This is a genomic window from Variovorax sp. OK212 (genome assembly GCF_900112425.1).
In the GTDB taxonomy this organism is placed as follows: Bacteria; Pseudomonadota; Gammaproteobacteria; order Burkholderiales; family Burkholderiaceae_C; genus Variovorax.
The window spans coordinates 226,156-672,551 of record NZ_FOLP01000001.1 but is presented as its reverse complement, the minus strand read 5'-3'; the positions used below and the strand labels follow the sequence as shown (position 1 = coordinate 672,551).

Sequence of the window (446,396 nt, the reverse complement as noted above, 5' to 3'; positions counted from 1 at the left end):
TCCGGCTTCACTGGTAGCCCCGGATTTCCTTGAACACCTGCCCCAGCTGCAGCTTGCGGCCGTCGAACTCGCGCCCGCCCGAGAGCTGCGCGATCTGCTGCATCTCGCTCACGTTGGCCTCGCCGAACAGGATCGGGAAGATGCGCGCGGGCAGGCCGCCGGCCGCATAGCGGTCGCGGAACTCCTGCGGCTTCAGGCCCGAGTTGTTCTCGCCGTCTGTCAGCAGCACGATGCTCACGAAGCGGTTGGGCTCGCGCTGCTGTTCCTGGCGCGCGAGGTCTTCGGCCGCCGCCAGCGCGGAGTAGATGGCGGTGCCGCCGTCGGCCTTCATCGCATCGGCCTGCTGGCGCAGCTCGCTGCGCGCGGCCTCGATGTGGTCGGCGTCGAAGCGCACCCACACCGGCGCCTGCACCTGCGTGGCGAAGGTGATGAGCACCACGCGCTCGCGGCTCTGGAAGGCGCTGTAGCGGGCGCTGGCGGTCGCCGTCGAGGTGCTTGCGGCATCGGCCCCCGACAGCAGCTTGAGCGCCTCGCGCATCGAAGCCAGCCGCTTGCCCGACATCGAGCCGCTCAGGTCGAGCACGAAGATCGAGGTGGCGGGCTTGCGCCATTGCGACTGGTAGGTGCCCAGCACCGCGTCGATCACCTCCAGCCGGTTGGGAAAGCCGAGCTCGGCCACGGCGGCGGTGGGCAAGGCGGCCGCGGCGGCCACCTCGGGGTTGGCGGGGCGCAGGAAGGCCGCCGACAGCGCATCGCGCTGGAACGGCGCGGCCTTCAGCGTGCTCACCAGCTGCGTGTAGGCCTCGCGCTTGTTGGCGTTGAGCAGCATCAGCGGGTAGTCGGCCGAGATCATGCCGTCGCGCGGGTAGATCAGCGTGAGCTGGTCGGCCTTGGGCAGCTTCTCGTTGGCGCGCAGGATCACGGCCTCGTAGTTGACCATCGCGTCGATGGCGGACGGGTCCTTCACATACGCGTCGGCCAGCCAGCCCGAGCTGCCGGCGGTGAGCTTCTGGCCGGAGAGAAAGGCCTTGAGGGTCTTCTCGTCCACGTCCTGTTCGCCCAGGTCTTCGGTCTTGCCGGCCAGCGCGGAGGCCACGGCGAACAGCGCGCTCATGCCGGTGTTGGAGCTGGTGGCATTGGTCATGCCGTAGCGCAGTTGCCCGGCGCCCGCGGCCTTGGCGATCTCGGCCCAGCCCGGCGGGCGTCGGGTCCACCCGAGCTGCGCGGCCTTGGCGCTCTTCACGCCGAGCGCGATGCGCGAGTAGAAGAGCTTGTCGCGCGCCAGCGGCTTGGCCTGCAACGCGAGCGCGGGGTAGGCGCCGTTGGGCGGCAGGATGGCGTCGAAGCGCTCGCCGGCGTTGATGCGCTCGACGATGTCGAGCGTGCCGGCGTACGAGAACTTCACGTCCACGCCCGCCGCCTTGGCGGCATCGACGATGGGGCCTTCGAGGTCCTTCAGTTCCGAGCCCGCGAGGATGGTGAAGGCGGCCGTGTCCGCGGCGGGCGCGGCACCGTTGCCCGCGGCGGCCTGCACGTCGTCCTTGCCGCAGGCCGCGAGGCCCAGCGACAGGGCCGCGAGAACCGCCAGCGCCAGCCGGCGCGACAGCACCCGCAGGCTCACAGCGCGACCTCGCCGCGCGGCGACTGCAGCGCCTCGGTCGTGTCCTGGCGGCGCACGCGGTCGAGGTAGGTGCGGCTCTTGGCCACTTCGTTGGTCAGCGTGTCCACCGTGGTCTGCATGGAGTCGAGCGCGCGGCTCTTGAAGTCTGCGATGGTGTCCATCGTCTGGTAGATGTTGGCAAAGGCCTGCTGCAGCTTGGCGATCTCGATGGTGCTGGAGGCCGCCTGCTGGTGGATGGCGCTGCTCTGGTCGCGCAGCATCTCGCTGGTGTTGGCGATCAGGTTGCCGGTGGTGGCGTTGAGCGCGCTGATCTGGTCGAGCACCAGCTTCTGGTTGGACAGCGCCTGCGCCACGATCACCGCGGTGCGCAGAGCGGCCACGGTGGTGGTGGTGGCGCGGTCCACGCCCTTCATGAGCTCCAGGTTGTTCTTGCGGATCATGTCCAGCGCCAGGTAGCCCTGGATGTTCACCGCCAGCTGCGTGAGCAGGTCGGTGACCTTCTGGCGCGAATAGAACAGCATCTCCTCGCGGATCACGCGGGCCTTCTCGGGGTCGGTGGCGTCCAGCATGCGCGCGCGTTGGTCGAGCTGGCCGTCCAGCGCCTTGCCGATGTGCACGTACTTCTCCAGCCGCTCCATCAGCGTCCAGAGGTTGACCTTTTCCTGCTCGATGGCGGTGTTGTCGCGCAGCAGTTCGTCCTTGCCGCGCTTGAGCGATTCGATGATCGCGTTCAGGTGCGTCTGCGACGACTGGTAGCGGTCGAAGTACGCCAGCAGCTTGTTGCCCAGCGGAATGATGCCCAGCAGCTTGCGCGCGGAGAACAGGTCGCCCTGCTTCGAGGGATCGAGGTCTTCCACCTGGCGGCGCAGGTCGACCAGCGACTGGCCGATCTGCGCGCCCTTGTCGAACAGGCCGTTGCGCAGCGAACCCACGGGGCGGTCGAGCATGCGGTTGGACACCGACGCGGAGGCCTCGATGTCCTTGCTGCCCATGGAGTGGATGCGCTCCACCGCTTCCTTGAACTGCGGGTGCTGGCTGTCGTGCGCGGTGATGTCGTCGATGAAGCGCGCCACCTGCGCGTCGAGTTCGGCCACGTCCTCGGGCTTCAGGCGCACCTTGCCGCTGGCCGACTCGACCGGCACCACCACGACGGGCGCGGGCGGCTCGAGCGTGAAGGCCTGCGGGGGCTGCAGGTCGAAGGGTGCCGCGGCGGTGGTGGTGGTCGTGCTGGCGGAGGGCGTGGCGGTGGTTGCGGTGACAGGCGCGTTCATTCGGGCGTTCCTTGGTTGTTCACTTGAAGCGGGCTTCGATGCCCGTGGTCATTCGTTCGAGCCACTCGAAGCTCGGCGGGTCGATCACGTCGACGAGCACCTCGGGCACCTTCACGCCGCGCGCGGCCCAGGTCTCGGGGCCCTTGGTGTCGCCGCCGGTGCGGTAGCCGTACTCGTGCGCGAGCTCGCGCAGGGCCGGGTCGTTCTCCAGCGCCGCGCCCAGGCGTGCGCCGCCGGGCGTGTAGGGCACCAGCACATGCTTCGAATAGACGGTGGGCTTGGGGTACATCAGCACCATGTCGCTCTTCAGGCGGTCGGGGTTCTTGAGCCAGAACTCGACCATCTGCGACTCGTAGGCCACCAGCAGCGGCGCCTTGCCCATGCCCAGGGCCAGGTAGTCCTCGAACGGACCGGCCGACGACTGCTCCTGGAAGCCCTGGCGCAGGAACAGCGGCGCCACCACGGGCAGCACGCGGTCCACGTCTTCCTGGCTCTGCACGATCTGCTGGCTGTTGGCGAGGTAGCTCGCCAGCGCCAGGTACATGGCGGCCGAGTTGGAGGTGCGCACGTCGGTCGAGTTGATCAGCAGCGACTTGCTGGTGGAAAACGCGCTGCTGGCCTTGAGCTCCTTCCAGCGCGTGCCCTTCTCGATCATGGCCATCAGGCCCGGCAGGTCGACCACGTAGTAGAAGTCGCCCTGCTTGGCGGCGATGCCGTTGGCCACGAGAATCTCCGCGATCGGCCGCCAGCTGGCCAGCACGATGGGCGTGTAGAACGGGTTGAAGACGTTGGGCGCCTTGGCCAGCGCCTTGAGCTGCGCCGCGGCGGGCGCGCCCGAGGGAAAGCCGAAGTCGAACTTGCTGGCGTCGTAGCGGCTGGCAATGGCGCGCGAGCCGGCCTTCTCGACCGTGACGGTGATGCCCTGCGCGGCCAGTGCCTTCTGCACGCGCGGGTCGGCGAAGAAGGTTTCTTTCTCGGAGCCGATCAGGCCGCGCAGCGTGACCTGCTTGTCCTGCTCGATGCGCGCCGCCGCGGCGGTGGCCGACTCATCGTGCAGCCGGGTGTTCGAGTACCAGACACCGGATGCGACCGCGGCCAGCAGGACCACGCCCAGGACGGGCGCGATCAGCTTTCGAATTTCCAAATCTCATGCTCCTCGCCCCCTGTGAGCGGGGGTCGAAAAACATGCTACCTACCGAATATGACAGTTTGTGACAACCCGATGTCAGCCTCGGTCCGTGGCGATCTCCTGCGTGATGCGCAGGAACTTCTCGATGTCGGCCACCGAGTTGCAGTGCAGCGGCGACACCCGCACCGTGCCCGCGAGCCCGAAGGACTCGAGCATGCGCTTCGAGTAGAGGCTGGTGGCCACGCGCTCGTACACCGTCACGCCGCGCTTGCCGTACGCGACCACCGCCTGCGTGCAGTCGATGTGCTCGAAGCCGATGCCCAGGATCAGGTCGCGCCGGGTCAGGTCCTCGTGGTCGAGGAACACCTCGACGCCGCGCATCTCGCGCATGCCGGTGACGTTCGGGTTGCCATCGAGCAGCAGCGCCAGCAGCGCGCGCTCGTGCAGCTCGATGTGCGTGATGCCGGCCACGAACAGCGCGCGGCGGTCGGTGGCATCGGAGAAGTTCGCGCCGAGCCAGCACACGTAGTCGACGATTTCCGTGAGCACCGCGAACTGCCAGGGCGCCGAGCTGCCCAGGTCCCAGTAGTCGGGCTTCTTGGCGGCCAGCTTGTGGTGCGGCAGCAGCGCCGCGCGGTCGGACACCCAGGTCAGACCCGAGCCCCGGCAGCCGAAGAACTTGTAGGGCGCGAGGTTGATGCCGTCCACCGGCGTCTTCTGCAGGTCGATGAGGCCGTGCGGCGCGTGCTGCACGGCGTCCACCACGATGTACAGGTCGGGCTTGATGGCGCGCGCGCGGCGCACGATCTCTTCCATGTCGAGCTTGGCGCCCGAAATGTTCGACGCGTAGATCACGTTGAGCAGGCAGGTGTCCTTGTCGACCAGCCGCACGATCTCTTCGACGTCCACGCCGCCGGTGACGGGGTTGCTCCGGGCCACGCGCAGTTCGCGGCCCAGGCGCTGGGCGTAGAGGCTCATCGCGTCGAAGGCCGAGGGGTGCTCGAGCACGGTGGTGACCATGTTCGTGCCCGGCACGTTCTCGGCGATGGCGCGCACCATGTCGAACATGGCGCCCGAGGCGGTGAGCGAGGCGTACACGCTGCCGCCGGTGGCGTTGAGGATGGTGCGCAGGTCGGCGCAGCCCCTGGCCTGGATGTCCTGCAGCTCCACGGCGGTGGCGTGGATGCGCTCGGCGTTGTCGGGAATGGCGTCGACCTGCGCGAAGCGCTCCAGTGCCGCCTTCAGCCGGAACGAGCCGCCGGCGTTGTCGAAGTACAGGCGCTCGCGGCCGTGGTGGTCATGGTCGACATGCAGGAAGCGCGCCTTCACCTCGCGCATCAGCGCGTCGGAAAAGGCCAGGCCGTGGGGGTGTTCGGAAAGCATGGCTCAGACGCCCTTGTTGTTGGGGTTCTTGTAGATCTCGCGCACCGCGTCCGACATCGGGAAGTTCAGGTTCGCGTTCTTCGGCGGAATGGGCGAGAGGAACCACTTGGTGTACAGCTGCTCGATGGCGCCCGACTTCATGAGGCCGGTGACGGTCTCGTCGACCAGCGCCTTGAACTGCGGGTCGTCCTTGCGCAGCATGATCCCGTAGGGCTCCTGGCGCAGCGACTCCTTCAGCAGCTTGTATTCGCCCGGGTTGGTGGCGCTGGCGACCATGCCGGCGAGCTGCACGTCGTCCAGCACGTAGGCGTCGGCGCGGCCGGTGGACAGCAGCAGGAAGCCGTCGGAGGTGTCCTTGCCGGCGATCTCGTTCACTTCGATGGCGCCGCTCTTGCGTGCGCCGCGCAGCAGCTGGATCGAGGTGCTGCCCGAGACGGTGGCCACGTTCTTGCCGTTGAGGTCGGCCAGCGAGTTGATGCCCGAGGCCTTCTTCACCGCGGCGGTGATGTTGGTCACGAAGTGGCTGGGCGCGAAGTCGACCTGCGCCTGGCGCTGCGTGGTGTTGGTGGTGGTGGCGCAGTCGAGGTCGACGGTGCCGTTCTGCAGCAGCGGAATGCGGTTGGTCGAGTTCAGCATGGTGTAGCGCACGTCGATCTTCGCGAGGCCGAGCCTGGCCTTCACCGCGTCGACGATCTTCAGGCAGATGTCGTTGGTGAAGCCGATGGGCGCGCTGTCGGCGCTGAGCTTGTACGAGAACGGGATCTGGCTGTCGCGCGCGCCGATCTGGATGGTGCCGCTCTCCTTGATCTTCTGCAGCGTGCCGCCGTCCTGGGCACTGGCGGCGCCGCAGGCGAACGCGAGGGTGAGGCCGAGTGCGAGGGGCAGTTTCCTGAAGTCCATGGTGGTTCCTTGAAGAGTCGATGAAGAAGGCCAGAAGGCGGTTGAAGGCCGGCTGGGCGAATCTTCGGCTTCTCGATGAATTTCCAAAAGCGATTTTTTGTGATCGAATCGCATGAACAAAAGCGATCTTTCAATCAAGTTTCGCTGCCCTCGCCGCAGCCACGCACCGTGATGACCTTCAAGCAACTCGAAGCCCTGTACTGGATCGGCCGGCTCGGCGGCTTCGCGCAGGCGGCCAGCCAGCTCAACACCTCGCAGTCGGCCATCTCCAAGCGGGTGCACGAGCTGGAGCTGCTGTTCGAGACCGAGCTGTTCGACCGCAGCCAGCGCACCGCGCGCCTCACCGAGAAGGGCGAGGAGATGTTCGTGCTCGCGCAGAAGCTGCTGGCGCAGCGCGACGCGGCCGTGGAGCAGTTCGGCAAGCCCGGCGTGGTGGAGCGGCGCATCCGCATCGGCGTGACCGAGCTCACCGCCATGACCTGGCTGCCGCGGCTGGTGGGGCTGATCCAGCAGCACTACCCGAAGGTGATCCTGGAGCCCGACGTGGACGACAGCCTGCAGCTGCGCGACAAGCTGCTGGCCGACGAGCTCGACCTGGTCATCGTGCCCGACACCTTCGCCGACTCGCGCATGTCGCACAAGGTCATCGGCCAGGTGCGCAGCGCCTGGATGTGCAAGCCCGGCGTGGTGCCCGCCGGCGGCACCGTGCGGCTGCACGAGCTGGCGCGCCAGCGCATGCTGGTGCAGGGCAACAACTCGGGCACCGGCCGCGCCTACGACGCGTGGATGAAGGAGCAAGGCGTGCAGCCCGCCAACGTGATCGTGGTGAGCAACCTGGTGGCGCTCACCGGGCTCACGGTGTCGGGCCTGGGCGTGAGCTACCTGCCGCGCCAGTGCCTGCAGCCGCTGGTGGCCGCGGGCATGCTCGCGGTGATCGAGGTGACGCCGGCCCTGCCCGTGGTGCGCTACGTGGCCATGCACAAGGGCGAGCACCGCAGCGCCCTGACCTCGTCGATCGTGATGCTGGCGCAGGCGTGCTGCGACTTCACGCGGATGTTCCAGGCGCAGGGGGAAGGCGAGGCCGAGGAGGAAGAAAGAGCCGCCGGCGGCTGAGCGGCTAGGCCGACGCTGCGGCCAGCGCCACCACCTGCTGCACCAGCCTGGCCACCGTTGCGGTCTGCGCGCCCACGTCTTTCGGTGCCGGTGCGGTGGCGGCCGTGGCCACCACCAGGCGCAGCGACGGCACGAGCAGCGCGAACTGCCCGCCGTAGCCCCAGCCCCAGGCCACGTCGCGGCCGTCGAGCGTGCCGGTGAACCACAGGTAGCCATAGCCCGTGTCGGCGATCGGCGGGTTGCGCCATTGCGCGGGCCCATGCCGGCGCGTGCTGTCCGCCACCCAGTCGGCCGGCACCACCTGCACGCCCTTCCACCGGCCGCCGTCGGCCATGGTCCACGCGAGCTTGGCCAGGTCGCGCGTGCGCAGGGCCAGGCCCATGTAGGCCGTTGCATGGCCGGACTTGTCGCTGCGCCACGAGAAATGGTCGATGCCCAGCGGCGTGAACAGGTCGCGCCTTGCCACGTCGGCGATCGGCATGCCGTGCGCGCGCTCGAGGATCGGTGTGAGCAGCGACACGGCGGCGTCGTTGTAAGACCACGAGCCCGGCGCCTCGCTGTCGCGCGGCAGGCCCAGCACGAAGGCGGCCGCGTCGGCTGCATCGATCAGCGCTGCCGTCTGGGTTCGCCAGTCGTAGGCCAGGCCGGTGGTGCCCGTGAGGATCTGGCGCAGCGTGACCTGCGCGGCCGGTGCATCCGGCGCCAAGCGCGCGGGCTCGGGCAGCAGGTCGGCGACGGTGTCGCCGAGGCTGCGGATCTTTCCCTGCGCCAGGGCCTGCCCGACCAGCATCGAGCAGACGCTCTTGGTCGCCGAGTTGACGGGCAGCAGGTCGTTCGCGGAGGCGCCCGCGTAGCAGCGCTCGCCGGCCAGTGCGCCGTTGCGCACGACGACGATGCCGCGAAGCGCGGGCACGCTGCGGCATGCGTCCAGCAGCACCTGCCCGAGGGCTTCGCCCGGCATGTTCTGGCCCGCCGGGTCGGCCGCGGGCCAGTCGGCGGATGCGGATGCGGAGGCGGAGGCGGACGCGGAGGCGGCCGTGGCCGTGGCCGCGCCCAGCAGCGCCCCGCTGCCGGCGAGAACAATGCTTCTTCGGGAATTCATGGGTTCTCCTTCATTGGCGGGTCGCGCGATGGATATGAATGGACGTCCGGCGCACGCGCCGTCAGAGCGAAACGAACGCGGCGCCCAGCAGCGCCACGGCACCCGCGACCGAGGCGATCGCACCGACCATGTTGCCGGCGTAGACCAGCCTGCCCAGCCCCGCCGCGCCATCGGACGACAGCCCGCGCTGCCCCGAGATGGCCGCCAGCGGCGTGGACACGCAGAACCCGTAGGCGGAAACGATCAGCGCGACGGCGATGAGCCACATGGCCCAGCCCGGCACCGCGAGCGAAGACAGCACGCCCGCCGTGGCCAGCATCAGCGTGGCCCCGATGGGCAGGCTCAGGTGGGCCACCCGCCACGAGTTGACGATGTGCGCCGCCGCATCGCGCTTGATCGCCTTGGCATAGGGCGCACCCAGCAACAGGCCGAACAGCAGGACGATGGCACCGTGGAAGACGAGGTGGCGCGCGGCAGGATGCATGGGAAGGGGTCTCGTGGAGGGACCCGCATCGTAAGGGCCATGCGCAGGCATGCAGACGCAGTCGGACGGCTGGCGGCCGGAGGCACGCTGAACACGGCCTCGGACGCGCCAGATGACCGGGCCGCCGTCGAGCCCGGTGCGGGCGCCGACGGCGCGCCGCGTGGCCCAGGCTCAGCCCAGGCGGCCCATGTGGACCGGCTCCCGGTCCATCCGCCGCAAGGCGTTCGCCAGCAGGACCACCCGCTCTCGCGCGCCCGGCTCGCCTCTGGCAAGGTCACCCAGCGCAGCTTCGTAGTCGTCGGTGAGCTTCTGCCACCACTCGAAATCGGCGCCAAGGCTCTCAGCGTCCTTGTCCATCATTGCTCCTTGGGATTGCAACCGCACTGACCCCTGAAAACGCGTCAGTTTGACCGATTTTTGCCCGGAACGTTAGAACTTTAGAAGTCGAAGGGTTATATCCAAGCCGATACGACGGAGGCACCGCCCGGCATTTCAGGCGCCGCGCGTGAGCATCCGCCCCGCCCTCGCCAGCACCCGCGCGGGTTCGTCGCCGCCCCCGCGGTAGGCCAGCACGCCGTTCACGAACACCCGCTCCACGCCCTCGCTCACGCCGTGCGGCTGGTCGTAGGTGGCGGTGTCGGCGATGGTCTCGGGGTCGAACACCACCACGTCGGCCATGGCGCCCGCGCGCAGCAGGCCGCGGTCGGCGATGCGCAGGTTGCGCGCGGTCATGCCGGTCATCTTGTGCACCGCCTGTTCGAGCGTGAACAGGCGGCGTTGGCGCCAGTAGCGCGCAAAGACACGCGGAAACGCGCCCCACAGCCGCGGGTGCGGATGGCGGTCGTGCGGCAGGCCGTCGCTGCCGATCATGGTGAGCGGGTGCGCAATGACGCGTTCCACGTCTTCTTCCTGCATCTGGAAATAGCAGGCGCCGCCCGGCTTCAGCCGCAGGCAGGCCTCCTGCTCGGTGGTACCCCACTCGCGCGCGATGTCGGAAATGAGCCGGCCCGTCATCTCCGGGTGCGGGTCGGACCAGGTCAGCAGCACGTCGATCACGCCGTCGACCAGGTCCTCGCGCAGCACGGTGGAGCCGGCCACGTAGGGGTACACGTCCATCGCGATCTTCTGGCGCCGGGCCAGCGACTCGATCAGCGGCAGGGTCTCCTTCGTGCGGCCCCAGTTGGCCGGGCCGGCGCACTTGTGGTGCGAGATGACCAGCGGCACGCCCGCGTTGAAGGCCGAGTCGCCCGCCTCGTGCAGCGCCTCGATGATCTGCTGCATCTCGCTGCGCAGGTGCGTGGCGTACACGCCGCCGTGGCGCGCCACCACGCGCGCCAGCGCCGTCACCTCTTCGGCGGGCGCGGCAAAGGCTTCTTCGTAGAACAGGCCCGACGACATGCCGTGCGCCCCGTCGGCCATGCAGCTGTCGAGCAGCGCCTCCATGCGCGCGAGCTCGTCGGCGCTGGCCGGGCGGTCGAGCGCCTGCATGGTCGCGAAGCGCAGCGTGGTGTGGCCGATGAGCGCCGCCACGTTCAGCGCGGGCTGCGTGGCGTCGACCGCGGCGCGGTACTCGGCCATGGTCGCGTGCTTGAAAGACTCCGCGCCCAGCAGCGTGAGCGGCGGCTTCGACTGCGGCGTGCGGTACGGCGCGAGCGAAATGCCGCAGTTGCCCGTCACCACCGTGGTGATGCCCTGCGACACCTTGGGCAGGCACAGCGGGTCGCGCAGCACGATGGCGTCGTCGTGCGTGTGCGCGTCGATGAAGCCCGGCGCGATGACCTTGGCGCGGCAGTCGACGACCTCGACGTCGGCCAGCGCCAGGCCGTCGGGCAGCCGGGCACGCAGGCCCTCGCCCAGCGCGACGATGCGGTCGCCCTGCAGCAGCACGTCGCCGGGCCACGAGGGGCCGCCCGAACCGTCGACCACGAGGCCCGCTTCGAGCAGGATGGCTTTGCTTGCGGTCGCACTCACGATGCGGCTCCCTTGCTGTGGTTGATGCCGCCGCCGTCCCAGCTCTGCAGCGGGTGCGTGGTGGCGTCGATGCCGTGTCGCTGGAACGCCTCGCGCGCGCGCTGCAGGCGCTGCACCGCGGGCTCGCCGCGGCGCTGGGCCACCAGCACGGTCAGGATCTCGATGGCGGTGAGGTGCGTCAGGTAGGCGTCGATGCCCACGTGCATCACCGCGTCGTCGGGCACCGACAGGCCGAGCAGAAAGTCGGCCTTGGCCGCCAGCGCCGTGCCGGGCCGCGTGAGCGCGATTACCTTGGCGCCCTGCCCGCGCGCGATGTCCACCGCGTCGAGCAGCGAAGGCATGCCGCCCACGTGCGAGATGGCGATCACCACGCCGCCGGGGCGCTGCGCCGCGCCGGCCACCTGCTGCAGGTGGTAGTCGGCCCAGGCGTTGGCCGACAGGCCGAGGCGAAAGAGCCGCGCCTGCAGGTCGTTGGCCATGAACCACGAGGTGGCGCCAGCGCCATACAGGTCCACGTGCGGCGCCGCCGCGATGGCCGCTACCGCGCCGTCGAGCACCTGCATGTCGAGCTGCCCGCGAACGCCCGACACCGAAGCCGCCGCGCTGCGCGCGATCTTGCCGACCACCTCGTCGGCCGCGTCCTCGATGTTCACGCGGCGGTGCAGCGGCGAGCCGCCCAGCGCCAGTTCCTGCGCCAGCGCGAGCTTGAACTCGCGCAGACCGGCAAAGCCGAGGTCGCGGCAGGTGCGCATGATGGTGGGCACCGAACTGCGCGAGCGCTCGGCCAGCTGCTCGAAGCTTTCCTCGAGCACGCGGTCGGGGTCCTCGAGGATCAGGTCGAGAATCGCGCGCCGCGTCGCCGGGGCGTCGCTGCGGATCTGCGCGATCTTCTGGAGCAATGAGGGGGTCATCGGTGCGTGTTCAGAAGTGCATGGCGACGGCGTCGCTCACGCGGTAGTCCTGCTCGACCACCGGCATCCAGTGCCATTTGTCGAAGGTGGTGCAGGGGTGCGAGATGCCCAGGCCCACGCGGTCGCCGACCTTCGGCGCCTCGGCCTCCTCGCTCGCGTCCCAGCGCAGGTAGGCGTGCTGGTCGTTCAGCGCGGTGATCTTCCAGCCGGCGGGCACGCCCTGCGGCTGCAGCGCGCCACGCGCGGCGCGCGCGATGGGCACCGGCAGCGACAGGTCGAAGGAGATGTCGCGCTTGCCCACCGCGAGGATCGCCAGGCCCGGCTCGGGACGCGATTGCACCGTGGCCCAGACTTCCATCGCCGGCACCAGGCTTTCGCCGCAGTCGCAGCCCAGCCGCTCGTCGACCACGCTCACCATGCGCTTGTAGAAGCCATGGTCGTGCGTGACGTAGCAGCCCGAGCGCAGCAGGCCGCGCACCGGCGTGCCCAGCGCGGGCTTCAGCCGACCGGCCACGAGGTCGAAGATGGCCGAGCCGCCGGCAGAGACCAGCACCTCGTCGGTCTCGAACAGCTTCTGCGTGTCGCAATGGCGGGCCACGGCTTCCACGCGGTCCATCAGCGTCTTCGCATAGGCCGCGTCGGGCTCGCTGGCGCCGGTGGCGCCCTGCCCTTCGTAGGTCTCGATGCCGACCAGCTTCACGGCGCTGCTGGCGCGCAGCCCCGTGGCCAGCGTGACGGCCTCTTCGTGCGTACGGCAGCCGGTGCGCGCGCCTTCGACGCCGATCTCCAGCATCACCTCGAAGGACACGCTGCCGGCATGGCGCGCTGCCCAGTCTTCGATCAGCGCGAGCTGCGACAGCGAATCCACCAGGAACACGATGCGCAGGCCCGCGTTCGCCTTCAGCAGCATCTGGATGCCGCCCAGGTCTTCGTCGCTCACCACCTGGTTGGCGATGAGCGTGCGGCGCGCGCCGGCCGCCACGCCCACGGCCAGTTGCGTCACGGTGGCAAAGGTGAGGCCCCAGGCGCCGGCGTCGAGCTGGCGCTGGAACAGCTGCGGCGACATGGTGGTCTTGCCGTGCGGCGCCAGGTCGATGCCCCACTCGCGCACGCGCGCCTGCATCCACGCCAGGTTGTGTTCGAGCGCCTCGCGCTTGAGCACGGCCAGCGGCAGCGGCAGGTCGCCGGCCAGCACGTTCCATCCGGCGGTGCCGACTTCGCTGCGGCGGCGCGGGGCCTGGGTGCGCGGGTAGCCCTTGAAGCGGTCGCTGAGGATCGGATCGTTGAAATCGTTCAAGGCACTGGAGGCAGCGGCTGTGTCGGTCATGGTCATGCGGCGATGTTGGAGAGCAGTTCTTTGCGGATGCAGGCGCTGTAGTGTCCTGCCGAAATTTCGTCGAGCGGCGGCACGGTCTGCGCGCAGGCCTCGATGGCGTGCGGGCAGCGCGTGCGGAACACGCAGCCCGAAGGCGGCGAGATGGGGCTTGGAATGTCGCCCTTCAGCGCGATGCGCTCGGTCGCCACCTCGGGGTCGGGCTTCGGGCTCGCGGCCAGCAGCGCCTGGGTGTAGGGGTGCGAGGGGCGCGCGAACAGCTCGTCGGTGGTGGCCACTTCCATCACCTTGCCCAGGTACAGCACCACCACGCGGTCGCACAGGTACTCGACCACGTCGAGGTCGTGCGAGATGAAGAGCATCGTCAGGCCCAGCCGTTCGCGCAGGTCGGCCAGCAGGTTGATGACCTGCGACTGGATGGACACGTCGAGCGCCGACAGCGGCTCGTCCGCCACGATGAACTCGGGCTCCACGGCCAGCGCACGCGCCACGCCGATGCGCTGGCGCTGCCCGCCCGAGAACTCGTGCGGGAAGCGGCTCGCGTGCTCGGCGCGCAGGCCCACCGTCTCGAGCAGCTCGGCAATGCGCTTGTCGCGCGCGGCCGCGCCCTTGTGCAGGCCGTGCGTGGACAGCGCCTCGCCAAGGATGGCGCTGATGCGCATCTTCGGGTTGAGGCTGGCGTAGGGGTCCTGGAAAATGATCTGCAGCTTGCTGCGCAGCTTGCGCATGCGCTCCCCCGACAGCGCGCCGATGTCGTCGCCGCGGTACAGCACCTGGCCGCTCGTGCGTTCGAGCAGGCGCAGCACGGTGCGCCCGATGGTGCTCTTGCCCGAGCCCGATTCGCCGACCAGCCCCAGCGTCTCGCCGGGCTGGATGGCGAACGACACGTCGTCGACCGCGCGCACCGGGCGGTCGCTGCTGCCGAAGTACTTCTTGAGTCCGCGGACTTCGATGAGAGGGGCGGCGGTGGTCATCGTGGGTTTCTTGTATTGGCGCCTTTTCCCGCGTGCGGGAGAAGGCGGGGAATGAGGGTGCTTGCGAGGGCAGCGGGGGGCACCCTCACCCCAACCCTCTCCCGCACGCGGGAGAGGGGGCAAGGCGGGGACGGGGGGCACCTCATGCGACCCTCGCCTGCGCCTGCGCCTGCACCGGTTGCACACGAACACAGCGGGCCTCGCGGCCGTGGTGCGTCTCGATCAGCGGCGGCATCGCCGCGCTGCATTCGGGCAGCGACTGGTCGCAGCGCGGCTCGAACGCGCAGCCCGGCGGCGGCGCCAGCGGGCTCGACACCTGGCCGCGAATCGCGAACAGGCGCTTGGGCTTGGGCTGGCCGGGCAGGCGTGCCTTGCCCGGCAGGCAGGCCAGCAGGCCCTGCGTGTACGGATGCTCGGGCTGCGCGAACAGCGGCCGCACCGGCGCGCTCTCGACCACGCGGCCCGCATACAGCACCACCACGTCGTCGGCATGGTGCGCGACCACGCCGAGGTTGTGCGTGATGAAGAGAATGCTCATGCCGGTCTCGGCCTGCAGCCGGCGCATGAGCTCGAGGATCTGCGCCTGGATGGTCACGTCGAGCGCGGTGGTGGGCTCGTCGGCGATCAGCAGCGTCGGGTCGCAGGCCATGGCCAGCGCGATCATCACGCGCTGGCGCATGCCGCCCGACAGCTGGTGCGGGTACTCGTGGATGCGTTGCGCCGCGGCCGGGATCTCCACCAGTTCGAGCATGCGCAGCGCATGCGCCATGGCCGCCTTGCGGTCGAGCCCCTTGTGCAGGCGCACGCTTTCCGCGATCTGCTCGCCGATGGTGAACACCGGGTTCAGGCTGGTCATCGGCTCCTGGAAGATCATCGACAGCTGGTTGCCGCGCAGCGAGCGCATCTCGCGCTCGCCAATCTGAAGCAGGTCGAGCGTCTTGCCTTCGCGTGTCACGAAGGCCGCGCTGCCGCTGACCTGTGCGTTCGCGGTCTTGGGCAAGAGGCGCATCAGCGTGAGGCTGGTGACCGACTTGCCGGAACCCGACTCGCCCACCAGCGCGGTGGTCTTGCCCGGCTGGATCGAGAAGCTCACGTCGGCCACCGAACGCACCAGGCCGTCTTCGGTGGGGAAGCTGGTGCTCAGGTTGCTGACCGTGAGACGCGGGGCTTGATTGGCGTTGTTCATCACGAGGTCTTCTTGAGCTTGGGGTCGAGCAGGTCGCGCACGCCGTCGCCCAGCAGTTGCAGCGACAGCGCCGTGAAGATGATCGCCAGGCCCGGGAACAGCACCACCCAGAAGGCCTGGTGCGCGTACTGCTGGCTGCCCGCGACCATGGTGCCCCAGGTCGGGATCTCGGGCGGCACGCCCACGCCCAGGAACGACAGCCCCGCTTCCGCCAGGATGGCGTACGCGAAGATGAACGACACCTGCACCAGGATCGGCGACATCAGGTTCGGCAGGATGTGGCGCCACAGGATGCGCGAGGTGCGCACGCCCAGCGCGCGCACCGCTTCCACGAACAGCAGCTCGCGCACCACCAGCGTGGAGGCCCGCACCACCCGCGCCACGCGCGGTGTGTAGACCAGCACCAACGCCAGCACCGTGTTCAACAACGACGGCCCGAGGATCGCCACCAGCGCAATCGCCAGCAGGATGTCGGGGAAGGACATCATCGCGTCGACCACGCGCATCAGCGGCGTGTCGAGCCGGCGAAAGAAGCCGGCCATCAGGCCCAGCGCCGTGCCGGCGATGACCGCGCCCAGCGCCGTGAGCGCGGCAATGGCCAGCGAGTAGCGCGCGCCGTGCACGATGCGCGAATACATGTCGCGGCCCAGCTCGTCGGTGCCCAGCAGGTGCTCGGCGCTCGGCGCCTTCAGGCGTTGCAGCACGGCCGTGTCGTTGGGGTCGGCGGAGGCGAACAGCGGTGCGCCGATCGCCATGATGGCGATCACCAGCAGCACCAGGGCGGAAACCATCACGATGCGGCGATGCATCAGCTGGCGGAGCATTCGAGGCATGCGCATCGCTCAGACCTTCACACGCGGATCGACCACTGCGTACAGCAGGTCGATCGAGAAATTGATGAGCACATAGATCGCGGCAATCACGAGCAACGCACCTTGAATGACCGGGTAGTCGCGCCGCAGCACGGCACTGACCACCAGGTTGCCCACGCCGGGCAGTCCGAACACGGTCTCGGTGATGACGGCGCCGCCGATCATCAGCGCGACCGTGAGGCCGATCACCGTGACGATGGGCACCAGCGCATTGCGCAGCGCGTGCTTGAGCACCACCGTGCTTTCGCTCAGGCCCTTGGAGCGCGCGGTGCGCACGTAGTCCTCGCCGAGCACGTCGAGCATCGAGGCGCGCGTGAAGCGGATGATGAGCGCGGAGTTCAAGAGGCCCAGCACGGCGGCCGGCAGCACCAGCGCATGCAGCCGCTCGGCCAGCGCCGCGTCGGGCGCGCCGTAGCCCGACACCGGGAACCAGCCGAAGGACACCGCGAAGATCTGGATCAGCACGATGCCCAGCCAGAAGCTCGGAATGCTGGCGCCCAGCATCGCGATGCCGGTGAAGAGTTGATCGACCACGCGCCCGCGGAACACGGCCGACACGATGCCGCACGGCACGCCGATGAGCGCGGCGATGGCCACGGCCATCAGCGCGAGCAGCGTGGTGGGCTCGGAGCGCTCCCACAGCGCCTGCGTCACCGGGCGCTGCAGGAAGATGGAGGTGCCCAGGTTGCCCTGCAGCACCTCGCGCAGCCAGTAGCCGAACTGCACGGGCAGCGGCTTGTCCAGGCCGTATTCCTTCTGCACGCGGGCGATGTCGGCGGCGGTGGCCTGGTCGCCCAGCAGCACCGAGACCGGGTCGCCCGAGGCCGCGCGCGTGAGCACGAAGACCAGCACGGCCACGATGGCCAGCACGACCAGCATGCCGGCCGCGCGGGAGGCGATATAGCGGAGCATCGACTTCTTCATCACGCGGAGAACTCGATGGCGGCCGCACTGCCCACGGGCACGTACTGGCCGGTGAATTGAATGTCGCCGCCTTTCACGCGGAACACCGTCACGTTGTCGCCCTGCTTGTTGTGGCACACATAGAGGAAGCGGCCGCTCGGGTCGAGCGTGCAGCTGCGCGGGTAGTTGCCGCGCGACCATTCCTCGCGCACCAGCGTGGGCGCGCCGGTGCGGGCGTCGATCCTGAACAGCGAAATGGAGTCGTGCAGGCGGTTGAGCGACACGAAGTGCCGGCCGTCGGGCAGCATGCGGATGCCCGATGCGTAGCTGGTGCCCTTGAAGTCCTTGGGCAGCGCCGAGGTCTCGCTCACCAATGTGAGCACACCGGTGGCGTCGTCGTAGCGCATGAAGGCGATGGTCGATGCCTCTTCGTTCACCAGGTACAGCCACTTGCCGTTCGGGTGGAACACGAAGTGCCGCGCACCCGAGCTTTCGGACACGGCCACCGTGCTGGGCTGGCTCAGCACGCCGGTGATGCGGTCGAAGCGGTAGGAGATGACGCGGTCGAGCCCCAGGTCGGCCACCAGCACGAAGTTGCCCTTCGGGTCGGCGTGCACCATGTGCGCGTGCGGGCCATCGTGGTCGCTGGTGGCAAAGCCTTCGTGCGAACGCGCGGCCGCGGGCACCACGTCGGCGCCGGGCTTGCAGGGCGTGCCGGCACCGCAGGCGTCCACGTCCTTGTAGACGACGGCGGCGGTGCCGGCGTCGGGCATGCCGTCGGCGCGCAGCGCGATCACGCTGACGTCGCCGCTCGCGTAGTTGGCGGTGAACAGGAAGCGGCCTTCGGGGTGCACGCTGATGCAGGCCGGGTCCTTGCCGCCGCAGGGCACTTCGGCCGCGAACGACAGCGCGCCGTCCGCGCCGATGCGAAAGGCCGAGACCGAGCCGGCCTCGAACTCGTTGGCCGCATAGAGCATGGGCAGCTTCGGGTGGCGCGCCAGCGACGCGGGGTTGCGCAGCTTCGCGCCCTCCCCCGCGCTGGCCACGGCCGCCGGTGCGCCGGCGATGGGCCTGAGCGCACCGGTGGCGCCGTCGAGCGCGAACTGGTGCACGCCCAGGCCACGGCCGCCGCGCCACGGCTTGCCGCCGTCGCTGTAGGTGCCGACGTAGGCATATACAGGGCCGCTCGCGGCGTGGCGGGCGGCCTGTGCTGATGCGGCCGTGAGGCCGAGGGCTCCGAGGCCGGAGGCCAGTGCGCTGGCTTGCAGAAGTTGGCGACGCGATGGCATGGCGGCTGTTCCGGGCTTACTTGATCTTCGCGTTCCAGAAGAACGGCCAGGTCGCGGGCGTGTAGTTGTCCAGCGCCGGGCTCCTGGCCGACAGGCCGTTGAACTTGCCGACGTTGATGTACGGCACTTCGTCGTAGACCACCTGCTGCACCTTGCCCCACAGCGCGCCGCGCTTGGCAGGGTCGCTCTCGACGTTGAAGGCCTGCAGCGCGGTCTTCTTGGCGGGCGTGTCCCACCAGCCGGGCGCGCCGTCGCCGAGCTGCGGCGGCGAGAGCATGGGCTCGGGGAACTGGCCCGAATGCGTGACGTAGACGTCCCACAGCTTGGCGTCGTTGCGGCGCTGCACCAGCGTGGCCCAGTCGACCACGTTGAGGTCGACCTTGAAGCCGGCGCGCTTGAGCTGCTCGGCCATCAGCAGCGCCATGTTGTAGTGGAAGTCGTACTGGCGGCTGGTGAGCACGCGAATGGGCTCGCCCTTGTAGCCGGCCTTGGCGGCGGCTTCCTTCGCCTTGGCGGCGTTGCGCTGGTTGTACTGGTCGGCGCCGGCCGCCGAATAGAACGGCGAGCCCTTGGGGAAGTGGTTGCCCTCGGCCACGAAGAAGCGCGTGTCGCCGAAGCCGGCCGCGAGCATCTCGCCTTCGCCGAGCGCCATCTGGATCGCCTGGCGCACCGGCTGGCTGGCGGCCACGCCTTCCTTGGTGTTGAGCACGAGGTAGGGGAAGCCGAACGACGGCGTCATGATCGGCACGGTCTTGCCGCCCGACTTCTCCAGGCGCGGCAGCGCTTCCACCGGCAGCAGGTCGGCAAAGTCGTACTGGCCGGCCAGCGCGCCTTCGACGCGCGTGCTGGCGTTGGGCACGGGCACGAAGCGCAGCTCCTCGATGGCCGCTTCGCGCTTGCCGCCGTAGCCGCTCGCGGGTTCCTTGCGCGCGGCGTACTTGTCGAAGCGCGTGAGCAGCACGAACTGGTCGGGGCGGCGCTCCTTGAACTTGTAGGGGCCGGTGCCCACGAAGTCCTTCAGCGGCGAGGCGATCGAGTCCTTGGCCATGATGGCGGCCATGCCGCTGGGCAGCGCGAGCTGCGAGAGCAGCGGCGCATAGGGTTCCTTGAGCACGACTTCGATTGCCAGCGGGCCCTTGGCCTTGAGGCTGTCGATTTCCTTGCCCACGGCCTTGCCGCGCGGCGACTGGTCCATCCAGCGCTGCAGGCTGGCGACCACGTCGTCGGCGGTGAGCTCGCGGCCGTTGTGCAGCATCACGCCCTTGCGCAGGGTGATGGCGTAGGTCTTGCCGTCGGCCGAGATCTTCGGCATGCCTTCGGCCAGCATCGGCACCACGTTCCACTTGGCGTCGAAGGTGTAGAGCGTCTCGTACACGTGCTGCATGATGGTTCCGACCAGGTCGGCGGTGGAGGCCATCGGGTCGAGCGTCTGCGGTTCGGCCACCATCGCCAGCGTGGCGAAGTTGCGCGGGCCCTGCGCGTGGGCCTGCTGTTGCGGCAGCGCGGCGCACAGCATCGCGAGCAAGGAGGCGCCGAGCAGGCTGCGCCTGGACAGCAGGGGCAGGCGGGGCAAGGCGAGGCGCGGGGCAGAACCGACGTGAGGCATGGGGAACTCCTTCTTGGGGCGGGCGCTTGAGGTGGGCGGGTGGTGAAAGAAATTTTCTTTCTGGCCCGGACTTTGAAGCACTATCCATGCCAAATCATCCGTGTTAACCCCTAATCAGGGGTTATTCTGAAATAGATTTTCAGATTGGAGGGATACTCGCGGCGAGTTTCCGCTCCACTTCCATTCGCTTTCTTTCACCCCCAAGGAGTTCTCCCATGCCCCTCGAATACCTCGGCGCCCCGCCCCTCGCTTCCGACCGCCAGGTGCGCCCCTTCTCCCCGGCCGTGCGCGCCGGCGACTTCATCTACGTGTCGGGCCAGGTGCCGGCGAACAAGGACGGCGAGATCGTGGTGGGCGGCATCGAGGCGCAGACGCGCCAGGTGATGGAAAACCTGAAGACCGTGCTCGCGCTGGCCGGCGCCACGCTCGACGACGTGTGCAAGAGCACCGTCTGGTTGCAGGACGCGCGCGACTTTGGTGCCTTCAACCGCATCTACATGAGCTACTTCGGCGAGAACAAGCCGGCACGCTCGACCACCGAGGCGCGCCTGATGGTCGACGCCAAGGTCGAGGTCGACGTGGTGGCCTACAAGCCCAAGGCCTGATCGAGCCCGGTCAGGGGTGCAGCTCGGTCTTGCGCTGGATGATGCGCGAGACCAGCCCGTACTCGACGGCCTCCTCGGCCGACAGCCAGCGGTCGCGCTCGATGTCGGCCAGCACCACGTCGATGGGCTTGCCGGTCTCGCGCGCAATCTCGTGTGCGATGCGCTGGCGGGCCTTGATGATTTCCTGCGCCTGAATGGCGATGTCGGTCGCCTGCCCGCCCGCGCCGCCGCTGGGCTGGTGAATCAGGAAGCGCGTGTTGGGCAGGCACACGCGGCGCTCGCGCGGCGCGGCCAGGAACAGGTGCGTGGCGGCGCTGCCCACCCAGCCGGTGCCGATCATGTTCACCGGCGCGCTGATGAAGCGCACGATGTCGTGGATGGCATCGCCCGACTCCAGGTGCCCGCCCGGCGAGCTCACGAGGATGTCGATGGGCTTGTCGGCGCTGTCGGCGTCCAGTGCGATGAGCCGGCGCGTCACGTCGGCGGCCACCGAATCGCTGATGCTGCCGAAGATCAGCAGCGTGCGCGACTTGAACGCCTTTTCTTCCAGGTAGGAGTTGCGCGGTTCGGCGGTGGCCGCGGGCTTGGTGTCGTCGTCGGACTCCATCGAGAACATGGGCAGGGGGGACATGAAGAAAGCTCCTGTGGTTGAACTGTCTTGACGAACAAGCCCACAGTTTCGTGACATTGCGCGCCGTGGCAAGCTGTGGCGATGCTCGACGAACACTATCTCTCGCAATTCCCCGCCCTGCGCGCCCGGCTGGTGCGCGCGGCAGCCCGCATGCTGGGCGGCCCCGCGGAGGCCGAGGACGTGGTGCAGGACACCTACCTGCGCGCGCTGGAGGCCGGCGACCGCGCCGCGCCGGACGCTGCGCAGGCCTGGCTCACCACGGTGATGCAGCACATCGCCATCGACCGGCTGCGGCGCGCCCACTGGATGCAGCGCTGGCTGCACGACGCCACGGCGCAGGCCGTGCCTGGCGAGTCGCCCTCCGCGCAGGACGACGCGGCGGCAGCGCAATCGGCCCGCAATGCGCTGCGCCTGCTGGCGGCGAGGCTGTCGCCCGCCGATGGCGCCGCGGTGTTGTTGCGCGAAGTGTTCGAAGCGAGCTTCAAGGAGATTGCAGCGGCCAGCGGGAAGACGGAAGCGGCGTGCCGGCAGCAGTTGCATCGGGCGCTGTTGCGGTTGCGGCAGGACACGGGCGAGAACGACGGCGCATCGGAGGCGGTCTTTCACGTGTACCGGCAGGCGTTGGCCGAGTGCGATGCGCGTGTGCTGTTCGCGATGCTGAGGCAACCGCCGACGCGGGCTGTTGCGATGCCGGCTGCGATCGCCAAGGATGCCGCGCCGCGTGCCGTTTGCCAGGTCATGCAGATCGGCGGCAGGCTCGGGCTGGTGCTGACGCTGGGCGGGAAAGTCCTGTGCGTGCTGCCGCTCGATGCAAGGCAGGCAGACGAAGAACCGGCAGCGGCTCTGCTGTATTAGCTCCTTCCGCCTCTGGGGGAAGGTTGGGATGGGGGCAGCGCGGCCTTCAAGGCTGCATGGCGTTGGAGGCCGCGAGCCCCCACCCCGGCCCTCCCCCGGAAGGGGAGGGAGCAAGTCAAGAAGCTCAGCCGGCCAGGCGGCCCGCCACCAGCTGCAACACCCGATCGCACCGCTTCGCCAGGTCCTGGTCATGCGTGACCATCACGAACGCCGTGCCGTGCCGCTTCGCCAGATCGAGCATCAGCGCGAACACGTTGTCCGCCGTGCCGCGGTCGAGGTTGCCTGTCGGCTCATCGGCCAGCACGCAGGCCGGCTGCGTCACCAGCGCGCGCGCGATCGCCACGCGCTGGCGCTCGCCGCCCGACAGTTCCGCCGGCCGGTGATGCAGGCGCTGGCCCAGGCCCACGCTCTCGAGGATTTTCGAGGCCGACTGCGCCGCCGTGGCCGGCTCCACGCGCCGGATCTTCAGCGGCATGGCCACGTTGTCGAGCGCGCTGAACTCGGGCAGCAGGTGATGGAACTGGTAGACGAAGCCCAGGTGCTGGTTGCGCAGCCGCCCCTGCTCCGCCGCGTCGGCGTGCGCGATGTCCTTGCCCAGCAGCTCGACCTTGCCGGCCGTGGGCGCGTCGAGGCCGCCCATGAGGTGCAGCAGCGTGCTCTTGCCGGAACCCGAGGCGCCGACGATGGCCAGCGTTTCGCCGGCGTGCACGTCGAGGTCGACACCGTGCAGCACGGTCAGGTCGAGCCGGCCTTCGTGGAACCGCTTGGTCAGTCCGCGGGCCTTCAGAACGACACCATTGGCGCCGGGCCGCCCCAAGCCGATGGCGGCCCCCTCGGGGGGCAGCGAGGACACGTCAGTGCCGAGCGTGGGGGCTTGTTCACTCATAGCGCAGGGCCTCGGCCGGGTTCACGCGGCTGGCGCGCCAGCTCGGGTACAGCGTGGCGACGAAAGCCAGCACCAGGGAAATGATCGCGATCGGCACGATGTCGCTTTGCTGCGGATCGCTCGGCATCTTGCTGATCAGGTAGATGTCCTTCGGCAGGAAGCTCGCATGGAACAGCTGCTCGAGGAAGGGCACGATCACGTCGATGTTGTAGGCGATGCCCAGGCCCAGCAGCAGGCCGGCCACGGTGCCGATCACGCCCACCATCGCGCCCTGCACCACGAAGATGCCCATGATGCTGCGCGGCGAACTGCCCAGCGTGCGCAGGATGGCGATGTCGGCGCGCTTGTCGGTCACGGTCATCACCAGCGTGGAGACCAGGTTGAACGCGGCCACGGCCACGATCAGCGTGAGGATGATGAACATCATGCGTTTCTCGACCTGCACGGCCGCGAACCAGGTCTTGTTCTGGCGCGTCCAGTCGCGGATGAGGAACGAGCCCGGCAGGCTCACGGCCAGCTGGTCGGCCACGTCGCGCGCCTCGTTGAGGTCCTTGAGCTTCAGGCGGATGCCGGTCGGGCCTTCGAGGCGGAACACCTTGGCGGCGTCCTGCTCGTGCACCATGGCCAGCGCGGAGTCGTATTCGTAGTGGCCCGAGTCGAAGGTGCCGACCACGGTGAACTGCTTCAGCCGCGGCACCACGCCGGCCGGCGTGACCTGTCCGCCCGGTGCCACCAGCGTGACCTGGTCGCCCGGCTGCACGAACAGCGAGCGCGCCAGTTCGGCGCCCAGCACGATGCCGAACTGCCCCGGCACCAGCTTGTCGAAGGTGCCCTTGGAAGCGATGCCGTTGATGTCGGTCACCTCGGGTTCGAGCTGGGGCTCGATGCCGCGCACCAGCGTGCCCTTCATGTCCTCGCCGCGCGCGATGAGCGCCTGCGTGTTGATGAAGGGCGCCGCGCCGACCACCTCGGGGTGCTTGCGCGCCGCGGCCATGATCTCGTCGAGCTGCGGCAGCGCCTGCCCGTCGCGCGAGAAGATCTCGATGTGCGACACCACGCCGAGCATGCGGTCGCGCACCTCTTTCTGGAAGCCGTTCATCACACTGAGCACAATGATCAGCGCCGCCACGCCCAGGGCGATGCCGAGCATCGAGACACCGGAGATGAAGGAGATGAAGCCGTTGCGCCGCGTCGCCCGGCCTGCGCGCGTATAGCGCCAGCCGAGTTGCAGTTCATAGGGGAGTCGCATAGGGTCGGAATTGTGGCATCCCGGATTCCCTTGAGGCTTCCCGGACAATAGGGAGATGGCCGAAACCCTCCCACGTCACCTGTTGATCCCTTTTGCCGGCCGCGGTTCCCCGGCATGCCGTGCGGCACTGCCGGCACTTCGGCTCCCCAATCTCGAAACCCTGCTGCTGCGCCTGACGCTCGCCGACACCGACACGCAGGACGAAAGCACCCGCTCGCCGCCGCACGAACGCGCGCTCGCGCAGGCACTGGGCATCGCTGCCGCCGACGGCTGCATTCCCTGGGCCGCGCTCGAGGCACGCACGCTGGGCATTGCCGCGCGGGACGACGCCGAAGGCTGGGGCGTGGTGACGCTGTGCAACTGGCAGGTGGGCATCGACGACGTGGCGCTGGGCGACCCGTCGGCCATCGAGATCGACGCGGCCGAGTCGGCCGCGCTGCTGGCCGTGGCCCGGCCCTTCTTCGAGGAAGACGGCATTGCGCTGCACCCCTCGCCCGTGCCCGGCCGCTGGCTGGCGCGCGCGCGCATCTTCGACGGGCTGGTCACGGCCTCGATCGACCGCGCCGTGGGCTATCCCATTTCGCAGTGGTCGCCGCTGGCCGATGCCGCGCGGCCGTTGCGCCGCCTGCAGAACGAGATGCAGATGCTGCTGTACACCGAGCGCGTGAACGACGACCGCGCCGCGCGCGGCGTGCCGCCCATCAATTCCTTCTGGCTCAGCGGCACCGGCGCGCTGAAGCAGGCACCGGCCGCGCCGAGCCCCGAACCCGAGGTGGCCGACGCGCTGCGCACGCCCGCGCTGCGCGACGACGGCGTGGGCTGGGCCGAAGCCTGGCGGGCGCTCGACGCCGGCCCGGTCGCCTCGCTGCTGGCCGACTACACGCGCGGCGCCAACGTGTCGCTCACCCTGTGCGGCGACCGCGCAGCGCAGCGCTACACCGTGCAGCCGCGCGGCCTGGCGCGCTGGGCCAAGAGCCTGTTCGACCGCAAGCGCGCGTCCGTCGTGCTGGAGTCGCTATGAAAATCATAGCCCGCGAGATCCCGCCGCGCACCGTGTGGGCGCTGGAACAGGCCGGCGTGCATCCGCTGCTGGCGCGCCTGTTCGCCGCCCGCGGCGTGCGCGCCAAGGAAGAACTCGACGACGGCCTCGCGCGCCTGCTGACGCCCGACACCCTGCGCGGCACGCACGACGCCGCCGTGCTGCTGGCCGACGCCATCGCGCAGGACAAGCGCCTGTGCATCGTGGCCGACTACGACTGCGACGGCGCCACCGCCTGCGCGGTCGGCGTGCGCGGCCTGCGGCTGCTGGGCGCGAAGAACGTGGCCTACCTCGTGCCCGACCGCGTGGTCGATGGCTACGGCCTCACGCCGCCCATTGCCGAGCGCGTGGCTGCGAGCGGCGCCGACATGCTGATCACCGTGGACAACGGCATCGCCAGCGTCGACGGCGTGGCCGCCGCCAAGGCGCGAGGCCTGCAGGTGCTGGTGACCGACCATCACCTGCCCGGCCCCGAGCTGCCCACGGCCGACGTGCTGGTCAACCCGAACCAGCCCGGCTGCGAATTCGAGAGCAAGAGCATCGCCGGCGTGGGCGTGATGTTCTATGTGCTGCTGGCGCTGCGCTCCGAGCTGCGCAAGCGCGGCGTGTTCGACACCGCCTCGCAGCCCAAGCTCGATGCGCTGCTGCCGCTGGTCGCGCTCGGCACGGTGGCCGACGTGGTGAAGCTCGACGCCAACAACCGCCGCCTGGTGGCGCAGGGCCTGCGCCGCATCCGCGCCGGCTTCATGCCCGCGGGCGTGGCCGCGCTCTTCAAGGCCGCGGGCCGCACCGCGTCGGCGGCCACCACCTTCGACTTCGGCTTTGCCCTGGGCCCGCGCATCAACGCGGCCGGCCGGCTGGCCGACATGACGCTGGGCATCGAGTGCCTGCTGACCGACGACGCGGGCCGCGCCGACGAACTCGCGCGCATGCTCGACGGCATCAACCGCGAGCGGCGCGACATCGAGGGCGGCATGCGCGACCAGGCGCTGCTGCTGGCCGAGTCGCTGTTCTCGGCCGACGACACGGTCGAAGGCATCGCCGCCCCGCCGCCGGCCATCAGCGTGTTCGACGCGGGCTTCCACGAAGGCGTGGTGGGCATCGTGGCCTCGCGCATCAAGGACCGCTTCCACCGCCCCACCTTCGTCTTCGCCGCCAGCGGCGCGCCGGGCAAGGAGCAGGAGCTCAAGGGCTCGGGCCGCTCCATTCCGGGCTTCCACCTGCGCGATGCGCTCGACCTGGTGGCCAAGCGCCATCCGGGCGTGCTGCTGCGCTTCGGCGGCCACGCGATGGCGGCCGGCTGCACCGTGGCGCGCGAGCACTTCGAGACCTTCGAGAAGGGCTTTGCGCAGGTCGCGCGCGAGTGGCTGGCCGAGGCCGCGCTCACGCGCCAGATCGAGACCGACGGGCCGATCTCGCGCGAGTACATGCGCATCGACCTCGTCGACACGCTGCACAAGGAGGTGTGGGGCCAGGGCTTCGCGCCGCCGACCTTCAGCGAAGAGGTCGAGGTGGTGTCGCAGCGGCTGGTGGGCGAGAAGCACCTGGCGCTCAAGCTGCGCCACCAGGGGCAGCCGATCGACGCGATCTGGTTCAGCCACACCGACCCGCTGCCGCCGAAGGTCAAGCTCGCGTTCCGTCTCGATGCCGACGAGTGGCAGGGCGTGCGCCGCCTGCGCTTCCTGGTCGAAGGGGCGGAGTTCTAGAGAAACCGCCTGCGGGCCGGCCGCCTTCAGTCACCCTTGTGCGCGGCTTCGGCCGCGACGATCTGGTGCAGCACCTTGCTCGGGTCGGTGCGCTGGGCCAGCGCCTTGACCTCGTCGTGCGAGTCCGGCGGCAGCTCCATCTTCTCGGCCATGCGCGTCACCAGGCGCAGCAAGGCGGTCATCTCGCGCTCGTTGAGCAGGTTGATCTGCAGGTCCAGGTGGTGCCGCCGCTCGTTCTCCTCGTCGGACATGTTCTGGCTGATGAGGATCATGATGGCCAGCACGATCGCCTCGATCGACACCAGGAACAGCAGGAAGGTGAAGGGGTACGGGTCGACCTTCCACACCCACTGGTTCACCCCGATCCACAGCGCGAAGAAGCCCAGGTTCCACCACAGGAAGGCCACCGTGCCGCAGAAGCGCGACATGCGCGCGACCACGCGGTAGAGCATCGGCTTGGAGCGGCGGTTGCCTTCCTCGAGGCAGAGGATGGCCTCGATGTTGCGGTGGGTCAGCTCGCCGATGGAGGGGTGCTTCCCGGGCGTGTGCTGGTGGGCGTCGTTCTTGTGCGTGGGCATGGCGCTGCGTTTGTCGCCCACGCGCGCGCCGCGGCGCGTAGGCAGGCGTCGTCAGCCGTTGAAAGAGAACGAGAGAGGAACGAGAGAGCGCGACAGCGCCCGACACGGCGGGCGCCCGGTCGCGACGCCTTCCTACGCCTGCCATGGGCAAGCGCTTTACGGTGAGCGCTCCGACGCAGCAGCAACACGCGACACAGGAGAACGCGCCCATGACCACCGCCCGCACCGCCGCCCGCCACCGCACCGTGCAACGCACGCAGGACGCGAAGGACACGAAGGCCGCCAGCAAACCCAAGCCCGGGCCCAAGCAGGCGCCCGCGAAGAAAACGCCGGTGCAGGCCGGCCCCAGGAACCAGCCGCAGGCGCCCCTGCCCGCCCAACACCTCGAGAAGCCCGGCAACGAAGCCGACATGGCATTGCGCCCGCGCTTCGAGGCGCCCGACTACAAGGGCAGCGGCAAGCTCAAGGGCATGGCCGCGCTGATCACCGGCGGCGACTCGGGCATCGGGCGCGCCGTGGCGGTGCTCTATGCGCGCGAAGGCGCCGACGTGGCCATCGTCTACCTCGACGAAGACGAGGACGCCGACGAAACCCGCCGCCACGTCGAGGCCGAAGGCGCGCGCTGCGTGCTGGTGAAGGGCGACGTTCGCAAGCCCGCGTTCTGCAAGAAGGCGGTCGACAAGGCGGTGAAGGCCTTCGGCCGGCTCGACGTGCTGGTCAACAACGCGGCGTTCCAGCTGCACGCCGAATCGATCGAGGACATCAGCGACGAGCGCTTCGACCTCACGTTGCGCACCAACGTGTATGGCTACTTCCAGATGGCGCGCGCGGCCGTGCCGCACCTGCGCAAGGGCAGCTCGATCATCAACACCGGCTCGGTCACCGGCCTGGAAGGCAGCGCGCAACTGCTCGACTACTCGACCACCAAGGGCGCGATCCATGCGTTCACCAAGGCGCTGGCCAGCAACCTGCTGGACAAGGGCATCCGCGTGAACGCGGTAGCGCCGGGCCCGGTGTGGACGCCGCTGAACCCGGCCGACAAGCCGGCCGCGAAGGTGAAGGACTTCGGCAAGCAGACCGACATGAAGCGGCCCGCGCAACCCGAGGAGCTGTCGCCTGCGTATGTGTTCCTCGCCGCGCCTTCGTGCGCGAGCTACATCACCGGCATCGTGCTGCCGGTGACGGGCAGCGTGGGCGCGGTGTAGCGGGCGGCGCACTTTCTCGCTTCCTGCTTTTTCGCACTTTCGCACTTTCGCACTTTCGCAACTGACCCTTTGGGGCGACCGACTTCTGAGACGCAGCGTATAGCGAGCGACCGCTTCGGCGATACGATCAGTTACCCCGAATTTCACTCGTGCCTTTGTCCCGACCCGCCCGGATGCCGCTTCGTTCCCGCCCCTGTTCCTGCCCCCGACACCCCTGCCAGCCCGCCGCGGGGCACCAGCCATGACCGGCGCATGGGGTTCACTGGTTCCGTTGGGTCATGGCGCGCTCCTGGGCCTGATGGTCTGCGGGCTCGTGTTCCTGCTGGTGTTCGGCACGCTGGTGCATGCCTGGTACGTGCTGGCCTGCGGCTTCGCGCTCGCCGCCTTCGCGGGGCTGGACAACTTCGCGGCCGACGAGCCGCTCGCGCACTGGGCCGCCGTGGCGCTGGTGCTGTGGGCCGCGTGCCGGCTGCAGTTCGCGCGGCAGTTGCTGCGCATGCGGCACTTCGCGCCGCGGCTGGACAAGGTCGCGCTGCTGCTGATCGCCGCGCTCGCCCTCACCGCGCTCTACGCCGCGTTCGACACACGGCTGTCATCGACGCTGCGCACCGTGCAGGCGCTGGTGGTGGCGTCGACCGTGGTGCTGGTGGCAGGCGCGTTGCTGGCCTCGAAGCGCATGCCGTTGCCGGTGGCGCTGTTCTGCGCCAGCGCGGTGCTGCTGCTGGCCGGCATCTCGGTCACGCACCTGCCGGCCTGGAGCGACCAGCCGCTCGCGCCGGGGCAACTGAATTTCGCGGAGCTGGGCGTGATCGCCGAACTCGCGCTGCTGGCCGCGGCCGTGGGCGCGCGCATCCGCGGCGTGTTGCATGCCGAGAAGGCGCTGGAGGCACGCAACCAGCAACTCATGGGCGCCATGGGCACCGACGTGCTCACCGGCGCCACCAGCCGCGCCGGCTTCGAGAGCCGTGGCGAGGAATGGCTGCGCGAAGGCCGGCCGTTCTCGCTGATGCGGGTCGACCTGAACGGCTTCAAGCGCGTGAACGAGCGCCACGGCCGCGCCGGCGGTGACGCGGTGCTGGCCGCCATTGCGCTGCGCCTGCGCCAGCAGGTGCGCGCGGACGACATGGTGGCGCGCCTGGACGACGACGAGTTCGCGATCCTGCTGGCCGGCAGCCCCACGCGGCAGAAGCTCGCGGAGATGGCCATCCGCATCGAGACCGCGGGCGCCACGCCCGTGGCCTACGAAGGCCGGCTGCTCGCGGGCGGCGAACTCAGCATGGGCATCGCCTGCCATCCGGCCGACGGCCACACGCTGGCCAGCCTGCTCGAATCGGCCGGCGGCGCGCTGCGCCATTGCAAGCGGCAGCGCATGGGCCCGTCGTATGCGTTCGCCGGCGAGAAGTCGGGCGCGTCGCACGGCTGAGCCTCGCGCGACGTCCTGCGTCCGCCCTGCGCCGCGCGCTTTCAAACCTTCTTCTTACCTCGCGCCACGCGAGCGACAGTGCATGATTGATGCATGAGATTTCATGCATCCGCACCGCCTGTTTTTTCAGCACCACCGGGGGCCAGGCCTTCGCGTGGCTGAGCGGTACGGCTTTCACATCGGGTCTTTATTCTCGGCGGCGACCTCGGCCTTCGGTGTGCCGCGGCCGCCCGCATTCATTCGCCCCTTTTCCAGCGCCCGGCCGTCATGCACGGGCGCGTCGCCGATTCACAGGAGGACGTTTTTTCCATGCGCCGTTTTGAACTGATCGAAGGAACCGCCAGCAAGTTCTGGGAAGTCGAGCAGGTGGACACCGAGCTCAACATCCGCTGGGGCCGCATCGGCACCGCGGGCCAGAGCCAGACCAAGTCGTTCGCCGATGCCGCCAAGGCCACCACGGCGCTGGGCAAGCTGGCGACCGAGAAGGCTGGCAAGGGCTACAGCGAAGTGGGCGTGGCGGCCGGCACGGCCATCGGCAAGACCGAGGCGAAGCCGAAGGCCGAGGCAAAGGAAAAGACGACGGCCGCGCCTGCCGCAACGACCACTGCGGACGCATCGGACACCGGAGCCTCCGCACCCGCCGCCGAAGGCCCCGCCGAAAGCATCGACAGCCAGGCCGACCGCGTGTTCGAAGCCGTGCGCGCGCAGATCGAGGCCGGCGCCCTCACCCTCAAGGACACGCTCTCCGCCGGCACGCTGAAGCGCCAGCACGGCGTGAGCGAGCAAGGCGCGGCGCTGGCCTTCAAGCAGCTGAAGTCCGCGGGCCTGCTGGACGGCTGGGGCGCCACCTGCACGCCGCCGAAGAACGCGCAGGCCATCGCCAGGGAGCTGGGCGCGACGGCACCGGCCACGCCATCCGGCGGCTCGGCCGCTGGCGCCGCCGACCTGACGGCGCAGGCCGATGCCGACACCCCGCCCTGGCTCGCCGCGGGCACGCCCGTGCGGCTGTCGCCCGACATGGCGCGCGAGGCCTACCCCTCGCGGCGCTTTCCGCCCAAGCCGCTCGAAGAGGCCGTGAGCGTGGCCGCGGCCTGGCTGCCGGTGCGCCGCAAGCTCGACCTCGACGTGAACATGACGGGCACCGATGCCGGACTGCGCGCGGCCACGCAGCGCATGATCGACCGCAGCGCCCAGCCCATTCCGCAGCCCGACGCCGAGGCCGACACCGTGCTGCTGGCGTTCGCGCTGGCCACCGGCGGCCAATACAACAGCAGCGAGATGGGGCAGGCGCTGGTGCAGTACCTCGTGAAGCAGTACGGACTGCCTGGCACCGTCGACCTGGCGCTGGACGCGCAGCAGATCGAGGTGCAGACCGCCTACGACCGCGCCACCAAGAAGCACCAGAGCACCTTCAGCAGCAACGTCACGCGGCAGATGGGCAGCAGCTACTACGGCCCGCTCGGCGAAGGCGAACAGGCGCTGCGCGCGCAGCTGGCGCTGGCCGCGCCCGAGGTCTGGCAGGACTGCCGCGACCGCATCGAGGCCGGCCTGCCCAAGGTGCACCCGAGCCGGCAAGCCGCGCTGGCGATGCTGCTGCCCGATGCGCCCGAGATCTCCAACGCGATCGTGCATGCGCTGGCCGCCGACAAGAACGCGCCCGAGACGCTGCACTGGCTGCAACTGACCGCCACCGACCCCGACGCCGTCGCGCTCGCCGCGAAGGTGCGGCTGAGCTATTCGAGCGGCTTCTGGGGCAACAGCGCCATGACCAGCACGCTGGTGCAGGAGCGCGGCGTCGATGCCGTGGCGGTGCTCGAACGCGGCGCCGCCGGCGACGCCACGGGCGACGCGCTGGCCTGCATCGGCACGCCCGAGGCGGTGCTGGCGCTGGCCCGCGTCGCGAGCACCTCGAAAAGTGCCCTGTCGCGATTCGCGCTGTCGGTCGACCGCTGGCCGATGGCGGCGCTTCCGGCGCTGTCGCGGCTGGTGGCGGGCGGCGGCAAGGACGCCAACCTCGTCACCCCCAGCCTCACGCGCCTGCTGCGTGCGCACGGCGCGTCGCTGCCGGTGCTGCGCCCCTGGCTCGACGCGGGTGCGCAAGCGGCCATCGATCGCCTGCTCGCGCTGCTCGCCGGCCCCACCGAAGTGGCGGAGGCCAGCGAGCTGCCCGGCGTGCTGGCCGCGCCGCCCTGGCTTGCCAAGGTGCAGAAGAAGGCGGCCGCCGTGCAGCTGCTGGAACCGCTGGCGCTGGCGCCCGTGGAGCAATGGGGCGAAGGCGAGCGCGAGAGCGCGCTGCGGCTGAACTCGTGGGAGGTCAACCGGCACGCCGCCGCGCGCAAGGACGTCGGCGAGCTGCTCGACGAACTGGGCTTCGACAAGGACAAGAAGCCGCTGCTGCCGTTCGCCAAGTCTGCCGCCGCCGCCGTGGCTGCCGGCAACGCCGACGCGCTGATTGCCGACTGGCGCGCGATGGTGGCCGAGCGCAAGAAGGAGCGCTACTACTGGTTCAGCTTCCGTGCGAGCTACAGCGCGCTGCTGCCGGCCGCCGTGGGCGTGCCGTTCTGGAACGCCGTGGCCGGTGAAGCCGAGAGCGACGACATCGGCCTGATCCTGGCCACGCACGGCATGGCCGTGCTGCCGGGCCTGGTGGCCATGGTGCGCTCCAAGCCCACCGAGAACCTCAAGTACGCGCTGAACTACGGCGCGGCCGAACTGGCCGTGCCCGCCGCGCGCGCCTTCGCCAAGCTCAAGACGCTGCGCGCCGAAGGCCGCGCCTGGCTGCTGAAGTACCCGGAGCACGCGGCCTGCGGCCTGATCGCGCCCGCGCTTGGCAAGGCCGGCGAGGCACGCGACTGCGCGGGCTCGGCCCTGCGCCTGCTGCAGGCCAACGGCCACGAGGCGCTGCTGCTCGACGTGGCCGGCCGCTACGGCAAGCCCGAGGTGGTGGAGGCACTGCGCGCGGTGCTCGACGAAAGCCCGCTCGACCGCTTCCCCACCAAGCGCGCCAAGCTGCCGGAGTTCTGGCAGCCGCGCGGCTGGCGCCGCCCGACGCTCGCCAACGGCAAGGCCCTGCCCGACGATGCGCTCGACCACCTCGGCCAGATGCTGACCTTCCCCACCAACGAGGAGATCTATGGCGGCATCGCCGTGGTCAAGGAGACCTGCGACGCCGACTCGCTGGCCGAGTTCGCGTGGGACGCCTTCACCGCCTGGCTCGAAGCCGGCGGCCCGAGCAAGGACGGCTGGTCGCTGCCCGCGCTGGGCTTCTTCGGCAACGACGACACCGCGCGCAAGCTCACGCCCTTCATCCGCGCCTGGCCCGGCGAGTCGGCCCATGCGCGCGCCGTGACCGGCCTGGACGTGCTGGCCGCCATCGGCAGCGACGTGGCGCTGATGCTGCTCAACGGCATTGCGCAGAAGGTCAAGTTCAAGGGCCTGCAGGACAAGGCGCGCGAGAAGATCGACGCCATTGCCGAGGCGCGCGGCCTGAGCACCGAGGAGCTCGAGGACCGGCTCGCGCCCGACCTCGGCCTGGACGAGCAGGGCACCATGCGGCTGGACTTCGGCCCGCGCGCGTTCAAGGTGGGCTTCGACGAAACGCTCAAGCCCTACGTGCGCGAGACCACCGACGGCGTGGACGGCGCGCGCCTGCCCGACCTGCCCAAGCCCAAGAAGACCGACGACGCCGAGCTGAGCAAGGAAGCGGTCGAACGCTTCAAGCTGCTCAAGAAGGACGCGCGCACCATCGCGAGCCAGCAGCTGCTGCGCCTGGAGGTGGCGATGTGCGCGCGCCGGCGCTGGACGCCCGAGGTGTTCCGCATCTTCCTGGTCGAGCACCCGCTGGTGCGCCACATCGTGCAGCGGCTGATCTGGGGCGTGTACGAAGTGGAAGGCGAGGCAAGTTACGGCGGCACGCTGAAGGCTTGCTTCCGCGTGGCCGAGGACGGCAGCCGCACCACGGCGCAGGACGATCCGTTCGAGCTGCCCGAGGGCGCGAACGTGCGCATCGGCGTGCCGCATGCGCTGGAGCTGCCGGCCGCCGACGCCGCGGCCTTCGGCCAGGTGTTCGCCGACTACGAACTGCTGCAGCCCTTTGCGCAGATCGGGCGCGACGTCTACACGCTGACCGAAGAAGAACTCAAGAGCCTGAAGCTGGAGCGCTGGAAAGACGCCAAGGTGCCCACCGGCCGCGTGCTCGGCCTGGCCAACAAGGGCTGGCGCCGCGGGCAGGCGCAGGACGCCGGCTGCATCTGGTACTTCAGCAAGCCGCTGGGCACCAACCGCGTGATCGAGCTGAGCCTGGACCCCGGCATCATCGTCGGCATGGTCGACGAGTACCCCGAGCAGACGCTGGGCCAGGTGCAGGTCGGCAAGCCTTCGGGCTGGGGCGACATGCGCGACGCCGAGACGCTGAACAAGCTCGATGCGATTTCCGCCAGCGAACTCATCCGTGACATGGAAGGCCTGCGGGCCTGATCGACCAAATGGCCACTGCCAACAAGACACCGAAAGACACTTCGTCTTCCAATGCCGCTGCTGCCACGGCTGCCACGGCTGCCCCTGCTGCTTCCTCCACGCTGCAGCGCCCGCCGGCCGAGATCCAGTACGCCGCGCAGATCGCCCGCCTGCAGGCGCAGGACAAGGACCCGCGGCCGCCGGGCTGGGCGCTGGGCCTGAAGGCCGCGCGCTCGTTCATCCTGGGCGACGCGGCGCTCGACATCGCGCCGAAGATCGTCGCGCCCGTGGCCAGCATCGAACGCATGCTCGTCACGCTGGCCACCGGCCGCGGCCTGATGCTGGTGGGCGAGCCGGGCACGGCCAAGTCGATGCTGTCGGAGCTGCTGGCCACGGCCATCTCGGGCATCTCGACGCTCACCATCCAGGGCGGCGCGTCGATCACGGAAGACCAGATCAAGTACGGCTGGAACTACGCGCTGCTCATCAACGAAGGCCCGAGCCCGCGCGCGATGGTGCCGGCACCGCTGTACCTGGGCATGCAGCGCGGCCAGGTGGTGCGCTTCGAGGAAATCACCCGCGCGCCGCTGGAGGTGCAGGACTGCCTGCTGGGCATGCTGTCGGACCGCGTGATGGCGGTGCCCGAGCTCTCGGGCGAGCACGGCATGCTCTACGCGCGCGAGGGCTTCAACATCATCGCCACCGCCAACACGCGCGACCGCGGCGTGAACGAGATGAGCGCGGCGCTGAAGCGACGCTTCGACTTCGAGACGGTGTTCCCCATCCTGGACTTCGACCGCGAACTCGCGCTGGTGCAGGAGTCGTCGGCGCGGCTGCTGGCGCAGAGCGGCATTCCGAAGACCGTGCCCGCGCCGGTGCTGGAGCTGCTGGTGTCCACCTTCCGCGACCTGCGCGGCGCGCCGGGCAAGGCCGAAAAAGGCAACGGCAATGGCACCGCGAACGACGCGGCCATGGACAAGCTCACGGCCGTGATGTCCACCGCCGAGGCCGTGAACGTGGCGCATGCGGTGGGCGTGCGCGCCTGGTTCCTCGAGCAGCGCGAAGGCTCGCCGGCCGACCTGGTCGACTGCATCGCCGGCACGGTGGTGAAGGACAACGCGGACGACCGCGCCAAGCTGCGGCGCTACTTCGAGCAGAAGGCGGCCAAGCGCAACGGCACGCACTGGCGTGCGTACTACGAAGCACGCCACCGCCTGCCCTGAACACGCGCCGATGCAACAGCCCCACATCGTCGGCGTGCGCCACCACAGCCCTGCCTGCGCGCGGCTGGTGGCCGAGCGCATCCGCACGCTGCGCCCCGCGTACGTGCTGATCGAAGGCCCGGCCGACTTCAACGAACGGCTCGACGAGCTGTACCTGCCGCACCGGCTGCCGGTGGCGATCTACAGCTACCTGTCGGGCGACGAGCGGCACCACGGCTCGTGGTCGCCCTTTGCCGAGCATTCGCCCGAGTGGCAGGCGCTGGTGGTGGCCCGCGAGGTGGGCGCCGCGGTGCGCTTCATCGACCTGCCGGCCTGGCACGACGCCTTCTCGCGCATGGAGAACCGCTATGCCGACGTGGCCGACCACGAGCACGAGGAGCGCGCCGAAGCCTACGAGCGCGCGCTGACCGAGAAGCTCAGCGTGCAGGGCCGCGACGCGCTGTGGGACCACCTGTTCGAGGACGGCTGCGATGCGGCCGAACTGGCGCAACGCCTCGCGACCTACTTCGACCACCTGCGCGGCGAAGACCCCGGCTCGCTGGGCAACCGGGCGCGCGAAGAGATGATGGCGCGCTGGATCGCGTGGGCCATGGCGCAGCCGGCGGATGCGAAGGACCCCGGCCGCGCGCAGGCGCTGGTGGTGTGCGGCGGCTATCACGCGCCGGCACTGGCACGGCTCTGGTCGGGCATGCCGGCGGCGTTGCCGGCCACGCCACAGCCGTCGCTCGAACCTGCCGAGGGCGAGGAAGACGCCACGCTGCGCTTCGGCTCCTACCTCGTGCCCTACACCTTCAAGCGACTGGACGCCTTCGCCGGCTATGCCTCGGGCATGCCCTCGCCGGCCTACTACCAGTGGGTGTGGGAGCTCGGCCCCGAAGGCGCGGCGCACCGCGCGCTGCAGCACGTGATGCAGCGCCTGCGCGAGAAGAAACTGCCCGCCTCCACCGCCGACCTGATGGCCGTGCACCTGCGCGCCCAAGGGCTCGCGCGGCTGCGCGGCCACGAGAAGCCGCTGCGCTCCGACTGGCTCGACGCGCTGGCCGGCGCGCTGGTGAAAGACGCGCTCGACGCGCCGCTGCCCTGGACCTACCGCGGCGCGATGCGCCCCGGCACCGACCCCGTGCTGGTGCAGGCGATGGACGTGCTGGCCGGCGACACCGTCGGACGGCTCGCGCCCGGCACGCCGCAGCCGCCGCTGGTGGCCGCCGTGCAGGCCGAACTGGCGGCGCACGGCATCGTGCTGCGCGGCCCGCTCAAGCTCGACCTGCTGGGCGAGACCGATCGCGCGAAGAGCCGCGTGCTGCACCGGCTGTCGATTCTTCGCCTGCCCGGCGTGCGGCGCACGCAGGGGCCCAAGCTCGCGATGTCGGGCGAGCGCACCGAGCTGTGGTCGCTGGGCGAACCGATGGAACAGCAGGCCGCGCTGATCGAGGCCGGTGCCTGGGGCGCGAGCCTGCACGACGCGGCGCGCGCCCGGCTGGAAGACGACCTGCGGCAGGCCGGCGGCCAGATCGCGCCGCTGGCGGACGGGCTCAACCAGGCCGCATGGGCGGGCCTGTCGGCGCTCAGCGATTCGCTGCTGCGCGAGCTGCAGGGCGCCATTGCCGCCGAGCCGCGCTTCGAGGCGCTGGGCCCGGCGCTGTCGGTGCTGCACACGCTGCTGCGCCACGGCCAGATGCTCGGCATGGCCGACGCGCCGGTGCTGCGCGTGGTGATCGGCGCGGGCTTCGACCGCGCGCTGTGGCTGCTGGAGCCGCCCGCCGAGGTTGCACCGGCCGACATGCAATCGCACATCGAGGGCCACCGCGCGTTGCGCCAGATCGTGGCCGACGTGCTGGCCCACGCGCAGGATCACGCGCACAGCGCACCCACGGCGCAAGTGCCCTCGCTGCTCGACGTGGAGCCCGCGCGCGCGCTCGCGGTGTGGCAGCGCAAGGCCGCCGACGGCAGCGCCGCGCCCGTCAGCCGCGGCGCCGCGCTCGGCGCCACCCTGAGCCTGGCCGGCCGCATGGCGAGCGCGCAGACGCACGAGGAAGGCGTGAACGAAGCGATGCAGCTGCTGCACTCGCTGCCCGCGCCGGTGCTCGGCGACGCGCTCACCGGCCTGCTGGCACTGGCGCGCGAGGTGCTCGCGTCCGAACCCGCCTTCATCGCGGGCATGGACCGCACGGTGCAGGCGCTGGACAACGCCGACTTCGTGCGCGCCATGCCCAGCCTGCGCGGCGCCTTCTCGTGGCTGCCGCCGCAGGAGCGCGGCCTGCTGGCCGACCAGGTGCTGGCGCTGCACGACGCCGCGCACCTGTCGCGCCGCGCGCTCACCGCCCACCACCACGGCGAGGCCGCGCCCGAACAGCTGGCCGAGGCCCGCCGCGTGGAAGACGCCGTGCTCGCGCGTCTCGCGGCCTGGGGCGTGACGCTGCAAGACACAGAGGAAGCCCCAAGCCCATGAGCCTCGACATTCCCGACCCGCTGCAGCGCTGGCGCCTGCTGCTGGGCGACCCGGCCGAGGCGGCCTGCGGCGGCCTGAGCGCGGATGCGCAGGCCGCCGATGCCGCGCTCGACTGGCTCTACGGCCGCGACAGCGACCGCGCGAGCCGCGGCGAACGCAGCGCGGGCCTGGGCCCGTCGGCGCTCAGCACGCCGGACTGGATCAACACCATCCACACGCTCTTTCCGAAGGAAGTGATCGAGCGGCTGGAGCAGGACGCAGTCGAGCGCTACGGCATCGACGAGGTGGTGACCAACCTCGAGGTGCTGGAGCGCATCGAGCCCTCGGAGTCGCTGCTGCGCGCGGTGCTGCACACCAAGCACCTGATGAACCCCGAGGTGCTGGCCGCCGCGCGCAAGCTGGTGGCCGAGGTGGTGCGCCGCATCATGGAAAAGCTCGCGACCGAGGTGCGCCAGGCCTTCAGCGGCAGCCGCGACCGGCGCCGGCGCTCGCGCATGAAGATCGCGCGCAACTTCGACTTCAAGCAGACGCTGGCGGCCAACCTGCACCGCTACGACCCGGAGCGCCGCAAGCTCTATGTGGAACGGCCGGTGTTCATCAGCCGCACCAGGCGGCATGCCGAGCCGTGGGACATCATCCTGCTGATCGACCAGAGCGGCTCGATGGTCGACTCGGTGATCCACAGCGCCGTGATGGCCGCCTGCCTGTGGCAGCTGCCCGGCATGCGCACGCGGCTGGTGGCCTTCGACACAGCGGTGGTCGACCTGACGGCCGACGTGTCGGACCCGGTCGAGCTGCTGATGAAGGTGCAGCTGGGCGGCGGCACCGACATCGCGAAGGCGGTGGGCTATGCGCAGTCGCTCATCGCCAATCCGTCGAGGAGCATCGTGGTGCTGGTGAGCGACTTCTACGAAGGCGCCAACCCGCACGAACTGGTGCGGCGCGTGAAAGCGCTGGTGGAGTCGGGCGCCAAGGTGCTGGGCCTGGCCGCGCTCGACTCGAAGGCCGAGCCCAACTACGACCGCGAGATGGCCGCGCGGCTGGTGCGCGAAGGCGCGCAGATCGGCGCGATGACGCCGGGCCAGCTCGCGGGCTGGCTGGCCGAGAAGGTGCAGGCATGAGCGCGGGCATCGCAACCCGCCCCGACCTGCTCGAGCTGACACCCGAAGCGTTGACCGCGCTGGCCAACGCGGGCTTCGTCAAGCGCGCGCAGAAGGACGTGGCGGCCGGCCTGCTGCCGGCGCTGGAAGGCAATGCGGACGGCACGGTGACGGCGAGCTTCGACGACGGCGTGCGCACCAGCCTGCCGCCGGGCCGCACGCTGCGCGACGCGCAGTGCAGCTGCCCCGCGAGCGGCATGTGCCGGCACCGGGTGATGCTGGTGCTGGCGTACCAGGCACAGGCGGCTTCGTCGTCTGCCTCGGCAGCGGCCGATGCGCCGGCTTCGGGCACGGAGGCTCCGGCCGAGCCGGACGGTGCCTGGAGCCCCGCGCAGTTCGACGACGCCGCGCTGGCGGCCAGCCTCGCGCCGTCCGTGCGCGAGCAGGCGAACAGGCTGGCCGCCGCGCGGCCCGTGGTCGGCGTGCAGGCCTGGCGCAGCGCCAGCGCACCGCCGGTGGCGCGGCTGCCGATGTGCAGCGTGCGCTTCTTCTCGCGCAGCTCGCTCGTGCACGCGCGCTGCGACTGCAAGCAGGGCAGCGGCTGCGCGCACGTGGCCATCGCGGTGTGGGCGTTCCGGCAGGCCGGCCCGCTCGCGCCGGGCTCGGCGGAGGTGATGGTCGAGGTGCTTCCGCCCGCGTCGGCCGGCGCGGACAACGCGCCTGTCGCGCAGCAACTGCTGATGCAGGGCGACGCGGCGCGCGCCTTGCGCACGCAGATCGACGCCCTGCTGCTCTCGCTCTGGCTCGACGGTTCGAGCCAGCCGCTGATGGCGTTGGCCGCGCGCTTCGAGGCCGTGCGCGAACAGTCGCGCGCGCTGGGCTGGAACTGGATCGACGACGCGCTCGACGAGCTGTGGCAACTGCTGCAGGCGCAGCAGGCGCGCAGCAGCCGCTTCGAGCCGCTGCGGCTGGTGCGCGTGCTGGCCGAGCTGTGGGCGCGGCTGCAGGCCGCCGCGCATGCGGAGCAGCCCCGGCCTTCGCAAAGGGAAAGGCCCGCGCTGCTGGCCAGCCAGATCCTCGGCGTGGGCGTGAAGGGCGAGGTCGCGCTCGACCACCTGCGGCTGGTGTCGCTTGGTGCGGAGCTCTGGTCCGACGACGCGGAAGAAGGCGCGAGCGTTCTCTTCGCCGACCCCGACACGCAGAACGTGACGGTGCTCGAGCGCCAGTGGTCGCGCGCGGCCGATGCCGCGGCCGGCGGCGCGGCACAGGCGCTGATGAACCGGCGCGTGGCGGGTTTTCCGCTGCGCCAGCTCGCGAGCGGGCAGGTCATCACCAAGACGGCCACGCGGCGCGCCAACGGGCTGGTCGACATCACGGCCGGCGCGCGGCAGACGGGCGTGCTGCCGCTGTCGCCCACTTCGTGGAACGACCTGGTCGCGCCGCTGCGCCAGCACAGCGTGGCCGCGCTGGTGGCCCACCTGCGCGAGGCGCCGCCGGATTTCGTGCGGCCGCGCCAGGCAGCGAACGGCGCGTCGGCCGGGGCTTCGGGCCAACTGCACGTGGTGGCGTTCGAGCGGATGGAAGTGGTGGGCAGCCACTGGGACGCGGCGGCGCAGGTGCTGCATGCGGAATTGGTACAGGCGCCCGAGGACGGCTCGTCGGAGCGCAGCGACGCAGGCCGGCTGCACCTCGCGCTGCCGCACCGCGCGGTGGCCCCCGGCGCGGTCGATGCGCTGGCGCGCAGCCTCGCCGGTGAATACGGCGCCCTGCGCGCCGTGGCCGGCACCGTGCACCTGCAAGGCGGCCAGGCCGTGATGCAGCCGCTGAGCCTGCTGACGGCGCAGCGCGCGGTGGTGCTGCAGGTCGAGGCGGTGGCGCCGCAGCCGCTGGGCCTGGACAGCGAGGTCGACGACGTGCCCGCGCTGCACGCGCTGGCCAGTGAAACGCTCGAGCTGCTGGCGCAGTGGTTGCGCCAGGGTTTGCGGCACCAGGGCGGGGGCGCGCTGACGCGGGCCGAGGCGCAGGTGCTGCGGCTGAAGCAGGCCGGGCTGGCGCGCGCCGCGGCGCTGCTGGGCGCCGTGCTGGAGAACCTGCGCTCAGCGCGCCGGCCTGCGCTGGTGGCGCAGCTGGCGATGCTGGGCCTGCTGATGCAGGGCGTGGCGCAGACGGCCTCTGCGCAGGGCTCGGCATAAAGAAAAAACCCCTGGGCCGGTGAAGACTCAGGGGTTTTCTGTGTGGTGCCGCTTGTCGGAATCGAACTGACGACCTTCCGCTTACAAGGCGGGTGCTCTACCAATTGAGCTAAAGCGGCTGAAATTCCAGTGCGTGATTCTAGTGGCCCTGGCAACACCGGCCGGGACGGCCGGACCGGGGCTACTTGACGCGCTTGAGCGACGGCCTGGCGCCACCGCCGACCGGCGGGCGCGGCGGCTCGTCGACCGGGTCGGCGGGCGAACCGGCATCGACCGTTTCGTCGCCCTCTTCGCCCGTGACCAGGTGCACGATCTTTCCTGCATCGCCTTCGGTGCCGCGCGAAGCGTCACGCAAGGGCATGCGGGCCGGGCCCTGGGGCGACGACGGCACGGTGGCCGAGGCGTCGCCGTGCTCCGCGGGAACCGACGGCGCCGGCGCGGGAAACGCCATGCCCTGCCCGTTCTCGCGCGCGTAGATGGCGATCACGCGCCCCACCGGCACGCTGATTTCACGCGCCGTGCCCGCGAAGCGGGCCTTGAACTCGATGAAGTCGTTGCCGAGCTTGAGCGAACTGGTCGCGTCGAAGCTGATGTTGAGCACGATCTCGCCGTTCTTCACGTACTCGCGCGGCACCTGGACGGTGTCGTCGACCTGCACCGCGACATAGGGCGTGAACCCGTTGTCGGTGCACCATTCGTACAGCGCCCGGATGAGGTACGGGCGGGTGGAGGACGACTCGAGCGCGTTGATCATGAAAGACTGCGAAAAGCGAAGAAAGCAGGCACGAAGCTTACTTACTTTCGCATGACCTTTTCGGAAGGCGTCAGTGCTTCGATGTAGGCCGGGCGCGAGAAGATGCGCTCGGCGTACTTCAAGAGCGGTGCCGCGTTCTTGCTGAGGTCGATGCCGTAGTAGTCCAGGCGCCACAGCAGCGGTGCGATGGCCACGTCGAGCATCGAGAAGTTGTCGCCCAGCATGTACTTGTTCTTGAGGAACACGGGTGCCAGCTGCGTGAGGCGGTCGCGGATGTGCGAGCGGGCCTTTTCCAGGGCCTTTTCGTTGCCCTTGGTCGTGCGGTTCTCGAGCGTCGAGACGTGCACGAACAGTTCCTTCTCGAAGTTCAGCAGGAACAGGCGCACGCGGGCGCGGTCGACCGGGTCGCCGGGCATCAGCTGGGGGTGCGGGAAGCGCTCGTCGATGTACTCGTTGATGATGTTCGACTCGTACAGGATCAGGTCGCGCTCGACCAGGATCGGCACCTGGCCGTACGGATTCATCACGCTGATGTCTTCGGGCTTGTTGTAGAGATCGACGTCGCGAATCTCGAAGTCCATGCCCTTTTCGAACAACACGAAGCGGCAACGGTGGGAAAACGGGCAGGTCGTTCCTGAATACAAGACCATCATGGCGAGAGACTCCTAAAAATCAAAAAGAGTGGGTCGCGTTGGCAACCCACTCTGTGGGACCGGATGCCAGGGGGCGTCCGGTCGGCGTGGACGGAACTACTTGACGTCTTTCCAGTACGAGGCGTTCAGTCGCCACACAAATACCACCGACATGGCCAGGAACAGCAGCACCCAGACGCCGATGCGAACGCGGGTGTTCTGTGCCGGTTCGGCCATCCATTGCAGGTAACTGACCAGGTCGCCGACCGCATTGTCGTACTGCACGGTGCTCAGGGTGCCGGGAGTGACTTGTTCCCAGCCCTTGAACACTTCGGCTTCATGGCCGTGCTGTTCGATCTTGGCGTAGACCGGACGGCGTTCGCCTTGCAGTTCCCACAGGGGATTCGGCATGGCGACGCTCGGGAACACGAGGTTGTTCCAGCCGGTGGCCTTGGTGTCGTCGCGGTAGTAGGTGCGCAGGTAAGTGTAGAGGTAGTCGGCGCCGGTGCCGCCGTGGCCGGCGCGCGAGCGGGCGACCAGCGTCAGGTCGGGCGGCGTGGTGCCGAACCATTCCTTGGCCTGGCGCACGTCGATGTTGGCCTTCATGGTCTCGCCGACCTTGTCGGTCGTGAACAGAAGGTTGTCCTTGATCTGCTGCTCGGTGATGCCGATGTCCTGCAGCCGGTTGTAGCGCATGAACGCGGCCGAGTGGCAGTTCAGGCAGTAGTTGACGAACAGCTTGGCGCCGTTCTGCAGGGCGGCCACGTCGTTGGTCTTGTTGGGCGCCTTGTCCCACGCAATGCCCTCGGACTCTGCCGATGCCGCCGCGGAAAAGGTCAGGCCCAGTGCGAGACCCAGGACCGCGAGCCAGCCGGAAATGCTTTTCTTCATCGTGTTTCTCTCAGCTCTCTTGGCGCTTCTGGTTCTCAATGGGCGGCGAAGACCACGCGCTCGGGCACGGCCTTGAACTCGCCCTTGCGGCTCCACCACGGCATCAGCAGGAAGAAGCCGAAGTAGAAGAGCGTGCCGATCTGCGAGATGGTCTGCGCGATGTCCAGGGCGAAGGAGCCGATGACCAGGTTGCCCCAGACGCCCGGCGGCTGGATGCCCAGGTAGCCGAGGACCAGGAAGAAGAACACGAAGACGCCGTACACGTACTTGTGCCAGCCGGGACGGTAGCGGATCGACTTGACTTCGCTGTGGTCGAGCCACGGCAGGAAGAACAGGATGATGACCGAGCCGCCCATCACGACCACGCCCCAGAACTTGGCGTCGAAGGTCTTCAGCAGGAAGACGGCCACGACCGCCACGACGACGCCCGCGATCTTCAGGCCCATGCCCGACTTGCCCTTGACGAAGTTCCAGATGGCCGCCGCCGCGATGATCAGCGAGAACACGTTGACCATGTCGTCGGTGGTTGCGCGCAGCATCGAATAGAAAGGCGTGAAGTACCACACCGGTGCGATGTGGTTCGGCGTCTTCAGCGAGTCGGCCGGAATGAAGTTGTTGTATTCGAGGAAGTACCCGCCGGCTTCAGGGGCGAAGAAGATCACCGCCGAGAAGATCGTGAGGAACACCACCACGCCGAAGATGTCGTGCACCGTGTAGTACGGATGCGACGGAATGCCGTCCACCGGATGGCCGTCGGGGCCGCGGTTGGCCTTGATCTCGATGCCGTCGGGGTTGTTCGAACCCACTTCGTGCAGCGCGATCAGGTGGGCCACCACCAGGCCGAGCAGCACCAGCGGCACGGCGATCACGTGGAAGCTGAAGAAGCGGTTCAGCGTGGCGTCGCTCACCACGTAGTCGCCGCGGATCAGCAGGGCCAAGTCGGGACCGATGAACGGGATGGCCGCGAACAGGTTCACGATCACCTGGGCGCCCCAGTAGGACATCTGGCCCCAGGGCAGCAGGTAGCCCATGAAGGCTTCGGCCATCAGGCACAGGAAGATCGCGCAGCCGAACACCCAGATCAGCTCGCGCGGCTTGCGGTAGCTGCCGTACATGAGGCCGCGGAACATGTGCAGGTACACCACGATGAAGAACGCCGAGGCGCCCGTCGAGTGGATGTAGCGGATGAGCCAGCCCCAGGGCACGTCGCGCATGATGTACTCGACCGATGCGAACGCCTGGTTCGCGTCGGGCTTGTAGTGCATGACGAGGAAGATGCCGGTGACGATCTGGATCACGAGGACCAGCATCGCCAGCGAGCCGAAGATGTACCAGAAGTTGAAGTTCTTCGGTGCGTAGTACTTGCCCCACTGGTCGTTCCAGAGCTTGGTCAGCGGGAATCGGTTGTCGACCCAGTTGAGCAGCTTCTCGCTGGCCGGTGCGTTGGGGGAAATCTCGTGGAATTCAGCCATGTTCTTGTCTCGCCTCAGGCCTTCTTGGAGTCTTCACCGATCAGGAGCTTGGTGTCCGACAGGTACATGTGCGGCGGCACCGGCAGATTGTCGGGCGCGGGCTTGTTCTTGAAGACTCGGCCGGCCAGGTCGAAAGTGGAACCGTGGCAAGGGCAGAGGAAGCCGCCTTCCCAGTCGGCGGGCAGCGAAGGCTGCGGGCCGGCCTGGAAGCGGTCGGTGGGCGAGCAACCCAGGTGGGTGCAGATGCCGACCACCACAAGCACGTCGGGCTTGATCGAGCGGTGCTCGTTCTGCGCGTACTTGGGGGTGAATTCGTCGGGGTGGCGCTTGGACAGGGGGTCGGCCAGCTGGCCGTCCAGCTTGGGGAGCTCCGCGATCTGCGCGGGGGTGCGCTTGAGGATCCAGACCGGCTTGCCCCGCCATTCGACGGTCATTTTCTCGCCGACCTTGAGGCCGCCGATGTCGACCTCGACCGCGGCACCCGCAGCCTTGGCCTTCTCGGAAGGCTGGAAAGTGCTCACAAAGGGGATGGCGGTGGCCACGCCGCCCGCCACGCCAGCGCAGCTGGATGCAATCAACCAAGTCCGCTTGCTGGTGTCGATCCGGGGCGAGCCGGAGGTCATGTCACTCATGGGGATCCTCTTGTCTTCTTCGCTGGAGCAGGAGTCAACCCGCGATTGTAGCGGGGCGTCTCAAGGATATTCAATGCCTGCCATGCGCGTGGCAGGCGAGCGACGGCGCGGCGCGCCGCATTCGCGGGGCGCCCGCCGGGGCGACAAGGGCTGTCGCCAGGGGGACTTCAGTTCAGAAGACCGTGCTGCATCGCTTCATGGACCGCCTGGGTCCGCGACTTGACGGAGAGCTTGCGATAGATGCTCTTGGCGTGAAACTCGATGGTGTTGACCGAAAGGTAGACCGCTTCCGCGATCTGGCGGTTGCTCCAGCCCTGTGCGATCAGCCGCAGCACCTTGAGTTCCCGCGGCGACAGCAGTCCGCGCGGAATCTTGTTGTCCGCCTCGGCCGCGCGGGCCGGGCTTGCTTGTTCCTGCACGCGGATCGGTTCGATGGCGCGCGCCTTCGCCGACGCCGCGATCGAGCCGACGATGCGCCGCGCGATGCGCGAGTCCATCGGCGAGCCGCCGCGCTCGATCGAGCGCAGGAGATAGGACAGCTCGAAGTCGTCGGCCTCGCTCAGCAGGTAGCCGATGGCGCCCGCCGAAATCGCGGCGCTCACCAGTTCGTGGTCGTCCCTCTTCGACATGCCGATGCTCTCGATGCGCGCATGGTGCTGGCGCACATGCTGCAGCAGCGCGAGGCCGTCCTTGCCCGGCAACTGCATGTCGACGAGCAGCAGGTCATAGGGCAGCGCGGCCAGCAGGTTGAGCGCTTCGGCGCGGCCCGATGCGACCACCACGCGGCGGTGCGGCGCGAGCTCGGCCAGGATGCGCCGCATGCGGTCCGCCACGAACGCATCGTCCGCGACGATCAGCGCGGCATGGAAGACGCCGCCATACAACTGCGCGACCGACGGCACCGGTCGCGTGGAGGCGTACTGGAAGCTCATTTCCATGACGGCGCTCCCTGGTTCACGCCACGGACGGTGTCCGTGTTGTCTGCATTGGCCTTGCTCAAGAACGAATTGATCACGCGACGCCCCTCCGGCTCTGCGGCTGCCCTTAGGTAGCCTCGAAATGTTGACTTTCGTTTCAGATACCGCAGGAACGATGCCCGCGCGGGCCAGCATCGCGGCGCCGGCGCCGCGAACGCATGTACTACTTTGATTTCATTGGGAAATTTGCCTTTCGAAGCCCCGAGGCAGGCCACGCGCAGGGCTGCGAAACGGCTGTTTTTGCGTCGTTGTTACGTGCCGGTTGCCGCGCGTGTTACGTAGCACCGGGACACACGAAACACGCGCCGGATCGCGCGGCGCGGCAACGCCTCGCGCCAGGTGCGATGCGCGCGAAGCCGCATGGGCATTGGCTTTGCGGGCCGCTCTTCAATTCGAAGACCCGTCGCACGGCGATGCGCATGGGCCCAGAACTACCGATCCCGGTGATGTTCAGCGAGGGACCCGATTCCTAGCATCGGTTGCATTGGGTAACGCAATGAAACCCAAGCTTGCTTTCATGCGACGAGGACGCCTGGAAGTCGAGAAATGGCAACTGCTTCTTCGAGGAAAAAAGGTCCAAATGACTACATCCAAGCGCGCTGGTGTTCGCACGTCTTCCATGGTTCGTCACGCAGGGGTGAGCCGCCTGCTCGCTTCGGTGCTCGTGGGTGCCGGTTATGTGATGACGCTGCCTGTGGCCCATGCCCAGGGGGTCACGATCGGTGGCGGGACCGTGGACGCCAACTTCGGCGGCGGCGAATCCAACAACGGCGGCCTCCTGAATGCAGTGGGCAACGTCACGACGCCCACGCTCTCCGCAACGAACGTGAGCACGGTCAACGTGACGGCATCGCGCGGCACGATCAATTCGCTCAGCAGCACCAGCATCACCTCGGGCCTCGTCAGTGCCACCAGCGTGAGTGCCGGCACCGTCACCGCCAGCACCGGCAGCATCAACACGGTCAACGCGATCAACGTCACGGCATCGCGCGGCACGATCAACTCGCTCAGCAGCACCAGCATCACCTCGGGCCTTGTCAGCGCCACCAGCGTGAGTGCCGGCACCGTCACCGCCAGCACCGGCAGCATCAACACGGTCAACGCGATCAACGTCACGGCATCGCGCGGCACGATCAACTCGCTCAGCAGCACCAGCATCACTTCGGGCCTTGTCAGCGCCACCAACGTGAGCGCCGGCAACCTCACCGCCAGCACCGGCGTAGTCAACACGCTCAATGCCACGGACATCACGACGTCGAACCTGTCGGCGACCACGGGCACCATCGGCACGCTGAACGCGACGGACATCACCACGTCGAACCTTTCGGCCACGACGGGGACGATCGGCACGCTCAATGCCACCGACATCACGACATCCAACCTGTCGGCAACAACAGGCACCATCGGCACGCTGAACGCGACGGACATCACCACGTCGAACCTCTTGGCCACGACGGGGACCATCGGCACGCTCAACGCCACCGACATCACGACATCCAACCTGTCGGCAACCACGGGCACCATCGGTACGCTGAACGCGACGGACATCACCACGTCCAACCTTTCGGCCACGACGGGGACGATCGGCACGCTCAACGCCACCGACATCACGACGTCGAACCTGTCGGCGACCACGGGCACCATCGGTACGCTGAACGCGACGGACATCACGACTTCCAACCTTTCGGCAACGACGGGCACCATCGGCACGCTGAACGCGACGGACATCACGACGTCCAACCTGTCGGCGACCACCGGCACCATCGGCACACTGAACGCAACCGACATCACCACGTCGAACCTCTCGGCCACGACCGGGACCATCGGCACGCTCAACGCCACCAACGTCACGACTTCGAACCTGTCGGCAACCACAGGCACCATCGGCACGCTGAACGCGACGGACATCACCACGTCCAACCTCTCGGCCACGACCGGGACGATCGGCACGCTCAACGCCACCAACGTCACGACTTCGAACCTGTCGGCGGCGAGCGGCACGATCAACAACCTGACGTCGACCAACCTCACGACGACCAACCTCTCGGCGGCGCAAGGCACGATCAACACGCTGAACGCCACCAGCGTCAGCACCACCAACCTGTCGGCCGCCAGCGCCACCATCAACGCACTGAGCGTCGGCACGATGAGCGCGTCGACGGTGAATGCGAGCACGGTGAACGCGACCACCGGCAACTTCCAGACGATCACGGCCGCCAACGGCAACATCACGGTGCTGAACACGCAGACCGGCAACATCACCACCATCAACGCGGTGACGGGCAACGTCACCACCTTGAACGCAGGAACGGTCAACGTCACGGGCAACGTGACCGCCGGCGGCACGGTCACCGCGGGCAACGGCGTGGTCGCCAACGGCCGCGTTCAGAACGTGGCACCGGGCGTGCTGCCGACGGACGCCGCGAACATGTCGCAGTTGAACCAGGTTCGCACCGAGGTCCAGGACGCACGCAAGATCAGCAGCACCGGCGCGGCCATCGCGATGGCGGCGGCCGCGGTGCCGGCGCTCGAGGCGGGCAAGAACTTCGGGCTCGGCGTGGGCGTGGGCACGTACGACGGCCGCTCGGCCATCGCGGCGGCCGCCAGCTTCCGCATCGGCGAGTCCGCACAGATCAGGGTCAACTTCGGCAGCGGCAACAACGGCAAGGTCGGCGGCGGCGTCGGCGCATCCTGGTCCTGGTAAGCCGTTCGGCGAGCGCTGCGGCCTGTGCGCCGCACCGCTCGCCGGGGGACTCCGCGCAAGGCCGGCCCCTATACTGGGTGGCCGGCCTTTTTCATGGATATCGAGGCCGCGCCTGCATCGGTCGGTCTCTTGAGCGTTCACTCCACGGCGTCATGAATTCACCTTCTCTTGCCCCCGCTCCCGCCGCCCCGGCCGAAGATGCCGGCCGCCTCCTGGAACAGGGACTGGGGCTGCACCGGGTGGGCCGGTTCGCCGAGGCGCTGCAGGTCTACGAGCACCTGCTGAGCCGCTTTCCGGAGCACGCCGACGCACTCCATCTCACGGGCGAGGCGCTGTACCGGCAAGGCCGGCCGAAGCTGGCGCTGAACTATGTGAACCGCGCGATCGCACGCACGCCGCACCACTTCTACTTCAACACCCGCGCCACGATCTTCATGCACATGGGCTTGCTGGCCGAAGCGCAGCAGGACCTGCGCCGCGCCGTCAAGGCGCAGCCGAACTACCCCGAGGCCTACGTGAACCTGTCGGCGGTGTACCGCCAGCAGAAGAAGTTCCGCCAGGCGCGCGAGGCCGCGGCCGAGGCCACGCGGCTCGCACCGCAAGCGCCCGCCGCATGGAACAACGCCGGCGCCATCGACATGGAACAGGACCGCTTCGACGAAGCCGTCGAGCAGTTCGCGCGCGCGCTCGGGCTGGACCCGGGCTACATCGTCGCGCACAAGAACATCGGCAAGATCCGCGCGCACCAGAACGACTGGACGGGTGCGCTCGCCTCCCTGGAGCAGGCCCAGACCGAGCCGCCGGACTTCGAGGCCAGCTACCTGCTGGCCCGCGCGCTGATCCACTGCGGCCGCAACGAAGACGCGGTGAGCCCCATGCAGCGCGCCATGCGCCATTCGACGATCGAGGTGCGCGCCCGGGCGCTGTCGGAACCAGACGCCATGGCCGCGCTCTACGGTGTCTGCGCCACGCTCGAGGGCGCGGCGATGCGCTTCGGCGAATCGGCGGAGCTGTACAGGCTGGCCCTGGAATCGATGCCGGAGCAGGAAGCGCTGCTCAACAACCTGGGCGCCAACAACTTCCGCCAGGGCCACTACGACGCCGCCATCGAGGTGCTGAAGAAGGCGCTCGAACTGCATCCGGGCCAGGTGCTGGCGCGCTGCAACCTGGGCGTGACCTACGTGATGGCGGGCCAGTCCGAAGCGGCCATCGCGGAGTTCGAGCAGTGCATGCGCGACGACCCGGACTTCATGCCGGCGATGGTGTGGCTGCTCGGCGAAAAGGCGCACATCGCGCGCTGGGACGGCACGCCCGAACTGCGCGAGCGCATCGCCACGCGCCTGGACAGGCCGGACAACGACCAGACCGCGTCCTCCTTCATCCTCATGTCGAACTACGACGACGCGAAGCGCCTGATGGCCTGGACGCAACGCTCGGCCACGCTCGCCGACACGAACGCGGGCATCAGGTCCTTTGCCGATGCCGGCGCGCGCCGCACGGCGCCGCGCATCCGCGTGGGCTACTACTCGTTCGACTTCCGCAACCACCCGGTGGCCCACCTCACGGCCGAGCTGTTCAGCCTGCACGACCGCAACGCATTCGAGGTGTTCGTCTACTCCTACGGCCCCGACGACGGCCACCCGGCGCGCGCGCGCATCGCCGCGTCGGCCGAGCACTTCGTCGACCTGCACGGCCAATCGATCCAGCAGATGGCCGAGCGCATCTGCGAGGACGAGATCGACATCCTGATCGACCTGTCGGGCGACACGCGCGGCGCCAAGCCGCAGGTGATGGCCTACCACGCGGCGCCCGCGCAGCTCATGTGGCTGGGCTACATGGGCACCAGCGGCACGCCGAGCTACGACTACCTGGTGTCCGACAACTTCCTCTCGCCGCCGGGCACCGAGGACTGCTACACGGAAAAGCTGCTGCGCCTGCCCGAGACCTTCCAGGTGATCGACACGCAGCGCCCGGTGAACCCGCGCAAGGCCACGCGCGCCGCGCACGGCCTGCCCGAGGACGCCTTCGTGCTGTGCAACTTCTCGCAGTCGTTCAAGATCCAGCCCGAGACCTTCGACGCGTGGGTGCGCATCGTGCAGGGCATTCCGAACGCGGTGCTGTGGCTGGCGCAGGGCCCCGACGGCTTCGAGCGCAACCTGCGCGCGCACTGGGAAGCCGCGGGCCTGGCGGCCGATCGCCTGGTCGTGTCGCCGCGCATGCCGGTCGACCAGCACCTGGCGCGCATCGGCCTGGCCGACCTGTTCATCGACACCTTCCCCTACAGCAGCGGCGCGACCGCGAACGACGTGCTGTGGTCGGGCGTGCCGCTGCTGGCGCTCACGGGCACGACGATGGTGTCGCGCATGGCGGGCAGCCTGCTCGGCGCCATCGGGCTGCCCGAGCTGGTGGCCACGGACCATGCCGCGTACGTGCACAAGGCCATTCACTACGCCACGCACCCCGGCGAACTGGCCGCGCTGCGCGCACGGCTCGCGGCGGCCAAGGAGGCGCGCCGCGGCTACTTCGACACGCCGCGTTTCGTGCGGCACCTGGAGGACGGCTTCCGGCAGATCGCCGCGCGCAGCCGCAGCGGGCTGGCCGCCGCGCACGTCGACGTTGCGCTGCGCCCGCTGGAGAAGTGAGCAATCGCGGGCATACTCGGCTCTCCTTCAACAGCAGAGCTCCAGCAGCCTTTTGAATCATGAGCATCCTCAGTGAATTCAAGGAATTTGCCGTCAAGGGCAATGTGATCGACCTCGCGGTCGGCGTGATCATCGGTGCCGCGTTCGGCAAGATCGTCGACTCGCTGGTGGCCGACATCATCATGCCGGTGGTCGGACTGGTGTTCGGCAGGCTCGACTTCTCGAACCTCTACGTGGTGCTGGGCACGGCGCCGGCCGGCGTGGCGAACACGCTGGCCGACCTGAAGAAGGCCGGCGTGCCGGTGCTGGCCTACGGCAACTTCATCACCATCGCGGTCAACTTCGTGATCCTGGCTTTCATCATCTTCATGATGGTCAAGCAGATCAACCGCCTCAAGCGCAATGACGAGCCGGCGGCCGCCGCGGCGCCCGTCACGCCCGAAGACGTGGTGCTGCTGCGCGAGATCCGCGACAGCCTCAAGCAACGCCCGTGAGCGGCTTCAGGTGCCGTGAGCGCCCTTAAGAGCCCTGAGCGCCCTGAGCGCCCTGAGCGCTGTTGGGCTGAGCGCCACTGAGCACCCGGGCTATGCGCAACGCCTCCACGAGGCTGGACGCGTCGGCCCGCCCCGTGCCCGCGATGTCGAAGGCGGTGCCATGGTCGGGGCTGGTACGCACCAGCGGCAGCCCGAGCGTGACGTTCACGCCCTTCTCCACGCCCAGGTACTTGACCGGGATCAGGCCCTGGTCGTGGTACATCGCCACCACCACGTCGAACTCGCCGCTGGACGGCACGCCCGCCTTGGCGCGCGCGCGCATGAAGACGGTGTCGGGCGCATGGGGCCCGCTGGCGTCGATGCCTTCGGCGCGCGCGGCCTCGATGGCCGGCGCGATGATGTGCAGCTCTTCCGAACCGAACAACCCGCCCTCGCCCGCATGCGGATTCAGCCCCGCCACGCCGACGCGCGGCACGCGGCCCAGCGCATGGGTCAGCGCCCGGTGGGTGATGCGCAGGGTTTCGAGCACGCCTTCGAAATCCACCGCCTCGATGGCATGGCGCAGCGACATGTGGATGCTGACGAGCACGGTGCGCAGCTCGTCGTTGGCCAGCATCATGCGCACCGGCACGTCGGCCACGGTGCGGCCCAGGTGGGCGGCGGCCTCGGCCTGCAGCAGCTCGGTGTGGCCGGGGTACGGAAAGCCCGCGGCCGACAGCGCCTCCTTGTGCAGCGGCGCGGTGACGATGGCGGAGATCTCGCCGCGCAACGCGGCCCGCGCGGCCCACACCACGCATTCGCCCGCCACGCGGCCGGCCTCGGCGCTGATGCGGCCGGTCTCGATGCGCGACGGCGCCGCGATCACCTGCAACACCGGGATGCAGCCCGGCGGCACGGTGGCGGCCTCGGCAACGGTGTCGATCTCGAGCACCGGCCAGGCCGGCTGCCCCGGCGCGGCCAGGGCCTGGGACGCCTTGCGCACCGTGCCCACGTCGCCGGCCACGAACGCGCCGCGCGTGGCATCGGGCGCGTCGCGAAACGCCTTGGCGATGATCTCAGGGCCGATGCCGGCGGGATCGCCGAGCGTGATGCCGATGGGTGCGTTGCTCATGCCGGGTTGTCGATGTCGATGAACTGGTGTTCGAGCTCGAGCTGCGCCGCCACGTGGGCGGCCACCGCGGGCGCGCCGTAGCGCTCGGTGGCGTGGTGCCCGCAGGCCAGGAAGGCCACGCCCATCTCGCGCGCGTAGTGGGCCTGCGGCTCCGAGATCTCGCCGGTGATGAAGGCGTCGGCGCCGGCCGCGATGGCGGCCTCGAAGTAGCCTTGCGCGCCGCCCGTGCACCACGCTATGTTCTTGATAGCGCGATGCGCAGTATCGACGAGCGTGACCGGCCTTTTGAGCACTTTTTCGACGTGCGTGGCGAGCGCCCTGGCGTCGGCGAAGCCTTCGCCGCTGTCCGGCGCACCCAGGAAGCCCAGCTCCTGCTCGCCGAAACGCCCGCCCGCGCCGGGGTACGCCACGAGCCCCAGCTGCAGGCCGAGCTGCGCGTTGTTGCCGAGCTCGGGGTGCGCGTCCAGCGGCAGGTGGTAGGCGAAGAGGTTGACGTCGCTGCCCAGCAGCAGGCCCAGGCGCTGCTTCATCCAGCCGGTGACGCGGCCGTCCTGGCCGCGCCAGAACAGGCCGTGGTGCACGAAGATGGCGTCGGCCTCGGCGTGGATCGCGGCCTCGATCAGCGCGCGGCTGGCCGTGACGCCGGAGACGATCTTGCGCACCGTGGTGCGCCCTTCGACCTGCAGGCCGTTGGGTCCGTAGTCCTTGAAGCGGCCGGGGGCCAGCAGCAGGTCGAATGCGTGAAGCAGTTCGTGGCGGGTGGTGCTCATCGCGACATTGTCGCGCTGCCCCCGCCGGTAGCTCCAATCGCTCCGGCAGCTCCGGCAGCTCCGGTACCGCCGGCCTCGGGCGCCACGCCATCGCGCATCGCATGGCCGCGCGCCGCCAGCGGCAGGAACGCGAGCAGGAAGCCCAGGCCGGCCAGCACCGCGACGTAATGCGCGGGCGCCATGCTGTCGCGCTGCAGCCAGAGCGTGAGGATCACCGGCGTCAGCCCGCCGAACACGGCGTACGACATGTTGTAGGCGAACGAAAGGCCGGTGAAGCGCACTGGCGCCGGGAAGGCGCGCACGCCCGCGATCGGCACGGTGGCGATGGTGCCCACGAACAGGCCCACCAGCGCGTAGTGTGCGTACAGCGTCGACGGCGTGCCGGGCAGCCCGGTGTAGAACAGGTAGGCCGTGGCAAACAGGCCGCCCCAGCCGACCAGCATCACCGCGCGCGTGCCGATGCGGTCGCTGGCCCAGCCGGCCAGCATGCAACCCAGCGTCAGGGTGAGCGTGGCGAGCGCGTTGGCTTCGAGTGCCAGCGCGGCCGGAATGTGGTGCACCTTCTGCAGGTAGGTGGGCGTGTACAGCACCACCACCACGATGGCGGCCGACAGCACCCAGGTCAGCAGTGCCACGTACACGCAGGCCAGGCGGTGCTCGCGCAGCACGGTGCGCAGCGGCAGCTCGCGCGCCACGGTGCGCCGGCCCGCCAGCTCCTTGAACACCGGCGTCTCGTGCAGGAAGCGGCGCAGGTACACCGACACCAGCCCGAACACGCCGCCCAGGATGAACGGCAGGCGCCAGGCGAAGCCGCTCACCTGCTCCGGCGAATAGTGGCGGTTGATGGCCACCGCCACCAGCGAGCCCAGCAGGATGCCGCCGGTGATGCCCGAGGTCAGCATGCCGATGCCGAACCCATAGCGCCGGGCCGGCACGTGCTCGCCCACGAACACCCAGGCCCCGGGCATCTCGCCGCCGATGGCCGCGCCCTGCAGCACGCGCATGGCCAGCAGCAGCAGGGGCGCCGCGACGCCGATGCTCGCGTAGGTCGGCAGCAGGCCGATGACCAGCGTGGGCGCCGCCATCAGGAAGATCGACAGCGTGAACATGCGCTTGCGCCCGAAGATGTCGCCGAAATGCGCGATGACGATGCCGCCCACCGGGCGCGCCAGGTAGCCGGCCGCGAAGATGCCGAAAGTCTGCAGCTGACGCAGCCAGTCGGGCATGTCCGCCGGGAAGAACAGCGCCCCGACCACGGTGGCGAAGAAGACGTAGATGACGAAGTCGTAGAACTCGAGCGTGCCGCCGAGGGCGGACAGGGCGAGGGTCTTGTAGTCGCTCGCACCGAGGGTGCGGGACGTGCTGGAGGGCGCGGACGGGGCGGACGGCGCGGTCTGGGCGCCGTCGTGGAGAGTTGCTTCTGGAGTCATGGCTGCTGGCAAGGAGGTCGAAACCGCGCGCCAGCCCGCGGGACCGGGTGAGAAACGGAAAAATGGCGCGCCGACGAACGCCTGGCCGCCTCCGCCGGGTGGGCAGTGCGGGAGGCCTGAGAACACGGGCCGGATGGGCTCGCTCCGCGATGCTAGGTGTTTACCCGGATTCACGCAGGCGGCATTGCTCAATCTCGACCTCGCGGCGCGGTTTCCGGCTCGTGCGGTTGAGGGACAATTGGCCACATTGCTGCGCCCCACGGCAGCGTTCCTCCGTCTTTTTCACCGATTTTTCATGAAACGCACCTGGCTGCTCTTTGCCCAAGCCGTGACTGTCCTGCTCGCGGCCTACTTCGTCGTTGCGACGCTCAAGCCCGAATGGCTCAACAGGCGCGCGACCTCGCTGGGCGGCGTGGTGTCGATCGTGGAAGCACCGGCCGGCGCCCCCGCCGCGGCGGCGCCCGGCAGCCTGAGCGTGCCGGCCAAGAAGGCCTCGCCGGCGGTGGTGAGCATCAACACCAGCAAGGCCGCGCAGCGCCACCCGCGCAGCAACGACCCGTGGTTCCGCTTCTTCTTCGGCGACCAGGACGACCAGCCCCAGGTGGGCCTGGGCAGCGGCGTGATCGTCAGCACCGATGGCTACATCCTCACCAACAACCACGTGGTCGAGGGCGCCGACGAGATCGAGGTGACGCTCAACGACAGCCGCCACGCGCGCGGCAAGGTGATCGGCACCGACCCCGACACCGACCTGGCCGTGCTGAAGATCGAGCTCGACAAGCTGCCCGTGATCGTGCTGGGCGACTCCGACGCGCTGCAGGTGGGCGACCAGGTGCTGGCCATCGGCAACCCCTTCGGCGTGGGCCAGACCGTGACCAGCGGCATCGTCTCGGCGCTGGGCCGCAACCAGCTCGGCATCAACAACTTCGAGAACTTCATCCAGACCGACGCGGCCATCAACCCCGGCAACTCGGGCGGCGCGCTGATCGACGTGAACGGCAACCTGCAGGGCATCAACACCGCCATCTACTCGCGATCGGGCGGCAGCATGGGCATCGGCTTCGCCATTCCGGTGTCGATGGCCAAGATCGTGCTCGAGGGGATCGTGAAGGAAGGCCAGGTGCGCCGCGGCTGGATCGGCGTGGAGCCGAACGAGCTGTCGCCTGAACTGGCCGAGACCTTCGGCGTGAAGGCGGACGCGGGCGTGATCATCACCGGCGTGCTGCAGAACGGCCCGGCCGCCAAGGCCGGCATCCGCCCGGGTGACGTGATCACCTCGGTGGGCGAGAAGAAGACCGACAGCGTGCAGGCGCTGCTGACCGCGGTGGCCGGCCTGAAGCCCGGCAGCACCGCGCGGTTCGCGCTGCAGCGCGGCAGCGACAAGATGGAACTGGATGTGATGCCGGGGCTGCGGCCGAAGAGCCCGGTGCGGCAGGTGCCGAACCAGCCGGAATAAAAGGCCTTCCCCGGGGTTGCGCACACATCGTGCGCTTCTTCCTGCTTCGCCACCCCTTTGCCCCGGGGAGCAGCACCCGAGGCCCGGCAAGGCCGGTGTCTCGGTGTTCAAGAACTCAGGGAATTCGGGGGAATTCGGGGGATTGGGCAGACCGAGGTTCGCCGATGGCGAGCCCCCGGGCCCCGCACCCCTTCGCAAGATCAGCTGGAAGCCGAGTCCGCGCTTTCTTCGTCTTCGGGCTTCTTGACCGAGCTGGCGAAGTACCTGGCACCGATGATGCCCACCTCGTACAGCAGGCACATGGGCACCGCCAGCGCCAGCTGCGAGACCACGTCGGGCGGCGTCAGCACGGCGGCCACGACGAACGCGACCACGATGAAGTAGCCGCGGAAGGACTTCAGCTTCTCGATGGTCACCATCTCGAAGCGCACCAGCAGCATCACCACGATCGGCACCTGGAAGGCCACGCCGAAGGCGATGTACAGCGACAGGATGGCCTCGACGTACGAGGAGATGTCGGGCGTCGCCTGCACCGCCGCCGGGGCGAAGCGCTGGATGAAGCTGAACATCTTGTCCAGCACGAACAGCTGCACGAAGGCGATGCCGGCATAGGCCAGCAGGCTGCCGAAGAAGATCAGCGGCAGCGCGAACTTCTTTTCATGGCTGTAGAGGCCGGGAGCCACGAACATCCACGCCTGGTACATGAGCCAGGGCAGCGCCAGCAGCACGGCCGCCATCATCAGCACCTTGAGCGGCACGAAGAACGGCGAGAACACGCCGATGGCGATGAGCTTGGCGTCGTGCGGCATGTGCGCCTTGATCGGCATCGCGATGATGTCGATCAGCCCGCCGGGGCCGGGCCAGATCGCCAGCAGGATGCCCGCGATCACCAGGCCATACACGCAATAGAGCAGGCGGTCGCGAAGCTCGACCAGGTGAGCCACGAACGGCTGTTCGGTGCCCGCCAGCTCGTCTTCTTTGTCGTTGTTCTTGTTGTCGGAATCGGCCATTGGAAAAGAAGAAAGCGTGACGTCGGCCGGCGTGCGGCGCTCGGGGAACGCGGTGGTGGGGGTGCGCTAGGTGATCTTGTTGATCGTGTGCGGGCGGAAACGCGCGACGCGCGCCGCACCCGACAGCGCCTTGGTGCGCACGCCGTTTCGCGACTTGTACCACTGCGGCGTGGCGCCCTGCTTCAGCCGCCAGTTCTTGCGCGGATGCTTGTATTCGGGCGGCGGTGGCGGCTCGGGCTCGGCCAGCGCCGACAGCGTTTCGCCCGAACCGCTGAACTGCTTCTCGAAGTCGCTCGCCCCGGTGTGGATGCTGTGCTCGACGTCGCGGGCCGCATCCTCCACCGTGGTCTTCATCTTGCGGAGCTCGTCGAGCTCCATCGATCGGTTGACTTCGGCCTTGACGTCGTTCACGTACCGCTGCGCCTTGCCGAGCAAGGTGCCCACGGTGCGCGCCACGCGCGGCAGCTTCTCCGGGCCGATGACGATCAGCGCCACGACGCCGATCAGCGCCAGCTTCTCAATGCCGAGGTCGAGCACGTGCGGTCTGCGCTCAGGACTTCTGACGCGCTTCGACGTCGATCGTCGACTTGTCGCTGTTGGCCGGCTGGCCGGTCACCTGCTGGGCGGGTGCCGAAGTGCCGGCCGGCGCGTCGGCGCTGCCGTCCTTCATGCCGTCCTTGAAGCCCTTGACGGCGCCGCCAAGGTCCGAACCCATGTTACGCAGCTTCTTGGTGCCGAAGATCATGACCACGACGAGCAGCACGATCAGCCAGTGCCAGATGGAAAAAGAACCCATGGAGAACTCCTAAGAATGTGTCCGATTTTAGTCGGGTGGAATGTGACAGTTTGGCTTAACGCCGCTCAGCCGCGAAGCCAGGGCCGGGGACCGCCCATGACATGGACATGGAGATGATGAACCTCCTGCCCACCCTCGTTGCCCGTGTTGACGACGACCCGGAAGCCGCCCTCCGGATAGGGCCTGCAGCCCTGCTCCAGCGCCAGCTTGGGAGCCAGCGTCATGATCTTGCCCATGAGCGCCGCATCGTCCGGCGTGAGTTGCGCCATCGAGGCGATGTGCTTCTTGGGCACCATCATGAAATGCACCGGCGCCCAGGGCGCGATGTCGTGAAAAGCAAACAGGTCCTCGTCCTCGTAGACCTTGCGGGAGGGGATCTTGCCCTCGATGATCTTGCAGAAGACGCAGTTCGGGTCAGATGACATCTTTGGGTTCCATGGGGCGGCCGTCGTTCATGCGGATCATGCCTTTCACGATCCGGTACAGGAACCACAGCGAGATCAGGCTCCAGGCAATCCAGCCCGGGACGTAGAACACGAGAAACAGCCAGATCGTCAGGATGTACAGCAGCCCCGCCCACAGCACCGAGCGGATGCGCCAGCTGAAATGCGAGGCCTGCCAGGTGCCGGCCGCGTCGTCGCGCTTGACGAAGTCGATCACCAGCGCGACCAGCAGGATGACGATGGAGGCCTGCGCCCCCGGCACGACGGCGCCGATGGCCACGATGAGGTGCAGGATGTAGCTGACCCAGCCCCAGGTCTTGAGGGAGTCGTCGGGTTTCGCGTTCACGATGTCGTTGGCCATGGTCGGTGTCCTTTCAATCGTTGGATGCGCCAGCCTCTCCAGCTTCCCGGGCCCGCACCTTGCGCAGGGCCTTTTCCTCGATGCCGCTGGTGCCTTCGCGGCGCTCGAGCTCCGCGGTGACGTCGGCGGGCGAGAAACCGTAGTGCGCCAGCGCCACCATGGTGTGGAACCACAGGTCGGCCACTTCGTTCACTATTTTCGAGCGGTCGCCGCCGTGATCGGCGTCCTTGGCGGCCATCACGACCTCGGTGGCTTCCTCGCCGATCTTCTTGAGGAAGGCATCGGGGCCCTTGTGCAGCAGGCGCGCGACGTAGCTCTTCTCGGGGTCGCCGCCCTGCGCGGGCAGGCGGCTTTCGATGACCGCGGCCAGGCGAGCGAGGGCGTCGGAGGTGTTGTCGGTGTTGTCAGCGTTCACGGTGGCCGTCATTTGTAGATGGATTCCGGGTCTTTCAAGACCGGTTCGACCACGGTCCACTGGCCCTTTTCGTACTTGCTGAAGAAGCAGCTGTGTCGACCGGTGTGGCAGGCGATGCCCGGCTCGTGGCCGAGCTGGGTGACCTTGAGCAGCACCACGTCGTTGTCGCAATCGAGGCGGATCTCGTGCACGGTCTGCACGTGGCCCGACTCCTCGCCCTTGAACCAGAGCTTGTTGCGCGAGCGGCTGAAATACACCGCGCGGCCGAGCTCGGCGGTCTTCTCGAGCGCCTCGCGGTTCATCCAGGCGAACATCAGCACGTCGTTGCTGCCCTGCTCCTGCGCGATGACCGGCACCAGGCCGTTCGCGTCCCACTTCACTTCATCGAGCCAATTCATGGCGCTATTGTCAGGGATGGCAAAAGACCCTTGAGAGGCGTTCGAGCCGCGCCCTGCGGGGCCGCTCACTGGTCGATGCGCACCGGGATGCCCCGGGCCGCCATACGGGCCTTGGCCTCGCCGACCGTGTGCTCGCCGTAGTGGAAGATGCTGGCCGCCAGCACCGCGTCGGCGCCGCCGGTCTGGATGCCGTCGGCCAGGTCGTCCAGGCTGCCGACGCCGCCCGAGGCGATCACCGGCACGTTGACGGCGTTGCTCACCGCGCGGGTCAGCTCCAGGTCGAAGCCGCTCTTGGTGCCGTCGCGGTCCATGCTGGTCAGCAGGATCTCGCCGGCGCCGCGGCGCGCCATCTCGGTGGCCCACTCGACCACGTCCAGGCCGGTGTTCTTGCGCCCGCCATGGCTGTACACGTCCCAGCCCGCGCCGCGCGTGGCGGCCTCTTCGGGGCTGCGGCGCTTGGCGTCGATGGCGACCACGATGCACTGCGAGCCGTACTTCTGCGCGGCGTCGCTGATCACCTGGGGGTCGGCGATGGCGGCCGAGTTGAAGCTGGTCTTGTCGGCGCCCGCGTTGAGCAGCCGGCGCACGTCGGCCACGGTGCGCACGCCGCCGCCCACGGTCAGCGGAATGAAGACCTGCGAGGCCACGGCCTCGATGATCGGCAGGATCAGGTCGCGGCCGTCGCTGGTGGCGGTGATGTCCAGGAAGGTCAGCTCGTCGGCGCCCTGCGCGTTGTAGCGCGCGGCGATCTCGACCGGATCGCCGGCGTCGCGCAGTTCGACGAAGTTGACGCCCTTGACGACACGGCCGCCGGTGACGTCGAGGCAGGGAATGATGCGTTTGGCAAGCATGGGATGAACGGGTAAGGAATCAGAGGACGCGGAGCTGTTGCCAGCCCTGCCATTGGGCGCCGGGGGCGAGCAGCACGGGTTCGTCGATGCGGGCGGCTTCGACGCACAGCATGTGCCGAAAGCCGTCCGCGGGCATGTCGGCGAGTTTCGCACCGAGCACCGCGCCGGGGTTCCAGACCACGGTTTCGCTGCAGCTCGCGCTTTGCGAGATCTCCAGCGCGCCGGCGGGCTGCACCAGGCGCAGCGGTTGCGCGGGGGCGGCGTAGACACTGTCGAACTCTGCATCGAAATGCAACGCGGCCGCGGTTTCCACATGGCGGTCGTCGCGCAGCGAATCCCAGCGGTTGGCACCCTGCAGGCCCTCCAGGCGGGTATCGGCGATGTCGTCCACGCGCAGGTAGGTGTGCAGCGCGGCGGCGAAGGTCCAGGGCGCGCGGTCGATGTTGGTGAGCGTGAGCGAGGTGCGCAGCTGGCCGGCCGACAGGGTGGCCTCCAGCCGTGCCTCGAAAGCGTGCGGCCACAGCGCACGGGTGGCGTCGGTGTCGCGCAAGCTCAGCCGAAGTGACTCGGGTGTGTCGGAAGCCTCGTGCTTCCAAGGCAAATTGCGCATGAATCCATGCTTGGGCAACATGCCGCGCTGGTTGAATTGGGGGCAGCAGATGGGCACGCCGCCGCGGATGGCGGCTTGCCCGTCGAACACCGCCGAAGGGCTCAGGTAAAGCCTCTCCACCCCGTCGGCCGCCGTCCAGGACAGCACTTGCGCACCGTGCAATGCCACCGTGAGGGTGCTTCCATCGGCGCCTGTGGCACGCAATGCGGGCTGGCCGCGAAACTCGATCGGGGTGATTTCCATGGCGCGAATTGTAGGCAGCGCCCGCGCGGTGGCACGGAATTGGCATCCGGGGCCATTGCGTGCCCGGGGCCTTCTTGGATACCCTGTGACCGCTTGCGGTGAAGACAGCATGCAAGTCGGTCCCGTGCACTCCAAAAATCACTCCACACAGACAAAAGGGGATACGCATGAAGAAAAAGCTGCCGATGGCCGCCTGGATCCTGATCGCGATGGTGCTGGGCATCATCGTGGGCTACATGATCTTCACGAGCTTTCCGGACAAGAAGGCCGCCAAGGAGATCGCGGACTACGTCTCCATCGTCTCGGACGTGTTCCTGCGCCTGATCAAGATGCTGATCGGCCCGCTGGTGTTCTCCACGCTGGTGGTGGGCATCGCGCACATGGGCGACGCCAAGTCGGTCGGGCGCGTGTTCGGCAAGGCCATCGGCTGGTTCCTGACGGCCTCGCTGGTCTCGCTGGTCATCGGCCTGATCATGGCCAACCTGCTCAAGCCCGGCGACAACCTGGGCCTGCCGCTGCCCGACATCGGCGCCTCGGCCAACCTGGCCACTTCCAAGTTCACGCTGAAGGACTTCGTGAGCCACACGGTGCCCAAGTCGTTCGTGGAGGCCATGGCCAACAACGAGATCCTGCAGATCGTGGTGTTCTCGATGTTCTTCGGCGTGGCGCTGGCCTCGCTGGGCGACAAGGCCAAGACGCTGGTGGCGGCCATCGAGGAACTGTCGCACGCCATGCTGAAGATCACGGGCTACGTCATGAAGCTCGCGCCGCTCGCGGTGCTGGCCGCCATGGCCGCCACGGTGGCCGTCAACGGGCTGAGCATCCTGCTGAAGTTCGCGGTGTTCATGGGCGACTTCTACCTGGGCCTGCTCGTGCTGTGGAGCGTGCTGGTGCTGGCGGGCTTCCTGTTCCTCGGGCCGCGCGTGTTCAAGCTGCTGGTGCTCATCAAGGAGGCCTTCCTGCTGTCCTTTGCCACCGCCAGTTCGGAAGCCGCGTATCCGAAGATCCTGCAGGCGCTCGACCGTTTCGGCGTGAAGCGCAAGATCTCCAGCTTCGTGATGCCGATGGGCTACTCGTTCAACCTGGACGGCTCGATGATGTACTGCACCTTCGCCGTGCTGTTCATCGCGCAGGCCTACAACATCCACATGCCCATCAGCACGCAGGTCACGATGCTGCTGATCCTCATGCTCACCTCCAAGGGCATGGCCGGCGTGCCGCGCGCCTCGCTGGTGGTGATTGCCGCCACGCTGAACCACTTCGACATTCCCGAGGCCGGCCTGCTGCTGATCCTGGGCGTGGACACTTTCCTCGACATGGGCCGCTCGGCCACCAACGCGGTGGGCAACTCCATTGCCACCGCGGTGGTCGCCAAGTGGGAAGGCGAGCTGCTCTCCGAGAGCGACGCCGAGACCAATGCCCGGGCGATCGACGAGGAAGCCAACGCCACCCTCGCCCACCCGGCGCACGCGTGAACGGCAACGCCATGAAGCGCATCGGCACGCTGCCATCCGCTTTTGCGGCACTGCTGGCGGCCTTCGCCTGCGTATTGGCGGTTCCCGCGCAGGCGCAGGAACTCACCGGCACGCTGGCCAAGGCGCGCCAAACGGGCGCCATCACCATCGGCTACCGCGAGTCGTCGGTGCCGTTCTCGTACCTCAATGCGCGCAAGGAACCGATCGGCTATTCGATCGAACTCTGCCGCTCGCTGGTGAGCTCCATCGAGGACGCGGTGAACAGGAGCCTCACCATCAAGTGGGTGCCCGTGACCTCCGACTCGCGCATCGACGCGGTCGCCAGCGGCAAGGTCGACCTGGAGTGCGGCTCCACCACCAACAACCTCGAGCGCCAGAAGCGCGTGGCCTTCTCGCCGACCATGTTCGTCTCGGGCACCAAGGTGCTGGTGAAGAAGGGCTCGCCGATCAAGTCGTTCCGCGACCTGGCCGGCAAGAAGGTGGCGGTGACGGCCGGCACCACCAACGAGAAGACGCTGCGCGAGCTGTCGGAGAAGTTCAAGCTCGGCATCAACCTGGTGGTGACGCCCGACCATGCGGAGTCTTTCGGGTTGGTGAAGAGCGGCCAGGCCGACGCCTTCGCCACCGACGACGTGCTGCTCTACGGCCTGATCGCGCAGGATGCCGCCAAGGCGAACTACGAGGTGGTCGGCGACTTCCTCTCCTACGACCCCTACGGGATCATGTACCGCAAGGGCGACGCGCAGCTCAACAAGGTGGTCGTCGACGCCTTCCAGGTGCTGGCGGAAGACGGCGAGATCGAGCGCCAGTACAAGCGCTGGTTCCTGCGCAAGCTGCCCACGGGGGAAAGCATCAACCTGCCGATGAGCGCGCAGCTGGATACGATCATCCAGACGATGTCGGTGAAGGCGGAATAAGGGCCCTCGCGCTCGCCTACCGCGCCGGCCACTCCCAGCGCGGAATCTCGCTCATGTCGAGGTTGGCGATGCGGGTTTCGCCGAACTGCTTCTCCAGCACCACCGGCTGCAGGCTGTCGCTGTCCTCCAGCGCGGCGATCAGCCTGGCGGCATGAGACACCACGATCACCTGCGACTCCCGTGCCGCCTGCGCGATCAGGCGGCCCAGCGCGGGCAGCAGGTCGGGGTGCAGGCTGGTCTCGGGTTCATTGAGCACCAGCAGCGCGGGCGGACGGGGCGTCAGCAGCGCCGCGATCCACAACAGGTACCGCAGGGTGCCGTCGGACAGTTCGGCGGCCGTCAGGGGCCGCAGCAGGCCGTGCTGGTGCATCAGCGTCTCGAAGCGGTCGCCGCTCACCTGCACTTCGACGCTGGCGCCCGGAAAGGCGTCGTCCACGGCGCGGTCGAGCGCCTCGCCGTCGCCGATCTCGCGGATGGTCTGCAGCGCGGCGGCCAGGTCGGCGCCGTCGTTGGCGAGCACCGGCGTGTAGGTGCCCAGCTGCGGCTGCCGCGCGGGCGCCTCGGCGTCGGAGCGGAAATGGTCGTAGAAGCGCCAGGAGCGCATCTGCTCGCGCAGCGTGAGCATCTCGGGCGCGTCGCGCGGATCGGCGTGCTCGGTCATCATGCTGGCGAAGGCCGGAACCGGCCGGCCGACGGCCTGCCAGCCCTTGCCGTCGCGCAGGCGCAGCGCGGCGCCCTTGCGGTCGACCAGCTGCGTCGAAGGGCGCAGCAGCGGACCGCTCCAGATGGCCTCGTGCTTGATCTGCGGGTCGTTCGAAAAGACCGACGAACTCGGCAGCGGCAGGCCGATGTCGATGGCATAGCCGAAGTCTTCGGCCTCGACCCCGGCGAACCCCAGCTTGAGCGCGACCGGCTCGCTGCGCGATGTGCCCTGCACCGGCACCTCGCCACGCAGCATGGCCGCCGAGAAGCGTTCGGGCCCGGCCCACAGAGTCGATGAAAGCCCGCCTTCGCGCACCAGCGAGCGGATCACCCCGCCGTTGGCAATGTCGGCCAACAGCCGCATCGCCCGGTACACGCTCGACTTGCCGCTGCCGTTGGCGCCGGTCACGACCGTGAGCCGGCCCAGCGGCACCGTCAGCTGGCGCAGCGAGCGGTAATTGGCAATGGCGAGCGCGGAAAGCACGCGCTACGCAATGAAGGCGTCAGGCGCCCAGTTCGTCCGCGCGGGCTTGCGCGGCGGCGAAATCGAGGTCGCCCGAGTAGATGGCGCGACCGCAGATCACGCCCTCGACGCCGTCGGACTCGACCGCGCAGAGCTTGTCGATGTCCATCATGTTCGACAGCCCGCCCGAGGCGATCACCGGAATGGTCAGCGCCTGCGCCAGCTTGACGGTGGCCTCGATGTTGATGCCCGAGAGCATGCCGTCGCGGCCGATGTCGGTGTAGATGATCGACTCGACGCCGTAGTCCTCGAACTTCTTGCCCAGGTCGGCCACTTCGTGGCCCGTGAGCTTGCTCCAGCCGTCGGTGGCGACCTTGCCGTCCTTGGCGTCCAGGCCCACGATGATGTGGCCGCCGAAGGCGCTGCAGGCGTCCTTCAGGAAGCCCGGGTTCTTGACCGCGGCGGTGCCGATGATCACGTAGCGCAGGCCGTCGTCGATGTAGCGCTCGATGGTGTCGAGGTCGCGGATGCCGCCGCCGAGCTGCACCGGGATGTCGTCGCCGACTTCCTTCAGGATCGCCTTGATCGCGGCGTGGTTCTGCGGCTTGCCCGCGAAGGCGCCGTTCAGGTCGACCAGGTGCAGCCGGCGCGCGCCGGCCGTGACCCACTTGCGGGCCATGGCAGCGGGGTCTTCGCTGAAGATGGTGGACTGGTCCATGTCGCCCTGCTTGAGGCGAACGCAGTGGCCGTCTTTGAGATCAATGGCGGGAATGAGGAGCATGGAAGTGACGCGAGTGTGCAAATGCCGGGCTGTGGAAGGTTCGGCCCGGTCGGAAAAATAGGTTCAGGGATTCCAGTGGAGGAAATTGCGATAAAGCTGCAACCCATGGTCCGCACTCTTCTCGGGGTGGAACTGGGTGGCAAAAATGTTATCGCGTGCGATGGCTGCGGTAAAGCTCGCGCCGTATTCCGCCTCGCCCACACTGTGCCTGGGGTCGACCGGGCGGGCGTAGAAGCTGTGCACGAAATAGAAATAGCTCTGGTCGGGCACGCCGGCCCACACCGGGTGCGGCTGGGCCTGGCGCACCTGGTTCCAGCCCATCTGAGGCACCTTGAAGCGGCTGCCGTCGGGCTGCAGCCGGCCGGCCAGGTCGAACTTGACGACTTCGCCGGGAATCAGGCCCAGGCCGTCGGTCGGGCCCTCGTCGCTGCGCGACAGCATCATCTGCATGCCCACGCACACGCCGAACAGCGGCTTGCTGGCCGCCGCCTCGAGCACCGACTCCTGCAGGCCGGAGTCGCGCAGCTCGCGCATGCAGTCGGGCATGGCGCCCTGCCCCGGCAGCACCACGCGGGTGGCCTTGCGGACCACGTCGGGGTCGGAGGTGACGAACACCTCCACGCCCACCTGGTCGGCCGCGTGGCGCACGGCCTGCGACACGGAGTGCAGGTTGCCCATGCCGTAGTCGACGACCGCGACGGTATTTGCTGCTACAGATTTCATAGCTGTTCGCCGGCGCGTTTCAGAGCGAACCCTTGGTCGATGGAATCACCCCGACGGAGCGGGGATCGAGCTCGAGCGCACCGCGCATGGCGCGCGCGAAGGCCTTGAACACCGTCTCGCACTGGTGGTGCGCGTTGATGCCCTTGAGGTTGTCGATGTGCAGCGTGACGAAGGCGTGGTTCACGAAGCCCTGGAAGAACTCGTAGGTGAGCTGGCTGTCGAAGGTGCCGATCATCCCGCTGGTGAAGGGCACGTGCATCACCAGGCCCGGGCGGCCCGAGAAGTCGATGACCACGCGGCTGAGTGCTTCGTCCAGCGGCACGTAGGCATGGCCGTAGCGGCGGATGCCCTTCTTGTCGCCGATGGCCTTGGCCACGGCCTGGCCGAGCGTGATGCCCACGTCTTCCACCGTGTGGTGGCCGTCGATGTGCAGGTCGCCCTGGCAGTCGATGTCGAGGTCGATCAGCCCGTGGCGGGCGATCTGGTCGAGCATGTGGTCGAAGAAACCGATACCGGTCGACAGCCTGGCCTTGCCGGTGCCGTCGAGGTTGACGCTGACGGTGATCCTGGTTTCCGCGGTGTTGCGGGTGACGGACGCGATGCGGTCGCCGCTGTCCTGGGGGGTGGGGGTGGTCATAGTGAGGCTTCGAGTGCCGCGAGCATCCGCGCATTCTCGTCGGCCGTTCCGACGGTGAGGCGCAGGCAGTTGGCGAGCAGTTCGTGCATTTTAGAAACGTTCTTCACCAGGACCCCGCGCGTCTTCATGCCCTCGAAGGTCTTGGTGGCATCGGGCACGCGCAGCAGGATCATGTTGGCGTCGCTGGGCCAGGTCTTCACGCCGGGCAGGCGGCCGAGCCCCGTCATCAGGCGCTCGCGCTCCTCGCGGATCTGCCGGGCCTGCGCCTCGAACACTTCGGTGTGCTCCAGCGCGAACAGCGCGCACTCGCAGTTGAGCACGCTGATGTTGTAGGGCGGGCGCACCTTGTCGATCTCGGCGACCAGCGCGGCCGGGCCCATCAGGTAGCCCAGGCGGATGCCGGCCAGGCCGAATTTGCTGAGCGTGCGCATCAGCAGCACGTGGTCGTGCTTCGCCAGGCGGTCGATGTAGCTGCGCGCGGCAAAGGGCTGGTAGGCCTCGTCCATCACCACCAGGCCGCCCTGCGCGCCCTGGGCCTGCACGATCTTCTCGATCACGGCGTCGTCCCAGAGGTTGGCGGTCGGGTTGTTCGGGTACGCAAGGTAGACGATGGCGGGCTTCTCGCGCGCGATGGCGGCCAGCATGGCGGCCTCGTCCAGCTCGAAGTCGGTCGTGAGCGGCACGCCCACGAAGCGCAGGCCCTGCAGCTGCGCGCTCATGGCGTACATCACGAAGCCGGGCAGCGGCGCCAGCACGGTGGCGCCGGGCTGGTCGCAGGCGATGTCGAGCAGCGAAATCAGCTCGTCCGAGCCGTTGCCCAGCATCAGCGCGAAGCCTTCGGGCATCTGCGCGTGCGCGGCCAGCGCGCGCTGCAGCTCGGCGCCGCGCTCGCCCGGGTAGCGGTTGAGCGCCAGCGCGCCCAGCCGCGCGCCCAGCTCGGCCTGCAGCGCGGGCGGCAGGCCGAAGGGGTTCTCCATGGCGTCGAGCTTGATGAAGCCGCTGGCGTCCTGCACCGCGTAGGCATGCATGGCCCGCACGTCGTTGCGGATGCGGTCGATCGGAAGGCGGACGGATTCAGGAGCGGTCATCGGGTGCAGCGGTAGCTGTTTTTCAGGGCGCCGGACATGACCAGTTGCACGGGCATGTCGGCTTCGTAGCTGTCGGCGTTGCGGGTCAGCTCGGTCTGGTAGAGCGAGCGCGCCATGGCGGGCTCGAGGCGGCGGCCCTCGACGCAGAACGCGGGCTTGCGCCCGTCGCGCTGCGACGACTCGACGCCTTCGCGAAGGCCTTCGAGCACCCCCACCAGGTAGTAGCTGGCGTAGGCCTTGCCGTCTTTTTCGGTGGCCTCGAGCGTGCGCAGTTCGCGGATGCTCATGGCCTGCGCGCCGGCGGCCGCCGCCAGGGCGAGCAGCAGGAAGGCGGCGCGCTTGCGGGTCGTCATTTTCGGTAGCGGGGCGCCGGCGCGTAGGCGCCGTCGGCCGGGAAGGCGCTGGGCTGCGCGCCCGCGGGATCGCGGCGGGCGCGGCGCGGGGCGTCGCGCTCTTCGAGCTCGAACAGCGCGGCGCCGATCACGCCGATGTTGCGCACGTCGCCGGCCTCGGTGTTCGCCGCGTAGGCACGGCCCGGCGCGGCGAAGCGGAAGGCCGCGACCTCGTTCTGGCTCTTGCGGAAGCCCTCGATGGTCAGCGACTGCAGCGGGCGCAGCACGTAGCCGCCGTTGCGCATGCTGCCGGGCTTGCCGTTGAGCACGTCGAGGCCGTCGACCGTGGCGATCACCTCGTAGCTGCGCTCGCTGAGGTTGCGAAAACGCAGCGTGTAGCGCGAGCCCTGAACGCCGGCCAGGCGGAACATGTCGTCATCACCGCCACTGCCGCCAGCACCACGGCGCGCGCGTTGCAGCGGCAGCGGGCGCCCTTCCTCATCGAGCACCGACCATTCGATGTCGCCGTCGGCCAGCATCAGGCCCAGGCGGCGCTCCGGATTGCCGCCGACCGCGCGGCGCACGGCGGAGGCCTCGTTGTAGCCGAGCGAGGCCATGTCGTCGGGCTGGGCGGACAGGCGCTTGGTGACGACGGTGTGGGTCTTCGACTCGAGGCCCTCGCCCCATTGCGTGCCGAGCTGCGGCGCGGGTGCGGCCGGGGCCGGCGCGGCGCTGGAGGTGACGCCGACGGCGGAAAAGTCGCGCGGCGCCTGCGGCATCTGGCTGCAGGCGGCCAGCAATGCGGCGCCCGCAACGAGTCCTGCGGCGAATCGGAAAAGACGCGAACGGTACAGACGGTCAATCATCTTGCTTGCTCCTCCCTGGAGACTTGTAATGGAAGCTCAGATCTTACGCAGCCGCATCCGGGCGGCCTCGGCGTGCGCCTGCAGGCCCTCGCCCTCGGCCAGCGTCACGGCGATCGGGCCCAGCACCTGGGCGCCGGCCTCGCTGACCTCGATGAGGCTCGAGCGTTTCTGGAAGTCGTACACGCCCAGCGGGCTCGAAAAGCGCGCCGTGCCGCTGGTGGGCAGCACGTGGTTCGGACCGGCGCAGTAGTCGCCCAGGCTCTCGCTGGTGAAGGCGCCCAGGAAGATCGCGCCGGCGTGGCGCAGCAGCGGCTCCCAGCGATCGGGTTCGCTGCTGCTGACTTCCAGGTGTTCGGGGGCGATGCGGTTGCTGATGTCGCAGGCCTCTTCCATGCTCTTCGTGTGGATCAGCGCGCCGCGGCCGTTGAGCGAGGCGGCGATGATTTCCGCGCGCGGCATGGTGGGCAGCAGGCGGTCGATCTCGGCCTGCACGCGGTCGATGTAGGCCGCGTCGGGGCACAGCAGGATGCTCTGGGCCAGCTCGTCGTGCTCGGCCTGGCTGAACAGGTCCATCGCCACCCATTCGGGCGGCGTGCTGCCGTCGGCCAGCACCAGGATTTCGCTCGGGCCCGCGATCATGTCGATGCCCACGGTGCCGAACACGCGGCGCTTGGCGGCGGCCACGTAGGCGTTGCCGGGGCCGGTGATCTTGTCCACTGCCGGCACGGTGGCGGTACCGTAGGCCAGCGCCGCCACGGCCTGGGCGCCGCCGATGGTGAAGCCGCGCGTCACGCCGGCCACGTAGGCGGCGGCCAGCACCAGCTGGTTCTTCTCGCCCTTCGGCGTGGGCACGACCATGATGATTTCGCCCACGCCCGCCACGTGCGCGGGAATGGCGTTCATCAGCACGCTCGACGGGTACGCGGCCTTGCCGCCCGGCACGTAGATGCCGACACGGTCCAGCGGCGTGACTTTCTGGCCCAGCAGCGTGCCGTCGGCGTCGCGGTAGCTCCAGCTCTCGCCGCTGGCCTTCTTCTGGGCCTCGTGGTAGCTGCGAACACGGCGCGCGGCGGATTCCAGCGCGTCGCGCTGGACGGCCGGCAGCGCCTCGAATGCGGCCTTGAGCTCGGCCTGCGTCAGCTCCAGTTCGGGCAGCGTCTTCGCGCCGAGCTTGTCGAAGCGGTTGGTGTATTCCAGCACCGCGTCGTCGCCGCGCTTCTGCACGTCCGCCAGGATGTCGGCCACCACCTTCTCGATGGCCGCGTCGTCGTCCGCGGACCAATGCAGCCGCGCCTTGAATTCAGCGTCGAAGCTGGCTGAAGTCGTGGACAGTCGGGCGGGGGCTGCTTTCAGAATCATGGGCGTGAGGAGGAGATGAGGAGGAGATTCAGACGGAAGGAATGGCCGACGCGAACGCATCGATGATGCGGCGGATGGGCTCGCGCTTGAGCTTCAACGCGGCCTGGTTGACCACCAGGCGGGCGCTGATGTCCATGATGCGTTCCACCTCGACGAGGTGGTTGGCCTTGAGCGTGTTGCCGGTGGAGACCAGGTCGACGATGGCGTCGGCCAGGCCCGTGAGCGGCGCCAGCTCCATGCTGCCGTAGAGCTTGATCAGGTCGACGTGCACGCCCTTGCTGGCGAAGAAGTCGCGCGACAGGCCCACGTACTTGGTGGCCACGCGCAGGCGCGAGCCCTGCTTGACGGCCGAGGCGTAGTCGTAGTCGTTGCGCACGGCCACGCTCAGGCGGCAGGCCGCGATGCGCAGGTCCAGCGGCTGGTACATGCCCTGGTTGCCGTTCTCGAGCAGAACGTCGAGCCCGGTCACGCCGAGGTCGGCGCCGCCGTACTGCACGTAGGTGGGCACGTCGGACGCGCGCACCAGCACCACGCGCACGTCGGGGCGGGTGGTGTCGAGAATCAGCTTGCGCGACTTCTCGGGGTCTTCGGTGACCTCGATGCCGGCGGCGGCCAGCAGGGGCATCGTCTCTTCGAAGATGCGGCCCTTTGAGAGTGCCAGGGTGATCATGCTGCGGCTCCGGTCACACGTTCGATGTCGGCACCCAGGCCGCGCAGTTTCGATTCCATGCGGTCGTAGCCCCGGTCCAGGTGGTAGATGCGGTCGACCAGCGTCTCGCCCTCGGCCACGAGGCCGGCGATGACGAGGCTGGCGGACGCGCGCAGGTCGGTGGCCATCACGGTGGCGCCGGAGAGCTGCTGCACGCCCTCGACCATCGCCACCTTGCCCTCGACGTGGATGCGCGCGCCCAGGCGCACCATCTCGTTCACGTGCATGAAGCGGTTCTCGAAGATGGTCTCGGTGACCATCGAGGCGCCGCGCGCAATGACGTTCAGGGCCATGAACTGGGCCTGCATGTCGGTCGGGAAGCCGGGGTACTCGGTGGTGCTGAAGCTCTGCGCCTTCAGGTTCTCGTACGCCGGGCCCTTGGAGCCGATGCGCACGCCGTCCTTTTCGCAGGCCACCGTGCAGCCCGCGTCGCGCAGCTTGTCGATCACGGCGTCCATGTGATCGCCGCGCGCGTGGCGCAGGAAGGCCTCGCCGCCCGTGGCCGCCACGGCGCACAGGAAGGTGCCGGCCTCGATGCGGTCGGCCACCACGGCGTGTTCGCAGCCGTGCAGCTTCTCGACGCCCTGGATGCGGATGTGGCTGGTGCCGTGGCCTTCGATCTTGGCGCCCATGCGGATCAGCATCTCGGCCAGGTCGACGATCTCGGGCTCCTGCGCGGCGTTCTCCAGCAGCGTCTCGCCCTCGGCCAGCGCGGCGGCCATCAGGAAGTTCTCGGTGCCGGTGACGGTGACCATGTCGGTCAGGATGCGCGCGCCCTTCAGCCGGGTGCGGCCTTCGGGCAGGCGGGCGAGCATGTAGCCGTGGTCGACCACGATCTCCGCGCCCATGGCCTGCAGGCCCTTGATGTGCTGGTCGACCGGGCGCGAGCCGATGGCGCAGCCGCCGGGCAGCGACACCTTGGCGTGGCCGAAGCGCGCCAGCAGCGGGCCCAGGGCCAGCACGGAGGCGCGCATGGTCTTCACGAGTTCGTAGGGGGCCTCGGGGTTGCCGAGGTCGCCGGCGTTCAGGCGGACGGTGCCGTTGTCGTCGCGCTCGGCGCTCACGCCCATGTTGCGCACCAGCTTGAGCATGGTCGACACGTCCTGCAGGCGCGGCACGTTGTGCAGCGTCACCGGCTGGTCGGTCAGCAGCGCCGCGCACAGCTCGGGCAGCGCGGCGTTCTTGGCGCCGGAAATGAGTACTTCGCCGCGGAGCTCTCGCCCGCCGCGAATCAGAAGTTTGTCCATCGAAATTCCAGCGAAATCAAGGCCCCCGCAAGGGCCGGAACGTTATTTTTCCACTGCCGCCCATTCGGCCGGCGTGTAGGTCTTCATCGAAAGCGCATGCACCTCGTCGGTGTGCATTTTCGCACCGAGGGTGGCGTAGACCCGCTGATGGCGCTGGATCGAGCGCTTGCCCTCGAATTCGGCCGAGACGATGGTGGCGTACCAATGTCGGCCGTCGCCTTCGAGCGTGATGTGCTCGCAGGGGAGATGGGACTGGATCAGGGCCTGGAGTTGTTCGGCGGTCATGGGGATTGGTATTTATCGGGAAACACCGCGGAACCGGCTTTGCCGGGCCGCAGGTGTTGCCCCCGCAAGGGGGTTGGCGAGGCGACACGAAGTGCGCGAAGACGGAGGGAGAGCCATGACTCAGCCTCGGATTTTGTAGCCGATTCGCAGCAGATGGACGGCCACGGCGCTCACCACCAGCCAGGCGGTGCCGACGATGCCCAGGCTGAGCCAGGGCGAGGCGTCGCTGACGCCGAAGAAGCCGTAGCGGAAGCCGTCGATCATGTAGAAGAACGGGTTCAGGTGGCTCACCTTCTGCCAGAACGGCGGCAGCGAGCCGATCGAATAGAACACGCCCGACAGGAAGGTCATGGGCATGATCAAAAAGTTCTGGAACACGGCCATCTGGTCGAACTTCTCGGCCCAGAGCCCCGCAATGAGGCCCAGCGTGCCGAGCATGGCGGCGCCCAGCAGCGCGAACACGACGATCCAGAGCGGCGCCACGAAATTCGGCGTCGCGAAGAACACGGTCACCAGGAACACGCCCAGCCCCACGGCCAGCCCGCGGATGAGCGACGAGCCCACGTAGGCGAAGAACCAGCCCCAGTGCGACAGCGGCGTGAGCAGCACGAACACCAGGTTGCCCATGATCTTGCTCTGGATGATCGACGACGAGCTGTTGGCGAACGCGTTCTGCAGCACGCTCATCATCACCAGGCCGGGCACCAGGAAGGCCGTGTAGCCGACCGTGCCGTACACCGTCACGCGGCCTTCGAGCACATGGCCGAACACCATGAGGTACAGCAGCGCGGTGAGCACCGGCGCGCCGACGGTCTGGAAGCCGACCTTCCAGAAGCGCAGCGTCTCTTTGTAGAGCAGCGCGCGCCAGCCCGTGACAGCCATCATGGAGCCCCCTTGCGCGGCACTGCGTGTCCGCGCTTCCCCCCGAGGGGGAGCTTCGCTTGCTTGGGGCGGCCCGGCGCGGCGCTCATCGCGCCACCTCCAGCGGCGTCTGCTCGCCCGCCATCAGGTCGATGAACACGTCTTCCAGGTCGGCCTTGCGCATTTCCACGTCTTCCACCGCGACGCCGGCTTCGCGGATCGCGGCCAGCAGTTGTTCGACTTCATGGGCGTTCTGTGCAGGCAGCTGCACGATGCGCCCGGTGATGCGCGCATGCTGGGCAATGGCCCACGGCAGCATGGCGTCGGTCTTGAAGCGCAGCACGTTGCTCGCGGCCGACTTCAGCAGCTCGCTGGTGCGGTCGAGCGCGATCACGCGGCCCAGCTTGAGCATCGCGATGCGGTTGCACAGCGCCTCGGCCTCTTCGAGGTAATGGGTGGTGAGCAGCACGGTGCTGCCCTGCTTGTTGAGCCGGGCAACGAACTGCCAGAGCGTCTGGCGCAGCTCGACGTCCACGCCGGCGGTGGGCTCGTCGAGCACGATCACCGGCGGCTTGTGCACCAGCGCCTGCGCCACCAGCACGCGGCGCTTCATGCCGCCCGAGAGCTGGCGCATGTTGGCCGTGGCCTTGTCGGCGAGGCCCAGGCTCTGCAGCAGCTCGTCGATCCAGGCCTCGTTGTTCTTGATGCCGAAGTAGCCCGACTGGATGCGCAGCGATTCGCGCACATTGAAGAAGGGATCGAACACCAGCTCCTGCGGCACGATGCCGAGCTGGCGGCGCGCTTCGGCGAAGTCGCGCTGCACGTCGAAACCGTGCACGCTGATGGCGCCGGACGTGGGCCTGGAAAGGCCCGCGAGCATGCTGATCAGCGAGGTCTTGCCCGCGCCGTTCGGGCCGAGCAGGCCGAAGAACTCGCCCGGCTCGATCTGGAATGTGACCTCGTCGACGGCCTTCAGCCCCGGCTTGCCTTGGGCTTTCTGCTGTTTGGAGGGGGGGTAGGTCTTGGAGACCGATTGGAAGGAGATCGCGGGCATGGGAGCCCGCGATTTTACGGGGCGAGTTCGAAAGCGCGCCGCGCAGCGGCCCGATACCCTCATGCGGCCGCCGCCGGGCCGCCCCAAGGCGGCCCGCGCCTCACCCTGGGGGTGGCGAATTACACGCAGCGAAGCGAAGTGAAAAGCCGGGGGGACAGGCCGTCAGGGCGCAGCGGGCAAAAGGCCCGCAATGCCGTACAGGGCAGCCAGTTCGCGAAGACGCGGCGACAGGCCCTTGACCGCGAAGCCGCGGCCCAGCGCACTGGATTCACGCCGGCATTCGAGCAGCACCGCCAGGGCGGAAGAGTCGAACTGGGCCAGGGCGGTGGCGTCCACCACGGTGGACGACGAATCGACCTGCCCCTTCAGCCCCTGCTGCAGCATGCGCATGCAGGCGGGGGCCTCGTCGTGGGTCAGGCGCGTGGGCAGGACCAGCATCGGTCAGCCCTTGCTGTTGCCCTTGTTGCGCGCCGCGAGCGCGGAAATCAGGCCGTCGATGCCGCTCTTGTTGATTTCCTGCGCGAACTGCGTGCGGTAGGTGTCGACCAGCCAGACGCCCAGCACATTCAGGTTGTAGACCTTCCAGCCGGCGCCTTGGCCGGGGGTCTTCTCGAGGCGGTAGTCCAGCTGGACCGGGTCGCCGCGGCCCTTGACCTCGGTGCGCACCAGCACGTCGGCGTCGTCGGGCGAACCGCGGAACGGACGCACGGTGACGGTCTGGTCGCTGACCTGGTCGAGCGCGCCGGCGTAGGTGCGCACCAGCAGGGTCTTGAACTCGTCCTGCAGCTTCTTCTGCTGCTCCGGCGTGGCCGTGCGCCAGGCCGGGCCGACGGCCGAAGCCGTCATGCGCTGGAAGTTCACGTTCGGCATGATCTTGCTGTCGACGAGCAGCATGATCTTGTTGACGTCGCCGGACTTGATGGACTTGTCCGACTTGATGGTGTCGAGCACGTCGGTCGAGATGCGCTTCACCAGCGCGTCGGGGGTTTCGTCGGCGGCGCGTGCGGGGCTCACGAAGGCGGCCGCGGCGCTGAACAGCATCGCGCCGGCCAGCACCATGTGGCCGAGGCTGCGGCGTTGCACGATCATCTTGTTGTTCATTGAGAGGTCCCTCTGGTTTCGGATGGGCGCGGCACGCACGAAAGATGGCGTGCCACGACAAGAACGGTTTGGACAGGACCCGGGACTACCGGGTTCCTGAAGCCCAGGTGAAGGCTTGCAACGGAATGCAAGCGCAACCTGCGCTCCTGCGGACGTCCTGGCGCGTTCGATTCACTGTGCCTGCAGCCTACTTGCCTGCGTCCTCGTCGAAAGACTTGCCGTCATGGATCAGGCTGCGGCGGCGTTGAAGGAAGGCATCGCGCGTGAAGGAGTACTTGTCGAGCGCGGCGTCGTCGATCAGGCGGCCGGCGCGCAGGTACTGCGAGCGCGTGTCGACCACGCGCAGCACGGTCAGCGAATTGCGCCATGCCACGTCGCTCACGGCGTTGATGCCGTCGCCGTAGAAGTCGACCGGCTTGGCCACGGTGTCGCGCAGCGTGGAGGGGCCGAGCAGCGGCAGCACGATGTACGGGCCCGCGCCCACACCCCAGCGGCCGAGCGTCTGGCCGAAGTCTTCGTCGTGGCGGTCGATGCCGGCTTCGGTCGCCACGTCCAGCAGGCCGCCGAGGCCGAAGAAGGTGTTGACGTTGACCCGCATGAAGGTCTCGGCGCTGTTCTGCAGCTTGAGCTGGGCCACGCTGTTGGCAAAGCTCCAGACGTCGCCGATGTTGCCGAAGAAGTTGTTCACGCCCGTGCGCACCATCGACGGCAGCACGTTGACATAAGCGGTGGACACCGGCACGAGCACAGCCTGGTCGAGCTTGTCGTTGAACGTGAAGACGCCGCGGTTGAACGGCTCGAAGGGGTCGGCCGGATTCGCGTTGGGACCGGTGGCGCAGCCGGCCACCAGGGCGAACACAGCAGCCGCGCTGGTCCAACGGGCAAATTTAGCTATGTTTTTCATAGCATTCGGGGCGACAGGCGAGAAAGATCGTGTTTTCATTTTTTATTGGGGGTTCCCTGCGCCGATCCGGAGTTCGAGCTCCCGTCGGCGGCCTTGCTGTAGAGGAACTGGCTGATCAGGTTTTCCAGCACCACCGCGGATTGGGTGGCTGTGATGGTGTCGCCGGACTGCAGGTTCTTCTCCTCGGCGCCCGCCTCGATCCCGATGTACTGCTCGCCGAGCAGGCCACTGGTCAGGATCTTGAGCGAACTGTCCTTGGGAAAACTGTACCGGTTTTGCAAAGCCAGCGTCACGTCGGCCTGAAAGGTCTTGTCGTTGAAGGTGATGGACTCCACCCGCCCGACCACCACGCCCGCGCTCTTCACCGCGGTCTGCGGCTTCAGTCCGCCGATGTTGTCGAAGCGCGCCGTCACGGCGTAGGTCTTCTGGAAGTTCAGGCTCAGCAGGTTGGCCGACTGCAGCGCGAGAAACAGCAGGGCCGCCGCGCCGATCAGCACGAACAGGCCGACCCAGATGTCGTTGTTGGAACGTTGCATGGTTTGCACTCTTTAGAACGATGGAGGCCGAGCCTCTTTAGATACTGAACATCATGGCGGTGAGCAGGAAGTCCAGCCCCAGGACCGCCAGCGATGCCGACACCACGGTGCGCGTGGTTGCGCGCGACACGCCCTCGGGCGTGGGCTGGGCCTCGTAGCCCTGCAGCAGCGCGATGAAGGTCACGGTGAAGCCGAAGACGATGCTCTTGATGACGCCGTTGCCGACGTCGCGCCACACATCGACGCCGCCTTGCATCTGGCCCCAGAACGCGCCCGGGTCCACGCCCAGCATCAGCACGCCCACCACGTAGCCGCCCATGATGCCGACCGCGCTGAACACGGCCGCCAGCAGCGGCATGGTGATGACGCCGGCCCAGAAACGCGGCGCGAGGATGCGCTGCACGGGGTCGACGGCCATCATTTCCATGGCGCTCAGCTGCTCGTCAGCCTTCATGAGGCCGATTTCCGCGGTGAGCGACGTGCCGGCGCGCCCGGTGAACAGCAACGCGGCCACCACCGGTCCGAGTTCGCGCACCAGGCTCAGCGTGACCAGCAGGCCGAGCGCTTCGGACGAGCCGTAGCGCTGCAGCGCGTAGTACATCTGCAGCCCCAGCACGAAGCCCACGAACAGGCCCGACACGCCGATGATCGCGAGCGAGTAGTTGCCCAGGAAATGGATCTGGTCGCGCACGAGGCTGAAGCGCCGCATGATCTGCGCGCCCGGACCGACCAGGCGCATGAAGAGCTTCGCGCCATAGCCCAGGTTGGCCAGATGGCTGCGCACGGCAAAGCCGGTGTCGGCAGGCTTCCACCAAGTCATACAGGCCCCCTCGTTCGGCACTTCGTGTCCTCACTGCCCCCCAGGGGGGACTTCGCTTGCTCGGGGCGGCCCAGCGCAGCGCTCATGAACGCCCCCCTTCGACATTGCCGAAGTCGTCTTCGATGCTGACGCCCGGGTAATGGAAACGCACGGGCCCGTCGGGCAGTGCGTTCACGAACTGATGGACCAGCGGATCGGCGCTGTGGCGCACGTCGTCGGGCGTGCCCTGCGCGGCGATGCCGCCGTTGGCCAGGATGATCACGTGGTCGGCGATGCGGAAGGTTTCTTCCAGGTCGTGCGACACGATGATGCTGGTGAGCCCGAGCGTGTCGTTGAGCTGGCGGATCAGCCGCGCCGCGGTGCCGAGCGAGATCGGGTCGAGGCCGGCGAAGGGCTCGTCGTACATCACGAGATCGGGGTCGAGCGCGATGGCACGCGCCAGCGCCACGCGCCGCGCCATGCCGCCCGACACCTCGCTGGGCATCAGGTCGCGCGCGCCGCGCAGGCCGACCGCGTCGAGCTTCATCAGCACGATGTCGCGCACCAGCGCTTCGGAGAGTTGCGTGTGCTCGCGCAGCGGAAACGCCACGTTGTCGAACACGGTCATGTCGGTGAACAGCGCGCCGAACTGGAACAGCATGCCCATGCGGCGCCGCGCCGCGTAGAGCGCGGTGGCGTCGAACTTGCCGACGTCATGGCCATCGAAGAGCACTTGGCCGCGCTGCGCCTTCTGCTGTCCGCCGATCAGCCGCAGCACGGTGGTCTTGCCGCCGCCCGATGCGCCCATGAGGGCCGTGACCTTGCCACGCGGTACGCTGAAGGAAACGCCGTCGAGGATGGCGCGCGCGCCGTAGCCGAACGTGACGTCTCGGAACTCTACGAAGGGATGTGGCAGGGGTGCGGCAGGGTCCATCTCAATAAAAAAGCCGGGGCGCTTCTTCAAGCATCCCGGCATGCGGTTTCACGCGGATGATACCGGGGCCGTGCCCGGCCCCGACAAATTGAAACAAAATTCAGCGCGGCAAGTCGCTGAATCCCATCAGAAATTCATCCACCGAACGCGCGGCTTGACGGCCTTCGCGAATGGCCCACACAACCAGCGACTGGCCGCGGCGGATGTCGCCGGCGGCGAAGACCTTCGGCACGTTGGTGGCGTAGCCGCCGATGAAATCGACCGTTGCCCTGGCGTTGCCGCGTGCATCCTTCTCGACACCGAAGGCGTCCAGCACGGTGGCCACGGGGCTGATGAAGCCCATCGCCAGCAGCACGAGGTCGGCCTTGAGCACCTGCTCGCTGCCGGCCACTTCCTGCATCTTGCCGTCCTTCCACTCGACGCGAACGGTCTTCAGGCCGGTGACCTTGCCCTTCTCGCCGATGAATTCCTTGGTCGAGATGGCGAACTCGCGCTCGCAGCCCTCTTCATGGCTGGAGCTGGTGCGCAGCTTGATCGGCCAGTACGGCCAGGTCATCGGGCGGTTCTCTTCCTCGGGCGGCTGGGCCATCAGTTCGAACTGCGTGACGCTGACCGCGCCGTGGCGGTTGCTGGTGCCCACGCAATCGGAGCCGGTATCGCCGCCGCCGATCACGATCACGCTCTTGCCGTCGGCGCGCAGCTGGCCCTTGACCTTGTCGCCCGCGTTCACGCGGTTCTGCTGCGGCAGGAACTCCATCGCGAAATGGATGCCGTCGAGGTCGCGCCCGGGCACCGGCAGGTCGCGCGACTGCTCGGCGCCGCCGGTCAGCAGCACGGCGTCGAACTCCTTCTGCAACTGCTCGGGGGTGACGGTTTCCTTGGCCAGGTTCGTGACCTTGGAGCCCTTGCCCAGCGGGTCCTTCGCGGCGCCGACCATCACGCCGGTGCGGAAGCTCACGCCCTCGGCCTTCATCTGCTCGACGCGGCGATCGATGTGCGTCTTCTCCATCTTGAAGTCGGGGATGCCGTAGCGCAGCAGGCCGCCGATGCGGTCGTTCTTCTCGAACAGCGTCACGTCGTGGCCGGCGCGCGCCAGTTGCTGCGCCGCCGCCATGCCGGCCGGGCCCGCGCCCACCACGGCGACCTTCTTGCCGGTCTTGTGCTTGGCCACGCGCGGCGCCACCCAGCCTTCGTCCCAGGCGCGGTCGATGATCGCGTGTTCCAGCGACTTGATGCCCACGGCTTCGTCGTTCACGTTGAGCACGCAGGCGGCCTCGCAGGGCGCGGGGCAGATGCGGCCGGTGAACTCGGGGAAGTTGTTGGTCGAGTCGAGCACCGCGAAGGCGTTCTGCCAGTCGTCGCGGTACACGAGGTCGTTGAAGTCCGGAATGATGTTGTTGACCGGGCAGCCGCTGTTGCAGAACGGCGTGCCGCAGTCCATGCAGCGCGCGCCCTGCACCTTGGCCTGCGCGGTGTCCAGGCCGACAACGAATTCCTTGTAATGCTTGACGCGTTCGTCGACGGGCTTGTAGCCCTCCTCGACGCGCTCATGCTCCATGAAGCCGGTGATCTTTCCCATCGTGCTTTCCTCTGTTCTTCGTGTTCGTTGCCGCTCAGACCGCGGCGGTTGCGGACGGAGCCACCAGCGCATGCGGCTCGAGGCCGACGTGTGCGTTGTTGCCGCTGCTCGTGAGCTCGACCTTGCGGTCGTGCAGCTCGGCCAGCGCGCGCTTGTATTCGTTCGGGAACACCTTCACGAACTTCGTGCGCGACACGGCCCAGGTGTCGAGCAGCTCGCGCGCGCGCTTGCTGCCGGTCCAGCGGTGGTGGTCTTCGAGCAGCTTCTTCAGCTGCGCTTCGTCGGTCACGCCGCCGTGCCAGATCTTGCGGTGCACGCTGGCCGTTTGTTCGGCCGAGGTCAGCACCTTGTCCAGCGACACCATCGAGAGGTTGCAGCGCGAGGCGAACTGGCCGTCTTCGTCGTAGACGAAGGCGACGCCGCCGCTCATGCCGGCCGCGAAGTTGCGGCCCGTCTGGCCGAGCACGGCCACCGTGCCGCCGGTCATGTATTCGCAGCCGTGGTCGCCGGTGCCTTCGATGACCGCCGTGGCGCCCGACAGGCGCACGGCGAAACGCTCGCCGGCCACGCCGCACAGGTAGGCCTCGCCGGTGGTCGCGCCGTACAGCGCGGTGTTGCCCACGATGGTGTTGCGCACCGCTTCGCCGCGGAAGTCCAGGCTGGGGCGAACCACCACGCGGCCGCCCGAGAGGCCCTTGCCGGTGTAGTCGTTGGCGTCGCCGATCAGGTACAGCGTGATGCCGCGTGCCAGGAAGGCGCCGAACGACTGGCCGCCCGTGCCTTCGAGCTGGATGCGGATCGAATCGTCGGGCAGGCCCTGCGGATGCACCTTGGTCAGCGCGCCCGAGAGCATGGCACCCACCGAGCGGTTGACGTTGCGCGCCACCTCGATGAACTGCACCTTCTCGCCCTTGTCGATGGCGGGACGCGACTTCTCGATGAGCTTCACGTCCAGCGCCTTGTCCAGGCCGTGGTCCTGGTTCTCGACGTGGAAGCGCGGCACGTCGGCCGGCACGTTCGGCAGCGCGAACAGGCGGCTGAAGTCCAGGCCCGAGGCCTTCCAGTGCTCGATGCCCTTGCGCATGTCGAGCAGGTCGGCGCGGCCGATCAGGTCGTCGAACTTGCGGATGCCGAGCTGGGCCATGATCTGGCGCACTTCTTCCGCAACGAAGAAGAAGTAGTTGACGACGTGCTCGGGCTTGCCCGAGAACTTCTTGCGCAGGATCGGGTCTTGCGTGGCCACGCCCACCGGGCAGGTGTTCAGGTGGCACTTGCGCATCATGATGCAGCCCTCGACCACCAGCGGGGCGGTGGCGAAGCCGAACTCGTCGGCGCCCAGCAACGCGCCGATGGCGACGTCGCGGCCGGTCTTCATCTGGCCGTCGGCCTGCACGCGGATGCGGCTGCGCAGGCGGTTGAGCACCAGCGTCTGCTGTGTTTCGGCCAAGCCGATTTCCCACGGGCTGCCCGCGTGCTTGATCGACGACCAGGGCGATGCGCCCGTGCCGCCGTCATGGCCGGCGATCACGACGTGGTCGCTCTTGCACTTGGCCACGCCCGCCGCGATGGTGCCCACGCCGATCTCGCTCACCAGCTTCACGCTGATGCTGGCGTGCGGCGCGGTGTTCTTCAGGTCGTGAATCAGCTGCGCCAGGTCTTCGATCGAGTAGATGTCGTGGTGCGGCGGCGGGGAGATGAGGCCCACGCCCGGCACCGCATAGCGCTGCTTGCCGATGTACTCGGTGACCTTGCCGCCCGGCAGCTGGCCGCCCTCGCCCGGCTTCGCGCCCTGGGCCATCTTGATCTGGATCTGGTCGGCCGAATGCAGGTACTCGGCCGTGACGCCGAAGCGGCCCGACGCGACCTGCTTGATGCGCGAACGCAGCGAGTCGCCGTCCTTCAGGGGCAGGTCGACCTCGACGTTCTCGGCGCCGATCACGCTCTTGAGCGTGTCGCCCTGCTTGATCGGGATGCCCTTGAGTTCGTTGCGGTAGCGCGCGGGGTCTTCACCGCCTTCGCCGGTGTTGCTCTTGCCGCCGATGCGGTTCATGGCAATGGCGAGCGTGGCGTGCGCCTCGGTGCTGATCGAGCCGAGCGACATCGCGCCGGTGGCGAAGCGCTTGACGATGTCGGCAGCCGACTCGACCTCGTCGACCGGCACGGCCTTGGCCGGATCGATCTTGAACTCGAACAGGCCGCGCAGCGTCAGGTGGCGGCGGTTCTGGTCGTTGATGAGCTGCGCGTATTCCTTGTACGTGTTCCAGTTGTTGGAGCGCGTGCTGTGCTGCAGCTTGGCGATGGCATCGGGCGTCCACATGTGCTCTTCGCCGCGCGTGCGCCAGGCGTATTCGCCGCCGGCGTCGAGCATGCCGGCGAGCACGGGGTCGTCGCCGAAGGCGGCCTTGTGCATGCGGATGGCTTCCTCGGCGATCTCGAAGACGCCGATGCCTTCCACGCGGCTGGCGGTGCCGGTGAAGTACTTGCTCACCGTCTCGCTGTTCAGGCCGATGGCTTCGAACAGCTGGGCGCCGCAGTAGCTCATGTAGGTGCTGACACCCATCTTCGACATGATCTTCGACAGGCCCTTGCCGATGGCCTTCACGTAGTTGTAGACCGCCTTCTCGGCGCTCAGGTCGCCCGGCAGGTCGGCGTGCATGGCCGTGAGCGTTTCCATGGCGAGGTACGGGTGCACGGCTTCCGCGCCGTAGCCCGCGAGCACGCCGAAGTGATGCACTTCGCGCGCCGAACCGGTCTCGACCACCAGGCCGGCCGTGGTGCGCAGGCCTTCACGCACCAGGTACTGGTGCACGGCCGACAGGGCCAGCACGGCGGGAATGGCCACCTGCGTCGGGCTCACGCCGCGGTCGCTGATGATCAGGATGTTGTGGCCGCCCTTGATGGCGTCCACCGCTTCGGCGCACAGCGAGGCCAGCTTGGCTTCGACACCTTCGTCGCCCCAGGCGAGCGGGTAGGTGATGTCCAGCACATAGCTCTTGAACTTGCCCTGCGTGTACTTGCCGATGTCGCGCAGCTTCGCCATGTCGGAGAAGTCGAGGATCGGCTGGCTCACTTCGAGCCGCATCGGCGGGTTGACCTGGTTGATGTCCAGCAGGTTGGGCTTGGGGCCGATGAAGGACACCAGCGACATCACGATGGCTTCGCGGATCGGGTCGATCGGCGGGTTCGTCACCTGCGCGAACAGCTGCTTGAAGTAGTTGTACAGCGGCTTGTTCTTGCTGGAGAGCACGGCCAGCGGGCTGTCGTTGCCCATGGAGCCGATGCCTTCCTCGCCGGCCTGCGCCATCGGGCTCATCAGGAACTTGATGTCTTCCTGGGTGTAGCCGAAGGCCTGCTGGCGGTCGAGCAATGCGACTTGCGACAGCGGCGCGGAGACCGGCTCGGCCTTCACGCTGTCGAGCTTGATGCGCAGGTTCTCGATCCACTGCTTGTAGGGCTTGCTGTTCGCGAGGTTGGACTTGACCTCCTCGTCGTCGATCATGCGGCCCTGTTCCAGGTCGATCAGGAACATCTTGCCGGGCTGCAGGCGCCACTTGCGCACGATCTTCTGCTCGGGCACGGGCAGCACGCCCGACTCCGACGCCATGATGACCAGGTCGTCGTCGGTCACGCAGTAGCGCGAGGGGCGCAGGCCGTTGCGGTCCAGCGTGGCGCCGATCTGGCGGCCGTCGGTGAACACGATGGAGGCCGGGCCGTCCCACGGCTCGAGCATGGCGGCGTGGTATTCATAGAACGCGCGGCGGCGCGGGTCCATGGTGGCGTGCTGTTCCCAGGGCTCGGGAATCATCATCATCACGGCCTGGCTGATGGGGTAGCCGGCCATCGTCAGCAGCTCGAGGCAGTTGTCGAAGGTGGCGGTGTCGGACTGGCTGGCGAAGCTGATCGGGTACAGCTTCTGCAGGTCGGCGCCGAGCACGGGCGAGGACATGACGCCTTCGCGCGCCTTCATCCAGTTGTAGTTGCCCTTGACCGTGTTGATTTCGCCGTTGTGGGCAACGTAGCGGTACGGGTGGGCCAGCGGCCATTCGGGGAAGGTGTTGGTCGAGAAGCGCTGGTGCACCAGGCCCAGGGCCGAGACGCAACGCTTGTCCTGCAGGTCGAGGTAATAGGTACCGACCTGGTCGGCCAGCAGCAGGCCCTTGTAGACCACGGTGCGGCTGGACATGCTCGGAACGTAGTATTCCTTGCTGTGCTTGAGCTTCAGGCGCTGGATGTTGGCGCTGGCGGTCTTGCGGATCACGTAGAGCTTGCGTTCCAGCGCGTCCTGCACGATCACGTCGTTGCCGCGGCCGATGAAAACCTGGCGCAGCAGCGGTTCCTTTTCGCGCACGGTGGGCGACATGGGCATGTCGCGGTTCACCGGCACGTCGCGCCAGCCGAGCAGCACCTGGCCTTCGGCCTTGATGGCGCGTTCCATCTCTTGTTCGCAGGCTTCGCGCGAGGCATGCTCCTTCGGCAGGAAGATCATGCCGACGCCGTACTCGCCGGGCGGGGGCAGCGTGACACCCTGCTTGGCCATCTCTTCGCGGTACAGGTGGTCGGGCAGCTGGATCAGGATGCCCGCGCCGTCGCCCATGAGCTTGTCAGCGCCCACTGCGCCGCGATGGTCGAGGTTCTCGAGGATCTTCAAGCCCTGCAGCACGATGGCATGGCTTTTTTCGCCCTTGATGTGTGCAACGAAGCCGACGCCGCAGGCGTCGTGCTCGTCGGCACCGGAATACAGACCGTGTTCTTGGAGATGTTGAATCTCGGCAGCCGTCGTCATGGGCGCGCTCCTTCAGTTTTCGCAGGGAAAGGGAGCATATTGCGATGCACAAAGAATGCCAAACACTTTAATGGGGGTCAGATTCGAATTAAATCTTGAGTTTTCTGATCGGAAATAAATTGGGGACACATTAAAAGCAGGAGCGATAACTCCAGCATCAGCGACGGACTGGCGCCGATTTCGCGCTCAAGATTCGGAGTTCGAAGGCGGCCGGCCGGCCTTGGCTTTGACCACGCGGCGTTCGGTGGACTTCTGCAACAGGCCCAGAAAGTCGTCGTCACCGGCCGCCCAGCCGCGCAAGGTGGCCTCGGTCAGCGCGGTCTGGTCGGCCGCGCGCACGCCGGCGCGCACCAACTCGACATAGGCAGCCTCCCGCGCGAACGGCGTGTTGCCGAGCTGCCAGTACAGCGGATGGGGCGTCAGCAGCCGGTCGTGCCGCAGGCCGGCGTAGTGGCCGTGGCTGGACCAGGGGAAGTCGCGCGCATCGTGCACCAGCCCCGCCCGCACGGGGTTCAGGTCGATGTAGGCCATGCAGGTCAGCAGGTAGCGGTCGGTCTGGATCAGCGTCGAGCGGTAGCGCCCTTCCCACAGCGTGCCGCTGCGGCCATGCCGGTCATTGAAGTAGCGCACATAGCTGCGCCCCACCGACTGCATGAACTGCGGCAGGCCCGTGGCGCTGTTGGGCGTGGCCAGCAGGTGGAAGTGGTTGTCCATCAGCACGTAGGCGTGCAGCGCGATGCCGAAGCGCGTGGCGTTCTCGGCCAGCAGCGCGAGCAGCTTCTCGTGGTCCGCACGGTCCACGAAGACCGGCTGGCGGTTGTTGCCGCGCTGGATCACGTGATGCGGCATGTCGGCCAGGGTGAGACGGGGAAGGCGGGCCATGGGCGAAAGGGTGGGCGGACGACGGGCCGCAGGCTGCGCGCCAGCGCTCAGGCCAGGCGAAAGCGCGTGTCGCCCAGCGAATCGAGCCCGAACTGCCCCAGCAATTCGCGCAGCCGGGTTGCCGCGCTGGCTTTGCGCTGGCCGGTGTAGCGCGCCAGGATCAGCTCGTTCTTCATGCTGTGCTCCCAGCCCACCAGCTCGGTGACGGTGACGCTGTAGCCGTTGGCTTCGAGGTACAGGCAGCGCAGCACGTTGGTCAGCTGGCTGCCGATTTCGCGCGTGTGCAGCGGATGGCGCCACAGCTCGGCCAGCGGCGTGCGCGACAGCGCGAGCGCCTTGGTCTCGCGCAGGCAGGCCGCCACTTCGGCCTGGCAGCAGGGCACCAGCACCATGCAGCGCGCCTTCTTGGCAAGGCCGAAGGCGATGGCGTCGTCGGTGGCGGTGTCGCAGGCGTGCAGCGCGGTGACCACGTCGATCTGCTCGGGAAGTTCACTCGCCTGCGCCGATTCGGCCACCGTGAGGTTCAGGAACGACATTCGCTCGAAACCGAGGCGCTGCGCCAGCGCGCGCGAACGCTCGACCAGTTCGCCACGCGTCTCGATGCCGTAGACATGCCCTCCGCCGCCCTGCCGCGCCCGGAAGAACAGGTCGTAGATGATGAAACCCAGGTACGACTTGCCCGCGCCGTGGTCGGCCAGCGTGGCGCCGGCGCCCTGCTCCGGCAGTTCGCGCAGCAGCTGCTCGATGAACTGGAACAGGTGGTAGACCTGCTTGAGCTTGCGCCGCGAGTCCTGGTTGAGCCGGCCCTCGCGGGTGAGGATGTGCAGTTCTTTGAGCAACTCCACGGACTGGCCCGGTTTCAGGACCTCGGCGAGTTCCGCGTCGGCCTTGACGGCCTTGTTCGTCTTCACGGGTTTGGTTTCGAGCTTCGTGTTCATGGCTTGGCACTCCCGGGCCCGACGTCGAGCGCGGCCCAACCTTGCGCGCCCAGCGCTTCGAGGGTGTCTATGTTGCGCTCGAAGATCGCTTCGGCGCCGGGAAAAGCGTCGACGGCGCGGTCGACGCTGTCTTCGCGCAGCAAATGCAGCGTGGGGTACGGCGCGCGGTTGGTGGCGTTGCCGATGTCGCCGGCTTCGGTGCCGGCGAACTGGAATTGCGGATGAAAGCTGGCCAGCTGGAACACGCCGTCGAAGCCGGCGCGCGCCAGCTGGCGCTCGGCACGCGCCGTGAAGTCGTTGAAATCCAGGAAGTCGGCCAAGGTATTAGGTGCTATCAAAAGAGTGGTGTCGCGCACGGCCGCGTCGAGGGCCGCGAGGTCCCTGGCCTGCGCCAGGAGCGCCTCCATCAGGTCCACCTCTTCGGCGGGCTCGTACACGGCGTAGTGGATCTGCCCCTTCACGTGCACCGCCTTCGCGAACGGGCACAGGTTGAGTCCGATGACCGCGCGCTCAAGCCAGCGCCGCATATCGGCTTCGGCCTGGAGGGGCCCGATTGTCGCCGCGCCGGTCATGCCATCTCCGCCGCAGGGCGAATCCGCCCCAGCCGCCGCGCGACCGCGATGCCGACCAGCGAGCAGGCCAGCGTGGCCGCCCAGGTCCAGTGCCAGCCGCCGGCGCGGTGGGCCACCCACGCCACCGCCGGCGGTGCGAGGAACTGGCCGAGCGAAGAGGCCTGCTGCATCAGGCCGATGGTCGTGGAGACGGTGGACGGACCGGGCGCGAGCCGCACGCCGAGCAGGAACAGCGTCGCCGGCACCATGCCGCCGCCCAGCGAAAACGCGCAGACCGCGATGTAGCGCAGCGCGGGCGGCAGGCCCAGGGCGTCGCTGCCCTGCCCCAGCTGCGCGAAGGCCGCGACGCCGCCCAGCGCCATCGTCAGGAAACCGAGCTGCAGCAGCCGCTCGGGCGCCACACCGCGCTGCAGCCAGCGTCCGCCCGCGATGTTGCCGACGATGTTCATGGCGGCAGCCAGCGCGGTGAGCACGGCGTTCCAGGCGGGCGGCACCCCGGCGCCCGCATAGATGGCCGGCAGGAAGCCGATCACGGCCATCCACTGCGCCGAGTACACGGCGAAGGTCAGGCCGACGAGCCAGGGCGCGCGCGCGCCGACCGTCGCCCGCAGGCGCGATGACCAACCCGAGGAAACCTGACCGGCCGGCGCGCAACGCATCCCGTCGGGGGGCACGGCCAGCCAGACCCAGAGCGCGGCCAGCGACGAGACGATGGACAACGCCCACCACCAGTCGGCCCATCCGCCCCACGCGATCAGCGCGGGCCCGAGGAGCAGCGCCAGCGCCACGCCGAGCGGCATGTAGGCGCCCCACAAACCCAGTACGGCCTTGTCGGCACCCGGCGGGGTCAGGGCGCGGATCAGGCCCGGACCCGGCATCACGGCCAGCAGGAAACCGATGCCCTCGACCGCGCGCAGCACCAGCAGCCATTGCACCGCGTGCGCTGCACCGAACGCGCCGCTGCCGACCCAGCCGCCGAGCAGGCTGGCGACCGTCAATATTCCCAGCCCCGTCAGCATGCTGCGGCGAAGGCCGATGCTGTCGGCAGCCAGGCCGGCGACGAGGCCCAGCGTCATGCTCGCCACCTGCACCAGTGACAGCAGGAACCCCGCTTCCACCAGGCCAATGCCCAGCGAGGCCTGAAGCGCCGGCACCGCGGGCGGCAGCTTGCCCAGGTGCAAGGCGCCGCTCACGCCGCCCAGCAAAACGGCGAATGCGGCCACCGGCACGCGCGGCCGGGCCGAGGAACCGGCCGAGTTCACGCGATGCCCCGGCGGCCCGTGAGCCGCTCGTGCTCGCGCATGGCGAAGCGATCGGTCATGCCCGCGATGTAGTCGGCCACCGCGCGGTGCCGGTCGTCGCGCTGGGCATAGGAATCGGGCATTTCGGCGCTGCGTTCGAGGTAGGCCTCGAACAGCTCGCGCACGACCGCCTGCGCCTGGTCGGTGGTCTGCGTGACCTGCGGGTGGCGGTAGAGGTTGCGAAACAGAAAACGCTTCAGGTCTTCGGACTGCGCCTGCATCGTCGGGCTGAAGGCGACGACCGGCGGCGCCTGGCGCACCGCATCGGCATCGGCCGGCGAGAGGGTTTCCAGCGCGGCGCGGGTCGCGTCGATCACGTCGTAGACCTGCGCGCTCAGCATGCGTCGGATGGTCTCGTAGAGCACGCGGCGGCCCTGCAGCTGCGGATGCTCCGCGAGCGCCTCGCGGCGGTAGCGCTCGAACAGCTCGACTTCGGCCAGTTGCTCGACCGCGATGAGCCCCGAGCGCACGCCGTCGTCGATGTCGTGGGCGTTGTAGGCGATGGCATCGGCCAGGTTGCACAACTGCGCCTCGAGCCCGGGCTGCGTACGGTCGAGGAAGCGCCGTGCGACGCCATGGGGCTCTGCCGCCTCGATGCGCTCCGCGTTCGCGCGGGAGCAATGCTTGAGGATGCCTTCGCGGGTCTCGAAGCTGAGGTTCAGGCCGTCGTACTGCGGATAGCGGTGCTCCAGCGCGTCAACCACGCGCAGGCTCTGCAGGTTGTGCTCGAAGCCGCCATGGCCGTCCATGCAGGCGTTGAGCGCGTCCTGGCCGGCGTGGCCGAAAGGCGTGTGGCCCAGGTCATGCGCCAGGGCGATCGCCTCGACCAGGTCTTCGTTGATGCGCAGGGCCCGCGCGATCGACCGGCCCAGCTGGGCGACTTCCAGCGAATGGGTCAGCCGGGTGCGGAACAGGTCGCCTTCGTGGTTCAGGAAGACCTGGGTCTTGTAGACCAGCCGACGGAAGGCCGTCGAATGCACGATCCGGTCGCGGTCGCGCTGGAAGGCGTCGCGCGTCGGCGCCGGCGGCTCGGCATGCCGGCGGCCGCGCGACTGCGCGGGCTGGCACGCATAGGCCGCGAGGCTCATGCCTCGCAGCATTGCGCGAGCACTTCGCGCACCAGTGCGTCGGGCGCACCGCGGACCACGGCCGAGCCGGGCGTGTCGATCACCACGAAACGGATTTCGCCGGCCTCCGACTTCTTGTCGACGCGCATCAGTTCCAGGTAGCGCTCGGCACCCAGCGCGGGGCCGACGGTCGGCAGGCCGGCACGCTCGATCAGCCGCGTGAGCCGGGCGACGAATGCCGCGTCGACGCCGCCCAGCCGCTGCGACAGGTGCGCCGCCATGACCATGCCGCAGCCGACCGCCTCGCCATGCAGCCATTCGCCGTAGCCCAGGCCCGATTCGATCGCATGGCCGAAGGTGTGGCCGAAATTGAGGATGGCGCGCAGGCCGGTCTCGCGCTCGTCCTGGCCGACGACCAGCGCCTTGATCTCGCAGCTGCGCTTCACGGCATGGGCCAGCGCGGCGGGGTCGCGCGCGACGAGCGCGTCGACGTTCGCCTCGATCCAGTCGAAGAAGGCCATGTCATGGATCGGGCCGTACTTGATGACTTCGGCCAGGCCGGCGCTCAGTTCGCGCGGGGGCAGCGTCTGCAGCGTCGACAGGTCGCACACGACCAGTTGCGGCTGGTAGAACGCACCGATCATGTTCTTGCCGAGGGGGTGGTTGATGGCCGTCTTGCCGCCGACCGAAGAATCGACCTGCGCCAGCAGCGTGGTCGGCACCTGCACGAAAGGCACGCCGCGCATGTAGCTGGCGGCGGCGAAACCGGTCATGTCGCCCACCACACCGCCGCCCAGGGCGAACAGCACGGTCTTGCGGTCGCTGCCGTGGCCCAGGAGGGCGTCGAAGATCGAATTGAGCGTCTGCAGGTTCTTGTGCACCTCGCCATCCGGCAGCTCGAGCAGGTGAACGGTGCGGTAACGGCCCGCCAAGGCGGCGCGCAGCGCCTGGGCATACAGCGGCGCCACCGTGGTGTTGCTCACGATCAGGGCGGAAGCGGCCGACGGCGCGGCGGCAAAGCTTTCGGGGTTTTCCAGCAGGCCGGCACCGATGAGGATCGGATAACTGCGGTCGCCGAGCTGGATGTCGACGCGTTCTGGCGGGGCGGAAAGTACGGACAAGGACATGGCAGCGAGTTTAGGCGCTGCAGCCGGGGCCGGCTCAGTCGGCGGGCTCTTCCGGGTGCGCGCCGGGCTCGACGATGCCGGCCAGTTCCAGCTGCATGACGATGATGTTCACCAGCATGGCGATGGACGGACGGCCGGTGTCGACCACGTCGTGGGCGGTTTCCCGGTAGAACGGGTCGCGCGCGTCGTGCAGTTCCCGCAGCCGCCCGAGCGGGTCCGCCACCTGGAGCAGCGGGCGCCTGACGTCGTGGCGCAGGCGCCGGAACAGGTCTTCGGGGGAGGAGCGCAGGTAGATCACGTGGAAGTGATCGCGCAGCTGGCTGCGGTTGGCATCCCTCAGGACAGCGCCACCGCCGGTGGCCAGCACGCCGTGGGCATTGAGCGCCAGGTCGGCGATCACGTTCTGTTCGAGGTCGCGGAAGGCCGCTTCGCCCTCACGATCGAAAAAATCACGGATCGAGCAGCCGATGCGCTGCTCGATCACGTGATCGGTATCGATGAACGGAAGGTCCAGCCGCATTCCCAGGCGCCGGCCCACTGCGGATTTTCCGGCGCCGGGCAAACCGACGAGTGCGACCGCCACGCGGTGGCTGCTACGCCCGCGCGTCAGCGCGCGGCGTTGCGGTCGGTAATCATCTTCGGAGTGATAAAGACGAGCATTTCGGTCTTGTTGGCAACGCGTTCGCGCTTGCGGAACAGTGCCCCCAGATAAGGCACTTCACCCAGCACCGGCACGCGCGATTCGTCATTGGTTTCGGTGAGCTCGAAGATACCACCGATGACCACCGTGCCGCCGTTCTCGACCAGCACCTCGGTCTGCACGTGCTTGGTGTTGATGGCCGGACCTGCCGACGTGTTCACGCCGCGGGCGTCCTTGCTGACGTCCAGCGTGAGGATGATGTTGCCTTCAGGCGTGATCTGCGGCGTCACTTCGAGCTTCAGCACCGCCTTGCGGAACGAGATCGAGGTGGCACCGCTGGACGTGGCCTGCTGGTACGGGATTTCTTCACCCTGCTCGATCAGCGCCTTGGTCTGGTCGGCCGTGATGACGCGGGGGCTGGAGACCAGCTTGCCCTTGCCATCGGCTTCGAGCGCCGAGATTTCCAGGTTCAGCATGCGCGAGAAGCTGGAGTTGAAGAGCGAGAGCGCGAAGGTGCCTGCGGCGTTGCCGGTGCCACCTGCATCGCCTGCGGGGAGGTTGATGAAGTTGGAGTTGGTGAAAGTAGTGATGGCTGTGTTGGCAGCGCCATTGGTGCCTGCGGTGACGACGGGCATCGCACCGACATTGCCGTAGGCCCGGCTGCCTGCAGACGATGCAAAGCGTTCGCCCGAAATACCCCCGCCCAACTTCACACCCAGCGACTTGCCGAACGTGTCAGAGGCCTCCACGATGCGCGCCTCGATCAGAACCTGACGAACTGGAATGTCGAGCTTCTGAATCAGCTCCGCGACTTGCGCGAGACGGGAAGGAATATCGGACACGAACAATTGGTTCGTCCTCGATTCTGCAATGACACTGCCACGCGGGCTGAGGATGCGCGATGTGGTGCCGCCGCCGCCGCCGCCCGCAGACGCGCCAGTACCGGTGAGTCCCTGTGCAATCGCGATAGCCTTGGTGTAGTTCAATTGGAACGACTGGGTCCGAAGCGGCTCCAAGTTTTCGATCGCAGCCTTGGCTTCAAATTCAAGCTTTTCCTTGGCGTTGATTTCATCCTTGGGCGCGATCCAAAGCACGCTGCCGTTCTTGCGCATCCCGAGGTTCTTGGCTTGCATGATGATGTCCAGGGCCTGGTCCCACGGCACGTCCTTCAAACGCAGCGTCAGGGCACCGGACACTGAATCCGAGGTCACGATATTGAAGTTCGTGAAATCGGCGATCACTTGCAGCAGCGAGCGGATTTCGATGTTCTGGAAATTCAGCGACAGCTTCTCACCGTTGTAGCCGACGCCTTGGGTGAGCTTGGTCGGATCAACCTTGCGAGCCCGCACTTCCACGACGAACTGGTTTTCGCTCTGGTAGGCACTGTGCTCCCAATCGCCCTTGGCCTCGATCGTCATCCGAACACGGTCACCCGATTGTTGCGACGTGATCAATTGGACGGGTGTACCGAAGTCGGAAACATCCAGGCGGCGGCGCAAGCCTTCTGGCAACGTCGACTTAGTGAATTCCACGACAAGGTTCTTGCCTTGTTGCTTGACGTCCACGCCTACCTGATTGTTCGGCAAATCAACGATTACCCGACCCGTGCTGTCGCTGCCAAGACGGAAGTCAAGGTCTCGCAGCGGCAGGGTGTCGCGGTTGCGGTTCTCGGCGAAGGTCGTAGCAGCGGACGCGACAAGGGCAGTCCCTGCCACTGGTTCAAGAACGACCAAAAGCGATTTGCCCTGAATCTCGGCTTTGTACGTCGTAGCCTGCTTGAGGTTCAGCACCACGCGGCTGCGTTCACCCGCCTGGACCACGTTCACCGAGCGCAGGTTGCCCTGATTCACTTCGATGGCAGAGCGGCCGATGGCATTCGTCACGCCAGGGAAGTCAAGCGCGATGCGCGCGGGCGTCTGGACGGCAAAGCCGGCAGGGACCGCCGTGAGCGGTTGCGCAAGATCGATGCGGATCACCTCCGCGCCCGACTGCGTCGAACTGGTCACCGCTTCAATGGCGTTTTGTGCATGGGCAACAGCCAGTGCACCGAAGGCCAATAGACCCAGGCCCGCAACGCGCAGCCACTGTGCCATCGTTGATTTCTTTTGGTTCATTTCTTCGCACTCTCTTGCAACTGCAGCGTCGCGACGCGTTCGATCCATTCACCGGCGGCGTCTTGCACGATCTCGCGCAAGCCGACTTCGGTTTCGTTGATACGGGTGATGCGCCCGTAGTTGAGTCCCAGGTATTCGCCGACGCGCACTTTGTAAAGCAACTTGTCGACACGAACCAGCGCCACAGGCTGGCTGTTGCGGTTCATGCTGCCGACCATTGCCATCGAATCTAGCGGGAAGGCTTCGAGCGGCTCCTTGCGGCGCGCCAGTTCGGGCGCGATCAGCTCGGACGTGCTTGGCTGGTTCGACTCCCGGCGCAAAGCCTGCGTCAGCTTCAGGACGTTGAAGGGCTCGAACGAGGAGGCTTCGGTATAGGCTTGCGGCGTGAACTTCTTGGGTGCTGTGATCGGTGGCACCGACGGCTTCACCTGAGCACGCTGCTCTACCATCCAGCGCTGCAAATCTTCTTGGCCGGACTCGCAAGCGCTCAACGCCGTCACGGCCAGCAGGAGCCCCAGTATCTTGGCGACGCCCTTCACTTCTTCTTCCCCTTGGGCGCAGCTGCGCGTTTCTGGGCGGCCCGCTCATCGTCGTCGAGGTACCGGAAGGTCCGTGCAGTGGTGTCCATCGTCAGCGTGTCCTTGTCCTTCTGCGGCGTGACGGTGATGTTGTTCAACGTCACGATCCGGGACAGAGCCGCTACGTCCGCTACGAAGGCACCCATGTCGTGATAGCGGCCGGTAACGCGCACTGCGATCGGCAACTCGGCGTAGTAGTCCTTGACGGACACCTGCCCCGGGCGAAACAGTTCGAATTGCAAGCTGCGACCGAGGCCCGCTTGGTTGATATCGGACAGCAGGGCATCCATTTCGGCCTTGCTGGGCAGTTGCTTCTCGAGCAAGGTCACGTACTGCTGCACCTGTTCACGTTGCTTCTTCAAGAGCTCGAGGTTGGCGGCCTGGGCGACTTTCTTGGAGTAGTCCGCCTTGAGCGCGACTTCCTTCGTGCGCTCGCCTTCCAACTCGTCATTTGAATTGGTGAGCCAGACGAACCACAGCCCCACCAGGACCAAGGCGGTCACAGCCAGGCAAAGCGCATACCGAGGCACAGACGGCCACATCGACGGGTCGTTCGGATTGAGTCCGCGGAACTGGTCGCCGAAGCGGCGCATGGCCGCGGCGACATCTACTTTCTGGGAGGGGCGATTGCTTGCCATGATCGGTTACCCCTTGGACTGCGCGGTTGCAGCCAATGCCTTGTCGGCAGCGGCCTTCTGGGCATCGGTGGGTCGCTTGAGCCCGATGCGCATCGTGAAGTTGGCGACACGGCGCTGATCGCGCTGGCTCAGGTTCACGTTGGCCGAGGTGATCTCGACCAGTTCCGGTTTCACCAGCCATGGGCTGTTGTTGCCCAGGTTGCGCAACAGCTCTGAAACGCGTTCGTTCGATTGCGCCATGCCTTGCAGCGTGACGATCTGGTTGTCCTGCTTCATGCTCGTCAGGTAGACGCCGTCCGGCAGTTGCCGGACCAGTTCGTTGAGCAGGTGCACCGGCAGATTGCGGTCGCCTTGGAGATCTTCGACCGCCTGTTGGCGCGCGCGCAGGGCAGCGATTTCTTCCTGCAGCGTCGAGATTTCCTTGATCTCGACCTCGAGCTTCTTGATCTCGGCCTGGAGGAAGCTGTTCTTCGAACGTTGTGCCGAGATCTGGGCTTCGTACCACAGATAGCCAAGGCCGGCGATCAGCAATCCCAGGATGGCCGCGCCACCCAGGGCGCCATAAAACGCCTCGCGCCGACGCTTGCGCGCCGCCTCACGGTGCGGGAGCAGATTGATGAGGATCACTGCACGAACCTCCGCATGGCCAGACCGCAGGAGGTCAGATAGGACGGCGCCTCGCGCTTGACCTTCTTTTCGCGGATGTTCGAACTGAATTCCATGCCATCGAAAGGATTCAGCAGTGAGCACGCAAACGAAGTCTGTCGCGTCACCGCATTGGTCAGGCCAGGCAACGACGCCGAGCCGCCAGCCAGCAACACATAGTCGACGCGGTTGTGCGGCGTGCTGGTGAAGAAGAACTGGAGCGCGCGCGCGATTTCCTGCGCAATACTTTCCACGAAAGGCTTGAGCACACCCGAGCCGTAGTCGTCGGGCAAGTCGCCGCTGCGCTTCTTGGCTTCCGCCTCTTCAGCGGAGAAACCGTACTGGCGCACGATCAGCTGAGTCAGCTGAGCGCCGCCAAACGCCTGGTCGCGGTCGTACAACACTTCCTGATTGCGCAGCACCTGCATGCTGGTGGTAAAGGCACCCACTTCGAACAGCGCCACGATCGCATCCGTTCCCTTGCCGGGCAACTGCTCGATCAGACGGGCCGTCGCAAGCCGCGATGCATAAGACTCGACGTCAAGAATCATCGCCTTGAGGCCAGCGGCCTCCGCCAGGCCTTCGCGGTCCTGGACCTTTTCCTTGCGGGACGCCGCGATCAGCACTTCCACGTCACCGGGCGACGAGGTGCTCGGCCCGGTCACGCAGAAGTCGAGACTGACTTCATCCAGCGAGAACGGGATGTACTGGTTGGCTTCGGACTCGACCTGGATCTCGAGCTCCTGCTCGCTCATGCCGCCGGGAAGAATGATCTTCTTGGTGATCACGGCCGAAGGCGGCAAGGCCAGCGCGACGTTGCGCGTGCGCGTGCCGCTCTTGCGGATCACACGCCGAACCGCTTCGGCGACTTCGTCGAACTTCTCGACATTGCCGTCGGTGATCCAACCGCGTTCCAGGGGCTCGATGGCGCAGCGCTCCAGGACCAGCTTGCCGCTGGCCTCACGGCCGAGCTCGACCAGCTTGACGCTGGACGAACTCACGTCCAACCCCAGCAGGGGAGCGTTCTGACGACGAAACAATGATCCAAGAGCAGCCAAGTTAGGTCCCTCTCCCCCTGTATTTGTAACCAATAGAAAAATTTGCGTTCGGTTGCATGCTAGCAGCAGGTGTAGCGCCAACCAAGCGACGCTATAGGACAAATCCAATAATCGTTGTCAAAACCTGACGTCAAATCCGCATTTTGTAACTTTTGAATTAGGCCGATGCAAGGGCAACAAAGATCGGATCGTGGGAAGGGGCTGGCTTTTTATAATGTCGGGTGACTCTCCGGCCCTCCATGCAAGAAACATCCAGCCCCAAAGGGCCAGCCAAGACCCCTCCCACCCCACGCCCGACCTGGCTGAAATGGCTTTTGCGCTTTTTCTTCTGGGGTTTCGGCATCGTCGCCGCGGGCGCGTTGTCGGTGCTGTGCGTGGTGGCGGTGGCGCTCGCGGTCGCCTATCCGAACCTGCCGGACATCTCGGAACTCTCCGACTACCGGCCCAAGCTGCCGCTGCGGGTGTTCTCGGCCGAAGGCATCCTGATCGGCGAGTTCGGCGAGGAGCGCCGCAACCTCACACCGATCTCGGCCATCCCAAAGGTCATGAAGGACGCCGTGCTGGCGGCCGAAGACGCGCGCTTCTACGACCACGGCGGCGTCGACTACAAGGGCATGGTGCGCGCCGGCCTGGCCAACATGAACCGCGTGAAGAGCCAGGGCGCCTCGACCATCACGATGCAGGTGGCGCGCAACGTGTACCTGAGTTCCGAGAAAACGCTCACCCGCAAGATCTACGAGGTGCTGCTGACCTTCAAGCTGGAGCACCTGCTCACCAAGGACCAGATCTTCGAGATCTACCTGAACCAGATCTACCTGGGCAACCGCGCCTACGGCTTTGCGGCGGCATCTGAGGCCTACTTCGGCAAGCCGCTGCAGGACCTCAGCATCGCGCAGGCCGCGATGCTGGCCGGCCTGCCCAAGGCACCGGGCGCGAACAACCCCGTGAACAACCCGCAGCGCGCGCGCGGCCGCCAGTTCTATGTGATCGACCGCATGCAGGAGGCCGGCTTCATCACCGCCGAGCAGGCCGCCGAAGCCAAGAAGGAAGAGCTTCACCTGCGCGACGCCGCCGATCCCAACCGCCTGCATGCCGAGTACGTTGCCGAAACCGTGCGCCAGCTCATGTACGCGCAATACGGCGACAGCACCTACACGCGGGGCCTGAAGGTCTACACCTCGCTGGTGGCGGCCGACCAGGCGGCGGCCTACAAGGCGCTGCGCAAGGGCATCATGGACTACGAGCGCCGCCAGATCTACCGCGGCCCCGAGAAGTTCGTCGACCTGCCCAACAACGCCAAGGAAGTCGACGAAGCCGTGGACGACGCGCTGAACGATCATCCCGACAACGGCGACGTGATGGCCGCCGTGGTGCTCAAGGCCACGGCCAAGCAGATCGACGCGGTGCGTGCCAACGGCGACCCGGTGCAGATCACCGGCGACGGCCTCAAGCCCGCGCAGTCCGGCCTTTCCGACAAGGCCCCACCCAACATCAAGATCCGCCGCGGCGCGGTGATCCGCGTGGTGAAGACACCTAAGAACACCTGGGAAATCACGCAGCTGCCCGAGGTGGAAGGCGCCTTCGTCGCGATGGACCCGCGCGACGGCGCCATCAAGGCGTTGGTCGGTGGCTTCGACTTCGGCAAGAACAAGTTCAACCACGTGACACAGGCCTGGCGCCAGCCGGGCTCGAGCTTCAAGCCGTTCATTTATTCCGCGGCGCTTGAAAAGGGCTTCACCCCCGCCACCGTCATCAACGACGGCCCGCTGTTCTTCGACGCCGGCACCACCGGCGGCCAGCCGTGGGAGCCGAAGAACTACGGCGGCGGCTACGACGGCCCGATGTCGATGCGCACCGCGCTGATGAAGTCGAAGAACCTGGTGTCGATCCGCATCCTGCAATCGATCGGCACGCGCTACGCACAGGACTGGATCACCAACTTCGGTTTCGACAAGGACAAGCACCCCGCCTACCTGCCGATGGCGCTCGGCGCCGGCTCGGTCACGCCGATGCAGATGGCGGTGGGCTACTCGGTGTTCGCCAACGGCGGCTACCGCGTGAATCCGTACCTCGTGACCCGCATCACCGACCACAAGGACAAGGTGCTGGTCGACAAGCAGCCGCCGCTGCTCAACGAATCGCTGCGCGCCATTCCCCAGCGCAACGCCTTCATCATGGACACGCTGCTGAATTCCGTGGCACGCGCCGGCACCGCCGCCAAGGCGCAGGCGATGCTCAAGCGCCCCGACCTCTACGGCAAGACCGGCACCACCAACGACTCGCTCGACGCGTGGTTCGCCGGCTTCCAGCCGACCATGACGGCCATCTCGTGGATCGGCTACGACACGCCGCGCAACCTGGGCGACCGCGAGACCGGCGGCGGCCTGAGCCTGCCGATCTGGATCACCTACATGGAAACCGCCATCAAGGGCGTGCCCGTGACCGAGCTGTCGGCCAACCCGCCGTCGGGCATCGTGAGCGTCGGCGGCGAGTGGTACTACGACGACTACGCGCCGGGCCGAGGCGTTGCAAGCCTGGGCGTGGAATCGGCACCGACGGCACCGGCGGAAGCCCTGACGGGTGCGCCGGTCAGCCCGCCGCCCCCGCCCGAGGAGCGCAACCGCATCCTCGACCTCTTCCGCAACTGAAGAAGATGAATCAGGCGGCCGCGAACTCCAGCGGCTGCCCGGCTTGCCGGGTCGCTTCGCGCGACAGGTTGCCGAAGAACTCCTCGCCTGTCTTGGTGTCGACCCAGGCGGTGCCGTCGTGGCGATAGTGGTAGCCGCCGGAGCGCGCGGCCAGCCAGATTTCCTGCAGGGGCTTCTGCAGGTTGACGATCAACTGGCTGCCATTCTGGAATGAAATCGTGATCATCCCGCCCACCCGCTGGTTGTCGAGGTCGGCGTCGCTCGCGTCGTTGATGCGGTCGCAGCCCTGCTCGATGGCGGCGAGCGCAGCTTCGGCGCGGTCCATGTACTCAATGTCGGTCATTACAATTTCGCTATGTTGAACGTTCGCCAAATTCTAGTGAGCACCCGCGCCCGCGCTGTGCTCATGGTCTGCCTCGTTGCAGGCACCACCGCCCTGGTGGCCTGCGGACAGCGCGGCGCGCTGTACCTGCCGACCGATCCTGCCGCTGCCGGGCGCGCCACCTTGCCGCAGCTCATGACGCCGGACAGCCTGCGCTCCTCATCATCCAGCTCCAGTTCCAGCGAGGCGGCGCCTGCACCGGCCGCTGCCGCCAGCGCCCCGGCCCGCAACAGCAGCAGCAACACCACGGAACCGCGCAAATGAGCGCCAACGCCAACACTGCCTCCACCGCCCTCCCCGGCCAGCCGCATATCGCCCAGCGCGACGGCGCGCTGCACATCGAAGGCGTCTCGCTCGACGCGCTGGCCCGCGAGCACGGCACGCCGCTTTTCGTCTATTCGAAGCAATGGATGCTGGACGCCCTCGCGGCCTACCAGCGCGGCTTCGAAGGCCGCGACGCGCTCATCTGCTATGCGATGAAGGCCAACTCGTCGCTCGGCGTGCTGCGTGTGTTCGCGCAAGCCGGCTGCGGCTTCGACATCGTCTCGGGCGGCGAGCTGTCGCGCGTGCTGGCGGTGGGCGCCGACCCGAGGAAGATCATCTTCTCGGGTGTCGGCAAGACGCGCGCCGAGATGCGCCAGGCGCTCGAGGCCGGCATCGCCTGCTTCAACGTCGAGAGCGAAGCCGAACTCGACGTGCTCAACGAAGTGGCACTGGCCGAAGGCCGCCGCGCACCGATCAGCATTCGCATCAACCCGAACGTCGATCCGAAGACGCACCCGTACATTTCCACCGGCCTCAAGGGCAACAAGTTCGGCATCGCGCACGACCGCGCGGTCGAGGCCTACCTGCACGCCGCGAAGCTGCCGGGCCTGGAAGTGGTGGGCATCGACTGCCACATCGGCTCGCAGATCACCGAAGCCTCGCCCTACCTCGACGCCTGCGACCGCGTGCTCGACCTGGTGGAAGCCATCGAAGCAGCCGGCGTGCCGGTCCATCACCTGGACTTCGGCGGCGGCCTGGGCATCGACTACAACGGCGAAGTGCCGCCCAAGGCCGATGCGCTCTGGCAACAGCTGCTCGCCAAGCTCGACGCGCGCGGCTTCGGCCAGCGCAAGCTGGTGATCGAACCCGGCCGCTCGCTGGTCGGCAATGCCGGCGTGTGCGTGACCGAGGTGCTCTACACCAAGCCGGGTGAAGACAAGAATTTCTGCATCGTCGACGCGGCCATGAACGACCTGCCGCGTCCCGCGATGTACCAGGCCTTCCAGCGCATCGTGCCGCTGCGCACCCGCGCCGGCGACGCGCCGACCTACGACGTGGTCGGCCCGGTCTGCGAAAGCGGCGACTGGATCGGCCGCGACCGCGCGCTCAACGTGGTGGCGGGCGACCTGCTGGCCGTGCTGTCGGCCGGCGCGTACTGCATGAGCATGTCCAGCAACTACAACACGCGCGGCCGTGCCGCCGAGGTGCTGGTGAGTGGCGCCACCGCCAAGCTGATCCGCCGTCGCGAGACGATGGAAGACCAGCTGCGCGCCGAGATCGACGGCTGATCTCCCGGCGTGGCCCTTCAGGGGTCACAGGAGTCAGCCGGCGCGCAGCGGCTTCTCGCTGCTGCGCGCGGCCAGCGCAGGCTTTGCCCTGCGCTTGCTCGCGAAATTCCATACGCGCCACGCCAGCAGCACGCCGATGATCGCGGCGTAGACGAACACTTCGGCGAAGTTGTTCTTTCCCGCGCGCATCCAGAAGAAGTGCAGCAGGCCCAGCCCCGCGATCACGTAGACCAGCTTGTGCAGCATCTGCCAGCGCTTCGCACCCATCGCCTTGATCGCGCGGTTGAACGAGGTGGCGGCCAGCGGCGTCAGCAGCACGAAGGCCGAGAACCCCACGAGGATGAACGGCCGCTTGGCGATGTCCTTGGCGATGTCGCCCCACTCGAAGCCCATGTCGAACCAGCTGTAGCACAGCAGGTGCAGCACCACGTAGAAGTACGCGAACAGGCCCAGCATGCGGCGGTAGCGCGCCAGCGCGTTCCACTTGCTCATCACGCGCAGCGGCGTCACCGCCAGCACGATGCAGATGAAGCGCAGCGTCCAGTCGCCGGTGGCGCGGATCAGGAACTCGGCGGGGTTGGCGCCGAGCCCGTCCGTGAAGGCGCCGTACGCCAGCCGCGCGAACGGCAGCAGGCACAGCAGGAAGATGACCGGCTTGGTCGCCGGATGCATGAGCAGCTTGTTCATGGGGCGAGCGCCGGTTGCCGAGCCGCGCTCAGAAGTTCTTCTTCAGGTCCATGCCCGCATACAGCTGGGCGACCTGCGCTTCGTAGCCGTTGAACATCTCGGTCTTGCGCCGCTTGGCGAACAGGCCGCCGCCGTCGCCGATGCGGCGCTCGGTCGCCTGGCTCCAGCGCGGATGGTCGACGTTCGGGTTCACGTTCGAATAGAAGCCGTACTCGTTGGCCGCGGCCTTGTTCCAGGCCGTGCCGGGCTCCTTCTCGACGAAGCGGATCTTCACGATCGACTTGGCCGACTTGAAGCCGTACTTCCACGGCACCACCAGGCGCACCGGCGCGCCGTTCTGGTTGGGCAGCACCTCGCCGTACATGCCGAAAGACAGCAGCGTGAGCGGGTGCATCGCCTCGTCCATGCGCAGGCCTTCGGTGTAGGGCCAGTCGAGCACGCGCGAGCCCACGAAGGGCATGGTCTTGGGGTCCGCCAGCGTCACGAATTCGACGAACCTGGCGTTGCCCTGCGGCTCGACCTTCTTGATGAGTTCGGCCAGCGAGTAGCCGACCCACGGGATCACCATCGACCAGCCCTCGACGCAGCGCAGGCGGTAGATGCGCTCTTCCTGCGCGCTGAGCTTGAGCAGGTCCTCGATGCCGTACTTGCCCGGCTTCTTCACGAGCCCCTCGACCTCCACGGTCCAGGGCCGCGTCTTCAGCGTGCCGGCGTTCTTGGCCGGGTCGGCCTTGTCGGTGCCGAACTCGTAGAAGTTGTTGTAGGTCGAGGCGTCCTTGTAGTCGGTGAGCTTCTCCATCGACATGGCGCCGGGCACCGCCGACTTCGCACCGGGCAGCGGCGCGAGCTTGTTGGGCCGCTCCGCCTGTGCCCACGCCTCGCGCGAGGCAAAGCCCGCCAGCGCCGCGCCCGCGGCACCGCCGGCCATGAGCTTCAACAGGTCGCGCCGGCCTTCGTAGGCGGCGCGCGGCGTGATCTCGCTCGACAGCGGGTGGGTGAAGCCGTTGTCGCCGGTGTGGCGACGCATCGGGCGGGAATGGAACGACATGACAGGCCTTTCGCGTGAATCGTTGTGCTCAGGGTAGTTCGTGACTGTCCCCGGTTTGGTTACGCGCCTGACCGGCGCGCGGTTTCAATTCTTCGTGAAAGACCGGCGGCCTGCGCTCAGAGCGTGCCGTAGCTGTGCAACCCGCTCAGGAACATGTTCACGCCGAGGAAGGCGAAGGTCGTGACCGCCAGCCCGCCCAGCGCCCACCAGGCCGCCACGGTGCCACGCAGGCCCTTCACGAGCCGCATGTGCAGCCAGGCCGCGTAGTTGAGCCAGACGATCAGCGCCCAGGTTTCCTTCGGGTCCCAGCTCCAGTAGCCGCCCCAGGCATCGGCGGCCCACAGGGCGCCCAGCACGGTGGCGATGGTGAAGAAGGCGAAACCGACGGTGATCGACTTGTACATGACGTCGTCGAGCACCTCGTTGGCCGGCAGGCGCGCCGCGATGCGCTTGCGCCCCAGCAGGATGCCCGCCGCAATCAGCGCCGAGATGCCCGCATAGACCACCCAGTAGCTGCCGCCGGCTTCCTGCACGCGCTGGCGGAACGCCACCGGCACGAAGCACAGCGCCACGCCCAGCAGCCAGATCGGCGTGAGCTTGTACCAGCGCTTCTCCTCGGCCTGCTCCTTGATGAGGTACGCGAAGGCGACCATGGCCGCGAGCGAGAAGGTGCCGTAGCCGATGAAGTTGGCGGGCACGTGCAGCTTCATCCACCAGCTCTGCAGCGCCGGCACCAGCGGCTGGATCTCGTGCGCCTCGCGCACGATCGTGTACCAGAGCAGGAAGCCCACCGCCGCGCTGACCACCAGCATCACGAAGGCGCCGAGCGCGCGCGTGTTGTAGCGCTCCTCGAAGTACAGGTAGAACGCCGCGGTGAGCCAGCAGAACAGCACGAACACTTCGTACAGGTTGCTGACCGGGATGTGGCCGATGTCCGGGCCGAGCTGGTGGCTCTCGTACCAGCGCACCATGGTGCCGATCAGCGCCATCGTCACGGCCGCCCAGGCCAGGCGCGAGCCGATGGCGTCGAAGGTGTCGGGCTGCTTGCCGCCGAAGAAGCCGAGCCAATAGAAGATCGTGCTCATGAAGAACAGCACGCTCATCCAGAGAATGGCCGACTGGCTCGACAGGAAGTACTTGAGCCAGAACACCGTGTCGGCGCGCGCCAGGTCGCCCTGGTACGACGTGATGGCCAGCAGCGACGCCGCGGCCACCACGATGGCCAGCACGCGCAGCGGCCGCCAGAACCAGCCGATGGAGATCATCGCGATCACCGCCGCAGCGAGGATCGGCTTCTCGTAGTAGTCCATCGACCCCGCATAGCGCGTGAACGCGAACAGGCCGCCGGCCAGCACCAGCGCCGCGAACACCCAGTCGAACAGGTTGCGGCGCGAGAGCCAGCTTTCATTGAGCGTGAGGGTCGTGGTGTTCATCGTGTCTCTGCTTATGTCTTGTCCAGGGCGAGCAGCTTGTGCTTCAGGTGCTCGAATTCGCGGTCGCTGTCGATGGTCTTGCGATTGACCGAGAACGCCATCGTGGCCGTCGTGCCTGCCGCGAAAGCTTCGGGTGCGGTGCCGTCGGGCTCGCCGCCATCCGGCGTCAGCCACACCCAGAGGCGGCGCTCGCGCACGTACAGCATGGCAAAAATCCCGACGATCAGCAACAGGCAGCCCAGATAGACGATGTTCTTCCCAGGGGCACGCGCCACCTGGAACACGCTGGCCTGCACCTGCGTGAAGTCGGTCATCATCATCGCGACCGGGGCCGGGTAGAAGTGCGCGTCGCTGATGGCCAGCACCGCCTGCGTGAGGTAGGCCTGCGACTTCTCGTCGTTCGCCAGCGCGGCCAGGCCGGCGCCTTCGCGGCTCAGGTTGAGCACCTCGAACAGCACGTCGTTCAGGATGCGCACCAGCACGCCGCCCGCGCGCTCGCGTTCGGCCTCGGGCACGTTGACTTCCATGAACTCGGCAATCGCCTGCCAGCCGCCCACGGTGGTGGCGTCGGGCCTGGCGCGTTCGCTGCCCGCGAACAGCGCCAGCGCGCGCGTGGCAGACACGCGCAGCTGCTCGGCCATTTCCGGGCGCTTGGGGTCGGACGCCTTGGCGATGTAGCGCTCGATGGCGCGCGCGCGCGTGTCGGCGTCGCCGAGCGCGGTGCGCATGCGCACGAAGCCGTCCATCGAGCCTTGCTCGTCGGCCGGCACGCGCAGGTAGCGGAACGGGTCCTCGGGCTTCTCGCGCATGCCCAGCAGGAACACCGGCTGGCCGTCGCCGGTGTCGACCGGCACCATGTAGTTCTGGTACTCGCGCGCCTGGCCGGCGGCGTCGCGCAGCTTGTAGCCGATGCTCGGGCCGATGTTGCGCAGCACCTTGGGTTTGTTGACCTTGTTGGCCGCGCCCAGGCGAGACTCGATGCCGTGGCGCAGGTCGACCTTGCGCACGTCGGCGCCGCTGCTCATGGCGCCCGCATCGGCGAAGTTCTCGACGTTGATCACGCGCAGCGCGGCGTACTCGAGCGTGAGCTTGTCCTTGCCGTTGGTGATCTCGGTGCTCGGCCCGCCGATGACGCCTTCCACCTCGAAGGGCTTGGCCGCGGCCGCCATCGGCACGGCCTTGAGCTTCACCTTGGAGCCGCCGTCGTCGAAGCTCGACTGGTAGATCTCCACGCCCTTGTAGCTGGCCGGGTGGTTGACCTCGATGCGCGCGGGCACCTCTTCGCCGGTCTCGCGGTCGTGCAGCACCACCTCGCTCGCGAAGAGCTTGGGCATGCCCGTGGAGTAGTAGTCGACGATGAACTTCTTCAGCTCGATGGAGAACGGCAGCTCCTGCAGCAGCACGCCGTCGGCCTGGTTCAGGATGGCCACGCTGCCCTGCCCGCCTTCGGGCACGAGGATGTTGCCGCGGAAGGTCGGGTTGCTGGCCGACAGGCGGTGCTGCGGCGGCACGTCGGCGATCATGCCGCCGCCCGTGAATACGCTCTTGCCGTTGAACCAGGTCTGCGCGCGCACCACGAGGTCGCCGTCGAACAGGCCGCCGATGCACACCAGCACGATCGCGCTGTGGGCCGCGATGTAGCCCAGCTTGTGGGCGCCGCCGGCGCGCGCCGCGACCATCCAGCCCGCGGCGCTCGGGCGGCTGCCGCCGGTGGCGTCGCGCTGCTGCAGCTTGACCTTCCAGCCGCCGCTCGCCAACAGCTGCCCGATGCGGTTGGCCGCGGCTTCGGGCGTCTCGCCGAGCCGGGTCTCCGCGCGCTGGCCGAAGGCCTTCAGGCTCTGCGCGCGGATGTCTTCCTTGAAGGTCTTCAGGTCGACCATGATGCGCGGCGTGTTGCGCACGATGCACAGCGTGGTGCTGATCACCAGGAACAGCAGGATCAGCAGGAACCACCAGGCGCTGTAGATCGAGTCCAGCCGCGCCGCGCGGAAGAACTCGGCCCAGAACGGCCCGAACTGGTTGATGTAGTTGTTGACGGGCTCGTGCTGCTTGAGCACGGTGCCGATGATCGATGCGATGCAGATGACGGTGAGCAGCGCGATCGCGAAGCGCATCGACGAGAACAGCTCCACCGCAGCGCGAAGCGTTTGCGGGCCGCGATGAACGCGAAGGCCATGGGTGGAGACGGACATCGGGCGAAAGGAGGAACGAGGAAGTGGGGGAAAACAAAAGGGCGGGCCATCCTTCTGGATGGGCCCGCCCTTTGTTTGGGGTTGTTATCGGCGGTTAGTTCACGCTCGTCGCGCGTGATGGCCAGGGGTGGTCAGCGCAGACCGGCAATGTAGTCGGCCACGGCCCTGATTTCACGGTCGTTGAGCTTGGCGGCCACGCCCGTCATGGGCGCGCTGTTCAGGCGTACGTTGTCGCGGAAGGCCGTGAGCTGGGCCACGGTGTACTCGGCGTTCTGGCCGCCCAGGCGCGGGTACTGGGCCGGAAGGCCGGCGCCGTTGGGGCTGTGGCAGCCGGCGCAGGCCGGGACCTGGCGATCGCCGATGCCGCCGCGGTAGATCTTCTCGCCCATCGCGATGGTGTCCTTGTCCTTCGAGAAGCCCGTCTTGACCTTCTTCGAACCGACGAACCAGGCGATGTCGCGCATGTCCTGATCGCTCAGGTGAGAGGCCATCGAGGTCATGACGCTGTTCTTGCGCTTGCCGGACTTGAAGTCCTGCAGCTGCTTGACGATGTACTCGGGGTGTTGTTGCGCCAGCTTCGGGTTGGCCGCGATGCTCGAGTTGCCGTCGGCGTTGTGGCACGAGGCGCAACTCTGGATGGTCGGAGTGCTTGCGCTGAACAGCGTGTCCCCCTTGGCGGGGTCCGGCTTGGCCGGCTTGGCAGGCGCCGCGGCCGCCTCATTCGGAGTTGCCGCGTGTTCATCGGCTGCAAGACTCGCGCTGGATGCAAGGCCCACAAGGGCTGCAAGCAGAATATTGGCAAACAACTTCATATCGGGGGGCTTCGCTTCGAATTTATTGGCGCAAAACCTCACGATTCTACAATGGGGGTCTAGTTTCGAAAGTCCGTAGATGCCCTCCCCGCGCGCCAAGCCCGCTGCCTATCCTCCCCGCGCGGCGCCCGCCGCGGACCCCCAGGTCGCCGAACGCGAACGCGTGGCACTGGGCTGGATGCACACCGCCCACTTCCTCACCAGTGCTCCGCAGCTCGAGCATCTGCCTCCTGTGGACCTGCCAGAGATCGCCTTCGTCGGCCGCTCCAACGCGGGCAAGTCGACCGCCATCAACACGCTGACGCAGCAGACGCGCCTGGCCTTCGCATCGAAGACACCGGGCCGCACGCAGCACATCAACCTGTTCGGCATCGGCAAGCAGAAGGTCGACGACGCGGTGCTCGCCGACCTGCCCGGCTACGGCTATGCGGCCGTGCCCAAGGAAGCCAAGCTGCGCTGGCAGCGCGTGATGGGCAACTACCTGATGACGCGCGAAAGCCTGCGCGGCGTGGTGCTCATGTGCGACCCGCGCCACGGCCTGACCGAGCTCGACGAGATCCTGCTCGACGTGATCCGCCCGCGCGTGGAGAAAGGCCTGAAGTTCCTCGTGCTGCTGACCAAGTCCGACAAGCTCACGCGCACCGAGGCCGCCAAGGTGCTGTCGATTACGCGACTGAACGCCGGCGGCGGCGAGGTGAAACTGTTCTCGGCGCTGAAGAAGCAAGGCGTCGGCGAGGCCGCCGAGCTGCTGTGGCGATGGGTGCACCCCGAAGGTGCCACCGCCCCGGCAACGGCACCGGCCGAACCGGCGCAGCCGTCGGAACCGCCGGAGCCACCCGAAGAGGCCTGATATCCGAACAGGCTGCAACGGCCGTCCAGCGTGCGTAGTTCACTATCAAAAGAATAGCGAAAGTCAACCCAAGGAGACAACGAGCATGATCGAGACCTTCCAACGCAGCCTGCCCAACGGCACCACCCTGAGTTGCCGCGCGGCCGGCAAGCCGGGCCAGCCGCTGATGGTGTTCCTGCACGGCTTTCCCGAGGCCGCGTTCATCTGGGACGAACTGCTGGCGTACTTCTCGGACCCCGCCCACGGCGGCTACCGCTGCGTGGCGCCCAACCTGCGCGGCTTCGAGAAATCGAGCGCGCCGAGCGACGTGGCGGCCTACAAGCCGCAGCTGCTGATCCAGGACATCCAGCAGCTCGTGGCCACCGAGAGCGCCGACGGCCGCATGGCCGCGCTGGTGGCCCACGACTGGGGCGGCGCCTTCGGCTGGGGCTATGCCAACGCGTTCCCGGCGCAGGTCGGCAAGCTGGTCATCATCAATTCGCCGCACCCGGGCACCTTCACCCGCGAGCTGCGCAACAACCCGGCGCAGCAGCAGGCCAGCGCGTACATGCATTTCCTCGCGCGCCCCGACGCCGAGGCGCTGCTCGCGGCCGACGACTTCAAGCGCATGTGGCCCTTCTTCCTGCTGATGAAGGCCGGCCCCGACGGCTTCGGCTGGCTCACCGAAGAGGTGAAGCAGCAGTACCGCGAGGTCTGGGGCGCGGGCCTCACGGGCGCGTGCAACCTGTACCGCGTGACGCCGATGAAGCCGCCGCTGCCGGGCGGGACCATCGACAGCATCCCGGTGCTGCCGCGCGAGCGCCTCACGGTGGACGTGCCGACCTTCGTGTTCTGGGCGCTCGACGACGCGGCTCTGCTGCCGGGCCTGCTCGAAGGGCTCGAGGACTACGTGCCCAGGCTCGAGGTCAAGAAGGTGCCGGATGCGACCCACTGGATCGTGCACGAGCAGCCGCAGCTGGTCGCCCGCGAGATCGAGGGCTTCCTGCAGCGCGACCTGTAGCGCGCCTGCAGCCGGCAACCTGCCGGCGATCAGTCGCAATCAGTAGATGGAAGGCTCGCCCTCCGGGCGGGTCTTGAAGCGGCGGTGCACCCAGTAGTACTGGGACGGCATCGTGTCGATGTAGCCCTTCAGGCGCTCGTTCATGAGCGCCGTGTCGGCCTCGACATCGTCCGTGGGAAAGTTCTGCCAGGTCGGCAGCACCTGGATCTCGTAGCCGCCCGGCGTGAGCTTCGACACCACCGGCACCACCTTGGCCTTGCCCAGCCGCGCGAAGCGCGAGAGCGACGGCACGGTGGCCGCCTGCACGCCGTAGAACGGCACGAAGATGGTCTGGTCGCGCCCGAAGTCCATGTCGGGCAGCAGGTACAGCAGGCCGCCCTTGCGCAGGCCCTGCAGCACCGGCTTGATGCCGTCGACCCGGTTGAGCGCGGCCACGTCGCCGAAGCGCGTGCGGCCTTCGCGGATCCAGGCGTCGACCATCGGGTCGCGCTGGGTCGTGTAGATGGTGGCCGAGGGGCGCGCCGTGTGCATGGTCAGCGCGGTGGCCGCGGCGTCGAGGCCGTAGAAGTGCGGCGCGAACAGGATCATCGGCGCGTCGCCGTCGGCGATCTCACGGATCTCGGAGGCCGCGCCCACCACCTTCAGCCGGCTCGCCACCACCTTCTCGGACGCATGCCAGAGCCAGCCGCGGTCGAGCCACGACTGGGCGACGAAGACGAAGGTCTCGCGCGCGATGGCGCGGCGCTCGGCCTCCGATTTCTCGGGGAAGCAGACGGCCAGGTTGGTGTCGACCACGCGCCGCCGCGGCACGGCGACGGTGTGCAGGATGCGGCCGAGAAATGCGCCGAAACCACGCACGAGGGGCAGCGGCAGCGGTGCGATCGCGCGCATGAAGCCGATGCCGAGTCGGGAACCGAAGCTCATGCGGCCTCCCCGGTGGCGGCGGCCACGCGCTCGGCGCGCGGCTCCTTGTAGCGGGCGTAGTCCCACACGTACTGGCCGGGCAGGCTGTGGATCAGCCGGCCGATGGCGTCGTTCATGGCGGCGGCGGCGTCCTCGACGGGCGCCGACGCGTCGGTCAGCGCGGTGCCGACGATCGGCTCGAAGCGGATCACGTAGCCCGCGCCGCGCGGCAGCCGTTCGCACACGCTCAGGAAGCAGGCCGCACCGGTTTGTTGGGCAAGGCGGGGAAGCAAGGTCATGGTGTAGGCGGGGCGGCCCAGGAACGGCGCCCAGACGCCTTGTCCGAGGGGCGGCACCTGGTCGGGCAGGATGCCGGTGTAGCCGCCGCCGCGCAGCGTGCGGATCAGGCCGCGCACGCCGGTGTTGTTGGTGGGGAGCGTCTGCAGGCCGGGCCGGTCGCGCGAGCCGGCGGCGATCAGGTCAGCCATCCATTTCTTGCGCGCCGGTCGAAACAGCGCAGTGATGGGCCCGTAGGCCGCCAGGAAGCGCTCGCCGATGGCCTGGCCGCACATTTCCCAGCTGCCGAGGTGCGGCGCCACCAGGATCACGCCCTTCTTCGCCTGCATGGCGGCCTCGAAGGCCTCGACGCCCTCCCAGCGGACCACGCGGTTCAGCACGGTCTCACCGTGGGGCCGAAGCCACAGCCAGGGCAGTTCGGAGGCCATCTTGCCGGCGGCGGAGATGGCGGGGCGGTATTGATCGGGCCCGAAACCCGCGCTCTCGGCATTGGCTTTGAAGCGGCGGCGATAGCCCGGCGCGCTCCACCAGACCAGCCAGCCCAGCATGGCGCCGAACCAATGCATCAATGGCATCGGCACGCGGGCGAGCAGGCGAAACAGGGTGATCATTGAAGCGGGAGGGGGTGGTCAAAAAACGGACGCGCGCGCATGGTATGCGCGGCTCGAATAGAATCCAAATTGTCGCCGAGTTACGGAACAACTTGCAGGGCGACAAACACAAGCGCATGGCGATTGTGCCCCCCGTCGATTCGTCGGCATCTGCTAAAGCGTTCGCCAGGGCTCCGCAGAGTTGGCAACGCGCCAAATCACTTCAAGGAGTTTGAACAAATGGCGAACGATTTTCTCTTCACTTCCGAATCCGTTTCCGAAGGCCACCCCGACAAGGTTGCCGACCAGATCTCGGATGCCATCCTGGACGCGATCTTCGAGCAGGACCCCCGCAGCCGCGTGGCCGCCGAAACCCTGACCAACACCGGCCTGGTGGTGCTCGCGGGTGAAATCACCACCAACGCGCACGTCGACTACATCCAGGTGGCGCGCGACACCATCAAGCGCATCGGCTACGACAACACCGACTACGGCATCGACTACAAGGGTTGCGCCGTGATGGTCTGCTACGACAAGCAGTCCAACGACATCGCCCAGGGCGTGGACCACGCGTCCGACGACCACCTGAACACCGGCGCCGGCGACCAGGGCCTGATGTTCGGCTACGCCTGCGACGAAACGCCCGAGCTGATGCCCGCGCCCATCTACTACGCGCACCGCCTCGTGGAGCGCCAGGCCCAGCTGCGCAAGGACGGCCGCCTGCCTTTCCTGCGCCCCGACGCCAAGAGCCAGGTCACGATGCGCTACGTGGACGGCAAGCCCCACAGCATCGACACCGTGGTGCTGTCCACGCAGCACCATCCTGACCAGAGCGAGACGCAAACCAAGATGAAGGCCTCGTTCAACGAAGCCATCATCGAAGAGATCATCAAGCCGGTGCTCCCGAAGGAATGGCTGAAGGACACGCGCTTCCTGATCAACCCGACCGGCCGTTTCGTCATCGGCGGCCCGCAAGGCGACTGCGGCCTCACCGGCCGCAAGATCATCGTGGACACCTACGGCGGCGCCTGCCCGCACGGCGGTGGCGCGTTCTCGGGCAAGGACCCGTCGAAGGTCGACCGCTCGGCCGCCTACGCCGCGCGCTACGTGGCCAAGAACATCGTGGCCGCCGGCATCGCACGCCAGTGCCAGATCCAGGTGGCCTACGCGATCGGCGTGGCCGAGCCGATGAACATCACGGTCTACACCGAAGGCACCGGCGTGATCTCCGACGAGAAGATCGCCGAACTCGTGCGCGAGCACTTCGACCTGCGTCCGAAGGGCATCATCCAGATGCTCGACCTGCTGCGCCCTATCTACCAGAAGACCGCCGCCTACGGCCACTTCGGCCGCGAAGAGCCCGAGTTCACCTGGGAAGCGACGACGCAGGCCCCTGCCCTGCGCGCAGCCGCCGGCCTGTAAGGCCTACGCCGCTTTTTCCGCCGGCCCGGCTGGCGGAAAAAGCACCGTGACCAGCAGCCCGCTCGCCTCGCGCGGGTTGGCTGCCAGGTTCACGTTCGCATCGAAGGCCCGCGCGATCTCGCGCACGATGGCCAGGCCCAGCCCCGTTCCCTCGGTGTCCTGGGCCACGCGGTAGAAGCGCTCGAACACACGTTCGCGCACCTCGGGCGCAATGCCCGGGCCGTTGTCTTCCACCGTCAGTTCCACCGCCCCGCCTTCCAGCTGCCGCACGCCGACGGTCACGCGACCGCCTTCCTGCGTGTAGCGCAGCGCGTTGTCGAGCAGGTTGCCGGTGAGCGCGTCGAGCAGCGCGGGCTGCGCCAGCACGACGGCGCACGGCGTTGCTTCCAACCCCAGGTCGATGCGGCGCCGGTCCGCCAGCGCGGCGAGCTGCTCGACGCAGCGCAGCGCCACGGCCGAAAGATCGACCCGTTCGAGCCGCGTGTGCGCGTCGCCGTGCTCGGCCTGCGCGAGCAGCAGCAGCTTGTTGGTCACGTCGACCAGCCGCCGGTTGCTGGTCTGCATGGCCACCCACATCGCGTCCATGTCGGCGCGGCGCGTATCCCACTCGCCGCGGTGCTGGCGCGTGTAGCGCGCGAACTCGATCTGCGAGGCCTGCATTGCAAGCGGCGTGCGCAACTGGTGCGCGGCGTCGGCTATGAAGCGCCGCTGCGCTTCGGAGTGCGCCTTCAGCTGTCCCACGAAGCGATTGATGGTGTCGGCCACGGGCCGCAACTCGCTGTGCAGCGCGGCCGGGTCCACCACGAGGTCGAGGTGCAGCGGATCGCGCTGCGCGAGCTGCTGGCTCAGCCGAACGATCGGGCGCAGCTCCAGCGTCAACGCCGCCACGGCGAGCGCAATGGCGAGCACCAGCGCGATCAGCAGGTATTCCATCGACGGCCACCACAGCGTGCGCAGCATGTGGTCGCGGCTGCCCTCGGTCTTGCCCACGGCGATGGTGATGTCGCGCGCACCGCCGGCCTCGTACATCGCGCGCGTGGTGACCACGGCACGCAGTGGCACACCGGCAAAGTGCGTGTCGTACCACTGCGCGCGGTCCACGCCCTCGGGCTTGCGCACGGCGGGCAACGGGAAGTCGGGCGAGCCCGCCAGCAACTCGCCGTTGGCGCCGGTCACGCCGAGGAACACGCGGTCGCGCTCGGGCGACACGAACAGGCTCAAGGCCGACGGTGGCACGCTGGCCTGCACGTCGTCGCCCTCCCAGATCAGGCGGTCCGACAGCACCTTGGCGGAAGAAAGCAGGTCGTGGTCCTGCACGTAGTCGGCCACCTCCGCGGCGTTGCGCCAGTTGAGGTAGCCGCAAATCGCCACGAACACCGACAGCGGCAGCAGCAGCCACAGCGCAAGGCGCAGGCGAAGGCTGGCACGCTTCATCCAGGCGCCTTCAGTCTTCCTGGCGCGTGCGCAGCAGATACCCCACGCCGCGCAGCGTGATGATCGTCGCCTGGCTCGTCTCGAGCTTCTTGCGCAGCCGGTGAATGTAGATGTCCACCGCATCCGCGCTCGGCTCGTCGTCGAGCCCGAAGATCGCATCGATCAGCGCCTGCTTGGACACCGTGCTGCCCGCCTTCAGCATCAGCGTCTCCAGCAGCGTGCGCTCGCGCGGGGGCAGCGCCAGCTCTTCGGCGGCCAGCGTGAACTGCCGCGTGCGCAGGTCGTAGCGCAGGTCGCCGCACGCGATGTCGTTGGCCTTGCCCGGCATCTGGCGGCGCACCAGCACCTTGATGCGCGCCACCAGCTCGCGGATTTCGAAGGGCTTCACGAGGTAGTCGTCGGCGCCGATCTCCAGGCACAGCACCTTCTGGTCGAGCGACGCCGTGGCCGTGAGGATGATCACCGGCACCTCGTCGCCGCGCTCGCGCAACCGGCGCAGCACGGCCTTGCCCGGCAGGCCCGGAATGTTGAGGTCGAGCAGCACCACGTCGTAGCTCGCTTGCGCCAGCAGCAGGTCGGCCGCCTCGCCGTCGGCCACATGGTCGACCACGAAGTCCTGCTCGCGCAGCAGGCTGGAAAGCCAGTGCGCGAGTTGCGGGTTGTCTTCGACGAGCAGCAGCTTCATGGCGGGGGCGGTGGTGGCCGTGGATTCTAGGAAGCATGACGCACCGCGTGCCGGCCTAGGGATAACCATGACGAATCGCGCGGGCCGCTGAAAGCTGGCCGAAGGATGCCGATTCCTAGACTGGACCTGTCGAACAACCCCTCTCGGAGACACAACCCGCCATGTCCGCCATTTTCGCCACCCGCCGCACCCTGGTCGCCGCAGCCCTGTGCACCGCCTTCGCCGCCACCGCCCCGCTCGCGCAGGCCGCCGACGCGCCCATCACCATCATGGTGGGCGGCATCAACAAGATCATCTACCTGCCGGCCAAGCTCACCGAGGCGCTGGGCTACTTCAAGGACGAGGGCCTGAACGTCGAGCTGCAGTCGCAGCCCGCGGGCGTCGATGCGGAGAACCAGCTGATCGCCGGCGCCGTGCAAGGCGTGGTGGGCTTCTACGACCACACCATCGACCTGCAGAGCAAGGGCAAGGAGATCCAGGCCATCGCCGTGTTCTGCAAGGTGCCGGGCGAGGTGGAAATGGTCTCGACCAAGGCCGCGGCTGCCGGCTTCAAGACCATGGCCGACGCCAAGGGCGGCAAGACGCTGGGCGTGACGGGCCTGGGCTCGTCCACCGACTTCCTCACGCGCTACCTGGCCGACCGCGCCGGCGTGGCTTCCAAGGACTACTCGCTGCTGCCCGTGGGCGCCGGCAACACCTTCATCGCCGCGATGAAGCAGGACCGCATCCAGGCCGGCATGACCACCGAGCCCACCGTGTCGCAGCTGCTCAAGACCGGCGACGCCAAGGTACTGGTCGACCTGCGCACCGAGCCCGACACGGTGAAGGCGCTCGGCGGCCTGTACCCCGCGGCCAGCCTGTACGTGCAGAACACCTGGGCCGAGTCGCACAAGGCCGAAGCCACCAAGCTGGCCCACGCCTTCGCGCGCACCATGGAATACATCCACACGCACAGCGCGGAAGACATCGCCGAGAAGGTGCCGCGCGACTACTACGGCAGCGACAAGGAGCTCTACGTGCAGGCGCTGAAGGCGTCGCTGCCGATGTTCACCACCGACGCCAAGATGCCCGCCGGCGGCCCCGAGACCGTGCTGAAGGTGCTCGCCACCTACAAGCCGCTGGTGAAGAGCAAGAACATCGACCTGTCCAAGACCTACAGCAACGCGTACCTGGCCAACGCGGCCGTGGCGGCGAAGTGACCATGCGCAACGGAACACCTCCCGGCAGCCAGAGCGCGGTCACCTCGGCGATCGACTTCCACGACGTCTCGCTGCGCTTCATCTCGCAGGACGGCAACGCCACCGTGGCGCTGCGCAACTTCAGCATGTCGGTGGCGCGCGGCGAGTTCGTCGCCATCGTCGGGCCCACGGGCTGCGGCAAGTCGACCACGCTGAACATGATCACCGGCCTGCTCAAGCCCACGGTGGGCGACGTGCGCGTGATGGGCCAGCCCGTGAACGGCGTGGATCCGCGCATCGGCTTCGTGTTCCAGGCCGACGCGGTGTTCCCGTGGCGCAGCGTGGAAGACAACGTGGCGGCTGGCCCGATCTTCCGCGGCAAGCCGAAGAAGGAAGCGATGGCGCTCGCGCAGGACTGGATCCACCGCGTGGGCCTGTCGAAGTTCGGCAAGCACTACCCGCACCAGCTCTCGGGCGGCATGCGCAAGCGCGTGGCGCTGGCGCAGACCTTCATCAACAACCCCGAGATCCTGCTGATGGACGAGCCCTTCTCCGCGCTCGACATGCAGACCCGCACGCTGATGCAGGACGAGCTGCTGCAGCTGTGGTCGGGCAACGGCGGCAGCGTGGTGTTCGTCACGCACGACCTCGAGGAAGCCATCGCCTTGGCCGACCGCGTGTTCGTGCTGTCGGCGCGCCCCGCCACGCTCAAGCGCGTGTACGAGATCGACCTGCCGCGCCCGCGCGTCATGTCGCAGGTGCGCTACGACAAGCAGTTCATCGAACTCTCGAAGCACATCTGGGACGACCTGCGCGAGGAAGTGGTCATCCAATGAACGCCGCACCCACGACAGGGACCACAACAGCGACAACAGCCACGAAGACCATGACGCCCTCCTCCACCACCCCCACGGCAGCCGTGCTGCCCTCTTCGCTGAGCGACGCCGCGCTGGCACGCGAATCCGAAGTCGCGCAGGCCGCCATCCGCGGCCGGCGCCGCATGATCATCGCGCTGCGGCTGGTGGTGCTGGTGGTCGCGCTCGGCGGCTGGGAAATCGCGGCGCGCCTGAAGTGGATCGACCCCTTCTTCTACTCGATGCCCTCGATGATCTACGACCAGCTCGTGGAGTGGATGCGCGACGGCACTTCGCAAGGCTCGCTGTGGATGCAGGTCGCGGTGACGCTCGAAGAGACGGTCATCGGCTTTCTGATCGGCTCGATCGCCGGCGTGCTGTGCGGCATCGTGCTGGGCCGCAACAAGCTGCTGTCGGACGTGTTCAGCCTCTACATCCAGATCGCCAACTCGATCCCGCGCGTGGTGCTCGGCTCGATCTTCGTGATCGCGCTGGGCCTGGGCATGGCCTCCAAGGTGGCGCTGGCGGTGGTGATGGTGTTCTTCGTGGTCTTCGGCAACGCCTTCCAGGGCGTGCGCGAAGCCGACAAGTACATGATCGCGAACGCGCAGATCCTCGGCGCTTCGCCGCGGCAGGTCACGATGGCGGTGGTCATTCCGTCGGCCATGTCGTGGATCCTGGCGAGCCTGCACGTGAGCTTCGGCTTCGCGCTGGTCGGTGCGGTGGTGGGCGAGTTCCTCGGCGCCAAGGAAGGCATCGGCCTGCTGATCTCGACGGCGCAAGGCGCGTTCAATGCCAGCGGCGTGTTCGCGGCGATGATCGTGTTGGCGGTGGTTGCGCTGGCAGCGGACTTCCTGCTGAGTTCGCTCGAGAAGCGGCTGCTGAAGTGGCGGCCTGCGGCGTTCTGAGCGCGGCACGACACGATGAGAAACGGCGGGCATTGCCCGCCGTTTTCTTTGATTCGGGCGTGCCCGGATCCTGCCTCAGAACCGATACGCGCCGCTCATTCCCACCGTCCAGTTGCGCCCCTGCGCAGGTTCGTAGTAACGGCCGTTGCCTTCGTTGACGATCACCGAGCCCACATAGCGCCGATCGAACAGGTTGTCGACACGCGCGAAGGCGTTGAACTCCCAGCGCTCCCACTTCTTCAGATAGCCGGCATACACCGCCGCGACCGCATAGCCCGAAGCCACGGCGGTGTTCACGTCGTTGGCCTGGATGCGCCCCAGCGCGCGCATCTCCACACCCGCACGCCAGCCCTCGGGCGGCACCCACCCCAGTGAGGCGAACAGCGACTGCCGCGCGATGCCCGGAATGCGGTTGCCCGCCGCCACCGTGTTCGTGCTGTTGCACGGCGACGGCGAACAGAAGGCATCGCGGTAGGTCGCGTCGAGCCACGTGTAGGCCAGCTGCGTGCGCCAGTGGTTGGCGCTCTCGTGCTGCCAGCCCAGCTCGAAGCCATTGCGCTTCGTGCGCCCGGCGTTCTGGAAGGTCGCGCGCCCGCCGACGTTGGTGTCCGTCACGATCTCGTCGCGCGTGCGGGTCTGGAACAGCGCCGCCGTCAGCAGGCCGCCCGCCAGCCGGGCCTTGGCGCCGACCTCGACGCTGTCGTTCACCGACGGGCGCAATGCGAAGTTGAGGCCGCTGGCGCCGTTCGCGCGGTACGAGAGCTCGTTGAGCGTCGGCGTCTCGAAGCCGCGGCCGATGGAGCCGTACAGCGCCAGGTCGGGCGTGGCCTGGTAGCGCAACGAGGCCACGGGCAGTGTCTTGCTGTAGCGCGCGCTGCCGCTGTCGTCGCGGTTCGTGCCCACGATGTAGCGGTCCTGCGAGTTGAAGTGCACGCTGCTGCGGCGCACGCCGGCTTCCAGCGTCCAGCGCTCGGTGAAGCGCCAGGTGGCCTGGGCATAGGGGTCGAGGTTCCAGACCTCGTTGAGTTCGTTGCGCCGCAGCCGGCCCTGCACGCCCAGCACCGGCGCCGAGACGGGGCCCAGGTAATTCTCGTAGCCGCGGCGTTTCTCGCGCAGGCTGTCGTAGCCCAGGCCCGCCACCACGTCGAAGGGCCGGCCGGCCAGGGTCAGCGCGGCGTTCCAGCGGATGTCGATGCCGCCGTACTGCCGCGACAGGTCGATCACCCCGCCCGCATGCAAAGGGTTCTGCTGCGCCGACGGCGGAATCGACTGGTACTGCGTGGTCTTGCGCTCGCCACCGTAGACCATCAGCCGCAAGCCCTGCCCGGCGTCGATGCGCCGCTCGTAGAGCAGGCCGGCCTGCGTCTGCTCTACCGTCTTGCGCGTGTTGTATTGCGTGGCCAGCGGCGCGTTGCGCGGCGCCAGTGTGTACTGGTCGGCCGTGAGGCCCAGCGGGTCCTGTGCGTCGATGCGCACGCTGTTCATCACCAGCGTGAGCTTGTCGCCGTTGTCCAGCGCAATGCCGAGCTTGCCGTTGGCGATGTCGCGCCGCGCGGCGCTGTGCTCGCGCCAGCCGTCGGTGTGGAAGCGGCTCGCGTCCAGCAGGTAGTCGACCGCGCCCTGCGCGCCGCTGAGCTGCAGCGACTGCCGCCAGGTGCCGAAGCTGCCGCCCGCGAGCGAATACGACAGCCGGGGCCGCCCTTCGCCCGACGCGGTGAAAGCCTGCAGCACGCCGCCCGAGGAGTTGCCGTACAGCGCGGAAAAAGGCCCGCGCAGGATCTCGACACGGTCCACCGAGCCGATGTCGATGTTCGAGGTCTGGCCCTGCCCGTCGGGCAAGGTGGCCGGAATGCCGTCGACATACAGCCGCACGCCGCGCACGCCGAAGGTCGAGCGCGCGCCGAAGCCGCGCACGGACAGTTGCAGGTCCTGCGCGTAGTTCAAGCGGTTCTGCACCTGCAGCCCCGGCACGGCGCCAAGGCTTTCGGAGAGATTGACCTGCAGGCGGCTGTCGCGCATCTCGCTGCCGTCGACGCGGTCGACCGAGCCGGGCACGTTGAAGGGCGTGACGTCGCCGCGCGGCGTGGAGACGGTGATTTCCCGCAGGCGCGGGCTGCCTTCGGCAGGCTCGGCCGGAGACGCTGGTTCAGCCTGTTGGACCTCCTGGGCTTGCACGACAGGCGGTGCGCCCAGCACCAGCAGGCAGGCGGAACCGACGAGGGCGACCGAAGCAGCGGGAGCGAGGTTCATCGCGCCGATTCTGCGTCGGCGCGATGCCGTTCGTGTCGCGATGGCGCGACGCTCAGGGAAAACTAGCGGGCGGGTGCCTTGCGCCAGCCGAACCAGGCGCAGACCGCGACCGGGATGCCCAGCGTGATCCACGCCAGGATGTCGCCCAGCCCGCCGTCGCTGAAGAGCGCGGAGATCAGCCCGAAGGTCGTCAGCAGGCCCAGCGCGATCGGCCAGCCCCACATGCGCCAGAAGCCTTGGTGCTCCTTCATGCCTGCACCTTCATGGCCGGTGCCGGCTCGGGTTGCGAGGGGCCCGGGAGCTGCGGCGCTTCATGCGCCGCGGGCTTGGCCTTGCTGGCCACGGGCACGGTGTTTCCCCGCTTGAGCCACAGGTACAGGCCGCTGCCCAGCACGATGATGGTGGCGACGTCGAGCAGCGCCCAGATGATCTGCATCGGCATGCCGCCGTAGTCGCCGAAGTGCAGCGGCTGCGACACCAGCAGCGCCGTGAGGTACCAGGGCAGCTTGGGCGAGGCCGACACCTGCGCCGTCTTGGCGTCGACCAGCACCGGCTGGAAGAGCTTCGAGGTGAAGGGCTCGCTGCCGCGCACGAAGAAGGTGGTGTGGTGCGGGCTGGAGAACGAGGTGCCGGGGAACGCGATGAACGACAGCTTCATGCCGGGCGCGTGCTGCAGCGCGGCGTCCATCGAGCGCTGCACCGAGGCGCGCTCGTTCACGGCCACCACCGGCTCGTTCTTGTAGGGCGTGAGCAGCGCGCTGAGCTGGTCGTACTGCCAGTACTTGATGAGCAGGTCGGCCCAGGTGTTGATCATGCCGGTCGACCCCACCACGAACAGCCACACCAGCGTGACGACGCCCAGCAGGTTGTGCAGGTCGAGCCACTTCAGGCGCGGGCGCTTCTCGCGGCGCACCGTGCCGAAGTCGAGCTTGCGCATGAACGGCGAATACAGCACCACGCCGGAGACGATGGCCACCAGCAGCAGCAGGCCCATGAAGCCGAGGAACAGCTTGCCCGGCAGGCCCGCGAACAGGTCGACGTGCAGCTTGAACATCACGTACATGAAGCCCTCGTCGAACTTGGGCTGCGCGAGGATGGTGCCCGTGCGCGCATCGACCGCGATCGACTTGAAGTCGTCCGTGGGCGCCGGCGTGGGCGTGAGCGTGACGAACCACAGGCCGTCGTCGTCCTCGGGCTGCGAGACGAACTGCACCACGCGCTCGGGGTGCTGCGCCTTCGCGATGTCGAGCACGCGGTCCAAGCTGATGCGCGGCGTGCCGGCCGGCATCTTCGGCGCCTCGACCTCGGTGCCCAGCAGGTGGCCGATCTCGTGGTGGAAGATGAGCGGCAGGCCCGTCAGGCACAGCAGCAGCATGAACACCGTGCACACGAGGCTGCTCCACTTGTGCACCCAGGCCCAGGTCTTGATTTTTCGGCTGTTCATGTCGTCGTGGTGGCTTCGGTCGTAGACCTTATTTTAGAAACGGTAGGTGGCGCTCGCCACCACGCTGCGGCGTGCGCCGTACCAGCAGTCGCCGCGCGAGAGGCAGGTGCTGAAGTAGGTCTTGTCGGTCGCGTTGTTGATGTTCAGGGCGTAGCGCCACTTGGCCGACTCGTACGCCAGCATCAGGTCCACCAGCGTCACGGAAGGCACGCGCGGACCCGCGCTGGTGCCGTCGACGTCCGTGAAGCCGCTCATGTAGCGCACGCCGGCACCGGCCGAGAAGCCCGGCACGCCGGCGATGGAGAAGCGGTACTTGCCCCACATCGACACCTGGTTGCGCGGCTGCTCGGTGAGCTTGCGATCGACGTCGATGTTGGTGTAGTTGGCGATCAGGTCGACATCGCGCGCCAGCGTGGTCTTGAGCTCGAGCTCGACGCCCTTGTTCTTGGTGGCATCGACCTGGCGGCCGTAGTTCGGGTTGGTGCTGTCGGAGACGATGCGGTTCTTTTCCTTGAGCGAGAACACCGAGGCGGTGAAGCTCGTCGCCGAGCCCGCGGGCTGGTACTTGACGCCGGCTTCGACCTGCTCGCCGCGCAACGGCTTGAACAGGTTGCCCTCGGCGTTGGTTCCTGCCTGCGGGGTGAAGGATTCGGTGTAGCTCAGGTACGGCGACCAGCCCGACGGCAGCGTGTACATCACGCCCAGGCGGCGCGAGGTGGCACTGGTGGTCTCCGAATCGCTGCCCGCCGTGCCGGAGGTGCTGCGGTCGTAGCGCAGGCCGGCCACGAAGATCCAGTTGTCCAGCTTCATCTGGTCCTGCACGTAGACGCCGGCGTTGCGCTGGGTGGTGCGGGGCCGGTTGGTGAACTCGGTCACCGGCACGTAGCCGATGCCGTAGACCGGCGCATAGGCGTCGATGGCGCTGTAGGCGGAGCCGTCGATCTTGTCCTGGCGCTGGCGCGAATACTCGGCGCCCATCAGCAGCGTGTGGCGCACCGCGCCGGTGTCGAAGTGGCCCTCGACGTGGTTATCCACGCCGGTCATGCGGGTCCAGGCCAGCGACTTGGAGTTGATGCGGCCGATCAGGCGCTGGCCGACCGGGTCCAGGCCCCAGCCGCCGGGCAGCGAGAAGAAGTCGGCGTAGTGGTAGTGCGAGTCGTTGTACGTGCGCGACGTGCGGAAGTTCTGGCGGAAGGTCCAGTCGTCGTTGAAGCGGTGCTCGAACTGCCAGCCGAAGGTCTTGCGCTCGGTGTCGTAGCCGTCGCCCGGTTCGCCGATGAAGCGGCTGGACGGCAGCCGGCCGTTGACGTTCGCCAGGATGGTGCCCTGCCAGGGCAGGAACTGCGCGGTGCTGCCGGTCTTGTCCTTCTGCCACAGGCCCTGCAGCGTCAGCGAGGTCGCGGCATTGGGGCGCCAGGAAAGCGACGGCATGATGAGCGAGCGGTCGTCGGGCACGTAGTCGACCTGCGTGTCGGACTTGCGCTGCAACGCCACCAGCCGGTACGACCACGCGCCGTCGGCCGTCAGCGGGCCGGTGAGGTCGGCCTGCACCTGCTTGCGGCCGAACGAGCCGATCTGCACGCCCACTTCGCGGTACGCCTGCTGCTGCGGGCGCTTGCTGACCATGTTGACCACGCCGCCCGCCGTGCCCGCGCCGAACAGCATGCCGGCCGGCCCCCGCAGCACTTCCAGGCGCTCCAGCGTGTAGGGGTCGGGGCGCGCGGTGGCGGTGTAGTAGCCCGAGGAATAGGTCTGCAGTCCGTCGAGGTACACGGACGCGTCACTGCCGCGCACCGAGAAGCCGTCGGAGCGGGAGTCGACACCGTAGGCGTCGGAGCGCACGCCGGCGGCGTAGCTGAGCGCGTCCTGCAGGCTGGTGGCGCCCTGGTCGACCATCTGGTCGCGCGTGACCACCGTCACCGATTGCGGCGTCTCGGCCAAGGGCGTGTCGGTCTTGGTGGCGGTGACCGCGTTCTTCGCGCGGTAGCCAATGACGGCGGAGGTGGCCGTCTCGGCCTCGGCATTGGCGTCCACCCGCACTTCAGGCAACGAGCCGGTGTTCGCCGACTGGGCCAGCACCTGGTGCTGCGCGTAGATTGCCAGGCATCCGACCAGCACCGAAGCGGCCTTGCGCCGCGCCACAAACTTCTTCATAGGAAAACCGACCTCAAACACAATTAAGAACTATTCTCATTGTATTGGGTGGAAGTTAACGATTCACGCAAATTCCAACCTGCGTGAAGGGCGTTGCGTTGTGAAATTACGTCTCTTTTCCAAGGCGAAGCAGCTACGATGCCGCCCGCACGCCCCGTGCGCTGGCCGCCTCCATGTTCAAGCTCATTGCCCTTTTGTTTCCCGCGCTGCGTGGCCCGGCGCTGCGCCTGATGACCCTGGCGGCCGCCTTCGCGCTGACCGCCTGCGCCGGACTTCCGCCGCGCGCGCCCGAAGCGCCGACGCTCGCCATCGCGGCCTCCCAGTCCACCGAACTCGGCCGCGCGGCCACGAGCCTGAACTCGCCGCCCGACGGGCTGTCGAGCATGCGGCCGCTGATCGAGGCGTCGTTCGCGCTCGACGCGCGGCTCGAGCTCATGCGGCGCGCCAGGTCGTCGCTCGACATCCAGACCTACCAGCTCGGCAACGACAAGACCGGGCGCCTGCTGCTGCGCGAAATGCGCAATGCCGCGCGCCGGGGCGTGCGCGTGCGGCTGCTGCTCGACGACTTCTACACGGCCGGCATGGACCGCCTGCTGCTCGGCCTGGCCTCGGAGCCGAATGCCGAGGTGCGGCTGTTCAACCCCTTCGTGAACATGCGCGACCACTCGTCGGGGCGCTGGCTGGAGTTCTTCACCGACTTCCGCCGGCTCAACCACCGCATGCACAACAAGCTGTTCGTGGCCGACGGCGCGATGATGATCGCGGGCGGCCGCAACCTGGCCGACGAGTACTTCCTGCGCGCCGAGAACGCGAACTTCATCGACTTCGAGCTGCTGCTGGCCGGCCCCGTGGTGCCCGAGGCCGCCAACGTCTTCGACACCTACTGGAACAGCGACGTGGTCTACCCGCTCAAGCGGGTGGCCGGCACGAGCCGCACGCCCGCCGAGCTGAAGGCCGACTTCGAAGAAGCGACCTCCCCCGCCCACGCGCCTGCGCCCGACCCGCTGCCCATCACCGACATGCTGGGCGACCTGCCGCTGGGCGCGCAGCTGGCCAACGTGGCCGAGCTGAAATGGATGCGCGCCGAGGCGAACGCCACGGCCGACAGCCCCAACAAGGCGCTCGGCGTCATGGCCACGCCCACCGAATCGCTGGCGCACCGCTTCCACGAGATGCTGGCCACCGCGCGCTCGAACGTGGTGGTGATCTCGCCCTACTTCATTCCGGGCGACGAGGGCATGGAGCGCATCCGCATGGGGCGCGAGCACGGCGTGAACATCACCGTGATCACCAACTCGCTGGCCGACAGCGACGAGCCGCTGGTCAACATCAACTACAACCGCTACCGCGTGGACATGCTCAAGCTGGGCGTGAACCTGTACGAGGTGAGCACCCAGCAGCTGCGGCGCAGCGGCCAGTTCCGCGACCTGCTGAAGAAGGCGCGCGGCCGGCTGCACGCCAAGCTGGCGCTGGTCGACCGGCAATGGGTGCTGCTCGGCTCCATGAACCTCGACCCGCGCTCGGCCCTGCTGAACACCGAGTTCGGCGTGCGCGTGCGCAGCTTCGACCTGACGCAGGCGCTGCTCTTCGCCTACCAGCTCGACGACATCGAAGGCGTGTACCGCGTGACCCTCAAGCCCGACGGCCAGAACGTGGAATGGGTCGGCACCGGCGACGTCACCAACGAGGTGCTCGACAGCGAGCCCGACTCGAGCATGCTGACGCGCCTGCAACTGCTGCTGTTCTCCTGGTTCGTGCCGACCGACCAGCTTTGACTCTGTTCACGGTGTCGCGCTACGGGCAGGCAGACGCCTCCCACAGCAGCTTGATGCCGAGCAGCAGCGTGAAGACCAGGAACGCGGTCTTCATGCGCTTCGGGTCCGCCACGCGCGCCACCCACGCGCCGAGCAGGCCGCCCGCCGCGCACCCGATGAACAGCGGAACGCCCAGGCGAAAGTCGACGGCGCCGCTGGAGACGAAGGTGAGCACCGACGCCCCGACCGCCAGCAGGTTGATGCGGGTCATGGCGCTCGCGCTTTCGCGGAACGTGAGGCCGTAGCAGCGCATCAGCGCAAGGATCAGGAAGGTGCCGAAGCCGGCACCGAAGAAGCCCGAGTACACGCACAGCCCGAAGATCACCGCCACGCCCACCGGCGTCGGCGGCAAGCGGGCATTCGCATTTCGCGGGCGCTGCGAGAAGTCGGTGCGGTGCGGTGCGTGATCCAGAGAATCACGATCATCGACAGCGCGACCGCGACCTTGAGCACCCGGTCGGCCACGCCGACCACCAGCAGCGAGCCCGAGACCGAACCCACCACCGCGAGCGGCCACGTCACCCAGGGCAGCCTGACGGGCTTGGCGGCACCGGTACGGGTACCGGTACCGACTGCGCGGTGCGCCAGCGCTCCGGTCACGAAGGAGCCGAGCAGCGCGAACTTGACGGTGGCGATGCTCTGCGCGCCCGAATGCCCCAAGAGCAGCAGCAGCGGCACGCCCGCCGTGGCCCCGCCCCCGATCGTCACCGCCACCGTGCCGATGAACAGGCCCAGCCCGGGCAGGACCAGCGTGCTCAGCATGGCCTGCTCGCGCCGATCAGCCGGTTGGCCGTGCGGTGACCCAGCGCGCGGAGCAGCGTCGCGCTTCGCACGGCCACGCCATGGCGCGCCTGCTGGAAGTACTTGTTCTGCGGCGTCTCGTCGACGTCGGCATCGAGCTCGTCGGTGCGCGGCAGGCAATGCATGACGATGAGCCCTGCCGAGGCGCGCGAAAGCAGCCCACGATGCAACCGGCACTTCTGCAATTGGCGCGCATAGGCGGCCGGATCGGTGAATTTCTCCTGCTGCACGCGCACCACGTACACCATGTCGACATGGCCGATCATTTCCTTCATCGACGGATATTCGAGCGGCGCCACGCCGTTCAATTCGCCCAGCGCCGGCGGAAATGCGCTGCCCTCGTCGGCGTCGTGCGGCGCATCGACCACATGCAGCCGGACATTGCTGAACTTGCGCAAGCCCGCAATCAGCGATTTGGCGGCGCGCGAATACCGGATGCCGCCCGCAATGCCGATGTGCAGGTTGTCGATGCCGCCGAAATGCTCGCGCAGCGTGTAAAGGTCGATCAAGGTCTGCGTGGGGTGCTGCGTGCGGCCCTCGCCCGCGTTGATCAGCGGCACGCGGATCGTGTCCTTGATCCGCTGCATGACACGGTCGTCCGCGTGGCGAGCCACCACGGCGTCGCAATAGAAGCCGGCCATGCGCGTGGTGTCGAGCAGGCTCTCGCCCAGTTCCAGCCGGGTGTTGCGCGCGTCCGGAACGCTCAGCACCTGCGCGCCCAGGCGGTGGGCCGCCGCCTCGAAGCTCCAGCGGGTGCGCGTGCTGGGCTCGAAGAAAAGCATGCACACCACCTTGCCGGCCAGCGCCCGGCGAAAGTCGTCGGGCGAGCGCCGTATGTGGTCGATGCTCGAAAAAATATGTTCGATGTCGCCCCGAGAAAGATCCTCGATGGAAATAAGGTCCGGCATGCGATGCTCCCTCTTTGATTTCATTTGAAAACACTCAAGGGGTTTCGCCGTTCAATTGCCAACTTGAATTGACATTTGTTTCGCAATTCAGTCGATTGCGTTTCGCTCTTTTCCCCTCCCCTGCACCATTCTTGTATTCCCACATGCATAAAAGAAGCCGGGCATCGTTATGCACTCCATAAAAAACAATTTGGCTTCGTCCATTAATTTCGAGCAATTGCGCACTTTTGCACTTGTTCTTGAAGCAGGCAGCTTTTCCGCCGCGGCCGAGCGCCTCGGATTGACCCAACCCGCGGTCAGCGTGCAGGTCAAGCAGCTCGAAAGACGCCTCGGCGTCCGGCTGATCGAGCGGGTCGGGCGCCGCATCGGCCCCACGCCGGCCGGCGCGGACCTGATGGCCGAGCTGCCGCACGTGACGGCGGCGCTGTCCAACGCGATCAACGCCGCCACCTTCCATTCGGCGGGCGTGGCGGGCCGCGTGCGGCTGGGCACGGGCGGCACCAGCTGCCTGTACCTGTTGCCGCCGGTGCTGCGCGACCTGCGCGCGCGCTATCCGCTGCTCAACATCATCGTGAGCACCGGCAACACCGAGAGCTACGTGCGGCGCGTGGAAGACAACTCGGTCGATGCCGCTCTGGTCACGCTGCCGGTGTCGTCGCGCGCGCTGGCGGTCACGCCGATCCTGCGGGACGACTTCGTCGCCATCTGCCAGCGCGGCAGCACCCGGTGGCCGGACACGGTCACCGCGCGCGAGCTGGACGCGCTGCCGCTCGTGAAGTTCGTTTCCGAAGCCAGCGCGCGGGGCATCGTCGACGACTGGCTGCGGCGCGGCGGCCGCACGTCGCCGCCGGTCATGGAGTTCGACAGCGTCGAAGCCATCAAGGCGATGGTGGCGGCCGGGCTGGGCGTGGCGATCCTGCCGAAGATGGCGGTCACGGGCCGGGGGCACCATGCCGAGCTCGACTTGCGCCCGCTGCACCCGCCGCTGCACCGCACGCTGGCGCTGATCACCCGCAACGACAAGCCGGTGACCAAGGGGCTGCGGCAGGTGATCGATGCGGTAGTGGCAGCCGGCCACGCAGCGGAGGCGGCGGGGGCTGCAGAGGCTGCGGAAGCCTCGAACGCCGCGTGCTGCGCGGCTACCGCGCGTCCAGCACCCTGAGCGTTTCCGCCAGCACCTGCGTGCCGGTGGCCACCTGTGCCTGGCTGGCCCATTCTTCCGGACAGTGGCTGCGCCCGTCGAGGCAGGGGATGAAGATCATCCCCATCGGCCCCGCGGCCGCCACATGCATGGCGTCATGGCCCGCGCCGCTGGGCAGCGCCCGGTGCCGCAGCGCGAGGCCGTCGGCGGCCCGGGCCACGGCCCGCATGACCTCGTCGGAACACTTCACGGGCGGCGTCTGCGTGAGCGGCGCCATGCCGCAGGCGACGCGCAGCCGCTGGAAGTCGTCGCGGCACAGCGCCAGCAGGCGCTCCGGAAAATCGTCGAGCACCGACTGCGCATTGCTGCGCACCTCGAGCACCATGTCGACCCGGCCGGGCACGGCGTTGGGCACGTTGGGGCTCATCGCAATGCGCCCGATGGTCGCCACCACGTAGTGCGGCCGGCCGTCCATGGCGCCGGCCTCGCGGTGCGCGGCGTCGATCAGGCGGGCCGCGCCCACCAGCGCGTCGCGGCGGATGTCCATCGGCGTGGTGCCGGCGTGGTCGGGCTGGCCGGTCACGGTGAGCGCCACGCGGCGGATGCCCACGATGTCGGTGACCACGCCGATCGGCAGCCCTTCGCGTTCCAGCACCGGGCCCTGCTCGATGTGCAGTTCGACGAATGCAGCCACGCCACCGCGACCGCCGGTCACGCGGGCGGCCTCGGCCAGCGCGTCGGGACGCGCGCCGATGCGCTGCATGCCCTGCGCGAGGCTCTCGCCGTGTTCATTGCACGACGCCAGCATGGCCTCGTCGAGCGTGCCGGCGAAGGCGCGGCTGCCCACGCAGGAAATGCCGTAGTCGCTGGGCTCCTCGCAGAGAAAGTCGATCACCTCGAGCGGGTGGCGCAGCGCAACGCCGCTTTCGTGCAGCGATTGCGCCACCTCGAGCCCGGCGAGCACGCCCAGGATGCCGTCGAAGCGCCCGCCGCCCACCACCGTGTCGCAATGCGAGCCCGTGACCAGCGGCGCCAGGCCGGGCTGCGTGCCTTCGCGGCGGCCAATCAGGTTGCCGGCGGCGTCGATGCGGACGGCGAGGCCGGCCTGCTCGAACTCGCCGCGCAGCCAGTGCCTGGCGCGGTCGAATTCATCGGAAAAGGCCCGGCGCGTCCAGGGAACGTCGGGGCGGGTGAAGGAAGACAGGGTTTCGAGGCGTTGCCAGAGGCGGTCCGCCCGGATGGAAAGGGGTGTGCGCATCCCCGTATCTTGGTGCGTGCCGCGCCGCCGGTGAAGCGGGGGCACGTGATGCGAGCCATAAAAGGTTCTTGGGGGATGCGCTGTCCTCGCCGGGCACGCGGTACTGCAGCAGCATGTGATCGGCTTCGAACAGCGCCGTCACCTGGTGGCCGGCCGACTCGAAGCCGGCCAGGCGCTCGCCCGCATGGACGACACCGGCGGGCAGCGCGTTGCGCATCGCGGCGTAGAGCATGTTCCACGAGGTCTGGGTCTGCGGCATGTACGTGCGGTGGAGCAACCTGGTCGTCGGCGCCCAGGTAGATGCGGCCCCCGAGCGCACGCCCAGCGCGTCACCGTGCGGGATGCCGGCGAAACGAAAGGCCGCGAGCACGTCGGGCTGCAGCACGATGCCGCCACCGCGGCTGTCGAGCGCACCGGGCGAGCGCTCGAACAGGGCGACATCCCAGCCGGCGGCCAGCAGCGTGGTCGCGGCAAACAGGCCGCTGAGCGAGCCGCCGGCGATCACGGCACGGGGGCGGGAAGGTGAACGGGCGCTGGTCATGGCGTGTCCTGGACGAGGGGGCGGGGCGGCATGCGGGCTCCTGGTGGGCCAGCCGGAAGCGGCCAGGCAAGAGGCCTACTTTTGCGGGCCGGGGTTTCGGGTGCATGTCGCGCGGCGAGGGCTTTCTTACAAATGCAAGAGTCGCGCCGCGTCCCGGCCGCAAGGCCTCGCCCTTGAAACGTCATCGATTGCCCTTATCATTAGCACTCGCTGCTGATGAGTGCTAACAGCCCTCGCTGCCAGTCGAATGGGTGTCCGACCCCGGTCCGGTGCCCGACCACAAACCCGTTTCTTATCCATATCCAGGAGATGCAATGAAACTTCGTCCTTTGGCCGATCGCGTGATCGTCAAGCGTGTTGACAGCGAAACCAAGACCGCCTCCGGCATCGTCATCCCCGACGCAGCCGCTGAAAAGCCCGATCAAGGCGAAGTCCTGGCCGTTGGCCCGGGCAAGCGCACCGACAAGGGCGAACTGACCGCACTGACCGTCAAGGTCGGCGACCGCGTCCTGTTCGGCAAGTACAGCGGCCAGACCGTCAAGGTCGATGGCGACGAACTGCTGGTGATGAAGGAAGACGACCTGTTCGCAGTCGTCGAGAAGTAAGCCTTCTCCTCCTTTCGACCTCATTCAATCAAATCCATTCGGAGTTAATTCATCATGGCAGCAAAAGACGTAGTCTTCGGCGGAGAAGCCCGCGCACGCATGGTCGAGGGTGTGAACATCCTGGCCAACGCAGTCAAGGTCACCCTGGGCCCCAAGGGTCGCAACGTGGTGCTGGAGCGCTCGTTCGGCGCCCCCACCGTGACCAAGGACGGTGTGTCCGTGGCCAAGGAAATCGAACTCAAGGACAAGCTGCAGAACATGGGCGCCCAGCTCGTGAAGGAAGTGGCCTCCAAGACCAGCGACAACGCTGGTGACGGCACCACGACCGCCACGGTCCTGGCACAAGCCATCGTTCGCGAAGGTTTCAAGCTGGTGGCTGCCGGCATGAACCCGATGGACCTGAAGCGCGGCATCGACAAGGCTGTCACGGCCCTGGTCGCCGAGCTGAAGAAGGCTTCCAAGCCCACCACCACCTCCAAGGAAATCGCGCAAGTCGGCTCCATCTCGGCCAACAGCGACGAAACCATCGGCAAGCTCATCGCTGACGCGATGGACAAGGTCGGCAAGGAAGGCGTGATCACCGTGGAAGACGGCAAGTCGCTGGACAGCGAACTCGACGTCGTCGAAGGCATGCAGTTCGACCGCGGCTACCTGTCGCCCTACTTCATCAACAACCCCGAGAAGCAATCGGCGCTGTTGGACAACCCCTTCGTGCTGCTGTTCGACAAGAAGATCAGCAACATCCGTGACCTGCTGCCGGTGCTGGAGCAAGTCGCCAAGGCTGGCCGTCCGCTGCTGATCATTGCCGAAGAAGTCGAAGGCGAAGCCCTGGCTACGCTGGTCGTGAACACGATCCGCGGCATCCTGAAGGTCGTGGCTGTCAAGGCTCCTGGCTTCGGCGACCGCCGCAAGGCCATGCTGGAAGACATCGCCATCCTGACGGGCGGCAAGGTCATCGCTGAAGAAGTGGGCCTGACGCTCGAAAAGGTGACGCTGGCCGACCTGGGTCAAGCCAAGCGCATCGAAGTGGGCAAGGAAAACACGATCATCATCGACGGCGCCGGCGCCGCTGGCGACATCGAAGCCCGCGTGAAGCAAGTGCGCGTGCAGATCGAAGAAGCCACGAGCGACTACGACCGTGAAAAGCTGCAAGAGCGCGTGGCCAAGCTGGCCGGCGGCGTGGCAGTGATCAAGGTCGGCGCTGCCACCGAAGTCGAAATGAAGGAAAAGAAGGCTCGCGTCGAAGACGCCCTGCACGCCACCCGCGCTGCAGTGGAAGAAGGCGTTGTGGCTGGCGGCGGCGTGGCTCTGCTGCGTGCCAAGCAAGCTGTGGGCGACTCGGTCAAGGGCGACAACGCCGACCAGGAAGCCGGCATCAAGCTGGTGCTGAAGGCCATCGAAGCGCCCCTGCGCGAAATCGTGAACAACGCCGGCGGCGAAGCCTCGGTGGTGGTGAACGCTGTGTTGGCCGGTTCGGGCAACTACGGCTTCAACGCTGCGAACGACACGTACGGCGACATGCTCGAACTGGGCATCCTGGACCCGACGAAGGTCACGCGCACCGCACTGCAGAACGCCGCTTCGGTGTCCTCGCTGCTGCTGACGACCGAAGCCATGGTTGCTGACGCACCCAAGGACGAGTCCGGCGCCGGCGGCGGCATGCCCGACATGGGTGGCATGGGCGGCATGGGCGGCATGGGCATGTAATGCCCGGCTGAGCTCTGCTCACCAACAAAAAGGGCCGCGAAAGCGGCCCTTTTTTATTGCGCGTCGTGTTTACTGAAACTGGTCGCGCAACGCCGCGTAAAGCGCCTGGAATCGCGCATGGCGCGCCGCATGCACCGCGGCACCATCACCCGACGGCACCAGTTGCTGCTTCACCGGCGGCAGCGTGCAGACCCGCGCAACATCGCCGCCATCGGCCAGCCAGGCCAGCCGCGCGGCGCCCAGTGCCCCGCCCGTCTCGCTGCCCGCATAGAGCGTCAGCGTCACGCCGAAGATGTCGGCCAGCAGCTGCCCCCACCACACGCTGCGCGCACCGCCGCCCACCAGCGCCATTTCGCGCAGCGGCATGTCGGCGGGCAGGCGCAAGGTGTCGGAGCCGTCGCGCAAGCCGAAGCTCACACCCTCGACCACCGCATAGGCGATCTCCGCCGGCCCGTGCGCGTGCGTCAGGCCGAACAGCACGCCCTGCGCATTGGGGTTGTTGTGCGGCGAACGTTCGCCCGACAGGTACGGCAGGAACAGCGGGCAGTGCGCCCGTTGCACCACCGAGGCCGAGGCCGCGGCTTCGAGCAAGGCCGCTTCATCGGCGAACTTGAAGGTCTTGGCCGCCCAGCTCACCGCGCTCGCGGCCGAGAGCATCACCGACATCTGGTGCCAGCGCCTGGGCAGCGCATGGCAGAACGCGTGCATCGCCTGCGCGGGGTTCGGCAGGAAGCGGTCGGTCGACACGAACACCACGCCCGACGTGCCCAGCGACACGAAGCCCTGCCCCGGCTCGACCAGCCCCATGCCGACCGCGCTGGCGGCGTTGTCGCCGGCACCGCCCGCAATCAGCACGTCGTTGCCCAGGCCCCAGCGCACGGCCAGCTCGGGCTTCAGCTGTGCGGAGACTTCGCTGCCCTCGACCAGGCGCGGCATGTGCGCGCGCGTGAGGCCCGTGGCCGCCAGCAACTCGTCGGACCAGTCGCGCGCGCCCACGTCGAGCCACAGCGTGCCCGCCGCGTCCGACATCTCGCTGACCGCCTCGCCGCTGAGCATGAAGCGCAGCCAGTCTTTGGGCAGCAGCACGCGCGCCACGCGGTGAAAAATCTCAGGCTCGTGCTCGCGCACCCACATAAGCTTGGGCGCGGTGAAGCCGGGCATCGCGAGGTTGCCCGCGATCTCGCCGAGCCGCGGCACGGCGCGCGTGAGCGCCTCGCACTGCGCGCCGCTGCGGCCGTCGTTCCAGAGGATCGCCGGGCGCAGCACCTCGCCCTCCGCGTCGAGCAGCGTGGCGCCGTGCATCTGGCCCGACAGGCCGATGGCACGCACGGCCGCCAGCTCTTCAGGGTGCGACTTGCCCAGCGCCCGCATCACTTCTTCGAGCGCGCTCCACCATTGCGCGGGCGCCTGTTCCGACCACAGCGGATGCGGTCGTTCGACGGTGAGGTGCGCGCGGGCTACGCCCACGATGCGATGGTCGTCCGCGAGCAGCAGCGCCTTGAGCTCGGACGTGCCGAGGTCGAGTCCAAGATACAAGATGAGCCCCTGAAAAGATCTAGGAAGGAATGCCGCTGCCGAAGCGCGTGTCGGCCTGTCTACGGAATTCACTCGGCGTCATGCCCTTGATTTCAAGAAAGCGCCGGTTGAAATTGGCCACGTTGTTGAAGCCCACCTGGTAGCAGATGTCGGTCACGTAGTGGTCGGTCTGCATCAGCAGGTGGCAGGCGCTGTTGATGCGCACGCGGTTCACGAAGTCGGTGAAGCTGTTGCCGGTGGAGCGCCGGAAGAAGCGGCTGAAGCGGCTCTCGCTCATGCCCAGTTCGGCCGCCACGTCCGACATCGAAATCGGCTCGGCCATGTTGTTGGTGATGCGGTTGACGATGCCGTTGATCTGGTCGACCTGCGCGTCGCCGTCCGCCCCCTGCGCGCCCTGCATCTGCACGCTCGACAGCAGCCGGTAGTCGGTGCATTCGGCCAGGTCGGCCAGGAACTCGCAGAACATGCCCAGGCGCCGCACGCCGCGCGCCGCCTTGATGTGGTCCCAATGCGCCTGCGCCTTCTGCGACATGCCGAAGAACTCGATGCCGTGGCGCGCGCGCTCCAGCAGCTGCATCACCTCGCGCAGTTCCGGAATCTCGGCGGCCGCGCGTTCGATGGGTTCATGGCGGAACTGGATCACGCGGTCGCGCCCCGCGGCGCCGCCTTCGGGCACGTCGAGCGAGATCCAGTTGTGCGGCAGCCGCGGTCCGCACAGCACCAGGTGGCCGGGCTGGAACGGCCCGATCCAGTCGCCGATGAAGGCCTTGCCCGAGGTCTCGGTGATCAGGTGCAGCTCGTAGTCTTCATGGAAGTGCCAGCGCACCAGCGGGCTCGGGAAGCCGTGCGCCAGGCAGCGCACCAGGCCGGTTTCCTCGGGCGCCTCGTAGCCCAGCGAGGGCGAGCGCGCAAAGTCGCGCTCCAGTTCGGGTTGGCGCTGGCGGGGAATCGAACGCTTGCGTGTGGACGTCGTCATGGCAGCAACGGTTCAGGCCGCACGGTTCAGGGCCGCGTGGCCTCAGCGCTATTCTGTTCCTCCGCGAGCGCGGCGTGAACCGCGGCCAGCGTCGGCGGATCGGCACCCTCGCGGGTGCAGTTGAGCGCGGCGGCGGTGGCGGCAAAGCCCATCACCTCGCGCCAGGCTTCGTCGCTCAGCTCGCCGAGCTGTGCCGGTTGCTCGACGCCATGCGCGAGCAGCGAAACCGACAGGCCGGCCGTGAAGGTGTCGCCCGCGCCGATGGTGTCGACCACCTGCACGCGCGGCGCGGCCACGGTCAGCGGCGCATGGCCCGCGCGCCACAGCGTGGCGCCGTCGCCGCCGCGCGTGACGATCACCGCGCGCGCACCGGCCTTCAGGCACTCGGCGGCCAGCGCATCGACCGGCTGGCCGGGCGCGAGCAGTTCCGCGTCCTCGTCGCTGAGCTTCACCAGGTCGGCCAGCGCGAACCAGCCCGAGACACGCGCGCGGTAGGCGGCCATGTCGCTGATCAGGCTGGGCCGCACGTTGGGGTCGAACACGATCACGCGCTGCCCCTTGTTCGCGGTGACCAGGTCGGCGATGCGCGTGGCGGCCGGGTCCTGCAGCAGCGAGATGGAGCCGAAGTGCAAGAAGCGGCACGCCGCCGGCAGCTGCGGCAGCGGCTCGGGCGCCCAGGTGGCATCGGCGCTGCCGCGCGTGTAGAAGGCGTAGCGGTTGGTCTGCGGCGTGCGCTCGACGAAGGCCAACGTCGACGGTGCGTTGCTGCGCAGGATGAAGCTGGTGTCCACGCCGTTGTGCTGCAGGAAGCCCATCAGCCGTTCGCCGAACAGGTCGCTCGACAGCTGCGTGAGAAAGCCCGTGGGCTGTCCGAGCCGGGCGCAGGCCACGGCCGTGTTGAGCGGCGAGCCGCCCTCGTGGCCGAGGAACGCCAGGGTGCCCGCCTCGCTGGCGGTGAAATCGATCAGGGCTTCGCCCGTGAGTGCTATGCGCATGGTGTCTGGATTCTGGTTCAGGGCAAGGCGCGCGCATCGGCCAGGAAGCCGCTTTCGGCGGCCAGCGTGGCGGGATGGTCGAGCAGTTCGGCAAACAGGCGCGGCGGGATGGTGATGGCGCCCACGCCGAGCCCCAGCAACGAAAGATACGCCTCGCGCGAGCGGATGCTGGCCACCAACAGGCGCGTGTTCGACGAAGGACGGCGGGCCACCAGCGACTGCATCTGCGCGATCAGCGCGAGGCCGTCGACGCCCGAATCTTCGAGCCGCCCGAGGTAAGGCGCCGCATAGGCCGCGCCCAGCTGCGCCGCGAAGTGCGCCTGCTCGGGCGCGTACACGGCCGTCCAGGTGACGGGCACGCCCTGCGCGATGAGCTGCGCGCCGGCATCGAGGCCCTGGCGCGTGGCGGGAATCTTGACGACCAGTTGGCCGCGGTCGAAGGGCGCCATCAGCGCCCGCGCGTCTTCGAGCATGCCGTCGACCTCGCTGGAATACACCTGCGCCTGCACCTGGCGCGCGCCCAGTTCGATGCAGCGCGCGAGCAGGCCCGGCACATCCGCGCGGCCCACGCCCGCGCGCCGCAGCAGCGTCGGGTTGGTCGTCACGCCATGCACCACGGGATGCGGCAGGCAGGCCTGCAGCTCGGCCAGGTCGGCGCTGTCGAGGTACAGGTGGAAATCGTCGTTCATCGCTCTGGAAACTCGCAACAGGAAAGGTCAGCTCATGACGTTGCCGCCGTCGACATTGAGGGTCTGCGCCGTGATGTAGCGCGCCTCGTCGCTGGCCAGGAACACGGCGGCCCCCGCGATGTCGCTCGGCAGGCCCATGCGCCCGAGCGGCACCGCCAGCCCGACCTGGCGCTTCTTCTCGCCCGGCGGCAGGCCTTCGGCCTTGGCGAACAGGCTGTCGACATGGTCCCACATCGGCGTATCGACCACGCCGGGAGAAATGCCGTTCACACGGATGCCGTGCGGCGCCATGGCCAGCGCGGCGCTCTGCGTGTAGCTGATGACGGCCGCCTTGGTCGCGCAGTAGTGCGACACCAGCGCCTCGCCGCGCCGCCCGGCCTGCGAGGCCATGTTGATGACCGACGCGCCCGGCGTGCCGGCCTCGACCATGTGGCGCAGCACGGCCTGCATCACGAAGAACATGCCCTTCACGTTGACCGCGAAGAGCCGGTCGAACGAAGCCTCGTCGCTGTCGAGCAGCGGCGCCAGGTCGAACACGGCGGCGTTGTTGAACAGCGTGTGGACCGGACCGAAGGCCACCTGCGCCTCGGCCAGCATGTGCGCGATGGCCTGCGTGTCGGTGACGTCGGCCGCGATGTAGGCCAGGTGGTCGGGGTGCGCCAGCTGCAGCACGCGCACGGCCTCGGGCGCGGCGGTGGCGCGGTCGATCACGGTGCAGCGCGCGCCTTCGGCGATGCAGGCTTGCGCGACGGCCAGGCCGATGCCGCCGCCCGCGCCGGTCAGCAGCACATGCCGGTGTTGCAGGCGCCCGCTCATGGCTGGCTTTCCGCGGCGATGAAGTGCGCGGCGCGCTCGCCGGCGCGGCGCACGGCATCGGTCAAGCGCGCATCGGCGGCGAGCTCGCCCCACAGGCCCGCGTCCGCGCACAGCGCAGCGACCGGGTCGGCCGCGTCGCAGATGGCGTGCGCCACCGCTTCGTCCATGCCCTGGTCCTGGTAGGCATAGGGCAGCGCACCCTGGTGCCAGCGCTGCAGGAACGCGAGGAACAGCGCGGGCAGCATCGCCACGCTGTCGATGCCCTGCCCGGTGGCCAGCCGCTGGCGCACGCTGGGCGCAATGAAGCCGGGAATCTTCGAGAAGCCGTCCGCCGCCACGCGCTGGTTGGTGTCGCGGATGGCCGGATTGCCGAAGCGGTCGAGCACCACGTCGCGGTACGCCGCGAGGTCGATCGGGCTCGGCGTGAGGCAGGGAATGACGTCGTCGGTGACGTAGTCGAACGCCATCTTGCGGATGGCCGCGTTGTGCGTGCCTTCGTGAATGAAGTTCAGCCCCACCAGCGTGCCGGCCCAGGCAATGCAGCTGTGCGTGGCGTTGAGGATGCGGATCTTGGCTTCTTCGTACGGCTGCACCGACGCGACCAGCTCCACGCCCACGCGGCCCCAGTCGGGGCGGCCGGCCGCGAAGTTGTCTTCGATGACCCACTGGATGAAGCTCTCGCCGGTGATGGCGGCCGCGTCGTCGCGCCCCGTGGCGGCCTGCACGCGCGCGCGCAGTTCGGGCGGCGGGCGCGGCGTGATGCGGTCGACCATGGCGTTGGGGCAGCGCGTGTTCGCGTTCACCCAGGCCAGCAGGCCGGCGTCGCCCGAGCGCTCGATGAACTCCATCAGGCCCGCATGGAAGCGGTCGCCGTTGTGGCGCAGGTTGTCGCAGTTCAGCAGCGTCACCGCACCTGCGTTCGCGCTCTTGCGCGCGCGCAGGATGGCGCACACCGCGCCGTAGATGGTGACGCCGTCGCCGCCGGTCTCGCCGCGGCGCGCGCGCTCGATGTCGGCCGCCATGTCGCCGAACGACAGGTCCAGCTTGCCCTTGTCGTCCAGGTAGTAGCCCGCCTCGGTCACGGTGAACGACACGATGCGCGTCGAGGGCGCCGCGCCGCGCGCGATCACGTTGGCCAGCGAGCGCTCCCAGGGCAGCACCTCGCGGATGGCCTCGATCTGCTCGTAGCGGTACTCGCCCGCCGGCGACACGGTTTCGAGCGTGTAGCGTCCGCCCTGCGCCTGCAGCGCCGCGACGACGTCGGCCATGTCCGGGCGGATGTTGGCGCCCGACAGCGACCAGCGGGTGTCGCCCGCGTCGATCAGCCGCTGCAGGTACACCGCCTGGTGCGCGCGATGGAACGAGCCCAGGCCGAGATGGAGCACCGTGAACTCCGTGGGAGCCGGTGGAATTTGCGCGATGGTCACGGGAATGTCCGTTGAAGAGACGTTGGAAGAATCAGGGTCGCGCGCTGACCGAACGGCCTTCGCGGTTGAACAGGTGCAGCACCGACGGATCGAGCTCCACGGCCACGTCGTCGCCGGCCTGCAGCGGCGTGCGGTCGTTCTGCCGCGCGATCAGCGGCACGCCGCCCACGTCGACGTGGATCAGCGTGTCGGCGCCCAGCGCCTCGATGAGCTCGACGCGGCCCTGCACGTCGGACACCGGCGCGCCCTGCTTCGGGTGCACGCGCAGGCCTTCGGGGCGCACGCCCAGGAAGCCGTCGGCCGGCAGCTTGCCGGCGGTGGCGGCCGAGAAGCTGGGAATGGCATTGGCCGCCACCATGTTCATCGACGGCATGCCGATGAACTGCGCGACGAACTGGTTGGCCGGGTGGTCGTACAGATCCAGCGGCGTGCCGACCTGCTCGATGAGCCCGTCCCTGAGCACCACCACGCGGTCGGCCAAGGTCATGGCCTCGACCTGGTCGTGCGTCACGTAGATGGTGGTCGCGCCCAGCGCGCGGTGCAGCTTGTGGATTTCCACGCGCGTGTTGCCGCGCAACGCCGCGTCGAGGTTCGACAGCGGCTCGTCGAACAGGAACACCTTGGGCGCGCGCACGATGGCGCGGCCGATGGCCACCCGCTGGCGCTGGCCGCCCGACAGGTCCTTGGGCGTGCGGTCCAGGTACTGCGTGAGGTTGAGCGTGTTGGCCGCGTGCTCGACCTTGGTCTTGATCTCGCTCTTGGACACGCCCGCCAGCTTGAGCGCGAACGACATGTTGTCGTACACGCTCATGTGCGGGTAGAGCGCGTAGCTCTGGAACACCATGGCCAGGTCGCGCTTGCCCGACGGCGCCCAGGTGATGTCCTTGTTGTCCAGCAGCAGGTTGCCGCTGGTGATGGGCTCCAGCCCGGCAATCAGCCGCAGCAGCGTCGACTTGCCGCAGCCCGAAGGCCCGACGAAGACGATGAACTCGCCCTTCTGGATCTGCAGGTCGACACCCTTGATGATGTTGACGTCGCCGAAGCTCTTCTTGATGTTCTTGAGTTCGAGGTAGGCCATGAGATGTCTCCCTTTCTTTACTTGACGGCGCCGAAGGTCAGGCCTTGGACGAGTTGCTTCTGGCTGAACCAGCCGAACACGACGATGGGCGCGATGGCCATCAGCGAGGCCGCCGACAACTTGGCCCAGAACAGGCCTTCGGGGCTGGAGTACGACGCGATGAGCGTGGCCAGCGTGCCGGCCTTGGCCGAGGTGAGGTTGAGCGCCCAGAAGGCCTCGTTCCAGCTCAACACGAGACACAGCAGGCCGGTCGATGCGAGCCCGCCGACGGACAGCGGCAGCACCACGTGGCGGAACTCGGTCCACAGGCTCGCGCCGTCCATGCGCGCGGCCTCCAGGATCTCGTTCGGAATGTCCTTGTAGGCGCTGTAGAGCATCCACACCATGATCGGCAGGTTCGACAGCGTGAACACGATGGTCAGCGCGGTGAGCGAGTCCAGCATGCCGGCGGTCTGCGCGATCACATAGATGGGCACCAGCGCGCCCACGGCCGGCATCATCTTGGTGGAGAGCATCCACATCAGGATGTCGCGCGTCTTCTTCGTGCGGAAGAAGGCCATCGAGTACGCCGCGGGCGCCGCGATCAGCAGGCCCAGGATGGTCGAGCCCAGGCTGGTGATGAGCGAGTTGCGCGCATACAGCAGGTAGTCGCTGCGGCGCTGCACCTCGCCGAAGTTGTCGAGCGTGGGCTCGAAGACGAACAGCGGCGGCACGTGGATCGCCTGCAGCTCCGTCTTGAAGGCCGTGAGGAACAGCCAGCCGAGCGGGAAGAACAGCACGAGCGTGACGGCCCACGCACCCACGGTGCGAATGGCCTGCGGCAGGAAGTTGCTGGGGGGTTGTTGTTGTTGCATGGCTTGCTGCTCCTCAGTCGAGGTTCTTGCCGATGATGCGGATGAGGAACACGGCCACGATGTTGGCCAGCACCACCGCGAACAGCGCGCCCGCGGAAGCCACGCCCACGTCGAAGTTCATGAGCGACTGCTTGAAGATCATGTAGGTCATGTTCGTGCTCTCGTTGCCCGGGCCGCCGTTGGTGGTGATGGCGATCTCGGCGAACACGCTGAGCAAAAAGATCATCTCGATCATGATCACCACCGCCATGGGGCGGCCCAGGTGCGGAACGGTGAGATAGAAGAAGCGCTGGAACGCGCTCGCGCCGTCCATGCGCGCGGCTTCCATCTGCTCGCGGTCGAGCGACTGCAGCGAGGTGATGAAGATCAGGCAGGCGAACGGCAGCCACTGCCAGGCCACCATGATGATCACCGACAGCAGCGGCACGTCGGTGAGCCAGTCGACCGGCTGCGCGCCGAAGAAGCGCCACAGGTCGGCCAGCACGCCGTAGATGGGGTTCATCATCATGTGCTTCCACAGCAGCGCGTTGACCGCGGGCATGACGAAGAACGGCGAGATCAGCAGCACGCGCACGATGCCGCGCCCCGGGAACGGCTCGTTCACCAGCAGCGCGAGCAGCACGCCGAACACCACCGTGATGACGATCACGCTGCCGATCAGCAGCAGCGTGTTCCACGTGGCCGGCCAGAAGTCGGGGTCGGTGATGAAGTAGTGAAAGTTCTCGATGCCCGCGAAGGTGCGTTCGCCGGGCTGCATGAGGTTGTAGTTCACCAGCGAGAAGTACAACGTCATCACGAGCGGCACGATCATCCAGAGGAAGAGCGTGAGCACCGCGGGCGCCATGAGGGCGCGGGGCAGGAGTCTTTTCATCGTGTGTTCCTCACTGGAGGCTGTTGCTCCCTCTCCCGCCCCGTGAAAGAGCCTGGAGAGAGTTGGGGCGAGGGCATGCGACGCCGGCTGCGGACGCGCGGCTGCCCCCTCACCCCGGCCCTATCCCTGTTCCCGAGGGGAGAGGGAAGGGAAACGGCTTACTTGTAGTAGCCGCCCTTTTTCATCTCGCGCTCGGCCGCCGTCTGCGAGGTCTTCAGCGCCTGGTCGACCGTGACCTTGCCCGACAGGGCCGCGCTCATCTGCTGGCCCACCGCCACGCCGATGGCCTGGAACTCGGGAATGGCCGCGTACTGCACGCCGACGTACGGCGACTTGGGCAGCGTGCTGTCGGTGAGGTTGGCGCTGTCGATGGCCTTCTTCTCGGCTTCGGCGAACTTGGCGACCTTCTGGAACTCGGGGTTCGCGTAGGTCGACTTGCGCGTGCCGGTCGGCACCGAGGCCCAGCCGGTCTCCTTGGCCACCAGGTTGATGTAGTCCTTGGACGTGGCCCACTTGATGAACTTCTGCGCCGCCTCGTCCTTCGTCGAGCTGGCCGGAATCGCGAGGTTCCACGACCACAGCCAGTTGGCGCCCTTGGGCGTGGAGGCGGTCGGTGCCTGCGCGAAGGCCACCTTGTCGGCCACCTTCGACTGCTTCGGATCGCTGATGAACGAGGCCGCGATGGTCGCGTCGACCCAGGCCGCGCACTTGCCTTCGTTGAACAGCGCCAGGTTCTCGTTGAAGCTGTTGGCCGAGGCGCCCGGGGGGCCGTCCTTCTTCATCATGTCGACGTAGAAGGTGATCGCGTCCTTCCAGGCCTTGGTGTCGATCTGCGGCTTCCACTGCATGTCGAACCACTGGCCGCCGTTGGTGTTCACCAGCGTGGTCAGGAAGGCCATGTTGTCGCCCCAGCCCGGCTTGCCGCGCAGGCACATGCCGTACACGCCGGCCTTCGGGTCGTTGACCTTGTCGGCGAACTCCTTCACCTGCGCCCAGGTCGGCTGGTCGGGGAACTTGATGCCCACCTTGTCGGCCAGGTCCTTGCGGTACATGAGCATCGAGCTCTCGCCGTAGAACGGCGCGGCGAACAGCTTGCCGTCGGTCGACAGGCCGCTGCGGATGGCGGGCAGCAGGTCGTCCACGTCATAGGCCGCGTCGGTGGCGATGGGCTTGAGCCAGCCCTTCTTCGACCAGATGGGGGTTTCGTACAGGCCGATGGTCATCACGTCGAACTGGCCGCCCTTGGTGGCGATGTCGGTGGTCACGCGCTGGCGCAGCGTGCCTTCTTCCAGCGTGACCCACTTGAGCTTGATGTCGGGGTTGGCTTTTTCGAAGAAGGGGGTGAGCTTCTGCATCTCGATCATGTGGCCGTTGTTCACGGTCGCGATCACGAGTTCGGTGGCGGCCTGGGACACGACGCCCGTGCCGATGAGTGCGAGGACGAGGCCCGCTTTCAGAAAACGCTTCATGTTGTCTCCTAGAGGTGAGCGACGCCCTCTTTGCTGTCGGGTCGCCGTGCCGGGAATTCTGAAGAAACGCGCTTGCGATTTTGGTACTTCGATTGTCCACACCAGTACTTTCATGCACCAGTTGACTGGGAGATTCCCTAGTTAACGCAATACAGCATGGATTTTGCGCAATCCAAAGGCCTCAGGTGCGGATTCGCGTGGATTCGCGCCGGTTCAGCCCCGCTCGCCCAGCAACTGGCGGCGAAACTGCGCGGCCGCCGGCGACAACGCCCGGTCCTCGCGGGTGATGAGGCAGATCGGCGGCACGCGCACCGGCAGCTCGATCGGCACGGTGCGCAGCACGCCCAGCCGGGCGTAGTGGCTGGCCTGCGAGGCGGGCATGACGGCCGCCATGTCGGAGTTTTCGAGCAAGGCCGTGATGGCGATCGGCGATGCCGTTTCGATGATGTCCAGCCGCGCCTGGATGCCGGCCTCGCGCATCGCCGCCTCGAAGCGCCCGCGCTGCGGCGAGCCCGGCGGCTGCAGCACCCACGACCAGTTCGCCATGTCGGCCAGCGTGACGCTCGCGCGCTCGAACACCGGGTGCGCGGTGCGCACCACCACCACCTGCGACTCGCCCAGCAGCGGCACGCTCGCGTACTTGGCATCGTCGTGGCCGTCGGTGAGGCGGCCCAGCACGAGGTCGACGTCGCCCTGCTCCAGCTGCGCCTGGATCACGTCGCTGGTCTCCACCACCACCGACACGGCCACCTGCGGATGGCGCCGGTGGTACTCGACCAGCGCGGGCGCCAGCAGCTCGGGCACGGCGCCCGGCACCGTGCCCACGCGCAGCGCGCCGCTCAGGCCCGAGCGCAGCGCCAGCATTTCCTCGCGCGCGCTGCCGAAGTCGCTGAGCACGCGGCGGGCGTAGCGGATCAGGATCTCGCCGTAGGGCGTGGGCTCCATGCCGCGCGCCAGTCGCTCGAAGAGCCGTTCGCCCAGCGAGTCTTCCAGCTGCTGCAGCAGCTTGGTGGCCGCGGGCTGGCTGATGTTCATGGCCTCGGCCGCGCGGCCCAGGTGGCGGTGGGTGTCGAGCCGGGCCAGCAGGAGCAGCTGGCGCGGGCGCACGTGAAGCATCAGCGAGGCATCGGTCAAGCCAGTGGTCATGCCGCCAATCATGCACAAAAGTATATGGAGCCTCCGGCTTTTTCGATTGGATCGGAATGGCGAAGCTCCGTACGCTCGGCCCCATAACAAGCTGGAGACAACCCGATGAAGCTTTCCTTCCTGGCCCGCGCGGCAGGGCTCGCCGTGGCGCTGCTGGCAGCGGCGGCGGCCGGCGCCCAGTCGAGCTACCCCGACAAGCCGATGCGCATCATGGTGGGCGCCTCGCCCGGCGGCGGCACAGATATCCTGGCGCGCGTGCTGGCCGACAAGTTCTCGCCCTCGCTGAAGCAGACGGTGGTGGTCGAGAACCGGCCCGGCGCGTCCAACACCATCGCGGGCGAACTCACGGCCCGCGCGCCGGCCGACGGCGCCACGCTGCTGCTGGCCACCAACACGGCGCAGGCGGTGGCGCCGCACATCCTCAAGCTCAAGTACGACCCGCTGAAAGACCTGCAGCCCGTGGGCCTGGTGGCCGTGATGCCCAACGTGCTGGTGGTGTCGGCCAACTCGCCCTACAAGTCGGTGAAGGACCTGGTGGCCGCCATGGCGGCCAAGCCGGGCGGCTTCAAGTACGCCTCGTCGGGCATCGGCAGCACACAGCACGTGGGCGGCGAGGCCTTCAACCTGGCCACGGGCATGAAGTCGATCCACGTGCCCTACAAGGGCAGTTCGCAGGCGCACGTCGACATCATGTCGGGCGAGGTCGACATGATGTTCGACAGCACCTCCTCGGCCATGGGCCAGATCAAGGCCGGCAAATTCCGCGCGCTGGCCGTGACCTCCCCGCAGCGCTCGCCCGAGCTGCCCGACGTGCCCACGCTGGCCGAGCAGGGCATCAAGGGCGCCGACGTGTCCACCTGGTACGGCCTGTACGTGACGGCCGGCACGCCGCGCCCCGCCGTGGAGCGGCTCAGCGCCGAACTCACCCGCACGCTGAAGCTGGCCGACGTGCAGACGCGCATCAAGGCCCTGGGCGGCGAGCCCGGCGGCCTGACCGGCGAACCCTTCGCGGCGATGAACAAGCAGGAGTTCGACCACTACGGCCAGCTCGTGCGCGACGCCAACATCAAGGCCGAATGACGCGGCCTTCTTCCTCCTCCTCTTTCAACTGAACCCCACCGACATGCCCACCCCATCGACACCCCCGAGCGTGACCTCCGCCAAGCCCCGCCTCGCCGTGCTGCTCGGCGACCCCAGCGGCGTCGGCCCCGAAATGGCCGTGAAGCTGCTCGCGCGCCGGCGCAACCTGGACGCCGCGCGCGTGCTGCTGATCGCCGACCCGGTGGTGCTGGCCGCGGGCGAGCGCGTGGCGGGCCTGAAGCTCGACGCGCTGCGCGTCGACAGCCTGGACGCCGTGCGCTTCGAGGACGGCCGCCCCACCCTGCTCGCGTGCGACTGGATGGGCGGGCAAGAGGCGCTGCTGGGCGAATCGAACGAACAGTCGGGCCGGGCCTCGTTCGAGGCGCTGGAGCTGGCCACGCTGGCGGTGCGCCGCGGGCAGGCCGAGGGCATTCTTTTCGCGCCGCTCAACAAGCACTCGCTGCGCCTGGGCGGCCTCGTGCACGAGGACGAGCTGCGCTACATGCAGGAGCGGTTCGCTGTGACGGGCTTCGTTTGCGAGTTCAACCTCACGGGCTCGCTGTGGACCTCGCGCGTGACCTCGCACATTCCGCTGAAGGACGTGGCGAGCCACATCACGGCCGATGGCGTGCGCGACGCGGTGAAGATCATTGCCGCCGCGCTGCGCCGCGCGGGCGTGGCGCAGCCGCGCATCGCGGTGACGGGGCTCAACCCGCATGCGGGCGACGGCGGCTCCATCGGCATGGAAGAAATCGAGATCATCGCGCCGGCCATCGCACAGCTGCGCGCCGAAGGCTACGACGCGCGCGGCCCGTTCTCGCCCGACACGGTGTTCATCGGCGCGCGGCGCGGCGATGTCGATGCGGTGGTGTCGATGTACCACGACCAGGGCCAGATCGCGATGAAGCTCATGGGCTTCGAGCAGGGCGTGACGCTGCACGGCGGCCTGCCGGTGCCGGTGGCCACGTCGGCCAGCGGCAGCGCCTTCGACATCGCGGGCCGAGGCATCGCGACCATCGAAGGCCTGCAGCAGGCCTTCGACCTGTGCGTGCGCATGGCAAGCGGCGCGCCGGTGCCGGCGCGCGCTGCCGAGGCCACTACTACTGCGACGACGGCTACGGCTGCTGGCTGAGGCGCTGCAGCAGGCCCGCGGTGGAGGCGTCGAGCCCCGTGATGTCGCCCGAGGCGAGACGCGGCTCGATGTCCCTTGCGAGCACCTTGCCGAGCTCCACGCCCCACTGGTCGAAGCTGTTGATGCCCCACAGCGCGCCGCTGGTGAACACGCGGTGCTCGTACAGCGCGAGGAACGCGCCCAGCGATTCGGGCGTGAGCTTCTCGAACACGAAGAAGCTGCTCGGCCGGTTGCCCGGAAAGTTCTTGTGGCCGCCCGCGTCGAGCTTGCCGACCATCAGCGCCTGCGCCTGCGCGAGCGCGTTGGCCAGCAGCTTGGGGTGGTGGCCTTCGAGGTCGTGCGCCGCGTCGCGCACCGCCACGAACTCCAGCGGCGTCACGTCGGTGCCCTGGTGCAGCATCTGGAAGTAGGCGTGCTGGCCGTTGGTGCCAGGTTCGCCCCACAGCACCGGCGACGTGCCGAACGCCACGGGCTTGCCGCTGGCGTCGACCTGCTTGCCGTTGCTTTCCATCTCGAGCTGCTGCAGGTAGGCCGGCACGCGCTTCAAGGCGGCGTGGTACGGCGCGATGCTGCGGCTCGTGAACTTGTGGAAGTTGCGGTACCAGACGTCGAGCAGGCCCAGGCGCACCGGCAGATTTTGCGCAAGCGGCGCGGTGCGAAAGTGCTCGTCCATCGCATGCGCGCCCGCCAGCAGCCGGCGGAAACCGTCGGCGCCGATGGCCAGCGCAATCGGCAGGCCGATGGCCGACCACAGCGAATAGCGCCCGCCCACCCAGTCCCAGAAACCGAAGGTGGTGTCGATGCCGAACTTCTTCGCCGCTTCCACGTTGGTGGTCAGTGCCGCGAAGTGGCCCGCGATGTCGGTGCCGCCCGATTGCTCGTACCAGCGCTTCGCCGACTGCGCGTTGGTCATCGTCTCGGCCGTGGTGAAGGTCTTCGAGGCGATGAGGAACAGCGTGTGCTCCGGCGCCAGGCCCTTCAGCACGCCCGCCAGCTCGTGGCCGTCGACGTTCGACACGAAGTGAAAGCGCTTGCCCGGCGCGGCGAATTCCGCCAGCGCCAGCACCGCCATCTGCGGGCCGAGGTCGGAGCCGCCGATGCCGATGTTGACCACGTCAGTGATCGTGTGGTCGCCGCGCACCTTCTCGGCATAGGCCAGCATGGCGTCGAGCGTGGCATGCACTTCGCGCAGTTCCGCAGCGGTCTTCGCTCCGGTGGGCGCATCGGCCGGCGCGCGCAGCAGCGTGTGCAGCACGGCGCGGTCCTCGGTGTTGTTGATGTGCTCGCCCGCGAACATGGCGTCGCGATGCGCCTCCAGGCCGCACTCGCGCGCCAGCGTGAGCAGCAGCTCTTCGGTGCGCGCGTCGATCAGGTTCTTCGACAGGTCGGCGAAGACGTGGGGCGCCTCCTGGCTGAAGCGGGCGAAGCGGCCCGCGTCGTCCACGAAGGCATGGCGCACGTCGAACTGGCGGCCCGCCGTTTCAAAGTAGGACTGCAGCTGCGCCCAGGCCGGTGCGCGGTCGCAGCGAAGCGTCATGGCCATGTTTACTTGCCGCTTTCCTGCATGAGCTTCTCGAGCTTCACGGCGTCGGCCGCGAAGGCGCGGATGCCCTCGGCGAGCTTCTCGGTGGCCATGGCGTCTTCGTTGAGCGCAAAGCGGAAACCAGCCTCGTCGTAGCTGACCTTGGCCACATCGCCCTTGGCCGCGGCCTTGGCGTCGAGCGCGTGTTCGAGCGGCTCGTTGCTCGCGGCCAGCTCGGCCAGCAGCTCGGGGCTGATGGTCAGCAGGTCGCAACCGGCCAGCGCCTGGATCTGTCCCGCATTGCGGAAGCTCGCGCCCATCACCTCGGTCTTGATGCCGTGCTGCTTGTAGTACTCGAAGATCTGGCGCACCGACTTCACGCCGGGGTCGTTGGCACCCGCGCTGGCGGCCTCGTCCCACTTGGCGCCGGCCGACTTCTTGTACCAGTCGTAGATGCGGCCCACGAAGGGCGAGATGAGCTGCACGCCGGCTGCGCCGCAGGCCACGGCCTGCGCGAACGAGAACAGCAGCGTGAGGTTGGTGCGGATGCCGCGCTTTTGCAGTTCGCGCGCGGCCTCGATGCCTTCCCAGGTGGAAGCGACCTTGATCAGCAGGCGCTTCTCGGTGTCGATGCCTTCGGCCTTGTAGAGCGCCACGATGCGCTCGCCGCGGGCAATGGTGGCGGCCGTGTCGAACGACAGGCGCGCATCGACCTCGGTGGACACGCGGCCCGGAATGATCTGCAGGATCTCGGTGCCGAAGTTCACCAGCAGGCGGTCGATGACCTCGTCGAGCGGCTTGCCGGCGTGCTTCTTCACGGTTTCGTCGAGCAGCGGCCGGTATTCGGGCTTCTGCACGGCCTTGAGGATGAGCGACGGGTTGGTGGTCGCGTCCTGCGGCTTGGAAACGCTGAGCTGCTTGAAGTCACCGGTGTCTGCGACGACGGTGGTCCACTGGCGGAGGGCATCGAGTTGGTTCATGAAATCATTATCCTGTGCGGGTTATGACAAGTCCTGCACGCAGTTGCGCGTCGGCCGATGTTTTCATGCGCACCGTAGCACGGGTTTTCAAGCGGCTCCATCAGCCTGATGCCCGTGGGGTTGTACGGCCAGCATCGCGCGATTTCCAACCTCCCCGCCCTACACCCGCTGTGGTCCGTGACTGACGGCCAGGTGCACCGGCCCGGGGCTAACGTGAGTGGGACGCCGAACGCTTCGCTTTTTCTGGAAGCGTTCCCCCATCCCCCCATTCAGGAGTGCCCCCATGACCCAACGCCATCGCCCCGCCGCGCCCGCCGTCCGGCCTTTCGACGACCGCCGCACCAGCCAGGCGATCGGCGCGATGGCCACGGCCTTCGTCGTCGGCGGGGTGGCCACCTGGCTGGCGCTGGGTGCCGCGCGCACGGCGCGCGCGCTGCCCGCGGGCCCGGCCGACGGCGCGCCGCTGATGCGCGCCCCGCTGCAGGTGGTGGCGCCGGTCGACCTGCAACGCTACGCCGGCATCTGGCACGAGCAGGCCCGCCTGCCGAACCGGTTCCAGAAGGAATGCGGCGGCCCGGTGACGGCCGAGTACACGCCCCAGCCCGACGGCACCGTCCAGGTGCTCAACCGCTGCGTGCGCGGTGACGGCAATTTCGACGAAGCCGTCGGTTCCGCCCGCGTGGTGCCCGTGGCGGGCCAGCCCGGCGCGGGCCGGCTCGAGGTGCGCTTCGCCCCGGCGTGGCTCAGCTGGCTGCCGCTGGTGTGGGGCGACTACTGGATCCTGAAGCTGGACCGCGAATACCAGGTCTCGCTGGTCGGCACGCCGAACCGAGAGTACCTCTGGGTGCTGTCGCGCGCGCCGCGCCTGGACGACGCGGCGCTGCAGGCCGAACTGGCCTACGCCCGCAGCCTGGGGTTCGACACCGACAAGGTGGTGCTGACCGGCAGGTAACGCTGCAGCTGCGACGGCAGCGCGGCCGGCGAGGTGCAATGGATGGCGTGCCAGCCAAAGGCGCGGGCCATCTCGACGTTGGCGGCGGAATCGTCGATGAACACGGTCTGCTCGGGGTCCAGGCCGTAGCGCATGGCCAGCACCTCGTAGATCTCGCGCTCGGGCTTGAGGAATTTCACGTCGCCCGAGAACACCCCGCCGTCGAAGCGCCGCATGAACGCGTGCCGGCGCTCGAGGGCGCGGGCGTACGGTGCGGGCATGTTCGACAGGTAGTACAGGCGCAGCGGCTGGCCGGCCTCGCGGTGGTCGATCAGCCGTTCGAGCATCTCGACCGTGACGCCGATGGGCTCGAGCCGCTCGCCCAGCCCTTGCAGCATGGCGTGCAGCGGCTCGGCCGGCAACCCCAGCCGGGCCGCCATGCGGGCGATGGCGTCGTCCAGCGTGCGGGTGCCGCAGTCGAAGCCGGTCCAGTCGTCGTGATGGAAAAGCGCCCGTCCCATGGCGGCCGCCGCGGCCTCATTGGGCGCGTGCGGCGCGAGATGGGTCTGTACCAGGCGGGTGGGCTCCCATGCGAACAGCACGGCACCCAGATCGAAAACCACGTTCATGCCGCCATTGTTTCATGGGCCGGGCACCACGCTCACGCCATGGGCTCCCAGCGAGAGCGTGGCCTGCGCGCCGGCCGCCAGCGGCCGGGACAGGTCGGTCGACACCACGAAGACCGGCCCCAGGGTGGTGTCGAAGCCGTATTCGTAGAAGCTGCCCAGGTAAGCGGCCTTGCGCAGCGTGGCCGGCAGCCCGTTGCCGGCACCCGCCTCCGCGTCTGCATCCGCCGCGCCGATTCGCCAGGCCTCGGGGCGCACCGCCACCTTCACCGAGCCGGGGGCCACCGCATGGCGCGGCTGCAGGCGCAGCGGGCCGAGCGCCACGCTGCCGTCGGCCTGCGCCACGGCCGGGAACACGGTCGCCTCGCCCATGAAGCCGGCCACGAACTCGCTCTCGGGCCGCCCGTAGAGCTGCTCGGGCGTGCCGCGCTGGGCGATCACGCCGTGGTCCATCACGATGATCTGGTCGCTCACGGCCAGCGCCTCGCTCTGGTCGTGCGTGACGTAGGCCACCGTGAGTTTCAGCCGCTGCTGCAGCGCGCGAATTTCCTCGCGCATCTCGCGCCGCAGACGGGCGTCGAGGTTGGACAGCGGCTCGTCGAACAGCAGCACCGCCGGCTCCAGCACCAGCGCGCGCGCCAGCGCCACGCGCTGCTGCTGGCCGCCGGAGAGCTCGCTGGGCAAGCGCTCGTCGAAGCCGACCAGGCCCACGCCGCGCAGCGCCTCGCGCGCACGGGCTGTGGCCTCGTCCTTCTTCACGCCGCTCATGCGCAGGCCGTAGCCCACGTTCTCGATCACGTTCATGTGCGGGAACAGCGCATAGCTCTGGAACATCATGCTGACGTTGCGCTCGGCCGGCCCCAGCGTGGTGACGTCGCGCCCGCCCATGAAGATGGAGCCCGAGGTCGGCGACTCGAGCCCCGCGATCATGCGCAGCGTGGTCGTCTTGCCGCAGCCCGAGGGGCCGAGGATGGTGGTGAGCGTGCCTGCGGGCACCTCGAAGCTGATGCCCTTGACGGCCAGCGGCGCGTTCTTGTCGGCGCCGTAGCGCTTGGTGACGTTGCGGAATTCGATGCCGTTCATGCGAGCCCCTCCATCTTGTGATGCCCTTGATGCTGCGGCGCGGCCCCTCGCCGCCCCAGCTTGCGCTCGCCCACCACCCACTGCACCAGCGCGATGGCCAGCGACATCAGGACCATGAGCACCGTGCAGTACGCCAGCGCAATGCCGTAGTCGCCGTTGCCGACGCGCCCGATGATGTAGGTGGTGGCCAGTTCGTTCTCGGCCGTGACCAGGAAGATCACCGCGCTCACGGTGGTCATGGCGCGCACGAAGCTGTAGACCAGCGCGGCCACCAGCGCCGGCTTCAACAGCGGCAGCACCACCTTGAAGAGCGTCTGCGAGGTCGAGGCGCGCAGCATCAGCGAGGCCTCGTCGAGCGAACGGTCGAGCTGCTTGAAGGCCGCCGTGCCGGCGCGCACGCCCACAGGCAGGTTGCGGAACATGAAGCACAGCACGATGATCAGCCCCGTGCCCGTGAGCTCGAACGGCGGCACGTTGAAGGCCAGGATGTAGCTCACGCCCAGCACCGTGCCCGGAATGGCGAAGGCCAGCAGCGCGCCGAACTCGAAGAGCCCCTGCCCCTTGAACTCGTTGCGCGCCAAGAGCCATGCAATGAGCAGCCCCAGCGCCGCGGTGATGGGCGCGGAGATGCCCGCCAGCTTGAGCGTGGTGATCAGCGAGTTCCACGCCGTGCCCGCCCACACCAGCCCGAACTGCCCCCACTCGAGCGCGAACGCGTTCTTGAAGTGGTTCAGCGTGAAGGTGTAGTCGCGCCCCCAGGTCTGCACGAAGCCGCCCGCGAAGGCGAACAGGTAGACCACCGCGGTGAAAGCGATCCACGGCAAGGCGATGCAGTAGATGGTGCGGCGCACGCCGTCGGGCAGCGCCATGGCGATGCCGGCGTCGCCCTTGCCGCTCACGGTGGTGTAGTTCTGCTTGCCCAGCAGGCCGCGCTGCAGCGCGAACACGCCCAGCGCGAAGAGCGTGAGCACCCAGGCCAGCGAGGCCGCGCGGCCCTGGTCGTACTGCGCGCCGACGATGGCAAAGAAGATGTCGGTCGACAGCACCGAGAACTGCCCGCCCACCACCACCGGATTGCCGAAGTCGGCAATGCTCTCGATGAAGCCCACGAGAAAGGCGTTGGCCAGCCCCGGCTTGAGCAGCGGCAGCGTCACGGTGAGGAAGGTGCGGCGCCGGTCGGCGCGCAGCATCTGCGCGGCCTCCTCGAGGCTGGGCGCAATGCCCTGCACCACGCCGCGCATGATCATGAAGGCAATGGGCGTGAAGGCGAACAGCTGCGCCACCAGCACGCCCGGCATGCCATAGAACCAGCGCGTGGGCTCGATGCCGAACACGCTCTCCAGCAGCTGGTTGACGACGCCGGCGCGGCCGAACAGCAGGATCAGGCCCAGGCCGACCACGAAGGGCGGCGTGATGATCGGCAGCAGCGCAAGCACCCGCAGCGCGCCCTGCCCGCGCTTGCTGCCGCGCTCGGCCATCAACGCCATCAGCGTGCCCAGGAAGGTGGTACCGGCGGCCGTGAGCAGCGCCAGCACCAGCGTGTTCCAGGCCACGCCGCAACGCACGCCGCCGCTCAGGCAACCCACGCCCCAGATGCGCTCGGTGAACACGCGGGCGACGAAGGCGGTGATCGACCACTGCCCGTCTTCGTCGAAGAACGCGCCGGCCAGCGCCTTGCTGACCGGATAGGCGATGAACAGCGCCATCAGCACGCCGCAGCCGACGACCGCGGCGGACACGAACAGGTCGCCCTTGAAGAGCCCGAGCCGTGCCATGCCGAAGGCCGCCAGCAGCACCAGCGCGGTGAGCGCCAAGAAGCCGCCCGCGCCAATGCCGAACTGGTTGACGGCCAGTTCGCCGAATTGCATGTTCAGCGCGGCGAAGCTCCAGCCCTTGGCGCCGATGGTGAAGCCGGCGACCGCCAGCCCGATGGCACCGGCGGCACCGCCCGCCAGCAGCCAGCGCCCCTGCGCCTTGCCCGCCGGCAGCCATGCGCCCACGGCGCACAGCAGCAGCCCCGCCAGCCCGATGAAGAGCCAGCCGCGCCCCTGCGTGGCGGCCTGCATCAGGCCGTTGGCGCCCTCCGCCCGGCCGAAGACCTGCGGAACGGCTTCGTACCAGGTCGCGTCCTGGATCGCGTACCAGGGCAGCAGCACATACGCCGCCAGGCCCAGCACGACCCACGCCCGGATCCAGCGCTGCGAGCGCCGGGCCGCGGCCAGCGACGCCGGGTTGACCGGCGCGCCTTCGTTGAAGCGCGCTTCCACTTAGCGCGGCAGCGAATTGACGTCTTTTTCCCAGCGCGCGATCAGGCGGCGGCGCTCGGCGCTGGCACCGTACTTGGCGTAGTCGTAGTCGATGAACTTGATCTTCTTGAAGTCGGGAATGCGCGGGTCGAGCTTGGCGTTCACGTTGCTCGGCAGCTGGAACTGCTTGTTGGCCGCGCCCAGCTCCTGCGCGCCGGGCGTGAGCGCCCATTCGTAGAACTTCCTGGCGGCCTCGAGGTTGCGCGCGCCCTTGATGATGCTCATGGAGCCGATCTCGGCACCGGTGCCGTCGCTCGGCGTGATGGTCTCGACCGGGAAGCCCTGCATCTTCTCGCCGGGGCCGTCATGCACGAAGCTGATGGACACGGCCGTTTCGCCGCGCGCCACCGCCTTGATCGGGCCGGTGCCCGAGCGGGTGTACTGGCCGACATTCTTGTGCAGCGCCTTGAGGTAGTCGAAGGCCTTGTCCTCGCCCATCATCTGAACCAGCGTGGCGATCATGGTGTAGGCCGTGCCGCTCGATGCGGGGTTGGCCACCTGGATGTCGCCCTTGTACTCGGGCTTGAGCAGGTCGCCCCAGGTCTTGGGCACGGGCAGCTTCTTCTTGGCGAGCAGCTCGGGGTTGTAGCCGAAGCCCAGCGGACCCGAATAGATGCCGACGGTCTTGTAGCCCGACTGTTTGGCCTGCTGCTGCGCCCAGGGATGCAGCTGGGACAGCGTGGGCGATTTGTATTCGAGCGTGAGGCCCTGCTCGGCCGCCTGCAGGTGCGGGTCGCCGGTGCCGCCGAACCACACGTCGGTCTTGGGGTTGTCCTTCTCGGCGATCAGCTGGGCCAGCGCCTCGCCGGAACCCTTGAGCGACATGTTGATGCGAACGCCGGTGGTGCGCGCGTAGACGGTGGAGATCACGTTGCACCACTCGGCCTGCACCGAACAGATCACGTTGACGGTCTGGGCCGAGGCCGCGGCCGACAGGCCGAGCAGCGCGGCTGCGGTAAAAATCTTGCTCTTCATTGTGTATCTCCGCCTCGGGAATAAAAAAAGGCCTTGCGGCCTCATGGCAGCGTAGCTTTAGTACAGGTCTGCCGAATCGGTACAAGTACCATCGCGGCTGGCGTATGCCGCACCTGTGGCGTAGGGCCTGCTCGCACTCAGACAAAGGAAAGTTTTCTCATGAGCTTCGATCTCGTTCTGTTCGGCGGTACTGGCGACCTCGCGTGGCGCAAGCTGATGCCCGCGCTGTTCCAGGCATTCCGGCACGGCAGCCTCCCGCAAGACGGTCGCATCATCGGGGTGGCACGGGACGATCACTCCGACGACCAGTACCGCGAGCTCATCCAGTCGCGCTTCAGCGCGGTCGAGGGTTCCAAGCGGCCCTCGCCGGAGGAGTTCAAGAAGTTCGCCTCCATGCTGCACTACCTGCGCATGGACCTGTCCAAGCCCGACGACTACGCCCGGCTGTCCGAGCTGCTCAAGCAGCGCGACGCCAAGACCGTGGTGATGTACGTGGCGACCGCGCCCGCGCTCTTCACGCAGGTGGTCGAGCAGATCGCCGCGGCCGGCCTGAACGGGCCGAGCACGCGCATCGTGCTGGAAAAACCGCTGGGCCACGACCTGGCCTCCAACCGCGCCATCAATGCCGCCGTGAGCAAGGTGCTCGAAGAGAAGCAGGTCTTTCGCATCGACCACTACCTGGGCAAGCCTTCGGTGCAGAACCTGTTCGCCATGCGCTTCGGCAATGCACTGTTCGAACCCATCTGGCGCCGCGAGCACATCGCCAACATCCAGATCACCATCGCCGAAGACCTCGGCGTGGAAAAGCGCGGCGCCTTCTACGACCAGACCGGCGCGCTGCGCGACATGGTGCAGAACCACGCGCTGCAGCTGCTGTGCGCGGTGGCCATGGAGCCGCCGATCAACGCGCACGCGGACGCCATCCGCGACGAAAAGCTCAAGGTGCTGCGCGCGCTGAAGCCCTGGACGGCGGAAAGCCTGAGCCTGCACGCGGTGCGCGGCCAGTACACGGCCGGCACGGCCTACGGCGAACGCGTGCCGGGCTACCGCGACGAGGCCGGCGTGCCGCCAGACAGCCGCACCGAGACCTTCGTGGCGCTGCGCACCGAAATCGCCAACTGGCGCTGGGCCGGCGTGCCCTTCTACATCCGCACCGGCAAGCGGCTGGCCTCGCGCGACGCGCGCATCGAGGTCAACTTCAGGCCCACGCCGCACGCCATCTACCGCGCGCCGGCCGGCAACGTCAACAAGCTGGTGATCAACCTGCAGCCCAAGGACGGCCTGGAGCTGCACATGCTCGCGCAGGCACAGGACAACCGCCAGCGCTCCAACGGCACGCAGAGCGCGGCCACGCAACTGGCACCCGTGCAGCTCGACCTGGACTTCGACAAGCGCTTCGGCTCGGAGCGCGTGGGCGCCTACGAGCGCCTGCTGCTCGACGTGATCGACGGGCGCCTCAACCTGTTCGTGCGCAGCGACGAGCAGGAAGAGGCATGGCGCTGGGTGGAGCCGCTGATCGACAGTTGGGAATCGGACGGCGGCCCGCGCCCCTATGCGGCGGGCACCTGGGGCCCGAGCGCGTCGAGCGCGATGATTGCGCGCGACGGCTTCGCCTGGGGCGAGGAGCAATAAGCGCGGCAGGGCCGCCGTTCAGCGAGGCGGTTCAGCCGAACTGCAGGCAACGCATGCTGAGCGTGCCCGACTGGAAGCCCTCGTAGACCGTCTTCGCGCGCTCGCCGCTGCCGGCGGCGCCGAGGGCATAGAGGAACGGGTAGTAATGGTCGGGCATCGCCACCGCGGTGGCCGCCCCTTCCAGCTTGGCGTAGTCGACCAGCGCCCGGTCGTCGCGCCCCGCCAGCGCGGACTTCACCGCATCGTCGAAGGACTGCGCCCACGGCCGGCTCGCGCTCGGCCCGTCGGGCGTGCCGCGGTCGGTGGCGCGCAGGTTGTGCACCACATTCCCGCTGCCCATCACCAGCACGCCCTTGTCGCGCAACGCGGCCAGGTCGCGCCCCACGGCGTAGTGGAAGGCGGCGGGCTTGTCGTAGTCGATGCTGAGCTGGAACACCGGCACGTCGGCCTTGGGGTACAGGTGCTTGAGCACCGACCACGTGCCATGGTCGAGGCCCCACTGGTCGGTGGCGATCACGGGCGATTGCTTCACCGCACCTACGGTCTCGCGGGCCAGCGCGGGGTGGCCGGGCGCGGGGTATTCGACGTCGAACAGCGCCTGCGGGAAGCCGCCGAAATCGTGGATCGTCTTCGGGTTCGGCTGCACGCCGACGCCGGTGGCGCCCCGGCTGAGCCAGTGCGCCGACACGCTGAGAATGGCCGTGGGCCGCGGCAACTCGCGGCCCCAGGCGGAGAGCCTGCGCGTGAAGGCGTTGTCGCTGATGGCGTTCATCGGCGTGCCGTGGCCGATGAAGACGACCGGCATGCGCCGCGAACCTCCGGCCGTTGCCGCACCGGCGGTCTGCACCGTACAGGCCAGCGAAGCAAGCACCGCGGTCGCGCCCAGGGCGGTGCCCATCAGGAAGCCGCGGCGGCCCAGTTCGGAAGTGGCGAGAGTGGTCGTCATTGGCATGGCGGCACTCTGCAACAGTTTTCAGCGCAAGGCGGTGCCTTTGCGCACACTTTTTCAGAAGTGGCTCATTTCCTCGCGAGCACCGGCGCCTCGCGCAGCGGACCGCCCTTGACCACCAGCTGCACCAGCACCGCCACCACGATGTTGAGCACCAGCGCGGTCAGCCCGGTGTAGAGCGTGTAGCTGTCGCCGCCGATCACGAAGGTGTGCACCGGCTTGATGCCGTCCGAGAACGCCAGCCAGCTGCCGCCGACCAGCCCCACGGCCCAGCCCGTGAGCAGCGCGGGCGCGCGGAACCAGCCGAAGAACAGGCCGAACACCACCGACGGGAAGGTCTGCAGGATCCACAGGCCGCCCAGCAGCTGCAGGTCGAGCGCGAACTGCGTGGGCAGGAACAGGATGAACACCAGCGCCCCCAGCTTGACCACCAGCGACACGATCTTCGCGACCTTGGCCTCGCCCGCGGGCGTGACGTCGGGCTTCACGTAGGCCTTCCAGAAGTTGCGCGTGAACAGGTTGGCCGCGCCGATCGACATCACCGCCGCCGGCACCAGCGCGCCGATGGCGATGGCCGCGAACGCGAAGCCCGCGAACCACGAGGGGAACAGCGCGTTGAACAGCGCCGGCACCACGTCGTTGTTGCTCTTCACCGTGAGATTGGCGGCGTAGGCCATGTAGCCCAGCAGCGCGATGAGCCCCAGCAGCACCGTATAGGCCGGCAGGAAGACGGCGTTCTTGCGGATGGTGTTGGCGCTCCTGGCCGCGAAGATGCCGGTCAGCGTGTGCGGGTACATGAAGGCCGCGAGCGCCGAGCCCAGCGCCAGGCTGGCGTACGGCAGGTACTGCGCCGGCTTGAGCGTGAGCCCGGTGGCGCCGCCCTGGGCCGCGAAGGCATCGCCGGCCGCATGGAACACGCTGGCGTAGCCGCCCAGCTTCATGGGCACCAGCACCACCGCCACCAGCACCACGATGTAGATCATCAGGTCCTTGACGAACGCGATGAGCGCCGGCGCCCGCAGGCCCGCCGAGTAGGTGTACAGCGCCAAAATCACGAAGGCCGCCGCCAGCGGCAGCTCTCCCGTGAGCCCCAGCGCCTTGATGACCACCTCCATGCCCACCAGCTGCAGCGCGATGTACGGCATGGTGGCGACCACGCCCGTCACCGCAATGGCCAGCTCCAGCGCGCGCGAGCCGTAGCGCCCGTACACCACGTCGGCCGCCGTCACGTGCCCGGCCCTGTGGGCCGCGTGCCAGAGCTTGGGCATGATGATGAAGACGATCGGGTACACGAGGATGGTGTACGGCAGCGCGAAGAAGCCGTAGGCGCCCACGGCGTACACCAGCGCGGGCACGGCGATCACCGTGTAGGCGGTGTAGAAGTCGCCGCCCACCAGGAACCAGGTGATCCAGGTGCCGAAGTTGCGCCCGCCCAGGCCCCATTCGTCGAGGTGGGCGCCCTTGCTCTGCGCGCCGCCGCTTTGCCAGCGCGAGGCCCAGAAGCCCATCACGGTGACCAGCAGGAAGAAGAAGACGAAGACCGACAGCGCGGTCCAGTTGATCTGGCCGGCCATCATTCGTCTCCCTCTTCATACCCGCTGCGGTAGACGATCCAGATCAGCAGTGCCGTGATCGGGACCCACAGGAGCTGGTACCAATAGAAGAACGGGAAGCCGAACAGCTCGGGCAACGGGCTGTTGTAGAACGGCAGCCACAGAAGCCCGATGAAGGGCAACAAGAGCAAGGCCCACATGTGCTGTTCTCCTTGGTGTGATTTTGCGAAAGCACCAAGGGGTTATAGACCTGAAGCCGAACACGCGGCGCCGACCCGGAAATAGGGTGCGGTGCTAGATGCGGCCCTCCTCGGCCGCGTGGCAGGCCACCTGCACGCCCTTGATGCTCAGCAGCTTCGGGCGTTCCGCCGAGCAGCGCGCATTGGCATGCGGGCAGCGCGGGTGGAAGGCGCAGCCCGTGGGCGGGTTCAGCGGGTTGGGCACCTCGCCCTGCACCGGCGTGCGCGCACGGCCGGTGTGCTTCATCTGCGGAATGGCGTCCAGCAGCATGCGCGTGTACGGGTGCTGCGGCTCGGCGAACAGCTTCTGCTTGTCCGCCACCTCGACCAGGCGGCCCAGGTACATCACGCCGACCTGGTCGGCCACGTGGCGCACCACCGCAAGGTTGTGCGAGATGAAGAGATAGGTCAGGCCCTGCTCGCGCTGCAGGTCCTTCATGATGTTGAGCACCTGCGCCTGCACGCTCACGTCGAGCGCCGAGGTGGGCTCGTCGCACACCAGGAACTCGGGCTGCGTGGCGAGCGCGCGCGCAATGGAGATGCGCTGGCGCTGGCCGCCCGAGAACTGGTGCGGGTACTTGCTCATGTCCAGCGGCGAGAGGCCGACCGACTTCAGCAGCTCGCCCACGCGCTCGCGCAGCGCGGCCTTGTCGCTCAGGATGTCGTGCTCGCGCAGCGGCTCGCCGATGATGTCTTCCACGATCCAGCGCGGGTTCAGGCTCGCGTACGGGTCCTGGAAGATCATCTGGATGCGCCGGCGCAGCTTGCGGCCTTCGGGCGTCTTGAACGCGGCGTGCGCGTCCTGCCCGTCGAACTGCAGGCCGCCGCGCGTGGGCGCATACAGGCCCACCAGCAGCCGCGCCACGGTGCTCTTGCCGCAGCCCGATTCGCCTACCAGCGCCAGCGTCTTGCCGCGCTCGATGGAAAAGCTCACGCCGTCGACCGCATGCAGCAGCACGCGCGGCTTGCGTTCGAGCACGCGGTTGAGCCAGGGTGGCGACACGTCGAAAGTGCGTGCGAGGTCGTGCGCGACGACAAGGGGTTCGATCGCGGCGCTCATCGCGTCACCTCGCTCAGGGGTTCGGCCGCTTCGGGCGTTGCGCGTTCACCGGCGGCGAGCGCGTCGTGGTGCCTGGCGGCGATCTCGGCCTGGCCGAGGTGCGGATCGGCGGCGTCGTGCAGCCAGCAGGCCGCGCGCGTGGCGCCGGCATGCATGAGTTCGGGCCGCTCGCTCAGGCAGCGCGCGAAGGTGCGCGGGCAGCGCGGGTTGTAGGCGCAGCCGGGCGGAATGGCGTTCAGCCGGGGCATGGCCCCGTCGATCTGGTTGAGCTGCTCGCGGTCGACCGTCATGTCGGGTATGGAGGCCATCAGGCCCGACGTGTAGGGGTGCGCGGGCTGGTGGATCACCTCGTGCACCGGGCCGATCTCGGCGATGCGGCCCGCGTACATCACGGCCACGCGGTCGCAGGTCTCGGCGATCACACCCATGTCGTGCGTGATGAGCATCACCGCCGCGCCGCGCTCCTTGCAGATGCGCTTGAGCAGCTGGATGATCTGCGCCTGGATCGACACGTCGAGCGCGGTGGTCGGCTCGTCGGCCACGATGAGCTTGGGCTCCGCCGCCAGCGCCAGCGCGATCACCACGCGCTGGCGCATGCCGCCGGAGAACTGGTGCGGGAAGTGGTCGATGCGCTGCTCGGCGGCCGGAATGCCGGTGTCCTGCAGCAGGCCGATGGCGCGCTTGCGCGCCTGCGAATCGGTCACCGGCAGGTGCGTGCGGATGGTCTCCACCAGCTGCTGGCCGACGGTGTAGAGCGGGTTCAGCGAGGTCAGCGGATCCTGGAAGATCGCGCCGATCTTGCGACCGCGAATGGGCCGCATCGCCTCGAAGCCGAGGTTGTCGATGCGCTGGCCGTCGAGCACGATCTCGCCGCTGGCCACGCGGCCCGGCGGTTCGAGCAGGCCGATGATGGCCGCGCCCGTGAGCGACTTGCCGGCGCCCGACTCGCCCACCACGCCGAGGATTTCCCCGGGCGCGATGTCGAACGAGATGCGGTCGAGCGCACGCAGCGTGCCGCGGCGGTGCGGAAACTCGACGACGAGGTCCTTGACCTGGAGCAGCGTCATGGTGGCGTTCTCCTTTTTCTCTTCAGCGCAGGCGCGGGTTGAGCGCGTCGCGCAGCCAGTCGCCGAGCAGGTTCACGCTGAGTGCGATCAGCACCAGCATCAGGCCCGGGAACACCGTGATCCACCATTCGCCCGAGAACAGGTACTGGTTGCCGATGCTGATGAGCGTGCCCAGCGAGGGCGACGTGGGCGGCACGCCGACACCGAGGAACGACAGCGTGGCCTCGGTGATGATGGCCGTGGCCACCTGGATCGTGGCCAGCACCATCACCGGCCCCATCACGTTGGGCAGCACGTGGCGCAGCATGATGCGCATCGGCGCCACGCCGGTGACGCGCGCGGCCTGCACGTATTCCTTGTTGCGCTCCACCAGCGTGGAGCCGCGCACCGTGCGTGCGTACTGCACCCAGCCGGTCAGCGAGATGGAGATGATCAGCACGCCGAAGGCCAGCGACTCGTGCGCGCCCGGGAACAGCGCGCGGCCGACGCCGGAGATCAGCAGCGCCACCAGGATGGGCGGGAACGACAGCATCACGTCGCACACGCGCATGAGGAACGAGTCGAGCCAGCCGCCGAAGAAGCCGGCCAGCAGGCCCAGCACCACGCCGACGGCGAGCGACAGCGCCACCGACACGAGGCCGACGATCAGCGAGATGCGCGCGCCGTAGATCACGGCCGAGAGAATGTCGCGGCCCTGGTCGTCGGTGCCCAGCAGGTATTTGGAAGTGCCTTCGGCAGTCCACGCCGGCGGCAGCCGCGCGTCGTTCAGTTCGAGCGCCGCGAGGTCGAAGGGATTGTGCGGAGAGACCCAGCCGGCGAACAGCGCGCAGACCACGCAGACCAGCGCGATGAGCGCCGCCGCGATGGCCACGGGCGAGGTTCGGAAGCTGTAGCCGACATCGCTGTCGAGCCAACGGGCTAGTGTTTTTTTCATCGTGAGGCAAAAAGGAATGGGCCCGCAAGAAGCGGGCCCATGGTCAGGCCGCCGCGCGAGCGGCCCGCTGTCTTACGGCTTGATGCTCATCCACTTGAAGGGCATGTAGTTGTCGGCCATCTGCGTGAGCGACACCTTCTTGCTGACGCCCCAGGCCAGCGTCTGCTGGTGCAGCGGCAGGTGGCCGATGTCGGCGGTGTGGAGGTCGAAGGCTTCCTTGATCATCGCGTCGCGCTTGGGCTTGTCGGTTTCCGACTGGATCTTCTTGGTCAGCTCGTCGACCTTCGGATTGCAGTACGCGCCCAGGTTGAACTGGCCGGCGCCGGTCTTGTCGTCCGGGCAGGCCATCAGCGCGGTCAGCGCGTTGTGCGAGTCGTAGGTGGTCGGGGTCCAGCCCAGCATGTAGAAGCTGGTGTCGCGGCGCAGCACCTTCGGGAAGTAGGTGCCCTTGGTCTCGGCCGCGAGGTTGATCTTGACGCCGATCTTCGCCAGGTTGGACGCAACGCTCTGGCAGATCTGGCCGTCGTTCACGTAGCGGTCGTTCGGACAGTTCATGGTGACTTCGAAGCCGTTCGGGTAGCCGGCGTCGGCCAGCAGCTTCTTGGCGCCTTCGACGTCCAGCGGCAGGCGCTTGTCCTGTGCTTCGTTCCAGCCGTTGATGCCGGGGCCGACCATCAGCGCGGTCGGGCGCGAGGCGCCGCGCATCACGGTGCGCTGGATGCCGACGATGTCGATGGCCTGGTAGAAGGCCTGACGCACGCGCTTGTCCTTGAACGGGTTCTTGCCCTTCACGCTGGAGTAGAGCAGCTCGTCGCGCTTCTGGTCCATGCCCAGGAAGATGGTGCGCAGCTCGGGGCCGGCGATGACGCGGGCCGTGGGGCTGGCGTTGACGCGCGCGATGTCCTGCACCGGCACGGGTTCCATCACGTCGACTTCGCCCGAGATCAGCGCGGCGACGCGCGTGGCGGGGTTGGCGATGGGCGTGAAGATGATTTCCTGCGCGTTGCCTTCGATCTTGCCCCAGTAGGTCGGGTTGCGCGTGAACACGGTGCGCACGTTCGGCTGGCGCTCGCGCACGCGGTACGGGCCGGTGCCGTTGGCCTTGAACGAGGCGGTGTTCTCGATGCCCTTGCGGCGGTCCACGGGGGTGACGGCCTTGTTTTCCTCGCACCACTTCTTGCTCATGATCATGAGCTGCGTGATCACGTCGGGGAGGATCGGGAACGGACCCTTGGTCTCGATCTCGATGGTGTGCGAGTCGACCTTGCGCACTTCCTTGATGTCGGTGGTGTTCGACTTCATGTCCGAGCCTTCGCCCGAGGCGCGCGCGAAGCTGAAGAGAACGTCGTCGGCCGTGAACGGCGTGCCGTCGTGGAACTGCACGTTCTTGCGCAGCTCGAAGCGCCACACCGTGGGCGAGGTCTGCTTCCAGCTGGTGGCCAGCAGCGGCGCGACGCTCAGGTCCTTGTTGCGCCCGACCAGGGTTTCATACACGTTGGCGGTGGTGCTCAGCTGCAGCGACTCGTTGAGCGAGTGCGGGTCGAGCGACAGCGCGTCCCCCTGGTTCGCAACACGGATGGTCTGCGCGCCGGCAACCATGCTGATGGCGCTCAATGCGCACAAAACGGCGGCCGCAGCCACATTCTTCTTGAAACTCATGGGAACACTCCTCGGGTTGGAATCGAACAAATCACATCGCCGCGGTGGCGGCTGCTTTCCCTGGCTGCGCACCGCGGGTAGCGGCAAGCGGCATGCCCTGCTCGACCAGGCCGGCATGCAGCGCGGCGCCGAGCGGCAGGATCTCGTCGTTGAAGTCGTAGCGGCTGTTGTGCAGGTAGGCGCCGTTGCGCACGTTCTGGCCGATGCGCAGGTAGGCACCGGCCTTCTTCTGCAGCATGAAGGAGAAGTCTTCCGCGCCCATGCTGGGCTCCATGCTGCGGTCGACGTTCTTCGCACCCACCAGCGATTCGGCCACGTCGGCCGCGAACATGGCCTCGGGCGCGGTGTTGATGGTGGCGGGGTAGATGCGCTCGTAGTGGATGCTGGCGGTGGCGCCGAAACCCGAGGCGATGGCCGCGCACAGCTCGTTCAGCCGCTGCTCGACCTGCGCCTGCACGCGCGCGCTGAAGGTGCGCACGGTGCCGACCAGCGTGGCCTCGCCGGGGATCACGCTCATCGCGCCGAGGTCGCCGGCCTGCATCGCACAGATGCTGATGACGGCCGCGTCGATCGGGCGCACGTTGCGCGCGACGATGGTCTGCACGGCGGTGATGATGTGCGCCGCGACGATCACCGGGTCGACGGTCTGGTACGCGTGCGCGCCGTGGCCGCCCTTGCCCTTGATGTGGATCGTGATGCGGTCGGCCGCGGCCATCATGGCGCCGCGGTTGATGCCCACGGTGCCGGCCGGCATGGCGGGCCAGTTGTGCATGGCGTAGACCGACTGCACCGGGAAGCGGTCGAAGAGGCCGTCCTCGATCATCACGCGCGCGCCGGCGAAGCCTTCTTCGCCGGGCTGGAAGATCAGCACCGCGGTGCCGTCGAAGTCACGGGTCTCGGCCAGGTAGCGCGCGGCGCCCACCAGCATGGCGGTGTGGCCGTCGTGGCCACAGCCGTGCATGAGGCCGTCGCTGGCGGAGCGCCAGCCGAAGTCGTTGTCCTCGCGCATGGGCAGCGCGTCCATGTCGGCGCGCAGACCGATCATGCGGCCGCTGGCCACCGACCTGCCGCGGATCACGCCCACCACGCCGGTCTTGCCGATGCCTTCATGGATCTCGTCGACGCCGCAAGCGCGCAGCGCTTCGCGCACGCGCGAGGAGGTGTACACCTCCTCGAAGCCGAGCTCGGGGTGCGCGTGCAGGTCGCGGCGGAAGGCCTCGATCTCCGGATAGAAGCCGGCGATGTGCGCGAACGCGCGGCCGGACGCCTTGAGGCGTGGCGCCTCGGATGTCGTCGCCATCATGTCAATGCCCTCCCGCCTTGCCCACGCGAAGACGCGGATCGACCACGAAGTACAGCAGGTCGACCACGAGGTTGATCACCACGAAGATCAAGGCAATGAGGCACAGGTAGGCGGCCATCACCGGGATGTCGGCGAAGGTCACGGCCTGGATGAACAGCAGGCCCATGCCGGGCCACTGGAACACCGACTCGGTGATGATGGCAAAGGCGATCAGGCCGCCGAGCTGCAGGCCGGTGATCGTCATCACGGGCACCAGCGTGTTCTTGAGCGCGTGGCCGAAATGGATCGCGCGGTTCGACAGGCCGCGTGCGCGCGCGAACTTGATGTAGTCGGTGCGCAGCACCTCGAGCATCTCGGCGCGCACCAGCCGCATGATGAGCGTGAGCTGGAAGATCGCCAGCGTCACCGCCGGCAGCACGATGTGGTGCCAGCCGTCGACGCGGAACAGGCCGCTGCTCCACCAGCCGAGCTGCACCGTTTCGCCGCGCCCGAAGCTCGGGAACCAGCCCAGCAGCACGGCGAAGACCAGGATCAGCAGGATGCCGATCAGGAAGGTCGGCAGCGACACGCCGAGCAGCGACACGGTCATGAACACCTGGCTCATGAAGGTGCCGCGGCGCAGCGCGGTGTATACGCCCATCGGGATGCCGATGAACAGCGCCAGCGCGGCGGCCACGAGCGCGAGTTCGAGCGTGGCGGGGAAGCGCTCGCCGATCAGCCGCGACACCTTGGCACCCTGGCGCAGGCTCAATCCGAACTCACCTTGTGCGGCATTCACCAGGAAGTGCCAGAACTGCACGAAGAAGGGTTGGTCGAGCCCCAATGAGGCGCGCAGTTCGCGGATCTGCTCGGGCTTGGCGTCCTGCCCCAGCAGGAACACGACCGGGTCACCGACGTATTGGAAAAGGAGGAAGGCGATGAACGCAACCGCGACCATCACGATCACGGCCTGGATCAGGCGGCGCAGTACAAAGGCAATCATTCAGCGACAAAAGTGAACGGTCATGCTAGCAGTGCAAGGTACGTGCCTGCACGGGGGTTCCCCGGGGGTGCACACGGTTGGTGCTCTTTGCCAACACTGCAGAAGACGGCTGCGCCAGAACGAAAAAAGCCACTCGACTTTCGTCGAGTGGCTTTCGAGCTTTTGATTCGAAGCTGGCTTACGCCAGCGTCAAATTAGAAAGCGTGACGGATGCCGAAGTCGTAGCCGGTGGAGCTCTTCGGGGTGAAGGCGCCAGCTGCGTTGTTGTAGAAAGCCGGGCCGTTAACAATCAGGCCAGCGCCGTTCTTGTTGGAGATACGAGCGATCGTTGCGTACAGAGCCGTGCGCTTCGACAGGTTGTGCACGTAGCCCAGAGCGATCTTGTTAGCCTTGGGATCCGGCGTGTTCACAGCGAACAGCGTTGCAGGCGTGTTGGTGTCGTACTTGACGTGCGACCACGAAGCGCGGATCAGGCCAGCACCGACTGGCACGGTCACGCCGAGCAGGTAACCGGTCAGGTCGACGTCAGGACGGCCGCCCAGAACCGGCGTCACTTCGTAGTCGATCTTGTTCTTGGCCTTCGACAGTTCACCGAACAGCTTCACGGGACCGAAGTCATACGAAGCGCCGAGGTTCAGCGTGTTGACCTTGGTGGTCGTGCCAGCGTAGTAGTCGTCGCCAACGGTGCTGCTGCCATAAGCCAGCGCAACGTCCAGAGGACCGTTGGCGTAGCCGAAGCGACCACCGATGTAACGGCCTTGACGCTGCGTGTTAGCCGTAGCAGGCGTGAAGATGCCGTTGTCGTACTTGGTCTTCTCAGCCATGCCGTACTGGAACTGGCCGTAGAAGCCGCCCAGGTTCGGCGGCAGGAAGTAGCCGATGGTGTTGCTGGCGCGAACGTAGTTGCTGGAGCCAACGTTGGTGAAAGCGCCGGTCGAAGCTGCGGGGGTACCGAAGCCGCCGAAGCCGGTGTTAGCCGTCGAGATCAGGTTGGTGCCAACGCCGTTGGTGCCGAACGGATCGAACACGGTGTCGTTCCAGAACGTCGGGGTGTAGTCACGACCCAGGCGGACTTCACCGAAACCACCCGACAGGCTCACGGTCGAACGACGAGCGAACGTCGCGATACCTTGTTGGCCGTCGTCGTTGGAGATCGGGGCTTCGAGCCAGAAGCTGGCAGCCAGGCCACCACCGAGGTCTTCCGTACCACGGAAGCCCAGGCGGCTCGAGTTGTAACCCGAGTTAGCCAGTTCGCGACGGCTGGTCTTGACCGAACCTTGGTTCAGGTACGTGGGGATACCGAAAGCGTTGGGGAACACGGTCGCGCGGTTGTCGCGGGCGGTGTTCGAGTAGCCGCTGATCGACGCGTCGACCACACCAAACAGAGTGACGGACGACTGAGCCGAGGCAACACCGGCGACAGCCAGGGCAGCCAGAGCAACTAGAGATTTTTTCATTGCAAGTTTCTCCAAGGTTAAACATAGGGCTCCGGTGCGAAGGGCTCACTGTGACTGGCACTTAGTGCTCCCACCGGACCCCGGGCCAACCTCCTTTTGGGAAGTTGTTGCTATTGCACCAGAGCCGCTGCGGCAGGGCAAAACAAATCGCCCGAAAAGTTGGCTGGCCTGCGCGTTTCGTTGCACGTCTGCAACAAAGGTCTTGGACCGTCCTTTTTGCCGCCATGTGAAATATGACGCTTCTCAAGCAGGTCATTTCGCGTGTGCGTTCAAATAGACGGATGACGTCCTTGTTCGACCCTGTCCTGACCGCAGCGGACTCAGCCCTGCGCACGCTTTTTGCCCGTCCTCACGCAACCCGCGCGATGCCGCCGCCCTCGCAGGTCCCTGGCGAGATGAGCGAAACGGAGCGCCGCGAGGCTGGCGCCTTGATGCGTGTGAACCATGTCGGCGAGGTGTGCGCCCAGGCGCTTTACACGGCCCAGGCCGCTGTCACGCGGGATCCGTCGCTGCGAGCGCACTTCATCGAAGCAGCGCATGAGGAAACGGACCATCTGGCCTGGACCCGCCAGCGACTCGACGAGTTGGGTGCGCGGCCGTCGGTGCTGAATCCGCTCTGGTATGCCGGCGCCTTCGGCCTCGGCCTGGTTGCGGGACGGCTCGGCGACCCGCTGAGCCTGGGCTTCGTGGCCGAGACCGAGCGCCAGGTGGAGGCTCACCTGGAAAGCCATCTGGACCGCCTGCCGCCCGCGGACAGCGCTTCCAGGGCCGTGGTCGAGCGGATGAAGCTCGACGAGGCACGCCATGCGTCCCAGGCCGTCGACGCCGGCGCCGCGGAGTTGCCCGCTCCCGCAAAGGCTTTGATGCGCGTGGCCTCCCGCGTCATGACGACGGTGGCACACCGCATCTAACGACTTAAATTACCTCTTCAGGTCTCGATCAGCTCGAAACTGGTCGTGATCTCCGCTGTTTTCGCCAGCATGATGCTCGCGGAGCAGTAGGTTTCATGGCTCAGCGCGACGGCGCGCTCCACCGCGGACGCCGGGATGCCCTTGCCGGCCACCGTGAAGTGCATGTGGATCTTCGTGAAGACCTTGGGATCCTTCTCGGCGCGCTCGCTGGTCAGCTTGACGCTGCAACGCTCCACGCGATGGCGCCCGCGCTTCAATATGAGCACCACGTCATAGGCCGTGCAGCCGCCGGTGCCTGCCAGAACGGTTTCCATCGGCCGCGCCGCCAGGTTCTGGCCGCCGTTCTCGGGCTTGGCGGCGTCGGGGGCGCCGTCCATCATCAGGACATGGCCGCTGCCGGTCTCGGCAACGAAGCCCATGGCCGATCGGGTGCCGGCGTCGCCGGTCCAACTTACTGTGCATTCCATGGTTTTTCGGGGTTCCAGTGAGGGATGCCGGGCAAAAATGCACGCCAACATCCGTTTGTGTGTGGGAAAAGCATCACTTGCTTGTTGCATCGCAACAAACAGTCGATATACTTTATTTCATTGCGCGCTTCACTGGGCGCACCCAGTTGTCTCCTCCACCCTTCCAATTGGTGGATTTAGCCCCGAGCTGCAAAGCTCGGGGCTTTTTTCTTTCCGCCGGCCCGCAGCGCCGTGCCAAACGCCCCGCGGGAATGCCGACCCGGGCTGCCTCGTATCATCGAAGGCTGGCAAATGGACACTCCCTTGGAAAAAATCGTGCGCGATGCACCCTCCTCTTCGGCGTCCGCGGCGCTGACACCCGCCGACTACCTCCGAAAAATCCTCAACGCCCGTGTCTACGACGTGGCCGTCGAGTCCGCGCTGGAAAAGGCGCGCGCGCTCAGCGAGCGGCTCGGCAACACCGTTCTGCTCAAGCGCGAAGACCAGCAACCGGTGTTCAGCTTCAAGCTGCGCGGCGCCTACAACAAGATGGCGCACCTGAGCGCGGCGCAATTGGCGTGCGGCGTGATTTGCGCTTCGGCCGGCAATCACGCGCAAGGCGTTGCATTGGGCGCGCGCAAGCTCGGCACGCGCGCGGTCATCGTGATGCCGGTGACCACGCCCAGGCTGAAGATCGATGCGGTGCGCGGTTTCGGTGGCGAGATCGTGCTGCACGGTGAAAGCTATTCCGACGCCTACCTGCATGCGCTCGCACTGCAGACGCAGCAGAACCTGACCTTCGTGCATCCCTTCGACGATCCCGATGTCATCGCGGGCCAGGGCACCATCGCGATGGAAATCCTGCGCCAGCACCAGGGCCCGCTCGACGCCGTGTTCGTGGCCATCGGCGGCGGCGGCCTGATCTCCGGCGTGGCCAACTACATCAAGGCCGTGCGCCCCGAGATCAAGGTGATCGGCGTGCAGATGAACGACTCCGACGCGATGATGCAATCGGTCGCGGCCCACCAGCGCGTGAACCTGCCCGACGTCGGCCTGTTCTCGGACGGCACCGCCGTCAAGCTCGTCGGCGAGGAAACCTTCCGCATCGCCAGCGACCTGGTCGACGACTACATCGCCGTCGACACCGACGCGGTGTGCGCGGCCATCAAGGACATCTTCGTGGACACGCGCGGCATCGTCGAGCCGGCCGGCGCGCTGGCGGTGGCGGCCATCAAGGCCTACGTCGCGCAGCACGGCCGCCAGGGCGAGACCTACGCGGCGATCCTGTGCGGCGCCAACATGAACTTCGACCGGCTGCGCTTCGTGGCCGAGCGCGCAGAGGTCGGCGAGGAGCGCGAAGCGCTGTTCGCGGTGACGATTCCCGAGGAGCGCGGCAGCTTCCGGCGCTTCTGCGAACTGGTCAGCGAGATGCCGGCACGCGATGCGGGGGCGTCCGAGGCGCCCGGCGCGGCCGGTGGCGCACCGCGCAACGTGACGGAGTTCAACTACCGCATCAGCGACGCGGCCAAGGCCCATGTGTTCGTCGGCCTCACGACCTCGGAGCGCGGCGAGTCGGCCGCCATTGCGCAGACCTTCAACGACCACGGCTTCGACGCGCTCGACCTCACCCACGACGAACTGGCCAAGGAGCACCTGCGCCACCTGGTGGGCGGCCGCACCGGCCTCGCGCACGACGAGCGCCTGCTGCGCTTCGTGTTCCCCGAGCGTCCGGGCGCGCTGTTGAAGTTCCTGAGCCTGATGCGGCCGAACTGGAACATCAGCCTGTTCCACTACCGCAACCAGGGCGCCGACTACGGCCGCATCCTGGTCGGGCTGCAGGTGCCTTCGGGCGAGTCGAAGGAATTCGACGCCTTCCTCCAGACGCTGGGCTATCCCTACGTCGAGGAAACGGCCAATCCGGCGTACCGGTTGTTCCTGCAGGCCTGAGAACAGACCGACAGACCGCAGGCTGGCGGTCGACGCGCCAGACCCGTTACTGCGCGGGCGCCTGCGGCGGCGCAGACATCGCCGCGGGCTGCTGCTGCATCGGCGGCGGGGCCATCACACCCGGCATCGTCGCCGGGGGCGGCGCGGTCATGGCCATGCCCATCGGCACGGACGGCGGCGATGCCACCGTCGGCAAGCCAGGCGCCACGCCGGACACGCTCGACACACTGATCGGCGCACGCACCGGCAACTGCAGCGTGAACGCCGCGGGCCCGTCGGCCTGCGCACCCAGCGTGGCCGAGCGCAGCCCCACCGACTGCAGCACGTAGTTGTCGCCAACCTTCGAGCCGACGCGGAACGGCCGCGGCGCCTTGCCGTCGATGGAGATCAGCGCAGCCCCCTGCTTCGACGGATCGGCCACCACGCCCGACAGCGCGAAGCGGCTGGCGGCCTCGGGCGCCACCGGCGCCGTGCTCGACGTGGGCAGCACGCCCAGCAGCCGCGCCACCGCATCCGTGTCGGCCGACAGCGACGGCCGCGGCATCGTCGCGGCGGCGGCCACCGCGTCCGCGGGCGACGCCAGGCGCAGCGCCCAGAACACCGCGGCGCCTGCGGCCAACGCCCAAAGCCCCGTCGTTGCAAGTGGGGCATGCCAGCGGGCGGCGGAGTAAGGACTTGTCATGGCCGCGGATTATCATGCAGCGCGCTTTCCGAATCATGTCCGTCCAACTATGAACAAATTCCTTCGTGCCGCCACCCGCACCGCCCAACGCGGCTTCACGCTGATCGAACTGATGGTGGTGCTGGTCATCATCGGCGTGCTGGCGGCGCTGATCGTTCCGAACGTGATCGAGCGCGCCGACGACGCCCGCGTGACGGCCGCGCGCACCGACATCAACAACCTGATGCAGGCGCTCAAGCTCTACCGCCTGGACAACCAGCGCTACCCCACCTCCGAGCAGGGCCTGCAGGCGCTGCTGACCCGCCCGACCTCCGGCCCGGCCGCGCCCAACTGGAAGCCCTACGTCGAGAAGATGCCGAACGACCCGTGGGGCCACCCCTACCAGTACCTGAACCCGGGCATCAAGGGCGAGATCGACGTGCTCTCGTTCGGCGCCGACGGCCAGAGCGGCGGCGAAGGCAAGAATGCCGACATCGGCAGCTGGCAGTAACGGCCCAGGCGCGCCGCGCCGCAACCGGCATCCCCGTTCCCAGCCAGCCCGCGGCTTCACGCTGCTGGAGTTGATCGTGGTGATCGCCATCATCGCGATCGCCACCGCCGCCGTGAGCTTCGCCATGCGCGACACCACCGCCGCCAAGCTCGACCGCGAAGCCGACCGCCTTGCCGCGCTGCTCGAATCGGCCCGCGCCCAGTCGCGCGCCAGCGGCGTGCCGGTGCGCTGGCGCCCGGTGGAAGGCGGCTTCGCGTTCGACGGACTGCCGCCCGAGGCGCTGCCCAGCGGCTGGGCGTCCGACGGCATCACGGCCCAGGCCTCGCTGGCCAACGGCACGCTGGTGCCCGCGCTGCAGCTCGGCCCCGACCCGATCATCGCGGCGCAGCAGGTCATGCTGCATTCCGCCGGCCCGCCCGAGCGCGTGCTGCGCATCGCCACCGACGGCCTGCGGCCCTTCACCGTGTCGGCCGTGCAATGAGCAGGAGCAGGCAGCGCCCGTTCTCCGCGCGCATCGGCGGCTTCACGCTGATCGAGGTGCTGATCGCGCTCGGCATCGTCGCGCTGGCGCTGGCCGCCGGCTCGCAGGCCACGATGTCGCTCACGCGCAATGCGCAGCGCCAGTCCGACCTGGTGCTGGCCGACCTGTGCGCCGAGAACGAACTCGCCAAGGCGCGCCTGTCGCGCCAGATGCCGGCCGTGGGCGACGCGGGCTCGATCTGCCTGCAGGCCGGCACCAGCTACAACGTGACGACCTCGGTCATTGCCACGCTGAACCCGAATTTCCGGCGCGTCGACGTGCAGGTGCGCGACGAGACCGACGCGCCGATCCTGCGCATTTCCACCGTTGTGGGGCGCTACTGATGCCGCGCGCCACCCGCGCCGCCGCGCGCGGCTTCACGCTCATCGAGCTGCTGGTCGCCATCTCGGTGATGGCGCTGCTGTCGCTCGTGAGCTGGCGCGGGCTGGAGAGCATGTCGCGCGCCACCACGCAGAACCAGCAGCGCGCCGATGCCGTCCTCACGCTGCAGGCCACGCTCGCGCAATGGGGCGCCGACCTCGACGCCGTGACCACGCTGGCGCAGACCCGCCCGATCGACTGGGACGGCCGCGTGCTGCGGCTCACGCGGCGCGGCAGCGATGCGTCCGCGCCGTCGGTGCTGGTGGTGGCCTGGACGCTCAAGCCGGGCCCCGACGGCGTGCGCTGGCGGCGCTGGCAGTCGGCGCCGTTCAGCACGCGCGGCGACTGGCAGCAGGCGTGGAACACGGCCGCGGCGTGGGCACAGGACGGCAGCGGCGCGAACAACACGAGCAATGGCCCCGGCGGGGCCAGCGACGTCTCGCTCGTGCCCGTCAACAGCTGGCAGCTCTATTACTTCCGCGAGAACGCCTGGGTGCCGGCCGGCCAGTTGCCCACGGTCGCGGCCAACCCCAACAACCCGTCGGGCCCGATCGTCGCCATGCCCGACGGCGTGCGCCTGGTCGTCACCCTGCCGCCGGGCGACGGGCTCTCCGGCACGCTCACGCGCGACTGGGTCCGCCCGACCGTCGGCGCGCCGAAATCGTCATGACGAAGACCCGCCGCATGACGAAGACCCGAACCCGCCAGGCCGGCGCCGCCCTGCTCGCCGCCATGCTGACGGTGATGCTGGTGGCCACCTTCTCCGCCGCCGCGCTCTGGCAGCAATGGCGCGCCACCGAGGTCGAGGCCGCCGAGCGCGCGCGCGTGCAGGCCGCCTGGGTGCTGATCGGCGCGCTCGACTGGTCGCGCCTGATCCTGGGCGAGGACGGCCGCACCGGCGGCCCCGACCACCTGGCCGAGCCCTGGGCCGTGCCGCTCGAGGAGGCGCGCCTCACCAGCTTCCTGTCGGCCGAGAAGAACGTGTCGAGCGACAACCTCGACGGCCTGCCCGACGCCTTCCTGTCGGGCCGCATCGTCGACGCGCAGTCCAAGCTCAATGTGCTGTCGCTGGTCGACGCCGGCAAGCCGGTGCCCGCGAGCGTGGCCACCTTCACGCGGCTGTTCAACCTGCTGGGGCTGCCGGTGAGCGAACTCAGCCGCATGACCGCCGGCCTCGCCAGCGCGCTCGCGGCCTCCGGCAGCGAGGGCGACGCCGATGCCAGCGCCGCGCCGCTCATGCCCCAGGAGGTTTCGCAACTGGTGTGGCTGGGCCTCTCGCCCTCGACCGCCGCGGCGCTCGAGCCGTACGCCACCATCCTGCCGGTGCGCACCACGCTCAATCTGAACACCGCGAGCGCCGAGGCCATCAGCGCCAGCATGGAGTCGCTCAACATCGCCAGCGCGCGGCAGCTGGTGGAGCGCCGGCGCACCGCCTTCTTCAAGGACATCGCCGCCGCCAACGCCACCCTGCCCAGCGGCAGCGCGCCCTTCAACGCGGCGCAGCACGGCGTGGGCACGCAGTTCTTCGAGGTCTACGGCCGGCTGCGGCTGGACCGCACCTATGTCGAGGAGCACTCGCTTCTACAGCGCAACGGTGTCACGGTGACGACGATCTGGCGCACCCGCGGCGCCGGCGCAACGAACACTCCGGTCAAACCCTGATTTCGTGCCACTTTTCTTAATCAAAAAGCCTTCTGACGCGCGTCACAGCTACGCGGTACGCTATCGAAATTAGAGCGCTCGACTGTCAGACGCGCACCTACAATCCACCGGTTTTTTCCAACATCGACATGACTCCCCTGCTGCTCATTGCCCCCCTCCCTCCGGCCGATGCCGGGGGCGAGTTCGACTGGGCCCAGGCAGGCGACGACGGCATTGCGTTGCGCAACCAAGGCCGCGCGCTGCTGGCGCTCCTGCCCTCGAGCGCCGAGGTCATGCTCGGCATTCCTTCCGCCGCGCTGTCGTGGCACCGCGTCACGCTGCCCAAGGGCAGCACCGGCAGCGCCTCGAAGCTGCGCGCCGTGCTCGACGGCCTGCTCGAGGAGCACCTGCTCGACGAACCCGAGGCGCTGCACTTCGCGCTCGAACCCGACGCCAAGGCCGGCGCGCCCGTGTGGGTGGCGGCCTGCAACCGCATCTGGCTGCGCAGCCTGGTGCAGGGCCTCGAGGCGGCCGGCCGGCGCGTGGTGCGCATCGTTCCCGAATACGCGCCGCAGCCGGCCGACGGCCCGCCGATGCTGCTGGTCACGGGCGAGCCCGAGGCGCCACGGCTCACCGTGTGCGACGCCGACGGCGTGGTCTCGCTGCCGCTGGCCGGCGCAGGGCTGGCGCTGTCGGGCGGCCTGCCGCTGGACACCGCCGTCATCACCACCGAACCCGCCGTGGCCGAGGCCGCCGAGCACTTGCTGGAGCGTCGCGTGCCCATCGTGCAGGCGCCGCAGCGCTGGCTGCAGGCCACGCGCTCGCCGTGGGAGCTGGCGCAGTTCGACCTGGCCGCCACCGGCCGCGCGCGCGCCGGCAAGAAGTTCGCGTCGGTGCTGCAGACGCTGCGCTACGCCCCCGAATGGCGCGCCGCGCGCTGGGGCGTGGTGGCGCTGCTGCTCACGCAGCTCATCGGACTGAACGCCTGGGCCTGGAAAGAGCGCAACGCGCTCGACGCCAAGCGCCAGGTCGCCAGGACCATGCTGACGCAAACCTTCCCCGCGGTGAAGCTGGTGATCGACGCGCCGGTACAGATGCAACGCGAAGTCGCGGCGCTGCAGCAGGCCGTGGGCGACGTGGCCGGCAGCGACTTCGAACCCATGGTCGGCGCGCTCGCAGCCAACCTCCCGCCCGGCAAGGTGCCGAGCGCCGTCGACTACAGCGCCGGCCAGCTGCGCCTGCGCGGCCTGGGGCTGCAGCCCTCGGAGGTGTCGCAGATCACCAATGCCATGGCGCCGCGCGGCTACAACGTGCGCACCGAAGGCGACCTGCTGCTCGTGCAGGCACAGGCCGAGACCGCCCGATGAACTTCAGCGAACAACTCAAGGCCCGCTGGGGCGCCCTGGAAGCGCGCGAGCGCCGCATGGTCGCCGCGGCCGTCGCGCTGGTGGCACTGGCCTTGCTCTGGTGGATCGCGCTCGCACCCGCGTTGCGCACGCTGGCCGCGGCTCCGGCCGAACACGCGAAGCTCGACGCGCAGATCCAGCAGATGGCCACCTTGCAGAACCGCGCGAAGGCGCTGCAATCGCAACCGCGGCTGAACCGCGACGACGCGCTGCGCGCGCTCGAGACCTCCGTGCGCGACGGCCTGGGCACCAGCAACGCGCAGCTCATGACCTCCGGCGGCGACGGCGCCGCCACCGTCTCGCTGCGCGCCGCGCCCGCGGCCACGGTCGCCCAGTGGCTCGGCCAGGCCCGCGGCAACGCCCATGCGGTGCCGCGCGAAGTGCACCTGACCCGCGCGCCCTCCGGCAACACAGCCAACACGGCCAACACGGCTGCAGCGTCCACGTCGTCTGCCGCGGCCACCGCCAGGGACACGCCCAGGACCCCGCAGGTCCGCTGGGACGGCACCGTCGTCATGGCGCTGCCCGCCGCGCGATGAGCCAGGCAACCGCACGGTGACGGCATGGTGACCCGCGCCCCCCTTTCCGAACCCCGGCCGCGCCGCGGCTGGCGCTGGGCCCTGCTCGGCGTGCTGGCCGGCGCGCTGCTGGCGGTGGTGCTGTTCGCGCCGGCGCGCTGGCTGTCGGCGGCGCTGTCGAGCTGGAGCCAGGGCCGCCTGGTGCTGGCCAACCCGCGCGGCACCGTCTGGAACGGCACGGCCGCGGTGGTGTTCGCCAGCGGCGCGGGCGGCACGCAGGCCGTGTCGCTGCCCGGCGTGCTGCACTGGCGCATGCGCCCGGGCTGGGGCAGCATCTTCGCGAGCCTCGACCTCCCCTGCTGCGCCGCGCAGCCGCTCGAACTCAAGGCCAGCCCGCGCGCTGGCGGCCTGCTGCTCACCTGGCAGGACAGCCGCTCGCGCTGGCCCGCCACCATGCTCACCGGCCTGGGCGCACCCTGGAACACGCTCAAGCTCGACGGTGCGCTCGACCTCAGCACCAAGGCCTTCGCCATGCAGTGGGACGGACCCTCGCTGCGCATCGCGGGCCAGGCCACGCTCGACGCCACCGACGTTTCTTCCAGCCTGTCGACCCTGCGGCCGATGGGCAGCTACCGGCTCACGCTCGAAGGCGGCACCCGCCCCACGCTGCTGCTGAGCACGCGCGAGGGCAGCCTCGAACTCAACGGCAGCGGCAGCTGGAACGGCACCTCCTTCCGCTTCAACGGCGAAGCCAGTGCCGCGCCCGGCCGCGAAGACGCACTTTCCAATTTACTGAACATCATCGGACGGCGCGACAACGCGCGTTCGATCATCACCCTGGGTTGATCCTCATGATGAAGCCATTGTTTTCGACCGGCACCGTCGCACTCGCCGTGCGCGTGCTGATCGCCGCCACCTTCCTGCAGGCCGCGCCCGCCGTGTTCGCGCAGACCGGCGACGCACCGCGCCGCGGCGAGCCGATCACGCTGAACTTCGCCAACGCCGACATCGAGGCCGTGGCCCGCACCATGGCGGTGGTCACCGGACGCGACGTGGTGGTCGACCCGCGCGTGAAGGGCACCATGAACCTGGTGACCGACCGCGCCATCCAGCCGGCCGCCGCGTTCAACCAGTTCGCCTCGGCGCTGCGCCTGCAGGGCTTCGCGGTGGTGGAGGCCGACGGCCTGTACAAGGTGGTGCCCGAGGCCGACGCCAAGCTGCAGAGCAGCACCGTCAACACCTCCGTGGGCGCCGTGTCCTCCAGCGGCAGCAACCAGATCGTCACGCAGATCTTCCGGCTGAACTACGAGTCGCCCAACAGCCTGCTGCCGGTGCTGCGCCCGCTCATTCCGCCCAACAACACCATCAACGTGAACCCGGGCAACAACTCGCTCGTGATCACCGACTACGCCGACAACATGCGCCGGCTGGCGCGCATCATCGCGTCGCTCGACGTGCCCAACGCGTCCGACATCGAGGTGATCCAGCTCAAGCACTCGATCGCCACCGACATGGTGCCGCTGGTGCAGCGCCTGATCGACGGCGGCGGCTCCGGCGCGCCGGGTTCGCCTGTGGCCGCGGGCGCGGCCGATGCCTCGTTTCGCACCACGCTGATGGCCGACCCGCGCAGCAACTCGCTGATTCTTCGCGCGGCCAACCCGGCGCGCGTGAGCCTGGTGCGCTCGCTGGTCGACAAGCTCGACCGCCCCGCCGCCGAGAGCAGCAACGGCGCGGCCGGCAACATCTACGTGGTCTACCTGAAGAACGCCGACGCGGTGCGCCTGGCGGCCACGCTGCGCGCCGCCATGGCGGCCAACCAGATCAGCACCACCCCGGGCGCCACGGGCGCGGCCGGCGGCAGCGCGGCGCAACCGCAGGCACAGAACGCCTTCGCGCAGCAGACGGCCTTCGGCGGCGGCCAGAGCGGCGGCAGCAGCTCGCCGCAGGCCTCGGCGCCGCTGAACAACGCCAACCAGCCTTCCACCGGCGGCCAGATCCAGGCCGACCCGAGCACCAACTCGCTGATCATCACCGCGCCCGAGCCGCAGTACCGCCAGATGCGCGCCGTGATCGACCGGCTCGACGGGCGCCGCGCGCAGGTCATGATCGAGGCGCTGATCGTCGAGGTGAACGCCACCAAGGCCGCGAACTTCGGCGTGCAGTGGCAAAGCGCGCTGGGCAACAACGCGGTCATCGGCACCAACTCGTCGCTGAGCGGCGCGAACATCCTGGCGCTGACGCAGGCCATCGCGACCCGCAACGCGGCCGGCATCGTGCCCAGCTCGGGGCTCAACCTGGGCATCGCCGGCAAGGTCGGCGGCCAGTACATCCTGGGCGCCATCGCCAACTTCTTCAGCAGCGACAACGACGCCAACGTGCTGTCCACGCCCAACCTGCTGACGCTGGACAACGAAGAGGCCAAGATCGTCATCGGCCAGAACGTGCCCTTCCCCACGGGCTCGTACGCCAGCACCTCGGGCTCGGTGGGCATCAACCCCTTCACCACCGTCGAGCGCAAGGACGTGGGCCTCACGCTGCGCGTGCGCCCGACCATCAACGAGAACGGCACCGTGAAGATGCAGATCTTCCAGGAGATCTCCAACGTCGCGCCCGGCACCACCACCGACCCCAACGGCCCGACCACCAACAAGCGCTCGCTGGAGTCCAGCGTGCTGGTGGAAGACGGCGGCCTGGTCATGCTGGGCGGCCTGCTGTCGGACACCTACGGCAACGCCGTCGAGAAGGTCCCGCTGGCCGGCGACATCCCGGTGCTGGGCAACCTGTTCAAGAACGAGACCCGCAAGCGCGAGAAGAACAACCTGATGATGTTCCTGCGCCCGGTGGTCATGCGCGACGCCAACTCGACCGAGGCCTTCGCCTACGACCGCTACGACCAGATCCGCGGCCTGCAGCAGGTGGCGCAGCCCAACACCGACAACGTGATGCTGCGCAACGTCAGCGCCGCCCCCATCCTGCCCGCTTCGCCGCCGCTGGGCGCCGCCAGCAACCGCACCGGCGGCCTGCGCGACGAAGGCACGCAGCTGATTCCGCCGCCCGCGCTCCCCGCCGACAACCGCAAGCTGGCCCCGAGCCCGCTGCGCGGCGCGCTGCCTCCCACCGCCGACCCTGTCAGCGCACGCGAACTGCCTTGATACTCACCTGATGTCCATGCGCTACCCCCTGCCCTACGCATTCGCACGCAGCCAGCAACTCCTGCTCGAGGCGACCGACGACGGCCGCTACACGCTGTGGATGTCGTCGAGCCCCGTGCGCAGCGCCGTCGGCGAGGTGGCGCGCAAGTACGGCGTGCAGGCCTTCGAGGTGCTGGGCGACGGCGCGCTGGCGCAGCGCATCAGCGCGGCCTATGCGCAGGGCGAGTCGAGCGCCGCCGCGGTGGTGAGCGAGGTGCAGAACGAAGCCGACCTCTCGCGCATGATGCAGGAGCTGCCGGCGGTCGAAGACCTTTTGGCCAGCGCGGGCGACGCGCCCATCATCCGCATGCTGAACGCGCTGCTCACGCAGGCCGCGCGCGACGGCGCCAGCGACATCCACATCGAACCCTACGAGCGCACCTCTTCCGTGCGCTTTCGCATCGACGGCACGCTGCGCGAAGTGGTGCAGCCCAACCGCGCGCTGCACGCCGCGCTGATCTCGCGGCTGAAGATCATGGCCGACCTCGACATCTCCGAGAAGCGGCTGCCGCAGGACGGGCGCATCAGCCTGCGCATCGGCACGCGCGCGGTCGACGTTCGGGTGTCGACGCTGCCCAGCGCGCACGGCGAACGCGCCGTGCTGCGCCTGCTGGACAAGAGCGAATCGAAGCTCACGCTCGAGTCGGTGGGCATGCAGGGCGACACGCTGGACCGCTTCGAGAAGCTCATCGCGCAGCCGCACGGCATCATCCTGGTGACCGGGCCCACGGGCTCGGGCAAGACCACCACGCTGTACGCCGCGCTGGCGCGCCTGGACGCGAGCCGCAGCAACATCATGACGGTGGAAGATCCGATCGAGTACGAGCTGGCGGGCGTGGGCCAGACGCAGATCAACGCGAAGATCGAACTCACCTTCGCCAAGGCCCTGCGCGCCATCCTGCGGCAGGACCCCGACGTGATCATGATCGGCGAGATCCGCGACTTCGAGACCGCGCAGATCGCCATCCAGGCCTCGCTCACCGGTCACCTGGTGCTGGCCACGCTGCACACCAACGATTCCGTGAGCGCCGTCACGCGCCTGACCGACATGGGCGTGGAGCCCTTCCTGCTGAGCTCGTCGCTGCTGGGCGTGCTCGCGCAGCGCCTCGTGCGCAAGGTGTGCACGGTGTGCGCCGGCGCGGGTTGCGACGTGTGCGGCCAGACCGGCTACCAGGGCCGCACCGGCATCTTCGAGCTGCTGGTGGCCGACGAGACCGTGCAGGGCCTGATCCACGGCAAGGCGGCCGAAAGCGAACTGCTGCAGGCCGGCGCGCGCGGTGGCCTGCGACTGATGCGCGAAGACGGCGAACGGCTGGTGCAGGCCGGTGTCACCTCGCGCGCCGAACTGCTGCGCGTCACGCGTGACTAGCGCGCACAGCGCAACACCGCCATGCCCGCCTATTCCTTCGAAGCCATCGATGCCAGCGGCCAGTCGCGCGAAGGCGTGCTGGAGGCCGACACCGCCCGCAGCGCGCGCAGCCTGCTGCGCGCGCAGGCGCTCATTCCGCTGTCGGTCAAGCCGGTCGGCAACGACCACATCAACGGCACCGGCCAGCGCAGCGGCCTCGGCCGCTGGCTGGGCGGCGGCAAGCGCGTCTTCAACTCCACCGGCCTGGCCGTGTGGACGCGCCAGCTGGCCGGCCTCGTGTCGTCCGGCCTGCCGCTCGAACGCGCGCTCACCGCGCTCACCGACGAGGCCGAATCGGAGCCGCAACGCAACCTCGTCGCCTCGCTGCGCGCCGAGGTCAACGCGGGCTCGCCGTTTGCGCGTGCGCTGTCGGCGCACTCGCGCGAGTTCTCGCCCATCTACACGGCCGTGATCGGCGCCGGCGAGCAGAGCGGCAACCTCGGGCTGGTGCTCGACCGCCTGGCCGACGACCTGGAAGAACGCCAGGCGCTGCAGCAGAAGCTGATCGGCGCGGCGCTGTACCCGGCCATCGTCACGCTGGTGGCGATCGTGATCGTGATCTTCCTCGTGAGCTACGTGGTGCCGCAGGTGGCGCAGGTGTTCGCGGGCACCAAGCGCTCGCTGCCCTTCCTCACCACGGTGATGCTGTCGCTCAGCGCGGGCGTGCGCAGCTACGGCTGGTGGATGCTGGGCGCCGTGGTGCTCGCGGCCGTCGGTGTGCGGCTGGCGCTGGCGCAGGAAGCCTTCCGCCTCAAGTTCGACGCCGCCTGGCTCAAGCTGCCGCTGGTCGGCAAGCTCGCGCGCGGCTACAACGCGGCGCGTTTCGCCAGCACGCTGGCCATGCTGGCCACGGCCGGCGTGCCCATCCTGCGAGCGCTGCAGGCGGCTTCCGAGACGCTGGGCAACCGCGCGATGCGCGCCGATGCGCTCGACGCGCTGGTGCTGGTGCGCGAAGGCGCGCCGCTGGCCTCCGCGCTGGCGCAGAAGAAACGCTTTCCGGGGCTGGTGTCGATGTTCGCGCGCCTGGGCGAGCAGACCGGCACGCTGCCGCTGATGCTGCAGCGCGCGGCCAACCAGCTCGGCGCCGAAGTGCAGCGCCGCGCGATGCACCTGGCCACCATCCTGGAGCCGCTGCTGATCGTGGCCATGGGCGGCGTCGTGATGCTGATCGTGCTGGCCGTGATGCTGCCGATCATCCAGTTGAACCAGTTCGTCAAGTGACGGCAACGGCCCGCCGGCAGGACACACCATGCCCGTAACGCTCGAAGACAAGCTCGTGGTCGCGATCTCCTCGCGCGCCCTGTTCAACCTCGAAGAAGAAAACAAGGTCTTCGACGCCGGCGACAACGAGGGCTACATGAAGCTGCAGCTCGACCGCATCGACGTGCCGGCCGCGCCGGGCATCGCCTACTCGCTGATCCGCAAGCTGCTGCGCTTCAACGAAGACGGCGTGCAGCGCGTGGAGGTGGTGATCCTCTCGCGCAACGACCCGGTGTCGGGCATGCGCATCTTCAAGTCGAGCGCGGCGGCCGACATCAAGCTGCAGCGCGGCGTGTTCACGCAAGGCAGGCCGCCCTTCGGCTACCTGCGCCCGCTGCGCGCGCACCTGTTCCTGTCGGTCAATGCGCAGGACGTGCGCGAGGCGCTGGTGGCGGGCTTCCCGGCCGCGCGCGTGCTGGTCGAATCGGTGAAGGCCAGCGACGCGTGGCCCAACGAAGTGCGCATTGCCTTCGACGGCGACGCGGTGCTCTTCAGCGACGAGGCCGAGCGCGTGTTCCAGGCCGAGGGCCTCGACGCCTTCCAGGCCCACGAACTCAGCAAGGCCGACCTGCCCCTGCCCGAAGGCCCGTTCAAGCCGCTGCTGATGGCGCTGCACCGCCTGCAGATGGCCGGCAACGCGCAGATGCGCATCCGCACCGCGCTCGTCACCGCGCGCAGCGCACCGGCGCACGAGCGCGCCATCCGCACGCTGATGAAGTGGAACATCCGCGTCGACGAGGCCATGTTCCTCGGCGGCCTGCCCAAGGGCGAGTTCCTGCGCGAGTTCGAGCCCGACTTCTTCTTCGACGACCAGACCGGCCACGTCGATGCGGCCTCGCGGCATGTGCCCGCGGGGCATGTCAGCAGCGGCATCAGCAACGAGCCCTGAACCCCGCGCGGCCCCGCGATGGGCTTGCCCGCGCCCTGAGCGCGCGCAAGAATGCCGGCATGCTGATCCTTCGACATGCCGACGTTCTGGTCACCATGGACGCCGCGCGGCGCGAAATCGCCGACGGCGCCGTGGTGTGCGACGGGCCCGCCGTGGCCTGGGCGGGGCCCACGGCCGAGCTGCCCGCCGCGTACCTCGACGCGCTGCGCAACGGCCAGGCCGAGGCGCTCGACATGCAGGGCCACGTGGTGATGCCCGGGCTGGTCAATACGCACCACCACATGTACCAGAGCCTCACGCGCGCAGTGCCCGAGGCGCAGGACGCCGAGCTGTTCGGCTGGCTCACGAACCTGTACCTTCTGTGGGCGCGCCTCACGCCCGAGATGATCCGCGTGTCGACGCAGACCGCCATGGCCGAGCTGATGCTCTCGGGCTGCACCACCACCAGCGACCACCTCTACCTGTTTCCCAACGGTTCGAGGCTCGACGATTCCATCGAGGCGGCCGACGCGATGGGCATGCGCTTTCACGCGGCGCGCGGCAGCATGAGCGTGGGCCGCAGCGCCGGCGGCCTGCCGCCCGACGAGGTGGTGGAAACCGAAGACGCCATCCTGCGCGACAGCGAGCGCCTCATCGGCCGCTGGCACGACGCGTCGCGCCACTCGATGCGCCGCATCGTGCTGGCGCCATGCTCGCCGTTCTCGGTGTCGCGCGACCTGATGCGCCTGTCGGCCGAACTGGCGCGCGAGCGCGGCGTGTCGCTGCACACGCACCTGGCCGAGAACGACAACGACGTGGCGTACTCGCGCGAGAAGTTCGGCATGACGCCAGCCGAGTACGCACAGGACCTGGGCTGGGTCGGCCCCGACGTGTGGCACGCGCACTGCGTGAAGCTCGACGAGGCCGGCATCGCGCTGTTCGGGCGCACCGGCACCGGCGTGGCGCACTGCCCCTGTTCCAACATGCGGCTGGCCTCGGGCATCGCGCCCATCGGCGCCATGCGCCGCGCGGGGGTGCCCGTGGGGCTGGGCGTGGACGGCAGCGCGTCGAACGACGGCGCGCACATGCTGGGCGAGGCGCGCCAGGCCCTGCTGCTGCAGCGCGTGGGCCACGGGCCGGCCGCCATGACGGCGCGCGAGGCGCTGGAGATCGCCACGCTGGGCGGCGCGCGCGTGCTCGGGCGCGACGACATCGGCGCGCTGGCGCCGGGCATGTCGGCGGACATCGTGGCCTTCGATCTGCGCGGCGTGGCGCATGCGGGCGCGGGGCACGACCCGGTGGCGGCGCTGGTGTTCTGCACGCCGGGCACGGTGTCGCTGAGCGTGATCGACGGCGCGGTGCGCGTGCGCGACGGCCGCTTCACCGGGCTGGAGCTCGCGCCGCTGCTGGCGCGGCACCGCGACCTGGCGCGCACGCTGTACGACGGCGCGCGCCACCCGCACACGGCCTGAAGCCGGCGGCCGACGGCCGGTGCCCGGACCTCAGCGCCGCATGGTGTCGAGTTGCGTGACCGGCGCGCTGTCGTTGCCCCACGAACCGCGCACATAGGTCAGCACGGCCGCCACGTCGGCCGCGTCGAGCACCTGCCCGAACGGCGGCATGCCATAGGGGCGCGGGTTGCCCGCGGTCGTGGGCAGGAAGCCGCCGTGCGAGACCACCTGGATCAGGTTGGTGGGCTGCGCCATGTTGACGGCGCGGTTGCCCGCGAGCGGCGGGTAGGCGCCGGCCGCGCCCTGCCCCTGGTCGCCGTGGCAGTAGGCGCAGCGCTGGTCGTAGATCTTCGCGCCGCGCGCCATGGTGCCGGCGTCGCGGCGGATGGGCGCCTTGGTTGCCGTTGCCACTTCGACTGCCTCGGCCTTGGGCAGGTCCTTGAGGTAGCTCGCCATCGCGCCCAGGTCGGCCTCGCTCAGGTACTGCGTGCTGCGGAACACCACGTCGGCCATCGGCCCCATGACGGAGCCGCGCGGCGAGACGCCGTTCTTCAGCAGCGCCACCACGTCGGCCGCGGGCCAGTCGGCCACGCCGGCCTGATGCGGGTCGGTGAGCGACGGCGCATACCAGTTCTCCACCGCGATGAGGCCGCCGGAGAGGCCCAGGCTGGTGTCCGTCGCGCCCAGCGAATTGCGCGGGCCGTGGCAGGCGATGCAATGGCCCAGGCCGTTGACCAGGTACGCCCCGCGGTTCCATTCGGCGGGCTTTCCCGCGCTGGCCACGAAGGGCTCGGGCTTGAACGACAGCGCGCGCCACACCGCGAGCGCCGCCTGCGTGTCGTACGGAAAGCGCAGCCGGTGCGGCCGGTTTTCCTGCACCGCGGCCGGCACGCTGCGCAGGTAGGCGTAGATGGCGTCGGCGTCGTCGCGCGTCACCTGCGTGAAGTTGGGGTACGGGAACGCGGGGTACAGCAGCCGGCCGTCCTTGCCGCGGCCGTTGTGCATGGCGCGCCAGAAGTGCGCGCTGCTCCAGCTGCCGATGCCGGTGCCGTCGTCGGGCGTGAGGTTGCTCGCGTAGATGGTGCCGAAAGGCGTGTCGATCGGCACGCCGCCCGCATAGGGCCGGCCGCCGCGCGTGGTGTGGCAGCCGGCGCAGTTGCCGGCCAGCGCGAGGTAGCGCCCGCGCTCGACGAGCTGCGGCGTGGCCTGGAAGGCTTCGGCCTTCTCGGGCAATGGGTCTTCGCCGCGCAGGTTCAGCGCGACGACGATGCCGGCGGCCACGGCCACCAGCACGAAGAGGCTCAGCAGCGTCCAGCCGACATTGCGAAGTTTCATGAACGTGGCCCCGTCACTTGCTCGCTCCGGTGGTGCTGGTCGTGCCGGTGGTGCCGCCGCAGGCGATGGGCATCGGCGCGGGCAGCGACGCGGCGGGCTTGGCATCGGCCGGCACCGGCTGCGTGGTCAGCCAGCTGGCGACGGCGTTCACGTCGGAGGTCCACATGCGGCGGCCGACCTCGGCCATGCAATCGGGCGCCTGCGCGTGCCGCTCGTTGGTGAGCCATGCACCCAGCTGCGAGGCCAGGTACAGGCGCGGCAGGCCCAGCAGCCCCGGCGTGGCGGGCTGCACGCCCGTGAGCGCGGCGCCGTGGCATTGCACGCACGCGGGCAGCTTGCGCGCCGGGTCGCCCTGCAGCGCGAGCATGCGGCCGCGCGCGAGCACCTCGGGCGTGGCGTCGCTCGCGGGCGAGACCGGCGGGTACGGCAGGTCGAGCCCCGCGAAGTAGTCGGCAATCTCGTGCAGGTAGGCGTCTGACATGTGCTGCACCATGTACGCCATGTCGGTGTTGAAGCGGCGCCCGTCGCGAAAGCTCACGAGCTGGTTGAACAGGTAGCCGGCCGGCTTGCCCGCCAGGCGCGGAAAGTAGCCCGCGTTGCTGGTCGCGCCCTCGCGGCCGTGGCAGGCGATGCAGGCGGCCACGCGCTGCTCGATGGTGTCGGGCACGGGGGCGGGCGTGGGCGTAGGCGTGGCCGCGCCCGCCAGGGCCTGCCAGGCGAGCAGCAGCCCGAGCGCGAGAAACCGCAGCCCGCGCTTCATGCGCCGGCGACGTAGTGCGCCAGTGCCATCAGCCCGGCGATCAGCAGCAGCACCAACACCAGTGCCACGCCGATCAGCGGCAGGATGCCGACCTGCGAGGTCCGCTTGTCGGCGTCGGCGCGGCGGCCGCCCAGCCCGATGAAGCTCCAGAGAACGGCGCGCACGGCGCCCATGAGATTGGACATGGCATCAAGTGTGGACCCAACGGGCCATAAAAAACAGATGCAGATTCACTCCAATTGACCAGTGCAGATCGGCCGGTGCAGATAAAGTCCTGCCGCATGGACCCCACCCCGCGATGGGCGCGATGAAGCGCTACGAAGCCTTGGCTGCCGACATCGAGGCCTCGATCCGCAACGGCACGCTGAAGACCGGCGACCGCCTGCCCTCGGTGCGCCTCACCGGCGAAAGCCGCGGCGTCAGCGCTTCGACCGTGTTCCAGGCCTATTACCTGCTGGAGGCGCGCGGGCTGGTGCGCGCACGCGACCGCTCGGGCTACTACGTGACCGGCGGCGGCCTGCGCGATGCGCCGCCCGAGTCCACCCACACCTCGCGCCCGGCCGGCGGGCCGCTGTCGCTGGACGTGAGCGGCCAGGTGTTCGACATTCTCGAAGCCAGCATGTCGCGCAAGGTGGTGCCCTTCGGCTCCGCCTTTCCGAGCCCGCTGCTGTTCCCGCTGGCGCGGCTCGGCCAGTTCATGGCCGCCAGCGCCAAGTCGCTCGACCCGTGGAGCACGGTGGACGACCTCACGCCCGGCAGCGCGGCGCTGCGCCGGCAGATCGCGCTGCGCTACCTGGCCGAAGGCATCCAGTCGCCGGCCGAGGAGATCGTGGTGACCAACGGCGCGCTCGAGGCGCTCAACCTGTGCCTGGCGGCGGTCACCCGGCCGGGCGACGCGGTGATCGTCGAGTCGCCCACCTTCTATGCCGCGCTGCAGGCGCTGGAGCGCCGCGGCCTGCGCGCCATCGAGGTGCCGACGCATCCGGGCGAAGGCATCGACCTGGGCGCGCTCGAAGCGGCCATCGCGGCCCACAAGCCCACCGCCTGCTGGCTCATGACCACCTTCCAGAACCCGCTGGGCAGCCTGATGCCCGACGCGAAGAAGAAGGCGCTGGTCGAGCTGCTGGCGCGGCACCGATTGCCGCTGATCGAGGACGACGTGTACGCCGAGCTCTACTTCGGCGAGCGGCGTCCCGCACCGGCCAAGGCCTTCGACACGCAGGGGCTGGTGCTGCACTGCTCATCGTTCTCCAAGTGCCTGGCGCCGGGCTACCGCATCGGCTGGGCGTCGGCCGGGCGCTTCGCGCACCAGGTCGCGCGCGAGAAGCTCACGACCACGCTGGCCACCTCGGTGCCGTCGCAGCTCGCGCTGGCGGGCTACCTGGAAAAGGGCGGGCTCGACAAGCACCTGCGCAAGCTGCGGCAGACGCTGGCGTTGCAGCAGGCCACCTTCGCGCAGGCCGTGGGGCACTACTTTCCGGCGGGCACGCGCGCCACGCGGCCGCTGGGCGGCTACTTCCTGTGGGTCGAGCTGCCGGCGCGGGCGAACGCGCTGGAGATCCACCGCAAGGCACTGGAGCGGGGCATCAGCGTGGCGCCGGGGCCGATCTTCTCGGCCACGCGCGCCTTCACCCACTGCCTGCGGCTCAACTACGGCCACCCCTGGGATTCGCTCAGCGAGCAGGCGATGCAGACACTAGGCCGCCTGGCCGGCGAAGCGTCCTGAACAGCAGGAACGCCGCGATGCTCACGTTCACGAGGTTGAACGCAATGCCGTTCAGGAAGGCCGCGTGGTAGCTGCCCGTGAGGTCGAACACCTTGCCCGACATCCACCCGCCCAGCGCCATGCCGAACAGCGTGAACATCAGCACCGTGCCCACGCGCGCACCGGCTTCCTTCGGCGGAAAGTGCTCGCGGATGATGATGGCGTAAGAGGGCACGATGCCGCCCTGGAACAGCCCGAACAGCGCCGAGATCACGTACAGCGGCACCAGCCCGTCGAACGGCAGGAACAGCAGCAGCGCCACGCACTGGAGCAGGCCGCCGAGCAGCAAGGTACGCAGCCCGCCGATGCGGTCGCAGATGGCGCCCGACACCAGCCGGCTCACGATGCCGAAACCCAGCATCAGCGACAGCATCATCGCGCCCTGCGCCGGCCCGTAGCCCAGGTCGCCGCAGTACGCCACGATGTGCACCTGCGGCATCGCCATGGCCACGCAGCAGGCCACGCCGGCCACGCACAGCAGGCCCTGCGCGGAGCCCATGCTCAGGCCGAAGGGCCGCGTCATGTCGCGCGCGACGCCGGTGCGCGATGCGCTGGCCGCAGGCGCATCGGCCAGCGCCGGCGGCCGGGCACGGAAGCACAGCGCCAGCAGCGCCATCGTCACGCCGCAGAAGATGCCCATGCCGATGTAGGTCTGGCGCCAGCCCACGGTTTCGACGAAGTGCTGCGCAATGGGCGGCCACACCGCGCCCGCCAGGTAGTTGCCGCTGGCGCACACCGCCACCGCGATGCCGCGCCGCTTGACGAACCACAGCGAGGTGTCGGCCACCAGCGGCGCAAAGGCCACCGAGCTGCCGAGCAGGCCCACCAGCAAGGCCTGCGCAACGGTGAACGACACGATGCCGCCCGACAGCCCCGTGGCGACATACCCCACGCCCAGGAAGGCCGAGCCCATGAGCAGTGGCCACATCACGCCGACGCGGTCGGCCAGCTTGCCCATGAGCACCCCGCCGAAGCCGAAGCCCAGCATCAGCATCGTGTAGGGCAGCGAGGCATCGGCGCGCGCCACGCCGAACTCGGCCTGCACCGCGGGCAGCATCACCGACACCACATACATGCCGCTGCTGCCGACCGTCATGATCAACAGCGTGAGGCCCAGGCGCACCATGGCGTAGCGTGAATCCGCCTGATGGGCGGTTGTCTCTTTGGTCATTGTTTTTCTCCGAGGCGAGGATACCCCGCGGCACGGAAAAGCGTGGAGCGCGGCCACGTGGCAACCCAAGGTTGCCGCGCAGCCGGATGCGGCAGCCGATCAGCGCGTGGGCGCCACGACAGTCGCCAGCGCCTTGGGCATCGGCCCGCCGGGCTTGGGCTTGTCGTCGCACGCGGCCGTCATCAGGCCGAGGCAGAAGAGAAAGACAAATGCTGTGCTTCGCATGGGGCGGATGCTATGTCCGCGCACGCCACCGTCAAGTCGGACGCCGCGCCGTGCCGCGCGAGGCGGCCGCCGTCACCCCGTCACCCCGTCACCGCATCACCAGGCGTTGAACACGTCGTGCGCAATGCCGAAGCCCGTGCTCGCGCCGCTGCCGCTGGTCACCAGCACCACGCGCGTGGCGTCGTCGGGCGCGTCGATCACGCAGGGCGTGGTCTTCGACGACGGGTACACGCCGGTCCAGCGCTCGGTGATCTGCGCGGTCTCCAGGTTCAGCGTGCTGCGCAGGTGGCGCAGGATGAGCTGGTCGACCTCTTCCATCGCGAAGGGCTCGGGCGCGTCGCCGTAGTGGTGCGAGTCGCCCACCACCAGCGAGCCGTCGGCGCTCTGCACCACGATCAGGTGGATGCCGTGCGCGAGCGAGGCCGCCTCTTCCCGCTGCAGCCGCGCACGCAGCGCGGCGGCCTCGGGCAGGGTGCTGTAGCCCTCGTAGCGCACCAGGCTCAGGTCCATCATCACCGAGCCCGGCAGGCGAAAGCCCGCCTCGGGCTTCACGCGCAGCATCTGCAGGCGGCACAGCGTGAGCTCGTGCGCGGCAATGCGCTCGGCGAACAGGCCGTGCAGGTCGGTGTTGGTGCACACGGCCACGCGCTCGGCGTGCAGCGTGCCGCGCGAGGTGCGCACGCGCGGCGCGGCCACCTCGAGCACGGATTCGCCGAAACGGAAGGTCACGCCGTGCACCTCGGCCAGCCAGTTCGCGAGCAGGCCGATGGCGGTGCGCGACTCCACGCGCAACTCGTGCGGGCTGAACAGCACCGACTGCGCGTCGGCCAGGCTCAGCGCGGGCGCCTTGGCCTGCGCGTCGGCCGCGTCGAGCAGTTCGCAGGCCTCGCCCATCGGGGTGCGCATGAAGGCCTCGAGCACGTCGTGCGCCTCGGGGCGGTAGGCCGCGAGCCAGAGGTGGCGGTGCACGATGTCGATGCCCGCGTACGGCGCGATCTGCTGCCACACCTCGCGCGCATGCATGGCGCGGCGCCAGGTGTCGCCCGGCGCCTGGCCGGTGATGGTGATGAAGCCGAAGTTGCGGATCGACGCGCCGATGCAGGCCGCGTCGCGTTCGACCACGCACACCTTCAGGCCGCGCTGCGCGGCGGTGTAGGCATGGGCCAGGCCGACGATGCCGGCGCCGACCACGAGGAGGTCGAAATGGTCAGGGTGGTGAGCTTGTCGGGTGCCGGTCATTTACCGGTGCCTCCAGGTTTGGGTGCGCTTGAGCGCCCAGTGCCCCGCGAGCGCGAACACGCCCCGGCCGGCGGCGGCCGTGAGCATGATCAGCGAGGCCATGGCCGCTGCGGGCGCGACGTCGCCGGCGTCGTCCATGTTGAGCACGGCAACGGCGGCCAGCGAGGTCTGCGGCGAATAGAGGAACACGACGGCCGACACGGTCGTCATCGCGTTGACGAAAAAGTAGCCGCCCACGTTGAGCACCGTGGGCAGCGCCACCGGCAGGTGCACCAGCCACAGCGTGCGCCAGAACGGCACGCCCATCGACTCGGAGACCAGCTCGTACTCGCGGTCGAGCTGGCGCAAGGCCGTGAGCGAGGTGAGGTGCGCCACCGAGAAGAAGTGCGCCACCGTGCAGACCACCAGGATGGTCATGCTGCCGTAGATGGCGCGCAGCGGGTTCGAGGGCGAGATGAAGAAGAAGATGTAGCCCACGCCCAGCACCAGGCCCGGCACCGCCAGCGGCAGGTTGGCCAGCAGGTTGAGCAGCTCGCGCAGCAGGCCGAAGTGGCGCGGCTTCTCCACGAGGTAGGCCGACACGAAGGTGGCGAGCGCGCCCGCCACCGCCGCGCACACGGCCAGCCGCAGCGAGTTGAGGTAGCTGCCCCAGCCGCCGCCGTCCATGTTGCTGAAGTCGTAGTTCTTCAGCGACGGCGTGAGCTTGTAGGGCCAGTAGGTGGCCAGCGACGCGAACACGGCCATGCCGATCATCACGAGGATGGCCAGCGCCGTGAGCACGCAGAACGCCAGCAGCGCGCGATCGCGCACGCGCACCGGCTCGGGCTGGTACGGCGTGGCGCGCGCCGAGAGCGCCGCGGCCTGCTTGCTGCGCACGCGCCGCTCCACCAGAAACGACAGCACCGCCGGTATCAGCAGCACCAGGCCGACCACCGCGCCCATCTGGAAGTTCTGCTGCCCCACCACCTGCTTGTAGATGTCGGTGGCCAGCACGCCGGTCTGGCCGCCCACCACCTTGGGCACGCCGAAGTCGGTGATGACCAGCACGAACACCACCATCGCGGCCACGATGAGGCCGTAGCGCGACGACGGCAGCGTCACCGTGCGGAAGATGCGCCAGCGCGAGGCGCCCAGCGTCTGCGCGGCCTCGTACAGCCGGCCGTCGGAGGTGGCCATGGCGGTGGTGAGGATCAGCAGCGCATGCGGCAGCGTCCAGAACACCGAGCCCAGCACGATGCCCAGCGGCCCGTAGATCGACACCTCGCCCAGCAGCCCCTTGAACAGGCCCTGGTTGCCGAACAGGTACACCAGGCTGATGGCCGGCAGCAGCGACGGCGCGAGCAGCGGCACCAGCGCCACCGCGCGCAGCACGCCCTTGGCCGGCATGCACGACAGCGTGAGGCCGTAGGCGTACACGTAGGCGATGCCCGTGCAGATGACGGCGCTGACGGCGGCCAGCCCGAGGCTGTTGAAGGCCGACTGCACCAGCGCCGGGTTGTCGAGGTAGCGCGCGAAGTTGGCGAGGCCCACGAAGCCCCCCGCGCGGTCGAAGAAGCTCTGGCCGACCAGCGCGCCGACCGGCAGCGCGACGATCACGACCAGCAGCACCACCATCAGGGCGACGGCTGCGCCGGTCAGCCAGCGCTCGCGGTCGAATGCGCTGCTGCGCGGCGCCATCGCCGGGGCGACGGCGGTGGCGTCGGGGGAACTGCTCATGCTCAGTGCGCCAGGACCGACAGCGCGTTCAACGGCAACTGGATGTGGACCATGCTGCTGGGCACCAGCGGCTCGCCGCCGCCGCCGCGCGCATCGGCGGGCAGCTCGGCCTCGATCTCGATGCCCAGCGGCTCGCAGGCCAACCGGGCCGACGTGCGGTTGCCGAAGAACTCGGTGTCGAGCAGGCGCGCCGCGAAGCTGTTGGCGCCCAGTTCGGTGCCGTAGCGCTTGACCACCACATGCTCGGGGCGGATGCCCACGGTGGCTTGCGAGCCCACGCTGAGGTTGCCGGGCGCGCAGAACAGTTCGCTGTCGCGCACGCGCACCTTGCCGTCGGCCAGCACGGTGGCGGGCAGCATGTTCATGCGGCCCACGAAGCCGGCCACGAAGCGGGTGCGCGGCTGGCGGTAGAGCTCGTCGGGCGTGCCGGCCTGCTCGATGCGGCCGTTGTGCATGAGCACCACGCGGTCGGCCATCGACAGGGCTTCTTCCTGGTCGTGCGTGACCATGATGGTGACGATGCCCAGGCGCTTCTGCAGCGCGCGGATTTCGCTGCGCAGGCTGGCGCGCACCTGCGCGTCGAGCGCGGAGAGCGGCTCGTCGAGCAGCAGCATGCGCGGGTTCGGGGCCAATGCGCGCGCCAGGGCGATGCGCTGCTGCTGGCCGCCCGAGAGCTGCACCGGGTACTTGTCGGCATGCGCGGTGAGCCCGACCAGGTCGAGCATCTCGCGCGAGCGCTTGGCCATCTCGCGCGCCAGTGCGCCCGTGGGATGCAGCCCGTAGGCGATGTTCTGCGCCGCCGTGAGGTTGGGGAACAGCGCATACGACTGGAACACCACGCCGAAGCCGCGCGCCGCGGGCGGCAGGCCCGCGATGTCCTGGCCGCCCAGCAGGATCTGGCCGCTGTCGGCGCGCTCGATGCCGCAGACGATGCGCAGCAGCGTGGTCTTGCCGCAGCCCGAGGGGCCGAGCAGGCACACGAACTCGCCGGGCTCGATGTCCAGATCGATGCCGTCGAGCACGCGTGTGGCGCCAAAGGACTTGCCGATGCCGCGAAGGGAGAGAAAGCTGCTGCTGCTCGTCATGGCCGGGTACCGATTTGCTTCAGGGAGATCAGAGCGGCTTCTTTTCCGACTTCGACTCGTAGCGCTTGGACCACTCCGTCAGGATGCGGTCGCGGTTGGCGGCAGCCCAGGTGAAGTCGTTCTTGGCCAGCAGCTTCTCGACGTCGCCCGGCACGAACTCGAGCTTTTCCTGGATGCCCGGCAGCGCGAGCACGGCGAAGTTCTTCGCATACAGCTCGTTGGCCTGCTTGGTGACGGCCCAGTCGGCCAGCGCCTTGGCGGCGTCCTGCTTCTTGCTGGTCTTGATGATGCCGGTGGCTTCCATGTCCCAGCCCAGGCCTTCCTTGGGCAGCACGATGTCGATGGGGGCGCCGTCGCGCTTGGTCTTGTTGGCGCGGTATTCGAAGGACATGCCGAGCGCGAACTCGCCGGCGCCGGCCTGGCGGCAGGGCTTGCTGCCCGACTGGCTGTAGATGCCGATGTTCTGGTGCAGCGCGTCCATGTACTTCCACGCGTTGTCTTCACCCATCATCTGGATCCAGCCCGACACCATCAGGTAGCCCGTGCCGGAAGCGGCGGGGTTGGGCATGGTGATCTGGCCCTTGTAGACCGGGTTGGTCAGGTCGGCCCAGCTGGTGGGCTTGGGCAGGTTCTTCTTCGTCGCCTCGGCGGTGTTGAAGCAGATGGCCGACGACCACACGTCCATGCCGACCCACTTGGGCGGGTTGGCCGGGTCGCGCATGGTCGGCTTGATGGCGGCCAGGCCCTTGGGGGCGTACGGCTGGAGCATGCCTTCCTTGTCGAGCAGCATCAGCGAGGTGGCGGCCAGGCCCCACACCACGTCGGCCTGCGGGTTGGCCTTTTCGGCCAGCAGCTTGGCGGTGACGATGCCGGTGGAGTCGCGCACGAACTTCAGCTCGATGCTCGGGTTCTCCTTTTCGAAGGCGGCCTTGTAGGCCTGCACCTGGTCGGCCTCGAGCGCGGTGTAGACCAGCAGCTCGGTGCGGCCCTGGGCCGATGCGGCGAAAGCCAGCGAGAACAGGGCGGCCGGCACGAAGGCCCAGCGGAGTTGACGGTGCAGCATGGTGAGGTTCCCTCTGGAGAAAGTGAAGAACGTAGAGAAAGGAAAGGACGCGGTGCGGGACGCACGCACAGGCAAGCGAAAGTACGCAAGTCCAGCGCGGCGACGAATGGGGGCGATGCTGGCAGCGGCATATGACAGGGATTTGTCAGATGCCTCAAAAAAACACAAATACCCAAAACGGCGCCCCAAGGACGGCAGGCGGCGATGGCTTCGCGGTGGCTGCGTCATCCGCATGTCACTGCGCCCGGGCAAGCTTGCGGAGTTATTGCCGTGCTTTCGCCCCGCTTGCTCCGTTCGTTCCGTTCGCTCCGTTCGCTCCGTTCGCTCCGTTCGCTCCGTTCGCCCCGTTCGCCCCGCTCCACTTTCATGACACTCGACCTCGCCGAGATCGCCCGCCTGTTCGCCGAACGGGGCGGGGTGGCCTACGCGGGCGAGCCGGTGTCGCAGCTGGAGCACGCGTTGCAATGCGCATGGCTCGCCGAGCAGGCCGGCGCCGGCGACGCGCTGGTGACGGCCGCGCTGCTGCACGACCTCGGCCACCTGCTGATCGCCGAGCACCAGACCCTGTCGCATTCGCCCACCGAGCTGGGCATCGACGACCGGCACCAGTACATCGCCCTGCCCTTGCTGCGCGGCGCGTTCGACGTCGAGGTGCGCGAGCCGATCCGGCTGCACGTGGACGCCAAGCGCTACCTGTGCGCCACGCGGCCGGACTACTTCTCCAGGCTCTCGCCCGATTCGGTGCGCAGCCTCGCGCTGCAGGGCGGTGTGATGGACGATGCGGCGGCGAAGCGCTTTGCCGCGCTCGAATGGGCCGGCGACGCGGTGCGGCTGCGGCTGTGGGACGAAGAGGCCAAGGCCGAGGGGCTGCAGACGCCGCCGCTGGCGCATTTCCTCGCGACCGCGGCGCGGGTCATGCGGCGCTGACAGGTCTTTTTTCTGCCGCGCAGCCGGGTTTGGCCGCCGCTTCAGCCCGGTTTAAGAAACATTTGTCTACTATGGTTTCCTCACGATGAATGGCGCTCGAGCGCCTGCGAGGAAATCTGCATGTCTTCCACCGTTACCGCGCGTGCCGCCACGTTCGCCCAGGTCTTGCGCCGCGTCTTCCGGCTCGCGGCGCCCTACTTCCGGTCCGAGGAGAAATGGCGCGCCCGCGCGATGCTGCTGGGCATCGTGACGCTGAACCTTCTGTATGTGTACGTGGCCGTGCTGGGCAACCAGTGGTACGGGCGCTTCTACGACGCGCTGCAGAACAAGGACGCGGCCATCTTCTGGCGCGAGGTGGGCGTGTTCGGCTGGATCGCCTTCTTCAACATCGCGGTGCAGGTGCTCAAGTTCTACGTGACGCAGCTGCTGCAGCTGCGCTGGCGCTCCTGGATGACGCGCGACTACCTGACGCGCTGGATGGCCGACCGCACCTTCTATCACCTCGAACTCGCGCGTTACGCCAACAACGACGGCCACGCCCCGGACAATCCCGACCAGCGGATCCAGGAGGACATGCAGCTGTTCACCGACTACACGATGACGCTGTCGATGGGCCTGCTGAACGCCGTGGTCACGCTGGCGAGCTTCGTCGGCATCCTGTGGACGCTGTCGGGCAGTTTCCCGTTCTCGATGGGCGGCAGCACCTACCAGATCGCGGGCGCCATGGTCTGGCTGGCGGTGGCCTACTGCGTGGTCGGCACGGTCATCACGCACTTCATCGGCCGGCCGCTGATCGGCACCAACTTCCGCCAGCAGCGCTACGAAGCCGACTTCCGGCACCATCTGGTGCGCGTGCGCGAATACAGCGAGGCCATTGCGCTGGACAAGGGCGAGAAGGTCGAGCACGGGCAGCTCGACCTGCGCTTCGGCAGCGTGCTGCGCAACTACCTGCAGCTCATCAAGCAGCAGAAGAACCTGATCACCTTCACCTCGTTCTTCGGGCAGGCCGCGGTGATCTTCCCGTTCATCGTGTCGGCGCCGCGCTTTTTCAGCGGCGCGATCCACCTGGGGCAGCTGATGCAGATCACCTCGGCCTTCGGCAAGGTGCAGGACTCGCTGAGCTGGTTCGTCGACAACTACGACCGCGTGGCCGTCTGGCGCGCCACCACCGACCGCCTGACCAGTTTCGACGACGCCATGCGCGCCCATGCCAGGCAGTCGATGCCGATGGCCCGCGACGCGGCGCCGGAACTGCGCACCGACGACCTCTGGGTGGCGCTGCCCAACGGCACGGCCTTGCTCGACGGTGCCGCGCTGGCGGTGAAGCCCGGCGACAGCGTGCTGCTGCAAGGCCCCTCGGGCAGCGGCAAGTCGACGCTGTTCCGCTCGTTCGCCGGCATCTGGCCCTTCGCTCGCGGCCATGTGAAGGTGCCGGACGACGCCATGTTCATGCCCCAGCGCCCCTACGTGCCCGACGGCAAGTTGCGCGATGCGCTGACCTACCCCAACCCGGCCGCGAACTTCAGCGACGACCAGCTGCGCCAGGCCCTGAACGACGCCCTGCTGCCCGACCTGGTGAGCCGCCTGGACGACAGCGACGCCTGGAGCCAGAAGCTCTCGGGCGGCGAGCAGCAGCGCCTGGCCATCGCGCGCGTGCTGCTGAAGAAACCGGCGTGGCTCTTCGCCGACGAGATCACCAGCGCGCTCGACGCGCAGGCCGAAGGCGTGCTGTACAAGCGCCTCGCGGCCACGGTGCAGGCCGCCGGGGGCGCGATGGTGTCGATCGCGCACCGCGCGGCGGTGGGCGACTTCCACAACCAGCGATGGACGCTGGTGCCGCAGCTGGAAGGTGCGCAAGGAACGACGGGCGGCGCACGCTACCGCCTGGACACCTCGGCCGTTCAGCCCGCCGCGGTTTAGCGGTTTAGCGGCTCAGCGGCTCAGCGGCTCAGCGGCTCAGCCCTTGTAGCGCTCCCAGCCCTTCTTGCGCAGGTCGCAGGCGGGGCACTCGCCGCAGCCGTAGCCCCAGGCCTGGCGGTGCTCGCGGTCGCCGAGGTAGCAGGTGTGGGTCTCTTCCACGATCAGCTCGACCAGCGGCTCGCCGCCCAGGCGGTGGGCCATGGCCCAGGTCTCGGCCTTGTCGATCCACATCAGCGGCGTCTCGATGACCAGGCGGCGCTCCAGCCCGAGCGACAGCGCCAGCTGCATGGCCTTCATGGTGTCGTCGCGGCAGTCGGGGTAGCCCGAGAAGTCGGTCTCGCACACGCCGGTCACGATCACCTGCAGCCCGCGCCGGTACGCCAGCGCGCCGGCCAGCGTGAGGAACAGCAGGTTGCGCCCGGGCACGAAGGTGTTGGGCAGGCCGTCGGCCTGCATGGCGAAGGCCACCTCTTCGGTGAGCGAGGAGCCGCCCAGCTGCGCCAGCGCGGCGAGCGTGAGCACGTGGTCTTCGCCCAGACGCGGCGCCCAGTCGGGGAAGTCCTCGCGCATCTTCGCGAGGATGGTGCCGCGCACGTCGAGCTCGACGCGGTGGCGCTGCCCGTAGTCGAAGCCCAGGGTTTCGACGCGCTGGTACCTGGAGAGCGCATCGGCGAGGCAGGTCGTCGAGTCCTGGCCGCCGGAGAACAGGACGAGGGCGGTGGTGTGCAGGGGCATATCCGTCAGCGGCGCGGCGCTGTAGTCCAAAGGCGCAATTTTCGCAGGCTGCGGGGTGCGCGCAGATACGATCCCGCGCATGAGTACCAAACACCTGGTTGCATGGGCCGTCACCTTCGTGGTGCTGCTGGTGATCGACATGATCTGGCTCGGCGTCGTCGCCAAGGGCATGTACCAGGAGGCCATGGGCGACCTGATGTCGCCGAACCCGCGGCTGGGCTTCGCGGCCGTGTTCTACCTGGCCTACCCGATCGGCCTGCTGGTGTTCGCGATCGTGCCCGGGCTCGACCAGCAGGGCGTGCTGCGGGCCGCGCTGCTGGGCGCCCTGTTCGGCCTGTTCTGCTACGCCACCTACGACCTGACCAACCTGGCCGTCATCCGCAACTGGCCGCTGGCGCTGTCGTTCATCGACATTGCCTGGGGTGCGCTGGTGAGCGGCGTGGCGGCCGCGGCCGGCGCGGCGGCGCTGCGCTGGTTCGCCGCGCGCTGACTGCGCAGCGGCAGCCCGGCTGCCTTCTTTAAAGGAAACGCTCGAGCAGCTTGCGCGACGCGCGGTCCAGGTCCTTCACATCGGGAATCCTGAACTGCACGCCGTGCGCGCTGGCGATGAGCAGCGCGCCGCCCTCGAGGCGGCGGATGTCTTCCTCGGCCTTGAGCACGAAGGTCGTGTCGCCACGGTCGGTGCTCACGGTCCAGGTGCTGGGCACGCCGAAGCTCGACACGCCGTGCAGCCGCATCAGCGTGGGCGCGAAGTCGCGCACCGCGAGCTCTTCCTCGAGCAGCGCCTTGGTGGGCGCCGGCAGCTGCGCGACGTTGCCGACCCACACCAGCTCGCGCCCCTCGCTGCCGACCAGCGACACGCCGTGGTCGGGCGCGCTCAGCGGAAAGGCCCGCACGGGCGTGATGCCCACGTGGCGCTCGCCTTGGGCGTCGGTCAGCACGAGGCGGCCGAAGGCGTCTCGTGCGAGGCTGAAGCCGTTGCTGTCGGTGCCGGTGCCGGCGGCGGCTTTGTCGTCGTTGATGCTGTTGATGTCGTTGTTCATGCGTCCCCCGCCGGATGGGCTGCGTGGGTGATGGCAACGGGCGCCTGCGCCCCGGCGCGCTCGTCGGCCGCGCCTTCGCTCGCATCGTCGTCGCCCTGGCGCAACTGCGCCTGGTACAGCCGCCAGTAGGCGCCCTGCTTCGCCATCAAGGCGTCGTGCGGACCCACCTCGACCACCTCGCCGCGGTCCATGACCACGAGCCGGTCGGCCTTGCGCAGCGTCGACAGGCGGTGCGCGATGGCGATGGTGGTGCGGCCCTGCACGAGGTTGTCCAGCGCCTTCTGGATTTCCTTCTCGGTCTCGGTGTCCACCGCCGAGGTGGCTTCGTCGAGGATCAGGATGCGCGGGTCGATCAGCAGCGCGCGCGCAATGCTGATGCGCTGGCGCTCGCCGCCCGACAGGCCCTGCCCGCGCTCGCCCACCAGCGAGTCGTAGCCGTGCGGCAGCCGCAGGATGAAGTCGTGCGCGTGGGCCGCGCGCGCCGCGGCAACCACTTCCTCGCGCGTGGCGTCGGGCTTGCCGTAGGCGATGTTCTGCGCGATGGTGCCGAAGAACAAAAACGGCTCCTGCAGCACCAGCCCCACGTGGCGGCGGTAGTCGGCCACGGCGAAGCGGCGGATGTCGGTGCCGTCGACCTTGATGGCGCCGTCGGTCACGTCGTAGAAGCGGCAGATCAGGTTGACCAGCGTGCTCTTGCCCGAGCCGCTGTGGCCCACCAGGCCGATCATCTCGCCGGGCTCGATCACCAGGTCCAGGTCGTGGATGACGGCGCGCGAGCCGTAGCGGAACCCCAGGCTGCTCATCTCGATGCGGCCCTGCACGCGCTCCACCTTCACCGGGTTGGCCGGTTCGGGCACGTTGCTCACGTGGTCGAGGATGTCGAAGATGCGCTTGGCGCCGGCCGCGGCCTTCTGCGTGACCGAGACGATGCGGCTCATGGAGTCGAGCCGGGTGTAGAAGCGGCCGATGTACGCGATGAACGCGGTGAGCACACCCACCGTGATGCTGCCGCGCGCCACCTGCCAGATGCCGAAGGCCCAGACCACCAGCAGGCCGATTTCGGTGAGCAGCGACACGGTCGGCGTGAACAGCGACCAGGTGCGGTTGAGCTTGTCGTTCACCTGCAGGTTGTAGGCGTTGGCCACGCGGAAGCGCTCGGCTTCGCGGCGTTCCTGGGCGAAGGCCTTGACCACGCGGATGCCGGGAATGGTGTCGGCCAGCACGTTGGTCACCTCGGACCAGACACGGTCGATCTTCTCGAAGCCGGTGCGCAGGCGGTCGCGCACCACGTGGATCATCCAGGCGATGAACGGCAGCGGCACCAGCGTGACCACGGCCAGCAGCGGGTTGATGGAGAACAGGATGACCGCGGTCATCACGATCATCAGCACGTCGTTGGCGAAATCCAGTGCGTGCAGCGACAGGAAGACGTTGATGCGGTCGGTTTCCGAGCCGATGCGCGACATCAGGTCGCCGGTGCGCTTGCCGCCGAAATAGTCCAGCGGCAGCGTGAGCAGGTGCTCGTAGGTGGTGGTGCGCAGGTCGGCGCCGATGCGCTCGGACACCAGCGCCAGCAGGTAGGTGCGCGCCCAGCCCAGCCCCCAGCCGACCAGCGCCGCGATCAGCAGGCCGCCCAGGTACAGGCCGACGCGCATGGTGTCGATCTTCTGGCCGTTCTGGAACGGGATCAGGATGTCGTCCATCAGCGGGATGGTCAGGTACGGCGGCACCAGGGTGGCGGCGGTGGAAATCAGGGTCAGTACAAACCCGAGGATCAGCTGCTTGCGGTACGGACCAGCAAAACGGCCCAGGCGCAGCAGCACCCAGGTGGACGGCGGGGTCTGGATTTCGGTGTCGATCGCGCCGTCTTCGCCGTCGGCCGCGTCGATGGCGGCCGGAGTCTCCTTGGCGACACCTGTCGTTCGCTGTCCGAACAACTTGAGCAGGCGCAGTGCCGCCACCTGCCCGCCGAGCGTGTAGCGCCAGCGGCCCAAACGGCCCGCGGGGCCCGTCAAATCAAGGGTTCCGACGCCGGAATGGTCGGAAAGGCGCAGTTCCAGCGTCGAATCGGTCAGCGGCCACTCACGCCATTCGCCGCCCGGTTCGAGCGCAATCAGCCTGCGGTCAGTCAGCGCCACCAGGCCGCTGGCGAAGCGAAGTTGGTCGTCGAGGTCAACCGTCAGTGTTACCAGAACGTTTTCCGCGACTGCGAGACGGTTTTTCAGCAGTGCTGAAGCCGCCTCGGTTTCGCCCTCCCGGGTGCCGACTGGATCGTGATGTTGCATTGTGTTTCTTTGACTCTTGCCCGTCGCGGGCCGCATGGACCGCGTGATGGCGCCCTTCGTCGGGCGCCGATTCTGACCGATCATCATGGGCGCGCTTGAAGGCGCCGTGGTGCTCGGCCAAAGCACATCGAACGTTTGCATGACCCGTTTCGACGACATCCAATTGCTGCGCATCAACTATTTGCGCGGTCCCAACCTCTGGACCTACCGTCCGGTGCTCGAAGTCTGGCTCGACCTGGGCCTGCTGGAAGACTTCCCCTCCAACAAGATCGACGGTTTCACCGACCGCCTGACCGGCCTGCTGCCGGCGCTCATCGAGCACCACTGCGGCGTGGGCGAGCGCGGCGGCTTCATCCAGCGCCTGACCGAAGGCACCTGGTCGGGGCACGTGCTGGAACACGTCGTCATCGAGCTGCTGAACCTGGCCGGCATGCCCACGGGCTTCGGGCAAACCCGCAGCACCTCGGAGCACGGCGTCTACCGCATGGTGTTCCGCGCGCGTGACGAGCAGGTCGCCCGGGTGGCGCTGGCCGAAGGCCACCGCCTGCTGATGGCGGCCATCAACAACGACCCGTTCAGCGCCGCCGAGGTGCAGAAGGCCGTGGACGCGGTCAAGGCCAAGGTGGAAGACTGCTACCTCGGCCCGAGCACCGCGGCCATCGTGGCCGCCGCCACCGACCGCGGCATTCCGCACATGCGCCTGAACAGCGGCAACCTGGTGCAACTGGGCTACGGCGCCAACCAGCAACGCATCTGGACGGCCGAGACCGACTACACCAGCGCCATCGGCGAATCGATTGCCAGCGACAAGGAACTGACCAAGTCCCTGCTGGCCAGCTGCGGCGTGCCGGTGCCCGAAGGCCAGATCGTCGAAAGCGCCGAAGAAGCCTGGGAAGCCGCCGAGGACATCGGCCTGCCGGTGGTGGTGAAGCCCTCGGACGCCAACCACGGCCGCGGCGTGTCGCTGGAGCTGACCACGCGCGAGGAAGTCATGGCCGCCTATGCGGTGGCCGAGCCCGAAGGCAGCGACGTGATGGTCGAGCGCTTCATTCGCGGCCACGAACACCGCCTGCTGGTGGTGGGCGGCGAAGTGGTGGCGGCCGCGCGCGGCGAGATCATCACCGTGACCGGCGACGGCCAGGCCAGCGTGCGCGAACTGATCGACAAGCAGCTCAACAGCGACCCCCGCCGCGGCGCCGAGGAAGAATTCCCGCTCGACGTGATCGTGCTGGACACCGACGCCAAGCTGCAACTCGAACTCAAGCGCCAGGAACTGGACGGCAACGCCGTGCCGGCCGCCGGGCGCGTGGTGACGATCCAGCGCAACGGCAACATGGCCAACGACTGCACCGACCAGGTCCACCCCGAAGTCGCGCACGCCGCCGTGCTGGCCGCGCGCGTGGTGGGCCTCGACATCGCCGGCATCGACCTGGTGGCGATGGACATCTCCAAGCCCTTGGGCCCGCAGCGCGGCGCCATCGTCGAGGTCAATGCCGGCCCCGGCCTGCTGATGCACCTGAAGCCGGCCGTCGGTTCGCCGCGCCCGGTGGGCCGCGCGATTTGCGACCACCTGTTCCCCAACGACGCACCCGGGCGCATTCCCGTGGTCGGCGTGGCCGGCTCGCGCGACGCCGCCGTGCTGGCGCGCCTGGTGGCCTGGCTGATCAACCTCGGCGGGCGCCACACCGGTCTCGCCTGCCGCGACGGCCTGTTCCTGGAACGCCGCCGCGTCGACGCGCGCAACAGCGCCAACTGGGACGCCGGCCACCGCCTGCTCGTGAACCGCGCCGTGCAGGCCGTGGTGATCGAGAACGGCGCCGAGACCATCCTGCGCGACGGCCTGTCCTACGACCGCTGCGAAGTCGGCATCGTGACCGACCTCGACGGCTTCGAAGCCCTCGCCGACTACGACATCACCGAGAGCGACCAGATGGTCAAGGTGCTGCGCACGCAGGTCGACGTGGTGCTGTCCGAAGGCACGGCCGTGTTGAACGCGGCCGACCCGCGCGTGGCCGGCCTCGCGCCGCTGTGCGACGGCGCCGTGATCCTGTATGCGGCCGACCCGCAGGCCGCCGCGCTCACCGCGCACCAGTCCGCCGGCGGCAAGGCCGTGCTGGTGCGGCAGGACCGCGTGGTGCTGGCCAACGGCAGCAGCGAGTCTTTCCTGCCCGGCCTGGGCCGGCTGACCGTGTGGCGCGCCACCCATGCCGGCGTGAGCCTGGAAAGCCTGCTGGCCGCCGTGGCGGCCGCCTGGGCCCTGGGCATTCCGCTGAACCTGATCGGCGCCGGCGTCGAGGCCTTCGAGGCCGACCTGCAGGCCGCCCTTGCGTCGCTGCAGCTGTCGCAGACCCAGCCCCTCCAACCCCAACTGGCCTGAGGCGTGGCCTCGCCAGACCGTAGCACTCGTAGCCCCCGCAGCCCATGAAAGTCACCCGCATCCGAGCCCTTCGCGGGCCCAACCTCTGGAGCCGCCACACCGCCATCGAGGCGGTCGTGGCCTGCGAAGGCGATGAGAACGCCATCAGCAAGCTGGCCGGATTCGAAGCCCGCCTGCGCGCGCGCTTCCCCACCATCGGCGAGCTGCACCCCATGGTGCTGGGCCAGCCGCTGGCCCTGGCCCACGTGCTGGAAAACACCGCCGTGGCGCTGCAGGCCCAGGCCGGCTGCGCCGTGAACTTCGGCCACACCTCGCAGACGCTGGAAGAAGGCGTCTACCAGGTCGTGTTCCAGTACAGCGAGGAGGCCGTGGGCCGCCGCGCCATCGAACTGGCCGAGCAACTCATTGCCGCCGCGCAGGCCGACACCCCGTTCGACGCCGACGCCGCCATCACCGAGCTGCGCGACCTCGACGAATCCGAGCGCCTGGGCCCGAGCACCGGCTCCATCGTCGATGCGGCCGTGGCACGCGGCATTCCGTACCGCCGCCTCACGAGCGGCAGCCTGGTGCAGTTCGGCTGGGGTTCGAAGCAGCGCCGCATCCAGGCCGCCGAAGTCGACAGCACCAGCGGCGTGGCCGAGTCGATCGCGCAGGACAAGGAACTCACCAAGCAGCTGCTCAACGCCGCCGGCGTGCCGGTGCCGCTGGGCCGCCCCGTGAGCGACGCCGAAGACGGCTGGGCCGCGGCGCATGAAATCGGCCTGCCGGTCGTGGTGAAGCCGCAGGACGGCAACCAGGGCAAGGGCGTCACCGTCAACATCACCACGCGCGACGAACTGTTCGCGGCCTACGCCTCGGCCGCGGCCTACGGCGAGGTGATGGTCGAGAAATTCCTGCCCGGCTTCGACTTCCGCCTGCTGGTGGTGGGCGACCGCCTGGTGGCCGCCGCGCGGCGCGACCCGCCGCAGGTGATCGGCGACGGCAACCTGAGCGTGCGCCAGTTGGTGGACACCGTGAACCTCGACCCGCGCCGCGGCGAGGGCCACGCCACCTCGCTCACAAAGATCCGCCTGGACGACATCGCCATCGGCCGGCTCGAGTCGCAAGGCCTCACGCCCGACAGCGTGCCCGCGCTGGGCCAGCGCGTGGTGCTGCGCAACAACGCCAACCTGTCCACCGGCGGCACCGCCACCGACGTGACCGACACCGTGCACCCCGAAGTGGCGGCACGCGCCGTCGACGCGGCGCAGATGGTCGGCCTGCACATCTGCGGCGTCGACATGGTCTGCGAGAACGTGCTGCGTCCGCTGGAAGAACAGCACGGTGGCGTGGTCGAAGTGAACGCCGCGCCCGGTTTGCGCATGCACATCTCGCCCTCGTTCGGCCGCGGCCGCGCCGTGGGCGAAGCGGTGATGGACACCCTGTTCGCGCATGGCGACGACGGCCGCATTCCGGTGGTCGCCGTCACCGGCACCAACGGCAAGACCACCACCGCGCGCCTGATCAACCACCTGCTGGCCTCCAGCGGCCTGCGCACCGGCATGACCAACACCGACGGCGTGTATGTCGACGGGCGCCAGACCGACAGCGGCGACTGCAGCGGCCCCAAGAGCGCGCGCAACGTGCTGATGCACCCCGACGTGGATGCGGCCGTGTTCGAAGTGGCCCGCGGCGGCGTGCTGCGCGAAGGCCTCGGCTTCGACCGCTGCCAGGTGGCCGTGGTCACCAACATCGGCAGCGGCGACCACCTGGGCCTGAACTACATCACCACGGTGGAAGACCTCGCGGTGTTGAAGCGCGTGATCGTGCGCAACGTGGCCGCCGACGGCTACGCGGTGCTCAACGCCGCCGACCCGAATGTCGCCGCCATGGCCGCGGGCTGCCCCGGCCACGTGATCTTCTTCACCGCCGACCGCATGCACCCGGTGATGGCCACGCACCGCGCGCAGGGCAAGCGCACCGTGTACGTCGACCAGGACACGCTGGTGGCCGCCGAAGGCTCGTGGCGCGAACGCATCGCGCTGCGCGACGTGCCCATCACGCGCGGCGGCACCATCGGCTTCCAGGTCGACAACGTGATGGCCTCCGTGGCCGCGGCCTGGGCCGTGGGCCTCGACTGGGACACCATCCGCAGCGGCCTCGCGAGCTTCATGAACGACGCGGCCGGCGTGCCGGGCCGCTTCAACGTGATGGACTACCGCGGCGCCACCGTCATCGCCGACTACGGCCACAACACCGACGCCATGCGCGCGCTGGTGTCGGCCGTGGACACGATGCCGGCGAAGAAGCGCTCGGTGGTCATCAGCGGCGCGGGCGACCGCCGCGACTCCGACATCCGCGACCAGACCGCCATCCTCGGCGAAGCCTTCGACGACGTGATCCTGTACCAGGACGCGGCGCAGCGCGGGCGTGCCGACGGCGAGGTGATGGCGCTGCTGCGCCAGGGCCTGCAGGGCGCGGCGCGCACGCGCTACATCGACGAGATCCGCGGCGAGTTCGTGGCCATCGACACGGCGCTCGCGCGGCTGCAGCCCGGCGACCTGTCGCTGATCCTGGTCGACCAGGTCGAGGAAGCGCTCGCTCACCTGGCGCAGCGCATCGCAGCGGGCTGAGCCCCGCTTGCCGGACACGTCCCACATGCAGGGGCGCGTCCGGCCCGGCATCGGAGTGCGGCTGTCCCACAGACCCGCAGCCCCGGCCGGCACCACACTGTGGCTCCAGTCGCGCACCTCGGAGGGCGCGGCGTCTCACCAGACCAGGAGCCCGCATGACAACAACAGTTCGTTCCCTTCTTTCCGCCACGGCCCTCTTCGCGGCCAGCGGCTTCATCGTGTTCGGCGCCCAGACCGCCGGCGCGCAGGCCCCGGGCTCCGACGCCCGCATGCAGAAGGAACGCGCCACCTGCGACGGCGTGCAGCAAGACCGCGCCGCCTGCCTGCGCGAAGCCGGCGCCGCCCGCCAGGAAGCCGGCCGCAGCGGCCTCACCACACCGAGCCCGGCGCGCGGCCAGGTGAATTCGCTGGCCCGTTGCAGCGAGCAGCCCGGCCCCGACCAGGCCGACTGCGAAGCCCGCATCAAGGGCGGCGCCCGCACCACCACCGAGGGCAGCGTGATGGGCGGCGGCGTGATCCGCGAGACCGTCACGCCCCTGCCGGCACAGCCCGCGCGCTGAGCCGGTTCATTGAATTTTCTTTCCCCGCGTTCTTCTCCGCGTTCTCCGGTCACTCCAAGGAGCCAACCATGAAAAGCCAGACCCGTTCGATGATCTTCGCCCTGCTTGCCATCGGCAGCGTGGCCAGCGCCACGGTCGCATCCGCGGCGGGCCCGCGCCGCGGCGACGGCGGTGGCAGCGGCATCTACCAGCAGGAACTTTCGGTCTGCGGCCACAACCAGCAAGACCGTGCCGCCTGCATCCGCGAAGCCGGCGCCGCCCGCCAGGAAGCCGCGCGCGGCGGCCTCACCGGCGCGCCCGACTACCGCGCCAACGCGCTCGCGCGCTGCGGCCTGCAGCAGCCGGCCGACCGCGCCGATTGCGAAGCCCGCGTGCTCGGCGGCGCGGGCAACACCCGCGCGGCCGTGGACGGCAGCGTGATGGGCGGCGGCGTGATCCGCGAGTCGGTCACCACCACCGTGATGCCCGCGCCGGTCGTGATGCCTGGCCCCGCCGTGATGCCGGCCCCGATGCCCCGCCCGATGGAGCGTGCGCCCGCACCGATGATCGCGCCGATGCCCGCGCCCATGCGCTGAGGCAGGGCACCCGGCATCCGGGCACCCGAAGCGGGCCATTCCTGCCACACCTTCCCCGGGGCTTGCCCCTGGGTGGAGGCGATGCCCTTCGTTGTCACACGACTGTCATAAAAGGCATGGGCGTGCTAGCTATAGTTCTCGGTCCCTGCCTACCGAGGAAACACTTCCCCATGAATGCCATCAAGGTCGCTCGCCGATTCATTGAAACGGACCCGGCCAACGAATCGGCCAAGATCCTGGCCCAGCTCGTGTTGGCGCTCGAGTCCGAACGCAGCTTCGAACTGGTCACGCTGTACAGCCTCGACTACAAGAGCTTCCAACTCGCCATGGACATCCTGAAGGAATGGCGGCTCGACCGCTACTACGCCAGCAAGTCCAAGCTGTTCGACCTGTCGCTGCAGGTCACCGAACTCGAGAAGAGCTGAACACCCGCTGGGCACGCCCGTGCTCAGACCAGCATCCCGCCGGACACCTCGATGCGCTGGGCATTCACCCAGCGATTCCCCTCTCCCAGCACGCTGGCGATCGCACCGCCCACATCGTCGGGCAGGCCCGCGCGTCCCAGCGCGGTGAAGCCGGCCACCATGGCGTTGACCTGCGGGTTGTCGCGCACCATGCCTCCGCTGAAGTCGGTCTCGATCGCGCCCGGCGCGATCGTGTTCACCGCGATGCCGCGCGCGCCGAGTTCCTTGGCGAGGTAGCGCGTCAGCGTTTCCACGCCGCCCTTCATCGCGGCGTACGCCGAAGCGCCGGCCATGGCGAAGCGCGTCAGCCCCGACGACAGGTTCACGATGCGTCCGCCGTCGTTGATCAGCGGCAGCAGCTTCTGCGTGAGGAAGTAGGTGCCCTTGAAGTGGATGTTGAAGAGCATGTCGAACTGCGCTTCGGTCGTCTCCTCGAAGCTCGCATGCAGGCCGACACCGGCGTTGTTCACCAGGAAGTCGAAGCGCTCGCGCTGCCACGTGGCCGCCAGCGCCGCCTTCACCGCCTCGGCGAAGGCGGGGAAGGTCTTGCTGTCGCCGACGTCGAGCCGCAGCGCAACGGCGCGCCGGCCCTTCGCCTCGATCTCGGACACCACCGCCTGCGCGCCGGCTTCGTTCGACACGCAGGTCAGGATCACGTCGACGCCGTCGGCCGCGAGTGCCAGTGCGGCACTGCGCCCGAGGCCGCGGCTGCCGCCGGTGATGAGCGCGATGCGGGAAGCGCCGGAGCGGGGGGAAGCGGTCATTTCAAAGTCCTCGGTGGGTGGATCGGCAGGTCGATGAGCGGACTTTAAGAATTACCGCCAGTCAGATAAATCCCGCGAAACAGTGCACACCGTTATCCAAAAAGATAACAATCTGGCGCCATGAACGCCGACGAACTGCGCATCTTCTCCAGGGTCGCCGAGCTCGCGAGCTTCAGCCGCGCCGCCGACCAGCTCGGGCTGACCCGCGCGCGCGTGTCGGTGGCCGTGCAGCAGCTCGAGGAGCGGCTCGGCACGCGGCTGCTGCAGCGCACCACGCGCAGCGTGCGCCTCACCGAAGACGGCCAGCGCTTTCTGGCGCGCTGCAAGGAGTACCTGTCCGAAGGCGAGCAGCTGGCCGCCATGTTCCGCCCACACGCCAGCGGCCTGACCGGGCGGCTGCGCATCGACCTGCCGAACGTGGTGGCGCGCGACTTCGTCATTCCGCGGCTGCCCGAGTTCCTGGCGCGGCATCCGGCGCTGGAGGTCGGCATCAGCACCACCGACCGCCATGTCGACCTCGTGCATGAAGGCTTCGACTGCGTGCTGCGCATGGGCGTGCTCGGCGATGCGGACTTCGTCGCGCGGCCGATCGGCTTCATGCGCATGGCCAATGCCGCGAGCCCGGCCTACCTGCAGGCGCACGGCACGCCACGCACGCTGGCCGACCTGGCGCAGCACCGCATCGTTCACTTCGCGCAGACGCTGGCGTCGAACGATGCGGGCTGGGAATACCTCGACCCCGCCGACGGGCTCTACAAGGTGCAGCCGATGCGCGCCACCGTCACGGTGAACGGCACCGATGCCTACCAGGCGGCCGCGCTGGCCGGCCTGGGCTTCATCCAGGCGCCGGCCGTGGGGCTGGAGGCCAGCGCCGCGAGAGGCGCGCTGGTGCTGGTGATGCCGGAGTTCAACGCGCGGCCGATGCCCGTGTCGCTGCTGTACGCCAACCGCCGCCAGCTCGCGCCACGCGTGCAGGCCATGATGGACTGGCTGACGGAGATCCTGTCGCCCTACTTCGCGGATGACCGCAACGCCAGCGGCACCAGCGACATCGACGGCATCAGTGCCCCCAGCGCAGCACCATCGGATCGAGCCGCTTCGCCGTCTCGATCAGCCCGGCGCGCGTCTCGGGGTGCATCGCCGGCAGCGGGTGCCGCGGCGCCTCGCAAGCGATCACGCCGCCCTCCTTCATGAGCGACTTGCAGGCCAGCAGCCCCGCTTGCCGGTTCTCGTAGTTGATCAGCGGCAGCCACTGCTGGTACAGCGCAAAGGCCTTGTCGCGGTCGCCCGCGCGGTGCGCCTCGATGATCGGGCGAATGCCGTCGGGGTAGCCGCCACCCGTCATCGAACCGGTGGCACCGGCATCGAGGTCGGGCATCAGCGTGATGGCTTCCTCGCCGTCCCACGGCCCTTCGATGGCGTCGCCGCCCAGGCGGATCAGCTCGCGCAGCTTGGCGGCCGCGCCGGGCGTCTCGATCTTGAAGTACGCCACCTGCTCGATCTCCTTGGCCATGCGCGCAAGAAACGGCGCCGACAGCACCGTGCCGCTGGCCGGTGCGTCCTGGACCATGACGGGAATGCCCACCGCGTCCGACAGCCGCGCATAGAACTCAAAGATCTGCGGCTCGGGCACGCGGAAGGTCGCGCCGTGGTACGGCGGCATCACCATCAGCATGGCCGCGCCCATGTCCTGCGCGCGCCGGCTGCGCTCCGCGCACACCTTGGTGCTGTAGTGCGTGGTGGTCACGATCACCGGCACGCGGCCCTTCACGTGTTCGAGGATCTCGCGCGTGAGCACTTCGCGCTCTTCGTCGGACAGCACGAACTGTTCGGAGAAATTCGCCAGGATGCACAGGCCGTCGGAGCCCGCGTCGATCATGAAGTCGACGCAGCGCTTCTGGCTCTCGATGTCGAGCGCGCCCTGTTCGGTGAAGGTGGTGGGCACCACCGGAAAGATGCCGCGGTATCTGGGGTTCATGGTGTCTGTCTTCTGTGGATTCAATGCGAATGGCGGGGCACGGCGGAGCCTCTGCAGCCCACCAGAAAGTCGAAGTCGCAGCCTTCGTCGGCCTGCAGCACGTGGTTGACGTACAGCTTCTGGTAGCCGCCGCCGCGCGTGCTCATCGGCTGTGCGTCTGCGGCCGACAGCGACGCGAGCCGCGCGGCCAGTTCTTCGTCGCTGATGTCCAGGTGCAGGCGCCCCGCATCGCAGTCGAGCTCGATCCAGTCGCCGTCGCGCACCGCCGCCAGCGGCCCGCCGTCCGCCGCCTCGGGCGCCACGTGCAGCACCACGGTGCCGTAGGCCGTGCCGCTCATGCGTGCGTCCGAGATGCGCACCATGTCCTTCACGCCCTGGCGCAGCAGCTTGGGCGGCAGGCCCATGTTGCCGACCTCGGCCATGCCGGGGTAGCCCTTGGGGCCGCAGTTCTTCAGCACCATCACGCAGCTGGCGTCGATGTCGAGGTCTTCGTCGACGATGCGCTCCTTGTAGTGCTCCAGGTTCTCGAACACCACCGCGCGGCCGCGGTGCTTCAGCAGCTCCGGGGATGCGGCCGAGGGCTTGAGCACCGCGCCGCGCGGCGACAGGTTGCCGCGCAGGATGCGGATGCCGCCGTCGGCAATGAGCGGTTTGTCGAGCGGGCGGATCACCTCGTCGTCGAAGCTCGGCGCCTCGCGCACGTTGTCCCAGATCGACTGGCCGTTGACCGTGAGCGCGCCGGGGTGCGGCAGCAGCCCGTTCTCGCCCAGCCGGCGCAGCACGGCGGGCAGGCCGCCGGCGTAATAGAACTCCTCCATGAGGAAGCGGCCCGAGGGCATCAGGTCGACGATGGTCGGCGTGTGGCTGCCGATGCGCGTCCAGTCTTCCAGCTCCAGCTCGACGCCGATGCGCCCCGCGATCGCCTTCAGGTGGATCACCGCGTTGGTCGATCCGCCGATGGCCGCGTTCACGCGGATGGCGTTCTCGAAAGCCTCGCGCGTGAGGATCTTCGACAGCGTGAGCCCGTCCTTCGCCATCTGCACCGCGCGCATGCCCGACATCTGCGCGAGCACGTAGCGCCGCGCATCCACCGCCGGAATGGCCGCGTTGTGCGGCAGCGAAGTGCCCAGCGCCTCGGCCATGCAGGCCATGGTGGAGGCCGTGCCCATCGTGTTGCAGGTGCCTGCCGAACGCGACATGCCGCCTTCGGCCGACAGGAACTGGTGCAGGTTGATCTCGCCCGCCTTCAGCGACTCGTGCAGCTGCCACACGGCCGTGCCCGAACCGATGTTCTTGCCTTCGAGCTTGCCGTTGAGCATCGGCCCGCCCGTGACCACGATGGCCGGGATGTCGCAGCTCGCCGCGCCCATCAGCAGCGCGGGCGTGGTCTTGTCGCAGCCCGTGAGCAGCACCACCGCGTCGACCGGGTTGCCGCGGATGGCTTCCTCCACGTCCATGCTCGCGAGGTTGCGCGTGAGCATGGCCGTGGGCCGCAGGTTCGACTCGCCGTTGGAGAACACCGGGAACTCCACCGGAAAACCGCCCGCCTCCGAGATGCCGCGCTTCACGTGCTCGGCGATCTTGCGGAAGTGCGCGTTGCACGGCGTCAGCTCCGACCAGGTGTTGCAGATGCCGATGATCGGGCGGCCATCGAACTCGTGGTCCGGAATGCCCTGGTTCTTCATCCAGCTGCGGTACATGAAGCCGTTCTTGTCGGCCGACCCGAACCATTCGGTGGAGCGCAGCTTCTTCGGGGGGTTCTTGGAGGTGGGGTCCGGCATGCGGAAGTGTCCTGAGTGCGAGAGAAGAAAGAGAAAAAGGAGGCAGGAAGGCCGTCAGCGCCGCGGGGCGCGCGAGGTGAAGAAGCGCTGCAGCAGGCAGAACACGAACAGCAGCGCGCCCACCACGATGCGGGTCCACCACGAACTCAGCGTGCCATCGAAGGAGATCAGCGTCTGGATGATCCCGAGCATCAGCACGCCGAACAGCGTGCCCGCCACGTAGCCCACGCCGCCGGTGAGCAGCGTGCCGCCGATCACCACCGCCGCGATGGCGTCGAGCTCCAGCCCCACCGCGTGCAGGCCGTAGCCCGAAAGCATGTAGAAGGTGAAGATCACGCCGGCCAGCGCCGAGCAGAAGCCCGAGAGCGTGTACACGCCGATGAGCGTGCGGCGCACCGGCAGGCCCATCAGCATGGCCGAATGCTCGCTGCCGCCGATGGCGTACACCGCGCGGCCGAAGGGCGTGCAGTGCGCCACGAACACCGCCGCCAGCAGCACCGCCACCGCGATCACCGCGCTGATCGACACCGAGGCCTCGCCCCAGATCGGAATGCGGATCTGCGAGACCTCGGAGTAGAACTCGTTGGTGATGCTGATCGAATCGATGCTGATCAGGTAGCACAGCCCGCGCGCCAGGAACATGCCGGCCAGCGTGACGATGAAGGGCTGCAGCCGGTAGCGTTCGATCAGCAGGCCCATGAACGCGCCGAAGGCCGTGCCCATTGCCAGCACCAGCGGAATCACGATGCCGGGGCTCCAGCCGTGCTTCTCGACCAGCGAGGCCGACACCATGGTGGTGAGCGCAATCACCGAGCCCACCGACAGGTCGATGCCGCCCGAGAGAATCACGAAGGTCATGCCCACGGCCACGACGATCAGGAAGGCGTTGTCGATCAGCAGGTTGAGGAACACCTGCGCCGAGAAGAAGCCGTCGTAGAACACCGAACCCAGCGTGGCCACCAGCACGAACAGCGAAATGGTCGCCGCCAGCGGCAGGTACTTCGGGTTGAGCCCTCCCCTTCGCTTGCCCTGGGTCTTGCCCCCTCTCCCGCTTGCGGGAGAGGGCTGGGGTGAGGGTGCCGAATCGATCACCGCGCTCATGCCCGTCCCCCTTCATGCGCCGGCCGCTGCACCAGCGACCTTACCTCCGCCCTGAACTCCGGCGACTGCAGCAGCATCACCGCGAACACCACGCCCGCCTTCACGACGAGGTTGATCTCCGGCGGCACGCCCAATGAATAGATCGCATAGGTCAGCGTCTGGATGATCAGCGCGCCGATCACGCTGCCCACCAGGCTGAAGCGCCCGCCGGTCAGCGCCGTGCCGCCCAGCGTCACGGCCAGGATCGCGTCGAGCTCGATGAGCTGGCCCGCGTTGTTGCCGTCCGCGCTCTTCACGTTGGAGCTGATCAACAGCCCCGCCACGCCGGCGCACGCACCGCAGAACGCATAGGCCCCGACGACCAGCCGCCGCGCCTGCACGCCCGCCACGCGCGCCGCCGTCGGGTTGATGCCCACCGCCTGGATGAACAGGCCCAGCGCCGTGCGCGTGATCGCCAGGTACAGCAGCACGAACACCGCCGCCACGATGAACAGCGAGAACGGCAAGCCCAGCAGGTAGCCGCTGCCGAGGAAGAAGAAGGGCTTGTAGTAGATCGTGATGATCTGCCCGTCGGCGATGAGCTGCGCGATGCCGCGGCCGGCCACCATCAGGATCAGCGTCGCGATGATCGGTTGCATGCCCACCTTGGCCACCAGCAGGCCGTTCCACAGGCCGCACAGCAGCGCGATGCCGATGGCCGCGAGGATGGCGAGCGGCATCGGGAAGCGGCTGACGTCGTTGGCCACCGAGCCGCCGATCATCCAGGCCGCGAGTGCCGCTGCGATGGCCACCACTGCGCCCACCGAGATGTCAATGCCACGCGTGGCGATCACCAGTGTCATGCCCAGCGACACCAGCACCAGCGGCGCCGCGCGGTTGAGGATGTCGATCAGGCTGCCGTAGAGATGGCCGTCTCGCCATTCGAGATGCAGGAAGCTGGCGTTGAAGGCGGTGTTGACCGCGAGCAGGAGCAGCAGCGTGACGATGGGCCAGGCGAGCCGATGGCTCATGAGCGATGAGAGGCGTGTCATGGATTTGCTCCTTCCCCTTCCGGGGGAAGGCTGGGATGGGGGCAAGCGGTCTTCACCCCCGCGCAGTGTTGGAGGCCGCGCGCCCCCAACCCGACCCTCCCCCGGGAGGGGAGGGAGAAAGACAGGGACAGGCGGTGACCCATGAGCAATGAGATGCGTGTCATGTCTTCGGCCTTGCTCCTTCCCCTTCCGGGGGAAGGCTGGGATGGGGGCAAGAGGCCTTTACCGCCGCGCAGTATTGGAGGCCGCGCGCCCCCACCCCGACCCTCCCCCGGGAGGGGAGGGAGACAGACAGGAAGACGGCGCGTTTCATGCGGCTGCAATCATTTCGTAGACCTCGTCCTCCGAACTGCCGCCCGGCAGCTCCCCCACCTTCTTCCGGTCGCGCAGCACCACGATGCGGTGCGCCACGCGCACCACTTCGCTCATTTCCGACGAGATGAAGATCACCGCCATGCCCGCCTTCGCGAGCCGCAGGATCTCTTCCATGATTTCCTGCTTGGCTGCCACGTCGATGCCGCGCGTGGGCTCGTCCAGGATCAACAGCCGCGGCTCCGTCGCGAGCCAGCGCGCGATCATGGCCTTCTGCTGGTTGCCGCCCGAGAGCAGGCCGATGGGCGTTTCGACGCTCGCGGTCTTGATGCCCAGCGACTTGACGAAGCGCTCGGCCATCTCGGTCTGCTCGGCATGCGACAGGAAGCGCCTGGCGCCAAGGCGCGCCTGCAGTGCCAGCGCGATGTTCTCGCGCACCGACAGTTCGGAGACGATGCCGTCGGTCTTGCGCTCTTCGGGGCACAGCGCCAGACCCTCGCGAATGGCGTCGGCGGGGTTCGAGAAACCGACCGAACGGCCGTCGACCTTCAGCACGCCGCGGTCCGGTGTTTCGAGGCCGAACAGCAACCGTGCCAACTCCGTGCGGCCCGCGCCCAGCAGGCCGGCGATGCCGACGACCTCGCCCGCGCGCACGCGCAGGTCGGTCGCCTGCAGCTGGCCGGCCTGGCCCAGGCCTTCGGCCTGAAGCAATGCCGGCGCCGCTTCATCGAACGCGGGCAATGCCGCCGGGCGTGCCGACTGCGCCGCCAGCTCGCGCCCGAGCATCGCCGCGATCAGCGCCTGCGGCCCCAGGTCCGCCGCGCGCCATTCGCCGATCCAGCTGCCGTTGCGCAGCACCGTGATGCGGTCCGACACTGCGTACATCTGGTTGAGAAAGTGCGTCACGAAGACGATGGCCAGCCCTTCGCCGCGCAAGCGCCGCAGCACCTCGAACAGCTTCTCCACCTCGTCGTCGTCCAGGCTCGAGGTCGGCTCGTCGAGGATCAGCACCTTCGACGACACGCCCAGCGCGCGCGCAATCGCCACCATCTGCTGCACCGCCACCGAGTAGCTCGACAGCAGCCGCGTCACGTCGATGTCCAGGCCGATGCGCGCCAGCAGCTCCTCGGCGCGCCGGTTCACCGCGGCCCAGTCGATGCGAAACCCCTGCGCCACGCCGCGGCGCGGATAGCGCCCCGCGAACACGTTCTCCGCCACCGACAAATTGGGGCACAGGTTCACCTCCTGGTAGACCGTGCTGATGCCCAGCTTCTGCGCATCGAGCGGCGAGGCCGGGTGGATCGGCCGGCCGTCCAGGGCGATCTCGCCGCCGCTGGACGGCAGCACGCCCGTCAGCACCTTGATGAGCGTCGACTTGCCGGCGCCGTTCTGCCCCATCAGCGCGTGGATCTCGCCGGGGTACAGGTTCAGCTGTACGTCGCGCAGCACCGGGATGCCGCCGAACTGCTTGTGGATGCCCCGAAGCGCGAGCACGGGGCGGTTGGCGGTGCCGTCGGTCATGCGCTGCTACTTGTTCTTGTTGTAGACGTCGATGAACACCGCCGCCAGCAGCACCAGGCCCTTGATGACCTGCTGGTAGTCGATGCCGATGCCCAGGATCGACATGCCGTTGTTCATCACGCCCATGATGAAGGCGCCGATGACCGCGCCCATCACCCGGCCCACGCCGCCCGAGGCCGATGCGCCGCCGATGAAGCAGGCCGCGATCACGTCGAGCTCGAAGCCCAGGCCCGCCTTGGGCGTGGCCGTGTTGAGCCGCGCCGCGAACACCAGCCCGGCCAGCGCCGCGAGCGCGCCCATGTTCACGAAGGTGAGGAACGCGAGGCGCTGCGTCTTCACGCCCGACAGCCGCGCCGCCTTCTCGTTGCCGCCCAGCGCATAGATGCGCCGGCCGATGGTGGTGCGGTTGGTGACGAAGTCGTACACCACGATCAGCACCGCCATCACGATGAGCACGTTGGGCAGGCCCTTGTAGGTCGAGAGCAGGTAGCTGAAGAACAGGATGATGGCCGCAAAGAACAGGTTCTTCACCAGGAAGAACGCATACGGCTCCTGCTCCATGCCGTGCGCCGCCAGCTTGGCGCGCCCGCGCAGCTTGAAGAACACCAGCGCCGCGGCGGCCAGCGCGCCGACGACCAGCGATGTGGTGCGCAGGCCGCCCGCACCGCCGCCGCCCAGCGGATCGGGAATGAAGCCCGAGCTCAGCCGCTGGAACGCCTCCGGAAAAGGCCCCACCGACTGCCCCGCCAGCAGCGCCAGCGTGAGCCCCTTGAACACCAGCATGCCCGCGAGCGTGACGATGAACGACGGTATCTTGCGAAACGCCACGAACCAGCCCTGCGCCGCGCCGATGACCGCGCCCGCCAGGATGCTCACGATGGCCGTGGGCACGAAGTGCCACTCGTACTCCACCATCAGCACCGCCGCCAGCGCGCCGATGAAGCCGCACACCGAGCCCACCGACAAATCGATGTGCCCGGCCACGATCACCAGCAGCATGCCCAGCGCCATGATGACCACGTAGCTGTTCTGCAGCAGCAGGTTGGTGAGGTTCAGCGGGCGCAGCAGCGTGCCGTCGGTCAGCACCTGGAACAGCACCATGATCGCGACCAGCGAGATCAGCATGCCGTACTCGCGCAGGTTGTTCTTCAGGAAGCCGGCATGCAGCTTCGGCGCATCGGTCATTGGCACGGCGGCCTTCACCGCGTTGACTTCAGGCTGCTGCATGGACACTGCTCCCCGCGCTCACGATGGCGTGCATGATGCGTTCCTGCGAGGCTTCGGCCGCCGTGAACTCGGCCACGAAGCGCCCCTCGTTCATCACGTAGATGCGGTCGCACATGCCGAGCAGTTCCGGCAGTTCCGAAGAGATCATGAGAATGCCTTTGCCCTCGCTCGCGAGCTGGTCGATGATGGTGTAGATCTCGTACTTGGCGCCCACGTCGATGCCGCGCGTGGGCTCGTCGAGAATCAGCAGCTCGGGCTTGGTGAAGAGCCACTTGCTCAGTACCACCTTCTGCTGGTTGCCGCCCGACAGGTTGACCACCAGCTGCTCGACGCCCGAACAGCGGATGTTGAGCGCCTTGCGGTACTCGTTGGCCACTTTGAACTCGCGGCCGCTGTCGATCACCGACGAATCGGCGATCGCGTCCAGGTTGGCCAGGCTGATGTTCTTGCGGATGTCTTCCTCCAGCACCAGCCCCAGGCCCTTGCGGTCTTCGGTCACGTAGGCAATGCCGTGGTCGATGGCCTTGCGCACGGTGCTCACGTCCACCGGCTTGCCGTGCATGTGCACCGAGCCGCTGATGCGCTGGCCGTAGGACTTGCCGAACATGCTCATGGCCAGCTCGGTGCGGCCTGCGCCCATGAGGCCGGCAATGCCCACGATCTCGCCCTGGCGCACGGTCAGGCTCACGCCCTTGATCTGTTCGCGGTCGGCGTGCAGCGCGTGGTGCACGCGCCAGTCGCGCACCTCGAACACGGTGGCGCCGATCTTCGGCGCGCGCTGCGGATAGCGGTGCGCCATGTCGCGCCCCACCATGTCGCGGATGATGCGGTCCTCGCTGATCGGCTGGCCGCGGCAGTCCATGGTCTCCACCGTGGCGCCGTCGCGCAGCACCGTCACCGAGTCGGCCACCTTGGCGATCTCGTTGAGCTTGTGCGAGATGAGGATCGACGCGATGCCCTGGCGCTTGAGCTCGAGCAGCAGCATGAGCAGCGCGTCGCTGTCGTTCTCGTTGAGGCTGGCGGTGGGCTCGTCCAGGATCAGCAGCTTCACCTCCTTGGCCAGCGCCTTGGCGATTTCCACCAGCTGCTGCTTGCCCACGCCCAGGTCGGTCACCAGCGTGGTGGGCGGCTCCTTCAGGCCCACCTTGGCGAGCAGCTCGCGCGTCTTCGCATAGGCGGCGAACCAGTCGATCACGCCGCCGCTGGCGATCTCGTTGCCCAGGAAGATGTTCTCGGCAATCGACAGCAGCGGCACCAGCGCCAGTTCCTGGTGAATGATGATGATGCCGAGCTTCTCGCTGTCCGCAATGCCCCGGAAGCGGCGCACCTCGCCCTCGAAGTGGATCTCTCCCTCGTACGAGTCGCACGGGTAGACGCCACTCAGCACCTTCATGAGCGTCGACTTGCCCGCGCCGTTCTCGCCGACCACCGCGTGGATCTCCCCGGCGCGCACGCCGAGGTTGACGTTGCTCAGCGCCTTCACGCCGGGAAAGGTCTTGGTGATGCCGCGCATCTCGAGGATGGCGCCGGCACCCGCGCTGCTTCCTTCGTTGCTCACTTGATCTGGCTTTCCTTGTAGTAGCCGCTGTCGACCAGCACCGTCTTCCAGTTCGAGGCGTCCACGCTCACCGGCTTCAGCAGGTACGACGGCACCACCTTGATGCCGTTGTTGTAGGTCTTGGTGTCGTTCACCTCGGGCGTCTTTCCCGAGAGCATCGCGTCCACCATGGCCACCGTCACCTTCGCCAGCTCGCGCGTGTCCTTGAACACGGTGGAGGTCTGCTCCTTGCGCAGGATCGACTTCACCGAAGGCACCTCGGCGTCCTGCCCCGACACGATGGGCATCGGCTGCGAGGCCGAGCCGTAGCCCACGCCCTTGAGCGACGACAGGATGCCGATGGACAGCCCGTCGTAGGGCGACAGCACGGCATCGACGCGGTCCTTGGTGTAGTAGGCCGACAGCAGGTTGTCCATGCGCGCCTGCGCCACCGCGCCGTCCCAGCGCAAGGTGCCGACCTTCTCCATGCCCATCTGCTTGCTGCGCACCACCAGCTTGCCGCTGTCGATGTAGGGCTTGAGCACCGAGAGCGCGCCGTTGTAGAAGAAGAAGGCGTTGTTGTCGTCGGGCGAGCCGCCGAACAGCTCGATGTTGAACGGACCCTTGCCGCTCTTGAGCCCCAGCGCGTTCTCGATCGACTGCGCCTGCAGCACGCCGACCTGGAAGTTGTCGAAGGTGGCGTAGTAGTCGACGTTCTTCGAGCCCTTGATGAGCCGGTCGTACGCGATGACCTTCACGCCCTTGTCGGCCGCCTTCTGCAGCACGTCGGACAGCGTGGTGCCGTCGATGGCCGCGATCACCAGCACCTTGGAGCCCTTGGTCACCATGTTCTCGATCTGCGCGAGCTGGTTCGGGATGTCGTCGTCGGCGTACTGCAGGTCGGTCTTGTAGCCCTTGTCCTTGAAGTACTTGGCCATGTTGGCGCCGTCGGCGATCCAGCGTGCCGACGACTTGGTGGGCATCGAGATGGCGATCAGGCCCTTGTCCTGCGCGTTGGCCAGGGGCGTGAAGCCGACGATGGCCAGTGCGACGCCCGCGAGCGACGCCTTGAGGAAGTTGCGTTTCATGTCGGGTCTTCCTCAGTACTTGCGGTTGGGGAACTCTTTGGCAGCGACTTCCATGGGGAAGATGCTTTCCACCGTGACGATGCGCTTGGGCAGCGTCTTGCCGTCCTTGATGTCCTTCACCGCCTGCATCAGCTGCGGCCCGAGCAGCGGGCTGCATTCGACCGACACGTTGAGCTTGCCGGCGATCATGGCTTCGAAGGCGCCCTTCACCCCGTCGATCGAGATGATGGTGATGTCCTTGGCCGGCTTCAGGCCCGCCTCCTCGATGGCCTGGATCGCGCCGATGGCCATGTCGTCGTTGTGCGCGTAGAGCACGTTGATCTTCTTGCCCTCGGCCTTCAGGAAGGCTTCCATCACTTCCTTGCCCTTGGCGCGCGTGAAGTCGCCGGTCTGCGAGCGGATGATCTTGAACTTCGGGTCGGCCTTGATGATTTCCTCGAAGCCCTTCTTGCGGTCGATGGCCGGCGCCGAGCCCACGGTGCCCTGCAGCTCGACGATGTTCACCTCGCCCTTCTGGTCCTTCATCTTCTCGACCAGCCAGCGCCCGGCCTTGCGGCCTTCCTCGGTGAAGTCCGAACCCATGAAGGTCACGTACAGCGAGTCGTCCTTGGTGTTGACGGAGCGGTCGGTCAGCACCACCGGGATCTTGGCGGCCTTGGCCTCGCGCAGCACGGTTTCCCAGCCCGACTCGACCACGGGCGAGAAGGCGATCACGTCGACCTTCTGCGCGATGTAGGAGCGGATGGCCTTGATCTGGTTTTCCTGCTTCTGCTGCGCGTCGGAGAACTTCAGCTCGATGCCCGCGTCCTTGGCGGACGACTTGATCGACTCGGTGTTGGCGGTGCGCCATTCGCTTTCGGCGCCGACCTGCGCGAAGCCCAGCACGAGCTTCTTCTGCGCGAGGGCGGACACGGGCAGCAGGCCGCTCAAGGCGGCAGCGGCGAGCGCGGTGTTGAGGGTGCGGCGATTCATGGTCATGGGATGTCTCCTTCTGTTGACTTGCTTGTTGAGAACCGATCGAGAACCGTTGTGGTGGGTCAGGCCAGCATGTAGCCGGTCTTCACCGTCGTGTAGAACTCCGCGGCGTGGCGACCTTGTTCGCGCGGCCCGTAGCCCGACCCCTTGCGTCCGCCGAAGGGCACGTGAAAGTCGACCCCCGCGGTCGGCAGATTGACCATCGTCATGCCGACCACGGCATGGCGCCTGAAGTGCATGGCGTGCTTGAGCGAATTGGTGCAGATGCCCGCGCACAGGCCGAAGGGCGTGTCGTTGCACAGCGCCAGCGCTTCGTCGTAGTCGTCCGCGCGCAGCACGCAGGCCAGCGGGCCGAAGATTTCCTCGCGCGCGATGCGGTGCGCGGGCTTGGCCAGGAACAGCGCGGGGCTCATGTAGTGGCCGGCGGTGGCGCGCTGCAGCGCCTCGCCGCCCCACACGTGCTCGGCCCCTTCTTCGCGCGCGATGCCAACCCAGGCCAGGTTCTGCGCCAGTCGCTCTTCGTCGGCCACCGGGCCGATGTCGACGCCGCGCTCCAGCGCGTGGCCGATCGTCAGTGTCTTCAGGCGCTGGCGCAGCCTGGCGACGAAAGCGTCGTGCACCGCGGCCTCGACGATGAGCCGGCTCGACGCCGTGCAGCGCTGGCCGGCGGAGAAGTAGGCGCCCTGCACCGCGCAGTCGACGGCGCGGTCGAGGTCGGCGTCGGCCAGCACCACCAAGGCGTTCTTGCCGCCGGTTTCGAGCTGCACCTTGGCGCGCCGCGCGGCGGCCGCCTGCAGCACGCGCTCGCCGTTGGCGGCCGAACCGGTGAAGCTCAGCGCATCGACCAGCGCGCTGTCGACCAGCGCCTGCCCCACTTCGCGGCCGCTGCCCATGACGAGGTTGAACGCGCCGGCCGGCAAGGCAGCGCGGCTGATGATCTCGGCCAGCGCCCAGCCGCAGGCCGGCACCAGTTCGGCCGGCTTGAACACCACGCTGTTGCCATGGGCCAGCGCGGGCGCGATCTTCCAGGCGGGAATGACGAAGGGCGAGTTCCACGGCGTGATGAGCCCGACCACGCCCACCGGTTCGCGCGTGACGTCGACCTGCACGCCCGCGCGCGCCGAGGCCACGTTCTCGCTGCCACCGCCGCCGGCGCCGCCACGAAAGGCTTCGCCCGCGAAGAACTTGAAGATCTGGCCCGCGCGCGCCACCTCGGCCACGGCCTCGGGCAAGGTCTTGCCCTCTTCGCGTGCCAGCAGCAGGCCCAGGTCGTCCTTGCGGGCGAGCAGCTCGGCGCCGATGCGGTCGAGCACGTCGGCGCGCCGCTGCGGCGTGCTGTGGCTCCAGTGCGGAAAGGCCTCGGTGGCGGCGCGAATGGCGAACTCGGCCTGGCGGCGGTCGGCGCGCGCGTACTCGGCCACCACTTCGCTGGTGTCCGAGGGATTGGCGCTCACACCGGTGGTCGCGCTGGTTTCCCAGCGGCCGTTGATGTACTGCCGCACGTTCTGATGGATCTCGCCGTGAATCACCGTGGCGTGGCCCTTGTCTCTGTTGTTCTGGATCTGAGGCAAGTCTAGGAACAGAATCGATATCGATCCAATCGTTTTTTCGACAAAATGCATATCGATCGCCGGATTCTGGAAAACCCGGTCAGACCTTCGTTTTCACAGAAATGACCAACTACAACCACTGGTTCATCCGCGCCCGGCTCAAGACCCGGCAACTGCTGTTGCTGGTCGCGCTGGCCGAGGAAGGCAACATCCACCGCGCCGCGCAGGTGCTCAACATGACGCAGCCCGCGGCCTCCAAGCTGCTGAAGGACCTGGAGGACGTGCTGGAGGTGCCGCTGTTCGACCGGCTGCCGCGCGGCATGCGCCCGACCTGGTACGGCGAGACCATGATCCGCCACGCCCGCGTGGCGCTGGCCAGCCTGAACCAGGCGCACGACGAGCTCACCGCGCTGAAGGCCGGGCGCTTCGGCCAGGTGAGCGTGGGCACCATCACCGCGCCGGGCCTCACGCTGATGCCGCCGGCCGTGGCCATGGTCAAGCGCGAGCAGCCCGACCTGCGCGTGTCGCTGGAGATCGAGACCAGCCCGGTGCTGATCGAGCGGCTCGAGCAGGGCAAGCTCGACATCCTGGTGGCGCGGCTGTTCGCCGAGCACGACAAGTCGCAGCTGCGCTACGAGGCGCTCACCGAGGAACCCGTGTGCGCGCTGGTGCGCCCCGGCCACCCGCTGCTGGGCGTGAGCAACCTCACGCTGCGCGACGTGGTGAGCGCCGGCTGGATCGTGCCGCCCGCGGGCAGCGTGCTGCGCCACCGCTTCGAGCTCATGTTCCAGGAAGAAGGCCTGGCGCCGCCGACCAACACCATCGAGAGCTCGGCGCTGCTGTTCATCACGCGCATGCTGCAGCAGAGCGACATGGTGGCCGTGCTGGCGACCGACGTGGCGCGCTACTACGCGGCGCACGGCATCGTGTCGCTGCTGCCGCTGGACATGCCCTGCCACATGGACGCCTTCGGCATCATCACGCGCACCGACCGGCTGCTGTCGCCGGCCGCCAAGGTGATGATGAAGGCGCTGAAGACCGCGAGCATGAGCGTGTACGGTCGCAAACTCGACATGAGCTGAACGTATAAATCGGCGCTCCACCCACCCACACCCGAGGACCGACCGATGACCGACGAAGAACGCGACCAGGCCATTCACGAGCTGGTGCTGTCCTACCTGGAAAGCGCCACGCCCGAGCAATGGCACGTGTATGCCGCGCGCTCCAACTACGACGACAACCTGCCCATGCTGCGCTGGCTGGTCGACAACCCGAAGCTCGACCGCGGCACCGCGCTGCTGATCTACTGGTACCTGGGCGCGGCCTGGTACGTGCAGTACGCCTCGGAGGAAGACATCGAGGACTACCAGCAGGAAGACTTCGAGGTGCTCAAGCTCATCGAGCAGCGCTATGCCGAGGGCTTCTATGCCGCGAGCCGCATCTGGTTCGCGCCGGAGCACTCCGAAGGCGGCGGCCCGGGCGACTACCCCGACCTGCCCAAACTGCGCCCCGTGCCCGTGCTCATGCTCGAAGAAGTGGGCACGGAGCCGGTCGACCTCGACCCCGAGCAGTACGACGACGGCATTCCGTTCGAGGTGGCCGAGAAGATCGAGGCGCTGTTCGACGACGCATGAGTGCCGCCGGGCGAATGGCGGGTGTGGCGCTCAGGTCCAGCCGGCGTCCACCGTGAACTCCTGCGCGGTGCACATCTTCGCGTCGTCCGACGCAAGGAACAGCACCATGCGCGCGATGTCTTCGGGCATCAGCTTGTCGGGCAGGCACTGGTTGCGCTTGAGCGACTTCTCGCCCTCGTCGTCCAGCCACAGCTTCACCTGCCGCTCGGTCATCACCCAGCCGGGCGACACGGTGTTGATGCGGATGCGGTCGCGGCCCAGGTCGACCGCCAGCCCGCGCGTGAGGCCGTTCACCGACGACTTGGCGATCGCGTAGCAGGGGTAGCCCGAACCCTTGGTCTGCCAGCCCGTGGAGCCCAGGTTGACCACCGAGCCGAAGCCCAGCCGCTTCATGCCCGGCACCACCGACTGGATCGCGAACAGCGCGGGCCGCTCGTTGATGGCCATGCGGTTGTCGTAGTAGTCGGGCGTGACCGACTCGAGCGTGTGGCGGTCGTCGCTGGCCACGTTGTTGACCAGCACCGCGAAGTCGCCGAGCTCGGCGGCGGCGTCGGCAATGGCCTTCTGCAGCGCGCCGATGTCGCGCACGTCGCAGGCGCGCCACCACGGCGCGGCGTGGCCGGCCCCGGTGATCTGCTGCGCGAGCGCCGCGCTGGCTTCGCCGGCGATGTCGACGAAGGCCACGCGCGCGCCCTGCGCCGCGAACGCCGCGACGATGGCCGCGCCGATACCGCTGCCGCCGCCGGTGACGAACACCGTGCGGCCCTTCAGGCTGGGATGGATGGAAAGCTGGGGGGAATTCAAGAAATGTCTCCGGATTGGCGAAAAGGCTGGACAACTGACATTGCAAATTGCATATCTATCGATGCCGATATTTTTAATTTCCGTTATCAATATGCCTTGATACGATCCGGCGCGTCAAGGAGACATGACGAGAAGAACGCCACAAGAAGGAAACCAAGCCATGAACAACCCAGAGACAAACACCCCTCCCCCTCTGCCTCTCACTCCCGCTCCTTCGCTCGCGGCGCCCGCGGTCGTGGGCGCGCTCGAATGCATCTGGCCCGCCGGCGCCAACCTCGGCGAAGGCACGCTGTGGTCGCAGCGCGAACAGGCGCTCTACTGGATCGACATCCTCACGCCGCGCCTGTTCCGCTACGACCCCGCCACCGGCGCGCAGCGGACCTGGACCTTCGACGAAGAGATCACCGCCATCGCCGAGCGCGCCACCGAGCCGGGCCTGTTCATCACGCTGCGCCGCGGCTTCGCGCTGTTCGACACCACCGCGCCGGGCGACGGCGCCCAGCCGCGCTACCTGCACCAGCCCGAACCCGAGCGCACCGGCAACCGCTTCAACGACGGCAAGTGCGACAGCCGCGGCCGCTTCTGGGCCGGCAGCATGGACTTCGACTGCAAGGCGCCCACCGGCGCGCTGTACCGCTACGACACCGACGGCCGCTGCACCAGGCACGACGACGGCTTCGAGGTGACCAACGGGCCGACGTGGTCGGGCGACGGCCGCACCATGTACTTCAACAACACGGTGCTCAACCGCCTCTACGCCTACGACTTCGACATGGACGCGGGCAGCGTGTCGAACCGCCGCGTGTGGCACCGCTTTCCCAAGCCCGACGGGCTGCCCGACGGCATGACCACCGACGCGGCCGGCCGGCTGTGGATCGCGCACTGGGGCGGCGCCTGCGTCACCTGCCACGACCCGCTGAGCGCGGTGGAGCTGTGCCGCATCGCGCTGCCCGCGAGCCATGTCACCGACTGCGCCTTCGGCGACGCCGACCTGTGCACGCTGTACATCACGACCGCGCGCAACGGCCTCACGCCCGAGCAGGAAGCCGCCGAGCCGCTGGCGGGCGGGCTCTTCAAGGTCCGCATCGGCAGCCCGGGCGTGCCGGCGGCGCTGTTCGCGGGCTGAGCGCTTCGGTCTCGCAGCGAGGGCCGACCGGCCCTCGGCGTTGCGTCGGATCAGGGTAAAACCTGATGAGCAAACGTTTGCGCAAACGTTTTCTTTCTTGGAATAATCCGATCCGCCGATGTTCCAGCGACAGACCCCCACACCCTCCCGAACGCAGCCGCCGCAGCCGCCCAGCCCGCGCAGCGCCGAATACGAAGACGACACGCTGCGCGGCCCGGAGCCCGGGCCGGCGTGCGCGCATGCGAACCTGGTGCGCTGCGTGGCCCACGGATCGCCCTCGCCGCACGAGCGCTGGCACTACCACGACGACCACGAACTGCACCTGGTCGTGGCAACGCACGGCAAGGCCTACATCGGCGACGACATCGCGGGCTTCGCGCCGGGCTTCCTGGTGCTCATCGGGCCGCGCGTGCCGCACAACCTGGTGTCCACCGATGCGCCCGAGGGCGGCGTGGCCGTGCGCAGCCTCGCGATCCAGTTCAAGGAAGACACGCTGCGCGAGGCGACGCAGCTGTTCCCCGAGCTGCTGGACGCGATGGCGTTCCTGGGCCGCGCGCGGCACGGCGTCGAGTTTCTCGGCGCCAGCGACGACATCCGCCGGCGCATGCACCGCGTGCAGGCCGAATCGGGACTCGCGCGCTTCGCGGAGTTCGCGCGGCTGCTGAACGACCTGGCGCACTGGCCGTCATGCCGCGCGCTGTCGTCGACCGACACCGCGCTGCACCACGCCGGCTCGCCGCGCAAGATCGAGAAGGTGCTCGCGCACATCCACGCGCACTGCGCGCAGGAGCTCTCGCTGGAAAGCGTCAGCAGCCACGCGGGCATGAGCAAGGGCGCGTTCTCGCGCTTCTTCCGCCGCGCCACGGGCCATACCTTCACCGAGTTCGTGACGCGCGCGCGCATCACCGAGGCATGCCGCATGCTGCGCGACGGGCGCGAGCAGATCGCCAGCATCTGCTACCTGGTCGGGTTCAACAACGTGTCGAACTTCAACCGGCACTTTCGCCGCCTCAAGGGCGTGACGCCCGGCGAGTACCGCAGCGACACCGCCTACCGCAGGCCCCGTGGCGCCACGATGCACGCCGGCGTCACCCACGCACGCTGAAGCGGTGCTCGGTCGCGCTGTGGAAGCGCTCGCCGGGCCGCAGCACGGTCGACGGAAAGCCCGGCTGGTTCGGTGAATCGGGGAAGTGCTGCGTTTCCAGGCACAGCCCGTCGCCCTGGCGCAGGCTGGCGCCCTCGCTGCCGAACAGGCTGCCGTCGAGGAAATTGCCCGAATAGAACTGCACGCCCGGCTGGCTGGTGTGCACCTCCATCACGCGGCCCGAGGCGTCGTGCTCCAGGCGCGCCGCAAGCGCGAGGCCGTGGGGCGCGTCGCCGCGGTCGAGCACCCAGTTGTGGTCGTAGCCGTGCGCGCGCAGCAGCTGCTCGTGCCCTTCGCGGATGCGCTCGCCGATGCGCGTCGGCGTGCGGAAGTCGAAGGGCGTGGCGGCCACGTCGGCCAGCCCGAGCGGAATCAGCGTGGCGTCGACCGGGCAGTAGCGGCTCGCCGCAATCGTCAGCCGGTGGTCGAGCACCGAGCCGCCGCCGGCCAGGTTGAAGTAGTCGTGGTGGCTCAGGTTGAGCACCGTGGGCCGGTCGGTGGTGGCGCTGTAGTCGATGCGCCAGGTGTCGGTGTCCGCGGGCAGCGTGTAGCGCAGCGCGAGCTGCACTTCGCCGGGGTAGCCCTCCTCGCCGTCGGCGCTGGTGTAGCGCAGCTCGATGGCAACGTCGCCGCCGTTCTCCTGCGCCGGCAGCGGCGCCATGTCCCAGTAGCGCTTGCCGAAGCCCGTGGCGCCGCCGTGCAGCGAGTTCACGCCGTTGTTCAGGCCCAGCTGGTGCGCCGTGCCGTCGAGCGTGAAGCGCCCGCCCGCGACGCGGTTCGCATAGCGCCCGACGACGGTGCCGAAGTGCGGATGCGGCTTCAGGTACTCGGCCAGCGAGGGCAGGCCCAGCACCACGTTCGCGCTGCGCCCGTGGCGGTCGGGCACGCGCAGCGCGGTGACGATGCCGCCCAGGTTGATGGCGCTCAGGCTCAGGCCGCGGCCGTTGTCGAGGGTGTATTCGGTCACGGGCCGGCCGTCGGGCATGTGGCCGTATTCGCGCGCGGTGATGGTGCTGCTGCTCATGCGTGGGCTGTCTCCAGGGTCTGTTGTGGTTGCTCTTGTCGCTGCGTCGCTGCGTCGATGTCGCGTGCTCCGCGTTCCTTGCCGCCCTACTGCGGCGCCGCCTCGCGCGCGCACTGCGACGCGGTGCGCAGACCGATGCCGTCGGTGAGGTCGTGGTACAGCGGCGGCTCCGCCGCGTGCGTCTGCACCTCGATGCGGTGGCCGGCCTTGGCCACCGCGTCGCCGAAGCGCTCCTGCAGCGCGAAGGGCGTGTTGCGGTCTTCGCGGCTGCCGATCAGCACGATGCGCCGCGCCGGGTCGCGCACGATGCCCGGCACGTGGTCCAGCGGGTCGTAGAACTGCGTGCTGCCCGTGGTGTCGGTGCGCCCGCCCTTCGACTGGCCCAGCAGGCGCGCACGCTCCAGCAGGCCGTAGGCGCCCGAGGTCAGCACCGCGCAGGCGATGCGCGTGCGCCCCATGGTCAGCAGCGCGGCGCCCGCGGTGGCGCCGCCGCTGTGGCCGAGGATCACGATGCGCTGCAGCCGGTGGCGCTGCATCAGCGCGTCGAGCGCGGCGTCGAGCGCATGGAACTCCACCGGCTCGCGCCGCCTGCGGTGATCGCCCGAAGAGCCGTAGGTGCCGGGCCGCGCCATGAAGATCCACGGCACGCCCGCGCGATCGCGGCTGCGTTGCGCGTCGAGCGTGCGAAGGGCCTCCGTGTTGCCGGAGATGCGCGTGGGCGCCTGGTTCATCACGCTGTCGCGGTCGCCCGAGAACTGCACGATGGCCACGCGCGCGCCGTCGATGTCGTTGCTCGCGAAGTAGCGGATGCAGGCCGGGCCTTCGGCGGGCTGCACCCAGAGGTAGCCGCGGCGGTCGGGGCAACTCGCGCGGTCGGCCGGCTGGTTCCAGTGCAGCACCTCGTCGTTGCTGGCGGCGAAGGGCCGCGGCACGTCGGGGCCGGTGCGTTGCGCGCACGCCGTTTGCACCAGCGCCAGCACCACGAGGGCGCAGCGCGCGTGCCGCAGGAAGAAGGCCGATGCGCTCACAGCTGCTCCAGCAGGCCGGGGATGTGGCCGAAGTCCGACCGGTCGCGGTCGCCCTTCACCAGCACCAGGTCGCCGTCGCGCAGGATGCCGCCGAGGTAGCCCGCAAGCTGCGTGGCGTCGTCGAAGTGCGGGCCGAGCAGGCCGGCCGGCATTTCCTCGCGCAGCCAGCGCATTTCCTCGCCGTGCGTCACCAGGTGCTCGATGCCCGACGCGAGCACCGGCGCGGCCAGGCCGCGGTGCATGGCCTCGGCCTCGTTGTCGAGGTTGACGATGCGCCCCAGCACGCCGATCTTGCGCACCACCGGCCCGTGCGGCGCGCGCTGGTAGGTGCGCACGAACTCCATGGCGTTGCGCATCGACATGACCTCGGCGTTCCAGCTGTCGTCGATCAGCGTGGCCTGCACGCCGGCCCGGGTGCGCAGCGCGCGCACCTGCATCACGGAGGCGGGCAGCCGCACCTGCGGCATGCGCGCGCAGGCGGCTTCGGCGTCGAAGCCCATGGCCATCAGCGCGGCGAAGGCCAGCGCCGAATTGCGCACCAGCCCCGCGCTGTCCACCGGGAAGATGTACTCGTGCGTGCGCCCCGGCACGGCGATACGCACGCGGCAACCGCCACCGGGCTCGGGCCGGGTGTCGAGCACGCGCACGTTGGCGTCCGGCCCGGTGCCCACCACCCAGATGGCGCCCGCGGTGCAGGCCGCGGCGTCCACCACCTGCCGCAGGCAGGCCATGTGATCGGGCACGATGGCCACGCCGCCGGGCTCCAGCCCCAGGAAGATGCGCGACTTGTACTCGGCCGTGAGCGCCAGCGTGGACGCCTGGCGGGTCTGCGACAGGCCGATCTCGGTGATGACGGCCACGTGCGGCCGCGCCATCAGCGAGATGGGGCCACGGTCCATCCACAGGCCGCTTTGCGCCATCTCGAGGATGCACACGTCGGTGTCGGGCGCCAGGCCGGCCAGGGTGGCCGGCACGCCCACGCGCGAGTTGTAGTTGCCGACGGTGGTGTGCACGCGCGCGCGCTCGGGCAACAGGTCGCGCAGCATGGCGATGGTGGACGACTTGCCGACCGTGCCGGTCACGCCCACCACGAAGCCCCGGTAGCGCTCGCGCGCGGCGGCGCCCATGGCGATCAGGGCGGCGATCGGGTCGGCCACCTGCAGCAGCGGGAACGCCGGGTCGAGCCCGTCGACCGGGTGCGCGACGACCGCACCGGCCAGCGCGCCATGCAGCGCGGGCAACTCGCGGTGGCTGTCCCATCGGTCCGGGCGCGGCTTGCTGTAGTTCTCATGCGCGGCCAGCGTGGGGAAGTCCGAGGCGATGAACAGCGCGGGCCTGGGCAGCAGGCCCATCTGCACCGGGCCGCGCACCACTGAATTGGCGAGCCAGCCGGGCGGTGGCGCGACCAGCCACTGCCCGCCCGTGGCCTGCTGCAGTTGCGCGGCGGTCCAGGCCGGCTCGGGGCTTGCGCCCGCGCCGGGCCGGTCGGCCGCGAGGGTGGGCGCGCCGCGCTGCGGCAGCGGCGTGGGCAGCGCCGGCACGCGCAGCCCGCACCACAGCGCCAGGCGGCGCGGCGGCGGCTCGGCCATGCCGGGCGAACCGGTGCGCAGGCGCACTTCGAGCTGCAGCACGTCGCTGCTCATCAGGCTGGCGCGCGGCGGACGCAGGCCGTAGCGGTCGCGGTAGATGCGCCCCGGCTCCCAGCGGCTGGTGGGCCACATCCAGTCGCAGGGGTCGTGGTCCATGCCCGTGCCCCACGCGGGCATGCGGGTGCTGCGCATCGGCAGCGCGCGGAACTGGATGCGCAGGTCCTGCGTCACCGGTGCGTCGGCGCTCCAGAAGGACTCGACCCACAGCAGCCGCCGTCCGGCGATCTGCCGGGGCGCGCAGCGCAGGCCCAGGAGCCGCAGCGGGCCCAGTTGCAGCGGCGTGATGCGTGCATCGTCGGGCACCGCGTCGACCGTCCATTCGGGGCGCGGCACCGGCGCCGGGCCGATGACGGGGGCCGGGGGCAACGCCGGCGGCGTGTCGTCCGCGCGGACGGCGAGGCGCCCGGGCTGCAGTTCGGGCGGTGAGAGGCGCACCGCGCAACGCCCGTTCGGCAGCAACGTCATCTCGGTGCCGAGCGCACGGCACTGCGCGGCGAAGCGTTCGCAGAGCGCGCTGGCCTCGTCGCCCTCGCGCTGCCGCGAGAACCCGAAGCCGACGCCGATGGGTGTGAACACCACCTCCTCGACGCCGCGCAATCCCAGCGTGAGCGAGAACACGCCGCCGTCGCCCAGGTCGTCGCGCACGGAGTCGAACAGCAGGTCGCCCGCGTCGTGCAGGATCGGCCGGCCGCGGTAGACCTCGATGCCCTGCAGCACGTGCGCCGAGGTGCCGAGCACCGCGTCGGCGCCTGCATCGACAAGCGCGTGGCCGACCGCGATCTCGGCCTTCGAAGGCACCGTCTCGAGGTTGTCGCCCCAGTGCACCGCCACCAGCACCACGTCGGCCTCGCGGCGCGCGGCCTCGATGCGCGGCGCCAGCGTGGCGGTCCAGGCGCCGGGGTCGTCCAGCGGCAGCCAGGCGGCACCCGGGCGCTCGACGCTCGCAGCGAAGCGCGGCTGCGTGGCGTCGAGCGAGAACAGCGCCACGCGCACGCCGCCCGCGCGGCGCAACGCGGGGCGCAGCGCGGCCTCCAGCGTGGGGCCGGTGCCGGCATGGGCGATGCCCGCGGCGTCGAGCAGGCCCTGCTGCTCCACGAGCGCCTCGGGTCCGTAGTCGCCGCTGTGGTTGTTGGCGGTGGCCACCATGCCGATGCCGGCCTCGGTGAGCACCGCGAGCATCTCGGGCCGCGCGCGGTAGTAGTACGGCGCGGTCTCGTCCTTGTCCACGCCCTGCTCGCCCGCGGTCGCCACCACGCATTCGAGGTTGACGATGCGCAGGTCGGCCTCGCGCAGCGCGGGAATGTCGCCAAGCATCCGGTGCGCACCGCCCAGCTCGTGCAGGCGGTAGTGCTGGCGGCGCGCCAGGTTCACGTCGCCGCCCCAGGCCACCACGCCGGTGGCGGCCATCGGGCTTGCAGGGGCCGCCACCGGCGCGGTGGCGGCGCGCTGTGCCTCGCCTTCCTTCAGCATCCGGTGGTAGGCCACATACCCCGAGAGGTAATGCTCCACGTCGTCGATGCGCACGCGAAAGCTGTGGTGCTTGATGAAGAACGAACCGGCGATGCGCGCGGGGTTGCGGAAGAACATCGCCAGCTCGGGCCAGAAGTGGCCGTTGGCGAGGTAGCGCGCGCGGTACGCCAGCGCGCGATCAAACTTGGCGCGGTCGAGCCCGGCCAGCAGCGGCCGCAGCGCGGGGTCGGCCTCCAGCCGCAGCACCATCTCGCGCGCGGCCATCATCAGCTCGAGCAGCGTGGGGAAGGTGGTGATGCGCTCGAGCACGAAGTCGAGGTAGCCCGCCACGTTGCGCAGGCCGAACTGGTAGTAGCGCGTTTCGGGCCGGTAGCGCGTGAGCTCGTTCACGCAGTAGCTCAGCCAGTGGTCGTGCGCGCGCCAGTGCTCCGCGGCAATGAAGTGCTCGAAGGCCTTCTCGACGATCGCGAGCCAGCGCGCGTCGCGCGTGAGGCCGTACAGCCGCATCAGGCCGAAGGCGGCCTCGCCGTCGTAGTAGATGACGCGGAACTTCGCCTTCACGTCGAGCGCCGGCGCGTTGAGCACGTGCACGAAGCTGCCGGTCTGCGGGTCCTGCATGTGGCGGATGCCCAGCGCCAGCTGCTCCATGAGCGGCAGGTGCCGGCGGTCGCCCGTGAGCTCGGTGTACTTCACCAGCGCCAGCAGGCACACGGCGTTGCCGCCGAGCTTGACCTCGTTGCCGACGTCCAGCAGGTAGGCCGCGCGCGTGCCGTCGGGCAGGTGGGCGGGGCGGATCAGCGTGCCGGTCAGGAAGGCCAGCGAGCGGTCGATGGCGGCCTTGAGCTTGTCGTCTGTCGCGTCGGCGGCGCTGCCGCCGCGCGTGACCTCCCAGGCCTCGAGCATCGCGTAAGTCGAGCTCGCATGGCGCAGCGTGTTGTAGGTGGGAATGGCGCGGTCGAAGCACGGGAACCAGCCGTACGCGAACTCGCCCGTGGGCTTGACCTGCGCGGCGAGGTAGGCGCTGGCGTCTTCGACCATCGCGTGCACCTGCGGCGCGTTCCAGTCGTGCAGCGCGCGAAAGCCCGCCGCCTGCCCTTCGGCCTCGATCGGCCACGCGCCCTTGGCATCGGCGTACACGGCGCGCGTGGTGAAGCACCACACGGGCGTGCCGTCGTCCGACGGAAAGTCGATCTCGCGGCCGAAGCGGCGCTTGCCGTGCAGGCGCAGGTTGCCGGTGTTGGGCTCGGCATGGTCGACGTCGCCGTTGTAGAGGATGGCGCTGCCGTGCATTTCCTGCGCGAGCAGCGCAAGCTCGAACTGCGCGTCGAGCGCGATGCCCAGGTTGAAGTAGTTGCGCTTGGTTTGCGCCAACTTCGCTTTCAGCGCGCCCCAGGTCATGGGCGTCACCTGGTCGACCACCTCGGCGCGCAGGCGCTGCGGCGGCCGGGCGGCGCGGCGGACCTGCGCATCGGCCGCCTTCGCGGCGGCCTGCCATGCGGCCTCGATGTCGGTGCCGCGGCCCGAGACCACCCGCGCCCGGCTGCCGTCTTCGCCGACGGCGATCAGCACCACGTACCCGGCTTCGGCCGTGGCCGGCGACTCATCCTTCCGTGCGCCCCGCCATGCGCCCGAGGGATCCGACAGCGCTTGCCTGGCGCGGCGCAGGAGATCGACGAGGGGCGTGGAGCCTTGGGTGGGGTCTTGGTTCATTCAGCGGCGAATGATGACAGCGAGCACGTGCCCGTGCCACCCCCGAAACCCAGGGTTTTCAGCCCGCCGGAATCTCAGTGGCGGTGGCCGGCGCGGGCGCGTGCCCGGGCGCGGACGATCCAGCTCCACAGCGCGAGCATCACGGCCACCAGCGCGAAGCCGGCCCACGAGAACGCGATGTCGCTGAGCTCGACCTGCGGGAACCATGCCTTGGCCAGGTTGTAGGCGGCCACGGCGTACGAGATGAAGACGATCAGCCAGCCCAGGATGCGCCGCGCCTTGCGCCCGGCCTCGGGCCCTTCGGCGCTGCGGCTGATGCGGCACACGAGGCGGCCGTCGAGCGTGTCGGTGATGACCATGCCGCCGGTGAAGGCGAGGCCCGCCGCCAGCGCCGCCCAGGCGCCGCCGTCGCGGTTGCTCGCCACGTAGCCCCAGGCCGCGGCCTGCGTGGCGGTGTCGAACACGGTGGCGAACAGCACGCCGATGACCACGATGGCCCACGCGCTCGACCGCGTGCGCAGGCCGCTGGGGATCAGGCTCATCTTCCAGCCCATGGGCGCGTAGGCCTCGTTGCGGCTCAGCAGCAGCCGCAGGTTGAGCGTGCCCACCAGCAACAGCAGCGCGGTGGGAATCCACTCGAAGACCTGCACCACCACGGCCGGCGGATCGATGTGCAGCGTGAGGCGGCTCACCACCACCGCGATGGCCGTCACCAGCAGGCCGTGGCCGACCGCGAACAGCGTGCCCACCCAGCCCGCGTGGCGGTGCCTGTGCGACAGCGCGCGCCATGTGAGGCCGTCGATGCAGGCGATGTGATCGGGGTCCAGGCCGTGCCGCAGCCCGAGCACGAACATCAGCAGGAGGCCAGGCAGGGGCGCGATTTCAGCGGTCATGAAGAGCGGGGCGTGGAGAAGCGGCGGGGATCGTACCGCGCGGCAACGGCCGGTGCCGGTCGGTTCCAGATCGGTTCCAGATCGGCTTGGGACCGGCTTCAGATCAGCTTCCGGTCAGTCTTGCGCGGCACGAATCCGCGCGCGCTCAGGCCCACGCCTCCATCACCGCGCTGCGCACGGCCTCGACCGCCACGGGCTTCTTGCCGCCCGCCGGCGCCACCCAGCACAGCCAGGTGTGCGAGCGCCACCCTTTCCAGATCGCCAGCTCGCCGTTGCGCTCGCCCTGCTCCGCGTAGTCGCTGCGCAGCAGGCCCGCGCCCATGCCGCTCGCGACCATGCTGCGGATGGCGCTCTCGCCGTCGGCGGTGCGGCCCTGGCGGTACTCGCGGCCGGCGCCGGCGAACAGCTTGTCCAGGTGCACGCGCAGGATGCACGAGGGCGGCGTGCCGACCCACGGCATCTCGGTGAGCTGCTCGATCGACAGGTCGGGCTGCGCCTGCGCCACCGCCAGCGGCAGCGTCACGACCAGGTCCACCGGGCTCAGCCGGACCATCTCCAGCCCGTCGATCTGCGGGCTGTCGCTGAGCACGTAGGCGCAATCGAGCTCGCCGCGCTGCACGGCCGCGAGCGTCTCGAAAGACAGCCCCTGCCTGAGCTGCAGCGTGACCTGCGGATGGCGCTCGGCCAGCGCCACCAGCACCTCGCCCAGCCGCAGCGCGACCGGGTCGACCACGGTGCCGAAGCGCACCACGCCCTGCGCCGCGCCGCGCAGCTGCTCGGCGGCCGAGCGCATGCGCGTGGCCGAGTCGAGCGTGCGTTCGGCCTCCTCGAGCAGGCTGACGCCGGCTTCGGTGAGCGACATGCCGCGCGGCGTGCGCTCGAACAGCTTCACGCCCAGCTCGTCTTCCAGCGCCTTGAGCTGCGCGCTGACCGCGGGCGCGCTGGTGAACACGCGCTCGGCGGCGCGGGTCAGGCTGCCTTCGCGGGCGATGGCCACGAAGGTCTTGAGTTGGTAGAGCTCCATGGCACGGATTGTGGGCTTGCGGGGCATGGCGGTCTGTTCGCTTTTTTGGAGACCCCCGTCCAAAGAAGCGAATGGCATTCGGGGGCGCCAACCCCGATTCTTGGGGCATCGATCGACCGGCCCGTCCACCCCATTCCCAGAGGTTTCTCCATGCTTCCCATGTCCCCTCGCCATCGCCTGCCCGGCATTGCCGCGCTGCTGCTCGCCACCTCCGGGTGGGGCTCCCTGTTCCTCGTGAGCAAGGGCGTGCTCCACCATGTCGAACCCGTGTGGTTCACGCTGATCCGCTACAGCCTGTCGGCGCTGCTGTTCGTGCTGCTGGTGCTGCCGCGCGGCGCGGCGCCCTGGCGCAAGCTGCGCCGGCATGCGGGACCGCTGGCGTTGCGCGGCGCCGCCGGCTTCGGCGTGTTCAGCGTGATGCTGCTGGTCGGCCTGGCGCACTCGGTGCCCTCGCACGGCGCGGTGATCATCGCCACCACGCCCATGACCACGCAGCTGGTGCGCTGGGCGCTCGACGGCGTGCGCCCCTCGCGTGCCGCGCTGCTCACCACGGCGCTGGCGCTGCTGGGCGTGGCGACCGTCTCGGGCTTGCTGTTCGGCCATGGCACCTCGGCCGGCTCCACGCTGTTCGGCGACGCCATCGCCTTCGCCGGCACGCTGGGCTGGGTCTGGTACACGCGGGGCACCACGCGCTTTCCGGAGCTCGACGTGATCGAGTACACCGCGCTCACGGTGCTGGCCTCGTGGCCGGTGCTGCTGGCCGCGGCCGTCGGCGCCACCTGGCTCGGCTGGTCGGCGGCGCCCAGCCTGGAGGGCCTGCGGCTGTCGTGGCAGGCGCTGCTCTTCGTGGGCGTGGTGCCTTCGGCCATCTCGGTGCTGGCCTTCAACTACGGCGTGCGCGCGCTCGGCGCGGTCACGGGCACGGCGTTTTTGAACTTCGTGCCGGTGTCGGCCTTGCTGATGAGCGCGGCGCTGGGCAGGATGCCCACGGCGAACGAAGCGGCGGGCATGGCGATGGTGGTGGCGGCGCTGCTGATCCATACCGCCCTGAACCGAAAGGCCAACGCATCGCCCGCGGCAAGGATCGCGCGGACCCCGCAGAATCCGCGCAACTACAGCACCTGCGGAGCGACCCCCTCATGAGCAACGACACCGGCCTGTCTTCTTCCGAGCCCAGGCCCAGGCCCCGCCTGTTCGAGCCGCTGCAGATCGGCGGGCTGCGCATCGACAACCGCATCGTGATCGCGCCGATGTGCCAGTACTCCGCCACCGAGGGCACGCCGGGCGACTGGCACATGATCCACCTCGGCCACCTGGCGCTGTCGGGCGCGGGCTTGCTGATCATCGAGGCGACGGCGGTGGAGGCCGAGGGCCGCATCTCGCCCGGCGACCTGGGCCTGTATTCCGACGAGAACGAGCAAGGCCTGGCGCGCGTGCTGCAGGCGATGCGGGCGCATTCGCCGATCAAGATTGCGATGCAGCTCGGCCATGCGGGGCGCAAGGCGTCGAGCCGCGCGCCGTGGCAGGGCGGCAAGCAGATCCGCCCCGACGAGCCCACCGGCTGGAAGGCGTACGCGCCCTCGGCCGTGCCGCACGCACCCGGCGAAGACGTGCCGATCGCGCTCGACGCGGCAGGCCTGGCCCGTGTGCGCGACGCCTTCGTGGCGGCGGCCCGGCGCGCGGCGCGGCTGGGCCTGGACGGCCTGGAGATCCACGCGGCGCACGGCTACCTGCTGCACCAGTTCCTGTCGCCCATTGCCAACCACCGCACCGACGCCTGCGGCGGCAGCCTGGAGAACCGCATGCGTTTTCCGCTCGAGGTGTTCGACGCGGTGCGCGCCGAGTTCCCGGCCGACCGGCCCGTGTGGGTGCGCGTGTCGGCCAGCGACTGGGTGCCGGGCGGCTGGGACCTCGACGGCACCGTGGCGTTCTCGCAGGCGCTCAAGGCGCGCGGCTGCGCGGCGATTCATGTGTCCAGCGGCGGCGTGTCGCCGCAGCAGGCGATCACGCTGGGCGCGGGCTACCAGGTGCCGTTCGCGGAGCGCGTGAAGGCCGAGGTCGGCCTGCCGACCATCGCGGTGGGCCTCATCACCGAGCCGCGGCATGCCGAAGCCATCGTTGCCGACGGGCAGGCCGACGCGGTGTCGCTGGCCCGCGCGATGCTCTACGACCCGCGCTGGCCGTGGCATGCCGCGGCCGAACTGGGCGCGCACGTGAACGCGCCCGAGCAGTACTGGCGCTCGCAGCCGCGCGAGTTCAAGGACCTGTTCGAGAACGCGAGCTTCGGCGCGCGCTGACCCCGGGGCGCGGCGCCGCGCGCGCCGCCCCGCCTGCGGACATTGCCCTTAACATCCCGGCCGGCGCCGCATGCCTGCCGGGATGCGCGCATGTCCCGAACTCCTTCCCACGCGCATGAAACCACCCACCGCCGCCCCGAACGCCACGCCGCTGGAAGCCCTGGGCATGGTGGCCCTGTGCTTCGGCTGGTTCATCGCCGGCTCGCTGTGGTCGGTCAGCGCGGGCTTCAGGAACGGCACGATCAGCGACGCGTCGCTGATCGGCCTCGTGGGCTTCGAACTGTTCGTGGGGCCGATCGCCCTGCTGATCCTGCGCAGCCGCGGCCATGCGATGCGCGACCTGCTGCCGTCGTCGTCATGGCGGGGCTGCGGCGTGGGTGCGTTGCTGTACATCGCATGCATCCTGGCCAGCGCTGTCGCGCTGTCGCCGTTCGCGGCCGACGCGGCGCAACCGATCAACCGCATGATGGAAGCGGCCCGCCCCTCGCTGGCGGTGGTCGTTGCGATGTCGGTGGTCAACGGGCTGTACGAAGAGGTCTTTCTGCTGGGCTACCTGCAGAAGGGATTTCGCCACTGCGGCGCTTCGTTCGCGCTGGGGCTGAGCCTGCTGGTGCGGGTGCTGTACCACCTGTACCAGGGGCCGCACGGCGCGCTGTCCGTGGCGGTGATCGGGCTGGTGTTCGGCGCGTTCTACCTTCGCACCGGCTGGCTCTGGCCCGTGGTGTTCGCGCACATGCTCGCGGACACGATTCCGTTTCTCTGAACGCGCACGGGTCGCCGGGCCCGAGCGCGTCACCGGCCACTCAGGGCGCCAGCTCCCGATAGAAGAAGGTGGTGGCGCACGGCTCTCCGTGCGGCAGCAGCGCGAAGCCGGGAATGCTGCCCACGCGCGTCCAGCCCACGCGCGCATAGAGCCGTTCGGCCTCCGCGCTCGAGGTGTCGAGCACCAGCAGCGTCTTGCCGTGTTCGCGCGCGGCCGCTTCGGCCGCCTGCATCAGCAGCGCGCCGATGCCACGGCGCCGCGCGCGGCGGTGCACGAGCATCTTGGCGACTTCGGCGCGGTGCGGCTGGTTCTCGGGCTGGGCCAGCACCACCTGCACGGTGCCCACGATGCCTTCGGCGTCCTCGGCCACGAGCAATGCGCGCTCACCGCTCGCCGCGCCCTCGGCCACGTGGCGCCAGAAGGCGATCGCACGCTCCGCGGCCAGCGGATGCATGAAGCTCACCGAAGCGCCACCCTCGACGCAGTCGGCCAGCACCTGGGCGAGGCCTTCGATCTCCGCATCGGTCACGGTACGAAGAAGGCGTATGCGTGGGGCATCGTCGGAGATGGTGGTCATGGTGGAGGTGGTGGAGGTGGTGGAGGTGGTGGTCATGTCGTTCATTTCCGCAAAGGCAGCGTCGCGATCACGACGGCGTAGCGCGTGGGTTTGCGCGAGGGGTTGTGGTAACTCATGGGCCGGTCGAGCACCATCGCGAGGCAGTCGCCGGTCTCCAGGCGGTGCTGCTCTTCGCCCAGCGTGATGTCGATGACGCCCTCGAGCACCCACACCTGCTGGTGAATGGCGGGCTCGCGCGCCGCCGTCTCGTAGGCCACGCGGGCCTTGGGCGGGAACAGCACCTCGACGATCTGGATCGGCGACTCGAAGCCGCCGGGCGACACGTTTCTTCGCAGGTAGCCGGAGTGCGGGTCGCGCCACTGCAGCTGGTCGGCCGCGCGGGCCACGGGGTCGGCGGCGGGCGCGGGTTCGTCGAACAGCGAGGCGAGCGACACGCCCAGGCCGGTCGCGAGCTTTTCGAGCAGCACGGCGGTCGGGCTGCTCTCGCCGCGCTCGATCAGCGAGATCATCGAGCGGCTGACGCCGCAGTGCGCGGCCAGCACGTCGAGCGAGAGACCGCGATCGGCACGCAGGTCGCGCACGCGTTGCGCGATGCGGTCGTTCAGGGAGGTGGGTGTTTCTTCTTTCATATTGGATTAAATATCCAATAGAAAGGAATTTTGGTCAAGCCTGGATGCAGTCGGGCGACCTGCTCATGTGCGCAGGCGATGCACTGCTTGTAGATATTTGTTCTGCGATACACGTATCTTTTGAACACATATTCATCGATATAGCGCAGATCATCCAACATATCACCAGCTCGAGCCTTTCCATGAACCCCACCAGCGATGCCCCCCTGCCCTCTTCCTTCGCGCATTTTGCGGACGGACTCGCGGCGCCCTCGGCCCTGCGCGCGGCCATCACCGCCGCCTGCCGCCGCCCCGAGCCGCAGGCGCTGGCGCCGCTGCTCGCGCAGGCCCGCCTGCCGGACGGCCAGGCACAAGCGGCGCATGAACTCGCGCACCGCATCGCCCAGCAGCTGCGCAACCGCAAGAACGCGAGCGGACGCGCCGGGCTCGTGCAGGGGCTGCTGCAGGAATACGCGCTGTCGTCGCAGGAAGGCGTGGCGCTGATGTGCCTGGCCGAAGCGCTGCTGCGCATTCCCGATGCCGAGACGCGCAACGCGCTCATCCGCGACAAGATCGCGCACGGCCAGTGGCAGTCGCATGCGGGGCGCAGCCCGTCGGTGTTCGTCAACGCCGCGACCTGGGGCCTGCTGCTCACGGGCAAGCTGGTGGCCACGCACAGCGAGACCGGCCTGTCGGCCGTGCTCACGCGGCTCATCGGCAAGGGCGGCGAGCCGCTGATCCGCAAGGGCGTGGACATGGCGATGCGCATGATGGGCGAGCAGTTCGTCACCGGCGAGACCATCGCGCAGGCGCTGGGAAACGCGCGCGAACTCGAGGCGCAGGGCTTTCGCTATTCGTACGACATGCTCGGCGAAGCGGCGCTCACCGCCGCCGATGCGAAGCGCTACCGCGTGGCATATGAAGAAGCGATTCACGCCATCGGCAAGGCCTCGGCCGGACGCGGCGTGTACGAAGGGCCGGGCATTTCCATCAAGCTCTCGGCGCTGCACCCGCGCTACAGCCGTGCGCAGCATGCGCGCGTGATGGCCGAGCTGTACCCGGTGCTGCGCGAGCTCACGCTGCTGGCGCAGCAGTACGACATCGGCCTGAACATCGACGCCGAAGAAGCCGACCGGCTCGAGCTGTCGCTCGACCTGCTGGAGCGCCTGTGCTTCGAGCCCGCGCTGGCGGGCTGGAACGGCATCGGCTTCGTGATCCAGGCGTACCAGAAGCGCTGCCCGTTCGTCATCGACTTCGTGGTCGACCTGGCGCGCCGCAGCCGCCACCGCCTCATGGTGCGGCTGGTGAAGGGCGCGTACTGGGACAGCGAGATCAAGCGCGCGCAGGTCGACGGGCTCGACGGCTACCCGGTCTACACGCGCAAGGCCTACACCGACGTGTCTTACCTGGCCTGCGCGCGCCGGCTGCTCGACGCGCCCGAACAGGTGTACCCGCAGTTCGCCACGCACAACGCGCACACGCTGGCCGCCATCTACACGATGGCCGATCCGTCGCGCCATGCGCCGGGGCAGTACGAGTTCCAGTGCCTGCACGGCATGGGCGAGCCGCTGTACGAGCAGGTGGTGGGGCCGCTGGGCCGGCCCTGCCGCATCTACGCGCCGGTGGGCACGCACGAGACGCTGCTGGCCTACCTGGTGCGCCGCCTGCTGGAGAACGGCGCCAACACCTCGTTCGTGAACCGCATCGCCGACCCGACGATTCCGCTCGAAGTGCTGGTCGAAGACCCCGTGGCGACGGTGGAGCGCATGGGCGCGCAGGAAGGCAAAGGCACGCTGGGCCTGCCGCACCCGGCCATTGCGCTGCCCGCCGCGCTGTACGGCGCGCAACGCACCAACTCGCACGGGCTTGACCTGGCGAACGACGACAGCCTGCGTGCGCTGGGCAACGCCTTGCACGAAAGCGCGCACGCCGACTGGCGCGCCTCGCCGCTGCTGGCGCAGGCCGGCGACGGCAACGCCAATTCGAACCCATGGGCCGACGTGCGCAACCCCGCGGACCTGCGCGACATCGTCGGCCGCGTGCAGGAGGCGACGCCGGCCGATGTCGAATCGGCCATCGCCCACGCGCAAGGCGCCGCCGCCGAATGGGCCGCGACACCGCCCGCCGGGCGCGCCGACTTGCTGGAACGCGCGGGCGACCTGCTCGAGGCGCGCATGCCGCAACTGCTCGGCCTGCTGGCGCGCGAGGCCGGCAAGACCTACCCCAACGCTATCGCCGAAGTGCGCGAGGCTGTCGACTTTCTGCGCTTCTACGCGGCGCAGGCGCGCGACGACTTCTCGAACGACACGCACCGCGCGCTCGGCCCGATGGTGTGCATCAGCCCGTGGAATTTTCCGCTGGCGATCTTCACCGGCCAGGTGGCCGCCGCGCTGGCGGCCGGCAACCCGGTGCTGGCCAAGCCCGCCGAGCAGACGCCGCTGGTGGCGGCCGAAGCGGTGCGCGCGCTGTGGGAAGCCGGCGTGCCGCGCGCCGCGGTGCAGCTGCTGCCCGGCCGCGGCGAAACCGTGGGCGCCGCGCTGGTGGCCGATGCGCGCGTGCAGGGCGTGATGTTCACCGGCTCGACGGAGGTGGCGCGCCTGCTGCAGAAGACGCTCTCGCGGCGCCTGGGCGCCGGCGGCGCGCCGGTGCCGCTGATCGCGGAGACCGGCGGGCAGAACGCGATGATCGTCGACTCGTCCGCGCTGGTGGAGCAGGTGGTGATCGACGTGATGTCCTCGGCCTTCGACAGCGCGGGCCAACGCTGCTCGGCCTTGCGCGTGCTGTGCGTGCAGGAGGAAGCGGCCGACCGGCTGGTGGAGATGCTCAAGGGCGCGATGGCCGAGGCCTGCATCGGCAACCCCGCGCGGCTGGCCGTGGACGTGGGCCCGGTGATCGACGCCGAGGCGCGCGACGGCATCGAGCGCCACATCGCGGCCATGCGCGCGAAGGGCCGCAAGGTGTTTCGCCAGGGCCGCGAGTACGCGCACGACACGCGCGAGGGCACCTACGTGATGCCGACGCTCATCGAACTCGACGGCATCGCCGAGCTGCAGCGCGAGGTGTTCGGCCCGGTGCTGCACCTGGTGCGCTACCGCCGCCGCGACCTCGGCGCGCTGGTCGGGCAGATCAACAGCACCGGCTACGGCCTCACGCTGGGCGTGCACACGCGCATCGACGAGACCATCGCGCAGGTGGTGGCGCATGCCAAGGCGGGCAACGTCTATGTGAACCGCAACATCGTCGGCGCGGTGGTGGGCGTGCAGCCCTTCGGCGGCGAAGGCCTGTCGGGCACGGGGCCGAAGGCGGGCGGGCCGCTGTACATGCTGCGCATGCTGTCGAAGCGGCCGGACGACGCGATGGCGCGCGCGGTGGCGAACGATGCGGCCGCGCCGCGCAGCGCCCTGTCGGCGTTGTCGCGCTGGGCAGCGTCGAACGGCCGCGCGGCGCTGGCCGCGCAATGCACGCGCTTCGCCGCGCAGTCGCGCGCGGGCAGTTCGCGCACGCTGGCCGGCCCGACCGGCGAGCGCAACGTCTACACGCTGGTGCCGCGCGACGCGGTGCTGTGCCTGGCCGGCGACGAGGCGGACCGCCTCACGCAGCTGGCCGCGGTGCTGTCGGTGGGCAGCACCGCGATCTGGCCGGCCGATGCGGCGGCGCAGGCCCTGCGCGCCTCGCTGCCGGCGGAGGTGCAGCCATGCGTGGCCGTGGCGAACGACTGGGCGTCGGACACCGTGGTCTTCGACGCCGCGCTGCACCATGGCGACGCGAGCGCGCTTGCGAACGTGATGCAACGCCTGGCGGCGCGGCCGGGGCCGATCGTCGGCGTACGGGCCTTCGCGCCGGGCGATGCCGCCATTCCGCTCGAAAGCCTGGTGGTGGAACGCGCGCTGAGCATCAACACGGCCGCGGCCGGCGGCAACGCGAGCCTGATGACGATCGGCTGAGCGCCGCGCCGATCGTTATTTGTCGAACGCCGGATCGATCGGCACGCGGTAGCCGTTCACGAGCCGGTTGGTCTCGTTGGCCATGCCGACCACGGCCATGAGCTCGGCGAACATCGCGGGTGTCATGCCGGCCTTCTCGGCGCCGGCGTGATGGCTCGCGATGCAGTAGCCACAGTTGTTGGTGACGCTCACCGCGAGGTAGACCATTTCCTTCACCACCGGGTCGAGCGCGCCCGGTGCCATCACTTCCTTCAGGCTGCCCCAGGTGCGCTTGAGCGTGGCCGGGTCGTTGGCGAGGTACTTCCAGAAGTTGTTGACGTCGGGCACGTTGCGCGAGGTCTTGATGTCGTCGAACAGGGCCTTGACGTCGTCGGAGGCGGCGGCGTACTCGATGGGTTGGGGCTTCACGAGGTCTCCTTGGGTGCGATGCGGCCATGCGGCCGGGGAGACCCGATTGTCCGCCGCCCGCCTGCTCAGGCCGCGTCCGCCAGCGGCCGCACCGCCACCGTCCTGCGCCGGGCCGCCAGCGACACCAGCAGCAGCGCGACCGCTTCGCACGCCGCGCCGACGAAGCCGACGCGCTCGATGTGCCCCGACGCCACCGCGAACGAGCCCAGCACCGCGCCCACCGACACGCCCAGGTAGATCGCCGAGCTGTTCAGCGACAGCACCACCGGCGCCAGCGTGGGCGCGCTGCGCACCAGGTTGAGCTGCTGCGCGGGCGGGAACGACCAGCCGACCACGCCCCAGCCCGCGACGACCGCCAGCATGGCGAACGTTGCCACCGGCTGCGGCACCCACATGGCGATCACCGAGACCAGGCAGAACAGCGCGATCACGCCGAGCAGCGCGCGCCGCACCACGCGCACCGGGCCCAGCGCATCGGCGGCGTGGCCGCCCCACAGGTTGCCGATGGCGCTGCCCACGCCGAACAGCATCAGTACCAACGCCACCTGCGTGTCGCCGTAGCCGCTGACCTGCGCCAGCAGCGGCGACAGGTAGGTGTAGATGGCGAAGACGCCGGCCATGCAGGTCGTGGTGGTGAGCAGGCCCAGCAGGATGTCGGGGCGCCGCGCGATCGCGATGCGCTCCTTCAGCGAGACCACGGCCTGCAGCGGCTGCGGCGTGCGCGGCAGGCACAGCCCCACCCATGCGACGGCCGAGAGCGCCGCCACGCCGAGGAAAGTGGCGCGCCACCCGAACAGGTGGCCGACCAGCGTGCCCAGCGGCACGCCCACCACGGTGGCCACGGTGAGGCCGAGGTACACCAGCGCCATGGCGCGGCCGCGCTGCTCGGGCTTGACCGACGAGGCCGCATAGCCGCCCGCGGTGGCCATGAAGAGCCCCGCGCAGGCGGCCAGCAGGATGCGGCCGGCCACGAGCCAGCCGTAGGTGGGCGCAACCGCGGCGGCCACGTTGGCCAGCGCGAAGGCCCCCATGGCCACGCGCAGCACGCGCTCGCGCGGCCATGCGGCCGTGGTCACGGCCAGCAGCGGCGTGGCGACGGCATAGGTGAGCGAGAACGCCGTCACCAGCTGACCGGCGCGCCACAGCGAAACCCCGAGATCCGCCGACAGCGAAGGCAGCAGGCCCGAGACGACGAAGCTCTCGGTGCCGATGGCGAAGGCACCGAGCGTGAGCCAGAAAAGATTGCGGAACATGGCGAGTCGATGAAGTTCAAAGAGCGTTGAACTATCTACCGAACACGCACCGTCGTCAATGCTTGTTCAAAATATATTGAACAACCGGACAAGCGCTGTGGGCAAGGCTTGCTGCGCTATGCTCGCGCGATGGTTCGTGAACTTGACCACCCTCCCGCCGAGCAGATCGGACTCTCCGGCATCTACGACGCGCTGAGCGATCCGGTGCGGCGCGAAATGGTGCTGGCGCTGGCCGAAATGGGCGAGCAGAACTGCTCCAGCTTTCTGGGCCTGGGCTCGAAGACCAACCTGTCGTACCACTTCGCGCGGCTGCGCGGATCGGGCCTCACGCTCACCCGCATGGAAGGCACGTCGCGCTACATGCAGCTGCGCCGTGACGATCTGGCGGCGCGCTTTCCGGGGCTGCTCGATGCGGTGGTTGCGGCGGCGCGCGAAGAGAAGCGTGTGAAGGCCGAGGCCGTGATGCCCGTGGCTGCTGCGAAGAAACGGCCTGCAGCAGCAAAGAAACCCGCCGCGAAAAAGCCCGCCGCAAAGAAGGCCGCACGGCGCGCCTGACGGCAAGGCATGCCCAAGTCCCGGCCTCAATCAGGCGACGCGCCCAACCCGGCATTCGAGTTGCCGCGCGTCGCGCGCGCCGGCATGCGCGAACTCCATCCGCAGGACGGCGCGCTGCTGCTCATGCACTTCGCGTTCCGCGGCCTCGTGGTCAAGGCCGACGCCTTCCTGGCGGAGCAGGGCCTCTCGCGCGTCCACCATCGCCTGCTCTACGCGGTGGCACGCGCCGAGGGCATCTCGATCGGGCAGCTGATCGAACTCCTGGGCGTGACGAAGCAGGCCATGCACCGGCCGCTCAAGTTCCTGCAGGACGAAGGCTACGTCGTGGCCGAGCGCGATGCGAACCAGCACCGCTCGAAGAAGCTGCGGCTGACCGAACTGGGCGCGCGCACCGAGAAGCTGGCCTCGGCGCACGAGCGCGAGGCCATGGAATTGGCGCTGCAGACGGTGTCGGCCAACGAACAGGACGCGTGGCGCAAGGTGATGACCGCGCTGGCCCGCCTGGCCTGACGGCTTGCAACTGCCTGCCGGCGGCGAGCAGCGGGCGCACGGCTCAAGCCGTCTTGATCATCAGCGTGGCCGAGGCGAGCGCGTGCAGCTTGCCGTCCTGCCCGCGGATCTCTGCGTTGCAGACGCCGATGCTGCGCGTCTTCTCGAGCAGGCGGCCGATGGCGACGTAGTCCGTGTCCGCCACCAGGGGGCGCACGTACTTCACGTTGAGGTCCACGGTCGCGTACGGCGTGCTGGCGTCGAGCGCGGAGAACAGCGCCAGCGCGGCGGCGCCGTCGAGGCAGGTCGCGGCGAAACCGCCGTGCACCATGCCAGCCGGGTTGAGGTGGCGCGCGTCGGGCGTGACGGTCATGCGCACTTCGCCTTGCTGCACGCTCGTCAGTTGCATCGGCATCGTGTGCGCGATGCCCGAACGCTCGATGCGCCCGGCCTGCAAGGCCTGGAGCACCTGCAGGCCGCTCATCGCGCGGGCATCGACAGGCGGCGAATTCTCGATAGCATCTTTCATGTCAACATTATTGACATGAAGGCGCGCGCGATGCAAACGACAAGCTGGACGATCCTCCTGAGCCTGAACATCCTGTGGTTCGGGATGGGCGCGTTTCATTTCTCGTGGCGCTCCGAGGCCGCGGCGCGCATGCTCGTTCCACGCGACCAACGGGCGAGTCCGCTGTTCCATACCCTGGGCGGCGCCATCCGCTTCCTGGGTGGGCTCAACCTGGGGTTCATGGTGCTGTGCGCGCTGCTGCTGCTGTTCGCAGGCCTGTTCCCCGACCGCCGTCAGCTGGCGCTGTTCGCCGCGGCGGTGGCCGTGGCGCACGCGAGCCAGTTCGCAGTGAACATTCCGATGATCGGCAAGCGCCGCCGCAACGAGCCGGGTGCGTGGAGCGTGCTCGAGGGGTCGATGCTTTTCATCTTCGCGACGGACTGCGCGCTGATGGTGGCCAACGGCGCGTTCGCTGTGTGGAACGCGCGTTGATTCCAGCCGCAACATCGGCGGACACCGCGGCCGCTAGCCAGTGATGATCGGCTTCAGCGCTTCTATCTCGGCCACCATGAAATCGAAGAAGGCACAGACGCGCGCCGTCTTGCGGATCTCGGGCATCGCAAGGAGCCGCCAGTCCCTGGACAGGGCGGGCACGGGGCCGAATGCCCGGACCAGCTCCGCTTCCGAATCGCCGAGGGCGGTCGGCAAAGGGCCGATGCCTACGCCCGCCTTCACCGACAGCAGAAGGCCGAGCACGCTGTCGTTGCGCGCCACCACGGTCGCGGTCGGTGCCACCTGGCGCAGCCATTGGCTCGCGCGATGGCTGGCCATGTTCTCCTCGAAACCGACCAGCGGATGGCCTGCAAGCTCCTCCACGCACGCGGGCACTCCGTTGCGCTGCGCATAGTCCGCGCTCGCATAGACGGCCCACAACGAATCTCCGACCTTGCGGCCCACCAGCACGTTGTCGTCGGTGTCGCCGGAACGCAGCGCGACGTCGGCCTCGCCGGTGCGCAGGTCGATGTACTTGTCGCTCATCACGAACTCCACGTGCAGGCCCGGATGCAGCGCGTGGAAGCGGTCCAGCAACCCGGAGTTCGTCAGGCGATTGACCAGCGGCTCCGGACAGGTGAGCCGGATGACGCCCGACGCATTGCGCCTCGACACCACAAGCGACTGTTCGAACGCGAGCGCGGCCTGCGCCACCTGTTGGGCCGCTTCGAGCATCTCCACGCCGAAATCGGTCAGGCGATAACCGTTGGTGTGGCGCTGGACGAGCGCGCGTCCGATGTGGCGCTCCAGTGCCGTCAGCCTTCGCTGCACCGTGGACGGATCGACCTGGAGCGCCCGACCCGCAGCCAGCGTGCTGCCGTGCCGTGCCACCGCGACGAAGTACTTCAGGTCGTTCCAGTCGAGCATGGCGCGTTATGCACTATTGCGGCCCCGTTCTGCAAGTTCGCGGCTTGTGAGGGGGAAGGCGCAGGCATAGGCTCGACGCCACCATCACTCGAGGACCGCCCCATGACGACACGTTCTCTGTCCTTGTTCGGCGGACGCCGGCGGCGCTTGATGCTGACGGGTGCGGCGGCTGCGATCCTGAGCCCCGCCGCGTTTGCGCAAACCTCCGCCGCACCGATGCACGAGCGGCTGCGGTTGATCTGCACCGGCCCGGCCGGCAGCGTGCCCGACATCCTGGCGCGGCGATTCGGCGAAGAACTCACCGGCACCTTTGCCCGGCAGGTGGTGATCGACAACCGGCCCGGCGCGTCGGGGCAGATCGCCGTGCGGGCGCTCAGGTCGGCGCCAGCCGATGGCACGACCTGGTTGCTGGCGCAAGGCGCGCTCGCCAGCCTTTATCCGACGTTGTACGAGAAGCTGGGCTATGACCCTGCGCGAGACCTCCGCTCGGTGTCGGTCGCGGCGGAGATGAACCTCGGCGTGGCCGTCGGCCCTGCGGTGCCGGCCGACGTCACCGGCGTGCGCGCGCTGGTCGACTGGATGCGAAGCCACCCGGCCTCCGCCAATGCGGCGTCGCCCGGCGCGGGCACCCTGCCCCACATCCTGGAAGCCATGGTCTTCGACCAACCCGGCTTGAGCTGGCGCCATGTGCCGTACCCCGGGGGGCCGCCTGCCATGGTGGCGCTGCTGGGCGGCCAGGTGGCCGTGCTGGTGCTGCCCGAGGGCCTCCTGCTCGCACAGCTGGCTGGGGGCCGGCTCCGGATGCTGGCTACCTCCGGCAGCGAGCGCAGTCCTTTCTCGCCCTCGGTGCCCACCCTGACGGAACAGGGCTACGCGCGATCGGCGATGCGCGAGTGGTTTGCGTTCTTCCTGCCCGGCGGCGCCTCTGAAGCCAGCGCGAACGAAGCGTCGGAGGCCGTGCGCACCGTGGTCGCACGCGGCGACCTCGCACGGAGTCTGCAGGACGCGGCCATGGTTGCGGCGCACAGCACGCCGGCGCAACTTGCCGCGAGGATCGAGGACGAACGCCGAGCCTGGGCGCCGCTGCTGGTCAGCGCCGGCATTCGGGGCGACTCGTGAGGCGCGGCTGGCCGAAACCCGTCTTGCCTGGTCTTCGACATCGGTGGTGAACAACAGCCGACGAATCGGCCCCGCCGCTCACTCCACCGTCACGCTCTTCGCCAGGTTGCGCGGCTTGTCCACATCGGTGCCGCGCGCGCAGGCCGTGTGGTACGCCAGCAGCTGCAGCGGCACCACGTGCAGGATGGGCGACAGCGCGCCGTAGTGCTCGGGCATGCGGATCACGTGCAGGCCTTCGCTGCTCTTGATCCTGGTGTCGCCGTCGGCCAGCACGTAGAGCACGCCGCCGCGCGCACGCACTTCCTGCAGGTTGCTCTTGAGCTTCTCGAGCAGCGTGTCGTTCGGCGCCACGGCCACCACGGGCATCTCGCTCGTCACCAGCGCCAGCGGGCCGTGCTTGAGCTCGCCGGCGGCATAGGCCTCGGCGTGGATGTAGGTCACTTCCTTGAGCTTGAGCGCGCCTTCGAGCGCGATCGGGTAGTGCAGCCCGCGGCCGAGGAACAGCGCGTTGTCCTTGCGCGCGAAGTCTTCGGCCCAGCCGATGATCTGCGGCTCCAGCGCCAGCACCGACTGCAGCGCCACGGGCAGGTGGCGCATCTCCTTCAGGTAGCGCGCCTCGTCTTCGGCGCTCAGGCGGCCCTTGGCCTGCGCGATGGCCAGCGTCAGCAGGAACAGGCCGGCCAGTTGCGTGGTGAAGGCCTTGGTCGACGCCACGCCGATCTCCACGCCGGCGCGCGTGATGTACGCCAGCTTGCACTCGCGCACCATCGCGCTGGTGGCGACGTTGCAGATGGTCAGTGTCTGTTCCATGCCCAACGAGCGCGCGTGCTTCAGTGCAGCCAGCGTGTCGGCGGTTTCGCCCGACTGGCTGATGGTGACGACCAGCGTCTTGGGGTCGGGCACGGAGTCGCGGTAGCGGTACTCGCTGGCGATCTCGACCTGCGTGGAGATCTTTGCGATGCCCTCGAGCCAGTACTTGGCGGTGCAGCCGCTGTAGTAGCTGGTGCCGCAGGCGAGGATGAGGATCTTGTCGATGTCCTGGAACACGCGGTGCGCGCTCGCACCGGTGGCGCCGTCCTGGCCCACGCCGTCGAACAGCTCGGGCACGATGCCCTCCACGCCTTCGAGCGTGTCGCCGATGGCGCGCGGCTGCTCGAAGATTTCCTTCTGCATGTAGTGGCGGTAGGGGCCGAGCTCGGCCGCGCCGCTGTGCGCATGCACGGTGCGCACCTGGCGGGTCACAGGCTTGTGGTTCTTGTCGACGATCCAGTACTTGCCGGGCTGCAGGTCGACCACGTCGCCTTCCTCGAGATAGATGATCTGGTCGGTCACGCCGGCCAGGGCCATGGCATCGCTGGCCAGGAAGTTCTCCGCGCCGTCCTTGCCCGCGCCGAGGATCAGCGGCGAGCCGGCGCGCGCGCCGATCACGCGCTGCGGCTCGTCGCGGCAGATCACGGCAATGGCGTAGGCGCCGTGCAGCTGCAGCACGGTGGCCTTCACGGCTTCGAACAGATCGCCGTCGTACAGGCTGTCGACCAGGTGGGCGATGACCTCGGTGTCGGTCTGGCTCTCGAACACGTAGCCTTTGGCCTCGAGCGCGGCGCGCAGGGTCTCGTGGTTTTCGATGATGCCGTTGTGCACCAGCGCGACGCGCCCGGGGCGCGCGGCTTGCGCGTCGGCGCCGGGGCCGTGGCTGAAGTGCGGGTGCGCGTTGTGCACGGCGGGCGCGCCGTGCGTGGCCCAGCGCGTGTGGGCGATGCCGGTGAGGCCCTCGACCTTGTCGTCGCGCACCTGCGCCACGAGGTCGGCCACGCGCGAGGTGGTGCGGGCGCGCGTCAGGCCGCCGGCATGCACCGCCACGCCGCACGAGTCATAGCCGCGGTATTCGAGCCGCTGGAGGCCCTGGACCAGGACCGGAACGATGTTGCGATGGGACGCTGCCCCGACGATGCCGCACATGGTGGACTGCCTTTGAATGAAGAAGAGGCTCGATGGTAGGGAGGCAAGGAAGAAATATGTTTTCCAATTTCAATTGATTTCGGACTTTTATTTCTTCATTTCTCTCATTTGGATTTTTCTTCCATAATTTATCCAAATATGGAATCAATCTCCCTGGATTCAATAGACCTGCGGCTGCTCGATGCGCTGCAGCGCGACGCCTCACAGACCAACCAGCGCCTGGCCGCCGACATCGGCATCTCGCCGCCCACCTGCCTGCGCCGCGTGCAGCGCCTGCGCGAGATCGGCCTGATCGAGCGGCAGGTGGCGCTGCTCTCGCCCGACCGCCTGGCCGCGGTGCTGGGCCACGGGCTGCAGGCGGTGGTGGAAATCTCGCTGGACCGGCAGGACGCCGCGTCGCTCGACGCCTTCGAGACCCGCGTGATCGCCGACGACGCGGTGCAGCAATGCTGGCGCGTGTCGCCCGGCCCCGACTTCGTGCTGGTCGTGGCCGCGCGCGACATGCCGGACTACGGCGCGCTCACGCAGCGCCTGTTCACGGCCGATGCGAACGTGCGCAACGTGAAAGCCTTCTTCAGCCTCAAGCGCGCGAAGTTCGAGCCCCGGGTGCCACTGCCACTGCCGTTGGCACCGGGAGCCTGAGAACTTTCAAGAGACCGTCAGGCCTTGGGCTTCTTCTGCGGGCGCTTCCAGTTCGCAAAGCTCACCTGCTTGCCGCGCGCCACGGTCAGCGCGCCGGGTTCAGTCGACTTGTTGATCGTGGAGCCGCCGCCGACGGTGCCGCCCGCGCCGATGGTGATGGGCGCCACCAGCACGCAGTTGCTGCCCACGTGCACGTCGTCGCCGATCACGGTGCGGTGCTTGTTGGCGCCGTCGTAGTTGGCGGTGATGCTGCCCGCGCCGTAGTTCACGCGCTCGCCCACGGTGGCGTCGCCCAGGTAGGCCAGGTGGTTGGCCTTGGCACCGGCGGCCAGCGTCGAGTTCTTCACCTCGACGAAGTTGCCGATGTGCACCTCGGCGCCCAGTTGCGCGCCGGGCCGCAGCCGCGCGAAGGGGCCGATGAGCGCGCCCGCGCCCACCGTCACGCCGGCCTTCTCGCCTTCGATGTGGGTGAACGGGTGGATCACCGCGCCGGCCTCGATGCGCGCGTTGGCAATGACGCAGTTCGCGCCGATGCGCACGCCCTCGCCCAGCGACACCGCGCCTTCGAAGATGCAGTTGACGTCGATCTCGACGTCGGAGCCGCAGTCGAGCGTGCCGCGCAGGTCGAAGCGCGCCGGGTCGGCCAGGCGCACGCCCTGCTCCATCAGCGCGTTCGCCTGGCGCAGCTGCCAGGCGCGTTCGAGCGCCGCGAGCTGGGCCGGGCTGTTGATGCCGGCTACCTGCAGCGCGTCGGTGGTGATGTGCGCGACCACGGGCACGCCGTCGGCCGCCGCCAGCTTCACCACGTCGGTCAGGTAGTACTCGCCCTGCGCGTTCTTGTTGTCGAGCCGCGCGAGCCAGCCCTTGAGCAGGCGCGCGGGCACGGCCATCACGCCGCTGTAGATCTCGCGCATGGCGCGCTGGGCTTCGTTGGCGTCCTTGTGCTCGACGACGGCGGTGACCTCGCCGCCGGCGGTGGTGCGGATCACGCGGCCGTAGCCGCTCGGGTCGTCGAATTCGATGGTCAGCAGCGCGAGGCGCTCGCCCGCGCTGGCGGCGATGAGCGCACGCAGCGTGTCTTCGCCGATGAGCGGCACGTCGCCCGAAAGCACGACCACGGTGCCGTCGTCCGGCAGCAACGGCGCGGCCTGCTGCACCGCGTGGCCGGTGCCGAGCTGCGGCTCCTGGCGCGCGAAACGCAGGTTGGCGCCCGAAACGGCACCGGCCATGGCGGCCTCGACTTCCGCCGCGCCATGCCCCGTCACGACCACCACGTCGCGCGCACCGACGCGCGCGGCGGTGTCGGCCACATGGGCCAGCAATGCGCGGCCGGCCAATCGATGCAACACTTTGGGCCACTTGCTTTTCATGCGCGTGCCCTTGCCGGCCGCCATGATGACGACGTCGACCGGCCCCAGGTTGTCTTGTTGCGGAGTCTGATTCATGCGTTTTTCTTCCCGAATTCGTTGCGCGAGCGTGGCGCGAATTATCGGCGTGCTGCTGCTCGCTGCCGCCCTGGGGGCTTGCAGTGCGATCAAGCTGGCCTACAACAACCTGCCCACCGTGAGCTATTGGTGGCTCGACGGCTACCTGGACTTCGACAGCGCGCAGAACCCGAAGGTGCGCGAGGAGCTCGCGCAGCTGCTGGCCTGGCACCGCCAGAACGAGCTGCCGCGCGTGGCCGCGCTGCTGCAGGAGGCCCAGGCGCTGGCCCCGGGCGAGGTGACGCCGGCGCAGGTCTGCGCCATGGCCGACCGCATCCGCGAGCGGCTGCTGGCGGTGGCCGACCGCGCCGAACCCGCCGGCACCGGCCTGGCCTTGAGCCTGACAGGCGCGCAGCTGTTCCACCTGGAGCGCAAGTACGCCAGGAACAACGCCGAGTACCGCAAGGACTGGCTCGACCGCACACCGGCCCAGGTGCGGGAAAAGCGCTACGACCAGTTCCTGGACCGCACGGAGGATTTCTACGGCCGGCTCACGTCGGAACAGCGCGAGCTGCTGAAGCAGCAGGTCGCGCAGTCGGTGTTCGACCCGAAGCTGGCCGACGCCGAGCGCCGCAAGCGCCAGCAGGAGGCGCTGGTGCTGCTGCGCGGCTTCGTCGCCCGCAAGCCCGCGCCGGCCGAGGCGCAGGCCGCGTTGCACGGCTACATCCAGCGCATTGCCGATCCGCTGCCCGGTGCGTGGCGCGACCAGCAGCAGGCGCTGCTGCAGGAGGGCTGCCGCAACACCGCCGCCCTGCACAACGGCACGAGCGCGAGCCAGCGCGCCCAGGCGGTGCGCCGGCTGCAGGCCTACCAGGACGATTTGCAGGAACTGATGGCAGCGCCCTGAACCCTGAAGGAAGGCCGCGCGCCGACCCTGCCTCAGATCAGCGGCGTGGGACGCATCGGGCGCTCGAAGTAGTCGCCCAGCGTCTCGAGCGCGTGCGGCTCCAGGATGCGCAGCCAGCCGGCGTCGATCTTGTAGAGCCCCTGGCGCTGCAGCCGCCGCAGCGTCTTGTTGGTGTGCACCAGCGACAACCCCAGCGCGTCGGCGATGTGCTGCTGGTTGAACGGAAACTCGACCCAGCCGTCGCGCACCATGCCCACGCGCTCGGCGCGCCGGTACAGGTGCATCAGCAGCATGGCCACGCGCTCGCTGGCATTGCGCCGGCCGGCGGTGACGAGCTGGTCGTCGACCATCTTTTCTTCGCGCGCGGCGAGCCAGGTGATGTCGTAGCCCAGCTTGGGCTGGGCATGGAACAGGCCCCAGAGCCGGTCGCGCGAGAAGGCGCACAGCGTGACGTCGGTGACCGCCTCGACGCCGTGGGTCTGGCCGTCGGCGAACTCGTCCTGCAGGCCGACGAAGTCGCCGGGCAGCAGGAAGCTCAGGATCTGCCGCCGGCCGTCGCTCAGGGTCTTGAAGCGGAAGGCCCAGCCCGCGTAGAGCGTGAACAGCTGGGCGCTGCGCCGGTGCTCCTCGACGATGGCCCCGCCGGCTTCCACGCGGCGGGCGCCGACGCGGAACGACTGGATCGTCTTGAGTTCTTCCTCGGAACAGGGCAGGAACGCATCGAGCCGGCGCAATGCGCACTGGTCGCACGGGTTGACGCCCTGGGGGGGGGGCGCCGCGGCGGGATAGTCCTCGAATTTCACGCTGCACTATAGGCGCTCGGCGTGTGTCTTTTGACATTTCGCGACGTCTGGAGGGTACCTACACTGCGCAGCGTTTTCCCTCCAGACGCATGACAGAACACTCGCTCTACGAAGTCCTTTACTGCAGCACGCTCGCCCAGGACCTGCCCCCGACCACCGTGGGCTCCATCGCTTCCCGGGCGCGCGGGCGCAACGCGGAGCGCGGCATCACCGGCCTCCTGGTGTTCGACGGGCAGCGTTTCTGCCAGCACCTGGAGGGACCGCGCGAGGCGGTCGACGCGCTGATGAGCTCGATCGGCAAGGACCCGCGCCACACCGACATCCGGGTGGTGTACGAGGCCCCGCTGGCGGTGCGCCGCTACACGGGCTTCGGCATGGGCCTGGCCGAGAGCGAGGGGCCCGACCTGATGGCCGGCGTGCACGTGCTCGACGGGCAGGTGGCGCTGCGGCACTTCCTGGCGCTGCTGCCGAGCTTCGACATCAACGGTTGAACTGAGTTGGCCGCGGTGGGCTGCGCAGGCAGCCGCCCGCGCGAAAGAAGCTTCAAAAAGAAAAAGGCGGCCGAGGCCGCCTTTTCAGCTCCTGGAGGCAGAACAATCAGGCGTTGTCCCAGCTGTAGGTCGCGCCGTAGCCGTCCCACGCCTCCATCACGATGCGCTGGCCCGCGGCCACCGCCAGCGATTCGCCCGGTGCCAGCACCAGGTCTTCGCTGGGGTTGGCGAGCGTGGCATCGGGCGTGATCCACACCCGGCCCTGCTTCACGCGCAGCACGCTGGCCGACCGCGCCTTCAGGCTCATCGCCTCGCCGGGCGCAATCTGCCAGGCGCCACGGCGAACGGCCGGCGGAACGGCAGCGGTGCGGGTGGAAGCGGACAGGGGCGAGAGCGATTCGGTGGTGCAGACGGCGGTGGACATGATGAAACTCCTTGGGCTTTGCCGAAGCGCGGCCGGTCAGACAGAGACGGGGCAATAGCGCAGTTCGGGAATGAATGATCGTTTCTCAGGCGCCGGGGGTCCAATGAAAACGAGGTAGGCTACTGATGCGATCTGCGCATCAATCGATTTCTGCACCGGCCGCCTCCCAAAGTCATATCCATGCAACATTCGCAAACCCATCTGCGCTCCCGCCCGATCTCGGCCGGCCACCTGAGGGCCTTCGAGGCCGTGGCGCGGCACCTGAACTTCCGTGCCGCCGCGGAGGAAATGGCCCTGACGCAGTCGGCCGTGAGCCGCCAGATCCAGTCGCTGGAAGAAGAAGTGGGCGTGGGGTTGTTCCTGCGCCACACGCGGGCGGTGGAGCTCACCAGCGCCGGGGCGCTGCTGCTGCTGGCGGTGCAGCAGTCGCTGCCGCGCATCGACACGGCGGTGCGGCAGATCCGCCAGAGCGCGGGGCGCCAGAGCGTGTCGCTGACCACGTTCGCCTCGTTCGCGTCGATGTGGCTCATTCCGCGGCTGGAGGCCTTCCAGCGCGACAACCCCGAGATCGACATCCGCATCGACGCCAGCGACGTGGCGGTCGACCTGGAAGTGGCCGACGTGGACATCGCCCTGCGCTACGGCCCGCGCGAGACCATGTCGGCCGGCGCCCTGCGCCTGTTCGGCGAGACGCTGACGCCGGTGGCCAGCCCCTGGCTGCTGAAGAGCAACCCGCCCATCAAGACGCCCGCCGACATCACCCGCTTCACGCTGATCGAGGCCGGCGACGCGCACCGCACGCACCTGGAATGGCTGACCTGGCGGCGCTGGTTCGAGGTGAACGGGCTGGAGCGGGCGCAGCCCAAGCGCTGGCTCTATTTCAACTACGCCTACCAGATGGTGCAGGCCGCCCTCACCGGCCAGGGCGTGACGCTGGCGCGCAGCTCGTTGATTGCCGAGAGCCTGGCCAACGGCGACCTGGTCGAGGTGCTGCCGCAGCACCGCATGGATTCACCAATGGCCTACTGGCTCATTGCCGGGCCGCGCAGCGCGCTGCGCCCCGAAATCAGGGCTTTCTGCGACTGGCTGCAGCTGCAGGCCGCGACCACGCGCGAGACCATCGGCGAGGTGCCGGACCCGGACACGGTCGACAACCTCGACTGAGCGGGGCTGGCCCGGTCGAGCCACGCCTGGCCAGACCAGGCCGGGACACGTCAGCTCAGCTCAGCTCGTCGGCCAGACCACGCCGTTGTCGTTGAGGATGGCGTCCAGCGGCAGGTCGTGCGCCTCGGGGTCGAAGTCTTCCAGGAAGCCGTGTGTGAAGCCCAGCCCCACCGTGAACGGCCGCGGCTCCAGCGCCGCCAGCGTGCGGTCGTAGAAACCGCCGCCGTAGCCCAGCCGGTAGCCGCCCGCGCTGTAGCCCACGCAGGGCACGAACAGCAGGGTCGGCACGATCAGCTCGGTGTCCTTGGGCTTGGGAATGCCGTAGGCGTCTTCTTCCATCTGGCAGCCCGGGTACCAGGCATGGAAGGTCAGCGTCTTGTGAACTTTGTCGATCACCGGCAGTCCGATGCGGCGACGCTGCGACTCTTCCATGAGTTCGCCGTCTTCCTTCCAGCGGTGCAGTGCCGGCAACGGATCGAACTCGCCCTTGATCGGCCAGTAGGCGCCGATCACGGTGTCGGGCCGCCCGACCAGCCAGATCCGCATCACGCGCTGCAACAGGTCCGCGCGTGTCAGCCGATCAGGCATCGCCAGGCGTTGTTCGATCAATGCCTTGCGCAGCTGATCCTTCAGAAAACTCGCCGTCGCCGAGGTGTCGGCACCCTTTGACTTGTCCATAATCCCCCGATGCAGTTCCCAAGCATTTTGGCACCCCAGCGGCCCAGCCACCGCGCCCATCGGCGCAACGCAGCACCCGCACTGGTTTTTTCCACGGTCCTGGCCCTCGCCGCGTTGTTCTCGCAACAACCCGCCGCCGCCCAGAGCAACACCAACGACGACGTGCTGGTCCAGATGAAACAGGCCTTCCAGCGCGGCGACAAGGCCCGCCTCGCGGCCCTGTTGCCGCAGGCCCGCGGCCATGCCCTGGAACCTTGGGCCGCCTACTGGGAACTCAAGGCACGCCTGCAGGAAGCCGCCCCCAGCGAAGTGCAGGATTTCTTCGCGCGCTACCCCGGCACCTACCAGGAAGACCGGCTGCGCAACGACTGGCTGCTGCTCACGGGCCAGCGCCGCGACTGGGACAACTTCTCCGCCGCCGTGGCCGGCTTCCGCATGGGCGACGACGCACAGGTGCGCTGCTACGCCGTGCTGGCCGACACGCTGCGCACCGGCACCGCCACGCAGGCCCAGGCCGACGACGTGCGCCGCGACTGGCTCAGCCAGAAGGAAGCCGACGACGGCTGCCTCACCGCCGCCGACCGCATGGTGGCCGCGCGCCTGCTCTCGCCGAACGACGCCTGGAAGAAGGCGCGCCTGGCCATGGAGGCCAACCGCCCGCAGGCCGCGCGCGGCGCCATCACCATTGCCGCGCCCGACGCATTGCCGCTGTTCGAGGAGCTCAACGCCAGTTCGGCCAAGTTCCTGACCGGGCGCGCCTTCGTGGCCGCCAAGTCGCGCAAGGAACTGGTGGTGCTCGCGCTCATCAAGGTCGCCATTGCCGACCCCGAGCAGGCCGCCTCGCAGCTCGACAGCAAGTGGGGCCCGATGCTTTCGGCCGAAGAGCGCAACTGGCTGTGGGGCACCATCGGCCGCGCCGCCGCGCTCAAGCTGTGGCCGCAGGCCGGCACGTACTTCGGCAACGTCACCAAGAACGCCGACCTGTCCGACGACATGCTCGGCTGGCGCGTGCGCACCGCGCTGCGCGCAGGCCAGTGGAAAGAGGTGGCCCCCGCCATCAACGCCATGAGCGAGACCGCCCAGCTCGACCCGACCTGGGTCTACTGGAAGGCCCGCGCGCTCGCCACCGAGCGCAGCGAAGAGCGCCGCACCCAGGCGCGCGACCTGTACCAGAGCATTGCCGGCTCGCGCGGCTTCTACGAAATGCTGGCGCTCGAGGAGCTCGGCCAGCGCACCGTGGCCGCCACCCGCCCCGCACCGCTCACGCCCGAGGAAAAGGCCGCCGCGCGCGCCAACCCGGCGCTGGCCCGGGGCCTGTACGCCATCGCCATCGGCCTGCGCTCCGAAGGCACGCGCGAGTGGAACTACGCCACCAACCTGCACGACAAGGGCGGCATGGACGACCGCGCGCTGCTGGCCGCGGCCGACTTCGCCTGCCAGCGCGAGGTGTGGGACCGCTGCATCAACACCAGCGAGCGCACCAAGGGCGTGGTCGACGTCGAGCAGCGCTTCCCCATGCCGTTCCACGACACGGTGCTGCGCAAGGCGCAGGACATCGGCCTGGACCCGGCCTACGTGTACGGCCTGATCCGCCAGGAAAGCCGCTTCATCATGGACGCGCGCTCCGGCGTCGGCGCCTCGGGCCTCATGCAGGTCATGCCCGCCACCGCGCGCTGGACGGCCCGCAAGATCGGCCTGAGCGACTTCACGCCCGGCCAAATCAACGACCGCGAGACCAACATCACCATCGGCACCAACTACCTGAAGCTCGCGCTCGACGACTTCGACGGGTCGATGGCGCTGGCCGCCGCCGCCTACAACGCGGGCCCCGGCCGCCCGCGCAGCTGGCGCAACGGACCGGTCGTCGAGGCCGCCATCTGGGCCGAGAACGTGCCGTTCAACGAGACGCGCGACTACGTGAAGAAGGTGCTGGCCAACACCACCAACTACGCCGCCATCATCAGCGGCCGGCCGCAATCGCTCAAGGAGCGCCTGGGCCGCGTGGGCCCGCGCGACGCGGCCGAACCGGAACCGAACAAGGACCTGCCCTGAACTGAGGCACCCCGATGAGCTGGCGCGACGAGGTCCTGGACACCATCGCCTCCGAGTTCTCGGACGTGACCGACGTCGCGCAGCTCACGCGCATCGTGCTGCGCCTCACGCTGGCCGGTGCGCTGGGCTTCGTGCTCGGCTTCGAGCGCGAGCAGGCGGGCAAGGCGGCCGGCGTGCGCACGCACATGCTGGTGGCCATCGGCTCGGCGATGTTCGTGCTCATTCCGCAGCAGACCGGCATCGTGCCGGCCGACATGAGCCGCGTGATCCAGGGGCTGGTGGCGGGCGTGGGCTTCCTGTGCGCGGGCACCATCCTCAAGCAGGGCAAGGACGAGACCCAGGTGCAGGGCCTGACCACGGCCGCGGGCCTGTGGATGACCGCCGCGATCGGCATGGCCTGCGGGCTCGGACGCGAGGCCACGGCGCTGCTGAGCGCCCTGCTGGCGCTGGCCGTGCTGGCGCTGGTGCCGCGCCTCGTGGGCCTGGTCGAGCGCGTGGCCGGCCCGCCGAAAAACGGCGACGGCGCGCAGGACGCCAAGCCCCGCGTGATCGCCTCGCCGGACGACACGCGCGGGCGCTGAGCCCGTCCCCGCCGCGCAGCCGGCGCGCCTCCATTCAGGGCGCATCAATCCGGCGCGCGTTCGGCATCAATGCCCGCGCGACGCGCGGCTAGCATCGAATGCTTTTTTGAACCGCAACGGACCGGAGACCCCTCTCATGCGCAAGCTCTACATCGGCAACAAGAACTACTCGTCGTGGTCCATGCGTCCCTGGGTGCTGATGAAGCAGGCCGGCATTCCCTTCGAGGAAGTGATGGTGCGCTTCGACTCCTTCGAGGCCGACTCGAAATTCAAGAACGCCATTGCCGCGCTCAACCCCGTGGCCAAGGTGCCGGTGCTGGCCGACGGCGAGCTCGTGGTGTGGGACACGCTGGCCATCGCCGAGTACCTGGCCGAGACCTTCCCCGAGAAGCAGCTCTGGCCCCAGGCCGCGGCCGACCGCGCACGCGCGCGCAGCGTCTGCGCCGAGATGCACTCGGGCTTCGGCGGCCTGCGCGGCCATTGCGGGATGAACATCGAGGCCTCGCTGCCCGGCGTGGGCGCGCGGCTGATGAAGGAGCAACCCGAGGTCGCGAGCGACCTCGCGCGCATCGTGCAGATGTGGAGCGGCCTGCTCGAGGCGCACGGCGGCCCGATGCTGTTCGGCGAATTCACCATCGCCGACGCCTACTTCGCGCCCATCGGCACGCGCATCGGCACCTACGGGCTGCCGGTGCCGGCGAACATCGCCGCCTACATCGGGCGCGTGCAGGCGCTGCCGGGCGTCAAGGCCTGGATCGACGAGGCGCTGGCGGAGAAAGACTTCCTGCAGTTCGAAGAGCCCTACCGCACGGGGCGCTAAGGTCTTCGAGGCAGGTTCAGGCGCAAGCCAAGGCGCCGGTACCGGTCAGAACCGGTAGGTGGCCGACACGTAGGTGACGATCGGGTTGAGCTTCAGGCTGGCTTCGCTCGTGGCCACGGGCAGGCCGGTGACCGAGGTGGTCGTCAGCTTGGCCTTGGTCTTCAGCGGGATGTACGACACCGAGAACGACAGGCCCCAGTGCTTGTCGAGCTGGTAGGCCACGCCGAGGTTGATCACCGGCGCGAACGAGCTGTCGAGCTTGGCCGTGGTGTTCACGGCGAACGGCGACTGGTGGAACTGGCTGGCCAGCGCGCCCTGCAGGTTCGAGGTCAGCTTGACGTCGCTGTACCAGACATAGGTGGCGCCCACGCCGACGTAAGGACGAAAGGCCGAGGTGCCTTCGTTGAAGTAGTACTTGCCCAGGATGGTCGGGCTCCACTGGCGGGCTTCGCCGAGCTGGCCGACGCGGCCCAGCGTGCCGGTGCCGTTGAGCTTGAACTTGGGCGGCACGCCGAACACGCCTTCCACGGCCCAGTGACTGTCCAGGAAGTACATGGCGCTCAGGCCCAGGGTGTCGGAGTCGCTCACGCTCGCGCCGGAGCCGGGAAGCACGGCCGGAATGGGCGAGGTCACGGTCAGCGGCTTGCTCGAGTCCTGCGGTGACAGATGGAACCACCCTGCGCCCACGACCCAGTCGCCGGCCTGTTGCGCCATGGCGCTTCCGGACGCCAGGGCGCCCAGAGCCGCCAGCGCAATCATTGTTTTCTTCATGATGTGAATTGCTCCTTTGGTTGAAAGATCCCTCTGCGGATACGAACTTCGGCTTATGGCTGCCGCTGAAAATCGCTCGTTCGACGAACGATTGCCCGGTCTGCGCGGGGGATTATCGAACGACCGTTCTTTTTTGGAAGTGAGGAGTATCCCTACACTGCACTCATGAACATTTTTCTCGTCGGCGGTGCACTCCGCGACCACTTGCTGGGGCGCCCGGTGTCCGACCACGACTGGCTGGTGGTGGGCGCCACGCCCGAGGAAATGGTGCGCCGCGGCTACCTGCCCGTGGGGCGCGACTTTCCGGTGTTCCTGCATCCTCGGACCCGCGAGGAATACGCGCTGGCCCGCACCGAACGCAAGAGCGCGCCGGGCTACCGCGGCTTCACCGTGCATGCCTCTCCCGACGTCACGCTCGAGCAGGACCTGGCCCGCCGCGACCTGACCGTCAACGCCATTGCGCTGCCGGCCGAACGGGTGAGCGCCGACGGCCGCTTCGACCCCACGCCCGAGGCCCTGTGCGACCCCTTTCACGGCCAGCGCGACCTGCGCGACAAGGTGCTGCGCCACGTGACCGACGCCTTCCGCGAAGACCCGGTGCGCATCCTGCGCGTGGCACGCTTCGCCGCCCGCTTCGACGACTTCACCGTCGCCCCCGAGACCCTGGCGCTGATGCGCGAGATGGTGGCGGCCGGCGAGGCTGACGCGCTGGTGGCCGAGCGCGTGTGGCAGGAGCTCTCGCGCGGCCTCATGGAAACGCGCCCCTCGCGCATGTTCGACGTGCTGCGCGCGTGCGGCGCGCTGGCCGTGCTGCTGCCCGAAGTCGACCGGCTCTGGGGCGTGCCGCAGCGCGCCGAGCACCACCCCGAGATCGACGCCGGCGTGCACCTGATGATGGTGCTCGACACCAGCGCGCGGCTGGCGGCTTCGCTGGCCGTGCGCTTCGCCTGCCTGATGCACGACCTCGGCAAGGGCACCACGCCGGCCGACGTGCTGCCGCGCCATCCCGATCACGAGCAGCGCAGCGTGGCGTTGCTGCAGCAGGTGTGCGAGCGCTGGCGCGTGCCGGTGGACGTTCGCGAGCTGGCCGAAGTGGTGGCGCGCGAGCACGGCCACATCCACGGCAGCGGTGCGCTCGACGCCGTCGGGCTGGTGCGCCTGCTGGAGCGCTGCGACGCCTTTCGCAAGCCCGCGCGCTTCGCCGAGGTGCTGCTGGCCTGCGAGTGCGACTCGCGCGGCCGCCTCGGCTTCGAGCACACGCCCTACCCGCAGCGCCCCCGCCTGCTCGCCGTGCTGGCCGCCGCGACGGGCGTGGCCACCGACGTGGTGGCACGCGCCGCCCAGCAGGCCGGCGCCACCGGGCCGAAGATCGGCGAGGCGATCCACCGGGCGCGCGTCGATGCCGTGGCCGCCATGGGCGCCATGGGCGCCGTGAGCGCCGTGGGCGCCATACGCGCACCGTGACCACGGCGAGCATGGCCACGGCCACCGCGCCGCTGCTGTTCATCTCGCCCGACGACCGGCCGGTGACCTCGGTGGTCCCGGTCGTCGCCATCGGCAGCTGCGCGCGCGTTCAAGCCGGTGAGCGCGCCCGCGCTGCTGCGGGCGCGGGCGCAAGCCCTGCCAAGGGTTTCGCTCGCCTGACGACCCCGCCGACCCGCTGAGGGGTCAAGGGGCCAAGGGGTCGGAGGGCAGATTGGGCTTTGGCCGACACGCGCCGCCGGCAGCGCGTGTTAAGGTTTTTACCAATGCCAAAGTCCACCAGCAACATGCAGTTGCCTCCTCCGTTGGGCCGGGATGCAGCCCTCTTTCTCGACTTCGACGGCACCCTCGTCGGGCTTGCGCCCACGCCGGAAGCCATCGAGATTCCCCCTGCCCTCGTCTCCCTGTTGAGCGACCTGAGCGACCAGCTCGGCGGCGCGCTCGCGGTGGTCTCCGGCCGCCAGATCGACTCGATCGACCGCTTCCTGGCGCCGCTGCGCCTGCCCGCGGCCGGCGAGCACGGCGTGCAGCGCCGCGACGCCACGGGCCACACGCAGGAGCAGCGCGCGCCCGACCTCGCGCCGATCCTGGAGATCGCCAACGAACTCGCGCGCGTGCACGAAGGCCTGCTGGTCGAGCGCAAGCACGCCGCCATCGCGCTGCACTACCGGCTCGCGCCGCAGCTCGAGGCCGTGTGCCAGGACGCCATGTCGCGCGCCATCGCCAACAACCCGCAGCTCGAGCTCATGCACGGCAAGTTCGTGTTCGAGGTGAAGCCCGCGGGCGTCAACAAGGGCATTGCCATCGACGCCTTCATGACCGAGGCGCCGTTCGCGGGCCGCACCCCGGTCTTCCTGGGCGACGACACCACCGACGAAAGCGGCTTTTCCGTGGTGCAGCCGCGCGGCGGCATCGCCGTGAAGGTGGGCTCGGGGCCCAGCCTGGCGCTGCACCGGCTCGAGTCGCCGCGCGCCGTGTACGAATGGCTGGTGCAGGCGCGCGACCTGCTCGCCGCGCCGAAGGCCGAAGCCGCGAACACCAAGGCAGACGCCGACGCCCCCCAAGAATCCCCCAGGAGCCCCGAATGAGCGAACAACAACTGGCGACGGCCCCTGAAGACCGCGCCGGGCAAGCGCTGGCAGGCTCCGCCGGCCCTGGCGAGCGCGCGCCGGCCGACCTGCAGGCCGCCGCGGCCCCGGGCCCGCGCGGCTTCGCGCCGCCGGCCGAGCCCTCGCTCAACGTCGGCGTGATCGGCAACTGCGCGTACACCGCGCTCATCGACGCGCGCGGCCGCGCCGTGTGGTGCTGCCTGCCGCGCTTCGACGGCGACCCGGTGTTCAACGCCCTGCTGCATCCCGGCGAAGACGCCGGCGCCTGGGCCATCGAGATCGAGGATTTCGCCGAGGCCAAGCAGTGGTACGAGCCGAACACGGCGGTGCTGCGCACGCAGCTGTTCGACAGCGCGGGCCAGGGCATCGAGATCACCGACTTCGCGCCGCGCTTCTACAGCCGCTCGCGCTACTTCCGCCCGCTGATGATGGTGCGCCGCGTGCGCCCCATTGCCGGCGCGCCGCGCATCCGCGTGTCGCTCGACCCGCGCTTCCAGTGGGGCGCCTCGGCGCCGGTGGAAGTCACGCGCGGCAGCAACCACATCCGCTACGTGGGCCCCGACGTGACGCTGCGGCTGAACACCGACGCGTCGATCTCGCACATCCTCTCGCGCCAGCCCTTCGTGCTCTCGCGCGAGTACAACTTCATGTTCGGCGTGGACGAGACGCTGACCGAAGGCATTGCCGACACGGCGCGCAAGTTCGAGCAGGAGACCATCTCCTACTGGCGCACCTGGAGCAAGCGCCTGGCCATTCCCTTCGAGTACCAGGACGCCGTGATCCGCGCGGCCATCACGCTGAAGCTCTCGCTGTACGAGGATACCGGCGCCATCGTCGCGGCCATGACCACCAGCATTCCGGAAGCGCCGGGCAGCCAGCGCAACTGGGACTACCGCTACTGCTGGCTGCGCGACGCCTTCTTCGTGGTGCGCGCGCTCAACTCGCTGAGCGAGGTGGGCACCATGGAAGACTATTTGCGCTGGCTCGGCAACGTGGTGATCGGCTCGCACGGCGAGCACATCCAGCCGCTGTACGGCATCGGACTGGAGCGCGAGCTGCCCGAGTCCTTCGTGGACGGCCTGCCGGGCTACCGCGGCATGGGCCCGGTGCGCGTGGGCAACCAGGCGCAGGAGCACTTCCAGCACGACGTGTACGGCAACATCGTGCTGGGCGCGGCGCAGGCCTTCCATGACCACCGGCTGCTCAGCCGCGCGGGGCTGGCGGAGTTTCCGCACCTCGAGGCGGTGGGCGAGCAGGCGGTGCGCGTCTACGGCACGCCCGACGCCGGCATGTGGGAGCTGCGCACGCGCGCCCGCGTGCACACCAGCTCGGCGTTGATGAGCTGGGCCGCCTGCGACCGGCTCGCCAAGATCGCGCGCCGGCTGGAGCTGCCCGATCGCGCGGCCTACTGGCACGGCCACGCCGCGCGCATGAAGGAAGAGATCCTGGCCAAGTCGTGGTGCGAGGAGCGCCAGGCCTTCGCCGAGAGCTTCGGCGGCCACGAGCTCGACGCCAGCATCCTGCTGATGGTCGAGGTGGGGCTGATCGACGCGCGCGACCCGCGCTTCATCTCCACCGTCGACGCCATGGAGAAGTCGCTGTGCGACGGACCGTACATGCGCCGCTACGAGGCCGCCGACGACTTCGGCAAGCCCGAGACGGCCTTCAACATCTGCACCTTCTGGCGCATCGACGCGCTCGCCAAGATCGGCCGCAAGGCCGAGGCGCGCCAGATCTTCGAGACCATGCTCGCGGCGCGCAACCCGCTGGGCCTGCTGTCGGAAGACACGCACCCGGTCACGGGCGAGATGTGGGGCAACTTTCCGCAGACCTATTCGATGGTCGGCATCATCAACGCGGCCGTGCGCCTGTCCGCTCCCTGGGATTCGTGCATATGAGTCGTCTCGTCGTCATTTCCAACCGCGTGGCCGATCCGCGCAAGCCGGCCGCCGGCGGCCTGGCCGTGGCGCTGGGCGAGTCGCTGCAGCAAAGCGGCGGCCTGTGGTTCGGCTGGAGCGGCCAGGTCATCGAGGGCGGCCCGACCGGCGAAGGCGAGCTGCACAAGCAGCAGGCCGGCAAGGTCACGCTGGCCACCATCGACCTGAGCCGCGATGACCACGACAGCTACTACCTGGGCTACAGCAACGACGTGCTGTGGCCGGTGTTCCACAACCGCCTGGACCTGGCGCATTTCGACGCCGGCTTCATCGGGGGCTACCGGCGCGTGAACCAGCTGTTCGCGCGCAAGCTGCTGCCGCTGCTGAAGGAAGACGACATCATCTGGGTGCACGACTACCACCTGATCCCGCTGGCGGCCGAGCTGCGCGCCATGGGCTGCAGGCAGCGCATCGGCTTCTTCCTGCACATTCCGCTGCCGCCGCAGATCATCACCGCGGCCATTCCGCAGCACGAGTGGCTCATGCGCTCGCTGTTCGCCTACGACCTCATCGGCTTCCAGGCGCAGCAGGACGTGCAGCACTTCGAGCACTACGTGCGCAACGAGGCGCGCGGCGAGTACCTGGGCGACGACATGTACCGCGCCTACGGCCAGACGGTGCGCTGCAGCGCCTTCCCCATCGGCATCGACGTGGACGAGTTCCTGGCGCTCACGCACGCCAAGGAAGCGCGCGACATGTACGAGACCATGAAGCGCGAGTATTCGCAGCGCAGGCTGCTGCTGGGCATCGACCGGCTGGACTACTCAAAGGGCATTCCGCAGCGCGTGCGCGCCTTTCGCGAACTGCTGGCGCACTACCCCGAGAACCGGCGCAGCGCCACGCTGATCCAGATCGCCTCGCCCACGCGCGAGACGGTCGACGCCTATGCCGACATCCGGCGCGAACTCGAGTCGCTGTGCGGCGCCATCAACGGCGACTACGGCGAGCTCGACTGGATGCCCGTGCGCTACATCCACCGCATGGTGGCGCGCAAGCGCGTGCCGGGCCTGTGCCGCGCCGCGGCCGTGGGGCTGGTGACGCCGCTGCGCGACGGCATGAACCTGGTGGCCAAGGAATACATCGCGGCGCAGGACCCGGCCGACCCCGGCGTGCTGGTGCTCTCACGCTTCGCCGGCGCGGCCGAGCAGCTGAAGGAGGCGCTGCTGGTGAACCCGTACGACACGCACGGCACCGCGGAAACAGTGCAGCAGGCGCTGCAGATGCCGCTGGAAGAGCGCCGCGAGCGGCACCAGAAATTGCTGTCGCGCATTCGCGAGCAGGACATCCATTGGTGGCGCAGCAGCTTCCTGGATGCGTTGCGGGCCTCGCCCAGCGTGCGCTGAGGCTTTCGTTCGGCTCACCAGCCGGTGAGCAGGCGCACGAACCGCATCACCGGCCGCGCTTCCGCCGGCGCCGATGCCGATGCCGCGGCAATCCGCGAAGGCCGCGCGTCCAGCGGCGCATGCACCCGCAGGTGCACCGGCGTCAGCGCGCACACCTCGATCCATCCGCCTTGCGGCAGGCGGTGCACGTCGCCTTCGTCGAGCAGCGTCTCGGACATGAACACGGTGCCGCCGAACCAGCCCGGCGGCGACACCACGCGAGCGCGGCCCTCCGCCAGCTGGAGCCAGGCGCCCGCCTCGACCGAAGTGCGCAGCGACTGGCCGGGTTCGAGAACGATGGAATCGGGCGCTTGGGAGAGGGTGGTGATCATGGCGGACCTCGGGTGAATGAGGCTTCATCGTAGGAATTCCACCGCCTGGAAAACAGGCACACGCCATGGCTATTGCGACCGGAACAGCACGGCCGCCAAGCCATCTGTTATGGTCGTTTTCCCGACCAACTGCATCTGTTTTCAGACGCCCGATGCGCGGAACATCGACCCCATGGACTCGCTACCGCTCTACCGCCAGCTCGCAGCGCACTACGTGGACGCGATCCATACCGGCTCGCTGAAGCAGGGCGACAAGCTGCCCTCGCTGCGCAGCCTGATGCGGCTGCACGACATCAGCCTGTCGACCGCGCTGCAGGTCTGCCGCGCGATGGAAAGCGACGGCTGGGTCGAGGCGCGCGACCGCTCGGGCTACTTCGTGCGGCGCCCGCAGCGCCTGGCCATCGCGCCGATGGAAGAGCCGCTGGCCGGCGTGCCGCCCGACCCGGCGCAGCTCGTGAGCATGCGCGAGCGCATGGCCAACTTCATGGCGCGCGGCCGGCACACCGGCGTGAAGCTCAACTTCGCCATTGCCCGCGCCGCGCCCGAGCTGTACCCGGCGGAGCCGCTGCGCAACGCCATGACGCGCGCGCTGCGCCAGCGGCCCGAGCTGCTGACCACCTCCTCGTCGCAGAAGGGGCACGAGCCTTTTCGCGAGGCGCTGGCCCAACGCAACCTGCGCATCGGCATGACGGTGGCGCCCGACGAGGTGCTGGTCACCAATGGCTGCATCGAGGCGCTGAACCTCGCGCTGCGCGCCGTCGCCAAGCCGGGCGACACGGTGGCGGTGGAGTCGCCCACCTTCTACGGGCTGCTGCAGGTGCTCGAAAGCCTGGGCATGCGCGCGCTGGAGATCCCGACCAGCCCGCAGACAGGCCTGTCGATCGAGGCGCTCGACCTAGCGATCCACACCTACGACGACATCAAGGCCGTGGTGGTGGTGCCGCACCTGCAGAACCCCATGGGCAGCGTGATGCCCGACGCCCACAAGCAGCGGCTGGTGCACCTGTGCGAGAGCCACGGCATCGCGCTGGTCGAGGACGACACCTACAGCGACCTGGTGGAGAGCGACACGCCACTGCGCGCCATGAAGTCGTGGGACCGCACGGGCAACGTGATCTATTGCGCCTCGCTGCACAAGGTGCTGGCGCCGGGGCTGCGGCTGGGCTGGATCACCGCCGGGCGCTGGCATGCGCAGGTGGAGATGCTCAAGTACGCGCAGACGCGCAACAACGAGGCGCTGGCGCAGATCGCGGCGGGCGAGTTCATCGCCAGCGGCGCCTACGACCGCCACCTGCGCCGCCTGCGCGAACGGCTGCACGCGCAGCGCGACCAGACGGCGGACGCCATCGCCAGGTACTTTCCGGCCGGCACGCGGCTGAACCTGCCGCGCGGCGGGCTGCAGCTGTGGGTCGAGCTGCCGGAGCAACGCTCGTCGGTGACCGTGTTCGAAGCCGCGCTGCGCGAGCAGATGCTGGTGGCGCCGGGCGCGCAGTTCTCGAACTCGGGGCGCTTCGACAACTACCTGCGCATCAACTGCGGCTGGCCGTACTCGAAGGCGATCGATGCGGGGCTGCGGCGGCTGGGCGAGATCGTCTCGGAGACGCGGCCGCCGGGCTGAGCACGGCAGCCTCGCCGCGCTCCGGAACCACTGGCCAGGCCAGGCGCGGCTAGGCAAGATAGAAGACGACGGCGTCGCGCCGCGCGGCCGCGCCGGCAAAGAAACGCTTCACGCCTTCGAGGAACGCCGCGAGCTCCTTCGCACCGTCCTGCCAGACCTTGGCCCAGTAGAGCTCGGCGAACTTCGCGGGCTCGCCGGTGAACTGCCCCATCAGCGCCTGCACGTCGCGCTGCGCCAGCCGCGCCGCCGTGCGCTCGACATGCGCGGCCGTCAGGTAGATGCAGCCCAGCGCACCGGTGCCGTCGAGCTCCTCGCCCTCCACCGCCTCGGGCAGCAGCGTGCGCACCACGTCCCAGGCCTGCTCGACCGTCTGGCTGTCGCTGGGGCCGTCGTGCCCGCCACTCCCGCCGCCCTGCCCGCGGATGAACCCCGGCACGGTGGCCGGGTCGATCACCAGCGCGCGCAGCCGGTAGCGGTCCAGCGCATAGAACGCACCGCCGATGCTCATGTGCTGGGCTCCATGCGCGCGGCGCGCGCGACCAGGGCGAGCACCATGCTCACGCTGTCGATGTTGCGCTGCGCGCTCTCGAGGTTGTTGAAATGGTCGGGCGTGCAGATCTGGTTGAGCAGCAGCGTGCGCTGGAAGTGCATGAGCGCCTGGCGCAGGTCGCCGTCGTCCTGCGCCATCAGGCCGAGGTCGTTGTGCGCGTTGGCGGCCGCGGTCGAGATGCCGCGGCAGCTGTGCTGCTGGATGGCCAGCGAGCGCTCGTACAGCGGGCGCGCGCCGTCGAAGTCGCGCCGCGCCATCAGCAGGCCGGCGAAATTGTTGAGCATGTGCGAGTGCAGCTCGGCGTCGCCCTGGTCCTCGCCGTCCGCTTCGCGCAGCTTGTCCAGGTGCACCAGCGCGCGGGCGTAGCAAAGCTCGGCCTTGTCGTTCTGGCCGGACTCGGCATACAGGAACGCCAGGTTGTTGAAGGCGCGCACCACGCCGTCGCTGGAGCCGCCCTTGGCTTCGGCGATGGCCATGGCGATGGTCTTCTTGTAGAGCGCCTCGGCCTCGTCGGCGCGGCCGGCCGCGGCATGCAGCAGCGCCAGCGTGTTGGTCGGCCCGCGCCGCCAGCTGTCGTCCAGCCCGAGCTGGCCGGCCATGGCCAGCGCCTCGTTGGCCGCCACCTCGGCCTTGTCGGGCCATTGCAGCCGGCGGCACAGTTCCGCATGGCTCGACAGGTGGAACACCACCGACTTGCCTGGCCCGCCGCACAGCTGGCGGCTGGTGGCCACGGCCTCGGCGCACAGGCGCTCGGCGCGCGGCAGGTCGCCCTGGGCGAGCGCATCGCGGTAGCGCGTTTCCTTTTCCTCGAGCAGGTGCAGCAGCGCGGCCTCGCCGTCGGTCTCGGCGCCGCGCGCCTTGCGCTCGCCGATGCCGGCGAGCGTGAGGGCCAGCGCCTTGCGGGCGATGTCCATGTCCTCGGCCGGCATGCCGATCTTGCGGCCGATGGCCAGGCATTCCTCGAGGTTCGCCTTGGCCTTGTCGAAGGCCTTGCACTGGTAGCAGGCCTGGCCGAGCATGCACAGCGACATCGCCAGGTTCAGGTGCGGGCCCTTGAAGATGCGGCGCGCGCTGGCCACGATCTGGTCGGCGATGACCACGGCCTGCGCCCAGTCCTGCGCCTCGGCGGCGGCGACGAACGAGGCCTGCAGCTTGTTGGCCTCGGCGAGGGCGGCGAGGTCGTAGTCCTTGTTCTCGGGGCGGCCGGGGCGCTTCACGCCGCGCACGGCCACGACCATGCCCGGCCGGGTCTTGCGGTGGACCCAGTAGATGTCGAACAACAGCCACGGCAGCAGCGGCAGCAGCGCGAAGCGCGCCCCCGGCAGGCCACTGAGGCCATACGCCATCAGCGCCAGCTGGGCCGCGCCGCCGAGGTAGCTGCCCAGGTAGAACCGGTGCGCGCCGGCAAAGCCGCCCACGGCCAGCAGCAGGTAGGCGAAACCGGGGCGGCGGGGCGACGCGGTCATGGGGCGCCGGGTGCTTGTATCGACGAGGCGGCTCTGCCCGCTCAGTCGAGCAGTGCCAGGGCCGCGTAGTCGCCGACCTTGTCGCCGAGGCCGGCGGGGACGAGCAGCACGCCGCGCGTGAGCGGCAGCAGCTTGCCGTCGATCTGCGCCTGCAGGCGCGGCAGCACGAAGTCACGGTGATGCCAGAACACGCTGCCTCCCAGGCTGATACGCTGCAGGTCGAGCGTGATGACCATGTTGTAGAGCATCCGCCCGAAGACGCGGCACAGCGCCTCCGCCGTCTCCAGTGCCTTGGGCTCTCCGGCGGCCGCGGCGGTGAACAGGTCGGCGGCGGACTCGCCGAAGCGGTGGCCTATCGAATTGCCGCCCACCAGGGCCTCCACGTCGCCGAGGTTGCCGCAACCGCACAGCGCGCCGCTGTCGTCGTCGACCACGAAGCTGTGGCCCGCGTGGCCGGCATTGCCGTTCTTGCCGCGCAACGCCCGGCCGTCCACGCACAGGCCCACGCCCACGCCGGTGCTCCAGGTGGCATAGGCGCAGTTGTCCAGGCCCTTCAGCGCGCCCCAGTGGCGCTCGGCCTCGAGCGCGGCAACGGCGTCGTTCTCGACGCGCACGCTGCCGAAGCGCTTGGCCAGCGGGGCCTCGATGATGGCGGTCATCCATGAATTCGGCAGGCCGCGCGCCGGTCCGGCAATGCCGCCGCAGATGTTCGGGGTGGCCAGCTCGACCATGCCGTCGCGCAGCTCGAACGGCCCGGTCGACGACACGCCCACCCGGTCGATCGTGCCCGCGTCCACCCCCTGCTCGGCGCAGACCTCGTCGATCATCCGCAGGATCTGCACCGCCACGGCGTCGTTGTCGCCGGTCTTGGCTGTGGGCTCGCTGCGGCGGCCGACCAACGGCTCGCCGCTCGCGGCTGAAAGGCTCACGGCCACCTTGGTACCACCGATGTCTACGCAGGCTCTCATTGCGGGTGTGCTTCTCTCTCAGGTCAAGGGCAAGGACGGGGCCGCTACAGCAGGCGCGCGACCAGCGCCGCGATCATGCTGAGCACCACGGTGCTGGCGATCGGCAGCTGCCACTCGCGGCCGAAGGCGCGGAACTCGAAATCGCCGGGCAAGCGTCCGAAGCCGAAGCGGCGCAGCCAGGCGGTCAGGCCGCTCATCAGCACCAGCGCAAGGACGACGACGATCAACCAGCGGAACATGGTCGACAGTCTAGGCCGAGAGGATAGACATCGCTTGTCGGTGAAGTTCGGGCGTTGCGGCCGCAATCACCCGTCCGTCGGACTTCAGGCCCAGCGGCTGGCCCTGCCAGTCGCTGATGACGCCGCCGGCCGCCTCGATCAGCCCGGCCGGGCCGAGGTAGTCGTAGGGCTGCAGGCCGGTTTCCACCACCAGGTCGATGGTGCCGCCCGCCAGCTGGGCGTAGCCGTAGCAGTCGCCGCCGAAACGACGCATGGCGCACTGGCGGCTGAGCCGGTCGAAGGCCTGCCAGTCGGCCGCCGCGAAGATGTCGGGCGAGGTGGTGACGATGCGGGCCTGGGCCACCTCGGTGCATCTGCTCACGCGCACCGGCTGGCCGTCGCGCGTGGCGCCCTTGCCGGCCTCGCCGATCCAGCGCTCCTTGAGCACCGGCATGTCGACCATGCCCAGCACCACGCGCCCGCCCTGCAGCACGCCGATGAGCGTGCCCCACAGCGGCGAGCCGGTGATGAAGCTGCGGGTGCCGTCGATCGGGTCGAGCACCCAGACGCGCTCGGCCTCCAGCCGCTCCGGGCCGTGCTCCTCGCCGTAGATGCCGTCGGCGGGCACCCGCTGCGCGAGGATCTCGCGCATGGCCGTCTCGGCGGCGCGGTCGGCCAGCGTGACGGGGCTTTCGTCGGCCTTGGTGATGATGTCCAGCGGCGTGCGGAAGTAGTGCATCGACTGCGTGGCGGCGGCATCGGCCAGGGCCTGGGCGATCGGCGAAAGGTCTGGAGAGGAGGAGCTCATGGCAGAGAGGAGAACGCGAACCAAAACCCGAGATTAGACCCGAGCCGGGCCCGGTTTGACACGACGGCCCCGCCAGCCCTAGCATGGCCCGGAAATTGCCACGAACTACGACAAATGGCTTCCTTCAAACCCCTGCGTTCGGCGCTGCTGGCCCTCGTGCTCGGCGCCTCGGCCCTGCTGGCCCATGCCACCCCTTCGGACACCGAGAACCGGCTGATCGACACGCTGATCCAGCACGTGTCGGCGATGCGCTCGATGATCTTCCTGCGCAACGGCAGCGAGTACAACGCGGCCGACGCCGCCAAGCACATGCAGGCGAAGTACGACTATTTCAAAAAGGAACTGGTCACCGCGGAAGACTTCATCGACCGCTGCGCCTCGCGCTCGGAAATGACGGGCCAGGCCTACAAGGTGAAGCTCACGGGCGGCGTGGTGCGCGATGCCAACGAGTTCCTCAACGGCGAGCTGCGCGCCCTGCGCCAGGGCGCGAAGAAAGCGCCGGGCGGCTGACGCCCCGTTCTTGTTCTTGTTCTTCCTGTTCTTCTAGCGCTGCTGTCCCCAGCGGCGCACCGTGAGCCGCTCCAGCGTCTTGAAGCCCAGGCTCTCGACCAGCAGGCCGATCAGCACCACCAGCGCCAGGCCCGCGAACACGCGGTCGGTGTAGAGCTCGTTGCGGTTCTGGAAGATGTACCAGCCCAGCCCGCCCTTGCCCGACGACGCGCCGAACACCAGTTCGGCCGCGATCAGCGTGCGCCACGCGAAGGCCCAGCCGATCTTCAGCCCCGAAAGAATCGACGGCAGCGCCGCCGGCACCAGGATCTGCAGCACGTAGCGCAGCCCCTTCAGCCCGTAGTTGCGCCCCGCCATGCGCAGCGTCTCGGGCACGCCCTGGAAGCCCGCATAGGTGTTGAGCGCCAGCGGCCACAGCACCGAATGGATCAGCACGAACACCAGGCTGCCCCGGCCCAGGCCGAACCACAGCAGCGCCAGCGGCAGCAGCGCAATGGCCGGCAGCGGGTTGAACATGGAGGTGAGCGTGTCCAGCAGGTCGCGCCCGATCTGCGTGGACACCGCGAGCGTGGTGAGCGCGAAGGCCAGCAGCACGCCGGCCAGGTAGCCCTGCAGCAGCACGGCCAGCGAGATGCGCACCTTCTCGACCAGCTCGCCGTTGGCCAGGCCTTCGGCCAGCGCGCTCGCCGTGGCGGTGAAGGTGGGCAGCAGCAGGTCGTTGTCCTGCCAGCGCGCGGCGAGCTCCCAGAGCACCGCGATGACGGCGAGGATCAGGCCCTTGCGCAGCCAGGCCTGCGACCAGATGCGCGTGCGCAGCGGCAGCGTGCGCTCCACCGGGAGCTCGGTGAAGGGCTCGAGCGTGCGTTCGTATTCGGGGCGTATCGGGGGTGTCAGCGTGCTCATAGGGTATTGCTCCTTCCCCCTTTGGGGGAAGGTTGGGATGGGGGCAAGCGGCGCTCGATGGGCCGACGGCAATGGACACGCCGCTGGCCCCCACCCCCACCCTCCCCCGGAAGGGGAGAGAGAAAGACGGGGCTCACGCCGCGGCCTCGGCTTCTTCCTCGAACAGCATGTCGTGGATGCGCTGCGCCGTCCGTTGGAACTCGGCGCCGCCCAGGCTCGCCAGCGAGAAGCCGTGGCTGTTGATCTCCGCGCGCATGCGCCCCGGGTGCGGCGACAGCAGCGCGATGCGGTTGCCCACCACCAGCGCCTCTTCGATCGAGTGCGTGACGAACAGCAGCGTGAAGCGCACCTCGTCCCACAGCGCGAGCAGCTCCTGCTGCATCTTGCGGCGCGTGAGCGCGTCGAGCGCGGCGAAGGGCTCGTCCATCAGCAGCACACGCGGCTGCATCGCGAGCGCGCGGGCAATGGCCACGCGCTGCTTCATGCCGCCGGAGAGCTGGTGCGGATGCACGTCGGCGAACTTCGCAAGGCCGACCTTGTCGAGGTAGTGCAGCGCGCGTTCGGCCGCTTCCTTCCGGCCCAGCGTGCGCGAGGCCAGCAGCGGGAACATGACGTTCTGCTTCACCGTCTTCCACGGCGGCAGCTGGTCGAACTCCTGGAACACGACGATGCGGTCGGGGCCGGGCTGCGTCACGCGCCGGCCGTCGAGGCGGATCTCGCCTTCCACCGGCGGGATGAACCCGCCGACGGCCTTCAGCAGCGTGGACTTGCCGCAACCCGAGGGGCCGAGCAGCACGAAGCGGTCGGCGGCATGCACGTCGAAGCTCACGCGGTGCGTGGCACGCACGACGCGCTCAGGGGTGCGGTAGTCGAGGCTGACGCCATCCACTTGCAGCAGCGGGGCCTCGTGTTGCCGCCTCTCCCGCTCGCGGGAGAGGGTTGGGGTGAGGGCTGGTGGCGATGCCAGAGGCTCCCCCCTCACCCCCGCCCTCTCCCGATGAGAGAGGGAGTCGACCCCCGAAGGCAAAACGGCCGACGTACTCACTCAATTCCCCGACGTGTTCTGCGCATCGTCGAAGAAATAATCCTTCACCGACGCCGGCTTGTTCTTGATCGCGCCCACGCGGTGCATGAACTCCGCGAGCGGGTAGGTGTTCTGCGGCGTGGTCTTGAACTGCACCTCGGGGTTCTTGATGATCTTCAGCAGCAGCTCGCGGTCGAGCTTGGCGTTGCTCACCTTCAGGTAGATGTCCGCCGCCTTCTCGGGGTTGGCCGTGACGAACTTCGCCGCCTCGTCGAGCGCGTCGACGAAGGCCTTGTAGGTCTTGGGGTTCTCGCTGCGGAATTTCTCGGTGGCGTAGAGCACCGTCGCCGACGACGGTCCGCCCAGCACCTGGTACGAGTTCAGCACGATGTGCGCGTTCGGGTTGCCCGCGAGCTCCTGCTCCTGGAACGGCGGGTTGCCGAAGTGCCCGGTGATCTCCGTGCCGCCCTTGATGATGGCCGCGGCCGCGTCGGGGTGCGGCACGGCCACGCTGATCTTGTCGAGCCGGTTGAACTCCTTGTCGCCCCACAGCTTGGCCGAGGCGAACTGCAGCACGCGCGACTGCACCGACACGCCCACCGCGGGCAGCGCGATGCGGTCCTTGTCGGTGAAGTCGGCGATGGTCTTCACGTTGGGGTTGTTGCTCACCAGGTAGTACGGGAAGTTGCCCAGCGAGGCCACGCCCTTCACGTTCTGCTTGCCCTTGGTGCGGTCCCACAGCGTGAGCAGCGGGCCCACGCCGGCGCCCGCGATCTCGATGTTGCCGGACAGCAGCGCGTCGTTCACCGCCGAGCCGCCCGAGAGCTTGATCCACTCGACCTTGGCGTCGACGCCCGCGGCCTTCGCATGCTTCTCGATGAGCTTCTGCTCCTGCGCGACGTTGAGCAGCAGGTAGACGATGCCGAACTGCTCGGCGATGCGGATCTGGCCTTCGGCATGCGCGGCGAGACTGCCGGCGAGAAGGCCCAAGCCCGTGACGAATGCGGCGGCCTTGCGCGTGAAGCGGTTCATGGAAATCGGTCCGAAAGAAAGGAGAAGGAAATCAGAAGGGCGTGTCGCCCACGATGGTGGTGCGGTTCAGGCGGCGGCGCAGTTCGTCGGGCGTGCCCGCCGCGAGGTGCATCAGCGAGCGGTTGTCCCAGAACACGAGGTCGTGCGGCGCCCACCGGTGGCGGTAGACGAACCCGGGCTTCACGCTGTGCGCGAACAGCTCGGCCAGCAACGCGTCGCTCTCGTCCTGCGGCAGGCCGACGATGCGCGTCGTGAAATGCTCGCTGACGAACAGCGCCTTGCGGCCGGTCTCCGGGTGCGTGCGCACCACGGGCTGCACGGCGGGCGCGACCTGGTCGATCTGCGCCTGGGAAAGCTTGGGCCGCCACGGGTTCTTCGCGCGCAGCTCTTCGTACTTGGCCAGGTAGCTGTGCTCGGCCTTGAGCGGCAGCACGCGCTGCTGCAGCTCGGGGCTCAGCGCATCCCATGCGAGGTGCTGGTCGGCGAAGAGCGTGTCGCCGCCTTCGCTGGGCAGCTCCTGCGCATGCAGCAGCGAACCGAGGCTGGGCTTGGGCTTGTAGGAAATGTCGGAGTGCCAGTAGACGCCGGCATCGCCCAGCCCGATGGGCTCGCCGTTCTCCTTGATGTTGGAGACGATCAGGATCTCGGGATGGTTCTTCAGCTGGAACTGGTGCAGCACGTGGATTTCGAGCGGGCCGAAGCGGCGGCTGAAATCGATGTGGGCCTGCGGGCTGACCTGCTGGTTTCGGAACACCAGCACGTGGTGATCGAGGTGTGCGCGGTGGATGCGCGCGAAGTCTTCGGCGTTGATCGGCTTCGAGATGTCGAGGCCGACGATCTCGGCGCCCACCGGGGCGTCGAAGGGGCGCACGTCGAAGTGCTGGGTTGCAGCTTGCGCCTCTGGCTCGTGGGAAAGAACGGCTGTCATGCCGTCAATGTAGGGGCCGGGGCGTCGTTCCCCAACGAACTCTTCGTTGCTAGCTTATGACTTTGTTTGGCGCCCCCAGGGCCCGACGGCTCACAGAGTGTGGCTGCGGTCGCCTTCGGCAAACCCCATCGCGTCCCACGCCTCGCCGACCGCAAAGCCCACCACCTTGAACAGCTCGCCCATCTCGTGCTCGTGAATGAGCCGTGCCGCCATCGCGCGCTCGGCCACGGACCCGGCTTCCATCCGTGCCAGCAGCCCGCAGTTCAGCAGGAAGCGCGCCTGGCTCGTGTAGCCCAGCACCTCGAGCCCCGCGTCCTGCCCCGCCAGCGCGATGCCGGTGAAGTCCACATGCGCCGTGATGTCCTTGTAGCCCACGTCGGACAGCGGATCGCCGTCGGCCTGGTGCGCCCGGTGGCACATCACGGTGCCCATGTGGCGCTGCGGGTGGTAGTACTCCGCCTCGGGGAAGCCGTAGTCGATGAGAAAGACCGCGCCCTTCTTCAGCCGGTCCGCCAACGTCGCGATGAAGGCCCTGGCCTGCGGATGGACCTCCGTGAGGTAGTCGTGCTCTCCGCTCACATCGACCGGCGGGCGCAACGCGGTCTCGCGGTCGGCCCAGGCCCAGCCGTCGCCCGCGGCGTTGCGCACCACGCCGCGCTCGAACCACTGGCCGGCCACGCGCGCCAGCAACTGCACCGGCATGGCATCGAGCACCTCGTTGCCGACCACGACGCCCTCCATCGTTTCAGGCAATTCGTTGAGCCACTCGACGCGGTCCGCATGGCGCACCAGTGCCTGCTGCTGGCGCTCGCGCAGCGTGCCCGACAGGTCGACGATGCGGTAGCGCACGTCGGTGCGGCCCATCTCGTCGAGCGCGTGCAGCAGCTGCACCGCCAGCGCACCCGATCCCGCGCCGAATTCCCAGACCGTGTCGGTGCCGGTCTTCTCCAGCGCCTGCGCCACCTGCGCCGCCAGCGTGGCACCGAACATCGGCGTCAACTCGGGCGCGGTGACAAAGTCGCTGCCCGACGAAGGCATGTGGCCGAACTTGGCCGACGTGTTGGCGTAGTAGCCCAGGCCGGGCGCATACAGCGCGAGCGCCATGAAGCGGTCGAAGCCGATCCATCCGCCCGCGCGCTCGACGGAACGCGCGATGAGATGGTCGAGGGCGGTGGGTAAACTGCTGGGGGTTGTCTTTGTCGTCACGGCGCCATTGTCTCTCTCCTCTCACTTCTCCCGCATGAGCACCGCATCCCCTTCCTCCGCCTCCCGCACCGTTCTCGTCACGGGCGCAGGCCGCAGGCTGGGCCGCGAGATCGCGCTGGCGCTGGCCGCGGGCGGCTGGCAGGTGGCGGTGCACTACCGCCATTCGCGCGCCGAGGCCGAGCAGACCGTGGCCGACTGCGCCGCGCTCTCGGGCGATTCGGCGCTCTTCGCCGCCGACCTCGAGGACGAGGCCGCCACGCGCGCGCTGCTGCCCCGCGTGGTCGCGCGCTTTCGCGGCATCGACGCCGTGGTGCACAGCGCTGCGCTGTTCGAGCACGACGAGGCCGCCACCTTCAGCTACGCGCTCATGGAGCGCCATGCGCGCAGCAACACCGGCGCGGCCATCCTGCTGGCGCAGGCGCTGCACGCGCACCTGGCGGCGCGCGACGCGCAAGGCGCGGTGGTGCACCTGCTCGACCAGAAGCTGTGGAACCCGAACCCCGATTTCCTGAGCTACACGCTGTCCAAGGCCGCGCTCGAGGCCGCCACGCCGATGCTGGCGCTGGCGCTGGCCCCGCGCGTGCGCGTGGTGGGCGTGGCGCCCGGCCTCACGCTGGCGAGCCACATGCTGGACGACGACAAGTTCGCGCTGCTGCACAAGCTGTCGCCGCTGGGCCGCTCCTCCACCCCCGGCGACGTGAGCGCCACGGTGAAGTTCGCGCTGGAGAACAGCTCGATCACCGGCACCACGCTGCTGGTGGACGGCGGCCAGCACCTGATGAAATTCGAGCGCGATTTCTCGCTCATGTGAGCACCACCATGTCCACCCCCTCGCCCGCCCCCTCGCCCGCCCCTTCGTCCGCCCCTTCGCCGACTGCTTCGCCCGTCGCCACGCAAGGCCGCCAGACCCTCACCCTCCAGGGCCTGCGCTTCGACGCCAACCTGGGCATCCTCGAGCAGGAAAAGACCGCGCCGCAGCCGATCCTGGTCGACGCCGAACTCAGCCTCGGCCCGCAGCCGCTGCTGCCGCAGGACGACGACATCTTCCACGTGCTCGACTACCGCAAGGTGCGCCGCATCATCATCGACGAGTGCACCGCGGAGCACGTCAACCTGCTGGAGAGCCTGATCGGCAAGCTGGTGCAGCGCCTGCTGCAGCTGCCCGGCGTGGTGGGCGTGCGCGTGAAGATCGCCAAGCTCGAAATCTTCGACGACTGCGAGGTGGCGATCCGCATGGAAGCCGGCGAGTGGTGAGCCCCGCTTCAGGCCGCTGAACCGCAAGCCACGGCGGGCTCGGCCGCCACCGGCCACATGCGCACGGCCAGCGCACCGAGCCCCGACACCGCGGCCAGCAAGGCCACGGCCGACCAGCCCCACTGCGCCAGCACCAGGGCACCGAGCGCGGAACCCGTGGCCATGCCGACGAACACGCCGGTGAAGAACACCGCATTGAGCCGGCTGCGCGCACCGGGGTCGATGCCGTAGACCACGGTCTGGTGCGCGATGAGCGCGGCCTGCAGGCCGAAGTCGAAGCCGATGGCGCTGGCCACGATCAGCCCCAGCCGCGCGGCGGGCGCCATCAGCGGCGCGAACAGCATCGCCGCGAACGACACCACCACCAGCGCCGCGCCCATGCGGATCACCAGCTCCGGACCGCGGCGGTCGGCCAGCCGGCCGGCAAGCGGCGCGGCCAGGGCACCGGCCGCACCGGCCAGGCCGAAGGCACCGGCGGCGGCGCTGCCGAGGTGGAACGGCGCGCCGTGCAGCATCACGGCCAGCGTCGACCAGAAGGCGCTGAAGCCCACCGACAGCAAGGCTTGCGCAAGGGTGGCGCGGCGCAGGGCGCCGTGGCGCTGCCACAGCTTGGCCAGCGAGCCCAGCAGCGCGCCGTAGCCCAGTTGCGTGGTCGGGCGCAGGTGCGGCAGGCCGCGCGCCGCGGCCACGCCGATGAACGCGATGCTGGCCGCCGCAACCACGAACATCGTGCGCCAGCCGAAGTGCTCGGCCACGAAGCCGCTGAGCACGCGCGACAGCAGGATGCCCAACAGCAGCCCCGTCATCACGGTGCCGACGATCTTGCCGCGGTGCGCCTCGGGCGCCAGCGTGGCGGCCGCGGGCACCACGTCCTGGGCCAGCGTGGCCGCAAGGCCGATGACCAGGCTGGCCGCGAGCAGCGGGCCGACCGAGGGCGAGAACGCCGCGCCGAGCAGTGCGAGCACCAGCACGGCCGCCTTCACCAGGATGATGCGGCGCCGGTCGAAGCGGTCGCCCAGCGGCGCCAGCAGCAGGATGCCGAGCGCGTAGCCCAGCTGCGTGAGCGTGGGCACGAAGCCGACGGCGCGCGCCGAGGCGCCGATGTCGGGGCCGAGCACGCCCAGCATCGGCTGGCTGTAATAGAGCGCCGCAACGCCGAAGCCGGCACTGGCCGCCAGCAGCAGGATCAGCGAGCTGGGCAGCCTCTCATGCGTGGATTGAATGGAAGACATGGTGTAAACCCTTAGATTGGGAAAGCAGGGCTGGAGTGTGCGGGGCGAGGCTCGCCGAAGGTAGCCCTGCGGCTCGCACAATTGATATACGCCTCGCGCATGACACCCTTGCCAGCCTCTTGTGCCAGCCGTGCCGTCGGGCCCCGAAACCGGCCGACGGCGCCCGCGCGCACGGCAACAACCCCGCCCAATGGCACATGCCATGGGGATCGGGGACAATCGCACCCTCCCCCGACTCCCCGAAGTAGCCAGCCATGAATGCCGTCTGGATCGACGAGGCGCCCGCCGCCGCCGACGCCACTGCCAATTCCCTGAAGATCGAGCGCGAAACGCACAAGCTCGAAAAGCGCCTGTGCCGCCAGGTCGGGCAGGCCATCGTCGACTACAACATGATCGAGGAAGGCGACAAGGTCATGGTGTGCGTCTCGGGCGGCAAGGACAGCTATGCGCTGCTCGACATCCTGCTCAAGCTGAAGGCGCGCGCGCCCATCCACTTCGACATCGTCGCGGTCAACCTCGACCAGAAGCAGCCCGGCTTCCCCGAAGAGGTGCTGCCCAAGTACCTGAGCGACCTGGGCGTGGACTTCCACATCGAGAACCAGGACACGTACAGCATCGTCAAGCGCGTGATCCCCGAGGGCAAGACCACCTGCGGCCTGTGCAGCCGGCTGCGCCGCGGCATCCTGTACCGCGTGGCGGACGAGTTGGGCGCCACCAAGGTCGCGCTGGGCCACCACCGCGACGACATGCTGCAGACCTTCTTCCTCAACATGTTCTTCGCTGCCAAGCTCAAGAGCATGCCGCCCAAGCTGGTGAGCGACGACGGCAAGCACGTCGTGATCCGCCCGCTGGCCTACGTGGCCGAGAAGGACACCGTGCGCTGGGCGCAGCACCGCGAGTTCCCGATCATTCCGTGCACGCTGTGCGGCAGCCAGGAAAACCTGCAGCGCAAGCAGGTCGGCGAAATGCTGCGCGAGTGGGACAGGAAGTACCCCGGGCGCATCGAGAACATGTTCAGCGCCATGCAGAACGTGGTGCCTTCGCACCTGCTGGACGGAACGCTGCACGACTTCAAGGGTCTGAAGGCGACGGGCGTGGCGGACGAGAACGGCGACAAGGCCTTCGACACGCCCTCCTTCGACCTGCTCTCCCAGGCACCTGCAGCCCTGCGCATCGTCCAGGGCTGAGCGGGCAACCCAGGGGAATTTGGGGCCCTCGCGGCCCGGAGACCCTCATGAAACGTGCGCTTTCCGCTCTTCTGCTTGCCGCCAGCCTGACCGGCTGCGCCACCTCGTGGGTGGTCGACAGCGACGTCAAGAGCTTCTCGTCCCTGGGCGCCGTGGCGCCCGGCGCCACCTACCGCTTCGACCGCCTGCCTTCGCAGCAGGCCGACGGCGCCCGCCAGGAATCGCTGGAAGCCATGGCCGCAGCGGCGCTCGACAAGGCCGGCCTGCGCCGCGACGACACCCGGGCGCAGTACACCGCGCAGATCGGCGCACGCGTGACGGCCGGCCTCTCGCCCTGGGCCGACCCGTGGCTCTACAGCGGCCCGTGGGGGTACGCAGGCTATGGAGGCTATGGCGGCTACGGCTACCACGGCCGGCGCTGGTACGGCGGCGGCTGGTACGGCGGCCCGGCGTTCGCGCCGCCGGCCAACCCCTGGTACGAACGCGAGGTGAGCGTGGTGCTGCGCGAGGTGGCGTCCAACAAGGTGGTCTACGAGACGCGTGCCCGCAACGACGGCCCCTACACCTCGAGCGCGGCGATCCTGCCGGTGATGTTCCAGGCGGCGCTGCAGGGCTTCCCGAACCCGCCGCAGGGCGAGCGCCGGGTCGACATCGAGCTGTCGCCGGCGACCGCCCGAAAGTAGCGCTTCTAGAATCCCGCGGATGGAAGAAGCCACCCGTCTGATTGCCGTTCGCCACGGCGAAACCGCCTGGAACGTCGACACCCGCATCCAGGGCCAGCTCGACATCGGCCTGAACGCCACCGGCGTCTGGCAGGCGCAGCGCGCCGGCGGGGCGCTGGCCGACGAGCCGATCGGCGTGGTCTACGCCAGCGACCTTGCGCGCGCCTGGCGCACCGCCGAAGAAATCGCCAGGCCGCACGGCCTGGCCGTGCAACCCGAGCCGCGCCTGCGCGAGCGCGCCTTCGGCACCTTCGAGGGCATGAGCTTCGCCGAGATCGAGGCCAACCTGCCCGAGCAGGCCAGGCGCTGGCGCGAACGCGACCCCGAATTCGAACCCGAGGGCGGCGAGAGCCTGCTGACCTTCCGCGACCGCGTGACCGGCGTGGCCGCCGAACTGGCGGCGCGCCACCCGGGCGAGCTGGTGGTGCTGGTGGCGCATGGCGGCGTGATGGACGTGCTCTACCGCGCCGCCACCCGCCAGGCGCTGCAGGCGCCGCGCACCTGGCAGCTGGGCAACGCGGCCATCAACCGCATGCTGTGGACGCCCGGCGGCTTCAGCCTCGTGGGCTGGAGCGACACCGCGCACCTGGCGGCCGGCCACACGCTCGACGAGACGACGACCTGACCGGTCTTCGCGCAGCGGCCTCGCCACGCGCAAGGCCGCAACAGGGACAGAAGCGATCTTCTGAATGAAAAGAATGAATTCCGAATCCTCGGCCCGTGCCTCCGCCCGTGATTCCGCCCGTGCCTCCGCGTACGCCAGTTGGGACGCCTCCCTGGCGCTCTCGACCCCCTGGGTCGAAGCCACCCATCTGGGCAGCGTCATCAGCCTGGCGACCGGCGACGTGCTGGCCCGCGAAGGAGAGCGGCACAGTTATTTCTATCTCCTGCGATCCGGCTTTGTTCACTCGACGATCCAGCGAAGCAATGGCGCGGAATTCCTGCTCGAGATATTCGGGCCGGGCGCCATCTTTGGCGAAGGCCCGGCATTTGCCGACCTGCCGCGTCCGACCACGACGCGCGTGGTCGCACCCGCGACCCTGAGCCGCTACCTCCCCGGCGAGATCACCCGGAAATTCTCCGCCATGCCGGAATTGGCTGATTCGCTCATCCAATTGCTCGGCTTCAAGAATCACATGATTGTTGAGAAGCTTGCGGGCGTTGCATCCGCGGCGCCCAAGGAGAGGGTGGTGGACCTGCTTTTGCGTATTGCGCGATTGCAATCGAACAGCAATTCGACATTGACGCAGGAATCAGGTGACTTTCACGTCGATCTGACGCACGAGAAAATTGCCGCCATGACGGCATTGAGCCGGGTCACCGTGACAAGAACCCTGAACTCGCTGTCGCGCGAAGGGGTCATTGAAACACGGGCCAAGCAGGTCATCATCCACGACGCCTCGGCGTTACGCCGTTTGCATTACAGAAATAGTTGACTTTCTGTATCCCTGGATACCACGAAAAACCCCATTTTGACGCCATTATCGTCCCCACAATCAAGGGGAAATGATGGCAGAGGTCAAAAAATGGGTGGTTGAAGATATCAACCGCATGGCGCCCAACCTCGCGGCGGTCAAGAGATTTTCAACCGACGACTGCGCGGGCCTGCGGTTCGAGAATTTTCTTCAAGAATATCAGGTCGACCTGATATTGCATGCCATTTCAAAAATCGGCATCGAATACTACGAGGGAGACGACAAAGCCGGCGGTGTCGTTCGCAAAGGAAAGCTCGGCCCCAATTTCTTTCGCTTCAAATCCGACCACAGCGAATATTTCCGCCGGGCGCGCATTTTCGAGAAAGTATTCGAAGAGCGCATTCTCAGGCTGGTCAATTTCTTTCCTCGCGTCCAGGAAGTGGCGTCGAAGACCTTCTCCCTGGGCCACGGCGTCGCCGAGCACCAGGACCGGCGCATGATGAACTTCACGGTGCGCGTCCTGCCGGAGGCGCCCATTCACCGCGACTGGATGCCGGGCGAAAACACCGGGCTTTCCTTCGCGCCGCGCGTCAGCGAACAGTTTGCCTGGAACATCTACCTCAAGACACCCAAGGCGGGGGGCCAGACGCGCATCTACAAGGAACAGGACCCCGCGCAGGCCGCCAAGGCAAGCAATTACATCGATGTCGCCCCCCGCGTCGGCGATTTGATCATCTTCCGCTCCACGCAGGCCCATTCGGTATTGCCGAGCGATGGAGAGCGATTGACCTTGTCCGGGTTTTTCGGAATCACCTCCGAAAAACTCCTGTTCTGGGTCTGAAGGGTGCCGGTGGAAAAATCCCTGTCCGCGCCCATGGGAATTTCACATGGCTGGATTGCGGCATTGCCTTTCATTCCCAAGGTGCTGGTATTCGGCCTGATCGTGGGCGTTGCCAGCAAGAATGCCGACTGGTCGCTCGGTGAATTGATTTTTGCCGCCCTGAGCGTCAATGCCGCCACCGCACAATTGGCCGCACTGGAATTCAACAATTCCGCCCACATCGGCGCATTGATTGCATTGACCGTTGGCCTCAATGCCAAGCATCTTCTTTTCACGGCCTCGCTTTGGCCCTATCTGAAGAATTCCAGCAGATGGCGCACATGGCTGGCAGCCAGCATGGTGACCGACAGCAGCTGGACGGCCTGCCACATTGCGGCCCAGCGCGGCCCGATCAACGCCAATTTCATTCTTGGCAATTCGTCCGCATTGACCTTGGCGTGGACGGCCGGCTGCATTGCCGGATTTCAATTCGGCGCCATTTTCACGCCGCAGATGCTCTATCGCTTCGGAATGGACGCGCTGGTGCCACTGTCCATGGCGCTGCTGCTGCCCCTCGGCCTTCGAAAGAACCCGCACCACCTGACGCCCGTTGCCATCGGCGCCGTGGCCGGCCTGGTCTGCTGGTGGCGAACCGACCAACAGGCCGCGGCGGTGCTGCTGGCGGGACTGGCCGGCATGGCCGCCACGCGGTGGACCCCCAAGAGGCCGCGAACATGAATGCGATCGTCGTCATGGCCTTGGTCACGATTGCCATCCGCCTGTCGGGCCTGGGCGCCGCGCAATGGCTGTCGCGTTGGCCGGCGGCCGAGGTTGCGCTGTCGAACGCAGGCCCCAGCCTGATGGGTGCCTACCTGCTGATCCAGATCTGCATTGCGCCAGGCCTGCTTTTCCCCGTGGCCGTCACCATGGCCGTGGCGTGGCGCTTCGGCGGACTGCAGATTGCCTTTCTTGCCGGTTGGCTGGCGCTCATGGCCGCGCGCCACCTTTGAAGCCGGGAGGCGCCAGCCGGGGCCTCCCGCAGTCGCTTCAAGAACGAACGCGGCGGTTCGCCGCGGTTCGCCGGGCTTCAGGCGTGCGCTGCCGTGTCTGCGGCCACGCCAGCTTCCGGCTTCTTCACCTCGCCCGGCAGGTCCACCATCGGCCCGGTGCCGCTGTAGCGGTCCAGCGCCAGGTAGATGGCCGGCGTGATGTACAGCGTGATCACCTGCGAGAAGATCAGCCCGCCCACCACCGCCACGCCCAGCGGCTGGCGCAGCTCGGCGCCGGCACCGAGCCCCAGCGCGAGCGGCAGCGCGCCCATCAGTGCGGCCAGCGTGGTCATCAGGATCGGGCGGAAACGCAGGCGGCAGGCCTCGCGGATCGCGTCGACCGGCTTCATGCCCTCGGTGCGCTGCGCGTCGAGCGCGAAGTCGATCAGCATGATCGCGTTCTTCTTCACGATGCCGATCAGCAGCAGGATGCCGATGGTGGCGATCAGCGTCAGGTCGAAGCCGAAGAGCTTCAGCGAAAGCAGCGCGCCCACCGCAGCTGAGGGCAGGCCGGCCAGGATGGTGAGCGGGTGGATGTAGCTCTCGTACAGCACGCCCAGCAGCACGTAGATGACCAGCACCGCCAGCACCAGCAGCACCGTCTGGCTCGACTGCGAGCTCTGGAACACCGCCGCGTCGCCGCCGTAGGTGGTGATGATCGACGGCGGCATCTTCAGCTCGTCCTTGAAGCGGTCGATCTTCGCGGTGGCGTTGCCCAGCGGCACGTCGGGCGCGAGGTTGAACGACACGGTCACGGCCTGCAGCTGGCCCTGGTGGTTGACCGAGGTCGGCCCCACGGTGCGGTTGACGCTGGAGAAGGCCGACAGCGGCACCAGCTTGCCGGTGTTGCTGCGCACGGACAGGCGCGACACGTCGTCCTCGAACTGGCGGTCGCTGTCGGCGGCCGAAAGAATCACCTGGTAGGTGTTGCTGGCCGCGTAGATGCTGCCGATCTGGCGGTCGCCGTACGCGTTGTACAGCGCCAGGCGCAGGTCGCCCACCGCCACGCCGAGCACGCCGGCCTTGTCGCGGTCGATGTCCAGCGTGGCCTGCAGGCCGCGGTTCTGCGAGTCGCTGGTGACGTCGCGGAAGTCGGCGTCGGCGCGCATGCGCTCCATGAGCTTGGTGGCCCACGGCACCATCTCGCCCGCGTTCACGCTCTGCAGCGTGTACTGGAAGCGCGCCTTGCTCTGGCGGCCGCCCAGGCGCAGGTTCTGCACGGGCTGCATGTACACGGCAATGCCGGGGATCTCGCGGAAGCGCTGGCGCAGCGACTCCAGCACCTTGGCCATCTGCGGGCGCTCGCTGCGCGACTTGAGCACGGCGAACAGGCGGCCCGAGTTCTGCGTGGCGGTGGGCCCGCCCACGCCGACGAAGGAGCTCACGTAGTCGACGCTCGGGTCTTCCTTGAGCGCGGCGGCCACGCGGTCCTGCAGTGCCTTCATGGCGGTGAAGGAAATGTCTTCGGCCGCCTCGGTGGTGATCTGGATCTGGCCGATGTCTTCCTCGGGGAAGAAGCCCTTGGGAATGGTGACGAACAGCCAGCCGGTGATGACGAAGGTGAGCCCCGCCATGGCCAGCATCACGGTGCGGTGCCCCAGCGTCCAGTCGAGCGAGCGCATGTAGCTGCCGTGCACCGCGCGGTAGCCGCGCTCGAAGGCACGGCCGATGGCGGTGCCGGGCTCGGGGTGTTCCTCTTCATGATCGCGATCGTGAACATGGTCGGCCGCGCCTTCCTTGCGCGGCACGTGCTTGAGCAGGCGGCTCGCGAGCATGGGCACCAGCGTGAGCGAGACGATGGCCGACACCAGCACCGCCAGCGCCACCACCACCGCGAACTCGTGGAACAGCAGGCCGATCACGCCCGGCATGAAGAAGATCGGGATGAACACGGCCACCAGCGAGATCGAGATCGAGACGATGGTGAAGCCCACCTCGCGCGCCCCGCGCAGCGCCGCGGCCATCGGCTCCATGCCCTTTTCCACGTAGCGCATGATGTTCTCGAGCACCACGATGGCGTCGTCCACCACCAGGCCCACGGCCAGCGTGATGCCCAGCAGCGAGACGTTGTCCAGGCTGTAGCCGAAGGCGTAGAGCAGCGCCACCGCGCCGATCAGCGAAATGGGAATGGTGGCCGCCGGAATCAGCGTGGCCACCAGCCGGTGCAGGAACAAAAAGATCACCAGCACCACCAGCGCGATGGTGCCCAGCAGCGTGAGCTGCACGTCGTGCACGGCCTCGCGGATCGACAGCGAGCGGTCGTTCACCATCTGGATCTCGACCGACTGCGGCAGCTCCGCCTTGAAACGCGGAATGAGCGCGCGCACCGCGTCCACCACCTGCACGGTGTTGGCGTTGGGCTGGCGCTGCACGGCCAGCGAAATGGAGTCCTGCCCGTTGAAGCTGCTGGCGGTCTTCACCGACTCGAAGCTGTCCTCGATGGTGGCCACCTCGTCCAGCCGCACCGGCGCGCCGTTGCGCTGGCCGACGATCAGCTTGGCGAAGTCGGCCGCCTTCACGAGCTGCCGGTTGGCCTGGATGGTGAGCGTCTGGCGCGGGCCGTCGAGCACGCCCACCGGCGTGTTGGCGTTGGCCGAGTTCACCGCCTTGGCGAGTTCGTCGAGCGTGATGTTGCGCGCGTTGAGCAGGTCGGCATTGGCCTTGATGCGCACCGCGAAGGCCTTGCGCCCGTACACGCCCACCTGCGCCACGCCGTCGATGGTCGACAGCGTGGGCGAGATCAGGTTCTCGGCGTAGTCGTTGAGCTCCGACGGATTCATCGACGGAGAAATCAGCGCGATGAACAGCACCGGCGCGTCGGCCGGATTCACCTTGCGGTACGAGGGCAGCTGCGTGAGTTCCTGCGGCAGCTGGCGCTGCGCGCGCAACAGCGCGGCCTGCACGTCGACGGCGGCGGCGTCGATGTCGCGGCTGCTGACGAACTCGAGCGTGAGCGAGGTCACGCCCTGCGTGTTCACCGAGCTGATGGTCTGCAGGCCCGGGATGGTCGAGAACTGCTTCTCCAGCGGCAGCGCCACCGACGACGCCATGGTGTCCGGACTCGCGCCCGGCAGTTGCGCGTTGACGTTGATGACCGGCGTGTTGTAGCTGGGCAGCGCGGCAACGGGGATGCTGAAGTACGCAAAGATGCCGATGACGACCACGGCCGCGGACAGCAGCACCGTCATCGCCGGACGGCGGATGCAGAGCTCCGAGATGTTCATGCGCGTTCCTGCTTGGGCGGCTTCGCGTCGGTGCCGTCGGAAGAAGCGGCGCTGCCGGGCGTGACGGCGGAGTTGCCGTTCGCCGGGGCGGCGGGGGCGCCCGGCGTGGCGGGCGCACCAGGGGCAGGCGCACCAGCGGCACCAGGGGCACCAGGGGCACCAGGAGCAGCGGCCGGCGCCTTCGCGTCGACGCGCACCTTGCCGCCCGGCCGCACGTTCTGGCTGCCCTCGATCACCACCTGCTCGCCCGGCTCCACGCCGCTCACGGCAACCTTGGTGCCGAAGGTGTGCAGCGTCTTCACCTTGCGCCGCGTGGCGGTCCTGGCCTCGTCGACCACATAGAGCGAGGTGCCGTCGGACAGCATCATCAGCGCCGCGGCCGGCACCACCGTGACGCCGTCGAGCGAGCGCACCGTGATGCGCGTGCCGACGAACTGCCCCGGCCACAGGCTCTGGTCGGCATTGGCGAACACCGCCTTGGCGCGCACCGTGCCGATGGTCGGGTCGACCGTGTTGTCGACGAAATCGAGCGTGCCGCTCAGCGGCTCCTTGCGGCCGGTGACCACGGCCTCGACCTTGGAGCGCGAGCGCGCGGCCTGCAGCAGGTCCTGCAGGTTGCCTTCGGGCACGGGGAAGCTCACGGCGATCGGGTCGAGCTGGGTGATGGTGACCAGCGACAGCGTCGGCTGCACCAGCGTGCCCGGGTAGATGTTCACGGCGCCGATGCGCCCGGCAATGGGCGCGCGCAGCGTGGCATAGCCCAGCGCGACCTGGGCCGACTGCACGGCGGCGCGGTCGGCGGCCACGGCGGCGCGCTGCGCCTCGAGCTGCGAGAGCGTGGCGTCGGCCGCGCTCTTGGCGATGAAGTTCTGCGCCACCAGGTCCTGGCTGCGCTTGTACTGGCGCTCCAGGTCGGCCATGGTGGCCTCGTCCTTCTGCTGCTGCGCCCGTGCGCGCGCCAGGTTGGCCTGGTCGTTGCGGTCGTCGAGCGTGAAGAGCAGCTGGCCGGACTTGACGAACTGGCCCTCCTTCACGTGCACCGCGCTCACCGTGTTGGTGACCTGCGGGCGCAGGTCGACGCTGTTGAGGGACACCACGCTGCCATTGACCTGCACGGTGACCGGCACGTCCTGCTTCTGGGCCGTGGCCAGCGTCACGAGCGCGGGCGCTGCCCCCCCCGCCGGGCCGCCGGCGGCCGTGGGTGCCTTCGCGTTCTTCGGGCCCGACTTGTTGCCGGACATGCTCCACCACCCGCCCGCGACGGCTACGATCAACACGCCCGCAAGGGCGACGGCAACATTTTTCTTCATGGGTTTTTTGTGCACTTTGGGCTGACAACGGCTATTGAATCAGTGGCCGCCCCGGAGTGTTCACCAGTCCTGTAAAGAAATGTAAAGCAAGTCAAACCCACGCCCTGGACACTACCCGCTGCGGACGGCCAAGGGGAATGCACCCCCTCGCTAAAATCCCCGCTCCACAGCCTCTGGATATACCCCATGAACCGCTGCAAGACACCCACGAACGCTCTCTCTTACATGGCGCTGTGCGCAGCCGCCGCCAGCCTCTTCGGCCTGCTCAGCCTTCCCGCCAACGCCCAGGACGAAGTTCCCCGCCCGCAGACCCAGAATGAATCGCTGGTCGGCGGTCGCAACTTTCCTGTCGGCACTCTGCGCGGCAAGTTGATGGTGGTCAACGCCCCCGACGTCGAACTCGACGGCAGGGCCGACCGCCTGGGCGCCGGCGCGCGCATCCGCAGCCCGCAGAACATGCTGGTCATGCCCGGCGCCATCATTGGCCAGAAGTACCTGGTCAACTACACGCGCGACGCCGCCGGGCTGCTGCGCGAGGTGTGGATCCTCACGCCGGACGAAGCCATGGCCAGCCGCGAGTCGCTGGACAAGCCGTTCCTGAACATCTGGCCGTTCGTCTCGAACGACACGCTCAACACGCAATAAAAAAGCGCGGCGCGCCTTGCGCGCCCGCCGCCCTCCGCACCGGAGGGCAGAGAGAGTTCCCCATGAAAAAAGTATTCATCAAGACCTTCGGCTGCCAGATGAACGAGTACGACTCGGACAAGATGGCCGACGTGCTCAACGCCGCGCAGGGCTACGAGCCCACGCAGAACGTGGACGAGGCCGACCTCATCCTGTTCAACACCTGCTCCGTGCGCGAGAAGGCGCAGGAAAAGGTGTTCTCCGACCTCGGCCGCGTGAAGCACCTGAAGGCCAAGGGCGTGAAGATCGGCGTGGGCGGCTGCGTGGCGAGCCAGGAAGGCCAGGCCATCATCGCGCGCGCACCGTACGTCGACATCGTGTTCGGCCCGCAGACGCTGCACCGCCTGCCCGAGATGCTGAACGACCGCGAGCGGCTGGGCCGCCCGCAGGTGGACATCAGCTTCCCCGAGATCGAGAAGTTCGACCACCTGCCGCCCGCGCGCGTGGAAGGCGCCACCGCCTTCGTGTCGATCATGGAAGGCTGCTCCAAGTACTGCAGCTACTGCGTGGTGCCCTACACCCGCGGCGAGGAAGTGAACCGCCCGCTGGACGACGTGCTGGTCGAGATCGCCGGCCTGGCCGACCAGGGCGTGCGCGAGATCACGCTGCTGGGCCAGAACGTGAACGCCTACCGCGGCAGGATGGGCGACACGGCGGAGATCGCCGACTTCGCGCTGCTGATCGAGTACGTGGCCGAGATCCCCGGCATCGAGCGCATCCGCTACACCACCAGCCACCCGAACGAGTTCACGCAGCGCCTGATCGAGGCCTACGCCAAAGTGCCGCAGCTCGTGAGCCACCTGCACCTGCCGGTGCAGCACGGCAGCGACCGCATCCTGATGGCCATGAAGCGCGGCTACACCGCCATGGAATACAAGAGCACGGTGCGCAAGCTGCGCGCCATCCGCCCCGAGCTGGCCCTGAGCAGCGACTTCATCGTCGGCTTCCCCGGCGAGACCGACGAAGACTTCGCGAAGATGATGAAGCTCATCGAAGACTGCCAGTTCGACAGCAGCTTCAGCTTCATCTTCAGCCCGCGCCCCGGCACGCCGGCCGCCGCGCTGCAGGACGACACGCCGCACGAAGTCAAGCTCGCGCGCCTGCACACCCTGCAGGCCGCGATCGACAGCAACGTGAAGCGCTTCGGCCAGGCCCTGGTGGGCAGCACCCAGCGCGTGCTGGTGGAAGGCGCCTCGCGCAAGGACGCCAACGAACTCATGGGACGCACCGCCTGCAACCGCGTCGTGAACTTCGAGGGCGACGCCCGCCTGGTCGGCCAGATGACCGACCTGCGCATCACGCGCTCGCTGGCGTACACGCTGCGCGGCGAGGTGCTGACGCGCGAGTCGGCCATGGCCCCGGCTGCCACGGCGCTCGCCCACTGATGGCGAAGCGACCTTCCACGCGGGGCTCGTTCCAGCAGCTGCTGCTGTTCGCCTTCTTGCTGATCACCGCGCTGCTGGTGGGCGTGGCGCTGCGCTCGGTGCTGCAGTACGACGTGCTCATGACCCAAAGCCGCGACGCGGCCGCGCGCGCGTTGCGCCTGTCGGGCGCGGCGCAGTCGCTGGCCGAACGCAGCGCGGCCATGGAGCGCGCCGGGCGCCAGTCGCTGGTGCTCAACGACGCCGTGCTGCGCCGCCGCTTCGACGACGCCGCGCGCGAGGCGCACCAGGTGCTCGAGCGCCTGGAGAACAACGGCCTGGCGCCCGCGGGCATCGAGATGTGGCGCGCCCAGCTCGGCGTGATCGAGGGCCTGATGAGCGGCAGCGCCGACAGCGCCCTCACGCGCGAAAGCACCATGGCCATGCAGTTCCGCGAACTCGACGCGCTGAACACCAACCTCGCGCAGCAGGCGCAGTTTTTGATCGAAACGCAGAACGACGCGCTGGCCAAGCGCATCGAGAACGCACGCCGCCGGCTGATGCGCGAAGTGGTGGCCGCCAGCGTGCTGGCCGTGTCGCTGGCGCTGGCCTTCGGCATCTGGCTGGCGCGGCCGTTCAAGCGGCTGGAGCACGCCATCGTCGGCCTCGGCCAGAACCGGCTGGACGAGCCCATCGACATCCGCGGCCCGGCCGACGTGCGGCGCGTGTCGCAGCAGCTCGAATGGCTGCGCCTGCGCCTGACCGAGCTCGACGCCGACAAGGCGCGCTTCCTGCGCCACGTGTCGCACGAACTGAAGACGCCGCTGGCCGCGCTGCGCGAAGGCGTCTCGCTGCTCGAAGACGGCGTGACCGGTCCGCTGAACCCGGCACAGCTTGAGGTGGCGCAGATCCTGAACCAGAACACCATCTCGCTGCAGGGCCAGATCGAGGCGCTGCTGCGCTTCAACGCGGCGGCCTTCGAGGCGCGCGAACTGCGCCGCGAACGCACCGAGCTGCTGCCGCTGATCGAGGAACAGATCGAGGCGCAACGGCTGCAGTGGCAGTCGCACGGCCTGCGCGTGCGCGCCGAGGGCCAGCCCATCGCGATCACGGTCGACCGCACCAAGCTCGGCACCGCCATCGCCAACCTGTTGAGCAACGCCATTCGCTTTTCGGTAACCGGCGGTGTCATCACCCTGGCGGTGTCGGGGACGCCGGAGGCCGTCTACATTGACGTGGACGACGCGGGGCCGGGCATTGCCGAGGGCGACCGCGACCGGATCTTCGAACCTTTCTTCCGCGGCGAGCGCCAACCCGAACACACGGTGAAAGGCACCGGCATCGGACTTTCCATCGTGCAGGAGTACATTGCAGCCCACGGGGGCCGCATCACCCTGCAGCCCGGTGGACCCGGTGCCCGCTTTCGCATCGAACTGCCGCGCACGGCCTGACCGCACCGGCTCCCCCTCTCCAACACCGCCTCAGCGCTTCGCGTCCTTCTTCGACCCATGTCTTTCTCGTTCGTCCGCAGTTCCACCTTCGCCGGGGCGATCACCGTGCCTTTCGTCCTGCTGCTGGCCGCCTGCGCCTCGCAGCCCAAGCCGCCCGCGGAGGCCGATGCACTGCCACCGCCCCCGGCGGCGCCGCGCGTGATGCCGGTGGAAGCCGAACCCAGGGCGCCGGCCACGCAGCCGGCCTCGCTCTTCACGATGATGACGCAGGGGCCGGTGGCGGCCATGCTGTCGTACGCCGACAAGATGCGCCCGCTGAGCGGCGCCGACCTGAGCGCGGAAATCTCGCGCATCGGCGACCCCGGCGATTCGCCGGCCACCCAGATGCAGCTCGCGCTGCTGCTCTCGCAGACCCGCGTGCCGGCCGACCTGGCGCGCGCGCTGGGCCTGCTGCAGCGCGTGATCGCCAACCCCTCGCCCGAGGCGCAGCCGCTGCACCCGCTCGCGCGCGCGCTGGCCGCGCGCTATGTGGAACAGCGCCGCGCGGAAGACGACCGCGACAAGCAGGTGCAGCAGCTGCGCGACAGCCAGCGCCGCATCGACCAGCTGAACGACCGCATCGAAGCCCTGCGCGCCATCGAGCGCAGCTTCGCGCGGCCCAACATGGCGCCAGCCATGCCGGCGGCGCCGGCCGCAAGCAAGCCGAGCCCATGAGCGCAGCGCCGGGCCGCCCCAAGCAAGCTGAAGCAAGCCCGCACCCCGGTGCGGCGCACGGAGGTTTTTGAATGAGCACAACCGGCGCCCGCCTCCTCGTGGTCGACGACGACCCGGACATGCTGCGGCTGCTCTCGATGCGGCTGAGCTCGGCGGGCTACCAGGTCACGGCCGTGACCTCGGCCGAAACCGCGCTCACGCAGCTCGAGATCGAGCACCCGCAGCTCGTGCTGAGCGACGTGCGCCTGCCCGGGCGCGACGGCCTGCAGCTGTTCGACGAGATCCGCAAGCGCCACCCGTCGCTGCCCGTCATCCTGCTGACCGCGCACGGCACCATTCCCGACGCGGTCGAGGCCACGGCGCGCGGCGTGTTCACCTACCTCACCAAGCCCTACGACGGGCGCGAGCTGCTCGACAAGATCGCGCAGGCGCTGGCTCTGGGCGCTCCCGCCACCACGCCGAGCAAGGCCGGCGACGACAGCTGGCGCTCGGAGATCGTGAGCCGCAGCAACCGCATGGCCGAGCTGCTGGCCGAGGCGCGCATGGTCGCCAAGTCGGACGCCTCGGTGCTGCTGCGCGGCGACTCCGGCGCCGGCAAGGAACTGCTGGCGCGCGCCATCCACAAGGCCAGCGCGCGCGCGGACAAGCCCTTCGTGGCGGTCAATTGCGGCGCCATTCCGGAAGCGCTGCTCGAGTCGGAGCTGTTCGGCCACATGAAAGGCGCCTTCACCGACGCCCATGCCAACCACAAGGGCCTGTTCCAGCAGGCCGACGGCGGCACCCTGCTGCTCGACGAAATCGGTGACATGCCGCCCGCCCTGCAGGTCAAGCTGCTGCGCGTGCTGCAGGAGCGCGCGGTGCGTCCGCTGGGGGCGAGCCAGTCGATCGAGGTCGACGTGCGCATCGTCTCGGCCACCCACCGCGACCTGGACGCCGCGATGGAAGCCGGCCAGTTCCGCGAAGACCTGTATTACCGCCTGAACGTGGTGACGCTCACGCTGCCGCCGCTGTCGGCGCGGCGCGAAGACATTCCGCTGCTGGCCAACCACTTCCTGCAGCGCCTGTCGACCAAGTACGGCAAGCGGCTGTCGGGTTTCGCGCCCGAGGCGCTGAAGGCGCTGACCACGGCCGCCTGGCCGGGCAACGTGCGCCAGCTGTTCAACGTGGTGGAGCAGGTCTGCGCGCTGTCGAGCTCGCCGCTGATCCCGCTGGCGCTGGTGCAGCGCGCGCTGCGCGTGCCGACGGTCGAGGTCCAGACCTATGCCGAGGCCAAGCAGCGTTTCGAGCGCGACTACCTGGTCGGCCTGCTGAAACTGACGGACGGCAACGTGGCCGACGCCGCCCGCCTGGCCGACCGCAACCGCACGGAGTTCTACCGCCTGCTGCAGAAGCACGAGCTCACGCCGGGCCACTTCAAGGCGGACGCTGTCGCTGGCGGCAGTGAGCCTGTCGCCGACTAGCGACGCCCCTAAGTCGTTGATTCATAAGGCCTATCTCCACCTGCCCCCCAGGCTTGTCGGGATTCGGCGACAAAAACGGGGGTTTTGAGGCCCGCCAGCGGCCTCCGCCCCCGAAAAATGCCTTCGCAGCGGCCTAAGCTGTTGATCTGAAAGCGTTTTTCCAGCCTGGCACAGGGTTTGCCCCTGTACTGGCATGACAGCACTAACCAGCCCATCTTTCGCACTGCGCCAGCAGCGCGACGGCCTGCGTCAAAAGCAGTTTTCCCCCTCGCGGCCCCGTGCCGCGGGCTATTCGCTGGCCGCGCTCGCAAGCGCAGGCGGCGCTGAGCCGGATTGCGTGATCAAGCGCTTTCCTGCCATTGGCGACACCCCTTCCCTCGACAAGCAACGTTGGTAAATCACATGAAGCCAAACGACTTCTCGCAACTGAATGTTCTGGCCGACAGCGACTTCTCGCACCGCAGCGCGGTCCGTGAAGAACGCCACCCCAATGCGGTGACCGCGCCTCCGATCAACCGCGGCTCGATGACGCCGCGCCCCTGGCGCGGTTTCTGGAACAGCCTGGGCACCGCCGCCCTGGTGAAGCTCGGTGCCGGCCGCAATGCCGAAGCCGAAGCCGCTCCCCAGGCAGCGCAAGCCAGGCAACCCTGGCAGCGTGCCGCTGGCCAACGCCGCTTCGCCTTCATGATGCTCACCCTGCTGAGCACCGTGATCGCGTCGTCGCTGTTCGCCGGCGTGCAGCCCGACTACGACAACGTCTGGCTCGAATACGGCCAGATCGGCCTGTACGGCCTGCTCTCGGGCTGGGTCGTCACCGGCTTCGTGACCGCGCTGATGGGCTTCTATGTCTCCGTGCGCGGTGACAAGCACGCCCTGTCGGTCAAGCAGGTGGCCAACCACCCGATGAACCCCGAGGCACGCACGGCGATCATCATGCCGATCTGCAACGAGGACGTGGCCACCGTGTTCGCCGGCCTGCGCGCCACCTGCGAATCGGTCGCGGCCACCGGCCACGCCAGGCAGTTCGACGTGTTCGTGCTGTCCGACAGCTACAACCCCGAGACCGCCGCCGCCGAGCGCGCCGCCTGGGAAGACCTGCGCGCCGCGCTGGCCGACAGCCCGAACCAGCCACAGGTGGAGGTGTACTACCGCCTGCGCACCCGCCGCACGCACCGCAAGGCCGGCAACGTGGCCGACTTCTGCCGCCGCTGGGGCAAGGACTACCGCTACATGGTCGTGCTCGACGCCGACTCGGTGATGAGCGGCGACTGCCTGACCTCGATGGTCAAGCTGATGGAAGCCAACCCCACCGCCGGCATCATCCAGACCGCGACGCAGGCCATCGGCCACGTCACGCTGCACGCCCGCGCACAGCAATTCGCTTCCCGCGTGACGGGCCGCCTGTTCACGCTGGGCATGCAGTTCTGGCAACTGGGCGAGTCGCACTACTGGGGCCACAACGCCATCATCCGCGTCGAACCCTTCATGAAGCATTGCGCGCTGGCCCCGATCAAGGGCACCGGCGGCATGTCGGGCGGCATCATGTCGCACGACTTCGTGGAAGCCGCGCTGATGCGCCGTGCCGGCTACAACGTGTGGCTGGTGTCCGACCTGGTCGGCAGCTACGAACAGCAACCGCCGGACCTGCTGGCCGAGCTGCAACGCGACCGCCGCTGGTGCCAGGGCAACCTGCAGAACGCCCGCCTGATGATGGAGCCCGGCATTCACCCCGTGCACCGCGCGATGTTCGTGACCGGCACCATGGCCTATGTTTCGGCGCCCCTGTGGCTGGCCTTCCTGACGCTGGGCACTGCCCTGTGGCTGAGCGGCTCGAGCCTGGTGTCCAGCTGGAGCGTGCTGCCCGCCGAGCTGGCCGGCCTGTGGGTCTGGACCCTGTGCCTGCTGTTCCTGCCGCGCGTGCTGGGCATCGCCGCCGTGCTGATGCGCGGCGAACAACGCCAGTACGGCGGTGTGTGGGGCCTGGTGAAGAGCTCGCTGCTCGAAAGCGGCCTGGCCATCGTGCAAGCCCCGGTGCGCATGCTGGCCCACTCGCTGTTCGTGCTGGTCGCCCTCACCGGCATCAAGCTCGACTGGAAGTCGCCCCCGCGTGAAGCCGCCGCCGTGCCGTGGAAGGTCGCTGCCGCGCAGCTGGCCCCCATGACCCTGGTGATCGCCATGCTGGCCGTGGGTGTCGCCATGATCGACCCGAGCGCGCTGATCTGGCTGATGCCCGTGGGCCTGCCGCTGCTGCTGGCGATCCCGCTGACCGTGCTGACCAGCCAGATCGCGCTGGGCACCACGCTGCGCGACCGCGGCTTCCTGCTGATCCCCGAGGAATCGCGTTCGCCCGCCGTGCTGCGCCGCGCCTGGATGCACGCCGTGCGCCTGGCCCGCCCGGCCGCCCTGGCCACCGCCTGAGGCGCCATGCCTTGCTGAAGGACGCGGAACGACGCTGAAGCAAGCTTCAGCCTCCCCCCAAGAAGCCGGCCATTGCGCCGGCTTTTTTCATGGCGCAGACTGAGCCCGTCCGCACGGGTGCGTGGGTCAAATCCGGTCTTGATAAGGGTAAACCCTAGGATCGGCGAAAATTCCCGGTTTCGGCGGCTGTTCGCAGCCGCGCAACGGCCAAGCAAGGGGGTTCGATCCATGACGGAAAAACAGGCGCCGGTGGTCCGGCAATCGCGGTTCTGGCGCTTCGTCACGCCCCCGGCGCTGGTGGCGCTCGGCGTGCTCGCCATGCTGATGGGCGCGTACCTCGCGGTCGGCGGCGCCTACCTCGCCGCGCTCGGCGGCAGCTGGTACTTCGTGCTGGCCGGGCTCTCGCTGCTGGTGGCCGGCCTGCTCATCGCCAAGCGCCGCGCCACCGGCGCCTGGCTCTTCGCGCTGACGTTCGCGGCTACCGCCGTGTGGGCCGTGTGGGAAGCTGGCTGGCATTTCTGGCCGCTGGTCTCGCGGCTGGCCGCCTTCGCGGTGCTCGGCCTGCTGGTCGCGCTGGCCTACCCGGCGCTGGTGCGCCGCGCGGGCGGCACCGCCGGGCGCGGCGCCCTTGCGGTGGCGGCCGTGCTGGCGGTCGCGCTGCTCGCGACCGGCGGCTACGCCTTCGTGCCCACGCCGGTGATCGCCGCACAGGGCCCCGCGCCGGCCGTCGTGCCCGTCAACCCGCAAGAGGCGCAGAAGGACTGGCGCCACTGGGGCAACACCACCGCGGGCAACCGCTTCGCGGCGCTCGACCAGATCAACAAGGACAACATCGGCCGGCTGCAGGTCGCCTGGACCGCCCACACCGGCGATGTGCCGCAAAGCAACGGCTCGGGCGCGGAAGACCAGAACACGCCGCTGCAGATCGGCAGCACGGTGTACGTGTGCACGGCCTACAGCAAGATCGTCGCGCTCGACGCCGACACCGGCGCCGAGCTCTGGAAGTACGACCCGAAAGCCACCGCGCCGAACTGGCAGCGCTGCCGCGGCCTGGGTTATCACGACCAGGACGCCGCCAAAGCCGCGGAGACGAAGGTGGAAACTTCAGCGTCGGCGCCCGCTGCGGCAGCGTCGACACCTGCACCTGCACCTTCCCCGGCTGCAACCGCTGAAGCCGCCGCCCCCGCGGCCTGCCGCCAGCGCCTGCTGCTGCCCACCACCGACGCACGCCTGATCGCCGTCGACGCCGCCACCGGCAAGCCCTGCGCCGGCTTCGGCAAGCAAGGCACCGTCGACCTCAAGGTCGGCATGGGCGAGGTGAAGGACGGCTACTACCAGCAGACCTCCACCCCGCTGGTCGCGGGCGACCTGGTGGTGGTCGGCGGCCGCGTGGCCGACAACTTCTCCACCGACGAGCCGCCCGGCGTGGTGCGCGCGTACAACGCCGTCACCGGCGAGCTGGCCTGGGCCTGGGACCCGGGCAACCCCGCCGTCACGCGCCTGCCGCCGCCCGGCCAGACCTACACGCGCGGCACGCCCAACGTGTGGTCGGCCATGTCCTTCGATGCGAAGCTGGGCCTGGTCTACCTGCCCACCGGCAACGCCACGCCCGACTTCTGGGCCGGTGAGCGCACGCCGCTGGACGACAGGTACAGCTCGTCGGTGGTCGCGCTCGACGCGAAGAGCGGCAAGGTGCGCTGGACCTTCCAGACCACGCACCACGACCTGTGGGACTTCGACCTGCCCGCGCAGCCGCTGCTCTATGACATTCCCGACGGCAACGGCGGCACGCAGCCCGCGCTCGCGCAGGTCACCAAGCAGGGCGAGATCTTCCTGCTCAACCGCGAGACCGGAAAGCCGATCGCCGAAGTGCAGGAGCGCCCGGTGCCGCAGGGCAACGTGCCCGGCGAGCGCTATTCGCCGACGCAGCCCTTCTCGGTGGGCATGCCCTCCATCGGCAACAAGACACTGAGCGAGTCCGACATGTGGGGCGCCACGCCCTTCGACCAGCTGCTGTGCCGCATCGCCTTCAAGGGCATGCGCCATGAAGGCGTGTACACGCCGCCGGGCCTGGACCGCGCGCTGCAGTTCCCGGGTTCGCTGGGCGGCATGAACTGGGGCAGCGTGTCGGTCGACCCGACCAGCAGCTACATGTTCGTGAACGACATGCGCCTGGGCCTGGCCAACTACATGATCCCGCGCGCCAACATCAAGCCCGGTGCCAGCGGCATCGAGATGGGCGTGGTGCCGCAGGAAGGCACGCCCTACGGCGCGATGCGCGAGCGCTTCCTGTCGCAGCTGGGCATTCCGTGCCAGGCACCGCCCTTCGGCACGATGTCGGCCATCGACCTGAAGACGCGCAAGCTGGTGTGGCAGGTGCCGGTGGGCACGGTGAAGGACACCGGCCCGCTGGGCATCCGCATGCACCTGCCGATTCCCATCGGCATGCCCACCCTGGGCGCGTCCCTGGCCACGCAGTCGGGCCTGCTGTTCTTCGCGGGCACGCAGGACTTCTACCTGCGCGCGTTCGACACGGCGAGCGGCAAGGAAATCTGGAAGGCGCGCCTGCCCGTGGGCAGCCAGTCGGGGCCGATGACCTACGTGTCGCCCAAGACCGGCAGGCAGTACGTGGTGGTGAGCGCGGGCGGCGCGCGGCAGTCGGTGGACCGCGGCGACTACGTGGTCGCGTACGCGCTGCCGCCTCGGTAGTTACCCGGGTTCCGGGCCTTTGTACCATCCGGTACATTGCTATGTACTAACTGGTACATAGCAAATGCCCGCACCCCGACCCGCACCCGGCGACGACGCCCCAACACCGTCGACGCCGCCACCACCGCCGCCGCGCAAAAGCGCCGCGCGCGTCGTCAACCCCGAGGCGAACCGCCAGAACATCATCGAGGTCGCCACCGCCGAGTTCTCGCAGCACGGCCTGGCCGGCGCGCGCGTGGACGAGATCGCAAGCAAGACCGACTGCAGCAAGCGCCTCATCTACTACTACTTCGGGGACAAGGAGGGCCTGTACCTCGCGGTGCTCGAGAACGTCTACCGCCGCGTGCGCAGCGTGGAGAGCGAACTCGACTTCGACCACGCGCCCCCCGAGGAAGCGATGCGCCGCATGGTCGGCTTCCGCTTCGACCACCACTTCCAGAACCGCGACTTCGTGCGGCTGGTGACGATCGAGAACATCCACGAGGCGCGCTTCCTCAAGCAATCGGGCGTCATCCGCGAACTCAGCGCGGCCGCCGTCGAGCGCGTGGCGCGCATCTACCGGCGCGGTGTCGAGGCGGGCGTGTTCCGCGACGGCATCGAGCCGGTGGACATCCACTGGCAGATCAGCGCGATGAGCTTCTACAACGTGTCCAACCGCGACACCTTCTCCGCGCTCTTCGGCATCCAGCTCGATGCGCCCGGCAACGTCGCGCGCCTGCGCGCCAACGTCATCGAGAGCGTGCTGCGCTTCGTGGCGAAGAACACTTCCGCGAACCCCCAGACATGAACACCACCACTGCAACGCCCGCCGCGGGCGCCACCACCGAGGCGCCCACGCGCGCGCGCTTCGGCATCCTCGCACTGCTGGCCACCGGCACCATGATCAACTACCTGGACCGCACGGTGCTCGGCATCGCCGCGCCCACGCTGACCAAGGACCTGGGGCTGTCGCCCGCCGTGATGGGCTTCGTGTTCTCGGCCTTCGCCTGGACCTACGCGGCCGCGCAGATTCCGGGCGGCGTGTTCCTGGACCGCTTCGGCAACAAGCTCACCTACTTTCTCTCGCTGACCTTCTGGTCGCTGTTCACGCTGCTGCAGGGTTTCGCGACCGGGCTCTACAGCCTGGTCGCGATGCGACTGGGCCTGGGCATTTCCGAGGCGCCCTGCTTCCCCGCCAACAGCCGCATCGTGAGCACCTGGTTCCCGCAGAAGGAGCGGGCGCGCGCCACCAGCATCTACACGGTGGGCGAGTACGTGGGGCTGGCGTTCTTCAGCCCGCTGCTCTTCTACATCATGGGCATGTACGGCTGGCAGGCGCTGTTCATCATCGTGGGGCTGGTGGGCATCGCGTTCGGCGCCGTGTGGTGGGCCTGCTACCGCGAGCCGGGCGACAGCCGCTGGGCCAACCGCGCCGAGCTCGCCCACATCGAAGCCGGCGGCGGCCTGGCCGCCAAGCGCGAGCAGACCGTGCCCTTCTCGTGGGCCAACGTGCGGCTGCTGCTGTCGTACCGCCAGATCTGGGGCGCCAGCATCGGCCAGTTCGCGGGCAACGCCACGCTGGTGTTCTTCGTGACCTGGTTCCCCACCTACCTGGCCACCGAGCGCCACATGGGCTGGGTCAAGGTCGGCTTCTTCGCGGTGCTGCCCTTCATTGCGGCCGGCGTGGGCGTGATGTTCGGCGGCTGGCTGTCCGACCGCCTGCTCACGCGCACCGGCTCGGCCAACCTGGCGCGCAAGCTGCCGATCGTGGCGGGCCTGCTGCTGGCCTCGACCATCGTGGCGGCCAACTACGTCGACCGCGACGAGGTGGTGATCGCCATCCTGTCGGTCGCGTTCTTCGGCCAGGGCATGGTCGGGCTGGGCTGGGTCGTCATTGCCGACATCGCGCCGACCCGGCTCATGGGCCTCACGGGCGGCATCTACAACTTCATGACCAACCTGTCGGGCATCACGACGCCGCTGGTCATCGGCTTCATCGTGGGCAGCACCGGCTCCTTCGTCTGGGCGCTGGCCTTCATGGCGGTGCTGGCGCTGCTGGGTGCGCTGTCGTACGTGTTCCTGCTCGGCGACATCCGCCGCATCGAACTGCCGGACACGATGTGAAGGAGAGCCACACACCCATGACGGACGACGTGCGCTGCCTCGTCAACCCCCGCGACCAGCTGGGCGAAACGCCGATCTGGTGCCCGCGCAGCGAGCGCGTCTGGTGGATCGACATCGAGCGGCCCAGGCTGCAGTCCTTCGACGAGCGCACCGGCGAGCACCAGGTGTTCGAGTTTGCGCAGAGCACCTTCCTCGGCGGCCTCGCGCTGCACCGCCGCGGCGGCTTCGTGCTGGCGCTGGACAACACGCTGCACCGCTTCGACCCCGCGACGCGAACGCTGGAGCGCATCGCCGAGGTCGAGCCGCCCGGCAAGGGCACGCGGCTCAACGACGGCCGCTGCGACCGCCAGGGCCGGCTGTGGATCGGCACCATGGACGCCGCCATCGAGAAGCCGCTCGGCAGCTTCTACCGCGTCGAGGCCGACGGTACGCCGCAGTGGCTGTTCGACGACATCATCGTCACCAACTCGGTGTGCGTGTCGCCGGACGGCCGCACGCTCTACATGTCGGACACGCGGCGCTTCAAGCTGTTCGCGTTCGACCTGGACGCGGCGAGCGGCGCGCTGTCGAACCGGCGCGTGTTCGTGGACTACACGGAGCAGCGCGGCCGGCCCGACGGTGCCTGCGTCGACAGCGAAGGCTACGTGTGGAACGCGGTGTTCGCGGGCCACCGCGTGGTGCGCTACGCGCCCTCGGGCGCGGTCGACCGCGTGATCGAGCTGCCGGTGACGCACCCGACCTGCGTGTGCCTGGGCGGACCGGAACTGAAGACGCTCTACATCACCACCGCCACCAAGATGATCGCGCCCGAGGTGCTGGCGCGCGAGACGCTGGCCGGCGCCTTGCTGGCCGTGGAGGTCGACGTGCCCGGGCTGCCCGAGGCGATGTTCGGCACGAACGACGACTGAGGACGGCTGAAGACGACCGAGCGCGACTGACGCTTTCACGCATCGGTGCCCTTCCATCGCGGCGCGGTCTGCCTATAGAATCCGCGCCTCTTTCAACCTCAGCCTTCACTGGAGCGCCAAGTGCCCCGATTCGCCGTCATCACTCTCTGACGCCGACAACACCGCTTCATTGCTGGTCATGTCGGGCGCCAAGCTGCGTACCCACTGACCAGGCACGGCCCCACACCACGGCCGTGCAAGTCGCTCCCGATCTCTCTCAGCTTCGCTCCCGCACGTTGTCGGTTCTTCCTGGTTTTCATCCGGAGAACAAACGTGTTTCCTCTCTCTTCCCTTTCATCGATCCCGCTGCTCAAGTACCCGCGTACGGCGCACCTGGAAGGCTCGCGGCTGCAAGCGGGCGACAGCGACGACGCCCAGGCGCCGTTGTCCGCGCTGCACGGCATGCAGGTGGTCATCGAGGAAAAGCTCGATGGCGCCAATGCCGCCGTGTCGTTCACCTCGGCGGGCGAACTGCTGCTGCAGTCGCGCGGCCACTACCTCGCGGGCGGCGCCGGCGAGCGCCAGTTCAACCTGTTCAAGCACTGGGCCGCCGCGCATGAAGCGGCGCTGCTGGAGCGCCTCGAAGATCGCTACGTGATGTACGGCGAGTGGTGCTTCGCCAAGCACAGCTGCTGGTACGACCGGTTGCCGGCGTTCTTCCTGGAGTTCGACGTCTACGACCGGCAGGCGCAACGCTTCCTCTCGACACCGGCGCGCCATGCGCTGCTCGAAGGCGGCCCGGTGCTGCCGGTGCCGGTGCTGTACGACGGCGAGATGCCGCGCCATGCGAAGGCCTTGCGCGCGCTCGTGCGGCCTTCTCTTGCGCGCAGCGCCGGCTGGCAGCGCGCCTTCGAACAGGCGGTGGCGCACGAAGGCCAGCCGCTCGAGCTGGTGCGTCAGCAGACCGACCTGTCGGACCTGGCCGAGGGCCTGTACCTCAAGACCGAGCTGAACGGCGAGGTGACGGGCCGCTACAAGTGGGTGCGTCCGGACTTCGTGCAGACCATCCTCGACTCGGGCTCGCACCACAGCCGCCGGCCGGTGCTGCCCAACCAGCTGGCGCCGGGCGCGGACCTCTACGCGCCGACGCCGCCGGTGACATGGCAAGACCTGGGCCTGCGCACCTTGCGCGACCCGGCCGGGCTGACAACGACAGGGAGACAGAAATGACGCATGACGACCTGCGCGCGCTGGTGCCCGCGCCCGGCCAGGGCACCGACTGGGCGCAATGCTGCGACCTGCTGCCGGAGCTGCTGCGCCTCGAAGAAACGCCGCAAGACCCGTACTACCACGCCGAAGGCAACGTCGGCATCCACACGCGCATGGTGCTCGACGCGCTGCTGCAGGACGCGCACTACCAGCGCGCCGATGCCGACGGCCGCTTCGTGCTGTTCATGGCCTGCCTGCTGCACGACATCGCCAAGCCCGACACCACGGTGATCGACGCCGCCAGCGGCCGCATCGGCCAGCCCGGCCACTCGCGCCGCGGCGCGGTCGACGTGCGCGTGCTGATGTGGAAGGCGCGCGTGCCGTTCGCGCTGCGCGAAGCCGTGTGCCGGATCATCGCGGTGCACCAGCTGCCGTTCCATGCCTTCGCCTCGCGCAAGGGCGTGCGGCCCGAGTGGCTGGTGCACAGGCTCTCCTGGGAGCTGAGCCTGCCCGACCTGTGCTGCGTGGCGCGCTGCGACATGCGCGGGCGCCACTACGAAAAGCGCGCCGACAGCATGGCCGACATCGCGCTGTTCGAGGAACTCGCGCAGGAAGAAGGCTGCTGGAACGGCCCGCGCCCGATGGCCGACGCGCACACGCGCCTGGCCTACTTTCGCGGTACCGACACCAGCCCCGACTACCCGCTGTTCCAGAACGCGGGCTCGCGCGTGACGGTGATGTGCGGCCTGCCGGCCAGCGGCAAGAACCACTGGGTGGCGCAGCAGCGCAAGGGCTGGCCGGTGGTGTCTTTCGACGATGCGCGCGCCGAGCTCGGGTTGAAGCACGGCGAGAACGACGGCATGGCCGCGCACCACGCGGTCGACCAGGCCAAGGCGCTGCTGCGCAAGCAGGAGCGCTTCGTGTGGAACGCGACGCACCTGAGCGAGCAGATGCGCACCAAGACGCTCGACCTGCTGTGGAACTACCACGCGCAGATCGAGCTGGTGTACCTCGAGGTGCCGCATGCGGAGCTGATGCGCCGCAACCGCGAGCGCGACACGACGCTGTCGAACGCGGGCATCGAGCGCATGCTGCATCGCTGGGAACTGCCCGCGCCGGTGGAGGCGCACGAGACGGTCTACGAGGTGCAGAGCTAAGCCCGCAGACCTGAGCGCGCAGGGCCCGAGACAGAAGGCCCGCCGGTGCGAACCGGCGGGCCTTCTTATATATATGAGGGGATGAAGCGGTCGCCTAGAACGGGAGCTTCGGGCCGCCGGGGCCGCCCATGCCGCCCATGCCCTTCATGCCGCCCATCTTCTTCATCATCTTCATGAGGCCGCCGCCCTTCATCTTCTTCATCATGCCCTGCATCTGCTCGAACTCGTTGAGCAGGCGGTTCACTTCCTGAACCTGCACGCCCGCGCCGGCCGCGATGCGGCGCTTGCGCGTGGCCTTCAGCAGCTCGGGCTTGCGGCGCTCCAGCGGGGTCATGCTCTGGATGATCCCTTCCTTGCGGCGGATGTCGCGCTCGGCGCGCGTCATGTCGGCCTCGGTCGCCTTGGCGGCCATCTGCGTGGGCAGCTTGTCCATCAGGCTCGACAGGCCGCCCATCTGCTTCATCTGCTGCAGCTGGCCCAGGAAGTCGTTCAGGTCGAAGCCCGCGCCGCTCTTGACCTTGGCCGCGAGCTTCTGCGCCGCCGCCACGTCGACGCCGGCCGTGACCTGCTCGACCAGCGCGACGATGTCGCCCATGCCCAGGATGCGGCCCGCATGGCGCTCGGCGTCGAACACTTCCAGGCCGTCGATCTTCTCGCTGGTGCCGGCGAACTTGATCGGCACGCCCGTGACCTGGCGCACCGACAGCGCCGCACCGCCGCGCGAGTCGCCGTCGGTCTTGGTCAGGATGATGCCGGTGAGCGGCAGCGCCTCCTTGAAGGCCTTGGCGGTGTTGATCGCGTCCTGGCCCTGCATGGCATCGACCACGAACAGCGTTTCGACCGGATCGAGCTCGCCGTGCAGCTGCTTGATTTCGGTCATCAGCACTTCGTCGATGGCCAGGCGGCCGGCCGTGTCGACCAGCAGCACGTCGAAGTAGTGGCGCTTGGCGTGGTCGAGCGCGGCGCGCGCGATGTCCAGCGGCTTCTGGTCGGGCGTACTCGGGAACCATTCGGCGCCGGCCTGCCGGGTGACGGTCTTGAGCTGCTCGATGGCGGCCGGGCGGTACACGTCGCCCGACACGGTGAGCACCTTCTTCTTGCGCTTCTCGATCAGGTGCTTGGCCAGCTTGGCCGTGGTGGTGGTCTTGCCCGCGCCCTGCAGGCCGGCCATGAGGATCACGGCGGGCGGTTGCGCGGCGAGGTTGATGTCGGACACGCCCTCGCCCATGGTGGCGGCGAGTTCGCGGCTGACGATGCCGACCAGCGCCTGGCCCGGCTTGAGCGAGCCCAGCACTTCCTGGCCGAGCGCCTTGTCTTTCACGCGGGCGACGAAGTCGCGCACCACGGGCAGCGCCACGTCGGCTTCCAGCAGCGCCATGCGCACTTCGCGCAGCATGTCCTGCACGTTGCTTTCGGTGATGCGGGCCTGGCCGCTCATCGTCTTGACGAGGCGGGAGAACTTTTCTGTGAGGGCGGTGGCCATGAGCGGGATGCCTTGCTGCCCGCTGCAGCGGGCCGGATGGAGAAGTCTTGGAGACGAGGAGAGAACTTGAAGTCGGGCGCGGGGAACGCAAGGGCGAGCCGGTACACTCCGGCCGATGATTTTAGCGATCCCCTCCCCGCTCGGCGTGGCGCTGGGCATCGCCACCGCGGTTGCCTACGGTTTTGTCGCCGCCGCCGGCGCCAGATTGAGCCGCCAATCGACCCGATGGGCCCTCGGCATCGCATGGCTTTTGCACGCCGCGGTGCTGGCCCACGGCCTGATCGGCAGCGACCCGCGCTTCGGTTTCGCCCCTGCCCTGTCGGTCACCGCGTGGCTGGTGCTCACCGTCTATGCCGTCGAAAGCCGCATGTACCCGCAGCTGAAGGTGCGCCGCGCGCTCGCCTGGCTGGGCGCGGCGGCCGTGCTGCTGGCCATCCTGTTCCCCGGCACGCCGCTGCACGTCACGGCGTCGCCCTGGCTGCCGCTGCACCTGGCGCTGGGCATCGCCTCGTACGGGCTCTTTGCCGCGGCCGTGGTGCACGCCTGGCTGATCACCCGGGCCGAGAAGCAGATCCGCCTGGCCACCGCCGAGCCGCAGGGCGGCGTGCCGCTGCTCACGCTCGAACGGCTCACTTTCCGCTTCGTCACCGCCGGCTTCGTGCTGCTGTCGGCCACGCTGCTGGCCGGCCTGCTGTTCAGCGAACAGCTCTACGGCGCGGCCGGCCGCGCCTGGAAGTGGGACCACAAGACGATCTTCTCGGTGCTCGCCTGGATCACCTTCGCCATCCTGCTGGTCGGGCGGGCCCGCTTCGGCTGGCGCGGGCGCACGGCGCGCCGTGTGCTGTACGCCGGCTCGGCCCTGCTGCTGCTGGCCTACGTGGGCTCTCGCTTCGTGCTCGAAGTGGTGCTCGCGCGTCCTCCTGTATGAAATACCTCCTCGTTCTCGCGGTCCTCTGGGTCGCGATCTGGCTCTGGCGCAAGAACCGGCGCGAAGAAATGCGTGAAGCAATGCGCGAGCGCGCGGCCAAGGCCCAGCAACGCGCGCCCACGCAGGTCGGCGCACCGCAGGCCATGGTGCGCTGCGCCCACTGCGGGCTGCACCTGCCCGCAACCGATGCCATCGCGGGGCCGGGCGGCGCGGTCTACTGCAGCACCTCGCACCGCGAAGCCGCCTCGGCGAAATGAGCTCCTCCCTCTGGTCGCGCGGCGATCCCGTCACCGACTGGGACGTGCTCGACCCCGGCTCCGGCGAAAGCTCCGCTCTGATCCGGCTGTGGCGCGGCTTCATGGGCGCGCGCTGCTTCGTCGCGCTGGTGCTGATGCTGCTGCAGGGCGTGGCCTATGCCATGGGCCAGACGGTGCAGCCCTTGGCCGTCGCGATCTCCTGCCTCTACCTGGTCGCCAGCTGGCTGGGCATGCGCTACACGCGTTTCCAGCCGCCGATCCGCAGCTTCACCGCGCTGTGGCTGCTGACCATCGGCATCGACCTCGCCGCCTTCACCGCGCTGCAGGTGCTGCAGGGCGGCAACGTCAACTACACGCCGCTGTTCGCGCTGCCGGTGCTGATGAGCGCGGTGCTCGGCACCATGACCGTGAGCCTGGGCACCACGGCCAGCGTCACGCTGCTGCTGCTGGCCGACGCGGGCTGGCACTGGCTGCAGCAGCCGATCGACTCGTCCACGCGCTTCGTGCAGGCCGCGCTCACCGGCACCGGCCTGTTCGTGGTGGCGCTGCTGGCGCACGAACTGGCCCGCCGGCTGACGCGCGAGGAGGCCGTGGCGCAGCGCAACCGCAGCAGCGCGCAGATGCAGGCGGAGGTCAACGACCTGGTGATCGAGACGCTCAGCGAAGGCGTGCTGGTGATCGACGCCGAAGGCCTGGTGCACGCGGCCAACCCGGCGGCCGACGCCATCCTGGGCCAGGGCCTGGCGAAACTCATGCTGCCGTTCCCGCTGCACACGCAGCCCGCCTGGCATGCGCTGGCCGCGCTGGCGCGCCAGACCTTCGCGCGCCGGGCGCCGCAGACCGAGGAGATCCCGGTGGCGCAGGCGCGCGGCGCGGCGCGCGAGGTGCGCGTGCGCACGCGGCTCACGCCCACCAGCGACCGGCACGTCGACAGCCTGTGCGTGATGTTCCTGCAGGACCTGCGCGAGCTCGAGGCGCGCATCCGCACCGAGAAGCTGGCCGCCATGGGCCGCATGTCGGCGGCGGTGGCGCATGAAATCCGCAACCCGCTGGCCGCCATCACGCAGGCCAGCGCGCTGCTCGCCGAAGACCTGACCGACCCCGCGCACCGCAAGCTCACGAGCATGGTGCAGCACAACGCGCAGCGGCTCGCGCGCATCGTGGACGACGTGCTCGACGTCTCTCGCGCGCGCCAGCAGCGGGTGCTGTCACTGGGCGAGCAGGTGGTGCTCGACCCCGCGGTGCAGGTGCTGGCCGAGGAGTGGGTGCGCCAGACGCAGCGCAAGGGCGTGCTGGTCTCGCTCGACGCGGCCGGCAGCGACGTGCGCTTCGACGCCGAACACCTGCGCCGCCTGATGGTCAACCTGCTGGACAACGCCGCGCGCTACGCGGGCAAGCAGGACGGCTCGATCCAGGTGCTGACGACGCTGCAGCGCGGCAGCTCCGTGCGCCCCAGCCTGATGGTGTGGAGCGACGGCGCGCCGCTGGAGCCGGCGGTGCAGCGCCACCTGTTCGAACCCTTCTTTTCTTCCGAGAGCCGCTCCAGCGGGCTCGGCCTGTTCCTGTGCCGCGAGCTGTGCCGCCGGCACGGCGCCACCATCGGCTACGAGCGCCGCGCGCTGGTGCCGGGCGGGCCCGAGGGCAATGAATTCTTCGTCAGCTTCGCCGTGAGCGAAAACCGGCTGACACAATAGCGCCGTGAGCATTCCCACCCCTTCCACGCAGCGGCCGGCGCAGATCCTGGTCATCGACGACGAACCCGACCTGCGCACCCTGTACGAGCTGACGTTGCTGCGCGAAGGCTATCGCGTCGAGGCCGCGGGCAGCGTGTCGGAAGCGTGGCAGCACCTGGAGGCCGGCCGCTTCGACGCGGTGATCACCGACATGCGGCTGCCCGACGGACAGGGCATGGAGATCATCCACCGCATCCAGAAAGACCAGCGCAGCGAGCGCTGCGTGGTGATGACGGCCTACGGCTCGGCCGAGAACGCGGTCGAGGCGTTGAAGGCGGGTGCCTTCGACTACCTGACCAAGCCGGTCGACCTGAAGCAGTTCCGCGCGGTGGTCGCGTCCGCCGTGCAGGCGCGCCAGGCACTGCAGGTGCCGCAGGTGCCGGTGCGCGCCGTGCAGGCGGTGCCCGCGAGCGGCAATCCTGGTGACATGCTCCCCGTCACCTCGGGCACCGGCATCGCCGCGCTCGACCGGCTGGTAGGCGAATCCGAACCCATGCGCCTCGTGAAGTCGCGCATCGCGAAGGTGGCGCGCGGCATGGCGCCGGTGCTGGTGCGCGGCGAGTCGGGCACCGGCAAGGAACTGGTGGCGCGCGCGGTGCACGCCTGCAGCCAGCGCAGCGACGGCCCGTTCGTGGCGGTGAACTGCGGCGCGATTCCCGAGAACCTGCTCGAGGCCGAATTCTTCGGCGCGAAGAAGGGCTCGTACACCGGCTCCTCGCAGGACCGCGACGGCTACTTCCAGGCCGCGAGCGCCGGCACGCTGTTCCTCGACGAAATCGGCGACCTGCCGCTGGCCATGCAGTCGAAGCTGCTGCGCGCGATCCAAGAGCGCAGCGTGCGCTCGATCGGCTCCACGCAGGAAGAAGCGGTCGACGTGCGCATCGTCAGCGCCACCCACAAGGACCTGCACGCCGAAGTGCAGGCCGGCCGCTTCCGGCAAGACCTTTTCTACCGCCTCAACGTGATCGAGATCGCGGTGCCCGCGCTGCGCGAGCGCCGCGAAGACCTGCCCGCGCTGTGCGCCGCGCTGCTCGCGCGCATCGCGCAGGACGGGGGGCTGCCGGTGCCGCACCTGTCGGCCGACCTGCTGCGCCGCCTCGCGATGCATCCGCTGGACGGCAATGTGCGCGAGCTCGAGAACCTGCTGCACCGCGCCGTCGCGCTGAACGACGGCGACGAGCTTCACCTCGACCTGATGGGCGGCTTCACCGCCGCCGCCGAAGCCGCGGCGTCCGCGCCGGCACCGCTGATGCCGGCGTTCCCCGCGCCCGCCGCATTCGCCGCGCCGGTCGCGCCCATGCCTGCCGCGCCCGCCGCCTCCAAGGCCGCGCCGCCGCCGCTGCCGTCCGACCTGCAGGCCTACCTCGACCAGCAGGAACGCGAGATCCTCGTGCGCGCGCTGCACGAGAGCGGCTTCAACCGCACCGCCGCCGCCGCGCGCCTGGGCATGAGCCTGCGGCAGATCCGCTACCGCATCGCGCGGCTGGGCATCACCACGCCCAACGGCGACGATGGCGCGAGCAGCCATGCCGACGACTGAAGACACTGCCGGCGGCAACGACAGCCGCCTGAATGCAGGCCCGCACGACGGCCTCTGGCAAGCCGGCTGGTACCGTTTCGCGAAGGCGCTGCGCTCGCCCAACTTCGGCCCGCGCCCGTCGGCCGCACCGGGCACAACCGCAGCGCCGACAGACCTCATCGTGCTGCACTCGATCAGCCTGCCGCCCGGCGAATACGGCGGCGACGCGGTGCAGCAGCTCTTCACCAACCGGCTCGACTGGGACGCGCACCCCTACTTCCAGACGATCCGCGGCCTGGAGGTGTCCTCGCATTTCTACGTGCGGCGCAACGGCGAGCTCTGGCAATTCGTGAGCTGCGACGACCGCGCCTGGCACGCCGGCGTGTCGTCGTGGCGCGGCCGCGCCAACTGCAACGACGACTCCATCGGCATCGAGCTCGAAGGCCTCGAGGGACAGCGGTTCGAGGAGGCGCAATACGAAACGCTCGCGAGCCTGTGCGCCGCGCTCGCGCAGCACTACCCGATCGCGCACATCGCGGGCCACGAGCACATCGCGCCGGGCCGCAAGCAGGACCCCGGCGCCGGCTTCGACTGGCGGCTGCTGCGCGAACAACTCGGCTGGAATCCACAGATGTTTCCGGCGCCGGTGGCGGGCCGCTAATTTTTTCAATCGCGTGACGGGCCGCGATGCGCTGCGCGGCGAGTACATCCGTGCGCGAATTGCAAACGCCGCACCCAGCAACCATGCGGGCTGCAAGCCCAAATCGGCCTGCAAGCCAAGCGCCATGCGGGTTGCGAGAACATAGGCCAGTATTCACGCGGCATCTCTGGCGATGGGCCTCGTCGAATGCAATTTCGACGGTGTGTGTATCCGAAGGAAAACACTACCTGTAGTGGCTTGTAGGGCATCCAGACCCTAGATATAGTGTCCTCCGTCCGGTCGTCAGCACCGGCGCGACGCTCAGCCAAGGCGCCGCCACCCAACAAGAATTGCCAACCGAGAGGATGCGAATGCAAACAGCCCTGAACCCCCAATCGACCCCGCGCGCCGTGCCCGCGATGCCTGTGCAGCAGCAGCGAGACACGGCCGGCTCGCCCGCCGGCCAGAACCTTGCGCACTACCAGATCATTCGCCGCAACGGCGCCGTGGTGCCGTTCGAGCCGAACAAGATCGCCATCGCGATGATGAAAGCCTTCCTGGCCGTGCACGGCACCCAGGGCGCGGCTTCGGCCAGCGTGCGCGAAACGGTCGACACGCTCACGCAAGGCGTGATTCGTGCCATGGTGCGTTCGCGTCCGGGCGGCGGCACCTTCCACATCGAAGACGTGCAGGACCAGGTCGAGCTCGGCCTGATGCGCGGCGGCCACCACGAAATCGCGCGCGCCTACGTGCTGTACCGCGAGCGCCGCACGCAGGAGCGTTCCAAGCAGGTCGAGCATGAAACGCCGGCCACGCCCGCGCTGCACGTGCTGGACAACGGCGAGCGCGTGGCGCTCGACCTGAACGAGCTCAAGGGCCTGATCGAATCCGCCTGCGAAGGCCTGGGCGACAGCATCACCTCCGCGCCGATCGTCGCCGAGACGATGCGCAACCTGTACGACGGCGTGCCGCTCGACGAGGTCTACAAGGCCTCCATCCTCGCGGCCCGCACGCTGATCGAGAAGGACCCCGACTACACCTTCGCCACCGCGCGCCTGCTGCTGCACACGATCTTCAAGGAGATCATCGGCCGCGAAGTGATGCCGGTCGACCGTGCCACCGCCTACGCCGACTACTTCCCGCAGTTCATCAAGAAGGGCGTGGAGAACGACCTGCTCGACGAGAAGCTGCTGCAGTACGACCTGCCCCGCCTGGGCGCCGCCCTGAAGGCCGAGCGCGACAACCAGTTCGACTACCTCGGCCTGCAGACGCTGTACGACCGCTACTTCCTGCACGTGCGCAAGACCCGCATCGAGCTGCCGCAGGCCTTCTTCATGCGCGTGGCAATGGGCCTGTCGCTCAACGAGATCGACCGCGAAGCGCGCGCCATCGAGTTCTATGAAGTGCTGTCGTCGTTCGACTTCATGTCGAGCACGCCCACCCTGTTCAACGCCGGCACGCTGCGCTCGCAGCTGTCCAGCTGCTACCTGACCACCGTGCCCGACGACCTGGACGGCATCTACGAGTCGATCAAGGAAAACGCGCTGCTCTCGAAGTTCGCGGGCGGCCTGGGCAACGACTGGACCCGCGTGCGCGCGCTCGGCAGCCACATCAAGGGCACGAACGGCGAATCGCAGGGCGTGGTGCCGTTCCTGAAGGTGGTGAACGACACGGCCGTGGCCGTGAACCAGGGCGGCAAGCGCAAGGGCGCGGTCTGCACGTACCTGGAAACCTGGCACCTCGACATCGAGGAGTTCCTGGAGCTGCGCAAGAACACCGGCGACGACCGCCGCCGCACGCACGACATGAACACCGCCAACTGGATCCCCGACCTGTTCATGCGCCGCGTGATGGAAAAGGGCACCTGGACGCTGTTCTCGCCCTCCAACGTGCCTGACCTGCACGACCTGTTCGGCGCCGATTTCGAGCGCGCCTACGTCGCCTACGAGGAAAAGGCCGCCCGCGGCGAGATCAAGCCCGCGCGCACGCTGCAGGCCACCGACATGTGGCGCAAGATGCTCACGATGCTGTTCGAGACCGGCCACCCCTGGATCACGTTCAAGGACGCCTGCAACGTGCGCTCGCCGCAGCAGCACGCCGGCGTGGTTCACTCGTCGAACCTGTGCACCGAGATCACGCTGAACACCAGCGACACCGAAACCGCCGTGTGCAACCTGGGTTCGGTGAACCTGCTGCAGCACTTGAAGGACGGCAAGGTCGACCAGGTCAAGCTGAAGAAGACGATCTCGACCGCGATGCGCATGCTCGACAACGTGATCGACATCAACTACTACGCCGTGAAGAAGGCGCGCGACTCCAACCTGCGCCACCGTCCGGTCGGCCTGGGCCTGATGGGCTTCCAGGACGCGCTGTACGAACTGCGCATTCCGTACGCCTCGCAAGACGCCGTGCAGTTCGCCGACGAGTCGATGGAAGCCATCTGCTACCACGCGTACTGGGCGTCGACCGAGCTGGCCAAGGAACGCGGCAAGTACTCGAGCTACAAGGGCTCGCTGTGGGACAAGGGCATCCTGCCGATCGACTCGCTCGACCTGCTGGAAAAGGCACGCGGCGGTTACGTCGAAGTCGACCGCTCGGCCACCCTCGACTGGGACGCGCTGCGCGCCAAGATCAAGGCCGACGGCATGCGCAATTCGAACTGCGTGGCGATCGCCCCGACCGCGACCATCTCGAACATCATCGGCGTGGACGCCTCGATCGAACCCTGCTTCGGCAACCTGTCGGTCAAGTCGAACCTGTCGGGTGAATTCACCGTGATCAACCACTACCTGGTGCGCGACCTGAAGCGCCTGGGCCTGTGGGACGACGTGATGGTCATGGACCTGAAGCACTTCGACGGTTCGCTGCGTCCGATCGACCGCGTGCCGCAAGACGTGAAGGCGCTCTACGCCACCGCGTTCGAAGTGGAAACCACGTGGCTGGTGGAAGCCGCCGCGCGTCGCCAGAAGTGGATCGACCAGGCGCAGTCGCTGAACATCTACATGGCCGGCGCATCGGGCAAGAAGCTCGACGACACGTACAAGCTCGCATGGCTGCGCGGCCTGAAGACGACGTACTACCTGCGCACGCAGAGCGCGACGCACGCCGAGAAGTCGACGGTGCAATCGGGCCGTCTCAACGCGGTGTCCTCGGGCAACGACGCACCGTCGGGCATGAGCGCGCTCGACGCCGCAGCGGCCGCTGCGCAAGCGCAGATGAATGCGATCCCCGCCACCGACATCGCGTTCTGCGGCGTGGACGATCCGACCTGCGAAGCCTGCCAGTGATGTGCAAGTGAAGCGTCGCGCAGTGCATCCGAAAAATGCGCGCGGCGCTTCGGCGAATCAGCGAGGTGCATGCGAAAGTCGTGCGACGTTCAATCAATGAAGGCATTGACTGACATCGCGCGATGCATGCGAGCAACATAACAACCACATAAATGGCGTGCGATGTGAACGAGCACTTTGCAACTCACATCGTTACTCCGATAATTTGAGCATTGGATTTTTCTATGTTGACCTGGGACGAAGAAGTCAAGCCCTCCTTACCAAAGGATATGCAACAAGGATTGCAGCACCACAACGCATCGACCGTCGGCTCGCCCGCAGGTCGTTCGGTGGATGCTCCGACTTCGTCGATTGCGCAACCCGCTCTTCGCACGATCAGCGCGCTCGATGACGGCGCTGCTCCACTGCGATCGGTTGCTGCCGCAGCAACGCCCGCTGCCGCCCAACGCGTCAAGGCCTCCGACAAGCGCATCATCAACGGCCAGACCGACGTCAACCAGCTGGTGCCGTTCAAGTACAAGTGGGCGTGGGAAAAGTACCTCGCCACCTGCGCCAACCACTGGATGCCGCAGGAAGTGAACATGACGCGCGACATCGCGTTGTGGAAAGACCCGAACGGCCTGACCGAAGACGAGCGCCGCATCGTCAAGCGCAACCTCGGCTTCTTCGTGACCGCCGACTCGCTGGCCGCCAACAACATCGTGCTGGGCACCTACCGCCACATCACGGCGCCCGAGTGCCGCCAGTTCCTTCTGCGCCAGGCCTTCGAGGAAGCGATCCACACGCACGCGTACCAGTACATCGTCGAGTCGCTCGGCCTGGACGAGAGCGAGATCTTCAACGCGTACAACGAAGTGCAGTCGATCCGCGAGAAGGACCAGTTCCTGCTCCCGTTCATCGACGCCATCAGCGACCCCCACTTCAAGACCGGCACCCACGAGACCGACCAGACGCTGCTCAAGTCGCTCATCGTGTTCGCCTGCCTGATGGAAGGCCTGTTCTTCTACGTCGGCTTCACGCAGATCCTTGCGCTGGGCCGCCAGAACAAGATGACCGGCGCCGCCGAGCAGTACCAGTACATCCTGCGCGACGAGTCGATGCACTGCAATTTCGGCATCGACCTGATCAACCAGCTCAAGCTCGAGAACCCCGGCCTCTGGACCTCCGAGTTCAAGGCAGAGATCAAGGCCCTCTTCATGAAGGCCGTCGAGCTCGAATACAAGTACGCCGAAGACACGATGCCGCGTGGCGTTCTCGGCATGAACGCCTCCATGTTCAAGGGCTACCTGCGCTACATCGCCAATCGGCGTGCACAGCAGATCGGCCTCGAAACGCTCTTCCCGAACGAGGAAAACCCGTTCCCCTGGATGAGCGAAATGATTGACCTGAAGAAAGAGCGCAACTTTTTCGAGACCCGCGTGATCGAGTACCAATCGGGTGGCGCGCTCTCCTGGGATTGACTCTCTCAACAAGAAATAATGATTTCAAGAATTGCCCTTGCCACCGATCGCGCCGAAGAGCGCGGCATGGACGAGGGCTCAGGTGTTCATGGTGCTGGGGCTCAGATTCCAACGCCATGAATCACTTCACGCTACCCAACGTGCGTGGAGTGCTTCAATAGGTTGATTTTTTCAACTTGATCAAGGAGAAATAGAAATGGCAACTGCAAAGAAAGCGCCGGCCAAGAAGGCCGCTGCAAAGAAGGCTCCGGCAAAGAAGGTCGTGGCTGCTAAGAAGGCTCCGGCAAAGAAGGTCGCTGCCAAGAAGGCTCCGGCCAAGAAGGTCGCTGCCAAGAAGGTAGCCGCCAAGAAGGCAGCACCGGCGAAGAAGGTAGCCGCCAAGAAGGCAGCACCGGCCAAGAAGGCCGCTGCCAAGAAGGCGCCTGCGAAGAAGGTAGCCGCCAAGAAGGCAGCACCGGCGAAGAAGGCCGCTGCGAAGAAGGCACCGGCGAAGAAGGCCGCTGCCAAGAAGGCGCCTGCGAAGAAGGCTGCCGCCAAGAAGGCGCCTGCGAAAAAGGCCGCGGCCAAGAAAGCCGCGAAAAAGCCCGCTGCCAAGCCTGCCGCTGCTGCCAAGAAGCCTGCTGCAAAGAAGGCTGCCAAGGCAGCTGCGCCCGCCAAGGCTGCAGCCGTAGCGCCCGCTCCCGCGGCGCAAACGACGCTGAACCCCCAGGCAGCATGGCCGTTTCCCACGGCCAGCAAGCCCTGAGTTTTCTCAGCGGCCTTGAAGGCACAAAGCCCGGCACCTCACGGTGCCGGGCTTTTTTCATGAGCGCCTCGAAAGTGCTTCGAGGCGCGAGTCAGATGATCAGAGGCCCAGGGCCTTGCGGTCGATCTCGTAGTTCTGCGGGCCGCGTTGCGCGATCTTGATCGCGCCAACCTTGTTGCCCAGCGCCGCGCACTGCGCCAGCGACCAGCCCTTTTCCAGGCCGAACAGCAGCGCGCCGCGCCACGCGTCGCCGCAACCCGTGGGTTCGACCACTTCGGTGGCCACCACGCCGGGCACGTGCTCGCGCTCGCCGTTGACCCACACCTCGCAGCCCTCGCCCGCCAGCGTGACCACCAGGCCGCGCACGCGCGTCGAGATCTCGGCCAGGCTCCAGCCGGTGCGCTGCGACAGCATCTTGCCTTCGTAGTCGTTCACCACCACCCAGCTCGCGAGCTCGACGAAATGGCGCAGCGCCTCGCCGTCGAACATCGGCAGGCCCTGGCCCGGATCGAACACGAACGGAATGTCGGCGGCCGCGAACTGCTCGGCGTGCTGCAGCATGGCGTCACGGCCGTCGGGCGCGATGATCCCGAGCTTGATGTCCTCGCGCGCAGCCACCTTGGTGACGTGCGCCTGCTGCATCGCGCCGGGGTGGAAGGCGGTGATCTGGTTGTTGTCGACGTCGCTCATGATCATCGCCTGCGCGGTGAAGGTGTCGTCGAGCTGGCGCACGAACTCGGTGCTGATGCCCAGCGTGCGCATGCGCTCGAGGTACGAGGGGCCGTCGCTGCCCAGCGTGGCCATCGGCAGCGCCGTGCCGCCCAGTGCGTTGAGGCTGTACGCGATGTTGCCGGCGCAGCCGCCGAAGTCGCGGCGCAGCGTCGGCACCAGGAACGACACATTGAGGATGTGCAGCTGGTCCGGAAGGATCTGGTCGGCGAACCGGCCCTCGAAAGTCATGATGGTGTCGAACGCGAGGGAACCGCAAATCACTGCTGCCATAGGTACGCCGTTAGGTAAGAAAAGTGGATGAAGAACAGAGTGGGACGCGCCAGCTCATGCGTGTGGATGCACGTGTACTTGCGCATCCCGCTCAGGGATAGAAAGCCTCGACGCGGTAGCCCGCGATGGGCGGCAGTGCCGCCGCCTCCGAAGCGGACAAGGTCAGCGGCAGTGAGGCCGCGCGATCGGCACGGGCCTGCAGCACCGACGGTGCGCCGTAGTCGACCGGCATCAGCACGCGGCGCACCACGGCGCGCTCCTGCGTGTCGAGCAGCGAGAGTTCGACGGCCGGCATGGCCAGCGGCACGGTGGCGCCGTTGCGCAGGGTGAAGCTCAGGCGATAGTCGTTGGTGCCGGTCTTTTCGCGCGCGAAGGCAGCGCCTTCGATCACGATGTCGCCGATCTGGCGCAGCGCCGCGAGTTCGCAGCCGGTGTGCTGGCACAGCATGGCGAGCGCGGGGCGCAGGTTGGGCTGACGCGCGGCGATGCCGTCGCGCTCGTGGCGCAGCACCTGCACGGCGAGCAGCAGCACCGCAAGCAGCACCAGCAGGACGAGCACGATGCGCACGCTCCTGCGCTGCCAGAAGCCCGGCGCTGCATCGGCGTGCTCGTCTTCGTCGGCGAGCGGGTGGCCCACGGGCAGCTCGAAGGCCGACGACAGCGAGTAGTCGGGTTCGCTCTCGCGCTGCACCACCGCCGCCTCGACCTCGGTGCCGCTCTCGCTTTCGGCTTCAGCGGCTTGGGTGGCGGCGCGCTCGTCGCGCGCCTTGGCGCCCGCGATCTTGGCGGACTTGGCGCGCGCGCGGCGCAGCGCCTTCTGCATCTGCACCTTGTCGTGCTCTTTTTCTTCCTGCTCGCGCTCGGCGTTCGCCTCCCCGTCATCGCTCGCACGCTCGATCAGGCCGCGCGTCCGGTCCATGCGCGGCGACATGGGCAGCGGCGGTGCCGGTGGCGGCGCGGGTGGCGGCGACGCCAGGTTCAGGTCGATGTTGGGGAACGGCGGCAGCGTGCTGCGCGGCGGCTTCCAGGCGGGCTCGGTGGTGTCGAGATCGGACCACGGCTCGTCCGCAGCCAGGCCGTGTTCGGGCAAGGTGAGCGAGAAGGCCGGCGCGGCGGACGGCGGGGCCACGGGCCCGGGCACCCCGGCGTCGATCGGCGCCGGACGCGATGGCGACTCGGGATCGTCGTCGAAGAAGTCCGCATCTTCCGCCGGCGATGCGGGCGCTTCAGCAGGTGCTTCTATTTCTATGGATGGCGGCGATGGCAGCGGCGAAGGCTCGGGTGCGACCACCTGCACGGGGGCTGTCGGTTGCACAGCAGCCTTGGCCTCGCCCGAGGGCTGGACCAGGCCCGGTATGTAGCCGCCCTGCGGCGCAGGCGATGGCGACGATGGGGATGGGGGTGCGTGGCCCGGCGAGGCGCCGTCCGGCGCCTCGTGCAGGTCGAGCGTGGCGTCGAACACATGGCTGCAGCGGCCGCAGCGCACCCACCCGTCGGAAATGCGAAGCTGGTCGCGCACCACCTTGAAGGTGGTGGTGCAGGCGGGGCAGCGCGTGACGAGACTCATGACCGGGCGATTGTAGGGTTGGACCCCCGCCGCGCGACGGGCGTGAGGGGCGCGAGCAGCGGCCCTGCAGCCGCGCTGTCGCGGCTCAGCAGCGCGCGGTCATGAGGATCCAGCCGTCCTCGGTGTCGCTGACCTCGAGCGCGGCGTAGGGCGCGTAGGCTTCCTTCAGCTCGTCGGCCTGGCGCGCGAGGATGCCGGCCAGCACCAGCGAGCCGCCCGCCTTCACGTGGCTGCGCAGCAGCGGCGCGAGCACCTTGAGCGGCGTGGCCAGGATGTTGGCCAGCACGGTGTCGTAGGCGCCCTTGGCGGCTTCGGGAAGCCCTGCCTTCAATTGCACGCCGTTGGCCTCGGCATTGAGCACGGTCGAGGAGACCGCCGCTTCGTCGATGTCGACCGCGTCGATGTCTGTCGCGCCGAACTTGGCCGCGCCGATCGCCAGGATGCCGGAGCCGCAGCCGTAGTCGAGCACGCGCTGACCGGCCAGGGCGCCCTTGGTTGCGATCCAGCGCAGGCACATGCGCGTGGTGGGATGCGTGCCGGTGCCGAAGGCCAGGCCCGGGTCGAGCCGGATCACCTGCTTGGCCTGCGCGGGCGGCTCGTGCCACGTGGGCACGATCCAGAACTCGGGCGTGATCTCCACCGGTGCGAACTGCGATTGCGTCAGGCGCACCCAGTCCTGTTCGGGCACCGACGCGATGCCGAGCACCTCGCAGCCTTCGAAGAAGTCTTGCAGCGCGAGCACCGACGCGGCTTCCTTCGCCAGCGCCTCGTCGGGGAACAGCGCGATCACGCGCGAGCGCTGCCAGCCTTCCTTGGGCGGCGGCATGCCGGGCTCGCCGAACAGCGCCTGCTCGGCGTCGGTGGCCGCGTCGGCGTCTTCGACCGACACGCTCAGCGCATCGAGTGCGTCGAGCGCGTCGCTCACCGTTTCGACACGGTCTTCGGGCGCCATGAGGCGGAGTTCAAACATGGCTTTGCGTGTCCGATCAGCGCTTGTGCGCTGCCAGCCACTCCTCGAGGTAGTGGATGTTGGTGCCGCCGGTCATGAACTTGGAGTCGACCATCAGCTCGCGGTGCAGCGGGATGTTGGTCGAGATGCCTTCGATCACGGTCTCGTTCAGCGCCGTGCGCATGCGGGCCATGGCCTGCTCGCGCGTGTCGCCGTAGACGATGATCTTGCCGATCATCGAGTCGTAGTTCGGCGGCACGAAGTAGTTGGTGTACGCGTGCGAATCGACGCGAACGCCAGGGCCGCCCGGTGGGTGCCACATGGTGATGCGGCCCGGCGACGGCGTGAACTTCCACGCGTCTTCGGCGTTGATGCGCACCTCGATGGCGTGGCCGTGCATCTGGATCTGGCGCTGCGTGAACGGCAGCTTCTCGCCGGCCGCGACCATGATCTGCGTCTTGACGATGTCGATGCCCGTGGTGAACTCCGTCACCGGGTGCTCCACCTGCACGCGCGTGTTCATCTCGATGAAGTAGAACTCGCCGTTCTCGTACAGGAACTCGAAGGTGCCGGCACCGCGGTAGCCGATCTTCTTGCAGGCAGCCGCGCAACGCTCACCGATCTTCTCGATCAGCTTGCGCGGAATGCCGGGAGCCGGCGATTCCTCGATCACCTTCTGGTGGCGGCGCTGCATGGAGCAATCGCGCTCGCCCAGGTAGACGGCGTTCTTGTGCTTGTCCGCGAGGATCTGGATCTCGATGTGGCGCGGGTTCTGGAGATACTTCTCCATGTACACCGCCGGATTGCTGAAGGCCGCACCGGCTTCCGCCTTGGTCATCTGGATCGCGTTGACCAGCGCTGCCTCGGTGTGCACCACGCGCATGCCGCGGCCACCGCCGCCGCCTGCGGCCTTGATGATGACCGGGTAGCCGATCGCGCGGGCAATGCGCTTGTTGGTGGCGGCGTCGTCCGAGAGTTCACCCTCGGAGCCGGGCACGCAAGGCACGCCGGCCTTGATCATGGCCTGCTTGGCCGACACCTTGTCGCCCATCGTGCGGATGTTGTCGGGCGTCGGGCCGATGAACTGGAAACCGCTCTGCTCCACGCGTTCGGCGAAGTTCGCGTTCTCGCTGAGGAAACCGTAGCCGGGGTGAATGGCCTCGGCGTCGGTCACCTCGGCGGCCGAGATGATCGCCGGCATGTTGAGATAGCTCTGCGCCGACGGTGCCGGGCCGATGCACACGGCCTCTTCGGCGAGCTTGACGTACTTGGCGTCGCGGTCGGCCTCGGAATACACCATCACGGCCTTGATGCCGAGTTCGCTGCAGGCGCGCTGGATCCGGAGGGCAATTTCCCCCCGGTTTGCAACCAGGATCTTCTTGAACATGGTCACTCGATGATGAACAGCGGCTGTCCGTATTCGACCGCCTGGCCGTTTTCGCCGAGGATCTGCGTGACCGTGCCGGACTTGTCGGCTTCGATTTCGTTCAGGATCTTCATCGCTTCGATGATGCAGAGCGTGTCGCCCTCGTTGACCTTGCTGCCGATCTCGACGAATGCGGCGGCGCCCGGGCTGGACGAACGGTAGAAGGTGCCGACCATCGGCGACTTCACGGCATGGCCGGCGGGAACGGCTTCGGCGGCCGGGACGCTGGCAGCTGCAACAGCGCCGGCAACCGGTGCGGCTGCAGCCTGCGGCGCGGCCAGGGTTTGAACGTACTGCACAGGGGCGACACCGCCGCCCTTGACGATGCGGACCTTGCCTTCGGTCTCGGTGATTTCCAGTTCGGAAATATTCGATTCGGACACCAGGTCGATCAGTGTCTTGAGTTTGCGCAGATCCATGGGACTCCAGTGCCGGCTGAGCCGGTCTTCAGGATATAACTTGTTAACTTGTTCGAAAATCGTTGATTTTCGGCGTTCGGCGTCTAACGCCAGCGGAGGGGACGCATTCTAACCATGAACAAGTTCACGCCGCCAAGTCTCCAGGTCCGTGGTTTCCAGCTTGCCCATTTTACGAGCCGCCACCGAACCGTTCCCATTCAGGACCAGGGTGAAGGGTAATCCACCTCCAGTATTGCCCAGGTTCTTGACCAGTTCGGTGCCTTGCAAGCCCGCCAGCCCGGTCGGATAAGTGACCGGCGTGCGCTGCAGGAACTTGCGCACGGCGCTGGGCTGATCGATGGCCAAGCCGACCACTTGCCAGCCGTTGGCACCGTTTTGCTTGAAGAAGGCGTCGATCATCGGCATTTCCTCGACGCACGGCGGGCACCAAGTGGCCCAGAAGTTCAGCAGCAGCGGCTTGCCGCGCAGGCTGGAAAGAACCAGGTCACCGCCCTCCGGACGTTCGAAGCTCTGGGCCCAGAACGCCGCGTCGAGGGTCTCACCGCCACCCGTACCTCCTGCTGTGCTGCCGCGTTCCTTCCACCAGGCGCCACCGAGCCCGGCGGCCGCAGCCGCTGCCGCCACGCCGGCATAGAGCATGCCGCGTCGGGTGGGCGAAGAAGTCATTCACTTGTCCTTTTCTCGTTCAATGAGGCGGCGCAATGCGGGCAGGTCGCCGCGCGGGGTGCGCCCCTGGGCGTCGGGCTTCAGGGCGCCGCGCAGGTCGTCGAGGTCGTAGACCAGCAGGTGCACGCCGATTTCCTCGCCGAGCGCGCGGCTCGGGGCATGCACGCTCAGGGCCTCGACCTGCTCGCCGTGGAAGCCGGTCACCATGCGCGGCTCGTAGTCCACATGGTGATCGATCAGCGCGATTTCGGCCGACTTGGAATCATCGCAGAACAACTGAATATAAATGTCTGACAGCCGGGTGGCCGTTCCGTGCCACACGGCACCGCCGACGTGGGGGCGGAAGACCGCCATGCGCTCCATCCATTCGAGCGCCAGCATGCGCAATGCATGCAGTTCCTGCGGCTGGGTGTCGGCGCAGAAGAGCTCGATGTACTCGCGCACCTCGGCCTCGACGTCGTCGTTGTTCGGCAGCGCGGTGCGCGCCGACAACCCCAGGTCACGCAGTGCCCGGCGCTTGGCCGGGCCGTATTCCAGTCCCTCCTCGACGACGAGGCGGGCTGCAGTGGCGGCAATTTCACGCTTGGACGTGTCCATCGGGGCATTCTGCCCGCGGAAGGCATCCCTCACATGAACATCAGTACGGCACGCAGGACAAACGCGGGGCCACGGCCCGGGACGCACGGGTCGCTTCCCTAGAATCGACCGATGCACATTCATATTCTGGGTATCTGCGGCACGTTCATGGGCGGTGTGGCCGCCCTGGCGCGCGAGGCAGGCCACCGGGTCACGGGCTGCGACGCCGGCGTGTACCCGCCGATGAGCGACCAGCTGCGCGCGCTCGGCATCGACCTGATCGAAGGCTTCGGCGCCGACCAGCTCTCGCTGGCTCCCGACATGTTCGTGGTCGGCAACGTGGTGTCGCGGGCCCGGCTGCCCGACGGCAGCCCCAAGTTCCCGCTGATGGAAGCCATCCTCGACGCCGGCAAGCCCTACACCAGCGGTCCGCAGTGGCTGGCCGAGCACGTGCTGTTCGGCCGCCACGTGCTGGCCGTGGCCGGCACCCACGGCAAGACAACGACCACGTCGATGCTGGCCTGGGTGCTGGAAAAAGGCAGCAAGGCGCCCGGCTTCTTGGTGGGCGGCGTGCCGCTGGACTTCGGCGTGTCGGCGCGCCTGGGCGACGGCCCGGCCTTCGTGATCGAGGCCGACGAGTACGACACGGCCTTCTTCGACAAGCGCAGCAAGTTCGTCCACTACCGGCCGCGCACCGCCGTGCTGAACAACCTCGAGTTCGATCACGCGGACATCTTCGACGATCTCGCCGCCATCGAGCGCCAGTTCCATCACCTGGTGCGCACCGTGCCGAGCACCGGGCGGCTGGTGGTGAACGCCACCGAAGAGAGCCTGCAGCGCGTGCTGGCCCAGGGCTGCTGGAGCGAACTGGCGCGTTTCGGCGCAGGGGGGCCGAACACCGAATGGCAAGCCCGCGGCTCGCACGACGCCTTCGACGTGCTGCGGCGCGGCGAGGCGGTCGGCCGGGTCGAGTGGGAACTCTCCGGCCTGCACAACCAGATGAACGCGCTGGCCGCCATTGCCGCGGCCGAGCACGTGGGCGTGCCGCCCGCCGAAGCGGCGCGCGCGCTGGGCAGCTTCCGCAACGTGCGCCGGCGCATGGAGTTGCGCGGCACGGCCGAGCGGGCCGGTGGCGCGATCACGGTCTACGACGACTTCGCCCACCACCCGACGGCCATCCGCACCACGCTCGACGGCCTGCGCCAGAAGCTGGACGCCGCCGGCAAGCAAAGTGAGCGCATCCTTGCGGCCTTCGAGCCGCGCAGCAACACGATGAAGCTGGGCGTGATGGCGGCCCAGCTGCCCTGGAGCCTGGAATCGGCCGACCTGTCGTTCTGCCACACGGCCGGGCTCGACTGGGACGCCGCCGCGGCGCTCGCGCCGATGGGCGAGCGCGCACAGGTGGCGAACGCCATCGAGCCGCTGGTGAAGCAGGTGGTGGCCGCGGCCCGGTCGGGCGACCACATCGTCTGCATGAGCAACGGCGGCTTCGGCGGCGTGCACGACAAACTGCTTGCCGCCCTGCGCGCACCGGCGGCATCATGACCCCCATGGCCGTCCCCCGCGCACGCGAGCTGATCGACACGCTGAAGCTGCAGCCCCACCCCGAAGGCGGCTGGTACAGCGAGGTGTTCCGCTCGGCCGCGAGCGTCACGCCGGACGACGGCCGCGCGCCCCGCAACGCGCTGACCAGCATCTACTTCCTGCTCGAGGCGGGCCAGCATTCGCGCTGGCACCGGGTGCTGTCCGACGAAGTCTGGGTGCACCTGGAAGGCGTGCCGCTGGCGCTGTGGACCTGCGACGCCGCGATGCGCACGGCACCGGCCCACGTTCGGCTGGGCCCGGTCGACGCCCACGGCACCCGGCCTCAGCACGTGGTGCCCGCCGGCCAATGGCAGGCGGCCCGGCCGATCCAGGGCCACACCACGGGCGACTTCACGCTGGTCGCCTGCATGGTCGGGCCAGGCTTCGTCTTTGCCGATTTCTCGATGGTGCCGCCCGGCAGCGACGAGGCTGCGTCGATGCGGCACCACTGGCCCGACCTGGCCGGGATGCTCTAAGGCGTCTTTTCTCGGGCGCCTTTTTCAGCCCCGGCGTTGCTTGACCGCCTGCGAGAGCGTGTCCAGCACCTGCACCGAATCGTCCCAGCCCAGGCAGGCGTCGGTGATGCTCTTGCCGTATTCGAGGCCCGACAGCTCGTCCTTGCCCGGCGTGAACTTCTGGGCGCCCGGCTGGAGGTGGCTTTCGACCATCACGCCGAACACGCGGTTCGAGCCGCCGGCGATCTGCGCGGCGATGTCCTTGGCCACCTCGATCTGCTTCTGGTGCTGCTTGGAGCTGTTGGCGTGGCTGCAATCGACCATCAGCGTGGGCGGCAGCTTGGCGGCCTGCAGGTCCTTGCAGGCCGACTCGACGCTCGCGGCGTCATAGTTCGGCGCCTTGCCGCCGCGCAGGATCACGTGGCAGTCTGGGTTGCCGTTGGTCTGCACGATCGCGACCTGGCCGTTCTTGTGCACCGACAGGAAGTGGTGGCCGCGCGCCGCCGCCTGGATGGCGTCGGTGGCGATGCGGATGTTGCCGTCGGTGCCGTTCTTGAAGCCGATCGGCGCCGACAGGCCCGAGGCCAGCTCGCGGTGCACCTGGCTTTCGGTGGTGCGCGCGCCGATGGCGCCCCAGGAAATCAGGTCGCCGATGTACTGCGGCGAGATCACGTCGAGGAACTCGCTGCCCGCCGGCAGGCCCAGGCGGTTGATGTCGATCAGCAGCTGGCGCGCGATGCGCAGGCCTTCGTCGATGCGGAAGCTCTCGTCCAGGTACGGGTCGTTGATGAGGCCCTTCCAGCCGACCGTGGTGCGCGGCTTCTCGAAGTACACGCGCATGACGATTTCCAGCGTGCCGGCGTACTTCTCGCGCTCGACCTTCAGGCGGCGGGCGTAGTCGAGCGCCGCGGCCGGGTCGTGGATGGAGCACGGTCCCATGATCACCAGCAGCCGGTCGTCCTTGCCCGCCATGATGTTGTGGATGCTGCGGCGCGTGCCTTCGATCAGCGTCTCGACGGGCGTCCCGCGAATCGGGAAGAAGCGGATCAGATGTTCGGGAGGGGGAAGCACGTTGATGTCCTTGATGCGTTCGTCGTCGGTCTTGCTGGTTTTTTCGACGCTCGCATACCAGCTGTCGCTGGCGGGGGCAGTGTTCGTGCTCATGGGTGCTTCCTTGTTGGAGTGGATATCGTCAGGGCATAAAAAAACCGCCGGGGGCTTGAGGCCACCGGCGGTTCTGGGAGGGTGTTCGTGTGCGTTTTACGCGCTCGCCTCTCGTCCGCCGGAAACCGGGAACCAAAAGTAGGCAAAGAAATAAGCGCGGAGGGCGGACATGTGGGCGGAATGTAGCATGGAAAAAGAAAACCCGGCACAGGGGCCGGGCGTTCGTTGTTTTTATCGGTAACCCGATTCGTTCGGGTTGTGGATGATCCAGATCAGGTTGCCGGCGGAGTAGTCGCCCATGCCGCCGCCCGCGAAGATCAGGCGGCCCTGGCCCTTGTAGGTCATCTCGAAACGGTGGCGGTCGCTGCCGAAATAGAACGGGATGAAGGCCTTGCCCGTCACGTACGCGCCCTGGTCGGTCGGCTGGCCCGCGAGGTCGGTGACCTGCCTGGCGCTCATGCCGATCTGCAGCCGTCCGAACTTGCTGTTGCGCGCCGGGTTGCCGGTGATCTCGCCTTCGTAGCCGTTCAGGCCCTTCACGGTGCGGCCGCTGCCGGCCTCGATCTTCGACGAGTCGACCACGTTGCCCTGGGCGTCCATGCCGGCCTTGGCGCCGCCGCGTGCCGGTGCCGCGGGAGCAGCGGCTGGCGCGGGTGCCGCGGCGGGCTGGCTGCCCGAACCGCCGCGGGATGCGCAACCGGCTGTGGCCAGCGCCACCACGGCGGTCACGGCCCACAGCACGGCGGACGAATTGATCCTGTTCCCCATTGAAATGCTCCTTGAACTCATCGTTCGCAAAAGGAGCGCAGCTTAGCAACCGAAGGAAACAGCCGGCAAGTGACTAAAGTCCTAAGCCGTTCCACCTACAGTCAAACCGTCGATGCGCAGCGTCGGCTGGCCCACGCCCACGGGCACGCTCTGGCCTTCCTTGCCGCAGGTGCCCACGCCCGAATCGAGTGCCATGTCGTTGCCGATCATCTTCACGCGGGTGAGTGCGTCGGGGCCGTTGCCCACGATGGTGGCGCCCTTCACCGGGTACTGGATCTTGCCGTTCTCGACCCAGAAGGCCTCGCTGGCGGAGAACACGAACTTGCCGCTCGTGATGTCGACCTGGCCGCCGCCGAAGTTGGTGGCGTACAGGCCCTTCTTGATGCTGGCCACGATTTCCTTCGGGTCCTTGTCGCCGCCGAGCATGTAGGTGTTGGTCATGCGCGGCATCGGCACATGCGCGTAGCTCTCGCGGCGGCCGTTGCCCGTGGGCTTGACCTTCATGAGGCGCGCGTTCATCGAGTCCTGGATGTAGCCCTTGAGGATGCCGTCCTCGATCAGCACGTTGCGCTGGCTGGCGTTGCCCTCGTCGTCGACGTTGAGCGAGCCGCGGCGGTCGGCGATGGTGCCGTCGTCGAGCACCGTCACGCCCTTGGCCGCCACGCGCTGGCCGATGCGGCCCGAGAACGCGCTCGAGCCCTTGCGGTTGAAGTCGCCTTCCAGCCCGTGGCCGATGGCTTCGTGCAGCAGGATGCCGGGCCAGCCGGAGCCGAGCACCACGGTCATCTCGCCGGCCGGGGCCGGGCGTGCGTCGAGGTTGGTCAATGCGGCCTTCACGGCATGGTCGACGTATTCGGCGATCTGCTCGTCGGTGAAATAGGCCAGGCCGAAGCGCCCGCCGCCGCCGCCGGAGCCGATTTCGCGGCGGCCGTTCTGCTCGGCGATGACGGTGACCGACAGGCGCACCAGCGGGCGCACGTCGGCGGCCAGCGTGCCGTCGGCACGGGCCACGAGCACCACGTCGTACTCGCTGGCCAGGCCGGCCATGACCTGCGCCACGCGCGGGTCGCGCGAACGGGCCAGCTTCTCGACCTTCTCGAGCAGCTTCACCTTGGCGGTGCTGTCCAGCGTGGCAATGGGGTCGATGCCGTCGTACAGCGAGCGGCTGGAGGCGATCTTGCGCGCCGGCGTCTTCACGCGGCCGGTGCGGCCGGCCGACGAAATCGAGCGCACCGTGCGCGCCGCGTCGAGCAGCGAGGCCTCGGAAATGTCGTCGGAGTAGGCGAAGGCGGTTTTCTCGCCGCTGACCGCGCGCACGCCGACACCCTGGTCGATGCTGAAGCTGCCGGTCTTGACGATGCCCTCTTCCAGGCTCCAGCCTTCGCTGCGCGTGTACTGGAAGTACAGGTCGGCGTCGTCCACCTTGTGCGCGGTGATCTCGGCCAAGGCCTTGCCCAGGTGCGATTCGTCGAGGCCGAACGGCGTGAGAAGGAGCTGTTGCGCCGTGGCGAGGCGCTCGATGGTGGGTTCGCGGGAGATCATGGCCGCCATTCTAGGCAGCCGCCCTCTTCCGCGCTGCCCCCAAGGACACTTGGCAGGACACTTCGCAGGGCACTTCGAGGCCCATTTCGAGGGGAAGGCCGGCGCTAGTTCTGCGCCAGCTTCCTCGCCCGGGCGATCGACATCAGGATGCCCAGCCCCAACCCCAGCGTCACCATGGCCGTGCCGCCGTAGCTGATGAACGGCAGCGGCACGCCCACCACCGGCAGGATGCCGCTCACCATGCCCATGTTCACGAAGGCGTAGGTGAAGAAGATCATCGTCACCGCCCCCGCCAGCAGGCGCGAGAACAGCGTGGACGCATTGGCCGCGATGAGCAGCCCGCGGAAGATCAGCAGGATGAAGGCGCCGATCAGCGCCAGGTTGCCCACCAGCCCGAATTCCTCGGAATAGGCGGCAAAGATGAAGTCGGTGGTGCGCTCGGGAATGAATTCGAGGTGCGTCTGCGTGCCCTGCATGAAGCCCTTGCCGCCGACCCCGCCCGAGCCGATGGCGATCATCCCCTGGATGATGTGGAAGCCCTTGCCCAGCGGGTCCTTGCTGGGGTCGAGCAGCGTGCACACCCGCTGCTTCTGGTAGTCGTGCAGCACGCGCCAGTCGACGCCGTCGGCGCACAGCTGCGACTCGAAGCCCACGATCAGCGTGACGGCCACCGCGCCGATCACCACCGGCGGCACGATCAGCTTCCACGGCAGCCCGGCGAAGAAGATCACCGCCAGTCCGGCCGCCAGCACCAGCAGCGAGGTGCCCAGGTCGGGCTGCTTCATGATGAGCCCGACCGGCACCGCCAGCAGCACCGTCGCCACCACGAAGTCGAGCGGCCGCAGCTGGCCTTCGCGCCGCTGGAACCACCAGGCCAGCATCAGCGGCATGGCGATCTTCAGGATCTCGCTGGGCTGGATCACCAGGCCCACGTTGATCCAGCGCTGCGCGCCCTTCTTGGTGATGCCGAACAGCGCCACCGCCACCAGCAGCGCCACGCCCATCGTGTAGAGCGGCACGGCGGCCACCATCAGCCGCTGCGGCGGCACCTGCGCCACCACGAACATGATGAAGCCGGCCAGCAGCATGTTGCGGCCGTGGTCGACGAAGCGCGAGCCGTGGTCGTACCCGGAGGAGTACATGGTGAGCAACCCGGCGAACACGAGCAGCAGCACGGCGAAGGCCAGGAAGCCGTCGAAGCCCTGGAAGATGGGCGCGATGCGACGCGCCAGGGAGGGCTGGTTGAACACGGCAGACATGGGGGCGGATTATCCCCGCCCCGCTGCCCACCTCAATCGAAAGAAAGCTGAACGACCGTGCGCCCGGGTCGGCTTTCGACCGCCAGCCGCGCGCCGATGGCCCCCGCGCGCTCGGCCAGCGCGCGCGGCACGCAGGCGGCGTCGAAGCCCCTGCCGTTGTCGATCACGCGCAATTGCACAGTGGGCACCGTGGGCACCGTGGGCACCGTGGGCACCGTGGGCACCCTGTGCGCCGTGGCCCCCTGCATGTCGGCCTCGATGCGCAGCACGCTGGCCTGCGCATGTTGCAAAACGTTGGAAATGGCCTCGAACAGCAGGAACTGCAGCTGCCGCATGCCCTGCGCGTCGAGCCGCTCGACCGGCGCGACCTCCTCCACGGCCCATTCGAGCTCGATGCCCCCCGCCGCCAGCCGCGGTTCCAGCCGGTAGCGCGCCGCCGCCAGCAGGGCCCCGACGTCGCCCGGCGGCAGGTGGATGGAATCGATGGACAGCTTGAGCTGGTCGAGCGAATCGCGCAGCGTGCGCAGCAGGTCGCCCGAGCTGGCCTGGCCCGACTGCAGCTGCCGGATGGCCGAGCTGATGTGCGAACCCACCCCGTCGTGCATGTCGCGCAGGATGCGCTCGCGCTCGTGGGTGCGCGCCTGGTCGCGCGCCGCCGCTTCCAGCTCCGCGTAGGTGGCCGCCAGCTCGCGCTCGCGCTGGGCCACGCGCTCGGCCAGCGCCGTGACCCAGCCGCGCGACTGGACCGTGGCGGCGTGGAAACGCCGCAGCACGATCAGCAGCAGCGCAATGCCGAAGAACACCGACGAATAACGCACCCAGGTGGTTTCGCCGTAGGCGTCGCTCAGGCGGATCACCAGCCAGTCGCGCACGCCGAACGCCACCGTCGCCAGCGCCGCGCCGGCCACCAGCCACTGCTCGGTGCTCGGGCGGCGCACGGTGGCCACGACGAAAGCCGTCACGAAGCAGGCGATGAAGGCGATTTCCAGGACCAGCCAGCCGGTGAGCCACATCGGCTCCTCGCGCCGCAGCGCGAGCGAACTCGCCGCCACGGTGCCGGCCACCACCGCCAGCAGCGGCCAGCGCAGCCACCGCAGGCGCGGGTTGCGGGACCAGCCGGCCAGGTGGCAGCAGAACATCATGGCCGAGGCCGCCCAGCCCGCATAGCAGGCGGCCATCAGCACGCCCCAGGCGCCCCAGGGCAGCGGCGGCTCGGCGACCACGCCGTCGGCCACGCGGATCGCCCAGCAGAACTCGGCCAGCGCGGCCCACAGGTAGATGCCGTCGCGCCCGGTGCCGCCGCGGTTGTCCCGCGCGTCGACCTGCGTGAGCCAGAGGCCCAGCGCGATGCCGCTCACCATGAGGCTGAAGGCCGTCAGCAGCACCGAGCCGGTGAAGCGCCAGGCGTAGGCGCTTTCGAACAGCTCCGTGCGCACCGGCGCGGCCGGCCCGACCACCACGCGCGACAGCCCCGCGCGCCGGCCGCTGTCCGCGCGGATGCGGATCTGCAGGTGGTTGTCGCCCTGCCGCAGCAGCCGCCCGGGCACCGGCACGTAGATGGGCGCCTTGGCGTAGTCGGCGTCGTTGCCGCGGCCGAGGTCGCCGTAGACCTGCAACAGCGCGTCGTTGAGCTGCACCTCGAAGACGTTGCCCACGCGCGGGATGAAGATGCCCCACGGCGTGTCGGGCGCGGCGTCGAGCCGGAACGGCAGGTCGAAGCTCGCCGTGCCGGGACGCCCGCGGTGCTCACGGTCCCAGTGGTACGACAGGTCGACCGGCCCGGTGCGCGTGACGCCGTCGACCGAGCTCGTCACGGTGCCTTGGCGCAGCTCGATGGCCGCTTGCGCCGCGGCGGCCGGCGCAACGCCGGCGAGCGCCACGACAACCAGCGCCAGCCACCATCCGAACAACGACACCAGCCCCGGCCGCAAACGCCGCATCTGCCGTCAGCCCGGGTGAGACAGCAGGCCGAGCCGCGTCGCTTCGAAGACCGCTTCGCTCTTGGAGTGCACGGCAAGCTTTCCGTAGAGGTTCTTGATGTGGGTCTGCACCGTGTGCACGCTCAGCCCCTTGAGCCGCGCGATCTCCGCATAGGAGAAACCGCGCGCGATGAGCGTGAGCACCTCGTGCTCGCGCGCCGACAGCAAGCCGCGGTCGGACTCCTCCGACACCGCCTCCGGCGCGACGCCCGGCGGCGCGCCGGGCACGACCGCCGACTGCAGGCTGCGGTACTTGGCGAGCACACGCCGCGCGATCATGGGCGAGATCGGCGAGGCGCCGGCCTTCATCTCCACGATGGTCTGGGCGATGTCCTCGGGCGCGGCGTCCTTGTGGATGTAGCCCACGGCGCCGGCCTCGATGCTGGCGAGCACGTTTTCCTCGTCGCCGAACACCGACACCACCAGCGGCTCGCAGCCGGGAAAGCGCGCCACCGCGTCGCGGATCACGTCCAGGCCGGTGCCGTCGGGCATGCCGAGGTCGACCAGCAGCACGTCGGGAATGGTGGCGGTGCGCGCCAGCCAGGCCAGCGCCTCCTGGACCGTGCCGGCGCTGCCGAGCCAGAAAAGGCGCGGGCTGCGCTGCACGCTCGCTTCGAAGAATGCGCGCGCGCGGCTGTCGTCTTCGACGACGAGCACGCCCCATCGGCGTGGCGTCGCGTCGTGCGGGGCCTCTGTGTTCATGGGCAGAAGCATAAGGCTCGCGCGCACGCGAGCGCCCTTGCACGCCTACCCTGTTCATGGGATGCGCACGACGGCATGCGCCGTGAAACTTGCGCCGCTTTTTGCCGGCGCGGACGATGCAGGGCGGCATCGGGTCGAATGCCTCTCGGATGCACCTCGATGGCCCTCTTCACGCAGGCGAAGTAACTCGAACGTAGACCCACGAGACCCCGGCGGCCCGGGGCCTGAATACTTTCGAATTCCCAAGGCGCAGCACATCCCTTGCACAGGCAGGCCGGACGTCCGCGCACCCCGAGCATCGATCGGCTCGATCTTTACCGAAGAACCCCGGCCCACGGGGTTTTTGTACGCTGGAAGCGGCCTCGTGACTACAGACCTCATGCAGAATTACCTGGTCCCGGCAAGCGGGGTGCAACGTCGGCACCCTGCATCTCTTCCTCGCATGGATCCGCAAACCACTCACCTGTTGTACCTGCACGGCTTCCGCTCGTCGCCCCGCTCCACCAAGGCTCGGCTCATGGCGCAGCGCGTGGCCCAGCACCATCCCGATCTCCAGTGGTGGTGCCCCCAGCTGCCGCCGTCGCCGCACGATGCCATCGACATGGTGATGAAGGGCATCGCCCACTGGCCGCGCAAGTCGATGGCGGTGGTGGGCTCGTCGCTCGGCGGCTTCTACGCCACCTACGTTGCCGGCATGACCCGCTGCCGCGCCGTGCTGCTGAACCCCGCCGTGCACCCGGCGCGCGACCTCACGCGCTACATCGGCGACCAGACCGTCTGGCACGACCCGTCGGAGCACTTCTACTTCCGCCCCGAATACATCCACGAGCTGCGCGCCATGGAAGTCGGCCAGCTCACGCGGCCCGAGCGCGTCTTCGCCATCATCGCCAAGGGCGACGAGGCGCTCGACTGGCACGAGATGTCGGCGCGCTACCCCGACAGCAACATCAAGCTGCTCGAAGGCAGCGACCACGCGCTGTCGGACTTCGAGAAAGTGCATCTGGACGACGTGATGTCGTTCATCAACCCGGTGTAACGCCCGCCCCCGGGCTTCACCCGGGGCATTCGATCCCGGCAGGCCGGCGGGTTCAGCGTGGGACAATCGCCGGATGTTTGTATTGTTTGAAGAAGCCGGCAAGTACCTCGGCGGCCGCGTGCTGTCGGAGGCCGAAGCATCGGCACAGGTCGAGCTCGACACGGGCAAGCGCGTCAAGGTCAAGAGCGCCAACATCGTGTTGCGTTTCGAGAAGCCCTCGCCCGCCGAGCTGATCGCCGAGGCGCGCACGCTCGCCGCCGCCATGGACCTCGATCTCGCCTGGGAATTCGCGCCCGAGGGCGAATTCACCTTTGCGGAGCTGGCCGCCGAATATTTCACCGACAAGCCCTCGCTGGCCGAGCAGGCGGCCGCGCTGTTCGGGCTGTTCGAGGCGCCGCACTACTTCCGCCGCGCGGGCAAGGGACGCTTCAAGAAGGCGCCGGCCGAGATCGTGCAGCAGGCGCTGGCCGCCATCGAGAAGAAGAAGGTCATCCAGGCGCAGATCGCCGAGTGGGCCGGCCAGCTGGCCGAGGGCGTGTGCCCCGCGCCGGTGCGCGAGCAGCTCTACAAGATCCTGTTCAAGCCCGACAAGAACGCCCCCGAATACAAGGCCGTGGTCGACGCCGCGCGCGCCACGCAGCGCCCGCCGCTCGACCTGCTGGAACGCGCCGGCGCGATCGACTCGCCCTACCAGTTCCACTGGCGCCGCTTCCTGTTCGAGAACTTCCCCAAGGGCACGGGCTTCCCCGCGCTCGCGGCGCCCGCCATCGTGGACGACCTGCCGGTCGCATCCGGCGTGCAGGCCTTCTCGATCGACGATTCGCAGACCACCGAAATCGACGACGCGCTCTCGGTGCAGGGCCTCGGCACGGGCACCGTCACGGTCGGCATCCACATCGCCGCACCGGCCCTGGCGCTTACGCCGGGTAGCGCCATCGACAACGTGGCGCGCACGCGCATGTCGACGGTCTACATGCCGGGCTACAAGATCACGATGCTGCCCGACGAGGTGGTCAACACCTACACGCTGCTTGAGGGCGGCGACCGCCCGGCCGTGTCGCTCTACGCGCGCTTCGACGAGGCCACGCTCGAGCTGCAGGGCACCGAGACCAAACTGGAGCGCGTGCCGATCGTCGCCAACCTGCGCCACGACCAGCTCGACACCGTCGTCACGCAGCCCTGGCTCGAAGACGCCGCGTTCCAGAGCGACAACACGCCAGAAGCCGCGGCCCGCCTGCGCGCCCCGCTCTCCTTCCTGTTCCGCCTCGCGAAGCAGCTGAAGGCGCAGCGCGAGGTGGTGCGCGGCAAGCCGGAGAACTTCAACCGGCCCGACTACAACTTCCGCCTCGTCGGCAACGACGGCAACGAGCCCGTGGGCAACGAGCAGGTGCAGATCGGCACGCGCCAGCGCGGCGCGCCGCTCGACCTGATCGTCTCCGAGGCCATGATCCTGGCCAACAGCACCTGGGGCAGTTGGCTCGGCGAACTCGGCGTGCCCGGCCTGTACCGCAGCCAGGCCAGCCTGGCGCCCGGCATCAAGGTGCGCATGGGCACGCGCTCGCTGCCGCACGCGGGCCTGGGCGTGAAGAGCTACGCCTGGAGCACCTCGCCCCTTCGCCGCTACACCGACCTGGTGAACCAGTGGCAGATCATTGCCGCCGCGCGCCACGGCAAGACCGCCGCACTGGCCGCGCCGTTCAAGCCGAAGGACGCCGACCTGTTCTCGATCCTGTCGGGCTTCGACGCGGCCTACGCCACGTACAACGCCTACCAGGGCGGCATGGAACGCTTCTGGACGCTGAAGTACCTGCAGCAGCAGGGCATCACCGAGCTCGAGGCCACCGTCATCAAGGACCTGCCCAATGGCGCGCTGGTGCGCGCCGAGACGCTGCCGCTGGTGTTCCCGGTGGCCGGCCAGCAGGAACGCGGCGCGCGCCTGCGCGTGAAGCTCGGCGAGATCGACGAGATCGCGCTGGACGTGAGCGGCACCGTGCTCGAACGCCTCGACACGCCGAAGGCCGATGCCGCCGCCGACGAGGAAGGTGACGAGGAAGAAGAAGTGGTTGCGGGCCCGATCGCCATCGCCGTCGACCTGAACGACAGCGAGGCCGCGCCCGAAAACACGCCTGCATGAACTTCGGCGAGTCGCCCGGAGAAATGCGCCCCCTGGAGGAATTTCGAGAATGAACTTCAAGGACCTCAGCACGCTGCAGATTGCACTCGGCGTGTCGGTCATTGCGCATGCCGCACTGCTCGCGGTGCGCTTCGTCGATCCCGAATCGTTCAACAAGGTCTTCAGCGAAACGCCGCTCGAAGTGATCCTGGTCAACAGCAAGACCAACGAGAAGCCGGACCCCGCCGCGCGCGTGATGGCGCAGACGGCGCTGGCCGGCGGCGGCGATCTCGACAAGGGCCGCGCCACCAGTCCGTTGCCGCCCTCGAGCTTCACCACCATGGGCGACTCGTTCGAGGATTCGCGCCGCCAGGTCGAGGCCATGCAGGCCCAGCAGATGCAACTGCTCGCGCAACTCAAGCGCGAACTGGCCGCCATGCCGGTGCCCGACCCGCGCAATGCCGGCGACCCCACCGAAGCCACCGCGCGCGAGGACAAGCGCCGCCAGATGGTCGAGCTGCTCGCCGAGATCGAGCGCCGCGTGAACGAGGAAAACGCGCGCCCCAAGAAGCGCTACCTGAGCCCCGCCACGCGCGAGGCCGCGTACGCGATCTACGTCGACTCGCTGCGCCGGCGCATCGAGCTCAAGGGCACCGAGAACTTTCCCACGGCCGCCGGCAAGAAACTCTACGGCGAGCTGAGGATGACCATCACCATCAACTTCGACGGCAACGTGCTCGACACGTCGGTCGACGAGAGCTCGGGCGACGTCACGCTCGACCGCCGCGCGCAGGCCATCGTGCGCAGCGTGGGCAACTTCGGCAAGTTCACCGACGCCATGCGCAAGCAGACCGACCAGATCGTGATGCAGTCGCGCTTCAAGTTCACGCGCGACGAGACGATCGAGCTCTCCTCCCAGTAGAGCCCGAGACGCTCGCAAACCCGACCGAGACAAGACAACGCGCAGCGCGCCAGGAGACACGAGGCCATGGACCTGTACTGTGTAGTGGGCAACCCCGTCGAGCACAGCCGCTCGCCGCGCATCCACGCGCGCTTCGCCGAACTCTGCGGCCAGCAGATGGACTACGTCCGGCGGCTGGTGCCGATCGGCGCGTTCGCCGAAGGCATCGCGGCCTTCCGAAGCGAAGCCGCCGAGCGCGGCGACCGTGCGCGCGGCTGCAACATCACCGTGCCCTTCAAGTTCGAAGCCGCCGCGCTGGCGCAGCACACCAGCGAGCGCGCGAAGCTCGCGCAAGCGGTGAACACGCTGCGCTTCGCGGACGACGGCAGCATCCACGCGGACAACACCGACGGCATCGGCCTGGTCAGCGACATCGTGCACAACGCCGCGGTGCCGCTGAAGGGCAAGGCGCTGCTGCTGATCGGCGCGGGCGGCGCGGCGGCCGGCGTGCTCGGGCCGCTGCTCGACGCCGGCGCGTCGCGCGTGGTGGTGGCCAACCGCACGGTCGGCAAGGCCGTCGAGCTGGTGCGCCGCCATGCGGCCATTGCGCTGCGCCACGGCGCCTCGCTCGAAGCCTGGGCGCTCGACGAGGTGCCGGGCACCTTCGACGTGGTGATCAATGCCACCGCCTCCAGCCTCGCGGGCGATGCGGTGCCGGTGAACGCCGCCGTGCTGCGCGAAGGCGGTCTCGCGGTCGACATGATGTACGGCCCCGCGGCCGCGGGCTTCATGGCCTGGGCCGAAGCGCACGGCGCCGTCGCGCGCGACGGGCTCGGCATGCTGGTCGAGCAGGCGGCCGAGGCCTTCGAGATCTGGCGCGGCGTGCGCCCGCCGTCGGCGCAGGTGCTGGCCGAGGTGCGCGCCTCGCTCGCCACCCCCGCATGACACACGCATGAAGGCCGTGCTGCGCCTCATCGCCTGCCTCGTGGTGGCAGGCGTGGCACTCGAGCTGTTCTTCGTGGTGCGCATCGCGGCCATGGCCGTGATCGATCCGCAGAGCACCGCCTTCCAGCGCTCCGAAGCCTGGCAGGTTGCCATCCACAAGGGCAGCGAGGGCGGCTGGCGCCAGGAGTGGGTGCCTTACGGGCAGATCAACGACACGTTGAAGCGCGCCGTCATCGCGAGCGAGGACGCGGGCTTCGTCGACCACAACGGCGTGGAGTGGGAAGCCATCGAACGCGCGCGCCAGCGCAACGCCAAGGCCGAGGAGCTGGCCGCCAAGCGCGCCGCGCGTGCCGTGGCGCGCGGCAAGCCGGTGCAGCCGGTGCGCCTGCGCGGCGGCTCGACCATCACGCAGCAGCTCGCCAAGAACCTGCTGCTGTCCGGCGAACGCACCATGCTGCGCAAGGGGCAGGAGCTGGTGCTCGCCACGCTGCTGGAGGTGTTCCTCGACAAGCGCCGCATCCTGGAGCTGTACCTGAACAACGTCGAGTGGGGCGAAGGCGTGTTCGGCGCGGAAGCCGCGTCGCAGTACTACTTTCGAAAGCCCGCCGCGCGCCTGAACGCCAACGAGGCCGCGCGCCTCGCCGTGATGCTGCCGAGCCCGAAGTTCTTCGAACGCCGGCCCGGCTCGCCCTACCTGGGCGGGCGCGCGTCGACCGTCATGGCGCGGATGCCCGCGGCCGAGCTGCCCTGAACCTGCCGCGCAAGCCTTCGAGCGCCAGCACCGCGGCGAAGCCGATCGTGTAGGCCAGCACATCCCACCAGTCGGCGGTGCTGCCGAGCACGATGCGCAGCGCGCGGTTCGGAATGCGCAGGTGCCACGCCGACGCCAGGTACTGCCCGAACTCGACCGCGCACCCCACGCCCAGCGCGGCCAGCGCCAGCGGCAGCACGCGCGCGCCGATCGCGGTCTTGAACACGAAGTAGACCCACACCACGGCCAGCACGTCGCCGAAGAAACTTCGCAGCCAGCCCCAGCGCGCGCCGACGGTGGCCAGCAGCACGAGCAACACGAACAGGGCCACCGCCCACACCAGAGAAAGAGGATCGAAACGCCATCGCATGGCCCGTATCATCGCGCCCATATGCTTGCAAAGCTCACGGGTTGGTTGTTGCTCGGGATCGTCCGGTTGCTCACGGGCGCGCAAGCGCGCTGGTATGGCTGTCCGCCGAAGGCCGAGCAGCGCATCTACTTCGCCAACCACCAGAGCCACGCCGACCTCGTGATGATCTGGGCGGCGCTGCCCGAGGAACTGCGCAGCATCACCCGGCCGATCGCGGCGCGCGACTACTGGGCCAACACGCCGGTCAAGCGCTGGATCACGACCGAAGTGTTCAACGCGGTGTATGTGGAGCGCGCGGCAACGGCGCCTGCAGCATCTGCCACCGCCGCAGCACCGGTGCCGGCTGCGGTTGCCGTCAAAGCCCCGCCGATGCCGGCCGAACGCATCGAGCCGTCGATGGAACCGCTGCTGCCGCCGACGCCGCTGACGGAGCCGGTCGATGCGGTGCCCGAGGCGCAAGGTCAACTCGACCTTCCCGAGCCGCCTGCGCCACCGCCACCGCCCATGCCGCCTCCTGCGGAACCCGAAGCAGCGCCCGACACGGCGCCCCCCGCCTCCGACCCGCTCGCCCCTCTCGTCGAAGCCTTGCGCAGCGGCGACTCGATCATCATCTTTCCCGAAGGCACGCGCGGCCACACCGGCGAGCCGCAGAAGTTCAAGTCGGGCCTCTACACGCTCGCCACGCTGTTCCCCGACGTGGTGCTGGTGCCGGCCTGGATCGACAACGTGCAGCGCGTCATGCCCAAGGGCGAGATCGTGCCGGTGCCCATCCTGTGCTCCGTGACCTTCGGCGCGCCGTTGCGTGTCAAGGAGAACGAAGAGCGCCGCCCCTTCCTCGACCGCGCACGCGCCGCCGTGATCGCGCTGCGCGACGTCTGACATGAACCAGTTCCTGCGCAACCTCAGCCCGACCCAGCAGGTCGCGGCCCTCTTCCTCATCGTGTTCGGCGTGCTCGTGATCGTGAGCACCGCGGCCTTCTTTCTGAGCTTCAGGGAGCGCCGCAACCCCGTGCACGACGCCGCCTGGCAGGCCGAGCTGGCGCACTTCCGCGCGCTGCTGGGCACCACCTGGTTCATGGTGGTGATCTTCTGGATCGGCTGGGCGCTGGGCGAAACCGTGGCCACCGTACTGTTCGCGCTGATCGCCTTCTTCGCGCTGCGCGAGTTCATCACGCTCTCGCCCACGCGGCGCGGCGACCACCGCAGCCTGATCCTCGCGTTCTTCGTGGTGCTGCCGATCCAGTTCTGGCTGGTGGCCACCGCGCGCTTCGACCTGTTCACCGTGTTCATCCCGGTGTACGTGTTCCTCGCGATCCCGGTGGCCAGCGCGCTGGCCAACGACCCGAGCCACTTCCTGGAGCGCAACGCCAAGCTGCAGTGGGGCATCATGGTCTGCGTGTACGGCATGAGCCACGTGCCGGCGCTGCTGCTGCTCACCTTCCCGGGCTACGAGGGCAAGAGCGCGTTCCTCGTGTTCTTCCTGGTGTTCGTGGTGCAGACCTCGGTGCTGGTGCAGCACCTGATCTCGCGCCGCATGCAGCGCACGCCCTTCGCGCCCAACGTGAGCCGCAGCTTCAACTGGACCAGTTGGGGCATCGGCATCGTGGTGGCGAGCCTGGTGGGGGCGCTGTTCTCGTTCATCACGCCGTTCAAGTTCGGCCAGGCGCTCGCGGTGTCGGTCATCGCCTGCATCGCGGGCTCGATGGGCCACCTGGTGATGAAGGCGCTCAAGCGCGACCGGGGCATTCCCAACTGGGGCAAGAAGGGCGTGGGCGTGACGGGCGCCAACGGCCTGCTCGACCGCGTCGACGCCCTGTGCTTCGCCGCGCCGATCTTCTTCCACTCGATCCGCTGGTACTTCAACGCCTGAAGCAGCGGCAAGGCCGCTAAGGCGTTCAGGCCTTGCGCAGGCCTCGCTCAGGCCTTGCGCCGCACCACGCGGTCGAACGCCTCCTTCGCCTTGCGGCCCAACGCCTTGGCCTTCAGCGCCTGCAACTCGCGCGTCAGGCGCGTGCGCTGCTCGGCCGACAGCGCGGTGCCGAAGCGGCCGAGTGCCTGCTCGAGCGTCGCGCGCTGCGCCTCCACCCGCCCCTGCCGGCCTTCGGCCTCGGCCAGCCATTCGCAGGCGTTGGCCACGCGCTCGCGCAAGGCCGCATCGCCCGAATCGCCGAAGCGCGCGATGAGCACGCGGTACGCCTTGGCCTGCCCCGCCGTGTCGCCCAGCTTGTCGAGCGCCTTGGCCTTGTTGATCATCGACTTGGCGGCCCACAGCTGCAGCACGTTCTCGCGCGCCACGGCCGTGCGCGCGATCACCTCGTCGTAGCTCGCCACGGCCTCGGCGAGCCGGCCGGCCTGGCGCAGCGTCGCGCCCTTGCGGAACAGCGCACCGGCCACGCGCCCGCGCAGGTCGGGCAGCTCGGAGTTGCCCCAGCGCGCCACGATCTGGTCGTGCACGCGCATCTCGTCCTCGGGCCGCCCGAGGCGATCGAGCGCGGTGCTCTTGTATTGCAGGCACAGCGCCACCTGCTCCTGCATCTCGGTCGCGGCATCGGCGCCGTAGCGCGCGTCCATCGCATCGGCGGCCTCGATCACCTCGTCGAAGCGCGACAACGCCACCAGGCAGAAGGCCTTGTGCACCAGCGAACGCGCGCACTGGCGGCGCAGCTCGGGGTGCAGCGACGCGGCGTGCGCCGCGAGCACCTCGTCGAACAGCGCGATGGCTTCGAGCGACTCGCCCGCGTCGCCATGCCTGCGGCCTTCCTTGACCTTGTCGCGCACCTCGTCGCGCAGTTCGATCGACAGTTCGCCGGCATCGGCCGGGCCGGCCTTGCGCAGGCGCTTCAGGCAGGACTGCCGCCCCGCCGTCGCCTTGGCCCGCATGTCCTGCAGCTCGGGCGCTGCGGCATCGCGCAGCGTGTGCATGAGCTTCTCGTACACGCCCAGCGCGTCGTCGGCGCGCGCCAGTTGCTCGAGCAGCACGTGGCCCTTGTTCAGCAGCGTGCTGGCCACGGTGCGCTGCACCACGGCGTCGGTGTCGCGCGCGAAGGTGGCCAGCAGCCGGTCGCAGGCCGCCAGCGCGGCTTCGCCGTCGCCCTGGTCGCGCAGGCCCACGGCCCAGTCGTAGGCGCGCACCACGGCCATGCGGCGCACCTGCGACGAAGCGTCGCGGCCATAGCGTTCGAGCAGCCAGCCGACCAGCTCGGCGCGGCGCGCCTGCTCCTCGAGGCCGAGGCCGTCGAAGAACAGGGTCAGCGCCCGCACGCCTTCCAGGCGAAGCTCGGGCGCGGCATCGGCCAGCCCGGCCTCGATCTGGTCGGCCACCTGCAGGCACAGCACCTGTGCCTGCGTGTGCTGCGCCAGTTCGCGCAGGTTCAGCACCGAGGCCAGGCGCGCACGCGCCACGCGCAGCACCACGGCGGGGTCGGTGCTGCCGTCGAAGCGCTCGATGGCCGCGTCCAGCGTGGCAATCGCGTCCTGCGGCAGGCCGCGGTGGTGGTTGATCTCGGCCTTGAGCAGGCGCGCATCCACGCGCCATGCATCGAACGCGGCATCGGCCTGCGCGTCGAGCTGCTCGCTCATGAAGTCACAGGCTTCGCAACGCGCGGCCGGCTCGTCGATGAGCCAGGTGCGCTGGTACAGCGCATGGGCGATGTGCTCGCGGATCTCGGGCTCGCCGCGCTGGCCGTGCGCCGCAACCAGGCGGTCGAGCGTGGCCAGCGCGTCGGCCGGGCGATGCAGCTGGCGCAGCATGTGCGCGAGCAGGCGCAGCGCCTGGCAGCACGGCACCACCACGGCGGGCTCGGGCATGCCGCCGAATTCCTCGATCAGGCGGCTGCAGGCGGCCAGCGCCTCGGCGCGCCGGCCGAGGTCGTTCAGCAGCTCCGCGCGGCGCAGGCTCGCGGCGGCGCGTTGGGCGCGCTCGCTGGGGTGTTGCAGGCGCTCGATCAGGGCCTGTGCGTCATCCAGTTGCTGCTGCGCGGAGGACTCGACTACATTCACATTCGCTTCCTTGTGTGGCACGCCCCGCGCGCAACGGGGGCGGACTGTACGGACCGGGGCGCATTCTGCCCGCGATCGAACGGCTTTCGAGCCCCGTGCCGCAGCTCTTTCGACTCTCTTTACCCGGGCTTAGGCCTTTACGTTTCCTTTCATGCGCATTCTTGGCATCGACCCCGGCTTGCAGACCACCGGCTTCGGCGTGGTCGACTCGGACGGCCATGCGCTGCGCTATGTCGCCAGCGGCACCATCAGCACCCGGCACCTGGGCAGCGGCAACCTGCCGGCGCGCCTGAAGGTGCTGTTCGACGGCATCGCGGAAATCACCGCGCGCTACCAGCCCGATGCGTCGGCGGTGGAAATCATCTTCGTCAACGTCAACCCGCAGTCCACGCTGCTGCTGGGCCAGGCGCGCGGCGCGTGCGTGACGGCGCTGGTCACCCACAACCTCTCGGTGGCCGAGTACACCGCGCTGCAGATGAAGAAGGCCGTGGCGGGCCACGGCGGCGCCGCCAAGGCGCAGGTGCAGGAGATGGTGCGCCGCCTGCTCGACCTGCCCGGCGTGCCCGGCGCCGACGCGGCCGACGCACTGGGCATCGCCATCACGCATGCGCAGGTGGGGCGTTCGATGGCGCGGCTCGCGGAAGCGGCGGAACTGTCGAAGACGCATGCCGGCACGTACCGGCAAGGGCGCTCGCGCTGAGTCTTTTGACCTGCGCCCGCTCCCCCTGGGGAGTTTGGGTGAGGGCGCGAGACGGGAAACTCAGGCGATGCGCTCGGCGATCAGCACCGCGAAGAAGCCGAACGCCGCCAGCAGCGTCCACTTCAACACGGTCCAGCCGAAGCGCCGGTACTTGACCTGGCCCGTGCCGGCATAGAACGCGAAGCTCACGCCCGCCACCAGCAGGAGCAGCAGGATGGCCCAGCGAAAAAGAAGCATCGTGGAAGCGCGGCCTACCAGGCGCGCGCGACTTCGCCGAAACCGCGCGGTGCGCGCTTCTCGTCCTCGAAGGTCACGACTTCGTAGGCGTCGCTGTGCGAGAGCAGTTCGCGCAGCAGCTTGTTGTTCAGCGCATGGCCCGAACGGAACGCGGTGTACGCGGCCAGCAGCGGCTTGCCGATGATGTACAGGTCGCCCATGGCGTCGAGGATCTTGTGCTTCACGAACTCGTCGTCGTAGCGCAGGCCGCCGGCATTGAGCACCTTGGTGTCGTCCATCACGATGGCGTTGTCCAGGCCGCCGCCGAGCGCGAGGCCCTTGCTGCGCATGTACTCGACTTCCTTGGTGAAGCCGAAGGTGCGCGCGCGTGCGATGTCGCGGCTGTACGAGCCGGTGCCCAGGTCGAACTCCACGCGCTGGCCGGTGGAGTTCACCACGCGGTGGTCGAAGTCGATCTCGAAGCTCAGCTTGTAGCCGTGGTACGGCTCCAGGCTCGCCCACTTCTCGTTGGCGCCCTCGCCTTCGCGCACCTCGACCTTGCGGGTCACGCGGATGAAGCGGCGCGGCGCCTTCTGCAGCGCGATGCCCGCGCTCTGCAGCAGGAACACGAAGGACGAGGCCGACCCGTCGAGGATCGGCACTTCGTCGGCCGTGATGTCGATGTAGAGGTTGTCGATGCCCAGGCCCGCGCAGGCCGACATGATGTGCTCGACGGTCTGCACCTTCGCGCCGCCGGTGGAGACCGTGGACGCCAGGCGCGTGTCGGTGACCGACTCGGCCGTCATGCGGATCTCGACCGGCTCGGGCAGGTCGACGCGGCGGAACACGATGCCCGTGTCGGCCGGGGCCGGTCGCAGGGTCAGCTCCACGCGCTGGCCGCTGTGAAGCCCCACGCCCACGGCGCGGCTGATCGACTTGAGGGTTCGTTGTTGCAGCACGCCGGGGATTTTAGGCGTGCGCCGGGCGTGACGCCCTATGCCCTTCGCTATGGCACCGATAGACATGGGTTCTCTGAAAAGGCCCGGCGATGGACGCAAGGGACACGAAGCGAACGCAGCGCCTAGAGCCAGCGGAAGTCCCTTTCAGGTCTTCCCTGTGCCCCTTGCGAACCTTCGTGTCCTCTGCGTCTGGCCGAGTTCGCCCCCCCGAAGGTCTCGCGCGAGACCTTCGAACGGGGGGCTTCTTCTCTCAATCTGCCTGGCGGCGCAGGAAGGCCGGGATCTCGAAGTCGTCCATGCCGCCCGAAGACAGCGCGTCCACCTTCGCTGCGGCCATCGTGCGGTTGGTGCGCCACACGCTGGGAACGGCCATGCCGTCGTAGTTCGGCTGGCTGCCGTGGCCGCCACTGCTGGCGTGACCCACGCCACCGAGCGTCGGCACGGTGAACGCGATGTTGTCGGTGCCGGTGCGGATCACTTCCAGCGTCGGAGCCTGGCGGCGTGCGTCGGCACGCGACAGGCCCGTGGCCACCACGGTCACGCGCATTTCGTCGCCCAGGGTGTCGTCGTAGGCGGCGCCGTAGATCACGTGCGCGTCCGGCGAAGCGTAGGCGCGGATGGTGTTCATCGCGAGCTTCGACTCGTTCAGCTTCAGCGAGCCCTTCGATGCCGTCACCAGTACCAGCACGCCCTTGGCGCCCGACAGGTCGATGCCTTCGAGCAGCGGGCAGGCCACGGCCTGTTCGGCGGCGATGCGCGCGCGGTCCGGGCCGGCTGCGGCAGCCGTGCCCATCATGGCCTTGCCGGGTTCGCCCATCACGGTGCGCACGTCTTCGAAGTCGACGTTCACGCCGCCGTACTCGTTGATGATTTCCGAGATGCCGCCCACGGCGTTCTTCAGCACGTCGTTGGCTTGCGCGAAGGCTTCGTCCTGCGTGACGTCTTCACCCAGCACGTCGAGCAGCTTCTCGTTGAGCACCACGATCAGCGAGTCGACGTTGGCTTCGAGCTCGGTCAGGCCCGCGTCGGCGTTGGTCATGCGACGGCCGCCTTCCCAGTCGAAGGGCTTGGTCACCACACCCACGGTGAGGATGCCCATTTCCTTCGCGACGCGTGCGATCACGGGTGCGGCGCCGGTGCCGGTGCCGCCGCCCATGCCGGCCGTGATGAACAGCATGTGCGCACCGTCGATGGCCGCGCGGATGTCGTCCACCGCGAGCTCGGCCGCTTCACGGCCCTTGTCGGGCTTGCTGCCGGCGCCGAGGCCGCTGGTGCCGAGCTGGATGATCTTGTGCGCGGTGCTGCGTTGCAGTGCCTGTGCGTCGGTGTTCGCGCAGACGAACTGAACGCCCTGCACACCACGCTCCATCATGTGGGCGACTGCATTGCCGCCGCCACCGCCGACACCGATCACCTTGATCTGCGTGCCCTGATTGAACTCTTCGACTTCGATCATTTCGATGGTCATTTTTAACTCCTTGAATCTTGCAGTTGCCGTTGTGTATCTATGAATATTTCTTGTGCCGTGACGAGATCAACGATGCGAGCGTCAGGATGGTGGACCTGTGCGTCGCCATCGCTCGTTGAAATGCAGGGGTGGGCTGCCACGCGCGAGCCACAGTGGAGACTTGATCATCGTCAGAAATTCCCCACGATGAAGTCCTTGAAACGTCCGAATGCAGTCTTTACCGACCCATTCTTCTGTGCGACCTTGAAGCCACGCATGCGCGCGAAGCGAGCCTCTTCGAGAAGGCCCATGACTGTAGCGGCGCGAGGCTGCGCGACCATGTCGGACAACGCGCTCGAATACTTCGGAATGCCGCGCCGCACCGGCTTCAGGAAGATGTCTTCACCGAGCTCGACCATGCCGGGCATCACCGCGCTGCCGCCCGTGAGCACCACGCCCGACGACAGCACTTCCTCGTAGCCCGACTCGCGCACCACCTGCTGCACGAGCGAGAAGATTTCCTCGATGCGCGGCTCGATCACACCGGCCAGCGCCTGCTTGCTCAGCATGCGCGGACCGCGGTCGCCCAGGCCCGGCACTTCGACTTGCGATTCGGGGTCGGCCAGCAGTTGCTTGGCGTAGCCGTGCTCGACCTTGATGTCTTCCGCGTCCTTGGTGGGCGTGCGCAGCGCCATCGCGATGTCGCTCGTGATGAGGTCGCCCGCGATCGGGATCACGGCCGTGTGGCGGATCGCGCCGTTGGTGAAGATCGCCACGTCGGTCGTGCCCGCGCCGATGTCCACCAGCACCACGCCGAGCTCGCGCTCGTCTTCGGTCAGCACCGCCTGGCTCGAGGCCAGCGGGTTCAGCATCAGCTGGTCGACCTCCAGGCCGCAGCGGCGCACGCACTTGATGATGTTCTCGGCCGCGCTCTGCGCGCCGGTCACGATGTGCACCTTGGCTTCCAGGCGCATGCCGCTCATGCCGATCGGCTCCTTCACGTCCTGGCCGTCGATCACGAATTCCTGCGGCTCCACCAGCAGCAGGCGCTGGTCGCTGGAGATGTTGATGGCGCGCGCCGTCTCCACCACGCGGGCCACGTCCGCGGGCGTCACTTCCTTGTCCTTCACCGCCACCATGCCGCTGGAGTTGATGCCGCGGATGTGGCTGCCGGTGATGCCTGTGTACACGCGGCTGATCTTGCAGTCGGCCATCAGCTCGGCCTCCTTCAGCGCCTGCTGGATGCTCTGCACCGTGGCGTCGATGTTCACCACCACGCCGCGCTTCAACCCATTGCTCGGCGCAACGCCGAGGCCGGCCAGCTTGAGCTCGCCGCCGGGCAGCACCTCGGCCACCACCACCATGACCTTGGCGGTGCCGATGTCGAGTCCTACGACCAGGTCTTTGTATTCTTTGGGCATTGATATGTCCTCGATTCCTCGGTATTCGCTACTTGATTTTTCTTGGGGCCTCTGGCGAGACCGTGGTGACGCCGCGCAGCCGCAATGCATACGCGTCGTTGTGGCGCAGATCGGCGCCTTCGACATCGGCCACCGAGCGCCGGTACTGGCCCGCGACCTGGGTCACGGTCTTCAGGAACCGCTGCAGCCGGGCCGTCACCTCTTCGCTCTGGCCGCGGCCCAGCTCGATCTCCGCGCCGCTGTCCAGCACCACCTTCCAGCTGCCCCGGCTCGACAGCGTGAGCTCGTCGATGCTGAGTTCGTAGGGCTGGAACTGCGGCTGCAGCACGCGGTACATGCCCAGCACCTGGCCGGCCTGCTCGATGGGTCCGTCCAGGCGCGGCAGGTTGTCGTCGACCTCGGCCACGTTGGCCTCGAACACGTCGCCGAAACCGTTGATGAGCTTGGAGCCCGCGTCGTCGCCCCAGGTGGCCACCGGCACCTGCTCGGTCAGCGTCACGCGCAGCTTGTCGGGAAACTCGCGCCGCACCACCGCGCTGCGCACCCACGGCACCGACTCGAAAGCCGCGCGCGCACGCGCCAGGTCGATGGTGAAGAAGTTGCCCTTGAGCTGCGGCGCCACGTTGGCGCGCAGCGTGACCGCGTTGTTGTGCGTGACCTCGCCGTCCACCTTGATGCCGCCGATGGGGAAGAAGGGCTGGCGCAGCACCCACCAGGCGCCCGCCGCAAGCAGCATGAGCGTCACCATCACGAAGGCGATGTTCGCGACGATGTTCATGAGCTTGACGTCGAAGGGCGCGGGGATGCTGTCGGCCATGGCTATTGCGAGCCTCCCGTTGCGTCGAGCGCGGCCGAGGCCAGCACGCGCAGGCACAGGTCTTCGTACGCGATGCCCGCGGCGCGGGCCGACATCGGCACCAGCGAATGGCTGGTCATGCCCGGCGAGGTGTTCATCTCGAGCAGGAAGGGCTTGCGGTCGCTGGCGCGGATCATCACGTCGGCGCGGCCCCAGCCGCGGCAGCCCAGCGTGCGGTAGGCCGCCAGCGTGATGCGCTGGATCTCGTGCTCTTCCTGCGCGGGCAGGCCGCTCGGGCAGTGGTACTTCACGTCGTCGGTGAAGTACTTGTTCTGGTAGTCGTAGGCACCCTCGGGCGCGGCGATGCGCACCACCGGCAGCGCGCGCGCGTCGAGCCCGAAGCCCAGCACGGCGCAGGTCACTTCTTCGCCTTCGATGAACTCCTCGCAGAGCACGTCGGCGTCGTATTTGGCGGACAGCGTCACCGCGTCCTGCATCTGCGAGTAGCCCTCGACCTTGGTCACGCCGATGGAGGAACCCTCGCGCGGCGGCTTCACGATCAGCGGCAGGCCCAGCACGTCGGGCACGGCCATGACCTGCTCGCGGCTTTGCTGGTCGAAGGCCAGGCGCACGTACTTGGGCGTCGGCAGGCCGTCGGCCTGCCAGATGCGCTTGGTCATGACCTTGTCCATGGCCACGCTCGAGGCCATCACGCCCGAGCCGGTATAGGGAATGCCGAGCAGCTCGAGCGCGCCCTGCACGGTGCCGTCTTCGCCGTGGCGGCCATGCAGCGCCACGAAGCAGCGCGCGAAGCCTTCGCGCTTGAGGTCGGTCAGCTCGCGCTGCGACGGGTCGAAGGCATGCGCGTCGACGCCGCGCGAACGCAGGGCCTCGAGCACGCCGGTGCCCGACATCATCGAAATCTCGCGTTCGGCGGAACTGCCGCCGAACAGCACGGCCACCTTGCCGAAGAGTCTGGGGTCCTGAAGGCTCATTCGGCCCTCCCTTTGCGCGAATCGCGCTGCGATGTTGAAGGGGCGGCGGCCGTCGCCGTTGTGGCAGCGGCCCCCGCGCCGAGTTCGACCACCTTGCCCGGCACCGCGCCGATCGAGCCGGCGCCCATGGAGAGCACCACGTCGCCCGCGCGCGCGTTGTCGAGGATGGCGCGCGGCATGGCGGCGATGTCGTCGACGAACACCGGCTCCACCTTGCCGGCCACGCGCAATGCGCGCGCCAGCGTGCGGCCGTCGGCGGCCACGATGGGCGCCTCGCCGGCGGCATAGACCTCGCCCAGCAGCACTGCGTCGGCCGTGCCGATGACCTTCACGAAGTCTTCGAAGCAGTCGCGCGTGCGGGTGTAGCGGTGCGGCTGGAACGCCAGCACCAGCCGGCGGCCCGGGAACGCGCCGCGCGCCGCGGCAATGGTGGCGGCCATCTCGACCGGATGATGGCCGTAGTCGTCGATGACGGTGAAGGTGCCCGCGGCGCCTTCACCCTGCACGCTCACGTCGCCGTAGCTCTGGAAGCGGCGGCCCACGCCCTTGAAGCCGGCCAGTCCGCGCTGCACGGCCTCGTCGGGAATGCCCAGCTCCACCGCCACGGCGATCACCGACAGCGCGTTGCGCACGTTGTGCTCGCCCGGCAGGTTCAGCACGATGGGCAGGTCGGGCAGCGTCACACCGTTGCGGCGCTGCGCCGTGAAATGCATCTGGCCGCCGACGGCGCGCACGTCGATGGCGCGCACCTGGGCGTCCTCGCCGAAGCCGTAACTCGTCACGGGGCAGGTCACCTGGGACACGATCTCGCGCACGGCCGCGTCGTCGGTGCAGAGAATGGCCACGCCGTAGAAAGGCATGCGGTGCAGGAAGTCGACGAAAGCCTTCTTCAGCTTCGCGAAGTCGTGCCCGTAGGTTTCCATGTGGTCGGCGTCGATGTTCGTGACCACCGCCATCACGGGCAGCAGGTTCAGGAACGAGGCGTCCGATTCGTCGGCCTCCACCACGATGTAGTCGCCGCTGCCGAGCTGCGCGTTGGCGCCGGCGCTGTTCAGGCGCCCGCCGATCACGAAGGTCGGGTCCAGGCCCGCGGCGTCGAGCACGCTCGCCACCAGGCTGGTGGTGGTGGTCTTGCCGTGCGTGCCGGCAATGGCGATGCCCTGCTTCAGGCGCATCAGCTCGGCCAGCATCACCGCGCGCGGCACCACCGGAATGCGCTTCTCGCGCGCGGCCAGCACCTCGGGGTTGTCCGGCTGCACGGCGGTGGACGTGACGACCGCGTCGGCGCCCTCGATGTGCGCGGCCGCATGGCCCACGAAGGTGCCGATGCCCAGGCCCGCCAGCCGGCGCAACGTGGCGCTGTCGGCCAGGTCGGAACCGGTGATGCGGTAGCCGAGGTTCAGCAGCACTTCGGCGATGCCGCTCATGCCCGAGCCGCCGACGCCGACGAAATGGATGTGACGAATCGCGTGCTTCATCTGGCAAGCTCCTCGCAGGCGCGGACGACGGCGTCCACGGCTTCGGTCTTCTGCATGGTCTTGGCCTTGGCGGCCTTGTCGATCAGCGCGTTGCGCCCGGTTTTCTGTAGCAAATCAGCCAGCAATTCAGGAGTGAGGTCGGCCTGCTGCACGAGCCATCCGCCGCCCGCGTCCACGAGGAAGCGCGCGTTGGTGGTCTGGTGGTCGTCGACCGCCGAAGGGAAAGGCACGAACAGCGCTGCTGCGCCGACGGCCGCGATTTCTGTGACGGTGCTGGCGCCTGCGCGCGCGACGATGATGTCGGCGTCCGCATAGGCCTGCGCGGTGTCTTCGATGAAGGGCGTGAGCTCGCCCTCGACGCCGGCGGCCGTGTAGTTGGCGCGCAGTTCGTCGATCTGCTTGGCGCCGCTCTGGTGCAGCACCTGCGGACGCGTCTCGGGGGCGATGCGCGCGAGCGCCTGCGGCACCACGGTGTTCAGCCCGCGCGCGCCGAGGCTGCCGCCGACCACCAGCAATTTGAGCGGCCCGGTGCGGCCCGCGAAACGCGCGGCCGGGTCGGGCTGCGAAGTGAAGGCGGCACGCAACGGGTTGCCCACCCACTGCGCCTTCTTCAGCACATCGGGGAAGGCGGTGAACACGCGATCGGCCACGCCCGCCAGCACCTTGTTGGCGAGGCCGGCCACCGAGTTCTGCTCGTGCAGCACCAGCGGCTTGCCCATGAGCACGCCCATCATGCCGCCCGGGAAGGTGATGTAGCCGCCCAGGCCCACCACCACGTCGGGCTTCACGCGGCGCACCACGCCCAGGCTCTGCCAGAAGGCGCGCAGCAGGCGCAGCGGCAGCAGGAACAGCGTGAGCGGGCCCTTGCCGCGCACGCCGCCGAACTGCACCGGCTCGAAGGCGAAGCCGCGCGGCGGCACCAGCTTTTCCTCCATGCTGCCGGGCGCGCCCAGCCAGTGCACGCGCCAGCCGCGCTCGCGCAGGGCCTCGGCCACCGCGAGTCCGGGGAAGATGTGGCCGCCCGTGCCGCCGGCCATGACGAGTGCCGTGCGGCCGGTCATACGCGGCCTCCCCGCATCAGCACGCGGTTCTCGTAATCGATGCGCAGCACCACGGCCAGCGCCACCATGTTCATCAGGATGGCCGAGCCGCCGAAGCTCATCAGCGGCAGGGTCAGGCCCTTGGTCGGCAGCGCGCCCAGGTTCACACCCATGTTGATGAAGGCCTGGAAGCCGATCCACACGCCCACGCCCTGCGCCACGAGGCCGGAAAACACGCGGTCCAGCGCGATGGCCTGGCGGCCGATGTGCATGATGCGGCGCGTGAGCCAGAGGAACAGGCCGATGATCAGCAGCACGCCGACCAGGCCGAACTCCTCGCCGATCACGGCGAGCAGGAAGTCGGTGTGCGCCTCGGGCAGCCAGTGCAGCTTCTCGACGCTGCCGCCCAGGCCCACGCCGAAGATCTCGCCGCGCCCGATGGCGATCAGCGAGTGCGACAGCTGGTAGCCCTTGCCCAGCGCGTGCTCCTCGCTCCACGGATCGAGGTACGCGAAGATCCGCTCGCGGCGCCACGGGCTGGTGGCCACGATGGTGCCGAAGGCCACCACCACCAGCGCGGCGATCACGAAGAACATGCGCGCATTCACGCCGCCCAGGAACAGGATGCCCATGGCGATCACCGCGATCACCATGAACGCGCCCATGTCGGGCTCGGCCATCACCAGCATGCCGACCACCACCACCGCGATGCCCATCGGCAGCACGGCGCGGAAGAAGCGCTCCTTGATCTCCATCTTGCGCACCATGTAGCTGGCGGCGTAGAGCACCATCGCGAGCTTGGCCAGCTCCGAGGGCTGGAAGCGCATGAAGCCCATGGGCAGCCAGCGGCGCGCGCCGTTCACGTTGATGCCGATGTGCGGAATGAGCACGGCCACCAGCAGCAGCAGCGACGCGATGAACAGCCACGGCGCGGCGCGCTCCCAGGTCTTCATGGGAATCTGGAAGGCCAGCAGCGCGGCGATGAAGGCGAACGCCACCGAGGCCGCGTGCCGCGTGAGGAAGTACGAGGCGCTGTAGCCGGCGCGCGCGAAGCGCGGGTTGTCGGGCAGCGCGATGGAGGCCGAATACACCATGATCAGGCCCCAGGTCAGCAGCGCGACCGTGACCCACACCAGCGCCTGGTCGAAGCCGAGCACGCGCATCGGCGTGGCCTTGGTCTGCGCGACGCCGGCGCCGCCCAGCCGCACGGGCAGGTGCACGGGCAGCGCGTCGATGCCGCTGCGCGCGCGCCTGAACCAGCCGCTGAAACGGCTGGTGCGGGTGTTGGGCGTGGCGCCCGCGGCGGCAGAGTTCAAAGCGGTTCCTCCGTCGAATCGGACGCAAGGCCTTCCACCAGGCCGCGCGGGCTGTCTTCCCAGGCCTGCACGGCCTCGCGGAACACGTCGGCGCGGTGCGCGTAGTCCTTGAACATGTCGAAGCTCGCACAGGCCGGTGACAGCAGCACGGCGTCGCCCGGGTTGGCGCGCGCGCCGGCGAGCTTCACGGCCTCGTGCATCGAAGCCGCGTGCATCAGCGAGACACCGGTCGAGGCCAGCGCGGCCTCGATGAGCGGCGCGTCGCGCCCGATGAGCACCACGGCGCGCGCGTACTGGCGCACGGGCGCGGCGAGCGGATCGAAGTCCTGCCCCTTGCCTTCGCCGCCGAGGATCACGACCACGCGGCGCTCTTCACCCAGGCCGTTCAGCGCGGCCACGGTGGCGCCCACGTTCGTGCCCTTGCTGTCGTCGAAGTACTCGACCTCGTCGACGATGGCGATGGGTTCCACGCGGTGCGGCTCGCCGCGGTACTCGCGCAGGCCGTAGAGCATCGGGCCCAGCGGGCAGTCTGCGGCGCTGGCCAGCGCGAGCGCGGCCAGGGCGTTCATGGCGTTGTGGCGGCCGCGGATGCGCAGCGCATCGGCGGGCATCAGGCGCTGCAGGAAGATCTCTTCCTCGACCACGGCGCCGCGCTTGCGTTTCTGCGTTTCGTCGGCTTCCAGCGCGCGCACCAGCCAGGCCATGCCGTTGACGCGCTCGATGCCGTAGTCGCCCGGGCGCAGCGGCATGGCAGAGCCGAAGGTGACGTGCGTGCGCACCTGCGGACGCTGCAGCTTGACGCGCAACGGCGGGGGCAGCATGGCCATCACGCCGTCGTCGTCGCGGTTCAGGATCATCAGCCCGCGCGCGCCGAAGATGCGCGCCTTGGCCGCCGCATAGGCCGGCATGCCGCCGTGCCAGTCGAGGTGGTCCTGCGTGAGGTTGAGCACGGTGGCGGCGGTAGGCTCGAAGCCCTGCACGCCGTCGAGCTGGAAGCTCGAGAGCTCGAGCACCCACACGTCGGGCAGCGTGTCGGCGTCCATGTGCGCGGACAGCGTGTCCAGCAGCGTCGGGCCGATGTTGCCGGCCACGGCCACGGTCTTGCCGGCGCGCTCGACCAGCTGGCCGGTGAGCGAGGTGACGGTGGTCTTGCCGTTGGTGCCGGTGATGGCCAGCACGGCGGGCGTGTAGCCCTTGGGCGCTTCGGGTGCGGGCGGCTCGGCAGCCGGCGCCAGCACGAGCTGCTGCGACTCTTCTTCCACCGCCGCGGAGGCCGGGTTGGTGGCGGAGAGTTCGGCGATCTTGGCGACGAACTCCGCGGCCTCCTTCGCGGCCGTGGGGACGTAGGGCTTGCCGGTGCTGGGCAGGCGGGAGACGGTCGCGGCCGCGGGCGCACTCGCTGGTGCGGCCGTGGATGCCTGTTCGGGCGAAGCGGCAGGGGCTTCAGGCGCCTCTGGCGATCCGGGTGTTTCGGCCGCGGGGGCTTCGGTCGCTGCTTCTTGCGACACAGCGTTCGCGTCAGCGGTCACGGGAACGGCCGGCTCGGGCGTTGCTTCGCCAGCGACAGGCTCGGCCGGTGCTTCAGGCACTTCCGATGCTTGCGTTGGCACAGGCACAGGCACGGCCACGCTGATCGACGGATCGCGCGGCATCGCTTCGGCCATCGCGGGCGCCGTCGGCTCGGGCTGGGCTTCGGCAGGCTGCGCGGCTTGGGTGGCTTCCACCGGCTCGGCGGGCACCGCCTGTAGTTCGGCCGGTTCGGCCGGCTCGACAGCTTCGGGCGTCTCGGGTGCCGCGACCACTTCAGGCGCCGACGCCTCGACCGGTGCCGGCACGTCCGGCTGCGCGGCTTCGGGAGCCGTTTGAGCTGCGGGCTCTGCTTCTGCTTCTGCTGCTTGTGCCTCGGCTTCGACTTCGGCTTCAGGCTCGGCTTCGACTTCGGCTTCAGGCTCGGCTTCGACCACCGGCACTTCGACGGTCTGCAGATCCAGCAGCGCGCGCGCGAACAGGTCGAGCTCGCCACCGACCGGCAGGCCCATGGCCCGCGCCGCATCGGCCACCGGCGCGATGGCTTCGGGTGACAGGCCCGGCGAGCGGTACACGGCGCGAATCGGCGTGCCTTCGACCAGCGCGGCCGAGAACGGGCCGCCGACGAAGGTCACGCCGGGCAGCTCGGCCTTCAGCGTGGCCAGCGACGCCGGCGCCTCGCGCGTGTCCGCCACGGTCACGACCGCGCCGTGGCGCGCGCACCAGCGCGCCATCGCCAGCCCGGACGCACCGAGGCCGAGGACGAGAACGGGGAGGTCTTTCAGATGCCGCATGTTCGCGTTACCGCAGCTTCAACGTCGAAAGACCCACGAGGCACAGCAGCATCGTGATGATCCAGAAGCGCACCACGACCTGCGTCTCGCGCCAGCCGCTCTTCTCGAAGTGGTGGTGCAGCGGCGCCATCTTGAGCACGCGGCGGCCTTCGCCGTAGCGCTTCTTGGTGTACTTGAAGTACATCACCTGCGCCATCACCGAGATCGCCTCGACCACGAAGATGCCGCCCATGATGAAGAACACGATCTCCTGGCGCACGATGACCGCGATGGTGCCCAGCGCGCCGCCCAGCGCCAGCGCGCCCACGTCGCCCATGAACACCTGCGCCGGGTGCGTGTTGAACCACAGGAACGCCAGGCCCGCGCCGGCCATGGCCGAGCAGAACACCAGCAGCTCGCCCGAGCCCGGGATGTTGGGGAACAGCAGGTACTTGGAGTACACCGCGCTGCCCGTGACATAGGCGAACACGCCCAGCGCCGAACCCACCATCACCACCGGCATGATCGCCAGGCCGTCCAGCCCGTCGGTGAGATTCACGGCGTTGCTCGCGCCCACGATCACCAGGTACGTGAGGATCACGAAGCCGATGCCGCCCAGCGGGTAGCTCACTTCCTTGAAGAAGGGCACCAGCAGGTTGATCTTCGGCGGAAAGTCCAGGTCGAAGCCCGACTGCACCCAGGCGAAGAACAGCTGCAGCACGCGCCAGTTGGAGCTCTCGGAAATGCTGAACAGCAGGTAGAAGCCGGCGATCAGGCCGACCACCGACTGCCAGAAATACTTCTCGCGCGAGCGCATGCCTTCCGGGTCCTTGCGCACCACCTTGCGCCAGTCGTCGACCCAGCCGATGGCGCCGAAGCCCATGGTGACCCACAGCACGATCCACACGAACCGGTTCGACATATCGAACCACAGCAGCGTGGCGAAGGCGATGGCGAACAGCACCAGCACGCCGCCCATGGTGGGCGTGCCGCTCTTGGTCAGGTGCGTTTCCATGCCGTAGCCGCGCACCGGCTGGCCGATCTTGAGCGCGGCCAGGCGGCGGATCACGAACGGGCCGGCCACCAGGCCGACCACGAGCGCGGTCAGCGCGGCCATCAGCGCGCGGAAGGTGAGGTACTGGAAGATGCGCAGGAACCCGAATTCGGGCGACAGCGTCTGCAGCCATTGGGCCAGCGTCAGCAGCATGTGTTTTCGCGCGGCTCATGCGTCATGACCGGCCTCCTTTTGTTGTTGTGCCTCGATGGCTTTCACTGCGCGTTCCATCTTCATGGAGCGCGATCCCTTGACCAGCACGCTGCCGACCTGCGGCAGGCGTGCGAGCACGGCGGCGCCGAGGGCGTCGAACGTATCGAAATGGCGGCCTTCGGCACCGGCGCCGAACGCGGTGACGGTGTGCGCCGTCGCGTTGCCCAGCGTGTAGACCGACTCGATGCCGCGCTGCCGCGCCCAGTCGCCGACTTCGGCGTGGAACTCCGGCGAACGGTTGCCCACCTCGGCCATGTCGCCGAGCACCAGCAGGCGCGGGCCCGGCAGGGCGGCGAGCACGTCGATGGCGGCAATCACGGAATCGGGGTTGGCGTTGTAGCTGTCGTCGACCAGCGTGATCGCATGGCCGCCGGCCAGCACCACCTGCCCGGCGCGCGAGCGGCCCTTGACCGGCTCGAAGGCTTCGAGGCCGGCCGCGATGGTTTCCGTCGACACGCCGGCAGCCAGCGCGCAGGCGGTGGCCGCGAGCGCGTTCACGACGTTGTGGCGGCCCGCGATGTGCAGCCGCGTGGTGAACACACCCAGCGGCGTGCGGATGCGCACGGCCCATGCGCCCTGCGCCCATTCGGCGCTCTCCAGCGAGATGTCGGCGTCTTCGGACTCGCCGAAGCTCATGCAGCGGCGCGAGCCGGAGCCGCGCGCCATGTCGGTCCACAGCGAGGTGAAGGTGTCGCCGTGCGGGAACACGGCCGTGCCGTCTTCGGGCAGCACCGCGAACACGGAGGCGTTTTCCACGGCCACGGCTTCGACGCTGGCCATGAACTCCTGGTGCTCGCGCTGCGCGTTGTTCACCAGCGCGATGGTCGGGCGCGAGATGGCGGCCAGCCGCGCGATTTCGCCCGGATGGTTCATGCCCAGCTCGATCACCGCGCGGCGGTGCTCCGCGCGCAGGCGCAGCAGCGTGAGCGGCACGCCGATCTCGTTGTTGAAGTTGCCGGCCGTGGCCAGCGCGCGGTCGCTGCGCACGGCGAACAGGATGGCCGCGATCATCTGCGTGACCGTGGTCTTGCCGTTGCTGCCGGTGACGGCGATGAGCGGCAGCTCGAACTGCGCGCGCCAGCCCGCGCCGAGCGCGCCGAGCGCGGCCAGCGAGTCGCTCACCTCGAGCCCGTCGAGGCCGGCGGCTTGCAGGCCGCCATGCGCGATGGCCGCCACGGCGCCCTGCTTCTTCGCGTCGGCGAGGAAGTCGTTGGCGTCGAAGCGCTCGCCCTTGAGCGCGACGAACAGGTCGCCGGCCGCGAGCGTGCGCGTGTCGGTGTGCACGCGGGCGATGACGCGCGAGGCGTCACCCACCAGGCGCGAACCCGGAATCCATTGCTGCACCTGGGCCAGCGTGAGGTCGAGGGCCGTCGTGTCGGTCATGCCGCACCTCGCAGGGCCAACGCGTCCAGCGCGTGCGCCTTGTCGGAAAACTCGATGCGCTGGCCGGCAATTTCCTGCCAGGCCTCGTGGCCCTTGCCGGCGACGAGCACCACGTCCTGCGGCGCGGCCTGCGCGATCACGTCGGCAATGGCCATGCCGCGGTCGGGCTGCACCTGCGCCGCGTCGGGGCGCGAGAAGCCGCGCAGCACCTGGCTGATGATCGCGTCGGGCTTTTCGCTGCGCGGGTTGTCGCTGGTGACGACCACGCGGTCGGCCTGGCGTTCGGCCACGGCGGCCATCATCGGGCGCTTGATCGGGTCGCGGTCGCCGCCGCAGCCGAACAGGCACCACAGCGCGCCGCCGCGCTGCCTGGCCAGCGGGCGCAGGCCGATGAGGGCCTTGTCGAGCGCGTCGGGCGTGTGGGCGTAGTCGACCACGACCAGCGGTGCGCCTTCGCCGGTGCCGGCGCGGTCCATGCGGCCCGGCACGCTCGTGAGGTTGGCGCACGCGGCCGCCGCCTGCGCCAGCGTGAGGCCGAGCGCCCGCAGCGTGCCCAGCACGCCGAGCAGGTTGGCCACGTTGTACTGGCCGATGAGGCCGGTCGACAGCCGCTCCACCGCGGCGCTGCCGTGCTCGGCCACCGAGAACTGCAGCCCCTGCGCGTCGTAGCCGACGTCGCGCGCCATCAGGCGGGCGGGCTTGCCGTCGGCCGAGACGGTCCACACGTCGAGCGCGCCGATGCCGGCGTCGATCAGGTTCGCGCACAGGCTGGCGCCGTGCGTGTCGTCGATGTTGATCACCGCGGCGCGCAGGCCGGGCCAGCGGAACAGCTCGGCCTTGGCCTGCCAGTAGGCGTCCATGCTGCCGTGGTAGTCCAGGTGGTCCTGCGTGAAGTTGGTGAACACGGCCACCGCGATCTGCGCACCGTCGAGGCGGCGCTCGGCGATGCCGATGGACGAGGCCTCGATGGCGCAGGCGCCGAAGCCGCGCTCGACCAGCGAACGCAGCTCGCGCTGCATCATCACGGGGTCGGGCGTGGTCAGGCCGGTGTAGGTCAGCTCGGGCGGCACGCCGATGCCGAGCGTGCCCATCACCGCGCAGGGCGACGGCGCGTCGCGCTGCATGGTGCCGTCGGGCTTCATCACGCGCACGCCGCCCGCCGCCCGCAGCGTGGAGAGCGACTCGGCCAGCCACCAGGCGGTGGAGGTCTTGCCGTTGGTGCCGGTCACGGCCAGCACGTCGAGCAGCACCGAGGGGTGGTCGTAGAAGGCCGCGGCGATCGGGCCGGTGGCGGCCTTGAGGCCGGGGTAGCTCACGATGCGGGCGTCGTCGACGAGCGCGGCGTCGAAGCCGAAGGCCTCGACGCCTTCGTGCTCGACCAGGCACACCGCGGCGCCCTGCGCCAGCGCGGCGGCCACGTGCTTGCGCCCGTCGGTCGCGGCGCCGGGCCAGGCGATGAAGACATCGCCCGCGCCCACGGCGCGGCTGTCGGCGTGCAGCGCGGCCTGCGGCGCGCGCTCCTTGAGCCAGGCCGCGGCCAATGGGGGGGAAGTGAAGGTCAGCATGTTCAGAAGCTCTCGTCGACGCCCTGCGTCATCACAAGCGGTTTGACCGCCAGGTCGGGCGGTACGTTCATCATGCGCAGCGTCTGCTGCACGACTTCGCTGAACACGGGGGCTGCTGCCAGCCCGCCGAAATACTGGCCGTCGGTCGGCTCGTCGATCATCACGGCCACGATGATGCGCGGCTTTTCGATCGGTGCCATGCCAGTGAACCACGCACGGTATTTGTTACTCGCGTAACCCTTGCCAACCTGTTTGTGCGCCGTGCCCGACTTGCCGCCTACCGAATAGCCGACCGTCTGCGCGCGCGTGCCGGTGCCGCCCGGGCCGGCAGCCATCTGCAGCATCTTGCGAACGGCCAGTGCGTTGGACGGCGAGAACACGCGCACGCCGACCGGCGGCTCGGTGTTCTTCAGGATGGTGACGGGAATGAGCGAACCGTCGTGCGCGAACGAGGTGTACGAATGCGCCATCTGGAACAGCGACGCCGACAGGCCGTAGCCGTAGGCCATGGTGGCCTGCTCGACCGGCTTCCAGGTCTTCCAGGGACGCAGGCGGCCGGTGACGGCGCCGGGGAACTGGATCTGCGGCTTCTGGCCGTAGCCCAGCGCGGTGTAGGTGTCCCACATCTCGTGCGGGGTCATCTTCTGGGCGATCTTGAGCGCGCCGACGTTGCTCGACTTCTGGATCACGCCCTCGACCGTCAGCGTGCCGTAGTTGTGCGTGTCGCTGATGGTGAAGCCGCCGATCTGGAAGCGGCCGGGCGCGGTGTCGATCAGCGTCGAGGGCTTCACGCGGCCGGCTTCCATCGCCATGCCGACCGTGATGGGCTTCATGGTCGAGCCGGGCTCGAAGGTGTCGGTCACGGCGCGGTTGCGCAGCTGCTCGCCGGTGAGGTTCTGGCGCTTGTCGGGCACGTAGCTCGGGTAGTTGGCCAGCGCCAGCACTTCGCCCGTGATGCTGTCGAGCACCACCACGCTGCCGGCCTTGGCCTTGCGCGCCGTCACGGCGTCGCGCAGCTTCTGGTACGCGAAGAACTGCACCTTGCTGTCGACGCTCAACTGGATGTCCTTGCCGTCCAGCGGCGGCACGGTGTCGCCCACGCCTTCGACCACGCGCCCCAGGCGGTCCTTGATGACGCGGCGCGACCCGGCCTTGCCGGCCAGGTCCTTGTTGAACGCGAGCTCGATGCCTTCCTGCCCGCTGTCTTCCACGTTGGTGAAACCGACCACGTGCGCGGCGGCTTCGCCTTCGGGGTACTGGCGCTTGTATTCGCGGCGCTGGTACAGGCCCTTGATGCCGAGCGCGGCAATCTGCTTGGCGATGGGCTCGTCGACCTGGCGCTTGACCCACACGAAGGTCTTGTCCTCGTCCTCGAGCTTCTTGTCGAAGTCCTTCTGCGGCATCTCGAGCAGCTTGGCCACCTGCTTGAGCTTGGCGCGCACCTCGGGGTCGTCGCGTTCGATGTCTTCGGGAATGGCCCAGATGCTGGGCGCCACCACGCTCGACGCGAGGATGAGCCCGTTGCGGTCGAGGATGCGGCCGCGGTTGGCCGGCAGCTCGAGCGTGCGCGCAAAGCGCACTTCGCCCTGGCGCTGGAAGAAGCTGTTGTTCAGCACCTGCACGTACGCGGCGCGGGCCGCCAGCATGACGAAGCCCAGCGCGATGCCGGCCACGATGAACTTGCTGCGCCACACCGGCGTCTTGCTCGCGAGCAAGGGGCTGGTGGTGTAGCGCACGCTGCGGTTGTCGCCGGTCATCGTGCGGACCTCGCTGCGGTGGCCGGCCTGGCAACGGGCTTGGCGGTGGGCCTGGCCGCCGACGTGACGGGCACGACCGGTGCCACCGGGGCCACGGCCGGGATCACCGAGCCGTCGGGGCGCACGTACTGCGTGATGGCCGGCGAGGTGGTGCGCATCTGCAGCTGCTCCTTGGCGAGCTTTTCCACGCGCAGCGGCGTGGCCTGGGCGCGCTTCTCGACCTGCAGGCGGTCACGGTCGAGCTCCAGCCTGCGGGCTTCCTGCTGCGCGCGGTCGAGCTCGGTGTAGAGCTGGCGCGACTGGTACTGCGTATGCACCAGGAACAATGCCGTCGCAATGACGGCCAGCATCAGCAGCAGGTTCACACGGGCCATGTCAGTCGGCCTCCGTGCGTTCGGCCACGCGAAGAATGGCGCTGCGCGAGCGGGGGTTGCCGCGCACTTCCTCTTCGGACGGCTTGATGCGCTCCAGCGCGCGCAGCTTCATCACCTTGGGCGCGGCAAACGGCGCACGGCGGTCGTAGACCTCCTTGGAGTGCTTCGCGATGAACTGCTTCACGATGCGGTCTTCCAGCGAGTGGAAGCTGATCACCGCGAGCCGGCCGCCGGGCTGCAGCACGGACAGGCTCGCTTCTAGCGCCTGTTGCAGCTCTTCAAGCTCGGCGTTGATGAAAATCCGAAAAGCCTGAAATGTGCGCGTTGCAGGGTTCTGGCCCTGCTCGCGGGTTTTGACCGTGCCAGCCACGAGCTCGGCCAGTTCGGTGGTGGTTGAAATTGGGCCCCGTTCTTGTCGGCGAGCAACAATCGCCTTTGCAATCTGAACAGCAAACCGTTCTTCGCCATAGTCACGGATCACCTCTGCAATCTGCTGAAGTTCGGCTGTCGCCAGCCACTCGGCCACGCTCTCGCCGCGCGTGGTGTCCATGCGCATGTCGAGCGGGCCGTCGAAACGAAAACTGAAACCGCGCACCGGGTTGTCGATCTGGGGCGAGCTCACGCCCAGGTCCATCAGCAAGCCGGTGACGCTCGCGTCGGGCAGCTCGCCCAGCGAACGGAATCCCTGGTGCCGGATGGAAAAACGCGCATCGGAGATGCGCGCTGCTTCGGCCACTGCTTCCGCATCCTTGTCGAATGCGATCAGCCTGCCCTGCGGCCCCAGCCTGGAGAGGATTGCGCGCGCATGCCCTCCCCGCCCGAAGGTGGCGTCCACGTAGGTGCCGGAGGCTTCCGTGCTGCCTGAAAGAAGAGCTTCCACCGCTTCGTTCAGCAAGACGGTCGTATGGGTCCATGGGGTGTTCACGTGAGTCCTCAGAACGCGAAGTCCTGAAACACATCCGGCATCTCGCCCTGGGTGGCCTCAGCCTCCTTGGCCTCGTACGTGGCCTTGTCCCAGAGTTCGAAGTGGTTGCCCATGCCCAGCAGCAGGGTGTCGCGCGCAATGCCGGTGGCCGCGCGCAGTTCGGGCGACACCAGGATGCGGCCGGTGCCGTCCATCTCGACGTCCATGGCATTGCCCAGGAAGACGCGCTTCCACCACTGTGCCGACATCGGCAAGGCGGCGATGCGTTCGCGGAATTTTTCCCATTCGGGACGGGGGAACACCATCAGACATCCGTGCGGATGCTTGGTGATCGTGAGCTGGCCGCCTGCCGTGGCGCTCAGGACGTCGCGATGCCGGGTCGGCACGGAGAGCCGCCCCTTGGCATCCAGACTGAGCGATGAAGCGCCTTGAAACACGACCACGAAACCCCTGTGTTGGGAGTGCTGCAGCACCCGAAAGAGGCACTACCCGCACTTTTTCCCACTTAACTGCACTTTTTTGCACTGTAGCAGGAAACACTTAGGAAGCAACTGGCCGTAGGTGGTATTTTTTGTAATGGAATCAACAACTTAGCGCCGATTCCAAATCCTTGGAATCGGCGAATTTCGTTGAGAATGAACTACTTAGCTCACGCAGTGAAAGTGATGCGTGAAGCATTGCCCCGTAACAGAGGCAATGGAAGCGGCTTCAGAGAATGAAGCGCGAAAGGTCTTCGTCGTGACTTAGTGCCGCAAGGCGCTCGTCGACATAGGCGGCATCGATGCGGATCGATTGCCCTTCGAGACGGGTCGCGTCGAAGCTTACCTCATCCAGCAAACGCTCCATCACGGTCGACAGACGGCGTGCGCCGATGTTCTCCGTGCGCTCGTTCACCTCGAAGGCGATGGCGGCCAGGCGATTCACGCCTTCGGGCGTGAACTCGAGCGTCACGCCTTCGGTGGCCAGCAGCGCCTGGTACTGCTTCACGAGCGACGCACGCGTCTGCGTGAGGATGCTTTCGAAGTCCGCCACCGAAAGCGACTGCAGCTCCACGCGAATCGGAAAGCGCCCCTGCAGCTCGGGGATCAGGTCGCTCGGCTTGCTCAGGTGGAACGCGCCGCTCGCAATGAACAGCATGTGGTCGGTGCGCACCACGCCGTACTTGGTGGTGACCGCCGTGCCTTCCACCAGCGGCAGCAAGTCGCGCTGCACACCCTGGCGCGACACGTCGGAGCCCTGCGCCTCGCTGCGCGTGGCGACCTTGTCGATCTCGTCGATGAAGACGATGCCGTTCTGCTCCGCGTTGGTGATGGCCTGCGCGCGGATCTCGTCCTCGTTCACCAGCTTGGCGGCTTCCTCGTCGACCAGCAGGCGCATCGCCTCGGAGATCTTGAGCTTGCGCGTCTTGCGCTTGCCGCCGCCCATCTGGCCGAACATGCCGCGCAGTTGCTCGGTCATTTCCTCCATGCCGGCCGGGCCCATGATCTCCAGCGGCGCACGCGTCTCGGCGAGGTCGAGTTCGATCTCCTTGTCGTCGAGCTGGTGCTCGCGCAGCTTCTTGCGAAAGGCCTGGCGGGTGGTGTTGTTGCCGTCGGCGGCAGGGGTGCCGGCGGCGCCGCCATCGGCCCCGCGCGCGGGCGGCAGCAGCACGTCGAGGATGCGTTCCTCGGCCGCGTCCTCGGCGCGCGCGCGCACCTTCACGCTCTCCGATTCGCGCGTCTGCTTGACGGCGATTTCGGCGAGGTCGCGGATGATCGAATCGACGTCCTTGCCCACGTAGCCCACCTCGGTGAACTTGGTGGCCTCGACCTTGATGAAGGGCGCATCGGCCAGGCGCGCGAGGCGGCGGGCGATCTCGGTCTTGCCCACGCCCGTGGGGCCGATCATGAGGATGTTCTTGGGCGTGATCTCGTGGCGCAGCTTGTCGTCGACCTGCTGGCGGCGCCAGCGGTTGCGCAGCGCAATGGCCACGGCGCGCTTGGCGGCGGGCTGCCCGACGATGTGGTTGTCGAGCTCGGAGACGATTTCCTGGGGGGTCATGGACATGGTCAGAGCGCTTCCACCGTGTGGTTCATGTTCGTGTAAATGCAGATTTCTCCGGCGATCCCCAGCGATTTGCGCACGATCTGCTCGGCCGAGAGCTCGGTGTTCTCGATCAGCGCCTTGGCCGCCGACTGGGCATACGCGCCGCCCGAACCGATGGCGATCACGCCGTCTTCGGGTTCCAGCACGTCGCCGTTGCCGGTGATGATGAGCGAGGTGGTCGCGTCGGCCACGGCCAGCATGGCCTCGAGCTTGCGCAGCACGCGGTCGGTGCGCCAGTCTTTCGTGAGCTCGACCGCCGCGCGGGTCAGGTGACCCTGGTGCTTTTCGAGCTTGGCCTCGAAGCGCTCGAAGAGCGTGAAGGCGTCGGCCGTGGCGCCGGCAAAGCCGGCGAGCACCTTGCCGTGATACAGGCGGCGCACTTTGCGCGCGGTGCCCTTGATGACGATATTGCCGAGAGTGACCTGCCCGTCCCCGCCAATGGCGACCTGATCGCCTTGGGGGGTCTTGCGGCGCACGCTCACGATGGTGGTGCCGTGAAACTGTTCCATCGCAGCCATCTGGGGGTGCGGGGATGCAATGCAACCCCCTTGTTACGACCCGAATCCATTCCGGAACCACCGCGCAACCGGCCGGGCCGGGCCGCTGGTGCGGCCTCCGAAGAGGCCCGTGAAGGGTCAGTTCTTCCTGACCGTCACCGTGGCGTGATCGGCGATGCCGACCAGGTTGAACAGGGCGGCAATGAGCCTGTGCGCATCGACGAACTGCACCCGCTCGCCATTGGCGTCCCGCGCGCGCACCCAGCTCAGCAGCGTGCCGGCGGCGGCCAGGTCCATGCGCAGCAGCGCGGCGCATGAAATGACCGGCGCGGTGGTGTGCCGCAGGTCGTTGTCCAGCCGCTGCCACGACGACAGCGACTCGCCCCGCAAATCGCCCGCCAGCGCGGCAAAGCCGGTGTCGTGCGACGGGAAGCTCTCCGAATCGCCGCCGACCGACAGCAGCGACCACACCGAGCTGGAGCGGCTCACCGGCGGCGCGGCCAGCGCGGTGCATTCGCCGCGCGGGTCCTGCCACGACGGCGGGGACACCTCGTAGGTGATGCAGTAGTTCAGCGCCACCAGCTCGAAGTCGTCGGGCAGGTGCATCAGCCGCAGCGCGGCCAGGTGCAGCTGCCACCACACGTCGTCGGTGCCGCGCTCGTTGTTGGGCGCCGCCTCCGACAGCACGGCCAGCAACTGCGCCGAACCCATGAAGCGCAGCTGCACGGGCGAATCGGACCAGTGGTTGAACAGCACGCGCAGCGGCGCGGCCGCCTCGGCCTCCACCGCGGTCAGTGCGCGCCAGTCGAGCGTCCAGACCGATCCGGCCTTCGACAGCGCGCGCGTAAGTTCCATCAAGCCATCGCGCGCCAGGCGCGGCGGGCAGGCCCAGTCGGCATGGGCACCGCCGTCGGAAGCCGCACCGGCCTCCTCGCTCGCGGTGACGGCCTTGACGCTGCGCGCGAGCTCCTCGAGCGAGACCCAGTCGGGCCCCATGCGCCGCATGCGCTGGGCGAAGCGCATGCGGGCCGACGCGAACTTCGCGGCGTCGCCCGTGGCGCGGTACAGGTCGAACAGGGCGCGCCAGCGGCCGTCGTCGCGCTCGGCGGCGGGGCCGTTGTCGGTGTCGTCGGGCGAGGCGCTCTCGGAGGCCAGCGCCTGCAGCAGAACCGCTTCGGCGCCGGTGTCGTCGCCGTGCGCAAAGCGGATCACGGCTTCTTCGAGCGCGCTGTCGTGCGCCAGGCGCGAGGACATCAGCGGCGCACCGCTGGCCGGCACGGAAGGCTGGTCGAAAGCGTCGGCGGCTTCAGCCACTTCGGCATGCGCGGGCGACACGGCTGCCGCGGGCGCGGCGGGCGACATGGGCACCGCCACGGCGGGCGCACGCTGCGCCGACTCCTCGGGCAGGTCGTCGGTGTGCACGGGCGGCAGCGTCTCGGCGCCGGCGTCGGGCGGCGGGCTGACCAGGGTTTCGCCGTTCGGCCCCCTGCCCTTCCACCACTGCTGCGACATCTGCTCTTCGATCTCGTCGATCTTCTTGAGCGTGAGCGCGCGGCCCTCGTGTTTTCCGGAGGCGCTGTTGGGATTGAAAGAAGACGGCGTTGCCGTCGCCTCGAAGGCGTGGGCGGCGGCTTCGCGCTGGCGCAGCTTGCGCAGCATGTCGAACTCGCGCCGGCGCACGAAATCGTTGCGCTGGCGCCGCTCGATCATTTCCTTCAGCATCTCGCGGCTGTAGGTCTGATCGGGCAGCGAGGAGTCCGATGCGGAAGGCGCATCCAGCTCCGACCAATCCTTCAGGGGATTGCGGACAAACTTGGCCACCTTGGAGAGCAGGCGGCCCGATTCTTCCTTGGCCATGCGGTGAAGACTATCGAACGAAAAGTGTCCTGGGCTTGCGTTCGATCAATCCCCGAACATCTTCTGCTTGAGTTCACGGCGCTGTTGCGCCTCGAGCGACAGCGTGGCGGTCGGGCGGGCCAGCAGGCGGCCCACGCCGATCGGCTCGCCGGTTTCGTCGCAGTAGCCGTAGTCGCCGGCGTCGATGCGCTGGATCGACTGCTCGATCTTCTTCAGCAGCTTGCGTTCGCGGTCGCGCGTGCGCAGCTCCAGGGCGTGCTCTTCCTCGATGGTGGCGCGGTCGGCCGGGTCAGGCACCACCACGGTGTCTTCGCGCAGGTGCTCGGTGGTCTCGCCGGCGTTCTCGAGGATGCCGCGCTTGAGTTCTTCGAGCTTCAGGCGGAAGAACGCCATCTGCTTGTCGTTCATGTACTCGTCATCGGGCATGGCGATGACTTCGGCGTCGCTCAGCTCGGCGGGCGTCTTGGTCTTCCAGTTGTTGGCCAGCTTGGGATCTTTCTTGACGGCCAGCGGCGGCGGCGGCACCAGCGCGTTGGAAGGCGCCTGCGAGAAACTGGACTTGGCCGCGGTCGAGGCCACGGATTGCGGCATCGAGGGAACGGTCAGTTGCGACAGCCGGGACACGCGGCCACCACGCGCGGGAGCGGGCGTGGCGGTTTGAGCGGGCATCGAGGGTGTCGCCGGGGCGGAAGTGGAGGCGGCAGCCGTTTTTTTCATGGGACTCGAGGGGACGGAAGGAACGGCAGCAGGGCGGCCGACGGGTTTGGATGACGATGGACCCGCGCCTGCGGTCTTGGTCGCAGCAGTTGCAGGCTTGGCGGACTTCTTTGTCGCAGCGGTCTCGGCCTTGGCCGTGGGTGCTGCGGGCTTTTTGGATGCGCTTTTCTCCTTCGCGTCGGAGTCATGTGCCGCGGAAGAAACCTTCCTTGCCGCAGGTACAGCCTGCTTCGCAGCCGGCGCCTTCTTGGCGGCGGGCTTGGTGGCTGGCGTGGCCTTTGCGGCGGGTGTCTTCACGGTGACTGGCTCCTTTGACGAACTGGAACGCGCTTTCACTGGGTGTCTCCTCCCATCGAGACCTCGGCAGCCTTCAGGCCGCACGGGGTCTCCGTTGTCGGGGTGCCCGCCAGTGACGAACCCCGGGGTTATACCCCCGAAAGCCCGCCAGAAACGTGCGGCGCCCCGTGCCGAAAGTCACATCTTGTCCATGCGGACCGGACATGGCTGGCGGAACAGGCGCGCGATTGTATAGAGAACTCGCCAGCGCGGGCGATGTCTCTGCATGCCGGCCGACCCGACGGGTAATTTGCCCGGCAACTCCGTTAGCATCGCCCGGCGTTGTCGGAGGAGGCAACGCGGGCCCGGCGCCTGGCTGTGTTTGTCCATACGGCGGCGGGGGCCTATCCGATCATTCGACATAAAAGAGAGAAAGCCTTGAGCAAGAAAGCAGTTTTGGGAGTCCTGGCCGCGGCCATCGCGGTGGCCTACGGCGGCAGCACCTGGTGGGCCGGGTCGCAGGTCAAGTCGCGCTACGACACCGCGCTCGACGAGTTGCCGAAGCAGACCGCGCTGGTGCGCGTGACCGAGCGTCAATACGAACGCGGCTTCCTCGGTGCCGTCAGCACCGTGACGCTGGAAATCGGCTGCGCCACCGACGCCACCGCCACCGCGCAAACCCCGGCCAAGCCGGCGAAACCCGAGGGCGCCGAGGAAGAAGAGTCGGACGAAGACGAGGCGCAAGCCGACGCCACCCCGTCCAAGCCGCTGCGCATCACCTTCCGCGACACCATCCGCCACGGCCCGCTGGCCGGCGGCTCGCTGGCGGCGGCCACCATCGACAGCGAACTGGTGCTCGACGACAAGACGCAGGCCCAGGTGAAGAAGCTGTTCGGCGACGCCAAGCCCCTCACCGCCCACACCAAGGTCGGCTTCGACGGCGGCTTCACCACCGACATGACGGTGGCGCCCGCCCAGTTTTCCGAGGCCAGCAAGGGCAAGTTCGCCTGGCAAGGCGCGCAGGTGCACATGGTCGTGAACGCGGCGCGCACGCAGGTGCGCTACGACCTCGCCATGCCCGGCATGGACTTCAGCGACGCGCGCACCGGCACGACCATGAAGATGGGCAAGCTCACCGCAAAGTCCGACATGGACAGCAGCGCCGGCTGGTTCCTGGCCACGGGCAAGACCGAGGGCAAGCTCGACACGCTGGAGCTCGTCGTGAAGAAGACCGGCGGCCCGCTGGGCGCCGAAGCCGTTCCGGCCGACACGCCGCCCAAGGTGGTGGCCACGGTGATGCTGCAGGGCCTGGACCTGCTCGGCGAGGCCAGCATCAAGGACGGCCTGTACACCTCCAGCGGCACCGTCAAGGGCGCCGGCAAGATCGGCGAGACCAGGATCGACAAGTTCGAGCTGACCAGCAGCGCCCGCCACATTCACGCCGCGACCTACAAGAAGGTGGCCGATGCGTGGATGCAGTCGAGCGCGGCCAACGGCTGCGGCAAGGGCGGCAGCAAGGCCGCGCAAGCCGCCATGAAGGCGATGGCCGACCAGTTGGCCCCCGACCTGAAGGCCATGGCCAAATACAGCCCCGAAGGCGGCGTCGACAGGATGCTGGTCGAGATCGACGGCAAGCGCGGTGAGGTCAGCTACATGGCCGGCATGGCCGGTGTGACCGATGAAGACCTGCAACTGCCCGGCACCGCCTTGCTGATGAAGCGCGGCGTGCTCAAGGCGAATGCGCGCCTGCCGATGAAGTGGCTCGAGAAGATGGCCGAGACCGGCGCCCAGACCGGCCAGACGCCCCCGCCCGAAATGGTGGCCGGCCTGGTCGAGCAGAGCGAGGAAAAGGGCTACGTGAAGCGCGACGGCGACGACGTGACCGGCCAGGTCGAGTACAGCGACGGCAGCCTGAAGATCAACGGCAAGCCGCTGGGCGCCCTGGGCAACTGAGCCGCGGCCTCCCCATGAAAAAAGGCGCTGACCGCGAGGCCAGCGCCTTTTTTCCTTCTGCGCGGGCGCTTCAGCTCAGACCAGGCACTGCTCCAGCCCCTGCTCCAGGATCTCGCGCGGCAGCTCGATGCCGATGAACACCATGCGGCTCTGGCGCGCCTCGTCCTTGCCCCATTCCGGGCCCAGGTCGCTGCCCATCAGCTGGTGCACGCCCTGGAAGATCACCTTGCGCTCGGTGCCCTTCATGCTCAGCACGCCCTTGTAGCGCAGCATGCGCGGGCCGTAGATGTTCACGATCGCGCCCAGGAAGTCTTCCAGCTTGGCGGGGTCGAACGGGCGGTCGGCCTTGTAGACGAAGCTCTTGACGTCGTCGTCCGTGTGGTGGTGATGGCCGTGGCCTTCGTGCTTGTGCGAGGGGTGGTCGCAGGCCTCGCCGGGCGCGTGGTCATGGCCCGCATGGTCATGCCCATGGTCGTGGTCGTCTTCCTTCAGGAAGTCGGGGTCGATGTCCAGCTTGGCGTTCAGGTTGAAGCCGCGCAGGTCGAAGATGTCCTTCAGCGGCACGTCGCCGAAGTGCGCCTTCTGCTGCGGCGCGCGCGGGTTCATGTGCTTCAGGCGGTGAATCAGCGCCTCGGTCTCCTCGGCCGACACCAGCTCGCTCTTGCTGATGAAGATCTGGTCGGCAAAGCCCACCTGGCGGCGCGCTTCCTGGCGGTCGTTGAGCTGCTGCGGCGCGTGCTTGGCGTCCACCAGCGTCAGGATCGAGTCGAGCAGGTAGCTCTCTGCGATCTCGTCGTCCATGAAGAAGGTCTGCGCCACGGGGCCGGGGTCGGCCAGGCCGGTGGTCTCGATCACCACGCGGTCGAAGTCCAGCAGGCCCTGGCGCTTCTTGGCGGCCAGCATCTGCAGCGCTTCGCGCAGGTCTTCGCGGATGGTGCAGCACACGCAGCCGTTGCTCATCTGCACGATCTGCTCTTTCGACTCGGTCACCAGGATGTCGCTGTCGATGTTCTCTTCGCCGAACTCGTTCTCGATGACCGCGATCTTCTGGCCGTGGGCTTCGGTCAGGATGCGTTTGAGCAAGGTCGTCTTGCCCGAGCCGAGGAAGCCGGTGAGGATGGTCGCGGGAATGAGGGCCATGGGGGAGTTGCTCCGGAAGCGGAAAACGGGGAAATGGGGACGAAAGAAAGGCGCGGGAAGGCTGAAAAGACCTGCCGGGCAGTTTAGCCAATGCCACTGAGTTGCGTTGGCGGCAGGGTCAAGGGCCCTTCGAGCCCCTCTCGAACGCCCTTTGAGCCCCCTGCAAAAGACCGCTCAAGCCGCCGTCAATACCGCGTCAAAGCGGTTTGCGCACCACCACCAGCCCCTTGAGGTACTCGCCCTCGGGAAACTCGATGGTCATCGGGTGGTCGGGCGCCGCGCCCAGGCGCTCGGCAATGTAGCCGTCCACGCCCGCGTCCAGCCCGGCCGAGGCCACGATCTTGTGGAACAGGTCGGCGCTGATGCCGCCCGAGCACGAGAAGGTCAGCAGCACGCCGCCCGGCTCCAGGATCTTCAGCGCCAGCCGGTTGATGTCCTTGTAGGCCCGCGCGGCGCGCTCGGCATGCGCCACCGTGGGCGCGAACTTGGGCGGGTCGAGCACGATCGCGTCGAAGGTGCGGCCCTGGTCGACGAACTCGCGCAGCATCGTGTTGACGTTGGCGTCCAGGAACTCCGCCTTGATGCCCTGCCCCTCGAAACCGTTGAGCGCCAGGTTCGCGCGCGCGCGCTCCAGCGCGGGCAGCGACGAATCGACCGACACCAGCTCCGCGCCGTCGAGCGCGCCGGCCGCCTTCAGCCCGGCCAGCGCCGCCACGGTGAAGCCGCCCGTGTAGCAGAAGCAGTTCAGCACGCGCCTGAAGCGCCGGTGCTGCGCCAGCTCGGCAAAGCGCTGGCGGCTGTCGCGCTGGTCGAGGTAGAAGCCGGTCTTGTGGCCGGTGGCGATGTCCAGCGACAGCGTCCAGCCGTGCTCGCGAATGGTGATTTCCGTCGGCCCTTCGCCGCGCAGCCAGCCCGTCACGGGCTTCAGGCCCTCGCGCTCGCGCCCGCTGGCGTCGGAACGCTCGTAGAGCCTGGTGAGACCGGTGGCCGCGAGCAGCGCGTCGGCCAGCGCGTCTTTCCAGCGCTCCACGCCGGCGGAAAGAAACTGCGCCACCAGCACGCCTTCAGGACCGCTGCCGTAGCGGTCGACGATCAGCCCCGGCAGGCCGTCGGCCTCGCCGTGGATCAGCCGCACGCCGTCGCTCTGCAGGTCGAACAGCCCGCGGGCGTTCACGGCGCGCGCGCACACCGAGGCCAGAAAGGCCGCGTCGATGCGCTGCGTTTCCACGAAGCTCCAGGCCCGCGCGCGGATCTTGGAGACCGGGCTGAACGCGGCCCAGGCGAGGAAGGCGCCGTCGTGGGATTCCACGCGCACCGTCTCGCCCGAGTCGGCGCCGCCGCGTGCAATGGCGGATTCGAAGACCCAGGGGTGGCGGCGCTGCATCGAGCGCTCTTTGCCGGGTTTGAGGCGAAGGGTTTTCATTGGGATTGGCTTACTTGTCGTTCTCGGGCTTGGCCTTGGCGCGCGGGTGTGCCGCGTCGTAGGCCTTGGCCAGGTGCTGGAAATCCAGCCGCGTATAGACCTGCGTGGTCGTGATGCTCGCGTGGCCCAGCAGCTCCTGCACCGCGCGCAGGTCGCTGCTCGATTGCAGCACGTGGCTGGCGAATGAGTGGCGCAGCATGTGCGGGTGCACCGGCGCGGCCAGCCCGGCCTTCAGGCTGCGCTCGCGCAGCAGCTTCCACACCGCCTGAGACGACATGCGCGTGCCCTTGCTACCGATGAAGAGCGCGGCCGCGGCCTGCGGGTCGCGCATCTGCGCCACCGTGATCGAAGCGCAGTCGCCGCGCACCGCCAGCCAGTCGCGCACCGCCTCGGCGGCCTTGCTGCCCAGCGGCACGATGCGGCGCTTGCCGCCCTTGCCGAGCACGTTGGCGTCGAGCGCCTCCAGGTCGATCCAGCCGCGCGCCGTGCCGCTGGGCTGCGCGTCGAGCCCCGTGAGCTCGCTCACGCGCAGGCCGCAGCCGTACAGCACCTCGACGATCGCGCCGTCGCGCGCCTCGGTCCAGGGGTCGGCCTCGGGGTCGTACAGCTCGGCCAGGCGCACCGCGTCGTCCACGCCCAGCGCCTTGGGCAGCGGCCGGCCGGCCTTGGGGGCGTGCACATCCTGCACCGGGTTGAAGCCGATCAGGCCCTCATGGCCCAGCCAGCGGTAGAAGCTGCGCCAGCACGACAGCACCAGCGCAATGCCGCGCGGCTCGCGGCCCGAGGCATGCAGCTGCGCCATCCAGCGGCGCACGTGGGCGGTCTGCACGCGGTCGAGCGACAGCTTGGCCTCGGCCACGTTGTCGGTCAGCGATTTCAGGTGGAAGGCGTAGAGCTCGAGCGTGCGGGCCGCGAGCCGGCGCTCCACGCGCACGTGCTCGAGGTATTTTTCGATCCAGCCGGAGGCGTCGGGTGCTGCCGGGAAGGGCTGGGCCGCCGGCAACGGCAACGGCAACGGCAACGGCAACGGCGATTCAGAAGAGGAGGCCACGGAAGGCATTGTTCACGATGGCTGCCGGCTCGCGCAATGCACCCTTCGACAAAGGCCCCAGCGCGTTCCAGCACGACGTGGGCGCCGCCGCGTACTGCACGTCGAAGCTCCGGTCGAAACCGCTCATCTTCACCAGCCGCTCGATGCGCCACAGGTGAAACGGCTCCGACACGATCACCACGCTGCGCACGCCGGCCGCCAGCAGCATCGGGCGCGACAGCGACAGGTTGAGCCGCGTCGAGGTCGAGGCCGGCTCCAGCAGCATCGGCCCGGCAAAGCCCGCCGTCACGGCGCGCTCCTTCATGGCCGTGGCCTCGGTGCGGCCGTCTTCGGAATCGACGCCGCCCGAAAAGGCGAGTTGCCGCACCAGCCCGGTCTTGGCCATCGCCACCGCGGTATCGACCCGCCCCGCCAGGCAGGGGTGCGGCTTGCCGTCGAGGTAGGCGCGGCTGCCGAGCACCAGTGCCGCGTCGGCCTGGCGCTGCGGCGGGTGCGCGAGCAGCCCCTGGGCATGCCACCAGATGAAGGCGCCGATGGCCACGTAGGCCAGCACACCGGCCAGCAACCCACCGGCCAGCACGACCTGCCAGGGCCGCCGCAACCAGCGCGGGCGCTTCAAGGACGCAGCCGCGAAAGTCCGCCCGAGGCCAGCTCGGCAATGCGCTCGAGAAAGTCGGTGCCCATCTCGGCGTTGAAGCGCTGCGCGTCGGGCGACGCCAGCACCAGCATGCCGAAGGCCGGCGACTCGGCGTCGGCGCGCAGCGGAATCAGCGCGATCGACATCGCCGCCTGCGGCTCGGGCAGCCAGTTGGCCGCTTCGAAGCCCGCGTTGAGCCCGCAGTACGGCGAGGTCAGCGAGGTGGCCAGCGCCTTCACGTCGTCGCTCACCCACTGGGCATAGGCCTCGTTCAGGTATTCGCTGCTGCAGTCCCACACCTTGATGGCCGTCTGCGGCACCAGGAACAGCGACTGCAGGTCGACCGCAATGCGGTACGGCAGGCTGCGCGGGTCGCGCGTGGTCAAGAGGCCACTGGTCCAGCGCTGCAGGCGGTCGGCAATGACCACGTTCTCGGTGCCGTGGCGCACCATGTCCATCAGGCGATGCTCCAGCGCCTTGATCTTCTCGCGCAGCATCTCGGCCTGGCGCTCCTGCAGGCTCACGGCGCGGTTGCCGTGCGGGCTGGTGAGCTGCACCTGCGCCAGCAGCTGGGCATGGCGCTCGAAGAAGTCGGGCGTGTTCGCCAGGTAGTTGGCGATGTCGTCTTCGGTGATCGGGTTCATGGCGTTGGCGTCGTTGTTGTTCGTGAAAGTGGTCATGGCAGCTCGGGTACCTCGATGTCGCCCTCGAACACCGTCGTGGCCGGCCCCGTCATCAGCACCGGCTGGCCTTCTCCCTGCCACTCGATCGTGAGCACGCCGCCGTGCGTCTGCACATCGACCCGCCGCTCCAGCAGCCCGAGCCGGATGCCCGCCACCACCGCCGCGCACGCGCCCGTGCCGCAGGCCAGCGTTTCGCCGGCGCCGCGCTCGAACACCCGCAGCTTGATGTGCGAGCGGTCCACCACCTGCATGAAGCCCGCGTTCACCCGCTGCGGAAAACGCGGGTGATGCTCGATCTGCGGGCCCTGCTCGGCCACCGGGGCGGTGTCGACGTTGTCGACCACCTGCACCGCGTGCGGGTTGCCCATGGACAGCACCGCTACGGAAACGATAGCGCTGCCCGCACGCGTACCCAGCGCAAGGTGCCACTTTTCCCATGAACCGTCGGGCTGCGCGTCGAGCCCGGCGGGGTCGAAAGGCACGCGTTCGGGTTCGAAGACGGGGGCGCCCATGTCCACGGTGACGCGGCCGTCGGCGCCCATGCGCGGCGCAATCACGCCGGCCAGCGTCTGCACGCGCACCTCGGTCTTCTCGGTCAGCTTGTGTTCGCTGACGAAGCGCATGAAGCAGCGCGCGCCGTTGCCGCACTGCTCCACCTCGCCGCCGTCGGCGTTGTGAATGACGTATTGAAAGTCGATGCCCTCGGCCGGCGAAGGCCGCACCGTGAGGATCTGGTCGGCGCCGACGCCGAAATGGCGGTCGGCCAGAAAGCGGTACTGCGCGGCGCTGAGGCCCAGCGTGCCGCGTGTTTCGTCCAGCACGACGAAATCGTTGCCGGCTCCCTGCATCTTGGTAAAGCGGATTCGCATCCCCGGGATTATCGCCACCGGCACCGCCCTTTACGATCGCAGGCCCAAACGAAACCCCAAGGGAGAGGCCTGCATGAGTCACTGGAAAGCGCTGGAACCGCTGATCGTCGAGGATGCGCTGCGTGCGCTGCGCGAGTTGCTGGCCGACAACCCCGACGACCAGTTCTACGTGGCCGCCTTCCACGGCGTGTACCGCGAGCGCGACGGCACCATCAGCCTGCCCTCGCTGGGCGCCAACACCGTGGCCGCGCGCGAAGACGAAGAAGAAGCCTCTGGCGACTTCTGGGACGCCGACTGGAACCCCGCCGACTGGGACCACGAACTCGTCGACTTCGAGAGCGACGCGCTCAACCAAGTCGCCGGCGCGGCCGACAAGGCCGCCCGCCAGGCCTCGCGCGCCGGCTGGCTGCAGGCCGAGAAAGACTGCTTCGACATGCTGGTGAGCGCCTCGCAGAAGGTGCGCGAGGCGCTCGGCGACTCGCCCCACGCATCCCAGCTCACGCCCGATTTCGTCGTGTTCGTGCACGACGAGGAATATGCGACCGACCTGGCCCGGCGCTGCATCGGCGACAAGGCCTTCTTCCGCCTCTTTCCGGACGAGAAAAAGAAAGACCGCGAACGCCAGCGCGTGGCCGCCTTGCCCGAGGCCGAACGCATCGACTTTCTGGTGGGCCGCCTGCACCGCAACGACGGCGCCATCGGCTCCGAGGAAGCCACCGAACAGCTCTGCGCCATCGGCGCGCCTGCCGTGCCGGCGCTGCTCGCGCGCATGGACCACGGCAAGAGCAGGAGCAAGCACGGCTGGGACGGCGCGATGCTGCTCGGGCGCATCGGCGCGGCCACGCCCGAGGTGCTGGACGCGCTGAAGACCCAAATGGCCACGTCCCGCGACGAGCCTGGCCGGGCCTGGGCCACGCGGGCGCTGGCGTATCTCGGGCAAAGCGACTGGCTGCTGGTGCAACTCGAACAGGCAGAGGGCAACGAAACCGATGCCGCCAGGATGGCCATCGAAGGCCTGTGCGCGCCCTACTCGTCGTTCCGCGACCCCACGCCGCTGCCACTGGACTACCGGACGCTCGAGGCGCTGCTTGAAGGCCCGCCGGCCACGGTCGGCCTGGTGCTGGACATCCTGCGCCCCGGCAGCGGCTACTGCGAACTGCGTGCGGGTGAGGTCGACGAAGCCCTGCGCGGCCTGGCCTCGCCCCACGCCTTCGTGCGCCGGCATGCGGCCAGCCTCTGCTGGGAGCGCGGGCTGGGCGATGCCATCGGCCAGCGCCTGCTGCCCGTGCTGGCCGAGCGCCTAGCGAAAGACGACAACGCCGACGTGCGCTGGCAAGCCGCCCGCAGCATCGGCTACTGGAAGGCCGCCGGCCAGCCGTGGCATGCGGCGGTGGAGCACGCGGCGCTTCACGACACCGACGAGCGCGTGCGAACCGCCGCGCAGGCGGTGCTCCAGGGCGACGACTACTAGGCTGCGCGCAGCTTGTCCAGCGCCCGGTCCAGGAACGCCAGGCGGTCCTGCCCCCAGAAGCGCTCGCCGTTCAGGATGAAAGTGGGCGCGCCGAACACGCCCGCTTCCACCGCCTCGGCGCTGTAGACCCGGTAGGCCGCCAGCGTCTCGGCCGACTGCTCCAGCGCCTGCAGCGAGGCGCCGTCGTAGCCGTTCTCGATGGCCACGGCAATGCGCACGTCGGCCTGCGAGGTGTCGCGCTCTTCCGCCCAGAGCGCGCGCAGCAGCGCATGCGAGAGCGGCTGCGCGTCGAGCCCCTTCAGCTGCGCGGCAATCACCATCCAGCCGGGGTACTTGTTCCAGTTCGGGTCGCTCGGCGCACCCTTGGGGTAGTGCGCGGGCGCCAGGTTCATCGGCATGCCGAGGTACTCGCTCCAGCGCGCCAGTTCCAGCGCGTGGTACGTGCGGCGCGGCTCGGGCCGCGTCTTCAGCGGAATGCCGCCGGTCTGCGGCACCACAGCCTGGAAGTCGTAGGGCTTGAGCGTGAGCCGCACGTGGTGGCGGCGCACGATGTCCTGCAGTTGCGGGCCGCCGAGGTAGGCCCAGGGCGAGGAGAGGCTGTAGTAGCAATCGAGGGCAATCATGGGCGGATTATCTGCAGTGCCCGAACGTCCGCGATGTCAGCCATGTGCCCGAGGTTTTTGCCTCTCTCCCTCCCCTCCCGGGGGAGGGCGGGGGTGGGGGCACGCGGCGTATCCGGTGGGCGCTCTGCCTGCCCCCATCCCGGCCTTCCCCCGGAAGGGGAAGGAGCGACTCAGAACGCCAGAAGGCTTCCGCTACAGCACCTTGACCGCGCGGCCGATGAACTGGATCGGCCCGGTCGGCCGGTCGATCGGCGAGCCGTTCTCGGGCTCCAGCGTCAGCTCGAACAGCTGGTTGGCTTCCAGCGGCGGCAGCTTGTCGATCGGAATGCGCAGCGTCTGGCCCTGCTTCACCAGGCCCAGCGACACCGGGCCGCGCCACTGGTCGGCCTTGGTCCAGAACTGCAGCGTCTTCTGCGGCGGCACCTCGAAGGTGCCCAGCGGCACCAGGCTCAACTGACGCGACGAACTGGTCTGGATCACCCAGCCCGGCGCCTTGTCCTGCGGCGCCACCAGCACCACCATGTACTGCGGCGTGGGCAGCGGGCGCGTCACCATCACGGCCACCATCAGCGCGGCGGCGGCGAAACCGCCGGCGGCCAGGCCGCGCCAGAGCTGCAGGTTGTTCCACCAGCCCGACAGGCCCGACGCACGAGACGCGCTCGGCTGGACCTTCGCCGATGTGGCGCCCGTCACCGGCCCCAAGGTTCGTTCGATGCGCGTCCACAGCGCGGGCGAGGGCTCCGCCGGCGCGGCCAGCGACGTCAGCGGCAGCAGCCGCGCTTCCCAGCCCTGCACGGCGTCGTGCAGCGCGGGCTCCGTGCGCATGCGCTCTTCCACCGATGCGCGTGCGCTGGCCGAGAGCGTGCCCAGCACGTACTCGCCCGCCAGCGCGTCGATGTCTTCGAAATGGTTGTTGCCGTTGTTGTCGCGGCCCGTCGTGCTCATGCCATGCACTCCCGCAGCGCGCGCATGCCGCGCTGTATCCACGACTTCACCGTGCCCAGCGGCGTGTTCAGCCGCTCGGCAATCTCGCCGTGCGAGCAGCCTTCCACGTACGCATACAGGATGCAGTCGCGCCGCGCCGGCTCCAGCCCGCCCAGGCAGCCTTCGAGCTTGCCCAGGTCGGCGCGCAGCTCGAACGGGTCGCCCGCCGAGGCATACGCCGCGAGCGAGGCCTGGTCGTCGATGGCCTCGGCCGCGTCTTCGCTCACATGCACCTGGCGCGCGCCGCTGCGCACCATGTTCAGCGCGGCGTTGCGCACCACGCTGTAGATCCAGCCGCGGCCTTCGCCGCGCGCCGGGTTGAAGGTTTCCGCGCGCTGCCAGATGCTGATGAAAGCGTCGTGCAGCACGTCTTCGGCCTGCTGGCGCTGGCGCACGATGCGCAGCGCCACGCCCATCAGGTAGCGGCCCTCGCGCTGGTACAGCTGCTGCAGGGCCTGGCGGTCGCCGCGGGCGCAGGCCATGAGGGCGGCGTCGTAGTCGAAGGGGTCTGCTGCGGGCAAGGTAGGCGGCGGCGGGTTGGACAAGGGCCCGATGGTAGTCGGACCCGCCCGCGCCGCCGCGCATTCACCCCCGGATCAGGACGCCTTGTAGAAGATGTAGTCGGCCTGGTACTGCACCACCTGCTTCTGGCCCTTGGTGGCCGTGGTGCATGGCATGGCCGCCGGTGCCACGCCGCCTTGCAGGGCCACGCGCTGGATGTAGGTCACGCCCGTCATCGCGCCCGAGCCCATGGCCGGGTTGGCCTTGACCAGCTGGAACGGCAGGCTGGTGGGGCCCGAGGGCGCGACGGCCAGTTGCGTGGCGGTCAGCTTGGAGCCGTCCATCGACTCCCAGGTGGCCGGCGGGCCGTAGTACTTGCCGACCTGCTTGCCGCTGCGGTCCCACAGCTTGGCATCGGGGCCGACGAACACCCACTCGGTCTGGCCGGGGGTGTTGGCCTTGTCGCGGCATTCATAGGTGATGTCGCCCTTGCCCACGGTTTCCATGGCGACCTTGTTGCCGGCCGGCACCTGGATGGTGGGCGGCAGGCTGGACTGGTTGAAGGCGGGCGCCATCGAGCCCGAGGACATCGAGCCGCAGGCCGCCAGGAAGGCGGCGGCGGAAACGGCGCCGAGCACGGCGATAGAGCGGGTGGAACGGGAGGTGTGCATGAGATTACTCCTGGGGTTGTAGAGGGTCAGCAGCTCCTCGCTGCTGAAGGGTCTACACACCAGGGGTGCGTTTGGATGCAGGGGGTGCAAAAGAAATTTCAAGGCACGTGCACGGGCCGCCCTGAAAAGCGCTCACCCCGCCAGGTCAGCAGGAAACAGCGCCTTCTTGATCACCGCGTGCACCCCCCAATTCCCATCCACCACCTGCGTCACGGCAAAGTCCACGGCCACCGAAATCAGCGACACCGCCTCGTCTTCATCCAGCGAATGCGCCTGCATCAGGTAACGGCGCGTCTTGTTGAACGCGTCCCGCATCGCCCCTTCCAGCGACGACTTCTTGTAGATCTGCGCCTGTGCGTCCGCCCCCAGCTCGGCCAGGTGATTCGCAAAGCTGAAGCCCTGCACCACCCATTCGGTCTCGGTTTCCAGGAACGGGTAGTTCAGCTCCGCCAGGAACCCGCCCTCGATCTGCGAGCGCTTGTGCAGCACCAGCTGGAACACCCCCGTCAGCGAACACTCGATGGCCGTGCCGCACAGCTCCGAGTCGCCCTGCGACGCATGCGGGTCGCCGGCCGAGAACAGCGCGCCTGGCACCGACACCGGCAGGAAGAGCTTGCTGCCCTTGCCCGCGCGCCAGTTGTCCAGGTTGCCGCCGAAGTAGCCCGGCGGAATGGAGTCGACCAGCCCCGCCTCGCGCGGCGCCACGGCCAGCATGCCGAAGTGCGGGCGCAGCGGCACGCGGGCCTTTTCGAGCACGCCGAAGCGCTTGACGATGCTCTGGGGATCGACCGGCACGCCCGGGTAGTCGATGGTGTCGTGCTTCACGCCGAAGGGGTCGGTCTGCGGCGTCCAGCGGAAGTTGTAGACCGCGCGCGCCACCGGTGCTTCGGGTGCGCCGTTGTCTATCTCGTAGATGGTGACCACCTCGCGCTGCTTCGGCTCGGTGATCTGGTCGCGGTAATGAAAGCCCCACCACGCCGCCGCGTTGCTGCCGAAGATGCGCCCGTGAAACGCCGCGCTGCAGCTCGGCCGGGGCTGCACGTCGAGGATGCGGATTTCGAGCACGTCGCCCGGCTCGGCATCGTGCACGTACACCGGGCCGGTGCAGATGTGCACGCCGAAGCCCTCGCCCGCGCCGCGCCCGAAGATCGAGGCGTCCATCGGGCCTGCGCCGCGACGGTCGACGGCCTTCTTGTCGGCGGTCCAGTGGAAGACGCTCTCCGCGCCGGGGTCGCCGTCGATCATGCGTTCGCGGTCGTCGCTGGCGTGCTGCGTGAGCGTCTCGATGGTCACCACGTCGCCCGAGCGCACCGAAATCACCGGCTTCAGCGAGCGGCTCAGGTAGCCCCAGTGCACCGTCTTGTCGGACACGGGCAGGTAGTAGTGGTTGGGCGTGGTGCCGTCCGCAGTGGAAGCTGAAGCTGAAGTGGAAGGCGAAGCCGAGCGCTTCGGCGTCAACGCCAGCGCCACGGCGTAGCGGGCGTGGTCGCGCAGCAGCGCCTGAAAAGGGCTGTGCGGCGTGCGTGCCGGCGCGGCGTCCGCGGCCGGCTTGACCTCGCTGCCCTTCAACGGCCGCCCGCGCTGGTCGTGCAGCGCATCGGCCTGCGACAGCGGCTGCGCGCGATAGGCCTTCGGCGACACCCCATAGCGCGCCGTGAACGCCCGGCTGAAATTGGCCGCATCGCCAAAGCCCCACCGAAAGCACAGCGCCGAAATCGTGAAGTGGTTCAGCGCGCGGTTGGCCAGGTCGAGCTTGCAGCGCTCCAGCCGGCGCTCGCGCAGGTACTCGCTGAAGCTGGTCGCGCCGACCTTGAAGAGCTTCTGCAGGTAGCGCGTCGACAGCCCCTCGACCCGCGCGACGCTCTCGATGGACAGCTCCGCGTCGCCCAGCCGCGCCTCGATGGTGCGGCAGATGCGGCGCAGGTGACTCAGTTGCACCGAGGTCGGATGGTCCGATGGCTCGGCAAGGTCGGCCGGCCCGTTCACATCGTCGGCCTCGCGCGACAGGCACGTGACCAGCAGGTCCGTCAGCGTCGCTTCGACCGAGAGCAGGTCGTCGCGCCCCAGGTGGTCGATCTGCTCGGCCAGCGATTCGGCCATCGTCAGGCACATGGCGCCGACGCCGTGCGCGGGCGTGATGCGCTTGGCCTCCGCGCTGCAGGTGCGCACCAGCCGCAGCAGGAAGCTCGCCGACTCGAACTTGACCAGCAGCGCGCGGCAGTCGGTGCGCAGGTCGAGCCGCCACGGTTGCGCGGGGTCGAGCAGCACGGCGGCGTTGGCGGTCAGCGCGACCGATGCGCCCTGCTCTTCGAGCACGCCGCTGCCCTTCAGCAGCACGAACAGCAACACCGCGCGCCCCGAATGCCGCGCATTGCCGCCATCGGGCACCAGCACCAGCGGCGACGACGCGAGCCGCACGAACACCGAGTCGAGCGTGGAGCTGCGCGACGACACATGCCCCGCGAGCGGCGGCAGCCCCTGCCCTGCAGCAGAAGCAGCAGCCTCGCTGCGCACCAGCGCGCGGGCCAGCACCTCGTCCAGCGCGGACTGGCGCAATGCCTCGGGAAAGGCGTCGGTAGAAAAGCGTCGAAGGTCGTCCAGCATCAGGGCTGGACTATGACCGCGCCGGGCGCCGGCATGCAAGGCATTCGCCCGCCAATCGCCCCACTGCGGCCGCGCTACAAGTTTTTGTGCGCCTGCCGACAAGGCCCAAACGCCGCACCGCTTAGAGACTGGGCCGCACATCAACCGGCTTTCAAGGAGCGCCCCGAATGACCACCCCCAAGTACGACCACATCTGCAGCCCGACCTGCAGCCACGGCGCCTCGCCCGCCGAAGAAAAGCTCATCAAGGAAGAGTTTCAGGTGGCGCGCCGCTCCTTCCTGCGCGACGCCATGGTGGTCGGCGGCGGCGCCGTGTCGGCCGGTGCGCTGACCGGCGCCATGGCGCCAGGCAAGGCATTTGCCCAGGGCGCATCGAGCGCGCAGCCCGGCAGCAACATGGCCAGCCACTACTACATTCCCGCCGCGGCCAACACCGTGCTGTGGGGCTACTTCAGCAAGATCGCCACGCCGGTGGTGGAGGTGGAGTCGGGCGACTACGTGACCATCGAGACCCTCACCCACCACGCCAACGACGACGCCGAGCGCATGGTGCAGGGCGACGCGGGCGCGGAGAGCGTGTTCTTCTGGGACAAGCAGCGCAAGGGCGTCAACCGGCGCGGCGCCGGCCCCATGGACGCCAAGAACGGCGCGGGCGGTGGCCAGGGCGTGCACATCTGCACCGGCCCCGTGCGCGTGAAAGACGCCGAGCCGGGCGACATTCTGGAAGTGCGCATCATCGACGTGGTGCCCCGCCCCTCGGGCAACCCCAAGTACAAGGGCCGCGCCTTCGGCAGCAACGCCGCGGCCAACTGGGGCTTTCATTACGGCGACACCCTCACCGAGCCCAGGAAGCGCGAGGTGGTCACCATCTACGAGGTGGACGTGACCGGCGAGCGCAACTGGGCACGCGCGGTCTACAACTTTCGCTGGACGCCGCAGACCGACCCGTTCGGCGTGGTGCACCCGACCATCGACTACCCCGGCGTGCCGGTGGACCACCGCACCATCAGCAAGAACGAGAACGTGCTGAAGAACATTCGCGTGCCGGTGCGCCCGCACTTCGGCACCATTGGCGTGGCGCCGGCGGAGGCCGACATGGTCAGCTCCATTCCGCCGAGCTACACGGGCGGCAACATCGACAACTGGCGCATCGGCAAGGGGGCGACGATGTACTTTCCGGTGGCCGCGCCGGGCGCGATGTTCACCGTGGGCGACCCGCATGCCTCACAAGGCGATTCGGAGCTGTGCGGCACGGCCATCGAATGTTCGTTGACGGGCACGTTCCAGCTCATCCTGCACAAGAAGGCGAGCCTGCCGGGCACGCCGCTGGCCGAGCTGCGTTATCCGCTGCTGGAGACGCAGGACGAATGGCTGCTGCACGGTTTCAGCTATGCCAACTATCTGGCCGAGCTGGGGCCGGATGCGCAAAACCAGATCTTCAAGAAGTCGTCGGTCGACCTGGCGCTGAGGGACGCGTATCACAAGATGCGGCACTTCCTCATGACGACGCAGGGGCTGGGGGAGGACGAGGCAATTTCGTTGATGTCGATTGCGGTGGACTTTGGCATCACGCAGGTTGTGGATGGCAACTGGGGGGTGCATGCGCTGGTGAAGAAGAGCATTTTTCCGGCGCGCGGCTGATTTTTTTGGGGCGCGTTTTCAGGGCGCGTGTTCAGGGCGCCGGGTGCTCCCCTCCGCGAATGTCCCCCGCTTCGCTCCTCCTTTATTTCGCTGCGGGGAGCACCCGGTGCCCTGCTCACGTGGGGGCGCTGCTGGTGTGCTGCCGCTGGTTTGGGAGCTCTGAGCAACGCTTGTTTCGCTGAAACTTGTTCGGCGTGAGAAATTTCTGACCGGTTGACACTGGGCCACAGTGTCATTGGCCGAGTCCTTCTAGAACCCCCAGACCACAACTGGGAGGTTCCAAGATGATGCGAAAAATTCTCGTGGTCGGCGATCCGCCGGCACCCGGCGGCCGCGTGCTGCCCTACGCCGGCCCGATGTTCGATCTGTACGGCCACCGGGCTGCGTTGATAGGCGGCAGGGCCTACTGCGAAGGCTGCAACAGCGTCGGCATCATCGCCAAGGCCGGAGGACCGCGAAGGCCGCGGTTCATATCGGAGGTGGCGCTGGAAGGTGACGTGGTGGTCTGCCACTGCCCGGTGCCACAGCCACTGCTTTCGGTGCTGCAGCAGTCTTCTAGCTACGAGGATGACGACGCGTACGCGGTTGAAGTCACCGCAGCCGTGACGGTGCTTGCCCAAAAGGCAGCAATCACCTCGGAGCCCGAAATGGCGGCCTTCAAGAAAACAGTGGACGACGCCGTCACGCATCCACCTGAAGCCGAGCAGACCGAGAACATCTGCCCGAACATGACCAACAAGGCGTTCTCCGACAGGATGATGGAAGTTCGAGACAGGGCCGTCGAGCTCATCGCAAAGAAACGCCTGCCCGAGCTTCAACGCTGGAACAGTGCCGACCAAGCTCGCGTCGCTCAATGGTTTGGCGAGGCCGACTCGTCCACGCGTGAGTATTTGCGCACTGGCCTCTCTGCTTGCGAACGGGTGTTACGCGGTCTGGAAGGCAAGAATTTCGTCCGCTATTCGCTGACGGCCTTGAAGCACGTGGGATGCAGCATCGAGCACCCGACAGGCGCCGTCGCCGCTGTCTGCAAACCCGACATTCAAACGCGCACCATCGCCATTCACATCGACTTCTGCGAATTGCGGCGGACGTCCGACATGTTCGACTCCCAGCTATCGACCCTCGTGCACGAAGTGACGCATTTCGATGACACCTTCAGCAGCCTCGACACCATCTATCAGCTCCGCGAGTCGCTGCAAGCGGTGAAAACCAAACCAAAGAGCGTGAAGACCAACGCCGATAACATCGCCGGCTATGTCGTGTGGGGAGAACCGTATGCAGGCTAGATTCGTGATCCCGATGTTCCTGATCCTGGCTGCGGGACAAGCGACCGCGTGCAGCCACATCGTTCAGACCCAAGTGAGTTTCGAGGTCGGTTCGGCGGAACTTGACCGCTCGCAGATCGTCAAGCTCTCGCAGTGGCTGAACCGCTCCTACGCATCTTTCTCTACATACAAAAGCATGTCCATAGAAACCGGTGCTTCCGGGCGCATTCCGGGCAAGGCAAAGGCGCTGGCCGAACGGCGTGCCATCCACACAAGAAGAGCGCTGGGCATCTTGCTGCGCACCGATCTTCCGGCGGAGGTACACAGTCTGGCGTACCGCTTTCCGAAAAGTCGCAGCGGCGAGAACAACGACTTCGCGTCCATCCAGCTCTACATCAGCCCCGAGGAACTGGACAAGCTGCCGAAGTGCCATCCCGCCGCGGCATCGAAGCCAGAGGCTTCGTCAAGGCCCCCGCAGGAATTGACCCGCGCAGACCGCTCGCCAACATCGTCAATGACTTCGCTGCCCCATCGCCCATGAAGCCCCGCTGCCGCCTGATGCTGATCGCACTCAGCACCCTCTGCCTTGCCGCCTCACCCGCCCACGCCGACGGCACCGTCAGCTTCAAGTCCGACGTGCTGCCGATGCTCAAGGCCAAACCGGCGTTCGAGAAATTCCTGCTCGGCACGCTCCAGGTCACCGATGCGGGTTCAGGCACACGCATCTCTGACCAAGCGATGCCACGGCTCGGCGGCACCCGCATGGGGCCGTACGAGTTCATGGCGACGTGGCATGACGCGAGTGGCGATGTGCCCGTGACGCTCATCGTGCAGACGAACACCCGGTTCCTGGACAGCGCCGGCCGGGAGATCAAGACCGGTTCGCTCAAGCAAGCCGCTCGGTTGCAAGAGACCTTCGACGCCATCCAGATCGAACCCCGCCGCTGACCGCAAAGAGCGCGGCCGCCGTGCCGGCCAATCAAGAGACCGCGCCAAACGCGCTCACGCCGATGGGGTGCCTTGCGCAGCGAAATAAAGGAGGAGGCCGCAGGCCGGGGGACATTCGCGGAGCAAGGTACCCCGTCGGCGTGAGCGCCGCCCTGAACAGCAGCAGCAGCAACAACACCCCTACCCCTTCCCCCGAATCACCTGAGCCAACAGCGTCAACACAGCAAACCCCAGGATCACCCCGACACCCGGATACAGCATCGCCAACGCAGTCCCCGGCGCAATCGCAGCCGTCAGCACCGCCAGCCCACACGCCCCGCCCACCTGCAGCGAACTGTTCAACAGCCCCGCCGCCAGCCCTTGCTCATCGTCGGCCACGCCCGTCGTGCCCGCCACCATCAACGCCGAGATGCTCAGCGCAAAGCCCACGCCCCACAGCAGCGATGCGGGCAACAGCACGCCCCACAAATCAGGCTCCGGCCCCATGCGCAGCATCAGCAGATAGCACGGCACAAAGGCCGACAGCCCCACCATCAGAACCCGCGTCACGCCAAAGCGGCTGATGAGCGCGCCGATCTTCGGGCCCACGACCACCACCATCAGACCCGCCGGCAACAGCACCAGCGCCATCTGCCACGGCTTCCAGCCCTGGATGTTCTGCAGGTACAGCGCCATCAAGAACTGAAACCCCGCCGCTCCGCCATACAGCAGCGCCGCGCTGATGTTCGCCGCCACCAGCCCCCGGTTGCGGAAGATGCCCAGGCGCACCAGCGGCTCCTTCACCGTGCGCTCGATGACCACGAACAGCGCCAGCAACGCCACCGCCACCCCGAACCCGCCCAGCGTGCGCCATGACACCCACCCCACCTCCGGCGCCGACACCACCGTGAACACCAGCAGCAACATGCCCGCCAGCAGCGTGAGCGCGCCGCCCACATCCAGCCTCGGCCGCGGGCCCTGCGATGCGTGCCGCGGCGCATCGGCCGGCACATAGCGCAGCGCGGCCAGCAGCAACAGCACCGCCACCGGAATCGGCAGCACGAAGATGTAGCGCCAGTTCAGCGCCGCCAGCAGCCCGCCAATCAGCAGGCCCGACGAGTACCCCGAGGCCTCGAACAGGTTGAAGATGCCGAACGCCTTGTTGCGCGCCGGCCCCTCCGCGAAGGTGGTCGTCAGCAGCGACATCGCGGCCGGCCCCGTGAAGCCCGCGGCCATGCCCTTCGCGAAGCGCGAGGCAATCAACAGCCCCGCATCGCTGGCAAACACGCCGCCCACCGACACCAGCGCAAACACCGCCAGCCCCACCACCAACACCCGCCTGCGGCCGAACAAATCAGCACAGCGCCCGCCCAGCAGCAGAAAGCCGCCAAACGCCAGGATGTACGCGCTGACCAGCCACTGCGCCGCGGCAGCGCCCATGCCGAACTCTTGCTGAATCTGCGGGATTGCCACCACGATCATCGAGATGTCGAGCCCATCGAGCAGAATCACGCCGCTGAAGATCAGCAGCGCCATCCACATGCGCGCGGGCCAGTGCAGGGGGTCGGGGTGGGTTCCCGTGGCGGCACCGACAGCACCGATAGCGCAGGCGACAGCGGCGCCTTCATTGCAGAGGCCGGGGCCGGGGCGTGCATCGCACGGGGTCAAGCTGGCAGACATTCATTCACTCCAATCGGCTCAATCAAAAACAACCAGTCGCTTCGTTTCTTCGACTGGCTGCATCGTCCCCCGCCGTGCGCGGCTTGAAAAACGAGTAGTTCTCAACGAACCATCAAACGGAGCTTGAAGATCCACATGCAGAGCACCCCCCACCGCATGCTGCCGGGAACGCGCGCCCTGCGAACCTTCGAGGCCGCCGCGCGGCACCTGAACTTCACCCGCGCGGCCGACGAGGTGGGGCTCACGCCCGCGGCCGTGAGCTACCAGATCAAGGACATTGAAGACCAGCTGGGCGTGGTGCTATTCACCCGCACCAGCCGCAGCATTCAGCTCACGCCCGCCGGCGCCGTGCTGTTCGAGGCCACCGCCGACGCGCTGGACACCCTGCACCGCGCCGCCGGCCGAGCCCGCCGGCTCACCCGCAGCGCGGCGCACCTGCGCGTGTCGCTGAGCCCGCGCTTTGCCACCAACTGGCTGCTGCCCAAGCTGTCGCGCTTCAGGGCCGCCCACCCGGGGCTGGAGCTGACCTTCGACATCAGTGACGCGCTGCGCAGCTTCGAGGCCGACGACATCGACGTGGCCATCCGCTTTGGCACCGGGCAGTACGAAGGCGCGCACGCCGACCGGCTCTTCGAGCTGAGCATCGTGCCCGTGTGCAGCCCCAAGCTTTTGGAAACAGGGCCACCGCTGAACGAGCCGCGCGACCTGTTCAACCACACCCTGTGCTACGTCGACTGGAAGACCGACACCATGACCTGGCCCAACTGGCGCATGTGGATGGCGGCGGCCGGCATCGGCGACTTCGACGACAGCCGGTGCGTGGGGTTTTCAGATTCCGGCTACGTGGTGCAGGCCGTGATGGAAGGCGGCGCCGTGGGGCTGGCCGACCTGGACATGATTGCGGCCGACCTGGCGCAGGGGCGGCTGGTGAGGCTGTTCGACATTGGCGTGAGCATGGCGCCGACGTATGCGTACCACCTGGTGTATCCGCAGGGGAGCAGCGAAGACCCGCGCGTGGTGGCGTTCAGGCAATGGCTGCTGGCGGAGACGCAGAACGCGGGGCAGCCGGGCGGGCCGGCTGCCTGAGGGTTGCTTGCTGGTAGCTGGTAATTAGCTGGCTGACTGGTTACGCGGGGGTGGGCGCGGCTTGCGCCTGCAGCAGCAACGCCTCGCGCAAGGCGGCGGCGGCTGAGTTGACGGTGCCGATGCGCGCCATCAACGCCTCGTTGAGCAGGCGCAGCAAGGCGCTCAGCTCGGTGCGGTTGGTGGCGAGCACCTCGCTGTCGTTCAGGGCGGCGGTGTCCACGAGCTTTTCCAGCGCGGTGTAGGCGTGCATGACCTCGTGGAGGGTGTCGGCGTCGTCGCAGGTTTGAAGGGCGAGGTCGTCGAGGGTGGGTGACGCGAGGTTGGGGGAAGTGGAAGCACTACGGGATTGCGCGTGCGCGCGAGCGGATTCAGCCATGAAATGGACTCCAAGTTGCGCAGAGTTCTTCAGGCTTCCAAACCCGGCCGCGCAACCTAGCGCGACGGGGCGCAGTATATCTAGGGGGCGCTGCCGCACGGGGCAAGGTCAAAGTGCCAGTGATTCGCCGCATCGGCCACCATCCGTTCATTCCTCGCCAGCGAAATCTCATAGATCCGCACGAAAAACAGATCGTAAAAATCCCGCCACACGAAACTTTTTGATGTACGATTCCCGCCACTCGAAACAAAAGATCGGGATTTACGCATGCGCACTCCGTCTGCAGGCACCAAAAAGCTTGAACAGCTCATTGTTAGAAATATTCCTCGTGACGCCCTCATGGCTTTTGAGGACGCTTACTACGCAGGGGATCATCAAGGGCGTCAACATTCTGCGGCCTTTGCGCCGGGGCACAAGCCTTCCATCGCCGGACAAAACAAGCACTTTTTCATTAACGAAACGTTCCATGAGGCGTTGCTAGCCCATGGAGCAGAGCCAACTCCACTTTGCGGCACACGACTGGTAGTGGGACGGCTAGGAATTTTCAGCATCGTCAGGTTGAACGTTCCGGGACATAAGTGGATCAATCTGCGCCGCAGTGCAACGCGCATCAAGCTCGCAGAACTCAACGACAACATCAACCGGAAATATGTCCAAGCTGATCTTTTCGCGCAACCTCGCGAAGTGGCAGCCGGCACCATCTTCATCCTCGGGGTAATGGATGGTGTTGACGGCAATGGGATAGCTCAGTTGACAGAGGTGATGGTGTCTCTACCAGCGCCCGACATGAAGTCTTGGCTCTACATCAGCACCATGACCGACTTCATCAAACTCTACGACCAGACCAACACAACGGTCCAGCCTGACACAGCGGTGCCAAAACTCAAGGCACAGCCAAAGAAGAAAACCGACGATGACCAAGGGAATCGATGAACTGCAGCCCGCACGACTTGAACAAGCGCTTTCGGCACGAGGCTTCACCAAAGGCCAACTCGCAAGCCTTGTCGACGTAGCGGCATCCACAGTCACAAAGTGGTGCAAAGGCGATCAAGCGCCAGAAGCGGAAACGTTTGAGCGTATTGCATCCGCTCTTAACGTACGGACGGAATGGCTTACCCGCCCGATGCTGCAACCTGTATCTGCGCCGCTTTATCGCAGTAACGCATCCGCTCTCAAAGCTGCTCGCGCCAAGCTCGAGGCACGAACCGAATGGGCGCAAGAAATCGCGGTGCTGCTTTCCGAGCATGTGGACTACCCAAAGGTCAATTTGCCTCAGCGCGATTTTGAGGACCCTGAGCAAATCAATGATGCCGATATCGAAGCCGCCGCGGAAGAGTGTCGTCAACTCTGGCAATTAGGCAATGGCCCCATTCATGATTTAGCTCTAGCGTCAGAAAGCGCAGGCATCATCGTTGTGCGCGAGGAAACTGAAATTTCCGCCATCGAAGGTCTATCTAGTTGGAGTTCACTTTTGGGCAATCCGATCGTGCTACTTTCAGCGGATAAGGCCAATGCATTTCGCAGTCGCTTTGATTTGGCTCATGAGATTGGACATCTTGTTCTACACAAGCATGTCCCCAGAGCAGAGGAGCGCGACCGCTATAACCAGATGGAAAAACAAGCGCACCGTTTTGCCGGTGCGCTGCTGCTTCCCGCTGAGACTTTCGCTACAGAAGTGCGAGTGCCAACAAATTTGGACAATCTACTCATTCTGAAACAGCGCTGGGGAGCGTCTGTTGCTGCAATGATGATGCGCTTACATGCCCTCGGCTTGCTTAGCGATGACGAAAAGCTCGTTCTTTTCAAGCGGCGCTCCGCTCGGTGGGGCTCAAAGGCTGAACCTGGCGATGACAAGTGGAAGCCTGAAGCTCCGAGACTACTTCGTCGAACAGTAGAACTGCTAATCAGTGAAGGCGTTTTACCTACTGAAGGAATTCCACGCTATTTAGGTTTTTCCCCTGGCGACGTGGAGAAACTTTGTGGCCTGCGTGACAATTACTTCAACACCTCTTCAGAAGTTGTGGAGCTGGCAACATTGCGAGCCTCAAGGACGCCAGTGCAGCCAGCCCAACAACTCAACGGTGAACGATCGGCTGTCGTGTCCATCTTTAGAAAATAAAAATCGATGCCCCCATGTATTGATTGCCTGTTTTTGATTTCTATCAAAAAAGGCCGACTATTGATTTGAGACGAACGTTCCAACATGAAACCTAAAACACGCTCGCCACTCAAAGATAAGCCATTACGGACACCTGGGCAATCCGTCGCCGAGGAACGCGAAGAACTGCTCGAAAACACGGTGTCGCAACCATTGATGTTGGCGCTTTTTCTGATGCTTCTTGCCGGACTAGAGTGGTACCGGCTTTATTTCAATGTGACGCCAAGCCCGATTATTTTTTCGATCGGCGCTGGATTTGGAATTGCATATGCGGTTTTTCGCATATACAGAAATCTACCCAGGCTTCGGAGCCTACGGCAGGCGATAGAAGGCGAGAAAGTCGTTGGGCAATTTCTGGAGCGCTTGCGCCAAGACGGATTTCATGTTTTTCACGACGTAGTGGGCGATGGCTTCAACGTTGACCACGTATTAATCGGGCCACCCGGAGTTTTTACCGTCGAGACAAAGACTTGGAGCAAACCCGCGTCTGGCAACGCGGAGGTGGTCTTTGATGGGCAGACTCTCAAGATCGGATCGTTCTCGCCAGATCGAGACCCTATTGTTCAGGCTAAAGCCCAAGCAAGCTGGCTGAAGCAGCTGCTTTTGCAGAGCACTGGACGGACGTTTGAGGCACGTCCAGTGATCGTGTTCCCAGGTTGGTTTGTTGCTAACTCGGGTGGCTTTCGCGATCTATGGGTCTTGGAACCCAAGGCGCTGCCCTCATTCCTTCAAAACGAGCCGGCGCGACTTTCACCGGAAGACGTCAAGCTGGCCAGCTTTCACCTTTCTAGGCTCATCCGCGCAACGGAGCGCGAACGAAGCTTGAACTGACTGTTGACGTAAGCGCAACTATCTTCTGCCCCAACCCCCATTTATCCGCAAAGGTAACCGCAAGACACTCCTCCTAACCCAAGAAGGAGTGCTCTCATGCCAATCGCCTTACTCGCGCTGACCCTCAGCGCCTTCGCCATCGGGACGACCGAGTTCGTCATCGTTGGCCTCATCCCCACCGTCGCCGCCGACCTCGGCATCGGCCTTCCCTCCGCCGGCCTCTTGGTCAGCCTCTACGCACTGGGCGTCGCCATCGGCGCGCCGGTGCTCACCGCCCTCACGGGCAAGCTGCCGCGCAAGGCGCTGCTGCTGGGCTTGATGGCGCTCTTCACGGTCGGCAACTTGCTGGCGTGGAAGGCACCCAGCTATGAATCGCTGATTGCCGCCCGCGTGCTCACGGGCCTGGCGCACGGCGTGTTCTTCTCCATCGGCTCGACCATTGCCACTGGCCTGGTGCCCAAGGAAAAGGCCGCGAGCGCCATTGCCATCATGTTCACGGGCCTCACGGTGGCGCTGGTCACTGGCGTGCCGCTGGGCACGTTCATCGGGCAGCACTTTGGCTGGCGCGAGACTTTCCTGGCCGTGTCGGCGCTGGGCGTGGTCGCGTTCATCGGCAGCTGGATCTTTGTGCCGGGCAACATCCGCCACACGCCGCCGGCCTCGCTGGCGCAGCAAGCCAAGGTGCTGGCGGAGCCGCGCCTGCTGCTGGTGTATGCCAAGACGGCCATTGGCTACGGCGGCTCGTTCATTCCGTTCACGTTTCTGGCGCCGATCCTCACCGACGTGTCTGGCTTCAGCGCCGGTGCCGTGGGCTGGGTGATGCTGGTGTACGGCATCTCGGTGGCGGTGGGCAACATCTGGGGCGGCAAGCTGGCCGACCGGCTGGGCCCCATTCCGGCGCTGAAGATCATCTTCGCGCTGCTGGCCGCGGTGCTGCTGGTCTTCAACTTCGCGGCGCCGCACAAGTGGCTGGCGCTGGTGGCGGTGCTGATGTGGGGCGCGGTGGCCTTCGGCAACGTGCCGGGCCTGCAGGTGTACGTGGTGAAGCAGGCAGAGCGCTTCACGCCGCAGGCGGTGGACGTGGCCTCGGGCCTGAACATCGCGGCCTTCAACCTGGGCATTGCGGGCGCAGCCTGGGCCGGCGGCCTGATCGTGACGCACCTGGGCCTGATGCACACGCCGTGGATTGGCGCGCTGGTGGTGCTGGTGTCGCTCGCCCTCACGCAATGGAGCGGCGTGCTCGACCGCCGTGCCGGCATTCCGGTGCGCGCCTCCGGCCCGGTGCCGGTGGGGCACTGAGCGGCCGGCCCGCTCGCTTTTCTCTTTTCATTTTTCAACGCACAAGGACAACACCCAATGAACACGAACACCGCCATCAACAACACCAACGCAACCATCCCCGCCTTCGGCCTCGGCACCTTCCGCCTGAAGGGCCAGGTGGTCATCGACTCGGTGAAGAACGGGCTGGGCGTGGGCTACCGCGTGATCGACACGGCGCAGATCTACGGCAATGAGGCCGAGGTGGGCCAGGCCATTGCCGAAAGCGGCGTGGCCCGCAAAGACCTGTTCATCACCACCAAGATCTGGACGGACAACTACGCCAAGGACAAGCTGGTGCCCAGCCTGAAAGACAGCCTGGCCAAGCTGCGCACGGACCATGTGGACCTGACGCTGATCCACTGGCCCTCGCCCGGCAACGCGGTGCCGGTGGCGGAGTTCATGGGCGCGCTGGCCGAGGCCAAGGCGCTGGGGCTCACGAAGCACATTGGCGTGTCCAACTTCAACATCGCGCTCATGAAGGAAGCCATTGCGGCGGTGGGCGCGCAGAACATCGCCACCAACCAGGTCGAGCTGCACCCCTACCTGCAGAACCGCAAGGTGGCGGAGTTCGCGAAGAGCCAGGGCATTCGCATCACCTCGTACATGACGCTGGCCTACGGCAAGGTCATTGCCGACCCGGTGATCGAGGCGATTGCCAAGGCGCACAACGCGACCACGGCGCAGGTGGTGCTGGCGTGGGCGATGCAGCTGGGCTACGCGGTGATTCCGTCGTCCACGAAGCGCGCGAACCTCGAAGGCAACCTGAAGGCGCAGCAGCTGACGCTGACGGATGCCGAGATGGCGCAAATGGCCGCGCTGGAGCGCAACGAGCGCCTGACCGACCCGGCCGGCCTGTCGCCGGCCTGGGACTGAGCGGCACCGCCATGAAGAAGAACGACATGGCTGCCGAACAGTTGGCTACCGCACTGCCCGCTCTGACTGCCTTGCCCTTCGTCGGTCGCACGTTCGAAGTGCACTACGGCGACACCATGACGGCGCTGAACATCTACGCCGCCGACGGCCAGACGATGCGCTACCGGGTCACGGCCGGCCCGTTCACGGGCGCGACGGCCGAGGTGCGCTACCAGGCCGAGCCGCTGGGCGCCGGGCTCTACGCGCTGTCGTGGCAAGAGGCCGACAAGGGCACGGTGGTGCACGTCGACAACTTCGACGTGGGCCACTCGTGCTCGTACTACACCACGGCCGCGCTGGAGTTCGTGTGCATGGCGGGCACCTTGCGTGAAGTGATGAAGGGGGCGCTGTGATGGCCGGTGCATTGCAGGCGCTGGTTGCCACGGCTGGCGAGGGCCCGAGCATCGGGCTGGAGCTGCCGCTGGACAACGACTGGTCCCCCGCGGGCGACACCGCCCGCCGCCACGCGGGCCGCCCCTTCGGCGTGCCAGACATCGCGCAGCACGCGCGCCTGGCGAAGCTGGCCGACCGGCTGGGCTTCAGGGCGCTGTGGGCGCGCGACGTGCCGCTGTACGACCCGGCCTTCGGCGACGCGGCGCAGGTGTTCGAGGTGTTCAGCTACCTGGGCTACCTGGCAGGCGTGACGGAGCGCATCTTGCTGGGCACCGCTGCGGTGGTGCTGCCGCTGCGCGAACCGGTGCTGACGCTGAAGTCGGCCGCCACGGTCGACCAACTGAGCAACGGCCGCCTGCTGCTGGGCGTGGCCAGTGGCGACCGGCCGGTGGAGTACCCGATCTTCGAGCGCGACTTTGCTTCGCGCGGCGAGCGCTTCAGGGAACAGGTGGCGATGGTGCGCGACAGGGGTGCGGCGAGCCTTCCGGAAGGCATCGAACTGTTGCCGCGCCCGAGCGCTCCCCTGCCCTTGCTGGCGGCCGGCCTCGCGCAGCAAACGCCGCAGTGGATCGGCCAGCACATGGACGGCTGCCTCGCCTACCCCGGCACGCCGGAAGACCACGCGCGGCGCTCGGCGCAATGGCGCGCGGTGGCCGGCGAGAGCAAACCGTACGTGAGCTTCATTCACCTCGACCTGGCGGACGATGCCAATGCGCCGCTGGAGCGCTACCGCTTCGGCGGGCGCATGGGGCGGCATGCGCTGGTGCGGGAGCTGGCCGCACTGTACGCGGCGGGCGTGCAGCACGTGGGCCTGCACCTGCGGCGCAACCGGCGGCCGTTGGACGAGACGATGGAAGAGATTGCGGCGTTCGTGCTGCCGGTGTTCCATGCGGGCATGCACCTGGATGCGCGGGCCGAACCCGCCCTCTGACCCACGGCGCATTGCCGAGCCCATCGAAAGCGCGCACCATGCGCCAGTCACCGGTTTCTGGGCGGGCCTGCGTGCCCGCCTTTTTCGTTGGCAAACCGTTGGAGGCATGCATGACTGCTGAAGAAGAGGCAAACGTGGCCACCCTGACCAAGGGCTTCACCGAGTGGGGCGAAACGCGCGGCGCGAGCGTCGACAACTGGATGGCCCTCATGGCAGACGATGTGCAATGGCAAACGCTGGGCGCCGCAGCCGCCGGCCACGAGTTCACGCAGGGGTGCCGCTCCAAGCCCGACGTGAAACGCTACTTCGACGAACTCGGCACCAGCTGGGAAATGCTCAGCTACCAGATGAACGAATTCATCGCCCAGGGCGACCGCGTGGTGGCGATGGGCGAAACGTCGTGGAAGCACCGCGGCACGGGCAAGGTCGTGCACACGCCGCTGGTGAATGTGCTGCGCATGCGCAATGGAAAGATCGCGGACTTCATGGAGTTCTACGACACGGCCGCGGCCATGGCGGGCACGCTGCCTTAGCTCGCCTTAGCTTGTCTTGGCTCGCTTCAGCCCTGTCGGCACTGCGGGCTGCAGCAGCCGCTCAGCACGCCGACTCAGGCGTCTGCACCGCATGCACCAGGAAGAACCGTTTCAACCCGTCGAGCGTGTCGAAGAAGCCGCGGCGCGAACGGCGCACGGGTGTGCCATCGAGCAACCTGTAGCTCACCGCGCCCCTCACGGGCGGGTAGCGCTTGGAGATGCTCACGCGGTACAGGCACTCGGTGCTCTCGACGATGGTGTGGGGGCGCTCGCGGGCGTCCACCACTTCGAAGCGACCGGTCTCCTGCAGGACGGACTCGTAAGTGGCCATGGCGCGTTTGTCTGCTTCGCACGGGCCATGGATGCCGCACAAGACGCAAAGCCGGGGTAGGACATGGCCTCCCCGGGGCACAAATCAGCTACCGCTGAAACGATCCGTTTCGAGAACGAAGGCGGTGGCCTGCTCGGCGGCGCTGGCGGCGCGGTAGTCGGCCTTCAGCTCGGCGGAAACCTTCTCGGCGGCCTCCACCAGTTCGGCGATGTTGCGCTCGCCCACGCAGTGTTCCTCCAGCCGCACGTAGATGCGGTGAAAGTCGCCGCCCAGTGCCCGGGCCACGTCGCGAAGGCAATCGGCCAGCGTGGCAAAGCCGCTGTTGCTGTACGAGCTGGGGGGTATCACGCCCTTGGAGCGGGGCGCGCGAACGGAATAGGCGTACGTGGCGCCCTCCTTGCGGAGCTCGACCACAGGCTGCAGGCCACGTTCGGGCAACTTCGTTCCGTGCATGGCCGCAGTGTAGTGCGGCCCATGCGCTCACCGGCCGCGGTGCAGCTTGCCCGCAACAAGGTCTGTAAGCAGGCCCAACACCAGCGCGCTGCCGCCCAGGGCGAAGAGCCAGGCGTAGTGCCCGCCCGAGTACCCCAGCAGCCACGACATGCCGTACGCCGCGCTGGCCTGCAGCACCGCGAAGGCGGTGGTGGCGCGGCTCCAGGCGGCCTTGTGCAGCGACGGGTGGTGCGCGAGCAGCTCCTGCACGCGGCCCAGCACCAGCGGCACGATGCCCGGCGTGAAGGCCCCGACGATCACGCTCGACACGATGAGCCCGCCGTGCGCCACCAGCCCGAGCGCGGGCAGCGCCAGCGCCACGGCCTGCACGGCGAAGGCGATGCGCAACGCGGGGCCGAAGCCCGCGCGGTCGGCCAGGTGGCCGCACAGCACCGGGCCGACGATGGCGCCGATGCCGAACAGCACCCAGTACTGCGCACCGGCGGCCAGGCCCTGCCCAAGGCCACGCGCGACGTAGTCCACCAGGAAGATCATGTGCGGCACGAGGCCCACGGCGTTGAGCGCGTAAGACGCCATGAGGGCGATGAGCGCGCCGCTGGCCAGTGCTGACCGCGCCGGCCGCGCCGCCTTGGCATTCGTGGCATGCGCCGCAGCCGCAGCCTGCGCAGGCGCCGCGGTGGGCCAGCCTTGCCATGAGACGACCGTGAGCAGCAGCGCGAGCACGGCAAGGCCGATCCACGTTGCCGTGAGGCCCTGGCGCAGCAGCAGCGGCACCAGCGTGCCCGAGGCCGCAATGCCGAGCCCCACGCCCGCGAAGATCAGCCCGCTGGCCACGCCGCGTTGCTGCGCCGGCACATGCGCGAGCACGACGGGCGCGGCCAGCACCATCAGCGCGCCGCCGGCAATGCCGGAGACGATGCGCCAGGTGAAGAACCACGCGAAGTCCACCGGCCATGCGCAGGCCAGCAGCGACGCGGCGGTGACCAGCATCATGGCGCGCAGCACGCTGCGCACCGGCCAGCGCGCCGACATCGGCCCGCCCAGCAGCGCGCCCGCCAGGTAGCCCACGAGGTTGGCCGCGCCCAGGTAGGTGGCGGCGGAGGCGCTGAACCAGTGCGCGTCGATGATGGCCGGCAGCAGCGGCGTGTAGCCGAAGCGCGCCAGCCCCAGGCCGACGAGGGTGGCGCAGAAGCCCGCGAAGATGGTGCGCCAGAGCGGCACGTGTGGCACCTGTGGTGCCTCGCGGTGCGAGAGGGTGGCCGCTGCGTCAACGGCAATGCGTGGGATCGCGGACATCGGGAAGCTCCAGAACTCTCCAGCAAATCGGAGATTCGATGCTACGAATTGCCGGCGCGCGAGTGAATCCCTATGCTTGGGCATTCAGTATTTCGAAAAGAGGAAGAATCATGGACCGCATCGACGCCATGAAGGTCTTCGTTGCCGCGCTGGCCGAGGGCAGCCTGGCCGGCGCGGGGCGCAAGCTGGGCAAGTCGCCCGCCGCGGTGAGCCGCGCCATCGCGTTCCTGGAGACGCATGTGGGCGCGGAGCTGCTGCACCGCACGACCCGCTCCATAAGGCTGAGCGATGCCGGCGAGCGTTACGCGGTGGCGTGCCGCCGCATCCTCACCGACCTGGAAGAAGCCGACATCGCGGCCGCCGGCGAGCGCTCGGCGCCACGTGGCCGGCTCACCGTGACCGCGGCGGTGGCGGTGGGCGAAGCGCTGCTGCGGCCCGTCCTCGACGAGTTCATGAACGCGCACCCGACCGTGTCGGTGCGCCTGCACCTGCTCGACCGGCCGGCCAACCTGATCGACGAGGGCATCGACGTGGCGCTGCGCATCGCGCACCTGGCCGACTCCACGCTGGTGGCGCTGCCCGTGGGCGAGGTGCGCCGCGTGATCACGGCGTCGCCGCGCTACCTGGCGCGCAACGACCCCATCGTGCAGCCGGCGGACATTGCGCAGCACCAGGTGGTGGCCATGACGCACTTCGGCATCGACTCGTGGAGCTTTCCGCCGCAGGCCGGCTCCACCATGCCGCGCACGGTGCAGTTCACGCCGCGCTTCATCGTGAACAGCCTGCGCGGGGCGGTGGCCTCGGCAGTGGAGGGGCGCGGCGTGCTGCGCTCGTTCTCGTACCACGTGGCCGAGGAGGTGGCCAACGGGCGGCTGCGCATCATCCTCGCGCAGGACGAGGCGCCGCCGCTGCCGGTGCACCTGGTGTCGCCGCACGGGCGCCTGTCGGTGCCCAAGGTGCGGGCCTTCGTCGACTTCGCGCTGCCCAAGCTGCGGGCAAGGTTCGCCGAGTGGGCGCAAGACTGCGCGCCGAAGGCCGAGGCGCCGCGGAAGGCGGGCAAGCCCAGACCGGCGCCGAGGCCGAAGAGCGCCTGATTTCCGGCTGCTTTGCGGTTGATTTGCGGCTGATTCGCTCGACGTACGGAAGAGTATTCGCCGGACAGCGGCTATTCACTCTTTAGTCGAGCGAATCCACACTTCCTTCCACGACGGAACCGCATCTCGCGGCCCGCACACCGGAAGGAAATTCACCATGAGCACCCAGACCCAAACCAGCGGCAAGACCGCTGTCGTGACCGGCGCCAGCAGCGGCATCGGCTTTGCCATTGCCCGCCGTCTGCTGGCCGACGGCTGGAACGTGGTCGGCAACGCACGCAGCGACGCCCGCCTGAAGGAAGCCGCCAGCCACTTCGGCGCCGGCGACCGCTTTGCCGGCGTAGCCGGCGACATTGCCGACCCGCGCGTTGCGCAGGCCGTTGTCGACCAGGCGGTGTCGCGCTTCGGCGGCGTCGATGCGCTGGTCAACAACGCGGGCATCTTCCTGCCCAAGCCCTTCGTGGAGTTCACGCCCGAGGAAATCGAGCAGCAGATTGCCACCAACGTGAAGGGCACCATCTTCGCGTCGCAGGCCGCCGCGCGCCACATGATCGGCCGGGGTGCGGGCGCCATCGTGAACATCACGGCGTCGATCGCGCTGCAGCCGCGCAGCAATGTGCCGGCGTTCATGGCGGTGCTGCTCAAGGGCGGGTTGAATGCGGCCACGCGCGCGCTGGCGCTCGAGCTCGCGCCGCATGGCGTGCGCGTGAACGCGGTGGCCCCCGGCATCATCGACAGCCCGATGCACTCGCCCGAGTCGCACGGCTTCCTGAAGACGCTGCAACCGACCGGCCGCCTGGGCACGGTCGACGAGATTGCCGACGCGGTGATCTACCTCGTGAACGCGGGCTTCACCAGCGGCGTGGTGCTGCCGGTGGACGGCGCGGCCAGTGCGGGCAACTTCACGGCCTGAGTTTCAGCAGCAAGAACGAAGAAACGCGAACAAGCGAACAAGCGAAGAAGCGAAGGAACACACCATGCCTTACGTCAACGTACGCATCACGCGCGACGGTGTCACGCGCGAACAGAAAGCCACCGTGATCGCGGAGATCACCGACACGCTGCAGCGCGTGCTCGGCAAGAAGCCGGAGCTCACGCATGTGGTGATCGATGAGATCAACACCGACGACTGGGGGTTTGCGGGGGAGACGACGACTGTCGTGCGCGCGCGGGAAGCGGCCGAGGCCGCTGCCGGAGCGAAGTAGCCGGACCTCAGGGGGCTACAAGAGCCCCCTTGAAGAACTCGCTGGAGGGAGATGGAGGGAGAGGATCAGCCCTCGCCCTTCAGTGCCTTCTTCGCCTTGTCGGCCGAAGCCTTCGAGCGGTTCTTGTGATAGCCCGACTTCACGTTGTTCACGGCCTTGCCCACCGGGCCGCTCTTCTTGGCCTTGCTGTCGGCCTGCTTCTCGTCGATCTTGTGCTGCGCGGCGTCGGTCGCCTCGGAGGCGGCCTTGCCGATCTGCGCGCTCGCCGAGCCGGCGGCAAGCAAGGTCAGCGAAGTGGCGATGGCGATCAGTGCCTTGTTCATCGGGCGGTCCCTCCAGGTTTTTGAATGAGCCTCGATGGTTGCACCGACTTCGACCTGGCCGTGTCAGCCGTGACCGCGCATGGCGTGGCGCACATGCCCGACAGCAGGGCCACGCATCAGGGGCCGGCGGCAAGCGCCCGCGCGCTCAGCGAATCGACGCCAGGTACGCATCCATCGACGCGCCCCACAGGCGTTGCACGGTGTAGGTGCTGTGGCCGTCCAGCCCCTTCGGCGGCATGAGCACCTCGAACACGCCTTTTCCGCCGGCCGCCTCGAACACCTTGAAGTTGGCCCGGCTGTGGGCAACGGGGTAGTAAGGGTCTGCCTCGCCATACAGCCAGAGCGTCGGCCCCGGGAAGGCAGCGCCGCGCGTGAACAACTCGCCGTTCACCTTGGCTGCGTCCGGGCACAACGCGCCGATCCAGCCACCGACGAAGTTGATCGCGCCCACCACCTCCTGCGGATGCTGGCCCGCATAGGCGGTTGCGAGAATGCCGCCCCGCGACACGCCGCCGATCACCACGCGCCGCGGGTCCACATCGCTGCGCTGGCGGATGTGCGCCATGACCACCTGGATGTCTGCCAGCGCGCGGTCGGCGCCGGGCAGCGACAACGCCGCCTGGCACGAGTAGCGCGAGCGGTCCGTTTCGAAACCCTCGTCGTACAGCCCTTCCGAGTGGCCGCGGCCACGGCGCTGCGGATAGATGACCTGCCAGCCGCGTGCGACGAAGAAGGCGCTCACCTCCGGGCTTGTCCACGTCAAGCCGAACCACTCCGGGCGATTGCCCATGCCGGTCGAGCCGTGGTTCATCACAAGGGTGGGAAAGGGTCCGTCGCCTTCGGGCCGGTGCACGACCATCTCCAGGCGCACGGGCTTGCCGTTCTCGGTGAACGGGGTGTCCTGCCATTCGACGCGGCGCGCATAGGCGGGCGGGCGCCGCGACAGCAGGCCCACGGACAACAGCTGCGCCTGCGGCCGCCAGATGCCCAGCTCCATGTCGCCGTCCTTGCGCAGGCGCAGCACGAGCTCGGCGCCGGTTTTCAGGGGCACGTGGAGTTCGTTGTTCTCGAAGCGGCCGGCGGCTTCGTCGACGACCGTCTGCAGCGGGCTGGCGCCGACATAGGTGACGGTCGCGCCTTCGGCGGAAAGGTCGCGAACGGCAACCTTGATGTCGCAACCCGCCGTGCGACAGGCCCAGCCGCTCCAGATGCCGCCCCACTGTGCAAGCCCGGCGGGCGCGGTGGCCTGCTGTGCCAGAGCGGCCGCCTGCGGCGGCAACTCGGCGGCCACGCTGCTCTCCGAAACCGCCCGCGGAAGATCGCCCATGTAGCTGGGCCACGCCGTCTGGGCCGATGCGGCCATGCAGACGCCGAACAGGAACGCACCGAACAACACTCGCCTCACAGGGATCCCCCGAAGTTTTTCGGGCGATTGAATCACACGTGCGGCAGCTTCAACCGGCCCTGCGCGTGGCGGCCCAGTCCGACAAAATCTGCACCGCCTCGCGGTCGAGCTTCTGTTCGGCCGGCAGGCTGCGCCGCGCCAGCGTGGCGCCGGCCTCGATGCGCAGCACCTCCACGTCGATGGGTGGCGCGACGCCACGGTCACGCTGTCGAAAGCCTCGCCCTGCGCAAGGCTTGGCCACCAACGCTCGGACGTCAGCCTCGCCCTTCAACGCGCTCTTCGCCTTGTCGGCCGAAGCCTTCGAGCGGCTCTTGTGATAGCCGACTTCACGTTGTTCGCGGCCCTGCCGTCGGCCTGCTTCTCGTCGATCTTGTGCTGCGCGGCGTCGGTCGCCTCGAGGGCAGCCTTGCCGATCTGCGCGCTCGCCGTGCCAGCGGCAGGCAAGGCCAGCGAAGTGGCGATGGCGATCAGTGCCTTGCTCATCGGGCGGCCCGCCCAGGTTTTTGAATGCGCCTTGATGGCCTGCACTGCATGCGGCGCGGCCGTGTCAGCGATGGCCGCGCAAGCGCTGGTGGTAGAGCCCGACAGATGCGATCATCGCGCCCGCGCTGCAAGGGAGCCAGGCGCATTGCCACTGCCCACAGAGCGTCATACCAACAAGGAGAACCCCGTGGATCAAGGTGTTGTGAAGGCATTCGTACTACCGCGCTCGCTGCGCGCGGCCCTGTCGATGCCAGTGCTTGCAAGTGCGTTGCTGCTCGTCGCGTGCGGCGGTGGTGGAGGCGGCGGAGGCGGCGGAGGCGCAGTGCTTCCCATCGTCGCCATTCCGCCGGCCACGGGCGGTGGGGCCACCGACCCGGGTACCACCACCGGCTATCCGCATGCATCGGAGGCCATCGGCACGGTGCGCCAGATCTACGACGGCGCACTCTCGCCAGACCTGGCCGTGAACACGTACCGCAACATCGACCGGCTGTTCCCTACTCGCACCATCGAGCCCGGCGGCACGCCGTATCCGTTGCCGGCCGGCGCCACCTCGTTGACGCAGGCCAGCTTCACGCTGAACGGCAAGACCTACAGCATGGCCGACTTCATGACGGTGAACCGCGTGGCCGGCCTGCTGGTGCTGAAGGACGGCAAGATCGTCAACGAGACCTACCGCTACGGCAACACGCAGAAGACGCGCTGGATGTCGATGTCGGTGGCCAAGTCGATCACGTCGACGCTCATCGGCGCCGCGGTGAAGGACGGCTACATCGCCAGCATCGACGACCAGGTGATCAAGTACGTGCCCCGGCTGGCCGGCAGCGCCTACGACGGCGCCACGGTGCGCAACGTGATGATGATGGCCTCGGGCGCGAAGTGGAACGAAACCTACACCGACCCCAGCTCCGACCGCCGCCAGCTGCTGGAGGCGCAGATCAGCCAGAAGGCGGGCTCGGCGATGGACCTGATGAGCAAGCTGCCACGCGCCGCCGCGCCGGGCGCCGCGTACAACTACAGCACCGGCGAGACCCAGGTGGCCGGCGAGATCGTCCACAACGCGGTGAAGAAACCGCTGGCGCAGTACCTGTCCGAGAAGATCTGGTCGAAGGTGGGCATGGAGGCGCAGGCCAACTGGTGGCTGGACTCGCCCGACGGCGTGGAGATCGGCGGCAGCGGCATCAGCGCCACGCTGCGCGACTATGGCCGCTTCGGCATGTTCGTGATGAACGACGGCGTGGCCGCGGGCCAGCAGGTGCTGCCCACGGGATGGGTGACGGAAGCGGGCACGCCCAAGGTGCTGAGCGGCGGCCAGCCCATCAGCTACGGCTACCTGTGGTGGATACCGTCCAGCGGCCAGTCGGCCACCGACAGCGCGTTCTACGCGAACGGCATCATGGGCCAGCAGATCTACATCAACCGCAAGGAGAAGGTGGTGATCGTGGTCTGGGGCGCGCAGACCGATCCGGCCGGCAACGGCACGCTGCCGGTGCTGCCGTTCTTCGACGCCGTGGTGGCGGCGCTCAAGTAGCCGGGCCGCGCGCGCTGCACGCGTCTGCGCGCGTCGTCAACCCGCCCGTCGCGTGGCGGCCCAGTCCGACAAAATCTGCACCGCCTCGCGGTCGAGCTTCTGTTCGGCCGGCAGGCTGCGCCGCGCCAGCGTGGCGCCTGCTTCGATGCGCAGCACCTCCACGTCGATGGGGTGGCGCGACGCCACGGGCACGCCGTCGAAGGCGTTGCCCGATTGCGCAAGCGTGGCGGCGTAGTAGAGCTTGGCAATGCCCGCGATGTGCATGGCCGCCACGCACATGGCGCAGGGCTCGCACGAGGTGTAGAGGTCGCAGCCCGCGAGGCTGACGGTGCCGAGCTTGCGGCAGGCATCGCGAATGGCCTCGACCTCGCCGTGGGAGGTGGGGTCGGAATGCGCGACGGAGTGGTTGAAGCCTTCACCGACGATCACGCCGTCTTTCACGACGACGGCGCCGAAGGGCTCGGTGCCGGGCTCCTGCAACGCTTGCGCCGACAGGGCCAGTGCCCGTTGCATGAATTCTTGTTGGTACATGGGGTCAGGCCTTTCTTGCGGTGTCGAATGCGGGGATGGGTGATGCGGCATGAGGCGTGGGCGCAGGCGATTCAAAAAGCCCCGCCATCGCCTTCGCATAGCGCTTGGGGTCGAAGCACAGCATCAGCGGCAGCAGCACCACGACCACCGCCGCCAGGTACGCCCACGCGAGCGTGAAGCCGCCGGTGTGCTCGCGCACCCAGCCGGTGACGAAGGGCGCGAGCGCGGCAATCATGAAGCCCAGGCCCTGCATGAAGCCCGCGAGCGCGCCGGCCTGCGCGGGGTCGCTCAGGTGGTCGAGCGCCAGCACCATGCACAGCGCGAAGGCGCCGCCCAGGCCGAAGCCCAGCACGACGGCCGTGGCCACGGCCGGCACGGGCAGCGAGAAGGTCAGCGCGCCGAAGCCCGCGAGTTGCGCGAGCAGCGTGAGCATCAGCCAGGGCCGCATGTCGCGCCCCCGGCTGCGCGCGAGCGCGGGCATGGCGAGCGCGGCAACCACCTGCGCGAGCGTCATCAGCGCGAGCACGGAGCCACCCTGCTGCGCGGTCCAGCCCTGTTGGGCGTAGAAATGCGGCAGCCAGGCGACGAGGCTGGTGTAGCCGCCGTTGATGAGGCCGAAGCACGCGGCCAGCAGCCACGCGCGGCGGCTGCCGAAGCAGCGCCGCCATGAGAGGTTCTGGCGCGGTGCGTCGGCGGTGAAGGTCATGCGCCGCATGTTGAGCCAGTAGAGCAGCGCGAAGGTGGCCAGCAGCGCCCAGATGGCCAGGCCCGCATGCCAGTCGGGCTGCGCGCCGCCGAAGGCATGCGCCACCCACGGACTGGCCATGGCGCCCAGGCCGCCGCCGCCCATGATGGCCGCGGAGTAGAGGCCCGTCATCACGCCGATGCGCGTGGGGTACGCCTGCTTCACCACGCCGGGCATCAGTGCCTGCACCAGGCCCACGCCCGCGCCCGCGAGCGCGGCGCTCCACAGCAGGGCCGCCGCGCCACCCGCCACGTAGCGGCTCGCGCAAGCGAAGGCGATGGCCGCCAGCCCGCAGGCAATGCCGGCGCGCGCGCCGATGCGCTGGCCCACGGCGGCGCCGAACAGCGACATCGCGCCCATCGTGAACATCGGCAGCACCGTGAGCAGCGCCACCGCGTGAAAGCCGATGCCCGTGGCCTCGCGGATGGGCGCGAGCAGCGGGCTGCTCGAGGTGAGAAAGGCGCGCAGGTTCAGCGCCACCAGCACGATGACGACCGCGAAGGCCATGCCCGCATCGCGCTGACCGCGGGGGCGCGGGCTTTGGCGCTGCTCAGCCGTCACAAGGCGGCCAGATCGGCCACCTCGGCCTGCAGCACGCCGTTGCGCGCCACCACGCGCCCGCCCGCCACCACCAGCTTGCGCACGGGGCGCGACACCACGGCCTGCGCCACGGTCTGCGCGTCGACCAGCACCAGGTCGGCGCGGTTGCCGGGCTCCAGGCCGTAGGCCTCGAAGCCGCAGCCGCGCGCGCCGGAATGGGTGACGGTGTCCAGCGCCACTTCGATCTCGTCGTCGCGGCGCAGGTTGTAGCGCAGGCCGATGATCATGGCGCGCTCGAGCATGTCGGGGTTGCCGTAGGGCGACCAGGTGTCGCGGATGCCGTCGTTGCCACCCAGCACCGTCACGCCGGCTTGGCGGCAGGCCATGAGCGGCGGCACGCTGCGCGAAGGCGGCGCGCTGGTGACGAGCACCACGCCGAGCCTGGCCATGCGCGCGAGCAAGGTTTCGCGCTCGCGCTCGCTCACGTCGCCCAGGCAGAAGCCGTGGCTGATGGCCACCTTGCCCTGCATGCCCAGCGCCTCGGTGCGCTGCAAGATGAGGTCGAGCGAGAACGCGCCCATGGCGCCGGGCTCGTGCAGGTGGATGTCGACGGGGCGCTGGTGCTTGTCGGCAATGCCGAACAGCACGTCGAGCGACTTCACCGGGTCGCCGTCGATGGCGCAGGGGTCGAGGCCGCCGAGCACGTCGGCGCCCATGGCGAGCGACTCGCCGAGCAGCTCGGCCGTGCCGGCGCGGCCCAGCAGGCCCGACTGCGGGAACGCGACGATCTGGATCTGCTGCACCTCGCGCAGCGCCGCTCGGGTGCGCAGCGTGCCTTCGAGGTGGCGCAGGCCGGCCTGCGTGTCGACGTCGACGTGCGTGCGCAGGCGCGTGGTGCCCAGCGCCAGGAAGGCCTTGGCGAGCACCAGCGACTGGGCCGCGGCGTCGTGCCCGCTGGCGTGGCGGAAGGCCCGCTCGTTCTCGATCTTGTCGGTGAGGTTGGTGCCGACCTCGTTGCGGTACCAGTCCATGCCCCACATCGTCTTGTCGAGGTGGGTGTGGCCTTCGACGAGGCCGGGCAGCAGCAAGGCGCCCTGCCCGTCTTCGACGACGGCACCGGCCGGTGCGGCCAGCGCGGCGCCGAGCTCGGCGATGCGGCCGTCCTGCACGCGCACGTCGGTGGCGGAGCCGCCCATCGGGCGAACGTTGCGGATCAGGAGCGAGGAGGTCATGGGGTTCCGTTCTTTTGAATACTTCTTCGACTGCATCAGGCAGGTTGCGCCGCCACGGTGCGCGGCACGATGCGCGGCGTGAAGAGCGCCACCGCCACGAACACCAGCGCATTGGTCGCCAGCGCCACCAGGCCGGTGTTGAGCGACTTGAACACCACCGGTGCCGCCGGGAACAGCGTACCCAGGTTCGAGCCCGTGGTCATCATGAAGCCCAGCACCGCGCCGCCGGCCAGGATGCCCGCGAAGGCCGCGTGCTTGTTGCCGAAGGGCTTCTTCATGAGGCTGAACAGCAGCGACGGCAGCAGCTGCGTGAGCAGGCTCGACGCGAAGATGGCCACCGACACGATGGTGCTGCCGCCGCGCAGCACGAAGTACACCGCCACCAGCGCGAACACCGGCAGCACGCCGCGCGCCACGCGCGACACCTGCTTGTCGGTGGCGTGGTGGGCGAAGCCTTCCTTGTAGACGTTCTTGCCGATCACGGTCGATGCGGTCAGCAAAATCATCGAGCCCGGCACCAGCGCGGTGAGCACGCCCGTGCCGCCGATGACGCCGACGAACCACGGGTCGAAGGTGTGCTTGACCAGGCCGAACAGCGCCAGGTCGACCTCCGCGCCCTTCAGGCCCGGCACCTGCAGGATGGCCGCGAAGCCCACCAGGAACAGGAAGGCGATGACCACCTGGTACAGCGGCATCAGGATGGTGTTGCGGCGCACCGCGCTCGCGCTCTTGGCCGCATACACCGAGGTGAGGTTGAACGGGTACAGGTAGTAGCCCAGCGCCGTGAGCAGGATGGTCGAGTTGTACCAGGTGAGGTTCAGGCCGTCCTTGGGGAACTCGAAGAAGGTGGGGTTGGCGGCATGGATGGCCGTGAACATGGGCGTGACGCCGCCGTAGTAGTGCCACGGCAGGTAGATGCCGAGGAACACGGCCAGCGCGAGGATCAGCACGTCTTTCACGATGGCGATGCTGGCCGAGCCGTGGATGCCCGAGAACAGGATGTAGCTGACCATGACCACGGTGCCGATCCAGATCGCCACCTGCGGCGCGATGGTGCCGTACGACGCCTCCGACACGATGATGCCGAGCCCGCGCAGCTGGATGGTCAGCAATGCCACCATGCCCATGAGCGCCACGATGGACACCAGCACGCCGAGCGGGCGGCTGTTGTACTTGTGGGCGAAGAAGTCGGAGAACGACACCAGCTTGTGGGTGGTGGCATAGCGCCACACGGCCGGCAGCATCCAGAAGGCCATGAGGTAGGCCAGCCCGCCGTAGGCCAGGATGTAGAAGGCCGGCGTGCCCTTGCTGTAAGACCAGCCGCTGGCGCCCAGGAAGGTGAAGGTGGAGAACGACTCGCCCGCCATCAGCAGGAACACCATGATGGCGCCCAGCCCGCGCCCGCCGAGCGCCCACTGCTCCAGGCTCATGGTGCGCCCGCGCCGCGCGAGCACCGCCAGGCCCAGCGCGCCGACGACGAACAGCGCGATCACGCCGAGTGCGGCGTTCATCGCGTGCCTCCGTTGGCTGCGTCCGCTGCATCGATGTCGCCTTCGGCGCGGTCGATGACCACCATGATCAGCGAGGTCAGCACCAGCCAGCTGACGTTCCACACCATCAGGAAGGGCATGCCGAGCACGAAAGTGGGCGCGACGGACGACAGCCATCCCCCGCTGAAGAAAGCGGCGACCGGCAACGCGGCCAGCCATTTGGCGGATTTCATGGGGAGCCTCGATTCCTGCTTTGGTTGAAATTCAGAGCTTATTTTGGTTAACCATAAATATTTATTTGGTTAACCAAACGGGACGAATGGTACGGAGCGAGGGGCCCCGCGTCAATCCGGGGGATTTCCCGGGGGCGACTTGGCGCGGGCAATAATCCCGACGCTCACCCCATGCCTATGCCTTCCACCGCACGCAAAACCCCCGCCCCCGCCGACGCACCGGATCTCGCCGACGCGGACGAAGCCAACGTGGACGAGCGCGTCTACGCCGCCGTGTCGAAGGCGCTGCTGAGCGGAAAGCTGCGCCCCGGCACGCCGCTGCGCGAGCGCGCGCTGGCCGAGGCGCTGGGCTGCACGCGCGGCGCCGTGCGCAAGGTGCTGGCGCGGCTGGGCTCCGAAAAGCGGCTGGTGCTGGAGCACAACCGCGGCGCCTTCGTGCCCAACCCGTCGATCGACGACATGCGCGGCACCTACCGCGCGCGCCGCATCGTGGAAGCCGGGCTGGTGAGCACGCTGTTCGGCCGGCTCGAACGCGAGCAGGTGGCCACCTTGCGCAAGCACGTGCAGGCGGAGCAGAAGGCGTTCAAGGAAGGCCGGCGCGAAGACGCGATACGGCTGGCGGGCGAGTTCCACATGCTGCTGGCGCAGATGGCGGGCAGCGACGAACTGATCTCCTACCTGCAGCGGCTCGTTTCGAACACCGAGCTCTACAAGGCGCTGTACGACTCGGCCGAGGCCGCGAGCTGCGCGCCGCGCGAGCATGAGCAGATCATCGAAGCGCTCACGGGCAAGTCGCTCGACGCTGCGCTGGGCGTGGCGCTGGAACACCTCGACGAGTTGGAGCAGCGCGTGATCGCGGGTGCGGCGGCGGAGCAGGAGGTGGACCTGGCGACGCTGCTGAACGGTGGCACCGCGGCGCACCACGGGCACGGTCACTGAGGCGGTCACACTTCGCCCGCGAGCGAAGTGTCGGTGGACCGGTCTCGCGAAGATCGGCGCACCATGCACACCACCCCTCTTGCCGCTTCAGGCAAACCCCACGCCGCTTGCCTCGAATGGGCGCTGCTCGCGGTGCTCGCCACTTGCTGGGGCGCCTCGTACACCTTCATCAAGATCGGCGTGGCGACGATTCCGCCGCTCACGCTGATCGCGGCGCGCACGCTGGTCGCCGGGCTGCTGCTGCTCGCGGTGCTGCGCATGCGCGGCGTGCGTTTGCCCACAGACCCGGCGATGTGGCGGCGCTTCCTGCTGCAGGCCTGCCTGAACAGCGTGCTGCCGTTCACGCTGATTGCGTGGGCCGAGCGCAGCGTCGACGCGGGGCTGGCGACCATCCTCAACTCGACCTCGCCGATCTTCATCTTCCTGCTGGGGCTGTGCCTGGGCGGCTCCGAGAAGCCCACGCTGCGCCGCCTGTTCGGCGTGGGCGCGGGGCTGGCGGGCATCTGCCTGATCGTCGGCTTCGAGGCGCTGCACGGGCTCGGGCATTCGCTGCTCGCGCAACTCGCGCTGGTGGCCGCGGCGGTTTGCTACGGCTGCGCCGCCATGTTCGGGCGCGTGTTCAAGGGGCTGGACCCGATGGTGCCGGCCGCCGGCTCGCTGCTGAGCGGCGCGGCGATGCTGCTGCCCGCGAGCATCGCGATCGACCGGCCGTGGACGCTCGCGCCGTCGGTGGCGTCGCTGCTGGCGGTGCTGGCGCTCGCCGTGCTGTCGACGGCGCTGGCCTTCACCATCTACTTCAGGCTCATCAAGACGCTGGGGCCGATGTCGACCGCCGCGCAGGCCTACCTGCGCGTGCCCATCGGCGTGGCGATCGGGGTGGTGTTTCTGGGTGAAGCGCTCGCGCCCACGGCGTGGATCGGCCTGGCGTGCGTGATGGCCGGCGTGGTTGCGATGACGATGCCTGACGCCAAACTTTTGCGCCGCGGCCTGCATTTTTTACGCGGCTTTTAGACGCCCGCTCCTACGCTGCCGGCTCCTCCATCCGTTAGCGAATTCTCTCGATGAAACACCTCCTTCGCATCGCCCTGCCGGTGCTCGTTCTTCCCACCCTGGCCGCCCTGCCGATGCTTGCGAACGCGCAGCTCGCGGGCAACGTGGCGCTCACCACGAACTACAAGTTCCGCGGCCAGGACCAGGACATGCTGGGCAAGAACGACTACGCCAGGACGTCCACTTTCAAGCCCGCCATCCAGGGCGGCCTGGACTACGCCTTCGGCGACAGCGGCTTCTACGTGGGCAACTGGAATTCGAGCGTCAACTGGCTCAAGGGCAACAGCCTGGAGAGCGACATCTACGGCGGCTACAAGTTCAAGGCCGGCCCGTTCGACATGGACGTGGGCGCGCTCACCTACCTGTACCCGGGCAACTCCTCGGGCAACACCACGGAGCTGTATGGCAGCGCGGGCTACACGAGCGAGGCCATCGGCTCGTTCACGCTGAAGTACTCGCACACGGTGTCGAAGGACTACTTCGGCTACGCGGGCAACAAGGCGGGCTCGGGCCTCAAGGGCACCAACACCGGCTACCTGAACCTGGCCTACAGCAAGGAGGTTTTTCCCAAGGTCACGTTGAAGGCGGCGGTGGGCTACACGAACATGTCCAGCGACATCCGCAGCCTGGGCTACAGGAGCTATGTGGACTACAACGTGGGCGCCAGCTACGACTTCGGCAACGGCCTGTCGCTGGCCGGCTCGGTGCAGGGCGCGAACAAGCAGAGCGCCTATCTTTCGGTGAGCAACCCGGGCGTGGACCTGGGGTTCGGCGCCTTCGGCAAGCAGACGTTCTCGCCGAACAAGGCGCGCTTCATCCTCACGCTGACGAAGACGCTCTGATCAGTCGATGCTGATGTTCGCGGCCTTCGCGACCTCGGCCCACTTCACGCGGTTGTCGTGCACGGTCTTCTTGAACTGGGCCGGCGTCTCGATGCGCACGGTGTTGCCCTGGCTCTCGAAGCGCTCGCGGACCTCGGGCGTTTCGAGCACGGCCTTCACGGCGGCGTTGAGCTTGTCGACGATCTGCGGGTCGGTGCCCTTGGGCGCGAAGATGCCGAACCAGATCGAGCTGTCGAAGCCCTTGGTGCCCGGCACGCCGCTCGAGGCGATGGTGGGCACCTCCTTCACGGCCGGCACGGCGGTGGCGGTGGTCACGCCCAGCAGGCGCACCTTGCCGGCCTTGTAGTGCGGCAGCACGGTCTGCACCTGGTTCATGATGCAGCAGGTCTCGCCGCGCACCACCGACGTGATGGCCTCGGGGCCGCCCTTGTAGGGCACGTGCACCATGTTCAGCCCGAGGCGCGAATTGAACTCGGCAAAGGCCATGTGCGTGCCGGCGCCGTTGCCTGTAGACGCATAGTTGTACTTGCCCGGATTGGCCTTGACCAGCTCGACGAATTCCTTCAAGGTCTTGACGTTGATCACGTCGGGATTGACGGTGAGCACGTTCGACACGTCGAGCACCGGCGCCACCGGAATGAAGTCGGCCTCCACGTCGAAGGGCAGTTTCTTGTAGAGCGCGGCGTTGCTGCCGTGCGTGGCCGCGGTGCCGAAGGACAGCGTGTAGCCGTCGGGCCTGGCGTGGGCCACGTACTCGCTGGCGATGTTGCCGGCCGCGCCCGACTTGTAGTCGATGATGACCGGGCGGCCCAATTGCCTTGCCAGCGGTTCCTGGATGGCGCGGGCGACGACGTCGACGCCGGAGCCGGCGGGGAAGCCCATGATCAGCGTGACGGGCTGCTGCGGCCAGTCGTGCTGGGCGAAGGCGGCGGGCACGGCGAGCGAGGCGGCGGCCAGCAGCAGCGTGCGGCGGACGAGACGAAGAGCAGAAACGGGAGAGAAGGCAGAGGAGGGAGAATTGGCCATGACAGTCTTTCAGTCCTTGTTCAGGGCAGGCGGTGCAAGCGCGAATTGTGGCGCGGCGCTGATGCCCGAATCCATATGAGCTTATGCACCCGGTGCGCCGTGCCAAGCACGTACCGCGCCCGCTCCCGATAATCCCCCCATGGTCCGCCCCTCCCAACAACTCCACCCCCACCGCGAGCCCGCGACGGTGCGCGCCGCCGCCACCGTGCTGCTGCTGCGCGACACCGACGCCGGTTTCGAAGTGCTCATGACGCGCCGCTCGGCCACCGCCAGCTTCGCGCCCGGCGCCTATGTGTTCCCCGGCGGTCACATCGACGCGGCCGACGAAGCCGCCAAGCGCATCGCCACGCGCCGCCCCACGCAAAGCCGCGTGCAGCGCACGCAGGCCATCGCGGCCATCCGCGAGGCATTCGAAGAACTGGGCATCCTGCTGGCGCACCACGCCGACGGCCGCCCGGTGAGCGACGCGGACATCGCATCGATGGACCGCAACGACACCGCCGGCGCCGCCTTTGCCGACCAGTGCGCCGCGCGCGGGCTGGTGCTCGACTCGGACCAGGTGTTCACCTTCGCGCACTGGATCACCGACCGCGACCTGCCCAAGCGCTTCGACGTGCCCTTCCTGGTGGCGCGCATGCCCGAAGGCCAGACACCCGCGGCCGACGAGAGCGAGCAGTTCGAGCCCTGCTGGGTACGCCCCACCGACGCGCTGGCGCGCCACGACGCGGGCACCTTCTTCATGATCTTCCCGACCGTGCGCACGCTGCAGCGCATGGCCGCGTACACCAACGTCGACTCGGTGCTGGAGGCCTGCGCGCCCGCCGGCGCCGGCGAGGCGCCGCTGTGGACCAGCTGCCCGCGCGGCGGCCTGCTCAAGGGCGCGGACGTGCGCTACATGGAGCATGAGCCGCCCTTCGGCGAACTCGCGCTGGTGTGCCCCGACGGCCAGATGCTGCATGCGCTCGACTGGCAGAGCGCGCAGGGCGTGGCGCTGCTGAAGAACGTGATGCGCCTGACCGCGCCCAACCCGAGCGCCATGACCGGCCCGGGCACCAACAGCTACATCGTGGGCGACGCGGCCACCGGCTACATCGTGATCGACCCGGGTCCGAACGACTTCGACCACATCGGCCGGCTGTGGCGCATCACGCAGGGCGACATCCGCATGATCGTGTGCACGCATTCGCATGCCGACCACTCGCCCGGCGCGGCGCCGCTGCAGGCGCTGTGCAAGGGCACGAAGCCGCCGATCCTGGGGCTGTCTTCGGCGCCGACCGCGCGCGCCACGGCACGCTTCACGGCCGAGCGCGAACTGGCGCACGGCGAGCGGCTGGTGCTCTCGGGCACCGGGGCCGACGGCGAAGCGCTCACGCACACCCTGCGCGTGATCCACACGCCCGGCCACGCGGCCAACCACCTGTGCCTGGTGCTCGAGGAAGACGGCCTGCTGTTCTCGGGCGACCACATCCTGAACGGCAGCACCACGGTGGTCGACCCACCCGACGGCGACATGACGGCCTACCTCGACTCGCTGGACACGCTCGACGCGGCCTGCGAGGCGGGTGGCATCGAGTTCATCCTGCCCGCGCACGGCTACGTGATCGGCTTTGCGCGCACCGCCATCGGCATGCTGAAGGCGCACCGCCTGAAGCGCGAGGCGAAGATTGCCGCCGCCATGCAGAAGCTGCCCGACGGCACGCCCGAGCAATGGCTGCCGCTGGCCTATGACGATGTGCCCGAGCGCATGTGGCCGGTGGCCGCGCGCTCGCTGGCGGCGCACGTGGCGCGCATCCGGCAACTGACTGCTTCCTGATGAACAACAAGAACGACAAGAACACCCCCGAAGACGAAGGCATTCGCCTGGCCAAGCGCGTCGCCGCGATGGCCGGCGTGTCGCGCCGCGAAGCCGAACTGCTGATCGAGAACGGCGCGGTGCGTGTCGACGGCGTGCAGCAGATGCTGCCGCAGTCGCGCGTGCTGCCGCACCAGCAGGTCGAGATCCAGGCCGGCGCCAAGCCCGAGCCCTTGCTGCCTGTCACATTGCTGCTGTACAAACCCGCGGGCATGCCGACCGACAACGCGCACCGCCTGCTGGTGGCCGCGAACCACCACGAGCCCGAACGCGCCGGCCAGAAGTTCCTGCCCGCGCATGCGAAGGCGCAGCAGTGCATGACGCCGCTGGAAACCGGCGCCAGCGGGCTGGTGGCGTACACGCAGGAGTTCCGCATCGAACGCAAGCTGCACGAAGACGCCGGCATCCTCGAGCATGAGGTGATGGTGGACGTGGCCGGCGCGGTGGGCCCCGAGGTGCTGGCGCGGCTGGAGCGCTCGCCCGCGCGCGTGAGCATCGGCCGCCAGAGCGATGAACAGACCGGCCTGCGCTTTGCGCTGAAGGGTGCGCGGCCGGGCCAGATTGCACACATCTGCGACAACGTGGGGCTGCGCATTCTTGCGATGCGCCGCATCCGCATCGGCCGCGTGCCGCTGGCGGGGCTGCAGCCCGGCCAGTGGCGCTACCTCGCGCCCCACGAACGCTTCTGAGGCACCCCTACAACAACAGGAGCCCGAGGCTCCAGACAACGCCCCCGACGACGCACCGCATGTTCGCGGACTGCAATTTTCAGCCTGCGGCACACGCGTGCCGCCGACAGGAGACTCAGCCATGAAGTTCGGCTCACCGAGCGCCGCCCTTGCCCTTACTCTCGCTTGCACCGTGCCCCTGGCACTGGTGACAGGCTGCAGTTTTTTCGAGCCCACGCCGCCGCCCGCGGCCACGGCCCCGCCGCCGGCGGTGATCACCCGGGACGGCCTTGCGCCGATCACCGAGCAGCAGGTGGAGCGCATCCGCGAGGCGCTCGACGGCAAGACGCCCAGCCCGGCCATCGGCAAGGTGCTGCGCAGCGCGTCGCCGACCATCGAGTCGTTCGTGCGCACCGAGGGCTGCATCACCGCGCGCAACGGCGCGGTGCTCAACCCCTTCGCCGCGTCCGGCCGGCTGTTCGACGGCACGGGCTTCCAGGGCGCCCCGATGGCCGAGATGCAGTACCACGACAAGACCGCCTGCGTGACGGTCAAGCGCATCCAGAACTGGAAGATGGTGACGCCGAAGCTGCTGCGCTTCGAGGTGGTCTACGTGGGCGACGACGGCGAGGAGCGCGCGGTGAAGCGCCATGAGCTGACGCGCCAGCCGAAGGGCGGCTGGCTGTTCACGCGTTGAGATTGACTACGCGCTGGTCACGCGCTGATTGCGCACTGGCTACGCCTTGGCCGCGCCCGCGCGCCGCTGCGCGCGCAGCGCCACCGCGAACGACAGCTGCGCCAGGATGCCCGCCCCCGCCAGCACGATGGCCGAGGCCAGCGCGGGGTTGCGGTGGCCCATGCCGGCGAGCGCCGTGCACAGCGCGCCCACGGCCATCTGCGTGAAGCCGTACAGACCCGAGGCCGAGCCGATGACCTGCGGGTTCACGCTGATCGCCTGCGTCAGCGCGGCCGGCGAGGCCATGCCGGCGCCCACGGTGTAGAGGAACATGCACACGACGATGAGCGTCACCGAGAGGTGGCCGCTCAGCGCCGCGCCGAGCAGCACGAAGGCCGCCGCCACGCTCAGCGAATTCGATCGCGTCATGAGCCGGTCGACGCGCACGCGCGAGATCAGGTGGCTCGTGAGGAAGCTGCCCAGCCACACGCCCGACACCAGGATGGCCAGGTAGATGCCCGCCTCGTGCGCGGGCCGGTGCAACTGGTCCACGAAGATGAAGGGCGCCGACGCGATGAAGGCGTACATCGACGTGGTGGCGCAACCGCCGCCCACCGAGAAGCCCAGGAAGGCCGGCGAGCCCAGCAGCTTCCTGTAGTTGCGCGCCAGGTCGCGCGCATTCACGCTGGCACCCGGTGCGCCGGTTTCGGGCAGCAGGCGCCAGGTGGCCAGGAAGCCGATGACGCCGAGCGCGAAGAGCGCGTAGAAGATCGAGCGCCAGCCCAGCGCGGTGGCCAGCGCGCCGCCGATCAGCGGCGCGAGGCTCGGGCCGATGGTGACCATGAGGTTCATCAACGCCAGGCGTTGCGTGGCCTCCTGCGGCTCGGCGGTGTCGCGCACGATGCTGCGGCCCAGCACGAGGCCGGCGCAGCCGCCCACGGCCTGGAACAGCCGCGCCGCGATCAGCGAATGCACTTCAGGCGCCATGGCAGCCGCAAGGCCGGCCACGCAGTACAGCCCGAGCCCCAGCAGCAGCACCGGGCGGCGGCCGTAGCGGTCGGCCAGCGGGCCGTACACCAGCTGCCCCACGGCGAGGCCGAAGATGTAGAGGCTCACCGTCATCTGCATGGCGCCCATGCCGGCGCCCAGGCTCTTCGCGGCGATGGGCAGCGCGGGCACGAAGATGTGCATGGCCAGCGTGCCGCTGAAGGTGACCAACGCGAGCAGCCACAGCGGTGCGTGCGGGCGGCGCTGCGGCTCGGTGGTTGCTGCGGTGACGGTCATTGCTTGGTGGTCATTGCTTGGTGTTCGTCGCTTCGGTTGGCGTGGCGCCTTGCGCCAGGTTGTCATCGGCCGGCTCCCAGCCCCCGCCCAGTGCCATGAACAGCACGACCTGGTCGTCGGCCAGCTGCGCCTCGCTGGCCGCGAGCGCCGCTTCGCTGGTGGCCAGCGAGCGCTCGGCGTCGAGCGAGTCGAGGTAGGCGGTGCGGCCATTCTGGTACAGCTGGCGCGCCTGCGCGGCGACCTTGGCGCTCTCGTCGCGCGCGGCCTGCAGCGCGGCATGGCGGTCGAGCTCGCGGGCGTAGGTGCCGAGCGCGGTCTCGGTCTCGCGCAGCGCGGTGAGCACGGTGCCGTCGAACCTGGCGAGCGCGGCGCGCGTGCCGGCCTCGGCCTGCACGATGTGCGACTGCACGACGCCGGTGTTGGGCAGGGTCCACGAAATCAGCGGGCCGAGGCTCCACGCGAAGGTGTCCTTGCGGCCGAAGCCGTCGGCATGGCCCACCGACGAGCCCGACAGGCCCAGCGTGATCTTCGGGTACAGGTCGGCCGTGGCCACGCCGATGCGCGCGGTCGATGCGGCAAGGCTGCGTTCGGCCTGGCGGATGTCGGGGCGGCGGCGCAGCAGCGCGGCGCCGTCGCCGACCGGCAGCGCGCCGGCCACGCGCGGCGGCACGGTGCAGTCGGCCACCTCGCGCGGAAAGTCTTGCGGCAGCGCGCCGGTGAGCGTGGCCAGGCGGTACAGCGCGCCCTGGCGTTCGGCCTTGAGCGGCGGCAGCGAGGCATTGAGCTGCTGCAGCTGCGCGCGGGCGCGGTTGGCGTCGATGGCGCCGGCGCGGCCCGCGCGCTGCAGGCGGTCGGTGACGTTCACGGCGTCCTGCTGAAGCGACACCGACTTCTGCGCGATCTGCAGGCGAAGGCCGCTCGAGCAGGCCTCGGCATAGGCACGCGCGGTGCCCGCTGCCACGTTCACGCGCACCAGGTCGAGCGCGGCTTCGGCGGCCTGGGTGTTGGCCTGCGAGGCCTCGATGCCGCGGCGGATCTGGCCGAACAGGTCGACCTGGTAGGACAGCGAGGCGCCCGCGCTGTAGTTGAAGGTGCTCGGCGGCTCGTAGCCCTTCTGCAGCAGCGACAGGCCCGACACGTGGCCGAACGACGGGCCGCCGTTCACGCCGATGGTGGGGTACTTGGCGCCGGCCACTTCGTCCTCGATGGCGCGTTCGCGCTCGAGGTTGGCCACGGCCTGGCGCAGGTCGGTGTTGTGGGCCAGGGCCTGCGCCACGAGCTTGTCGAGCAGCGGGTCGTGGTACAGGCGCCACCAGTGCGCGGGCAGCGGCGCGGCGTTGGCGGGAGCCTCGGCGAAAGGCCGTGCGGCGCCGGCCTGGCTGGCCAGCGCCTCGGGCGGCTGGTGGTAGTCGGGGCCGACCGCGGCGCAGGCGGCGAGCCCGGCCGCGGCGGCCAGCGCCGCGATGCGGAATGCGAAGCCGGTCATGTGATTCACCCCTTCTGTGCGGCAGGCGCCGTTGCTGCGGCGTTGCGCGCCGCCTTGTTCTCCAGCACCTGCACCGTGACCGTCTGGCCCGCGACCAGCCGCGCGCCCTGCGGCAGCGGGTCGAGCTTGATGCGCACCGGAATGCGCTGCGCCAGGCGCACCCAGTTGAACGTGGGGTTCACGCTGGGCAGCAGGTTGGCGCTGGTGGAGCGGTCGTGGTCGGCAATGCCGGCGGCCACGCTGTCGACCGCGCCTTCGAGCACCGCGCCGCCGCCCATGGGCGTCACGCGCACGCGGTCGCCGAGGTGGATGCGCGGCAGCTTGGTTTCCTCGAAGTAGCCTTCGACGTAGAACGACTGCGCGTCGACCAGCGCGAGCACCGGACGGCCGGCCGCGGCGTAGCTGCCCTGGCGCAGGTCGAGGTTGGTCACCAGGCCGTCGGTGGGCGCGCGCACTTCGGCGCGCTGCAGGTTGAGGCGGGCCGAGTCGAGCGCCACTTCGGCCTGCGCGACGGCAGCCTGCATCTGCTCGACGCGCGAACGGGTCTGCTCGCGCGACTCCTTGGAGATGAGGTCGTCGAGCCCCACGTTGCGCTGGTTCTCGCGCTGCACCTGGGCGCTCATGGCGCGCTGGGCCGACAGCGCGGCCTGGGCCTGGCGCACGGCGAGGTCGTAGCGCGCGCGGTCCACCTCGAACAGCAGCGTGCCGGCGGCCACCGACTGGTTGTCGCGAATGGGCACGGCCGTGACCAGGCCCGACACGTCGGGTGCGATCTGCACGACGTTGGCGCGCACGCGGCCGTCGCGCGTCCACGGCGCGAGTTCGTAGTGGTCCCACAGGCGCAGGCCCGCCCACACGGCGGCGGCCACCACCACGACGGTCAGAAGAACACGCCCCAGGCGCTGGGCCCAGGGGTTGTCGAAGGAAGGACTGGCTTTCATGGGAATCTCGTTAATTTATTGAAGGTAAGAGGTCGCGCGGCTCAGCGCGTAGAGCAGCAGCAGGTACAGCGCCATGTCGAACAGCGCGGGGTGCCACACCCAGCGGTAGACGCCGGTGGCCGCGAGCAGGCGGCGCACGGCCCACAGGGCCGCGAAGGCGCCGAGCGCCAGCACCATGATCCAGGGCAGGTACAGGCCGTAGAAACTGGCTTCGCCGATCATGCGGACGCTCCTTGAATGACTGGCACGGGCGCGCTCGCCAGCATGGGCGGCGCGTCGGGAAAGAGGTTGCGGCGCAGGCCGACCAGAGCGGTGACGGCCGCGCGGGAAGCCGCGGAAGACGACGCGTTGCGCTCGGCCAGCAGGGCGCCCAGGGCTTCGTCGATCTGCGTCAGCAGGCCCGGCGGGCGCGGGTTCATGCGGCCTTCGCCGCGCTGGCGGAAGAAGCGCGAGATGCCGCCCAGCAGCGCGGCCGAAGTGGCCATCGGCAGCTGCGCGCGCACGCGCTGCAGCACGGCGATGTCGGCGCCCATGCGCAGGTCGCGCAGCGCGTCGTTCGCGGCCACGCCCTCGACGGTGCCGCCGGCCTGCGCGATGCGCGGCGCGAGCAGGCCGATGCGGTCGAGCATGCGAACGGCGTAGGCGTCGCTTTGCGCGTACTGCGGCTGCGAAGAAGCGGCCATGTCGCCGAGCTCGCGCCAGGTGGCGCGCTGGATGCGCCGCGCGCTCCAGTCGGCGCCCACCGAACGCACGAGGCGGGTGACACGCGCCGCGACCACCACGCCGACGATCTGGCCGATCATGCCGTTGGTGAAGCTCACGAGGTCGGAGCTGGCGGTGTCGTGCAGCGCGAGCGTGCCGGCCACGCCGAAGATCAGCGCCATCGCGGCCATGAAGTGCGTGGGCCGCGCCATGTAGACGCCCAGCAGCAGGAACAGCGGCGCGCAGATCAGAGCGAGCATGCCGAAGTCCTGCACGGTGGGCATGAGCACCAGCACGTAGAGCGCGGAGACGGGAATGGACCACAGCGTCCACTTCAGGAAACCGTGGATCGCCGGCACGGGGTCGTCCATGGTGGCGAAGAAGCAGCAGAAAACGGCGGCCATCATGGGCGCGGCCGAACCCGAAGGCCAGCCGGTGATGATCCAGAACGCGCCGCACAGGCAGATGGCGATGACGGCGGCCAGCGCCGACAGCAGCGCCATGCCGTAGTCGCGGTGCAGCACACGGCTGCCGAGCGCGGCGGTGCGGCGCAGCGGCGCGGCGCCCTTCAGGCCTTCGTCGATGTCGAGGCGAAGTTGCGCGCAGGCGTTCCAGCCGTCGACGAGTTCCTCGAGCCGGCCGGCCAGGCCGATGCGCAGGGCGCGGCCCCAGGGGGTGGGTTGCGCGGCAGTGCCGGCAGCCGTGGCGGGCATGGTGCTCAGCGTGTCGATGGCGCGGCGCAGGGCCTGCAGCCGCTGGGCGCGCGCCGCGGCGTCGCCGGTGGGCTCGGCTTCGTCGCGCAGCCATTGCGCGGCTTGTGCAAGCACGGCGGCAACGTCGGGCGCGAGCCGGCCTTCGGCCTGTTCGAGCGCCTGCAGCCGGTCTTCGACGGCGGACAGCGCGGGCGTGAGCGCGGCCACGCGGTCCTGCATCGCGCGGATGGCGCCGGCGGTCCAGCGCAGGTGCGTGGTGTCGAAGGGCACGTGGGTGGAGAGCAGGCGCAGCTGCGTGATGTCGCCGGCGAGGCGGCGGCGGTCGTCGTCGAGGCGCTTGGGGTCGGCATCGGCCGTGCCACCGGCAGCACCTGTTCCACCGGCGCGGCCCGCAGGCTGCAGCAGGTCGCCGAGCCACTTGCGCGCATCGACCAGCGTGCGGTCGAGCAGGCCCAGCACGGTCGGCGCGAGCCCCGCGGGGAACACCAGGCTGTGGACCAGCGTGGCGCAGAAGATGCCCAGGCCGATTTCTTCCACGCGCGCCACGGCGGTGTCGAACAGCGCGAGCGGCGTCTGCACCGACGGAAAGCCGATCAGCGCGGCCGTGTAGCCCGCGAGCATGAACACGTAGGAGCGCGGCGTGCGGTCGAACAGCGAGATGCACAGGCACAGGCCGACCCACAGCGCGAGCACCAGCGTGAGCAGCTCGGGCGCGTTGGACAGCGCGGGCACCAGCAGCACGGTGGCGGTGCTGCCGATGAGCGTGCCGCAGAAGCGGTACAGCGCCTTGGAGCGCACGGCACCGGCCAGCGGGTGCGCCACGACGTAGGTGGTCATGAGCGCCCAGAAGGGGCGCGGCAGGCCGGCGCGGCTGGCCAGGTACATCGCCAGCATGGCGGCGGCGAAGCTCTTGCCGGAAAACAGGAGCTCCGCGCGGCTGAAGCGCGGAAGAGAGAGCCCGGCCATTTATTTGCGCCCTTCCCGTTCCTGCGGCGGCACGGCTTGCGGCGGCGGGGGCGTCAGCACGGCGCGAACGCCCATGCGCTCCTCGAGCACGCCGAACACGCGCAGGCAGGCGGCCACGTCCTCGTCGGACACGCCGTCGAACAGCGACGCGCGCATCAGCACCAGCGAGGCCTCGATGGGCGCGCAGGTGGCCTTGCCGGCCTCGGTGAGGTGCAGGGTCTTGGCCCGGCGGTCGGCCGGGTCTTCGCGGCGTTCGACCAGGCCGGCTTCCACCAGCTGGTCGACCGAGCGCACCAGCGACGGGCCTTCGATGCCGAGCGCCTCGGCCAGCACGCCCTGGCGCACCTCGCCGTTCATGCGCCCGAGCATCACGATCGGGTAGGCCAGCGTCTGCGACACGCCCACGTGCGCCACCGCCTTGTCGGCCGCGGCGCGGTAGCCGCGCTGCAGCACCGAAAGCGACGTGCCGAGCCGCATCAGCGCCTGTGCGCGTGTCTGCCGGGAGGTTTCGGGGTCGGTCACGGTAGCTGCCTAATAGTTAGTCTGCTATCGATTATAGGGGTAACTACTAATCCGTGCAGCCCGTGCGGCAACGAGCGGGAGAATCGGCCGGATGGACGTGGAACAGCTCAAACGCGATATCGAAGCCACGCTGGCGCAAGCGATGGCCCTGCCGGGCTTTTCGGTGGACGACTACCTGGATGCGCGCGACGAAGCGCCGTTCGACGCCGCGTGGTCGCTCGCGGCCGCCGATGTGGACGACGCCGGCAAGGGCCAGCCGGAAGCGGCGCGCCACGAACAGGAAGCGGGTTCGAAAGACCTGCGGGAATGGGTGTTCAAGAACACGGCCGAACGCACGGGCGACCCGGAACTCGCGGCCTATGTGTCCGACGACGCCGGCCTCATCCTCGAGGCATCGCTCGCGGGCGTGTCATCGGCGTGGATCGACAGCTTGCGGCGCTGCTACGCCCTGCACCGGCTGCCGCAAGGCGACCTGTCCGCCTGAGGGACGGCGCTCGAAGCACGGCGCCTGAAGCACGGCGCTGGCTGCGCCGGCTGAAAGAAAAGTGTGAAGCTCGCCGATAAGCCGGATTCTGTGCACCGGAGCCCTCTTGCGAAGACTCCGGCGTGACCGCCATTACTCTGGGCCGTTTGTCGCCAAACGGCTCGATGCCACCTACCCGCCAGCTCAGCGGAACCACCTCGATACTGGCCTACTTGGTGTTGCTGCGCGCAGAGATTGCCCGTTTCACCCGAACTCAATCGGCTCGTCTCTGTTGCTCTGATCCTCACCTCACGGTGGAGAGTCGTTAACTCCTGCGCTGTCCTGTGCAGTCCGGACGTTCCTCCAGTGCGGTCTTTCGACACGGCGCCTTGCGGCGTCGTCCCTTTCGGGCTTGCACCAGCGGCGGTCTGGCGTGCTTCACGGGGCGGATTATCGCCTCATGACGAAGCCCGCCCTTTTCAGGCGATGCCGCAGAACTCGCGCCGGTACTGCTCGGGCGTGGTTCCGGCTTCGCGCTGGAACATCGCGATGAAGGCCGACGCGGTGCTGTAGCCCAGGTCGAACGCGATCTCCTGCACCGTGCGGCCAGCCTCCAGCGCGTCGATGGCGCGCAGGAAGCGCAGCCGCTGGCGCCAGTCGCCGAAGGACATGCCCAGCTCCCGCTGGCACTGGCGCGCCAGCGTGCGCTCGGTCATGTGCACGCGCTCGGCCCATTCGGCCAGCGGGCGGTGGTCGCCGGGGTCGGCCTGCAGCGCTTCCAGCACGGTCGCGAGCGCTGGCGACGCCGCCGCCGGCAGGTAGCTGCGCTGGACCTCGGCCACGGCCAGCTGGTCGACCACCACGTGCGCCAGCCGCAGGTCGGCGGGCGTCTTCGGCTCGCGCACGTCGCGCGCCGCGAAGTCGGCCAGCACGCTGCGGATGATCGGGCTGATGCGCACGGTGCAGGGCGCGTCCGGCAGCCCGGCGCCGGCGCACAGGCCAGGCGTGATGTAGATGGTGCGGTAGACGATGGCATGGCGCAGCGTGCAACTGTGCACCACCGTCGGCGGAATCCACACCGCGTACTGCGGCGGCGACAGGAAGCGCAGGCCCTCGGTCTCCATCTGCAGGGTGCCGTGCGCGGCGTAGTTCAGGTGGCCCCAGCTGTGGCTGTGCGGCGCGGCCAGCATGTCGGCGCCGAACTCGTCGTAGTTGAAATGGAAGGGCCCAGGCATGCCCTCCACGTCCTGGATCTGCACGTAGCGCAACCGGTCGGCCATGGGGTGCGGGGCTCCTGGGCAAGAAAACGTCCGGAATTCCGGACGGGATGTCCTGATCGCGCTATATGCCGCAGGACGGACGCATCCATGATAGGTCCGTACCCCGAAAAAGAAAGCACTCACCGCATGTGGCCCTATGCCTTCCCCCTGCTCGCCGTCGTCATCTGGTCGGGCAACGTCGTCGTCAGCAAGATGGCGGCCGGCACCATCGCGCCGGCCGAGATCAGCTTCTACCGCTGGCTGCTGGCCGCCCTGCTCTTCACGCCGCTGGCGCTGCGCCCGGTGCTGCGCAACTGGCAGGCCATTCGCCCGCAGCTGGGCCGCATCGCGGTGCTCGGGCTGCTGGGCATGGTGGTCTACCAGAGCCTGGCGTACTACGCGGCCTACCTGACCACGGCCACGCACATGGGCATCATCGGCTCGCTCACGCCCATGATGGTGCTGGCGCTGTCCATCCTGCTGCTGGGCCAGCGGCTCACGGCGGGCGCGGTGGCCGGCTCGCTGGTGTCGATCGCGGGCGTGCTGGTGGTGGTGTCTTCCGGCGACCTGGGCACGCTGCTGAAGAGTGGCGCGAACATGGGCGACGCCCTCATGCTGCTGGCCATGCTGGCCTATGCCGTCTACGTGATCCTGCTCAAGCGCTGGGGCATGAAGAACGTGCCCGCGTTGCAGCTGCTGTACCTGCAGATCGTGGTCGCGGTGATTGCGCTGCTGCCGCTGTACCTGCTCACGCCACGGGTGGGCCTGTCGGCCGCCAACCTGCCGCTGGTCGCCTTCGCAGGGCTGGGCGCTTCCATGATCGCGCCGCTGGTGTGGATGCACACGGTGGCGCACATCGGCCCGAGCCGCGCGAGCATGTTCTTCAACCTGATCCCGCTGTTCACGGCGGTGATTGCCGCGGCCGTCATCGGCGAGTCGCTGGCGGCGTACCACGCGGTGGGCGGCGTGCTGACGGTGGCGGGCGTGCTGCTGGCGGAGCTGTGGAAGGCGCCGCTGCGCCGGCCGGTGCTGGCGGGCTGATCAGGGCGCGCCGAAAGCGCCCCGGCGTCACGCCCGCATGCCGCGTGAACGCGCGGTTGAAAGCCGCCTCCGAGCGGTAGCCGACCGCCTCGCCCACGCTGGCCGTGTCCTGCCCGCCCCGCGCCAGCAGCCGCGACGCGAGCTCCATGCGCAAGGTGGTCAGCAGCTCCAGCGGGCCGGTGCCCGCGCGCCGCGCGAACTCGCGCGCGAAGGTGGCGCGCGACATGTGGCAGCGCTCGGCCAGCAGGGCCACGGTCCACGCCTTTTCGGGCTGCGCCAGCATGGCCTGCAGCCCGGGGGCCAGGCGCGGGCTGGCCATGAGCCCGAGCACACCGAGCACACCGGGCAAGGCGGGCAAGGCGGGCGACGTGGGCAAGGCAGGCGAGGCGGGCAGCGCCGGCAGCGTGGCCAGGTACGCCCGCACCGCCAGCGTGAACAGCGTGCCCGACAGCTGTGCCACGATGGCCGCCGCACCCGGGCGCTGCTGCTCGATCTCGTGCGCCATGAGCCGCACCAGCCCTTCGAGCCAGCCGTATCCGGGGTGCTGCGCGAACGGGATCACCATGGGCTCGGGCAGCGCCTCGAGCAACGTGCTGCGGCGCCGGCCCGGAAACTCGAACTCGCCACAGAGGATGTCGGTGTCGGCCTTCGCGGGTTGGCGCAGGTTGGTCTTGAGGTCGACCAGCTCGCCGGGGCGCAGCCGAATCGCGCGGCCCTCCTGGCCCTCTTGGCCCTCGCGGCCCTCGCGGCCTTCCTCCTCACGCCCCGCGGTGCGCAGCACATGCGCCGAGCCGCGCGGCAGCACCACGAGGCTGCCCTCCTCCAGCGGCACCAGCGTGCGGCTTTCCGGCAGCCAGAGGTCGCAACGCCCGCGCAGCAGGATGTGGAACGGCGCGCGCCACGGGCCGATGGCCTCGTGCGGCGCGGCCCAGTCTTCCCCGAACAGGCAGCGCAGGTCCATGCGGCCGCGCGGGTCGAGCCATCCGACGAGTTCGCTCAAGGGATCCATGGCATGGGCGTGAGACGTTGGAGCAATTTTGTGAGGCATTCTGGCATTCAAACGTGCGGCATGCCGGCCTAAAGTCGTTCCAACGCCCTCTACAGGGCTCTTTACGGCTCTTTTCACGAGGTGAACAGAATGACTTCCGATCGTGCCCCTCTTTCAACGCCCTCGGCCCTCTCGGCTCTCCCCGCCATCCCGGCCTCCTTCTTCGGCATCGCCGTCGGCGTGCTCGCCATGGGCAATGCCTGGCGCGTGGCCACGCCGCTGTGGCACCTGCCGCCCGACATCGCACCCGCGGTGACGTGGAGCGGCATCGCGGTGTGGCTCGCCGTGCTGGCGCTGTACGCCGGCAAGTGGCTGCGCCACGACGCCGAGGCGCGCGCCGAGATGAACCACCCGGTGCAGTCGTCGTTCGCCGCGCTGGGCCCGGTGGCCAGCATGCTGGCGGCAATGGCGCTGCTGCCGTATTCGCGGCCCGTGGCGCTGGCCGTGTTCGCCGTGGCCGTCTCCGCGCAACTGGTGCTCGGCCTCTGGCTCTACGGCCGCATGTGGCAGGGCGGGCGCCAGCCCGAGATGGTCACGCCGGCCATCTACATGCCGGCCGTGGCGCAGAACTTCGTGGCCGGCACGGCGGCCGCCACCTTCGGCTGGCCGCAACTGGGCATGCTGTTCTTCGGCGCGGGGTTGTTCTCGTGGCTGGCCATCGAGTCGCTGATCCTGGGGCGCGCCGCGCTGCAGCCGCCCATGCCCGAGGCGCAACGCCCGGTGCTCGGCATCCAGCTCGCGCCGGCGGTGGTGGGCGGCGTCACCTACCTGAGCCTGAACGGCGGCGTGCCCGACCTGTTCGCGCAGGTCCTGCTGGGCTACGGCGTGTTCCAGGCGCTGCTGCTCCTGCGGCTGCTGCCGTGGATCGCGCGGCAGCCCTTCGCGCCCTCGTACTGGGCCTTCAGCTTCGGCGTGGGCGCGCTGCCCACGCTGGCGATGCGGCTGCTGGCCGCGGGCGCCACCGGCCCGGTCGAATGGCTGGCCCCGGCGTCGTTCGTGGCCGCCAACTTCATCGTCGGCCTGCTGGTGCTGAAGACGCTCGCGCTGATGCTGCAAGGCCGCCTGTTGCCTGCCGCAACACCCTCGCGCTGAAAGCGCAACGGGCTGGTCTCACAATGCGCGCTGTCCTTCCGACACCAACGCATCGATCCAAGGAGACCCCATCCATGAAGGCCCAGAACATCCTCCAGACCATCGGCAACACGCCGCACATCCGCATCAACCGCCTGTTCGGCAATGCGAAGCAGCAGGTGTGGATCAAGTCGGAGCGCGCCAACCCCGGCGGCTCCATCAAGGACCGCATCGCGCTGTCGATGGTGGAAGACGCCGAGAAGAGCGGCGCGCTCAAGCCCGGCGGCACCATCGTCGAGCCCACCTCGGGCAACACCGGCATCGGCCTGGCCATGGTGGCGGCCGTCAAGGGCTACAAGCTGATCCTGGTGATGCCCGACAGCATGTCGGTGGAGCGCCGCCGCCTGATGCTGGCCTACGGCGCCACCTTCGACCTGACGCCGCGCGCCGGCGGCATGAAGGCCTCCATTGCCCGCGCCGAGGAAATCGTCGCCGGCACGCCCGGCGCGTGGATGCCGCAGCAGTTCAACAACCCCGCCAACGTCGACGTGCACGTGCGCACCACGGCCGAGGAAATCGCGGCCGACTTCCCCGAGGGCATCGACGTCATCATCACCGGCGTGGGCACGGGCGGCCACATCACGGGCGTGGCCAGGGTGCTCAAGAAGAAGTGGCCCAAGCTGCAGGTGTTCGCGGTGGAGCCGGTGGCCTCGCCCGTGATCTCCGGCGGCGCGCCGGCGCCGCACCCCATTCAGGGCATCGGCGCGGGCTTCATTCCGAAGAACCTCGACACCTCGCTGCTCGACGGCGTGCTGCAGGTCGACGCCGAACCGGCGCGCGAAATGGCCCGCCGCTGCGCGGTCGAAGAAGGCATGCTGGTGGGCATCTCCTCGGGTGCCACGCTCGCGGCCATCGCGCAGAAGCTGCCCTCGCTGGCGCCCGACGCCGTGGTGCTGGGTTTCAACTACGACACCGGCGAGCGCTACCTCTCGGTCGAAGGCTTCCTGCCCGCCTGATACAGCGGCTGACACAGCTATACCTTTGATAGCGCCTTCGGCGCTTAAAATGCGCGGTCTGCTTGATAACCACAAGCCCCACGCCATGCTGAGAATCTCCGAACTCAAACTCCCGCTCGACCACGCGCCCGACGCGCTGGTCACCCTGATCGCCAGAACGCTCGACGTTCCGCTCGACGCGATCGCCTCCCACACCGTCTACAAGCGCAGCTTCGATGCGCGCAAGGTGGAGCTGCTCACCGTCTACATCTGCGACGTGCAGCTGACAGGCGCCAAGCTCGAGGCCGCCCTGCTCGCGAAGCACGCGGGCCACCCGCACATCCAGAACGCGCCCGACATGCGCTACGCGCCGCCGGCCGATGCGCCCGAAGGCGCGTCGCGCCCGGTGGTCATCGGCTTCGGCCCCTGCGGCATCTTCGCGGCGCTGATGCTGGCGAAGATGGGCTTTCGGCCCATCGTGCTCGAACGCGGCAAGACCGTGCGCCAGCGCACCCGCGACACCTGGGGCCTGTGGCGCAAGAGCACGCTGAACCCCGAGTCGAACGTGCAGTTCGGCGAAGGCGGCGCCGGCACCTTCTCCGACGGCAAGCTCTACAGCCAGATCAAGGACCCGCGCTTTCTCGGGCGCAAGGTGATGGAAGAGTTCGTGAAGGCCGGCGCGCCGCCCGAGATCCTCTACGTCGCGCACCCGCACATCGGCACCTTCAAGCTGGTGAAGGTGGTGGAGAACATCCGCGAGCAGATCGTGGCGCTGGGCGGCGAGATCCGCTTCGAGCAGCGTGTGACCGACGTGCACATCGAGGACGGCCCGGGCGGCAAACACCTGCGCGGCCTCACCGTGCTCGACCAGGCCACGGGCACCCGCAGCGACCTGCGCGCCGACCACGTCGTGATGGCGCTGGGCCACAGCTCGCGCGACACCTTCGAGATGCTGCACGCGCGCGGCGTGCACATCGAGGCCAAGCCCTTCTCCATCGGCTTTCGCGTGGAACACCCGCAAGGCCTGATCGACCGCGCGCGCTGGGGCCGCCATGCGGGCCACCCGCTGCTGGGCGCGGCCGACTACAAGCTGGTGCACCACGCCAGCAACGGCCGCTCGGTCTACAGCTTCTGCATGTGCCCCGGCGGCACGGTGGTCGCGGCCACCAGCGAGCCGGGCCGCGTGGTCACCAACGGCATGAGCCAGTACTCGCGCAACGAGCGCAACGCCAACGCGGGCATCGTGGTCGGCATCGACCCGAAGGACTTCCCGGGATGGGAAGCCAATGCTCCCGGCGACGCGCTCGCGGGCATCGCGCTGCAGCGCGCGCTCGAAAGCAACGCCTACGTGCTCGGCGGCAGCAACTACCACGCACCCGGCCAGCTGGTGGGCGACTTCGTGGCCGGCAAGCCCTCGACCGCGCTGGGCAGCGTCACGCCTTCGTACAAGCCCGGCGTGACGCCCACCGACCTGCGCGAAGCCCTGCCGGCCTACGCCATCGAGGCCATGCGCGAGGCCTTCCCCGCCTTCGGCCGCAAGATCAAGGGCTTCGACACGCACGACGCGGTGCTCACCGGCGTCGAAACGCGCACCTCGTCGCCGATCCGCATCACGCGCGGCGACGACTTCCAGAGCCTCAACGTGCGCGGCCTGTACCCGGCCGGCGAAGGCGCGAGCTACGCGGGCGGCATCCTGTCGGCCGGCGTGGACGGCATCAAGGTGGCCGAGGCCGTGGCGCACGGCGTGCGGGCCCAAATCGAACGCGAACGCGCACACGAACGCACGGCGAACGTCTGATGCAGGCCATGCAACCCACGCGCTTCGAGCGCCCCACGCTGGGCCACCTGACCGCCGCCACGCTGGCCATGGCGGCCGTGGTGCTGGCCTCCAACATCCTCGTGCAGTTCGCGCTCAACGACTGGCTGACCTGGGGCGCCTTCACCTACCCGGTGGCGTACCTCGTGAGCGATCTCGTCAACCGGCGCTTCGGTCCCGGCATGGCGCGGCGCGTGGCGTGGGTCGGCTTCGCGGTGGCGGTGGGCGTGTCGCTGCTGCTCGCACCGGCGCGCATCGCCGCGGCCTCGGGCCTGGCCTTCATCGCCTCGCAGCTGCTCGACATCGGCGTGTTCGACCGCCTGCGCCGCGGCCTGTGGTGGCGCGCGCCACTGGTGGCCACCGTGATCGCGGCCGTGCTCGACAGCATCGTGTTCTGGGGCATCGCCTTCGCGGGCACCGACGGCCCGTGGCTCACCTGGGCGCTCGGCGACCTCGCCGTGAAGCTGGCCGTGGGCGTGCTGATGCTGCTGCCGTTCCGGCTGCTGATCGGCCGGCAGGCGGCACGGGCTTCGGCCCTGAGCCACTGAACCGCATGCGAACCACCGAGACCTTCATGGCCAGCGACGACTTCCATTTCTACGAACCCGCCAAGGGCCACGGCCTGCCGCACGACCCGTTCAACGCGATGGTCGGACCGCGCCCCATCGGCTGGATCTCCTCGCAGGACGCGAACGGCGTGCTCAACCTCGCGCCGTACAGCTTCTTCAACGCCTTCAACTACACGCCGCCGCTGGTCGGCTTCGCCAGCATCGGCGCCAAGGACAGCCTGCACAACATCCGCCAGACGCGGGAGTTCGGCTGGAACCTGGCGACCCGCCCGCTGGCCGAGCAGATGAACCGCTCGTGCGCGGCCGTGCCGCCCGAGGTGAACGAGTTCGAGCTCGCCGGCCTCACCACGGCCGCCTCGCGGACCATCGCGGTGCCGCGCGTGGCCGAGAGCCCCGTGTCCTTCGAATGCAGGCTCACGCAGATCCTGCAGCTCGAGGGCGTGGATGGCGTGCCGGTGCAGACCTGGCTCGTCCTCGGCGAAGTGGTGGGCGTGCACATTGCGCGCCACCTGCTGAAGGACGGCATCTACGACACCGCCGCGGCGCAGCCCATCCTGCGCGGAGGCGGCCCTGCTGACTACTTCGAAGTCAGCCCCGACAATCTCTTCAGGATGTTCCGGCCGCGCTGAACGCGCCCCGCCGGCTTTCTTTTTTCCAATTCATTCCACCGCGCCCCCGCATGACCGACGCTTCCACCGCCACCCCGAAGACGAACGCCCGCCCTCCCCGGCGCCCGCAACTGGACATGGCCGACCAGCTGAAGCAGCTGCAGGCCGGTACAGGAACCGACGCGGGCGCAGATGCGCCCGCGTCCAGCCAACCGGCAGAGCAGGCAGAGCAGGCCTCCCGCCCGCCGCGCCAGAAGAATCCCGGTGGCGACGGCGGCCGCGGTGGCCGCGGTGGCCGCGGCCAGCGTCCGCAGCAGCCGCGCCAGCAGCAGCAACAACAGAAGTCGCAGGCGCAGGCCCAGCCGGCACGCCCGCAGCGCAAGGTGCACCCGGCGCTCGAGCGCCTGTTCGCGCTGTACCCCAAGCTGTTCGGCGCGCGCTTCGTGCCGCTGAAGCTCGGCGTGTACGACGAGCTGCTGGCCCGCCACCCCGAAGACTTCAAGGCCGAAGACCTCAAGGTGGCCATGGGCCTGCATGCGCGCTCCACGCGCTACCTCGAGGCCGTGGCCGCCGGCCTGGCGCGCCACGACCTCGACGGCAACGCGCTGGACCCGGTCGCGCCCGAGCATGTGCACCACGCCATCCTCGAACTACACCGCCGCCGCATGCAGCGCAACAACGGTGAAGACCTGCGCCCGCAGCTGGTGACGCGCATCGCCAAGGCCATCGAGGCCTCCGGCCTCGACCGCGAGGCCTATGCGGTGCTCGTGCGTTCGCGCGACGCCAACGCCAACGCCGTGGTGGACGAAGCCCTGGCCGACCTCGCCCAGCAGGCCGCCAAGCGCGAAGCGCTGCTGCGTGCCTTCGAGGCCAGCGGCCGCAGCGAGCAGGAGTTCGCGGAGATGTACGGCATGGAACGCGCCGAGGTGACGCGCACACTGCAGCGCGTGCGCGACGACCAGAAGAAGGCGCAGGCGGCCGCTGAAGCTGCCGAGGCTGCTGCGGTTGCCGCGGAGGCAGCCGCTGCCGCCGGGGCCACTGCCGAAGCAGTTGCCGTTGCCGTTGCGCCGTCGGCCGAGGAAGCGCCTGCTGAACTCTCGGAACCGTCGCAACCCTCGGAACCCGCGCCCACCAGCAACTGAGCGGTCACGGGCCCGGCCCACCGGCGCGGCGGACACACGGGACGCCGCCGCGTCGCCCACCTTTTTGGTGCGGTGGCCGAAACGTTTTCATACATTTGCAGTTACATTTCTCCGGCCCATTTCGGGCGGAGGAGAAAGTTAATTGAAAAGAGTCATCAGGCTGCTTCTCGCAGCCGTGGCCGTATCCCTGTTCGCGAGCGGCTGTGCCGTCAATCGCGCAACGGCCACCGTCGATCCCTCGGCGAACCTCGACAAGCTGCGCGTGGTGCAGGTCAAGAAGCTCGAGGGCGAAGACGGCACGATCCACAAGCTCATCGCCGGCAACCTGCGCAAGCGCGGCCTGCAAGTCACCGAAGACAGCAAGCCGCCCGAGCAGGTCGACGCCGTCGTCACCTACGTCGACAAGTGGATGTGGGATCTCTCCATGTACCTGCTCGAGCTCACGGTGACGGTGCGCGACCCCAAGTCCGACTTTCCCCTGGCCACAGGCAACTCGTTCCACACCTCGCTCACGCGCCTGTCGCCGCAGGAAATGGTCGACGAAGTGGTCGGCAACATCTTCAAAGAATCGGAAAAACAGAAATGATCCATCAAGCCTTTCGCCGCGCTGCTGCGCTGGCCGCCCTCGCCGTTGTCGTCATGCTCACAGGTTGCGCCTCGCCGGCCAATCGCGACGCCATGACCGCCACCAGCATCGCGTCGAGCAAGAAGCTGCCCTATTCGCTCTCGATCAAAGCCGGCGGCGGCAATGAAACGAATCCCCTGTGGAGCGCGGACATCGCCAACGACGACTTGCGCGCGGCCATCGAGCAGTCGGTCACCAAGACGGCATTGTTCAAGGAGGTCGTCAAGGGCAAGAGCGGCGACTACGAGTTGTCGGTCTCGATCACCCGGTTGAACAAGCCCACCTTCGGTGCCGCGTTCACGGTCGACATGGAAGCCGGCTGGACGCTCATCAAGGTCTCCGACAACTCGGTGGCCCTGCGCCAGGTCATCAAGTCGACCTACACGGGCGGCGCGTTCGATTCGCTCGTGGGCACGACCCGCCTGCGCATGTCGGTGGAAGGTGCCGCGCGCAACAACATCAAGCAGGGGCTGCAAGCCATCTCGGCGCTCAACCTCTGAGCGAACGACACACGGTTCGGCAAACGAAAAAAGGGGCTGGTCGATCGACCAGCCCCTTTTTCAATTTGCGTTGCCGCTCAGCTCAACGCTGCGCGTTCTGCAGCGCCGCGATGCGATCCTCGATCGGCGGGTGCGTGGAGAACAGCTTGCCGATGCTGCCGGTGATGCCCATGGCTTCCACGGCCTTGGGCAGTTCACCGGCCGGCAGGCCGCCCAGGCGGGCGAGCGCGTTGATCATCGGCTGCTTCTGGCCCATGAGCGCGGCGGCGCCGGCGTCGGCGCGGAACTCGCGGTGGCGCGAGAACCAGGCCACCACCATGGCGGCGGCGAAGCCGAGCACGATGTCCAGCACGATGGTGCTCACGTAGTAACCGATGCCGGGGCCCGACGAGCGATCGTCGCCGCGGCGCAGGAAGCTGTCGACTGCATAGCCGATCACGCGCGACAGGAACACGACGAAGGTGTTCATCACACCCTGGATCAGCGTCATGGTCACCATGTCGCCGTTGGCGATGTGCGCCACCTCGTGGCCGATGACGGCCTCGACCTCTTCGCGCGTCATGTTCTGCAGCAGGCCGGTAGACACCGCCACCAGCGACGAGTTCTTGAACGCGCCGGTGGCGAAGGCATTGGGCTCGCCCTCGAAGATGCCGACCTCGGGCATGCCGATGCCGGCCTTGTCGGCGAACTTGCGCACGGTGCCGACGATCCAGGCCTCGTCGGGCGTCTGGGGGTTGTCGATCATGTTCAGGCCGGCGGTCCACTTGGCCATGGGCTTGCTGATGAGCAGCGAGATGATCGCACCGCCGAAACCCATCACCAGCGCGAAGCCGAGCAGCGCGCCCAGGTTGAGGCCGTTGGCCGTCAGGAACCGGTTGACGCCGAGCAGGCTGGCGACCACGCCAAGCACCGCGACCACCATCACATTGGTCAGGACGAACAGAAGGATACGTTTCAAGTTGAATTCTCCGTGGGGAAATCTGCCACCTAGATGTGGGCCCAGGGGCCCACTTCAAGCCGTGCGCGGCATGGAGGCCCTGGGTGTTGTTGTGCGTTGTGGGGCGCTCCGGACGGCGGCAGCCGGTAAAGCCATGATAGGAGCAAAAGTTCCGGCGCCCGGGTATTCCCCGGGCGCGCAAAGGCCTGTCGGAGAGCGCCGAAGGCCCGGACGATTCAGAACAGGCCCGCTGTTCCCGGCGCCGGGCGCGTGGCGATGTCGGCCTGCAGGCGCGCGCCGCGGCGCATGCCCTGCGTCAGGCGCACCGCGAACAGCACGCCGTTGACCAGCACCAGCAGCGCCGCGAACAGCGTCCACAGCGTGTACGCACCGGCGCTGGCCCTGCGCGTGGCGTCCAGGCCCGGGTCGATGCGCACCCGCGTCGTGCCCGCGGCGTCCTTGCCGACGGCGGTCACCAGGCCCTCGAGCACGAAGGGGCGCAGGCCGTCGGCGGTGGCATTGCGCCGCAGCCGTTCCCAGCGTTCGAGCAGGGAACCGCGGGGCGAACCACCGGCCATGTCATCGGCCGCGGCATCCTCGGCGTCTTCGCCCGGCTCGGCGCCGGACTCACCCGACTCACTCGACTTGCCCCGCGCATCGCCGATGCGGGAGGTCGACGCCAGCAGCACGCCGCGCCTGGCCGGCACGATGGCCGGGCGCGCGGCCGCGATCTTCTCGGCGACCACGCTGTCGACGGCCTTGTGCAGCACGCGCTGCACGGTCGCGAGCTGGCTGCGCGACAGCACGAGGTCGGCGTTCTCCGCGCCCGCCTTCGCGCTGGCGGCCAGCGCCGCCCAGGTGGTGACGGGCGTGTCGGCGCCGTTCTTCTCGACGGTGGCGTCGATCGCGCGCACCAGGTCGCGCTGCAGGTGGCCGCAGGCTTCGGGCGAGAGACCGCCGCTGTCGTGGCAGGCGGCGTCGATCATGGCCACCGAGCGGTCGAAGCCGCGCACGACCATGGGCATGTTCTCGCGCGCGCGGTAGGCCGCGAGCGGGTCGGGCGCCTGGCCCATCTGCATGCGCAGCATCGCGATGAGTGCGGCCGACATGCCGTTCTCCGACGCGCGGATGAAATCCGGCTGGGCGAGCGCCAGCACGCTCTGCGGAATGTCCAGCGCGGGCACGACCGGGTCGGAGCCGGCCCAGCGCACGGTGGTGCAGTCGATGACCGGCACGGCGCGCGCGTCATCGCCGCGGCCGTTCATGTCCGTGTCGATATTCATCTCGCAGCGGGCTTCGCCTTCCATGTTCGCGAAGCTGGCCCACTTCGGCGGGTTCTCCTCCAGCTGCGCGGGGTCGGCATAGCCGGGGCTCCTGGCGTGCGAGAGCCACTGCGCGACCACCGCCGCCTCGCCGCGCAGGTCGGGCGCCGACAGCGCCAGCGCGCCGAGGGTCAGCAGCCCGACCAGCAACAGCAGCAGGTGGCGGCCCCAGTACACGGGGCGAAAGCGCCGCCACTCGTCGGCCACGGACCACCGGTCGCCGAAGCTCACCGCGCTGTAGTCGCTGGTGCGCAGCTCGGCCTCGATCACCTCGCCGTACGGCACCGACGCGGGGTTGCTCCAGTGCGAAGGCAGCACCAGGCTCAGCTTGTCGCCGATGAACATGCCGACCTTGCGAACCGCCACGTTGCGCACGTCGGCCACGGCGATCTGGTTGAGCATGCCGCGCACGCGGTTCACGGGCTGCGGCTGGCGCACCGCCGCCGCGGCCGACGGCCGGCGCACGAAGAGCCACGCGCCCCACAGCGCGGCGAGCAGGCCCGCGCCCAGCAGGTAGGCCTGCGCGCCGCGCGTGGCGTCCCAGGTGGCGATCCACAGCAGCACGAAGGCGGCCAGCCACGCGAAGGCGGACGCCCAGCCGCCGCGGCCCATGCGGCTCGCGACCTCCTCGGGCGTCTCGGTGCGCTGGCCGAGGATGTCGACCTCGCCGCGCTCGTAGCGGGCGAGCGGGTTCGCGTCTTGAGCGACCTCGTCGAGGCTCGGCAGCGCGCCGGCTTCGCCGCGCTTCCATTGCTTGTCCTGCGCCTGCTGGCGCTGCGCGCGCTGGCGGCCTTCGAGCAGGTCGAAGCCGTTCACGCGGATCACCACCGCGCACTTCCTGCTGAGCACGACCAGCGCCTCGTTGTGCGGCTCGACGTGGTCGAAGGCGTCGTAGGGCAGCAGCACGTCGACGTCGCCGATGGTGTCGTGCTCGGTCGACGAGCCCTGCGACTGCAGGCCATGGCGCAGGAAGGCGCCGCGCAGTTCGCGCACCTCGTCGCCGACCGTGAGGCCCTGCCCCATCAGGAAGGGTTGCAGTGCGGATTTCTCTTCGTCGGTGATGCGGCGCAACACAGGCGTGTTGCGAAAGTCCTTCAGCGCGTCGCGGTTGCCGGAGCGGCGCGAGGCGTAGACGATGAAGCTGTAGATCGCGTAAAGAATCAGCCCGACCTTGAGCAGAAGAATGACGGTGTCCATGTTGTTGTGTGAGCTCCTCTGAAATGGAATGCAGCCCGCGTGCGGTGCACGCGCTGCGGCGGGCCTCCCGAGCCCGCGAAAACTACGCTGTGACGATGTTCGGCAAGGGCCGGAAGACCCCCGCGTCGGCGTAGAAAGATGCCGCTGTATTTTCAGCGCACCAGCCGGGCACGCCGAGCACCGGAAGGGGTACGAAAGGCTTCGTTCGGAGCCAGTCCGCATCGAAATTTCTTGCGATCGTTGCGTCGTCGAGCGCCAGCGGTGCGCTCATGTCGCGAGGCAGCAGCACGTGCGCCGTGATCGGCTTGCGCGGCGTCACCAGCTTCTCGAGCAGCGCGTGCCCGAACAGCAGCAGGCGCGCCTCGCGCCACAGGCCGCGCTGCGTGACGAACAGCGCATGCCAGTCGCGCGCGGCCAGCGCCCGCCACAGCGCGGGCGGCGCGTCGAGCAGCGCGCCGTTCTCGTCGAACAGCGTGAGCGCGTCGCGCAGCGGCCCGCGCACGGCCCCGACACCGGCGTGCGCGATCTCGCCCGCCTGCAGCGCGTTGAGGCGGCGCTTGGTGTGCGGAAACGCGAGCCACACGAGTCCGTTGAAGAAGTCGTGCAGGTTGTCGCGCGTGGGCACGCTGCGGGTCTGGAAGATGTGCGCCTCGTAGGCTCGGCCTGGAGGCAGTGCGTGCTGGTGCACGAAGTCCGGCACCGGCGTGGGTACGGGCACAGGCTTGGCGCCCTGCAGCGCGGCGGCCACGCCGGCGTGCCGCGCGGCCTGCGCCACCGCTTCGCCGCTCGAACGATAGGGCGCCAGCCAGGGCTGCGCCCAGTCGATCGCCGGCAGGGTCAAGACGCGGGCGCGCCCGTCCAGCGGATGCGGTCGGGGTGCTGCATCACCGCGAACTCCGCGGTGAGCTTGTCGAACAGCTTGAGCGAGCTGCCGTGCTTGCCGAGCAGGCCGGCGGTGCGCAAGGCTTTCGCCACGTCGTTGAGCGGCACTTCCTTGCCGCTGCGCAACGAAGGCGCTGCCTGCAGGATGAACTCGGCGGCTTCGGACGGAGGTTGCGGCTTCGGCGCAGCGGGCGTCTTGGCGGGCGCTTTGGCAGCCGTCTTGACGGCTGTCTTGCGAGCGGTCTTCTTCGCCGCGGCTTTCTTCACTGCCGCAGCGGCAGGTGCGGCTGCCGTGGCCGTGGCCGTCGCCGTGCCGGCGCTCTTCGCGCGCGAGGTCTTGGTGGCGGCCGACTTGGCCGTGGCCGTCGCCGCCTTCTTCGCGGGCGTGGTGCGCACCGCGGGCGCCGCGTAGCTTGCGCCGTGGTGCGCCAGGTCCATGAAGCTGTCGTAGATGCCGACCGTTTCCTCGCCCGTCTTGCCCTGCTGGCCGATGCCGCAGACGCGGCAGCCCTTTTCGCGCAGGCGGATCACCAGCGGCGCGAAGTCGGAGTCGGACGACACCAGCACCACCACGTCGGGACGCTCGTCGATCACGAGGTCGATGGCGTCGACGGCCAGTGCGATGTCGGTGCTGTTCTTGCCGGTCGACAGGTTCACCATCGGGCGCACCGACAGCCGCTTGAACAGAGCCTGGCGGTTCACCGCCATCTCGGCGTTGCAGTAGGCGCGGCGCACGTGGATGGCGCCGTACTCGTCCATCGTGCGTTGCACGGCCTGTTCGATCACATCGGCCGAGACGTTGTCGGCGTCGATCAGCAGCATCACGCGCAGCGTGGGGGTCATGCGAGTTTCCAGTTCATGGTTTCGCCGCCGCGCAAGGGCTTCAGCGTGGCGTCGCCGTAAGGCACGGTTTCCGGCACGGTCCAGCTTTCGCGCTTGAGCGTGACGGTGTCGGTGTGGCGCGGCAGTTCGTAGAAGTCGGGGCCGTGGAAGCTCGCGAAGCC

At 68.5% G+C, this 446,396-nt stretch carries 412 protein-coding genes, 1 tRNA gene, 1 other RNA gene and 1 pseudogene (2 of these 415 only partly in view); 161 read left to right on the top strand and 254 right to left on the bottom strand.

The genetic code is table 11. The annotated features are described in order from the left end of the window. From BM004_RS02995 to BM004_RS02970, 6 genes are all read right to left on the bottom strand, one after another. On the bottom strand, positions 1 to 11 hold the start of the coding sequence (locus BM004_RS02995) for a hypothetical protein (RefSeq protein WP_256219765.1). It extends 622 nt beyond the left edge of the window; only the first 11 of its 633 coding nucleotides appear in the window; the start codon lies at positions 9 to 11; its stop codon lies off the left edge, out of view. After that, the gene (locus BM004_RS02990) at positions 8 to 1,621 is read right to left on the bottom strand and encodes a vWA domain-containing protein (RefSeq protein ID WP_256219764.1); all 1,614 of its coding nucleotides are present in this window, start codon (positions 1,619 to 1,621) and stop codon (positions 8 to 10) included. The genes BM004_RS02995 and BM004_RS02990 overlap by 4 nt, the downstream gene beginning before the upstream one ends. Beyond that, positions 1,618 to 2,892, bottom strand: a complete 1,275-nt coding sequence (locus BM004_RS02985) for a toxic anion resistance protein (RefSeq protein WP_093123470.1) — start codon at positions 2,890 to 2,892, stop codon at positions 1,618 to 1,620. The genes BM004_RS02990 and BM004_RS02985 overlap by 4 nt, the downstream gene beginning before the upstream one ends. A gap of 19 nt (positions 2,893 to 2,911) precedes the next feature. Next, the gene (locus BM004_RS02980; protein ID WP_093211194.1) at positions 2,912 to 4,036 is read right to left on the bottom strand and encodes a hypothetical protein; all 1,125 of its coding nucleotides are present in this window, start codon (positions 4,034 to 4,036) and stop codon (positions 2,912 to 2,914) included. 81 nt (positions 4,037 to 4,117) lie between these two features. Beyond that, positions 4,118 to 5,404 carry an aminotransferase class V-fold PLP-dependent enzyme gene (locus BM004_RS02975; RefSeq protein WP_093211192.1) on the bottom strand — a complete coding sequence of 429 codons (1,287 nt, stop codon included), beginning with the start codon at positions 5,402 to 5,404 and terminating at the stop codon, positions 4,118 to 4,120. 3 nt (positions 5,405 to 5,407) lie between these two features. Beyond that, positions 5,408 to 6,304, bottom strand: a complete 897-nt coding sequence (locus BM004_RS02970) for a transporter substrate-binding domain-containing protein (RefSeq protein WP_093211190.1) — start codon at positions 6,302 to 6,304, stop codon at positions 5,408 to 5,410. A gap of 171 nt (positions 6,305 to 6,475) precedes the next feature. Here BM004_RS02970 and BM004_RS02965 point away from each other — a divergent pair, with 171 nt between their 5' ends. Next, entirely contained in the window at positions 6,476 to 7,417 is a 942-nt protein-coding gene (locus BM004_RS02965; RefSeq protein WP_093211188.1) for a LysR family transcriptional regulator, read from the top strand. A gap of 4 nt (positions 7,418 to 7,421) precedes the next feature. On the opposite strand, the gene BM004_RS02960 is transcribed toward BM004_RS02965, so the two are convergent. From BM004_RS02960 to BM004_RS02905, 12 genes are all read right to left on the bottom strand, one after another. Further along, entirely contained in the window at positions 7,422 to 8,519 is a 1,098-nt protein-coding gene (locus tag BM004_RS02960) for a serine hydrolase domain-containing protein (RefSeq protein ID WP_177206329.1), read from the bottom strand. 61 nt (positions 8,520 to 8,580) lie between these two features. Further along, positions 8,581 to 9,003 (bottom strand): styrene oxide isomerase, encoded by a 423-nt coding sequence (locus tag BM004_RS02955; protein ID WP_093211184.1) that lies wholly within the window; start codon positions 9,001 to 9,003, stop codon positions 8,581 to 8,583. Between the two features lie 171 nt (positions 9,004 to 9,174). Continuing rightward, complete coding sequence (locus tag BM004_RS02950; RefSeq protein ID WP_093125098.1) at positions 9,175 to 9,360, bottom strand: hypothetical protein; 186 nt, start codon at positions 9,358 to 9,360, stop codon at positions 9,175 to 9,177. A 135-nt stretch (positions 9,361 to 9,495) separates the two neighbouring features. After that, positions 9,496 to 10,974, bottom strand: a complete 1,479-nt coding sequence (locus BM004_RS02945; protein ID WP_093123453.1) for an N-acyl-D-amino-acid deacylase family protein — start codon at positions 10,972 to 10,974, stop codon at positions 9,496 to 9,498. Next, positions 10,971 to 11,885 (bottom strand): MurR/RpiR family transcriptional regulator, encoded by a 915-nt coding sequence (locus tag BM004_RS02940; protein ID WP_093123451.1) that lies wholly within the window; start codon positions 11,883 to 11,885, stop codon positions 10,971 to 10,973. The genes BM004_RS02945 and BM004_RS02940 overlap by 4 nt, the downstream gene beginning before the upstream one ends. A 10-nt stretch (positions 11,886 to 11,895) precedes the next feature. Beyond that, the gene (locus tag BM004_RS02935) at positions 11,896 to 13,212 is read right to left on the bottom strand and encodes an amino acid deaminase (RefSeq protein WP_093211981.1); all 1,317 of its coding nucleotides are present in this window, start codon (positions 13,210 to 13,212) and stop codon (positions 11,896 to 11,898) included. Positions 13,213 to 13,214: 2 nt separating this feature from the next. Next, positions 13,215 to 14,192 carry an ABC transporter ATP-binding protein gene (locus tag BM004_RS02930; protein WP_093211182.1) on the bottom strand — a complete coding sequence of 326 codons (978 nt, stop codon included), beginning with the start codon at positions 14,190 to 14,192 and terminating at the stop codon, positions 13,215 to 13,217. 142 nt (positions 14,193 to 14,334) lie between these two features. Continuing rightward, a complete protein-coding gene (locus BM004_RS02925) occupies positions 14,335 to 15,378 on the bottom strand; it encodes an ABC transporter ATP-binding protein (protein ID WP_093211180.1) in 1,044 nt (347 codons plus the stop codon). Further along, on the bottom strand, positions 15,378 to 16,217 hold the full coding sequence (locus BM004_RS02920; protein WP_093211179.1) for an ABC transporter permease: 840 nt from the start codon (positions 16,215 to 16,217) through the stop codon (positions 15,378 to 15,380). The genes BM004_RS02925 and BM004_RS02920 overlap by 1 nt, the downstream gene beginning before the upstream one ends. A gap of 3 nt (positions 16,218 to 16,220) precedes the next feature. Continuing rightward, complete coding sequence (locus tag BM004_RS02915; RefSeq protein WP_093211979.1) at positions 16,221 to 17,162, bottom strand: ABC transporter permease; 942 nt, start codon at positions 17,160 to 17,162, stop codon at positions 16,221 to 16,223. An 11-nt stretch (positions 17,163 to 17,173) separates the two neighbouring features. After that, complete coding sequence (locus BM004_RS02910; protein WP_093211177.1) at positions 17,174 to 18,442, bottom strand: lactonase family protein; 1,269 nt, start codon at positions 18,440 to 18,442, stop codon at positions 17,174 to 17,176. Between the two features lie 16 nt (positions 18,443 to 18,458). Beyond that, positions 18,459 to 20,048 carry an ABC transporter substrate-binding protein gene (locus BM004_RS02905; protein ID WP_093211175.1) on the bottom strand — a complete coding sequence of 530 codons (1,590 nt, stop codon included), beginning with the start codon at positions 20,046 to 20,048 and terminating at the stop codon, positions 18,459 to 18,461. A 215-nt stretch (positions 20,049 to 20,263) separates the two neighbouring features. Between BM004_RS02905 and BM004_RS02900 the strand changes: the two genes are divergently transcribed. Beyond that, positions 20,264 to 20,653, top strand: a complete 390-nt coding sequence (locus BM004_RS02900) for a RidA family protein (RefSeq protein WP_093123432.1) — start codon at positions 20,264 to 20,266, stop codon at positions 20,651 to 20,653. A 10-nt stretch (positions 20,654 to 20,663) separates the two neighbouring features. Here BM004_RS02900 and BM004_RS02895 read toward each other — a convergent pair whose 3' ends face one another. Then, entirely contained in the window at positions 20,664 to 21,260 is a 597-nt protein-coding gene (locus BM004_RS02895; protein WP_093125093.1) for an ATP-dependent Clp protease proteolytic subunit, read from the bottom strand. 105 nt (positions 21,261 to 21,365) lie between these two features. Here BM004_RS02895 and BM004_RS02890 point away from each other — a divergent pair, with 105 nt between their 5' ends. After that, positions 21,366 to 22,139, top strand: coding sequence for a sigma-70 family RNA polymerase sigma factor (locus BM004_RS02890; RefSeq protein ID WP_093211173.1), 774 nt, complete (start codon positions 21,366 to 21,368; stop codon positions 22,137 to 22,139). Positions 22,140 to 22,263: 124 nt separating this feature from the next. Here the strand turns inward: BM004_RS02890 and lolD are convergent, their stop codons facing one another. Both lolD and BM004_RS02880 read right to left on the bottom strand, forming a co-directional pair. Continuing rightward, complete coding sequence (gene lolD, locus BM004_RS02885; protein ID WP_256219763.1) at positions 22,264 to 23,025, bottom strand: lipoprotein-releasing ABC transporter ATP-binding protein LolD; 762 nt, start codon at positions 23,023 to 23,025, stop codon at positions 22,264 to 22,266. Beyond that, a complete protein-coding gene (locus tag BM004_RS02880) occupies positions 23,018 to 24,274 on the bottom strand; it encodes a lipoprotein-releasing ABC transporter permease subunit (protein ID WP_093123427.1) in 1,257 nt (418 codons plus the stop codon). Before BM004_RS02880 ends, lolD begins: the two co-directional genes overlap by 8 nt. Before the next feature lie 55 nt (positions 24,275 to 24,329). Here BM004_RS02880 and BM004_RS02875 point away from each other — a divergent pair, with 55 nt between their 5' ends. Continuing rightward, positions 24,330 to 25,295, top strand: coding sequence for a hypothetical protein (locus BM004_RS02875; protein ID WP_093211169.1), 966 nt, complete (start codon positions 24,330 to 24,332; stop codon positions 25,293 to 25,295). Continuing rightward, complete coding sequence (gene recJ, locus BM004_RS02870; protein ID WP_093211167.1) at positions 25,292 to 27,019, top strand: single-stranded-DNA-specific exonuclease RecJ; 1,728 nt, start codon at positions 25,292 to 25,294, stop codon at positions 27,017 to 27,019. Before BM004_RS02875 ends, recJ begins: the two co-directional genes overlap by 4 nt. Positions 27,020 to 27,045: 26 nt before the next feature. Here recJ and BM004_RS02865 read toward each other — a convergent pair whose 3' ends face one another. Next, complete coding sequence (locus BM004_RS02865; protein WP_143072399.1) at positions 27,046 to 27,597, bottom strand: DUF1003 domain-containing protein; 552 nt, start codon at positions 27,595 to 27,597, stop codon at positions 27,046 to 27,048. 209 nt (positions 27,598 to 27,806) lie between these two features. Between BM004_RS02865 and BM004_RS02860 the strand changes: the two genes are divergently transcribed. The 7 genes from BM004_RS02860 to BM004_RS02830 all read left to right on the top strand — a co-directional run bounded on the left by BM004_RS02860 (position 27,807) and on the right by BM004_RS02830 (position 41,644). Beyond that, positions 27,807 to 28,802 (top strand): SDR family oxidoreductase, encoded by a 996-nt coding sequence (locus BM004_RS02860; protein WP_218152667.1) that lies wholly within the window; start codon positions 27,807 to 27,809, stop codon positions 28,800 to 28,802. A 241-nt stretch (positions 28,803 to 29,043) separates the two neighbouring features. Beyond that, positions 29,044 to 30,225: a GGDEF domain-containing protein gene (locus tag BM004_RS02855; RefSeq protein ID WP_093211161.1), complete on the top strand. Its 1,182-nt coding sequence runs from the start codon at positions 29,044 to 29,046 to the stop codon at positions 30,223 to 30,225. Between the two features lie 309 nt (positions 30,226 to 30,534). Next, positions 30,535 to 34,701, top strand: a complete 4,167-nt coding sequence (locus BM004_RS02850; protein ID WP_093211159.1) for a WGR and DUF4132 domain-containing protein — start codon at positions 30,535 to 30,537, stop codon at positions 34,699 to 34,701. A gap of 8 nt (positions 34,702 to 34,709) precedes the next feature. Continuing rightward, entirely contained in the window at positions 34,710 to 35,903 is a 1,194-nt protein-coding gene (locus tag BM004_RS02845) for an ATP-binding protein (protein WP_218152666.1), read from the top strand. Positions 35,904 to 35,913: 10 nt separating this feature from the next. Then, complete coding sequence (locus tag BM004_RS02840; RefSeq protein WP_093211157.1) at positions 35,914 to 38,352, top strand: DUF5682 family protein; 2,439 nt, start codon at positions 35,914 to 35,916, stop codon at positions 38,350 to 38,352. Beyond that, complete coding sequence (locus BM004_RS02835) at positions 38,349 to 39,473, top strand: VWA domain-containing protein (RefSeq protein WP_093211155.1); 1,125 nt, start codon at positions 38,349 to 38,351, stop codon at positions 39,471 to 39,473. The genes BM004_RS02840 and BM004_RS02835 overlap by 4 nt, the downstream gene beginning before the upstream one ends. After that, the gene (locus BM004_RS02830; RefSeq protein ID WP_093211153.1) at positions 39,470 to 41,644 is read left to right on the top strand and encodes an SWIM zinc finger family protein; all 2,175 of its coding nucleotides are present in this window, start codon (positions 39,470 to 39,472) and stop codon (positions 41,642 to 41,644) included. The genes BM004_RS02835 and BM004_RS02830 overlap by 4 nt, the downstream gene beginning before the upstream one ends. Before the next feature lie 43 nt (positions 41,645 to 41,687). Here the strand turns inward: BM004_RS02830 and BM004_RS02825 are convergent. The 7 genes from BM004_RS02825 to BM004_RS02795 form a co-directional block, all read right to left on the bottom strand. After that, positions 41,688 to 41,763, bottom strand: a tRNA-Thr gene (locus BM004_RS02825). 62 nt (positions 41,764 to 41,825) lie between these two features. After that, on the bottom strand, positions 41,826 to 42,398 hold the full coding sequence (locus BM004_RS02820; protein WP_093125296.1) for a ClpXP protease specificity-enhancing factor: 573 nt from the start codon (positions 42,396 to 42,398) through the stop codon (positions 41,826 to 41,828). 41 nt (positions 42,399 to 42,439) lie between these two features. After that, positions 42,440 to 43,051, bottom strand: coding sequence for a glutathione S-transferase N-terminal domain-containing protein (locus tag BM004_RS02815; protein WP_007835362.1), 612 nt, complete (start codon positions 43,049 to 43,051; stop codon positions 42,440 to 42,442). Positions 43,052 to 43,147: 96 nt separating this feature from the next. Beyond that, positions 43,148 to 43,921 carry a cytochrome c1 gene (locus BM004_RS02810; RefSeq protein ID WP_093211151.1) on the bottom strand — a complete coding sequence of 258 codons (774 nt, stop codon included), beginning with the start codon at positions 43,919 to 43,921 and terminating at the stop codon, positions 43,148 to 43,150. 35 nt (positions 43,922 to 43,956) lie between these two features. After that, the gene (locus BM004_RS02805; protein ID WP_093211149.1) at positions 43,957 to 45,393 is read right to left on the bottom strand and encodes a cytochrome b; all 1,437 of its coding nucleotides are present in this window, start codon (positions 45,391 to 45,393) and stop codon (positions 43,957 to 43,959) included. 14 nt (positions 45,394 to 45,407) lie between these two features. Then, complete coding sequence (gene petA / locus BM004_RS02800) at positions 45,408 to 46,025, bottom strand: ubiquinol-cytochrome c reductase iron-sulfur subunit (protein ID WP_093125304.1); 618 nt, start codon at positions 46,023 to 46,025, stop codon at positions 45,408 to 45,410. Between the two features lie 167 nt (positions 46,026 to 46,192). After that, positions 46,193 to 46,963, bottom strand: coding sequence for a response regulator transcription factor (locus BM004_RS02795; RefSeq protein WP_093125306.1), 771 nt, complete (start codon positions 46,961 to 46,963; stop codon positions 46,193 to 46,195). A 658-nt stretch (positions 46,964 to 47,621) separates the two neighbouring features. On the opposite strand from BM004_RS02795, the gene BM004_RS02790 reads away from it, so the two are divergent. The 3 genes from BM004_RS02790 (at position 47,622) to mscL (ending at position 52,842) form a co-directional block, all read left to right on the top strand. Then, entirely contained in the window at positions 47,622 to 49,706 is a 2,085-nt protein-coding gene (locus BM004_RS02790) for a beta strand repeat-containing protein (protein WP_256219762.1), read from the top strand. 152 nt (positions 49,707 to 49,858) lie between these two features. Then, positions 49,859 to 52,348, top strand: a complete 2,490-nt coding sequence (locus tag BM004_RS02785; RefSeq protein WP_093211145.1) for a tetratricopeptide repeat protein — start codon at positions 49,859 to 49,861, stop codon at positions 52,346 to 52,348. A gap of 59 nt (positions 52,349 to 52,407) precedes the next feature. After that, entirely contained in the window at positions 52,408 to 52,842 is a 435-nt protein-coding gene (gene mscL / locus BM004_RS02780) for a large conductance mechanosensitive channel protein MscL (RefSeq protein ID WP_093125312.1), read from the top strand. A gap of 25 nt (positions 52,843 to 52,867) precedes the next feature. Here the strand turns inward: mscL and pdxA are convergent, their stop codons facing one another. Genes pdxA through BM004_RS02765 form a run of 3 tightly spaced genes read right to left on the bottom strand, consistent with a single transcriptional unit; the run spans position 52,868 to position 56,153 of the window. Further along, on the bottom strand, positions 52,868 to 53,953 hold the full coding sequence (gene pdxA / locus BM004_RS02775; protein WP_093211143.1) for a 4-hydroxythreonine-4-phosphate dehydrogenase PdxA: 1,086 nt from the start codon (positions 53,951 to 53,953) through the stop codon (positions 52,868 to 52,870). Further along, positions 53,950 to 54,723 carry a Nif3-like dinuclear metal center hexameric protein gene (locus BM004_RS02770; protein ID WP_093211141.1) on the bottom strand — a complete coding sequence of 258 codons (774 nt, stop codon included), beginning with the start codon at positions 54,721 to 54,723 and terminating at the stop codon, positions 53,950 to 53,952. Before BM004_RS02770 ends, pdxA begins: the two co-directional genes overlap by 4 nt. Continuing rightward, positions 54,720 to 56,153, bottom strand: a complete 1,434-nt coding sequence (locus tag BM004_RS02765) for an MFS transporter (RefSeq protein WP_256219761.1) — start codon at positions 56,151 to 56,153, stop codon at positions 54,720 to 54,722. Before BM004_RS02765 ends, BM004_RS02770 begins: the two co-directional genes overlap by 4 nt. Positions 56,154 to 56,448: 295 nt before the next feature. On the opposite strand from BM004_RS02765, the gene BM004_RS02760 reads away from it, so the two are divergent. Then, a complete protein-coding gene (locus BM004_RS02760; protein WP_093125322.1) occupies positions 56,449 to 57,609 on the top strand; it encodes a trypsin-like peptidase domain-containing protein in 1,161 nt (386 codons plus the stop codon). Between the two features lie 200 nt (positions 57,610 to 57,809). On the opposite strand, the gene tatC is transcribed toward BM004_RS02760, so the two are convergent. The 9 genes from tatC to BM004_RS02715 all read right to left on the bottom strand — a co-directional run bounded on the left by tatC (position 57,810) and on the right by BM004_RS02715 (position 62,736). After that, entirely contained in the window at positions 57,810 to 58,619 is an 810-nt protein-coding gene (gene tatC, locus BM004_RS02755) for a twin-arginine translocase subunit TatC (protein ID WP_093125325.1), read from the bottom strand. Positions 58,620 to 58,685: 66 nt separating this feature from the next. Further along, positions 58,686 to 59,156, bottom strand: a complete 471-nt coding sequence (tatB, locus tag BM004_RS02750) for a Sec-independent protein translocase protein TatB (protein WP_093125328.1) — start codon at positions 59,154 to 59,156, stop codon at positions 58,686 to 58,688. Positions 59,157 to 59,169: 13 nt separating this feature from the next. Then, positions 59,170 to 59,415, bottom strand: coding sequence for a Sec-independent protein translocase subunit TatA (gene tatA, locus BM004_RS02745; protein WP_093125331.1), 246 nt, complete (start codon positions 59,413 to 59,415; stop codon positions 59,170 to 59,172). 65 nt (positions 59,416 to 59,480) lie between these two features. Next, positions 59,481 to 59,840 carry a histidine triad nucleotide-binding protein gene (locus BM004_RS02740; protein ID WP_093125333.1) on the bottom strand — a complete coding sequence of 120 codons (360 nt, stop codon included), beginning with the start codon at positions 59,838 to 59,840 and terminating at the stop codon, positions 59,481 to 59,483. Next, a complete protein-coding gene (locus tag BM004_RS02735; RefSeq protein WP_093211139.1) occupies positions 59,830 to 60,219 on the bottom strand; it encodes a DUF4870 family protein in 390 nt (129 codons plus the stop codon). Before BM004_RS02735 ends, BM004_RS02740 begins: the two co-directional genes overlap by 11 nt. A gap of 13 nt (positions 60,220 to 60,232) precedes the next feature. Then, complete coding sequence (locus BM004_RS02730) at positions 60,233 to 60,646, bottom strand: phosphoribosyl-ATP diphosphatase (RefSeq protein WP_093211137.1); 414 nt, start codon at positions 60,644 to 60,646, stop codon at positions 60,233 to 60,235. Further along, positions 60,643 to 61,032 (bottom strand): phosphoribosyl-AMP cyclohydrolase, encoded by a 390-nt coding sequence (gene hisI / locus BM004_RS02725; protein ID WP_013539725.1) that lies wholly within the window; start codon positions 61,030 to 61,032, stop codon positions 60,643 to 60,645. The genes BM004_RS02730 and hisI overlap by 4 nt, the downstream gene beginning before the upstream one ends. A 65-nt stretch (positions 61,033 to 61,097) precedes the next feature. Further along, complete coding sequence (hisF, locus tag BM004_RS02720; protein ID WP_093125344.1) at positions 61,098 to 61,883, bottom strand: imidazole glycerol phosphate synthase subunit HisF; 786 nt, start codon at positions 61,881 to 61,883, stop codon at positions 61,098 to 61,100. 19 nt (positions 61,884 to 61,902) lie between these two features. Next, positions 61,903 to 62,736, bottom strand: coding sequence for a D-hexose-6-phosphate mutarotase (locus BM004_RS02715; protein ID WP_093211135.1), 834 nt, complete (start codon positions 62,734 to 62,736; stop codon positions 61,903 to 61,905). Between the two features lie 167 nt (positions 62,737 to 62,903). On the opposite strand from BM004_RS02715, the gene BM004_RS02710 reads away from it, so the two are divergent. Next, entirely contained in the window at positions 62,904 to 64,211 is a 1,308-nt protein-coding gene (locus BM004_RS02710; RefSeq protein WP_093211133.1) for a dicarboxylate/amino acid:cation symporter, read from the top strand. 11 nt (positions 64,212 to 64,222) lie between these two features. Further along, positions 64,223 to 65,128: an amino acid ABC transporter substrate-binding protein gene (locus BM004_RS02705; RefSeq protein WP_093211975.1), complete on the top strand. Its 906-nt coding sequence runs from the start codon at positions 64,223 to 64,225 to the stop codon at positions 65,126 to 65,128. A 16-nt stretch (positions 65,129 to 65,144) separates the two neighbouring features. Here the strand turns inward: BM004_RS02705 and BM004_RS02700 are convergent, their stop codons facing one another. From BM004_RS02700 to BM004_RS02540, 33 genes are all read right to left on the bottom strand, one after another. After that, on the bottom strand, positions 65,145 to 66,314 hold the full coding sequence (locus tag BM004_RS02700) for an AAA family ATPase (RefSeq protein WP_093125353.1): 1,170 nt from the start codon (positions 66,312 to 66,314) through the stop codon (positions 65,145 to 65,147). A gap of 19 nt (positions 66,315 to 66,333) precedes the next feature. Then, positions 66,334 to 67,074: a 1-(5-phosphoribosyl)-5-[(5-phosphoribosylamino)methylideneamino]imidazole-4-carboxamide isomerase gene (hisA, locus tag BM004_RS02695; RefSeq protein WP_093125356.1), complete on the bottom strand. Its 741-nt coding sequence runs from the start codon at positions 67,072 to 67,074 to the stop codon at positions 66,334 to 66,336. Positions 67,075 to 67,137: 63 nt separating this feature from the next. After that, a complete protein-coding gene (hisH, locus tag BM004_RS02690) occupies positions 67,138 to 67,797 on the bottom strand; it encodes an imidazole glycerol phosphate synthase subunit HisH (protein WP_093125359.1) in 660 nt (219 codons plus the stop codon). A 19-nt stretch (positions 67,798 to 67,816) separates the two neighbouring features. Next, positions 67,817 to 68,434 (bottom strand): imidazoleglycerol-phosphate dehydratase HisB, encoded by a 618-nt coding sequence (gene hisB, locus BM004_RS02685; RefSeq protein ID WP_093125362.1) that lies wholly within the window; start codon positions 68,432 to 68,434, stop codon positions 67,817 to 67,819. Further along, positions 68,431 to 69,522, bottom strand: coding sequence for a histidinol-phosphate transaminase (gene hisC / locus BM004_RS02680; RefSeq protein ID WP_093211131.1), 1,092 nt, complete (start codon positions 69,520 to 69,522; stop codon positions 68,431 to 68,433). Before hisC ends, hisB begins: the two co-directional genes overlap by 4 nt. Next, a complete protein-coding gene (locus tag BM004_RS02675; RefSeq protein ID WP_093211129.1) occupies positions 69,519 to 69,875 on the bottom strand; it encodes a hypothetical protein in 357 nt (118 codons plus the stop codon). The genes hisC and BM004_RS02675 overlap by 4 nt, the downstream gene beginning before the upstream one ends. After that, positions 69,872 to 70,720 (bottom strand): hypothetical protein, encoded by an 849-nt coding sequence (locus BM004_RS02670; protein WP_093211127.1) that lies wholly within the window; start codon positions 70,718 to 70,720, stop codon positions 69,872 to 69,874. Before BM004_RS02670 ends, BM004_RS02675 begins: the two co-directional genes overlap by 4 nt. Positions 70,721 to 70,756: 36 nt before the next feature. Next, a complete protein-coding gene (hisD, locus tag BM004_RS02665; protein WP_093211125.1) occupies positions 70,757 to 72,079 on the bottom strand; it encodes a histidinol dehydrogenase in 1,323 nt (440 codons plus the stop codon). A gap of 28 nt (positions 72,080 to 72,107) precedes the next feature. Beyond that, complete coding sequence (hisG, locus tag BM004_RS02660; protein ID WP_093211123.1) at positions 72,108 to 72,749, bottom strand: ATP phosphoribosyltransferase; 642 nt, start codon at positions 72,747 to 72,749, stop codon at positions 72,108 to 72,110. After that, positions 72,746 to 74,035 carry a UDP-N-acetylglucosamine 1-carboxyvinyltransferase gene (murA, locus tag BM004_RS02655; protein WP_093211121.1) on the bottom strand — a complete coding sequence of 430 codons (1,290 nt, stop codon included), beginning with the start codon at positions 74,033 to 74,035 and terminating at the stop codon, positions 72,746 to 72,748. Before murA ends, hisG begins: the two co-directional genes overlap by 4 nt. Before the next feature lie 42 nt (positions 74,036 to 74,077). Continuing rightward, positions 74,078 to 74,320 carry a BolA family protein gene (locus BM004_RS02650; protein ID WP_093048598.1) on the bottom strand — a complete coding sequence of 81 codons (243 nt, stop codon included), beginning with the start codon at positions 74,318 to 74,320 and terminating at the stop codon, positions 74,078 to 74,080. A 120-nt stretch (positions 74,321 to 74,440) separates the two neighbouring features. Beyond that, a complete protein-coding gene (locus BM004_RS02645) occupies positions 74,441 to 75,205 on the bottom strand; it encodes an ABC transporter permease (RefSeq protein WP_093125381.1) in 765 nt (254 codons plus the stop codon). Positions 75,206 to 75,287: 82 nt separating this feature from the next. Further along, a complete protein-coding gene (locus BM004_RS02640; RefSeq protein ID WP_093125383.1) occupies positions 75,288 to 76,235 on the bottom strand; it encodes an ABC transporter ATP-binding protein in 948 nt (315 codons plus the stop codon). Between the two features lie 162 nt (positions 76,236 to 76,397). Next, a complete protein-coding gene (locus BM004_RS02635; RefSeq protein WP_093125385.1) occupies positions 76,398 to 76,673 on the bottom strand; it encodes an STAS domain-containing protein in 276 nt (91 codons plus the stop codon). A gap of 3 nt (positions 76,674 to 76,676) precedes the next feature. Next, positions 76,677 to 77,336: an MlaC/ttg2D family ABC transporter substrate-binding protein gene (locus BM004_RS02630; RefSeq protein ID WP_093211119.1), complete on the bottom strand. Its 660-nt coding sequence runs from the start codon at positions 77,334 to 77,336 to the stop codon at positions 76,677 to 76,679. Between the two features lie 187 nt (positions 77,337 to 77,523). Then, positions 77,524 to 78,240, bottom strand: coding sequence for an MlaA family lipoprotein (locus BM004_RS02625; RefSeq protein WP_177206327.1), 717 nt, complete (start codon positions 78,238 to 78,240; stop codon positions 77,524 to 77,526). Positions 78,241 to 78,275: 35 nt separating this feature from the next. Then, positions 78,276 to 78,776, bottom strand: a complete 501-nt coding sequence (mlaD, locus tag BM004_RS02620; RefSeq protein WP_093125394.1) for an outer membrane lipid asymmetry maintenance protein MlaD — start codon at positions 78,774 to 78,776, stop codon at positions 78,276 to 78,278. 37 nt (positions 78,777 to 78,813) lie between these two features. Further along, a complete protein-coding gene (gene mlaE, locus BM004_RS02615; RefSeq protein WP_093125398.1) occupies positions 78,814 to 79,596 on the bottom strand; it encodes a lipid asymmetry maintenance ABC transporter permease subunit MlaE in 783 nt (260 codons plus the stop codon). A gap of 82 nt (positions 79,597 to 79,678) precedes the next feature. Beyond that, positions 79,679 to 80,509, bottom strand: coding sequence for an ABC transporter ATP-binding protein (locus tag BM004_RS02610; RefSeq protein WP_256219760.1), 831 nt, complete (start codon positions 80,507 to 80,509; stop codon positions 79,679 to 79,681). A 100-nt stretch (positions 80,510 to 80,609) separates the two neighbouring features. Continuing rightward, on the bottom strand, positions 80,610 to 82,088 hold the full coding sequence (locus tag BM004_RS02605; RefSeq protein WP_093211115.1) for a glutamate synthase subunit beta: 1,479 nt from the start codon (positions 82,086 to 82,088) through the stop codon (positions 80,610 to 80,612). Positions 82,089 to 82,122: 34 nt separating this feature from the next. Continuing rightward, entirely contained in the window at positions 82,123 to 86,871 is a 4,749-nt protein-coding gene (locus BM004_RS02600; RefSeq protein WP_093211113.1) for a glutamate synthase-related protein, read from the bottom strand. 186 nt (positions 86,872 to 87,057) lie between these two features. Beyond that, positions 87,058 to 87,753: a transposase gene (locus tag BM004_RS02595; protein WP_093211111.1), complete on the bottom strand. Its 696-nt coding sequence runs from the start codon at positions 87,751 to 87,753 to the stop codon at positions 87,058 to 87,060. A 47-nt stretch (positions 87,754 to 87,800) separates the two neighbouring features. Beyond that, complete coding sequence (locus BM004_RS02590; protein ID WP_093211109.1) at positions 87,801 to 88,691, bottom strand: class I SAM-dependent methyltransferase; 891 nt, start codon at positions 88,689 to 88,691, stop codon at positions 87,801 to 87,803. Then, a complete protein-coding gene (locus BM004_RS02585) occupies positions 88,688 to 89,263 on the bottom strand; it encodes a DUF1415 domain-containing protein (protein ID WP_093211107.1) in 576 nt (191 codons plus the stop codon). The genes BM004_RS02590 and BM004_RS02585 overlap by 4 nt, the downstream gene beginning before the upstream one ends. Continuing rightward, positions 89,260 to 90,525 (bottom strand): MFS transporter, encoded by a 1,266-nt coding sequence (locus BM004_RS02580; RefSeq protein ID WP_093211105.1) that lies wholly within the window; start codon positions 90,523 to 90,525, stop codon positions 89,260 to 89,262. The genes BM004_RS02585 and BM004_RS02580 overlap by 4 nt, the downstream gene beginning before the upstream one ends. Beyond that, a complete protein-coding gene (locus BM004_RS02575) occupies positions 90,522 to 91,652 on the bottom strand; it encodes a deoxyguanosinetriphosphate triphosphohydrolase (RefSeq protein WP_093211103.1) in 1,131 nt (376 codons plus the stop codon). The genes BM004_RS02580 and BM004_RS02575 overlap by 4 nt, the downstream gene beginning before the upstream one ends. Then, on the bottom strand, positions 91,649 to 92,758 hold the full coding sequence (gene aroB, locus BM004_RS02570) for a 3-dehydroquinate synthase (RefSeq protein ID WP_093211101.1): 1,110 nt from the start codon (positions 92,756 to 92,758) through the stop codon (positions 91,649 to 91,651). Before aroB ends, BM004_RS02575 begins: the two co-directional genes overlap by 4 nt. A gap of 34 nt (positions 92,759 to 92,792) precedes the next feature. Continuing rightward, entirely contained in the window at positions 92,793 to 93,341 is a 549-nt protein-coding gene (locus BM004_RS02565; protein ID WP_093211099.1) for a shikimate kinase, read from the bottom strand. Between the two features lie 23 nt (positions 93,342 to 93,364). Further along, positions 93,365 to 95,512, bottom strand: a complete 2,148-nt coding sequence (gene pilQ, locus BM004_RS02560) for a type IV pilus secretin PilQ (protein WP_093211097.1) — start codon at positions 95,510 to 95,512, stop codon at positions 93,365 to 93,367. After that, complete coding sequence (locus BM004_RS02555) at positions 95,509 to 96,051, bottom strand: pilus assembly protein PilP (RefSeq protein ID WP_093211095.1); 543 nt, start codon at positions 96,049 to 96,051, stop codon at positions 95,509 to 95,511. The genes pilQ and BM004_RS02555 overlap by 4 nt, the downstream gene beginning before the upstream one ends. Then, positions 96,048 to 96,728: a type IV pilus inner membrane component PilO gene (locus BM004_RS02550; RefSeq protein ID WP_093211093.1), complete on the bottom strand. Its 681-nt coding sequence runs from the start codon at positions 96,726 to 96,728 to the stop codon at positions 96,048 to 96,050. The genes BM004_RS02555 and BM004_RS02550 overlap by 4 nt, the downstream gene beginning before the upstream one ends. A 6-nt stretch (positions 96,729 to 96,734) precedes the next feature. Next, positions 96,735 to 97,355 carry a PilN domain-containing protein gene (locus tag BM004_RS02545; protein ID WP_093211091.1) on the bottom strand — a complete coding sequence of 207 codons (621 nt, stop codon included), beginning with the start codon at positions 97,353 to 97,355 and terminating at the stop codon, positions 96,735 to 96,737. Next, entirely contained in the window at positions 97,352 to 98,431 is a 1,080-nt protein-coding gene (locus BM004_RS02540) for a pilus assembly protein PilM (protein ID WP_093125437.1), read from the bottom strand. Before BM004_RS02540 ends, BM004_RS02545 begins: the two co-directional genes overlap by 4 nt. A 239-nt stretch (positions 98,432 to 98,670) precedes the next feature. Here BM004_RS02540 and BM004_RS02535 point away from each other — a divergent pair, with 239 nt between their 5' ends. Further along, positions 98,671 to 101,079, top strand: a complete 2,409-nt coding sequence (locus tag BM004_RS02535; RefSeq protein ID WP_093125440.1) for a penicillin-binding protein 1A — start codon at positions 98,671 to 98,673, stop codon at positions 101,077 to 101,079. Between the two features lie 10 nt (positions 101,080 to 101,089). Here BM004_RS02535 and cyaY read toward each other — a convergent pair whose 3' ends face one another. Further along, positions 101,090 to 101,422, bottom strand: a complete 333-nt coding sequence (cyaY, locus tag BM004_RS02530) for an iron donor protein CyaY (RefSeq protein ID WP_093125442.1) — start codon at positions 101,420 to 101,422, stop codon at positions 101,090 to 101,092. A gap of 36 nt (positions 101,423 to 101,458) precedes the next feature. On the opposite strand from cyaY, the gene BM004_RS02525 reads away from it, so the two are divergent. Both BM004_RS02525 and lysA read left to right on the top strand, forming a co-directional pair. Beyond that, on the top strand, positions 101,459 to 101,725 hold the full coding sequence (locus BM004_RS02525) for an LPS translocon maturation chaperone LptM (RefSeq protein WP_371268832.1): 267 nt from the start codon (positions 101,459 to 101,461) through the stop codon (positions 101,723 to 101,725). Next, complete coding sequence (lysA, locus tag BM004_RS02520; RefSeq protein WP_093211087.1) at positions 101,722 to 103,014, top strand: diaminopimelate decarboxylase; 1,293 nt, start codon at positions 101,722 to 101,724, stop codon at positions 103,012 to 103,014. Before BM004_RS02525 ends, lysA begins: the two co-directional genes overlap by 4 nt. Before the next feature lie 33 nt (positions 103,015 to 103,047). Here lysA and BM004_RS02515 read toward each other — a convergent pair whose 3' ends face one another. From BM004_RS02515 to BM004_RS02495, 5 genes are all read right to left on the bottom strand, one after another. Next, on the bottom strand, positions 103,048 to 103,701 hold the full coding sequence (locus BM004_RS02515) for a protein-methionine-sulfoxide reductase heme-binding subunit MsrQ (RefSeq protein ID WP_093211085.1): 654 nt from the start codon (positions 103,699 to 103,701) through the stop codon (positions 103,048 to 103,050). Between the two features lie 28 nt (positions 103,702 to 103,729). Next, on the bottom strand, positions 103,730 to 104,749 hold the full coding sequence (gene msrP, locus BM004_RS02510; RefSeq protein WP_256220476.1) for a protein-methionine-sulfoxide reductase catalytic subunit MsrP: 1,020 nt from the start codon (positions 104,747 to 104,749) through the stop codon (positions 103,730 to 103,732). Between the two features lie 116 nt (positions 104,750 to 104,865). Beyond that, the gene (gene ccsB, locus BM004_RS02505) at positions 104,866 to 106,182 is read right to left on the bottom strand and encodes a c-type cytochrome biogenesis protein CcsB (protein WP_093211083.1); all 1,317 of its coding nucleotides are present in this window, start codon (positions 106,180 to 106,182) and stop codon (positions 104,866 to 104,868) included. Between the two features lie 11 nt (positions 106,183 to 106,193). Beyond that, entirely contained in the window at positions 106,194 to 108,374 is a 2,181-nt protein-coding gene (locus tag BM004_RS02500) for a cytochrome c biogenesis protein ResB (protein WP_093211081.1), read from the bottom strand. A gap of 131 nt (positions 108,375 to 108,505) precedes the next feature. Then, complete coding sequence (locus tag BM004_RS02495) at positions 108,506 to 109,186, bottom strand: c-type cytochrome (protein WP_093125460.1); 681 nt, start codon at positions 109,184 to 109,186, stop codon at positions 108,506 to 108,508. Between the two features lie 79 nt (positions 109,187 to 109,265). Here BM004_RS02495 and yihA point away from each other — a divergent pair, with 79 nt between their 5' ends. Together yihA and BM004_RS02485 are read left to right on the top strand one after the other, a co-directional pair. Further along, positions 109,266 to 110,036, top strand: coding sequence for a ribosome biogenesis GTP-binding protein YihA/YsxC (gene yihA, locus BM004_RS02490; protein WP_093125462.1), 771 nt, complete (start codon positions 109,266 to 109,268; stop codon positions 110,034 to 110,036). Positions 110,037 to 110,121: 85 nt separating this feature from the next. Continuing rightward, the gene (locus tag BM004_RS02485; RefSeq protein ID WP_093211079.1) at positions 110,122 to 111,036 is read left to right on the top strand and encodes an alpha/beta fold hydrolase; all 915 of its coding nucleotides are present in this window, start codon (positions 110,122 to 110,124) and stop codon (positions 111,034 to 111,036) included. Between the two features lie 39 nt (positions 111,037 to 111,075). Here the strand turns inward: BM004_RS02485 and BM004_RS02480 are convergent, their stop codons facing one another. Together BM004_RS02480 and BM004_RS02475 are read right to left on the bottom strand one after the other, a co-directional pair. Beyond that, positions 111,076 to 111,960, bottom strand: coding sequence for an LpxL/LpxP family acyltransferase (locus BM004_RS02480; RefSeq protein WP_093211077.1), 885 nt, complete (start codon positions 111,958 to 111,960; stop codon positions 111,076 to 111,078). Further along, entirely contained in the window at positions 111,957 to 112,847 is an 891-nt protein-coding gene (locus BM004_RS02475) for a lysophospholipid acyltransferase family protein (RefSeq protein ID WP_093211075.1), read from the bottom strand. The genes BM004_RS02480 and BM004_RS02475 overlap by 4 nt, the downstream gene beginning before the upstream one ends. A gap of 219 nt (positions 112,848 to 113,066) precedes the next feature. Here BM004_RS02475 and metK point away from each other — a divergent pair, with 219 nt between their 5' ends. Continuing rightward, complete coding sequence (metK, locus tag BM004_RS02470; RefSeq protein WP_093125470.1) at positions 113,067 to 114,248, top strand: methionine adenosyltransferase; 1,182 nt, start codon at positions 113,067 to 113,069, stop codon at positions 114,246 to 114,248. 3 nt (positions 114,249 to 114,251) lie between these two features. Here metK and BM004_RS02465 read toward each other — a convergent pair whose 3' ends face one another. After that, positions 114,252 to 115,682 carry a sensor histidine kinase gene (locus tag BM004_RS02465; protein WP_093211073.1) on the bottom strand — a complete coding sequence of 477 codons (1,431 nt, stop codon included), beginning with the start codon at positions 115,680 to 115,682 and terminating at the stop codon, positions 114,252 to 114,254. A 10-nt stretch (positions 115,683 to 115,692) separates the two neighbouring features. Then, a complete protein-coding gene (locus tag BM004_RS02460) occupies positions 115,693 to 116,367 on the bottom strand; it encodes a response regulator transcription factor (RefSeq protein WP_093211071.1) in 675 nt (224 codons plus the stop codon). Positions 116,368 to 116,528: 161 nt separating this feature from the next. Here BM004_RS02460 and BM004_RS02455 point away from each other — a divergent pair, with 161 nt between their 5' ends. Genes BM004_RS02455 through BM004_RS02445 form a run of 3 tightly spaced genes read left to right on the top strand, consistent with a single transcriptional unit; the run spans position 116,529 to position 119,307 of the window. Continuing rightward, the gene (locus BM004_RS02455) at positions 116,529 to 117,566 is read left to right on the top strand and encodes an ABC transporter substrate-binding protein (protein WP_093125478.1); all 1,038 of its coding nucleotides are present in this window, start codon (positions 116,529 to 116,531) and stop codon (positions 117,564 to 117,566) included. Between the two features lie 2 nt (positions 117,567 to 117,568). Continuing rightward, a complete protein-coding gene (locus BM004_RS02450) occupies positions 117,569 to 118,381 on the top strand; it encodes an ABC transporter ATP-binding protein (protein ID WP_093211973.1) in 813 nt (270 codons plus the stop codon). A gap of 50 nt (positions 118,382 to 118,431) precedes the next feature. Beyond that, the gene (locus tag BM004_RS02445) at positions 118,432 to 119,307 is read left to right on the top strand and encodes an ABC transporter permease (protein WP_093125483.1); all 876 of its coding nucleotides are present in this window, start codon (positions 118,432 to 118,434) and stop codon (positions 119,305 to 119,307) included. A gap of 75 nt (positions 119,308 to 119,382) precedes the next feature. On the opposite strand, the gene BM004_RS02440 is transcribed toward BM004_RS02445, so the two are convergent. From BM004_RS02440 to BM004_RS02425, 4 genes are all read right to left on the bottom strand, one after another. Further along, the gene (locus BM004_RS02440) at positions 119,383 to 121,557 is read right to left on the bottom strand and encodes a TonB-dependent receptor (protein ID WP_093125487.1); all 2,175 of its coding nucleotides are present in this window, start codon (positions 121,555 to 121,557) and stop codon (positions 119,383 to 119,385) included. A 62-nt stretch (positions 121,558 to 121,619) separates the two neighbouring features. Beyond that, positions 121,620 to 121,808: a hypothetical protein gene (locus tag BM004_RS02435; protein WP_093125489.1), complete on the bottom strand. Its 189-nt coding sequence runs from the start codon at positions 121,806 to 121,808 to the stop codon at positions 121,620 to 121,622. Continuing rightward, positions 121,805 to 123,001, bottom strand: a complete 1,197-nt coding sequence (locus BM004_RS02430) for a PepSY-associated TM helix domain-containing protein (protein ID WP_093211069.1) — start codon at positions 122,999 to 123,001, stop codon at positions 121,805 to 121,807. The genes BM004_RS02435 and BM004_RS02430 overlap by 4 nt, the downstream gene beginning before the upstream one ends. Before the next feature lie 33 nt (positions 123,002 to 123,034). Beyond that, positions 123,035 to 125,155, bottom strand: a complete 2,121-nt coding sequence (locus BM004_RS02425) for a TonB-dependent siderophore receptor (RefSeq protein ID WP_093211067.1) — start codon at positions 125,153 to 125,155, stop codon at positions 123,035 to 123,037. A 173-nt stretch (positions 125,156 to 125,328) separates the two neighbouring features. Here BM004_RS02425 and BM004_RS02420 point away from each other — a divergent pair, with 173 nt between their 5' ends. Then, positions 125,329 to 126,930, top strand: coding sequence for a phospholipase D family protein (locus BM004_RS02420; protein WP_093125497.1), 1,602 nt, complete (start codon positions 125,329 to 125,331; stop codon positions 126,928 to 126,930). A gap of 19 nt (positions 126,931 to 126,949) precedes the next feature. On the opposite strand, the gene BM004_RS41890 is transcribed toward BM004_RS02420, so the two are convergent. Genes BM004_RS41890 through pyrB form a run of 3 tightly spaced genes read right to left on the bottom strand, consistent with a single transcriptional unit; the run spans position 126,950 to position 128,678 of the window. Next, on the bottom strand, positions 126,950 to 127,321 hold the full coding sequence (locus BM004_RS41890; protein WP_256219759.1) for a sulfite exporter TauE/SafE family protein: 372 nt from the start codon (positions 127,319 to 127,321) through the stop codon (positions 126,950 to 126,952). Then, positions 127,291 to 127,731 (bottom strand): TSUP family transporter, encoded by a 441-nt coding sequence (locus BM004_RS41885; RefSeq protein ID WP_256219758.1) that lies wholly within the window; start codon positions 127,729 to 127,731, stop codon positions 127,291 to 127,293. The genes BM004_RS41890 and BM004_RS41885 overlap by 31 nt, the downstream gene beginning before the upstream one ends. Continuing rightward, entirely contained in the window at positions 127,725 to 128,678 is a 954-nt protein-coding gene (gene pyrB, locus BM004_RS02410) for an aspartate carbamoyltransferase (protein ID WP_177206325.1), read from the bottom strand. Before pyrB ends, BM004_RS41885 begins: the two co-directional genes overlap by 7 nt. Positions 128,679 to 128,847: 169 nt before the next feature. Here pyrB and BM004_RS02405 point away from each other — a divergent pair, with 169 nt between their 5' ends. Then, a complete protein-coding gene (locus BM004_RS02405) occupies positions 128,848 to 129,840 on the top strand; it encodes a LysR family transcriptional regulator (protein ID WP_177206323.1) in 993 nt (330 codons plus the stop codon). Here the strand turns inward: BM004_RS02405 and BM004_RS02400 are convergent. Continuing rightward, on the bottom strand, positions 129,818 to 131,077 hold the full coding sequence (locus BM004_RS02400; protein WP_093211061.1) for a Zn-dependent hydrolase: 1,260 nt from the start codon (positions 131,075 to 131,077) through the stop codon (positions 129,818 to 129,820). The genes BM004_RS02405 and BM004_RS02400 overlap by 23 nt on opposite strands. Beyond that, positions 130,968 to 131,618, bottom strand: coding sequence for a Rossmann-fold NAD(P)-binding domain-containing protein (locus BM004_RS02395; protein WP_143072397.1), 651 nt, complete (start codon positions 131,616 to 131,618; stop codon positions 130,968 to 130,970). The genes BM004_RS02400 and BM004_RS02395 overlap by 110 nt, the downstream gene beginning before the upstream one ends. 314 nt (positions 131,619 to 131,932) lie before the next feature. Between BM004_RS02395 and groES the strand changes: the two genes are divergently transcribed. Both groES and groL read left to right on the top strand, forming a co-directional pair. After that, entirely contained in the window at positions 131,933 to 132,223 is a 291-nt protein-coding gene (groES, locus tag BM004_RS02390) for a co-chaperone GroES (protein ID WP_093125512.1), read from the top strand. A 54-nt stretch (positions 132,224 to 132,277) separates the two neighbouring features. Further along, on the top strand, positions 132,278 to 133,930 hold the full coding sequence (groL, locus tag BM004_RS02385) for a chaperonin GroEL (RefSeq protein ID WP_093125515.1): 1,653 nt from the start codon (positions 132,278 to 132,280) through the stop codon (positions 133,928 to 133,930). Between the two features lie 69 nt (positions 133,931 to 133,999). Here the strand turns inward: groL and xylB are convergent, their stop codons facing one another. From xylB to BM004_RS02330, 11 genes are all read right to left on the bottom strand, one after another. Next, positions 134,000 to 135,466, bottom strand: coding sequence for a xylulokinase (gene xylB, locus BM004_RS02380; RefSeq protein WP_093211057.1), 1,467 nt, complete (start codon positions 135,464 to 135,466; stop codon positions 134,000 to 134,002). 19 nt (positions 135,467 to 135,485) lie between these two features. Continuing rightward, entirely contained in the window at positions 135,486 to 136,442 is a 957-nt protein-coding gene (locus BM004_RS02375) for an AraC family transcriptional regulator (protein ID WP_093125522.1), read from the bottom strand. A gap of 26 nt (positions 136,443 to 136,468) precedes the next feature. Continuing rightward, positions 136,469 to 137,437 (bottom strand): carbohydrate kinase family protein, encoded by a 969-nt coding sequence (locus tag BM004_RS02370; protein WP_093211055.1) that lies wholly within the window; start codon positions 137,435 to 137,437, stop codon positions 136,469 to 136,471. Positions 137,438 to 137,454: 17 nt separating this feature from the next. Next, entirely contained in the window at positions 137,455 to 138,126 is a 672-nt protein-coding gene (locus BM004_RS02365) for a transaldolase family protein (RefSeq protein ID WP_093211053.1), read from the bottom strand. A gap of 27 nt (positions 138,127 to 138,153) precedes the next feature. Further along, a complete protein-coding gene (locus BM004_RS02360) occupies positions 138,154 to 138,942 on the bottom strand; it encodes an L-iditol 2-dehydrogenase (RefSeq protein ID WP_093211051.1) in 789 nt (262 codons plus the stop codon). Then, positions 138,939 to 140,327, bottom strand: coding sequence for a D-arabinitol 4-dehydrogenase (dalD, locus tag BM004_RS02355; protein ID WP_093211971.1), 1,389 nt, complete (start codon positions 140,325 to 140,327; stop codon positions 138,939 to 138,941). The genes BM004_RS02360 and dalD overlap by 4 nt, the downstream gene beginning before the upstream one ends. 73 nt (positions 140,328 to 140,400) lie before the next feature. Further along, the gene (locus BM004_RS02350) at positions 140,401 to 141,447 is read right to left on the bottom strand and encodes an ABC transporter ATP-binding protein (protein WP_093125531.1); all 1,047 of its coding nucleotides are present in this window, start codon (positions 141,445 to 141,447) and stop codon (positions 140,401 to 140,403) included. Between the two features lie 17 nt (positions 141,448 to 141,464). Next, positions 141,465 to 142,301, bottom strand: a complete 837-nt coding sequence (locus BM004_RS02345) for a carbohydrate ABC transporter permease (protein ID WP_093211049.1) — start codon at positions 142,299 to 142,301, stop codon at positions 141,465 to 141,467. A gap of 13 nt (positions 142,302 to 142,314) precedes the next feature. Then, positions 142,315 to 143,172, bottom strand: coding sequence for a carbohydrate ABC transporter permease (locus BM004_RS02340; RefSeq protein WP_093125536.1), 858 nt, complete (start codon positions 143,170 to 143,172; stop codon positions 142,315 to 142,317). A 158-nt stretch (positions 143,173 to 143,330) separates the two neighbouring features. Next, positions 143,331 to 144,641: an ABC transporter substrate-binding protein gene (locus BM004_RS02335; protein ID WP_093125539.1), complete on the bottom strand. Its 1,311-nt coding sequence runs from the start codon at positions 144,639 to 144,641 to the stop codon at positions 143,331 to 143,333. A gap of 213 nt (positions 144,642 to 144,854) precedes the next feature. Further along, a complete protein-coding gene (locus tag BM004_RS02330; RefSeq protein ID WP_177206321.1) occupies positions 144,855 to 145,787 on the bottom strand; it encodes a LysR family transcriptional regulator in 933 nt (310 codons plus the stop codon). A gap of 105 nt (positions 145,788 to 145,892) precedes the next feature. Here BM004_RS02330 and BM004_RS02325 point away from each other — a divergent pair, with 105 nt between their 5' ends. Both BM004_RS02325 and BM004_RS02320 read left to right on the top strand, forming a co-directional pair. Further along, positions 145,893 to 146,867, top strand: coding sequence for a Bug family tripartite tricarboxylate transporter substrate binding protein (locus BM004_RS02325; protein ID WP_093211047.1), 975 nt, complete (start codon positions 145,893 to 145,895; stop codon positions 146,865 to 146,867). Between the two features lie 43 nt (positions 146,868 to 146,910). Then, complete coding sequence (locus BM004_RS02320) at positions 146,911 to 147,999, top strand: 4-hydroxythreonine-4-phosphate dehydrogenase PdxA (protein ID WP_093211045.1); 1,089 nt, start codon at positions 146,911 to 146,913, stop codon at positions 147,997 to 147,999. Here BM004_RS02320 and pgi read toward each other — a convergent pair. Further along, a complete protein-coding gene (gene pgi / locus BM004_RS02315; RefSeq protein WP_093211043.1) occupies positions 147,983 to 149,542 on the bottom strand; it encodes a glucose-6-phosphate isomerase in 1,560 nt (519 codons plus the stop codon). The two genes, BM004_RS02320 and pgi, sit on opposite strands and share 17 nt — an antisense overlap. 2 nt (positions 149,543 to 149,544) lie before the next feature. Beyond that, positions 149,545 to 150,501: a transaldolase gene (tal, locus tag BM004_RS02310; RefSeq protein WP_093211042.1), complete on the bottom strand. Its 957-nt coding sequence runs from the start codon at positions 150,499 to 150,501 to the stop codon at positions 149,545 to 149,547. 283 nt (positions 150,502 to 150,784) lie between these two features. Between tal and BM004_RS02305 the strand changes: the two genes are divergently transcribed. Next, positions 150,785 to 151,453 carry a lipocalin family protein gene (locus BM004_RS02305; protein ID WP_093211040.1) on the top strand — a complete coding sequence of 223 codons (669 nt, stop codon included), beginning with the start codon at positions 150,785 to 150,787 and terminating at the stop codon, positions 151,451 to 151,453. Here the strand turns inward: BM004_RS02305 and BM004_RS02300 are convergent. The 4 genes from BM004_RS02300 to BM004_RS02285 are packed head-to-tail and all read right to left on the bottom strand — an operon-like array spanning position 151,399 to position 156,422. Continuing rightward, a complete protein-coding gene (locus BM004_RS02300; RefSeq protein ID WP_093125555.1) occupies positions 151,399 to 152,061 on the bottom strand; it encodes an HAD family hydrolase in 663 nt (220 codons plus the stop codon). The two genes, BM004_RS02305 and BM004_RS02300, sit on opposite strands and share 55 nt — an antisense overlap. 12 nt (positions 152,062 to 152,073) lie before the next feature. Further along, positions 152,074 to 153,141 (bottom strand): ABC transporter ATP-binding protein, encoded by a 1,068-nt coding sequence (locus BM004_RS02295; RefSeq protein WP_093211038.1) that lies wholly within the window; start codon positions 153,139 to 153,141, stop codon positions 152,074 to 152,076. After that, a complete protein-coding gene (locus BM004_RS02290) occupies positions 153,138 to 155,408 on the bottom strand; it encodes an ABC transporter permease (RefSeq protein WP_093211036.1) in 2,271 nt (756 codons plus the stop codon). Before BM004_RS02290 ends, BM004_RS02295 begins: the two co-directional genes overlap by 4 nt. Further along, a complete protein-coding gene (locus BM004_RS02285; RefSeq protein WP_093211034.1) occupies positions 155,409 to 156,422 on the bottom strand; it encodes an ABC transporter substrate-binding protein in 1,014 nt (337 codons plus the stop codon). A gap of 159 nt (positions 156,423 to 156,581) precedes the next feature. Here BM004_RS02285 and zwf point away from each other — a divergent pair, with 159 nt between their 5' ends. After that, positions 156,582 to 158,054 carry a glucose-6-phosphate dehydrogenase gene (zwf, locus tag BM004_RS02280; protein WP_093125564.1) on the top strand — a complete coding sequence of 491 codons (1,473 nt, stop codon included), beginning with the start codon at positions 156,582 to 156,584 and terminating at the stop codon, positions 158,052 to 158,054. Between the two features lie 31 nt (positions 158,055 to 158,085). Here the strand turns inward: zwf and ygiD are convergent, their stop codons facing one another. The 10 genes from ygiD to BM004_RS02230 form a co-directional block, all read right to left on the bottom strand. Continuing rightward, positions 158,086 to 159,000: a 4,5-DOPA-extradiol-dioxygenase gene (ygiD, locus tag BM004_RS02275; RefSeq protein WP_256219757.1), complete on the bottom strand. Its 915-nt coding sequence runs from the start codon at positions 158,998 to 159,000 to the stop codon at positions 158,086 to 158,088. A 71-nt stretch (positions 159,001 to 159,071) separates the two neighbouring features. Continuing rightward, complete coding sequence (gene mctP / locus BM004_RS02270; protein WP_093211969.1) at positions 159,072 to 160,577, bottom strand: monocarboxylate uptake permease MctP; 1,506 nt, start codon at positions 160,575 to 160,577, stop codon at positions 159,072 to 159,074. Continuing rightward, positions 160,577 to 160,756 (bottom strand): DUF3311 domain-containing protein, encoded by a 180-nt coding sequence (locus tag BM004_RS02265; RefSeq protein WP_093075954.1) that lies wholly within the window; start codon positions 160,754 to 160,756, stop codon positions 160,577 to 160,579. The genes mctP and BM004_RS02265 overlap by 1 nt, the downstream gene beginning before the upstream one ends. A 94-nt stretch (positions 160,757 to 160,850) precedes the next feature. Then, positions 160,851 to 161,855 carry an ABC transporter ATP-binding protein gene (locus BM004_RS02260; RefSeq protein WP_093125567.1) on the bottom strand — a complete coding sequence of 335 codons (1,005 nt, stop codon included), beginning with the start codon at positions 161,853 to 161,855 and terminating at the stop codon, positions 160,851 to 160,853. Next, positions 161,852 to 162,922, bottom strand: coding sequence for an ABC transporter ATP-binding protein (locus BM004_RS02255; protein ID WP_093125569.1), 1,071 nt, complete (start codon positions 162,920 to 162,922; stop codon positions 161,852 to 161,854). The genes BM004_RS02260 and BM004_RS02255 overlap by 4 nt, the downstream gene beginning before the upstream one ends. A gap of 22 nt (positions 162,923 to 162,944) precedes the next feature. Beyond that, positions 162,945 to 163,856 (bottom strand): ABC transporter permease, encoded by a 912-nt coding sequence (locus tag BM004_RS02250; RefSeq protein WP_093125572.1) that lies wholly within the window; start codon positions 163,854 to 163,856, stop codon positions 162,945 to 162,947. 72 nt (positions 163,857 to 163,928) lie between these two features. Continuing rightward, on the bottom strand, positions 163,929 to 165,515 hold the full coding sequence (locus BM004_RS02245; RefSeq protein ID WP_093211030.1) for an ABC transporter substrate-binding protein: 1,587 nt from the start codon (positions 165,513 to 165,515) through the stop codon (positions 163,929 to 163,931). A gap of 31 nt (positions 165,516 to 165,546) precedes the next feature. Then, on the bottom strand, positions 165,547 to 166,818 hold the full coding sequence (locus BM004_RS02240) for a M20 aminoacylase family protein (RefSeq protein ID WP_093211028.1): 1,272 nt from the start codon (positions 166,816 to 166,818) through the stop codon (positions 165,547 to 165,549). 1 nt (position 166,819) lies between these two features. Continuing rightward, entirely contained in the window at positions 166,820 to 167,800 is a 981-nt protein-coding gene (locus tag BM004_RS02235; protein ID WP_093211026.1) for an ABC transporter permease, read from the bottom strand. Between the two features lie 194 nt (positions 167,801 to 167,994). Continuing rightward, positions 167,995 to 169,257, bottom strand: a complete 1,263-nt coding sequence (locus tag BM004_RS02230) for a porin (protein ID WP_093211024.1) — start codon at positions 169,255 to 169,257, stop codon at positions 167,995 to 167,997. A gap of 281 nt (positions 169,258 to 169,538) precedes the next feature. Between BM004_RS02230 and coq7 the strand changes: the two genes are divergently transcribed. Further along, positions 169,539 to 170,168, top strand: a complete 630-nt coding sequence (gene coq7 / locus BM004_RS02225) for a 2-polyprenyl-3-methyl-6-methoxy-1,4-benzoquinone monooxygenase (RefSeq protein ID WP_093211022.1) — start codon at positions 169,539 to 169,541, stop codon at positions 170,166 to 170,168. A gap of 17 nt (positions 170,169 to 170,185) precedes the next feature. On the opposite strand, the gene BM004_RS02220 is transcribed toward coq7, so the two are convergent. Continuing rightward, the gene (locus BM004_RS02220; RefSeq protein WP_093125587.1) at positions 170,186 to 170,635 is read right to left on the bottom strand and encodes an OsmC family protein; all 450 of its coding nucleotides are present in this window, start codon (positions 170,633 to 170,635) and stop codon (positions 170,186 to 170,188) included. A gap of 291 nt (positions 170,636 to 170,926) precedes the next feature. Here BM004_RS02220 and ilvA point away from each other — a divergent pair, with 291 nt between their 5' ends. Beyond that, on the top strand, positions 170,927 to 172,561 hold the full coding sequence (gene ilvA, locus BM004_RS02215; protein ID WP_093211020.1) for a threonine ammonia-lyase, biosynthetic: 1,635 nt from the start codon (positions 170,927 to 170,929) through the stop codon (positions 172,559 to 172,561). 46 nt (positions 172,562 to 172,607) lie between these two features. Here the strand turns inward: ilvA and BM004_RS02210 are convergent, their stop codons facing one another. Further along, positions 172,608 to 173,243, bottom strand: a complete 636-nt coding sequence (locus BM004_RS02210) for a type II secretion system protein N (protein WP_093211018.1) — start codon at positions 173,241 to 173,243, stop codon at positions 172,608 to 172,610. 49 nt (positions 173,244 to 173,292) lie between these two features. Here BM004_RS02210 and gspG point away from each other — a divergent pair, with 49 nt between their 5' ends. The 13 genes from gspG (at position 173,293) to BM004_RS02145 (ending at position 186,398) form a co-directional block, all read left to right on the top strand. Next, positions 173,293 to 173,733 (top strand): type II secretion system major pseudopilin GspG, encoded by a 441-nt coding sequence (gene gspG / locus BM004_RS02205; protein WP_093125594.1) that lies wholly within the window; start codon positions 173,293 to 173,295, stop codon positions 173,731 to 173,733. Beyond that, complete coding sequence (locus BM004_RS02200) at positions 173,708 to 174,214, top strand: prepilin-type N-terminal cleavage/methylation domain-containing protein (RefSeq protein WP_093211016.1); 507 nt, start codon at positions 173,708 to 173,710, stop codon at positions 174,212 to 174,214. The genes gspG and BM004_RS02200 overlap by 26 nt, the downstream gene beginning before the upstream one ends. Beyond that, entirely contained in the window at positions 174,211 to 174,597 is a 387-nt protein-coding gene (gspI, locus tag BM004_RS02195) for a type II secretion system minor pseudopilin GspI (protein ID WP_093211014.1), read from the top strand. Before BM004_RS02200 ends, gspI begins: the two co-directional genes overlap by 4 nt. Further along, positions 174,597 to 175,304, top strand: coding sequence for a PulJ/GspJ family protein (locus BM004_RS02190; protein ID WP_093211012.1), 708 nt, complete (start codon positions 174,597 to 174,599; stop codon positions 175,302 to 175,304). The genes gspI and BM004_RS02190 overlap by 1 nt, the downstream gene beginning before the upstream one ends. Before the next feature lie 14 nt (positions 175,305 to 175,318). Next, positions 175,319 to 176,296, top strand: a complete 978-nt coding sequence (gspK, locus tag BM004_RS02185) for a type II secretion system minor pseudopilin GspK (RefSeq protein ID WP_256219756.1) — start codon at positions 175,319 to 175,321, stop codon at positions 176,294 to 176,296. A gap of 128 nt (positions 176,297 to 176,424) precedes the next feature. Continuing rightward, positions 176,425 to 177,642 carry a type II secretion system protein GspL gene (gene gspL, locus BM004_RS02180; protein ID WP_093211008.1) on the top strand — a complete coding sequence of 406 codons (1,218 nt, stop codon included), beginning with the start codon at positions 176,425 to 176,427 and terminating at the stop codon, positions 177,640 to 177,642. Beyond that, complete coding sequence (gene gspM, locus BM004_RS02175; RefSeq protein WP_093211006.1) at positions 177,639 to 178,220, top strand: type II secretion system protein GspM; 582 nt, start codon at positions 177,639 to 177,641, stop codon at positions 178,218 to 178,220. Before gspL ends, gspM begins: the two co-directional genes overlap by 4 nt. Before the next feature lie 24 nt (positions 178,221 to 178,244). Beyond that, a complete protein-coding gene (gene gspN, locus BM004_RS02170) occupies positions 178,245 to 179,045 on the top strand; it encodes a type II secretion system protein N (RefSeq protein WP_093211004.1) in 801 nt (266 codons plus the stop codon). A 5-nt stretch (positions 179,046 to 179,050) separates the two neighbouring features. After that, positions 179,051 to 181,351: a type II secretion system secretin GspD gene (gene gspD / locus BM004_RS02165; protein ID WP_093125615.1), complete on the top strand. Its 2,301-nt coding sequence runs from the start codon at positions 179,051 to 179,053 to the stop codon at positions 181,349 to 181,351. A 16-nt stretch (positions 181,352 to 181,367) separates the two neighbouring features. After that, on the top strand, positions 181,368 to 182,759 hold the full coding sequence (locus BM004_RS02160; RefSeq protein WP_093211967.1) for a GspE/PulE family protein: 1,392 nt from the start codon (positions 181,368 to 181,370) through the stop codon (positions 182,757 to 182,759). Between the two features lie 21 nt (positions 182,760 to 182,780). Beyond that, positions 182,781 to 184,019, top strand: coding sequence for a type II secretion system inner membrane protein GspF (gene gspF / locus BM004_RS02155; protein WP_093211002.1), 1,239 nt, complete (start codon positions 182,781 to 182,783; stop codon positions 184,017 to 184,019). A 28-nt stretch (positions 184,020 to 184,047) separates the two neighbouring features. Beyond that, entirely contained in the window at positions 184,048 to 184,947 is a 900-nt protein-coding gene (locus tag BM004_RS02150; protein ID WP_093125620.1) for a 5'-nucleotidase, read from the top strand. A 59-nt stretch (positions 184,948 to 185,006) separates the two neighbouring features. After that, positions 185,007 to 186,398 (top strand): 8-oxoguanine deaminase, encoded by a 1,392-nt coding sequence (locus tag BM004_RS02145; RefSeq protein ID WP_093211000.1) that lies wholly within the window; start codon positions 185,007 to 185,009, stop codon positions 186,396 to 186,398. Positions 186,399 to 186,428: 30 nt separating this feature from the next. Here the strand turns inward: BM004_RS02145 and BM004_RS02140 are convergent, their stop codons facing one another. From BM004_RS02140 to BM004_RS02130, 3 genes are read right to left on the bottom strand one after another with little or no spacing between them, the layout of a single operon-like run. Continuing rightward, complete coding sequence (locus BM004_RS02140; RefSeq protein WP_093210998.1) at positions 186,429 to 187,712, bottom strand: c-type cytochrome; 1,284 nt, start codon at positions 187,710 to 187,712, stop codon at positions 186,429 to 186,431. Between the two features lie 13 nt (positions 187,713 to 187,725). Continuing rightward, complete coding sequence (locus BM004_RS02135) at positions 187,726 to 188,472, bottom strand: c-type cytochrome (protein ID WP_093210996.1); 747 nt, start codon at positions 188,470 to 188,472, stop codon at positions 187,726 to 187,728. After that, the gene (locus BM004_RS02130; protein ID WP_093125630.1) at positions 188,469 to 188,657 is read right to left on the bottom strand and encodes a DUF2970 domain-containing protein; all 189 of its coding nucleotides are present in this window, start codon (positions 188,655 to 188,657) and stop codon (positions 188,469 to 188,471) included. Before BM004_RS02130 ends, BM004_RS02135 begins: the two co-directional genes overlap by 4 nt. Positions 188,658 to 188,779: 122 nt before the next feature. Between BM004_RS02130 and BM004_RS02125 the strand changes: the two genes are divergently transcribed. Then, entirely contained in the window at positions 188,780 to 190,198 is a 1,419-nt protein-coding gene (locus tag BM004_RS02125; protein ID WP_093211965.1) for an aminotransferase-like domain-containing protein, read from the top strand. Here the strand turns inward: BM004_RS02125 and BM004_RS02120 are convergent. The 6 genes from BM004_RS02120 to BM004_RS02100 all read right to left on the bottom strand — a co-directional run bounded on the left by BM004_RS02120 (position 190,146) and on the right by BM004_RS02100 (position 196,736). Beyond that, positions 190,146 to 191,408 (bottom strand): MFS transporter, encoded by a 1,263-nt coding sequence (locus BM004_RS02120; protein ID WP_093210994.1) that lies wholly within the window; start codon positions 191,406 to 191,408, stop codon positions 190,146 to 190,148. The genes BM004_RS02125 and BM004_RS02120 overlap by 53 nt on opposite strands. A 99-nt stretch (positions 191,409 to 191,507) precedes the next feature. Then, positions 191,508 to 191,633 carry a hypothetical protein gene (locus BM004_RS41880; RefSeq protein WP_256219755.1) on the bottom strand — a complete coding sequence of 42 codons (126 nt, stop codon included), beginning with the start codon at positions 191,631 to 191,633 and terminating at the stop codon, positions 191,508 to 191,510. Between the two features lie 96 nt (positions 191,634 to 191,729). Next, entirely contained in the window at positions 191,730 to 192,872 is a 1,143-nt protein-coding gene (locus BM004_RS02115; RefSeq protein ID WP_093210992.1) for a TIGR03364 family FAD-dependent oxidoreductase, read from the bottom strand. Then, the gene (locus tag BM004_RS02110) at positions 192,873 to 194,588 is read right to left on the bottom strand and encodes a putative 2-aminoethylphosphonate ABC transporter permease subunit (protein WP_093210990.1); all 1,716 of its coding nucleotides are present in this window, start codon (positions 194,586 to 194,588) and stop codon (positions 192,873 to 192,875) included. It lies immediately after the preceding gene. A 2-nt stretch (positions 194,589 to 194,590) separates the two neighbouring features. Further along, a complete protein-coding gene (locus BM004_RS02105; protein WP_093210988.1) occupies positions 194,591 to 195,673 on the bottom strand; it encodes an ABC transporter ATP-binding protein in 1,083 nt (360 codons plus the stop codon). 28 nt (positions 195,674 to 195,701) lie between these two features. Further along, positions 195,702 to 196,736 (bottom strand): putative 2-aminoethylphosphonate ABC transporter substrate-binding protein, encoded by a 1,035-nt coding sequence (locus tag BM004_RS02100; RefSeq protein WP_093210986.1) that lies wholly within the window; start codon positions 196,734 to 196,736, stop codon positions 195,702 to 195,704. A 366-nt stretch (positions 196,737 to 197,102) separates the two neighbouring features. On the opposite strand from BM004_RS02100, the gene BM004_RS02095 reads away from it, so the two are divergent. Together BM004_RS02095 and BM004_RS02090 are read left to right on the top strand one after the other, a co-directional pair. Further along, on the top strand, positions 197,103 to 197,663 hold the full coding sequence (locus BM004_RS02095) for a phosphonate degradation HD-domain oxygenase (protein WP_093125645.1): 561 nt from the start codon (positions 197,103 to 197,105) through the stop codon (positions 197,661 to 197,663). A 120-nt stretch (positions 197,664 to 197,783) separates the two neighbouring features. Continuing rightward, positions 197,784 to 199,583 (top strand): ABC transporter ATP-binding protein/permease, encoded by a 1,800-nt coding sequence (locus BM004_RS02090; protein WP_093210984.1) that lies wholly within the window; start codon positions 197,784 to 197,786, stop codon positions 199,581 to 199,583. A gap of 36 nt (positions 199,584 to 199,619) precedes the next feature. Here BM004_RS02090 and queC read toward each other — a convergent pair whose 3' ends face one another. Next, positions 199,620 to 200,318, bottom strand: coding sequence for a 7-cyano-7-deazaguanine synthase QueC (gene queC, locus BM004_RS02085; protein WP_093126748.1), 699 nt, complete (start codon positions 200,316 to 200,318; stop codon positions 199,620 to 199,622). Between the two features lie 79 nt (positions 200,319 to 200,397). On the opposite strand from queC, the gene BM004_RS02080 reads away from it, so the two are divergent. Continuing rightward, positions 200,398 to 200,808, top strand: a complete 411-nt coding sequence (locus BM004_RS02080) for a DUF2177 family protein (protein WP_093125651.1) — start codon at positions 200,398 to 200,400, stop codon at positions 200,806 to 200,808. A gap of 28 nt (positions 200,809 to 200,836) precedes the next feature. Here BM004_RS02080 and BM004_RS02075 read toward each other — a convergent pair whose 3' ends face one another. Together BM004_RS02075 and BM004_RS02070 are read right to left on the bottom strand one after the other, a co-directional pair. Then, positions 200,837 to 201,361, bottom strand: a complete 525-nt coding sequence (locus tag BM004_RS02075) for a cyanophycin metabolism-associated DUF1854 family protein (protein ID WP_093210982.1) — start codon at positions 201,359 to 201,361, stop codon at positions 200,837 to 200,839. Beyond that, positions 201,358 to 203,646, bottom strand: coding sequence for a cyanophycin metabolism-associated ABC transporter (locus tag BM004_RS02070; protein ID WP_093210980.1), 2,289 nt, complete (start codon positions 203,644 to 203,646; stop codon positions 201,358 to 201,360). The genes BM004_RS02075 and BM004_RS02070 overlap by 4 nt, the downstream gene beginning before the upstream one ends. A gap of 85 nt (positions 203,647 to 203,731) precedes the next feature. Here BM004_RS02070 and cphA (BM004_RS02065) point away from each other — a divergent pair, with 85 nt between their 5' ends. The 5 genes from cphA (BM004_RS02065) to BM004_RS02045 all read left to right on the top strand — a co-directional run bounded on the left by cphA (BM004_RS02065) (position 203,732) and on the right by BM004_RS02045 (position 210,195). After that, entirely contained in the window at positions 203,732 to 206,023 is a 2,292-nt protein-coding gene (gene cphA / locus BM004_RS02065) for a cyanophycin synthetase (RefSeq protein WP_093125656.1), read from the top strand. Between the two features lie 44 nt (positions 206,024 to 206,067). Further along, a complete protein-coding gene (gene cphA / locus BM004_RS02060) occupies positions 206,068 to 208,635 on the top strand; it encodes a cyanophycin synthetase (protein ID WP_093125658.1) in 2,568 nt (855 codons plus the stop codon). Positions 208,636 to 208,790: 155 nt separating this feature from the next. After that, positions 208,791 to 209,195 carry a hypothetical protein gene (locus BM004_RS02055; protein WP_093125662.1) on the top strand — a complete coding sequence of 135 codons (405 nt, stop codon included), beginning with the start codon at positions 208,791 to 208,793 and terminating at the stop codon, positions 209,193 to 209,195. Between the two features lie 68 nt (positions 209,196 to 209,263). Further along, the gene (locus tag BM004_RS02050; RefSeq protein WP_093210978.1) at positions 209,264 to 209,770 is read left to right on the top strand and encodes a hypothetical protein; all 507 of its coding nucleotides are present in this window, start codon (positions 209,264 to 209,266) and stop codon (positions 209,768 to 209,770) included. A 170-nt stretch (positions 209,771 to 209,940) separates the two neighbouring features. Beyond that, on the top strand, positions 209,941 to 210,195 hold the full coding sequence (locus BM004_RS02045) for a hypothetical protein (RefSeq protein WP_093125665.1): 255 nt from the start codon (positions 209,941 to 209,943) through the stop codon (positions 210,193 to 210,195). 23 nt (positions 210,196 to 210,218) lie between these two features. Here BM004_RS02045 and BM004_RS02040 read toward each other — a convergent pair whose 3' ends face one another. Further along, positions 210,219 to 210,998: an SDR family NAD(P)-dependent oxidoreductase gene (locus BM004_RS02040; RefSeq protein WP_093210976.1), complete on the bottom strand. Its 780-nt coding sequence runs from the start codon at positions 210,996 to 210,998 to the stop codon at positions 210,219 to 210,221. A gap of 120 nt (positions 210,999 to 211,118) precedes the next feature. Here BM004_RS02040 and BM004_RS02035 point away from each other — a divergent pair. Further along, positions 211,119 to 211,985, top strand: a pseudogene (locus BM004_RS02035) (LysR family transcriptional regulator); the annotation flags it as partial. Positions 211,986 to 212,058: 73 nt separating this feature from the next. On the opposite strand, the gene BM004_RS02030 reads toward BM004_RS02035, so the two are convergent. The 10 genes from BM004_RS02030 to BM004_RS01985 all read right to left on the bottom strand — a co-directional run bounded on the left by BM004_RS02030 (position 212,059) and on the right by BM004_RS01985 (position 225,078). After that, positions 212,059 to 212,976: a dihydrodipicolinate synthase family protein gene (locus BM004_RS02030; protein ID WP_093210974.1), complete on the bottom strand. Its 918-nt coding sequence runs from the start codon at positions 212,974 to 212,976 to the stop codon at positions 212,059 to 212,061. 20 nt (positions 212,977 to 212,996) lie between these two features. Then, positions 212,997 to 214,757: an IlvD/Edd family dehydratase gene (locus tag BM004_RS02025; RefSeq protein ID WP_093125670.1), complete on the bottom strand. Its 1,761-nt coding sequence runs from the start codon at positions 214,755 to 214,757 to the stop codon at positions 212,997 to 212,999. Between the two features lie 54 nt (positions 214,758 to 214,811). After that, positions 214,812 to 215,858, bottom strand: coding sequence for a galactofuranose ABC transporter, permease protein YjfF (gene yjfF, locus BM004_RS02020; RefSeq protein ID WP_093125673.1), 1,047 nt, complete (start codon positions 215,856 to 215,858; stop codon positions 214,812 to 214,814). Next, complete coding sequence (locus tag BM004_RS02015) at positions 215,855 to 216,889, bottom strand: ABC transporter permease (RefSeq protein ID WP_093211963.1); 1,035 nt, start codon at positions 216,887 to 216,889, stop codon at positions 215,855 to 215,857. The genes yjfF and BM004_RS02015 overlap by 4 nt, the downstream gene beginning before the upstream one ends. 309 nt (positions 216,890 to 217,198) lie before the next feature. Further along, entirely contained in the window at positions 217,199 to 218,722 is a 1,524-nt protein-coding gene (locus BM004_RS02010) for a sugar ABC transporter ATP-binding protein (protein ID WP_093210972.1), read from the bottom strand. A 6-nt stretch (positions 218,723 to 218,728) separates the two neighbouring features. Further along, a complete protein-coding gene (mmsB, locus tag BM004_RS02005; protein WP_093210970.1) occupies positions 218,729 to 219,949 on the bottom strand; it encodes a multiple monosaccharide ABC transporter permease in 1,221 nt (406 codons plus the stop codon). Next, positions 219,936 to 221,462, bottom strand: a complete 1,527-nt coding sequence (gene mmsA, locus BM004_RS02000; RefSeq protein WP_093211961.1) for a multiple monosaccharide ABC transporter ATP-binding protein — start codon at positions 221,460 to 221,462, stop codon at positions 219,936 to 219,938. The genes mmsB and mmsA overlap by 14 nt, the downstream gene beginning before the upstream one ends. Positions 221,463 to 221,503: 41 nt before the next feature. Beyond that, on the bottom strand, positions 221,504 to 222,574 hold the full coding sequence (chvE, locus tag BM004_RS01995) for a multiple monosaccharide ABC transporter substrate-binding protein (RefSeq protein WP_093125680.1): 1,071 nt from the start codon (positions 222,572 to 222,574) through the stop codon (positions 221,504 to 221,506). A 12-nt stretch (positions 222,575 to 222,586) separates the two neighbouring features. After that, positions 222,587 to 223,552: an ABC transporter substrate-binding protein gene (locus BM004_RS01990; RefSeq protein WP_093125683.1), complete on the bottom strand. Its 966-nt coding sequence runs from the start codon at positions 223,550 to 223,552 to the stop codon at positions 222,587 to 222,589. A gap of 59 nt (positions 223,553 to 223,611) precedes the next feature. Continuing rightward, complete coding sequence (locus BM004_RS01985; protein WP_093126760.1) at positions 223,612 to 225,078, bottom strand: aldehyde dehydrogenase family protein; 1,467 nt, start codon at positions 225,076 to 225,078, stop codon at positions 223,612 to 223,614. Between the two features lie 143 nt (positions 225,079 to 225,221). On the opposite strand from BM004_RS01985, the gene BM004_RS01980 reads away from it, so the two are divergent. Together BM004_RS01980 and BM004_RS01975 are read left to right on the top strand one after the other, a co-directional pair. After that, complete coding sequence (locus BM004_RS01980; protein ID WP_093210968.1) at positions 225,222 to 226,181, top strand: LysR family transcriptional regulator; 960 nt, start codon at positions 225,222 to 225,224, stop codon at positions 226,179 to 226,181. Positions 226,182 to 226,226: 45 nt separating this feature from the next. Then, positions 226,227 to 226,733 carry a DUF4274 domain-containing protein gene (locus tag BM004_RS01975; protein ID WP_093210966.1) on the top strand — a complete coding sequence of 169 codons (507 nt, stop codon included), beginning with the start codon at positions 226,227 to 226,229 and terminating at the stop codon, positions 226,731 to 226,733. A 30-nt stretch (positions 226,734 to 226,763) separates the two neighbouring features. On the opposite strand, the gene BM004_RS01970 is transcribed toward BM004_RS01975, so the two are convergent. Further along, entirely contained in the window at positions 226,764 to 227,537 is a 774-nt protein-coding gene (locus tag BM004_RS01970) for an SDR family NAD(P)-dependent oxidoreductase (RefSeq protein ID WP_093125690.1), read from the bottom strand. Between the two features lie 160 nt (positions 227,538 to 227,697). Between BM004_RS01970 and BM004_RS01965 the strand changes: the two genes are divergently transcribed. Both BM004_RS01965 and BM004_RS01960 read left to right on the top strand, forming a co-directional pair. After that, a complete protein-coding gene (locus tag BM004_RS01965; protein ID WP_093210964.1) occupies positions 227,698 to 228,663 on the top strand; it encodes an SMP-30/gluconolactonase/LRE family protein in 966 nt (321 codons plus the stop codon). Between the two features lie 118 nt (positions 228,664 to 228,781). Next, entirely contained in the window at positions 228,782 to 229,768 is a 987-nt protein-coding gene (locus tag BM004_RS01960; protein WP_093210962.1) for an AraC family transcriptional regulator, read from the top strand. On the opposite strand, the gene BM004_RS01955 is transcribed toward BM004_RS01960, so the two are convergent. The 5 genes from BM004_RS01955 to BM004_RS01935 all read right to left on the bottom strand — a co-directional run bounded on the left by BM004_RS01955 (position 229,752) and on the right by BM004_RS01935 (position 238,605). Beyond that, a complete protein-coding gene (locus tag BM004_RS01955; RefSeq protein ID WP_093210960.1) occupies positions 229,752 to 230,831 on the bottom strand; it encodes an aldose epimerase family protein in 1,080 nt (359 codons plus the stop codon). The genes BM004_RS01960 and BM004_RS01955 overlap by 17 nt on opposite strands. A gap of 86 nt (positions 230,832 to 230,917) precedes the next feature. Further along, the gene (locus BM004_RS01950; RefSeq protein ID WP_256219754.1) at positions 230,918 to 231,859 is read right to left on the bottom strand and encodes an alpha/beta hydrolase family protein; all 942 of its coding nucleotides are present in this window, start codon (positions 231,857 to 231,859) and stop codon (positions 230,918 to 230,920) included. Next, entirely contained in the window at positions 231,856 to 236,688 is a 4,833-nt protein-coding gene (locus BM004_RS01945) for a CapA family protein (protein ID WP_093210958.1), read from the bottom strand. The genes BM004_RS01950 and BM004_RS01945 overlap by 4 nt, the downstream gene beginning before the upstream one ends. A gap of 74 nt (positions 236,689 to 236,762) precedes the next feature. After that, on the bottom strand, positions 236,763 to 237,581 hold the full coding sequence (locus BM004_RS01940) for a HoxN/HupN/NixA family nickel/cobalt transporter (protein WP_093210956.1): 819 nt from the start codon (positions 237,579 to 237,581) through the stop codon (positions 236,763 to 236,765). Between the two features lie 145 nt (positions 237,582 to 237,726). Continuing rightward, positions 237,727 to 238,605, bottom strand: coding sequence for a LysR family transcriptional regulator (locus BM004_RS01935; protein ID WP_093125705.1), 879 nt, complete (start codon positions 238,603 to 238,605; stop codon positions 237,727 to 237,729). Between the two features lie 150 nt (positions 238,606 to 238,755). On the opposite strand from BM004_RS01935, the gene BM004_RS01930 reads away from it, so the two are divergent. The 3 genes from BM004_RS01930 to BM004_RS01920 all read left to right on the top strand — a co-directional run bounded on the left by BM004_RS01930 (position 238,756) and on the right by BM004_RS01920 (position 241,665). Then, positions 238,756 to 239,748: a DMT family transporter gene (locus BM004_RS01930; protein WP_256219753.1), complete on the top strand. Its 993-nt coding sequence runs from the start codon at positions 238,756 to 238,758 to the stop codon at positions 239,746 to 239,748. After that, positions 239,745 to 240,902: an NADH:flavin oxidoreductase/NADH oxidase gene (locus BM004_RS01925; protein ID WP_093210954.1), complete on the top strand. Its 1,158-nt coding sequence runs from the start codon at positions 239,745 to 239,747 to the stop codon at positions 240,900 to 240,902. Before BM004_RS01930 ends, BM004_RS01925 begins: the two co-directional genes overlap by 4 nt. Positions 240,903 to 241,017: 115 nt before the next feature. Continuing rightward, positions 241,018 to 241,665, top strand: a complete 648-nt coding sequence (locus BM004_RS01920) for a CPBP family intramembrane glutamic endopeptidase (protein WP_218152665.1) — start codon at positions 241,018 to 241,020, stop codon at positions 241,663 to 241,665. 40 nt (positions 241,666 to 241,705) lie between these two features. On the opposite strand, the gene BM004_RS01915 is transcribed toward BM004_RS01920, so the two are convergent. Continuing rightward, a complete protein-coding gene (locus tag BM004_RS01915; protein WP_093211955.1) occupies positions 241,706 to 242,242 on the bottom strand; it encodes a GNAT family N-acetyltransferase in 537 nt (178 codons plus the stop codon). Between the two features lie 41 nt (positions 242,243 to 242,283). Beyond that, positions 242,284 to 242,871, bottom strand: a complete 588-nt coding sequence (locus BM004_RS01910; protein WP_093210952.1) for a helix-turn-helix domain-containing protein — start codon at positions 242,869 to 242,871, stop codon at positions 242,284 to 242,286. Between the two features lie 182 nt (positions 242,872 to 243,053). On the opposite strand from BM004_RS01910, the gene putA reads away from it, so the two are divergent. Next, positions 243,054 to 246,794: a trifunctional transcriptional regulator/proline dehydrogenase/L-glutamate gamma-semialdehyde dehydrogenase gene (gene putA, locus BM004_RS01905; protein ID WP_093210950.1), complete on the top strand. Its 3,741-nt coding sequence runs from the start codon at positions 243,054 to 243,056 to the stop codon at positions 246,792 to 246,794. A 15-nt stretch (positions 246,795 to 246,809) separates the two neighbouring features. On the opposite strand, the gene BM004_RS01900 is transcribed toward putA, so the two are convergent. Continuing rightward, entirely contained in the window at positions 246,810 to 247,202 is a 393-nt protein-coding gene (locus BM004_RS01900) for a carboxymuconolactone decarboxylase family protein (RefSeq protein WP_093210948.1), read from the bottom strand. Positions 247,203 to 247,267: 65 nt separating this feature from the next. Then, a complete protein-coding gene (locus tag BM004_RS01895) occupies positions 247,268 to 248,455 on the bottom strand; it encodes an MFS transporter (protein WP_093210946.1) in 1,188 nt (395 codons plus the stop codon). 129 nt (positions 248,456 to 248,584) lie between these two features. Between BM004_RS01895 and BM004_RS01890 the strand changes: the two genes are divergently transcribed. Then, positions 248,585 to 249,010 (top strand): ArsR/SmtB family transcription factor, encoded by a 426-nt coding sequence (locus tag BM004_RS01890; protein ID WP_218152664.1) that lies wholly within the window; start codon positions 248,585 to 248,587, stop codon positions 249,008 to 249,010. A gap of 9 nt (positions 249,011 to 249,019) precedes the next feature. Next, entirely contained in the window at positions 249,020 to 249,520 is a 501-nt protein-coding gene (locus tag BM004_RS01885) for a MarR family winged helix-turn-helix transcriptional regulator (protein ID WP_093210944.1), read from the top strand. A 43-nt stretch (positions 249,521 to 249,563) separates the two neighbouring features. On the opposite strand, the gene BM004_RS01880 is transcribed toward BM004_RS01885, so the two are convergent. Next, positions 249,564 to 250,028, bottom strand: coding sequence for a PaaI family thioesterase (locus BM004_RS01880; protein ID WP_093210942.1), 465 nt, complete (start codon positions 250,026 to 250,028; stop codon positions 249,564 to 249,566). Positions 250,029 to 250,058: 30 nt separating this feature from the next. Between BM004_RS01880 and BM004_RS01875 the strand changes: the two genes are divergently transcribed. Beyond that, positions 250,059 to 250,499 (top strand): hypothetical protein, encoded by a 441-nt coding sequence (locus tag BM004_RS01875; protein ID WP_143072396.1) that lies wholly within the window; start codon positions 250,059 to 250,061, stop codon positions 250,497 to 250,499. A gap of 33 nt (positions 250,500 to 250,532) precedes the next feature. Here the strand turns inward: BM004_RS01875 and BM004_RS01870 are convergent, their stop codons facing one another. Continuing rightward, positions 250,533 to 251,426 carry a LysR family transcriptional regulator gene (locus tag BM004_RS01870; protein ID WP_093210938.1) on the bottom strand — a complete coding sequence of 298 codons (894 nt, stop codon included), beginning with the start codon at positions 251,424 to 251,426 and terminating at the stop codon, positions 250,533 to 250,535. A 102-nt stretch (positions 251,427 to 251,528) separates the two neighbouring features. Here BM004_RS01870 and BM004_RS01865 point away from each other — a divergent pair, with 102 nt between their 5' ends. Next, positions 251,529 to 252,545 (top strand): tripartite tricarboxylate transporter substrate-binding protein, encoded by a 1,017-nt coding sequence (locus BM004_RS01865; protein ID WP_093210936.1) that lies wholly within the window; start codon positions 251,529 to 251,531, stop codon positions 252,543 to 252,545. Between the two features lie 78 nt (positions 252,546 to 252,623). Here BM004_RS01865 and glmS read toward each other — a convergent pair whose 3' ends face one another. Further along, entirely contained in the window at positions 252,624 to 254,504 is a 1,881-nt protein-coding gene (gene glmS, locus BM004_RS01860; protein WP_093210934.1) for a glutamine--fructose-6-phosphate transaminase (isomerizing), read from the bottom strand. 138 nt (positions 254,505 to 254,642) lie between these two features. On the opposite strand from glmS, the gene BM004_RS01855 reads away from it, so the two are divergent. After that, the gene (locus tag BM004_RS01855; protein WP_093210932.1) at positions 254,643 to 255,146 is read left to right on the top strand and encodes an Lrp/AsnC family transcriptional regulator; all 504 of its coding nucleotides are present in this window, start codon (positions 254,643 to 254,645) and stop codon (positions 255,144 to 255,146) included. Positions 255,147 to 255,163: 17 nt separating this feature from the next. On the opposite strand, the gene glmU is transcribed toward BM004_RS01855, so the two are convergent. Further along, a complete protein-coding gene (gene glmU / locus BM004_RS01850; RefSeq protein WP_093210930.1) occupies positions 255,164 to 256,591 on the bottom strand; it encodes a bifunctional UDP-N-acetylglucosamine diphosphorylase/glucosamine-1-phosphate N-acetyltransferase GlmU in 1,428 nt (475 codons plus the stop codon). Here glmU and BM004_RS01845 point away from each other — a divergent pair. Further along, on the top strand, positions 256,590 to 257,477 hold the full coding sequence (locus BM004_RS01845; protein WP_256219752.1) for a DUF6279 family lipoprotein: 888 nt from the start codon (positions 256,590 to 256,592) through the stop codon (positions 257,475 to 257,477). The two genes, glmU and BM004_RS01845, sit on opposite strands and share 2 nt — an antisense overlap. Positions 257,478 to 257,509: 32 nt before the next feature. Here BM004_RS01845 and BM004_RS01840 read toward each other — a convergent pair whose 3' ends face one another. Continuing rightward, positions 257,510 to 258,280: a Crp/Fnr family transcriptional regulator gene (locus BM004_RS01840; RefSeq protein ID WP_177206319.1), complete on the bottom strand. Its 771-nt coding sequence runs from the start codon at positions 258,278 to 258,280 to the stop codon at positions 257,510 to 257,512. 89 nt (positions 258,281 to 258,369) lie between these two features. Between BM004_RS01840 and BM004_RS01835 the strand changes: the two genes are divergently transcribed. Further along, positions 258,370 to 258,771, top strand: a complete 402-nt coding sequence (locus BM004_RS01835) for a BLUF domain-containing protein (RefSeq protein WP_093125905.1) — start codon at positions 258,370 to 258,372, stop codon at positions 258,769 to 258,771. 106 nt (positions 258,772 to 258,877) lie between these two features. On the opposite strand, the gene BM004_RS01830 is transcribed toward BM004_RS01835, so the two are convergent. Then, positions 258,878 to 259,195 carry a DUF2917 domain-containing protein gene (locus tag BM004_RS01830; RefSeq protein ID WP_093125907.1) on the bottom strand — a complete coding sequence of 106 codons (318 nt, stop codon included), beginning with the start codon at positions 259,193 to 259,195 and terminating at the stop codon, positions 258,878 to 258,880. A gap of 180 nt (positions 259,196 to 259,375) precedes the next feature. On the opposite strand from BM004_RS01830, the gene BM004_RS01825 reads away from it, so the two are divergent. Further along, positions 259,376 to 260,359 (top strand): LysR substrate-binding domain-containing protein, encoded by a 984-nt coding sequence (locus BM004_RS01825; protein WP_093125910.1) that lies wholly within the window; start codon positions 259,376 to 259,378, stop codon positions 260,357 to 260,359. Between the two features lie 60 nt (positions 260,360 to 260,419). On the opposite strand, the gene BM004_RS01820 is transcribed toward BM004_RS01825, so the two are convergent. Continuing rightward, on the bottom strand, positions 260,420 to 261,037 hold the full coding sequence (locus BM004_RS01820; RefSeq protein WP_093125913.1) for a 5-formyltetrahydrofolate cyclo-ligase: 618 nt from the start codon (positions 261,035 to 261,037) through the stop codon (positions 260,420 to 260,422). A gap of 9 nt (positions 261,038 to 261,046) precedes the next feature. Between BM004_RS01820 and BM004_RS01815 the strand changes: the two genes are divergently transcribed. From BM004_RS01815 to BM004_RS01805, 3 genes are all read left to right on the top strand, one after another. Beyond that, positions 261,047 to 263,089 (top strand): lytic transglycosylase domain-containing protein, encoded by a 2,043-nt coding sequence (locus BM004_RS01815; RefSeq protein ID WP_093210929.1) that lies wholly within the window; start codon positions 261,047 to 261,049, stop codon positions 263,087 to 263,089. Positions 263,090 to 263,103: 14 nt separating this feature from the next. After that, positions 263,104 to 263,670 (top strand): MgtC/SapB family protein, encoded by a 567-nt coding sequence (locus BM004_RS01810; protein WP_093125918.1) that lies wholly within the window; start codon positions 263,104 to 263,106, stop codon positions 263,668 to 263,670. A gap of 136 nt (positions 263,671 to 263,806) precedes the next feature. Next, the gene (locus tag BM004_RS01805) at positions 263,807 to 264,490 is read left to right on the top strand and encodes a glutathione S-transferase family protein (RefSeq protein WP_093210927.1); all 684 of its coding nucleotides are present in this window, start codon (positions 263,807 to 263,809) and stop codon (positions 264,488 to 264,490) included. Positions 264,491 to 264,535: 45 nt separating this feature from the next. Here BM004_RS01805 and BM004_RS01800 read toward each other — a convergent pair whose 3' ends face one another. After that, on the bottom strand, positions 264,536 to 265,261 hold the full coding sequence (locus tag BM004_RS01800) for an OmpW/AlkL family protein (RefSeq protein WP_093125922.1): 726 nt from the start codon (positions 265,259 to 265,261) through the stop codon (positions 264,536 to 264,538). A gap of 165 nt (positions 265,262 to 265,426) precedes the next feature. Between BM004_RS01800 and BM004_RS01795 the strand changes: the two genes are divergently transcribed. The 5 genes from BM004_RS01795 (at position 265,427) to otsA (ending at position 271,132) form a co-directional block, all read left to right on the top strand. Further along, positions 265,427 to 266,725, top strand: a complete 1,299-nt coding sequence (locus tag BM004_RS01795) for a multifunctional CCA addition/repair protein (RefSeq protein ID WP_093210925.1) — start codon at positions 265,427 to 265,429, stop codon at positions 266,723 to 266,725. Positions 266,726 to 266,736: 11 nt separating this feature from the next. Beyond that, positions 266,737 to 266,925, top strand: a complete 189-nt coding sequence (locus BM004_RS41330; protein ID WP_177206316.1) for a hypothetical protein — start codon at positions 266,737 to 266,739, stop codon at positions 266,923 to 266,925. Positions 266,926 to 267,009: 84 nt separating this feature from the next. Beyond that, on the top strand, positions 267,010 to 267,831 hold the full coding sequence (otsB, locus tag BM004_RS01790; RefSeq protein WP_256219751.1) for a trehalose-phosphatase: 822 nt from the start codon (positions 267,010 to 267,012) through the stop codon (positions 267,829 to 267,831). Then, positions 267,828 to 269,750: a glycoside hydrolase family 15 protein gene (locus BM004_RS01785; protein ID WP_093125929.1), complete on the top strand. Its 1,923-nt coding sequence runs from the start codon at positions 267,828 to 267,830 to the stop codon at positions 269,748 to 269,750. The genes otsB and BM004_RS01785 overlap by 4 nt, the downstream gene beginning before the upstream one ends. After that, positions 269,747 to 271,132, top strand: a complete 1,386-nt coding sequence (otsA, locus tag BM004_RS01780; protein WP_093210923.1) for an alpha,alpha-trehalose-phosphate synthase (UDP-forming) — start codon at positions 269,747 to 269,749, stop codon at positions 271,130 to 271,132. Before BM004_RS01785 ends, otsA begins: the two co-directional genes overlap by 4 nt. A 14-nt stretch (positions 271,133 to 271,146) precedes the next feature. Here the strand turns inward: otsA and BM004_RS01775 are convergent, their stop codons facing one another. Beyond that, positions 271,147 to 271,503 carry a hypothetical protein gene (locus tag BM004_RS01775; RefSeq protein ID WP_093210921.1) on the bottom strand — a complete coding sequence of 119 codons (357 nt, stop codon included), beginning with the start codon at positions 271,501 to 271,503 and terminating at the stop codon, positions 271,147 to 271,149. Between the two features lie 172 nt (positions 271,504 to 271,675). On the opposite strand from BM004_RS01775, the gene BM004_RS01770 reads away from it, so the two are divergent. Then, complete coding sequence (locus BM004_RS01770) at positions 271,676 to 273,121, top strand: aminotransferase-like domain-containing protein (RefSeq protein WP_093210919.1); 1,446 nt, start codon at positions 271,676 to 271,678, stop codon at positions 273,119 to 273,121. A gap of 49 nt (positions 273,122 to 273,170) precedes the next feature. Here BM004_RS01770 and BM004_RS01765 read toward each other — a convergent pair whose 3' ends face one another. Genes BM004_RS01765 through hisN form a run of 5 tightly spaced genes read right to left on the bottom strand, consistent with a single transcriptional unit; the run spans position 273,171 to position 277,131 of the window. Beyond that, complete coding sequence (locus tag BM004_RS01765) at positions 273,171 to 273,629, bottom strand: DUF1877 family protein (protein WP_093210917.1); 459 nt, start codon at positions 273,627 to 273,629, stop codon at positions 273,171 to 273,173. Beyond that, on the bottom strand, positions 273,626 to 275,137 hold the full coding sequence (locus BM004_RS01760) for a tetratricopeptide repeat protein (protein WP_093210915.1): 1,512 nt from the start codon (positions 275,135 to 275,137) through the stop codon (positions 273,626 to 273,628). Before BM004_RS01760 ends, BM004_RS01765 begins: the two co-directional genes overlap by 4 nt. A gap of 41 nt (positions 275,138 to 275,178) precedes the next feature. Beyond that, positions 275,179 to 276,105: an ROK family protein gene (locus tag BM004_RS01755; protein WP_093210913.1), complete on the bottom strand. Its 927-nt coding sequence runs from the start codon at positions 276,103 to 276,105 to the stop codon at positions 275,179 to 275,181. 44 nt (positions 276,106 to 276,149) lie between these two features. Continuing rightward, positions 276,150 to 276,344: a DUF2905 domain-containing protein gene (locus BM004_RS01750; protein ID WP_056509065.1), complete on the bottom strand. Its 195-nt coding sequence runs from the start codon at positions 276,342 to 276,344 to the stop codon at positions 276,150 to 276,152. Positions 276,345 to 276,354: 10 nt separating this feature from the next. After that, the gene (hisN, locus tag BM004_RS01745) at positions 276,355 to 277,131 is read right to left on the bottom strand and encodes a histidinol-phosphatase (RefSeq protein WP_093210911.1); all 777 of its coding nucleotides are present in this window, start codon (positions 277,129 to 277,131) and stop codon (positions 276,355 to 276,357) included. 114 nt (positions 277,132 to 277,245) lie between these two features. Here hisN and BM004_RS01740 point away from each other — a divergent pair, with 114 nt between their 5' ends. After that, complete coding sequence (locus tag BM004_RS01740) at positions 277,246 to 277,641, top strand: DUF5329 family protein (RefSeq protein WP_093125944.1); 396 nt, start codon at positions 277,246 to 277,248, stop codon at positions 277,639 to 277,641. 33 nt (positions 277,642 to 277,674) lie between these two features. Here the strand turns inward: BM004_RS01740 and BM004_RS01735 are convergent, their stop codons facing one another. The 5 genes from BM004_RS01735 to BM004_RS01715 all read right to left on the bottom strand — a co-directional run bounded on the left by BM004_RS01735 (position 277,675) and on the right by BM004_RS01715 (position 282,734). After that, a complete protein-coding gene (locus BM004_RS01735) occupies positions 277,675 to 278,544 on the bottom strand; it encodes an ABC transporter permease (RefSeq protein WP_093210909.1) in 870 nt (289 codons plus the stop codon). Positions 278,545 to 278,677: 133 nt separating this feature from the next. Next, complete coding sequence (locus BM004_RS01730; protein ID WP_371268852.1) at positions 278,678 to 279,511, bottom strand: ABC transporter ATP-binding protein; 834 nt, start codon at positions 279,509 to 279,511, stop codon at positions 278,678 to 278,680. Positions 279,512 to 279,589: 78 nt separating this feature from the next. After that, the gene (locus BM004_RS01725; RefSeq protein WP_093125949.1) at positions 279,590 to 280,600 is read right to left on the bottom strand and encodes an ABC transporter substrate-binding protein; all 1,011 of its coding nucleotides are present in this window, start codon (positions 280,598 to 280,600) and stop codon (positions 279,590 to 279,592) included. Positions 280,601 to 280,631: 31 nt separating this feature from the next. Next, positions 280,632 to 281,528 carry a TauD/TfdA dioxygenase family protein gene (locus BM004_RS01720; RefSeq protein WP_093210907.1) on the bottom strand — a complete coding sequence of 299 codons (897 nt, stop codon included), beginning with the start codon at positions 281,526 to 281,528 and terminating at the stop codon, positions 280,632 to 280,634. Between the two features lie 90 nt (positions 281,529 to 281,618). Further along, entirely contained in the window at positions 281,619 to 282,734 is a 1,116-nt protein-coding gene (locus tag BM004_RS01715) for a class I SAM-dependent methyltransferase (RefSeq protein WP_093210905.1), read from the bottom strand. Positions 282,735 to 282,768: 34 nt separating this feature from the next. On the opposite strand from BM004_RS01715, the gene BM004_RS01710 reads away from it, so the two are divergent. Together BM004_RS01710 and BM004_RS01705 are read left to right on the top strand one after the other, a co-directional pair. After that, positions 282,769 to 283,545, top strand: a complete 777-nt coding sequence (locus BM004_RS01710) for an SDR family oxidoreductase (protein ID WP_093210903.1) — start codon at positions 282,769 to 282,771, stop codon at positions 283,543 to 283,545. A gap of 8 nt (positions 283,546 to 283,553) precedes the next feature. Then, the gene (locus BM004_RS01705) at positions 283,554 to 283,988 is read left to right on the top strand and encodes a dihydroneopterin aldolase (protein ID WP_256219750.1); all 435 of its coding nucleotides are present in this window, start codon (positions 283,554 to 283,556) and stop codon (positions 283,986 to 283,988) included. A gap of 8 nt (positions 283,989 to 283,996) precedes the next feature. On the opposite strand, the gene BM004_RS01700 is transcribed toward BM004_RS01705, so the two are convergent. Beyond that, positions 283,997 to 285,220, bottom strand: coding sequence for an MFS transporter (locus tag BM004_RS01700; protein WP_093125958.1), 1,224 nt, complete (start codon positions 285,218 to 285,220; stop codon positions 283,997 to 283,999). A gap of 254 nt (positions 285,221 to 285,474) precedes the next feature. Between BM004_RS01700 and ttcA the strand changes: the two genes are divergently transcribed. From ttcA to BM004_RS01665, 7 genes are all read left to right on the top strand, one after another. Next, positions 285,475 to 286,407 (top strand): tRNA 2-thiocytidine(32) synthetase TtcA, encoded by a 933-nt coding sequence (ttcA, locus tag BM004_RS01695; RefSeq protein WP_093210901.1) that lies wholly within the window; start codon positions 285,475 to 285,477, stop codon positions 286,405 to 286,407. A 47-nt stretch (positions 286,408 to 286,454) separates the two neighbouring features. Beyond that, on the top strand, positions 286,455 to 287,090 hold the full coding sequence (locus tag BM004_RS01690; RefSeq protein WP_093210898.1) for a DUF4136 domain-containing protein: 636 nt from the start codon (positions 286,455 to 286,457) through the stop codon (positions 287,088 to 287,090). A 19-nt stretch (positions 287,091 to 287,109) separates the two neighbouring features. Then, positions 287,110 to 287,754 (top strand): histidine phosphatase family protein, encoded by a 645-nt coding sequence (locus tag BM004_RS01685; RefSeq protein ID WP_093125966.1) that lies wholly within the window; start codon positions 287,110 to 287,112, stop codon positions 287,752 to 287,754. A gap of 73 nt (positions 287,755 to 287,827) precedes the next feature. Beyond that, positions 287,828 to 288,565, top strand: coding sequence for a Crp/Fnr family transcriptional regulator (locus BM004_RS01680; RefSeq protein ID WP_177206314.1), 738 nt, complete (start codon positions 287,828 to 287,830; stop codon positions 288,563 to 288,565). A 73-nt stretch (positions 288,566 to 288,638) separates the two neighbouring features. Beyond that, positions 288,639 to 289,385, top strand: coding sequence for a 2OG-Fe(II)-dependent halogenase WelO5 family protein (locus BM004_RS01675; RefSeq protein ID WP_177206313.1), 747 nt, complete (start codon positions 288,639 to 288,641; stop codon positions 289,383 to 289,385). 9 nt (positions 289,386 to 289,394) lie between these two features. Beyond that, complete coding sequence (locus BM004_RS01670) at positions 289,395 to 290,102, top strand: AzlC family ABC transporter permease (protein ID WP_143072395.1); 708 nt, start codon at positions 289,395 to 289,397, stop codon at positions 290,100 to 290,102. Then, positions 290,099 to 290,374 (top strand): hypothetical protein, encoded by a 276-nt coding sequence (locus BM004_RS01665; protein ID WP_093334540.1) that lies wholly within the window; start codon positions 290,099 to 290,101, stop codon positions 290,372 to 290,374. The genes BM004_RS01670 and BM004_RS01665 overlap by 4 nt, the downstream gene beginning before the upstream one ends. A 77-nt stretch (positions 290,375 to 290,451) precedes the next feature. On the opposite strand, the gene BM004_RS01660 is transcribed toward BM004_RS01665, so the two are convergent. Continuing rightward, positions 290,452 to 293,637 carry an efflux RND transporter permease subunit gene (locus BM004_RS01660; RefSeq protein ID WP_093210888.1) on the bottom strand — a complete coding sequence of 1,062 codons (3,186 nt, stop codon included), beginning with the start codon at positions 293,635 to 293,637 and terminating at the stop codon, positions 290,452 to 290,454. Next, positions 293,634 to 294,878 carry an efflux RND transporter periplasmic adaptor subunit gene (locus BM004_RS01655; RefSeq protein ID WP_093210886.1) on the bottom strand — a complete coding sequence of 415 codons (1,245 nt, stop codon included), beginning with the start codon at positions 294,876 to 294,878 and terminating at the stop codon, positions 293,634 to 293,636. Before BM004_RS01655 ends, BM004_RS01660 begins: the two co-directional genes overlap by 4 nt. Before the next feature lie 255 nt (positions 294,879 to 295,133). On the opposite strand from BM004_RS01655, the gene BM004_RS01650 reads away from it, so the two are divergent. From BM004_RS01650 to BM004_RS01590, 13 genes are all read left to right on the top strand, one after another. Beyond that, complete coding sequence (locus BM004_RS01650; RefSeq protein ID WP_093210884.1) at positions 295,134 to 295,592, top strand: hypothetical protein; 459 nt, start codon at positions 295,134 to 295,136, stop codon at positions 295,590 to 295,592. A 62-nt stretch (positions 295,593 to 295,654) separates the two neighbouring features. Further along, on the top strand, positions 295,655 to 297,016 hold the full coding sequence (gene miaB, locus BM004_RS01645; RefSeq protein WP_093210882.1) for a tRNA (N6-isopentenyl adenosine(37)-C2)-methylthiotransferase MiaB: 1,362 nt from the start codon (positions 295,655 to 295,657) through the stop codon (positions 297,014 to 297,016). Beyond that, positions 297,016 to 298,443: a sensor histidine kinase gene (locus BM004_RS01640; protein WP_093125987.1), complete on the top strand. Its 1,428-nt coding sequence runs from the start codon at positions 297,016 to 297,018 to the stop codon at positions 298,441 to 298,443. The genes miaB and BM004_RS01640 overlap by 1 nt, the downstream gene beginning before the upstream one ends. Positions 298,444 to 298,500: 57 nt before the next feature. Next, positions 298,501 to 299,157, top strand: a complete 657-nt coding sequence (locus BM004_RS01635; RefSeq protein WP_093210880.1) for a hypothetical protein — start codon at positions 298,501 to 298,503, stop codon at positions 299,155 to 299,157. 71 nt (positions 299,158 to 299,228) lie between these two features. Beyond that, complete coding sequence (locus tag BM004_RS01630) at positions 299,229 to 300,617, top strand: sigma 54-interacting transcriptional regulator (RefSeq protein ID WP_093125993.1); 1,389 nt, start codon at positions 299,229 to 299,231, stop codon at positions 300,615 to 300,617. A 193-nt stretch (positions 300,618 to 300,810) separates the two neighbouring features. Then, positions 300,811 to 301,014 carry a hypothetical protein gene (locus BM004_RS01625; protein ID WP_093125995.1) on the top strand — a complete coding sequence of 68 codons (204 nt, stop codon included), beginning with the start codon at positions 300,811 to 300,813 and terminating at the stop codon, positions 301,012 to 301,014. Between the two features lie 5 nt (positions 301,015 to 301,019). Beyond that, positions 301,020 to 303,035, top strand: coding sequence for a glucans biosynthesis glucosyltransferase MdoH (mdoH, locus tag BM004_RS01620; protein ID WP_093210878.1), 2,016 nt, complete (start codon positions 301,020 to 301,022; stop codon positions 303,033 to 303,035). Between the two features lie 228 nt (positions 303,036 to 303,263). Beyond that, positions 303,264 to 305,744 (top strand): glucose/quinate/shikimate family membrane-bound PQQ-dependent dehydrogenase, encoded by a 2,481-nt coding sequence (locus tag BM004_RS01615; protein WP_093210876.1) that lies wholly within the window; start codon positions 303,264 to 303,266, stop codon positions 305,742 to 305,744. Positions 305,745 to 305,808: 64 nt separating this feature from the next. Beyond that, positions 305,809 to 306,531: a TetR/AcrR family transcriptional regulator gene (locus BM004_RS01610; protein ID WP_093210874.1), complete on the top strand. Its 723-nt coding sequence runs from the start codon at positions 305,809 to 305,811 to the stop codon at positions 306,529 to 306,531. Next, positions 306,528 to 307,847, top strand: coding sequence for an MFS transporter (locus BM004_RS01605; protein ID WP_093210872.1), 1,320 nt, complete (start codon positions 306,528 to 306,530; stop codon positions 307,845 to 307,847). The genes BM004_RS01610 and BM004_RS01605 overlap by 4 nt, the downstream gene beginning before the upstream one ends. A gap of 17 nt (positions 307,848 to 307,864) precedes the next feature. Further along, the gene (locus BM004_RS01600; RefSeq protein WP_093210870.1) at positions 307,865 to 308,755 is read left to right on the top strand and encodes an SMP-30/gluconolactonase/LRE family protein; all 891 of its coding nucleotides are present in this window, start codon (positions 307,865 to 307,867) and stop codon (positions 308,753 to 308,755) included. Positions 308,756 to 309,067: 312 nt separating this feature from the next. Further along, the gene (locus BM004_RS01595) at positions 309,068 to 309,964 is read left to right on the top strand and encodes an RNA ligase family protein (RefSeq protein ID WP_093210868.1); all 897 of its coding nucleotides are present in this window, start codon (positions 309,068 to 309,070) and stop codon (positions 309,962 to 309,964) included. Continuing rightward, the gene (locus BM004_RS01590) at positions 309,961 to 311,100 is read left to right on the top strand and encodes an AAA family ATPase (protein WP_093210866.1); all 1,140 of its coding nucleotides are present in this window, start codon (positions 309,961 to 309,963) and stop codon (positions 311,098 to 311,100) included. Before BM004_RS01595 ends, BM004_RS01590 begins: the two co-directional genes overlap by 4 nt. 94 nt (positions 311,101 to 311,194) lie before the next feature. Here BM004_RS01590 and ffh read toward each other — a convergent pair whose 3' ends face one another. Continuing rightward, positions 311,195 to 312,583: a signal recognition particle protein gene (gene ffh / locus BM004_RS01585; protein ID WP_093210864.1), complete on the bottom strand. Its 1,389-nt coding sequence runs from the start codon at positions 312,581 to 312,583 to the stop codon at positions 311,195 to 311,197. 115 nt (positions 312,584 to 312,698) lie between these two features. Between ffh and BM004_RS01580 the strand changes: the two genes are divergently transcribed. From BM004_RS01580 to BM004_RS01545, 8 genes are all read left to right on the top strand, one after another. Then, entirely contained in the window at positions 312,699 to 313,511 is an 813-nt protein-coding gene (locus BM004_RS01580; protein ID WP_093126018.1) for a cytochrome C assembly family protein, read from the top strand. Then, on the top strand, positions 313,508 to 313,768 hold the full coding sequence (locus BM004_RS01575) for a PP0621 family protein (RefSeq protein ID WP_093210862.1): 261 nt from the start codon (positions 313,508 to 313,510) through the stop codon (positions 313,766 to 313,768). Before BM004_RS01580 ends, BM004_RS01575 begins: the two co-directional genes overlap by 4 nt. Beyond that, positions 313,765 to 315,462 carry a two-component system sensor histidine kinase NtrB gene (locus BM004_RS01570; RefSeq protein ID WP_093126023.1) on the top strand — a complete coding sequence of 566 codons (1,698 nt, stop codon included), beginning with the start codon at positions 313,765 to 313,767 and terminating at the stop codon, positions 315,460 to 315,462. The genes BM004_RS01575 and BM004_RS01570 overlap by 4 nt, the downstream gene beginning before the upstream one ends. Before the next feature lie 4 nt (positions 315,463 to 315,466). Next, positions 315,467 to 317,041 (top strand): sigma-54-dependent transcriptional regulator, encoded by a 1,575-nt coding sequence (locus BM004_RS01565; protein ID WP_093126026.1) that lies wholly within the window; start codon positions 315,467 to 315,469, stop codon positions 317,039 to 317,041. After that, positions 317,028 to 317,681: a 1,6-anhydro-N-acetylmuramyl-L-alanine amidase AmpD gene (ampD, locus tag BM004_RS01560; RefSeq protein ID WP_093210860.1), complete on the top strand. Its 654-nt coding sequence runs from the start codon at positions 317,028 to 317,030 to the stop codon at positions 317,679 to 317,681. The genes BM004_RS01565 and ampD overlap by 14 nt, the downstream gene beginning before the upstream one ends. Positions 317,682 to 318,031: 350 nt before the next feature. Beyond that, positions 318,032 to 320,947, top strand: a complete 2,916-nt coding sequence (locus BM004_RS01555) for a ribonucleoside-diphosphate reductase subunit alpha (RefSeq protein ID WP_093126030.1) — start codon at positions 318,032 to 318,034, stop codon at positions 320,945 to 320,947. Between the two features lie 224 nt (positions 320,948 to 321,171). Then, on the top strand, positions 321,172 to 322,407 hold the full coding sequence (locus BM004_RS01550; RefSeq protein WP_093126032.1) for a ribonucleotide-diphosphate reductase subunit beta: 1,236 nt from the start codon (positions 321,172 to 321,174) through the stop codon (positions 322,405 to 322,407). A gap of 196 nt (positions 322,408 to 322,603) precedes the next feature. Next, complete coding sequence (locus BM004_RS01545; RefSeq protein ID WP_093126034.1) at positions 322,604 to 323,152, top strand: histone H1-like DNA-binding protein; 549 nt, start codon at positions 322,604 to 322,606, stop codon at positions 323,150 to 323,152. A gap of 99 nt (positions 323,153 to 323,251) precedes the next feature. Here BM004_RS01545 and BM004_RS01540 read toward each other — a convergent pair whose 3' ends face one another. From BM004_RS01540 to BM004_RS01510, 7 genes are all read right to left on the bottom strand, one after another. Further along, complete coding sequence (locus BM004_RS01540) at positions 323,252 to 324,154, bottom strand: carbohydrate kinase family protein (RefSeq protein WP_093126037.1); 903 nt, start codon at positions 324,152 to 324,154, stop codon at positions 323,252 to 323,254. A gap of 91 nt (positions 324,155 to 324,245) precedes the next feature. Continuing rightward, the gene (locus BM004_RS01535) at positions 324,246 to 325,721 is read right to left on the bottom strand and encodes a zinc-ribbon and DUF3426 domain-containing protein (protein WP_093210858.1); all 1,476 of its coding nucleotides are present in this window, start codon (positions 325,719 to 325,721) and stop codon (positions 324,246 to 324,248) included. Positions 325,722 to 325,806: 85 nt separating this feature from the next. Next, positions 325,807 to 326,691: a 50S ribosomal protein L11 methyltransferase gene (gene prmA / locus BM004_RS01530; protein WP_093126042.1), complete on the bottom strand. Its 885-nt coding sequence runs from the start codon at positions 326,689 to 326,691 to the stop codon at positions 325,807 to 325,809. Positions 326,692 to 326,707: 16 nt separating this feature from the next. Next, the gene (gene accC / locus BM004_RS01525) at positions 326,708 to 328,057 is read right to left on the bottom strand and encodes an acetyl-CoA carboxylase biotin carboxylase subunit (RefSeq protein WP_093126045.1); all 1,350 of its coding nucleotides are present in this window, start codon (positions 328,055 to 328,057) and stop codon (positions 326,708 to 326,710) included. Positions 328,058 to 328,059: 2 nt separating this feature from the next. Next, entirely contained in the window at positions 328,060 to 328,515 is a 456-nt protein-coding gene (accB, locus tag BM004_RS01520) for an acetyl-CoA carboxylase biotin carboxyl carrier protein (RefSeq protein ID WP_093210856.1), read from the bottom strand. A gap of 108 nt (positions 328,516 to 328,623) precedes the next feature. Beyond that, positions 328,624 to 329,181: a TlpA family protein disulfide reductase gene (locus BM004_RS01515; protein ID WP_093126050.1), complete on the bottom strand. Its 558-nt coding sequence runs from the start codon at positions 329,179 to 329,181 to the stop codon at positions 328,624 to 328,626. Beyond that, positions 329,182 to 329,778, bottom strand: a complete 597-nt coding sequence (locus BM004_RS01510; protein ID WP_093210854.1) for a hypothetical protein — start codon at positions 329,776 to 329,778, stop codon at positions 329,182 to 329,184. 111 nt (positions 329,779 to 329,889) lie between these two features. Here BM004_RS01510 and mpl point away from each other — a divergent pair, with 111 nt between their 5' ends. Continuing rightward, complete coding sequence (gene mpl, locus BM004_RS01505) at positions 329,890 to 331,302, top strand: UDP-N-acetylmuramate:L-alanyl-gamma-D-glutamyl-meso-diaminopimelate ligase (protein WP_093210852.1); 1,413 nt, start codon at positions 329,890 to 329,892, stop codon at positions 331,300 to 331,302. Positions 331,303 to 331,307: 5 nt separating this feature from the next. Beyond that, the gene (locus BM004_RS01500) at positions 331,308 to 331,817 is read left to right on the top strand and encodes a cupin domain-containing protein (protein WP_093210850.1); all 510 of its coding nucleotides are present in this window, start codon (positions 331,308 to 331,310) and stop codon (positions 331,815 to 331,817) included. A 24-nt stretch (positions 331,818 to 331,841) separates the two neighbouring features. Here BM004_RS01500 and BM004_RS01495 read toward each other — a convergent pair whose 3' ends face one another. The 6 genes from BM004_RS01495 to BM004_RS01470 all read right to left on the bottom strand — a co-directional run bounded on the left by BM004_RS01495 (position 331,842) and on the right by BM004_RS01470 (position 339,222). Beyond that, positions 331,842 to 332,960 carry a 3-deoxy-7-phosphoheptulonate synthase gene (locus BM004_RS01495; protein ID WP_093126060.1) on the bottom strand — a complete coding sequence of 373 codons (1,119 nt, stop codon included), beginning with the start codon at positions 332,958 to 332,960 and terminating at the stop codon, positions 331,842 to 331,844. Between the two features lie 231 nt (positions 332,961 to 333,191). Then, positions 333,192 to 333,728 carry a hypothetical protein gene (locus BM004_RS01490; RefSeq protein ID WP_093126063.1) on the bottom strand — a complete coding sequence of 179 codons (537 nt, stop codon included), beginning with the start codon at positions 333,726 to 333,728 and terminating at the stop codon, positions 333,192 to 333,194. Positions 333,729 to 333,809: 81 nt separating this feature from the next. Further along, positions 333,810 to 335,270: a metalloprotease TldD gene (tldD, locus tag BM004_RS01485; protein ID WP_093126066.1), complete on the bottom strand. Its 1,461-nt coding sequence runs from the start codon at positions 335,268 to 335,270 to the stop codon at positions 333,810 to 333,812. 104 nt (positions 335,271 to 335,374) lie between these two features. Then, on the bottom strand, positions 335,375 to 336,529 hold the full coding sequence (gene rodA, locus BM004_RS01480) for a rod shape-determining protein RodA (protein ID WP_093126069.1): 1,155 nt from the start codon (positions 336,527 to 336,529) through the stop codon (positions 335,375 to 335,377). Positions 336,530 to 336,561: 32 nt separating this feature from the next. Beyond that, on the bottom strand, positions 336,562 to 338,469 hold the full coding sequence (locus BM004_RS01475; RefSeq protein ID WP_093210848.1) for a sensor histidine kinase: 1,908 nt from the start codon (positions 338,467 to 338,469) through the stop codon (positions 336,562 to 336,564). 6 nt (positions 338,470 to 338,475) lie between these two features. After that, complete coding sequence (locus BM004_RS01470) at positions 338,476 to 339,222, bottom strand: response regulator (protein WP_093126075.1); 747 nt, start codon at positions 339,220 to 339,222, stop codon at positions 338,476 to 338,478. 430 nt (positions 339,223 to 339,652) lie between these two features. On the opposite strand from BM004_RS01470, the gene BM004_RS01465 reads away from it, so the two are divergent. The 5 genes from BM004_RS01465 to mtgA all read left to right on the top strand — a co-directional run bounded on the left by BM004_RS01465 (position 339,653) and on the right by mtgA (position 344,956). Continuing rightward, positions 339,653 to 340,246 carry a YqiA/YcfP family alpha/beta fold hydrolase gene (locus BM004_RS01465; protein WP_093126077.1) on the top strand — a complete coding sequence of 198 codons (594 nt, stop codon included), beginning with the start codon at positions 339,653 to 339,655 and terminating at the stop codon, positions 340,244 to 340,246. A gap of 73 nt (positions 340,247 to 340,319) precedes the next feature. Next, positions 340,320 to 342,380, top strand: coding sequence for a ribonuclease catalytic domain-containing protein (locus BM004_RS01460; protein ID WP_093210846.1), 2,061 nt, complete (start codon positions 340,320 to 340,322; stop codon positions 342,378 to 342,380). Between the two features lie 49 nt (positions 342,381 to 342,429). Then, positions 342,430 to 343,281: a cell envelope integrity TolA family protein gene (locus BM004_RS01455; protein WP_093126081.1), complete on the top strand. Its 852-nt coding sequence runs from the start codon at positions 342,430 to 342,432 to the stop codon at positions 343,279 to 343,281. A gap of 66 nt (positions 343,282 to 343,347) precedes the next feature. After that, entirely contained in the window at positions 343,348 to 344,205 is an 858-nt protein-coding gene (gene aroE / locus BM004_RS01450; RefSeq protein ID WP_093210844.1) for a shikimate dehydrogenase, read from the top strand. A gap of 7 nt (positions 344,206 to 344,212) precedes the next feature. After that, positions 344,213 to 344,956: a monofunctional biosynthetic peptidoglycan transglycosylase gene (mtgA, locus tag BM004_RS01445; RefSeq protein WP_093210842.1), complete on the top strand. Its 744-nt coding sequence runs from the start codon at positions 344,213 to 344,215 to the stop codon at positions 344,954 to 344,956. Here mtgA and BM004_RS01440 read toward each other — a convergent pair. Then, positions 344,922 to 345,338: a ribosomal maturation YjgA family protein gene (locus tag BM004_RS01440; protein WP_093211949.1), complete on the bottom strand. Its 417-nt coding sequence runs from the start codon at positions 345,336 to 345,338 to the stop codon at positions 344,922 to 344,924. The genes mtgA and BM004_RS01440 overlap by 35 nt on opposite strands. A 9-nt stretch (positions 345,339 to 345,347) precedes the next feature. Here BM004_RS01440 and BM004_RS01435 point away from each other — a divergent pair, with 9 nt between their 5' ends. Beyond that, positions 345,348 to 346,205 carry a lysophospholipid acyltransferase family protein gene (locus BM004_RS01435; protein WP_093210840.1) on the top strand — a complete coding sequence of 286 codons (858 nt, stop codon included), beginning with the start codon at positions 345,348 to 345,350 and terminating at the stop codon, positions 346,203 to 346,205. Position 346,206: 1 nt separating this feature from the next. Continuing rightward, on the top strand, positions 346,207 to 347,196 hold the full coding sequence (locus BM004_RS01430; protein ID WP_093126092.1) for a phosphatidate cytidylyltransferase: 990 nt from the start codon (positions 346,207 to 346,209) through the stop codon (positions 347,194 to 347,196). Between the two features lie 47 nt (positions 347,197 to 347,243). Here BM004_RS01430 and BM004_RS01425 read toward each other — a convergent pair whose 3' ends face one another. Continuing rightward, positions 347,244 to 349,325, bottom strand: a complete 2,082-nt coding sequence (locus BM004_RS01425; RefSeq protein WP_093210838.1) for a tetratricopeptide repeat protein — start codon at positions 349,323 to 349,325, stop codon at positions 347,244 to 347,246. Positions 349,326 to 349,476: 151 nt separating this feature from the next. On the opposite strand from BM004_RS01425, the gene ruvC reads away from it, so the two are divergent. Next, positions 349,477 to 350,025 (top strand): crossover junction endodeoxyribonuclease RuvC, encoded by a 549-nt coding sequence (gene ruvC, locus BM004_RS01420; protein WP_093126097.1) that lies wholly within the window; start codon positions 349,477 to 349,479, stop codon positions 350,023 to 350,025. A 60-nt stretch (positions 350,026 to 350,085) separates the two neighbouring features. On the opposite strand, the gene BM004_RS41325 is transcribed toward ruvC, so the two are convergent. The 21 genes from BM004_RS41325 to dksA form a co-directional block, all read right to left on the bottom strand. Then, a complete protein-coding gene (locus BM004_RS41325) occupies positions 350,086 to 350,262 on the bottom strand; it encodes a hypothetical protein (protein ID WP_177206311.1) in 177 nt (58 codons plus the stop codon). Positions 350,263 to 350,276: 14 nt separating this feature from the next. Beyond that, entirely contained in the window at positions 350,277 to 351,200 is a 924-nt protein-coding gene (gene lpxC, locus BM004_RS01415) for a UDP-3-O-acyl-N-acetylglucosamine deacetylase (protein ID WP_177206308.1), read from the bottom strand. Positions 351,201 to 351,450: 250 nt separating this feature from the next. Beyond that, positions 351,451 to 352,668 (bottom strand): cell division protein FtsZ, encoded by a 1,218-nt coding sequence (gene ftsZ / locus BM004_RS01410; protein ID WP_093126103.1) that lies wholly within the window; start codon positions 352,666 to 352,668, stop codon positions 351,451 to 351,453. Positions 352,669 to 352,838: 170 nt separating this feature from the next. Next, positions 352,839 to 354,068 carry a cell division protein FtsA gene (gene ftsA / locus BM004_RS01405; protein ID WP_093210834.1) on the bottom strand — a complete coding sequence of 410 codons (1,230 nt, stop codon included), beginning with the start codon at positions 354,066 to 354,068 and terminating at the stop codon, positions 352,839 to 352,841. A gap of 28 nt (positions 354,069 to 354,096) precedes the next feature. After that, entirely contained in the window at positions 354,097 to 354,885 is a 789-nt protein-coding gene (locus BM004_RS01400; RefSeq protein ID WP_093210832.1) for a cell division protein FtsQ/DivIB, read from the bottom strand. Positions 354,886 to 354,887: 2 nt separating this feature from the next. Beyond that, positions 354,888 to 355,859: a D-alanine--D-alanine ligase gene (locus tag BM004_RS01395; RefSeq protein ID WP_093210830.1), complete on the bottom strand. Its 972-nt coding sequence runs from the start codon at positions 355,857 to 355,859 to the stop codon at positions 354,888 to 354,890. After that, on the bottom strand, positions 355,856 to 357,337 hold the full coding sequence (gene murC, locus BM004_RS01390; protein WP_093126114.1) for a UDP-N-acetylmuramate--L-alanine ligase: 1,482 nt from the start codon (positions 357,335 to 357,337) through the stop codon (positions 355,856 to 355,858). The genes BM004_RS01395 and murC overlap by 4 nt, the downstream gene beginning before the upstream one ends. Then, the gene (gene murG / locus BM004_RS01385) at positions 357,334 to 358,398 is read right to left on the bottom strand and encodes an undecaprenyldiphospho-muramoylpentapeptide beta-N-acetylglucosaminyltransferase (RefSeq protein ID WP_093126117.1); all 1,065 of its coding nucleotides are present in this window, start codon (positions 358,396 to 358,398) and stop codon (positions 357,334 to 357,336) included. Before murG ends, murC begins: the two co-directional genes overlap by 4 nt. Continuing rightward, on the bottom strand, positions 358,395 to 359,693 hold the full coding sequence (gene ftsW / locus BM004_RS01380) for a putative lipid II flippase FtsW (RefSeq protein ID WP_093126120.1): 1,299 nt from the start codon (positions 359,691 to 359,693) through the stop codon (positions 358,395 to 358,397). The genes murG and ftsW overlap by 4 nt, the downstream gene beginning before the upstream one ends. Beyond that, entirely contained in the window at positions 359,690 to 362,014 is a 2,325-nt protein-coding gene (gene murD / locus BM004_RS01375; RefSeq protein ID WP_093210828.1) for a UDP-N-acetylmuramoyl-L-alanine--D-glutamate ligase, read from the bottom strand. The genes ftsW and murD overlap by 4 nt, the downstream gene beginning before the upstream one ends. A gap of 7 nt (positions 362,015 to 362,021) precedes the next feature. After that, positions 362,022 to 363,200: a phospho-N-acetylmuramoyl-pentapeptide-transferase gene (gene mraY, locus BM004_RS01370; RefSeq protein ID WP_093126125.1), complete on the bottom strand. Its 1,179-nt coding sequence runs from the start codon at positions 363,198 to 363,200 to the stop codon at positions 362,022 to 362,024. Between the two features lie 15 nt (positions 363,201 to 363,215). Beyond that, on the bottom strand, positions 363,216 to 364,643 hold the full coding sequence (gene murF, locus BM004_RS01365) for a UDP-N-acetylmuramoyl-tripeptide--D-alanyl-D-alanine ligase (RefSeq protein ID WP_093126127.1): 1,428 nt from the start codon (positions 364,641 to 364,643) through the stop codon (positions 363,216 to 363,218). Then, the gene (locus BM004_RS01360; protein WP_093126130.1) at positions 364,640 to 366,208 is read right to left on the bottom strand and encodes a UDP-N-acetylmuramoyl-L-alanyl-D-glutamate--2,6-diaminopimelate ligase; all 1,569 of its coding nucleotides are present in this window, start codon (positions 366,206 to 366,208) and stop codon (positions 364,640 to 364,642) included. The genes murF and BM004_RS01360 overlap by 4 nt, the downstream gene beginning before the upstream one ends. Before the next feature lie 2 nt (positions 366,209 to 366,210). Beyond that, positions 366,211 to 367,965 carry a peptidoglycan D,D-transpeptidase FtsI family protein gene (locus BM004_RS01355; protein ID WP_093210826.1) on the bottom strand — a complete coding sequence of 585 codons (1,755 nt, stop codon included), beginning with the start codon at positions 367,963 to 367,965 and terminating at the stop codon, positions 366,211 to 366,213. Beyond that, complete coding sequence (gene ftsL, locus BM004_RS01350; protein WP_093210824.1) at positions 367,962 to 368,339, bottom strand: cell division protein FtsL; 378 nt, start codon at positions 368,337 to 368,339, stop codon at positions 367,962 to 367,964. The genes BM004_RS01355 and ftsL overlap by 4 nt, the downstream gene beginning before the upstream one ends. Position 368,340: 1 nt before the next feature. Then, positions 368,341 to 369,264, bottom strand: a complete 924-nt coding sequence (gene rsmH / locus BM004_RS01345; protein WP_093210822.1) for a 16S rRNA (cytosine(1402)-N(4))-methyltransferase RsmH — start codon at positions 369,262 to 369,264, stop codon at positions 368,341 to 368,343. Between the two features lie 8 nt (positions 369,265 to 369,272). Then, on the bottom strand, positions 369,273 to 369,701 hold the full coding sequence (mraZ, locus tag BM004_RS01340; protein ID WP_013539433.1) for a division/cell wall cluster transcriptional repressor MraZ: 429 nt from the start codon (positions 369,699 to 369,701) through the stop codon (positions 369,273 to 369,275). Between the two features lie 271 nt (positions 369,702 to 369,972). Further along, complete coding sequence (hslU, locus tag BM004_RS01335) at positions 369,973 to 371,310, bottom strand: ATP-dependent protease ATPase subunit HslU (RefSeq protein WP_093210820.1); 1,338 nt, start codon at positions 371,308 to 371,310, stop codon at positions 369,973 to 369,975. Positions 371,311 to 371,312: 2 nt separating this feature from the next. Beyond that, entirely contained in the window at positions 371,313 to 371,858 is a 546-nt protein-coding gene (gene hslV, locus BM004_RS01330) for an ATP-dependent protease subunit HslV (protein ID WP_093126143.1), read from the bottom strand. Positions 371,859 to 371,984: 126 nt separating this feature from the next. Further along, entirely contained in the window at positions 371,985 to 373,703 is a 1,719-nt protein-coding gene (locus BM004_RS01325) for an STAS domain-containing protein (protein ID WP_093210818.1), read from the bottom strand. Positions 373,704 to 373,748: 45 nt separating this feature from the next. Continuing rightward, positions 373,749 to 374,372, bottom strand: a complete 624-nt coding sequence (gene dksA / locus BM004_RS42450) for an RNA polymerase-binding protein DksA (RefSeq protein WP_093126148.1) — start codon at positions 374,370 to 374,372, stop codon at positions 373,749 to 373,751. Positions 374,373 to 375,134: 762 nt separating this feature from the next. Here dksA and BM004_RS01315 point away from each other — a divergent pair. Further along, positions 375,135 to 376,649: a YdgA family protein gene (locus tag BM004_RS01315; RefSeq protein WP_256219744.1), complete on the top strand. Its 1,515-nt coding sequence runs from the start codon at positions 375,135 to 375,137 to the stop codon at positions 376,647 to 376,649. A gap of 75 nt (positions 376,650 to 376,724) precedes the next feature. Here the strand turns inward: BM004_RS01315 and BM004_RS01310 are convergent, their stop codons facing one another. The 6 genes from BM004_RS01310 to dapF form a co-directional block, all read right to left on the bottom strand. After that, entirely contained in the window at positions 376,725 to 377,789 is a 1,065-nt protein-coding gene (locus BM004_RS01310) for a CobW family GTP-binding protein (RefSeq protein ID WP_093126154.1), read from the bottom strand. 196 nt (positions 377,790 to 377,985) lie between these two features. Next, positions 377,986 to 379,212, bottom strand: a complete 1,227-nt coding sequence (locus BM004_RS01305; RefSeq protein WP_093210815.1) for a class I SAM-dependent rRNA methyltransferase — start codon at positions 379,210 to 379,212, stop codon at positions 377,986 to 377,988. A gap of 10 nt (positions 379,213 to 379,222) precedes the next feature. Continuing rightward, complete coding sequence (locus BM004_RS01300) at positions 379,223 to 380,272, bottom strand: tyrosine recombinase XerC (RefSeq protein WP_371268828.1); 1,050 nt, start codon at positions 380,270 to 380,272, stop codon at positions 379,223 to 379,225. After that, positions 380,247 to 380,882 (bottom strand): YdcF family protein, encoded by a 636-nt coding sequence (locus BM004_RS01295; protein ID WP_093210813.1) that lies wholly within the window; start codon positions 380,880 to 380,882, stop codon positions 380,247 to 380,249. Before BM004_RS01295 ends, BM004_RS01300 begins: the two co-directional genes overlap by 26 nt. Beyond that, entirely contained in the window at positions 380,879 to 381,580 is a 702-nt protein-coding gene (locus BM004_RS01290) for a DUF484 family protein (RefSeq protein ID WP_093126165.1), read from the bottom strand. The genes BM004_RS01295 and BM004_RS01290 overlap by 4 nt, the downstream gene beginning before the upstream one ends. Beyond that, positions 381,577 to 382,452, bottom strand: a complete 876-nt coding sequence (dapF, locus tag BM004_RS01285; RefSeq protein ID WP_093210811.1) for a diaminopimelate epimerase — start codon at positions 382,450 to 382,452, stop codon at positions 381,577 to 381,579. The genes BM004_RS01290 and dapF overlap by 4 nt, the downstream gene beginning before the upstream one ends. Positions 382,453 to 382,525: 73 nt before the next feature. On the opposite strand from dapF, the gene BM004_RS01280 reads away from it, so the two are divergent. Next, positions 382,526 to 383,923: a DUF4303 domain-containing protein gene (locus tag BM004_RS01280; protein ID WP_093210809.1), complete on the top strand. Its 1,398-nt coding sequence runs from the start codon at positions 382,526 to 382,528 to the stop codon at positions 383,921 to 383,923. On the opposite strand, the gene BM004_RS01275 is transcribed toward BM004_RS01280, so the two are convergent. From BM004_RS01275 to BM004_RS01255, 5 genes are all read right to left on the bottom strand, one after another. Next, on the bottom strand, positions 383,920 to 384,546 hold the full coding sequence (locus BM004_RS01275; protein WP_093210807.1) for a 2-hydroxychromene-2-carboxylate isomerase: 627 nt from the start codon (positions 384,544 to 384,546) through the stop codon (positions 383,920 to 383,922). The genes BM004_RS01280 and BM004_RS01275 overlap by 4 nt on opposite strands. 192 nt (positions 384,547 to 384,738) lie before the next feature. Next, complete coding sequence (locus BM004_RS01270; RefSeq protein ID WP_093210805.1) at positions 384,739 to 385,491, bottom strand: anti-sigma factor; 753 nt, start codon at positions 385,489 to 385,491, stop codon at positions 384,739 to 384,741. Further along, complete coding sequence (locus BM004_RS01265; protein WP_093210804.1) at positions 385,488 to 386,012, bottom strand: sigma-70 family RNA polymerase sigma factor; 525 nt, start codon at positions 386,010 to 386,012, stop codon at positions 385,488 to 385,490. Before BM004_RS01265 ends, BM004_RS01270 begins: the two co-directional genes overlap by 4 nt. 114 nt (positions 386,013 to 386,126) lie before the next feature. Continuing rightward, a complete protein-coding gene (locus tag BM004_RS01260) occupies positions 386,127 to 386,702 on the bottom strand; it encodes a DUF3455 domain-containing protein (protein WP_093210802.1) in 576 nt (191 codons plus the stop codon). Positions 386,703 to 386,834: 132 nt separating this feature from the next. After that, complete coding sequence (locus BM004_RS01255) at positions 386,835 to 389,306, bottom strand: acetamidase/formamidase family protein (protein ID WP_093210800.1); 2,472 nt, start codon at positions 389,304 to 389,306, stop codon at positions 386,835 to 386,837. Between the two features lie 167 nt (positions 389,307 to 389,473). On the opposite strand from BM004_RS01255, the gene BM004_RS01250 reads away from it, so the two are divergent. The 4 genes from BM004_RS01250 (at position 389,474) to BM004_RS01235 (ending at position 393,159) form a co-directional block, all read left to right on the top strand. Further along, positions 389,474 to 390,946 (top strand): acetamidase/formamidase family protein, encoded by a 1,473-nt coding sequence (locus BM004_RS01250; RefSeq protein WP_093210798.1) that lies wholly within the window; start codon positions 389,474 to 389,476, stop codon positions 390,944 to 390,946. 284 nt (positions 390,947 to 391,230) lie between these two features. After that, positions 391,231 to 392,232: a M35 family metalloendopeptidase gene (locus BM004_RS01245; protein WP_093210796.1), complete on the top strand. Its 1,002-nt coding sequence runs from the start codon at positions 391,231 to 391,233 to the stop codon at positions 392,230 to 392,232. 13 nt (positions 392,233 to 392,245) lie between these two features. Beyond that, on the top strand, positions 392,246 to 392,752 hold the full coding sequence (locus BM004_RS01240) for an OmpA family protein (protein ID WP_143120465.1): 507 nt from the start codon (positions 392,246 to 392,248) through the stop codon (positions 392,750 to 392,752). Between the two features lie 17 nt (positions 392,753 to 392,769). Beyond that, entirely contained in the window at positions 392,770 to 393,159 is a 390-nt protein-coding gene (locus BM004_RS01235) for a hypothetical protein (RefSeq protein ID WP_143072392.1), read from the top strand. Positions 393,160 to 393,339: 180 nt separating this feature from the next. On the opposite strand, the gene BM004_RS01230 is transcribed toward BM004_RS01235, so the two are convergent. After that, positions 393,340 to 394,680 (bottom strand): MFS transporter, encoded by a 1,341-nt coding sequence (locus tag BM004_RS01230; RefSeq protein ID WP_256219742.1) that lies wholly within the window; start codon positions 394,678 to 394,680, stop codon positions 393,340 to 393,342. Positions 394,681 to 394,953: 273 nt separating this feature from the next. Here BM004_RS01230 and gcvA point away from each other — a divergent pair, with 273 nt between their 5' ends. Continuing rightward, on the top strand, positions 394,954 to 395,904 hold the full coding sequence (gene gcvA, locus BM004_RS01225) for a transcriptional regulator GcvA (protein ID WP_093211947.1): 951 nt from the start codon (positions 394,954 to 394,956) through the stop codon (positions 395,902 to 395,904). Positions 395,905 to 395,944: 40 nt separating this feature from the next. Here gcvA and BM004_RS01220 read toward each other — a convergent pair whose 3' ends face one another. Then, positions 395,945 to 396,280, bottom strand: a complete 336-nt coding sequence (locus BM004_RS01220) for a hypothetical protein (RefSeq protein WP_093210788.1) — start codon at positions 396,278 to 396,280, stop codon at positions 395,945 to 395,947. Between the two features lie 267 nt (positions 396,281 to 396,547). Here BM004_RS01220 and BM004_RS40545 point away from each other — a divergent pair, with 267 nt between their 5' ends. The 8 genes from BM004_RS40545 (at position 396,548) to BM004_RS01180 (ending at position 403,358) form a co-directional block, all read left to right on the top strand. Further along, positions 396,548 to 397,213 carry a hypothetical protein gene (locus tag BM004_RS40545; protein ID WP_143072391.1) on the top strand — a complete coding sequence of 222 codons (666 nt, stop codon included), beginning with the start codon at positions 396,548 to 396,550 and terminating at the stop codon, positions 397,211 to 397,213. After that, entirely contained in the window at positions 397,194 to 398,399 is a 1,206-nt protein-coding gene (locus tag BM004_RS01210; protein ID WP_093210784.1) for an XRE family transcriptional regulator, read from the top strand. Before BM004_RS40545 ends, BM004_RS01210 begins: the two co-directional genes overlap by 20 nt. A gap of 84 nt (positions 398,400 to 398,483) precedes the next feature. Further along, positions 398,484 to 399,269 (top strand): nuclease-related domain-containing protein, encoded by a 786-nt coding sequence (locus BM004_RS01205; protein WP_093210782.1) that lies wholly within the window; start codon positions 398,484 to 398,486, stop codon positions 399,267 to 399,269. A gap of 96 nt (positions 399,270 to 399,365) precedes the next feature. Then, positions 399,366 to 400,568, top strand: coding sequence for an MFS transporter (locus BM004_RS01200; protein WP_093210780.1), 1,203 nt, complete (start codon positions 399,366 to 399,368; stop codon positions 400,566 to 400,568). A 57-nt stretch (positions 400,569 to 400,625) separates the two neighbouring features. After that, positions 400,626 to 401,462 (top strand): 2,5-didehydrogluconate reductase DkgB, encoded by an 837-nt coding sequence (dkgB, locus tag BM004_RS01195; protein WP_093210778.1) that lies wholly within the window; start codon positions 400,626 to 400,628, stop codon positions 401,460 to 401,462. An 11-nt stretch (positions 401,463 to 401,473) separates the two neighbouring features. Then, a complete protein-coding gene (locus tag BM004_RS01190; protein WP_256219741.1) occupies positions 401,474 to 401,854 on the top strand; it encodes a MoaF-related domain-containing protein in 381 nt (126 codons plus the stop codon). Beyond that, complete coding sequence (locus BM004_RS01185) at positions 401,854 to 402,825, top strand: TIGR03571 family LLM class oxidoreductase (RefSeq protein ID WP_093210776.1); 972 nt, start codon at positions 401,854 to 401,856, stop codon at positions 402,823 to 402,825. The genes BM004_RS01190 and BM004_RS01185 overlap by 1 nt, the downstream gene beginning before the upstream one ends. 110 nt (positions 402,826 to 402,935) lie before the next feature. After that, complete coding sequence (locus tag BM004_RS01180) at positions 402,936 to 403,358, top strand: nuclear transport factor 2 family protein (protein WP_177206306.1); 423 nt, start codon at positions 402,936 to 402,938, stop codon at positions 403,356 to 403,358. A 61-nt stretch (positions 403,359 to 403,419) separates the two neighbouring features. Here BM004_RS01180 and BM004_RS01175 read toward each other — a convergent pair whose 3' ends face one another. From BM004_RS01175 to BM004_RS01165, 3 genes are all read right to left on the bottom strand, one after another. Next, a complete protein-coding gene (locus BM004_RS01175) occupies positions 403,420 to 403,689 on the bottom strand; it encodes a hypothetical protein (RefSeq protein WP_093126223.1) in 270 nt (89 codons plus the stop codon). Between the two features lie 84 nt (positions 403,690 to 403,773). Next, positions 403,774 to 404,142, bottom strand: coding sequence for a hypothetical protein (locus BM004_RS01170; protein WP_093126224.1), 369 nt, complete (start codon positions 404,140 to 404,142; stop codon positions 403,774 to 403,776). A 27-nt stretch (positions 404,143 to 404,169) separates the two neighbouring features. Then, positions 404,170 to 405,438 (bottom strand): YbfB/YjiJ family MFS transporter, encoded by a 1,269-nt coding sequence (locus BM004_RS01165; protein WP_093210771.1) that lies wholly within the window; start codon positions 405,436 to 405,438, stop codon positions 404,170 to 404,172. 110 nt (positions 405,439 to 405,548) lie between these two features. On the opposite strand from BM004_RS01165, the gene BM004_RS01160 reads away from it, so the two are divergent. The 3 genes from BM004_RS01160 to BM004_RS01150 all read left to right on the top strand — a co-directional run bounded on the left by BM004_RS01160 (position 405,549) and on the right by BM004_RS01150 (position 407,737). Then, positions 405,549 to 406,532, top strand: a complete 984-nt coding sequence (locus tag BM004_RS01160; protein ID WP_093210769.1) for a LysR family transcriptional regulator — start codon at positions 405,549 to 405,551, stop codon at positions 406,530 to 406,532. A gap of 157 nt (positions 406,533 to 406,689) precedes the next feature. After that, entirely contained in the window at positions 406,690 to 407,445 is a 756-nt protein-coding gene (locus tag BM004_RS01155) for an SDR family NAD(P)-dependent oxidoreductase (RefSeq protein ID WP_093210767.1), read from the top strand. A gap of 64 nt (positions 407,446 to 407,509) precedes the next feature. Further along, complete coding sequence (locus BM004_RS01150; protein WP_093210765.1) at positions 407,510 to 407,737, top strand: tautomerase family protein; 228 nt, start codon at positions 407,510 to 407,512, stop codon at positions 407,735 to 407,737. A gap of 65 nt (positions 407,738 to 407,802) precedes the next feature. On the opposite strand, the gene BM004_RS01145 is transcribed toward BM004_RS01150, so the two are convergent. The 4 genes from BM004_RS01145 to BM004_RS01130 form a co-directional block, all read right to left on the bottom strand. Then, positions 407,803 to 408,060, bottom strand: coding sequence for a hypothetical protein (locus tag BM004_RS01145; protein WP_093210763.1), 258 nt, complete (start codon positions 408,058 to 408,060; stop codon positions 407,803 to 407,805). Positions 408,061 to 408,205: 145 nt separating this feature from the next. Continuing rightward, complete coding sequence (locus tag BM004_RS01140) at positions 408,206 to 409,423, bottom strand: alpha/beta hydrolase family protein (RefSeq protein WP_143072390.1); 1,218 nt, start codon at positions 409,421 to 409,423, stop codon at positions 408,206 to 408,208. A gap of 91 nt (positions 409,424 to 409,514) precedes the next feature. Next, positions 409,515 to 409,640 (bottom strand): hypothetical protein, encoded by a 126-nt coding sequence (locus BM004_RS01135; protein WP_256219740.1) that lies wholly within the window; start codon positions 409,638 to 409,640, stop codon positions 409,515 to 409,517. Positions 409,641 to 409,732: 92 nt separating this feature from the next. After that, a complete protein-coding gene (locus tag BM004_RS01130; RefSeq protein WP_256219739.1) occupies positions 409,733 to 409,993 on the bottom strand; it encodes a hypothetical protein in 261 nt (86 codons plus the stop codon). A gap of 277 nt (positions 409,994 to 410,270) precedes the next feature. Here BM004_RS01130 and BM004_RS01125 point away from each other — a divergent pair, with 277 nt between their 5' ends. After that, complete coding sequence (locus tag BM004_RS01125; RefSeq protein ID WP_305727948.1) at positions 410,271 to 411,479, top strand: serine hydrolase domain-containing protein; 1,209 nt, start codon at positions 410,271 to 410,273, stop codon at positions 411,477 to 411,479. A gap of 36 nt (positions 411,480 to 411,515) precedes the next feature. Here the strand turns inward: BM004_RS01125 and BM004_RS01120 are convergent, their stop codons facing one another. From BM004_RS01120 to BM004_RS01100, 5 genes are read right to left on the bottom strand one after another with little or no spacing between them, the layout of a single operon-like run. Continuing rightward, positions 411,516 to 412,010 (bottom strand): nucleoside deaminase, encoded by a 495-nt coding sequence (locus BM004_RS01120; protein ID WP_093210759.1) that lies wholly within the window; start codon positions 412,008 to 412,010, stop codon positions 411,516 to 411,518. A 4-nt stretch (positions 412,011 to 412,014) separates the two neighbouring features. Next, positions 412,015 to 413,262: a cyanate transporter gene (locus BM004_RS01115; RefSeq protein ID WP_093210757.1), complete on the bottom strand. Its 1,248-nt coding sequence runs from the start codon at positions 413,260 to 413,262 to the stop codon at positions 412,015 to 412,017. Positions 413,263 to 413,312: 50 nt separating this feature from the next. Continuing rightward, positions 413,313 to 414,527 (bottom strand): amidohydrolase family protein, encoded by a 1,215-nt coding sequence (locus BM004_RS01110; RefSeq protein ID WP_093210755.1) that lies wholly within the window; start codon positions 414,525 to 414,527, stop codon positions 413,313 to 413,315. 35 nt (positions 414,528 to 414,562) lie between these two features. Next, on the bottom strand, positions 414,563 to 416,038 hold the full coding sequence (locus tag BM004_RS01105; RefSeq protein WP_093210753.1) for a sodium:solute symporter family protein: 1,476 nt from the start codon (positions 416,036 to 416,038) through the stop codon (positions 414,563 to 414,565). Further along, the gene (locus BM004_RS01100) at positions 416,035 to 416,250 is read right to left on the bottom strand and encodes a DUF3311 domain-containing protein (protein WP_093126243.1); all 216 of its coding nucleotides are present in this window, start codon (positions 416,248 to 416,250) and stop codon (positions 416,035 to 416,037) included. Before BM004_RS01100 ends, BM004_RS01105 begins: the two co-directional genes overlap by 4 nt. 177 nt (positions 416,251 to 416,427) lie before the next feature. On the opposite strand from BM004_RS01100, the gene BM004_RS01095 reads away from it, so the two are divergent. The 3 genes from BM004_RS01095 to BM004_RS01085 all read left to right on the top strand — a co-directional run bounded on the left by BM004_RS01095 (position 416,428) and on the right by BM004_RS01085 (position 419,081). Continuing rightward, positions 416,428 to 417,189, top strand: coding sequence for a GntR family transcriptional regulator (locus BM004_RS01095; RefSeq protein ID WP_093210751.1), 762 nt, complete (start codon positions 416,428 to 416,430; stop codon positions 417,187 to 417,189). Between the two features lie 63 nt (positions 417,190 to 417,252). Further along, entirely contained in the window at positions 417,253 to 418,200 is a 948-nt protein-coding gene (locus tag BM004_RS01090; RefSeq protein ID WP_093211943.1) for a DMT family transporter, read from the top strand. A gap of 50 nt (positions 418,201 to 418,250) precedes the next feature. Next, positions 418,251 to 419,081 (top strand): TorF family putative porin, encoded by an 831-nt coding sequence (locus tag BM004_RS01085; RefSeq protein ID WP_093126248.1) that lies wholly within the window; start codon positions 418,251 to 418,253, stop codon positions 419,079 to 419,081. On the opposite strand, the gene BM004_RS01080 is transcribed toward BM004_RS01085, so the two are convergent. Beyond that, on the bottom strand, positions 419,082 to 420,107 hold the full coding sequence (locus BM004_RS01080) for a Bug family tripartite tricarboxylate transporter substrate binding protein (RefSeq protein WP_093210749.1): 1,026 nt from the start codon (positions 420,105 to 420,107) through the stop codon (positions 419,082 to 419,084). It lies immediately after the preceding gene. A 139-nt stretch (positions 420,108 to 420,246) separates the two neighbouring features. Between BM004_RS01080 and BM004_RS01075 the strand changes: the two genes are divergently transcribed. From BM004_RS01075 to BM004_RS01065, 3 genes are all read left to right on the top strand, one after another. After that, the gene (locus BM004_RS01075) at positions 420,247 to 421,920 is read left to right on the top strand and encodes an MBL fold metallo-hydrolase (RefSeq protein WP_093210747.1); all 1,674 of its coding nucleotides are present in this window, start codon (positions 420,247 to 420,249) and stop codon (positions 421,918 to 421,920) included. Beyond that, on the top strand, positions 421,920 to 422,648 hold the full coding sequence (locus BM004_RS01070) for an RNA pseudouridine synthase (RefSeq protein WP_093210745.1): 729 nt from the start codon (positions 421,920 to 421,922) through the stop codon (positions 422,646 to 422,648). Before BM004_RS01075 ends, BM004_RS01070 begins: the two co-directional genes overlap by 1 nt. A 121-nt stretch (positions 422,649 to 422,769) precedes the next feature. Then, positions 422,770 to 423,324, top strand: coding sequence for a hypothetical protein (locus BM004_RS01065; protein ID WP_093210743.1), 555 nt, complete (start codon positions 422,770 to 422,772; stop codon positions 423,322 to 423,324). Between the two features lie 39 nt (positions 423,325 to 423,363). Here BM004_RS01065 and BM004_RS01060 read toward each other — a convergent pair whose 3' ends face one another. Genes BM004_RS01060 through BM004_RS01035 form a run of 6 tightly spaced genes read right to left on the bottom strand, consistent with a single transcriptional unit; the run spans position 423,364 to position 429,872 of the window. Continuing rightward, positions 423,364 to 424,587 carry a multidrug effflux MFS transporter gene (locus BM004_RS01060; protein ID WP_093210741.1) on the bottom strand — a complete coding sequence of 408 codons (1,224 nt, stop codon included), beginning with the start codon at positions 424,585 to 424,587 and terminating at the stop codon, positions 423,364 to 423,366. A 10-nt stretch (positions 424,588 to 424,597) separates the two neighbouring features. Continuing rightward, positions 424,598 to 426,073 carry an efflux transporter outer membrane subunit gene (locus tag BM004_RS01055; RefSeq protein WP_093210739.1) on the bottom strand — a complete coding sequence of 492 codons (1,476 nt, stop codon included), beginning with the start codon at positions 426,071 to 426,073 and terminating at the stop codon, positions 424,598 to 424,600. A gap of 5 nt (positions 426,074 to 426,078) precedes the next feature. Continuing rightward, the gene (locus tag BM004_RS01050; protein WP_093126259.1) at positions 426,079 to 427,014 is read right to left on the bottom strand and encodes an efflux RND transporter periplasmic adaptor subunit; all 936 of its coding nucleotides are present in this window, start codon (positions 427,012 to 427,014) and stop codon (positions 426,079 to 426,081) included. 15 nt (positions 427,015 to 427,029) lie between these two features. Continuing rightward, the gene (locus BM004_RS01045; RefSeq protein ID WP_093126261.1) at positions 427,030 to 427,236 is read right to left on the bottom strand and encodes a DUF1656 domain-containing protein; all 207 of its coding nucleotides are present in this window, start codon (positions 427,234 to 427,236) and stop codon (positions 427,030 to 427,032) included. After that, positions 427,233 to 429,395: an FUSC family protein gene (locus tag BM004_RS01040; RefSeq protein ID WP_093210737.1), complete on the bottom strand. Its 2,163-nt coding sequence runs from the start codon at positions 429,393 to 429,395 to the stop codon at positions 427,233 to 427,235. Before BM004_RS01040 ends, BM004_RS01045 begins: the two co-directional genes overlap by 4 nt. Beyond that, positions 429,396 to 429,872, bottom strand: coding sequence for a MarR family winged helix-turn-helix transcriptional regulator (locus BM004_RS01035; protein WP_093126265.1), 477 nt, complete (start codon positions 429,870 to 429,872; stop codon positions 429,396 to 429,398). It abuts the gene before it with no gap. A 142-nt stretch (positions 429,873 to 430,014) separates the two neighbouring features. Between BM004_RS01035 and BM004_RS01030 the strand changes: the two genes are divergently transcribed. Continuing rightward, positions 430,015 to 430,401, top strand: a complete 387-nt coding sequence (locus BM004_RS01030; RefSeq protein ID WP_143072389.1) for a hypothetical protein — start codon at positions 430,015 to 430,017, stop codon at positions 430,399 to 430,401. Between the two features lie 61 nt (positions 430,402 to 430,462). Here BM004_RS01030 and rnpB read toward each other — a convergent pair. After that, positions 430,463 to 430,820: RNase P RNA component class A (gene rnpB / locus BM004_RS01025), an RNA gene on the bottom strand. Positions 430,821 to 430,859: 39 nt separating this feature from the next. Continuing rightward, positions 430,860 to 431,660: an AraC family transcriptional regulator gene (locus BM004_RS01020; RefSeq protein ID WP_093210733.1), complete on the bottom strand. Its 801-nt coding sequence runs from the start codon at positions 431,658 to 431,660 to the stop codon at positions 430,860 to 430,862. 126 nt (positions 431,661 to 431,786) lie between these two features. Here BM004_RS01020 and BM004_RS01015 point away from each other — a divergent pair, with 126 nt between their 5' ends. After that, on the top strand, positions 431,787 to 432,680 hold the full coding sequence (locus tag BM004_RS01015) for a DMT family transporter (protein WP_093126273.1): 894 nt from the start codon (positions 431,787 to 431,789) through the stop codon (positions 432,678 to 432,680). On the opposite strand, the gene BM004_RS01010 is transcribed toward BM004_RS01015, so the two are convergent. Beyond that, on the bottom strand, positions 432,565 to 433,689 hold the full coding sequence (locus tag BM004_RS01010) for an AraC family transcriptional regulator (RefSeq protein ID WP_177206304.1): 1,125 nt from the start codon (positions 433,687 to 433,689) through the stop codon (positions 432,565 to 432,567). The genes BM004_RS01015 and BM004_RS01010 overlap by 116 nt on opposite strands. A gap of 129 nt (positions 433,690 to 433,818) precedes the next feature. Between BM004_RS01010 and tehA the strand changes: the two genes are divergently transcribed. From tehA to BM004_RS00970, 8 genes are all read left to right on the top strand, one after another. Further along, a complete protein-coding gene (gene tehA, locus BM004_RS01005) occupies positions 433,819 to 434,820 on the top strand; it encodes a dicarboxylate transporter/tellurite-resistance protein TehA (protein ID WP_093210729.1) in 1,002 nt (333 codons plus the stop codon). A 74-nt stretch (positions 434,821 to 434,894) separates the two neighbouring features. After that, the gene (cysK, locus tag BM004_RS01000) at positions 434,895 to 435,815 is read left to right on the top strand and encodes a cysteine synthase A (protein WP_093126280.1); all 921 of its coding nucleotides are present in this window, start codon (positions 434,895 to 434,897) and stop codon (positions 435,813 to 435,815) included. Between the two features lie 85 nt (positions 435,816 to 435,900). Beyond that, the gene (locus BM004_RS00995) at positions 435,901 to 437,592 is read left to right on the top strand and encodes an NAD(P)/FAD-dependent oxidoreductase (protein ID WP_093210727.1); all 1,692 of its coding nucleotides are present in this window, start codon (positions 435,901 to 435,903) and stop codon (positions 437,590 to 437,592) included. 8 nt (positions 437,593 to 437,600) lie between these two features. After that, entirely contained in the window at positions 437,601 to 438,158 is a 558-nt protein-coding gene (locus tag BM004_RS00990; protein ID WP_093126823.1) for a VUT family protein, read from the top strand. 5 nt (positions 438,159 to 438,163) lie between these two features. Then, complete coding sequence (locus BM004_RS00985; RefSeq protein WP_256219737.1) at positions 438,164 to 438,808, top strand: flavin reductase family protein; 645 nt, start codon at positions 438,164 to 438,166, stop codon at positions 438,806 to 438,808. Positions 438,809 to 438,858: 50 nt separating this feature from the next. Further along, positions 438,859 to 439,929, top strand: a complete 1,071-nt coding sequence (locus tag BM004_RS00980; RefSeq protein WP_093210725.1) for a ProQ/FINO family protein — start codon at positions 438,859 to 438,861, stop codon at positions 439,927 to 439,929. Positions 439,930 to 440,071: 142 nt separating this feature from the next. After that, the gene (locus BM004_RS00975; protein ID WP_093210723.1) at positions 440,072 to 440,515 is read left to right on the top strand and encodes a hypothetical protein; all 444 of its coding nucleotides are present in this window, start codon (positions 440,072 to 440,074) and stop codon (positions 440,513 to 440,515) included. Continuing rightward, positions 440,512 to 441,054 carry a hypothetical protein gene (locus tag BM004_RS00970; RefSeq protein ID WP_093210721.1) on the top strand — a complete coding sequence of 181 codons (543 nt, stop codon included), beginning with the start codon at positions 440,512 to 440,514 and terminating at the stop codon, positions 441,052 to 441,054. Before BM004_RS00975 ends, BM004_RS00970 begins: the two co-directional genes overlap by 4 nt. 82 nt (positions 441,055 to 441,136) lie before the next feature. Here BM004_RS00970 and htpX read toward each other — a convergent pair whose 3' ends face one another. The 5 genes from htpX to pyrC all read right to left on the bottom strand — a co-directional run. After that, complete coding sequence (gene htpX / locus BM004_RS00965) at positions 441,137 to 442,012, bottom strand: protease HtpX (protein WP_093126288.1); 876 nt, start codon at positions 442,010 to 442,012, stop codon at positions 441,137 to 441,139. 215 nt (positions 442,013 to 442,227) lie between these two features. Continuing rightward, on the bottom strand, positions 442,228 to 444,510 hold the full coding sequence (locus BM004_RS00960) for an IgaA/UmoB family intracellular growth attenuator (protein ID WP_093210718.1): 2,283 nt from the start codon (positions 444,508 to 444,510) through the stop codon (positions 442,228 to 442,230). Positions 444,511 to 444,592: 82 nt separating this feature from the next. Next, positions 444,593 to 445,351 (bottom strand): DUF3025 domain-containing protein, encoded by a 759-nt coding sequence (locus BM004_RS00955; protein WP_093210716.1) that lies wholly within the window; start codon positions 445,349 to 445,351, stop codon positions 444,593 to 444,595. Further along, a complete protein-coding gene (locus BM004_RS00950) occupies positions 445,348 to 446,235 on the bottom strand; it encodes an NYN domain-containing protein (protein ID WP_093210713.1) in 888 nt (295 codons plus the stop codon). The genes BM004_RS00955 and BM004_RS00950 overlap by 4 nt, the downstream gene beginning before the upstream one ends. Then, positions 446,232 to 446,396, bottom strand: the 3' portion of a protein-coding gene (gene pyrC, locus BM004_RS00945; protein WP_093210711.1) for a dihydroorotase. It continues 876 nt past the right edge of the window; 165 of the gene's 1,041 nt are visible here — the last part of the coding sequence; its start codon lies off the right edge, out of view; the stop codon is at positions 446,232 to 446,234. The genes BM004_RS00950 and pyrC overlap by 4 nt, the downstream gene beginning before the upstream one ends.

What these genes read in the sequence shown, in the direction of transcription:
- BM004_RS02985 (WP_093123470.1), bottom strand. Translation starts at nt 2,892, where the DNA reads ATGAACGCGCCTGTCACCGCAACCACCGCCACGCCCTCCGCCAGCACG.
- BM004_RS02975 (WP_093211192.1), bottom strand. Translation starts at nt 5,404, where the DNA reads ATGCTTTCCGAACACCCCCACGGCCTGGCCTTTTCCGACGCGCTGATG.
- BM004_RS02970 (WP_093211190.1), bottom strand. Translation starts at nt 6,304, where the DNA reads ATGGACTTCAGGAAACTGCCCCTCGCACTCGGCCTCACCCTCGCGTTC.
- BM004_RS02965 (WP_093211188.1), top strand. Translation starts at nt 6,476, where the DNA reads ATGACCTTCAAGCAACTCGAAGCCCTGTACTGGATCGGCCGGCTCGGC.
- BM004_RS02960 (WP_177206329.1), bottom strand. Translation starts at nt 8,519, where the DNA reads ATGAATTCCCGAAGAAGCATTGTTCTCGCCGGCAGCGGGGCGCTGCTG.
- BM004_RS02955 (WP_093211184.1), bottom strand. Translation starts at nt 9,003, where the DNA reads ATGCATCCTGCCGCGCGCCACCTCGTCTTCCACGGTGCCATCGTCCTG.
- BM004_RS02950 (WP_093125098.1), bottom strand. Translation starts at nt 9,360, where the DNA reads ATGGACAAGGACGCTGAGAGCCTTGGCGCCGATTTCGAGTGGTGGCAG.
- BM004_RS02940 (WP_093123451.1), bottom strand. Translation starts at nt 11,885, where the DNA reads ATGACCCCCTCATTGCTCCAGAAGATCGCGCAGATCCGCAGCGACGCC.
- BM004_RS02935 (WP_093211981.1), bottom strand. Translation starts at nt 13,212, where the DNA reads ATGACCGACACAGCCGCTGCCTCCAGTGCCTTGAACGATTTCAACGAT.
- BM004_RS02930 (WP_093211182.1), bottom strand. Translation starts at nt 14,192, where the DNA reads ATGACCACCGCCGCCCCTCTCATCGAAGTCCGCGGACTCAAGAAGTAC.
- BM004_RS02925 (WP_093211180.1), bottom strand. Translation starts at nt 15,378, where the DNA reads ATGAACAACGCCAATCAAGCCCCGCGTCTCACGGTCAGCAACCTGAGC.
- BM004_RS02920 (WP_093211179.1), bottom strand. Translation starts at nt 16,217, where the DNA reads ATGCGCATGCCTCGAATGCTCCGCCAGCTGATGCATCGCCGCATCGTG.
- BM004_RS02915 (WP_093211979.1), bottom strand. Translation starts at nt 17,162, where the DNA reads ATGCTCCGCTATATCGCCTCCCGCGCGGCCGGCATGCTGGTCGTGCTG.
- BM004_RS02910 (WP_093211177.1), bottom strand. Translation starts at nt 18,442, where the DNA reads ATGCCATCGCGTCGCCAACTTCTGCAAGCCAGCGCACTGGCCTCCGGC.
- BM004_RS02905 (WP_093211175.1), bottom strand. Translation starts at nt 20,048, where the DNA reads ATGCCTCACGTCGGTTCTGCCCCGCGCCTCGCCTTGCCCCGCCTGCCC.
- BM004_RS02900 (WP_093123432.1), top strand. Translation starts at nt 20,264, where the DNA reads ATGCCCCTCGAATACCTCGGCGCCCCGCCCCTCGCTTCCGACCGCCAG.
- BM004_RS02895 (WP_093125093.1), bottom strand. Translation starts at nt 21,260, where the DNA reads ATGGAGTCCGACGACGACACCAAGCCCGCGGCCACCGCCGAACCGCGC.
- BM004_RS02890 (WP_093211173.1), top strand. Translation starts at nt 21,366, where the DNA reads ATGCTCGACGAACACTATCTCTCGCAATTCCCCGCCCTGCGCGCCCGG.
- lolD (WP_256219763.1), bottom strand. Translation starts at nt 23,025, where the DNA reads ATGAGTGAACAAGCCCCCACGCTCGGCACTGACGTGTCCTCGCTGCCC.
- BM004_RS02880 (WP_093123427.1), bottom strand. Translation starts at nt 24,274, where the DNA reads ATGCGACTCCCCTATGAACTGCAACTCGGCTGGCGCTATACGCGCGCA.
- BM004_RS02875 (WP_093211169.1), top strand. Translation starts at nt 24,330, where the DNA reads ATGGCCGAAACCCTCCCACGTCACCTGTTGATCCCTTTTGCCGGCCGC.
- recJ (WP_093211167.1), top strand. Translation starts at nt 25,292, where the DNA reads ATGAAAATCATAGCCCGCGAGATCCCGCCGCGCACCGTGTGGGCGCTG.
- BM004_RS02865 (WP_143072399.1), bottom strand. Translation starts at nt 27,597, where the DNA reads ATGCCCACGCACAAGAACGACGCCCACCAGCACACGCCCGGGAAGCAC.
- BM004_RS02860 (WP_218152667.1), top strand. Translation starts at nt 27,807, where the DNA reads ATGACCACCGCCCGCACCGCCGCCCGCCACCGCACCGTGCAACGCACG.
- BM004_RS02855 (WP_093211161.1), top strand. Translation starts at nt 29,044, where the DNA reads ATGACCGGCGCATGGGGTTCACTGGTTCCGTTGGGTCATGGCGCGCTC.
- BM004_RS02850 (WP_093211159.1), top strand. Translation starts at nt 30,535, where the DNA reads ATGCGCCGTTTTGAACTGATCGAAGGAACCGCCAGCAAGTTCTGGGAA.
- BM004_RS02845 (WP_218152666.1), top strand. Translation starts at nt 34,710, where the DNA reads ATGGCCACTGCCAACAAGACACCGAAAGACACTTCGTCTTCCAATGCC.
- BM004_RS02840 (WP_093211157.1), top strand. Translation starts at nt 35,914, where the DNA reads ATGCAACAGCCCCACATCGTCGGCGTGCGCCACCACAGCCCTGCCTGC.
- BM004_RS02835 (WP_093211155.1), top strand. Translation starts at nt 38,349, where the DNA reads ATGAGCCTCGACATTCCCGACCCGCTGCAGCGCTGGCGCCTGCTGCTG.
- BM004_RS02830 (WP_093211153.1), top strand. Translation starts at nt 39,470, where the DNA reads ATGAGCGCGGGCATCGCAACCCGCCCCGACCTGCTCGAGCTGACACCC.
- BM004_RS02820 (WP_093125296.1), bottom strand. Translation starts at nt 42,398, where the DNA reads ATGATCAACGCGCTCGAGTCGTCCTCCACCCGCCCGTACCTCATCCGG.
- BM004_RS02815 (WP_007835362.1), bottom strand. Translation starts at nt 43,051, where the DNA reads ATGATGGTCTTGTATTCAGGAACGACCTGCCCGTTTTCCCACCGTTGC.
- BM004_RS02810 (WP_093211151.1), bottom strand. Translation starts at nt 43,921, where the DNA reads ATGAAGAAAAGCATTTCCGGCTGGCTCGCGGTCCTGGGTCTCGCACTG.
- BM004_RS02805 (WP_093211149.1), bottom strand. Translation starts at nt 45,393, where the DNA reads ATGGCTGAATTCCACGAGATTTCCCCCAACGCACCGGCCAGCGAGAAG.
- petA (WP_093125304.1), bottom strand. Translation starts at nt 46,025, where the DNA reads ATGAGTGACATGACCTCCGGCTCGCCCCGGATCGACACCAGCAAGCGG.
- BM004_RS02795 (WP_093125306.1), bottom strand. Translation starts at nt 46,963, where the DNA reads ATGGAAATGAGCTTCCAGTACGCCTCCACGCGACCGGTGCCGTCGGTC.
- BM004_RS02790 (WP_256219762.1), top strand. Translation starts at nt 47,622, where the DNA reads ATGGTTCGTCACGCAGGGGTGAGCCGCCTGCTCGCTTCGGTGCTCGTG.
- BM004_RS02785 (WP_093211145.1), top strand. Translation starts at nt 49,859, where the DNA reads ATGAATTCACCTTCTCTTGCCCCCGCTCCCGCCGCCCCGGCCGAAGAT.
- mscL (WP_093125312.1), top strand. Translation starts at nt 52,408, where the DNA reads ATGAGCATCCTCAGTGAATTCAAGGAATTTGCCGTCAAGGGCAATGTG.
- pdxA (WP_093211143.1), bottom strand. Translation starts at nt 53,953, where the DNA reads ATGAGCAACGCACCCATCGGCATCACGCTCGGCGATCCCGCCGGCATC.
- BM004_RS02770 (WP_093211141.1), bottom strand. Translation starts at nt 54,723, where the DNA reads ATGAGCACCACCCGCCACGAACTGCTTCACGCATTCGACCTGCTGCTG.
- BM004_RS02765 (WP_256219761.1), bottom strand. Translation starts at nt 56,153, where the DNA reads ATGACTCCAGAAGCAACTCTCCACGACGGCGCCCAGACCGCGCCGTCC.
- BM004_RS02760 (WP_093125322.1), top strand. Translation starts at nt 56,449, where the DNA reads ATGAAACGCACCTGGCTGCTCTTTGCCCAAGCCGTGACTGTCCTGCTC.
- tatC (WP_093125325.1), bottom strand. Translation starts at nt 58,619, where the DNA reads ATGGCCGATTCCGACAACAAGAACAACGACAAAGAAGACGAGCTGGCG.
- tatA (WP_093125331.1), bottom strand. Translation starts at nt 59,415, where the DNA reads ATGGGTTCTTTTTCCATCTGGCACTGGCTGATCGTGCTGCTCGTCGTG.
- BM004_RS02740 (WP_093125333.1), bottom strand. Translation starts at nt 59,840, where the DNA reads ATGTCATCTGACCCGAACTGCGTCTTCTGCAAGATCATCGAGGGCAAG.
- BM004_RS02735 (WP_093211139.1), bottom strand. Translation starts at nt 60,219, where the DNA reads ATGGCCAACGACATCGTGAACGCGAAACCCGACGACTCCCTCAAGACC.
- BM004_RS02730 (WP_093211137.1), bottom strand. Translation starts at nt 60,646, where the DNA reads ATGACGGCCACCGTGAACGCTGACAACACCGACAACACCTCCGACGCC.
- hisI (WP_013539725.1), bottom strand. Translation starts at nt 61,032, where the DNA reads ATGAATTGGCTCGATGAAGTGAAGTGGGACGCGAACGGCCTGGTGCCG.
- hisF (WP_093125344.1), bottom strand. Translation starts at nt 61,883, where the DNA reads ATGCTTGCCAAACGCATCATTCCCTGCCTCGACGTCACCGGCGGCCGT.
- BM004_RS02715 (WP_093211135.1), bottom strand. Translation starts at nt 62,736, where the DNA reads ATGGAAATCACCCCGATCGAGTTTCGCGGCCAGCCCGCATTGCGTGCC.
- BM004_RS02710 (WP_093211133.1), top strand. Translation starts at nt 62,904, where the DNA reads ATGAAGAAAAAGCTGCCGATGGCCGCCTGGATCCTGATCGCGATGGTG.
- BM004_RS02705 (WP_093211975.1), top strand. Translation starts at nt 64,223, where the DNA reads ATGAAGCGCATCGGCACGCTGCCATCCGCTTTTGCGGCACTGCTGGCG.
- hisA (WP_093125356.1), bottom strand. Translation starts at nt 67,074, where the DNA reads ATGCTCCTCATTCCCGCCATTGATCTCAAAGACGGCCACTGCGTTCGC.
- hisH (WP_093125359.1), bottom strand. Translation starts at nt 67,797, where the DNA reads ATGAAATCTGTAGCAGCAAATACCGTCGCGGTCGTCGACTACGGCATG.
- hisB (WP_093125362.1), bottom strand. Translation starts at nt 68,434, where the DNA reads ATGACCACCCCCACCCCCCAGGACAGCGGCGACCGCATCGCGTCCGTC.
- hisC (WP_093211131.1), bottom strand. Translation starts at nt 69,522, where the DNA reads ATGACCGCTCCTGAATCCGTCCGCCTTCCGATCGACCGCATCCGCAAC.
- BM004_RS02675 (WP_093211129.1), bottom strand. Translation starts at nt 69,875, where the DNA reads ATGACGACCCGCAAGCGCGCCGCCTTCCTGCTGCTCGCCCTGGCGGCG.
- BM004_RS02670 (WP_093211127.1), bottom strand. Translation starts at nt 70,720, where the DNA reads ATGATTGACCGTCTGTACCGTTCGCGTCTTTTCCGATTCGCCGCAGGA.
- hisD (WP_093211125.1), bottom strand. Translation starts at nt 72,079, where the DNA reads ATGATTCTGAAAGCAGCCCCCGCCCGACTGTCCACGACTTCAGCCAGC.
- hisG (WP_093211123.1), bottom strand. Translation starts at nt 72,749, where the DNA reads ATGATCACCCTGGCACTCTCAAAGGGCCGCATCTTCGAAGAGACGATG.
- murA (WP_093211121.1), bottom strand. Translation starts at nt 74,035, where the DNA reads ATGGACAAACTTCTGATTCGCGGCGGGCGAGAGCTCCGCGGCGAAGTA.
- BM004_RS02650 (WP_093048598.1), bottom strand. Translation starts at nt 74,320, where the DNA reads ATGACCGCCGAACAACTCCAGGCCCTGATCCAGTCCCATCTCCCCTGC.
- BM004_RS02645 (WP_093125381.1), bottom strand. Translation starts at nt 75,205, where the DNA reads ATGATGGCTGTCACGGGCTGGCGCGCGCTGCTCTACAAAGAGACGCTG.
- BM004_RS02640 (WP_093125383.1), bottom strand. Translation starts at nt 76,235, where the DNA reads ATGCCCGCGATCTCCTTCCAATCGGTCTCCAAGACCTACCCCCCCTCC.
- BM004_RS02635 (WP_093125385.1), bottom strand. Translation starts at nt 76,673, where the DNA reads ATGCTGGTCCTGCCCACGCGCCTGACCCACGACGAGGCCCCCGCCTGC.
- BM004_RS02630 (WP_093211119.1), bottom strand. Translation starts at nt 77,336, where the DNA reads ATGAACAACAAGATGATCGTGCAACGCCGCAGCCTCGGCCACATGGTG.
- BM004_RS02625 (WP_177206327.1), bottom strand. Translation starts at nt 78,240, where the DNA reads ATGAAAAACATAGCTAAATTTGCCCGTTGGACCAGCGCGGCTGCTGTG.
- mlaD (WP_093125394.1), bottom strand. Translation starts at nt 78,776, where the DNA reads ATGCAACGTTCCAACAACGACATCTGGGTCGGCCTGTTCGTGCTGATC.
- mlaE (WP_093125398.1), bottom strand. Translation starts at nt 79,596, where the DNA reads ATGACTTGGTGGAAGCCTGCCGACACCGGCTTTGCCGTGCGCAGCCAT.
- BM004_RS02610 (WP_256219760.1), bottom strand. Translation starts at nt 80,509, where the DNA reads ATGGACCCTGCCGCACCCCTGCCACATCCCTTCGTAGAGTTCCGAGAC.
- BM004_RS02605 (WP_093211115.1), bottom strand. Translation starts at nt 82,088, where the DNA reads ATGGGAAAGATCACCGGCTTCATGGAGCATGAGCGCGTCGAGGAGGGC.
- BM004_RS02600 (WP_093211113.1), bottom strand. Translation starts at nt 86,871, where the DNA reads ATGACGACGGCTGCCGAGATTCAACATCTCCAAGAACACGGTCTGTAT.
- BM004_RS02595 (WP_093211111.1), bottom strand. Translation starts at nt 87,753, where the DNA reads ATGGCCCGCCTTCCCCGTCTCACCCTGGCCGACATGCCGCATCACGTG.
- BM004_RS02590 (WP_093211109.1), bottom strand. Translation starts at nt 88,691, where the DNA reads ATGAACACGAAGCTCGAAACCAAACCCGTGAAGACGAACAAGGCCGTC.
- BM004_RS02585 (WP_093211107.1), bottom strand. Translation starts at nt 89,263, where the DNA reads ATGACCGGCGCGGCGACAATCGGGCCCCTCCAGGCCGAAGCCGATATG.
- BM004_RS02575 (WP_093211103.1), bottom strand. Translation starts at nt 91,652, where the DNA reads ATGAGCCTCGCGGCCTATGCGTGCCAGCCCGCGCAGTCGCGCGGCCGC.
- aroB (WP_093211101.1), bottom strand. Translation starts at nt 92,758, where the DNA reads ATGTCCTTGTCCGTACTTTCCGCCCCGCCAGAACGCGTCGACATCCAG.
- pilQ (WP_093211097.1), bottom strand. Translation starts at nt 95,512, where the DNA reads ATGAACCAAAAGAAATCAACGATGGCACAGTGGCTGCGCGTTGCGGGC.
- BM004_RS02550 (WP_093211093.1), bottom strand. Translation starts at nt 96,728, where the DNA reads ATGGCAAGCAATCGCCCCTCCCAGAAAGTAGATGTCGCCGCGGCCATG.
- BM004_RS02535 (WP_093125440.1), top strand. Translation starts at nt 98,671, where the DNA reads ATGCAAGAAACATCCAGCCCCAAAGGGCCAGCCAAGACCCCTCCCACC.
- cyaY (WP_093125442.1), bottom strand. Translation starts at nt 101,422, where the DNA reads ATGACCGACATTGAGTACATGGACCGCGCCGAAGCTGCGCTCGCCGCC.
- lysA (WP_093211087.1), top strand. Translation starts at nt 101,722, where the DNA reads ATGAGCGCCAACGCCAACACTGCCTCCACCGCCCTCCCCGGCCAGCCG.
- BM004_RS02515 (WP_093211085.1), bottom strand. Translation starts at nt 103,701, where the DNA reads ATGAACAAGCTGCTCATGCATCCGGCGACCAAGCCGGTCATCTTCCTG.
- msrP (WP_256220476.1), bottom strand. Translation starts at nt 104,749, where the DNA reads ATGTCGTTCCATTCCCGCCCGATGCGTCGCCACACCGGCGACAACGGC.
- ccsB (WP_093211083.1), bottom strand. Translation starts at nt 106,182, where the DNA reads ATGAACACCACGACCCTCACGCTCAATGAAAGCTGGCTCTCGCGCCGC.
- BM004_RS02500 (WP_093211081.1), bottom strand. Translation starts at nt 108,374, where the DNA reads ATGTCCGTCTCCACCCATGGCCTTCGCGTTCATCGCGGCCCGCAAACG.
- BM004_RS02495 (WP_093125460.1), bottom strand. Translation starts at nt 109,186, where the DNA reads ATGAAGTTGTTTGCCAATATTCTGCTTGCAGCCCTTGTGGGCCTTGCA.
- yihA (WP_093125462.1), top strand. Translation starts at nt 109,266, where the DNA reads ATGCCCTCCCCGCGCGCCAAGCCCGCTGCCTATCCTCCCCGCGCGGCG.
- BM004_RS02485 (WP_093211079.1), top strand. Translation starts at nt 110,122, where the DNA reads ATGATCGAGACCTTCCAACGCAGCCTGCCCAACGGCACCACCCTGAGT.
- BM004_RS02480 (WP_093211077.1), bottom strand. Translation starts at nt 111,960, where the DNA reads ATGAGCTTCGGTTCCCGACTCGGCATCGGCTTCATGCGCGCGATCGCA.
- BM004_RS02475 (WP_093211075.1), bottom strand. Translation starts at nt 112,847, where the DNA reads ATGATCACCCTGTTTCGCCTGCTCGCCCGCGTGCCGATGCCATTGATG.
- metK (WP_093125470.1), top strand. Translation starts at nt 113,067, where the DNA reads ATGGCGAACGATTTTCTCTTCACTTCCGAATCCGTTTCCGAAGGCCAC.
- BM004_RS02465 (WP_093211073.1), bottom strand. Translation starts at nt 115,682, where the DNA reads ATGAAGCGTGCCAGCCTTCGCCTGCGCCTTGCGCTGTGGCTGCTGCTG.
- BM004_RS02460 (WP_093211071.1), bottom strand. Translation starts at nt 116,367, where the DNA reads ATGAAGCTGCTGCTCGTCGAAGACAACCCGCAACTCGCGCACTGGCTT.
- BM004_RS02455 (WP_093125478.1), top strand. Translation starts at nt 116,529, where the DNA reads ATGTCCGCCATTTTCGCCACCCGCCGCACCCTGGTCGCCGCAGCCCTG.
- BM004_RS02450 (WP_093211973.1), top strand. Translation starts at nt 117,569, where the DNA reads ATGCGCAACGGAACACCTCCCGGCAGCCAGAGCGCGGTCACCTCGGCG.
- BM004_RS02445 (WP_093125483.1), top strand. Translation starts at nt 118,432, where the DNA reads ATGACGCCCTCCTCCACCACCCCCACGGCAGCCGTGCTGCCCTCTTCG.
- BM004_RS02440 (WP_093125487.1), bottom strand. Translation starts at nt 121,557, where the DNA reads ATGAACCTCGCTCCCGCTGCTTCGGTCGCCCTCGTCGGTTCCGCCTGC.
- BM004_RS02435 (WP_093125489.1), bottom strand. Translation starts at nt 121,808, where the DNA reads ATGAAGGAGCACCAAGGCTTCTGGCGCATGTGGGGCTGGCCGATCGCG.
- BM004_RS02430 (WP_093211069.1), bottom strand. Translation starts at nt 123,001, where the DNA reads ATGAACAGCCGAAAAATCAAGACCTGGGCCTGGGTGCACAAGTGGAGC.
- BM004_RS02425 (WP_093211067.1), bottom strand. Translation starts at nt 125,155, where the DNA reads ATGAAGAAGTTTGTGGCGCGGCGCAAGGCCGCTTCGGTGCTGGTCGGA.
- BM004_RS02420 (WP_093125497.1), top strand. Translation starts at nt 125,329, where the DNA reads ATGTTCAAGCTCATTGCCCTTTTGTTTCCCGCGCTGCGTGGCCCGGCG.
- BM004_RS41885 (WP_256219758.1), bottom strand. Translation starts at nt 127,731, where the DNA reads ATGCTGAGCACGCTGGTCCTGCCCGGGCTGGGCCTGTTCATCGGCACG.
- pyrB (WP_177206325.1), bottom strand. Translation starts at nt 128,678, where the DNA reads ATGCCGGACCTTATTTCCATCGAGGATCTTTCTCGGGGCGACATCGAA.
- BM004_RS02405 (WP_177206323.1), top strand. Translation starts at nt 128,848, where the DNA reads ATGCACTCCATAAAAAACAATTTGGCTTCGTCCATTAATTTCGAGCAA.
- BM004_RS02400 (WP_093211061.1), bottom strand. Translation starts at nt 131,077, where the DNA reads ATGCGCACACCCCTTTCCATCCGGGCGGACCGCCTCTGGCAACGCCTC.
- BM004_RS02395 (WP_143072397.1), bottom strand. Translation starts at nt 131,618, where the DNA reads ATGACCAGCGCCCGTTCACCTTCCCGCCCCCGTGCCGTGATCGCCGGC.
- groES (WP_093125512.1), top strand. Translation starts at nt 131,933, where the DNA reads ATGAAACTTCGTCCTTTGGCCGATCGCGTGATCGTCAAGCGTGTTGAC.
- groL (WP_093125515.1), top strand. Translation starts at nt 132,278, where the DNA reads ATGGCAGCAAAAGACGTAGTCTTCGGCGGAGAAGCCCGCGCACGCATG.
- BM004_RS02375 (WP_093125522.1), bottom strand. Translation starts at nt 136,442, where the DNA reads ATGACGACGTCCACACGCAAGCGTTCGATTCCCCGCCAGCGCCAACCC.
- BM004_RS02370 (WP_093211055.1), bottom strand. Translation starts at nt 137,437, where the DNA reads ATGCGCATAGCACTCACGGGCGAAGCCCTGATCGATTTCACCGCCAGC.
- BM004_RS02365 (WP_093211053.1), bottom strand. Translation starts at nt 138,126, where the DNA reads ATGAACGACGATTTCCACCTGTACCTCGACAGCGCCGACCTGGCCGAG.
- BM004_RS02360 (WP_093211051.1), bottom strand. Translation starts at nt 138,942, where the DNA reads ATGAGCGGGCGCCTGCAACACCGGCATGTGCTGCTGACCGGCGCGGGC.
- BM004_RS02350 (WP_093125531.1), bottom strand. Translation starts at nt 141,447, where the DNA reads ATGGCCTACCTCGAACTCAAGAACATCAAGAAGAGCTTCGGCGACGTC.
- BM004_RS02345 (WP_093211049.1), bottom strand. Translation starts at nt 142,301, where the DNA reads ATGCAACAACAACAACCCCCCAGCAACTTCCTGCCGCAGGCCATTCGC.
- BM004_RS02340 (WP_093125536.1), bottom strand. Translation starts at nt 143,172, where the DNA reads ATGAAAAGACTCCTGCCCCGCGCCCTCATGGCGCCCGCGGTGCTCACG.
- BM004_RS02335 (WP_093125539.1), bottom strand. Translation starts at nt 144,641, where the DNA reads ATGAAGCGTTTTCTGAAAGCGGGCCTCGTCCTCGCACTCATCGGCACG.
- BM004_RS02330 (WP_177206321.1), bottom strand. Translation starts at nt 145,787, where the DNA reads ATGACCACTGGCTTGACCGATGCCTCGCTGATGCTTCACGTGCGCCCG.
- BM004_RS02325 (WP_093211047.1), top strand. Translation starts at nt 145,893, where the DNA reads ATGAAGCTTTCCTTCCTGGCCCGCGCGGCAGGGCTCGCCGTGGCGCTG.
- BM004_RS02320 (WP_093211045.1), top strand. Translation starts at nt 146,911, where the DNA reads ATGCCCACCCCATCGACACCCCCGAGCGTGACCTCCGCCAAGCCCCGC.
- pgi (WP_093211043.1), bottom strand. Translation starts at nt 149,542, where the DNA reads ATGGCCATGACGCTTCGCTGCGACCGCGCACCGGCCTGGGCGCAGCTG.
- tal (WP_093211042.1), bottom strand. Translation starts at nt 150,501, where the DNA reads ATGAACCAACTCGATGCCCTCCGCCAGTGGACCACCGTCGTCGCAGAC.
- BM004_RS02305 (WP_093211040.1), top strand. Translation starts at nt 150,785, where the DNA reads ATGACCCAACGCCATCGCCCCGCCGCGCCCGCCGTCCGGCCTTTCGAC.
- BM004_RS02300 (WP_093125555.1), bottom strand. Translation starts at nt 152,061, where the DNA reads ATGAACGTGGTTTTCGATCTGGGTGCCGTGCTGTTCGCATGGGAGCCC.
- BM004_RS02295 (WP_093211038.1), bottom strand. Translation starts at nt 153,141, where the DNA reads ATGAACGGCATCGAATTCCGCAACGTCACCAAGCGCTACGGCGCCGAC.
- BM004_RS02285 (WP_093211034.1), bottom strand. Translation starts at nt 156,422, where the DNA reads ATGAAGAGCAAGATTTTTACCGCAGCCGCGCTGCTCGGCCTGTCGGCC.
- zwf (WP_093125564.1), top strand. Translation starts at nt 156,582, where the DNA reads ATGAGCTTCGATCTCGTTCTGTTCGGCGGTACTGGCGACCTCGCGTGG.
- ygiD (WP_256219757.1), bottom strand. Translation starts at nt 159,000, where the DNA reads ATGACGACCACTCTCGCCACTTCCGAACTGGGCCGCCGCGGCTTCCTG.
- mctP (WP_093211969.1), bottom strand. Translation starts at nt 160,577, where the DNA reads ATGGCCGGCCAGATCAACTGGACCGCGCTGTCGGTCTTCGTCTTCTTC.
- BM004_RS02265 (WP_093075954.1), bottom strand. Translation starts at nt 160,756, where the DNA reads ATGTGGGCCTTGCTCTTGTTGCCCTTCATCGGGCTTCTGTGGCTGCCG.
- BM004_RS02260 (WP_093125567.1), bottom strand. Translation starts at nt 161,855, where the DNA reads ATGAGCGCCGCGATCGAACCCCTTGTCGTCGCGCACGACCTCGCACGC.
- BM004_RS02255 (WP_093125569.1), bottom strand. Translation starts at nt 162,922, where the DNA reads ATGACGCTGCTCCAGGTCAAGGACCTCGTCGTCGAGTTTCCGCACCGC.
- BM004_RS02250 (WP_093125572.1), bottom strand. Translation starts at nt 163,856, where the DNA reads ATGAAAAAAACACTAGCCCGTTGGCTCGACAGCGATGTCGGCTACAGC.
- BM004_RS02245 (WP_093211030.1), bottom strand. Translation starts at nt 165,515, where the DNA reads ATGAGTTTCAAGAAGAATGTGGCTGCGGCCGCCGTTTTGTGCGCATTG.
- BM004_RS02240 (WP_093211028.1), bottom strand. Translation starts at nt 166,818, where the DNA reads ATGATGGCGACGACATCCGAGGCGCCACGCCTCAAGGCGTCCGGCCGC.
- BM004_RS02235 (WP_093211026.1), bottom strand. Translation starts at nt 167,800, where the DNA reads ATGATTGCCTTTGTACTGCGCCGCCTGATCCAGGCCGTGATCGTGATG.
- BM004_RS02230 (WP_093211024.1), bottom strand. Translation starts at nt 169,257, where the DNA reads ATGAAAAAATCTCTAGTTGCTCTGGCTGCCCTGGCTGTCGCCGGTGTT.
- coq7 (WP_093211022.1), top strand. Translation starts at nt 169,539, where the DNA reads ATGACGTCCTTGTTCGACCCTGTCCTGACCGCAGCGGACTCAGCCCTG.
- BM004_RS02220 (WP_093125587.1), bottom strand. Translation starts at nt 170,635, where the DNA reads ATGGAATGCACAGTAAGTTGGACCGGCGACGCCGGCACCCGATCGGCC.
- ilvA (WP_093211020.1), top strand. Translation starts at nt 170,927, where the DNA reads ATGGACACTCCCTTGGAAAAAATCGTGCGCGATGCACCCTCCTCTTCG.
- BM004_RS02210 (WP_093211018.1), bottom strand. Translation starts at nt 173,243, where the DNA reads ATGACAAGTCCTTACTCCGCCGCCCGCTGGCATGCCCCACTTGCAACG.
- gspG (WP_093125594.1), top strand. Translation starts at nt 173,293, where the DNA reads ATGAACAAATTCCTTCGTGCCGCCACCCGCACCGCCCAACGCGGCTTC.
- BM004_RS02200 (WP_093211016.1), top strand. Translation starts at nt 173,708, where the DNA reads ATGCCGACATCGGCAGCTGGCAGTAACGGCCCAGGCGCGCCGCGCCGC.
- gspI (WP_093211014.1), top strand. Translation starts at nt 174,211, where the DNA reads ATGAGCAGGAGCAGGCAGCGCCCGTTCTCCGCGCGCATCGGCGGCTTC.
- BM004_RS02190 (WP_093211012.1), top strand. Translation starts at nt 174,597, where the DNA reads ATGCCGCGCGCCACCCGCGCCGCCGCGCGCGGCTTCACGCTCATCGAG.
- gspK (WP_256219756.1), top strand. Translation starts at nt 175,319, where the DNA reads ATGACGAAGACCCGAACCCGCCAGGCCGGCGCCGCCCTGCTCGCCGCC.
- gspL (WP_093211008.1), top strand. Translation starts at nt 176,425, where the DNA reads ATGACTCCCCTGCTGCTCATTGCCCCCCTCCCTCCGGCCGATGCCGGG.
- gspM (WP_093211006.1), top strand. Translation starts at nt 177,639, where the DNA reads ATGAACTTCAGCGAACAACTCAAGGCCCGCTGGGGCGCCCTGGAAGCG.
- gspN (WP_093211004.1), top strand. Translation starts at nt 178,245, where the DNA reads ATGGTGACCCGCGCCCCCCTTTCCGAACCCCGGCCGCGCCGCGGCTGG.
- gspD (WP_093125615.1), top strand. Translation starts at nt 179,051, where the DNA reads ATGATGAAGCCATTGTTTTCGACCGGCACCGTCGCACTCGCCGTGCGC.
- BM004_RS02160 (WP_093211967.1), top strand. Translation starts at nt 181,368, where the DNA reads ATGCGCTACCCCCTGCCCTACGCATTCGCACGCAGCCAGCAACTCCTG.
- gspF (WP_093211002.1), top strand. Translation starts at nt 182,781, where the DNA reads ATGCCCGCCTATTCCTTCGAAGCCATCGATGCCAGCGGCCAGTCGCGC.
- BM004_RS02150 (WP_093125620.1), top strand. Translation starts at nt 184,048, where the DNA reads ATGCCCGTAACGCTCGAAGACAAGCTCGTGGTCGCGATCTCCTCGCGC.
- BM004_RS02145 (WP_093211000.1), top strand. Translation starts at nt 185,007, where the DNA reads ATGCTGATCCTTCGACATGCCGACGTTCTGGTCACCATGGACGCCGCG.
- BM004_RS02140 (WP_093210998.1), bottom strand. Translation starts at nt 187,712, where the DNA reads ATGAAACTTCGCAATGTCGGCTGGACGCTGCTGAGCCTCTTCGTGCTG.
- BM004_RS02135 (WP_093210996.1), bottom strand. Translation starts at nt 188,472, where the DNA reads ATGAAGCGCGGGCTGCGGTTTCTCGCGCTCGGGCTGCTGCTCGCCTGG.
- BM004_RS02130 (WP_093125630.1), bottom strand. Translation starts at nt 188,657, where the DNA reads ATGTCCAATCTCATGGGCGCCGTGCGCGCCGTTCTCTGGAGCTTCATC.
- BM004_RS02125 (WP_093211965.1), top strand. Translation starts at nt 188,780, where the DNA reads ATGAAGCGCTACGAAGCCTTGGCTGCCGACATCGAGGCCTCGATCCGC.
- BM004_RS02120 (WP_093210994.1), bottom strand. Translation starts at nt 191,408, where the DNA reads ATGACCAAAGAGACAACCGCCCATCAGGCGGATTCACGCTACGCCATG.
- BM004_RS41880 (WP_256219755.1), bottom strand. Translation starts at nt 191,633, where the DNA reads ATGCGAAGCACAGCATTTGTCTTTCTCTTCTGCCTCGGCCTGATGACG.
- BM004_RS02115 (WP_093210992.1), bottom strand. Translation starts at nt 192,872, where the DNA reads ATGACCGGCACCCGACAAGCTCACCACCCTGACCATTTCGACCTCCTC.
- BM004_RS02110 (WP_093210990.1), bottom strand. Translation starts at nt 194,588, where the DNA reads ATGAGCAGTTCCCCCGACGCCACCGCCGTCGCCCCGGCGATGGCGCCG.
- BM004_RS02105 (WP_093210988.1), bottom strand. Translation starts at nt 195,673, where the DNA reads ATGACGAGCAGCAGCAGCTTTCTCTCCCTTCGCGGCATCGGCAAGTCC.
- BM004_RS02100 (WP_093210986.1), bottom strand. Translation starts at nt 196,736, where the DNA reads ATGCTGCACCGTCAACTCCGCTGGGCCTTCGTGCCGGCCGCCCTGTTC.
- BM004_RS02095 (WP_093125645.1), top strand. Translation starts at nt 197,103, where the DNA reads ATGACACTCGACCTCGCCGAGATCGCCCGCCTGTTCGCCGAACGGGGC.
- BM004_RS02090 (WP_093210984.1), top strand. Translation starts at nt 197,784, where the DNA reads ATGTCTTCCACCGTTACCGCGCGTGCCGCCACGTTCGCCCAGGTCTTG.
- queC (WP_093126748.1), bottom strand. Translation starts at nt 200,318, where the DNA reads ATGCCCCTGCACACCACCGCCCTCGTCCTGTTCTCCGGCGGCCAGGAC.
- BM004_RS02080 (WP_093125651.1), top strand. Translation starts at nt 200,398, where the DNA reads ATGAGTACCAAACACCTGGTTGCATGGGCCGTCACCTTCGTGGTGCTG.
- BM004_RS02075 (WP_093210982.1), bottom strand. Translation starts at nt 201,361, where the DNA reads ATGAACAACGACATCAACAGCATCAACGACGACAAAGCCGCCGCCGGC.
- BM004_RS02070 (WP_093210980.1), bottom strand. Translation starts at nt 203,646, where the DNA reads ATGCAACATCACGATCCAGTCGGCACCCGGGAGGGCGAAACCGAGGCG.
- cphA (WP_093125656.1), top strand. Translation starts at nt 203,732, where the DNA reads ATGGGCGCGCTTGAAGGCGCCGTGGTGCTCGGCCAAAGCACATCGAAC.
- cphA (WP_093125658.1), top strand. Translation starts at nt 206,068, where the DNA reads ATGAAAGTCACCCGCATCCGAGCCCTTCGCGGGCCCAACCTCTGGAGC.
- BM004_RS02055 (WP_093125662.1), top strand. Translation starts at nt 208,791, where the DNA reads ATGACAACAACAGTTCGTTCCCTTCTTTCCGCCACGGCCCTCTTCGCG.
- BM004_RS02050 (WP_093210978.1), top strand. Translation starts at nt 209,264, where the DNA reads ATGAAAAGCCAGACCCGTTCGATGATCTTCGCCCTGCTTGCCATCGGC.
- BM004_RS02045 (WP_093125665.1), top strand. Translation starts at nt 209,941, where the DNA reads ATGAATGCCATCAAGGTCGCTCGCCGATTCATTGAAACGGACCCGGCC.
- BM004_RS02040 (WP_093210976.1), bottom strand. Translation starts at nt 210,998, where the DNA reads ATGACCGCTTCCCCCCGCTCCGGCGCTTCCCGCATCGCGCTCATCACC.
- BM004_RS02030 (WP_093210974.1), bottom strand. Translation starts at nt 212,976, where the DNA reads ATGAACCCCAGATACCGCGGCATCTTTCCGGTGGTGCCCACCACCTTC.
- BM004_RS02025 (WP_093125670.1), bottom strand. Translation starts at nt 214,757, where the DNA reads ATGCCGGACCCCACCTCCAAGAACCCCCCGAAGAAGCTGCGCTCCACC.
- yjfF (WP_093125673.1), bottom strand. Translation starts at nt 215,858, where the DNA reads ATGAGCGCGGTGATCGATTCGGCACCCTCACCCCAGCCCTCTCCCGCA.
- BM004_RS02015 (WP_093211963.1), bottom strand. Translation starts at nt 216,889, where the DNA reads ATGACACGCCTCTCATCGCTCATGAGCCATCGGCTCGCCTGGCCCATC.
- BM004_RS02010 (WP_093210972.1), bottom strand. Translation starts at nt 218,722, where the DNA reads ATGACCGACGGCACCGCCAACCGCCCCGTGCTCGCGCTTCGGGGCATC.
- mmsB (WP_093210970.1), bottom strand. Translation starts at nt 219,949, where the DNA reads ATGCAGCAGCCTGAAGTCAACGCGGTGAAGGCCGCCGTGCCAATGACC.
- mmsA (WP_093211961.1), bottom strand. Translation starts at nt 221,462, where the DNA reads ATGCGCGGCATCACCAAGACCTTTCCCGGCGTGAAGGCGCTGAGCAAC.
- chvE (WP_093125680.1), bottom strand. Translation starts at nt 222,574, where the DNA reads ATGAAACGCAACTTCCTCAAGGCGTCGCTCGCGGGCGTCGCACTGGCC.
- BM004_RS01990 (WP_093125683.1), bottom strand. Translation starts at nt 223,552, where the DNA reads ATGACCATGAATCGCCGCACCCTCAACACCGCGCTCGCCGCTGCCGCC.
- BM004_RS01980 (WP_093210968.1), top strand. Translation starts at nt 225,222, where the DNA reads ATGACCAACTACAACCACTGGTTCATCCGCGCCCGGCTCAAGACCCGG.
- BM004_RS01975 (WP_093210966.1), top strand. Translation starts at nt 226,227, where the DNA reads ATGACCGACGAAGAACGCGACCAGGCCATTCACGAGCTGGTGCTGTCC.
- BM004_RS01965 (WP_093210964.1), top strand. Translation starts at nt 227,698, where the DNA reads ATGAACAACCCAGAGACAAACACCCCTCCCCCTCTGCCTCTCACTCCC.
- BM004_RS01960 (WP_093210962.1), top strand. Translation starts at nt 228,782, where the DNA reads ATGTTCCAGCGACAGACCCCCACACCCTCCCGAACGCAGCCGCCGCAG.
- BM004_RS01955 (WP_093210960.1), bottom strand. Translation starts at nt 230,831, where the DNA reads ATGAGCAGCAGCACCATCACCGCGCGCGAATACGGCCACATGCCCGAC.
- BM004_RS01945 (WP_093210958.1), bottom strand. Translation starts at nt 236,688, where the DNA reads ATGAACCAAGACCCCACCCAAGGCTCCACGCCCCTCGTCGATCTCCTG.
- BM004_RS01940 (WP_093210956.1), bottom strand. Translation starts at nt 237,581, where the DNA reads ATGACCGCTGAAATCGCGCCCCTGCCTGGCCTCCTGCTGATGTTCGTG.
- BM004_RS01935 (WP_093125705.1), bottom strand. Translation starts at nt 238,605, where the DNA reads ATGGAGCTCTACCAACTCAAGACCTTCGTGGCCATCGCCCGCGAAGGC.
- BM004_RS01930 (WP_256219753.1), top strand. Translation starts at nt 238,756, where the DNA reads ATGCTTCCCATGTCCCCTCGCCATCGCCTGCCCGGCATTGCCGCGCTG.
- BM004_RS01925 (WP_093210954.1), top strand. Translation starts at nt 239,745, where the DNA reads ATGAGCAACGACACCGGCCTGTCTTCTTCCGAGCCCAGGCCCAGGCCC.
- BM004_RS01920 (WP_218152665.1), top strand. Translation starts at nt 241,018, where the DNA reads ATGAAACCACCCACCGCCGCCCCGAACGCCACGCCGCTGGAAGCCCTG.
- BM004_RS01915 (WP_093211955.1), bottom strand. Translation starts at nt 242,242, where the DNA reads ATGACCACCATCTCCGACGATGCCCCACGCATACGCCTTCTTCGTACC.
- BM004_RS01910 (WP_093210952.1), bottom strand. Translation starts at nt 242,871, where the DNA reads ATGAAAGAAGAAACACCCACCTCCCTGAACGACCGCATCGCGCAACGC.
- putA (WP_093210950.1), top strand. Translation starts at nt 243,054, where the DNA reads ATGAACCCCACCAGCGATGCCCCCCTGCCCTCTTCCTTCGCGCATTTT.
- BM004_RS01895 (WP_093210946.1), bottom strand. Translation starts at nt 248,455, where the DNA reads ATGTTCCGCAATCTTTTCTGGCTCACGCTCGGTGCCTTCGCCATCGGC.
- BM004_RS01890 (WP_218152664.1), top strand. Translation starts at nt 248,585, where the DNA reads ATGGTTCGTGAACTTGACCACCCTCCCGCCGAGCAGATCGGACTCTCC.
- BM004_RS01885 (WP_093210944.1), top strand. Translation starts at nt 249,020, where the DNA reads ATGCCCAAGTCCCGGCCTCAATCAGGCGACGCGCCCAACCCGGCATTC.
- BM004_RS01880 (WP_093210942.1), bottom strand. Translation starts at nt 250,028, where the DNA reads ATGAAAGATGCTATCGAGAATTCGCCGCCTGTCGATGCCCGCGCGATG.
- BM004_RS01875 (WP_143072396.1), top strand. Translation starts at nt 250,059, where the DNA reads ATGCAAACGACAAGCTGGACGATCCTCCTGAGCCTGAACATCCTGTGG.
- BM004_RS01870 (WP_093210938.1), bottom strand. Translation starts at nt 251,426, where the DNA reads ATGCTCGACTGGAACGACCTGAAGTACTTCGTCGCGGTGGCACGGCAC.
- BM004_RS01865 (WP_093210936.1), top strand. Translation starts at nt 251,529, where the DNA reads ATGACGACACGTTCTCTGTCCTTGTTCGGCGGACGCCGGCGGCGCTTG.
- glmS (WP_093210934.1), bottom strand. Translation starts at nt 254,504, where the DNA reads ATGTGCGGCATCGTCGGGGCAGCGTCCCATCGCAACATCGTTCCGGTC.
- BM004_RS01855 (WP_093210932.1), top strand. Translation starts at nt 254,643, where the DNA reads ATGGAATCAATCTCCCTGGATTCAATAGACCTGCGGCTGCTCGATGCG.
- BM004_RS01845 (WP_256219752.1), top strand. Translation starts at nt 256,590, where the DNA reads ATGCGTTTTTCTTCCCGAATTCGTTGCGCGAGCGTGGCGCGAATTATC.
- glmU (WP_093210930.1), bottom strand. Translation starts at nt 256,591, where the DNA reads ATGAATCAGACTCCGCAACAAGACAACCTGGGGCCGGTCGACGTCGTC.
- BM004_RS01835 (WP_093125905.1), top strand. Translation starts at nt 258,370, where the DNA reads ATGACAGAACACTCGCTCTACGAAGTCCTTTACTGCAGCACGCTCGCC.
- BM004_RS01830 (WP_093125907.1), bottom strand. Translation starts at nt 259,195, where the DNA reads ATGTCCACCGCCGTCTGCACCACCGAATCGCTCTCGCCCCTGTCCGCT.
- BM004_RS01825 (WP_093125910.1), top strand. Translation starts at nt 259,376, where the DNA reads ATGCAACATTCGCAAACCCATCTGCGCTCCCGCCCGATCTCGGCCGGC.
- BM004_RS01820 (WP_093125913.1), bottom strand. Translation starts at nt 261,037, where the DNA reads ATGGACAAGTCAAAGGGTGCCGACACCTCGGCGACGGCGAGTTTTCTG.
- BM004_RS01815 (WP_093210929.1), top strand. Translation starts at nt 261,047, where the DNA reads ATGCAGTTCCCAAGCATTTTGGCACCCCAGCGGCCCAGCCACCGCGCC.
- BM004_RS01810 (WP_093125918.1), top strand. Translation starts at nt 263,104, where the DNA reads ATGAGCTGGCGCGACGAGGTCCTGGACACCATCGCCTCCGAGTTCTCG.
- BM004_RS01805 (WP_093210927.1), top strand. Translation starts at nt 263,807, where the DNA reads ATGCGCAAGCTCTACATCGGCAACAAGAACTACTCGTCGTGGTCCATG.
- BM004_RS01800 (WP_093125922.1), bottom strand. Translation starts at nt 265,261, where the DNA reads ATGAAGAAAACAATGATTGCGCTGGCGGCTCTGGGCGCCCTGGCGTCC.
- BM004_RS01795 (WP_093210925.1), top strand. Translation starts at nt 265,427, where the DNA reads ATGAACATTTTTCTCGTCGGCGGTGCACTCCGCGACCACTTGCTGGGG.
- BM004_RS41330 (WP_177206316.1), top strand. Translation starts at nt 266,737, where the DNA reads ATGGCCACGGCCACCGCGCCGCTGCTGTTCATCTCGCCCGACGACCGG.
- otsB (WP_256219751.1), top strand. Translation starts at nt 267,010, where the DNA reads ATGCCAAAGTCCACCAGCAACATGCAGTTGCCTCCTCCGTTGGGCCGG.
- BM004_RS01785 (WP_093125929.1), top strand. Translation starts at nt 267,828, where the DNA reads ATGAGCGAACAACAACTGGCGACGGCCCCTGAAGACCGCGCCGGGCAA.
- otsA (WP_093210923.1), top strand. Translation starts at nt 269,747, where the DNA reads ATGAGTCGTCTCGTCGTCATTTCCAACCGCGTGGCCGATCCGCGCAAG.
- BM004_RS01775 (WP_093210921.1), bottom strand. Translation starts at nt 271,503, where the DNA reads ATGATCACCACCCTCTCCCAAGCGCCCGATTCCATCGTTCTCGAACCC.
- BM004_RS01770 (WP_093210919.1), top strand. Translation starts at nt 271,676, where the DNA reads ATGGACTCGCTACCGCTCTACCGCCAGCTCGCAGCGCACTACGTGGAC.
- BM004_RS01765 (WP_093210917.1), bottom strand. Translation starts at nt 273,629, where the DNA reads ATGAGCATCGGCGGTGCGTTCTATGCGCTGGACCGCTACCGGCTGCGC.
- BM004_RS01760 (WP_093210915.1), bottom strand. Translation starts at nt 275,137, where the DNA reads ATGACCGCGTCGCCCCGCCGCCCCGGTTTCGCCTACCTGCTGCTGGCC.
- BM004_RS01755 (WP_093210913.1), bottom strand. Translation starts at nt 276,105, where the DNA reads ATGAGAGCCTGCGTAGACATCGGTGGTACCAAGGTGGCCGTGAGCCTT.
- BM004_RS01750 (WP_056509065.1), bottom strand. Translation starts at nt 276,344, where the DNA reads ATGTTCCGCTGGTTGATCGTCGTCGTCCTTGCGCTGGTGCTGATGAGC.
- hisN (WP_093210911.1), bottom strand. Translation starts at nt 277,131, where the DNA reads ATGAGCTCCTCCTCTCCAGACCTTTCGCCGATCGCCCAGGCCCTGGCC.
- BM004_RS01740 (WP_093125944.1), top strand. Translation starts at nt 277,246, where the DNA reads ATGGCTTCCTTCAAACCCCTGCGTTCGGCGCTGCTGGCCCTCGTGCTC.
- BM004_RS01735 (WP_093210909.1), bottom strand. Translation starts at nt 278,544, where the DNA reads ATGAGCACGCTGACACCCCCGATACGCCCCGAATACGAACGCACGCTC.
- BM004_RS01725 (WP_093125949.1), bottom strand. Translation starts at nt 280,600, where the DNA reads ATGAACCGCTTCACGCGCAAGGCCGCCGCATTCGTCACGGGCTTGGGC.
- BM004_RS01720 (WP_093210907.1), bottom strand. Translation starts at nt 281,528, where the DNA reads ATGACAGCCGTTCTTTCCCACGAGCCAGAGGCGCAAGCTGCAACCCAG.
- BM004_RS01710 (WP_093210903.1), top strand. Translation starts at nt 282,769, where the DNA reads ATGAGCACCGCATCCCCTTCCTCCGCCTCCCGCACCGTTCTCGTCACG.
- BM004_RS01705 (WP_256219750.1), top strand. Translation starts at nt 283,554, where the DNA reads ATGTCCACCCCCTCGCCCGCCCCCTCGCCCGCCCCTTCGTCCGCCCCT.
- BM004_RS01700 (WP_093125958.1), bottom strand. Translation starts at nt 285,220, where the DNA reads ATGTCTTCCATTCAATCCACGCATGAGAGGCTGCCCAGCTCGCTGATC.
- ttcA (WP_093210901.1), top strand. Translation starts at nt 285,475, where the DNA reads ATGAATGCCGTCTGGATCGACGAGGCGCCCGCCGCCGCCGACGCCACT.
- BM004_RS01690 (WP_093210898.1), top strand. Translation starts at nt 286,455, where the DNA reads ATGAAACGTGCGCTTTCCGCTCTTCTGCTTGCCGCCAGCCTGACCGGC.
- BM004_RS01685 (WP_093125966.1), top strand. Translation starts at nt 287,110, where the DNA reads ATGGAAGAAGCCACCCGTCTGATTGCCGTTCGCCACGGCGAAACCGCC.
- BM004_RS01680 (WP_177206314.1), top strand. Translation starts at nt 287,828, where the DNA reads ATGAATTCCGAATCCTCGGCCCGTGCCTCCGCCCGTGATTCCGCCCGT.
- BM004_RS01675 (WP_177206313.1), top strand. Translation starts at nt 288,639, where the DNA reads ATGGCAGAGGTCAAAAAATGGGTGGTTGAAGATATCAACCGCATGGCG.
- BM004_RS01665 (WP_093334540.1), top strand. Translation starts at nt 290,099, where the DNA reads ATGAATGCGATCGTCGTCATGGCCTTGGTCACGATTGCCATCCGCCTG.
- BM004_RS01660 (WP_093210888.1), bottom strand. Translation starts at nt 293,637, where the DNA reads ATGAACATCTCGGAGCTCTGCATCCGCCGTCCGGCGATGACGGTGCTG.
- BM004_RS01655 (WP_093210886.1), bottom strand. Translation starts at nt 294,878, where the DNA reads ATGTCCGGCAACAAGTCGGGCCCGAAGAACGCGAAGGCACCCACGGCC.
- BM004_RS01650 (WP_093210884.1), top strand. Translation starts at nt 295,134, where the DNA reads ATGAACCGCTGCAAGACACCCACGAACGCTCTCTCTTACATGGCGCTG.
- miaB (WP_093210882.1), top strand. Translation starts at nt 295,655, where the DNA reads ATGAAAAAAGTATTCATCAAGACCTTCGGCTGCCAGATGAACGAGTAC.
- BM004_RS01640 (WP_093125987.1), top strand. Translation starts at nt 297,016, where the DNA reads ATGGCGAAGCGACCTTCCACGCGGGGCTCGTTCCAGCAGCTGCTGCTG.
- BM004_RS01635 (WP_093210880.1), top strand. Translation starts at nt 298,501, where the DNA reads ATGTCTTTCTCGTTCGTCCGCAGTTCCACCTTCGCCGGGGCGATCACC.
- BM004_RS01630 (WP_093125993.1), top strand. Translation starts at nt 299,229, where the DNA reads ATGAGCACAACCGGCGCCCGCCTCCTCGTGGTCGACGACGACCCGGAC.
- BM004_RS01625 (WP_093125995.1), top strand. Translation starts at nt 300,811, where the DNA reads ATGACAGCACTAACCAGCCCATCTTTCGCACTGCGCCAGCAGCGCGAC.
- mdoH (WP_093210878.1), top strand. Translation starts at nt 301,020, where the DNA reads ATGAAGCCAAACGACTTCTCGCAACTGAATGTTCTGGCCGACAGCGAC.
- BM004_RS01615 (WP_093210876.1), top strand. Translation starts at nt 303,264, where the DNA reads ATGACGGAAAAACAGGCGCCGGTGGTCCGGCAATCGCGGTTCTGGCGC.
- BM004_RS01610 (WP_093210874.1), top strand. Translation starts at nt 305,809, where the DNA reads ATGCCCGCACCCCGACCCGCACCCGGCGACGACGCCCCAACACCGTCG.
- BM004_RS01605 (WP_093210872.1), top strand. Translation starts at nt 306,528, where the DNA reads ATGAACACCACCACTGCAACGCCCGCCGCGGGCGCCACCACCGAGGCG.
- BM004_RS01600 (WP_093210870.1), top strand. Translation starts at nt 307,865, where the DNA reads ATGACGGACGACGTGCGCTGCCTCGTCAACCCCCGCGACCAGCTGGGC.
- BM004_RS01590 (WP_093210866.1), top strand. Translation starts at nt 309,961, where the DNA reads ATGACGCATGACGACCTGCGCGCGCTGGTGCCCGCGCCCGGCCAGGGC.
- ffh (WP_093210864.1), bottom strand. Translation starts at nt 312,583, where the DNA reads ATGGCCACCGCCCTCACAGAAAAGTTCTCCCGCCTCGTCAAGACGATG.
- BM004_RS01580 (WP_093126018.1), top strand. Translation starts at nt 312,699, where the DNA reads ATGATTTTAGCGATCCCCTCCCCGCTCGGCGTGGCGCTGGGCATCGCC.
- BM004_RS01575 (WP_093210862.1), top strand. Translation starts at nt 313,508, where the DNA reads ATGAAATACCTCCTCGTTCTCGCGGTCCTCTGGGTCGCGATCTGGCTC.
- BM004_RS01570 (WP_093126023.1), top strand. Translation starts at nt 313,765, where the DNA reads ATGAGCTCCTCCCTCTGGTCGCGCGGCGATCCCGTCACCGACTGGGAC.
- ampD (WP_093210860.1), top strand. Translation starts at nt 317,028, where the DNA reads ATGCCGACGACTGAAGACACTGCCGGCGGCAACGACAGCCGCCTGAAT.
- BM004_RS01555 (WP_093126030.1), top strand. Translation starts at nt 318,032, where the DNA reads ATGCAAACAGCCCTGAACCCCCAATCGACCCCGCGCGCCGTGCCCGCG.
- BM004_RS01550 (WP_093126032.1), top strand. Translation starts at nt 321,172, where the DNA reads ATGTTGACCTGGGACGAAGAAGTCAAGCCCTCCTTACCAAAGGATATG.
- BM004_RS01545 (WP_093126034.1), top strand. Translation starts at nt 322,604, where the DNA reads ATGGCAACTGCAAAGAAAGCGCCGGCCAAGAAGGCCGCTGCAAAGAAG.
- BM004_RS01540 (WP_093126037.1), bottom strand. Translation starts at nt 324,154, where the DNA reads ATGGCAGCAGTGATTTGCGGTTCCCTCGCGTTCGACACCATCATGACT.
- BM004_RS01535 (WP_093210858.1), bottom strand. Translation starts at nt 325,721, where the DNA reads ATGAGTCTCGTCACGCGCTGCCCCGCCTGCACCACCACCTTCAAGGTG.
- prmA (WP_093126042.1), bottom strand. Translation starts at nt 326,691, where the DNA reads ATGTTTGAACTCCGCCTCATGGCGCCCGAAGACCGTGTCGAAACGGTG.
- accC (WP_093126045.1), bottom strand. Translation starts at nt 328,057, where the DNA reads ATGTTCAAGAAGATCCTGGTTGCAAACCGGGGGGAAATTGCCCTCCGG.
- accB (WP_093210856.1), bottom strand. Translation starts at nt 328,515, where the DNA reads ATGGATCTGCGCAAACTCAAGACACTGATCGACCTGGTGTCCGAATCG.
- BM004_RS01515 (WP_093126050.1), bottom strand. Translation starts at nt 329,181, where the DNA reads ATGACTTCTTCGCCCACCCGACGCGGCATGCTCTATGCCGGCGTGGCG.
- BM004_RS01510 (WP_093210854.1), bottom strand. Translation starts at nt 329,778, where the DNA reads ATGGACACGTCCAAGCGTGAAATTGCCGCCACTGCAGCCCGCCTCGTC.
- mpl (WP_093210852.1), top strand. Translation starts at nt 329,890, where the DNA reads ATGCACATTCATATTCTGGGTATCTGCGGCACGTTCATGGGCGGTGTG.
- BM004_RS01500 (WP_093210850.1), top strand. Translation starts at nt 331,308, where the DNA reads ATGGCCGTCCCCCGCGCACGCGAGCTGATCGACACGCTGAAGCTGCAG.
- BM004_RS01495 (WP_093126060.1), bottom strand. Translation starts at nt 332,960, where the DNA reads ATGAGCACGAACACTGCCCCCGCCAGCGACAGCTGGTATGCGAGCGTC.
- BM004_RS01490 (WP_093126063.1), bottom strand. Translation starts at nt 333,728, where the DNA reads ATGGGGAACAGGATCAATTCGTCCGCCGTGCTGTGGGCCGTGACCGCC.
- tldD (WP_093126066.1), bottom strand. Translation starts at nt 335,270, where the DNA reads ATGATCTCCCGCGAACCCACCATCGAGCGCCTCGCCACGGCGCAACAG.
- rodA (WP_093126069.1), bottom strand. Translation starts at nt 336,529, where the DNA reads ATGTCTGCCGTGTTCAACCAGCCCTCCCTGGCGCGTCGCATCGCGCCC.
- BM004_RS01475 (WP_093210848.1), bottom strand. Translation starts at nt 338,469, where the DNA reads ATGCGGCGTTTGCGGCCGGGGCTGGTGTCGTTGTTCGGATGGTGGCTG.
- BM004_RS01470 (WP_093126075.1), bottom strand. Translation starts at nt 339,222, where the DNA reads ATGCTTCTGCCCATGAACACAGAGGCCCCGCACGACGCGACGCCACGC.
- BM004_RS01465 (WP_093126077.1), top strand. Translation starts at nt 339,653, where the DNA reads ATGGATCCGCAAACCACTCACCTGTTGTACCTGCACGGCTTCCGCTCG.
- BM004_RS01460 (WP_093210846.1), top strand. Translation starts at nt 340,320, where the DNA reads ATGTTTGTATTGTTTGAAGAAGCCGGCAAGTACCTCGGCGGCCGCGTG.
- BM004_RS01455 (WP_093126081.1), top strand. Translation starts at nt 342,430, where the DNA reads ATGAACTTCAAGGACCTCAGCACGCTGCAGATTGCACTCGGCGTGTCG.
- aroE (WP_093210844.1), top strand. Translation starts at nt 343,348, where the DNA reads ATGGACCTGTACTGTGTAGTGGGCAACCCCGTCGAGCACAGCCGCTCG.
- mtgA (WP_093210842.1), top strand. Translation starts at nt 344,213, where the DNA reads ATGAAGGCCGTGCTGCGCCTCATCGCCTGCCTCGTGGTGGCAGGCGTG.
- BM004_RS01440 (WP_093211949.1), bottom strand. Translation starts at nt 345,338, where the DNA reads ATGATACGGGCCATGCGATGGCGTTTCGATCCTCTTTCTCTGGTGTGG.
- BM004_RS01435 (WP_093210840.1), top strand. Translation starts at nt 345,348, where the DNA reads ATGCTTGCAAAGCTCACGGGTTGGTTGTTGCTCGGGATCGTCCGGTTG.
- BM004_RS01430 (WP_093126092.1), top strand. Translation starts at nt 346,207, where the DNA reads ATGAACCAGTTCCTGCGCAACCTCAGCCCGACCCAGCAGGTCGCGGCC.
- ruvC (WP_093126097.1), top strand. Translation starts at nt 349,477, where the DNA reads ATGCGCATTCTTGGCATCGACCCCGGCTTGCAGACCACCGGCTTCGGC.
- BM004_RS41325 (WP_177206311.1), bottom strand. Translation starts at nt 350,262, where the DNA reads ATGCTTCTTTTTCGCTGGGCCATCCTGCTGCTCCTGCTGGTGGCGGGC.
- ftsZ (WP_093126103.1), bottom strand. Translation starts at nt 352,668, where the DNA reads ATGACCATCGAAATGATCGAAGTCGAAGAGTTCAATCAGGGCACGCAG.
- ftsA (WP_093210834.1), bottom strand. Translation starts at nt 354,068, where the DNA reads ATGCCCAAAGAATACAAAGACCTGGTCGTAGGACTCGACATCGGCACC.
- BM004_RS01400 (WP_093210832.1), bottom strand. Translation starts at nt 354,885, where the DNA reads ATGGCCGACAGCATCCCCGCGCCCTTCGACGTCAAGCTCATGAACATC.
- BM004_RS01395 (WP_093210830.1), bottom strand. Translation starts at nt 355,859, where the DNA reads ATGAGCCTTCAGGACCCCAGACTCTTCGGCAAGGTGGCCGTGCTGTTC.
- murC (WP_093126114.1), bottom strand. Translation starts at nt 357,337, where the DNA reads ATGAAGCACGCGATTCGTCACATCCATTTCGTCGGCGTCGGCGGCTCG.
- murG (WP_093126117.1), bottom strand. Translation starts at nt 358,398, where the DNA reads ATGACCGGCCGCACGGCACTCGTCATGGCCGGCGGCACGGGCGGCCAC.
- murD (WP_093210828.1), bottom strand. Translation starts at nt 362,014, where the DNA reads ATGCGGCATCTGAAAGACCTCCCCGTTCTCGTCCTCGGCCTCGGTGCG.
- mraY (WP_093126125.1), bottom strand. Translation starts at nt 363,200, where the DNA reads ATGCTGCTGACGCTGGCCCAATGGCTGCAGACGCTGTCGCCCGAATTC.
- murF (WP_093126127.1), bottom strand. Translation starts at nt 364,643, where the DNA reads ATGACCGACACGACGGCCCTCGACCTCACGCTGGCCCAGGTGCAGCAA.
- BM004_RS01360 (WP_093126130.1), bottom strand. Translation starts at nt 366,208, where the DNA reads ATGCTGACCTTCACTTCCCCCCCATTGGCCGCGGCCTGGCTCAAGGAG.
- BM004_RS01355 (WP_093210826.1), bottom strand. Translation starts at nt 367,965, where the DNA reads ATGACCGGCGACAACCGCAGCGTGCGCTACACCACCAGCCCCTTGCTC.
- ftsL (WP_093210824.1), bottom strand. Translation starts at nt 368,339, where the DNA reads ATGGCCCGTGTGAACCTGCTGCTGATGCTGGCCGTCATTGCGACGGCA.
- hslU (WP_093210820.1), bottom strand. Translation starts at nt 371,310, where the DNA reads ATGTCCATGACCCCCCAGGAAATCGTCTCCGAGCTCGACAACCACATC.
- hslV (WP_093126143.1), bottom strand. Translation starts at nt 371,858, where the DNA reads ATGGAACAGTTTCACGGCACCACCATCGTGAGCGTGCGCCGCAAGACC.
- BM004_RS01325 (WP_093210818.1), bottom strand. Translation starts at nt 373,703, where the DNA reads ATGGCCAAGGAAGAATCGGGCCGCCTGCTCTCCAAGGTGGCCAAGTTT.
- dksA (WP_093126148.1), bottom strand. Translation starts at nt 374,372, where the DNA reads ATGCCCGCTCAAACCGCCACGCCCGCTCCCGCGCGTGGTGGCCGCGTG.
- BM004_RS01310 (WP_093126154.1), bottom strand. Translation starts at nt 377,789, where the DNA reads ATGGCCCTCATTCCCGCGACCATCCTCACCGGCTTCCTCGGCTCGGGC.
- BM004_RS01305 (WP_093210815.1), bottom strand. Translation starts at nt 379,212, where the DNA reads ATGAAAACCCTTCGCCTCAAACCCGGCAAAGAGCGCTCGATGCAGCGC.
- BM004_RS01300 (WP_371268828.1), bottom strand. Translation starts at nt 380,272, where the DNA reads ATGCCTTCCGTGGCCTCCTCTTCTGAATCGCCGTTGCCGTTGCCGTTG.
- BM004_RS01290 (WP_093126165.1), bottom strand. Translation starts at nt 381,580, where the DNA reads ATGACCACTTTCACGAACAACAACGACGCCAACGCCATGAACCCGATC.
- dapF (WP_093210811.1), bottom strand. Translation starts at nt 382,452, where the DNA reads ATGCGAATCCGCTTTACCAAGATGCAGGGAGCCGGCAACGATTTCGTC.
- BM004_RS01280 (WP_093210809.1), top strand. Translation starts at nt 382,526, where the DNA reads ATGAGTCACTGGAAAGCGCTGGAACCGCTGATCGTCGAGGATGCGCTG.
- BM004_RS01275 (WP_093210807.1), bottom strand. Translation starts at nt 384,546, where the DNA reads ATGATTGCCCTCGATTGCTACTACAGCCTCTCCTCGCCCTGGGCCTAC.
- BM004_RS01270 (WP_093210805.1), bottom strand. Translation starts at nt 385,491, where the DNA reads ATGAGCACGACGGGCCGCGACAACAACGGCAACAACCATTTCGAAGAC.
- BM004_RS01265 (WP_093210804.1), bottom strand. Translation starts at nt 386,012, where the DNA reads ATGGCCTGCGCCCGCGGCGACCGCCAGGCCCTGCAGCAGCTGTACCAG.
- BM004_RS01260 (WP_093210802.1), bottom strand. Translation starts at nt 386,702, where the DNA reads ATGCACACCTCCCGTTCCACCCGCTCTATCGCCGTGCTCGGCGCCGTT.
- BM004_RS01255 (WP_093210800.1), bottom strand. Translation starts at nt 389,306, where the DNA reads ATGCTGGACGACCTTCGACGCTTTTCTACCGACGCCTTTCCCGAGGCA.
- BM004_RS01250 (WP_093210798.1), top strand. Translation starts at nt 389,474, where the DNA reads ATGACCACCCCCAAGTACGACCACATCTGCAGCCCGACCTGCAGCCAC.
- BM004_RS01245 (WP_093210796.1), top strand. Translation starts at nt 391,231, where the DNA reads ATGATGCGAAAAATTCTCGTGGTCGGCGATCCGCCGGCACCCGGCGGC.
- BM004_RS01240 (WP_143120465.1), top strand. Translation starts at nt 392,246, where the DNA reads ATGTTCCTGATCCTGGCTGCGGGACAAGCGACCGCGTGCAGCCACATC.
- BM004_RS01235 (WP_143072392.1), top strand. Translation starts at nt 392,770, where the DNA reads ATGCTGATCGCACTCAGCACCCTCTGCCTTGCCGCCTCACCCGCCCAC.
- BM004_RS01230 (WP_256219742.1), bottom strand. Translation starts at nt 394,680, where the DNA reads ATGTGGATGGCGCTGCTGATCTTCAGCGGCGTGATTCTGCTCGATGGG.
- gcvA (WP_093211947.1), top strand. Translation starts at nt 394,954, where the DNA reads ATGCAGAGCACCCCCCACCGCATGCTGCCGGGAACGCGCGCCCTGCGA.
- BM004_RS01220 (WP_093210788.1), bottom strand. Translation starts at nt 396,280, where the DNA reads ATGGCTGAATCCGCTCGCGCGCACGCGCAATCCCGTAGTGCTTCCACT.
- BM004_RS40545 (WP_143072391.1), top strand. Translation starts at nt 396,548, where the DNA reads ATGCGCACTCCGTCTGCAGGCACCAAAAAGCTTGAACAGCTCATTGTT.
- BM004_RS01210 (WP_093210784.1), top strand. Translation starts at nt 397,194, where the DNA reads ATGACCAAGGGAATCGATGAACTGCAGCCCGCACGACTTGAACAAGCG.
- BM004_RS01205 (WP_093210782.1), top strand. Translation starts at nt 398,484, where the DNA reads ATGAAACCTAAAACACGCTCGCCACTCAAAGATAAGCCATTACGGACA.
- BM004_RS01200 (WP_093210780.1), top strand. Translation starts at nt 399,366, where the DNA reads ATGCCAATCGCCTTACTCGCGCTGACCCTCAGCGCCTTCGCCATCGGG.
- dkgB (WP_093210778.1), top strand. Translation starts at nt 400,626, where the DNA reads ATGAACACGAACACCGCCATCAACAACACCAACGCAACCATCCCCGCC.
- BM004_RS01190 (WP_256219741.1), top strand. Translation starts at nt 401,474, where the DNA reads ATGAAGAAGAACGACATGGCTGCCGAACAGTTGGCTACCGCACTGCCC.
- BM004_RS01185 (WP_093210776.1), top strand. Translation starts at nt 401,854, where the DNA reads ATGGCCGGTGCATTGCAGGCGCTGGTTGCCACGGCTGGCGAGGGCCCG.
- BM004_RS01180 (WP_177206306.1), top strand. Translation starts at nt 402,936, where the DNA reads ATGACTGCTGAAGAAGAGGCAAACGTGGCCACCCTGACCAAGGGCTTC.
- BM004_RS01175 (WP_093126223.1), bottom strand. Translation starts at nt 403,689, where the DNA reads ATGGCCACTTACGAGTCCGTCCTGCAGGAGACCGGTCGCTTCGAAGTG.
- BM004_RS01170 (WP_093126224.1), bottom strand. Translation starts at nt 404,142, where the DNA reads ATGCACGGAACGAAGTTGCCCGAACGTGGCCTGCAGCCTGTGGTCGAG.
- BM004_RS01165 (WP_093210771.1), bottom strand. Translation starts at nt 405,438, where the DNA reads ATGTCCGCGATCCCACGCATTGCCGTTGACGCAGCGGCCACCCTCTCG.
- BM004_RS01160 (WP_093210769.1), top strand. Translation starts at nt 405,549, where the DNA reads ATGGACCGCATCGACGCCATGAAGGTCTTCGTTGCCGCGCTGGCCGAG.
- BM004_RS01155 (WP_093210767.1), top strand. Translation starts at nt 406,690, where the DNA reads ATGAGCACCCAGACCCAAACCAGCGGCAAGACCGCTGTCGTGACCGGC.
- BM004_RS01150 (WP_093210765.1), top strand. Translation starts at nt 407,510, where the DNA reads ATGCCTTACGTCAACGTACGCATCACGCGCGACGGTGTCACGCGCGAA.
- BM004_RS01145 (WP_093210763.1), bottom strand. Translation starts at nt 408,060, where the DNA reads ATGAACAAGGCACTGATCGCCATCGCCACTTCGCTGACCTTGCTTGCC.
- BM004_RS01140 (WP_143072390.1), bottom strand. Translation starts at nt 409,423, where the DNA reads ATGGCCGCATCGGCCCAGACGGCGTGGCCCAGCTACATGGGCGATCTT.
- BM004_RS01120 (WP_093210759.1), bottom strand. Translation starts at nt 412,010, where the DNA reads ATGTACCAACAAGAATTCATGCAACGGGCACTGGCCCTGTCGGCGCAA.
- BM004_RS01115 (WP_093210757.1), bottom strand. Translation starts at nt 413,262, where the DNA reads ATGGCCTTCGCGGTCGTCATCGTGCTGGTGGCGCTGAACCTGCGCGCC.
- BM004_RS01110 (WP_093210755.1), bottom strand. Translation starts at nt 414,527, where the DNA reads ATGACCTCCTCGCTCCTGATCCGCAACGTTCGCCCGATGGGCGGCTCC.
- BM004_RS01105 (WP_093210753.1), bottom strand. Translation starts at nt 416,038, where the DNA reads ATGAACGCCGCACTCGGCGTGATCGCGCTGTTCGTCGTCGGCGCGCTG.
- BM004_RS01100 (WP_093126243.1), bottom strand. Translation starts at nt 416,250, where the DNA reads ATGAAATCCGCCAAATGGCTGGCCGCGTTGCCGGTCGCCGCTTTCTTC.
- BM004_RS01095 (WP_093210751.1), top strand. Translation starts at nt 416,428, where the DNA reads ATGCCTTCCACCGCACGCAAAACCCCCGCCCCCGCCGACGCACCGGAT.
- BM004_RS01090 (WP_093211943.1), top strand. Translation starts at nt 417,253, where the DNA reads ATGCACACCACCCCTCTTGCCGCTTCAGGCAAACCCCACGCCGCTTGC.
- BM004_RS01085 (WP_093126248.1), top strand. Translation starts at nt 418,251, where the DNA reads ATGAAACACCTCCTTCGCATCGCCCTGCCGGTGCTCGTTCTTCCCACC.
- BM004_RS01080 (WP_093210749.1), bottom strand. Translation starts at nt 420,107, where the DNA reads ATGGCCAATTCTCCCTCCTCTGCCTTCTCTCCCGTTTCTGCTCTTCGT.
- BM004_RS01075 (WP_093210747.1), top strand. Translation starts at nt 420,247, where the DNA reads ATGGTCCGCCCCTCCCAACAACTCCACCCCCACCGCGAGCCCGCGACG.
- BM004_RS01070 (WP_093210745.1), top strand. Translation starts at nt 421,920, where the DNA reads ATGAACAACAAGAACGACAAGAACACCCCCGAAGACGAAGGCATTCGC.
- BM004_RS01065 (WP_093210743.1), top strand. Translation starts at nt 422,770, where the DNA reads ATGAAGTTCGGCTCACCGAGCGCCGCCCTTGCCCTTACTCTCGCTTGC.
- BM004_RS01060 (WP_093210741.1), bottom strand. Translation starts at nt 424,587, where the DNA reads ATGACCGTCACCGCAGCAACCACCGAGCCGCAGCGCCGCCCGCACGCA.
- BM004_RS01055 (WP_093210739.1), bottom strand. Translation starts at nt 426,073, where the DNA reads ATGACCGGCTTCGCATTCCGCATCGCGGCGCTGGCCGCCGCGGCCGGG.
- BM004_RS01050 (WP_093126259.1), bottom strand. Translation starts at nt 427,014, where the DNA reads ATGAAAGCCAGTCCTTCCTTCGACAACCCCTGGGCCCAGCGCCTGGGG.
- BM004_RS01045 (WP_093126261.1), bottom strand. Translation starts at nt 427,236, where the DNA reads ATGATCGGCGAAGCCAGTTTCTACGGCCTGTACCTGCCCTGGATCATG.
- BM004_RS01040 (WP_093210737.1), bottom strand. Translation starts at nt 429,395, where the DNA reads ATGGCCGGGCTCTCTCTTCCGCGCTTCAGCCGCGCGGAGCTCCTGTTT.
- BM004_RS01035 (WP_093126265.1), bottom strand. Translation starts at nt 429,872, where the DNA reads ATGCGGCTCGGCACGTCGCTTTCGGTGCTGCAGCGCGGCTACCGCGCC.
- BM004_RS01020 (WP_093210733.1), bottom strand. Translation starts at nt 431,660, where the DNA reads ATGGCCGACCGGTTGCGCTACGTGCAGATCCAGGACGTGGAGGGCATG.
- BM004_RS01015 (WP_093126273.1), top strand. Translation starts at nt 431,787, where the DNA reads ATGTGGCCCTATGCCTTCCCCCTGCTCGCCGTCGTCATCTGGTCGGGC.
- BM004_RS01010 (WP_177206304.1), bottom strand. Translation starts at nt 433,689, where the DNA reads ATGGATCCCTTGAGCGAACTCGTCGGATGGCTCGACCCGCGCGGCCGC.
- tehA (WP_093210729.1), top strand. Translation starts at nt 433,819, where the DNA reads ATGACTTCCGATCGTGCCCCTCTTTCAACGCCCTCGGCCCTCTCGGCT.
- cysK (WP_093126280.1), top strand. Translation starts at nt 434,895, where the DNA reads ATGAAGGCCCAGAACATCCTCCAGACCATCGGCAACACGCCGCACATC.
- BM004_RS00995 (WP_093210727.1), top strand. Translation starts at nt 435,901, where the DNA reads ATGCTGAGAATCTCCGAACTCAAACTCCCGCTCGACCACGCGCCCGAC.
- BM004_RS00990 (WP_093126823.1), top strand. Translation starts at nt 437,601, where the DNA reads ATGCAACCCACGCGCTTCGAGCGCCCCACGCTGGGCCACCTGACCGCC.
- BM004_RS00985 (WP_256219737.1), top strand. Translation starts at nt 438,164, where the DNA reads ATGCGAACCACCGAGACCTTCATGGCCAGCGACGACTTCCATTTCTAC.
- BM004_RS00980 (WP_093210725.1), top strand. Translation starts at nt 438,859, where the DNA reads ATGACCGACGCTTCCACCGCCACCCCGAAGACGAACGCCCGCCCTCCC.
- BM004_RS00970 (WP_093210721.1), top strand. Translation starts at nt 440,512, where the DNA reads ATGATCCATCAAGCCTTTCGCCGCGCTGCTGCGCTGGCCGCCCTCGCC.
- BM004_RS00960 (WP_093210718.1), bottom strand. Translation starts at nt 444,510, where the DNA reads ATGGACACCGTCATTCTTCTGCTCAAGGTCGGGCTGATTCTTTACGCG.
- BM004_RS00950 (WP_093210713.1), bottom strand. Translation starts at nt 446,235, where the DNA reads ATGACCCCCACGCTGCGCGTGATGCTGCTGATCGACGCCGACAACGTC.